Below are 461,373 nucleotides of genomic sequence, written 5' to 3' on the forward strand. Positions count from 1 at the left end.
CCAAATCATTCCTAAGGTACACTTAAAGCGTATTTCAAAAAGTGGCTTTGGTCCATTTGCTTTTGATGAATGGCGGTACTTACCTGATGGTTCAGATAATCCTGATTTCAATCCTAACAAACCACAATATAAAGGGGCTTCTATTTTAATTACTGGAGATAATTTTGGATGTGGTTCAAGTCGTGAACATGCTGCTTGGGCTCTTAAGGACTATGGTTTTCATATTATTATTGCAGGAAGTTTCAGTGACATATTTTATATGAATTGCACTAAAAATGCGATGTTGCCTATCGTTTTAGAAAAAAGTGCCCGTGAACATCTTGCACAATATGTTGAAATTGAGGTCGATTTACCAAATCAAACTGTGTCATCACCAGACAAGCGTTTCCATTTTGAAATTGATGAAACTTGGAAGAATAAACTTGTAAATGGCTTAGATGACATTGCAATCACCCTACAATATGAATCATTAATAGAAAAATATGAAAAATCACTTTAAGGGAGTTGAATATTATGACAGTCAAAACAACAGTTTCTACGAAAGATATCGATGAGGCATTTTTAAGACTTAAAGATATTGTCAAAGAAACACCTTTACAATTAGACCATTACTTATCTCAAAAGTATGATTGTAAAGTCTATTTAAAACGAGAAGATTTACAATGGGTACGTTCTTTTAAATTAAGAGGTGCTTACAACGCTATTTCTGTTTTATCAGATGAAGCTAAAAGTAAAGGTATTACATGTGCAAGTGCAGGTAATCATGCTCAAGGTGTTGCCTATACAGCTAAAAAACTTAATTTAAACGCTGTTATCTTTATGCCAGTCACTACACCTTTACAAAAGGTAAATCAAGTAAAGTTCTTTGGAAATAGTAACGTTGAAGTTGTACTCACTGGTGATACATTTGATCACTGTTTAGCTGAAGCTTTAACTTATACAAGTGAACATCAAATGAACTTTATAGATCCATTCAATAATGTTCATACAATTTCTGGACAAGGTACGCTTGCTAAAGAAATGCTAGAACAAGCAAAGTCTGACAATGTTAACTTTGATTATCTATTTGCCGCAATTGGTGGTGGCGGTTTAATTTCAGGTATTAGTACTTACTTTAAAACCTATTCACCTACCACGAAAATTATAGGTGTTGAACCTTCAGGTGCAAGTAGTATGTATGAATCTGTTGTGGTAAATAATCAGGTAGTCACATTGCCTAATATCGATAAATTTGTGGACGGTGCATCTGTAGCTAGAGTTGGCGATATTACATTTGAAATTGCAAAAGAAAATGTAGATGATTACGTTCAAGTAGATGAAGGTGCAGTTTGTTCTACGATTTTAGATATGTATTCAAAACAAGCAATTGTAGCAGAACCTGCTGGCGCATTAAGTGTAAGTGCGCTTGAAAACTATAAAGATCATATTAAAGGTAAAACAGTGGTTTGTGTCATTAGTGGTGGTAATAATGATATTAATCGAATGAAAGAAATTGAAGAACGTTCATTACTATACGAAGAAATGAAGCATTACTTTATCTTAAATTTCCCTCAACGTCCAGGTGCATTGAGAGAATTTGTAAATGACGTATTAGGACCTCAAGACGATATTACTAAATTTGAATACTTAAAAAAATCTTCTCAAAATACAGGTACTGTCATTATTGGTATTCAACTTAAAGATCATGATGATTTAATACAACTCAAACAACGTGTAAATCATTTCGATCCTTCCAATATTTATATTAATGAAAATAAGATGTTATATTCATTGTTAATTTAACACATAGTAAGAAAAACAGTCATAAATTGATTTCTAATTGAAATCATCTTATGACTGCTTTTTATTATACTTTACATTTCTCGTTTCGTCAGATTCAAACGTTTTCACTTCGCCAAGCCATCTTTCTTTGTGTTTGCTTTTATTTTGACGTTTTAGACATAAAAAAAGAGACCTTGCGGTCTCAATGCGGCTCATCGCATCCACTTTTTGCCTGGCAACGTTCTACTCTAGCGGAACGTAAGTTCGACTACCATCGACGCTAAGGAGCTTAACTTCTGTGTTCGGCATGGGAACAGGTGTGACCTCCTTGCTATAGTCACCAGACATATGAATGTAAATTATACATTCAAAACTAGATAGTAAGTAAAAGTGATTTTGCTTCGCAAAACATTTATTTTGATTAAGTCTTCGATCGATTAGTATTCGTCAGCTCCACATGTCACCATGCTTCCACCTCGAACCTATTAACCTCATCATCTTTGAGGGATCTTATAACCGAAGTTGGGAAATCTCATCTTGAGGGGGGCTTCATGCTTAGATGCTTTCAGCACTTATCCCGTCCACACATAGCTACCCAGCTATGCCGTTGGCACGACAACTGGTACACCAGAGGTATGTCCATCCCGGTCCTCTCGTACTAAGGACAGCTCCTCTCAAATTTCCTACGCCCACGACGGATAGGGACCGAACTGTCTCACGACGTTCTGAACCCAGCTCGCGTACCGCTTTAATGGGCGAACAGCCCAACCCTTGGGACCGACTACAGCCCCAGGATGCGATGAGCCGACATCGAGGTGCCAAACCTCCCCGTCGATGTGAACTCTTGGGGGAGATAAGCCTGTTATCCCCGGGGTAGCTTTTATCCGTTGAGCGATGGCCCTTCCATGCGGAACCACCGGATCACTAAGTCCGTCTTTCGACCCTGCTCGACTTGTAGGTCTCGCAGTCAAGCTCCCTTATGCCTTTACACTCTATGAATGATTTCCAACCATTCTGAGGGAACCTTTGAGCGCCTCCGTTACCTTTTAGGAGGCGACCGCCCCAGTCAAACTGCCCGCCTGACACTGTCTCCCACCACGATAAGTGGTGCGGGTTAGAAAGCCAACACAGCTAGGGTAGTATCCCACCAGCGCCTCCACGTAAGCTAGCGCTCACGTTTCAAAGGCTCCTACCTATCCTGTACAAGCTGTGCCGAATTTCAATATCAGGCTACAGTAAAGCTCCACGGGGTCTTTCCGTCCTGTCGCGGGTAACCTGCATCTTCACAGGTACTATGATTTCACCGAGTCTCTCGTTGAGACAGTGCCCAAATCGTTACGCCTTTCGTGCGGGTCGGAACTTACCCGACAAGGAATTTCGCTACCTTAGGACCGTTATAGTTACGGCCGCCGTTTACTGGGGCTTCGATTCGTAGCTTCGCAGAAGCTAACCACTCCTCTTAACCTTCCAGCACCGGGCAGGCGTCAGCCCCTATACATCACCTTACGGTTTAGCAGAGACCTGTGTTTTTTTGATAAACAGTCGCTTGGGCCTATTCACTGCGGCTCTTCTGGGCGTTAACCCTAAAGAGCACCCCTTCTCCCCGAAGTTACGGGGTCATTTTTGCCGAGTTCCTTAACGAGAGTTCGCTCGCTCACCTTAGAATTCTCATCTTGACTACCTGTGTCGGTTTGCGGTACGGGCACCTATTTTCTATCTAGAGGCTTTTCTCGGCAGTGTGAAATCAACGACTCGAAGACACAATGTCTTCTCCCCATCACAGCTCAGCCTTAACGAGTACCGGATTTGCCTAATACTCAGCCTTACTGCTTAGACGTGCAATCCAATCGCACGCTTCGCCTATCCTACTGCGTCCCCCCATCGATTAAAACGATTATAGGTGGTACAGGAATATCAACCTGTTATCCATCGCCTACGCCTGTCGGCCTCAGCTTAGGACCCGACTAACCCAGAGCGGACGAGCCTTCCTCTGGAAACCTTAGTCAATCGGTGGACGGGATTCTCACCCGTCTTTCGCTACTCACACCGGCATTCTCACTTCTAAGCGCTCCACATGTCCTTACGATCATGCTTCAACGCCCTTAGAACGCTCTCCTACCATTGTCCAAAGGACAATCCACAGCTTCGGTAATATGTTTAGCCCCGGTACATTTTCGGCGCAGTGTCACTCGACTAGTGAGCTATTACGCACTCTTTAAATGATGGCTGCTTCTAAGCCAACATCCTAGTTGTCTGGGCAACGCCACATCCTTTTTCCACTTAACATATATTTTTGGGACCTTAGCTGGTGGTCTGGGCTGTTTCCCTTTCGAACACGGACCTTATCACCCATGTTCTGACTCCCAAGTTAAATTAATTGGCATTCGGAGTTTGTCTGAATTCGGTAACCCGAGAGGGGCCCCTCGTCCAAACAGTGCTCTACCTCCAATAATCATCACTTGAGGCTAGCCCTAAAGCTATTTCGGAGAGAACCAGCTATCTCCAGGTTCGATTGGAATTTCTCCGCTACCCTCAGTTCATCCGCTCACTTTTTCAACGTAAGTCGGTTCGGTCCTCCATTCAGTGTTACCTGAACTTCAACCTGACCAAGGGTAGATCACCTGGTTTCGGGTCTACGACCAAATACTAAACGCCCTATTCAGACTCGCTTTCGCTACGGCTCCACATTTACTGCTTAACCTTGCATCAAATCGTAACTCGCCGGTTCATTCTACAAAAGGCACGCCATCACCCATTAACGGGCTCTGACTACTTGTAAGCACACGGTTTCAGGTTCTATTTCACTCCCCTTCCGGGGTGCTTTTTCACCTTTCCCTCACGGTACTGGTTCACTATCGGTCACTAGAGAGTATTTAGCCTTAGGAGATGGTCCTCCCAGATTCCGACGGAATTTCACGTGCTCCGTCGTACTCAGGATCCACTCAAGAGAGACAACATTTTTCGACTACAGGATTATTACCTTCTTTGATTCATCTTTCCAGATGATTCGTCTAATGTCGTCCTTTGTAACTCCGTATAGAGTGTCCTACAACCCCAACAAGCAAGCTTGTTGGTTTGGGCTCTTCCCGTTTCGCTCGCCGCTACTAAGGGAATCGAATTTTTCTTTCTCTTCCTCCGGGTACTAAGATGTTTCAGTTCTCCGGGTGTGCCTTCTGATATGCTATGTATTCACATATCGATAACATGACATAACTCATGCTGGGTTTCCCCATTCGGAAATCTCTGGATCAAAGCTTACTTACAGCTCCCCAAAGCATATCGTCGTTAGTAACGTCCTTCATCGGCTTCTAGTGCCAAGGCATCCACCGTGCGCCCTTAATAACTTAATCTATGTTTCCACCATTTTTATAAGTCAAACGCTCACATACGGCTTCGTTTTCATTATTTTAAATGCTCATTTACATAAGTAAACTCTGCTTTAAAATAATTTAACTCATTGTCTGCTAAACGTTTTCTTTTATAAAAAGATTTAAACGCGTTATTAATCTTGTGAGTGTTCTTTCGAACACTAGCGATTATTTCTTATGAATTCAAGCTTATTTAAAACTCTTTATTCACTCGGTTTTGCTTGGTAAAATCTATATTTTACTTACTTATCTAGTTTTCAATGTACAATTTCTTTTTAGTCAAGCGCTCGCATACTGCTTTATTTTCAAAAAATCAAATGCTCATTTACAAAAGTAAACTCCGCTTTAATTTTTCTTAATGCATTGTCTAACAACCGCTTTCTTTAAAAAGAATAGATTGTCAAGCGCTCGCATAAGCAATATCACTTTAACCAAAAAATATTTGAATGTTAAATAAACATTCAAAACTGAATACAATATGTCACGTTATTCCGCATCTTCTGAAGAAGATGTTCCGAATATATCCTTAGAAAGGAGGTGATCCAGCCGCACCTTCCGATACGGCTACCTTGTTACGACTTCACCCCAATCATTTGTCCCACCTTCGACGGCTAGCTCCTAAAAGGTTACTCCACCGGCTTCGGGTGTTACAAACTCTCGTGGTGTGACGGGCGGTGTGTACAAGACCCGGGAACGTATTCACCGTAGCATGCTGATCTACGATTACTAGCGATTCCAGCTTCATGTAGTCGAGTTGCAGACTACAATCCGAACTGAGAACAACTTTATGGGATTTGCTTGACCTCGCGGTTTCGCTGCCCTTTGTATTGTCCATTGTAGCACGTGTGTAGCCCAAATCATAAGGGGCATGATGATTTGACGTCATCCCCACCTTCCTCCGGTTTGTCACCGGCAGTCAACTTAGAGTGCCCAACTTAATGATGGCAACTAAGCTTAAGGGTTGCGCTCGTTGCGGGACTTAACCCAACATCTCACGACACGAGCTGACGACAACCATGCACCACCTGTCACTTTGTCCCCCGAAGGGGAAGGCTCTATCTCTAGAGTTGTCAAAGGATGTCAAGATTTGGTAAGGTTCTTCGCGTTGCTTCGAATTAAACCACATGCTCCACCGCTTGTGCGGGTCCCCGTCAATTCCTTTGAGTTTCAACCTTGCGGTCGTACTCCCCAGGCGGAGTGCTTAATGCGTTAGCTGCAGCACTAAGGGGCGGAAACCCCTAACACTTAGCACTCATCGTTTACGGCGTGGACTACCAGGGTATCTAATCCTGTTTGATCCCCACGCTTTCGCACATCAGCGTCAGTTACAGACCAGAAAGTCGCCTTCGCCACTGGTGTTCCTCCATATCTCTGCGCATTTCACCGCTACACATGGAATTCCACTTTCCTCTTCTGCACTCAAGTTTTCCAGTTTCCAATGACCCTCCACGGTTGAGCCGTGGGCTTTCACATCAGACTTAAAAACCGCCTACGCGCGCTTTACGCCCAATAATTCCGGATAACGCTTGCCACCTACGTATTACCGCGGCTGCTGGCACGTAGTTAGCCGTGGCTTTCTGATTAGGTACCGTCAAGATGTGCACAGTTACTTACACATATGTTCTTCCCTAATAACAGAGTTTTACGATCCGAAGACCTTCATCACTCACGCGGCGTTGCTCCGTCAGGCTTTCGCCCATTGCGGAAGATTCCCTACTGCTGCCTCCCGTAGGAGTCTGGACCGTGTCTCAGTTCCAGTGTGGCCGATCACCCTCTCAGGTCGGCTATGCATCGTTGCCTTGGTAAGCCGTTACCTTACCAACTAGCTAATGCAGCGCGGATCCATCTATAAGTGACAGCAAGACCGTCTTTCACTTTTGAACCATGCGGTTCAAAATATCATCCGGTATTAGCTCCGGTTTCCCGAAGTTATCCCAGTCTTATAGGTAGGTTATCCACGTGTTACTCACCCGTCCGCCGCTAACATCAGAGAAGCAAGCTTCTCGTCCGTTCGCTCGACTTGCATGTATTAGGCACGCCGCCAGCGTTCATCCTGAGCCAGGATCAAACTCTCCATAAAAATTATGATGTTTGATTAGCTCATAAATACTAAATAATGTTTGTAACTTATAGTTACGTTTTTGGAATTAACGTTGACATATTGTCATTCAGTTTTCAATGTTCATTAAAATTATCTATGGAGCGGGTGATGGGAATCGAACCCACAACATCAGCTTGGAAGGCTGAGGTTTTGCCATTAAACTACACCCGCTTATTTAAATTAAGAATTTTGATGCGGCCGAGAGGACTTGAACCTCCACGGGATTTCTCCCACTAGGCCCTCAACCTAGCGCGTCTGCCATTCCGCCACGACCGCGGATATAGGCATTTAAAACATCTTCGTTTTTCAGAACGTTATTTATTATATTATGTTTAAAAATATTTGTCAATAACTTTTAATCGTTTTTTTACATTAAATTAATTTGTGTTATCAGTTGTTAACACAACGCTATTTATAATAAAACATTTAGAACTTATTGTCAACATATTTTATAAATTAAATTTAGAATTGACTGTCTTTCAAATCAAAGTTTATTTAATTTGTTCTTTTTTAAGGAACGTGTTTAATCATACTAACTATAAGCTGTACAGTCAATAGAAAAGTTCAATCAAAATGTCATGAAAAATGTATAATTATCTTTTGTGCTACTTTAAAGCTTTAATTGGGTAAAGTTTATATATTAATTATTACTAAAATACGCCAAGATTTTTAATCTAATCATTTTAATTTCATCCTATCAAGCCACAATTTATGCCATTACCTATATCATAAGTAGAAAAGCCGAGATTGCGAAGTATTAAATTACGACAATCTCGGCTTTAAACATTTTATAAACACAATTTCTTCTTATTCAATTACTATGTTTACCAATCAAAATAACTCACTGATAAATTCTATATAAATTCCATACAACTCATAAATAATCTTACATATACACGAATTAGCTCTATTTGTATTGTACTTATTTCAATTGTCTTTTCATTCTTAATTTTCCATTGCAATGTCCGCAACGCATACGATTCGTATCAACTTTACGGATACGTATATATTTTGCATGACATTTAGTGCAATAATATTCATAATTTGCCCGTTGTTGATAGCTTTCAATGCTGTTACAAAATCTAGGCGCTCCAACCTGTTGGCTCAATCGTTTAAAATCTTGATCTTTATGTTGATAACCTTTACCAGCAATATGCAAGTGATAATGACACAATTCGTGCAGTATAATTTTTACAACAGCATCTTCTCCATAATGCTCATATTGTTTTGGATTAATTTCAATATCATGGGACTTTAAAAGATAACGTCCGCCTGTTGTACGTAACCTTTTATTAAAATATGCACAATGTCGAAACGTACGTCCAAATTTTTCTTCCGAAAGATTCTCAACCATTCGCTGAAGTTTGTCATTATTCATGTGGATCAATCATCGTTAATGATACTTTGTCTTTATTTTTGTCAATACTGTAAATCCAAACGTCAACGATATCACCAACACTGACAATATCCATTGGATTTTTTACGAACTTCTTAGAAAGTTTCGAAACATGGACAAGTCCATCTTGTTTAACACCTATATCTACAAATGCTCCAAAATCTACTACATTTCTAACTGTACCACTCAATTTCATTCCTTCTTGTAAATCTTCAATTGATAGCACATCGGATTTAAGGATTGGTGTTTCAAACTCGTTCCTTGGATCTCGATTAGGTGCTTTCAAGGATTTAATAATATCCTCTAATGTAGGTACACCGACTTGTAATTCAATCGCCAGTTCATCCATATCCAATGAATTTAATTTAGCTTTTAATGCATCACTACCTAAATCATTGCCACCAAATCCGAGTTTATCTAATAACTGATACGTTACTTTATAGCTTTCGGGATGAATCGATGTATTATCCAATGGCTCTGAACCGTCTACTATTCTTAAAAATCCTATACTCTGCTCAAAAGTTTTAGCACCCAAACGCTTAATCTTGCTTAACTCTTTATTATGCTTTATTGCGCCATTTTCTTCTCTATATGCAATTATATTTTTAGCAATTTGCGAACTTAGACCAGACACATATTGTAATAATGATGATGATGCTGTATTGACATCAACACCTACTTGGTTAACTGCTGTTTCAACAACGAAAGTTAATGCATTTTCTAGTGCTTTTTGATTAACATCATGCTGGTATTGTCCGACACCAATAGATTTAGGATCGATTTTAACTAATTCACTTAATGGATCTTGAACGCGTCGTCCAATTGATACGGCACTTCTTTCTTCCACTTGAAAATCAGGAAATTCATCTCTAGCAATTTCTGATGCTGAGTATACTGAAGCGCCCGCTTCATTGACAATGATGAATTGTACTGGCAACTGATGCTTTTTAATTAAATCTGCAACAAATTGTTCTGTTTCACGACTTGCAGTACCATTGCCAATTGCAATTAATTGCACATCATACGCTTTAACCATTTGTACAAAATCCTTCTCTGCTGCCTCTTTTTTAGAAACTGGTGGATGCGGATAAATCACACCTTTTGCTATAAAAGTACCGAATGGGTTAATGACTGCTAATTTACAACCTGTTCTAAATGCTGGATCTACGCCTAATATTTGTTTACCTTTCATTGGAGGTTGCAGTAATAGATTTCTTAAGTTTTCACTAAAAACATCTATTGCATGATTTTCAGCTTTTTCAGTTAAATCAGCATGGATTTCACGCTCTATCGAAGGGACAATTAAGCGTTTCAAGCTATCTTTAATCGCCTCTAAAATATAACTGCGATTTACATTATTATGATTGATTTCTTGACGTGCAATGAAATCCTCTACTGATGTCGTATCGAATTCAAACTTTACAGATAATACTTTCTCTTTTTCACCACGATTAACAGCTAAAACTCTATGATTAGCAATGCGTTTAATTGGCTCACTATATGCATAGTACATTTCAAAAATACCTTTTTCATCTTCAGCATTTTTCTTTTTAGATGTAGTTAACACACCTTGATGATACATATCTTTTAAAATTTTTGTTCTATATTTAGGATTATCTGAAATTTGTTCCGCAATAATATCTTGTGCACCTTTGATAGCATCTTCAACCGATTGCACTTCTTCATTTATAAATTGTTGTGCTTTTTCTTCAATTGAGACTTCATGTTTACGTGCCTTCATCCATATCGCTAATGGCTCTAACCCTTTACGTTTCGCCTCAGTTGCCCTTGTCTTTTTCTTTTGTTTAAAAGGCCTATATAGGTCTTCAACACGTTGTAATTTGTTCTGTTTTAAAATATCCTTCTTTAATTCCTCAGTAAGTAATCCTTGCTGTTCTATATTTTTGATAACTTCTTCTTTACGTTTTTGTAAATTGACCATATATTGGTATTCGTCATCAATTTGCTTTATTTGAACTTCATCTAGTCCACCAGTTTGCTCTTTTCGATACCTCGCAATAAATGGTACTGTATTTTTTTCTTCTAGCAGTGTTAATACTGCTTCAATTTGTTTTTTACTAAATTGATATTTCTCTATGATTGAATTAATCAATTGATTGTCCATTTACTTAACCCACACTTTTTCTTAAATTTACTCATTTATTTTAACATATTCTAAAATACTTCTATTAAGATATGATACTTAATGTAATTTTCACTTCCAAAACATTTAAAACGAATGATTAGGTCATACTATATTTTAAAACGCACTAAGATTATTGAAAATGACACACCATCATTTCTAAATTTCATAATCTAAGACTACTTTTTTTATTCTAATAGCAACCCACCTATTTAAAACGACAATTAGATATCTTCTTCACTTAAATTATTAATACTATATCGCGACATTTATGTGGATACACATTAAACTACACTAATAATGTATTAATTCGAAAATCTTAATTAAATTAAAAATACCCCTCGATTTCAATTTAATAATCAAGGGATAATTATATGGATTTTTCATTATAAAACGTATCATTAATAAACAAATTCTATTGATGTGCTGCTTCTTGTAATTTCTTAATTGCCGTTCTCTGAAGTCGTGATACATGCATTTGACTTAAACCGATACGCTCACCTGTCTCTTTTTGACTCAATCCTTCAATAAACGTACATTGTATGATTTCTCGTTCGCGATCAGATAATATAGGTAATATTTTTTCTAAAATCATACGTTTTTCAGTTAAGTCATAATGGTCATCTTGTTGCCCCATAATATCTAATAGCGTAACAGTTGAACCATCTTTATCAGCTTCAATGGAATGATCAACACTTAACGCATTATAACTTTGTCCCATTTCCATTGCTTCTAACACTTCTTCTTCTGAGACTTCTAATCGATCAGCTATTTCACTGATAGAAGGTGAACGCTCTAATTCAGCGGTTAGTTCATCGCTCACTTTTTTGATTCTTGGCCCAATTTCTTTAATACGTCTCGGAACATGTACACTCCAAGTTTTATCTCGTAGATATCTTTTGATTTCACCGATTACAGTAGGTACTAAAAAGGCTTCAAACTTCCGTTCAAAGGACATATCGAATCTATTTATGGCACCTATTAAACCAACCATACCAACTTGAACTAAATCTTCGTGATGTGATTGTCCTTTAGAATATTTATATGCCAATGACTCAATTAGTTTTTGGTAATGTTTAACTAACTTATCCTGTGCATCTGTATTCTTATTTTCTTGGTGTTCTTTAATCCATTGGTTAATTTGCTCAGGTGAAATTTCATTAGCTGATTTCGACTCTTTCGCCATTATTTCGCACCTGCTCTTTTTTTATATACTTAGTCATACTGATTGTCACACCAGATTCTTTATATACTGTGACTTCATCCATTAAAGATTCGATTAAAAATAAACCTAGGCCACCTTCGCGTAAAAAGTCTATATTTTCGTCTTTATCGTAAGGACCTATTTTTGATTTAGTTGTTTCATAATCAAAACTGTCACCTTTATCAGAAATAACAATTTTAATTTTATCTTCTAAAATTTCAAAATATATGTTAATAATGCCCACATTGTTATTTTCTTTGTATGCATGTTTAACTGCATTTGTCACAGCTTCACTAACTGCAATCTTGGCATCTTCAATATCATCATATGTAGCACCAGCTCTCGAAAAAACGCCAGAAAGTGTTAAACGAATTAAACTTACATACTCTGCCGATGCTGGCACGCGCATTTCGATAAAATCTTCTTTAGATTGCATGTTATTCGACCTCCGTTCCTTCATTAACATGCATTAAATCCTTAAGACCAGTAATTTCAAATAGTCTACCGATACGATCTGACACACCTAAAATGTATAGTTCTTTATCATTTTGGTTTAATGCTTTTAATGTACCTACGAATAAACCTAAACCTGTCGAATCCATATAACTCACATTTTCTAAATTAACATAAATATCACGAGTTCCATCTTGTCTCATAGGTGTTAAAACCTCTTCTAATTCAGGCACAGTATAAACATCTAATTCTCCACCGACTTTAACTTCGTAAAATTTATCTTGAGTGGTTGTTTCTATATTAAGATTCATTTCATTACACTCCTACTTATTAAAAATATTTATCTTCATTTTAAGCGCTGTATCCACCATATTTATATTTCAAATTATTATATACCCATCGAAATAATTTCTAATCTTCTTTTTTAAATTAATTTACTCTTTTTATAATCAAAATAGTCATATCATCTTTTTTATTTGGGTTTTGAAGCTTTAAAATTGCTTCATAGATAATTTGAACAATATCTTGTGGGTGCATATGTTTATGTTTTTTAATATATTCTAAAAGTTTTTGTTTATCTATAAAGGTACCTTCACTATTTCTAGCTTCAGTCACACCATCCGTTAAAATGATAATTAAATCATCAAGGTATATTGGAATTTCTTGTTGTTGATATCGTGTTTGTGAACTGATTCCTAACACTCTACCTCTAACTGAAATTTCTTCAAATTCTTCTTTTTCAGCGCGATAAATATATCCAGGCTCATGACCAGCTGAACTACAATACAATAAATGGTTCATTTCTTCATATAAACCATAAAACATTGTGACGAACATATTTTGATTAATATTCTTTTCAACAACACGATTTAAACGTTTTAAACCATCACTCGGTAATTGTGAGTGTCCATAAGAATCCATGCCAAACTTTATCATACTCATTGCTAAAGCAGCTGGTATACCTTTTCCAATGACATCTGCAACAGCAAAGCTCATTGTGCCATCGTTATGGTCAATTAAATTAAAATAATCTCCACTTACTTTTTGTGCCGCCACTGAAATAACGCCAATTTGAATACTATCAAATTGTGGAATATCTGTTTTAAGCATTGTTTGTTGTAAGCTAGAAGCTAAGTCTATCTCTTTATCGTGAACTTGAAGTTTATCTACCAATCTTTGATAATCTCGATAACTATAACCAAATTTCTTGTAAGACATCTAATGTCTTGAACACATCTTCACGCGTTAAGTTTAACGTCAATATATAGTTTTTGTGAATATCGACAATGTCTTCAGGCAAGACGTCCTTACGAATCACTTCGTCAGTGTATTTCTCACACTTTTTTATCAATTCTACTTTATCTTGGCACGTTAAACTTTCATCAATTAAACCCTTATAATGTTGCTTAAATTCTTCCACGATTAGTTGCCTCCTCACTTCCCTTACAAAGCAAATGCTTAAGCAAGGATAATTATGATTCACTTACTAACATTTATTTAATTGCACTTATCAATTTTGTCGTTTGCAATTTTGCTGTAGATGATACTTTTAAGCTAAAAAAACTTTAGGATGGAATACCTAAAGCCTAAAAAACTTAAGACATCCTTTTATAATAAAAAATATGAATATCATAACTGGTATTTGCTAAAATCTTTGTTTATAAGAAAATTCTTCGTACAGAATTTAGAAATAGTTATAATTATTATAAAGTTATTGTCTTTTATATCAATATTTTATTTATCTCTGAAAAATACATATAATAGACGCCTAATTTTTCTGGTGAGCTACTGCATTCAGCCCTAAACTAATCATTAGTGCATTATCTACTTCTTTCATTTTATCATCGGATAAGTACGTCAGTTTTTCTTTCAATCGTTTTTTATCAAGTGTACGAATTTGTTCTAATAATATAACTGAGTCTTTATCCAACTTATACTTTTTCTTTTCAATCTCTACATGTGTCGGTATTTTCGCTTTATTAATCCTACCAGTTATTGCCGCAACAATAACTGTAGGACTATATTTATTACCAGTATCATTTTGAATTATGACTACAGGTCTGACTCCCCCTTGTTCAGATCCCTGTACTGGTGATAAATCTGCTAAATAAACATCTCCTCGTCTAATCATTCATTCGTTGAATTAGAAGATAAATATGTTTCGTTGCAATCGCATGCTTCACACTCTATCGGAAAAGCTTCGTTCGCTAGGGAGAGATTTAAATCAGCCATTTGTGAATATCCTTCTTTTAAAGATTGTTCTAAGCTATGACTTCTATTTTGACTAAAAGATAACATATGAGAACCTCCAATTGATTCCAAAAGTTATTAAATGACCTTTAATTACTCTAATGATAACAAATTTTATATGCACTGACCATATTATTTTAACAATTCATTTGTTACAAAACGTTGATCACCATCATGATAGATTCGCGGCAAACGTCTCGACAAGTTACAAAGCACTTCATAATTAATAGTATGTTGCTTTTCAGCTACCACCTCTACCGACTGTGGACTTTCTCTATGATTATCTATTAAAATCACCGAATCTCCAGCTTTAACTTGATCTGGCACTTTAACAATTGTCTGATCCATACATACGCGACCAATAACTTCGCATTGATGACCATTTACATTTACAAAGCTACCTTGCATTATGCGTAAATAGCCATCTGCATATCCAATAGGTAACAATGCTATTGTAGTTGGGTCAGTAGCTGTATAAGTTGCACCATAACTTACAGACTCACCCGCTTGTAGCGTCTTTGTTTGAACTACATTAGCAATTAATTGCACACTTGGTTTAAGGTGTACTTTAACTTTTTGCTGTACATACTCTGATGGATAATATCCATAAAGGGAAATTCCTGGTCTTATTGCATTACAGAATTGGCAATCCATTAATAGAGAGCCTGCTGAGTTCTGACAATGTATATATTCAGGTTTAATTGCTTCATTGACCATATCTTTAAAACGTTGATATTGTTCAGTTGTCATATCTCCTGGTTCGTCAGCACAGGCAAAGTGTGTAAACACGCCTTCAAATACAAGTTGCTCATATTGTTGAATGATTTCAATCACTTCTTGATACGTTTTAGTATCTTTAATACCTAAACGTCCCATTCCTGTATCTAATTTAATGTGCAACCATAACTTTTTCTCTTGCTCACCAGAAATGTTTTTAATTGCTTCTTTCAACCACTGTTTAGACGGAACCGTTAAGGCAACTCGGTGTTGTATCGCTTTATCAATATCTTTAGCTGGTAACACACCTAAGACTAAAATTTTAGCAGTAATCCCATGCATTCTAAGTTCTATCGCTTCATCTAACGTTGCTACAGCAAAAAATGTGGCGCCATTTTCCATTAAATGACGTGCTACTTTAACACTACCTAGTCCATAGGCATTGGCTTTAACGACAGCCATCACTGTTTTATTTGGATGCAATGTACTGAATACTTTGAAATTTGATGCAACAGCGTTTAAATCTACATTCATATACGCAGATCTATAATATTTATCCGACATATTACTTCCTCCTGTAATTCCCACACGTTTTAAAACTAGATCTTAATTATCATTGTATAACAAATTTAAAATGCTGACTTTTCTAAAACAACTTGGCTCATCGCATAATGCTCAGTGTGTGAGATACTAACATGTACGATAAACCCTTCGTAATCAATCTTTGGTTTGCCAAGTTCGTCGTTGTAACAGTCTATATCGTTAAAAGCTACATGTTTTCCTAAGCCTGTGCCTAATGCTTTACTGAACGCTTCTTTTGTAGCAAACCTGCCAGCTAAAAATTCAATTTTACGTTGCTCATGTGTGAAATTGTTGAATTTGTGCTGTTCATTTTTAGTTAAAATCCGCTCAACCAATTTTGGTTGCTTACTATATAACGCTTGTATTCGATCGATTTCGATTAAATCTACACCAATTCCATGTATCATTGATTATTCCTCATTTTTATTGTTTTCTAAATGTCTCTCGTTATTTAACCATCGTTTCAATCTACGTGCTTCACTTCTATCTATTAATTCAATTTCAGCTTGACCACCCGCTGTATAAAGGGTCAAAGTTGCTAATCGATAGCGTCTCATTATAGGACCAACATCGATATCAATATTTTGAATACGAAAATATGGTATTACCTTTTCATCCAAAAATAAAATGCCGTTTCGTACACGCAAATGGTGTTTTTCAAATGCATATCTGCAGTGCTTATATCGATAGACTGGCGCTATAACAAGCGTGAAAACAGCAACAAGTAATATTATAATCACACTACTAACAATGGATAAATGGTTATCTAAAATCTCCCAAAATAGCCAGTTCAAAATATTAAATGCGATTAAAAGTACAAGCGCTATGGGTATCCAAAACAGCACAGCACTTAACCTCATCACTTTTTTAGCGTGTGGTGACATAAAATTATAATCCCTCATCATTTTCACCTCTTAAATACCATGATTTCAATTTATTTGCATCTTCACTTCTTGCGTATTTTAAGTTAATCGATTGGGCTCCCACACCTTTAGCAACAATAAAGCTAAAATTATTTAAATTGTTGCGTTTAAGTAATGTATGTTGCCAAGTGTCAAATCCTATAATGTGATGCGCTTTAAAATAATAAATATTTCGTTTCAATAGCTCGAAATTCTGGATAGTAATTTGTTCTTCTGTCATTTTAAAACCCGCATGTTTGACATAAAGATATCCTTTGATCACAAATAAACCAATAATGACTATTGTTATAATCGTAAATAACAATAATAATTGATTCCAAAAATAACAGCCTATACCTGCCATAGCTATGACAATAATACTAGGTATTAAAAAGTGTCTGTGGAAACCTGACAAAGGCATACCTTCATTAACTTGTTGATAAGATAAATCTGGTACTAAATTCTGGATAATTTGATATGCTTTGTCTCGTTTAATAAACGGCAATATCGGCACACTACCTGAATCATTGTCATCATCTTCGATTTTTTTATTTTCAAAATCACTTGTGATGATAAAATGTATTGCTGTGTAGCCAAATAATCTTCGTATATATGACTGACGTTCAACAACAGCTTGCAATCGTTTCGTTGGTACAGTTACTTTCTTCTTGTTAAAGAGACCATATTCAATTTTAAGTTGCTCATTTTCAAGCATCACCGAAAAGCCATAAAATCTTATCATTGTTATAATCGTTCCAATAATATATGCCACTATTAATACTAGTAAAATGATGATTAATACTGAAATACTTACAATTTGAACCCATTGACTAATTTCATGATTTAGCTTCGACCATGGGATCAACTCTCTTACAGCCCCGTAAATCGGTACTAAAGCTGCTAACGTTACACCAATGGCGCCACTGGTCATTGCCATAAATAGTGATTCTTTAAAATTCATCTGATATATAGGAATGCGTTTATTTTTCTGATTAAGCATACTATCAGTGTTCTGCACTTCATCTAAGCGACCTTCTGCGATGTCTTCCACATTACCTTCAATGTCATGATTACAGTTGTCATTCTTCTCAGCACTAGACTTTTGCGCCACTTCTGTCTTCAACTCTGTTTGCAATTGATCAATATATCGTTCAAGATATTCACCTTGTTTTTTCGAAATAACACTTAAGACAATACCATCACTTGGTGTTTTGATTTGTAAATCCACACCACCAATAATTTGATTGACGACCCCTTGTGTCATATCAACGGACTGAATACGTTTTATATTTAATTCTTTACGCTTTTTATTAAAAATACCTGTTGTTAAAATGAAATAATTATCCTCAATCCAATATCGCGTGTTCATAATTCCGACAATTTGAGAAATGTATGATATTAAAAAGAATACAAATACAATACCTATCCATAAATATGATTCGGGATTCGTATAATCAAAATCTTTCAATTGAAAGATAATGAAAATAAAAAAGACGACTATGTTTTGTTTGATAGCATTGATTATGCCATTAAAATATGAAATCGGATGTAATTTTTGAGGTTCAGACATCACTTTCAACCCCTCTCAAATTCGACATAGTTCTCTCTTCGATTATTTTAACATCGTCATGAGACATCATCGGTAAATAAATAGTATGACCTGCAGTCATAAATCCAACTTTATACAAATTAAGCACTTTACTAATTGGATTAGATTTAATCGACAAGTATTGTAAACGTTCAATTCGACTCGTTTCTTCTTTATATATAAAAAATGATGTACGATATTGTACACTTAGTTGATCAACTTTATAAAAGCGACAATGATATTGCCATAAAGGCTTAATAAATAATTTTAATGTACTCAGAGCACCTAAAACCAACAAAATATAAAGTAAGTAATGTGGCCATTCAAATCTTAACCATATAAAATAAAAAATGACATACACAGCTACACTCAATATAAATTCTAAGCCATTCGTAATGTAGTAATACAACAATGCTGACTTAGGACTCTTAGTCAACTTAGTATAATCTGACATATACCCCTCTCCCCAAATAAAAAATTATACGGATTTATAATCTATTTCATTTTATTTTTATATGATGATAATTATAGCATATGGAATATTTCATGCTAATTTATTCTTCCTAAAGGTACATCTAAAAATTTAATTAAGCAGAAAGTGCTTGAATTGCTAAAAAGACACCATGTTATAATTTTATCAACATGATGCCTTTCATCTATAATCAATCTTTCATCTTATCAAGAGCGATATTTAGTTCAAGCACATTCACATAATCATTTGTTAACACACCACGCTGCTTACGATGTTGAATCAAGTCGGCCACTCTTGAAGTAGATACATGACGAGCATCAGCAATACGAGGTGCTTGCTTCAATGCATTTTCGACCGTAATATGCGGATCTAAGCCCGACCCAGAACTTGTTGCAGCATCTATTGTTACATTTGAATTCCCAAATTTAACATGATGTTTCATGCGTGCTATTAATTCGGTGTTTCCATTCGATTCATTACTTCCACCTGAAGATACGCCGTTTTTATATAATTTTTCAGGATTCATATTATAATCAACTGCACTCGGTCTCCCGTGAAAATATCGTGTCTCTGTCCAGTGCTGTCCAATCAATTTTGATCCAACTATACGATTGTCATACGTAATTAAACTGCCATTTGCTTGTTGATAAAAAAATATTTGACCAATTAACGTGATAGCTAACGGGAATAAAAATCCACATAATACCATAGTTATTATCGTTAAACAAATACTATTTCTTATCGTATTCATGGTACAGGCTCCTTCCTCTTTACACAAAAAATTGTACAATCATATCTATTAATTTAATGCCTAAAAACGGGACGATTAATCCACCTAATCCATAAATCAACATATTATTTATAAAGATTCTATCAATGCTGTAACCCTTTACTTTTACACCTTTCATGGCAATTGGAATTAAGGCAACAATGATTAATGCATTGAATATCAAAGCTGATATAATTGCAGATTTAGGTGACGATAAATGCATAATATTTAGTGAAGTCATTTCTGGAATTGTTGACATCATTAGTGCAGGTAAAATTGCAAAGTATTTTGCTACGTCATTAGCCAAACTAAATGTCGTTAATGCACCTCTCGTCATTAATAATTGTTTGCCTATTTTTACAACCTCTATTAACTTTGTAGGATTCGAATCTAAATCAATTAGATTAGCTGCCTCTTTAGCACTAATTGTCCCTGAGTTCATAGCTAATCCTATATTCGCTTGTGCTAGCGCAGGTGCATCATTTGTACCATCTCCTGTCATCGCAACAATATGGCCTTTCGCTTGTTCATCTTTGATGACTTTAATTTTATCTTCGGGTTTACACTCTGCAACAAATCTATCAACCCCGGCTTCTTTTGCAATTGTAGCTGCTGTTAAAGCATTATCACCTGTACACATAACTGTTTCAATCCCCATTTTTCTCAATTCAGTAAATCGTTCTACAAGACCATCTTTAATCACATCTTTTAAATAAATCACGCCAAGCATGACATTGTTTTCAATGACTATTAATGGTGTGCCACCTTTACTCGATACATCCATACAGAGAGACTCAATATTAAGAGGAATATTGCCTTGTTGTTGTTTGACAAGATTTATCATACTATTAGGTGCACCTTTGAATACCGATATTTCATTTGTAATGATTCCGCTCATTCTAGTTTCAGCTGTAAAAGGCTTATATGTGCCATCAATGTCTTTAGGCAGCTCATTTATATACATCTGCTTCGCTAATCGTACAATACTTTTTCCTTCTGGCGTATCATCGTAGATTGATGACATATAAGCAGCGACTATCAATTTTTCAAGCATTTGTTGATTCACTGGTAAAAATTCACTAGCGATTCGATTGCCATAAGTGATTGTGCCTGTCTTGTCTAAAATCATTACATCGACATCTCCACATACTTCTACAGCACGCCCACTTTTCGCTAATACATTGAATTGAGTAACACGATCCATGCCTGCAATACCAATCGCCGATAACAAACCACCGATTGTCGTTGGTATTAAACATACTGTTAACGCAATGAGCATCGCAATAGGTAAAATTAAATGCAGGTAAGATGCTATTGGATATAACGTTACAATAACGACTAAAAATATAATTGTTAACGTTGTTAATAATGTAAAAAGTGCAATTTCATTTGGTGTTTTATTTCTTTCCGCCCCTTCAACTAAGGCAATCATTTTATCTAAAAAAGATGTACCCGCTTCACTCTCAACACGTATTTCTAACCAATCAGATGTTACAAGTGTACCGCCAATGACTCCATCAAAATCGCCACCTGATTCTTTTATCACAGGTGCAGACTCACCAGTAATTGCAGATTCATCAACGGTTGCTAATCCATTTATTACAACGCCATCAGCAGGGATTGTTTCTCCATTTTCTACCCGAATATTTTGTCCGGCTTTTAACTCTGTGGCGTTCACTATCCGATACGCACCATTTTCTTCTATCAATCGAGCAGTTAAATTTGATTGTGCTTGTCTTAAACTATCAGCTTGCGCTTTTCCACGACCTTCAGCAAAGGCTTCTGAAAAATTAGCAAACAATATAGTTATTAATAATATGATAAAAATTGTAATCAAATAACCTCGCGATAGATAGCTAGTTCCAAATATGTCAGGAAAACATATTAATATCAACGTTAAAATCATTCCAACCTCAACGACAAACATTATCGGATTTTTTATTAATTGTTTAAGATTCAGCTTATAAAAACTCATTTTCAAAGCTTCTATCACCATTGTTTGATTGAAATATTTATTTACATGATGCATTTTTTCCATCCCTTTACTTTATTTTAAAGTTAAAAATTCACCAATAGGACCAAGTAATAGTACTGGAATAAATGTCAAACCACTTAGTAAAACGATAAATACGATTAGTGATACGCCAAAATAAGGTTTATCAATCGCTATTGTATATTTATCTTGATGGTATGATTTTTTATTCACTAAACTTGATGCAATCATTAATTGCAAAATAATTGGTATATAACGAGAAAGCAACATAATGATTCCTGTAGAGATATTCCAGAATGTTGTATCATCTTTCAGTCCTTCAAACCCTGATCCATTGTTCGCAGCAGCTGATGTCATTTCATACATAACTTGTGAAATACCATGAAAAGACGGATTCGTTATACTTTCACTTGCTCCAGGAATCATAAAAGCAAGTGCTGAAAATACTAAAATTAAAATTGGGTGTATGAGAAAGACTAAGACAATACATTTCATTTCACGGGCGCCAATTGGCATATTTAAATATTCTGGTGTTTTACCAACCATCAAACTGCATATAAACACCGTCAGTAAGACAAATATCAATAAATTCATGAGTCCTACGCCTTCGCCACCAAATACAACATTTAGCATCATTAATACCATTGGTCCTAATCCACCTATAGGCGTTAAGCTATCATGCATGTTATTAACAGAACCCGTTGTAAATGCCGTCGTAATAACTGTAAATAGTGCTGACAAACCTGCTCCAAACCGTACCTCTTTACCTTCCATATTCGGTCCATAAATGCCTAAATTCGCTAGTATTGGATTACCACGATACTCACTCCACATAGTTAATGTAAGAATTGCTATAAAAATGAAAAACATTGCGACAAATAATATCAACGCATGACGATGTACTCGTTTACCATGTCTACTTAACATGCGACCAAATAAGAACAACATTGACATAGGAAGTAACATCATACTGCCCATTTCTATAAAATTGCTCCAAATATTTGGATTTTCAAAAGGTGTTGCAGAATTTCCTGCTAAAAATCCTCCACCATTCGTACCAAGATGTTTTATTGATTCAAGTGATGCAATAGGTCCAAATGCAATATGTTGAATATGTCCGCTTAAAGTCCGAATCATTAAATTAGCATGCAACGTTTGTGGTACACCTTGAGTCATCAATAAAATACTAATTAAACATGATAATGGTAAAAGTACTCGGACAATAAACCGAACAATATCTTGATAAAAATTACCAATGATATTAGTTAATCCAGTTAAACGTCTCAACATCGCTATACAAACGGCGTAACCTGATGCACTAGATGTAAACATTAAATATGTCATTACAATCATTTGCGTTAAATATGTCACATCTGATTCACCGTTATAGTGTTGTAAATTACTATTTGTTAAAAAAGATATTGCTGTATTAAACGCTAAATCTATCGATTGGTTTAAATTATGATTTGGATTTAAAAAAAGCCATTGCTGAACTATTAGCAATACAAATGTTATAAACCCCATAAATCCATTAAATGCCAGAAAATGTTTGACATATGTTTTAGCTGACATGTGTTCTAAATCTGTGCCGATAATTTTAAAACACATATTTTCAAATCTAGTAAATATTAAATCTACTCTTGACGATTGCACCAATGCTACGCGATATAGATATCCACTAAAAACATACGTAATCATAACCATCATTGTTAGAAACAAAATTATTTCCATGATAACCCTCACTTAATATATTTCTAAAATTTTTCACTACGAATTAAGGCATAAAATAAATACAAAACTAATGCAATAACTACCAGTAATAAAACGATGAGCATTGCCATAACCTCCTTACAACACAACAACATCGTAACAACTTGTTTATGAGAGAAATATTAATTTTCAAACTTAGTTATTAAGAAATCATTAAGATGTGTATGCAGAAATAAATTTTATAGCATTTAATTGTGAAGAATATTATGATATTGCTATCGAGGTGAAGGTTATGTCAAACACTGAATCGCTAAACATAGGAAAAAAGCGTGGATCTTTAACAATTTACATCGGTTACAGTCCAGGTGTTGGTAAAACATTTGAGATGCTTTCAAATGCCATTGAACTATTTCAAAGTAACGTTGATATTAAAATAGGATATATTGAACCGCATCAGCGTGATGAAACAAATGCATTAGCTGAACAATTACCTAAAATCACAACCAATTTTACTAAACATGGTAGTCATCATTTTCAATATTTAGATGTCGACCGCATAATCGAAGAATCGCCGACAATAGTACTTATCGATGAGTTAGCACATACGAATATTTCTAGAGATCGTCATGAGAAACGATATATGGATATTGAAGAAATTTTAAATCATGGTATCGATGTTCATACCACTTTGAACATTCAACATATTGAAAGTTTAAGTAGTCAAATTGAACTGATGACCGGTGTACATGTTAAAGAACGTGTACCCGACTATTTCATAATGAGCGCCGATGTATTAGAAGTCGTAGATATCTCACCTGAACAATTAATTAAACGCTTAAAAGCTGGCAAGGTATATAAAAAGGATAGGCTAGATGTAGCATTTAGTAATTTCTTTACGTATGCCCACCTAAGCGAACTGCGTACATTGACGTTAAGAACAGTTGCCGACTTGATGAGTGATAAAGAAAAAGTCCGACACAACCATAAAACGTCACTCAAACCTCATATTGCTGTGGCAATTAGTGGGAGCATTTATAATGAAGCAGTAATTAAAGAGGCATTCCATATTGCTCAAAAAGAACATGCGAAGTTCACTGCTATTTATATAGATGTATTCGAAAAAAACAGGCAATATAAAGATAGTCAAAAGCAAGTGCATCAACATCTCATGCTTGCAAAATCATTAGGAGCAAAAGTAAAAGTAGTTTATAGCCAAACCGTTGCATTAGGATTAGACGAATGGTGTAAAAATCAAGATGTAACCAAATTAATTATCGGACAACATATTAGAAATAAGTGGCGAGACTTTTTCAATACACCTTTAATTGACCATTTAATGTCCTTTGAACATAGCTATAAAATCGAAATCGTTCCAATCAAACAAATACCTGTTGAATTGAAAATGAACAAATCACCCTATCGTCCTAAAGGCAAACGTTTCGCCATAGATATGTTAAAAATGATTTTGATTCAAATAATTTGTGTAATGATGGGACTGTGGATTTATCAACTTGATAAGCATGAGTCTAGTACGATTATTTTAATGATTTTTCTCATCGGCATCATTTTATTATCCATTTGGACGCGGTCCTTCATCATTGGCTTTTTAGCAGCAATTATTAACGTATTTGTTTTTAATTATTTTTTTACGGAACCTAGATATACATTTGAAGTATATCGCTTTGACTATCCTATTACATTTATCGTTAGCATTTTAACAAGTATTTTAACGAGTGCTTTATTAAAACAAATTAAATTCCAATACTCCATTACTAAAAAGCAACTTTATCGTACAGATTTATTATTTCAATTTAATGATTCGATTAAACAAACTTATACAGTTGAAAACTTACTAATAAATGCTGGATACCAAATTAATCAATTATTGCAACAATCAATTACTATATACGTTATCAATCAATCGAAAGTAATTAAAACAATACCATTGCAAAACCATATCGATAATACGACTCAACAGCATGAACAAGCATTAAGCTGGGTAATTAAAAATGAAAGACAAGCTGGTGCAACAACAGATACATTTCCAGGCATTAATAAATGGTTGATACCAATTGGCACATCTCCGATTAAAGGCATTCTAGCCATTGATTACCAAAGTTCTCAAGTGATTAATCCATATGATGCATCAATATTAGAATCAATGTTAAATGAACTTTCTCTCGCCGTTGAAAATGTGACGTTACTTAAACAAACGAGAGAATCCATGTTACAGGCTGAACGTCAACTGACACATTCAAATTTTTTAAGATCAATTTCGCATGACATACGTACACCGTTAACAACAATTATGGGAAATTTAGATATTTTAGTATCACATAGTAAAGATATGTCTATCATAGAAAAGGAACAATTACTTGTACATAGTTTTCAAGAAAGTCAGTATTTATATCTATTAGTGACAAATATTTTATCATTAACAAAATTACAGTCATCAAATGTTCAGATAAAATTGCAACCTTATCTCGTTAGTGAATTAGTAGAAGAAATCGATATGATTTTAGAACGTCGCCATTTAAAAAAGCGTATAACTGTATCATCCTCAGTAAATTTACAGTTTATACACATTGACAGTAAGTTGATTTTACAAGCTTTATTCAATTTGATTGAAAATGCAGTTAAACACACTTCTACTGACACCAAAATCAATTTATCTATTCGTTATGCTAGCTATGAACAAATCGAATTTGCCGTTATAGACGAAGGACCTGGAATTAGTTTAGAAGAACAACAAAAGATATTCGAGCCTTTTTACACAGGATCAAATAAATATTTTAAAGATAACCAAAAAGAAAGCATGGGACTAGGCTTATATTTAGTACAGACTATCCTACACAAACATCAATCAAACTTACAATATAAACCGAACCAACCACACGGCAGTATATTCTATTTCAATATATATACAGACTTTAACGAAGGAGACGTATAATGCAATCTAAAATATTGATAATTGAAGATGATCACGCAATCACACATTTACTTGATGTTGCATTAACTTTAGATTATTACAATGTAACTACAGCCGACAATGCCACACAAGCACACTTTAAAATTCAAATTGATAAACCAGATGTCATTTTATTAGATTTAGGTTTACCAGATAAAGATGGATTATGTTTGATTTCAGAAATCAGGCAACATACTGACATTCCTATCATTGTAATAAGTGCAAGACAAGAAGAACAAACAATTATTCAAGCTTTAGATAACGGTGCGAATGACTATATGACTAAACCTTTTAATGTTGATGAGCTTCGGGCACGAATACGAGTCATCGAGAGAATCGCTAAGTCACATCAAGAAACTAACATTGTATTTACTAACGGTTTGCTAAGCATCGACTTTGGCTCCAAATCTGTTGTTATTAATAATCAGGAGGTACATTTGACGCCAAATGAATTTAGCTTGTTAGAACTATTGTCAAATCATAAAGGAAAAGTACTCACTTATGAGATGATATTAAAACGAATATATGGCTATGTTAATAAGACTGAAATGCCTAGTTTAAGAGTGCATATGACATCATTAAGACAAAAACTTTCACAATGTCATGAGGACGCAAAAGATATTATTAAAACACATCCACGCATTGGTTATCAAATGTTGCAGTGGAAAGAGAAATAATTAAATAAAAAAGATCGCTGCCATTAAACGAATGATTGGCAGTGATCTTTTTTATATTCAACTTATTATTTATCGCGCACTAGCGTCAGCAAAAAGCCCTATTGTTTTTTATAAGAACATGATACTGAAATTTCATAAAGTTTATTTATGTTCGATTATTCTTAATTTAAAAATAGTTCTTTAAATTATATACTCACCACATTTGGTGGAGAACCATATTTACACAGAATGATATAACCGCATACAGATCTCAATCCAATTAAATATTTAACCTTTAAAACGTTAGTACTTTGATATCTACAGAGAATCAATTATTGAAAACAAAAAAGAGCTCAAGACATTACATCTTTAAGCTCTTAATCTATAAATTATTTTTGATGGTCAGCAAATGTGCGACCTTTCATAGGTCTGCTTCCACCGCTGCTCTTCTCTTTACGGTCGAATTTTTTTGTACTTTTCTTCTTACTTGAGTATCCTTTTGAACGTTTACTCTTACTGTCAAATTTAGGATTACCACGCTTACTATTTCTGTTACGAGAACCACTTGGTTTACCGTTACGGCCTTTGCGAGATAATGGTTTTTCAAAAGTTAATTGAACTTCAACTTCATCGTTTGCTTCTACTAACTCTTGTAAAAGTGCAGCAACTAAATCAACATCGTTATATTCATTTAACAACTCTGTAGAAATGCGTTTCAAGCGTGATTCTGACTCTTTAGACATCCAGTTTTCAACTTTTTCTTTGATGTCATCTTCACGTGCTTGAAGTACTTCTTTACGATGTGGTGGACGAAGTGCACTCATTTTTCTACCGTTTGCATCTTCAATTTGTCTGATATAATCCATTTCGATTGGATTAACAAACGTTACAGCGATACCTTCTTTACCAGCACGACCCGTACGACCAATACGGTGTGTATAGCTTTCAGTATCTTGAGGTATATCAAAGTTATAAACATGACTCACACCAGAAATATCTAGTCCTCTTGCTGCTACATCAGTAGCGACTAAAATATTAATTTGGTCATTTTTAAATTTCTTTAATACTTCTAAACGTTTCGCTTGTGTAATATCACCATGTAAACCTTCAGCTTTATATCCTTTAGAAATCAAAGCACTTGTTAATTCATCAACACGACGTTTTGTACGTCCGAATACGATTGCTAATTCAGGTTGATGAACATCTAGGAAATTTGTAAATGTATCAAATTTCTCTAATTCTTTAACAATTGTATAGAATTCTTCGATTTGTGGATCAGACATTTCATTATTCATTGTCTTAATGATTTTTGGTGATTTCATAAATTGTTGTACTAAAGCTTGGATTGCTTTAGGCATTGTAGCTGAGAACAACATTGTTTGACGTTGTACTGCTGGAATTTTATCCATAATAAATCTCATATCATCGATGAATCCCATATTCATCATTTCATCAGCTTCATCTAAAATCAAAGTATGAATTCCGTCCGTTTTTAATGTGCGACGATTTAAATGGTCGATAACACGCCCAGGTGTTCCGACTACGATTTGTGGGCCTTTTTTCAAGGCTTTAATTTGGCGTTCGATAGGCATACCACCGAATACAGTAACAACTTGGACACCTTGTCCACGGCTAAATTCTCTTAATTGTTCAGCTACCTGCATTGCCAATTCTCTTGTAGGTGCTAAAATCAACGATTGAACCCCTTGTTTCCCTACTACTTTCTCAATTAAAGGAATACCGAATGCTCCTGTTTTACCTGTACCGGTTTGAGCTTGCCCAAGGATATCAATTCCTTGTAACGCATAAGGGATACTGTCTTTTTGGATAGGTGTCGGCTCTTTAAATCCCATTGATTCAAGTGACTGAACCGTATTATCCGAAATCCCTAGTTCTTTAAAATTTTGCAAAATAATTCTCCTTTTTACCTGTTTATTTCTCAATATACTTTTGCATATAAGTTCATTAATATTTCATCAACTTCTATATAGTACCACCAAAAAAATTTAATCGCAATAAAGCAATTTGCGAATATTTATTAGAATCACATTAATTGATTGTCATATTTTTGTCAAAAAGCTAGCATTAGATAAGATGTAAGCGTTACGCATCATTCGAATAATCATTATAAAAAATTTTTTATAAAATACGTATATCGTTAACATTCCACAACAAATTTTACTGAAACACATGTGAAATTAGACATTATAATACTACATCTTTTTGTAAAACATTATATAAACATTCAAACTACTTCCTATATAAAGTGTGTACATAGAATTAACCTTGATTTAGTTTCAAATTTATAGATTTAACATAAAAAGAAAAAGGCAATTTTGTATTTACACACAAAACCACCTCTTCTTTGTAATCTTTTAGTATTAATTCAAATCATTTTTATAAGTAAAAGGTCCCTCGACTAATCTCTATGAAATTAAAGCATTTACCACTTCTTCTAATTTCATACCACGTGATCCTTTAACTAATACACGGTCATGCGCTTTTAAATCGTTTATTAAAACTTCTATCATATCGTCTTTAGAATTGAAGTGTTGTGCTTTTTCGACATGTTGCTGGCCCGAATCATAAATATACTTCGCTTCATTACCAAACGTATACAACACATCTATATGCTTTTCTTCTAAATAATTACCTACACCGATATGCATTTCTTTGCTATTTTCACCTAATTCTAAAACATCTCCTAAAATTAGAATGCGACGCCCTGTCAAAGTACTCAGTGTATCAATAGCTGCTCTCATACTTGTAGGACTTGCATTATAGGCATCATTTATCACAGTAATATCATTTTCTAATGTATGTTGTTCCATACGCATACCAGTTAAGCTGACATTTTTTAAATTTTGATAGATTGTGTTATATGTCAAACCTAATTCATGACCAACCGCAATGGCAATCGTCGCATTTTTCATATTATGCTTTCCTAATATTGGCAGATCGTAATGTTCTTTATTATTAATCGTAAATGAAATACCTGTAGTATCTCTATCATCAACAGAACAAACTAATGCATTATCAGTAGCAACACCAATACTAATACATTTTGCATTTTCAACTTCTTTAACATGTGGTTTCAATAATGGTTCATCGCCATCATATATAAACGTACCATTATCTTTTAGACCTATTGTAATTTCAGATTTAGCTTTAGCAATCCCCTCGCGCGAACCTAAATCTTGCATATGTGACTCACCAATATTAGTTATAACTGCAATATCTGGTTGAGCGAGGTTTGACAGAAATTCAATTTCATGGAAACCTGACATCCCCATCTCCAATATTGATATTTCAGTATCATTATCTAATTCCAAAATAGTTAAAGGTAAACCAATTTCATTATTGTAATTACCTTGCGTTTTCTTAACTTTAAATTCGGTATGCAATACACTTTCAATCATATCTTTAGTCGTTGTTTTACCATTAGACCCTGTGACGGCAATTACTTTAGGGTTTACATGTCTCAAGTAAGCTTGTGCCAATTGTTGTAATGCCGTTAATGTGTCTTCAACCCATATAATAGGCCCGCTTACATTTTCATCTATAGGTGTCCCTCTTTGATAAAAAGCAGCCCCAGCACCATCTTGTAATGCTTTAGAGACAAAGCGATGACCGTCAACATTTTCACCTTTAAATGGTATAAATAACATATTTTTAGAAATTGCTCGTGAATCAATTGTGACTCCATTTATCTCTTGATTTAAAAATTGATCTTCAATTTCACAAGGAATCCATGATTGAATTTGCTTTAATGTAACATTAATCATAATAACAACCTCAGTTAGTCAATTTTGTATTTATTTTTCTGTTTATCCTGGTGACGTTCTTTAGCAAGCTCGATAAGTTTTGTAATCAATTCTGGATAAGATAAGCCCATATTTTCCCATAACTTTGGATACATACTGAAAGCCGTAAATCCAGGCATTGCATTTGTTTCATTAATATATATTTGGTTGTCTTCTGTTACAAAGAAATCAGCACGGACTAAACCAGAACAATCTGTCGCTTTGAATGCCTCTAATGCCATATTTCTAAGCGTTAATTGAACATCTTCGTCTAAGTCAGCTGGAATTTGTAATTGAACCTTACCATCTTTATATTTTGATTTGTAATCGTAAAACGCGACATCTTTTACGACTTCACCTGGCCATGTCGCTTCAGGATAGTCATTTCCTAAAACTGCTACTTCAATTTCACGTGCGTTAACGCCTTGTTCTATAACAAGCTTACGGTCAAATTGGAATGCTTCTTTAATACCTTCTTTAAGTTCCGCTTCATTATTACATTTACTGATACCTACACTTGACCCTAAGTTAGCAGGTTTAACAAAGACTGGGTAATTTAATTTATCATTTACTAATTTTAAAATGTTATGTTCATATTTTTCATATTCAGAACGTAAGAAACTAATATAAGGTAACTGTGGTAACCCTCGATGTTCAAATAATTGTTTCATTACAAGTTTGTCCATAGAACTTGCAGCTGACAATACACCATTTCCTACATATGGTACATCCAAAACTTCAAAAAGCCCTTGAATCGTGCCATCTTCACCATTAGGACCATGTAATAATGGGAATACTGCATCGTATGGTTGTCCTGAACTACTTTCTTTCAATAGCTGTGAAATCTCAAGCGCCTCTCCATTTTCTAAATGAAGCTCATCAGTAGATTTAATTTCAGCTGTAATATTATTTTGCTTTCTCCAATCACCATCATTGGTAATATAAATGATATCAACATGATATTTGTCTTTATCTATTGCATTTAATACATTTTGTGCTGTCAGAATCGATACTTCGTGTTCTGCACTTTTCCCTCCAAAAACGATACAAATATTTTCTTTTGTCATTTCGTTTTCCTCCAATGATATATCAGGGTTTGCTACCTTAATATAAATTAATATTGATTTAGTCCTATTGTTAATTGATTTATTCGCATCTTTGAATCTTAATAGTATCACATTTTAATGCTATTTTGCATTTTAAAAACGAGGACTTATGTGTCTGTATCTATGTTGATTCATTTATAATCAGAACAATATTCCCTTCTATTTTATTCCTAATTCAAATTGAAATCTATAGCTGATATCACTGTGATATTCTAGCTAATTTTTAAAAAGTCATGTAAAATTGATATAAACATTAGTGAGTATAAAAGGAGTTTGCAATGAATTATTCATCTCGTCAACAGCCGGATAAGCATTGGCTTCGCAAAGTAGACTGGGTATTAGTAGCCACTATAGCTGTTTTAGCAATTTTCAGTGTTCTGCTTATTAACTCGGCAATGGGCGGTGGTCAATACAGTGCTAATTTCGGTATCAGACAAATTTTTTATTACATTTTAGGTGCAATTTTTGCAGGTATCATCATGTTTATTTCACCTAAAAAGATTAAACATTATACATATTTATTGTATTTCTTAATCTGTCTATTATTAATAGGCTTGCTCGTTATTCCTGAGTCACCTATTACACCTATTATCAATGGTGCCAAAAGTTGGTACACGTTTGGCCCTATCAGTATTCAGCCATCTGAATTCATGAAAATTATTTTAATTTTAGCATTAGCGCGTGTCGTTTCTAGACATAATCAATTCACATTCAATAAATCATTCCAAAGTGATTTGTTATTATTTTTCAAAATTATTGGTGTCTCGTTAGTACCAAGTATTTTAATATTACTGCAAAATGACCTAGGAACTACATTAGTATTAGCTGCTATTATTGCAGGTGTGATGTTAGTAAGTGGTATAACATGGCGTATCTTAGCACCTATCTTTATTACAGGTATTGTTGGTGCAATGACAGTCATTTTAGGTATTCTATATGCACCCGCATTAATTGAAAATTTATTAGGTGTCCAACTGTATCAAATGGGACGAATCAATTCATGGCTTGACCCCTATACATATAGTAGTGGTGATGGCTATCATTTAACTGAATCACTTAAAGCTATCGGTTCTGGACAGTTACTAGGTAAAGGATACAATCACGGTGAAGTTTATATACCTGAAAATCATACTGACTTTATCTTTTCAGTGATTGGAGAGGAACTTGGCTTTATCGGTTCTGTCATATTGATCTTAATATTTTTATTTTTAATCTTCCATCTAATAAGATTAGCTGCGAAAATTGAAGATCAATTTAACAAAATCTTTATCGTTGGTTTCGTCACTTTACTTGTGTTCCATATTTTACAAAATATTGGTATGACAATTCAGTTGTTACCAATCACTGGTATTCCATTACCATTTATTAGTTATGGTGGTAGTGCGCTATGGAGTATGATGACTGGAATAGGTATAGTCTTATCAATTTATTATCATGAACCAAAACGATATGTCGATTTATACCATCCAAAAAGTAATTAATTTAAACTATTTTGAGTTTCAAATATCATAACTTTTCAAGATGACGTTATATAGTCTATTTACGTCGTCGATTTAAAATGTCATATATAGATATTACTCGATAATAACAATCCCTCTTTGAAGTACACATTGTAAAATGTACACTCTAAAGAGGGATTTTGTTATATAGTACTTGCTTTCATTTTAGTAAATCCAGTCAAAAAAGCTATCATCGAATAGTCCGACGATAGCTTTAACGGTGTGTGATTCACAATCACAGTCAATTATTTTAATTCGTGACTTACTTTATTAGATGCTGGCAAAGTATTAATAATGTCTAAACGAGATTTAGTTTTTTTAATATTCACACCTAATGATGACAATAGTTTGACTACATTTTGAATCTTTTCAGGACGTTTCATTATTATCACCTCGTTTGGATCGCTTTCAATATTATCTTACCCTATTCGACATACCTTTACTACATCATTTACAAAATTTTTAATTTATTTTCAAAATTAAAATCTATAGCGCACTCTACATTATACCCTAAAATACAATTTTGTATCCTTCATCATAGATTTCTTTTTCAATACTATTCAAATTTGCTGGTGTCTCATACGATACAGTTACTTGACCATCTATTATATTAATATTCACTTGATGAACACCTATCATATTTGAAATGCGTTCTGTCAATTGACTTACTTGTTCTTCTGTTTCAATTCCCGCTGTGTAAATCGTATTTTGATGTATCATCTTAAACTCCTTTAGTCTTTAATCAATTTTTGAAAAGTCACTAATAACTCTTCCATTGCCTCTTCCTGAGCACCTTGATTAACTTTATTCATAATACAACTTTTCATATGTTGTTCTAATAACTTTATCGCAACACTGTTTAACGCCGAACGTGTCGCTCTTATTTGCGTAAGGACATCATCACAATAGACATCTTCTTCAATCATGCGATTAATCGCTCTCACTTGTCCTTCAATTCGATTTAAACGTGATTTAAGATTCGTTTTTATTTGTTCAGAATGATGTGCATTATCTTGTTCAGTCATAGCATTCACTCCTTCATTTACATTCCTTACTATACTATATCCCATAAAACACAACGTCAACACAAAGTGTGTTTTTCAAACTAAATTGTCATGATATTTAAATTGCTTCATGATACAATTAATAAGATATACTACTCGTTTAAGATTTTCGATGGGAGGTTTCAAATGATAGAGTTATTATCCATTGCACTCAAGCATTCTAATATTATTTTAAATTCAATATTTATTGGTGCATTTATTTTAAACTTATTATTCGCCTTTACCATTATTTTCATGGAAAGACGTTCTGCCAATTCTATCTGGGCTTGGTTACTAGTCTTAGTTTTCTTGCCTTTATTCGGCTTCATTTTATACTTACTATTAGGACGACAAATTCAACGTGACCAAATTTTCAAAATTGATAAGGAAGATAAAAAAGGATTAGAGTTAATCGTTGATGAGCAATTAGCTGCTTTAAAAAATGAAAACTTTTCAAATTCCAATTATCAAATTGTAAAATTTAAAGAAATGATTCAAATGTTGTTATATAATAACGCAGCATTTTTAACAACAGACAACGATTTAAAAATATACACAGACGGCCAAGAAAAATTTGATGACCTAATACAAGACATCCGTAATGCTACTGATTATATTCATTTTCAGTACTATATTATTCAAAATGATGAATTAGGTCGTACCATTTTAAATGAACTTGGTAAAAAAGCGGAACAAGGTGTAGAAGTTAAAATTCTTTATGATGACATGGGTTCTCGTGGACTGCGTAAAAAAGGCTTACGCCCGTTTCGCAATAAAGGTGGACATGCTGAAGCATTTTTCCCATCAAAATTACCTTTAATTAACTTGCGTATGAACAATCGAAACCATCGAAAAATTGTTGTAATAGATGGGCAAATTGGATATGTTGGTGGTTTTAATGTTGGTGATGAGTACTTAGGTAAATCAAAAAAATTCGGCTATTGGCGAGATACGCATTTACGAATTGTCGGGGATGCAGTGAATGCATTGCAATTACGATTTATTCTAGATTGGAATTCACAAGCCACACGTGACCACATCTCCTATGATGATCGTTATTTCCCAGATGTAAATTCTGGTGGAACAATTGGCGTTCAAATAGCTTCTAGTGGTCCTGACGAAGAATGGGAACAGATTAAATACGGCTATTTGAAAATGATTTCATCTGCTAAAAAATCGATTTATATTCAATCTCCCTATTTCATACCTGATCAAGCCTTTTTAGATTCTATTAAAATTGCGGCATTAGGTGGTGTTGATGTCAATATCATGATTCCTAATAAACCTGACCATCCGTTTGTTTTTTGGGCTACTTTAAAAAATGCAGCATCCTTATTAGATGCCGGTGTTAAAGTATTTCACTACGACAATGGCTTTTTACACTCAAAAACACTTGTTATAGATGATGAAATTGCAAGTGTGGGAACAGCTAATATGGACCATCGCAGTTTCACATTGAATTTCGAAGTCAACGCTTTTATTTATGACCAACAAATTGCCAAAAAATTAAAACAAGCTTTTATAGATGATTTAGCAGTATCTTCTGAATTAACAAAAGCACGTTATGCTAAGCGAAGTCTTTGGATTAAATTTAAAGAAGGTATTTCACAATTATTGTCACCTATCTTATAAAATAGAAATATGAGGAGTGTAACTTTAATGCAACAATCAGACGTCATTAGTGCTGCCAAAAAATATATGGAATCTATTCATCAAAATGATTATACAGGCCATGATATTGCGCATGTATATCGTGTCACTGCTTTAGCTAAATCAATCGCTGAAAATGAAGGTGTTAATGATACTTTAGTCATTGAACTCGCATGTTTGCTTCATGATACCGTTGACGAAAAAGTTGTAGATGCTAACAAACAATATGTTGAATTGAAGTCATTTTTATCTTCTTTATCACTATCAACCGAAGATCAAGAGCACATTTTATTTATTATTAATAATATGAGCTATCGCAATGGCAAAAATGATCATGTCACTTTATCTTTAGAAGGTCAAATTGTCAGGGATGCAGATCGTCTTGATGCTATAGGCGCTATAGGTGTTGCACGAACATTTCAATTTGCAGGACACTTTGGTGAACCTATGTGGACAGAACATATGTCACTAGATAAGATTAATGATGATTTAGTTGAACAGTTGCCACCATCTGCAATTAAACATTTCTTTGAAAAATTACTTAAGTTAGAATCTTTAATGCATACAGATACGGCGAAGATGATTGCTAAAGAACGTCACGACTTTATGATGATGTACTTGAAACAGTTTTTTACGGAATGGAATTGTCACGACTAGACATTGAAGTTGTAGTATGATGATGCGATGTAATGGCGTGTTGTTGTGGAAGCTTGGTGTCATGCCATGTTACTTTGATGTGTTGTTGTGGGAGCTTGGTGACATGTCATGCTACTTTGATGTGCTGGTACCACGATGCGTCTTGATGTAGTGCTATGATGTGGCATTGCGGTGTTATGGTGTTATAGACAGGTTTGGCGTTGATGCCATGTTACTTTGATGTGCTGGTACCACGATGCGACTTGATGTAGTGCTATGATGTGGCATTGCGGTGTTATGGTGTTATAGACCGGTTTGATGTTGATGCCATGTTACTTTGATGTGCTGGTGCTACGATGCGACTTGATGTAGTGCTATGATGTGGCGTTGCGCTGTTATGGTGTTATAGCCAGGTTTGGTGTTGATGTCATGCCGTTACGATTCTATGATATGTTGTTGGGACGTTGCAATGTGTATTATGCCGTTGTGACGTTATTATTTCACACTGTTACATGTATAAGTGAATTGCTGTGGAAATTTGCGACATATACTGCTACACTGATGAATCATTGTGTCAAGATGACATTGCGATGAAGAATGACAACTCTGTTATTAACCACTTTTTACATACTGAAAACTCGTTAATATTATTTCAAATAAAAACAGCAGTAGGATGACTTTCACATTTGAAATCATCTTACTGCTGTTTCTATTTATCACATATTGTATAATGTGACACTAAGTTTCGCTATTGAAGCGAAAAATAATGTGCGCCCTATAAAGTTAAAATTATCTTCAACTTTTAGGGTGCACATTATTTGGACTTGCTAAGGTTATTTCTTTTTCTTTTTAGACACAACTTGTGTGTTTTTGCCTTTTTTATTGCTGCCGCCGTTGTGCTCTCTTTCATACGCTTCAATGAAAGGTTGTACTTCTTTTTTAGCGACTTTTTCATAATAAATGTTCGCAAAGTGTGTTTGAACTACAAGGAACGCCGCACTGACTGACCAGTACAAACCAAGTGCTGATGCTGAGCTTAATGAAATCCAGATAATCATAATTGGTGAAATGACCATCATCATGTAACCCATTTGACGTTGTTCGTCTGGCATCGTTTTACTTGATACATATGCTTGGATAAAGTATAAAACACCGGCAATAATTGTAATCCAAATATCAGGACGTCCTAAATCGAACCATAAGAAGTGTGGATATTTAAACAAACCATCTACAAGTTGGTCTTTAAGTACAAAGTATAATCCCATGATGATTGGTAATTGGATTAGCATTGGTAAACAACCCAACATACTCTTAATCGGGTTCATGTCATACTTTTTATATACTTGCATTAATTCTTGGTTTGCAGCCATTTTTTCTTCTTGTGTACGCGCACGTTTCACTTTTTCTTGAATTTTTTCAACTTCTGGCTTTGCAACTTTCATTTTTTGACGCATCATATGACTATTTTTATAGTTTGACAACATGAATGGTAATAAAATAATACGAATTACCAATACAAGGATAATAATAGCTAAACCATAATTGTCGTTTAATAAGTTATTTCCCAACCAATCCAATACATTTTTCATTGGATCTACGAATGTATTGTAGAAAAACCCACTACGTTTTTCAGGTTTAGAATAGTCACAACCAGCCAAAAAGACCATAATACCTAAAAATAATGGTAGTAACGCTTTTTTCTTCATTTTTCCACCTCTATCATTATATTCACATAGGATTTATTCTATCACATTAATGAGTACGTATGAAACAATAAGTGGAAAAATTTAACTAATTATTAAAAAAATCTTTGAATCGATTAACAGTCTTTTCAATATTTTCACTTTTAGAAATGGCTGAAATGACTGAAATTCCATTGGCACCTGCTTCTACAATCGGCGCCACATTATTAGTATTGATACCGCCAATAGCTACAATCGGTAGTTGCGGATTCATTTCTTTAAACGTTGCAATCATTTCTGGACCTACTGGTATATGCGCGTCATGCTTCGACGGCGTAGGATAGATTGGTCCAACACCTATATAATCAACATGAGTTAAATCAGATTTTGCATACTCATCTAAATCACTAATACTAAGTCCAATAATTTTATCAGTGAAATATTGTGCTATCTCTTTGACTTTCGCATCATCTTGACCGACATGTATACCATCCGCGTTAATTTCTTTTGCCAAGGATACATCATCATTAACGATAAAAGGCACATCATATTGATGACAGAGATGCTGTAATTCTTTAGCTAATACAAGTTTATCGTTTCCTTTTAAAGCTGATTCACCCTTTTCTCGAAATTGGAAAAGTGTAATCCCTGCCTTTAATGCTGCTTCTAATACTTCATGAATAGTTCGATGACTCGGAACATCGGAGGTCCCACAAATAAAATACACATTTAGATACGATTGGTTAAACATATTATTCCACCTCTTGAATACGAATCCGTTGTTGATAGGTTGTTTCATTTAAATGATATAACGTATCAAGCAACAATGGTGAAAACGTACCAGGACCACCACAATTTTCATTTTCAGCAGCTACCTCAGCAGCAATATTAAATACGCTTACCGCTTCAATTAACGCTTCTATGTCTGGTTCTGTTTCTCTAAATAAAAATCCAGCAATAACGCCTCCTAATAAACAACCAGCTCCAGTTACTCGTGCTAATAATGGAGATCCATTAGCTAATACGAAGGCTTTATTATCTTGAACAATAACGTCCTCTTTACCTGTGATTACTATTGCAGTTTTATATGTTGCGTAAGCCTTTTTCGCTATTGCAACCGCATCAAGATTAGCATCACTATCTGTACCTTTCATAGTTGCTGTATCATCAATCAACGCTAATATTTCAGATGCATTGCCTTTAATTACTGATACTTTCGCTGATTTCAATAATAATTTACAAAATTGCTTTCGATATGTAGAAGCACCAACAGCTACAGGGTCAAATACAATAGGTAAGCCTGCCTCATTTGCCGTTTGAGCAATCGCAATAATATCTTGTTCATTTTCTGCTGTTAAAGTACCGATATTGATTAATAGCGCTTGTGCAACTTTGTAAAATTCTTCAGCTTCTTCGGGAGCTTCACTCATTGCAGGGCTAGCACCAATACTTAATAAACCATTCGCTGTAAAATTTTTAACTACATCGTTTGTATAACAAATTGTTAATGGGTTTTCAATACGTATTTTATTTAGATAATTCATCGTCTAATCCCTCTTTCTTTAAATATGCAAAATGATTCACTGGACCTCTACCACGGCCGATTTCAGGCGTATATTGTATACTCATTGAAATAAACTTTTTAGCCTTGTGTACAGCCTCAAATAATGGTCTACCTTTTGCAAGTTCTGCCGTTATAACTGCTGAAAATGTACACCCTGTTCCATGCGTATGTTTTGTTTTAAATCGTTCATTTTCAAATGTTTGAACACCTTCGTTAGTAAATAAATAATCTTTTGCTATATCAGTATCATTTGAATGACCGCCTTTAATGATGACACCTTTACTACCAATCTCATTAATAAAGATGCGGCCAGCCTGCATAATTTTTTCTTCACTATCAATGGTTAGTCCCGTTATTTCTTCAGCTTCTGGTAAATTCGGTGTTACTACGTCAGCTAATGGCAATAACGTATGCTGCAAGTTTTGCTTTGTGTCATTATCCATTAATGAATCACCGCTTTTCGCCAACATAACAGGATCAATTACATATGGAATAGATTCATGTTGCATTAAATAATGACGAATCGTTTCCATAGTATCTGCTGTAGCAATCATCCCCGTTTTAATAGCATGAGGTAAGGTATCATTGAAGACACTATCAAGTTGTTCATCTACCCATTGATGATTTAAATTATGAATATGTTGTACGCCCAATGTATTTTGAGCAACAATACTTGTAACGACGCCCATACCATATACACCACATGAATGAAATGATTTTAAATCAGCCATTACGCCGGCACCACCTGTTGGATCAGTACCTGCAATGGTTAATGCTATTTTAGGTTTAATCATTTACTTTTCCTCCAAATTCCCATTGTTCTAGTGTCATAGCCATATTGAAAAATCGACGCTCATGTATGCAACTTTCTAAAAATACTTGCTTTACTTGTTCCAATTCCTTGTCAGACATTGATTCGGCTAATTTATTCATTATTGCCTCAAATACGTTAATTATGTCATCCATTTCAGTACTATAAAAATCAAACCATTTTGCCGTATCTTTTTCTCTATTAAGCTTATGATCACTTTGAGAGCGCTTAGCTAATTCTGCATAAATATATGGACAAGGTGCCATTGCAGCAATTGTATAAATAGCATTTTCACGACTATGCGCTTGGAAATACATATGTTTTATGTAATGGTCGCCACTTGGAGGCCAAACTTTTGTTTTAATGATTTCTTCGTATGATTCACCAACAATTTGCGCTAAAATATCATGCGCAAGTACTTCACCTTCAACCATAAATTCTATTTGCTCTACTAAAAATTTTACGTCATTCATGCTATTCATTTTTGGAATTAACAAAGCATATAAGTTTGTAAATTCTTTTAAATACGCAGCATCAGCTTTTAAGTAATGGCGTAATGCGTCAGCTCCTATATCTCCGGATAACATCTTCTGAATAAAGTCATCCTCATAAATATCATTAATGATTGGCTTTGCAGCTTGGTACAATTTTTGTGAAAATTCCATTGTAAAAAATCCTCCCTAAATAAAAAAACTACTTCCAACATGAAAGTAGTTTGATGGCAATGTTGCTATACTAGCCCCATCACTTCAATAACTACTTTCCTACGTTGGTACTAACCAAATCAGGTCATAAGGGTCTGAACAATTCATCTCAGCCATATCATTAGGCTCCCCTAGTAGTTCCTTAGTATTCAATTGCAAATTAATCTTAGCAAACGGTTTCAACATTTTCAATTATTGTTGCTCAGTTGTATTATTATCTTTAAATAATAATTCTATAATGACATATATTTGCGAAATAAAAAAACCGGAACATATCGAGAATTCCCCGATATATTCCAATCTAAAAGTTACTTATATAACTATTAATTAGCTATGCATAAATGGCTTATGCAGTAACCCAATGTCCAGCGCCACCAGTGTTATATAATTTTACTGCTGCGGCATCTTGAACACTTTCAGGAGCATTTGCTGGTGATACACCTTTATATTTAGCAGGTGCTACTGAATCCCAAGTTGATTGTAAGAATTGATACTTACCAGCTGCACCTGATGTTGGATTTACAGCATGAATATTGCCACCTGATTCACGTTGAGCAATTTGTTTTAGATGAGCATTCACATTTACTGATGAACCTTCTGATGATTTTGATTCAGTTGGTGTTGCAGTAACTTGTGAATTGTTTGATGTTGATGCTTGTGGTTGTTGAGTTTGAGCATTTTGTGGTGCTTCAACTTCTTGTGATTGTACTTGATTAGCTTGAACAGCTGATGGTGCAACATTATTAGTTGCAGGTGCTTGTGCACTCATGTCTGCTCCATTAGTACCTGTTGCATGGTAATTCCAAGCAAAGTGTGTACCATCTGATTCAAAGTGATAAGTAAACCCTTCATAGTCAAATGTATAATTATAAGCCCCAGCTTCAATTGGTTTTTGATTTAATGTTTGATCATTTGATTGCGCCATTTGCGCTAAAGATGCTTTATTTAAGTCCGCTTCACTTGCATGGGCTTCGTGACCTGCATTTCCTGCTACGATTCCTAAACCTACTGCTAATGATGATGCGAGTAATGTTTTCTTCATAATCTTAAAATCCTCCTACAAGTAATTTGTTTCTCTAAAAGTTTTACAGAGACTACTGTAACATCTATAAAATCCGTGCAGGTTACAACAAAATAAAAAAATAGCCTTGTTTTTTACACAGTGATTACAACGAAATCCCCCATAATTTCAGATATGATTCTATCGAGAATTGTCATGACAGTAAAAATGTTTTTTATTTGCAATTTTTTATGTAATCGTTTTGCAATCTATGTCTATTTTCTATTAGAAAAACTACACAAAAAGACGACCTACACAACAGTACTAGTCATGTAAGTCGTTTTTAAGTGAGTATATTTCAAGTTAATTAGATCTATAAAAAATTTAGGATGGATTAAATGTATATTAAGGATGTTTAGGATAATTGGATTTAAATTTCTAATAAGTCATGATTATCTATATTTTGAGAGTCAATATCTAAAATACTATCTGAGAGAATTTCATTATTTTGGGATTTAGGGGACATAAATTTTATTGTTTCAACATATAATTCAGTGACAAAGTGTGTTTGTCCGTCTTTATCATACTTTCTTGATCTCATTTGACCAGTTATACCAACCAATGTACCTTGATTAGTATATTTTTCTATATTAGAAGCTAACTTGCCAAATGCTTTACAGAATAAGTAATCACAGACGATTTCTCCATTTTCATCTTTATAATTTCGGTGCGTTGCAACACAAAACGTTGCAATTTTTCTATCCTCCTTTTCAAATATTTGTGCGTCTTTCGTCAGTCTCCCGACAATTACGATTTTATTTAGCATGTAGTGTGTGATTCACCTCCTATGCCTATATCTTAATTACTAGCTTAAAAATGGTCAAAATGGCAAATTTTATATAATTAATAGCTATAGCATCTCGTTATTTGTTATATTTAAAGAAATTAGTCATGAAATGACCTTAAATCTTCTAAATAATTCAAAAATCATAAATATTAAACTAATGGGATGTGGGAATATGAAAACTTTTAAAGCAGTAAGGTTTCAAATTGTGAATGAACACGGCAGAATTATAGAATATGAATTAGAAGATGGCGTAATAATTAATAAAGAGGAAAGTGGCACGGGTTGGTTGCTTGAAATTGTCATTTCTAATGAGCATTATGAAACATTTAAGGAATATCAAGACAATGAACAGTTATTGGATATTCGTGTCGTCATCACGCGTCCAGCCAATGATCCAGCTTTATTTGAATCTACTGTGAAAAGTATTAAAAATTTTAAAACAACAATGTCTATCGTATTTGAATGTCATATTTACACTTTACGTCAACAGTATGCTGAAAGTTTATTAGAACAACTTATTGATGATGGATTATCTGGTGAAGAATTAAAAAAATCATTTAATCGAATGATGCAGTCTAAACCAAAGTTAAAGGATGAAAAATTAGAAGAGTAAAATAAAAAACATTCAAAGATTATGCCAACACATTAAATCTTTGAATGTTTTTTTTGTTTTATTTTACATCTTGAATTGCAAATGTAAGTTCACAACTACAAGCAAGTTGACCATCGACAGTAGCTTTAGCATTACCTTTACCTATTGGTCCTTTAATTTTAGTGATTTCTACTTCCAACGTTAAAGTATCACCAGGTACTACTTGACGTTTAAAACGACATTTATCAATACCAGCAAATAAAGCGATTTTACCTTTATTTTCTTCACTATTTAAAATAGCTACCGCACCTGTTTGAGCTAACGCTTCAGTAATTAATACGCCTGGCATTACCGCATACTCAGGAAAATGCCCTTGAAAGAATGGTTCGTTTCCTGATACTTGTTTAATAGCCACACAACGTTGACCTTCTTCATATTCAACTACTTTATCAATTAATAAAAATGGCTGTCTGTGAGGTATAATTTGTTTAATTTGGTTATAATCAAAAATTGTTTCCATGGTTGAAATCCTCCATTATATTAATTTACTGAATTAATCGTTAATACGTTCAATGTCTGCACCTAATTGCTTCAATTTACCGTGTAAGTCAACATAGCCTCTATCTAGGTGCGTTAATTCAGTAACGCTTGTTTTACCATCAGCAACTAATCCAGCTAAAATTAAGGCGGCTGCTGCTCTTAAATCAGTCGCTTTAACTTGTGCACCTTGCAATTGACTTTTACCTTCAAGTTTAGCACTACGACCTTCTACATTGATATTAGCATTCATACGTTTGAACTCTGCAACATGCATAAAACGGTTTTCAAAAACAGTTTCGGTTACGACTTTATGACCATTTGCCGTTAATAACAATGCCATCATTTGTGATTGCATATCAGTCGGGAATCCAGGATGTGGTAGAGTTTTGATGTCTACAGGTTGTAATTCCCCTTCAGCACGTACACGAATACCATCTTCTTGATAGTCCAATTCAACGCCCATTTCTTCTAGTTTATAGACTAAACTCGCCATATGTTCTTTGATTGCACCACGTACAAAAATATCACCACGCGTTATAGCACCAGCGATTAGTAATGTGCCTGCTTCAATTCTATCTGGAATGATAGCATGTTCTACACCATGTAATGATTCTACACCATTGATTGTAATTGTGTCTGTACCAGCACCAGTAATTCTACCACCCATTTCATTAATGTAGTTTGCTAAATCGACAATTTCAGGTTCTTTAGCTGCATTTTCAATTAAAGTCTTACCCTTAGCTAATGATGCTGCCATAATAATATTTTGTGTTGCTCCTACACTTGGAAAATCTAAATGAATTGATGTACCTTTTAATCCATCTTTAGCATTAGCATAAATATTACCATTTTCAAGATGAATTTCTGCGCCTAAAGCTTCAAAACCTTTAATGTGTTGCTCAATCGGTCTACTTCCAATTGCACAACCACCAGGCAATGCAACAATAGCATGTCCTAGTCTTGCTAAAAGAGGTCCCATAACTAAAATACTTGCACGCATTTTACTAACATATTCATATGGTGCCTCTTCATTTAGAGTCTTTGTTGCATCAACGACAACAGCATTTTCGTCCTTTTTGTATGTAACGTCAGCATTTAAAGTTGTTAATACATTATTTATTGTTTCTACATCACTTAAAGCTGGAACATTAACTAATTTGCTCGGTTTATCAGAAGCTAATAAAGATGCTGTCAATATTGGTAATACTGCATTTTTAGCACCTTCTACTTTAACTTCACCCGTTAATTTATTTCCACCTTTGATTACTATTTTATCCATCGTAAATCCTCCACTTAGAACTCCTATTACTTTACATTTCCCTATTTTAAAATTATTTTAAGTCATTATTTAATTATATCTAGTTTTGATTACAAATCATAGAGTTAGACTTATTTTATTAAATATTTTACCTGCGTCGAGTATTGTAACAAATCTACAATAAAATTGCTTACTGCAGTGCCTAATAAAATAGCAACAAATATCATACACACTTGTAATTGAGTGGCGTATCCTTTTTTAAAAAATTGATCTAATCTAATTGATTGTAAAGCCCAATAGGCAATACAAATACATACAACATGTAACACTAAATGGATAACTGCATATTGTCCGATATAATCCATTTTATCACCTCATAAGATTACTGTATTACATTGTACATGAAAAATTTAAATAATGATACAAAGTTTAATACCCGTTTTTAGTAAAGTTTAAGCTAACTTACTATATAATTCTTTTTACATAAATATCATAACTATAAAATATCTTGGTATGAAAAAATGTAGATAATTTCAAAAAATGAAATGTCGACTGTAGATAGTGGTGAAGGAAATTTTGATTTTAGCAATCTATTAGTGATTGTAAAAAAGTAAAACTATTCTTGGGAGTCGGACATAAATCAATGTCTAGACTCTATAGTGTTGTATTTGGCAGTAGTTGACGGGGCCCCAACATAAAGAAATACTTTTTCTTTAGAAATTAGTATTTCTTATACATGAGTTTTACTCATGTATTCCTATTTTTAAATACACATTAGCTGTGTTTAATGATAAAGAACCACTACATCATAAATCTTTAATGGTTCTTTATCAATTCCTTCCCCCCTCTCATGTTTTGTATCTTTAAATCAATATAATTCAAAAAAGGGTCGAAGATATGAAATCACATCTTCGACCCTTTATTTACTATTTTAATTCAGCCACACGCAAACGGTTATTTGCTCTCTCTAAAGCTCTTTCGGCTCTATGAATATCAGTATTGTCGTCATCATTTTCCAAGTGAGACTCTGCTCTTGCTTTGGCTAATTTAGCTCTTTCAACATCAATTTCTCTTGCAGTTTCTGCAGTCTGAACAATGATTGAAACTTTATCTTTTCTAACTTCAACAAAGCCATCGCTTACAGCAATATATTCAGTTCCATCGTGAAATTTCACTTTTACAAAGCCTGTTTTTAAAGCAGCTACAGTTGGAATATGTCCACTCATGACACCTATCTCACCAGCTGTTGTTTGCATAACAACGAGTTCAACATTATCACGATTGTAAACAGAACCATTAGGAGTGACAATATCTAGGTTTAATGTATTCATTATCCATTCCTCCTAATTGTTATACTTCAACACCCATATCTTTAGCTTTTGCAATAACATCATCCATGCTACCAACTAAACGGAATGCATCTTCTGGAATATGGTCATATTTACCATCTAAGATATCTTTAAAGTTTGCAACTGTTGTCTTAACAGGTACATAAGAACCTTTTTGACCAGTAAATTGTTCCGCTACGTGGAAGTTTTGAGATAAGAAGAATTGAATTCTACGTGCGCGTTCAACTGTTTGTTTATCTTCATCAGATAATTCGTCCATACCTAAGATAGCAATGATATCTTGTAATTCACGGTATTTTTGAAGTGTTGATTGTACATCACGAGCTACTTCATAATGTTCTTGACCTACAATTGATGGTTCCAATGCTCTTGATGTAGACGCTAATGGATCCACGGCTGGATAAATACCCATTTCAGTTAATTTACGTTCTAAGTTTGTAGTTGCATCTAAATGGGCAAACGCTGTCGCAGGCGCTGGGTCAGTATAGTCATCGGCAGGTACGAATACCGCTTGAATAGAAGTAACTGATCCTTTTGTTGTAGACGTAATACGTTCTTGTAATTGTCCCATTTCAGTAGCAAGTGTTGGTTGGTAACCTACTGCAGAAGGCATACGACCTAATAATGCAGATACCTCAGAACCAGCTTGTGTAAATCTGAAAATGTTATCGATGAATAATAATACGTCTTGACCTTGTTCGTCACGGAAATATTCAGCCATTGTTAAACCAGATAATGCAACACGCATACGTGCACCAGGTGGCTCATTCATTTGCCCGAATACCATGGCTGTTTTCTTAATTACACCACTGTCACTCATTTCGAAGTATAAATCGTTACCTTCACGAGTACGTTCACCTACACCGGCGAATACAGAAATACCACCGTGCTCTTGAGCGATGTTGTTAATTAATTCTTGGATTAATACTGTTTTACCTACACCGGCACCACCGAACAATCCGATTTTACCACCTTTAATATAAGGTGCTAGTAAATCTACTACTTTAATACCTGTTTCTAAAATTTGAACTTCTGTTGAAAGTTCATCGAATGCTGGTGCTTGACGATGGATAGGATCGCGGCGAACAGAATCACTAATTTCTTCTTTAAGGTCAATTGTTTCACCTAGTACATTAAATACACGACCTAATGTTTCGTCACCAACAGGTACACTAATTTCTTTGCCTGTATCTTTTACATCCATGCCTCTTTGGACACCATCAGTTGAATCCATCGCAATTGTACGAACAACGTCGTCACCTAATTGCAGCGCAACTTCTAATGTTAGTTGTATTGTACCTTCTTCTTTAGGCACATCAATAACCAAGGCGTTATTAATTTTAGGAACTTCGTTATGTTCAAATCGAACATCAATTACAGGACCCATAACTTGAGTTACACGGCCAATTCCCATGCTATTTTCCTCCTTTAAATATTATTCAAGCGCTGCGGAACCACCAACAATTTCAGTAATTTGTTGCGTAATTTCTGCTTGTCTCGCTCTGTTATATTCTAATGATAAGTCATCAATAAGTTCAGTTGCATTATCAGTGGCATTTTTCATCGCAGTCATACGTGTTGCATGCTCACTTGCTTTTGCGTCTAATATTGTTCCGTAAATCAAACTCTCAACATATTGAGGCAAGATTACACTTAAGATAGATTCTTTATCTGGCTCAAATTCATAAGAAGACAAATGACCATGCCCCTTACTAGAATCCTCTTGAGATAATGGTAATACTTGTCTAGATGTAGGCTTGTTTTCAAGAACGCTGACATAATGACTATAGTATATATTTAATTCATCAATTTCTTCTTCACTGTATAAGTCTATAGCATGGTTAGCTAGTGCTTGAACAGATTTGAAAGAAGGTTGATCAGGTACGTCTACTTGAGAATACTCAATGTCATAACCTCTATTTTTTAGGAAATCAACACCTTGTTGCCCTAAAACTACAATACTGTATTCGCTACTATCTTGATGTTTCGCTTCAATATCAGTAATCAATTTTTTAAGCACGTTTGCACTATATGCACCTGCTAAACCTTTATCACTCGTGATAACTAAATATCCACTTCTAGTAATTTTACGAGGTCTTAGCATTGGATGGTTTGTATTGCTACTTGCCCCTGCAACTGCAGTAATTGCATCTTGCATTTTATCCATATATGGTGTGAATTGTTTTGTATTTTTTTCAGCTCTACGAAGTTTTGAACTTGATACCATGTTCATCGCTTTCGTAATCTGCTTCATTTTTTTGGTTGATTTTATTCGAGTATCTATTTCTTTAAGAGAAGCCACTATCTCACCACCTTATACTAAACTTGTTTATTATTCAGATTTGCTAAAGCTTTTTTTGAATTCGTTAATTGCTGTGTCAAACTTCTCAGCATCTGGTAAGCCACCAGTTTCTCTGATTTCATTTAACAGTTCAGTAGCATTTGATTCTGCCCAGTGGTTTAACTCGTCTTCAAAACGTGTGATATCTACAACTGGAATATCATCTAAATATCCTTTTGTTAATGCATAAATAATCAACACTTGGTGTTCGACTGGTAATGGTTTGTTTTGATCTTGTTTTAAGACTTCAACAGTACGTTTACCACGTTCTAATTTACTTGCAGTAAATTCATCAAGGTCTGAACCGAATTGTGCAAATGATTCAAGTTCTCTGTATGACGCTAAGTCAAGACGTAACGTACCAGCAACTTTCTTCATTGCTTTAATTTGTGCAGATCCACCAACACGAGATACAGATTGTCCGGCATTAATCGCTGGTCTTACACCTGAGAAGAATAAATCAGATTGTAAGAAGATTTGTCCATCTGTAATTGAAATAACGTTTGTTGGTACATAAGCTGAAATATCACCAGCTTGTGTTTCGATAATTGGTAATGCAGTAATTGAACCGCCACCTAAGTCATCGTTTAATTTTGCTGCTCTTTCTAATAATCTACTATGTAAGTAGAATACGTCACCTGGGTATGCTTCACGACCTGGAGGTCTACGTAATAATAATGATAACTCACGATAAGCTGCTGCTTGTTTAGTTAAATCATCATAAACGATTAAAACATGTTTACCGTTAAACATGAATTCTTCACCCATTGTTACACCTGAATATGGTGCAATATATAATAATGGAGAAGGTTCAGAAGCTGATGCTGCTACAACAATAGTGTAGTCTAAAGCGCCTGCTTGTCTTAACTTTTCAACATTTGCTCTTACTGTTGAATCTTTTTGACCAATAGCAACATAGATACAAATCGTACCTTGATCTTTTTGGTTCAAAATTGTGTCAATTGCAATTGTTGTTTTACCTGTTTGACGGTCACCGATGATTAACTCACGTTGACCTCTACCAATTGGTACTAAAGCATCAATTGCTTTGATACCTGTTTGTAATGGCTCATCTACTGATTTACGATCCATTACACCAGTAGCTTTTTTCTCTACTGGACGTGTTTTAGTTGTGTTAATCGGTCCTTGTCCATCAATAGGTTGTCCTAATGGATTAACAACTCTTCCGATTAGTTCTTCACCTACTGGTACTTCCATGATACGACCAGTACGTTTAACTTCGTCACCTTCAGTAATACCTGTGTATGGTCCTAAAATAACCACACCCACGTTTGACTCTTCAAGGTTTTGGGCTAAACCAAGTACGCCGTTATGGAATTCTACTAGCTCACCAGCCATAACGTCATTTAATCCGTGAATTAATGCAATACCATCACCAATTTGTAATACAGTACCTACATCAGTTACGGACATTTCTGACTCATAATTTTCAATTTGTGAGCGAAGTAATGCACTGATTTCTTCAGCTTTTATGGCCATCTATGTCACTCCTCTTTATAATTAATTAACTCTTCTAAATTTTCTTTGTAATTGGACAAGATCATTTCTAACACTACCATCTAATACAGTTGTGCCGACTTTAACTCTAAATCCACCAATTAAATCTGGATTAATTTTTGTATCTACAATAACTTTAGATAACTTCGTTTGTTGAGTTACTAGTTTGACAATCTTATCTAACTCTTCTTGACTCAATTCATATGTTGACTCAATTGTTGCAAAATCTTGATTGTAGTGTCCGTTATATAAGCTTTGGAACGCCTTGAATACGTCAGCTATTAATGAGATATGTCTATTATCTGCTAACACGTACATCATATTTTTAATGTATGGATTAATGTCAGTAAATACACCATTAATCAACTCACGACGTTGTTCTGCTGTTTGAGTTGGATTACTGTCAACCATTCTCAATTGCTCAATTTTATCTTTTACTGCTTCATTTATAACTGTTAATTCTTCATTAATAGTCTCTAAATTATTTGTATCTAATGACACGTCAAATAATGCTTTAGCATACTTGTTAGCTACTTTTACCATTATTTATCGCCTGCCTCTTTTAGATACTTGTCAACCAATGCTTTTTGGTCTTGTTCAGAAATTTCTTTTCTAAGAACTTTAGAAGCAATTAACACTGATAGTTCAGATACTTGATTATTAATATCTGCAATGGCACGTTCTTTTTGGCTATTGATTTCACTTTGTGCTGTTTCAATCATACCGTTTGCACGTACGTTTGCTTCATGAATAATTTGTTCTTGCTGTTGACGTGCTTGAACCTTAGCATCTTCTAAAATCTTTTGAACTTCTTCTTGTGTTTCTTTAAGTTTTTGTTTATTTTCTTCTTCAAGTTTCTGTGCATTTAACTTAGCTTGTTCTGCGTCATCGATATCTCTGTTAATATCTCTTTCACGTTTATCCATTACATCTTTCAATGGACCCCATGCGAACTTTTTAAGTAACGCAAGTAACACGATGAAAGTTAGGACCTGTACAATCACAGTACCCCACTCAACGCCTCCAGCTGCACCAAGAACGAATAAGTTAGCTGTTTCAGTCACGGGTTCATGACACTCCTTTCATTAAAATAATCGCTAGTGTTATATAGAAAAAAACGACGAGGTTAGGACCTACTGAATTTATGCGATAGGCATGGTGCGTTCATATCTCAACTATTTAATAAAGTTCAAAGATATTACTATATATGCATCATGAATTATGTCCTATGCGCTTTGTCCCGACCTCTTTTATCTGTTAATTATCCAGCAAATGTCATGAATGCAATTACTACACCGATGATAGGTAATGCCTCAACTAAACCTACACCAATGAACATGATACCCATTAATTGACCACGTGCTTCTGGTTGACGTGCTACACCTTCAACTGTTCTTGAAACGATTAAACCGTTACCGATACCTGCTCCTAATGCTGATAAACCAATTGCGATTGCTGCTGCGATTAAATTCATAATTTAATTTCCTCCTGTGATTGTATATAATTATTGAAATTTTTAGTGTTCATCTGCCACTTTATGTGACATATAAACCATCGAAAGCATAATAAAGATATATGCTTGGATTGTTCCTACAAATATTGAAAATGCTTGCCAAACAATTAATCCTGGGATACTAATAATCCAACCCCATGCTGGTTCGTTAAAGAATAAGCCAGCAAGTAATGTTAATAGTATCTCACCTGCAAATATGTTACCGTACAAACGCAGACCAAGCGTTAATGTTGAAGTGAACTCTTCAAAAACATTAATAATTGCCAATGGCCAAAACGGCTGTACATAACCTTTAAGATATTGTTTCGTACCACGCATTTTAATTCCATAAAAGTGAGTTAACAGTATTATCGTTGTAGACAACGTTAAAGTCACTGTTGCATCAGCTGTCGGTGATTTCCACCACAATGTGTGATCTTTCGTTACTATAGAAAACGGAAGACCTAACATATTAGCTATAAAAATGTACAGAATCAGCGTTACTGCTAAGAAGTGGAATTGACCACCTTTTTTCCAAGCCATGTTACCTTCAATGATTCCCCTCACGAAATCAAAAATCCATTCAACGAAATTTTGTTTGCCAGTTGGTCTTTTTTTCAAATTACGCGTACAAATGATAGCAAGTAGAAAAACAAGAAACGCCGTAACAAGTATCATCAATATACTTGATAAATTGAAAACGATATCAAAACCGAATAAATTCCAACTCACGAGCGGGGATTTGTGATCCATAATCTCACCTCTTTCTTAATTTATTTGCTCACCTTTAGTAAAGGACGTATGATAACTACAACATATGAAATCATTAAACCAATAATTATACCGATGATACTTACATGCGCTTTATTAAGGTACCAAATCATACAGGCAATAATTGCAACTAAGTATCGCCACATATTTCCAGTTGAAATATGCATAGTGTCTGGTCTTTTAGCTTTAGCTAAATAGCATTCAAAAATACATGTGTTGATTGCAGAACCAGTAACACCAATGATTAATCCTAAGATAAATGCATGGTGTGTATAAAGGTATAATCCTCCCAATATTATTATTAGATAAAAATAATATTGAATGAACTGTTTAAAAATGTTGTAGAAACGACTCATTTTATATGCCTCCGTGTGACTGATATCAATCATGAAAACCGTTCCACTCATACAAACTAAATGATAATATAGGCGATTTGTGGTGTCAATTCTATTCAAATTGTTGTAAAAAAATAAGCATAGTTAGACACAATTTAGACACAATTAGACAAAAAGTCTATTTTCCTCAGAAATCGCTTGGTTTTTCAGTGATTAAATTCAAATAATACTTAATATGATTAACTATTCTTTCTGAAGCAAATCCATCACCGTAAGGATTAGATGCTTCAGACATTTGATGATATAATCTCTCATCATCGATTAATTCTTTTGCAGCTTGATACACATTTTGCTTATTTGTTCCAATGACTTTTAATGTGCCAGCTTCAACACCTTCAGGACGTTCTGTAACACTTCGCAAAACTAAAACTGGCTTATTAAATGATGGCGCTTCTTCCTGAATTCCACCTGAATCTGTCAAAATAAAATAAGATTTTTTAGCAAAATTATGGAAATCTACTACGTCCAAAGGTTCAATCAATTCAATTCTGTCATGACTACCTAAAATCTTTTGAGCCACCTCTCGAACTTTCGGGTTTTTATGCATTGGATATACCAGTGCTAAATCAGTATACTCATCTATTAAGCGTCTAACCGCTTTAAATATATTTTCCATGGGTTTCCCGATATTTTCTCGTCGGTGTGCTGTCATAAGAATGAATTTTTTGTCATGGTATTTATCCATGATGTTAGATTTATAATTGTCATCAACTGTATATTTCATAGCATCAATCGCAGTATTACCAGTGACAACAACACTTTCTGAATATTTCCCTTCACTTAACAAATGCGATGCAGCATTTTTAGTAGGTGCAAAATGTAAGTCAGCTAATACACCAACTAATTGTCTATTCACCTCTTCTGGAAAAGGTGAATATTTATCATAACTTCTAAGCCCTGCTTCAACGTGTCCAATCGGCACTTGGTTATAAAATGCCGCTAAACCACCTGCAAATGTCGTCATCGTATCACCATGTACAAGTACCATGTCTGGTTTTTCTAATTGAATCACTTGTTCTAATTGAGTGATTGATTTAGAAGTTATCTCAGAAAGTGTCTGTCCTGATTTCATAATATTCAAATCGTATTTTGGTTTGATTTCAAAGGTACTTAATACTGAATCAAGCATTTCTCTATGCTGTGCTGTAACAACAACAATTGGCTCGAGCATTTTTTCTTGTTCCAAAGCTTTAACTAAAGGAGCCATCTTTATGGCTTCGGGTCTTGTTCCAAATATGGTCATAATCTTTTTCATCAAACTACTTATCTCCGATTCTTCTATTTAGTACCAAACAATCTATCTCCAGCGTCGCCTAACCCTGGTGTGATATATGCTTTGTCATTTAGCTTTTCATCAAGTGCAGCAATATAAATATCTACATCTGGATGTGCTTCATGCATCTTTTCTACGCCTTCTGGTGCTGCAATTAAACACATGAAGCGAATATTTTTAGCGCCACGTTTCTTCAATGAAGTAATAGCTTCAATTGCTGATGCGCCTGTTGCTAACATAGGATCAACAACAATGATTTGTCTTTCAGTAATATCTTGAGGTAACTTAGCAAAATACTCTACAGCCTTTAATGTTTCGGGATCTCGATATAAACCGATATGTCCAACTCTGGCTGCAGGTACTAAACTTAAAATACCATCAGTCATACCTAAACCAGCTCTTAAAATTGGAACGATAGCTAATTTTTTACCAGCTAATCGTTTAGCCGTCATTTTAGTTACAGGCGTTTCAATATCAACATCCTGAAGCTCTAAGTCTCTAGTTACTTCATATGCCATCAACATACCAACTTCGTCTACAAGTTCTCTAAATTCTTTAGTACCTGTATTTACATCTCTAATATAGCTTAGTTTGTGTTGAATTAATGGATGATCGAAAACGTGTACTTTACTCATAAAAATTACTCCTATCTTTGTGTATGTTTATTGATATAGAGGATATTCAGCTGTTAATTTCGCAACGCGTTCTTTAGCTTGTTGTAATTTTTCTTCATCTTTACTATTTTTCAATGCTAAACTGATGATTTTTGCAACTTCCTCAAAAGCTTTTTCATCAAATCCACGCGTTGTTGCAGCAGGTGTACCTAAACGTATACCACTCGTTACAAAAGGTTTTTCTTGATCGAACGGAATGGTATTTTTGTTACATGTGATACCAACTGAATCTAAAGTCTCTTCAGCTTCTTTACCAGTAAGTCCTATAGACCCTTTTACATCAACAGCTACTAAGTGATTATCTGTACCGCCAGAAACAATTCTAAATCCTTCATTAATTAATGCTTCTGCAAGAACTTTTGCGTTTTTAACCACTTGTTGTTGATACGTTTTGAAATTATTTTCTAACGCTTCTCCAAAAGCAACTGCTTTTGCTGCAATAACATGCTCAAGAGGTCCACCTTGAATACCAGGGAAAATTGTTTTATCTATGTCTTTTTTATATTCTTCCTTACATAAAATCATACCACCACGTGGTCCGCGTAATGTTTTGTGTGTTGTAGTTGTTACAAAATCAGCATATTCTACTGGATTTGGATGTAAACCTGCCGCTACTAATCCTGCAATATGTGCCATGTCTACCATTAACTTAGCGTTTACTTCATCTGCGATTTCTTTAAACTTTTTGAAGTCAATTGTTCTTGAATATGCTGATGCTCCTGCCACAATAAGCTTAGGCTTATGCTCTAACGCTAATTTACGAACTTCATCATAATTGATTCGTTCTGTGTCTTTATCTACTCCATATTCAACGAAATTGTAGAATTTACCACTAAAATTAACAGGCGCTCCATGTGTCAAGTGACCACCATGACTCAAATTCATACCTAAAACTGTGTCGCCCATTTCTAATGCAACTAAGTAAACAGCCATGTTCGCTTGTGAACCTGAATGTGGTTGAACATTGACATGTTCAGCTCCAAACAATGCTTTAGCACGATCAATTGCGATGCTTTCAGTAACATCTACAAACTCACAGCCACCATAATATCGGCGTCCTGGATAGCCTTCAGCATACTTATTAGTCAACACTGAACCTTGTGCTTCCATAACCGCTTCCGATACAAAATTTTCCGATGCGATTAACTCTATGTTGCTATTTTGTCTCTGAAATTCTCTCTCGATTGCTTCTGCGATAACTTTATCTTGCTTGGTGATATAAGACATAAAATCTCCCCTTCTTTCAAAAAAACTTATTGGTATTTAGCACGTTCGCCACCAATCTTTTTCGGCCTAGATGTGGCAATAGTTACAATTGCCTGTCCTACTTGCTTTACTGAGGTCCTTACAGGTACACATACATGTTTAATATGCATGCCTATTAACGTTTGACCAATATCAATTCCACAAGGAACAGTAATATGTTCGACCACGATCGGATCCTTCATATGCTGAAAAGCGTATGTTGCCAAACTCCCTCCAGCATGTACATCTGGAACGACGGAAACTTCTTCCATTGTTAATGGATTATACTGAGATTTTTCTATTGTTATCGCTCTGTTGATATGTTCACATCCTTGAAAAGCAAAAGTAACGCCTGTCTCTTTACTCACAACATCTAATGCATTAAAAATAGTTTCTGCAACTTCCATCGAACCGACAGTCCCTATTTTTTCGCCAATGACTTCCGATGTTGAACATCCAATTAAACATATATCTCCTTTATTAAAAAAGGACATATCTTTTAATTCGTCTAATAACATTGTCAAATCTTTCATAAAAGCCCACCCTTCCTAAAAATAAAAAAGGAATATAGCAAAGTGCTACACTCCTCTATTATAACTTATTTAACTGTTAACATATACTAATTATACAGAATTCCTACTAGCAAATAATATCTTTTAATTTTAAAATTAAACTTACAAGTTCTTCATAGGTATGTACATACATTTCTTTTGTTCCACCGTATGGATCTATAACTTCTCCTGCTTCTTTTACATATTCATGCAATGTGAAAACATGATTTTGCAAACCAAAGTGTGCCTCTATTAATTCTTTGTGCGAATACGACATCGTCAAAATAATATCTGCTTTCAAATCTGCTTCAGTAAATTGTTGCGATAAGGTCGTTTCAGCTAAATGATGTTCTTCAACTAAGTCTTCAACATAATTCGAAACACCTTGATTGTTCACAGCGAATATACCTCTTGATTCAAATTGATGATTTGGCATAACCTCTTTTGCAATACTTTCCGCTAATGGGCTACGACATGTGTTACCTGTACAAACGAATAAAATCTTCATAGTTCACATCCTTTAATAATGTGATTACCTGCAGCTTTTAACATGCGATTCATAATTGCTTCTGTATTATCATTCAGCTCAAAGCCGTATATATACGCCGCTGAAATATTTTCATTTTCATCAAGTGAATGTAACACATCATAAAGATTATGACTTGCTTGTTTAACATCATTGTCATCCTGACATAATTGAATGAATTGCGCTTCACTTGGTATAAACGCCACCTTATTACTCGGCACAATAAAAGCTATAGAAGACCAATCTTTACCGTCATTTCCAATTTTGCTCTCAATATCTGTAATAATTGTAAGTGGTGTATTGGGTGAGTAATGCTTATACTTCATACCTGGTGCAATTGGCTGTTCAGTATCATTATAATCAGCATGGGCGATACTATTCGGAAGTATTTCTGTAATCATTGCTGCTGTTATAGAACCAGGTCTTGCAATTTTATAAGGAAAAGATGTGCAATCTAAAACCGTACTTTCTAATCCTTCTTCACTTTGTTCAGCTTGAACAATACCATCGATACGGCCATTCAAATCTTGATATACATGATTGAAAGTTGTTGGTGAAGGTCTACCACTTAAATTAGCACTTGGAGCAGCTAGAGGTTCATTTATGATTTGTAATAATTGTCTACCTACAGAATGGCTTGGCATTCTAACAGCAACTGATGATAAACCTCCAGAAACTTTTCGACATAGATAGCCTAGCTTTAACGGCAATATAAACGAAATAGGGCCCGGCCAGAATGCCTGCATTAACTTTTCTACGCGTGGATCCAAAGTATATGTAAAATCTTTTAATTGACCTTTACTGTGTATATGAACAATAAGCGGATTGTCAGATGGACGGCCTTTAGCTTCATATATTTTAGCTACAGCTTCTTCATCTGTCGCATTTGCTGCAAGTCCATAAACTGTTTCAGTTGGTAAACCTATTAAACCACCGTTTAAAACAATGTCTTTTATTTCATTAATTTTAGGATATTGCTGTAAATCTTCATTATATTCTCTAACATCCCAAATTTTAGTATCCAACTTAATCACGCCTTTCTTATTTATCATAATATAAAGCAAAAAGCTATGCACTTAACTAATCATAGCAAAGGCATAACTTCTAATTACCATTTAAATGAGACGATTCGATCGTGGCCATTTATATCTTTAATAATGTCGATTTTTTTGTCAGGAAATTTATTTAAAATTATTGATTTAAGTGCCTCACCTTGATTGTAACCAATTTCAAAAACAACTGGGCTGCCTTTTTCCATAACGTGAGGTAAATCTTCAATGATTGATTCATAAATAGCATATCCATGGTTATCTGCAAACAATGCCTGATGTGGTTCGAATCTCGTAACCGTTGGAGACATCGTAACCATATCTTTTTCATCTATATATGGTGGATTAGATATCAAGCCGTTCAACTTGATACCTTCATTAATTAAGGGCTTTAATGCATCCCCTGTTAAAAATTGTATTTGTGATTGATGCTTCTCAGCATTATTACGAGCCATATTCATTGCTTCAAGTGAAATATCAGTAGCAATAACATTTAAATCCGGCTTTTCACATTTCAAAGTAATTGCAAGTACACCACTACCCGTTCCGATATCTACGATTGTTGCATCATCTTCTAACTGTTGTAAGAAATGCAACATTACTTCTTCAGTTTCAGGTCTTGGTATCAAACAATTTGAGTTTACATCAAACGTTCTACCATAAAATGAGGCAAAGCCAACTATATACTGTATAGGCTCTCCTAATAACATACGTTGTAATGCTAAGTCGAACTTCATAATCATCGCTTTCGGCATATCATCATGCATGTGGACTACAAAGTCCGTACGCGTCCATTGAAATACATCTAACATTAACCATTCAGCTCGTGTTTGTTCAAACCCTTTTTGTTGTGTTAAATGAATTGCTTCATCTAACTTTTCTTTATAATTCACCATTATTAAGTTCTTTCAATTTATCTGTCTGCTCTGATAAAGTCAGTGCATCTATAATTTCTTCTAAATGGCCTTCCATAATTTGCCCTAATTTTTGAAGCGTTAGACCTATACGATGGTCTGTTACACGGCTTTGTGGATAATTATAAGTTCGAATACGTTCTGAACGATCACCAGTACCGACTGCTGATTTACGTTGTGACGCATACTTTTGTTGTTCTTCTTGAACTTTCATATCGTATAAACGTGCTTTTAACACTTTCATTGCTTTTTCACGGTTTTGAATTTGAGACTTCTCAGAAGATGTTGCAATGACACCAGTTGGTAAATGGGTAATACGTACTGCAGAGTCAGTTGTGTTTACGTGCTGACCACCTGCACCACTTGAACGATACGTGTCGATTTTTAAATCTTCATTTCTAATTTCAATTTCTACATCTTCAACTTCTGGTAAAACTGCCACTGTAGCTGTTGAAGTATGAATACGTCCACCTGATTCTGTTTCAGGCACACGTTGAACGCGGTGCGCACCATTTTCAAATTTCAATTTACTATACGCGCCATTACCAGAAACTGAGAAACTAATTTCTTTGTAACCACCATGGTCACTTTCAGACGCTTCTACTATTTCAGTTTTGAATCCTTGTGATTCAGCATACTTTGAATACATACGCATTAAATCACCAGCAAAAATCGCAGCCTCATCACCACCTGCTGCTGCTCTTATTTCTACAATAACGTCTTTGTCATCATTAGGATCTTTAGGAATCAATAATATTTTAAGCTCTTCTTCAAGATTTGGAAGTTCAGCTTTAATACCATTACTCTCCTCTTTTAACATTTCTACTTCTTCTTTATCATCAGTCTCACTTAACATTTCTTCAATATCAGCTAATTCTTCTTTTTTAGCTTTATAGTTACGATAAACATCTACAGTTTTTTGTAAATCAGCTTGCTCTTTAGAATATTTACGTAATTTATCTGAATCATTTACAACATCTGGGTCACTTAACAGTTCATTTAACTGTTCGTATCTTTCTTCTACAATATCTAATTGATCAAACACTTATAATTCCTCCTTATTATTATCACTAGGTGCTACGATATGGTGCGCGCGACAACGTGGCTCATAACTTTCATTGGCACCTACTAAGATAATCGGATCATCGATTTTAGCTGGTTTACCATTTATTAATCGTTGCGTTCTACTAGATGAAGAACCACAAACAGCACAAACTGCTTGAAGTTTCGTTACTTGTTCACTGACAGCCATCAATTTAGGCATTGGTTCGAACGGTTCGCCCCTAAAATCCATATCTAATCCAGCAACAATAACACGGTGTCCATCTGCTGATAGTTTTTCTACTATACTTACAATTTCATCGTCAAAAAATTGCACTTCGTCTATTCCTATAACATCAACATTAGTTAAGTCGTGCGTCATAATTTCACTTGCTTTAGAAATATTAATCGCTTCAATGGCATTACCATTATGAGAGACCACTTTTTCTTTATGATATCGATCATCAATCGCCGGTTTAAATACAACGACTTTTTGTTTAGCGTATATACCCCTTCTTAGACGTCTTATTAGTTCTTCGGATTTACCGCTAAACATACTACCTGTAATACATTCTATCCAACCGGAATGGTAAGTTTCATACATTGAGAGTTCCACCTTTTTCAAAACATAATCGCTTTATTATATCATATTTCAAATATTCATAAATGTCTTTTTCATAATTATATCGATATTGTACATGAACAATTATTTTATAAATTTGTCTTGCATATTTATATACAGCTATTCTAATTTGTTGCTTCTTATTCGTGCGATGTTTCTACTCAATACAAACTTTAATAAAGGGGGAAATTTATCATTATGTATTAACAACATGGTATTGAGTCACTTCTTTGAACACAGTCGTAAGTATATACCCTTACTACGCTTATAAATAAAAAAGCTGTCTACAATTCCATTATAGGATGCAGACAGCTTAACGATTACTATATTAGTTGTTTGATTTAAGACCAAACTTTTTGTTGAAACGTTCCACACGTCCATCCGCAGCAGCGAATTTTTGACGTCCAGTGTAGAATGGATGTGAATCAGATGAAATATCTAAACGAATAACTGGGTATTCTTTTCCATCTTCCCACTCCATCATTTCTGAAGATGTTTTTGTAGAACCGCTTAAGAATTTGAAGTTTGTAGTAGTATCTAAAAAGATTACTTGGTGATACTCAGGATGAATTCCTTGTTTCATTATTTTCAGCTCCTTTGCCCTGAACCATCTGGAACAGAGTTATTTGTGAGTTTTTACCCAATACTGTGTAATTATAAAGGTAATTAATTCAAAACGCAAGCCCCTATATAATGTTTATTAAATTATAGGTCGACCCGTTTTAGTACTTTCTTCTGCAGACTTTTGTAGCTGCTTGAAGAAATCTTCATTATTCTTAGACCTTTTAAGTTTGCGAATAAATCTTTCAGTAAAGTCAGTTGAGTCAGTGAATAGATTTCTTAATTGCCATAATGTGTCTAATTCAGATTTACTTATCAACAATTCTTCTTTACGCGTTGAACTTCTGCCAATATCAATTGCAGGGAAGATACGACGTTCAGACAATTTACGATCTAAATGTAACTCCATGTTACCTGTTCCTTTAAATTCTTCGTAAATCATATCGTCCATACGTGAACCCGTATCAACTAATGCAGTTGCAAGTATTGTTAAACTTCCACCCGCTTCAATATTTCTCGCTGCACCGAAGAATGCTTTTGGTTTGTGTAAAGATGCAGGATCTAAACCACCTGATAATGTACGACCACTTGGTGGAATAACTAAGTTATAAGCGCGTGCTAATCTCGTTATAGAATCCATTAAAATAATGACATCTTCCCCAATTTCTACTAAACGCTTTGCACGTTCAAGTAATAATTCAGCTACTTTAACATGGTGTTCTGGTGGTTCGTCAAACGTTGAATGAACGACTTCAGCAGCTTCTACTGAGCGTTCTAAATCTGTTACCTCTTCAGGACGCTCGCCAACTAACAAAATAAATAGCTTTGCATCTGGTTTGTTCGTACTGATTGCATTCGCTATTTCTTTTAATAACGATGTTTTACCTGCTTTAGGTGGCGCCACTATTAAACCACGTTGACCTAAACCAATCGGTGTTACTAAATCCATGATGCGCGTTGAATAATTTTGTATTTCTGTCTCTAATTTAATACGCTCATCTGGATAAAGTGGTGTCAAAGCTTGGAAATGCGGACGTTTCTTCACTTCTTCTGCGTTATGGTCATTGACAAAGTCAACTTGTAATAAGCCATAATATTTTTCGTTATCTTTAGGTTTTCTAACTTTCCCAGTTACTTTATCCCCACGTTTAATTTCAAAACGACGAATTTGGCTAGCAGATATATAAATATCTTTTTCCCCTTTAGAATAGTTCACTGTTCTTAAAAAACCATAACCATCTGGTTGTATATCATCTAAGATACCTTCCATATAATAGTTACCATCTTTTTCCATTTGTGCTTCCATAATAGCTAGAACAAGTTCTTTTTTATTTAATTTACTATAGTTCGTCAACTTAAGAGTTTTAGCTTTTTGAGTGAGTTCCTTGGTAGTATAGTTCTTGTACAATTCGTGGAATGATTCATACTGAGGAGATGTACGTTCTCTTTCAGGCATATAGTTTACACCCATTTCATTATTTTTTAGTTAGTAAGTAATAGATAGGCATGACAATGCATAAATAACTGTGCTAGCACAATCCCATTATGCTAATCCCCAACCTTTTAAATACATGAATAACTATAGCAAATTTTTATTTTAATTACAAAATCTATTTATAAAAATTGCAAAATTAAAACAGTACACAAAACTTAATTAGTCATGTGCACTGTTTTATTGCGATTTTTAATTCAAAAATCAAATTTATTTAAAATATCCAGCTATAGATTTCACTTCTAAGAACTCTTCAATACCATAATCGCCCCATTCACGACCTAAACCAGATTGTTTATAGCCACCAAATGGTAAATCTGGCTTTCTACCTGCTTCGTTTATTTCTACTGTACCTGCTTCAATAGAACGAGCTACTTTATGCAATGTTTCTTTGTCCTTACCAATAACATATCCTGCCAAACCATATTTTGTATCATTTGCAATTTGAATCGCTTCATCTAAATCGTTATAAGTGATAACTGACATTACTGGCCCAAAAATTTCTTCTTGTGCTATCGTCATTTGATTATCTACATTAATAAAAATTGTCGGACGTGCAAAGTATCCTTTTTCAAGTCCTTCTGGTTTACCAGGACCACCATAAAATAATTCAGCACCTTCTTCAATACCTTTATTAATATAATTTTGTACTTGATCAAATTGTTTTTTACTAATGATAGGGCCTACTTGTGTACCATCTTCTCTTGGATTACCGACACGCACTTGGCTAAATTGTTCTTTTAATTCAGCTAAGAATGCATCTTTAATTTTGTTAGGCACTAAAACACGTGTACCAGCTGTACATACTTGACCAGTATTATTAACAACTTTGCCTGTTGTTGCTTTAGCCGCTTCTTTAATATCTACGTCATCTAGGACGATATATGGTGATTTGCCACCAAGCTCTAATGATACCTTTTTAAAATCTTTAGCGGCTTTTTCCATAATTTTAGAACCAGTAGGGCCTGATCCTGTAAATGACATCATGCGTACTTTAGGATGTTCAGATAAAGGATTCCCAACACCAGCACCATCACCATTAACAAGGTTAAATACACCTTTAGGAACACCGACTTTATCAAAAATCTCAGCTAAAATAACAGCTGCAAATGGTGTTTCTTCAGATGGTTTAAGTACAACTGGACTACCAGCCGCAAATGCTGCTGCTAATTTTAATGATGTTTGGTTTGTAGGGAAGTTCCACGGTGTAATTAATCCAGATACACCGATTGCTTCTTTAACAACTAAATCATCTCCGCGGCGTTCTTCAAATTCGTAGTTATCTAATGCGTCTCTCGCTGCAACAAAATGGTTTAGTCCCATTTGATAATGGACACGCTCAGATAATGATAAAGGAGCACCTAATTCATCCGTAATAGCTTGTACAATATCGTCTTTTCTGTTTTCATATTCTTTTACAATTTTATCTAATAACGCTTGTCTTTCTTTCACAGATGTATGACGGAACTCTAAATAAACATCGTCTGCCGCCTCGACGGCTTTATCAACATCAGCTTTATTACCTTTAGCAACTTTCCCGATTACTTCTTCGGTTGCTGGATTTATAACTTCTATCGTTTCATTACTATTACTTTCTACCCATTCGCCATTAATGTATTGCTTTGTGTAGTCTCTCATTATTCTTTCACTCCTCAAGAATGATTTATATATTATTTATCCGTAATGCATACGATATAAACATTACATTCCATTATGATACGCTCCCTTTTAATATGTTCAAAATAAAATGCTTTAAAATTTTGCTGCATCTATTTTTTTATATTTTTAAATAAAAATAACTATTCCCACATCATCGCAAATAATGCGAAGACTTAGAAATAGTTATAATCAATGCTATGTTTAAACGTCATGTAATTATTTAGCAGTACGTTGATCTGTTAAATCGACATATGATTGCGCCCATGCTTCAATTGGATGTAAAGCCTCTGCTAACGCTTTACCTTTTTCAGTTAGCACATAAATAATTTGTACTGGACTCGTAGAAATGATTTGCTTCTCAACTAACTCCCATTGTGCAAGCTCTGACAACTTAAGACTTAAAGCACGTGGTGTTATTGTTTTCAAATCTCTTTTCATATCGGAAAAGTGTGCTGAACAGTCATTACATCTTGAGAGATAATTAATGATTAATCCATTCCAACTTCTACCAAGTATTTTAAAAGTTTCTTCGAGATACGGACATACTTCCATCATCTTCACCTCTCATCAATAAATTTAGAATGTAAACGAACACCATTTTTTAATCAGTATAATTATTATACCACAAAACAAGATAAATCTATACAGTTTCCGTCCAAATATCTGCACCTAAAGCTTTTAAGTGTTCTACAATATCTGTATAACCTCTATAAATATGTTTAACATTGTAAATTGTAGTTACACCCTCAGCAATTAAACCAGCAATAATTAAACAAGCTCCTGCTCTTAAATCGCTAGCATAAACTTCAGCACCATGTAATGTTGATGGTTTTATCGTTGCTGTGCCTTCGTCAACTTCAATATTTGCACCCATGCGCTTTAATTCTTCAACATGTTTAAAACGCTCCGGATAAATCGTATCAGTTACAAATGAAGGACCATTTGCCATAAATAATAATGGTGTAATAGGCTGTTGCAAATCAGTAGCAAAACCTGGATATACTAGTGTTTTAATATCAACAAATTGATATGGCGCATTATTATTGATGCGAATTCTTTCGTCTCTTACATCAACATTCACACCTAATTCACTAAATTTAGCAGTTAATGTTTCTACATGTTTCGGAACAATATTATTTAATATAACATTTTCTCCACATGCTGCAGCGATACACATATATGTGCCTGCTTCAATTCTATCAGGTATAACTTGATACTCAGAACCATGTAATTCTTTGACGCCATTGATTTTAATTGTTGATGTACCCGCTCCCTTAATATTAGCTCCCATACTTGTTAAGAAGTTAGCAACATCAACTACTTCCGGTTCTTTAGCAGCATTTTCAATTACAGTTTGTCCTGTTGCATAAACTGCAGCTAGCATAATGTTAATTGTTGCACCTACGCTAACCATATCTAGAAAAATATGTGCACCTTTTAACTCTTTAGCTTCGATTTTCATTGATGTCGTACTTGATTCATCAATTTCAGCACCTAAAGCTTTAAATCCTTTAATATGTTGATCAATTGGACGTGGCCCAAGTGGACATCCTCCCGGTAAACCAATCACACATTTTTTAAATCTACCTAACATGGCACCCATCATATAGTATGAAGCACGTAATGATTCAACTTTATTATTTGGTAATGCAGCATTTTGTATTTCAGTTGTATCAACTTCTAATTCCGTACCATTTAGTGATGCCTTAATATTTAAATCTTCTAATAAACTCACTAAAGTTTTAACATCAGAGATTTGCGGTAACCCTTCTAATTTCACATGTCCTTGAGCTAATAATGTTGCAGGAATGATAGCTACAGCACTGTTTTTCGCGCCACTGATATTAACTTCCCCATTTAGTGTGCGTCCACCTCTTATTTTTATTACCTCTTGAGCCATATCATTTATCTCCTTTGTCCATTACTTTTTAATTTTTTGCATTATTAGCATTATAAATTAATTTTACTTTATTTGTAAAATAGTTTATTTTAATCGTTAAAATCTTGTCTTTCTATTTTCGATTGATTAATAACAAATCATTCACCTTTACTAATATATGCTGTTCTTCCCCACTTGACCATGGTCTAAAGTCTGATTATTCAACTAAATATTGACGTTGTTTTGACAATTATTTAGTTTTAATTCTACGGTTTTCACGTAAACTTTTTTCATAAATTGCTCATTTTCCTTATAATTATATCACAATCAATTTTGATATATTTTACCATTTTTACGCTTTCATTTTAAAATCAAACTGTTTTATTTATTACTTATACGACATAAAAAAGAAGCAAACACCATTTTGTCTGCTTCTTTTAAAATTAATATCCCTACGTTATTAATAACTTAAAGACTAAATATTAATTATTTAGCGCGGTTAGAAGTACCGAACTCTTTAATTTTACCTTTAACTGTTTCTTTGATGGCTTCACGTGCAGGTCCTAAGTATTTACGAGGATCGTAAACTTCTTTGTCGTTATTTAAAACGTCACGAACTGCTTTTGCTGAAGCGATTTGGTTTTCAGTGTTTACGTTAATTTTAGCTGTACCAAATGGAATTGCTTTTTGGATATCTTTAGTCGGGATACCAGTACCACCGTGTAATACTAATGGTAAACCTGTAGATAAACCGATTTCTTCCATTTCTTTAAATCCTAATTTTGGTTCACCTTTGTATGGACCATGAACTGAACCTAATGCTGGCGCTAATGCATCAATACCAGTTTTTTCAACTAGTTCTTGACATTCTTTAGGATCAGCATAAATGATGCCGTCTGCTACAACATCATCTTCTTGTCCACCAACAGTACCTAATTCAGCTTCTACAGAAACACCTTTTTCATGAGCGTATTCAACAACTTTTTTAGTTGTTGCTACGTTTTCTTCGAATGGGCTGTGTGAAGCATCGATCATTACTGATGTGAAACCAGCATCGATAGCTTCTTTACATTTTTCAAAGCTTGAACCATGGTCTAAATGGATTGCTACAGGAATAGTGATGTTTAAGTCATGCATTAACCCTTCAACCATTTTAACAATTGTGTAGAAACCGCTCATGTAACGAGCAGCACCTTCAGAAACACCTAAAATTACAGGTGCATTTTCTTCTTGTGACGCTTCTAAAATTGCTTGAGTGAATTCTAGGTTATTAATATTGTATTGACCTACCGCATAACCATTTTCTTTTGCATCAATTAACATTTCTTTCATTGAAACTAAAGGCATGAAAGTTCCTCCTTGAGTGCTTACGCACGTATTTTTCAAAGTAATTATATCAAAAAAATAGCGTCAATGCATTGAAATACTGCAGATTAAATGTGTATTTTTTGAAAAATGCGATAGTTATACTAAATGCAAACGTATACATTTTTATACAATTTAAGCCGTTGCATAATATGTAGTCATTAATTACAATATTTTATAAGTAGATTGGAGGATAAAGATGTCAAAAATCTTAAACACACAACTAATAGGTATCTTTAATAGGCTAGAAAAACAATCTTTAGAAATTCAAATGGCCGCCCAATGTTTAATTCAAGCAATTGGTGGCGAAGGTTATGTTTATGTAAAAGGTTATGATGATTTACAGTTTTTCGAAAGTTTCATTCTACATAGTGATGAGCGTTTAAAATCTAGCCGAAAACTTGACGCTATTAAAGACTTTAAAGAAATTGACTCAACTGATCGTGTATTATTATTCGCACCATTTTATAATGATCAAGTTGCATTAGATATTCAAAAACTTATCGACTTAGATATCGATGTGGTCTTAATAAGCAACAAACCTAAAACAGATGATTTCCCTGATCATCTCGTACATTTTATCGATTTATCTACACCAAGACCTATAGTCTACACTGAAGATTACGATAAGATTGTCCAACCACATGCGATGGCATTGAATTATGTATACTATGACATTTATACACAAATGATTGAAATGACAAGAGACTTAGAATTATAAAAGTCACTATTGTTATTTCATACCTTGTCACTAACATAATATTAAAATTATACGAAAAACCGGTACTTTCAATGTTTAACAATGAAAGTACCGGTTTTATTAGCAAATTTATTTATTTTGTTGATATTTTAATGAAGCTTCAATAAATGATTTAAAAATCGGGTGCGGACGATTTGGTCTAGATAAGAATTCTGGGTGGAATTGACAAGCAATAAAGAAATCATTTGTCGGAATCTCTACCATTTCTACTAAACGTCCATCTGGACTTGTACCAGAAATCACCATACCATTTGCTTCTAATTGTTCTCTATAGTCATTATTAAATTCATAACGATGACGATGTCTTTCTTCAATTTCCGCTTTACCATAAACATCTTGTGCCAATGTGCCTTCTTTAATTGAACATGAATATAAGCCTAAGCGTAATGTACCACCTAAATCTTCGATATCTTTTTGTTCTGGTAATAAATCTATAATTGGGTATGGTGTTGCTGGGTCTAATTCAGCTGAATGTGCGCCTTCAAGGCCTAATACGTTTCTTGAAAATTCAACTGTTGCAAGTTGCATTCCTAAACAAATACCAAAGAATGGTACATTGTTTTCTCTAGCATACTTAATTGCACTAATTTTACCTTCACTTGCACGGAAACCAAATCCACCTGGTACTAAAATACCGTCGACATCTGCAAGGTATTCGGCTGCATTTTCATCTGTTACTTCACTTGAATCAATCCATCTAATGTCAATATCTTTGGCAAAAGGATATCCAGCATGTTTCAATGATTCAACAACTGATAAATATGCATCTTGTAAGCTAACATATTTACCTACTAAACCAATTGTAATTTTACCATCTAAATTATTAACGATATCTAACAACTGTTTCCATTCATCAAGCTGTGTTTCATATTTCGCGTTTAATTGTAAACGTTTAATAACGATATCATCCATATTTTGTTGGCTTAATTGTAATGGAATTTCGTATAAAGAGTCTGCATCACGACATTCAATAACACTTTCTTTATTAATGTCACAGAATAATGCAATTTTATCTTTTAAATCTTGTGTCATTTCATATTCAGTTCTTACAACGATTAAGTCTGGTTGAATACCTAAGCCTCGTAATTCTTTAACACTATGTTGTGTTGGCTTCGTTTTCATTTCTCCAGCAGCTTTAATATAAGGCAGTAATGTACAGTGAACATACATAACATTTTCTCTACCTAAATCGCTACGAATTTGACGAATCGCTTCAATAAACGGTAATGACTCAATATCACCTGTTGTACCGCCAATTTCAGTGATAACAACGTCTGCATTCGTACTTTCCCCTGCAAGTAATAAACGTTCTTTAATTTCATTTGTAATATGCGGAATAACTTGAACTGTTCCGCCTAAGTAATCACCACGACGTTCTTTTTTCAATACGTGTGAATACACTTTACCGGCTGTCACATTTGAAAACTTGTTTAAATTAATATCAATAAATCTTTCGTAATGTCCTAAGTCTAGGTCAGTTTCTGCACCATCATCCGTTACGAATACTTCACCATGTTGATAAGGACTCATTGTACCTGGGTCAACATTTAAGTATGGATCGAATTTTTGAATTGTTACATTTAGACCTCTATCTTTTAATAATCTACCTAGAGAAGATGCTGTAATACCCTTCCCTAATGATGAAACTACGCCACCTGTTACAAAAATAAATTTTGTCATGTCTTGACCTCCTAATTATTAAAGGGAATGCTTCCTCATCAATTGTAAAAATTACGTAAAACATAACATTAAAGCAAGCTCATTCAAGTTGTTTATTTGTCGAATTCGACAAAATTAAATTCTGTTTACTTACCGTTTCCATACTGCTATGTCACTATGTATATCATTTACAACTTTGATTTTTGCGTTATCATTTCTTGATTTACTCAATTAAATAAAAAAACGCTCCCTCTCACAAATTCTGTAAGGGGAGCGTATAAATTTTATACACGTGTCCTATTTAAAGGAGCCCGAATAAAATTTTATCATCTTTCAACTAAAAGTCAAACAAAAAATTAATCGTTGAAGTCTTCTTCGTCTTCAAACACTTCTTCGTCTTCGTCTAGTTCATCTTCATCTTCTTCAATGACTATATCCGAATGATTGATTTCTTCTTCAACCTGCTCATCTTCTGGATCATTTAGTTCTTCTTGATCATCTGTTTGAGCTGGAATATCATCGTCGTCATCCATTTCATCTTCGCCCAATAATTTTAAGTTTTGATCTTCTTCATCATCTGCATCCAGAATATCGAATTTTTGAATAGTTGGTGCGATTTTCTCTTCAATATCATCTACCGAATACCAATCACGTAATCCCCATAAATTTTCTCCAACATTTAAAAAACGACCATCTGTGTTTAAATCCGTGTAAAATTGTACAACACGATTTTCAATTTCTTCGTACTCATAATCACCTAACGCTCTAAATTCATCGATGATATCATATAAGTTCATTGTTTCGCCTTTATCATTCAATAATGTATAAGCCATATCAATAAATGATTTTTCATCAACCATTTGTTTTGTATAATCTTGAATTTTCATTGCCCAATACTTCCTTTCGAAGGATATAATCTAAATTTATACGTCTGAATTCATTTATATATAGTAACAAAACTAAATTATAAATGACAATATCATATTTCGCAATCACTGTTAGTAATTTAAATATTTTTCGAAAACGACATAATCATCAGTTTGTTCGATTTCAACGAAATTACTATTTAAACATAATGGTTTAAAATCATTATTCTCTCCAAACAGAATCATCGTAATCACATTAAGGTTGTCATAGTTTTTTCTTAAGTAAGTTGGCAATTGTCGCAGAGCACTTGAACCAATACCATTAAAGCGATATGATTTATCCACTTCAATAGCAGCAATGTTCATGCGTTCACCAATCTGCTCCAATGCGATAAAGCCAACCTTTTGGCCATCAATCATTAAATTAATGATATGTACATTGGTCACTTCTGAACGACTTTCTTCTTCAAGCTTTAATGATGAAACATGTTTTGAATCTAAGTCCAAGTAATATAGTCGTTCTTTGCCAATTGGTCCTTCTTCTTTAGTCGCTGTATGCATGAATCCAGCACGTTCGTATAGGTTCCAAGCATTGTCATTTTCCGCATCTACTACTAGATATAGATGATTAAAATCAGGAAATACACCTTGAACATATTGCGGCAATGACATCATTATTTTCGTGCCATATCCAAAACCTTGATATTTTTCATTAATCGATAATGAACGAATATAAACGACATTTTCAGGTGTATCATAACCTTCATGCTGATAGTAACGATGTAATACAAAAAAGCCCACCACTTCATTTTTATCGTTTATTGCTACGTTAGCAATCCTATCAGCATCATTAATTGCATCATCAATAACTTCTTTAGGTAAAGATGAATATATTTGTTGTCTTTCATTCAAGTCAAAATCATTAATTGCTGAACGATATTGTTCATCAAATGCTTTTAAAGTGATACCTTCAAAACAAAGTTCTTTAGCCATATATTTAACCCCTATCTTTTTATATATGAAGCATGAATCCCCATATTATTTTACCTATTATTTCACTACGATACCATTATTTGCTCTAAGTTAAATAAATTACTTATTTATATTTTTTAAATTTCAAAATTAATGTACTATTCCTCATTACTTATCATTTTAATCAGAGACTTACAAATACACTGCGTACGAACTACTTTTAATATTGCGTCACTAACTAACAATCCTATACAACTTCAAAATTCCTAGAAAATAATATATATAACTTAACGTCCACGTTTGTAAAACATTAATTGCGATACGCTTACAATGTTGAAATGCAATGGCATCAAATTTGTTAATAATTACTATTATTACTTGTTTTTTAGTCATTTTACTATACTATTATTTAAGGATAGACATTAATAATGAGGTGGGAATCTTATGAAAGTTGGCATTGACGCTGGCGGTACACTAATTAAAATCGTTCAAGAGCAAGATAACCAACGTACTTTTAAAACTGAATTAACTAAAAATATTGATCAAGTTGTGGAATGGTTAAACCAACAGCAAATTGAAAAATTATGCTTAACTGGAGGTAATGCAGGTGTCATTGCTGAAAACATCAACATTCCTGCACAAATTTTTGTAGAGTTTGATGCTGCATCTCAAGGACTAGGTATTTTGTTAAAAGAGCAAGGCCATGACTTAGCAGATTATATTTTTGCAAATGTTGGTACCGGTACGTCACTACATTATTTCGACGGCCAATCACAACGTCGTGTAGGCGGTATCGGTACAGGTGGAGGCATGATTCAAGGACTCGGTTATTTACTAAGTCAAATCACTGATTATAAACAGTTAACTGACATGGCACAACACGGTGATCGTAACACTATCGATTTAAAGGTTAGACATATTTATAAAGATACCGAACCACCCATTCCCGGTGATTTAACAGCAGCTAATTTTGGTCATGTACTACATCATTTAGATGCTGATTTTACACCTAGCAATAAATTAGCAGCCGTTATTGGTGTCGTTGGCGAAGTTGTTACGACAATGGCCATTACTGTTGCACGTGAATTTAAAACTGAAAATATCGTTTATATCGGTTCTTCATTTCATAATAACGCTTTATTACGCAAAGTTGTGGAAGATTATACTGTGTTACGCGGTTGCAAACCGTACTATGTTGAAAACGGCGCATTTTCAGGTGCTATTGGTGCATTATATTTAGAAAAATAGAAAAAGACCATTTATATGCGCGTTGTTTTAAATAAACGCTATATAAATGGCCTTTTATTTTATGGTCTAAGTGTTTTGAATACGTATTGTTCCATTTATTATCACTTAATTACTTACAACTCAATTCAATTAAAATGTAAGTTCATTAGACAATTTTTGCGCTGAAACAATTGTACCAACCACGCCAGTTTTTAAATCTATCGCAACGGCTTTATGATCATCTCTAAGTTCATCTAGCCATTCTCCGAAAACAGAACCTTCAATCGTAATTAAATCACACTCTTCAAAATCTTCATCTCGAACTTTTAACGCTCTGTTTTTAATACTCCATACAGGCATAATATGCGGCTTTTTTTCGTCGCTATCATTTTCACTAATGAGAATAAACTGCTTACTACCTTTTTTAGTTAAGCCGTATACTTCATCATATTTCGCTACATCTTGGACAAATTCTTTGATTCTAATTTTATCTAATTCCGTCATCACTTCTTGTGTAACAGCTACAACGTTTAGTAGATGCCCTTCTTCTTCCATTGTTTGATTCATAATAATATGGTCTTGTTCATCAAACAATTCATCTAATTCATAAGTAGCAAAACGATCAACGTCCATTTTTACAACTTTATCAAATGGAATATCACGACTTGTTAAAAATGATACGGCCACACTTTCTTCTGTCCAAACGCCTACATACGCTTCACTTTTATAATTTAGGCGTACTAGTTTTTTATTTTTAGAGGCGAAATAAATACATTCATTTATTAATATATCTCTAAAGAATGGATATGCTTTATAAGACATGCTTGACCCTCACTTTTTAAAATATGTCATACATAAAATAGTAAATGACTCCAACAAGTTAGTCAATTAGACATATTATGAATTCAATTTAATGTCATGTTTTTCATTTTAAAAATTCAATAGCATTAAATTTTACGTATACACAAATTCGGTCTATAACACGAAACATATCTAGTTACTAAAAATTTCAAAACGATAACCTTTAGTATACCTTTATCAACAAAATGGCAACTCTTATAACATAGTGAAATAAAAGTCGCCATTTAATATTAGTATTACAAAGTATTGCCATATCATAAATTTAATTACTGTTGACTAGAATCGAAAAAAGCTTGTTACAAACGCATATTCAGTCAACTACTGGCAACACAACATTGTAGCGCCTTATGTTCCGAACTCTAATAGTGTTCAAGTTCAGCTAAAAATGCGCGTTCATTCTCCAGTACTGTTTCTTTTGAATCACCATGCCAAATACAGCCAAACCTTGATTTAACTTTATCTTCACCGTACCAATCACCATCATAATAAGATAACGGGTATAAACTACCTTCTTTGACATATTTCAAAATCGTATTGAAGAAATGTGTGTTATCACCTTTTGAATGATAACTATAAAACTTTTGATATCCTGAATTCAACTCGTTAGCAAGTAATAACATGCTCGTTGAACCATTTTGTCTAAAGTTTAAATCAATCGCATAAACGTTATCATCCTCATCGACGAGTAGGTCAAAACCAGCTACACCAAAGAATCCTTGATTCACACCGTTTTCCATAATTTGTCTACCTGCTTCTATAACGTGCTCTGGTACATTAGTAGTATTTTCATTTCCGTTATAAAATCCGTACTTATCCGTTAATTGCGTTGCCGCACCAAGATATTGAATGCCTAGCGATTCCGAGTATGCAAACTGAACGCAATAATTCGCTTTTTCTTCAATCTTCTGTTCGATAATAAGCGAATTCGTTTCAGCAGTTGCCTCTTTAATACGCGTTATCGCTTTTTGTAAATCTGCATCATGATAACAAATCATAACGCCATAGCCACCTGCTGTCGGAAGATCATCTCCCGGCTTAATTACTAACGGGAATTCCCAATTCTTAATCTCGTTTTCGAATTGCTCAATTTTTACAACTTTTCTTTTTGGTAAAAACTTCCCATTTGTCCATTCAGGTATTCTTGCTTTATTATTTAAAGCAACAAATAACGTTTTATCTAATGCATAATATTGCTGATTCAAGATTGTTTCATCATGAATATATTGAAAATAAATCTTTTTATTTTCCTTATGTGCCAATTGTTTGATCAAGTTTTCGTAAGATTGCTGATTGTTAAATGTATAAATTGAGTTCGGTACTTCCTTACCAATAACTTGAAATAGCTGATGCAATTTGTCTGTCGCACTAGCTTCGTGAACAATAACAGGTAATTGATTTGCTATTAATAACTCCCTACCAGTTAAAAAATTAGATTGATGTTCGTCCGGTTTCAACCATGGATTCGATATATACGAAGGTCTTGACGTATAGACAACATCTTTGTCATATAAATCACTTAACGTTAAGTTCGGCTCATTACCATTATTTGTCATTACTTCCCATTCCCTTTCAAATGCGCATGCTCTTCAATAATGTCTTGATAAACGTCTTGATTTGTAATTAACTCTAACCCCATCAACGCCATTATTTTAGCGCCTTTAATTAATGCTTCATCACCATGTACACTCGCAGCCGCTTCTCTAAATCTATGCGTATGTCCTACTAAATTACGTGATCCTATTTTAATATGAGGATGTATTGTTGGCACAACATGACTTACGTTCCCTGTATCCGTAGAGCCATAACCAAAATCATCATCAATAACTGCTTCACCAACTTCTTCAGCATATTTAGCAAATAAATCATCTAATTTCGGCGTTTTAATGAATTCATTCACACCGTTTTGAATTCGACCAAATTCATAATCACAACCAGTCTGTATCGCAGCTCCACGTGCGATTTGATTTACTTTTTCTGTTAATATATCCAATTCTTTACGCGTCATTGCTCTAGTATAAAAACGAGCATGTGTATAGTCTGGAATAATATTAGCTGCTTTCCCGCCATCTAAAATCACACCATGCACACGTTGATCTTTTTTAATATGTTGTCGTAGTTGTGCTACACCATTAAAATAACTAATCATAGCGTCTAATGCATTTAACGCTTCATCTGCATTTTCAGAGGCATGAGCACTTTTTCCGTAAAATTTAACATCTAAAACATCCACTGCCAAAGTATCAATCGTTTTATAAGTTTCATTTCCCGGATGAATCATTAAGGCAATGTCTATTTGATCAATCACACCAGCCTTGACATAAGAAGCTTTAGCGCTACCATTTTCCCCACCTTCTTCAGCTGGACATCCAAGAACGACTACTTTACCACCAATTTGGTCAATCACTTGCTTCAAACCAATTGCACCAAGAACACTTGCAGTTCCAATGATATTATGACCACAAGCATGACCCAATCCTGGCAAAGCATCGTATTCTGCTAAAAAACCTATAGCTGGCCCGTCAAGTCCTGAATCATATGTCGCTATAAACCCAGTTGCATGCCCAGCAATCTCGGTTTCAATTTCAAAATCATGCTCTTTCAAACGATCTATTAAAGTTCGAGACGCAAATATTTCTTCATTACCAAGTTCAGGACGTTCATGAATTCTATGACTGATTTCGATATAACTATATTTATTTGTTTCTATATAATCGAGAATTTGTTGTTTTTCACTCATTTTTTACTATCTCCCTTTTACCCTACACTCATTTTAATCATCCACAATATTTTGTTCTTTCAAAATGAATTATTACTTATTCTATCGGTTTTATCTCATGATGTCATCTAGTTTTTCTTTATTTACAAAATTTTCTAATAACTAAAAGCCTTTCATAAATTTATAAAACAGTTTCAAATTGTAAAACATAAGCCCTATTGTTACAATTTAAGTATTGTTAGAAACACAACTTACAACAAACTTAAGTTTTATAATGCAACAAATCATAAGCGTTTTATAGTTTTGAGTAGTTAATAGGAGGAAATTCAAAATGACAAAAATGAATGTTGAAAGTTTCAATTTAGATCATACTAAGGTGGTTGCCCCATTTATTAGATTAGCGGGAACGATGGAAGGATTAAACGGAGATGTCATTCACAAATACGACATTCGTTTCAAACAACCAAACAAAGAACATATGGATATGCCCGGACTACATTCATTAGAACATTTAATGGCTGAAAATATTAGAAATCATAGTGACAAAGTTGTTGATTTAAGTCCTATGGGTTGCCAAACTGGTTTCTATGTATCATTTATTAATCATGATAATTATGATGATGTATTAAATATTGTTGAAGCAACTTTAAATGATGTGCTAAATGCTACTGAAGTGCCTGCTTGTAATGAAGTACAATGTGGCTGGGCAGCAAGTCATTCATTAGAAGGTGCTAAAACTATCGCTCAAGCATTTCTAGACAAACGAAACGAATGGCATGATGTTTTCGGTACAGGAAAATAAATCTTAGTCAATCAAGTTAATCAGAAAAGCAGTCGAACAATGATTTTACAATCGCCATTGTCCAACTGCTTTTTATTATGCTTCAAAGTCAAAAAATCGAACAAATGAAAAAGTAAAATCTTTAACATTTGTCCGATTTATTTGAGAACCACTATAATTTCTTAATTAGTCCCATTAACACGAACTGCATAGGTAACCTTAAATATAGTTGCCATGTTGGCAATTGTTTATCTCCTAAAGGTAACTTTTTAACTGCCATATAGATATTAGCTGGGAATACAGCTAGCAAGAATAGATTGATTGTATTTTTCAAGCATTGAGATGGTCTTTTAATTAAAAGTGCAAGTCCAAATAATATCTCAAAGATTCCTGTAACAAGAACCGCTGTTTTTCGAAGTGGCAAACATTTCGGTATGATATTTCTAAATTGTCGTTCTCGTGTAAAATGCAATACACCTATTACACTAAAACCTATTCCTAATAAATATCTTAGTATGTTCAATCAGCTTCAACTCCTATTCTGTAATGATTTTATGAATTAATGTAGGCGATACAACATGATCAGCAATTGTTATGCTTGAATCTAATTTTTTAACAACATCGTCTACATCTTGGCGATTACTGTGAATCGTTAATAATGATTCTCCTTCTTCTACTTTATCACCAATTTTTTTATTTAAAACAATACCAACCGCTAAATCAATATCATCCTCTTTTGTTAAACGTCCCGCTCCTAACATCATCGAAGCGACACCTATATCGTTAGAGACTAATTCAGTCACATAACCTGATTTTTTAGCTTTATATTCAATTTGATATTGAGCTTGTGGCAAACGCTCTGGATGGTCAATAACAGTTTCGTCGCCACCTTGGTTTTTAATAAATGTTTTGAATTTTTCTAATGCTGCACCTGAATTAATTGCCTCAATTAGCAACGCTCTCGCTTCTTCAAGCGTTTCAGCTTTGTTTGCAAGTACAACCATTTGAGAACCTAATGTTAATACAAGTTCTGTTAAATCTTTCGGACCTTGTCCTTTCAACGTATCAATTGCTTCTTGTAACTCAAGCGCATTGCCAATCGCACGTCCAAGTGGCTGATTCATATCAGAAATAATCGCCATCGTATTACGTCCCACATTATTACCAATACGTACCATTGCGTGCGCTAATGCTTCAGCATCTTCTAATGTTTTCATAAATGCACCGCTACCAGTTTTTACATCTAATACAATTGCATCTGCACCAGCAGCAATCTTTTTACTCATAATTGAAGAGGCAATTAATGGTATTGAATTGACAGTACCAGTAACATCCCTTAAGGCATATAATTTTTTGTCTGCAGGAGTTAAATTTCCTGATTGTCCTACAACTGCCACTTTATTTTCATTAACCAATTTCACAAATGTTGCTTCATCTATTTCAACATGAAAACCATCAATTGCTTCTAATTTATCAATCGTACCACCTGTATGACCTAATCCACGCCCACTCATTTTTGCAACAGGAACATCTACAGCTGCTACTAATGGTGCTAAAACCAATGTAGTTGTATCTCCTACACCACCTGTTGAGTGCTTATCTACTTTGACACCTTTAATATCACTCAAATCTATCATATCACCAGAATTAACCATAGCCATCGTTAATGCTGCACGCTCATCATCATTCATATCTTGGAAATAAATCGCCATTGCTAAACTTGATGCTTGGTAATCAGGAATATCCCCTTTAACATAGCCGCCAATAAAGAAATTAATTTCTTCCGTTGTTAGTGTATGACCGTCACGCTTTTTCTCAATAATGTCTATCATTCTCATTTTTATCATCCTTTTCTTAAAAAGCTTAGGACAAAGCATCTGCGCTTTCTCTAGTCCATTTTTAAAAGCACAAGCGAAAATTATTATAGCAAGCTATCGATTTCATTTTTAATATCACAATTTCAATGCGATGTTATTATTCTTAAATAGATTGGTTATAACGTTAAAGTCCCTATTAAATTATCTTAGAATCATCATGGCATTTATGATGTCTTAAAGCTGATATCGACATACTTATATATGGTTACGATGTCCCATGCTTACATATTTTTATAAAATTAGTAATCTGAATCTGCTTCTAAACCTTGCATAATTTGAACGCCTGCGCTCGCACCAATACGTGTCGCACCTGCTTCAACCATTTTATTGAAATCTTCTAAATTACGTACGCCACCTGATGCTTTTACTTCTATATCAGCACCTACTGTATCTTTCATTAATTTAACGTCTTCTGCAGTCGCACCGCCACCTGCAAAACCTGTTGAAGTTTTAACGAAGTCCGCACCAGCCGCTTTTGTTAATTCACTCGCTTTTACAATTTCGTCATGGTCCAACAATACCGTCTCAATAATCACTTTTACTGTGTGACCTTTCGCAGCTTTCACCACTGCTTCAATGTCTTGTTGTACATCATCAAAACGTCCATCTTTTAATGCGCCGATGTTGATGACCATGTCAATTTCATCTGCACCATTTTGAATCGCATCTTCTGTTTCAAATGCTTTCGTCGCAGTTGTCGATGCACCTAATGGGAATCCTATTACCGTACAAACTAACACCTCTGAATCAGCTAGTCGCTCTGCTGCATATTTAACATGCGTTGGATTCACACATACAGATTTAAAATGGTATGCTTTCGCTTCATCGATGATTTGATCGATTTGCGTACGTGTTGACTCAGGCTTCAATAAAGTGTGATCAATCAATTTTGCACTATTCATTTTCTATCTCCTCCTTTATGGTTGATTATAAAAATACGGTTGTAAATTAGTTGATTGAGCGTCAGGTTCATTTAAATATCAGGTTAGATGTTCGCTTTTTATGTAACCGCATACATATACTATTACATTAATTCATTTCCCATAAACAAACAATACAATTGAACGTGATATCTTCATTATGAACGATGACTTGACAACAAGCTAATCAGGATTATATTTTTATAATTCTTTAATTCTATAGTACAAAAATTCGCAAAAAAGGGAAACAAATGTTATCTTAAAATTATTAATGAATATTAAGGAGAAGATAACAAATGACAAAAGGTACACCACATATTCAACCAAATGGAGTAAAAATTGCTAAAACAGTATTAATGCCTGGCGATCCGCTACGTGCAAAATATATTGCTGATAATTTTTTAGAAAATGTTGAACAATTTAACGATGTACGTAACATGTTTGGTTACACTGGTACATATAAAGGTAAAGAAGTTTCTGTAATGGGTTCTGGTATGGGTATTCCAAGTATTGGTATTTACTCATATGAGTTATACAACTTCTTTGATGTAGATACAATCATTCGTATCGGTTCTTGTGGCGCATTACAAGAAAATGTTAACTTATACGATGTTATTATTGCACAAGCTGCATCAACTAATTCAAATTATGTAGATCAATACAATATTCCAGGTCATTTCGCGCCTATCGCTGACTTCGAGTTAGTAACTAAAGCTAAAAATGTCGCTGACCAAATCGGTGCTACTACACACGTAGGTAACGTATTATCTTCTGATACATTTTACAATGCCGATCCAACATTCAATGATGCTTGGAAAAAAATGGGTATTTTAGGTATCGAAATGGAATCAGCTGGTTTATATTTAAATGCGATTCATGCTGGTAAAAAAGCACTTGGTATTTTCACAGTAAGTGATCATATTTTACGTGACGAAGCTACTACACCTGAAGAACGTCAAAATTCATTTACACAAATGATGGAAATCGCTTTAGAAATCGCAGAGTAACTTATTTAAATTGACTTTAATTGCTCTTTAACAATGCGATTAAACTCAAAAAGCCAACACATTCTGGGCGTATCCCCATTTATGTGTTGGCTTTTATTTATATTATTACTTATCTGTAGATTAGCTTAAGTAAGATTTAAACATCCAATTATGTTTATCTACTGATGTTTGCATACCTATAAACATATCTTCTGATACATCATCGCCAGCATTACCAGCAATTTCGATTGCGTTTTCTAATTGTTTTGAGATATTTGTGAAGTCTTGTGATAATTCTTCAACCATTTGTTCTGCAGAGTAACCTTTCGCAGCTTCTTTAACAATTGATTGCTCTAAGCATTCAGTTAATGTACCTACAGGGTTTCCTCCTACCGCTAAAATTCTTTCAGCTAATTCGTCTACATATTGGCTTGCTTCATTATATAATTCTTCAAATTTAACGTGTAATGAGAAGAAGTTAGGCCCTTTCACATACCAGTGGAAATTGTGTAGCTTTGTGTAAGCTACTGTCCAGTTTGCTACTTGTTGATTCAATTCTTTTACAACATCTTGTTGATTACTCATATTTAATACACTCCTTAAAATTGTCTACGTCTTGCTTGTTTATATTAATTATTATATTATAATAATTCTAATCTGTAAAGTGTTTTTACTCTCTTTTTTATAATTATTCTAATCTAATCGTAAAGTGTTCCGCTATTTAAATGCCTAAATTTTAATTCATCATCTAATATATCCATTATCAATTAGCAAGTATGTTTTATCAATCAGTAAGTTTTACTTTCGCATTATCATCTAAAAAGAACGATTTTTCATAATCATTTGGTTGGTGCCATGTTGTTTTCCACATTCTATTTCTATTATTAGCAAACATTCGATAACCGAAATTACGGACTGGTTTAGGTACAAGCCATAAACCTACGCCCAATAATTTAGTTCGATTAGGTAGTGCTGTGATTAGTTTAATAATCGCCTGCGATTCAAAATATATACGATCACCTTTCTGTAAAATCACACTATTTTTATTTGCCGCTTCTGGATGTTGTTTAAAAAATTGTTGGCCAACTTCACCTTTTAACGTGGCAAATTGATAATTTCTTGGTAGGTCATGTTGAATTAACCAAATGACATAGTTATAACAATATATACAGTTTCCATCATAATATACGATTGGCATAATTTATTCGCTCCTTTAATAGTACTTATAGTCATTTTTCCTAATTTAAAAACATTTAAACAAGGTTGTCACTTGATAAGTCCTCGCGACACGAAATTGCCATAAAATTTATTTTTCAGTTTTATATTTATTGTATAATGTATTTTTTATTTACTTTAAATTTCTCAATCTACAGTGTAATCTTATTTCTTATTATTAACTTAGCGTTTGGTCATTCGTCTTATTCAACATACCACTGGAAAACTCATATAAAGTTTTAATTCTGTAACATAAATTCTTTTATATTCATATACTGTCTTTATTATTTATTAAAATAAAAACGAGTAATCTATCATAAGCTCTTAATTAGCTCTTATGGTTGATTACCCGTCATTTTTTCTTTATGCGGTTATTCAAATATGCAATTATGCAATTTTTAATCCTATCCTTACTTCTTTTCAAAAACTACCATATATCATTAGTCATGTTTGACTTTGACTATACGTGTGTATTTTAAAAACTGCTCTGAATATTTCTCCTTAATTTCCTCTAAACTGTCATATGTAATACCTACAATATGCCAATTAGGATTGAAATAATAGAAAGAATCTTTTTGTCGTGACCATTTAATCATATTACCGTCTTTATTATAACGTGGTAATGTTACTTCATAGCCTTCTAACACATTAATATACGTTTGGAAAATGTCTGTATCTATACGATTAAAATTATCAATAACTAAATAACTTTTATCCTTTTTAGGCATTAATTGAGTAATAAACCCTTCACGATAGTATAATGCCCCTGTTTCATTTGGTAAATACTTGCCATAAAGCATATCTTCTGAAAAATCAGGATGACCTGTTGTTATAACAGGATTTGCATTCGCTTTTTGCAATAAGTCATTAGCCGCTTTTAAGCCTTCTTCTTTTCGATCTACAACAAGTAAAATAAATGGCTTTAACGCTTCTTCTTTTTCACTTTCAAGCATATCTGGTTTTTGAACCATTTCAAATGGAGATTTCAATCCATTATTATCGCTCATTTCAATAATTGCATCATACTGTGCTTGTGACATACTTGCAATAGCCTGTTTTGCATTTTCTTGAAGGAAATATAAGTTTTTCAATTTAGGATGCTTATTTAATGTACTTAATGTAATCGGTGTAATGTCTTTCTCATAAGACACTTCAATCACTGTACTATTTGTTCTACCAGGAATTGGTGGTTTTTCATGAATATGCTTTGATACTTCTCCAATTCCAACGACAGATTGATTTTTCGTTCGATTATAAAAAATAATATTGTCGCCTTCTTCTAACTGAGTATAAAAATGATAACCATTACGTTTAATACCGTTGTACGTGTGCGTATAAATCGTATATTGGTTTCCAGGTTCAAATTCTTCAGTTTCAGCTAAAAAGAAATAACGCGGTATCTTAATTTCGCCTTTACCAAGACCACTTATTAAATCAAACTCTTCTGCAGTGATTTGATTGAACAATGTCTCTTTCATATTACTTATACGAAATTCCAAAGCTTCACTACGCTTTAAATAATCTGCTGTTAATGGTTTCAATTGTTCATTAAAACGAAACTGTACACGTATTTTATTTTGTGCACCTGTTTCAACACTAATAATTTCACCACATCCAAGTAGTCCAGTATCCGTCTGAACTTGATAAAAGATGACTTGATCTCCTACTTTAGCCTTTTTAAACGCTCTAAATCCTTGAGATGGGTTAAAATGTGCGCCTGATTCAAATAAAGCTGTTTGTCCTACTAACGGTTCATTATGATTCCAACGGTTATATCCACAATTCAACCAAAAATAATTCGTTTCTGCTGTCATCTTAATACTCCTTAACCTGAATAAATTTTAGAAACACTATGAATTACATTCTTTTAGTGTTTCTTATGCAGTTGGACGCGTATGCGAACAACTGTATACCCTTTGTTCACTGCGATTTTAATCGCATTTCCTATAACATTGTAGCGCCCAGGACATTAATTTACGTCCCAGACCCTTATCGTTTTCACTTCTAAGTAAGTCGAACTATTTTGCTTTACAACAAGTGCGACTCTAAATACAGTTGGACACACATACGAGCAACTGTATACCTTTTAATCAGTTTTCTATATTTTATTTATTATATCTGTCTTAATGATAAAAATTGTTACAAACAGTTTAACATATTTAGCTACCTATTTTGCATATAAAAAACATGCTTGCATACACTATGCAATAAAAATTACAAATTTATATATGATACCACTATGCTTGCTTATCTCTATAGCGCCATTGATACACATTTTTAAATATCTATACTGCCGTTAGAATTTTATCATGTCTTAATTTTCATTAAATATTAATTACTTCATTTTATATAAACCAACAAAAACCCCCTCACTACTATGCAAGTGAGAGGTTATGTTGATGTGCTTTATTTTCATCAATGTCATTAACACAATCATATTTCTTCTGTTAATGCACTGTATTATATTCAAACGCGCTATCGACAATTAATTTGAAGCTACAAAGGTACCGCATAATGGCAGCACATTAATTAACAATGCGCTAAACTTTAATGAGGCGCTGATTTGCTTGTCTTTAAAAGTCAACATAGCACTGATAATTCCTAAAATAGCTACTATACGTGGAATTGTCATGCTCGGATACTGCGGTATATGTAAGAAAGCACCAAGACCTGCTATCACACCACATACTAACGCAATATATAGAAATTGCTTCAAATCATTCACTCCTAAATTGTTATTACACTATTACACATAGCTAATCATCAATGTGAAATCACCTTCAAAGACACTATCCAAATCTTCAGAAGTCAAAATAAAGTTTGTACCAGTAGTCAGTTTGAAAATTTCACCATCGACAATCATTTGCCCTTCGCCTTCCAACACTGTAACTAAACAGAACTCTCTAGGCTTCATATAATTTAACGTGCCAGAAATTTCCCATTTAACCAATGTAAAGAAATCATTCGATACAATGTGTGTACACTTATGGTTTTCAATAATTTCGCTTTCAGGCAAAATATTAGGTAATGGTGCATTGTACTGAATAACGTCTAAAGCTTTTTCAATATTTAACGGTCTATCATTATATTGATTATCTTGACGATTGAAATCATAAAGTCTATATGTAATGTCTGACGATTGCATCGTTTCGTATGCTAATATTCCTGAAGAAATAGTATGTACTGTTCCTGCTGGAATAAAATAGAATTCTCCAGGTTTTACTTTAATATATCTAAGTATCGACTCTATCGTTCCGTGTTGAACATGATTCGCAACTTCTTCTCTAGACTCTGCTAATGTCCCTATAACTATTTCTGCATCTTCTTCTGCATCTATAATATACCAACATTCAGATTTGCCATATTGCCCGTTTTCATGCTCATAAGCATAAGAATTATCAGGGTGCACATGAATAGAAAGTGATTCTCTTGCATCCACTATTTTAGTTAGAAGCGGAAAATCTTTGCTTGGGAAATCACCAAACAATTCACGATGTTCTGACCAAATACGGTCTAATGTTTGACCTTGATATGGTCCATTAATAATCTCGCTCGTACCATTTGGATGTGCTGACACACACCAACATTCCCCCAGTTGTATCATTGTCTAATTGATATCCAAACTCACTTAGACGTTGACCGCCCCATAATTTTGTTTTTAAAATTGGTTGTAAAAATAATGGCATTGTTGCACCTCCATTGTGATTAAGTAAGCAATAGAACTCTGATGTTGTTGTTCCATTATATTTTGATTTTGTTCTCATTTACATCGTATTATTAACTTCCACATTTCAAATTAACTATTAGTGATTGTACCATATTTACTAACATTGCAGTACTGCCAATTAAAGCGCTTCACTTAAATTTACAGTACTTTAACATTTTCAAAAATTTATAGCATAGAGATTATATCTCTCTTACATTTGTACATATTTCCCTTTAAATTTACTCGCCCATTATACCAATTAATAAACAACTTTAATAGTTGTGCCATACATTGTTCAAATTCTTTGTAAAACGCATAGACAATACGTACTTATTCATACTTATAATTCATCATTTTCAAAAAATAACGAGTTACGAAAAAGTAACCCGCTTCAAATCATATTTACTATCCTTATTAATCCGTTTCATTTTCAAATTGAGTTAAAGCATCTTTAATGTCCTGATCACCACTAATAATTTGAAACTCTTGGTGATTAAAATGATTGGATGTGACAATTTCTTTTAATACTGTCGCAACATCTTCTCTAGGAATTTCACCTTTACCATCAAAATATTGTGCAGCTTCTATCTTTCCAGATCCTGCTGCATTTGTAAGTGCCCCTGGATGTAAAATTGTATAATTCAAACCTGAACGTCTTAAATAGTCATCAGCGTAATGTTTAGCTATTGTATATGGCTTTAAATCACCGCTATCATCAAAAGCCTGACGTCTCGAATCATATGTTGAAACCATGACATAGTGTTTAATATTGGCCTCTTTACTCGCAATCATTGATTTAACAGCACCATCTAAATCGACAATAATTGTTTTATCTGCACCCGTGTTCCCTCCAGAACCTACTGAAAAGATAACTTTATCGAATGGTTTAAACGTCTCAGTTAAAGTCTCTATTGAATCATTTTCAACATCAACAAGAATTGCTTTCATACCTTGTGATTTTAACGCATTAAGTTGATCTGATTGCCTAACACCAGCAGTAAATGGTACATTTTCTTTTGCTAATTGTTGCACTAGTAACGAACCTACACCGCCATTAGCACCTATAACCAAAATATTCATTTACAACACTCTCCTATTTATTATTCTCTATGCCATACCACTTTATGAGATATGTAAAACTTGTTACAACTATAAAAATCAATTGACATACTACTGGGAACGTATTAAATTAATATATGAACAAATATTCATATGAAAGGATTGTCATATAATGTCAGAACAATATTCAGAAATAAATACAGATACATTAGAACGCGTAACTGAAATTTTCAAGGCATTAGGCGATTACAATCGAATACGTATCATGGAATTGTTATCAGTCAGCGAAGCAAGTGTTGGTCACATTTCACATCAATTGAATTTATCTCAATCAAATGTCTCGCACCAATTAAAATTACTTAAAAGTGTGCATCTTGTGAAAGCAAAACGACAAGGCCAATCAATGATTTATTCATTAGATGACATCCACGTAGCAACTATGTTAAAGCAAGCCATACATCACGCGAATCATCCTAAAGAAAGTGGGTTATAATATGTCTCATTCACATCATCATCATGACCATATGCATAGTCATGTAACTACAAATAATAAGAAAGTATTGTTTATATCGTTTTTAATAATCGGTCTATATATGTTTATCGAAATCATCGGCGGTCTCCTTGCTAACAGCTTGGCATTACTATCTGACGGTATCCATATGTTTAGCGACACATTCTCATTAGGTGTTGCACTTGTCGCATTTATTTATGCTGAAAAGAATGCCACAACTACAAAAACATTTGGTTATAAACGTTTCGAAGTACTCGCAGCGTTATTTAACGGTGTAACGCTTTTTGTAATAAGTATTTTGATTGTTTTTGAAGCGATTAAACGTTTCTTTGTTCCTTCTGAAGTTCAATCAAAAGAAATGTTAATCATTAGTATTATCGGTTTAATTGTCAATATCGTTGTTGCATTCTTTATGTTTAAAGGCGGCGACACTTCACACAATTTAAATATGCGTGGTGCTTTTCTACATGTTATCGGAGACTTATTAGGTTCAGTTGGCGCCATTACTGCAGCTATTTTAATTTGGGCATTTGGATGGACAATCGCCGATCCTATCGCAAGTATTTTAGTTTCCGTTATTATTTTAAAAAGTGCTTGGGGTATCACAAAATCTTCAATTAACATTTTAATGGAAGGCACACCAAGTGATGTTGATATAGATGAAGTTATAACTACTATTAAAAAGGATTCACGAATACAAAGTGTGCATGATTGCCATGTTTGGACAATTTCAAATGATATGAATGCATTGAGTTGTCATGTTGTTGTAGACCATACATTGACAATGAAAGAATGTGAATTATTATTAGAAAACATTGAGCATGATTTATTACATTTAAATATTCACCATATGACTATTCAATTAGAAACGCCTAATCACAAACATGATGAATCGATTATATGTTCAGGAACACATAGTCATTCACATAACCATCATGCTCATCATCACGCGCATGTACATTAATAATTTTAACCTACTGCCATTGCATCGATTAAACTTTTCAATGGCAGTAGGTTTTTTATGTCTTTATGGCGACTTGTTTGGTCTTTGATGATGCAATGTTTATTAACAAATTTTCAACTATTATTTCTTACATTAGTCATATTTTTGACAATTTACTATTATAATTCTCTAACTTTAGTCACTTTAATTAATTTTTATTAGATATTAATATGAAAATAACGTGTTTTTTGTTATTGTATTTATATGAAGAAAAGGAGGCACCACTTTGTTTACTTACTTTAAATCAGCATTTAAAAATGCTAAACCACAATTATTAATAACATTGATATATGCACTTATAGCATTTGCTGTAATTGCAGTTGTATATTTACTTGCTAATTTCCAGCTTGCTAAGTATGCACAAACTATTGCAATTTATTCACAATTTGGGCAAAAACCACCAGTAGATGCATATTTAAAAGTTATCGCTGTATTACTTATAGCAGCTGTAGTTTCACTGTTTGTTTTAGTTCAAATTTTTATCGGAATTACAAATGTTATGAAACGAGCAATGAGTCATGAAAAAGTAAAATTTACCGATTTATTTATTGCATTTAAAAAAGGTAATTATTTAAAGAGCGTTCTGATCGGTCTTGTATCTATAGCAATGATTATCGTTCTTTCACTTCTGACATCATTACTATACAAATTATTTTCTCCAGTATCAGAAATGATTATGAATTCAGTACAATCATCATATGCAGATAGTACACACCTGATTGGTATTGCTATTACAACTCAAAGCATCATAATCATTGTTGTTTTATTGATTAAAGCAATTATTACTTGGTTATTGTTAATACCTATTTTCAACTTTATGACTAGTTTCGTTGAATCAACTAACGATAAAGTAAAAACACACTTAGCTAATGGATTTAAAGCAATGAAAAATGGTCAAAAAACATTTTTCAAATTTTTCATTGGAATACTATTATTAAACTTAATTATTATTTTATTTAAAACACCTGTTGGTTACTTGATTTCATTTAATACGCAATCACTCTCTCAAAGTGTTGCAGAAAATATCATAAGAGTTTATACAGTAATGACAATTATTTTATTCGTTGTTATTCATGCAATCATTTTAATGGGTATCGTTCAATATTACTTAAAACGTGGTCAAAAAATTACTAAAGATAAAGTAAAAACAGCTGACAAGAATAAAAAAGTTGTCACTGAACCAAAAAATACAAAAGTAGAAAATGATAAAGTGACAACATCTGTTGAAACAAAAACAGAAAAAGCACAAGATTCATTAAATGATAATACAACAAAAACAATGACTTCAGATAAACCAGAAGACAATCAACCAAAATAAATTTTAGAGCCCCTTACAACTTTAGTTGTTAGGGGCTCTTATGCAGTTGATGCGTAGCATCCAACTGTGTTCCTCTATTTTTCAACTTTAGTTGTTAGGGGCTTCTTTCTAAAATAACTAAGTGAATTATCTATATATGAAGAGGTCTCCAATACTTTTTATATAATTCGTGATTACATTCTATACTTTTAATTGTATTTTCTGCTGTATGGAAAGTTGGTTTTATTAATTCTGATTATGTTCAGAACTACAATTCATAAGAAAAATGTGTTAAAATATATTTGTAGCAAGTAGAAGCAAAAGATGAAAATCATTAACTCTTGAAACACAAAAAGGGCAACACTCGGAAACATGTTACCCTAATGAGCCCGTTAAAAAGACGGTGACCTTATATTTTATTTAAAAATAGCCTTCAAAAATGCCGGTCAAAGCGAATAGAAGGTTATTTTTTATGGTCTTGAGTACTAATCAATACTAAACCAATGATTGTTAATACAACCATAAGCATTTCAAAATCAGACATGCTAGTCCTTTCTAGGAGTAACAACTATAACCATAGGCATCACCCCTTTATTAAGAGATTAGCCACCATCTATCCAACTTGCTCAATAAATATTATAACATGCACACTTTTAAACAGTAATTCATAGTATAAGTTTTTTCATTTCTTAATCAACTCGATAAACAGTTGAGTGACATACCCTTGTCTAACTAGCTATTTCTTCCCCTGTTATCGTTTGTTCATCATATAAAAATTTAATTTCTCATTTTTTATTCTCTGGTAAAGAGGGGCGCCCGCTTTTTCGGCCTCTCGCTCTTGTTGCTGCTAAGTCTATTTTATACACTCACATAGTAAATTAACTTCTAATCCTGAAAAATGCACTCATCATCGTAAAAAACATTTTGCCCATTGTGTCTTTCGTTGAAATGTTCATGTTACTAATTTGTAAGTCAATTCCGTTATCATCGAATCATTGTGATAATTCAATTAATAGTTTTGTCGTTCTACCTAACCGATCAAGTTGATAGACAACTAATGTGTCGCTCTCTCGTAAATAATTTAAACACTTAACAAGCTCTGTACGTTTGACACCACTTATTCTTTCACTATATACACACCCACACCCAAATTCTTTAAGTGTATCGATATTAATCTTTCGTTGATACACGATCATAACCAATTTTAGCCATTTAAATAAAACCTCTCTTCAACATATTATATTTAGTTATGACTCAAAACTCATTGCCGTATTTTTGATTTTGTATTAATATATCAAGGCTATCATCATCTAATACCAAATGAATTTCTCCACTTCGAATATCAATAGCAACGTTTATTTTTGATTCTAACTTTTTCAAATAATCTATGTCAGTAAATATGTACTTAGAAAGATAATCATCTTCTTTTTTAAATTCTTCTTTATCAATTGTATATCCGTTCTCTAAAATTTTTGATAACTCTATAAGAGTATTACTCCTACTTTCTTTTTTTACATTAGACACTACATAGTTTATGAACTTTTCAATCAATTGTTCTTCCAAATCACTATAATCTTGTGTGTCCTTTTTAAATAATTCAAACATAATATTATTGGATAAATTTTCATTATATATTAATCGCTCGTACATACCAGAAGCGCTAGAGTTGATAAATCTATTCAGATCGTTTTGTATTTCGTTCAAATCTATATTCCCTTTACTATCGTAATATGAATAATTACTCATTAATTTTTTTAAGAAATCTCTCAAACCAAAGTAAAGATAAATATTTGAATACTTTCTGGCATTATCGTAGTCTTTTACATCTCTTTTATAGTGATCTATCAACATATTCAATTCGAAATTATATCCATGATTAAAATCAAACTCGCCATTGTCATATTTTCTTTGAAATTCAAACTTGTATATTTCTGCAACTTTATCATCGCAATTTTCATCTATATAGTTTTCAACCAAATAATAAGCACGCTCAAGAGAAATTTCACCATAACTTTGTATAAAAGAGGTTAAGTACTCTGTTTTCTTTAAAATTTCTTCTCCTTTCTTAATTGGTATATATACATATGGTAAATCTAAGTTATTAATAATATGAAAATTGTCGTCAATACGTTTAATTAAGTCAGGTTTATTACCTGTTGTTTTTATACCAAAACTTTTTAAAATACTTTGTAATTCAGGTCTTGTCTTTTTATATATACTAACTTCAAAATCATTAGTCGTTGTTAATAACTCAGCTTCAATTAATTTTTTTATTGAATTCATAATTTGAACATCATTATTAGCAAGGCACTTATTAGCAAATATCTCTTCTCCAACCAATCTATTTACATTAGTGTGTAATACTAATAAATCACGTGCATTTACGCTCACTAGCTTTCATCTCCTCATTTTTGCTTTTCAAATTTATTAAGTATGAATAAAAAATACATCCGAACAAACAAAATCTCTATATTCTAATTCGATTTACATAGATTATACACTAAAAAAATGATTCTCAATGCAAATGAATGTGTCTCTCATAGTCTAAAAACTCGTATGTTTCGAATTTTATGATTCATTGATAATAGTACCAGTTAAAAGAACTAAGATTGTAATTATCCCCCCTTAAAATTCAAGAATATATTTTCTTAATCTATCAGCAAGAGGTTATATTTCAAAGTGTTTATTTTTAAAACAACATCTAAAAGCCATTTTCATAATAATGTTAAATCATTAGAATGTATAAAGATTCCAATTAATAAAAATAGATAAAATGCAATAAAGTTCCAAATACTTATTATTATTCATCACAAATTACGTGATGCCCTCTACAACACTAAATCAAGGATGATATTTATTTTATATACATTAGCATTCATTGTTTGCTTACCCACATTATCCTGTTTAGTCTTTTTTATAACTCTAGTCTTGAATGTCATATTTACAAAGAAAAAAACACTAAAATATTTAAAACTAACACTATTTATTCACTTTGTTCTTTTATAGCACCTTTTATGTTTATTTTCTTGTATTCAATAAATAGTATGGAGATGATAATTTAAAGTAGATATATTTGAAGTATACTATAGAGTAAATTATATTGGGGAAATATGTAAACGAACCGGTTGATTTTATAGTGGATTAACACTTCATAGAGAATATAATCAAGAACAAAAACAGTCAATAGGTGTGAATTTTTTTAAAGACGGATCTGTTGCTACTAAAAAAAGAAGTATACAATTCAATAGTTAAACCTTAAAACAAGAAATATTATTCAAAATCAATGAATTTCCTATCTTATTAGTTTTAACAATATTTATTCTCATAGAGTTTGTCCAATTAAATATAGATGATTCAAATATTTATAAGCATACAAAAGAGCAGTAAGACATTTTCTAATAGAAAATAACTTTACTGCTCTTTGTACATTACTCATCAACTATTGTAAATTAAATAATAAATAACTACCTATTTTATTATTCAGCTAAAAAATGCTCTGCTAAATATTTTGCTGCGCCATCCTCTTCATTCGTGTATGCCGTTACATCTGAAGTTAATGCTTGGATTTCAGGGCGTGCATTTTTCATAGCAACTGTATAATGACCAAATTCAAACATTGCTCTATCATTGTCGCTATCTCCAATAACTAACGTTTCTTCTTGATGAATACCAAAATGTGCAATCATTTCTTTAATGCCTGTACCTTTATCAGTTTGATAAGCCATTGTTTCCGCATTAAATCTTGATGAATTTGAAACACTAATCTGTAGTTGCACATGATTTTGCTTTAATTCATCTCTAAATGCTGTTATTTTTTCTAAATTAGAACTGAATAGATAAATTTTTGAATATTCACCTTCAGGAAACTTAGTTACCCAATCTATCTTACCAGCAAGCGCATCTTGTCTTGAAGACCATTCACTATGACTTACGCCATTAATAGGATCTTGACTACGAATCATATCTCGCATCCATGTTTCATCTTCTTTTAAAGAAACTCTATTACCTTCAAAAGGAAATACCTCATAATAAATTTGTTGGCGCTTAGCTAAATTAGTAATTTGTTGCACTTGAGCCAATGATAAACCATGCTTGAAGATAATTTCTCCATCTACTTCTCCAATTGTTCCATTTGAACTAATGATGCCATTAACCGCAAAATCTTGAGGTACAAGTTGATGTATTTCAGAATGCGAACGTCCTGTTGCCAAAAATACTTTATATCCTTTCTCTCTCAATTGATTAATGACATCTTTCGTATACGTTGATGCTTGATTATTTTCATGTAAAATTGTTCCATCCATGTCCAAAAATATTGCTTTTACGTTATCCATATTGCCCTCCACTGTCCATTTTATCTTAATTAAATTTTGTCATTATTACTTATTATTTGCAAAATATTTACTCTAACATTGCCATAGAAAATCGATTATTCCATCTTTGAACTGCTACATTTTTCTGGAAAAATCGTGACATGTTTTCAGAAGTTAATATGTCTTCTACAGCGCCTTGTTGAATACTTTGGCCATCTTTTAGCAGTAAAATTTTGGAAAAGTTAGCAGTTATTTCTTCAATAAAGTGCGTCACATAAATCATCGCAAGCGTTGGATATGAATCTGACAATGAGTCAAGTATACTTAACAACGATTCTCGTGCAATAAAGTCTAAACCAGCTGCTGGCTCATCTAAAATTAAAACCTGGGGTTGCCCCATTAAAGCTCGTGCAATCATCACTCGTTGTTTTTCACCGGTAGATAAATAACCAATATATTGTTGCGCTTTAGCAGACATTCCAACTAATTTAAGTAATTGATGTGCTTCATTACGTATCTCATCATCAATATCTTGATAAACACCAATTGATTTAAAGGCACCGCTTATCACCACATCGATTACTCTTTCACCCTCTTGAAACTTTTCCAGTAAACTATGAGATACAAAACCTATATGTTGTCGTACAGTCTCTGCAGAATACCCTACCTTGCCTGGCATTTTACCGAAAAGGTTAACAGTTCCAGATGTTGCAGGCTCATACGCATTTAAAATATTTAGAAGTGTTGTCTTGCCAGCACCATTCAACCCATATAATATCCATTTATCACCTTTAGCAATTTGCCAAGAAATCTTTTTTAAAATTGTTTTTCCTTGCTTCATTCGCCCAATTTGATCTAATTGAATTAACATGCGAGGTCACCCCTTTATTGCTACTCCATACTTCTCATAAAATCATATTAACATAACACCCTTAATTGTCAGACTATTTAAATAAATAAAACACTTCATTTTTACGCATTTCTGCCAAATTAAGATGAAGTAAAAGCTAAGTCGACCTAAAAAAGCACCCTTCTAGTCGATTAATCTAAAAGGGTGCCATATACTTTAATTTTAATACATGATTGATTCTAAAAAAGTGAATTATTCCACAGTAACTGATTTAGCAAGGTTACGTGGTTTATCAACATCTAAATCTCTGTGTAATGCTGCATAGTATGAAATTAATTGTAATGCAACCACTGATACTAATGGCGTTAACAATTCATGTACATGAGGAATGACATAAGTGTCGCCTTCTTTTTCAAGACCCTCCATAGAAATAATACATGGATGTGCACCACGTGCTACTACCTCTTTAACGTTACCACGAATTGATAAATTAACTTTCTCTTGTGTTGCTAAACCTACAACTGGTGTACCTTCTTCGATTAAGGCAATTGTACCATGTTTAAGTTCTCCACCAGCAAAACCTTCTGCTTGAATGTAAGAAATTTCTTTAAGTTTTAACGCACCTTCTAAACTTACGTTATAGTCAATAGTACGTCCGATAAAGAATGCATTGCGTGTTGTTTCTAAGAAATCTGTAGCAATTTGTTCCATAATTGGTGCATCGTCAACAATTGCTTCTATTGCTGTTGTTACTTTTGCTAATTCTCTCAATAAATCAATATCTGCTTCACGACCATGCTCTTTTGCAACGATTTGAGACAAGATTGATAATACTGCAATTTGTGCAGTATATGCTTTTGTAGATGCAACTGCGATTTCAGGACCCGCGTGTAATAACAATGTGTGGTCTGCTTCACGTGATAAAGTTGAACCTGCAACATTAGTGATTGTTAATGATTTATGACCTAATTTATTAGTTTCAACTAATACGGCGCGGCTATCTGCAGTTTCACCTGATTGAGAAATATAAACGAACAATGGTTTTTCAGATAATAATGGCATGTTGTAGACAAACTCTGATGCAACGTGTACTTCAGTTGGTACGCCAGCCCATTTTTCTAAAAATTCTTTACCTACTAAACCTGCATGGTAGCTTGTACCTGCTGCAATAACGTAAATGCGGTCTGCTTCTTTAACATCATTGATGATGTCTTGATCAATTTTCAAGTTACCTTCTGCATCTTGATATTCTTGAATAATACGACGCATTACTGCTGGTTGTTCATGAATTTCTTTTAACATGTAGTGTGCATAAACACCTTTTTCAGCATCTGATGCATCAATTTCAGCAATATATGAATCACGTTCTACAACGTTTCCATCTGCATCTTTAATAATAACTTCATCTTTTTTAACAATAACGATTTCATGGTCATGGATTTCTTTATATTCGCTTGTCACTTGTAACATTGCAAGTGCGTCTGATGCGATAACATTGAAACCTTCACCAACACCTAATAATAATGGTGATTTATTTTTAGCAACATAGATTGTGTCTTTGTCTTCAGCATCTAATAAACCTAATGCATATGAACCATGTAATAATGACACAACTTTTGTAAATGCTTCTTCAGTTGAAAGTCCTTGATTTGAAAAGTATTCAACTAATTGAACGATAACTTCTGTATCTGTTTCTGAAATGAATGATACACCTTGTAAGTATTCACCTTTTAACTCTTCATAGTTTTCAATAACACCGTTATGAACTAGAGTAAAACGGCCATTTGATGATTGATGTGGATGAGAGTTTTCATGATTCGGTACACCGTGTGTTGCCCAACGTGTGTGACCGATTCCAACAGGTCCATCAAAATCGCTACTATCAGCAACTTTACGTAATTCTGCAATACGACCTTTTTCTTTAAATACAGTTGTATTATCATCATTTACTACTGCGATACCTGCAGAGTCATAACCTCTGTATTCTAATTTTTCTAAACCTTTTAATAATAATTCTTTGGCATTATCATAGCCAATATAACCAACAATTCCACACATAACGACATTTTCCTCCATATTGGAATAGTACGCGTAAATTATGATTTATTGCCGATAATTTAGATTGACAATCTGCTTTCATAATATAAATAGGAACATGCTATCATCGCATTCATCCATAACAAATTAAGCATAGTTATTTTTACAACTATACAAATTGCTCACACTGTACTTTCCATATTAATATTTTTTATATTCAATTTCTGGCGATCTTATTAACTTTGTCCATTAAGTCACCCTAATGTTTTACTTAATAAGCTAACGAATGAGCCACATCCGGGATAGCATCCGCCGATCTATTCGATCACTATCCTCCTCGTCTACAAATACATATATTGCACTCTATAAAGGCCACTCATATATTAACCTTTAATCTTCAAATACAAATATTTATTTGCACAGGCGCTTTAACTGTACTGCCGAACTTTCCCCCTTTCCATTAATCATTATTGTACAACGGTGTTGTTTTGTTTTGCAAATATTTTCACAATAAAATTTTAAAAATCCTAAAACAATTTTTTTGTTTTACTTTTTCAAAATATCTATACTGTCACATTGATGACACTTTATTTAATTTTGTCACATTTATTTTGACAAAGTTGATTTTTGTTTATATTGAGTAACAAGTAACCTCTCTATACACTATATATAGTCACATATATTAAAAAAGAGGTGTAAACATGTCACAAACTGAAGAGAAAAAAGGAATTGGTCGTCGTGTTCAAGCATTTGGATCATTCTTAAGTAGTATGATCATGCCAAACATTGGCGCTTTCATCGCTTGGGGTTTTATCGCGGCCATTTTTATAGATAATGGATGGTTACCTAACAAAGATTTAGCTACTTTAGCAGGACCAATGATTACTTATTTAATCCCATTATTGATCGCATTTAGTGGTGGTCGTTTAATTTATGATTTACGTGGTGGTATCATCGCAGCAACAGCAACTATGGGGGTCATCGTTGCATTACCTGATACACCAATGTTACTTGGTGCAATGATTATGGGTCCACTTGTTGGTTGGTTAATGAAGAAGACCGACCAATTGATTCAACCTAGAACGCCGCAAGGTTTTGAAATGTTATTTAATAACTTTTCTGCTGGTATTTTAGGATTTATCATGACGATTGCAGGATTTAAAATTTTAGCACCACTTATGAAATTTATTATGCATATTTTATCAGTGGCAGTTGAAGCATTAGTACATGCACACCTACTTCCACTTGTAAGTATTTTAGTAGAGCCTGCAAAAATTGTATTTTTAAACAATGCGATTAACCATGGTGTATTCACACCGCTTGGTGCAGATCAAGCTGCAAAAGCTGGTCAATCAATTTTATACACAATTGAATCTAACCCTGGACCAGGTTTAGGTATCTTACTTGCTTATATGATTTTTGGAAAAGGCACTGCAAAAGCAACGTCATATGGTGCTGGAATTATCCACTTCTTAGGTGGTATTCATGAAATTTATTTCCCATATGTATTAATGCGTCCTTTATTATTTATCGCTGTTATTTTAGGTGGAATGACTGGTGTTGCAACTTATCAAGCAACAGGATTTGGATTTAAAAGTCCCGCGTCACCAGGTTCATTTATAGTTTACTGTTTAAATGCACCTAGAGGTGAATTCTTGCACATGTTACTCGGTGTCTTCCTTGCTGCACTTGTATCATTCGTTGTAGCTGCTTTAATTATGAAGTTCACTAGAGAACCAAAGCAGGATTTAGAAGCTGCGACAGCTCAAATGGAAAATACTAAAGGGAAAAAATCAAGCGTTGCTTCTAAGTTAGTATCTTCTGATAAAAATGTTAATACAGAAGAAAATGCTAGTGGTAATGTTAGTGAAACATCTTCATCAGATGATGATCCTGAAGCGCTATTGGATAATTACAACACTGAAGATGTTGATGCACACAATTACAATAATATAAATCATGTTATTTTTGCCTGCGATGCGGGTATGGGTTCTAGTGCAATGGGTGCAAGCATGTTACGTAATAAATTTAAAAAGGCGGGCATTAATGATATTACAGTTACAAATACTGCGATTAATCAATTGCCAAAAGATGCTCAATTAGTTATCACTCAGAAAAAACTAACTGATCGTGCTATTAAACAAACACCAAATGCCATCCATATTTCAGTGGATAATTTCCTTAATTCACCAAGATATGAAGAACTTTTAAATAATCTAAAAAAAGATGATCAAGCATAATAATTAAATAAATTAAAAAATGGAGGATACCGCCATGTTATTGAGTACACGTGAAAAAGAAATGATAGCCCTATTGATTAAGTACCACGGTCAATATATCACTATACACGACATTGCTCAGCAACTTGCGGTGTCCTCTCGTACTATTCACCGTGAATTAAAAGGTGTTGAAGCATATTTAACTTCATTTTCATTAACTTTAGAACGCGCAAACAAAAAAGGGCTACGCATTGCTGGCACAGATTCTGATTTAAACGATTTGAAGCAATCGATTGCACAACATCAAACCATTGACTTATCTGTTGAAGAGCAGAAAGTAATTATTATATACGCTTTGATACAAGCCAAGGAGCCAGTTAAACAATATAGTTTAGCGCAAGAAATTGGCGTTTCTGTCCAGACTTTAGCAAAGATGTTAGATGATTTAGAGCTTGATTTAAATAAGTACCAACTATCTTTATCTCGAAAGCGTGGCGAAGGCATTTACTTGGTAGGTACTGAATCAAAGAAACGTGAATTTTTAAGTCAATTAATGGTGAATAACTTAAATAGTACTAGCGTTTATTCAGTAATTGAAAATCATTTTGTCTTTCATTCATTAAATCAAATCCACAAAGACTTTGTTGACTTAGAGCGCATTTTTAATGTTGAAAGACTATTAATGGACTACCTAAGTGCCTTACCCTACCAACTTACCGAATCAAGTTATTTAACTTTAACTGTCCATATCGTGCTCTCCATTTCACGTATAAAAAATGGAGAGTATGTCGCATTAAACGATGATATTTATGATTCTGTACAAAACACATTTGAACACAAAGTAGCAAGCGAACTTGCTGATAAACTTGGTCAAATATATGACGTCACGTTTAATCAGGCAGAAATTGCTTTCATTACTATCCATTTACGTGGAGCTAAACGAAAAAATCTTAATGATACATCATTAAATAATCGTTGTGAAGAAAACAAAATTAAAGCGTTTGTTAACAAAGTAGAAATGATTTCCGGTATGACATTTGCAGATTTGGATACTTTAGTAGATGGACTGACGCTACACCTTAATCCTGCAATCAATCGTTTGCAAGCTAATATCGAGACCTATAATCCGTTAACAGACATGATTAAGTTCAAATATCCAAGACTATTTGAAAATGTAAGATTAGCTTTAAATGATTGTTGGCCTGATTTGATTTTTCCAGAGAGTGAAATTGCTTTTATAGTTTTACACTTTGGTGGCTCGATTAAAAACCAAGGTAATCGATTTTTAAACATATTAGTCGTTTGCAGCAGTGGTATGGGAACTAGTCGTCTATTATCAACTCGTCTAGAGCAAGTTTTTAGTGAGATTGAGCGTATTACACAAGCATCAGTCAGCGATTTGAAGTCACTAGATTTAAGTCAATATGATGGCATTATTTCTACTGTGAATTTAGACATCGACTCCCCCTATTTAACGGTAAACCCATTATTACCAGATAGTGATATCAGTTATGTCGCACAGTTTTTAAATACAAAGTCTACGTTCCAAGAGACGCATGATAAATCATCAAACATGATTGATAAGGATGATGTTCATGTTGAAACGAAAGATGTTGATGGCAACACATCTTTTGAAAATGAACAAACTTCATACTTAACTTCAGTTTTCGAAAAACATTTAAGTGACGAAAAATCAGAACAATTATTGCATCATATGCGTTCGGGTTTAACTTTGCTTGATTCAGTGAAAATAGTTAGTACCGAAGTTAAACAGTGGCAAACATATATCGCAGATTATCTATATCAATGCGATGTAATAAACGATCCAACGTCATTCGCTGAACTACTAGAGCAACGATTGATTGACAATCCAGGATGGATATTAAGTCCATATCCTGTTGCAATACCACACCTAAGAGACAATATGATTAAACACCCTATGATTCTAATCACAGTTTTAGAAGAACCGTTAACATTGCCTAGTATTCAAAATGACAATCAAACAATTAAATATATGATTTCCATGTTTATTTCTGACAATGATTTTATGGCATCACTGGTAAGTGACTTGTCCGAATTTTTAAGTTTGAAATTAGAATCTATTGATACTTTTATGGAAAATCCACAGGAACTTGAAACATTATTAAGAAACAAATTTTTAGAACGAATTAAAAAACAATTTATTTAGGAGTGTACAAAATGAGCGAATTATTTAGTAATGACAATATCTTTTTAAATGTAAATGTTAACAGCCAAAATGAAGCAATTGAAAAAGCAGGTAAAGCCTTAGTTGATAGTGGTGCTGTAACAGATGCTTATATTCAAGCAATGAAAGATCGTGAGCAAGTCGTATCAACATTTATGGGAAATGGCTTAGCAATTCCTCATGGCACAGATGAAGCTAAAACAAATGTGATTCACTCAGGTTTAACATTATTACAAATCCCTGAAGGCGTTGACTGGGATGGCGAAGTAGTTAAAGTTGTCGTGGGAATTGCTGGTAAAGATGGCGAACATTTAGACTTGTTATCTAAAATTGCAATTACATTTAGCGAAGAAGAAAATGTGGATCGTATCGTTCAAGCAAAATCTGCAGAAGAAATTAAACAAGTATTCGAGGAGGCAGATGCATAATGAAAGCAGTTCACTTTGGTGCTGGTAACATAGGTCGTGGTTTCATTGGTTATATTCTTGCAGACAACAATGTTAAAGTAACATTTGCAGACGTCAATGAAGAAATCATTAATGCTTTAGCTCATGATCATCAATACGATGTTATTTTAGCTGATGAGTCTAAAACAACGACGCGCGTGAATAATGTTGATGCAATTAATTCAATGCAACCTTCTGAAGCGTTGAAACAAGCAATTCTAGAAGCTGATATTATTACAACAGCTGTTGGTGTTAACATACTACCTATTATTGCTAAATCTTTTGCGCCTTTCTTAAAAGAAAAAACAAACCATGTTAATATTGTTGCTTGTGAGAATGCTATTATGGCAACTGATACATTGAAAAAAGCAGTACTTGATATTACTGGCCCTCTTGGTAACAATATTCATTTTGCTAACTCAGCAGTTGATAGAATTGTACCATTACAAAAGAATGAAAATATATTAGACGTTATGGTTGAGCCATTTTACGAATGGGTTGTTGAAAAAGATGCATGGTATGGTCCAGAACTAAACCATATTAAATATGTTGATGATTTAACACCATATATTGAGCGTAAATTATTAACTGTGAATACAGGACATGCATATTTAGCGTATGCTGGTAAATTTGCAGGTAAAGCTACAGTTTTAGATGCAGTTGAAGATAGTTCAATTGAAGCTGGCTTACGCCGTGTTTTAGCTGAAACTAGTCAATATATTACTAATGAATTTGATTTTACTGAAGCGGAACAAGCTGGTTATGTTGAAAAAATAATAGATCGTTTCAACAATTCTTATTTATCTGATGAAGTAACACGTGTCGGACGAGGTACATTACGTAAAATTGGCCCTAAAGATAGAATTATAAAACCATTAACATATCTTTATAATAAAGATTTAGAACGCACTGGTTTATTAAATACAGCTGCATTGTTATTGAAGTATGATGATACAGCAGACCAAGAAACTGTTGAGAAAAATAATTACATTAAAGAACACGGTTTAAAAGCGTTTTTAAGTGAATATGCTAAAGTTGACGATGGCTTAGCCGATGAAATAATTGAAGCGTACAATTCACTTTCATAATTTATTGAGCTTTGTTTGAAACAAGAAGTTTCCAACGTTATTCGTTAACAATCAGTAATAATGTAGTAGTTCCCTTGAATTAACAATATTAAATTTCTGAACATAAAAAATACTCCCTTCAACATAGACACTTAACTTGTGTTATGTATGAAAGGAGTATTTTTGCGTTAATAATTTGTTTTATTTTCGAGCCACAGCCACCTATTCAATGGCTATTGGTCATTACTAAAACAAATTCATATTAACTGTTAGACTTGGTTACTTAGTAAGGAATATTTCCCTATGAAATAACTAGATGTTCACATTCTTGAATAAATTTTATTCTTCAGTTTGTTGGTCTTTCTTAGTGAATCTTCTAATTAAGAATGCCATACCTGCACCTAGAGCTAATTCAGCATATGGTAAATCGTCATTATGTGACATACCAGTATCTGGTAAAGTTTTAGCTTGTTGTTTAGCTTTATTAACTTTTCCTTGTTGAGCTGATTTTGTCTTAGCTTGGTGGTCGTCAGTGTTAGTTACATTAAGCATATCTTGATTAGCACTATTGCTTCCATTTGAAACTGTAGCTGGAGATGCATTGGCACCGTCGTTTTGCGTAGCTTTATTGTTTGCAGCTGAACCAACTGATTTTTGCGTATCATTAGTATCTGCTGTTGCCGTATCATCTTTTTGGCTAACATTAGTTGAAGTCATTTTTTCTTTTGCTTCAGAAGATGCAGATGTTGATGGTTTATTCGAAACTTCAGTATCAGCTTTGCTTGGCGATTTATCTGCTTCGTTAGATGCAACGTTAGTTTCAGACTTAAGTTGTCCTGCATCAGTTTGATTTGTCGTACTTTCTTCTTTATCTTTTGATGTATTAGAAGGTACATTTGGTTCTGTTATGTCTGCTGAAGGCAATGTTTCAGTTGTTGATTCAACCATACTTTGATTTGTTGAATCACTACCATCTTTTTCTGCCTTAGCTTTATTTTCAGATTTTGGTTGTGCAACCTTGTCATTAGTTGATTGAGATTCAGCACTATTATTTACTTCAGCATTTTGTTTTGAATCATTTACAGATGCATTATCTTTGCTATCAGCAGATGATGCTGCTTCTGTGCTCGCAGTTGTTGGAGCCGTTGCTGTTGATCCTGTTGGTGCATTCTCGTTTGTTGCTGTAGTTGTACTATTGTTATTTGTTGTGCTTTCTGCTGGCGTTGCATTATCAGTTTCTGTTACAGGTTTATCAGTTGTGCCGTTATTAGTTGATTCTACTTCTGGTTTACTAGTTACATCGTTATCCATTGTCGGACTGTTTGTTGATGCATCTACACTAGAATTGTTATTAGCTTGCGGTTTATCATTTGCATCATCAGTTGCTGATGTTGCTGTTGTTTCACCTGTTGCCGCATCACTATTATTTGGTGTTGTCGGAGAAGCGTCTGCTTTGCCATTAGCTGTCGTCTCAGATACGTTAGGTTGTCCAGTATTTTCTGGTGTTGCATTAGCATTTGAATTTGCTGTTGCATCATTATTATCTATACCATTATTAGTATCATTAGCATCTGGATCATTCTGAGGCACAATCGCTTCAATTGCAGGTATCGTTACATTTTGTAATTCAGCAACTTCTGCATTTGTTTGTGTTTTATCTAATTTATCAGCAAATCTGTCAAAATATCTACCTAAATCCGTACGTGCAATTTCTTTCGCCGATGCATCTGCATCTGCATTTTTAATTATTTCTATTTGCTTGTTAACCACTTCTCTGATTGCTTCCAAAGCATTTTTCTTAACTTCAGGATTAATACGTTGTGCTTTAAGTTGTTCAAGCGCACTATTTTTGACAGTAGCGATTTCTGCATTTGTAGTTTGATCAGAAATATCTTCAGTTGCTTTTGATAAAATGTCTTCTAAAGCATTCGTAAACGCTTCTTTTTCTTCAGTTGTAGCATCAGCGTTGACATTTACACCTGCTTCAATCTGGTCTAGTGCAGTTTCTAATTCTTCGATAGCTTTTTGTTTTTCTGTTGAGTCGATTTGAATGTTATCAAATGCTTCAAGTCCTTGAGCTTTCGCTTTTTCAACTTCAGCAGTTGTTGTTGCATCAGTAATACCTTGTTTAGCTTGATCTGTAATTTGTTTAATCATTGCTAATGCTTCAGTTTTTTCTTCAGCAGTTAACTGGTCACTTTGATCAATAGATTCTTTCGTATCTTCTGCTTTAACTTCAATAGCTTGGTTCGCTTTAGGTTTAACAGTAGCATCTACTTGAATAGCATCAATTGCTGCTTTACCTTGTGTTAATGCATCATCAACGTCACCATTATCCACACCATTATTAATGCTTTCTAATGCAGTTTGAACATTTTGGTCAACTTGCTTAATTGCTTGTTGCTTTTCATCTTGTGTTGCATTAGTGTCAGCTGAAATATTATTTTTCTTCTGATCTGCATAAGCATATAAATCTGTTGTAGCTGATTCTTTTTTACCTGTTGGAATTGTGTAATCGTTAATATTATCTAAGTCATTATGAATTTGAACTTCAATGTCATCTTTAGAAGTAGCTTGATTAACATTTTGATCCGCAGTTTGTTTTAATTCAGCAAGTTTTTGTTTCGCTTCAGCAATTTCACTTGAAGTCGATGCGTTAGAGTTATCCGCTTCGTTTACTTTAGCATTATATGCATCTTCAATTTTAGCTAAAGCATCTTTTTTGTACTCACTAAATGTTTTAACTGCATTAATTTTAGCTTTTCCTTCTTTAACTGCATTATCAACATATTCATTTGTTGATGATTGATCGACATTTGTTTTCGCTTGATTTAATTCAGTATCAACTTCTTGTTTTGCATCATTAATTTCTTGTTGTGATGCATTTGGTGTTTGTTCTATTTGTGTTTTCTTATCAGCTGCAGCTTGATCTAATTCTTTTTTACCTGCTGGTTTCTTAACAGGATTTGCATGAAGTTGTTGAACTTTTTGTACTGCTGTATCTTTAGCAGTAGTTACATCACCTGTAGTAGTTGCTGCATTAATATTATTTAAACCTTCTTCATATGCTGCTCTAACTGGTCCAATATCGTTACCTTTTTCTTCATTAGTAGTCTCATTATTATTAAGTATTTCAGTTATTTTATTTTGCATTTCAGTTAGCAATTCCGCTCTTGCATTCGTTTTAACATCTGTTGATGCTTGAATTGGGTCAATTGCTTGAATTGCATTATCTTTTGCAGTGTTTACATCATCGATTGACTGTGCATTTTCAATATTTTGATTACCTTGTGTTAATTGTGCGTCTACTTGTTGATTTGCTTGTTCTTTTTCTTCAGTAGTCGCATCTGCAGTTTGTGCAATAAGCGCTTTTTGTTCGTTTGCTTTTGTTGCTAATTCATCTTTCGCAACATCTTTAATTGTTGTATCTGCAGTAATACCTTGAATATCAGCAACTGCTTGATCTTTAATTTGCGTAACATCATTAGTTGTTTGTGCATTTAAGATATCTTGATACGCTTTTTCTTTAGCTTTTAAAACTAAATCTTTTGCTGCATTTTTCTCTTCAGTTGTAGCACCAGTTGTATTATCAATTGCTTGATTTTGAGTTGTCACAGCTTGATCAACATCATTTTTAGCATTTGATTTAACCGCTGTTGCTGGTTGCGTGCTTTGAATTGAATTCTTTCCAGCGTCTTTCGCCTGATCTACACCATTATCATCAGTTGCAGCTGTAATATTATTTTTCGCGTCTGTAACTGCTGTTGCTAATTGTTGAATAGCTGCTTCTTTTTCTTCTGTTGTAGCGTTCTGATCATTATTGATAACATTTGTTTGCGTTGCTTGTAATTGATCAATTTCATCTTTAGCCGCTTGTTTCTTCACAACTTTTGGTGTTACCGCATTAATCGCTGCTTCTGCATTTGCTTTAGCTTCATCAACTTGTGCGTTAGTAGTTGCTGCTGAAATGGCTTGATTTGCTTTACCATTTTCAGTATTTGCTTCAGCATCAGCTGCTTGTTTTTCTTCATCTGTTGCATCTGGCGTAGCTTGAATCTCTTGCAATTTGTTATTTAAAATTGCTGTGATTTCATTACGTGCAGTTGCTTTTTTATTAACTGTTGGTGTTACTTGATCAATAATATTTTCACCTGTCGTTTTCGCTTGGTCTACATCATTTTGACTATTAGCAGCTTCAATGTTGCTATTTGCTTGTGTCACAGCATTATCTACGTCCGCATTAGCCGCTGCAATTTCTTCAGCAGTAATGTCTTGCGTTTGAGCGATTGCTGTTTTACGTTCATTCGCTTTCGTAGCAATTGCTTCTTTCGCATTATCTTTAGTTGTTGTTGCTGGCTGAATCGCTTCAATTTTAGCAATTGCTGCTTTTTTAGCCGCTTCAACTTCCGCATTTGTATGTGCTGCATCTATTGCGGCATCAGCTGTTGTTTTTTCAGTTTGAACTTGTTGTTTAGCAGCTGCTTTTTCTTCAGTTGTTGAGCCGTTATTTCCATCAATTGCTGTTTCTTGAGCTTGTACTTTATCTGCAATTGCTTGTTTTGCTGCTGGTTTAACATTTGCATCAGGTGTAATGGCTGCGATTGTAGCTTCATTTGTAGTTTTTGCATTATCCACATCATTGTTTGCTGCAGCATTATCTATATCAGCGTTTGCAGTAACTACTGCTTGATCCACTTTGTCTTTCGCTGCTTGTTGTTCTTCAGTAGTCGAATCATTCATTGCTTCAATTGCTGTTTTACGTTCACTTGCTTTTTGAGCGATTTCCGCTTTTGCATCCGATTTCTTAGTTGTGGCAGCTTGAACTTGATTAATTGCAGCAATACTATTGTCTTTAGCTGTTGTTACATCACTGTTTGTATTTGCAGCATCAAGATTTGTTCTTGCTTCTTGCTTTTTAGTATCTAATTCTGTATATGCAGCTTGTTTTTCTTCTGTAGTTGAAGCATTGCTATTTTGAATTTCTTGTTTACGTGTATTATATGCGTTTTCTACTTCCGTATCAGCTGCAGGTTTAACTTTTGCTTGTGTTTGAATTGCATTGATTTTATCTAATACTTTTGATTTTGTATCAGCAACTTCCTGTTTTGATTTAACAACTTGGATGTCATGTAAACCTTGCTTTTGAGCTGCATCTACTGCTGCATCAGCTTCTGCTACTTCTTCATTTGTTGCATTTGAAACTGTAGCATTTTGAGCTTTTCTAGCTGTTGCAGCTTGTTTAACTTCATTATAGGCATCCATTTTTGTTTGCGTAGAGTCAGTAATATTTTCAATTTTTGAGATTTCTTCGTTTTTAACTCTTTCTAAATCTTGTGCAGTCGTTGTCGCTTCAATTGCTTTAACACCAGAAACTTTAGCTGCATTAATACGTTCAATAGCTTCCGCTACTTCTTCATTTGTTGTATCAGGATTTAAAGGTGCTTGATCAATTTGTGCTTGAACAACTTCGTCAAATTCTTCAAGAGCTGCTGCTTTAGCTGTTGTAGCAGGTGTAGTTTGATTAATATCATTGATTGCTTTTGTTTTAATGGCTTCTACTTGTGCATTTGTTGTTGCTGCATCAATATCTTTAATTGCCTTTGTTTCAATTTTACCAATTTTATCATTTGCTACATCTTTTTCATCTTGTAATGATGCATTTGACTTTTTAATTTGTTGTTTACGAGTTGTAACTGCTTGGATAATATCTTGTTTCGCTTGAGGTTTAACTGTTGGTGTAATCACATCTTGTTCTAACACTGCGATACCATTATCTTTTTCAGTTGTGACACCTTGTGCTGTAGTTTGTTTATTAATTTCTGCGATTGCATTATTTTTATCATTGTTAATTTTAGTTACAAGTGCTGCAACTTCATCTTGCGTAACTTTTTTACTTTGTTGTGCTGCTGTAACCTTTTCTTGAGCTTTAGTATCTAATTCAGCAATTGCTGCTTGATTATCAATTAATGCAGCTTGTAATTTAGTTACTAAACCATCAATATCCGCTTGAGATGCACGATTTGCAGTTTTAACATGATTCGCATCTTCATTTAAAATAGTATCTGCTTGTTGTTTAAGTTTATTGTATTCTGCAATTGATGCTGTTGTGTAATGACTATTATCAACTTGTGAGTTTACTTGTTGTTGCAACGCATCTTTGTTCATTTCAACCGCTACTGAAAATGGATCTGCAGTTAGTGTAACTTCTGGTTGCGCATTATTAATTACAACATCTGAAGCAGTACGATATGTTAATTTTTCATTAAAATCAATATTTTTAGGTGTATCGATATTCGCAACATTAACTTTATATGATAATTTTAAAGATTTATCTGGGAATAAAACTTCTTTAGTGTGTGTACCACGTGCCGTTGTCACACCTTGGCTTGTAAATGTAACTTTATTTGCATTTTGATCATAATTAACAGTCATATTTTTCAATACTGTACTGTCTTCATTACCATTAGGGAATGTTGTAGTTAATGAATTATTAACGTAAGTTACACCTTGTGGTAATGTTACTTCATATTTAAATTGATCTGCTTTTAATGAAGCACCAAAATTACCATTGTTACCGATTTCAGTATTAATAGTATATTCTTTATTGTTAGTTGCTTTCGGTGCTAAATCTCTATTTTTGACATATAAATGTGATCCTGAGAATAGACCTACATTATCAATGAATGAATAGTATTTATAACCATCTTTATTTGTTGTAATTCTTGAAGCATCAGCAACTGCTGTATTGTCAGGAATAAATTGTAAATCTAAACGATCAGCATCAGTTGGTACTTTAAATAAATGTGCAGTACCAGTCTTAGCAACATTTACAGTTGCTAATTCAGTATTTTTCTTAGCATCTTTAATAACTAAATTTGTTGCACCTTGCTTACTATTCGTTTGCATAGTAGTAAAGTTAATAATTAATTCTGAATCTGGTTTTACATTTACAGTTTTTGAAATACCGTTAAAGTTACCATGATCTGTAGAATCATTTGCATTCACACGACCTAATGCAGCCACGTTTCCTTTAGCTTGATAGTTTTGAGGGTTATTCTTATCAAACATATCGCTTCGTCTTAATTCTGAGTTAACGAAACCAATCTTACCGTTGTTAATTAATGAATAACCATTTACTTTATCTGTAACAGTTACAGTTGGATCCTGTCTATTCTCATCTGTTGATATGGCAGGATCATCAAATGTTAATGTCGTATTAATACTGCCTTCACCAGTATTGCTAGCATTTGGATCTTGAGTTTGTGCGTTTGCTGCTACAGGTGCTGCTGGTTGCGCTGCTGCTGGAGCATTCGCTGGCTGTGTTTGATTTGCCGGTGTTGCATTATTATTAGGTGTTGCTTGGTTATTTCCTTGACCTGCTTGGTTTGCCGGTGTTGCTTGATTTCCAGGTTGTGCTTGTGCAGCGTTATTCGGATCAGCTTGATCACCTTGTCCAGCTGGTTGTGTATTTGGTTGTGCTGCTCCTCCTGCTGGATTAGCCTGTCCACCTTGGTTTGCTGGTTGTACTGCTGGTTGTCCTTGGTTGGCAGGTGCAGCTGGCTGTGCTGTAGGATTAGCTTGAGCACCAGCATTTGCGTTAGGCTGTGTATTGGCATCAGCTGGTTGTGCTGGTTGATTTTGTGCAGGCTGATTTTGCTCTGCTGCAGACGCTGTTGTCGGGTTAGTAGATATAAAAGTAACAGTGGCAATTAAAGCTGAAAAAATACCGACATTAAATTTTCTGATACTAAATTTTTGTTGTCTGAATAAATTCATTAAGTCATCCTCCTGGTTGATTATTCTCGCTGTTAAATGATTTCACTTAATCAACTGTTAAGATAAGTAGTAGCATCTGCGTTAAAAACACAAAGCAACTCTATCTAATTAAAATTAATTTTATCATCATTATATATTGAGTACCAGTGTATTTTATATTACATATTGATTACTTTGTTTTTATTTTGTTTATATCATTTTACGTTTGTACTATAAATTATTTCTACAAACACAAAAAACCGATGCATACGCATCGGCTCATTTGTAATACAGTATTTATTTATCTAATCCCATTTTATCTTGAACCACATCAGCTATTTGTTGTGCAAATCTTTCAGCATCTTCATCAGTTGCTGCTTCAACCATGACACGAACTAATGGTTCTGTTCCAGAAGGTCTTACTAAAATTCGACCTTCTCCATTCATTTCTACTTCTACTTTAGTCATAACTTCTTTAACGTCAACATTTTCTTCAACACGATATTTATCTGTTACGCGTACGTTAATTAATGATTGTGGATATTTTTTCATTTGTCCAGCTAATTCACTTAGTGATTTACCAGTCATTTTTATTACAGAAGCTAATTGAATACCAGTTAATAAACCATCACCAGTTGTATTGTAATCCATCATAACGATATGTCCAGATTGTTCTCCACCTAAGTTATAATTACCGCGACGCATTTCTTCTACTACATATCTGTCGCCAACTTTAGTTTTATTAGATTTAATTCCTTCTTGTTCAAGCGCTTTGTAAAAACCTAAATTACTCATAACAGTAGAAACAATCATGTCATTATTCAATTCTTGATTTTTATGCATTTCTTGACCAATAATAAACATAATTTGGTCACCGTCAACGATTTGACCATTCTCATCTACTGCTATGATTCTGTCTCCATCGCCGTCAAATGCTAACCCAAAATCACTTTCAGTTTCAACTACTTTTTCAGCTAATTTTTCAGGATGTGTAGAGCCACATTTCTCATTGATATTATATCCATCAGGACTACATCCAATTGTTTCAGTATCTGCTTCTAAGTCACCAAATAAGAATGGCGCTAGTGATGATGTTGAACCATTTGCACCATCTAAAGCAATTTTCAAACCTTCAAAGTTAACATCTACTGTTGATTTTAAATAGCTCAAATATTTTTGTGCCCCTTCAAAGTAATCTGAATAATGTACAATATCATTGCCAACTGGTCTTGGTAATTCTGGGTTTTCTTGATCCAATAATGCTTCAATTTCATTTTCTTGTTCATCTGATAGTTTAAAACCATCTGATCCAAAGAATTTAATACCATTATCTGCAACTGGATTATGAGAGGCTGAAATCATTACACCTAACTCTGCACCCATATCGCGTGTTAAATATGCAACACCTGGTGTTGAAATAATACCTAATCGCATCACTTCTGCACCAATTGAAATCAAACCAGCTATTAATGCTGATTCTAACATTTCACCTGAAACTCTAGTATCGCGACCTACAAGTACACGTGGGTGTTTTTCACCTTTATTATGTGCTAGAACATAGCCACCGTATCTTCCTAATTTAAATGCCAATTCAGGTGTTAGTTCTTGGTTTGCGACACCTCTTACTCCGTCTGTACCAAAATATTTTCCCATTGTTTACTCTCCTTTAATTTAGCTATTTATTTTACATTTATATAAGCCTTCGTTTCACTTGGTTGTGCTTTAGTGACATGTTCTGGTAAATTGATTTTTACAGTCTTTTCAGTTGATTCTGAAATACCATCTAAATCTACTTCTGCATCAACTTCGCTTATATTTTGTAAGTCATCTCGACTACCGAAGATTTCAATTTCTTTATCTTCTAAATCAATCGAACTTAACTCTTTATCATCTGCTAAACTACCTTTCTGTTTAACATTTACTTTAACCTTTTTGCTAAAAGGCTCTACTTTAACTTGTAAATTCACTTCATTAGGTTGAATCGATACATTTAATTTATTCAGTTTTTTATCAAAAGCCGTTACTTCTGCGACATCTTTTGTGTCACCATTAATCTTTTTATTAGTTTTAAAAGTGGCTTTTAAATAAGCGATATCATTCAATTGTTCTTCTCCACCTGTTACTTTAACTGTTTGTGGTGAAACTTCTTGCTTTGTAATTTTATAAAGTGGATCAATATCACTCTGACTTACATCAGGTTGAACTGTCATCTTTTTAGTTACTTTGTTTTCAAGCGTAATATTTGCTAATTTAGGTTTTACAGAATAATGAATGTCATCAGCTAACCCTTTAACTTGATACTTCTCTTGATATTTTCCAGCTTTAGCATTTGATAAATCAATCACTACTCTTAAATCTTCTGGATTTTCAATTTTTATTATCTTTGATTGTGGTCCTGAAATAGTCACATTAACTGTTTCAGGCGCTTTTGTTAAATGCAAATCTTTAGTGTTATAAAGAATTTCAACGGGTACATCTTGAATCGTTTTACTAGACTTTTGACCAAGATTACCAGTGTTAAAGATATTTCCAAAAACATTGTTAACAGATAAAAAGAAAAACAATGCCAAAAGAAAGGCAATAAATCTCAAGCCCCATTTACTTTCTAGCATATTATTTCACACCTTTCTTTTGAAAGCGTGTGCCAAACCAATGTTCAGCAAGCAACTCTTCAAAAATTTCGTTTGAAATGTCTCGTCGTAATTTTCCATCAAATGTTACCGAAATATCACCAGTTTCTTCAGATACAATAACGGTAAATGCATCAGATACTTCTGAAATACCAACCGCAGCTCTATGTCTTGTACCCAAACTTTTAGATATCTTAGGACTATCAGACAATGGCAAATAACTTGCTGCTGCTGCAATCTTCGTGCCTTGAATAATCATTGCACCATCATGTAAAGGTGTGTTAGGTATAAAGACATTAATTAAAAGTTCTTGCGAAATATTTGAATCCATTGCAATACCTGTTTCAATATAATCTTGAAGACCTGTTTCTTTTTCAAAGACAATTAATGCACCTATACGTCTTTTAGCCATATATTGCACAGCCTTTGAAACCGATTGAATCAATTTCTCTTCATCTTTACTATACGTATTAGAAGTATAGCGTTTTAAAAAGCTACCTCTACCAAGTTGTTCTAACGCACGTCTAATTTCTGGTTGGAATATTACTATTAAAGCTAATACCCCCCATTGAATAACGATATCGAATAATTTAGATGTTGCAGTCAAGTTCAATATCATACTTATCTGCTGACCAATAACAATTACTAATATCCCTTTAAGTAATTGTATCGCTTTAGTTCCCTTAAAGACCGTGATGAGAAGATAAAGTACATACCAAACTATCAGTAAATCAAGGATACTCGTTACAATTTTTAACGTACTGAGGTTTTGAAAAAAGTTGGAAAAATCCATAACATCTCCTCCGGGTAATATTTTTCCATAATACCCATTATACCAATCATTTACATCACTGTCATACGAACATATATTTAAATAGAAAAAAATTATTTTAAAGATTATAACTACTCTTAATCATTTTAGTGAATTAAAAAAAGTAGTGCAAAAAGCAAAATATACTTTATACACTACAAATCATTTATTTATAATAAAGTTTCACCAAAAAATGTTCCAACTAATGAAACCGCTTGTTCAGCAGTATGATTATTACTGTCAATCAATGGATTTACTTCAACTAAATCCATTGAGGAAATTAAATGTGATTGATGCAGTAATTCCAATGCAAAATGGCTTTCTCTATAACTAAGACCACCCAAAACTCTAGTACCAGTGCCTGGCGTTTCAAGCGGATCTAAAGCATCAACATCTAAAGATAAATGAACGCCATCAACATTGCGTGACTTCAAATATTCTATTGTATTTTCAATTACTTCCTTTATCCCCAATTTATCAATATCTGACATAGTAAATGTTTTAATATTATGATCTTTGATAAATTGTCTTTCACCTTTATCTAAATCTCTCATACCAATTAGTACGATGTTTTCTGGCTTGATTACATTACTATTTAATTCTAAAAGTTCTTTGGGACCTTCGCCTGTCAAAATCCTTAGAGGCATACCATGAATATTTCCACTTGGTGACTCTTCAGGTATATTTAAATCACCATGTGCATCATACCAAATAACACCTAAATTATTATAATGTTTACTTATTGCTGATACTGAACCTACCGCAATAGAATGATCTCCACCAAGAACTAGAGGAAATCTGTTATTTTCAATTGATGCTGAAACCTCTTTATTTAATTTTTGATTAACATCTATAATTTCATCATAATTTCTTAATCCTTTTTGTTCACTATGAAATTTTTCAATGTTCACAGCAGGTACCTTAATATCCCCCTTGTCATATACATCAAGGTCTAATTGCTTTAATCTTGAAATTAATCCAGCATATCTAATTGCTGTTGGTCCTAAATCAACACCTAATTTTCTTTGTCCAAATGTTGATGGTGCACCTATAATATCAATTGCTTTTGTCTTTGTCATAAGCGTCCCCCTTTGCTCTATGTAATTAAAGAATAATGTATGCGCTTACCATTATCAAGCAATAGCTACACATATAATCTGTTTATCTTATTACTTCATAAAAAAAGGTTCTTCATCTTTTATGGTGGGAAGGTAAAACTTCCTGCTTTTTTTAATACACAAAAAGCGCAATTGCCTCTATAATTTAAAGTGACCAAACCCAAACTAAAGGAGACAAGTGCGCCTATGTGTAATGATACCTTAGAATTACTAAGAATAAAAGATGAAAATATAAAATATATAAACCAAGAAATTGACGTCATTATCAAAGGAAAAAAAGCAACAGTGGTTAATGCTGTACTAACGTATAAGCCTTCGGCCTGTTATTGTTGTGGAGTTAAAAATGAAGGACAAATTCATAAACATGGTAAGCGTGTTTCTCGTATTACTTTACTTAAAACTCAAGGGTATAACACATACCTCAACTTAGCTAAACAACGTTTTAAATGCTTAGAATGCAATGGCACTTTTACTGCTAAAACGTCAATTGTTGATGAGTCGTGTTTTATCTCAAGATGTGTTACTCAAAAAGTTATAGAAGAAGCTACTAAAGTTAAAACAGAGATTGATACTGCAGAAGATAACTGTATCTCTCCATCTACTGTAAGTCGTATTAGAACTAAAGCGGCTAATTCATTACGAATTAAACCCTTTAATTGTTTGCCAGAACACATCGCTATGGATGAATTTAAAAGCGTTAAAAATGTAACTGGATCAATGAGTTTCATTTTTATAGATAATGATACTCATGATGTTATAGATATTTTAGAAAATAGAACTACAAGATTCTTGCGTGCCTATTTTCGAGCGATTCGATTTAAAAAAATCGACAACAAGTTAAGACGGTTACTATTGACATGTATGAACCCTATGTCCGATTATTTCGCGACCTATTTCCTAATGCAGCTATTATTTTTGACAGATTCCATATCGTTCAACATTTAAATAGAGAACTTAATAAGTATCGTGTACAAGTTATGAATGAATACCGTAATAAAAAAGGACCTGATTATACAATTTTTAAGAATAACTGGAAAGTCCTATTGATGGATACTAGTAAAACCATATTTAGTAAATACAGATGGAATAAATCTTTTAAGGCTTATAAACGCTCATCTGACATTGTAGAATTCATGCTTTCAAAAGACGATATACTACGACACTCCTACGAACTTGTCCAAGGATTACGAAAAGACCTAAGGTTATGTAATTGGCCTAAATTTATTAATCGTTTAAATTCAGTTAGTAAAAAGTCTGTGAGTAAGGGTGTATGGAAAGTGGTTAAATATTATAGAAAACATCAAAGGATGTTAAGAAATACAATTTATTACCCAGCATTTAATAATGGTGCTATAGAAGGAATTAATAATAAGATAAAATTAATCAAGTGAATTTCTTTTGGTTACAGAAATTTCAACAACTTTAAAGCACGTATAATGATGATTTTCAGCTTGTACAAAGGAGAAAAAAAGAAGACAACCAAGCCCAATAATGGACTGGCCGCCTAATAATAAAAGCTCTAAAAGTTGTATTTTAAAAATAGTTCTTTAAATTATATACCCACCACATTTGGTGGAGAACCTAAAAAAAAGCACTTCCCAAAAATGGAAAGTGCAAGTAGTGAGCCATAGAGGATTCGAACCTCTGACCCTCTGATTAAAAGTCAGATGCTCTACCAACTGAGCTAATGGCTCTAATGGCTGGGCTAGCTGGATTCGAACCAACGAGTGACGGAGTCAAAGTCCGTTGCCTTACCGCTTGGCTATAGCCCAATATATAGATGGTGGAGGGGGGCAGATTCGAACTGCCGAACCCGAAGGAGCGGATTTACAGTCCGCCGCGTTTAGCCACTTCGCTACCCCTCCAGCTTATTCATATAATTTAATAATCAAAATGGTGGAGAATGACGGGTTCGAACCGCCGACCCTCTGCTTGTAAGGCAGATGCTCTCCCAGCTGAGCTAATTCTCCAAAATAATGACTCCTACGGGACTCGAACCCGTGTTACCGCCGTGAAAGGGCGGTGTCTTAACCGCTTGACCAAGGAGCCATGGCTCCACAGGTAGGACTCGAACCTACGACCGATCGGTTAACAGCCGATAGCTCTACCACTGAGCTACTGTGGATTAATATTATGCCTGGCAACGTTCTACTCTAGCGGAACGTAAGTTCGACTACCATCGACGCTAAGGAGCTTAACTTCTGTGTTCGGCATGGGAACAGGTGTGACCTCCTTGCTATAGTCACCAGACATATGAATGTAATTTATACATTCAAAACTAGATAGTAAGTAAAAGTGATTTTGCTTCGCAAAACATTTATTTTGATTAAGTCTTCGATCGATTAGTATTCGTCAGCTCCACATGTCACCATGCTTCCACCTCGAACCTATTAACCTCATCATCTTTGAGGGATCTTATAACCGAAGTTGGGAAATCTCATCTTGAGGGGGCTTCATGCTTAGATGCTTTCAGCACTTATCCCGTCCACACATAGCTACCCAGCTATGCCGTTGGCACGACAACTGGTACACCAGAGGTATGTCCATCCCGGTCCTCTCGTACTAAGGACAGCTCCTCTCAAATTTCCTACGCCCACGACGGATAGGGACCGAACTGTCTCACGACGTTCTGAACCCAGCTCGCGTACCGCTTTAATGGGCGAACAGCCCAACCCTTGGGACCGACTACAGCCCCAGGATGCGATGAGCCGACATCGAGGTGCCAAACCTCCCCGTCGATGTGAACTCTTGGGGAGATAAGCCTGTTATCCCCGGGGTAGCTTTTATCCGTTGAGCGATGGCCCTTCCATGCGGAACCACCGGATCACTAAGTCCGTCTTTCGACCCTGCTCGACTTGTAGGTCTCGCAGTCAAGCTCCCTTATGCCTTTACACTCTATGAATGATTTCCAACCATTCTGAGGGAACCTTTGAGCGCCTCCGTTACCTTTTAGGAGGCGACCGCCCCAGTCAAACTGCCCGCCTGACACTGTCTCCCACCACGATAAGTGGTGCGGGTTAGAAAGCCAACACAGCTAGGGTAGTATCCCACCAGCGCCTCCACGTAAGCTAGCGCTCACGTTTCAAAGGCTCCTACCTATCCTGTACAAGCTGTGCCGAATTTCAATATCAGGCTACAGTAAAGCTCCACGGGGTCTTTCCGTCCTGTCGCGGGTAACCTGCATCTTCACAGGTACTATGATTTCACCGAGTCTCTCGTTGAGACAGTGCCCAAATCGTTACGCCTTTCGTGCGGGTCGGAACTTACCCGACAAGGAATTTCGCTACCTTAGGACCGTTATAGTTACGGCCGCCGTTTACTGGGGCTTTCGATTCGTAGCTTCGCAGAAGCTAACCACTCCTCTTAACCTTCCAGCACCGGGCAGGCGTCAGCCCCTATACATCACCTTACGGTTTAGCAGAGACCTGTGTTTTTTTGATAAACAGTCGCTTGGGCCTATTCACTGCGGCTCTTCTGGGCGTTAACCCTAAAGAGCACCCCTTCTCCCGAAGTTACGGGGTCATTTTTGCCGAGTTCCTTAACGAGAGTTCGCTCGCTCACCTTAGAATTCTCATCTTGACTACCTGTGTCGGTTTGCGGTACGGGCACCTATTTTTCTATCTAGAGGCTTTTTCTCGGCAGTGTGAAATCAACGACTCGAAGACACAATGTCTTCTCCCCATCACAGCTCAGCCTTAACGAGTACCGGATTTGCCTAATACTCAGCCTTACTGCTTAGACGTGCAATCCAATCGCACGCTTCGCCTATCCTACTGCGTCCCCCCATCGATTAAAACGATTATAGGTGGTACAGGAATATCAACCTGTTATCCATCGCCTACGCCTGTCGGCCTCAGCTTAGGACCCGACTAACCCAGAGCGGACGAGCCTTCCTCTGGAAACCTTAGTCAATCGGTGGACGGGATTCTCACCCGTCTTTCGCTACTCACACCGGCATTCTCACTTCTAAGCGCTCCACATGTCCTTACGATCATGCTTCAACGCCCTTAGAACGCTCTCCTACCATTGTCCAAAGGACAATCCACAGCTTCGGTAATATGTTTAGCCCCGGTACATTTTCGGCGCAGTGTCACTCGACTAGTGAGCTATTACGCACTCTTTAAATGATGGCTGCTTCTAAGCCAACATCCTAGTTGTCTGGGCAACGCCACATCCTTTTCCACTTAACATATATTTTGGGACCTTAGCTGGTGGTCTGGGCTGTTTCCCTTTCGAACACGGACCTTATCACCCATGTTCTGACTCCCAAGTTAAATTAATTGGCATTCGGAGTTTGTCTGAATTCGGTAACCCGAGAGGGGCCCCTCGTCCAAACAGTGCTCTACCTCCAATAATCATCACTTGAGGCTAGCCCTAAAGCTATTTCGGAGAGAACCAGCTATCTCCAGGTTCGATTGGAATTTCTCCGCTACCCTCAGTTCATCCGCTCACTTTTTCAACGTAAGTCGGTTCGGTCCTCCATTCAGTGTTACCTGAACTTCAACCTGACCAAGGGTAGATCACCTGGTTTCGGGTCTACGACCAAATACTAAACGCCCTATTCAGACTCGCTTTCGCTACGGCTCCACATTTACTGCTTAACCTTGCATCAAATCGTAACTCGCCGGTTCATTCTACAAAAGGCACGCCATCACCCATTAACGGGCTCTGACTACTTGTAAGCACACGGTTTCAGGTTCTATTTCACTCCCCTTCCGGGGTGCTTTTTCACCTTTCCCTCACGGTACTGGTTCACTATCGGTCACTAGAGAGTATTTAGCCTTAGGAGATGGTCCTCCCAGATTCCGACGGAATTTCACGTGCTCCGTCGTACTCAGGATCCACTCAAGAGAGACAACATTTTTCGACTACAGGATTATTACCTTCTTTGATTCATCTTTCCAGATGATTCGTCTAATGTCGTCCTTTGTAACTCCGTATAGAGTGTCCTACAACCCCAACAAGCAAGCTTGTTGGTTTGGGCTCTTCCCGTTTCGCTCGCCGCTACTAAGGGAATCGAATTTTCTTTCTCTTCCTCCGGGTACTAAGATGTTTCAGTTCTCCGGGTGTGCCTTCTGATATGCTATGTATTCACATATCGATAACATGACATAACTCATGCTGGGTTTCCCCATTCGGAAATCTCTGGATCAAAGCTTACTTACAGCTCCCCAAAGCATATCGTCGTTAGTAACGTCCTTCATTGGCTTCTAGTGCCAAGGCATCCACCGTGCGCCCTTAATAACTTAATCTATGTTTCCACCATTTTTATAAGTCAAACGTTAACATGAAGTTACGTTCTTTTATAAAAAGATTTAAACGCGTTATTAATCTTGTGAGTGTTCTTTCGAACACTAGCGATTATTTCTTATGAATTCAAGCTTATTTAAAACTCTTTATTCACTCGGTTTTGCTTGGTAAAATCTATATTTTACTTACTTATCTAGTTTTCAATGTACAATTTCTTTTTAGTCAAGCGCTCGCATACTGCTTTATTTTCATAAGCAATATCACTTTAACCAAAAAATATTTGAATGTTAAATAAACATTCAAAACTGAATACAATATGTCACGTTATTCCGCATCTTCTGAAGAAGATGTTCCGAATATATCCTTAGAAAGGAGGTGATCCAGCCGCACCTTCCGATACGGCTACCTTGTTACGACTTCACCCCAATCATTTGTCCCACCTTCGACGGCTAGCTCCTAAAAGGTTACTCCACCGGCTTCGGGTGTTACAAACTCTCGTGGTGTGACGGGCGGTGTGTACAAGACCCGGGAACGTATTCACCGTAGCATGCTGATCTACGATTACTAGCGATTCCAGCTTCATGTAGTCGAGTTGCAGACTACAATCCGAACTGAGAACAACTTTATGGGATTTGCTTGACCTCGCGGTTTCGCTGCCCTTTGTATTGTCCATTGTAGCACGTGTAGCCCAAATCATAAGGGGCATGATGATTTGACGTCATCCCCACCTTCCTCCGGTTTGTCACCGGCAGTCAACTTAGAGTGCCCAACTTAATGATGGCAACTAAGCTTAAGGGTTGCGCTCGTTGCGGGACTTAACCCAACATCTCACGACACGAGCTGACGACAACCATGCACCACCTGTCACTTTGTCCCCCGAAGGGGAAGGCTCTATCTCTAGAGTTGTCAAAGGATGTCAAGATTTGGTAAGGTTCTTCGCGTTGCTTCGAATTAAACCACATGCTCCACCGCTTGTGCGGGTCCCCGTCAATTCCTTTGAGTTTCAACCTTGCGGTCGTACTCCCCAGGCGGAGTGCTTAATGCGTTAGCTGCAGCACTAAGGGGCGGAAACCCCCTAACACTTAGCACTCATCGTTTACGGCGTGGACTACCAGGGTATCTAATCCTGTTTGATCCCCACGCTTTCGCACATCAGCGTCAGTTACAGACCAGAAAGTCGCCTTCGCCACTGGTGTTCCTCCATATCTCTGCGCATTTCACCGCTACACATGGAATTCCACTTTCCTCTTCTGCACTCAAGTTTTCCAGTTTCCAATGACCCTCCACGGTTGAGCCGTGGGCTTTCACATCAGACTTAAAAACCGCCTACGCGCGCTTTACGCCCAATAATTCCGGATAACGCTTGCCACCTACGTATTACCGCGGCTGCTGGCACGTAGTTAGCCGTGGCTTTCTGATTAGGTACCGTCAAGATGTGCACAGTTACTTACACATATGTTCTTCCCTAATAACAGAGTTTTACGATCCGAAGACCTTCATCACTCACGCGGCGTTGCTCCGTCAGGCTTTCGCCCATTGCGGAAGATTCCCTACTGCTGCCTCCCGTAGGAGTCTGGACCGTGTCTCAGTTCCAGTGTGGCCGATCACCCTCTCAGGTCGGCTATGCATCGTTGCCTTGGTAAGCCGTTACCTTACCAACTAGCTAATGCAGCGCGGATCCATCTATAAGTGACAGCAAGACCGTCTTTTCACTTTTTGAACCATGCGGTTCAAAATATTATCCGGTATTAGCTACGGTTTCCCGAAGTTATCCCAGTCTTATAGGTAGGTTATCCACGTGTTACTCACCCGTCCGCCGCTAACATCAGAGAAGCAAGCTTCTCGTCCGTTCGCTCGACTTGCATGTATTAGGCACGCCGCCAGCGTTCATCCTGAGCCAGGATCAAACTCTCCATAAAAATTATGATGTTTGATTAGCTCATAAATACTAAATAATGTTTGTAACTAATAGTTACGTTTTTGGAATTAACGTTGACATATTGTCATTCAGTTTTCAATGTTCATTAATGTTCAATCTCTTTTATTCTACTTCATTTATTTCTTGAAGTCAATAACTTTTTGAACGATTACTTTATTTATTCTATATTGTTTTTATAGTTATTTCAATGGTAAGTTTTACACTTTTGAAATTCTTCTTTAAAAACAACTGCGTCGTTTTTGACGACTTTATCATATTATCAACTTTGGAATTTAAAGTCAATAACTTTTTTAAAAACTTTTTGTGTTCACAACCCGCTTCTTTTTCAACGCGTTTATTGCTTAACACAAGAACTTATTTTACCAGCATTCCAAAACAAATCAACATAAAAACGTACAAAATAAAAGTAATTTTGTACGTTTAGCATATATTATACCTATTTATTTGTAGCAGCTATAACTTTTTGTGCAATCGAGCTATAAATTTTACCTAGACGATCATCTGATTGATATATTGACGGTGCAAAATCTTTTGGATTCCAAGATGGTTGCTCTAAAGGTAATTCCCCAAGTAATTGAGTATTAAGTTCATCAGCTAACTTAGTACCGCCACCTTTGCCAAAGACATATTCTTTATTACCCGTCTCTTTACTTTCAAAATAACTCATGTTTTCAATTACGCCAAGAATAGAATGATCCGTATGTTTTGCCATCGCACCTGCGCGAGCTGCAACAAATGCTGCTGTAGGATGAGGTGTCGTTACAATAATTTCCTTACTTGAAGGTAACATCGTATGAACATCTAAAGCTACATCTCCTGTTCCAGGTGGAAGATCGAGTATTAAATATTCAATGTCTCCCCATTTAACTTCTGTAAAGAAATTCGTCAACATTTTACCTAACATTGGCCCTCTCCATATAACTGGCGCATTTTCTTCCACAAAAAAGGCCATTGATATAACTTTAACGCCATGACGTTCAACTGGAATTACTTCCTTCCCTTTAATTCCAGGCTTTTCATCAATACCCATCATATCTGGTACACTAAATCCATATATATCGGCATCTACTAATCCGACTTTTTTCCCTTCACGAGCTAAGGCAACGGCTAAATTTACTGCAACAGTAGATTTACCGACACCACCTTTACCGGAGGCTATTGCAATAAATTCGACTGGATTATTTTGAGATAATAGGCCTTCTATCGTTTTAGGTTTATTTTCTTCTTTTGGTTTAAATTGATTTACTTTTTCTTCCGGCAATGTTTCAAATCGTATACCGACCGTTTTCGCACCGTTTTCTTTTAATGCATTAACAACAGCCATCTGTAAATCTAATTGCGGTGCACCACCTAATTGTGCCATTGCTAATTTAACACTCACATGTTCTTTTTCTTCCTTAATAGAAACTTCAACAATACCTTCTGTTTCTTTTAAAGGCACATCTATAATAGGATCTTTAATTTCTCCTACCAATTCTTTCACTTGATCTACCGTTAACAAAGCAAATCCCCCTTAATCATTTTAAGACATCTACATCATAGCAAATAACAATTTTTGCTTAGTCTATCACTAAAAGTATAAAACTTTTTATTAAATAAAAAAAGCAGTTAGCCTATTATTTTAAATAGACCAACTACTATAATTATTTTAAAATTTCCTTCTATTACTTTCTATTTCTTTAGGTTCTCTTATAAAAAGTGCTATCACATAAGCTGCCATAACAAGCACAGCTACAAAAGCAAATGAGATATCCACCCCTATAGCAATGGATTGCTGTTTAATTTCAGTTGCAGTTAAATGCGATGGCGATGTAGATAAAAATATTTTTGCACCAAAACTCATTAATGTAACCATTAAAGCTGTGCCTAGTGAACCAGCCATTACACGACCAAAGTTCATAATAGCCGTGCCATGTGAGATTTCTTCATTTCTCAAAGAATTAATTCCTGTAGTATTTATCGGCATCATGAGTAAAGAAACTGAAAACATTCTAATTGCATATACGACTATTAAATACGTATAAGATGTGTCTGTATGCAAGAAACACAACATAATTGTAGTAATTGTTAAAATTGTAAAACCAGTATAAATCAATGGTCTAGGACCATACTTATCATAAAATTTACCTGTAAAAACTGACATAATACCATTTATTATTGCACCAGGCATGATAACAAGTCCTGATAACAAGGCAGATAAAGATAAACTGTTTTGAACATATAGCGGTATAAGCAGCGCAGGTCCAACCATTGACATCATTATAATCATTGAACTAATCGTACATAATGCAAATGTTCTATTTTTAAAAACCCTTAAATTTAAAAGTGCATTAGTAATATTAAATTGTCTACGTATAAATAAATAGATAATAACCATACTTAATATCAACGCACCTATTACTATTGGACTTGTAAATCCTAAATCTCCTGCACTACTAAATGCGTATAGCATTAACCCGAACCCAATAGTTGAATACATTACTGAACGCTTATCTAATTTCGTATATTTCACTTCATTGTAACTCGAGATTGAAACCAAACCGAAAACAAAGGCAAGTATAGCAATTCCTACAATTATAATAAATGGAACTCGCCAACTCGCTTGATCAATAATTAATCCTGTAACTGTAGGTCCTATTGCTGGTGCAAATTGAATTACTAAACCTGCTAGTCCCATTGCAAAACCTCGATGTTCTTTACTGAACAATGTAAATAACGTAAATTGCATTAAGGGCATAAGTACGCCTGCACCCATCGCTTGAATTACACGAGCTAACATTAAAACTCCAAAATTCGGAGCTAAGGCTGCAACAATAGAACCTAATAAAAATGTCCCCATCGCCGCTAAGTATAAAGGTCTAGTTTTAATTCTATCCATTAGATATGCCGTCAGAGGTATCATGACGCCATTAACAAGCATAAACCCAGTAACTAGCCATTGCGATGTACTTTCATTGATATTTAATTCTCTCATTATACTAGGTAACGCTGTATTTAATAATGTTTGATTTAAAATAGCTACAAACGCACTAATCAACATAACAGCAACTATGAAGTTTCGTCTCCGGGTTGTTAATTCAACTTTAGCCATCATAATTCCTCCTTTTTAAAACAGATATACACTTGTCCCTTTAATACGTATAGCCATGAACATAATGGGAGTAGTACTCAAATAATAAAGAAGCACTACATAATAAATCATTATTGGTTCTTACACATTAGGCACAGCTAATGTGTACTTAAAAACTAACAATATAACATTGTAGGGCCTAATAATTTATTTTATGTCTCAGACTCATACAATGGTTATTTAACTTATTTACCACAAATTGAGCACTAAGACTCACTATTATCGATTCTTCTATTGAACAAAAAGAAGTTGGAACACATATGTGCCCTCAACTTCAGATATCTATTTTCTATTATTTAAATTTTTACTTTCAGGGTAAAATTGAAGCTTACAAACATATAAGAACCCTATAATAACCATGATGACCCAAAAATCGATATTGATATACACATAGTTCAGATGAATAATAAAATAAAATAACGTTGTTGCAACTGTGTAAGAAATCAAATGAAAAGTCGCGCCTCTAAAATATGCATTTTCAGGCAACATTTTTCTAAAATAATCCATTAAATGCTCGACTGCAAATATGATGAAGTACCCAAAGATTATATAACTGCCATAATATAATAGGTTATCGTACATACTTCTATTATATGTAAAGTCACCCAACCTAAAATAAATAAGTATTCTACTTAATCCATATAAACCAAACCCTAGAAATGTTAAAAAAATCGCACCAGAAAGTACAAAAATAAAGAGAACAATCATTGTAGTTAACAAGTTATAAAACTTATGTTTAAGATAATTCACAATCATTGGCCTCCTTATTAATAAAATATTGAACGATTTATCTAGTATCTAGGAAATTTATTATTTCTTACTTTAATTACACTACATCAATTTTAATCATAATTCTATTCTTTTGATTGAGATGACTGTTCTTTAAAAAATACGACCCATAAAACAATAAGCCCAATGCTAATTACAGCAACAGCACTTAACACATTGTGTAAGTTTGGACCAAAGATTCCTGATTGTATCGCATAAAGATATCCCATTATTGTTGAACCTATTGATGCCCCAAGATTTTTAGTTAATCCATAAAATGACATCATTTTCTTCATTTGTAATGGGCTAGTTTCCTCTTGGACAATCACACTATCTTTCGTATAAATATATCCAAAACTTAATCCTGCCAAAATTAACACAAATGCTATAAGTACCGGCAATTTAATACCAAATGAAATGATAATACTACTTACTAGTAGCAATGTAAATGATAGTAAGTAAATAACTTTCCTTGATAGTTTTGCTTCAATTCGATGTAAATTAAAATTCAATGTAATCCAAGCTACAGATAAAGGAAAAATAACCAATCCACTTTGCAATGGAGATAATCCTAGTTGTTCTTGAAGGTAGACTGGAATATATAAATTGAATCCCATTAAACAAATAGCTGTTAGAAGGTCAGTTATAAAAACTAAAGTAATCGAACGATTAAATTCAACCACAGGTAAAAATGGTGAAGAAACATGTTTTTCTACTTTAAATAAACACATTGCCACAACGATAGCTAAGATAAAACTCAAGAAATTTAAAAGTAACAGCTGTTGGTTTAATAAAGCAAACATAATCAATCCAATAAATACATAAAATAGCGTGAGCCCTTTAGTATCAAATTTTGATTTAGCAACTGTTTCTTCCTCTGGAAAATGAAATGTCCATATAACTAATATAATGGCAATGATCGCAATCGGTATATTTATGTAGAATAACCAATGCCATGTTGCAAATTCTAATATACCACCACCTAGAAGTGGCCCAATGATACTCGAAATACCCCAAACACTGCCAACTATGCCCATAATTTTATATCGTAACGGAATTTCAAATGCTAACTTTGGAACAATTTGCGATAATGACATCAATACACCTGATCCAAAACCTTGTATCACGCGTGATATAATTAGCATAGTAAAATTAGTACTTAAACCACACATAAAACTACCTATACTAAATAAAAGTAATCCTGCAATTGCCACATAAATAATTTTAAATCTCGAAAGTAATTCGCCCACTATAGGATTGGCAATTACTAATGCGATAAAATACGCTGTGAAAATTAATGAAATTAAATTTCCTGCATTTAAATCTTGTTTAATTGTAGGTAATGCAAGCGAAATAATAGATGATTCAATCGCTGACATAAACATAATTAATATTAAAGCTATAACAGTTATGATTGACTTTAATCGCATGAAATACCTCCTTCTATATATTTATTTATAAGATTTTATTTACAAATAATTGGTTTTCATATGTATAAACACTTTTGACTTTCAAATCTTAACGATAATTCTATTACAATACAATCCCCTATTAGAATGATTTATGTAATAAAAAAAGCGGAGTTTCCCCCAGCTTTTCTAAACGACTACATAAAATATAAGATTGCAATTAAATGCAATAGTGATGCTATTACAATAAAAATATGCCAAATCATATGAAAATATGGTCTATTCTTTTGTGCATAAAACCATGCACCAATTGTATAAGACACACCACCTAAGAAAATGAATAATATGAATATCCATGATGTGCGAATAAAAATAATTGGTAACAAGATAATACCTACCCAGCCCATCACTAAATAGACAATTAAGCTTAACTTTTGGTTAACTTTGACAGCTATGGATTTATATAAAATCCCCCAAAGTGTCGTTCCCCATAATAAAATAAATACTGTCCAACCTATCCAACCACCTACAACTGTTAACAAAATAGGCGTATATGTACCAGAAATTGCTACGTAAATCATACTGTGATCGATAATCCTTAAAATATATTTATGAGGTGTTTCATTTTGCATAGAATGATAAATAGTAGATGAAATAAACATCATAAAGATAGAAATAACATAAATAGACATACTCACAGACGCAAGCGTACCATGTGCAATATAACTGTGCACAGCCGCATAGGGTAACACTAATAATGTTAACAAAGCTGCAACACCATGAGATGCCGCATTACCAATTTCTTCTCCAAATGATAAAGGGATGATATCCTTAAATGTTTCTACGATTGTGTCATTACTTTTTTTAGTTGATTTGGACATCATAGTCACCGCCTATCATTAAATTAAACCCATTCTACGTAAATCTTCTGTTGCAGTTGCAACACTATCTTTACCTTCTTTATTTTTAAGAGGTGAAAATTCTTCTTCTCTAGGAACTTGTAACGTGACAAAACTAGTTCCATAAGTAAATATGTCAAAATAGAACAATTCGAATTTTAAAGTTGGTTGTTCAATAACACCAAAGTTCTCATCTAATTGCTTCAAATTCTTAATAGCTAAATGATAAGGTAACTCACGATTTACAGCGTTTAAAATAAAACCAAGTTTAAATGCATGAATACCGATATTAGCATTGTTAAATTGATTTGCAACTTCTGGATCTAATTCTGAATACTCCAGTACTGTATCTTTACAATCGACATTAACTAAACGTCCAACACTTTCTCCTGGTTTTGGTTGAATCGTTTTAGAAGTAATATCGTAATCATGTTCTACCGTAAATCCTGCAAATAGTGGATCCAACACTCTTACTAAAACATTGTCGATATTATTCAAGAAAATATACTTAACGCCATTATTAGACATTTCTTCTAAGTATCCTGCCTTGTCTAAAGATTTAAACACGCCACCATTACCATTCGGCGTTTCCATAATACGACCCTGTTGATTTAAAATTAACTTCCCTTCTTCACTAAGCGCCACAATATTATCTTGTTTAAAGAAATGGATTGCTTCTTGATCATATCCAAAATAACTATGTGCTTCGAAATAAGCTAAAGTTTCTTCATGATTGATATCACTTGTCATAATATACCATTGAATCGTATGTCCAGATTGATGATTCAATGTTTTTAATTGGTTAGCTTGAAGTTCAAATAAACTTACACCTTCAATTTCAAACGAACCTTTAGGGCCCTTGTAACCAAGTCTTGTTCCTTGACCACCTGCCATCAAAAGTACTGCAAATTGTCCTTCTTTAATAGCTTGAAGTCCTTGTTCCTCTAAACGCTTAATCTCATCATCACTCATTTGTGATTTAATATCATATTTCACTTCAGAAACTGCAGATACATCATCTATTGTTTTCTTATTGATGTATAAATCGTTATATAATTTGGCAATAAAATCTAAATCTAATGACGCTACCTTCTCTTCAAGTGCTTCTTTTTCATTGTTACTCATTATTTTTTCATATTCACACAAATGATCTTGTTTATATTTAGCTAATTGATTTTTATCTAGCATTTTATGCCTCCTGCTGAGTTTGTAACCTTTAATAATTTATTTTCTATAAAAACTTAGTATTCCAGTTGCTTATTATATCATTGATGAAAGGCTGAAATAAAACATAAACTGTTCCGACCATTAACGCTGTAGCTAAAGATAAGTCTACAAGTCCACCTGTTTTAAATTGAATCGGTGTCTTCACATTAAACGGTAACGGATAAAATAATTTCACGCCTTTTGGTGTTATCATATCTAGTATAACATGTGACACTAATCCAATTATAATTGCTGCCATATAATAATTAGGCGTCTGAATAATTTGCAATAAAAATGCTATGATTGCGATAAATAATATTGAATGCGTAAAGGTTCGATGTCCAAAGATCAATCTCACAAAAAAACTAATTACCTTAAACCTTCTGCCAATCTTACTTTGAGTGTGACATATATCGGGTAATAAGCTAGCTAGAGTTGCTAGAATGATAACCGTAACCGACGAAAAAATATCCGTTTGAAAATATTGTGTTGTTAGCGCTCCAACGAGCATGCCGCATGAAGCATGTGTTTTACCTGTCATATTTGTTCTCCTTTAATACTCACATTTTACCACATCCCTAACAAAAACACGAACATATTTTCGGGTTAAAATTCATTAGTATGACACAATTTAAAAAAGTATCACATAACTCTTGAAAACGATTACAAAATCGTTTATGATGTATTTACAAAATATTTAAAGGATGTGTTTGAATAATGGCAATGACAGTAAAAAAGGATAATAATGAAGTGCGTATTCAATGGAGAGTTGCTGATATCAAAATTCCTACAAGTGAAATTAAAAATATTACACAAGACCAAGATATTCATGCAGTTCCTAAATTAGACAGCAAAGATGTATCTAGAATCGGCTCAACGTTTGGTAAAACGAATCGCGTTATTATCGATACTGAAGACCACGAATACATTATTTATACTCAAAATGATCAAAAGGTTTACAATGAATTAACTAAATAAATTGTATAAAAAAATCATTCATGGTGAGGGCTTCATGAATGATTTTTTTAATTGATTCAACACCCAGCATAAACAAATACAAAAGGACAACTGTTCCCATAATTTTAACAGTTGTCCTTTTTCACATATATTTATAACAAAAGATGTGCCATCAAAGAAATAATTGGTAGTGTAATGATTGTTCTAATCAAGAAAATCATAAACAATTTGCCGATGCTTACAGGAATCTTCGAACCAAGTATGACGCCACCTACTTCAGACAAGTATATTAACTGCGATATACTAAGTGCCCCAATAACAAAACGAGTTATATCATTTTGTACACCTTCAATTAATATAGAAGGTAAAAACATATCGGCAAAACCGATAATAATCGTTTGAGAAGCCTGTGCCGCTTCAGGTATTTGCATTAACTCTAAAAATGGAACAAAAGGTTTACCCAATATGACAAAAAAGGGCGTGTAGTTCGCAATAATGGTAGCAATAGTACCAATACTCATTACTACAGGCAAAATAACAAACCACATATCAATGACTGTTTTTAATCCTGACTTAAAAAAGTCAATAACGCCCGGTGCTTTAATACCTACTTCTGTTGCAGTATCAAAGCCATGTCTCAATGCCGTCTTTCCTTCTGGCAATGCCTCAGTACGCGCACTTTCAGGTACCTCCTTAGCATACTCATCAGGAATTTTATTTAAAGGCCAAATTCTTGGCATAATGACTGCTGCAACGAGGCAGGATACTATCACTGATAAATAGAAAGCAAAAAATTGATTTTGCATGTGCACTGTTTCAGCAACTACAATTGCAAAGGTGATAGAAACTACACTAAATGTCGTTGAAATAACTGTTGCCTCACGACGAGAATAATATCCTTCACCATATTGTCTACTTGTAATTAAGACACCAACAGTTCCGTCTCCAATAAATGATGCTAAATTATCTACCGTCGAACGTCCTGGCAATGTAAATAAAGGTCTCATAACCGGTCTAAAAATAGGACCCAACATCTCTAACAAACCGTATTCCATTAATAGCGGTAAAAATAGAGCTGCAAATAAGAATACTGCCACTAATGTTGGCAATAAACTTGAGAACAATAATCCACCCGTTTCATCTGAGTAAATAACCTTTGAACCAATTCGTAAAAATGTCATCCATGCAAAAACAACTGCTAATATTCGTAAAATTAACCAACCAATTCTAACGTTAAAAGCATTGTTCATTAGCCCGTCAGGTTTCAATTTATCTTTTAAAATAGTTGAACAAATCAGAGTTATGATACCCGATAAAGTAATTATCGTCACAATTAAAAATGGCATTACGCCACCTAATACATCTTTAAGCACGCCTGCTAAAAATGCCACGGGCAACGTTGTTTGCTTCTGTCCATCTTGTTCGACTGGAATTGGTACTAAAAATAATAAGATACCAATTAAAGACATCGTAATAAACTTAAGTCTCCCAATAACTATCTCTTTCCTTGAAAAGCTATCCATAAAATCAATCCATTTCTCTATGTATTCGTTTTAAGTATATACAGAATTCTATTCAGTTAACAAACATATTCCTTATCATTCTATCTTTCAAAATGTTTATGTATGCAAAATAATGAATAATTACAGTTATTAAATATACGCTATTTCTTGTAATTTTTCAAGATGAATTCAAAAAAGGTTAAGTACAATTACTGATTTCGTACTTAACCTTTTTTAAACTCTAATCATATGTTAGTTATTTCATTCTTCGTAATAATATTAAGAAGTATGGTGCACCGATAATTGCAATGATAACCCCAACAGGAATATCCAGTGGCGGATGAATGCCACGGGCTAAACCATCTCCAAATGTTAACAATATAGCACCAATTAACCCCGACATGATAATAACGTGTAATGTTTTATTTCCTATTAATTGTCTCGCAATATGAGGTGCAATTAATCCTAAAAAGCTAATACCACCGACAACTGAAATTGCGGATCCTGCTAATATTACTGCTAAAATTAACAATAGCATTTTAATAGTTTTAACTTTTAAACCGAGTGCGGTTGCAACAGCATCACCTAGATTCAATACATCTAATTGATAACTCAATAAAATGATGATTGGTATCGTTATTAAAAACCAAGGTAATATAGTATAAATATTCGACATATCATGTCCATATAGACTACCTGTCAACCAAACAAGCGCTTTGTTTGCTTCCAGTGGATTTCTGATTAATAAGAACTGCACAATCGCCGTACATATTGCGCCTATTGCTAAACCAATTAAGGCAAGCTTTGAACCTTTAACATCATATTTTGAAATTAAAAATGATAAAAATAAACTTACTGCAAAGGCACCTAAGAATGAACCTATAGGTAATACAAACAATGGTGCTGTTGGAAAGGTCATAATAATAATCACAGCAGCTAAACTGGCACCTTTAGAAATACCTATAACATCAGGTGAGGCTAACGGGTTTCTTATTACAGCTTGTATAATTGCACCTGAAATAGCCAAGCTACTACCGATAATAATACCAAGTAATGTTCTAGGTATACGATACTCATTTAAAATAAAATCATCTTGTGTAAAGATTCCCTTAATAGCATCAATCGGATGAATCATGACAGACCCTACACATAAACTTATGAATATACTCACAATTAAAAGGATTGTGATTAAACTATAACGACGTATAATTTTCGTTGTCATCATATTCTTTTCACCCCTTTAATCGTTATAAATAAGAAGTAAAGTGCACCTACGAATGATGTAACAATCCCTACTGGTGATTCATAAGGATATGTAATTAAACGACTTAATACATCTGATAGTAGTAACAAATCTGCACCTATAATAAATGTTAATGGAATCATGACTAAATAATTCTTACTCACATAGCGTTTGACTATATGCGGTACGATTAAGCCAACAAATCCAATTGGTCCTGCCACTGACACCGACATACCTGTAAGAATAATGACTAATAGTCCAATGATAATTCTAACTTTATTTATATTTTGACCCAATCCCTTAGCAATGTCATCGCCTAGTTCCATTATCGTTAGTTGACGTCCAATAAAAATCGTTACAATTAAAGCACCAATAATCCATGGTAGAATGGTTAAAATTTCATCCCACTTCATACTGGATAATGAACCGACAAGCCAAAACATCACTTGTTCGTTTGAATTCTCATTCAAAATAATAATACCTTCGGTCATACTACTAAAAAACAAATGGATGGCCATACCAGCCAATGCTAATTTAATGGGTGTCATACCTTTCGTAGCACCTGAAAGTGTATAAACAGTTAAACCACCTATAAATGCACCTATCACACCTAAATATAATGCATAATATTCTAATGCTGGAATGATAATCGTCACAAATACAATGAAAAACGATGCACCAGAACTGACACCAAAAATTTTAGGTGATGCTAGCGGATTGCGTGTCATTGCTTGCATTAACAAACCAGATACCGCTAATGCACCGCCAATAAATAACCCTGCAATCATCCTTGGCATACGTACATTATGCAATAAAAACGTTGCTTTCGTATCTGTATGACCAGTAACATAGTGAATGATATCGCTAAAATTAATTTTCGAAGAACCAATCGCCATATTTAAATATATACAAATAAAAAGAAAGCACAAACTCACTATATACGTGAGTGTTGTGCGTCTTTTTCTTTTATGATCTATGGCAGATTGGCTACTTATTTCTTTTATAGCCATTTACTTCCACCTTACTTTTGTTCTTTTTTTGATAATTCAACAAGTTCTTTAGCCATTTCTTCAGAAGAAATTAAGCCACGAGATCTTGCCCAAACATCACGGTCAACAATATCCACGCGATTATTTTTAACTGCATTCAACTTTTTCCATGTTGCATCTTCTTGTAACTTCTTGAATTCAGCAGAATCTTTTTTAGCATGATCTGTCATAATGATCATACGCTCTGGATTTAAATCAGCTAAATGTTCAGTGTCTAATTGTAAGTAAGGTCCTTTCAAATATTTACTTAAACCTTTTGTTACATCGTCACTTAATGCATTTTTAAATCCTAGTTCGTTTAAAAATTGTCCAACATATGAATAGTTTGGATGTGCTAATAAACCAGCTTTAGCAACTACTGCTGGAAGCACTTTTTGATTTCTATCAAATTTAATTTCATCTTTATACTTATTGATTAATTTATCATGCTCAGCAAGACGTTTTTCGCCTTCTTTTTCTTTATTTAAAGCTTTAGCAATTGTTTTGAACGAATTAATATTTTGTTTGTAGTCTCCATCAAAACTCTTTAATGATAATGTTGGTGCAATTTTGTTTAATTCTTTATTAATACCTTTATGTCTACTGCTATCAGCGATAATTAAATCCGGTTTTAATTTACTAATTTCTTCTAAGTTTGGCTGTTTACGTGTACCTACAGAAGTATAATCCCCAATTTTTTCTCTAACTGGTTTAATGATACGTTTTTTCTTACCATCATCAGCAATACCAACTGGTTTAACGTCTAATGCTGCTAATGCATCTGCAAATGAGTACTCTAATACAACGATACGTTTTGCATCTTTAGGTACTTTTACTGTACCATTTTCATCTTTTACCGAAATAGTATCTTTAGTTGATGATTCTTTTTTACTTGAATTATCCGTATTACCACAAGCTGCAACTAAAAGTAAGGCAACTATTAATCCCAATATACTAAAAGTTTTTAGACCTCTCATCGTTCCACTCCTTAATATGTATAACTTCATTTATTATTTTATTGATAACAATTATCATTGTCAAGTAGCGTTCAATCTTTTTTATATTTCTAAAATGTATGACTATATATTTCCTCTAATAATTATGACTACAATTAGCACATTTCCTTAGACAAAATACTGATAATGTATCATTGCTATATCATCTTTGCATTAATACAATTGACACCATTTAGCATGACCGTTATCCCTGTAATTCAGCTGATATTATCTGTTGCAATTTTATGTGACGAACTGTTGCACTTAATTTGATAAATCAACAAATACAAAAAATCTAAGTTGAACAATTATGATACAACCGTGCAAACGATATGTAGTATAACTTGTCAACTTAGACTTATTGATAAATATATTAATAGTGGTTTACCATAGCAGGAGATTTCACATCAAAATTTTGAAGTAGCGTATCAATCTTTGAATCATCAATATATACCTTATGTAAATTTTTCATATACATCGAATGAGAAAGTGCTTCATAATTTAATGAAAAAGATATATGATCTCCAACTTGATAGTGTCCTTGACCATTTAAATCAAGCATTAAATGATCACTCGAAGCGCCTAAAATATTGATATGCTGATCCATAGGTGAAATATTATCGACTTTTGTATCTAAATAACCAATATCTACAATAGCTTGTAAGAATGATTCATGCGTTTGTGTATTAACTCGAGGTTTAATTTCTAAAATCTCAGCCTCCAATGTAATCGCATCTTGATATAACATAGCGATCGCTTGATTTGTCGTTGTATCAACACCTCTAAACAACGTTTCACCTATTCGCAATTCATTTATTTTACCCAAATCATTATATAAAAGTTGTGGTAACATGCTCGAATTACCACCTGAAATAATTTTCAATCGATATCCTATTTCTCTTTCAACAGCTGAGACGAATCGATTAATCATAAAGATATCATCATCACTTGGCGCATCAGATTTAAAACACATAAAATTGAATGCTAAACCTACAAAATGGATATTTTTCAAGTGAATAATCTCTTTAATATAATCTAAAACATCATAAGTCAGAACACCTTCACGGCCATCTTTCCAATCTACCATTAATAAAATCTTATGTTTTTTTCCTAAAACTTCTGCTACTTCATTTATTTGATGTATGGTAGATAATTCTGTTTGGATACTCATATCAACTTTTTCTATCATATCTGAAATCTCTTTTTTGGCAGGCGTACGCAATAACGTATATGTTAAATCCTGATCTGCAATACTAATTATGTTATCCAATCTGGATTCTGCAACATGATTGATACCTAACGCTTTTAAGCTTTCTACAATTGTACGGTCACCAGCTATGCACTTAATTACTGGTGTGAATTGCATATTTTTACTTTGAAAAACTGTTTGAAGTACTTTGGCGTTATATTTAATCTTCGATATATTTATGTTAACGTGTGCCATGTAGTACTACACCTCTTTTTTTATCGGATTATCTAACTCAATATTTAAATATTGCTTTACTTTATTTTCCATTCTCATATTTAACAACGCTTTGACAGTAATTGTTGGTCCAAACAAAATATCTTTTAACTCATTTGCATGTGGTAGTGTTGGGTTAATGGCATGCGCTACTACTTGCTGTACTATGTTAAATAATTCGGTTTCTTCAACACAATCATACTGATTAAAATGATGGATTAATTCTGCCATTTGATTTTGAATAACAGCATGTTGGAATTTTGCAATCACTGCATCTATAGAATCAGCTATTAAACTATCATTTGTAATTTTAATATCTGATACACGATGTTGTAATGTTTCTAAATCAATTCTAGAACCACCTAAATCTCTCACTAAAAATTGAATGTCAAAATGTGGCCCCAAGTTCACTACTGTATTTTGCATGTGTGCTTCTAAAGCAATTCCATAATTTTGAATAAAAGCAATTAAAGGCGGGATTAATGCTTGAGCGTATCGTTCAATAAATGTCGTAATACTTTCTTTAGTAATTCCTTGATTTAACCACTCTAAGTAACTATCCACGATAACTTTTTGATCTATTGGATTTTTATTAACTAGACTTGCACTAACTACTGTTGCACCTTTTCCATCAATTTCAGGCTTTTGTCTTATAATACAAGCAAGCTGACGTGCCCTATCTTTATCAACATTTGCATATTCACCGAACGGTTCCATAGCAACTTTAAATCCTGGATATTGATTCAACATGTTTTGTAAAGCATAACTTAACTTTGGTCCATCTACAGTAGTCACAGTTGAGACTGTTCTAACGGCACTTGTTGCTTGTGCATCGACGGGCAACTTAACATGGTATGGTTTATCAATTAAAGACATCGTCCTAAATGATAAAGTTGCTTTTGAAAGTATTGTAAACGGCGTTGGAATTAATATTTTTTTAGCAATCCATGCTTCAAAATATTTCCCTATCGTATGATCATATTGCCAAGGATGTACTAAAATCGCTCTATAGTCTTCACTTTTCAAACCTAAACTCTTTAAAAACACACGAATCTGATTGTAGTATTCGGGAATTATTTCATCAATAATAAATTGATCATTACCATCCATAGCTGTGCACACAACATGGTCTTTTTCAATCATCATAATTTGCAAAGGGATTTCTTTTTCAAACTCAGGTGCATATGCTCGTACTTCTTCCATAGTTAAGGGCAATTTCGTTTTGGTTAAAGGGTGTGTTGGATGCCCCTCTGGTACCAAACTCTCAGAATAAGTTAAATCATCTGTCTTATCACTATCTTTTACATGTTGTAACCATGAAAAAAAGTTAATATCTTGTGGTAACCTTGAAAATTTAAAACTTTGACTTATTAACGTTTGTCTGTGAGACATTTGCTTATATGTTTCAACTAAACTATCTCGACTGTGTATTAACTCTTCGCGTAGTCGCTCTGAAATAGGGATATCAAAGTCATGATTCAACACATCTAATAAACCTTCTAAAGTTATAATTAATGACGTTTCACCTTTATTTAAATAAGTAATATCACCTGTAAACTCATAGCGTTCTAATGCACTTTTTCTAACAACTTCAATAGTCAACACATGCATATGATACTGAATTTCAATTAAAGATCCTTTTTGCGAAATAAATGTTTGCTCGGGGTAAATACGTTCTTTAATAATGGCGTTAATTACACGATATTGAATATTTCTATCTGCCTTTGCCCATTCAAGATATACCATGATTACTTTCCTCCAACTTTAACTTCAACTTTCTATTTATAAAATAGAATACCATTGTAATGCATATAGTACTTATTCCCATTATTGAAAAAGTTCTAACAATGCCAAACACATCTGCACATATACTCATTAATAGACTTCCCAATGGAATCATACCTCTATCCATCATAATAATACTCAGTACTTTACCACGTTCATAATCTTTAACATTATTTTGAAAATAAACGCGATTTGTCGTACGTGCCCATTGACTAAATAACCCAATCAATGTAATACAAATGAACATGATGACAATATTGTGAAATACCACACCTAACAAAGCAATGCCAAATAAAAATGAACTTAAATAATACATATTTACCATACCAATATATTTAAGTACTTTAGGTAAAACTAGCGTTGCAATAATACCACCAATGGCACACATCGTCATAGCGATACCAAATATTTCAGATTTCCCCGGAAATACTTTGTTTGTCAAAACTGGTAAAAGTGTCGTATATGAAAAACCTGTCGCCATAATCAATAATGATGTTATAAATATTTGTCGACCTTCCATATGTAATTTGAAGTAATCTATAATAACTTTTAACGGCATGTATCTTGATGCATCTTCAGGTATTTTAGTTACTTTAAAATGTAATGGTAAGCATAATAAAACTGCGATAAAATAACAAATTGCCTGTGCAAGAAATGTTGTTGGCGCATGATAGACTGCTAATATGACACCAGCAATGGCAGGCCCTATTGAACGACAAATATTAATGATGAATGAATGAAATGATACAGCTTGTGTAGTAGATATTTTATCTGATAAATCTGGTAAGATTGCTTGTCTTAAAGGTGTTTCAACCGCACTTAAAATCCCTCTTAATGTCGCATATATAATAATGACGCTAATTGGAATTGCAGTGAAACTATACGTGAGCACACATAAAATTGCAGTTACTAAAAATGATGATGAAATTGTAATTCTCAGCAATCGCCCTTTATCATATTTATCGGCAATTGCCCCTGCCCACACACTTAGTAATAATATTGGTACAAGTCTGCAAAAATTGACAATCCCCAGATAAACTGCGTTATGATAAGTGGTAAGTACAAACCAATTTAGCCCTATTTGTCCAATCCAATTACCTAGAAATAGTAGAAAAGAACTGCTAAAAAAATATTTTGTCATAAAACTTACACCCGCATTCTGTTGATAATAAGAATCATTATCATTAATATGGATTATACAAATCTATCTTGCTTTTGTAAAATATTTCATAGAGGTGAATTATGAACTTGAACTTAATTTTTAAAGAACAGACATTAAAATTTAACAAAGAAGAACAAGAAACATATTTATTTTTACAACAACATAATAGCGATTGGGCTAATATTTTTAAAGAGATGATTTTACAAGGAAGAGATAAAGTCACTCAGAGATTGGTCACATCAATGCATCGCGAAAACTTAGTTAAAGCGCGCACTCAAAGTAAGAAAATATTGAGTCGTGATTTGATTATGTTAGATATCTCAACGACTCATATACTAGAAATCCAGTTCCCACAAGCTAAGCAAACATTATATGCTCCTATCACTGGAGAACACGCCTTTGATCGAATTGATGTTGAAGGCCCTTTCTACATTAAAGATGACATTACAAATACGATTACACGAGTACACCATCCAAATGAAATTCTTGAGTGTATTTTAATTGAAGCACCAGATTTAAAAAATGCTGCTAGTGATCAATTTCAGCAAGATTTAATAAACAGTGCAACTAATATGACATTTGCAATTAGCTATCAAGCACTGTCAATGCAACATGATTCTGCACCTTTATTTAATATTATCGAAAATAGCGAAGATAGTTACTTGCGTTCAGAGCAAGCCGTTATTGAAGGTCATCCGCTACATCCTGGGGCTAAATTACGTAAAGGTTTAAATGCATTACAAACATTCCTATATTCTTCAGAATTCAATCAACCTATTAAGTTGAAAATAGTACTGATTCACAGTAAATTAAGCCGTACTATGTCACTGTCTAAAGATTATGATACAACTGTTCATCAACTATTTCCGGACTTAATTAAACAATTAGAAAATGAATTTACGCCAAAGTTTAACTTTAATGATTATCACATTATGATTGTTCATCCATGGCAATTAGATGACGTATTACATTCTGATTATCAAGCAGAAGTAGATAAAGAATTAATCATTGAAGCAAAACATACGTTGGATTATTATGCTGGTTTATCTTTCAGAACATTAGTTCCTAAATACCCAGCTATGTCGCCACACATCAAATTGTCGACAAACGTTCATATTACAGGTGAGATTCGTACATTATCAGAACAAACGACGCACAATGGTCCACTAATGACACGTATTTTAAATGATATTTTGGAGAAAGATGTCATATTTAAGTCCTATGCATCAACAATTATTGATGAAGTTGCTGGTATTCATTTTTATAATGAGCAAGACGAAGCAGACTATCAAACTGAACGAAGTGAACAATTAGGTACATTATTTAGAAAAAATATATACCAAATGATTCCACAAGAAGTCACACCATTGATTCCTTCAAGCTTAGTTGCAACCTACCCATTTAACAATGAATCACCTATCGTGACATTGATTAAACGTTATCAATCAGCTGCATCATTGTCTGATTTTGAATCATCGGCGAAATCGTGGGTTGAAACTTATAGTAAAGCATTGCTTGGTCTCGTAATCCCACTAGTTACTAAATATGGCATTGCATTAGAGGCTCACTTGCAAAATGCTATTGCAACATTTCGGAAAGATGGTCTATTGGACACGATGTATATTAGAGACTTTGAAGGTTTAAGAATTGATAAAGCACAACTAAATGAAATGGTATACAGTACATCTCATTTCCATGAAAAATCAAGAATTCTTACTGATTCAAAAACGTCTGTGTTTAACAAAGCCTTTTATTCTACCGTTCAAAACCATTTAGGCGAATTAATTCTTACAATCTCTAAAGCATCAAATGATTCAAACTTAGAAAGACATATGTGGTATATCGTTCGTGATGTACTAGATAACATTTTTGATCAACTTGTACTTTCGACACACAAATCTAATCAAGTAAATGAGAATCGCATAAATGAAATTAAAGATACCATGTTCGCGCCATTTATAGATTATAAGTGTGTTACAACAATGCGTCTTGAAGATGAGGCACATCATTATACTTATATTAAAGTTAATAACCCTTTGTATCGAGAAAATAATTAAGGTTATAGAATTTTATTAATCGTGAGCTCAAGGATTACATTAACTTATTAAATACAATCTATACAAATGAGAGAATAATACATTTTCCATATTCAAATTATTAAAAATCACAAAAAACAGGCTGGGACATAAATCCCTAAAAAAACAGCAGTAAGATAATTTTCAATTAGAAAATATCTTACTGCTGTTCTCTATTTATACAATACTTCGTATTGAATGGCTTCGCTTTCCTAGGGTGCCGTCTCAGCCTCGGTCTTCGACTGGCACTGCTCCCTCAGGAGTCTCGCCATTAATACTACGTATTAACATGTAATTTTACTTTTACATACTTTTAAAAAATAAGACACTTTGCCAAACTTGCACATAAATGTTTAATTCAATAATTTGAATTTTCTGTGTTGGGTCCCTTCGTATAATTTAATAAATACCACTAAACTAAATTAATGAAGTGCCTTATGTATAAAAATTATAACTTGATCCAACTTACACTACCAATAGAAACTTCTGTTAGAATTCCTCAAATTGATATTTCGCGATATGTTAATGAAATTGTTGAAACGATACCTGATAGCGAATTCGATAAATTCAGACATCATCGTGGCGCAACATCCTATCATCCAAAAATGATGTTAAAAATCACCTTATATGCATATACTCAATCTGTATTTTCTGGTCGTAGAATAGAGAAATTACTTCATGACAGTATTCGAATGATGTGGTTAGCTCAAAATCAAACACCTTCTTATAAAACTATTAATCGTATTAGAGTGAATCCTAATACTGATGCGTTAATTGAATCTTTATTTATCCAGTTTCATAGTCAATGTTTAAAGCAAAATCTTATTGATGGTACAAAAGTAGAAGCTAATGCCAATAGGTATACATTTGTGTGGAAGAAAAGTATTCAAAATCACGAATCGAAATTGAACGAAAATTCAAAAACATTATATCGTGACTTAGTTGAAGAAAAAATAATACCAGAGATAAAAGAAGATGGAGATAGCGATTTAACAATAGAAGAAATAGATTTAATTGGTAGTCATTTAGATAAAGAAATCGAAGGTTTAAATCATTCTATTGAGAACGAAGATAGTACTCAAATTAGAAAACAGACCCGTAAAAAAGAACTAAGATTAAGAAGTTCAAAAATAAATTTGATGATTATTCCGAAAGAAAAAATAAATATGAAGAACAAAAATCGATTCTTAAAGATAGAAATAGCTTTTCTAAAACTGATCATGATGCAACTTTTATGAGAATGAAGGAAGACCATATGAAAAATGGCCAACTTAAGCCAGGATACAATTTACAAATAGCGACAAATTCTCAATTTGTTTTATCCTATGACCTATTTCAAAACCCAACAGATACTAGAACTTTAATTCCATTTTTAACAATGATTCAAAATACCTTCGGTTATTTACCGGAGTATATTGTAGCTGATGCAGGTTATGGTAGTGAGCAAAACTATATGGCTATTATAGATGATTTTAATAAAACGCCACTTATTACGTATGGCATGTTTATTAAAGATAAAACTAGAAAGTTTAAAAGTGACATTTTCAACACTTAAAATTGGAAATATGACGAACTTAATGATGAATTTATATGTCCTAATAACAAAAGAATAGGTTTTAAAAGATATGCATACCGTAATGATAGATATGGTTTTAAACGAGACTTCAAACTATATGAATGTGATGACTGTTCATCATGTTCTTTGAGACATCAATGCATGAAACCAAATTCGAAATCCAATAAGAAAATCATGAAGAATTATAATTGGGAATACTTTAAAGTCCAAATTAATCAAAAGCTTTCTGAACCAGAAACGAAAAAAATCTATAGTCAAAGAAAAATTGATGTAGAGCCTGTTTTTGGATTTATGAAGGCTATTTTGGGTTTCACTCGAATGTCAGTTCGAGGAATAAATAAAGTTAAACGAGAGCTAGGTTTTGTATTAATGGCACTTAATATAAGGAAAATAGCAGCTCAACGAGCTGTACATTATAAAATACATATCAAAAAAGCTGATTTCTATCAAATAATTAATAGAAATCAGCTTTTTTACATTGCCTAAGAATTTAATGTCCCAAGCCCTTTTTATCGAATAACTTATTGTAAACCTTGTCTTTCTTGGTTATTGTTTTCGTTATTTTTTTCGTGTTTTTGTTTCCACTCTTTTTGAGTCATTACATCGTCAACTTGCATGTTAACTTCAACTACATCTAAACCAGTAATATATTTAACTTGTTCTTTAACTAATTCAGTTACTTTACGGAAGATTTTTGGTGCTGATTCACCATATTCTAAGATTACTTTTAAGTCTACAGCAGCTTGTTTTTCACCAACTTCAACAGATACACCTTGAGTAACATTGTTGCCACTTGAGAATGCATTAGTGAATGTATCAGTTAAGCCACCTTTCATATCTAAGATACCTTTAACTTCACGTGCAGCGATACCAGCAATTTTTTCAACAACTTCATCAGAGAATGTTAATTTGTTTTTGAATTGAGGCTCCTGATTTTGTTCTTGTTGTTTTTGACGCTCTTCTCTTTCTTTTTCGTTAACACCAGTTTGATTGTCGTATGCTTGTTTTGCTTTATTGTTATCTACAGTCATAATAGATTCTCCTTTTACTTGTTAATTTTTATATTTTTTTAATTAAATTCTAAATTGATGAATTAACTCCATCGATTTAAAAAATTCATAAAATCTTGCTTACGGTCTTTCATATACCCAATACCTACACCAATTAAACATAAAACGATGATAAGTACTGTTTTCCAAAAACCTAACGTTAAGAATAATATCGCGATTAATAGAAACGCTAGGAAACCAACGATTCTCCATTTAAATACTTTTAAAAAATTAATCACTTGTTGTGTAGAGTCTTGTCCGTTTTGGTTATGATTGTTAGCCATGATATACCTCCCTTACAACACTCGTGGACCAGAAGTTTTCTGATCTCTCACATTAACTTCTAACTTACGTACTGGCATTTCTGTGAAATATTCTACATTCTTTTTAATATCCGAACGAATTGCTTCAGTTAAAGATTGAACTTGAACATTATTTGGTACGAAAAAGTCAGTTTTAATGTCGATATAAGATTTATTTTTTTTGTTATATAGTTTCGCAACTACATTTGGTTGTCTTACTTGATCATATTTTGCAACCGTATCGAATGCCGTCTTTTCAACAGCTTTACGAGATACGTAAACATGACCATCATCGAAGTCTTTGTATAATCCAGGTTTTCGATGCGTAGGTTTGAAGATACTAAATACTAATATAAGACCTATTAATATCAATAGTGCAGCAAGTGAAATAAGTAATGGTTGGAACCATTCAAATTGAAGGAAGTAGTCTTGATATTCAGTTATACGTCCATCTTGGATATACATGAATAACAGGAACCCCACGATTACTACTATTAATAAGCCAAGGATAAAGTTTTTAAGTCGTTTCACCCCTAACGACACCTCCTTAGTTAAAGTTAATTTAAAAACATATTAAATATGTACCCATCAGTTTTTTTCTTAAACATAATAAATTAATAACTTTAAATTTATTTTTAATATATAAGATGAAGTACCATTTAGTAATATATTCCCTAGTTTTTGTAAATAAAACCTCATTATTAATTAATTTTCGTCAATATGTTTTGAAGAACGATATTCTAAAATATCTGGGTCACGATGTTTAATTAAAACCTTATTACTATTTCTCGGTTTCTCCTCACTCAAAGATTTTATAAGCGACCATATCATCGCTATAATGACCACGGAAAATGGTAACGCAGCAATGATTAATAAATTTTGAATTGCTTGAGTACCACCTGTGTAAATCATGATGATTGCAAATAATGCCATAATGATACCCCAACTCACTTTGACAAATGACTTCGGATTAATATCACCACTTGAACTCAACATACCTAAAACATAAGTTGCCGAATCCGCTGATGTAACAAAGAAAATCATAATAACAAGTAAAGTAATTAAGCTTAATACAAAACCTAGCGGATAATGTTGTAGCGTCGCAAAAGTTGCTGTTTCTGTCGCAGCTTTAGCAATATCGGCAATATGATTATCTTGTAAGTAAATTGCTGACGCGCCGAATACCGCAAAGAATATAAAGCAAACTAACGCCGGGACAAAAAGTACACCTAGAATAAATTCTTTAATCGTACGTCCTTTTGACACACGTGCAATAAATATACCTACAAATGGTGCCCAAGATATCCACCATGCCCAGTAAAAGATTGTCCAATTTTGTAACCATTGGAATTTTTGACCACCTGTCGGAATGCGTAAACTCATACTAAAGAAATTTGCAATATAATTACCTAGACCATTCGTAAATGTATTTAAAATGTATAGCGTTGGCCCAACAATAAAAAGACCAATAAGTACTACAAAAGCAAGTAACATGTTGATATTACTCAACGTTTTGATACCTTTATCGATACCTGACCATGCTGACCAAGTAAATAATATGGTTGCAATGACAATCAAGATTACTTGCATCGTGAAGTTACTCGGTACATTAAATAAAAAATGTAAACCTTCGTTTATTTGCAATGCACCGAAACCTAATGTTGCAGCAACGCCTGTTACTGTAGCTATGACTGCCAATACATCAATGGCACCACCTAAAGGTCCACGCATTGCCTTTTCACCTAATAAAGGCGTCAATGTAGCGCTGACTAAGCCAGGATATCCTTTATGAAAGCTAAAATATGCAAACACTAGCGCGACAATACCATAGACTGCCCATGCATGAATCCCCCAATGGAAAAATGAAAACTGCATTGCATCATTAATTGCAGATTGCGTGCCAGCTTTATGAATAGGCGTTAATTTGAAGGCATGACTGATTGGTTCTGCCGTTGTCCAGAACACAAGTCCTATTCCCATACCAGCACTAAATAACATAGCAAACCAAGACGGCAATGAGAATTCAGGATCTTCGCCTTCTTCACCTAATGTAATGTTTGCGTATCTCGAAAATAAAATATACACACAGACAAATAAAATAACTAAAACGAGCAATAAATAATACCAAGAAAAATGTAGCGCAATAAATGTAGTAATGTTTTGCGTGAGTTTTTCTAACTGTTTCGGAAATATTGCTCCAAAAGCAACAAATATCGTACATATCACTAAAGATACCCAAAACACTAGACTTACTGATTTATTTTTCATAAATACAAACCCTTTCTGTGTAATGGTAAGTTCATACCCATAACTGCAACATTTTAATCATTTGTAATTTTATATAGACACAATTAATAATGCCTCATCTTTTAAAAATGATATATAAAACACACTCAAATTATTTATCATTGAGCAACAAAGTATTTTATTGTATTTAAGTAATGCCTTTCTAGTGCATTATTGATTTGATACCTGCAAAGTTGCCATATTTCCGTTTAGAATCAATAGTCGCTAGACACAAAAAATAAGTCGCCTATACAGTATTTTCTGCATAAGGCGACTTTACTTACTAATCTATATATTAATTACTAATTTTCCAATCATTGATTGTTTTTCCAACAATTGATGTGCTTGATATAAGTTTTCAGGTGATAAACCTTCAAAAACTTGTGTCGTTGTTGGTTGGTAATGCCCTGATTCTATATTTTTCGTAATATCTTCTAAATACTCATGTTGTTTAATCATATCAGGCGTTCGATGAATTGGACGCGCAAACATAAATTCATGTGTAAATGTTATACTTTTTAATTTTAATGCATTTAAATCTTGATCTTCATTAAAAGCTACGATAGTCGTAATATGCCCTAATGGTTTTATCAGTTCAATCATAGTATTGTAATACAAGTCTGTATTATAGGTGCAAAATATATAATCTACTAATGGAATTTCTTTAAATTGACGCACTAAATCCTCTTTATGATTCAATACGATATCTGCGCCCATCTTTTCACACCACTCTGTTGTTTCTTGTCGTGATGCTGTTGTAATGACAGTTAAACCATACCGTTTAGCAATTTGAGTGGCTATACTGCCTACACCACCGGCACCATTAATGATTAAGACAGACTTCCCTTCGTTTTCAGCAGGATTCGTAGAAATTTTAAATGTATCAAAAAACGTTTCATATGCCGTAATACCAGTTAGCGGTAGACTAACCGCTTCATTAGCACTTATGTTGTGTGGTGCTTTTGCAACTATAGCTTCTGACACCAATTGATATGTCGCATTTGATCCTTGTCTATTTGGCGATCCAGCATAAAATACAACGTCACCCGGACTAAATAATGTAACGTCTGGTCCGATAGCTTCAACAGTACCAATAGCATCAAACCCAAGTACACGAGGTGCTTGAGTGACTTCCATTTGTCGTTGCTTTGTATCTACAGGATTTACACTAATGCTATTTACTTTGACTAAGATATCATCGTTTTCTGGCGTTGGCTTTCTTTGTTCGTATACTTTAAATAAATTTCCTTCTTCCAATTTAAAGGGCTTCTCAAATCCTATCATTTTCATATCGTTTCACCTCATTTATGAACTTATTTCTTATTATACAAAATAGAAGCCATGTGTGCTTATATCGCAGCATCATGACTCCTTTTTCATTTGAATATATAAATAATTACAGACGACTTTCGTATTAAATTTTAGACTTATTTCTACCATGTTGCTGAACAAATTTACTTTAGATAAAAAATTATTAAATTTTGGTCAATTAACAAAGTTAGTTTGTTAAAACGTATACTTTATTATTCCGTTACTTTAATAACTTGTTTACCAAAGTTATCGCCAGTAAATAAATTTTTAAATGCATGTGGCGCATTTTCAAAACCATCTTCAATGGTTACTTGTGACTGAATTTTACCTTCTTGAACCCATGTTGCAAGCTGTTCACTAGCTTCTTTAAAAGCATTAGCGAATTCACTTACCAAGAAGCCTCTCATCATTACTTGCTTCTTAATAAGCGTACCTTGAATACGTGGTCCGATATCGGCTTCAGGATGATTATATGACGAAATTGCGCCACATACTGGTACACGTGCAAAACGATTTAAATGCTTAAATACTTCATCGCCAACTGTTCCACCAACATTTTCAAAATAAACATCAATACCATCTGGTACTGCTTGTGCTAACGCTTCTGCAAAATCCTCTTTCTTATAATCAATACCAGCGTCAAAGTCCAGTGTCTCTGTTAAATAATTTACTTTTTTGTCGCCACCCGCAATACCTACTACACGGCAACCTTTAATCTTAGCAATTTGACCTACAACTGAACCTACAGCACCAGATGCAGCTGAAACCACAACAGTATCACCGGCTTTAGGTTGTCCAATATCAAGCAGACCATGATATGCTGTTTGTCCTGGCATTCCTAAAACACTTAAATATAAATCAAGTGGTACATCTGTCGTTGGAACTTTAGTAATTTGATCCGCTTGGACATGATTAATGATTCGCCAAGGCAACATACCTACAACGACATCTCCTTTTTTATAATCTGCGAGTGTCGAATCAATTACTTTTGCAACGACATGGCTAACAATCGGTTTACCAATTTCAAAAGGCTGTACATACGAATCTGCCTTAGTCATACGTCCTCTCATATATGGATCCACTGAAATATACAGCGTTTGTACAAGTACACCATCGCTCTCAAGTTTAGGCGTGTCAATCTCTTCAATTTTGAATGTATCCTCTTGAGGCATGCCTTCTGGTATTTTGTTAAAAAGAATTTGTTTATTTTGCATCATTAATCACCTTTCTTTATTTGAAACTTTTACTTATTTGTTACTTAAGCGTTAAGTTTGAATTGTGTCTTCGTGATGTCTGTATGCAAATACATTCTTAGTTGTTATATTTTGACTTAAGCACTGATTCATTCATGTAACTTCAACCACATTATATTTGCTATAATCATAAATTTAAAATGTTACGACTTAGACATTTTATGGAAACTCTCAAACAATAGATAATTTTTGAAAAGCTCTAATATTACAAGCTTTTTTGCCCCAGAAAAACTAGCAGTTGCTTTATTTTTTCCATAAGAAGTCGATTAACTCATTAGCAACATTTTCATTCTCATGAAGCTGACTATGTTGTGCAGGCTCACCTTCATATTTAGATTCTCGATAACTTTTCGGACTATTTCCCAGTAAATATTTTAATGATTTCGAAGAACTATTAGACACTCTGCCGTCTGAATGTGTACCATCTTTCAAATCCCCATAAATATTTAGCACTTCGATACCTTTACCTTTATAAATATCTTTTAGCACGCGTAATTGCTGATAAGGTTGATTCATTCGACTTGGTTTACCATCTTTATCAACTGTAATTTCATTGACATCTTCATTCATATTTAAAACACCATTAAATGTCCCTGCAATATTCACTTGTTTGTTTAACTGTGGCAGTGACTTGTCGTTACCATATGTCATCATATATTGTGCAAATGTTAAGTTCCCCATTGAGTGACCGACAAAGTTGAATTTATCGAAATTGTATTCAGATTGTAACTTAGTCAGTACATTTTTAAACCACGCAGCATTCTTATCCAAATAGCCTTGTCTGTTATTTTCAAGTTCAATTTTCACAATAGGATTCACTGCATCTTTTCTTAGTTTCCCTTTAAATGTCACTGCACCATCCTTTGAAACGTAAGCAGTGATGATATCTTTAGTTACCCCTCTTTTTTCTGCTTGCTTCACCATAAACTTTTCAGAATTGGCACTACCACCAAATCCATGTAAGAACAATGTTGGAATTGGCTTTTTAACAAATTGCTGTTGTTGTATTTTAAATGTTTGTGCCTGTCGTTGACTAAACACCACCATAATAATAGAGCCTATAATAATAGCGACCGCTAACAATGTCGTAATAATTACAAAAATTTTCTTCACACTTTTAACTCCCATTCATGTCTTTTATATAAGTATAAAGGATGTGATTAAAAATGTCCTTTAGTTGATTTTGAATACATCATTAACTTTTAAGATGACTTTGGAAAGTTGTCCGTTAACGTTTGTTAATTGATTGCTTCTTTAGCTTTCAATGGTGTGTCACCCATTGATTAATATATAAATATGTATATGCATGTTTAATTTATCTCTTTCTATAAATAAAGACCTACCAGCACTCGACTGATAGGCCTTTTAATATCTATAATTATTTAATTTCTTTTGTTTCGGCTAACTCTTTGTACCAATAAGCACTTTTCTTAGGATAACGTTCTTGAGTCTCAAAATCGACATAGAATAAACCATATCGTTTTTCATAACCATTTGACCAAGAGAACACATCCATTAATGACCAAATAAAGTAACCTTTAACATTTGCACCATCTATAATAGCATCTGCAATAACGTTCAAATGTTGTCTTACATAATCAATACGTGCATCATCATGAACTGTTTTTTCAGATTCAATAAATTCATCTTTATATCCTAAACCATTTTCAGTGATATAAATCTTATGATAGTTAGGATAATCTTTAACAACACGCATGATTTGATCATATAAACCTTGAGGATAGATCATCCAGTCCCAGTCTGTGCGAGGTACGTCGACATCAAATTCACGTTGTCCGACACCTTTAAGTTGGTATTTAGAACCGCCTTTATCACCTGTCGCATTATGCGTGATTTCAGATTCTCCATCGTAACCTCTCATCCAATCACTCATGTAGTAATTGATACCTAAGAAGTCGTTTAAATCTTTGGCTGCATCTAAAATGGCATAATCTTCATCTGTAATGTTTAATTTACCGCCATTAACAGATAAGATATGTTGCACACCTTCCATCGTTTCACGAGAATACTTACCTAAATATGTTGCATCTAAGATGAATTTATTATGGATGATATCTTCTAATTCTGCTGCACGAACATCTTCAGGATTTGATGGATCGAACGGATATTTTGTTGGCAATGCGTGTACAACACCAATTTCTCCTTTGTATCCGCCATCTTTAAATAATTTTACTGCTCTAGCATGAGCCACCATCATGTTATGATGTGATTGGAATACTTTTTCAAAATCATATTTAATACCTGGAGGGAATTTACCTACTAAATATTGACCATCACCAATAGGTCCAATTTCATTGAATGTAGTCCAATATTTTACTTCTGGGAATTCTTTAAAACAATATTCAGCATAATCTACAAAGTAGTCAATCGTTTTACGATTTAGAAAATCGCCATCTTTGTGTAACACTTCTGGTGTATCAAAATGATGCAATGTTACAAATGGTTCAACATGACGTTTATGACACTCTGCAAATAACTTATGGTAATACTCAACACCTTTAGGGTTAACTTCGCCATATCCATTTGGGAAGATACGAGACCATGCAATTGAAATTCGGATACCATTAACACCGAATTTTTCACTTAATTCTAAATCCACTGGATATCTGTTATAAAAATCACTCGCTGGTTCTGCAGTGTACCAATAGTTTTCTTCTAAATACGTATCCCATGCTACGCGACCTTTACCATCCGTATTTGTCGCACCTTCTGCTTGATATGCTGCTGTTGCTCCACCAAAAATAAAATCTTCAGGTAATGTTTTAGTCATATGAAAAACTCCTATTCTTAATTTTCAAATTGTTGTTGAACGAAATCAAGGGCTGCTTGGCCATCTCGTGTCAATTTGATATATTCAGCACCTTGAGTCTTCGCTAATTTAATACCTAATCTATCTGTATCTTGCTTAATATCTTCATAGTTAGACGCAACTTGTGGCGCTAAAATGATTAATTGGTACTCTTTCATAATGTCCATATGTGCGCCATATCCGCCAGCTGCCGCTTTCACTGGCACATGATATTCTTCAGCTGCTTTATTAAGTGCATTGGCTAATAATCCACTTGTACCACCACCGGCACAAAGTACTAAGACATTTGTTTGTTCTGTGATATTTGAAGCTTTAGCTGCATCGTCTGATACACCACTTGCCGCTAAAATTGAATCAGCTTTTTTCGTATCAAAGTTTGCTGCAACTTTTTCTTTTAAATCTGAATTACTTTCTTTACGTCCTTCTTCTTCATCAAGAATTTCACTATCATAAACTTTTAGGAATGGGTAGTAAATAATAATATCTACAACAATCAAAGTAATAGCTAGTACGAATGACCATAAACCAAAACCTGTACCCATGATAATGCCCAATGGACCTGGTGTTGTCCAAGGTAAATTCACACTAAAACTATTCATTCCTAACACTTCAACGAAAAGTTTGAAAATCCATACGTTAACAATTGGTGCTAATACAAATGGAATAAAGAACACAGGATTCAATACTAGTGGTGCACCAAATAAAATTGGTTCGTTTACACCAAAGAATGTTGGTACAACTGATGCACGTCCAATCGCTTTGTTTCGTTTAGATTTCGTCATCCACATAAACATGAACGGGACGACCAATGTTGCACCCGTACCTCCAAATGTAACGATAAACATTTGTGTACCTGATGTAATAATTTTATCTGCGTGTTCTCCAGCTTGAAGCAACTTGAAGTTCGCTTCGATATTCGCATATGTAATGGCTGCAATTGCTGGCTCTACAATTGACGGACCATGAATACCTACAAACCAGAATAATGCAAAGGCACCAAAGATAATTGTGACACCAATCCATCCATCTGCTGCTGTAAATAATGGTTCGAATAATTTTAAAATACCTTCCGCTACATTTGATTTAAAGCTGTTGCGAATGACTAAATCTAATGCATAAAGAATGATGATTACCGCTGAAAATGGAATTAAGTCCTTAAATACTTGTGAAATATTCGGCGGTACTTCTTTCGGCATTTTAATTGTAATATTGCGCTTCACACAGAAGTTATAAACAATAACAGTTACAAATGCTGATAAGAATGCTGTTAATAAACCTTTAGTTCCCATAAATGCACTTAAGAATCCACCATCTTTGGCTGGATCAGAAGCTAAGAACAAGAATCCACACATCGCTGCTAGCATTGTAGAAATAAAGTTAATTTGATTTGTACTTTCTAGCTTACGGTTAAATGAATCTGTTAAAGATTTCGCTGTCGTTCCTGCTACTAAAAATGCTACAAGCCCCATCGTATAGTTATATGGTTTCATTAAAATGGCTTCCATGCCTTTATCCCATTTAAAACCAAATATATTTGGCACATATGCAATTAATAGAAAGATACTTGAGAATAAGATGACAGGCATTGCAGAAATAAATCCATCACGGATGGCTCTTAAATATATGTTACGTGATAATTTCTCGAAAAATGGCTTCCCTTTTTCAATTTGTGCGATCAATTTTTGCATCATTGTCATCACCCTCTTTTATAAAATTCTAATAAATGCTTCATTAAATCTTTCAGTAAAATTGTTGTCATTAAATGATCTTGACCATGCATCATCGTTACACTGTATGCAATATCATCACCTTGCGCTTCTTTAGCCAACAGGCTTGTTTGTGCTCTATGCGCTTCCGCAATGCAATTGTTTCCTTCTTCAATCAGTGCATCTGCTTTTGCAAAATCTCCAGCTTGAGCTGCTGTTAATGCTTCTAAAAACTTAGAACGTGCATCCCCTGCAAATGCAACAATTTCAAAACCTAATAATTGGACTTCTTCTCTATTCATAGCATTAATCCCCTTTTAAACTTATTTTCTTTGTTTCCAAGATGTCGCAGTATCTTTTAATACTTTATTTAAGTCATCAATATTTTTGAAACCAGTTGTACGTAACCATTCACGAGCAGCATCTTCACCTTGTTCAATGTATACTTGAACAGCACCAGACCATGTAGCACGGCCACAAAGTACCCCGTTGAATTTAGCACCAGCTTCGTGAGCAAATTTTAAAGTTTCTTGGAATAATTCCGCAGAAACACCAGCACTTAAGTAAATGTATGGTAAATGAGTTGCTGCATCTTGATCTTTAAAGTGTTGTGCCGCTTCCTCTTTTGTATAAACCACTTCACCTTCAGCAAAGCCTTCTACATATTTCATGTTTACTGGTACTTCAACTTTCAATACATCAACGTTAAAGCGTGGTTCTGAGAATAATTTCATTGCTTCGTTAACCTTTCTAGGCTTAACTTTTGCGAATTCAACACTACCGTTATCAGGAATGTTGTCATCGTATGTTAATACTTCTAAAAAGAATGGAATATCTTCTGCAACACATTCTGAACCGATTCTTTCAATGTATGCTTTCTTTTGAATGTTAATTTCTTCAGCATCATCAACATCATAGTAAAGTAAGAATTTAACAGCATTTGCGCCTTGTTCTTTTAAACGTTTTGCAGACCACTCTACTAAACAGTCAGGTAAACGACCTTTAGCGTTTACGTCATATCCAGTTTTTTCATAAGCAAGTAATAATCCACAATCTTTGTTACGTGCATCTGAAGCTGGTAAACCATATTCAGGATCTAATAAAATTGAAGATGCATATTGTGTTAATTCTTCCGCAACTAATACTTTTAATTGTTCAATTTGAGCTACAGTTGGTTCTTCAGTTTGATGTTTTGCCATCATGCGTTTTAAAGCACCACGTTGGTCAAATGCTAATGCAGAAATGATACCTTCGTTGTTACTTAATTGTTCAATTGATGCGATTTTTTGATTCGATTTTGACATTTTTTACACCTCTAAAACTTCAATTTGATTGAATAAATCATCATAATTATTTAAATTGACATAACCTGTTTGTGCTTCTTGTGCATTCAGCATGCCTAAAGTATTGGCTTTTTTTAGTAAATCGTGGTCGTTTTCATGATTAAGAATTGCTGAAGTAATTCCAGCAACTGTAGAATCACCTGAACCAACCGGATTTAATACACTTATTGTCGGAATATTCACTCTATAGAATGTATGATTGTGCTTAGCGAATGCACCTTGTGCACCTAAAGACACAATAATCCACTCAATCCCTTCGAATAAGGGTTGTGACACTGCCTGTTTCAAACTTTCTAAACTTTCATCAAGTGGCTGGTTAAGCAATTGATATAGTTCAGAAATGTTTGGTTTAATGACTGTAGGTTTGTATGGATTTTCCAAAACTGTTTGCAAAGTTGCACCCGAGCAATCTAATATCACAGGCACACCTTTGTTTTGGCATCGTTCAATGATTTGTGCATAATAATCTTGATTTAATCCTTTAGGTAAGCTACCTGAAATAGCAACTGCTTCAACTTTTTCTAATAATTGTTCAAAATGTTTAATAAATCCTGCAGCCTCTTGATTATCAATCTCCGGTCCCTGCTCTAAAATTTCTGTTTGTTGCCCTTCATGTAAAATTGCAATGCAGTTTCGTGTTTCACCCTTAATGTTATAAAATGCATGCTTGATGTCGGCATGATCTAATTTTTTAGCAATAAATTGACCTAATTCACCGCCAATAAAACCACTCGCAAGGACTGGCTCACCTACTTGCGCAAGTACTCTTGTTACATTTAAACCTTTACCACCAGCTGTTTTACTTACTTCTTGAACACGATTAACATCATCTAATTTCAATGCTGTTAATGGGTATGAAATATCAACGGATGGATTTAATGTTAAAGTTAAAATCATATGTGTCGTCCCTTAATCGTGGTATTCGCCTCTGTCCCATTTTTCTAAGAATTCATCAAAGAAATGTGGATCAGCTTGATCTGCATTGCTTGTTTCTAAATGTTTAATTTTAGCGATTAATTTTTTGTTCTCTTCAGTTGGTTTATATTCAGCATTAATAAATGCATCGATAATATCGCACATTAATAACTCACCTATAATACGTCCACCGAAGCCAATAACGTTCGCATTTAATTCTTCTTTAGCGTATAACGCTGATGTCATATCACGTACTAGTGCTGAACGAACGCCAGGTACTTTATTTACAGCATTGTTAATACCAACACCTGTTCCACAAATACAAACACCTAAGTCTGCATTACCGCTAACAACTTGTTCGCCAACTTTTTTACCAAAAATTGGATAATGTGTTCTTGTGAAATCGTATGTTCCTACGTCAATGACTTCATGTCCTTTTGATTTTAAAAATTCAGATACACGCATTTTTGTATCTGTAACAATATGGTCGCATCCTAATGCAATCTTCATAGTAATTTTTCCTCCTTAGCACATTTTATTAAGCATATCTACGCGGATTTGGTGTCTACCACCATCGTATTTACCTTCAACAAAACCTTTAACGACATTTTTCGCTAATGTGTCTCCAACAATTTCAGATCCCATAGTGATCATTCTTGAATTGTTATGGCCTCTAGTCATATATCCAGAGCGTTCATCTGATACTTCAGCAGCAATCATGCCTTTGATTTTTGTAGCAACCATAAAGCTACCTGCACCAAATGCATCGATAACAATACCTAAGTTACCTTCTTGACTTTGAACATCTTTTGCTACAGCCAAAGTTGCATCAACAAAGTCAACTTCCTGTCCTTCTGTTACGTCAACAACATCATATTTATTGTCTAATAAGTATGATTTGATGACTTCTTTTAATCGTTTGCCAGCTTCATCTGAACCAATAATAATCGCCATAATAAGACTCCTTTTTACTTTAATTTTGAAATACCTTTCTTAAAATGTGACATATTTATTTGTAGGTTATGAAAATCTTGAGAAAAGGCTTTCAATTTGATTACGTTTAAATTATAAACATAAACAAACAATAAATCAACATAATATGTTTATAATATGTTTGTTTATGACGTATTTTCAAACAATAAGTGAACATTCATATTGTGGTGTTGTTTTAATTAGGTATTCGTCTGAAATTGTAGTAAAACTTTGTCGAGGTTCCCGTTGACATAAATTTGCATAAAAAATAGCCCATAAATGAATGCAAATTCACATTCACTTATGAGCATATAGATACATATTTTAACAATGCAGTTATACTTTTAATTTAGTCGACTACTTCAATATATGTTTTAATCGTTTCTACTTTTTCTTCATCTTCATAGTCCATGACCACTGCAGTCAATTCGTTTAACTGACAAAATGATGTAAAATCTTCTTTGCCAACTTTCGTATGATCGATTAACAAGTATTTTTCAATTGAATTACTTAGTGCCAGTTGTTGCGTATAGGCTTCATCTAATGTAGATGTCATCACAGCACCTTTATTTACTGCGTTACTACTAAAGAACATCTTGCTAAATCTTAGTTTTTCCAACATGGCGTTCGCCATTTCACCTACAAATGCTTCTGTAATATGGCGCATTTCACCACCAATTAAATAGACACGAAAATGTGCTGTTTGTTTTTCTAACAAAATTTTATACACCGGCAAACAATTCGTAATAATTGTGAGCGTATGATGATTGACTTCTTCTGCTAATAGTTCCACTGTTGTTCCTGGTCCGAAAAACAAAGTATCCCCATCTTCAATTAATGATGCAGCTTTTTTAGCTATAAATCGTTTTTCTGCAATTTGACGGGTATGTTTTTCTTTATGCGATATTTCTTTATACTGAAATGTTGAATTACTGCGTGCACCACCATGAATCTTCGTTAAAATCCCTTTATTTTCCAATTCAATTAAATCTCTTCGAACTGTCATATCAGACACATTTAAACCTTCGACGATTTCATTCGTTCTTATCGTGCCCTTTTTATTCACTAGTTTAGCAATTTCGTCCAAACGTTCATGTTTATTCAATGTAAAATTGCCTCCTTTATTTAGGCGATGGGTCATTATCCTTTATGTTTAGACATCAATTTTAATATACATGCTTATTCTATAATAAAAATTGCGTAAAAACTAATATAATTTAACTGTTCGATTATATGTATAATTCATTTTTAAAAAGAACTGTTTAAACTGCGCTTTTGATAATCGTAAAATGAATATACTATAATAAAAGTAAAAGACGTTATAAATCATTCATTATTTTGATGGGGTGTTTAACTTGAAACATGATTTAGAGACACTAAAACATATTATAGATAGTTCGAATCGTATTACATTTTTTACAGGTGCTGGTGTATCTGTCGCAAGTGGCGTTCCAGATTTCCGTTCAATGGGTGGCTTATTTGATGAAATTTCAAAAGATGGGCTTTCGCCAGAATACTTGTTAAGCCGTGATTATTTAGAAGATGATCCTGAAGGTTTTATCAATTTCTGCCATAAGCGCTTACTATTTGTCGATACGATGCCCAATATCGTTCATGATTGGATTGCAAAATTAGAACGTAATCAACAATCTTTAGGTGTCATCACGCAAAATATCGATGGTTTGCACTCAGACGCTGGAAGTCAACATGTTGATGAATTACATGGCACGTTAAATCGTTTTTATTGTAATGTATGTCATAAATCTTATACGAAGTCAGATGTTATTGATAGAACTTTGAAACATTGTGATAATTGTGGTGGTGCCATTCGACCGGACATCGTATTATACGGTGAAATGTTAGATCAACCTACCATCATAAGGGCATTAAATAAAATTGAACATGCTGACACCCTTGTTGTACTAGGTTCATCACTCGTTGTACAACCTGCCGCAGGATTAATATCACATTTTAAAGGCGACAATTTAATTATTATCAATAAAGATCGAACACCTTATGATAGCGACGCTACTTTGGTCATACATGACGACATGGTTTCCGTTGTAAAATCATTAATGACAGAGTAATCAGTATGTAAAAAGCATTTCCCGAATGGTAGGGAAATGCTTTTAATTTTGGAGTTGCGTTTTTGGAATTTGGAGTTTGGTTTTCGGAATTCGACATTTGGAATTCAGAATTATAATGAGTGGAAAATTTTAATTATTGCGTGTTTAATGACTTGGTTTTGTAGCGATTTTTATTTGATGAATTGTTTTTTTGTTTGATGTTGGGATGCTACTTTTAATGGTTTGTCATTTGTAAGATTAAAAATAAACATAAAATAAGTAGAAAAATAAAAGCTACGAATATTAAAAAATTAGATATCTTCATTATCAAATTCCGATATTAAATCATTATATTTTTCAGAATATCTTGCATAATCTTCATTATTATTAAAAGCTAGCCATAGACCTCTATCATCATATAAATGATATATTAAGTTTTTAGTATTGTTAATTATATATATTTCAGAATAATTATCATTCTGATTGATATTTGGAACTAACCCTTTAAAGTCTTGATTGGATATAGCTTTTAATAATTTTTTATATTTTATATCTTTTATGGAACACTTATATGAAAACTCCTCGCACAAAATATTATCATCCTTCTCCTTTTTATATTCTTTAAAGTAATACAATTCATCTATTGTTAACGATGTAAATTTTTTTATAACATTTGTTTTCTTATAAGGTTCACTATAAACATATACTACATGAACCAAATTTATAGAATCAGAAGGCGAAAACAAATCTTCAAAAATGTTTATTGCATTATCATATACAGCTAAAAAATAAGTATTATTGATAGTTTTACCGTCCTCCAAAAACTGGTATTTATCGCCACTTAAACTTAAATGAATTGCGTTTTTTACCTTTCTAAAATTCAACTTTTTTATATCCAAATTATTTATATCAAAGCACATAATTTACAACACCTTATTCCCTTAAGATTTTTCCTTCTTTAGTTAAAGAAGCTATTCTTTTTCCTTTGTTATTTATTAACTTCCAATAAGAACCACCATGTGATTGCCCTTTATTTTTGGAAATAGTCCATTTAGTTTTTGAATCTCTCCAGGTAGGATTTTTCCCTTAAACCTTTTGAGTAAATTCACCAATACTCATCCCCTTATCATTTAACAAACTTTTATTAATGTTTTTGGTTATATTATGAGTCTTTACTGCTTTTAGATTGTAAAAATTATCGTCATAAATAGTGGCATTTTCCGAGATTCAAATGGTACAAAGTACATTGTAATATGCATAATGATACCTGTAATTAATGTAATAATAGAAAAGTGTATATATCTCATATCGCCACCTGCTATACAACTTATTAAATAATTAATTCCAAGACATATTAATTATCTAATTATAACCTTAGTTACGTTATTACATAATATAAAAATATATAATAACTTATTTGCTTGCTCCTTTCACTTTTTAAGAGTAAAAAATAACCTGAAACATAGACTTTAACATCCAAGTTTCAGGTTAGTGTAATGTAAATGATTTACTTTGTTATATTATGATTAAACATCTAATTCTCTGCTTGTAAGTGCTTTAATCATCTCTGGATCAGCATGTGAGAAAAATTGGCTATTACTTTCTTCTAATGTCGCAATTTGTTGTTTATCTTCTTCTGTAAGTTCAAAATCAAATATATCTAAGTTTTGAGCCATACGTTCTGGATTTACTGATTTTGCGAGTACAACAATGTCACGTTCTACTAACCAGCGTAAAATAACTTGTGCAATTGATTTGTTGTATTTATCTGCAATGGCCTGCAACAATTGATTTTGGAATAATTGATTTTTACCTTCTGCAAATGGTGCCCAAGCTTCTACCACAACATTTTCTTGTTGAAGTGCTGCAACTTGTTCTTCTTGTTGATGGAATGGATTAATTTCTATTTGGTTCACTTGTGGTTGAATTTGATTGTGAATACCTAAATCTACAATTCGATCAACGCCGAAGTTAGATACACCGATTGCTTTAATTTTACCATTTTCTTTTAACTCTTCTAATGCACGCCATGAGCCATATACGTCATTGTAAGGTTGGTGAATAAGCACTAGATCAAGATAGTCCAAATTTAATCGTTGTAATGATCGTTCGATTGATTTGATAGTATCTTCATAGTTAACATTTTCAATCCATACTTTAGTCGTAATGAATAGTTCACTTCTATCAATACCTGAAGCTTCAATACCTTGACCTACTTCAGTTTCATTTAAATAACTTTGTGCTGTATCAATATGTCTATAACCCGCTTTAATTGCTTCTTTAACCGCTTCTGCTGTTTGTTCTTGAGGAATTTGAAATACTCCGAAACCTAATACTGGTATCTTTACATCTTTACTTATTTCAATATGATTCATAAAATGAACCTCCTTTATCTTGTATGTCCACTATAAACCATGGAGCGAACTCTATAGCAAGCCATAGGTTTACTTTCTCTCCCAAAGACGTTCAACATTGTCATCATAATTATCACTAGCATTGATTTTAGCAATATGATTATCATAATTATCAATTTTATATTGTAGTAAATCTCTCGCATCATGAATTGTCTTTAAGTTTTCATTTAATTCTTCGAGTTGCTTATTTAAAATTTGCTTTTGCTGTGCTTGAATATTTTCATTTTTAGGAAGCTGCGCTAACCTGCAAAATTCGATAAGCGATTCAATACTGACGCCTGCATTTCGCAAATTTTTCACTAAATAAATCCAATTTAAATCACTATCATTATATATTCTATATCCATTTTCATCTCGATTAACTGGTGGAATCACACCAACCTTTTCATAATATCTTAAAGTGTCTTGAGATATATTCATGAGCGCTACGACTTCTTTAGTTTTCATTGCGACTATCCTTTCAGTTATGTTTGGTCGTCTAAAGTAATGTTGCTTTATATATTGTCATCTTCGTTTGAATACTTCTTATTTTATTACTCAAATTTAAATTTGTCTCTTTTTTAACATTTTACATTTCATCGTTTTTAATTACTTTAAAAATTGTATAACTTAAATATTTAAAATGATATAATCACTAAGATTGATAATATTTAATTTTTTGAAAATTATTTTAGTTGCAATTTTTGGGTGATGCGGAAAATTTGGGTGATCGATTGTTTATATGCATCAACATTCTTTGTGGATTGTTTGACAGTAGACAGTCATTTGTATACGTTAACGAATTTTGAAAAATTGAATCATTATTTAATCATAATATTCATTGCGCACGCGCAACACAAAAAGGAGACATGTCAATGACATATAGAATAAAGAAATGGCAAAAATTATCCACCATTACGTTATTAATGGCTGGTGTGATTACTTTGAATGGTGGTGAATTCAGAAGTGTTGATAAACATCAAATCGCTGTGGCTGATACGAATGTTCAAACGCCAGATTATGAAAAATTGAGGAACACATGGCTGGACGTTAACTATGGTTATGATAAGTATGATGAGAATAATCCAGATATGAAGAAGAAGTTTGATGCTACAGAGAAAGAGGCGACGAATTTACTCAAGGAAATGAAAACTGAAAGTGGTAGGAAATACTTGTGGTCAGGAGCGGAAACCCTTGAAACTAATTCTTCTCATATGACTCGTACCTATCGTAATATTGAGAAAATCGCAGAAGCGATGAGGAATCCTAAAACCACTTTAAATACTGACGAAAATAAGAAGAAAGTGAAAGATGCCCTTGAGTGGCTGCATAAAAATGCATATGGAAAAGAACCAGATAAAAAAGTAAAAGAATTAAGTGAGAATTTTACTAAAACAACTGGCAAGAATACCAACTTAAATTGGTGGGATTATGAAATTGGAACACCTAAATCATTAACAAATACGCTTATATTGCTGAATGATCAATTTTCAAATGAAGAAAAGAAAAAATTCACTGCCCCTATTAAAACTTTCGCCCCAGATAGTGACAAAATATTATCTTCTGTAGGAAAAGCTGAACTTGCTAAAGGCGGAAATCTAGTAGACATTTCTAAGGTGAAACTTTTAGAATGTATTATCGAAGAAGATAAAGATATGATGAAAAAGTCTATAGATTCATTTAATAAAGTCTTCACTTACGTTCAAGATTCTGCCACTGGTAAAGAACGTAATGGATTTTATAAAGATGGCTCTTACATTGATCATCAAGACGTTCCATACACTGGTGCTTATGGCGTTGTACTCTTAGAGGGGATTTCTCAAATGATGCCGATGATAAAAGAAACACCTTTTAATGATAAAACCCAAAATGATACAACCTTAAAGTCATGGATTGACGACGGATTTATGCCACTCATTTATAAAGGTGAAATGATGGATTTATCACGAGGTAGAGCTATCAGTCGTGAAAATGAAACCAGTCACTCAGCATCTGCAACAGTAATGAAATCATTGTTGAGATTAAGTGATGCCATGGATGATTCAACAAAAGCTAAGTATAAAAAGATTGTCAAATCTTCAGTAGAGTCAGATTCAAGTTATAAACAAAATGATTATTTAAATTCATATTCGGACATAGATAAAATGAAGTCTTTAATGACAGATAACAGTATTTCTAAAAACGGATTAACACAACAACTTAAAATATATAATGACATGGATCGTGTCACCTATCATAACAAAGACTTAGACTTTGCATTTGGTTTAAGTATGACGTCGAAAAACGTAGCACGCTATGAAAGTATCAACGGAGAGAATTTAAAAGGTTGGCACACTGGTGCTGGAATGTCTTATTTATATAACAGCGATGTCAAACACTATCATGATAACTTCTGGGTGACAGCCGATATGAAACGTTTATCAGGTACAACAACTTTAGACAATGAAATATTAAAAGATACGGATGATAAAAAGTCGAGTAAAACTTTTGTTGGCGGAACAAAAGTTGATGACCAACATGCTAGTATCGGAATGGATTTTGAAAATCAGGACAAAACTTTAACTGCCAAAAAATCATATTTCATATTAAACGATAAAATTGTCTTCTTAGGAACTGGCATTAAAAGTACTGATTCATCAAAGAATCCAGTTACAACGATTGAAAATCGCAAAGCGAATGGGTATACGTTATATACAGACGATAAACAAACAACCAATTCTGATAATCAGGAAAACAATTCAGTCTTTTTAGAGTCCACAGATACCAAAAAGAACATCGGTTATCATTTTTTAAACAAACCGAAAATAACTGTAAAAAAAGAAAGTCATACTGGTAAGTGGAAAGAAATAAATAAAAGTCAAAAGGATACACAAAAAACTGATGAGTATTATGAAGTAACTCAAAAGCATTCTAATTCTGACAATAAATATGGATATGTGTTGTATCCAGGCTTATCTAAAGATGTCTTTAAGACAAAAAAAGATGAAGTAACTGTCGTTAAGCAAGAAGATGACTTCCACGTTGTGAAAGATAATGAATCGGTTTGGGCTGGTGTTAATTATAGTAATAGCACTCAAACTTTTGACATTAACAACACTAAAGTCGAAGTTAAAGCCAAAGGTATGTTTATACTTAAAAAGAAAGATGATAACACTTATGAATGTAGCTTCTATAATCCTGAATCTACAAATTCCGCTTCAGATATTGAATCTAAAATTTCAATGACCGGTTACTCTATTACAAACAAAAATACGTCGACTTCTAATGAATCCGGCGTGCACTTTGAATTAACTAAATAAGCAAGAAAATCTCGACACTATACCATTTTTATAGTGTCGAGATTTTATAAGTATCGCCATCATTCAGCTTGTAATCCGCAGACCACATCCCCTTTGATAAGTTCTCGATTATTTATAAATCGAATTTTTAAAGATGTACATGCTTCAATATTCTTATCATTCATTACTTGAAAATGTATATGAGGTTCAGTAGAATTGCCAGAATTCCCAACCTTCCCAATGATATCACCATATTTAACATTTTGCCCCTCATTCACAATGATTGAATATTGGTGTAAATGAGCTATTAAGCTATACTCATTTTCTGCGTGCTTAATTACAATATAATTTCCTAAAAACTGTGATTCATTCGTACTTCCAATACTGTTGTCTTGAACCCCATTCACTACTTTTTCAACTGTACCATTTGCTGGCGCAATGATATCTTTTCCAAAACAAAAATAATCAGTATTTACTTTTCCTTGATTCTTATATGTTTTATGATTTTCTTTAATAACTAAATCAATAGCATACCTTTGATGTGGGTATAAATAGTGATAATTATATAATTCATTATCTCCACCCCAAAAAATCTCATAGCAATCTGTTGTCGGCACTGCGTATTTTAAAGTCGTTTCATTCTTAATCGCATCATAATTAATTAACGGACGCATAACAAATCCGATAATACTATTATCTTTCCAAGTCACTGACACTCCAAATTGATTTGCTTCATCTATCCATATTTGCTCAATAGTACCATCATTTTGAGTACACACTTTTAATTCATGTACATCAGACTGCCTTGTATAAGATTTGAAAAGTTTCCTAAACTGCCAATAACTAAACTCTCGCTTCAAATTTTGATCAAAAATCTTATATATTTTCCTGCTCTTACTTTTATTTAAATAAGCCCCAAAGTTTGTTTTATTCATATATACTTAACCTATTATATTAATTTTGGTATCAATTCTTTCTCCAGTTCCTGCGTCATTTTTGCGCTACCTGAATCGTCTACACTTAATTGGATAAATCAACATATAAATAATTTTTTAAAGCTAAAGTGTAGTCGATTCACCATATTTTCTAATCATCCCTTAAATATTAATATTTGCACTTAAAAAGTATACATATCACTCAACTAATCAATAATCATACTTACCTTCAACAAATTCTTTAACATGCAGTGTTATCCCTTGATAATATGGATATTTTGTTAATCTAAATTTCTGCTTTAATGCTTCATCTCTACTATTCGACATCAAATATGCATGTTCAAGATAGCTTAAATATGCTTCGTCATTGCCGCTATCTCCAAAACCTAATATTGATTTTACTGGTATATTATATTTCCTCATCAGAAATTGAGTAGCATATAATTTTCCAGCATTTGACGGTGTGAAGTCAATATCATACGCATTTTCAGGATCACCAGCTAATGGATTGCTTCGACTAAATCTCGCTGTATAGTTTTGGTCATTTGCGTATCTGACAAGTGCTTCTAGGATACGACTATCATTGTTGTGATTACCTGTTGAATGAAAATAAAAATTATAATGTGTTTCATTACCTTCAAATGCTCTTTGTGGAATAAATTCGACATTATATTGCGCAGAAATATGACGTAATATATCTTCAATATCTTCAAATAAAAATGGTTCGCTCAAGACTTTCTTTTTATATGTTTCTGATTCAACATATTCGCCATTATTCCAAGTGAACATTTTAGAACTCAAATCAGAAAAGATATGTAATGGTTTAAACGTCATATTAACTTGATCCATTTTATCCATGACACTTTGAAATGTACTTCCTGTCAATACAGCAGTGATCACTTCATTATTATTAGTTAGTTTTTCCAACAATTTTTCCATTTCTCTTAAATGACTTAAATCTTCTTCATTTGTATTATGTTTAAAATATGTTTCATCAAAATCAAACAATAATAGACGCTTTGACATACTCATTCCCCCATAATATTTTAATGAATTTATCTATAACTTAAATACACTATAAGTCTCAATTAAAAGTATAAGATCGACTATATGCTTTTCATGATTATTATATACAACTAATCAATCCCTATAAACTAAAAACATTGCTTACCACTTTTCAAAATGCACGAGTCATATCCCTCGTTAAAAACTATTACTAAAAATTAAAATATAAAAAATGCAAAAAGTATGTTTTAAACTTTATGAAACGTGTTATACAAATAGTGTAATATCATACAACCCGAAAAGGAGATTGAGATATGAAACTAAAATCATTTGTTACTGCCACTTTAGCATTGGGATTATTATCAACGGTCGGAGCTGCATTACCGAGTCACGAAGCATCTGCAGATAGTAATAACGGCTATAAAGAAATGACTGTGGATGGTTATCACACTGTTCCTTACACAATTTCAGTAGATGGTATTACTGCATTACATCGAACTTACTTTATCTTCCCAGAAAATAAAAATGTTCTTTATCAAGAAATTGACAGTAAAGTAAAAAATGAATTAGCTTCTCAACGTGGTGTTACAACAGAAAAAATTAATAATGCCCAAACAGCAACTTATACGCTTACTTTGAATGATGGTAATAAAAAAGTAGTGAATCTAAAGAAAAATGACGACGCTAAAAATTCAATTGATCCAAGTACAATCAAACAGATACAAATTGTAGTTAAATAATAATTTGAAAATAGTTTTATAGGGCAAGCGCTGAAAAATTGGCGTTTGTCTTTTTAGTTATTGAACTTGTAAATTATTGTTGTTTGCTTCTCGTAGTAACAGATTGGCCTATACAATAGTAAATTTTATATGAGTGTGTACCACAATTTATAATCTAAACATAACAGCAAATCTCAAATATCTGGAACCTAATAAATCCCCTCACTACTGCTAATAGTGAAGGGATTTATTTTATTACTTAGACGTAATTATAAATATATTTGTTCTATTGTAGTCATGGTTAATCATATTTACAAACTATCATTTCTAAATCGCGCATTATGAAGTCAATTTTCATAAACCGTCATTATATTTCTGGATTCATTATTCAGCTTCTCTAATTTCGTCTGCAATATCTTTATAGTCAATATTTGCTTTAGTGAAATCTTTATCTTGAATTGGAAAATGCTGTTCAAATGTTTCTATATTTTGGATTTCTACTTTAACATCTTCTACTTCAAAATCTAAGACATGTCCACCAAAGTTACGATCATCATTCGCAAAGTGTACATGAAATCCTGCTGATCCGATACCATGGAATAATTCTGGTGTAAAGAAACCAACGACTGAACCTTTGACATACGTTTCAGTTTGTTCAGGTTGTCTTCTAGCTGAATCGATTAAACGTGTATAAGGTGGTTCTTGAGCCGGCATCATACGTACATGCATTTTTTTAAATAAGCCTGAAATTTTTACTGCTGAAAATAAATTTTCACTCAACATCTTTTCCTTAATTTCTGCAAAAACTGCTTCTGAAGATTTATCTTTCGTTTCATAGCTTGTATCTGCTACAAATTTAGTTACAGTTGCATATGGTGTTAACTCGTCACCTTTTAATTCTACAAATTCTTTATGTTCATTTGCATGGTAAGCTTTTCCATCTAAAAAGATTACCTCACCGTTTGAACCTGTTAGTGTAGCGATACCTAAGTCACCATGTTGCAATAATTCATTTATTGATGCAGTTCCTTTTAATAATCCTGCCATTAATGTGCCTAATGTACCATGTTGGTATAAAACATTAGTCATAAAATCTCCCACTCCTCTTTAACATTTATCTTTATTTTAGTTAAATACGTCAGGTAACATATTTGTTGAAAGTTTGATATTATCTTTGTAATTTACAGGTATATCAATTAATACTGGACCATCTGTTTCATAGCCCTCTTTAATTGCCGCTTCTAATTCTTCTTGATTAGTAACTCGTAAACCTTTCGCGCCAAATGATTCTGCATATTTTACAAAATCTACAGGACCGAAGTCTACACCTGACGAACGTTTATATTTCATTTCTTCTTGGAATTCAACCATGTTATATTTTCCATCATTCCAAATAAGCTGGATGATATTTAAATTTTTACGTACGGCCGTTTCTAAATCTTGTGATGAAAATAAAAAGCCACCATCGCCAGCAACGGACACAACTTGCGTATTAGGGCGCACAAGTGCAGCTGAAATTGCCCACGGTAATGCTACACCAAGCGTTTGCATACCATTGCTAAATAATAAATGTCTTGGATTGTAACTTCTGAAATTACGTGCCATCCAAATATAGTGACTTCCAACATCAACTGTTACAGTAGTATCATCAGTTAATACCTTTTGCATAGATTCAATAATTTCCACTGGATGTAGAATTCCTTCTTCATGCGTCGCTTTAATACCAGTTTCTTCATCAATATGTGTTCTTAATTGTTCTAATTCGTCTAAATGTTGTTGATTTATAAATGGCTCATCCACTTTTTCAGAAATCATTTCAATCGTTTTAGCAATATTACCAATCAACTCTTTTTTCGGTTGCATATAATTAGTAATTTCAGCTTGAACTTCGTCAATATTGATAATTTGTGTTTCTAATTCTTTATTCCAGTTACTAGCTTCGTATTCAATTGGATCATAACCGATTGTAACAACTAAATCACTTTTACGTAATAATTCATCACCAACTTGATTGCGGAATAAGCCCACACGACCGAAGAAATGATTTTCTAATTCACGACTAATTACACCTGCACCTTGGAATGTTTCTACAACTGGTAAATTCGTGCGCTCAACTAATTTGCGAATGGCATTTGTTTCTTCTGCACTTGAACTTCTCATACCAGCTAATAAAACAGGAAATGATGCATTTTTAATCGCTTCAATGACATCATTAATATCTTGTTCACTCGGTACTCCTAAATTTGTTTTTTGGCAAAGTGATATAGCTTTAGATTCAACTGGTGAAGAAATAACGTCTTGCGGAATACTAATAAAACTTGCGCCATTTTTTCCTGAAGTAGCAATTCGAATTGCATTTGTCATAACTTCTGATAATGATTCAGGATCTTGTACTTCTTCACTATATTTTGATGAATATTTTAATAGCGCAGCATTATCAATACTTTGATGCGTTAATCGTAATAAATCATTACGTTTCACTTGGCCACCTAACGCTAATACAGGATCCCCTTCAGATGTTGCGGTTAATAATCCAGTAGTTAAATTACTTACACCAGGACCACTTGTAACAAGTACTACACCCGGTTTGCCTGTTAATCTTCCAATACCTTGCGCCATCATTGCGGCGTTTTGTTCATGACGAGTGACAATAAGTTCAGGACCATCATCAATTAAAGCATTAAATAGATAGTCAATCTTTGCACCCGGAATACCAAAAACATATTCTACCCCATTATTTTTCAAAGTATCAATAACCATATCGGCTGCAGTGTACTTTTTATCAGTCATTTATATTCATTTCCCTTCAAATGTGATGTATAGATGTGTATTACATGTAATTACTTTGTGATTTGTAATCTAATGATAGTTACGCAAAATTAATGATGTTTATCAAAATTTTACATGTACGATTAGATTTGTAATACATAAAAATTGCCTTCAGTACATTATATAACCTTTGTTAGATGAATAAAAATCGTTATTTGTAATACTAAGTATTCCAAAAATGCATGAATAGATTTTGTGCGTTGTGATTATGAGGGATGTTGGATTGATTGATGTAGAGGATTGTTACGATATTTTTGGGATGTGGTGTTTAGTCAATGGCGGGCTGAAATTGTCGTTTTATGGTGGGCTGAAAATGCTGTTTTATGTCGGGCTTGAATTTGTCGTTTTATGGAGATATAAAAAGCCACAGCAAGACTTAGATCTAACTGTGACTTATACATTTCATACTTATATTTATCGATTGGTTTTATAGTTATAAATGATAGAAGCAGTTCCTAAACAAATTAAGAAGATACTCATTAAATATATAGAAAAGTTATCTGTTTTAATATAAAACCTAAAAAGTAGAAACACCAGCATCGCAACAATAAAATAAACAGGAATAAAAGCTTTCTTCCAAAATATAGAATCTTTCAATTAAGTCACTCCTTATTTTGATAACACTCTTAAATCATGGTTCTTGAGTTATCATCTGGTTATCATCCGATAGCTCTTTCCCTTGAATATCTATTATTAGAACACTATCGTACGGTCTCCGCAAGCTAAATGACAATTTAATAATGTACACTTTTGATTGTGTAAGCATGTACAAATTATACGTGTAAATCAATAATTCATAGTTGAATTAATTCTATACCTGAGACATTAATTCATTTATACTCTATTCCATATTCCCCACACAAACGCAAAAAAACACCTCGACATAACATCGAGGTGTTTTGTATATATATCGTCCGACAATTAACGTTTTGAGAATTGAGGTGAACGACGAGCTGCTTTAAGAATTTGTTTTTTTACGTTCAGAAAATTTTAGAATTTCGCATGATTATATAGACTGTCGTACACCTTGATATTAAAGGATTTCTTCAATTTTGAATTTCATTGATTTTCATCAAATTGAAGCAAAGGGTATTAACGGGGTATTAATTTTTTAAAAAAATCTGCTGGTCGGTGGATTCAATAATTGATCTTATTTACTGTATTTGACTTCTATACTTTTGAAAAAATTTTCTATATCAACTTTATCCATATTTAAAATATCTTTATTGAACACACAATGCAAATATGGTTTTGCAGAAAAAAAAGTATTGCCTTCACTTATCAGTTGATAATTAACATCCTTAAAATTTAAATAAATAATAATACCATCATTTTCTTTGGCTAAATTCTTTATTTTCGAAGAAGATAAAGAATTAAACTCCTCATTCACATGTTGTTTATTATATTCTGGTTTAAAAAATGTAATTAATGATATCTCTGATAAATCAATATATTCTTTATTAGGTATACTTTGCTCTAAAATTCTTTTTAATCGAGACACAGCCTCTTTACCATATTGGTTTGTAATATAAATATTGTCAGGCTGTATCTTGTAAAATATTAAGACAGTCTTTCTATTTTCTGGCTGATAAGTCATAATTTCTTGTAATTTTTCATGACCTTTCCCTATTCTATCAATGACATTTCTATTACCCTCTGTACCAAAAGATTGCCCAATATATAAATTAGTAATTTTTAATGTAGTATCATCTCTGTTTGTAAAATATTCATTATATTTTTTATACCCCATTATGTTCCAAACGTCTTCAGAGAATACTTTTATCAAATTATCACTATATTTATAAACTTCAGAGTAATATACTTTATCCAATACAACGTTTTTTTTATATTGTTCAAATACTTTTGAGTACATACTACAATCATCAGATATTTTTTTATCATACGAGGATATTAAACTTTCTATTTTTTTATGAATTAACAATTTTTGAACATTTAATTTTTTAAATAATTCATCAATATATTTTTTCCATACTTCTTTGAAATTTATTTCATTTTCTAGATATTTCATTAAAATTTCATTAAAACTATCTAAGCTCTCTCTATATTCTGATGATTCGATTTTTGTATTGAATTCTTCTTTAACATAGTTAGAAGAAAAAACAATTTCAAATATTGGTTTAATAAATAAAATATAAAAACCATACTCTACATCAAACTTGTTTTCGAATAAATGTTTTACAATTTTCTCCAATTCACCACTTAAGTATACCTCAATATTGTAACCATTAATTTTATACTTCAAATCATCATCTCTTATATCATTTAATTCAAATATATCTCTTCTGAATATAATATTCTCATGTATATACTTTGAAATGTCAAATATACAATCTTTATTTGTTTTCGTATTTAATATAGATATTCTTCCTCTATCAAGTAATTTCATTGTATATTCATCTACATAGTTGAAGGAATATAAATATAAAGGTAGCTTAGATTTTAAGAAAAATTCTTCTTCCTTCATTTTATAAAAGTCTTCCATTGTTATTATTTTAGTACCTATTAACTCTACATTTAAAAAATTACTATTATTCATTTAATTTACCTTTATATATTAATTAAATTTTAAAATTATTAAACTCTTAACTTATACTACTTACAACCTTACATAGATAGTACTTTATTAATAGATAACTTATACTAAAAAAATATAAAGCATATAAATTAATCTATAATATCCGTATTAAATAATTCATCTTCAAAAATTATTGTATAAATATCATTTGTTATTATTTTCTTTAAATACCTAATGTTATCGATATCTATTTCTGTCTCTTTATATTTCTCTAACAAGTTATATGCGGTAACTATTCTTTTTTCTTTTTCATTTAGAGATGATAGTATTTCATTTAATTTATTTTCTATTACTTTCTGCTTTTCTTCCTGTGTTAAATATAAAAATTTAATACAGGAATCTATTCTAGAAAATACCGGTTCTCCAATATTAACTATTGCTTCTTCAATACTATTAAAATTAGATGTTAGAATGAAAATACAATTTGAAACGTCTACTTTATAATTGGCATCTTCAATAATACCTTCATCAAACATTTGATAGAAAACATTGTAATAGATTGGTAATACCTTATCAAATTCATCAATTAAAACAACATTAGTTTCACGATCTACTAAATCTTTTGACAATGATACTTTGGCATGTTCATCTCCAAAGATATAATTAAAAGATTCATCATTCTGCATCATAGAAAATTGTATTCTAGTGATATTACCTTTATATTTTTTTGCTATTTCTTTGGCTAATTCTGTTTTTCCAACACCTGATGGACCATAGTAAAGCATTACGGTCGGTTTATTATTTTCTAAGGAAGTATGTTTATATAAATCTATGCTCATTTGTTTTTTAGCGTCTGTTTGACCTATTATTTTAGAACCAGCCATCTGCTCTTTATAAAAATTTATTACATCATCTTTTTTTAATGTTGTATATTCATAGTTTATTTCTATTATTTCAGAATCGTGAAAACTATTTAGTGATTGAAATACTCTTTTTGGAGGATTCTGAATATAGATTTTCTTAATATTTCTACCTAAAGTAACGATATTTATAAAATTAGTAATAACATGAGTTGTTACAGAAGCAAAGTCGTTTGAAAATATCACAAGATTTTCTATCTCAGTATCAAAAATACCGTCAACATCATGAGTTCCAAATGTATCACTTGCTCGCACTATGATATTGTATTCTCTGATTAATTCCATGAAGCGGTGATATTCTTTAACTTCAGAATTAATATATTCATTAAATCCACAAAGCGGTCCCGTATAAACATGAATTTCCATTTATTTCACTCCTGCAAGAATAACATCATACACTTGATATTTATCTTCTTTAGTTGCTTCTGATCTAATTCCCTTAAACTTTCCAATTCCACTAGGTTTGGCACCTTGATTTAGATCAAACTCTTTATCGTAATTTAGATTTTCTTTGCTTATTTCACCAACAAGTACTGAGTAGAGTGTTAAATTCATAAATTTTAAATCTTGTATTCTATAGTTATTTTTAAAAGATTCTATATTAAATCTAAAAACTCTGTTTTCATTCCCTCTTGTTCCTATTAATTCAAAATAGCCTTTAATACTTCTAATCGCTTCATTCATTTTTGAAACATCAAATGATAGCTCCTCCTCGTCTAGATGTTTAGATCCTTCAAACATACTTGCTATGGGGGTAATAGTCGCGAAATATGTCATCGTATCTTGTTGAATATTTAGTTTAAACCCCTCTGAAATATCAATAATAGTTTTTTTCTTTCTAAACTCTACTGTATCCAAAAAATCATATATTAATGTATTCTCTAAAATTGTTTTGGCTACTCGCTCTCCAGTTATATTTCCATTTATACCTGCACTAGCCGAAGCACTCGCTGACATCCCAAGTAAAGAATCAAAAATTTGTTTTACAGCGCTTTGCTTACCAAATTCCATGTTCACTTTAGATTCACCACTTGCACTACCTTTTTCATCATGCATCAACTGAACTGTTTTAGTAAGGTTACCTTTCTTCTCTATCTGTAATAAATCCATTGCTGATAGTTCATCAAAATAAATTATTTTTTTGATAGTATTTGTCAATATATCCTCTCCTTAATCTAATACTTCAAAATCTGGTAATTTATCTATTAATCCAAGAGTTTTCATACTTACAGTAATAACTGATAAAAGCAGATTTAAAATGTAATTCGGATCTTCACTAAATTCATTAGGATCATCTAATATTCCAGATTTCTTGTCGATGCTTACGTTGTACTGATCTATAATCCATTCAATAGCAGGCTTGCCATTCACAATATAATTATATACTTTATTTGGAATGTTAGTAACTGTAATATCGGTATTGTATATTACTGTATCCAACACGCCCTTTTTAGGGTGCTTCATTTTTCAACTTTATAATTCGGATTCATATTATTATAAATTATTTCTACACCATCCCAATTGAGTTGTTTTTCATAATTTAAATGTAATTCCACTAACTCCCTACCAATTTCAACAAATCCATATACATCCTTTAATATCGGTATTCGCGGAAAACCTTTACTCAAATCACTTGAATATTTGTTCACATAATATTTATGATGCAAAATTGCATATATATAATATACTATCTCTTCTGAATTAAGATTTATTTTCTTTTTAAAAGAATTAGAAATATTATCTACAAGCCTCAAACTATCTTTACCTTTGTATGTAGCAAAGCCTTTGCCATTACCAATAAATTGGAAATTAGGTAATATGTCCGTGATCATAGCCGAGAATTCTTTATTCATTCCCTGTCCTTGTATATAAATCACCTGTCCAGTATTCTCCATTATATTATAATATCTACTTGGCATTTCCATAATATTTTTGTCGTACACTATCCATTTTTTTGTAAATGGTCTATGCATAAATTTAACAATTCTCTCTGGATTAATTGAAATATTTTTTCCTTTAGAAAATTTTTGGGTAAGTCCTCGTGTCCAACTAATAAATGTTTCATCTTTGTTCACTAAATTTATACGTTCTCTTGAATCTAAGATATCAATTAATCTATCTATTTCAGAATTATAGTTATCTACAAGTAATTTTGCATTTACTAATGCTTTTTCATTCGAAAAATTTGTTACCCAATTATCTCTTGCTGAATTTACTCCATTAAATTGATCTAAATATATAGAATTTTCAATATCCTTGGAATCATACATTGGTAAATAATTCTCATAGTTTATGTCTCGTTGATTAATCCAATCATTGTTTTTATCGGGTAAAACATTCAAACTTTTCAAATTCACAATTGATTGATGTTTCATTAAAGTATCTAATTTTTGCTCTCTAGTTAAATATTCACCAATGTCATTATAATAGATATCGTGATTGTAACTTCCATCTTTAACTAAAATAGATATAGCTATCGGTGCTCTACTTCCTGATCCAAATATTTTTCCACCTTCTTTTCTTGATTTTTCACCCTGTGTTCGTTGGTCGCCTCTCAAATTAATTATGTACAGATAGTTAAATTCATCGTATAAAACTTTTCTAAATCCATCAGTGCTTTGACTATCAATAAATGATCCATTTGTTACAAATCCTATAATACCTTTTTTCCAACTCTATCAGTTGCCCATCGAAAAGCCTGTATATACGAATCATATAATGATTTTTTTAAATTTGCTGTTGAAAAATTTGCATAGGTATTTGCTATTTTTGCATTTAATTTTTCATATTCATTTTTTTATTATCATTATTTACACTAGATTGACCAGCAGAATACGGTGTATTTCCAATTATGACAGTAATATTTTCTTTTTGTTGTTTTTTTAACCTTTTATCGTTTAGAGTAAAGTATTCAAATCACTTCACTTCCAAAAAAATAACAGAATATCAACTATTTATTGTTCTCCACATTTCATGGTTCTTCATCTTTTATGGTGGGAAGGTAAAAATTCATTTATATTCTACACATTCCATATTCGCCGCAAAAACGCAAAAAAACACCTCGACATAATATCGAGGTGTTTTGTATATATCGTCCGACAATTAACGTTTTGAGAATTGAGGTGAACGACGAGCTGCTTTAAGACCTGGTTTTTTACGTTCTTTCATACGTGGGTCACGAGTAAGTAATCCAGCGCGTTTTAAAGAACCTCTGTATTCAGGATCTGCTTCTAATAATGCACGAGCGATTCCGTGACGGATAGCTTGAGCTTGTCCAGTGAAACCACCACCATGAACGTTAACTAAAACATCATAGTTACCTTTAGTTTCAGTTACATCAAATGGTTGGTTTAAGTCTAAAATTAATGATTCGAATGGTAAGTATTCGCGTACGTCACGGTTATTAACTGTGATGTTACCTTCACCTGGTACTAAACGTACACGTGCTACTGAGTTTTTACGACGGCCTGTGCCTCTATATTCAACTTGTGCCAAAGTCATTTCCTCCTTCTAATTAACCACGTAATTCGTAGTTTTCTGGTTGTTGTGCAGCGTGTGGATGTTCAGCGCCACCATATACAAATAATTTTTTACCTTGTTTTTCGCCTAAACGAGTGCTTGGTAACATACCTTTAATTGAGTTTTCAATTAAACGTTCTGGGTTAGTTCTTCTTAATTCACCAGCAGTGATTGATTTGATACCACCTGGGTGATTTGAGTGACGGTAGTAAACTTTGTCAGTTTCTTTGTTACCAGTAAATTCGATTTTTGATGCATTAATAACGATTACATAATCACCAGTATCAACGTGTGGTGTGTAAGTTACTTTATTTTTACCGCGTAAGATAGATGCTACTTCTGATGATAAACGACCTAATGTTTGGCCTTCAGCATCGATAACATACCATTTGCGCTCAATGTTTGATTCATTTGCCATAAATGTTTGACGCATAATAATTGTCCTCCTAAAAAATAAATGCTTCTATTCAAGCTATAAACAGTTTCATAACCTAATAGATGATTTCATTTGTTTCATTTTTAAAACGTTTAATTTCATTTATTTTGTTAACTGTTGTTCGTTTCTGCTTATATATCTTGTAACACAATAAGTTTCCGGGGCTTATCGTGGGGTGGATATAAAACAATACCGTTAATAATCTTATAATTTCACAAGCTTTTTGTCAATGGCAATCAGTCATTTTGTAATGATTTTTTACGATGTATTTTGATATCGTTACCAAAGTCTTTTAATAACTCATTTTCATCTAAATAAATTTTCTCTAAATATAATCCTTCAGCCGGTGCAGTGAAAGGTACATTCTTACGATTCTTTGATTCAAGAAGTTTTGGTACATCAGATACTTCATGTCGCCCTTTTCCAACTTCTATTAAAAATGCAACTAAGACACGCACCATGTTATATAAAAATCCAGATCCAGTGACAATATAATCAAAGCCATCATCTGTCTTTACGATTTCACTTTGGTATAATGTTCTAACTTTGCTTTCTACTTCAGTTTTTTGCGAACAAAATCCCGTAAAATCATGTGTACCTATGAATTGTTGCGCCGCTCTGTTCATTTTACCTAAATCCAACGTTTCAGGAATAAATGTTTTCAAACCACTTTGAAATGGATCGCGGTGTTGTGCTTGATATACTTTGTAGCGATAACGTTTACCTACACAATCATAACGACAATGAAAATCGTCATCGACTGTAACTACATTGTTGACATAAATATCATCAGGTAACGTTCGGTTCATTGCATATTGCCATTGTGACATAGGTATATTCAGCTCTGTGTCGAAATGAAAGTATTGCTGTATCGCATGTACACCTCTATCAGTCCTACTTGAAGGATGGATTCTCACATGTCTTTTATGCATGCGTTGTAATAGCTTTTCAAATTGTTGCTGTACCGTTCGACCATTTTGTTGAATTTGAAAACCTAGAAAATTATTTCCTTGATACGCAATTTCTACTAATATACGCATGAATTTACACTCCTGAATATTTTAATACGAATAAAATAATTGCAATTGGGATAATCATGGTTAAAGATATCGTATCTCTCAATTGCCATTTAAGCTGTCTGTAGCTCGTTCTCTTAACATTGGCATCATAACCCCTAACTTCCATTGCGACCGCTAATTCTTCGGCGCGTTGGAAAGCTGAGATGAATAGTGGCACTAGTAATGGAATAAATGATTTAATACGTGTTGCAATGTTCCCTGAACTTATTTCAGAACCACGCGACTTTTGCGCCAAAATGATTTTATCTAACTCATCCATTAACGTCGGGATGAATCGTAACGCAATGGACATTATCATACTTAATTGATGAACTGGTAATTTAAACATCTTTAGTGGTGCAAGTAATCTTTCAAACGCATCTGTTAAATCAATTGGACTTGTAGATAGTGTCATAATTGTTGCAATCATTACAATCCCAATTAAACGCAGTGATATATATAGCCCTTCTAAAATACCATTAGTTTCAATCGTGATGCCATGCCATTCAACTAATACATATCCACCTTTAGTTAAAAATATATGCATCATTAATGTGAAGATTAAAAAGAAAAATATTGGTGTTAAACCTTTGATTAGGAACCATAATTGAATTTTTGCTAATCTCATAATGAATAAGATAAGTGCAAACACCCAAAGATATGTTAATGGTGAATGACAGAAAAATATTAATATAATAAAAAGAAAAACAAACATTAACTTTGCTCTTGGATCAAGATGATGAACAAAAGAATTAATTGGTAAATATCGCCCTATAATCAATTTATTTTTCATGTTGCCACTCCTTATACAAGCTTACAAATGCTTCTTCAGTTAAGGCAATATCTTTTAATTTTGTTTGATATTTTTGTTCAAAGTCATATTGTAACTGAACAATTTCTGGCAAACCAATATGCCAATCCGCCAATTTTTTTTTATCTTTGAAGAGCTCTTTTGGTGATGTTTGCGACACTATACTACCTTCTTTCATAACGATGACTTCATCTGCATAACGCGCGACTTCATTCATATCATGTGAAATTAGGATAATTGCCTTATTTTCATCTGTTTGTAGTGACTTTAGTAATCTCATTACTTGTCGTTTACTTTGTGGATCAAGTCCTGCTGTAGGTTCATCAACCACGATAATATCAGGATTCATTGCCAATATCGATACAATCGCTATTTTACGCATTTGTCCACCTGACATTTGAAATGGTGATTGTGACATTACATCTCTTGAAAAGCCTAAATCCATCAACAGACGATGGGCATAGTTTTTGGCTTCATCTAAATTCATTTTAAAGTTTTTAGGTCCAAATATCATTTCACGCTCTACTGTGTCCTCAAATAATTGAGATTCGGGAAATTGAAATACCATTCCAATTCTTTTTCTTACAGGTCTAATATATTTATCTTTGGTCTTATGTGTAATAGTAATGTCATCAACTGTAACTGTCCCAGTAGTCGGCTTTAACAGCGCATTAATATTTTGTATCAACGTTGATTTACCACTACCCGTTTGTCCAACGATGGCGTAATATTTACCTTGTTCAAATTCTGTATTAACATCATGAATAGCTTGATGCTGATATGGTGTCCCTTTTTGATAGGTATAACTTACATTGTCAAACCGTATAGTCATAGTTGATCCACCAGCCCTTCATAAGTTAAGAATGATGTTTGGTGTCCCAGCATTTGATTTATTTTGATTGGGAATGGCAAATCTAGACCTATTCTTGTTAACTCTTCTGCATTGTCGAAAATTTCAGTCGCTGTGCCTTCTTTATAGACAGTCCCTTTATTCATAACGATAACATGATCTGCTTCCATCGCCTCAGATAAATCATGCGTAATAGAAATGATTGTAATATTATGTTCTGATTTAACTTTTCTCACTAAATCCAATAAATTTTGACGTGCATCAGGATCTAACATAGAAGTCGCCTCATCTAATATAATGACAGAGGGGTTAAGTGCTAATACACTTGCTATAGCCACACGCTGCTTCTGTCCCCCCGATAATGCATTAGGTTCATAATCTGCACGTTCTAACATATCAACTTGTTTAAGTGCTTCGCTGACTCTTCTATGCATTTCGTCATATGGAACCGCATGATTTTCGAGTCCAAATGCCACATCGTATTTTACAATTGAACCAACAAATTGATTATCCGGATTCTGAAATACAATTCCTATGTCTTTTCTTAACTTTTCAAAATTATCATCAGTTATAGCTTGATTATTATAAAAAATTTCTCCAGATTTAACTTTCTCTATGCCAATCATTAACTTGGCAATTGTAGATTTTCCAGAACCGTTATGACCAACAATAGATGTCCACTGACCTTTAGGTATATTAAAAGAAACATCTTTCAATGTGAAGGATGCATCACTTTGATATTGAAATGAAACATTTTTAAATACAATAACTGAATTCTTATCCTCCACTTGTCTCTCTCCTTTACGATTCGTGTATCTATCATATTTTACAATATTTATAAATCGCTGTATATGACATTGACTGGGTTCTCTATATATTACTAGTATTTTCTGACTCATTTCTAGTCTTTAAAGTGTTGTTTAACAACTAATGATAAGGACTTTTATTCCTCTCTAACAATTATGTATAAACGTTAATAAAATAAATGATTTACTAATATAGGGGTGGTCGCGTTTGATTCAACGATAATACTTTCACTTCATTCAGTTCTAGTGAAATTGATCAAACTAGCTTCATCATATTTTTAGATTCGCACTCAAAAAAGTAAATATAAAGAAATCGGACTTAAAAACATTTCTGTTCATAAGTCCGATATTTTATTCAATAAAAAAGCGCGCACCCCATCATAAGTTTGTTGAGTTCACGCTTTAAATCTTTATTTAGTTGATGGGGTACTCTGAGCTAGACAATATTTGTATGTGGCAAACATTATCGTTGCACTCATTTGCTTTATATAAAAGTAGTTAGTGTATTTATATAAATTCTTATACTAATTCGATAATTACTGATTCAGCACCGTCACCGCGACGAGGGCCTTGTTTAAGGATACGAGTGTAACCACCTTGACGTTCTGTGTAACGCTCTGCGATTTCACCAAATAATTTTTGAAGTGCAGTTTGTGTAGTTTCATCTTCGTTTAAGATTTCAACATTACGTAAAGTTTTAGCTGCATTACGACGAGAAGCTAAATCTCCTTTTTTACCTAAAGTGATTAATTTCTCAACAACACTGCGAACTTCTTTTGCACGAGCTTCTGTAGTTTCAATACGTTCACTAATAATAAGTGATGTAGCTAAGTCACGTAACATAGCTTTACGTTGATCAGAAGTACGACCTAATTTTCTGTAACCCATGAGTTAACCTCCTTTATCAATCTTCTTTTCTTAATCCTAATCCTAAATCTTCTAATTTGTATTTAACTTCTTCTAAAGATTTACGACCTAAATTACGCACTTTCATCATGTCAGCTTCAGATTTGTCAGCTAACTCTTGAACAGAATTGATTCCTGCGCGTTTTAAGCAGTTATATGAACGTACAGATAAGTCTAATTCTTCAATAGACATTTCTAATACTTTTTCTTTTTGATCTTCTTCTTTTTCAATCATGATTTCAGCGTTTTGCGCTTCATCAGTAAGACCAACGAAGATATTCAAGTGTTCAGTCATTATTTTTGCTGCTAATGAAACTGATTCTTGTGGTGTGATTGAACCATTAGTCCAAACATCCAATGTTAATTTATCAAAATCACTGCTTTGACCTACACGTGTATTTTCAACAGTATAGTTCACACGTTCAACAGGTGAATACAATGAATCAACAGGGATTACACCAATTGGTAAATCACTAGTATTATTTTGTTCTGCTAATGCGTAACCTCTACCCTTGTTAGCAACTAGACGAATTTTTAAGTGACCACCTTTAGATACTGTTGCAATTTTAAGCTCTGGGTTTAAAATTTCAACATCACTATCATGTGTAATGTCGCTTGCTGTTACTTCGCCTTCATCACGTACATCAATTTCTAAAGTTTTATCTTCTTCAGAGTAAATTTTCAATGCTAATTGTTTAATGTTCATAATAATTGTAGAAACATCTTCAACTACATTGTCTACTGCTGAGAATTCATGTAAAACTCCCTCAATTTCAATATACTTAACGGCTGCACCTGGTAATGAAGATAGTAGGATACGACGTAAGGAGTTTCCTAGTGTAGTACCGTAGCCACGTTCTAGTGGTTCAACAACGAACTTACCGAATTTAGCATCTTCACTAATTTCAATTGTCTCAATTCTAGGTTTTTCGATTTCTATCATTTAAATATCCTCCTTATATACGTCGACTTAATTTAAAATGTTTGCTCAGTGACCTGTAACAATACCATCATAAATTATACACGACGACGTTTTGGTGGACGACAACCGTTATGAGGTACTGGAGTAACGTCTCTGATCGCAGTTACTTCTAAACCTGCAGATTGTAATGCACGAATAGCTGATTCACGACCTGGACCAGGTCCTTTAACTGTTACTTCAACTGTTTTTAAACCATGCTCCATAGCTGATTTAGATGCAGTTTCAGAAGCCATTTGTGCTGCAAATGGTGTTGATTTTTTAGATCCTTTGAATCCTAATGCACCAGCTGATGACCATGATAAAGCATTACCGAACTCATCAGTGATAGTTACAATAGTGTTGTTGAATGTTGAACGGATGTGTGCTACACCATTTTCAATATTCTTTTTCACTCTACGTTTACGAGATACTTGTTTACGTGCCATTTAAAATTTGCCTCCTTTACCTATTATTTTTTCTTGTTAGCTACCGTTTTAACTGGTCCTTTACGAGTACGCGCGTTGTTTTTCGTTTTTTGACCACGAACTGGTAAACCACGACGGTGACGGATACCACGGTATGATGAAATTTCCATTAAACGTTTGATATTTAAGTTAGTTTCACGACGTAAGTCACCTTCGACTTTATAACCGTCTACAACTTCACGGATGCGACCTAATTCGTCATCAGTTAAATCTTTCACACGAGTATCAGCTGATACGTTAGCTTCTTCAAGAATTTTTTGAGCAGTTGACGTACCGATACCGTATATATAAGTTAATGAGATAACTACGCGTTTTTCACGTGGAATATCTACTCCTGCAATACGTGCCATATTAATTTACACCTCTCTTTTATTAACCTTGTCTTTGTTTGTGTTTTGGATTTTCACAAATTACCATTACTTTACCTTTACGTTTAATGACTTTACATTTTTCGCAAATAGGTTTTACTGATGGTCTTACTTTCATTTTTATACCTCCCTATATTATGGAGTGACGATTATTTATAACGATAAGTAATTCTTCCGCGTGTTAAATCGTACGGAGACATCTCAACAGTTACTTTGTCGCCAGGTAGAATACGAATGTAATTCATTCTGATTTTACCACTTACGTGAGCTAAAATCTCATGACCATTTTCTAATTCTACTTTAAACATTGCGTTCGGTAAAGTATCTAATACAGTACCTTCTAATTCAATTACATCTTGTTTAGCCATTGATTAACTTCCCCCTTTTTGCAATAGTAAGGTAATCGTCAATAGACAACTTTATTGTTACGAATCTATCAGTGATTAATTTTATAAGTTAAACAAAAATTACGGGAATTAATTATCGTTAATTGCCACTCTCATCTATCTAATATGATTAAATCATGCCTCACTTAAAATAGACCGCTAAAAGTTGATCTATTACAAATGATCTAAAATATCAATGACATCTTTGGTAACGTCGCTAATATCTTTTGAACCATCAATATTTTTCAATACACCTTTTTGATCATAGAAATCTAAAATAGGCTTAGATTGTTTAATATTAACACTCAAACGATTAGCTACCGTTTCAGGATTATCATCTTCTCGTTGATACAATTTACCACCATCGATATCACAAATACCTTCGACCTTCGGAGGATTAAATACAAGATGATACGTTGTACCACATGACTCACAGATTCGACGACCTGTAAGACGGTTCATTAATTCTTCTTCCGGAACTTCGATATTGATGACAGCATCAATGTTTCTGTCAAGCTCAGACATAATATTATTTAATGCCTCAGCTTGCTCGATTGTTCTTGGGAAGCCATCTAATAAAAAGCCTTTTTTTGCATCGTCTTCAGAAATTCTTTCCTTAACGATACCTACAGTCACTTCATCAGGAACTAATTCGCCACGGTCCATATAAGACTTAGCTTCTTTACCTAATTCAGTTTCTTCTTTTATAGCTTTTCTGAACATGTCACCAGTTGAAATGTGGGGTATTGGGAATTTCTTGACAATTTCACTTGCTTGAGTTCCTTTACCTGCGCCAGGTAAACCCATCAAAATGATATTCATAAGTGCCCTCCTAAAATTATCTACCACCAAAGCCTTTATATTCTTTTTGAGATACTTGAGCTTCTAAAGATTTCATTGTTTCAATCGCTACACCAATAACGATAAGTAAACTTGTACCACCAATCTGAATTGATTGTGGTAATCCCATAAACTTAGTTGCTAATATCGGTAGAATTGAAATAACGGCTAAGAAGATAGAACCTACAAAAGTTAAACGATATAAAACTTTAGTAATATATTTTTTGGTTTGTTCACCAGGTCTAATACCTGGAACATAGCTACCTTGTTTCTTAAGGTTATCAGCCATTTTTTCCGGATTAACTTGTACAAATGCATAGAAGTATGTGAATAGTATAATTAGTACAATATATACAACCATACCAACATTACTTGAAGGATTTGCAGCATTCGCAATGTTTTGTGCCCATTCTTTATCTGGATAGAACAACGTTAATGTTCTAGGCAGTAAGAAGAACGCCATTGCAAAGATTACAGGAATAACACCGGCTGAGTTCACTTTTAAAGGTAGATAAGTTGCCTGTGAACCTAATCTTTGAGCAGTTTGTTTCTTAGCATATTGAATCGGAATTTTACGAACGGCTTCAAGTACATAAATAGCACCTACAGTTAATAGTATCAGTGACACTAAAAGTCCTAATACTTTCAACCATGCTAATGATGTATCTTCTTGCCCAACGAACGCAGTTTGTCCAAATTGAATTAGACTGGCTGGCAACGTTGATAAAATACCCGCAAATATGATAATAGAAATACCATTACCAACACCGAACTGAGTGATTTGATCACCAAGCCATATTAAGAAAGCAGTTCCTGCTGTCAAAACTAGTGCTATTAATAAATAACTCATAATTGACTGATTGATAATCAGCGCACCTTTGAGATAATTATTAAATTGGAATGCCATACCTATAGATTGGATAAATGCTAAAGAAATTGCTAAATAACGAGTAACGTTATTTAACTTTCTTCTACCTACTTCACCTTGTTTTGCCCATTCTGAGAATTTAGGGACAATATCCATTTGTAATAATTGCATTACGATTGATGCAGTGATGTAGGGTACAATACCCATTGCAAAAATAGAAAATCGTTTCAAGGCTCCGCCACCAAAAGTATTTAATAACTCAGTGGCACCTTGAGAACCTTGGGGATTATCAAAAGCTGCAGGATTTACTCCTGGAGCTGGTATATAAGTCCCTATTTTAAAAATTACTAACATTGCTAGTGTGAAGAAAATCTTGTTACGAACCTCTTTTGTTCTAAAGAAGTTCACAAGGGTTTGAATCATTAGATCACCTCGTGTGCTCCACCTTTAGCATCAATAGCTTCTGCTGCTGAAGCTGAGAATTTATGAGCTTTCACTGTCAATTTCTTATCAAGTGAACCATTACCTAGTATTTTGATACCAGATTTTTCATTCTTAACAACACCAGATTCTACTAATAAAGCTGGAGTTACTTCAGTACCATCTTCAAATTTATTAAGTTGGTCTAAGTTAACAATAGCATATTCTTTACGATTTATGTTAGTAAAACCACGTTTTGGTAAACGACGGAATAATGGTAATTGACCACCTTCAAATCCTGGTCTTACACCACCGCCTGAACGAGCTTTTTGACCTTTGTGTCCGCGACCACTTGTTTTACCGTTACCTGTCGCAACACCACGTCCAACACGATTGCGTTCTTTACGTGAACCTTCTGCCGGTTTTAACTCATGTAATTTCATTTCGGCACCTCCTTGATTATTTTTCTTCTACTGTTACTAAGTGCTTAACTTTGTTGATTTGCCCACGAATAGCAGGGTTATCTTCAACAACTACTGAACTGTTAGTCTTTTTAAGACCTAAAGCTTCAACAGTTTTACGTTGTGTTTCAGGACGACCAATAACACTACGAGTGAGGGTAATTTGTAATTTAGCCATAACTAGTTTTCCCTCCTTAATTGTATAATTCTTCTACTGTTTTGCCACGTAATTTCGCAACATCTTCAGCATTTTTAAGGTTTTGTAAACCATCGATTGTAGCACGAACCATGTTGATTGGTGTGTTTGATCCTAATGATTTACTTAAGATATCAGTGATACCTGCTAATTCAAGTACGGCACGAACAGGACCACCAGCGATAACTCCTGTACCAGGTGCAGCCGGTTTCATAAATACGCTTCCTGAACCGTAACGGCCAGTAATTGTGTGTGGAGTTGTACCTTCAACACGTGGAACAACTACTAAATCTTTTTTAGCTGCTTCAACAGCTTTTTTGATTGCTTCTGGTACCTCTTGAGCTTTACCAGTACCGAAACCTACACGACCATTTTTGTCTCCAACTACAACTAATGCAGTGAAACGGAAACGACGACCACCTTTTACAACTTTTGCTACACGGTTGATTGTAACAACGCGTTCTTCAAATTCTTTCGTCTCTTCTTCTCTACGAGCCATGTATTTGTCCCTCCTTTAAATTAAAATTCTAATCCGCTTTCTCTTGCTGCTTCAGCTAATGCTTTAACACGTCCGTGATATAAATATCCTCCACGGTCAAATACGATTTCTTTAATGCCTTTGTCAGCAGCTTTTTTAGCAATTGCTTCACCGACTTTAGTTGCTAATTCAACTTTAGTTGCTGTAGTAGCAATGTCGCTGTCTTTTGAAGAAGCTTGAGCTAATGTTACGCCTTTATTATCATCAATAATTTGAGCGTAGATATGCTTGTTTGAACGATATACGTTTAAACGTGGCTTTTCAGCTGTACCTGATAAGTTAGTACGAACACGAGCATGTCTTTTTAAACGCACTTTATTTTTATCAATTTTACTGATCATTTCAATACTCCTTTCTTTAGAGTTTATCTATTATTTACCAGTTTTACCTTCTTTACGGCGAACGTATTCACCTTGGTAACGAATACCTTTACCTTTGTAAGGCTCTGGAGGTCTTACTGAACGGATGTTAGATGCTAATGCTCCAACTTGTTCTTTTGAAATACCTTCAACTTTAACGACTGTGTTTTTCTCAACTGAGAAAGTAATGTTTTCTTCAGCTTTAATTTCTACTGGGTGAGAATAACCAACGTTAAGGATTAAGTCTTTACCTTGCATTTGAGCACGGTAACCTACACCAACAAGTTCAAGTACTTTTACGTATCCTTGAGAAACACCTTGTACCATATTGTTTAATAAAGCACGAGTTGTACCATGGTTTGTTCTATCTTCTTTAGAATCAGATGGTCTTACAACTTCAATTGTGTTTTCTTCTTGTTTGAATGTCATTCTTTCATTTAAAGTTCTTGATAATTCACCTTTAGGACCTTTAACAGTTACATGATTTCCATCAAAAGTTACTGTTACGTCACTAGGGATGTCAATAATTTTCTTACCAACACGACTCATGTTATGGCACCTCCTTATTTTTTATTACCAAACGTATGCGATAATTTCTCCACCAACATTACGTTTTCTTGCTTCTTTGTCAGTGATTACACCTTCAGAAGTTGATACTAATGCAATACCTAAACCATTTAATACTTTAGGCATTTCGCTAGCTTTTGCATAAACACGTAAACCTGGTTTTGAAATACGTTTTAATCCTGTGATAACACGCTCATCGTTTTGACCATATTTTAAGAATAAACGAAGTACACCTTGTTTATCATCTTCTACGTATTCAACATTTTTAATGAAACCTTCACTCTTTAAGATTTCAGCAATTTCTTTTTTAATATTTGATGCAGGTAATTCTAACTTCTCGTGACGCACCATGTTTGCGTTTCTTACACGAGTAAGCATATCTGCGATTGGATCTGTCATTGTCATTGATTGTTGCCTCCTTTCAGACTCTTTTTTATTACCAGCTAGCTTTACGAACGCCAGGGATTTGGCCTTTGTAAGCTAATTCACGGAAACAAATACGGCATAATTTAAATTTACGATATACAGAATGTGGACGGCCACAACGTTCACAACGAGTGTATTCACGAACTGCATATTTTTGTTTTTTTTGTTGCTTAGCAACCATTGAAGTTTTAGCCACTTAATTAGCCTCCTTTAAATAATTATTTACGGAATGGCATACCGAAGTTAGCTAACAATTCACGAGCTTCTTCATCAGTGTTAGCAGTCGTTACGATAACAATATCCATTCCTCTAACTTTACTTACTTTATCATAGTCGATTTCTGGGAAAATTAATTGTTCTTTAACACCTAAAGTGTAGTTACCGCGTCCGTCAAATGCTTTTTTAGAAACACCTTGGAAGTCACGTACACGTGGTAATGATACTGAAATTAATTTGTCTAAGAATTCATACATTCTTTCACCGCGAAGTGTTACTTTCGCACCGATTGGCATACCTTCACGTAAACGGAAAGTCGCGATTGATTTTTTAGCTTTAGTTACTAATGGTTTTTGACCAGTGATCAATTCTAATTCTTCAACAGCATTGTCTAATACTTTAGAATTTTGTACTGCGTCACCTACACCCATGTTCACAACGATTTTATCTATTTTTGGTACTTCCATTACTGAACTATAATTGAATTTTTTCATTAAGTTTTCAGTAACTTCAGTGTTAAACTTTTCTTTTAAACGGTTCAAAGTGGGATCCTCCTTTCAACTTGTTATTAATTATTAGATTTAATTTCTTCGCCAGATTTTTTAGCGATACGAACTTTTTTACCATCAACAAATTTGTAACCTACACGAGTTGGTTCGTTTGTTTTAGGGTCCAATAATTGTACATTAGAAACATGGATTGCTGCCTCTGTTTCTAAGATTCCACCTTCAGGATTTAATTGAGTTGGTTTTTGGTGTTTTTTCATAATGTTAACACCTTCCACAACGACACGGTCTTTTTTAGGTAGAGTAGCAATTACTTTACCTTCTTTACCTTTGTCTTTACCTGCGATAACTTTAACGTTGTCACCTTTTTTGATATGCATGTGGGCACCTCCTTATTTGTATTGGTTGTTATTAATTAAAGTACTTCTGGTGCTAATGATACGATTTTCATGAAGTTACCTTCACGTAATTCACGAGCAACAGGTCCGAAGATACGAGTACCACGTGGGCCTTTGTCATCACGGATGATAACACATGCATTTTCATCAAATTTGATGTATGAACCGTCATTACGACGAACACCTGACTTAGTACGTACGATTACAGCTTTGACAACGTCACCTTTTTTAACAACGCCACCTGGTGTTGCATTTTTAACAGTACATACGATAACATCGCCGATGTTTGCTGTTTTACGACCAGATCCACCTAATACTTTGATTGTAAGAACTTCACGAGCACCAGAGTTGTCTGCTACTTTCAAGCGTGTTTCTTGTTGGATCATTAGTTAAACCTCCCTTATCTCTAAACTTGTATTAAATAATTACTGACTCTTCAACAATCTCTACTAAACGAAAACGTTTTGTTGCTGATAAAGGACGAGTTTCTTGAATTTTAACAATGTCTCCTAATTTAGCTGAATTGTTTTCATCATGAGTTTTGTATTTTTTAGAGTATTTTACTCGTTTACCGTATAATTTGTGTGTTTTGTAAGTTTCAACAAGTACTGTAATAGTCTTGTCCATTTTGTCTGAAACAACTTTACCTACATAAACTTTACGATCGTTTCTTTCGCTCACTTTTGTAACCTCCTCTTACTTAATTATTGATTAGCCTTACTTTGTTCAATTTCTCTTTCACGAGCAACAGTTTTTAGACGTGCAATCGTTTTTCTTACTGTACGAATACGTGCAGTTTCTTCTAATTGACCTGTAGCTAACTGAAAGCGTAGGTTAAAAAGCTCTTCTTTTGAAGATTTGATTTGTTCTTCGATTTCTGAAGTGGTTAAGTCTCTAATTTCCTTAGCTTTCATTTGTTTCACCACCCAATTCCTCACGTTTTACAAACTTAGTTTTTACTGGAAGTTTGTGACTTGCTAAACGTAGTGCTTCACGCGCAACTTCTTCAGAAACGCCAGCAACTTCGAATAAAATTCTACCTGGTTTAACAACTGCGATCCAGCCTTCAACCGCACCTTTACCAGCACCCATACGTACTTCTAAAGGTTTTTTAGTATATGGTGTATGTGGGAAGATTTTAATCCAAACTTTCCCGCCACGTTTCATGTAACGTGTCATTGCTATACGAGCAGATTCGATTTGACGAGATGTGATCCAAGACGTTGTTGTAGCTTGTAAACCAAACTCACCAAATGTTACGTAGTTACCGCCTTTAGAACGACCAGTTGTTTTAGGACGATGTTGACGACGATATTTTACACGTTTTGGTAGTAACATTATTATTTTCCTCCTCCACTAGTGTTCTTAGTAGGAAGAACTTCTCCACGATAAATCCATACTTTAACGCCTAATTTACCGTAAGTAGTGTCAGCTTCAGCGTGTGCATAATCGATGTCAGCACGTAACGTATGAAGTGGAACAGTTCCTTCTGAATATTGTTCAGCACGAGCGATGTCAGCTCCGCCTAAACGACCAGATACTTGAGTTTTGATACCTTTAGCACCAAGTTTCATAGCTCTAGTGATTGCTTGTTTTTGTACACGACGGAATGAAGCACGGTTTTCTAATTGACGTGCGATGTTTTCAGCTACTAAACGAGCGTCAAGATCAACTTTTTTGATTTCAATTACGTTGATGTGTACTTTTTTATCAGTTAACGCATTTAATTTGTTGCGTAATTTTTCGATTTCTGAACCGCCTTTACCAATTACCATACCAGGTTTACCAGTATGAATTGCAATGTTGATACGGTTTGCAGCACGTTCAATCTCTACGTGAGAAACTGATGCTTCTTTTAATTCATTATCAATAAATTTACGGATTTTTAAATCTTCGTGTAAAAGTGAAGCGAAGTCTTTTTCAGCATACCATTTAGCTTCCCAATCACGGATAATACCAACACGAAGTCCGATTGGATTAATTTTTTGACCCACAGTATTCCCTCCTTAAAAGTTAATTAAGCTTCTTTAGCTTCTTCTTTACCGTCACTTACGACGATTGTAATGTGGCTTGTACGTTTGTTAATCGCACTTGCACGACCTTGCGCACGTGGACGGAAACGTTTTAATGTTGGTCCTTCGTTAGCATATGCTTCTTTAACTACTAATTCATCTGTGTTCATGTCATAGTTATGTTCAGCATTAGCTAAAGCGGACATTAATACTTTTTCAATTACTGGTGATGAAGCTTTGTTTGTTAATTTTAAAATTGCAATAGCTTCAGCAGCATTTTTACCTCTGATTAAGTCAAGAACTAGTCTTACTTTACGAGGTGCGATTCTTATTGTTCTAGCAACCGCTTTTGCTTCCATTAGGATGTCCTCCTCTACTTAATAGATATTATCTTCTTGTTTTCTTGTCGTCTGCAACGTGTCCTTTGAATGTACGAGTAGGAGCAAACTCACCTAATTTATGACCTACCATATCTTCAGTTACATATACAGGTACGTGTTTACGTCCGTCGTATACTGCAAAAGTATGTCCGATGAAATTAGGGAAAATTGTAGAACGACGTGACCATGTTTTGATTACTTGTTTCTTTTCGCTTCCTTCTTGAGCTTCAACTTTTTTCATTAAATGCTCATCGACGAAAGGTCCTTTTTTAATACTACGAGCCATTTGGGCGCCTCCCTTCTTATTATGTGCGTGCAGCTTTAAGCCGCACACCCAAATAAGTTGATTATATTATTTTTTCTTACGTCCACGAACGATAAGTTTGTCTGATGATTTTTTACCACGACGAGTTTTCTTACCAAGCGTAGGTTTACCCCATGGTGACATTGGAGATGGTCTACCGATAGGAGCACGACCTTCACCACCACCGTGTGGGTGATCGTTAGGGTTCATTACAGAACCACGAACTGTTGGACGGATACCTTTCCATCTTGAACGTCCGGCTTTACCAACGTTAACTAATTCGTGTTGTAGGTTACCAACTTGACCGATTGTAGCACGGCAAGTAGATAAGATCATACGAACTTCACCAGATCTTAATCTGATTAATACGTATTTACCTTCTTTACCAAGTACTTGAGCACTTGCACCAGCTGAACGAGCGATTTGTCCACCTTTACCAGGTTTAAGCTCGATGTTGTGTACTACTGTACCAACTGGAATGTTTTGTAATGGTAATGCGTTACCAACTTTGATGTCAGCTTCAGCACCACTTTCAACGATTTGACCTACTTCTAATCCTTTAGGAGCAATGATATATCGTTTTTCACCGTCTGCATATACAACTAAAGCGATGTTTGCTGAGCGGTTTGGATCATATTGAATAGAATCAACTTTTGCATTGATACCATCTTTGTTACGTTTGAAATCGATAACACGGTATTGACGTTTGTGTCCACCACCATGGTGTCTTACAGTCAATTTACCTTGGTTGTTACGTCCCGCTTTTTTCGGTAGCGGTTTTAATAATGACTTTTCAGGTGTAGTTTTCGTGATTTCTGCGAAATCTAACGAAGTCATATTACGACGACCATTTGTTATTGGCTTATACTTTTTAATAGCCATTGTCGCTTACCTCCTTAATGGTAATTGTTTTATTAGTTAAATAAGTCGATTGATCCTTCTTTAAGAGTTACAATCGCTTTTCTTCTTTTGTTTGTATAGCCTTGGTAACGGCCCATACGTTTTTTCTTAGGTTTGTAATTCATGATATTAACACTTGCAACTTTTACGTTGAAGATTTCTTCAACTGCCATTTTTACTTGTGTTTTGTTAACACGAGTATCAACGTCGAAAGTGTATTTGTCTTCAGCCATTGCTTCAGAAGATTTCTCAGTGATTACGGGGCGCTTAAGAATATCTCTTGCTTCCATTATCCGAGCACCTCCTCAACTTTTTTAGCAGCAGCTTCAGTAATTACTAAGCTGTCAGCATTAGTGATATCTAAAACATTTAAACCTTGAGCAGTTGTCACTTGAACGCCAGGGATGTTGCGTGCTGATAATTCAACATTTACATCTTCGTTTTCAGTAACTACTAATACTTTTTTAGGTTGTTCTAATGTAGATAATACATTTTTGAATTCTTTAGTTTTTGGAGCTTCGAAGTTGAATGCGTCAACTACAGTTAAGCCATTCTCTTGAGCTTTGAAAGATAATGCTGAGCGTAAAGCTAAACGACGCATTTTCTTAGGCATTTTGTATGCATAACTTCTTGGAGTTGGTCCGAATACGATACCACCGCCACGCCATTGTGGAGCACGGATTGTACCTTGACGAGCACGACCTGTTCCTTTTTGCTTCCATGGTTTACGTCCGCCACCGCTTACTGCTGAACGATTCTTAACAGCATGCGTACCTTGACGTAATGAAGCACGTTGTAAATTAATAGCTTCGAATAAAACGCTATTATTTGGCTCAATACCGAATACTGCATCGCTTAATTCGATTGAACCTGATTTAGTTCCGTCTAATTTTAAAACATCATAATTAGCCATTATGCATTTCCTCCTTTCACTTCTTATTATTTATTACCTTTTTTAATTGAAGTTCTGATTTCTACTAAACCTTTTTTAGGTCCAGGTACGTTACCTTTTACTAAGATAACTTTGTTTTCTGTGTCAACTTGAACTACTTCTAAGTTTTGAACAGTTACAGTGTTTCCACCCATACGTCCTGGCATTTTTTGGCCTTTAAATACTCTAGAAGCATCTGAAGCCATACCTACAGAACCTGGTGCTCTGTGGAAATGAGAACCGTGTGACATAGGTCCACGAGATTGTCCGTGGCGTTTAATTGCACCTTGGAAACCTTTACCTTTTGATACGCCTGTTACGTCAATAACGTCGCCAGCTACAAAAGTATCTACTGAGACTTCTTGACCTACTTCGTAAGCATCCACGTCTACATTGCGGAATTCACGAATGAAGCGCTTAGGTGCTGCGTCAGCTTTTTTAGCGTGACCTTCAGCTGGTTTATTAGCATATTTATTAGATTTTGCATCTTTTTTGTATGCTTTTTTGTCTTCAAATCCAACTTGGATTGCGTTGTATCCATCAACTTCTACAGTTTTCTTTTGTAATACAACATTTTCTTTAGCTTCTACTACTGTTACAGGGATTAATTCACCGTTTTCTCCGAATACTTGTGTCATCCCAATTTTTCTTCCTAAGATTCCTTTGGTCATCGAAAGTCCACCTCCTAAAATTGTCTATTATAATTTGATTTCGATGTCTACACCAGATGGTAAGTTTAAGCCCATTAAAGCGTCAACTGTTTTTGGTGTTGGGTTTACAATATCGATTAAACGTTTGTGTGTACGTTGTTCGAATTGTTCACGTGAATCTTTATACTTATGCACGGCACGGATGATTGTGTAAACTGATTTCTCAGTTGGTAACGGAATTGGTCCAGAAACATCTGCACCAGAACGTTTCGCTGTTTCTACAATCTTCTCTGCTGATTGATCAATTACGCGGTGATCATAAGCTTTTAATCTGATTCTGATTTTTTGTTTTGCCATAATTTTCCCTCCTTATTCGTCTACATTTAGTGATAGACTTCTCCACGAAAACTATCTTACACAGCGCCATGGCAAAGCGGCCGGGTGTGTCAGTAACCTTTCGCTTCATCGCTTTTCTTAAAGTCCAACGTTAGTTATATTACACGAAAAACATCGATAAATCAAGGCTTTTCACATAATTTTTCTATCTGTCTAACACATACTTTTATATTTTACTTTATATACTTAGTCAGTTCAACTATTTTCGAGATATTTTTTATTTCCTTCTTTATTGTAAATTCGTACCTTGAATCATTTTATTATTATCATTAAAAATTATTCTATATAATTAGTCATAAGAACGGTGGTGAATGAATATGAAAAATGGACCAAAATTATCTTTAGCACTTATAGGTATCTTTTTAATACTTTGTGAGTTTTTCTATGGCATTCCTTTTTTAGGTGCAACGTTTATTTTAAGTTTTGGATGGCAGCCTTTACTCTTTAATGCATTACTTTATCTAATTTTTACTATTATATTATTAGTGAATAGACAAAATGCGATTAGACCTATAGCGATTATTCCAATATTTGGTATAGTAGGTAGTTTTTTAGCTATTATCCCCTTCTTAGGAATTTTGATTCATTGGATTTTATTTTTCCTAATGATTCTATTTGTCCTAGTTGTATTATCAGCGCCAACCTATATACCTAATAAAAATGCTCGTGTCATTTACACACAATACAAAGATGGACATAGAGAATAATTCTTAAAACCTTTTTAATTAGGTATATAATATAGAAGAAACACGTCCAACAATTTTAAAAGAAGTATATTTATATCGGATATTTAAAGACATTCATAATATCGCTTTATGTTATTTCGCTTCTTATTTTATCCTTACTTCAAAGAAAAAAACGACTACCAATCATTGGCAGTCGTTTTTTGTGTCTGGATTTAACCATGAACAAATATGAAGTACAGAATGAATAGTACCATTAATACATACATTATCGGATGTACTTCTTTATGTTTTTTAGAGATAAGCATTGTAATTGGATAGAAAATAAATCCACACGCAATACCAGTTGCAATTGAATATGATAAAGGCATCATAATGATTGTAATGAAGGCTGGCACTGCAACTTCAAAACTTTTCCAGTTTATCTCAGCAAAGTTTGCAGCCATTAATACACCTACCACCACTAAGGCTGGTGTCGTAACTGCACTTGTTACAACAGCGATTAACGGACTAAAGAACAGCGCTAATAGGAAACAACAACCTGTTACGATACTAGCAAATCCTGTTCTAGCACCTACAGCAACACCTGAAGTTGATTCGATATAAGAAGTTGTTGTAGTTGTTCCAAAAACTGATCCTACAATCGTAGCTAAAGAATCTGAGAACAATGCTCTACCAGCTCTTGGTAATTTATTATCTTTCATAATACCTGCTTGAGTAGCAACAGCTACTAATGTACCAGCTGTATCAAAGAAATCAATAAATAAGAACGTTAAAATAACAATTAAGAACTGTATCGTTAATAATTGACTTGGGTCTTTAAACGCTTCAAATGCAGCACCGAACGTTGGTTCAATACTTGGAATCTTACCCACAATACCAGATGGCATTTGAATCAATCCAGTGAACATACCAACGATTGCTGTGATGATCATACCGATAAAGATAGAACCCGGCAATTTAATTGCATATAAAATAACTGTAATAACGATACCGAATATCGCCAAAAGTACTGGTGGATCAGTTAAATGTCCCAATGTTACTAATGTAGATTCATTTTTAACTATAATACCCGAACTTTGTAAACCTACAAATGTAATGAATAATCCTATACCTGCTGAAACAGCCATCTTCATTTGATAAGGAATTGCATTAATAATAACTTCCCTAAACCCTGTGACGGTTAATATCGCAAAGAATATACCTGAGAATAAAACGCCTGTTAAACCAACTTGCCAAGGAATACCCATGGTTAACACAACAGTAAATGCAAAGAATGCATTTAATCCCATACCTGGTGCTAACGCAATTGGATATTTAGCTATTAGCCCCATGAATAGCGAGCCTACAAATGCTGCTAATGCAGTCGCTACAAAAATGGCACCTTGGTCCATTTTCATATCTTCTGATACGCCTTTAACACCTGCTAAACTTAAAACTTGCGGGTTAACTGCTAAAATATAGGCCATAGATAAGAAAGTTGTGATACCGCCTAAGATTTCTCTTTTAAAGTTTGTTCCATATTTATCGAACTGGAAATAGTTTTTCACGAATGGATGCTCCTTTTTTTAAAATACCTTAATAGTTTAATATCATTCTTAATAAAAAACAATACCAAAAGCGAACTTTTCGTTTTTCTGATTCAACTTTGTTCGATTTTATCTATAAATTCAAGTTCTTTAATGCATCTTTAAACGGATTATTGTCTAAACCTTCATTTTTATTCATATACTTTTTCATTTCTTTACGAGATACTTTACCAGAGGATTTAGACTTCATACGCTGATCCATATGTGCTTGCGTTTCAGAATGTCCACAAACACAACGATATACCGCTTCTTTCCCTTTACCAAACAACGTTAATTTCTTTTTACAGTTTGGACATCTTGCATTTGTTTTGCGCTGTACATTCTTTTTCGTCTTACAAGATGGATCTTGGCACACAAGCATCTGACCATTTTTAGTTTTAACTTTAATCATGAATTTACCACACGTTGGGCATTCTGTGGTTGTTAAATTATCGTGTTTATATTTACGATCACTATTTTTAATCCCATTTACAACATCTTTCGTAAAATCTTTCATTTCATTAATAAATGTTTTCGCCTGATATTTACCACGTTCAATTAAAAGTAATTTTTCTTCCCATTGTGCAGTTAAAAGTGGCGACGTTAATTCTTCTGGTGCTAATTCTAATATTTGTTTACCTTTTGACGTTACTTTAATTTTACCGTCTCTTGATTCAATGGCATTCATATTAAATAATTTATCGATAATGTCGGCCCTTGTTGCAACTGTGCCGATACCACCTGTTTGTTTTAAAGTTTGCGCATATTTTTTATCCTTCAATTGAATAAAGTTCTGAGGGTTCTCCATCGCTTTTAATAACGAACCTTCATTAAAATATTCTGGAGGTGTTGTTTCATGTTCTCTAATATTTGTTTTTGAAATCTTCACTTCATCGCCTTCTGAAAAAGGCTGTTGCATCTCTGTAATAGATTCACCTTGTCTAATAGATTTAAAACCTAAAACAGTTGTTACATTCTCTTTCAAAACAAATGTGTGCCCTGCAACCTCTAAAGTTACAGTTATCGCGTCATACTCGTGCGGAGGCATTAAAGCTTCTAAAAAACGCTCGACAATCATATCGTATAACTTTAATTCTCTATTACTTAAGTCTGACATGACAGGTCTCACTTCTGTAGGAATAATTGCATGGTGATCAGATACTTTTTGATTATTAAATATCGACATTTTTGATGAAAATGTTTTAGACATTAATGGGCGTGCTTGGTCTTTATATGTTGTTGCCATCGTCACCTGAATACGTTCTTTCATAGTATCTACCATATCAGTTGTTAAATAGTTTGAATCTGTTCTTGGATAGGTTACGACTTTATGTCTCTCATATAAGCTTTGAAGTGTATTCAATGTTTCTTTAGGTCCAATTTTATAACGTCTATACATATCTTGTTGTAAATCTGTTAAATTGTACAGTGATTGCGGATACGACTTCTTATGTTTAGTAGCAACAGATTTAATCTTACCATCGACATTTTTCAAATTATTAACCATCTGTTCTAAAGTTTCTTTATTGGTATATCGCTGATTTGATTCTAGCTGAAAATCAAACCCTTTTACCGTTAATGATAATGTAAAGTATTGTTGTGGTTTGAACTGATTAATCTCTTGTTGTCGTGTATTTACTAATTGAATCGTTGGTGTCTGAACACGTCCCAGGGATAGCTGTGCATCATACTTTGTTGTTAGTGCACGCGTTGCATTAATCCCAACAATCCAATCTGCCTCACTTCTCGCTAACGCTGCATAATACAAATCGTTATATTGACGACCGTCTTTTAAATTTTTAAAACCTTGTTGAATAGCTTTTTTAGTAACTGAGCTAATCCATAATCGACGGATTGGCTTTTTGTTACCAACTTTATCCAAAATCAATCTTGCAACTAGTTCACCTTCTCGTCCAGCATCTGTTGCAATAATAATATCTTTCACTTTATTATCTAAAATTAACGCTTTTACTGTTTTAAATTGTTTGCTTGTTTTACCAATAACAACAGTTTTCATATATTTAGGTATAATTGGAAGGTCTTCTAATCGCCATTCCTTTAAATTTTTATCGTATTGTTCAGGTGTCGCATTTGTCACTAGATGACCTAACGCCCACGTGACAATATATTGGTTATTTTCAAAGTAACCATTACGCTTCTGATTTATTTGTAAAGCATCAGCAATATCTCTTGCGACTGATGGTTTTTCAGCTAATATTAAAGATTTCATAAATTATCCTTTCTCATACGTTCTTTTATTTCGAACGTGCTTCATCTATTCCACTAATCTTTGATTTAAATTCAATGATTGCAAATGATGTGTTAAATGTATTGTAACATGTTAATATCACTATTAACTTTCATTTCAGTTGAAATACTATATAATAAAAGTAACAAAAAGTACGGAGGTAATGACATGAGCATAGTTCAGTTATATGATATTACACAAATAAAATCGTTCATTGAACATTCGAATTATGAATCAGCATCATACTTATATAAACTTCCTCAACAGTACAATGAAATAGATGTATTAATAACCGATGCGATTGAATCACCTGGTGTATTTTCGATTAAAGAAAACGATTCAATCAAAGCAATCATATTGTCTTTTGCATACGATAAAAATAAATTCAAAGTCATAGGCCCTTTCGTGGCTGACAATTATGTATTATCTGTCGATACGTTTGAAACGCTATTTAAAGCAATGACTTCGAACCAACCTGACGATGCCGTCTTTAACTTTTCTTTTGAAGAAGGCATTCAACAATACAAACCATTAATGAAAGTTATTCAAGCAAGTTATAACTTCACTGACTATTACATAGAAGCCCGTACAAGATTAGAAGAAGATATGCACCAACCAAATATCATTCCTTATCACAAAGGGTTTTATCGTGCTTTCAGCAAATTACACACAACTACATTTAAATATCAGGCACAGTCACCACAAGATATCATTGATAGTTTAGACGACCATCATCATTTGTTTTTATTTGTTAGCGAAGGTTTACTTAAAGGTTATTTATACCTTGAAATTGATTCACAACAGTCAATCGCCGAGATTAAATACTTCAGTTCTCATGTAGATTACCGTTTGAAAGGTATCGCTTTCGAGTTGCTTGCGTATGCATTGCAATATGCTTTTGATAATTTTGATATTAGAAAAGTTTATTTTAAAATTCGTAATAAAAATAATAAACTCATCGAACGATTTAATGGTCTAGGTTTCCATATCAACTATGAGTACATTAAATTCAAATTCGAATCACGTAACGTAAAAGATCAAACAATCCCTGAATAAAACACCAAGCAAATACCCTACAGTACATCATTAGCATGTATTGTGGGTTTTTCTACTTTTTGTAAATATTGAAAATTATAAGTAGTTGTTTTTTACTATTAGGGCAGAATGCTTTACAATAACATGCAAGTGTCAATTAAGGGGAGCACTTGCATAAATAGTATAGGAGAGTGAGTAGTCTTGCAATTTCTTGATTTCTTAATCGCACTTTTACCTGCTTTATTCTGGGGAAGTGTCGTTCTTATTAATGTGTTCGTCGGCGGTGGACCTTACAACCAAATTCGTGGTACGACGCTAGGCGCACTCATTGTTGGATTAGGTTTACTTATTACTGGTTTCGCAAAATTCAATAATCCTACTGTAATTATTGTCGGTCTTATTTCTGGTGCATTATGGGCGTTTGGACAAGCGAATCAGCTTAAATCTATTAGTTTAATCGGTGTATCAAATACTATGCCAGTTTCTACAGGTATGCAATTAGTTGGTACAACATTATTCAGCGTTATCTTTTTAGGTGAATGGTCTTCAATGACTCAAATTATCTTTGGTTTAATCGCCATGATATTATTAGTTACTGGTGTAGCACTTACTTCACTTAAAGCTAAAAATGAACGTCAATCAGATAATCCTGAATTTAAAAAAGCAATGGGTATTTTAATTGTATCTACAGTTGGATATGTAGGTTTCGTTGTACTTGGTGACATCTTTGGTGTTGGTGGAACTGATGCATTGTTCTTCCAATCTGTCGGTATGGCAATTGGTGGCTTTATCCTATCCATGAATCATAAAACATCACTTAAATCAACAGCACTTAATCTATTGCCAGGTGTGATTTGGGGAATTGGTAACTTGTTCATGTTCTATTCTCAACCAAAAGTTGGTGTAGCTACAAGTTTCTCATTATCACAGTTACTTGTTATCGTTTCAACCTTAGGCGGTATTTTCATTTTAGGAGAAAGAAAAGATCGTCGTCAGATGACGGGTATTTGGGCAGGTATTATTATTATCGTGATAGCTGCTATAATTCTAGGTAATTTGAAATAGAAAGTTAAATACTCATGTAACGTAAAAATGTAATCACTTCTGAAAATAACCATTCACTTATAGAATGATTAAAATTAATTTTCGGGAATTTTACGTTGAATGTTCCTCTATATGTCCTAGGAAATACGTGGCTCTAAAAACAAAACGCAATAACACATCATGACATTAATCATGCGTTTTAAGACTTTAAAATTAGCGATACTTTTAAAATCTTGATGATATTCATATATCAAGTATGCGCCATACATATGAAGTGGATAGCTGCATAACGCACTGCATTATCAACTTGAATGTATGAGTTGAACAACTATGTCATAAATAAAAGCCCCCTTTTCACAATATACATTTACATATTGTGGTAAAGGGGGCTCTCATTTTCTACGAATACTAAAATGGATTTTATTTTCAAATGTGTAAACTAGACAAACACTGCCTGATACACGTACAAAATAATGATACTAATAATGATTGTCAAATTGGTCGTCATACCTATAAATGGCAGTGTTCGATATTTAAACTGAATACCATAAGAAATAATTGCAACACCTACCGGGAACATCCAAGTGACCAACAATGTCGTCTTAATCATATCATCTGATACTGGTAACAACACATATACTAACAATCCCGCAACTAATGCTAATCCATAATGCAAACATAAATATTTAATAGTAGCAGGTATATACTTTCTTTCCAGAGTAAAATTCAACATGACACCTAGCAAAATCATTGATAACGGCATATTTGCATGGGAAAGTATGCTAAAGAAATCGATTGCCACATGTGGTAAATGGATGTGACTTATATTCAATATAAACATTACAATGTATGTAACGAGTGGCACTGATTGTAATAATTTCTTACCTAAATATTTAAAATCGAATTGATCACTACCTTCACTAAAGTAGCTACCTACAAAGTAAGTAATTCCAAACATCACAAAGGCACCACCTATATCAGCCATAACAAAATAAATAAGTCCCGTTTTAGGCCATATCACTTCAATTAGTGGATATGCAAACAATCCAATATTCATAGCACCAGTCATCATACCTACTGATCCACGCATGTGATTATCATATTTTCTAAAAAACCAGACAGCAATCATTTTCGCCACAATACCATATATAATCATTAAAATTGGTAAAATGGAGAATGACAATTTTAATTCTGCACTGTTTAAATTCACAATAACTAAAGATGGGAGTGTGACATTAAGAACTAATGTAGCAATGACTTGACTATCTGTTGCTTTTATAAAATTAATGCGCTTCAAAAAGTAACCAAGCGCAATTAATAAAATAATCATAGTAAATTGTTCTGTCACTGTTATCCCTTCTTTCAATAATCTTCATAATTTATAACTTTAACATACTCCACAGATATTTTAGAAGTCTACTGTTTCATGCTATAATCTACATTAAATGCACTTAATTATATTTCAAAGGAGTGTTATAGTATGTCTTTAGAAAACCAACTAGCCGAACTTAAATATGATTATGTTCGTCTTCAAGGTGACATAGAAAAACGGGAATCTTTGAATTTAGATACTTCCGCACTTGTTCGTCAACTTAAAGATATTGAAAATGAAATTAGAAACGTTCGTGCTCAAATGCAAGATTAATAATCTATCATTCAAGCAATAAATGCTTTTTGTTACATAAATTTGACTAGCATTGCTCTGAATACGTTATATTGATGAATTGCTTCATTTTTCGCTCAATTACATCTAGAATCACAAGATGTTGTCGTGTTATGATTTAGTGTTTCATTAACAACATACACGCATATCTATCCCAACACTGCTATTTATGTTTTCTACGCTGCTGTACTACATGAACCCTTTGAAACGGAGAGGAAGTTATCATATGCAATTTTATCTGATTTTACTAGCAATACTTTATCTAATTGTTAGTTTTATTAGTATTTTTAAAATGGAAGTTGTATTTACTCGCATTTTGAGAATTATTATGGGTGTGTTGTTATTATTCGTCTTAGCATTAACGACGATGAGTTTTCCAAAAGAGAATTGGTGGGTATTTATCGTCTTATTACTCTTAGTCGGTAATGTCGAAGTGACAGGATTTAAAATGCTTAAAAAAGATCTAAAAGGCGTAAACATCTTGAATTTAATGTCATTATTTATCTTTGTCATATATTTCATCTTAACCATCGTATTATTCTAAGTAATAAACAAAATATGCAATAACATAATTGCAACCTTATTTTATTATCGGATTACATGTTGAATGCCAGTATTGTTTTATTAACACATCGATTAAATCGCACGTGAAATAAGGTCTAAAATTTCAAATTTTAAAAAGCCATAAAAGTAGTCAATATCATGACCGCTTTTATGGCTTTTATATTATCTATCGTTTAGTGAATCGTTTTTTTAAAGTAAAGAGAATTTCATATATTACTGGTACAACTACAAGTGTTAATAAAGTTGATGAAATTAAACCACCAATAACTGTAGCAGCTAATCCTTTCGAAATAAGAATCGAGCTATCTTGACCAAATAACAAAGGAACTAATGCACCAATTGTTGCAATCGCCGTCATTAATATCGGTCTAATTCTAGTACCGCCTGCTTCGATTAATGCTTCTTTCATCTCCATGCCCTGTTGCTCATTATTAATAACACGGTCTATTAACACAATGGCATTTGTTACTACGATTCCAATTAACATTAGCATACCAATTAAACTTGGTACTGATATTGTTTCTCCTGTGATTAATAGTGCAATAATTACACCGATAACTGTAAATGGTAAAGAGAATAAAATTGTAAATGGTGCTAGGCCACCTTTAAATGTAATAACTAGGATTAAATATACGATAATGATTGCAGCTAACATTGCAAAGGCTAATTGTGTCATTGCATTGTTAATATCATCTGATGCACCACCGATATTAACCTTTACATTATTCGGTTTATCCAAATTATTTATTTTAGACATCACTTGTCGTGTTGTGCCACCCACATCTTTATTTGTTACTTTAGCAGATACCGTCGTTGCATAATCTCCTTGTTCTTGCGTCAATTTACTTGGTGTCGTTGTTTTAACTAACGTAGCGATATCTCCCAATTTAATCGTACCACCAGTCGGCTTTTTCAAAGTTATATTATTCAACTTATCTTCTGACCAGTCTGTTTGCTTATTTTGTTTGACTTTAACATCAACAGTTTTACCATTTTCTTTAACAGTCGTAACTGTTTTTTCTGGTAAGTTTTCATTCAAGTGCATTGCAAGTTGACTTGCAGAAATACCATTTTCTGCCGCTTTATTTTGATCGACTTTAATTTCATACTGATCATATGTTTGCGATAAATCAGATTTGACATTGGCTAGTCCTTTAACCTGTTTCATTTTCTGTTCAATATCTTTTACAGTTGATTTTATGGCATCCATTGATGGACCTTTTACAGTAACCTCTACAGATTTATTACCTGCACCTGTTCCTAAATCTTGATTTTTCCACTCTCCAGGATGTTTAAAGCCATCTGCATGTTTAATAACCTTATCCGCTTCTACATCAAAATTAGGCGTGTCATTATCATATTCAACCATGATTGCCATACTATTTGTACTACCCGTTGGATCTACTGGACTACTACCGCCAACTGAGTATTGAATTGTTTTTACATGCTTTTTCTGTTTTAAATATTTTTCAACATCTTTCGCATGATTCAACACTGCTTGCTCCGTTTCACCAGGCTTCGGTGTATAAGTAATAGCTAAAAATTTATCGTCACCTGCTGAAATAAAGCTAGTGCCTAGTCTCGGTCCTCCAAATACAATAGTTGCAACCAAAATTAATGTACTTAATATAATTACAATCCACTTATGATTTAATGACCAATGTAATACTTTTTTATAAGTTGTACTAACAACACCTAATCCTTCTTGATGTTGTTTATTACGACGTTTAACGCCTTTTTTAAATAGTGTAGCTGCCAACGCTGGAACGAGTGTAATTGACACTAATAACGATGCTAATAAACTAAATGCAATAGCCAATGCAAAAGGTCTAAACATTTCGCCTACTGAACCTGATACAAACACAAGTGGTAAGAAGACGATAATAGTAACTAGTGTCGATGACATTATTGGTTTAAATACTTCAGTTGTCGCACTGATAATTAAATTTTCACCTTTTAGTTGTTCTTCTGAATCTGTTAAGCGTCGATAAATATTTTCAACAACTACAATCGAATCGTCTATCACACGTCCAATCGCTACTGTTAATGCACCTAACGTTAGTATATTCAATGAAACATCACTCAATTTCAGAGCAATAAGCGCCATAAGAAGTGATAACGGAATCGATATAATAGAAATTGCCGTCGTACGAATGTTTCTTAAAAACAGCAAAATAACTATAATTGCCACGATTGTACCTAATGATGCTTTTTCAACCATCGTATAAAGTGATTTCTCAACAGGCTTTGCAGTATCCATTGTTTTTGTGACATTAAAATCTTTATTTTCATCAACGAATGTATCAATTTTACGTTGTACATCTTTGGCTACTTGAACTGTATTGGCATCTTGAGCTTTAGTTATTTGTAGATTAACCGCATCCTTTCCATTCGTTTTAGAAATAGAAGTACGCACATCACCAACTGTAATATCAGCTAAATCTCCTAGTTTCGCTGTCGGCATACCACTTATATTATTTGGTGCTGACGCTTTTGAATTTTGCTGTGGTGATGCCTGATTAACGTCTGACATGGCTGAATTTTGTTTATTGTCACTTTGGGATTGAGATTGCCCTTGTCCTCCTGCCAACGTTAATGGAATATTTATGTTTTTAAAAGCATCAACAGATTGATATTGACCATCAACAACAATTGATTTATCTTTATCACCAAATTGGAACAATCCAAGTGGCGTTGTTCTTGTTGCCGTTTTTAGATAGTTTTCTACATCATCAGCAGTCAACCCATATTTTTCAAGTTCATTTTGCTTAAATTTAAGGGTGATTTCACGGTTCGTCTGCCCATTTAATTGCGCATTTTGCACACCATCTACCGTTTGCAATTTTGGTATTAATTGTTCATTCAGTACTTTCGTTACTTTTTTCAAGTCATTCTCTTTATTTGAAAATGAATATGCTAAAACCGGAAAAGCATCCATCGAATTACGTCTTAATTCTGGTTGACCAACTTCATCTTTAAATTTAATTTTATCGATTTCTTTTTTAAGCTGTTCTTCTGCTTTATCCATATCTGTATTATTTTCATATTCAACTGTTACAATTGAAGCATTTTGTATGGATTGCGTTTTAACATTTTTCACATATGCCAATGATCTTACTTGATTGTCAATTTTACTACTTATTTCATCTTGGGTACTTTGTGGCGTTGCACCCGGCATTGTTGTTGTAACTGAAATAACTGGATTTTGTACATTTGGTAGTAATTCTAATTTCAATTTAGCACTCGCATATACACCGCCCAAGACAACTAAAACAACCATTAAAAAGATAGCAAACTTATTCCCTAAAGAAAATTGTAATAGCTTTTTTATCACAGTACTTCCCCCTCTTTCACTATATTCAAAAATATTTTACTCAACCATTCTATATTGTGTAAAAAAATCTGAACGCAAATGACAGTCTTATGAGCGTTCAGATTTCAGTCGTTAATCTATTTTCGTTTTAATTTACGAGATATTTTAATTTTAGCTTTTGTTAAACGCGGTTTAACTTGCTCAATTAATTGGTACAATGGCTGATTCAATACATAATCAAATTCACCAATCTTTTCACTTAAGTATGTTCCCCACACTTTTTTAAATGCCCATAATCCATAATGTTCTGAGTCTTTATCTGGATCATTATCTGTACCACCGAAATCGTAAGTTGTTGCACCATGTTCACGTGCATACTTCATCATCGTATACTGCATATGATGATTTGGTAAAAAATCTCTAAATTCATTAGAAGACGCACCATATAAGTAATATGATTTTGAGCCAGCAAACATTAATAGTGCACCAGAAAGATAAATACCTTCAGGATGTTCCTTTTCTAAAGCTTCTAGGTCTCGTTTTAAATCTTCATTTTTAGCAATTTTATTTTGCGCATCATTAATCATATTTTGCGCTTTTTTAGCTTGCTTTTCAGATGTTTTCATCTTCTGCTGCCATTTAGCAATTTCGGCATGAAGTTCATTCAATTCTTGATTTACTTTCGCTATATTTTCTTTTGGATCCAACTTTACTAAAAATAGTTCAGCATCTCCATCTTCATGCAACGCATCATAAATATTTTCAAAGTAACTAATATCACGCGTTAAGAAGCCATCGCGTTCCCCAGTGATTTTCATTAACTCAGCAAATGTTTTTAAACCTTCTCTATCAGATCGTTCTACTGTCGTACCTCGCTTTAAAGCCAAGCGCACTTTTGAACGATTTCGGCGTTCAAAACTATTTAATAACTCATCATCATTTTTATCAATTGGTGTAATCATAGTCATACGTGGTTGGATGTAGTCTTTTGATAAACCTTCTTTAAATCCTTTATGTTTAAAACCAAGCGCTTTCAAATTTTGCAAAGCATCTGTACCTTTATCAACTTCAACATCAGGATCGATTTTAATTGCATACGCTTTCTCAGCTTTAGCAATTTCTTTTGCACTGTCTAACAATGCATTTAACGCTTCTTTATTACTATAATCAACAACAAAACCACGCGAAATATAACATAGCGTATAAGGTAATTTAGGTACTTTTTTAAAAAGTAACTGCGCAACACCCTGAACTTCACCGTCACGACCTACAGCGATTCTTCGCGCGTACCATCCAGTTAATTTCTTTGTTTCTGCCCATTTCGTTAATTGTAATAAATCTCCATTTGGGTGGGATTTAACAAATGCGTCATGTTCCTGATTAGTGATATGCATCTTTTCCATGATTTATGATATCTCCTTCTATTTAACAATACCTTTAATTATACAGTTTGTATCTTATAGTGTCGATTCAGAGCTTGTGTAAGATTTGAACTCTTATTTTTGAAATGTCCATGCTCCAATTAATAGTTTAGCAAGTTCAAATTTACCCATTTTAATTGTGAATCATTTTATATCTATGTTTCGTGTTAAATTTAATGTTATCGTACAATTAATACTTTTCAACTAGTTACCTATACTTCAATATACTTTCATCATCTAACACGATATTCATTTCTAAAATGAACCAACTTGACTTCAATGAATAAATTTTTCCTCAAGCAACCACATTAATGTTCATATACAATTACCCCTGTTATAATGTCAATAATCTAACAATGAGGTGTTTGATATGAGAACAATTATTTTAAGTCTATTTATAATTATGAACATCGTTGCAATCATTATGACATTGAGTCAACCTCTCACCGTGAATTACTTTAGTTTACGGGTTATACTTATCTTTTTCACATTTATATTATCAATCTTTTTCATTTTAATTAAGTCATCACGATTAAATAATATATTAACGATTCTTTCCATTGTGCTTGTCATTATTCATATGGGCATTCTCGCTCATAGCACTTACGTATATTTATACTAATGGTTCAAAGCGATAAATAGCACCTCTGATAAAAATTGAATATGGTGAAGTTGCTTGTGCGTCTTTTATGATAACCGAATGATATTTTGAAACTTTACCATCTTCAATTCTAAAATAAATATCATCATTTTTTAAAATCAAATCTGTGTAATGGTCATTCTCTTCTACAATGTCCATATCAAACCATTTCAACCAATTCGATACTGTTTGTGATCGGTTTTTACTTTTCACAATAACAGTTTCAATTGAAAATTGTTTTTGAAAATATTTTTGCAATTTTTTAGTACGCATGGAATCACTTTCTTCCCATTGAATAAAAAATGGTGGCTTAATTTCATCATCATCCTGATTCATTATATAAAGCAATTGCCACTTTACCTTACCATCTTTATGTGTATCTCTTTCCATTTGAATCGGCCCTACTACTTCAACCTGCTCACTTTGTAGTTTATTTTTAACTGCCTCTATATCATTTGTACGCAAACAAATATTTTTAAAGCCTTGCTCATACTTCTCTTGAACAATTTGAGTAGCAAAAGCGACTCCGCCTTCTATCGTTTTTGCCATCTTTTTCAACTTTTCATTATTTTCTACATCTAGTAGCTCAATATAATTTTCATTGATATAACCTAATTTATTGAATGTTCCATATTTATGATGATACCCACCTGAATGTAATTTTATAACATCTCCTGGAAAACTAAACCGATCTAACTGATCTATATAATGAATGATGTGATCAAATTTCAATATCATTAGTATCCCCCTATTTACATGTAATTACGCTTATTTTAACAAAGTATAATTATTTTTGCTCTTAATAATTATATATTGATTTCTAATTGCTCCCGTTTTATAATTACTATTGTTGTAAAAAGGTTAGCTAAGCTAACTATTTTGTCTTAGGAGATGTCACTATGCTATCACAAGAATTTTTCAATAGTTTTATAACAATATATCGCCCCTATTTAAAATTAGCCGAGCCGATTTTAGAAAAACACAATATATATTATGGCCAATGGTTAATCTTACGCGATATCGCTAAACATCAGCCCACTACTCTCATTGAAATTTCACATAGACGTGCAATTGAAAAGCCTACTGCAAGAAAAACTTTAAAAGCTCTAATAGAAAATGACCTTATAACAGTAGAAAACAGTTTAGAGGATAAACGACAAAAGTTTTTAACTTTAACACCTAAAGGGCATGAATTATATGAGATTGTTTGTCTTGATGTACAAAAGCTCCAACAAGCAGTAGTTGCCAAAACAAACATTTCGCAAGATCAAATGCAAGAAACCATAAATGTGATGAATCAAATTCATGAAATATTATTAAAGGAGGCACACAATGACTAATCAAGGCTCATTAAATAAATCACCTATTTTCACCAAAAGTTTTACAATTAACTTTTTAGTCAACTTTATCGTATACCTATGCATGTATTTGTTACTTGTAGTTATTGCTGGCTATAGTAAGCAAGCTTTCGACGCTTCCGATTCATTAGCCGGATTAGTTGTAGGACTATTTATTGTCGGGTCTTTAATTGGTCGATTTGCTACAGGTAAATTTGTAAATCAAATCGGACCTAAACGATTATTATTTATTGGTTTAATTGCTTTAATTATCACGCAATTACTTTATTTTATTGATGGATCTTTAGCTTTTTTAATCTTTGTACGTCTCATAAACGGTATCGCAACTGCAGTTGTGACAACTGCAACAGGTACTATTGCGGCATACGTTACCCCTGTTAATAGAAAAAGTGAAGGCATCAGTTTATTTTCCTTAAGTTTAGTATTAGGTACAGCGATTGGCCCATTTCTAGGCATGTTACTTATTACAAAATACGCAATTGACTTACTGTTTATTATTTGTGTCATATTAGGCATACTCGGACTCATTATCTCATTATTTATAAAAGTTGATTTCGAAGTAACAAATAACAAAACTGAAACTAATGTCATTGATAAACCAAGATTTAGTATTCATCAATTTATTGCAAAAGAGGCCATTCCTGTTGCTGTAATTATGCTTTTAATTGGCGTTACCTATGCGTCCATCCTAACTTATTTACAAGCATTTGCTTTAGAGCGACACCTAGTCACTGCAGCAAGCTATTTCTTTATTTGCTATGCTATAGCATCGTTAATTACTAGACCTATTGCTGGTAGATTGATGGATGATAAAAATGAAAATATTATTGTCTACCCAGCATTTATCATGCTTTTCCTTTCATTTGTATGCTTAATTTCAAGCTATCAAAGCTGGTTAATATTACTTGCTGGTGCTTGCCTAGGTTTAGGGTATGGAAATTTATCATCTGCAATGCAATCTATTGCGATAAAAGTCTCACCCCCGATTAAATATGGTATCGCGACATCTACTTTTTACGTTGGTCTAGATGCAGGTGTCGGCTTCGGTCCATCATTCCTTGGGTTATTTACTCATATGTTTTCATATAGTGAAATCTTCGGCTTTATGGCCGCTTTAGCAATCATTACTATGCTTGTTTACTTCTTAATTCATGGACGTCATGTAACTAGAAATGCCATGAACTAAATATTTATATTCAAAAATAAAAAGCATGCCAATCTCTATTCATCATTTGTCTGTCCCCAAGACGCAATTATGATGAATAGAGATTGGCATGCTTTTTAAGTTTTTAGTTTGTAACGCTTAACACTTCTATTTCTTTAGTAATTTTATCTAACAATTTCTTTTGAGAAGTACTATAGAAATAGAATACTTGTCTTTCATCCGTTTCAGAACGCAATTTAGAAATAAGCTCTTTTTTATAGATTTTACGGATAATCACATCGATTTTACTTGTATCCCATAGCATTTCAAAATGTAATGTATCCCTCAATTCTTTACCGCTAATCTTTTCAGCTTCATACACTTTAAAAAGGACTACAAATTCTTCAATTGAAATCTTATGTGTTGTTTTTAACCAGTGCTTTAACTGACTTAACTCCCTTTCTGCTTCTATAAAACGTTGAACTTTATTACTCATAATATGATGCCTCCTATGTTTCTTCTTAGATGTTTGTAATTCATATTATTATACAATTACTTAAATTTATTATATATCAAACTTAGCATTTTATCTATTACAAATATTAAATTGCTGGCTATATCTTGTTTAGATTTATATCTTTTGGACAACTTGTTGTTTATTCGACAACATTTATACCTAAAAAAGATATATTACAACTCAATGGCATGGAGTGTGACATCAATGTTAAAGAACCACTAAAGATTTATTATGTAGTGATTCTTAAGAGTGGGATAGAAATGATATTCTCATAAAATTTATTTCGTTGATCCCCAACTTGCATTGTCTGTAGAATTTCTTTTGAAATTCTCTATGTTGGGGCCCCGCCAACTTGCACATTATTGTATGCTGACTTTTCGTCACCTTCTGTGTTGGGGCCCCGTTCCCCAACTTGCATTGTCTGTAGAATTTCTTTTTGAAATTCTCTATGTTGGGGCCCCGCCAACTTGCACATTATTGTAAGCTGACTTTCTGTCAGCTTCTGTGTTGGGGCCCCGCCAACTTGTAAAAACTTTAAAAACGATCATTTCTATTAAATCTGGCATAGATATGACCGTTTTTACTTTAATAAATAATATTGTATTTTAGGGAGTAAGACAGAAATATTAAAACATCTCTAATGATTTAATATGTAGTGGTCCCTACACATTAACCACCAATATAATTCATGTTTATCTTTTTACGTTGACGATTGGCAACTGTTTGAGCAGTTCTCTCATCTGAATATCGATCATCTCTTATTTGCCATAAAGCTTTAAATTGTTCTTTTAATTCTTCGTCGGTCACGCCAGAACGAATAAACGCTTTAACGTTAAATCCATCGACAGTTGCAAATAAACATCCGTAAAACTTCCCATCTGATGACAGCCTTGCGCGTGTACATGTAGAACAAAATGATTGTGAAACACTTGTAATCAAACCAAATTGAACACCATTATCCTTATGGCGATAATATTTTGCTACTTCCCCAAAATATTTTGGTTCTACAGGATCGATTTCAAAGTGCTGCTCTATCATTGTAAGCATTTCATCTTTAGTTACAACTTTACTGAAATCCCATCCATTATCATTACCAACATCCATAAATTCTATAAATCGAATCTCTATATGTTTATCTTTAAAATATTCAAGCATTGGTATGATTTGATCATCGTTAATACCTTTTTGTATAACAACATTTACTTTTACATTCAAACCAATAGACGTCGCGTAATCAATTTGTTCTAAAATCGTAGTCGCTTTAATATTACGATTATTGATTGATTGAAATAGCGTATCATCAATAGCATCCAAACTGACATTAATTCTGCGCAGCCCAGCATCATATAACTTTTGTCCATGCTTTTTTAATAACAAACCATTTGTAGTCAAACCAATATCTTCAATACCATCGATTTGATTTAATTTAGCTATAAGTACATCTAAATCCCGTCGCATCAATGGTTCTCCACCTGTAATGCGTATTTTTTTTACACCTAATTCTGCATATACCTTAGCGATTCTAGCCATTTCATCAAACGTTAAAAGTTCATTTTTAGGTAAAAATACGAAATCATCTCCAAATACCTCTTTAGGCATGCAATAATCACACCTAAAGTTACACCGATCTGTCACAGATAACCGTAAGTCACGGATGGGACGTCCTAGTTTATCTTTTATTTGTTCTACCATTTGTGGACCTCCTAACAGCTTACAATTTTTGAATTAAAGCGTCCAAATCATGCTGATAATTTATATTTTTGTACCAATATGAGGGCGCATCTACATCCCTTACATCCAAATAATCCGTTGATAATTCATGATATACATTTTTAAAACTGTAATTATCAGAATGTAGTGCTTTAGTTATAGCGCCTAATGCATTCGGACTATAAAATGCAATTGTTGGAATAAAACGTCCATCTTCTTTAAAAGCTGCGACATCTAAATGATTTTCAATAAGATGAGAAACTAAAAACTGATACAACGTGCTTACAGCTTTACCAGTAATCATTGGTGTATCAACAGAAACGACAAAAAACAATTCTTCTTCAGGATGTTGCTTCATGATTGTATAAATTCCTGCTAATGGACCTTTATCATTATGATTCTCATCATCTATAACAACATTTGGATATTTAAATTGCGTTGCCAATTGCGCATTTGTACTAATAATAATTTCATTGAACATATTTGTTGATTCTAATGTCTTAATTACTCTACTATAAAAGGTCTCACCGTTCACTTCCGCAAAAGCTTTGGGCTTACCAAATCGCACTGAATGACCACCTGCAAGAATTATTGCTTTCATGCTCCCTTAACCTCCACTAACCGGTGGAATTAATGCAACAGTATCATTAGGTTGAATGAAATCCGATTTTTGTACAAATTCCTCATTTACAGCAACTTGAAACTTTTTATTATTGATTTGCGGATAACGTTCAAACAATAAATCTTCAAATTGTTGTACAGTCAATGCTTGTTCAAGCACAATATCTTCCTGTGCTTTTTGTAATATATCTTTAATTTCTGCGAAGTAAAGTACCTTCATCTCTCTTATTCCTCCCTCTTTGCTTCTTCATAATTCCCTTTTTGATGCCCTTGCCATTTTGAACCATCTTCCCAAATTTCTTTTTTCCAAATCGGAACAATTTCTTTTATACGCTCAATTGCATATTCATTTGCTCGATAGGCATCTTTACGATGCGGTGAAGAAACCGCAATTAATACAGCGATATCTGAAATTTGTAATGGCCCTATTCTATGAACAATACTCGTTATCGTTCCAGGCCATTTTTCATTTATTTCATCTCCAATTTGTGCCAATTTCTTTTCAGCCATTGGAATATACGCTTCATATTCTAAATATTCCGTTTTGACGCCTTTAGTCCATTCGCGAACATGACCGGTAAAAACAACTACTGCACCTTGATATTCATTTATAGTGAATTCACGATATTGTTCTGTTTGTATCGGTTCTGTCACGATTTCAAATTGTTTCATTCATTTCAATCCTCTATGTTAATTGTGTATCACAATCATTTTTAATTTTATTTAATAACCATTGCTCAAATGCTGTAAAATCTTCATGCTCCCTTACATTAATGCTATAACAAACATTCGACAATTGTTGTAATACTTGCAACTCTTCTTCATTTCGATAGACTACGACTTTTTCAAAATCAGCATTTTTAAAGCCTTCAACTAATACGATATTGGTGTCAATTGTAACAGATTTTTCAATAATTTGAGTAAGATTTTGATTATCTACACGTGTTACAGTTTGCTGATATTGAAAACCTTGTACAATACTTTGATCTGCCCCCGCTTCAAAATGCTTCATGTGATCGACGTCTGAATCCTGTAATTGAATATCTTCCTTACCATGCCCATGATGTTTAATAGTAGCAACTGTATAACCATGTGACTTTAAGAAAGAGACAATATGCCTCATCAATGTTGTCTTACCAGACTTTTTGTAACCTACAATTTGTAAAATCATAAAAGAAGTTCCTCTTCAGCAGCGTCAGATTCAGTCAATATAATATCTACTGTATGCCCCGCTTTAAAACCACGTGACCCTCCTGGTAACATGACCATACAGTTAGCATGTGCAATCGCTACAACCGCACCTGATTTATTGAATCCTGAAGGTACTACAGTAGCTCCAGCACTTGTTAACGTTGCTTTAGCACGTATAAATCGTGTGAATGGGTTTGCCTTGGTAAAATCTTCCATTAATGTTGCTTTAATTATTTGCGGGAAGACTTCTAGTGCGCCACACATATGTTTAACAGCTGGTTTCACAAATAGTTCAAATCCTGTAAAACAAGCTGATGGATTTCCAGATAATCCAAACAAATACTTTCCATCTACAAATGCAACCGTTGTTACGCTACCAGGACGCATTGCTACTTTATTAAATAACACTTCCGCCTTTACAGCCTTATAAATCTCAGGTAAATAGTCAAAATCTCCAACAGAAACTCCGCCCGTTGTAATAACGATATCATGTTTTTCCATAGCTTCTTTAACGACTTGGATGCCACTATCTAAATCATCTTTTTGTGTTTTGTAAATACCAACTTCAAGACCTAATTTTTCTGCTAAGGCACGAATCATTGGGCCATTAGAGTTACGAATTTTCCCATCTTCTAATACATCATTAACATCTAATAATTCGCTTCCTGTTGCAATAACAGCGACACTCGGTTGCTTAATAACTTTAACCTCTGCATAGCCATATGTTGCAAGGACCGCGATAGCCCCTGGATTAATTACTTGTCCTTTTTTTAGAACAACATCGCCTGTCTTTGTTTCTTCACCTTTTAAAGATATATTTTCATTTTTTGAAAATGGTTTACGAATTGTAAATGTATCTTCTAGTTCAATCGTTTGTTCAAACATAACAACAGCATCTGCGCCATTAGGTATTTGTGCTCCAGTCATAATACGCACCGCTTCGTGATCCCCAACTAATTTATCAGAAACTGAACCTGCACCAATATGATCAATCACTTTAAACTCAATGCGATTCTGACCACTTGCCCCTTGTGAATCAACACTGCGAATTGCAAAACCATCATAAGGTGATTTATCAAACCTTGGTATATCATAAGTAGCTACAATATCTTCTGCTAAGATATGATTTAGACTTTTTTCAAGTGCTACCGTAATTGCCGGCATTGAACTCTGCTGATTAACGATACGTTGAATTGCTTCTTTAACTGGGATTGGGTTTCTTTTTTCTACTACCATTAAAAATCATCTCCAAAACTTTTATTTTTTCATGATATACTAGATGCACTAGGAGGGGTAAAATGACTGAGTTTACTCATATTAATCAACAAGGCCACGCCAAAATGGTCGATGTATCAGACAAACAAATTACAAAAAGAACTGCTGTCGCTCATTCAAGCATTACTGTAAATGAAACTATTTTTAAGCAGATTTCTAATAACACCAATACCAAAGGCAATGTATTGAACACTGCTCAAATCGCTGGTATTATGGCTGCCAAAAATACATCAACACTTATTCCGATGTGCCATCCATTACCATTGACTGGCATAGATGTTCACTTCAGCTGGGATGAAACAAATGCACCCCTTTATACTTTAAACATTCAAACAACTGTCTCTACAACTGGCAAAACCGGTGTTGAAATGGAAGCTTTAACCGCTGCATCAGCAACGGCTTTAACCATTTACGACATGACGAAAGCAGTTGATAAAGGTATGATTATTGGCGAAACCTACCTTGAAAGCAAGTCTGGCGGTAAATCTGGAGATTTTCAACGCCAATCAAATCAATAAATTATTTTGTAAGCTCATGAATCAGATGATTTAATTCTGGTTTAATGAGCTTTTCTAATGCTAATTTAACTGCGCCTGTTGATCCTGGAATCGAAAATATCAATTTATTATTAACTGTACCTGCTACAGCACGAGACAATAATGCACGCGTGCCAACATCTTCAACATAACTCAAATATCTAAACAATTCCCCAAAGCCTTCTATCTCTTTAGTTAAAAGTGGTTTTACTGCTTCAATCGTCACATCACGTTGTGCAATACCTGTTCCACCAGTCGTAATGATGACATCAATATCTTCTTCTAACCACTTCTTCACCTGCGTCGTGATGGCTACTTTTTCATCTTTCACAATTGTATAATGTGCGTCACTCACTTCAACGTCATCTGCTTGTAATAGTTGGCGCACGCATTGACCACCTTTATCTGTATCAAAGTCTCTAGTATCTGATACCGTTAGTACGGCTGCTTTAACTGTACGATTCAATTTAACGTTTTGATGTTCGCCCATAATATTACACTCCTTTTGTCTTATCTTTTTTTATCCAAACAATAAATTCATTAGATGTGTGGCATCTGATGTGCGTGTCATGCCATGTATTAAAAACCTTCCACCTTTAAAAGCAACAATGCGGTGTCCTTTAAATTCAAACATAACCATATACGAATTACTGCGATAATTTAACTGATGTTGTTTTAAAAATTGAACAAGAATGTCGTGTGTAATTGATGCATTTTCATACTGTACAGTGTCTCTACCACACAATGTTGCATAACGTTGTTCATTCTTGTTTAAATACGGATAACTTGGTACATCTCCACAAGTTGTACAGTCTGAACGTTGCATTTTACTGAAACCAAATGAATAATGACTACCTTCCCAAATATCGCCATAAGTTATTTTTGTGTCAATTGGTTGTTCCGTTAATACTTTCATCGCATCTCTTAATTGTAAACTTGTTGCCATCGTCACGGCAGGTTGAATGACCCCTACTGTATCACATGTTAAATTTAATGCTGGCAATTGTGGTACCAAACAGTTAAAGCAAGGTGTTTTACCAGGTATAAATGCAGCTTCTGTATATGTACTCTGTACAACACCACCATAAATCCAAGGTATACGATATTTATATGCAAAATCATTAATCAGTTGTCGTGTTTCAAAGTTATCGGTTGCATCAATAATAACGTCAACGTCCTGTCCATGTGTTTCCAAAAAATAATAATCCACATGGGCAATATAATCATCAATATCAACATCACTACGTAACGCTAGCAAATGCTTTTTAGCTGCAACCACCTTAGGCATCATTTTCAAAGCATCTTCTTCAGTAAACAATGTTTGTCTTTGTAAATTACTAAATTCAATATAATCTCTATCAACAATGATTAGTTTGGCAATGCCTGCTCTAACAAGTCCTTCGGCCACATGTGTACCTAATGCGCCCATACCAATAATCAACGCACATTTTTGATTTATTTTGCTTTGACCTATTTCACCTATTTGTTTAAATAAAATTTGCCTTGAATAACGTTCTTGACTCACATTAAGTTATCCTTTCTTTTTATCATTACTTTCATTATATGACGCGCGTCAATGTCTCTCAAAAAAACTGCCCCTAAAAAAGAGTTTAAAACATCATTAAAATGCTGATAGAAGCATTCACTTCTACAATTTTAAATACGTTCTAAACTCTTTAATGGCAAATAAATGATTACCCAATTGTAATAATTTCATGAGCCATTTGTTCTGCTTCATAGTTTGAATGTGTCACAAATATGATTGGTATTTGCCATTCGTTGAAAATACGTTTAACTAATGTAATACTCTCATCTTTTGTAGTATCATCCAAACTAGAAAAAGGTTCATCTAATAAAATTAAATCTGGTTTCGTGCTAAGTGCACGTGCAAGTGCTACACGTTGTGCCTCTCCACCTGACAATGTCATAGGATATTGTTTCATCAAATGATCAATGTTTAAAGTTTGAATTAATTGATCGATGTGTTCAGATGGTTCAGCCATAAAAGTAATATTTTTATAGACCGTCATATTAGGAAACAATTGGTAGTCTTGAAACAGATATCCAATACGTCGTTGTTGAATTTTAACATTCACGTTTTTTGCCGTATCAGTAAGTAATTGCCCATTCACTTCGATAATAGCTTCATCTGCTTTACGTAATCCGGCAATCATATTTAAAACAGTAGTTTTACCAATGCCAGATGGACCACGAACTGCATAAATTTTTGGTTCAGTATCATCTATATTGATGCGAATTAAAGTGTTCTTTAATTGATATTTCACATTGATTTTAAGCATCTAGTCGACCTCCTTATATTTATCTTTATTCAATAAATTAATTGTAGATATAACCACAATAGAGAATGCGACTAGCACTAATACCCATAACCACGCTTCATTTTCTCTACCTTGTTCCACTAAGAAGTATATTTCTAAAGGTAGTGTATTCGTTTTATTTGGAATATATCCTGCAACCATTAATGTAGCACCAAACTCACCTAATGCACGAGCAAAACTCATCATTATACCTGCTAAAATAGAGCGTTTAGCTAATGGTAAAATTAATTTGAGGAAAATTTTCGTTTCACTTGCTCCCATCGTTCTAGCTGTATTAATCATTTTCGTGTCTATACCTCTGAAGCCTTGCACAGTATGTTGATACATTAGTGGAAAACTAACAATGACAGATGCTATCACAGCACCTGTCAAAGTGAACACTACAGGTAAATGTAGTACATTCGCAAAGAATTGACCGATTGGTCCTCTTGGCGAGAAGATGATTAATAGAATAAAACCTAATACCGTTGGCGGCAAAACAATAGGTAATATCAATAAACTTTCCAATACTTTAACCCACGAACCCTTACGACGATACAACCATTTAGATATAAAAATACCTAAAACCGTTACAATAATCGTACTGATTACAGCAACTCGTATTGATATCCAAAAAGGTGTTAAGTCAGGCATGGATTACAACTCCTTATGCTGCAAAGTGGTATTCTTTTAGTATTTCTTTAGCTTTATCTGATTTTAAGAATTCCATCCACTCTTTTGCTAATTTACTATCTGATGTAGCACCAGCTTCGTATGTGATTGGCTTCTTAAGTTCTACTTCTTTAATTACTTTTACAGTATCAATTTTTTTATTTTGTTTATATAAGTCAGTTTTATACACAAAACCTTGTTTCGCATTACCCTTTTCAACATAATTTAATACTTGTTTTACATCTTTAGCATAAACGATTTTACTTTCGACTTCTTTAAATAAGTTATTGTTATCTAAATACTGTTTCGCATATTTTCCTGCTGGTACAGTTTTCACTTCACCTAATGCTAATTTATCATTGTCTTTTAAGTCTTTTACTGAAGTGTAATTTGAATCTTTATCACCAATTAATACTAGACTATTTTTCGCATATTTATATGTATCATGCGCTTTATTCTTGTCTTTTAATGCATCTACATCTTTAGTATTTGCAGACATAAATACGTCAACAGGTGCGCCTGATTCAATTTGTTTTCTTAATGCCCCTGATCCACCATAGTTAAATTTAATATCAGCATTTTTATGCTCTTTTTTAAATTCTGAAGCTAATTTCTTGGTTACATCTGTTAAACTTGCTGCCGCTGCAACTTGAATCTCTTGTTTCTTACCATTGTCTGCGTCATCTTTTTTACTTTCATTATTATCGTTAGAATTAGAGCAACCAGCTAATACTAAAAGCATTGCAATCACAACAGCAAATAAACGTTTCAATTTCATTGAGTGAACCCCCATTTTTAATAATATTTACATTTTCATTATACACTTACTATTATATTTGAAAAGAACCGTTGCCTGTTTATATATTGATTCAAACAATTGTCAAATTTGCATAAGATTGATATTTATTAATTGATGCCCTAGTATGTATATTCTCGAATTCAATTTAAATCAAACAGATTGCTCGCTATTAATTTTTATCAATCAAATTTCAAACTTAAGCAAATATGTTAAAATTTTAAGCAAATTGCTTTAAAATAAAGTTTAAGCTAATTAAAGGGGTTAGATAATGAACAAAGATGTATCTTTAGGTCAACCAATTGTTAGATATGAAGATGGAAAATTATTCAATACAACAGATCAATATGTGACAGAATTTCCACTTACAATTATGGTGAATGGTGAAGAATTTGCGACTGTTATATGCAGTCCAACAAACCTTGAGGAGTTAGTCATTGGATTTCTGGCTTCGGAAGGTGCCATTTTAAAGCGAGATGAATTAAAATCTGTACTGATTGATGATAGTAAAGGTTTTGCCCATGTTGAACTTAATAAAGATTTAGGCGATCGCTTTCAATATTCCACAAAACGAATGATTGCATCTTGTTGCGGAAAGAGTCGTGAGTTTTATTTTCAAAATGATGCTGCTATCGCTAAAACATCTATGTCTAAAATCACTTTAACTCCAATGCAAATTATTAACATGATGACTCGATTACAAAGTGCAAGTCATATTTACCAAGAAACAGGTGGCTTACATAATGCTGCTATAAGCGATGGTTTGACATTTTTTGTACATCGACAAGACATTGGTAGACATAACGCTCTAGATAAATTATATGGATTTTGTATTCAGCGACATATTACTGTCCGAGATAAAGTATTAATTTTTAGTGGACGTATTTCATCAGAAATTTTAATTAAAGCCGCAAAAATTGGTGTTGGCGTCATTTTATCTAAATCAGCTCCGACAACGCTTGCTGTAACCTTAGCTAATGACCTAAATATTACGGCAGTTGGATTTATTCGAAATGGTGGCTTTAATATATACAGTCATCCAGAACGTATCATTGATTCTGAACAATAACATATTCATTATAGTGTGTCATAATGAACGATATTCTACATGAATCAACAATTTAAACGCACTATTTTTATAAGTATAAGTAGCTCAAAACAATTTAAAAAGCAGTAAGTTGATTTCTACTCGAAACCAGCTTACTGCTTTTTTATTCTAATACAAACCTATCATCAATCGTTAATTTCCAATATCTTCTTTTAATATTTGATAACAAAACGATTGATAGACATAACCTTGCTTTGCATACATATCTTTTGCTGTATCTTCACCATCTGCAACTAATATGATTGGTTTGTGATTTTTTGATATGGCGTATTCACCTATCAACGATTGAATTGTAGATCCAATTCCTTGGTGCCGAAATTGTTCTAATACACCAAATCCATCTAATTCAATGTAATTTTCACTTTCAATGACATCTACAACGCCAATAGGTTCATTATTTAAATAAGCTACTAAGCGTTTAATCACATCTTTTTGATAATGTTCCCTTACCATTTCTTCATGTGCATCTGCATAGTCTTTTCCAAATGGCAAACTAAACTGATATGCAACTTTTAAATAGGCATCTATATGCGACTCGTCAACGATGGCAATTTCAACGTCAGAGTTACGCGGCAAATTGGCAAGCGCATCACTTTCTATGGCATACAATTCCATAATACCTAGTTCAAAATTCATATCTTTAAACATAGCCATCCAATGATTATCAAGTTGTTCATTTTCCGGGAAACTAAACGCATAATGATTTGAACCTTGATTTGTATGTAATTGATGTTGACGTTCTAAGTCTTTCAGCCATCGCTCTTGGGTAGGCGTCTTTTTATATATCCATGTGTTACTTGTGTATCGTTGTGGAAAAGAAGGCGTTAAATAAATCAACTGCTCGTCGTCATTTTCAAATATAGTGCCGTTACAATATATATCTGACATACTTATACTAGCCATTGACACCTACTCCTTTCACTTTTATAAATTTCAAAGCAACTTATTCAATTACTTTACTATCTTAAATATGATTATTTTATTCCCATAATTTGACGAAACTGCGAGTGATTAAGTAAAGCTGTACCAATCAAACTTGCTACAATTGCTTTTAATATATCACCAGGCAAATAAGCTAATGAAATTGAAATAGCTTTCGTAAATGGTATGTTAATAATCATGCCCATAATCAATGTACCAATAACATCTAATGCTATAACACCAAAAACTAAAATACCAACGAATAAAATCCAGAAATTAATTTCATTGATGAATCTATCTCGAATCGCCCCAATCATGAATGCTACAACTGGATATAATAGTAAAAACCCTGCTGAAGGACCTGCGAATACACCGATGCCACCGCGACCACCTGATAACAATGGCAAGCCAGCAACTACTAATAATAAAAAGACGATAACACTTAATGTGCCATATTTACGTCCTAAAATCGCACCTGCTAAGAAAATACCAATGTTTTGAAGTACAATTGGTACTGAAGAAAATGGTAGTGGAATTACCGGTACCAATCCTAAAATAGCGATAATCGCTGTCATTAAAGCTGTATATACTAACTGTTTTGTTGTCATTTTTTACTTCCTTTCGTATTTCATGACCATTATTATAGCACCATTGTAAACTTTAAGAAATGAAAAGTTTACAATAAGTTGTTCTATATAAATTAAAACCTTAATTATTCTACACAGCTGTTAATTTACTTTTTTAGCAAGTGCAGTTATATAATCAAAAAATGCGTTGTTATCTACATGATTTATGACATTAATTTTGCGCCCATCTTTACACTCAAATGTCTTACCTTGACTTGGTCCATAACTTATTACATCGACTTTTTTCTCAATTGAATGAACCAAGTCCTTGTTACCAATATAAGCAGTCGTTAAAACATCCCATAAAAAGTAAGTAGAATTTGTTATAAAGTGTGTTAATGGTGGTACCGCTGCATAACTTACTCCTAAAAAATCAATGCCCGTATATTGGCGTTCATTCGCCCATCTTTGTCTAACATCTAACGTTAGCGGTACTTGATTCGTACTTTCTAAAGCAACCATATCAATCTCTATATCGCTATCAAAAACAATTTTAACCGCTTCTGGATCCCAATATGCATTCCATTCTGCAGAACCATCATGCTCAGGTTCTTCAACATTTCCTTTTGGTAAAAAGGTGCCACCCATCCAAACTAATTTTTCTATATACTGAACGATAGATGAATCTTTTTGTAGTGCTTTTGCTAAATCTGTAAGCGGGCCTGTAAATAATAATGTTACTTTTTCTGATTGTCTCTTTAAAGTTTGAATAATGTCTTCAAAGGCTTCTTTGTCGCTCACATTTGAAGCAACATGTTTGACTGGCTCATTTAAAATTGGCAATGCGTCCATAAAAAAGGCATGCATACGCCATTCTTTAGGAAATGGATTTTTTCCTCGTTCATATGATGGCGCAACTTGAATATCTTCATTTGAAAAACGATTAATAATTTTTACTGATGCGCTCAAAGATGGCTCTAAATAACAATCAGCACCAATTGTACTGACCCCTATCAATTGAACGTTTTCCATTTGTAATAATAAAAATAGAGATACTAAATCATCTACACCACCATCGTGGTTAAAATAAACTTTCTTAGTCACTCGAAATCCCCCTTACATTTCATTTTCCATTAACAATATTATGTTTTTATAAAACGTTGTTATATATCTTTCTACAAAATCATAACATTCTGTTGTAATCCTTTTAAACCTCTTCTTTAATTGAAAGCCATTCCCTGATATCCCTTCCATAAAGTATGCACTAAAATAATTATGATATAACTTATTAATAAAGAGATACATTGAGCTATTTTCTCAGGTATACTACTTTAGCTATAATAATACTAATCTATCATTAATTAAATTGAACGATAACAACGGCACTTATTATTTAAAAAAATACAAATATCTAACTTTCTAGCTATAAAAATAAGAGCCTAATACAATATCAAAAGATTGATATGTTTCAGACTCTCATTTCACTAACTTATATAGCTGAATTATTTTGCAGCTTTAATTAATTTTTCTTTTAAATCTTTACGCATGAAATCTAATGTATAAGGATCGTTGTACCAGTATGTACCAGCATCAACTTTAACAATATGTCCTTCTTTAGTAGCTTTCAAATTCTTCCACATGTTTGTTGATTCGTATCCTGGTGTAGGTTTACCTTCACTTGTACTCACAATGTAATCACCAGCATATTTTTCAATTTCTTCTTGTTTCACTTCAGCCCAACCTGCTTTTGCAGTTAACTTTTGTTGTTCTGGTTGCATTTTCAAACCAAATGCTTGATATAATACTTCTCCACCACGACCCCAGTTATCGCCGTAAGTGTATAATTTTTTATCAAATTCATCAAACAATGACACTGTTGCATCTTGTCCAATTGCTTTTTTAATTTCTTTACCGTCTTTAGCAGTTGTTTCTTCCCAATCTTTCTTCCAAGCTTTTACTTTATCTTCTTTACCAACAATTTTCCCTAACATTTCTTGTTGTTCTAAATATTTATGCTTATTATAGTCAACAACTACTGTTGGTGCTACTTTTTGATATTTTTTAATATCTTTGTCAGTAGAGTATACAATAATTAAATCTGGCTTTTCTTTAGCAACTTTTTCTACATCGCCATCACCAATTTTTGTAACACCTTTAAATTTATCTTTTAATACTTTGCTTTGATCGACTTGTTGATTTACAGCTACAATGTTTGCACCTAATTTTTTAAGTCCACCAGCATATGTTGGCGCAACTACTGCAATGCGTTTAGGGTCTTTCGGAATATCTACCGTTTTGCCATCGTCCATTTTATAAGATTTAGTTTCAGCTTTGTTATTTTTTTCACCTTGGTTCCCACACGCAGCTAACACTAATAACATAATTATTAATGGTAATAATAGTTTTTTCATAATTTCCTCCTATTGAAAATGATTATCAATCATTCAAAAATTATACAAGATTGCATATACATTTACAATAGCTAGTGTTATTTATTTTTTATTTTCGCAAAAAATTTAACAAAATATCTTAACATCCCTATAAATCCCCACAAAAAAAGGGTAAATCCGAACGTCAAATTTCATCTCTTTATGCCAATCAACGATCGATTTACCTTTTAAAATTTAAAATGTATCTGTAATACTCTTAGCAATATTTGTATATGCTGCATCTTCCATAGGTGGATTGTGTAATCCTGCACGCATGTCACGATAGTAACGTTGTAATGGTCGATTCATTTCTAAGCTTTTAGCACCAACTATTCTCATCGCTAAATCAATCACTTCAAGCCCTTGATTCATTACCATCACTTTACTCGCACTTGTTGGATTTCTTATCTGACTGTCATCTTTATATTGTTGATACCCTTTTGCTGTACTCCATAAAAATTGTCTCGCACATAACAATAGCGTTTCCATTTTCCCTAAATTTTGTTGCACAGTTGGCAATGTTGCAATCGTTCCTTCAATACTATTAGGGCTATGTTGGATTGCAAAGTCTACAGCATAATTTCTAGCAGCTTGTGCTATACCTAAATAACAGCTTGGTATATGCAATATCCAACCATTTGGCGCTTTACTTTTCTCTGTTTCCACTAAATGTTTTAATGGTACTTTTACATCATTTAATATTAAATCATGACTTTCTGTCGCTCGCATACCTAATACGTCCCAATTATCGGCAATTTCAACACCAGGCAAATTCCTGTCTACTAAGAAAAAACCAACACTTTCTAATTCTTCTATATAAGCAGCAACAATAATATGTGTTAGTGCTTTACTCATTGATGTATATGTCTTCACACCATTTAAAATATACCCATCATCAGCTTTAACAGCATGTGTACTTGGTCTTCCCCCTCTTGTTGGACTACCCATTTCAGCTTCACTAACTGCTCTATTAACTAATGCACCATTATTAATTTCAACAGCAAATTGCTCCAACATATCTTGAGACCATAATTTCTGTTCATAAATTTGTCCTACGACACTCACATGCCAACCAATAGATAATGCTGTGGCACCATCAAGTTCGCCTAAAAATGATTGCAAAATAACCATGTCTTCTATGGTCGCACCTTCACCACCATATGCTTTTGGTAACGTTAATTTTCCATAACCTTCTTTAATTAACCATTCAATATTTTTATATGGAAATTGGCTATGTTGATCATTATATTCAGCTTTAGCCTTAAATGTATCTCTAATTACTTTGAATTTTTCAATCCATTTTCTTTGAATTTCCGTTGTTATTAAAAAGGAATTATCCATATCATTCATATTAGTCACCCCACACAACACACAATATAAATTATTTATTCCTAGTTTAACACTCGACTTTAAAAATAAAAAGGAACGTGCTGTGAACAATTAAAAGAAAACTGATAATTCGATTAAGTATGCACTTAATTTTATCCATAAAAATACACCTTAAACTATACAATTCGCTGTATAGTTTAAGGTGATATTCAAACAATATTAGGTTTGATTTAACTATCAAGCATCTACTTTGTCATGTTTAATACCAGCAAATAATAAAATCCATGTCACGATAATAAATGGCAATGTTAATGCAGGTAAGCCAAACGGTTCAAGCAATGTTGTTGTACCTAGTTGCACCACTACTGTTAATAACACACCTAAAAAAGTCGAAATATAAGGGTTAATCGCTGTTTTAAATGTATATCCTAGTGCGATTGCCATTAATACAAAGTTATAACCGAATAATCCCTGATTAATATCATCATAATTACCACCTAATAGAGCTACAATGATAAAGCTTAACAAACTAGCTATAACAGCTAAGAGTGTTGCTTTTCTTGATGCTATCAATATGCCGATTAAAATACATACGCCACCAATTACACTCGCTTCGATAAATACTTGACTGAATCCTTCAAATAATGACTGAATGAAATGTATTCTATCATTGTTGCTAAAATTAACCGTTTCAATGTTTTGAGGCATTAACTTTAACGATGTATCTACAAATTTAACCTGTCCTGAAAGTAAAATTGTAAACCAAGTCACAATGACAAAAGGCATCGTCAGCATCGGAACTTTATATGGTCTTAAAACTTCTCTCACTGCAGCAGCAACTGGTAACGTTAATAAAGTTGCTATCATTGTTATAACAATATCTAATCCTGACTTATCTAAAAAGATTGTTAACGCAATGGCAGTTAGCACTGGATTAAATCCAGCTAACCCATCATTAATCTCTGCCTCACTATAATTTATAAAACGCGCAAAAGTATAGGCGATGATGCTACCTACAATAGCCGCTAATCCAATTGTCCAATCGGCTACAAATAATCCTATTAAGATAAATAATCCTGTCCATTTATTACTAATTAACACAACCTGAGATATATTTTTCAAAAGCACATCTATTATCTTCAAATCTTTCACCTTTCCTTTGAATCATTACTCATTAATATACTACTATTCTATGAAAAGTTATATTAAAAACTATTTTGGTTTTTACATAAATATATTCCACTATTTGTTTTCGATTAGATTGTTTGCTTCAATATCGGATATGCTAAAAATATAATTTTCTAATTACACATTGAACTTTGTATATTACTTGTTTATCACAACAATTAGGATTAATATAAATTTTGTAAATTGTATCTAATATGAAATTGGGGGTTTTAATTTGCATTTTACACAACGAGAGCAAGACAAATTAATGATTGTAGTGGCGGCGGAAGTTGCACGTCGTCGTAAAGCACGTGGTTTGAAACTAAATCATCCTGAGGCATTAGCTTTAATCAGCGATGAATTATTAGAAGGTGCACGCGATGGTAAGACCGTTGCAGAGTTAATGAGTTATGGTAGACAAATTCTAAACAAAGAAGATGTCATGGATGGTGTCGAACACATGATTACAGATATCGAAATCGAGGCTACGTTCCCCGATGGTACTAAGTTAATCACAGTACATCACCCTATTGTTTAAAGGAGGCAGTCAAATGATACCAGGAGAAATTATTACAAAAAGTACAGAGGTTGAAATTAATAACCATCATCCTGAAACAGTTATCGAAGTTGAAAATACAGGAGATCGACCAATTCAAGTGGGCTCACATTTTCATTTTTATGAAGCAAATGCAGCATTAGATTTCGAACGTGAAATGGCATATGGAAAACATTTAGATATTCCAGCTGGAGCAGCTGTTCGATTTGAACCTGGGGATAAAAAAGAAGTTCAATTAGTTGAATATGCTGGCAAACGTAAAATTTTTGGTTTTCGTGGTATGGTCAATGGTCCTATCGATGAGTCACGTGTCTATCGCCCAACTGATGAAAATGATGAATATGCAGGTGTATTCGGAGATAACGGTGCTGAAAACGTGAATAAAAAAGGAGGAAAAAGATCATGAGCTTTAAAATGACGCAAAATCAATATACGAGCTTATACGGTCCAACTGTTGGAGATTCCATTCGTTTAGGTGATACGAATCTATTTGCTCAAATAGAAAAAGACTATGCGGTTTATGGTGAAGAAGCTACTTTTGGTGGTGGTAAATCTATTAGAGACGGTATGGCGCAAAATCCTCGTGTAACACGTGATGACGTGAACGTTGCAGACCTTGTCATTTCTAATGCCGTTATTATCGATTACGATAAAGTGGTTAAAGCTGATATAGGCATTAAAAATGGTTATATTTTCGCCATAGGTAATGCCGGCAACCCAGATATAATGGATAATGTCGACATTATTATAGGTTCAACAACAGATATCATTGCCGCTGAAGGTAAAATCGTCACTGCTGGTGGTATTGATACTCATGTTCATTTTATTAATCCTGAACAAGCAGAGGTCGCATTAGAAAGTGGTATTACGACTCATATTGGTGGTGGTACTGGTGCTTCAGAAGGTTCTAAAGCAACAACTGTAACTCCAGGTCCATGGCATATTCATAGAATGTTAGAAGCTGCCGAAGGTTTACCGATTAATGTCGGTTTTACAGGTAAAGGACAAGCAACAAATCCAACTGCACTCATTGAACAAATCAATGCCGGAGCAATTGGATTAAAAGTACATGAAGACTGGGGTGCAACACCATCTGCTTTGAGTCATGCATTAGATGTTGCTGATGAATTTGATGTTCAAATTGCATTACATGCAGATACTTTAAATGAAGCAGGATTTATGGAAGACACAATGGCTGCTGTTAAAGACCGTGTACTTCATATGTACCATACTGAAGGTGCTGGTGGCGGTCATGCGCCTGATTTAATTAAATCCGCTGCATTTTCAAATATTTTACCTTCATCTACAAATCCAACTTTGCCTTATACACATAATACTGTAGATGAACATTTAGATATGGTAATGATTACTCACCATTTAAATGCGGCTATTCCTGAAGATATCGCATTCGCAGATTCACGTATTCGTAAAGAAACGATTGCAGCAGAAGATGTTCTGCAAGATATGGGTGTATTCAGTATGATTAGTTCCGATTCACAAGCAATGGGCCGTGTAGGTGAAGTAATTACACGAACATGGCAAGTAGCACATCGCATGAAAGAACAACGTGGTCCTTTAGATGGTGATTTTGAACATAATGATAATAATCGCATCAAACGTTATATCGCTAAATATACAATTAACCCAGCAATTACACATGGTATTTCTGAATATGTAGGATCTATCGAGCCGGGCAAACTAGCTGACATTGTCTTATGGGACCCAATTTTCTTTGGGGTTAAACCTGAATTAGTTGTAAAGGGCGGATTAATTAACTCTGCCGTAAATGGCGATGCAAATGGTTCTATACCTACATCTGAACCGATGAAGTACCGTAAAATGTATGGTCAATACGGCGGAAACCTTACAAGTACGTCAATGACATTCGTGTCTAAAACTGCTTATGAAAATGGTATCAATCGTGCATTAAATTTAAAACGCATGGTGCGTCCAGTTAAAAATATTAGACAATTATCTAAAGCAGATATGAAAAATAACAGTGCAACACCTAAATTAGACGTTGATCCACAAACATATGAAGTATATGTAGATGGAGAAAAAATTACAAGTAATGCAGCAACTGAGTTACCATTAACTCAAAGATACTTCTTATTCTAGGAGGAACATAGAATGATTGTTGAAGAAATCCAAGGCAATATTGCCAATTTGTCAAATTCAGAAAAACAAAAGCACGTCGAAAAAGTATACCTTGAAAATTCAGATCTTGTTAAACGTATTCAAAGAGTCGTTACAGACCATGGCACTGAAATAGGCATTCGTTTAAAACAACCTATTGACTTACAATATGGAGATATTTTATACGCAGATGACCATAATATGATTATTGTGGATGTTAATTCAGAAGATCTTTTAGTGATTCAACCAAGAACATTGCAAGAAATGGGAGATATAGCCCATCAATTAGGAAATCGTCATTTGCCAGCACAATTTACAGAGACTGAAATGCTAGTACAATATGATTATTTAGTTGAAGATTTATTAAAAAGTTTAGGCATCCCATATGTTCGAGAAGACCGTAAAGTTAATAAGGCTTTCAGACATATAGGGCATTCTCATGATTGATCATACACACTTAAGATTATTTCAGTTCTGTGATTCACAGTTTCCAACAGGTGCTTTCAGTCATTCATTTGGTCTTGAAACATATATTCAACGAAATATAATTCATGACGATCATACTTTTATTGCTTGGTTAAAAATGTTTTTACAAGAGCAACTTACCTATTCTGATGGTTTAGCCATGCGTTTAGTTTATGATGCATTGGAAAATGATGATACACAAAAAGTATTACACATAGATAAACTGATGTTTGTTCAAAACTTACCTAAAGAAACACGTGTTGGTGCAAAACAAATGGGGACTCGCATGGTTAAATTGGCTTTAGAACTTTATAATAGCCCATGGATTGCTTGGTATCATCAACAAATGCAAGATAAGAAAGCAAAGTTAAATCCAGCTATTTGTTTTACTATGCTAGGCCATCATTTAGGTGTAGATATTGAAACGATTATTGATTACTATTTATATCAAAATGTTTCAAGTTTAACTCAAAATGCTGTTCGTGCTATTCCACTTGGACAAACTGCTGGTCAAAAGATAGTTACTCACATGATTCCTTATATAGAAGGAACAAGAAAGCAGATTTTCGAATTAAAAGAAGCAGATTTTGGCATGACAGCGCCTGGTTTAGAACTAAATCAAATGGCGCATGAGAACGTCAATGTTAGAATTTTCATATCATAGGAGGTTATAATTGTGGCAAATCCGATTAAAATTGGTATTGGTGGTCCTGTAGGTGCAGGTAAAACACAATTAATTGAAAAAGTTGTAAAACGTCTTTCAAAAGAAATGAGTATCGGCGTTATTACAAATGATATATATACAAAAGAAGACGAAAAGATATTAGTAAATTCAGGAGTTCTACCTGAAAGTCGTATCATTGGTGTTGAAACTGGTGGATGTCCTCATACTGCGATTCGTGAAGATGCATCTATGAACTTTGCAGCAATAGACGAATTATTAGAACGTCATGACGATATAGAACTAATTTTCATAGAATCTGGTGGCGATAACTTAGCAGCAACATTTAGTCCAGAACTTGTTGACTTTTCAATATATATTATCGATGTTGCTCAAGGTGAAAAGATTCCACGTAAAGGTGGTCAAGGTATGATTAAGTCAGATTTCTTTGTAATTAACAAAACTGATTTAGCTCCCTATGTAGGTGCATCATTAGAACAAATGGCTGAAGATACTAAAGTATTTCGTGGTAAACGTCCATTTACTTTTACTAACTTAAAAACCGACGAAGGTTTGGATGAAGTTATCGATTGGATTGAACGCGACACTTTACTCAAAGGATTATCATAATGGATGAACAACAATGGACTGGGCAACTTGATTTAACAGTGTTTTTCGATGGCAATCGATCAGTATCAAGAGATATTTTCTTTGAAAAAGCACTTAAAGTGATACGTCCAGTTTATCTAAATCAATCTACCATTCCTACATTTTATATAGTAAATGTAGGTGGTGGCTATTTAGATGGAGATCGTTACCGTATGAATGTGAATGTCGAAGATAACGCTAAAGTGACATTGACATCTCAAGGTGCAACAAAAATATACAAGACACCTTCCAATCATGTTGAGCAGTATCAAACTTTTAATTTGAAAGATAACGCATATTTAGAATATGTCGCTGATCCAATCATCGCATATGAAAATGCTAAATTTTATCAACACAATACGTTCAATCTCAATAATTCTAGTTCATTATTTTATACTGATATTTTAACTCCTGGTTATTCAAAAACTGGCGAAGCCTTCAAGTATCAATATATGCATTTAATAAATGAAATTTATATTGAAGATGAGTTAGTCACATATGATAATTTATTATTGAATCCTAATAAACAATCGATCAATGAAATAGGTTATATGGAACATTACTCTCATTATGGCTCTGCTTACTTCATACACGAAGATGTTAACCAAAAACTAATCGATTCAGTTTATGAAACCATTAGTTCTTATAGCAATACATTCGATTGTCGTGTTGCTATTTCTCAATTGCCTACACATGGTTTTGCAGTTAGAATTTTTGCTTATCGCACACAAATTATAGAGAAAATACTTGGAACCATCCAAAGCTATATCGCAGAAAATATTTATGATCGTAAACTTGATTTTCTAAGAAAATATTAAAATAAAAAGACTAGTGTACCTTGTTTCAAGCTTAATAAGCTGAAATAAGGTATGGCTAGTCTTTAACTTTAATTAAAGCATCTTCAATATTTAAATTTTAAGTTAATTTTATGTCCCAATGCTGAATAAATAACTTCGTTTTAATAAATTGTTATCGTTCAATGTTATTAAACGCAATTAACCTTGATTTAATTTTTAATGTATTCTTCTAATTCTGAAATCAGTTTTTGAATATTTGCTTTTTGTGTATCTGTAACATAAACAATAACTGTTCTTTCGTCTTGTAAACTTCTTTTCTTTGATAACAATTTTAAATCTTTTAGCTTTTGTAAAGCTTTAGTTAAATAGTAAGGTTTGAACTCTGAGCACTTAGCAATCTCTTTAGATGAGATTTCGTTAGACTCACTTCTTAAAATATGATTTAAAATATAAATTTCTTCATAGTTCAAATTGAACTTCTTTTTTGTATCTCTGAAAAACTTCTTAACTTGAAATGTTGCGTTGACTAAATCATTAATGTCATTAATTTTACTCATTATTAAACCACTCCTCTGATGCACATCTTGTTGTAGCAAGGTTCACATGTAATTTATTAAATCGAAACTCTATCCAACTATGTTATAAAGTTCATTCTAAACAAATAAGTATAAAAATTCAATATTTTTATTACTAGAATATGGTTAAATACATTTATTTCTTATAATAATTTGATGTTTAAGATATTTTGCCAAATTGAAAATTATTAGTCTGAATATTTTGTATCTTAACTGATATGTAAACTTTTAAAATTTTAATCTATATCAACGTGTTTGATTTGATATTTTTTATATTAATTGGATGGCTTGCTCACAAAATTTATAAAATATAAAAAAAGAAGAGCTTTAAATCATAACGCATGCCATTTATCTTTAAATGCAATGAGTTATCATTCAAACTCTTCTTATCAACCTACATACATTGACATTATACTATCATATGTTGTTTTACATATTCAACAAACATTTCAACGTTAGCACTTTTAATATCATGCATTGGGACATTACCAATATTAAATTTGAACATTATAGTTTGACCATCATAATCTATCTTCTCTATTTCATTATAACTAATACTTCTATAATAAAATTGGCCATTCATATCTACATTCATAATTAATCTTTCATTTGTTGCTATAAATGCCCCTTCAAATTCATTCTCACCTTGAACTTGATACTCAATTATTCCTAGCACTGACGGACCCTTTTTTTCAGTTGGAAATAAATCATTTGGATTCACATTATCTAAAATCATAATATCCCTCCCACTTAAAACTATAAACTATTCTTCATAGGTATATGAAATACAAGTGATTAACTATTTATTATTAAGCTTAACTTGTATTCCCTTTTCAAGATAATTATAACATGCTTGAATAAGCATAGTGACTTTAGAAAACTTTTCTCGCTTGATTGTTACAATAACACGCCTTTCATCTAATTCACATCTCTCTTTTTTAACTAATCCCTTCAAAATTAAACACTTTAAAATCGGGCTAACCGCAAATATCGGGTGATGGAATTCACCCTGTAATTCTTTAACCGTCAATTGACCTTTATGCAGATTTAATATTCCTAAAACGTATAACTCTTCTAATGATAATTGACACATATTTAAATAACACTTTAGATTCCGCAATAATTCTTGTGACGACAATAAATACGATACATAGTCACAACTAAAATCAAATGTATATTGACCAAAATAACGTTCAATATAGTCACTAAGCTCATTATTCATATATTCTATTTTATCTATATGCATTTTATTAATCGAAATAGTCAATTTACGTTGATCCCTTTGATCTCTTCCTTTCAATAGCCATTGATGATTGTTTAAATAACTTAACATTTGAAGAAGGGCCATCTTAGATTGGATTTCTTTCATTTTTAATAAACTATCTATTGAAGCGCTATTGGAATCAGAATTATCATATTTAACTAATAGATTTAATAGTTTCACTTGAGTCAAAGTGAGATGAAATGAATATTTCAACATATCATTAATGACTTTCAACATTAGTATGTGTGCAGTTAAACGCTTAACTTTAAATTTAGACATCTTTAAAACCTCTCTTAAACCATGCCTATATCTCAAGATGATATTTCAAATGAACAATACTATTGCTTGAGACCATTAATGAATGATCATAAATATTTCTTTCTATAAAATTAGCTTTCCAATAACTGTGTTGTTGCATAATATCATTCACAAGTACACCATTTTCGGAAGTATGATTATCTTTATCTATACTTAAAACAATTTGTTTAGTTTTAGCATGGCTAAATTGTTGAAGACCCTTACACGATAAACGTATAGCGTCTGAATTCTCATTTAACAATGCGGCTGGCAAACAAATGACACATTGTACTTCATGTTTGAACTTCGTTACAATCATCGTGTCATTTTGATAAATAACAATCCCTCGTAATTGATTAAGTATATTTATGATAAAAATGAATATTGATAATCTAGTTAAATTTATTTCTTTGCTCGATTCACTTATAATTGACATGTGCATAATAAGTCCTCGAAATTTTGTATAATTTGTCAAAAGTTCAGAAACCTTATTAATATCAGACATTGTGATTTTTTCTTTTAAGTCATTATTCTCATTAATCAAATCTACATCACATATAATTTTAGAACGTGCAATAGACACCTGTTCTATTTGTCTTAGCGGTAAGATAAAATAGTCTATTAGATGATCAATTTCTTTATCATAGCGCGTATTCAACTCTTTTGGTTCCAGATGATATATTAATTCAAATACTCCTATATAATTATCTATTAAACGTTTCAGTTTTTGAATTGCAGTAGTATTTAAGTCGTTAATTAAAAATGCAATCTTACATCTATTACTCTCAAAAGTCATATTAAAAATTGTAGCTACTAGCTTTTCTATCTTGCCTCTTTCAGCACTCGTTAACAATTCCTTATATTCATGTTTAATACGAAACACTACATTTACATTGTAATTCACTATCTTTTGAAGTAATAAAGTGATTTGTTCAATCGATAGCTCATTGCTTGTGTCGATTGTAACAATTATATGCAAGTTTTCAGGATTAACACCTAATCTTTGAATGATTTGTTTAATAGTATAATAATCCATCCAATAAAAATTACTTCCTTTAATATAAATGTTTTTAGGTTGATACATTTGACTCCTTTTTGTAGGCTCAAAAGGTATATCAATCTCGCGCATACTTGAAGAACTTTGATTAGTATCATCAAATAATTCAATTATATTTTTATCAATTTCAACTAATTGGGAATGGTTAATTGAATGAGATGTTGGACTATATCTTTTTCTAATTAATTTAGGAGTGTTACCATACGTTTCTTTAAAGAGGTGTATAAAACGAGAATAATGATTAAAACCATGACTACTTGCGATTTCTTCAATAGGCTTCTTAGAAGTTAAAATATCAATTAAGCAATGCTCCAGTCTAATATGATTTAAATATTGAATAAAATTACTATAAGGTGTCGCTTTAAACATGTCACTTAAAGCTTTGTTTGTAATACTAACTTGATTAATGACATCTTTCCTATTTATCTTTTTATGGTGGTTGTTTGTTAAATAATCGTGCACTTCTTCGGCTACTAAATGACGACTACCATCGTATGTATTTAATGACATTAATTCAACACACATGTAATTAATAATCTTATCATTAGCATTATAAGACTGTTGTTTAATTTTGCTGTAGATTAAATACTTAATCAAGATTCTAAAAGTGCTAGCAACCTCATTTGTTAATATCTTGCCACGCATCATATAGTTTGCATTCATAAACTTCAAAAATGTCTTTGCACTTACTTCAACAACACAACATACACTATCATCATTACCATCAATTTGATACAAATCATTCAACATAATAATGGTGACATCATTTCTTTTTACATCATATTGTTGTAGATTGATTGAAACTACACCTGTACCTTGTAGCCAATATATAATTTTTAAGTTCGCTTCCTTCACACTACTCATTTTCATACTTTTATAAATATGTAGTGAATAATTATCTGTCATCTTACATCCTCACATATACAAATATATTGATTTACTCCTGTTTGTCTTTCTCAAATCAATTGTCAACATCTAATATTCACTACCAATTATATCGCCACATGTTTTTTAGCAGTAACAAAACATAAATCGATTATATCAAATAATACTTTTATTAAAACATTTTTTTATGCTAAATTAGGATATTTTATCCATTAAATATACATTTTCATCCAAATACCAAAGCTTTCATAATCATAGAAACTTGATCGTTCGTGTCGAATTTTTATGCATTTTCTGATTAAAAGTCCTATATTATGCACAAAATATACATTTAGAATTTTCAGTAATATTACAAATTTGTAACAGACTTATTTTCGAAACATTCAGTTTTCACAAAGAATGCCGTAGTTATAAGTTTTGCAAAATGCAAATTTCTATACTTTTAAAATTCTATTGTGTCAAGATATTAGCAAAAAATTACAAAACGTTAACAAAGCACACAAGGACGCTAATTTCTGTTATAGTCTTTCTTGTCGTTTAATTACGAGAGATAACTTATAACATTAATTTTGTCACACGGACATTACGAAAATATTTTAGATTTAAAATTTTTAGGAGGATATTTTTAAAATGAAGAAAATCGCTACAGCTACTATCGCAACTGCAGGATTCGCTACAATCGCAATTGCATCAGGAAATCAAGCTCATGCTTCTGAGCAAGATAACTACGGTTATAATCCAAACGACCCAACATCATATAGCTATACTTACACTATTGATGCACAAGGTAACTACCATTACACATGGAAAGGTAACTGGCATCCAAGTCAATTAAACCAAGATAATGGCTACTACAGCTATTACTACTACAATGGTTACAATAACTATAACAATTACAACAACGGTTATAGCTACAATAACTACAGCCGTTACAACAACTACTCAAATAATAATCAATCATATAACTACAATAACTATAATAGTTACAACACAAACAGCTACCGTACTGGTGGTTTAGGTGCAAGCTACAGCACTTCAAGCAACAATGTTCAAGTAACTACAACTATGGCTCCATCATCAAATGGCCGTTCAATCTCAAGTGGTTATACTTCAGGACGTAACTTATACACTTCTGGTCAATGTACATACTACGTATTTGATCGTGTAGGTGGTAAAATCGGTTCAACTTGGGGCAATGCAAGTAACTGGGCTAACGCAGCTGCAAGAGCTGGTTACACAGTGAACAATACACCAAAAGCTGGTGCAATTATGCAAACAACTCAAGGTGCATACGGTCACGTTGCATACGTTGAAAGTGTTAACAGCAATGGTTCAGTAAGAGTTTCAGAAATGAACTATGGTTATGGCCCAGGTGTTGTAACTTCACGTACAATCTCAGCTAGCCAAGCTGCTGGTTATAACTTCATTCACTAATTAGTGATGGCTATGTTTACGCCAACAAGGTTTCAAGAGCCTTGTTGGCTTTTTTAATTTCTATGAAAAAAATCGAATTGGTAAAAATCTCAAAATTTCGATTTTCACCAATCCGATTCACTCTGTAATAAAGAATAAACAACATACAGCCATTGACACACCCAAATTTAGGCATGTCAAATCGGCTATACATTGATAAATTTTTAGTTAAAGTACTTACAAATATACTTGCCTTCAAATTCTCAATTAATTTAGTCATTACAAATCATGACATAAAACTTACATTACATATATCAACATGTTCCGCTACAAAACATATTCAGTATATGCATAGAGGATATTTATTCTAAGTTAAAACCTTTTCAAATTATAACCGCTACAATTATAAATGATTAAAGTGTTTCAACATATTATATATATTCCACGCTCACATTAAGTTAAACGTGAATTCGATGACTTTTTAATACCTATCCCTGTAAAACCATAGATAATTGCTATAATTGCGCATAAATAACATGGTACTGTCCATATGAAAAATTCTTCAACAGAGACATGAAGTTGATTCGTATAGTAAATACCTGATGTTCCCCATGGTATTAAAGGTAAGACCATCGTACTTGAGTCTTCAAGTGTTCTTGATAAAACGGAACGAGAGACTTGGTATTTTTCGAACAAATCTTTCATTAACACACCGACCATAATAATTACAATCGAAGCAACACCTGCAGCGAATACAAGCGCAATACAACAAATAACAGTAATACATATTAAACTTCCTACAGAATGGATGCCTTTAGAAATAGTAGTTAATAAGACTTCTAAACATCCTGCTTTTTCTACAATACCTGCAAATGCATATCCGCAAAATATCGTTACTAATATTTGGGTCATACTCATCATACCACCCTGTTCTAACAAGCTTTTCACACTGGATGAAATATGAGACTGATGTATCATTGATTCGTTAAAACCACTAAATGTTGCTTTGAAACCATCTGTCATTTTGAAATGATGATTAAAAGTCCCCACTATAATGGCAGAAAAGCTTGATATTAGCATAGCTGGCACTGTAGCCATTTTAAATAGCAAACAAACAATGATCACAATTAAGGGAACCCAGACCCATATGTTAATTTGATAAATCTGTGCAAGCTCTGATAACAAAGTTTGAATCTGTTTATCATTTGAATGCCCTTTAAATTGAAATCCAGCAATAAACCATACTAATAAACCTATGATTGATGCAGGTATCGTCGTCCACATCATCGAATGTATATGTTTAAATATATTAACTTTAGTAACAAGCGCCGCTAAATTAGTTGTATCTGATAATGGTGACATTTTATCGCCAAACACAGCCCCTGCTATAATAGCACCCGCTGCCATCCCTGGAGGAATCCCCAATTGATTACCAATAGAAATAAGTGCAATCCCTGCAGTTGATGCAGAGCCCCATGCTGTACCAGTTGCTACAGATGTAACAGCACTTATAAAAAAGGCTGATATTAAAAAATAGCTTGGATTCAATAAATCTAAGCCATAATAAATCAAGGCTGGCACTGTGCCAGAAAACATCCAACTGCCTACTATAATTCCTACCGCTAGTATAATTAAAATTGCAGGCATTGCAGTATTTAAACGTTCTGCAATGCCTTTTTCTAAATCTTGCCATGTTAAGCCTACACGTTTTGCAATCCATGTGGCATATGCTGAGGCAATAATTAATAATACTTGAATTGGAATATCAAAAAACACAAAGCCTGTTACAACAACAATAACCATTACAATCATTGTCGAAATTGATTCTAAAAAGGTGGGTTTTCTTTTCATCATCTATCGTCCCCTTCGCTTATTGATGAGAAACCTCTTTTCTTCAATTTATTGCTTTTGCATAATGCTATATCCTTTTCTATCTTCAAGCCATCATTTATTTTAAATATTTTTCTAAATCAAGCTTATCTAAACCAATTTCTTCAACTGTTAAGCCTTCCTCAAAGAAGTCTCTCTCTAAAATGGTTGATGCAATTACAATTACTGCATCTATATTTGGTGTCGGTACATCAATAACACGACCTAAGCTTGACCATAGTACTAAACCATATGCAATATCTTCAGTTAAATATCTGCTTTCTACATGATTTGGTCCTGGAATTTGTGAAAATACTGGGCTTGTATTAAACAAACGATTTAATGGTTCATCTTCTTTATCACGTTCTAAATAACCACGTTCAATACGTGATTCTTTAGCTGTTGATAATTCAAAACCTAATCTACGGCCTAAATTCAAACGTTCTAATTCGATTGCATGAAGTAATCTAACTGTATGTTTAGTAATTCCTTCTTTATATAAAGCGAACTCGCCAGCATAATCAATGCGACCGACATTCAATAATGTTGGTCCTGGATGCACTTCAGGATTACCATTTTCAAGATTTGTTTTAATTAAGCTTTCCTCTTTTACTAAATGATCATAAATACTTGAAACTTTGTCATAACAATCATTTAGACAGCTTCTATCATATGTTGAAAAGAAGATACGACGTACATTTAGAGATAAATCAACTGCTGCATTTTCAAAATCGACACGCGTACCATACGTCAACGTATTAGCTTCCGCTAGTTGTGGTTTTGTTTCAATATGTCTATCTTCTAAAACATTCATAAAACGAATTGACCCCATTGCTGCAGCCATGTTGAAGAATATCAACTGATTATCAGTTACATGCTCTGCCATTACATCAGCATAATACTCTATGTATGAAGATGGAATAATCACTTGAACAATTTCAGCATCTTTTAAAACATATTCCATATCATCACTAATATCAGTGAATTTTACGAAACGTTCATCACCTTCATTATTAAAATCAAATCCGCCCTTTTCGATTGCGTTTTGAAACTTACTTATAGATTGATTACGACAATATAATTTAACATCGTGGCCTTTGCTCACCATATCTACTGCTGCCGTAACTGCGCCATTTCCTGATCCTACAATTGCTATTTTCATAAACAACCCTCTTTCTATCTTTGGTTAAAATTAAAAACAAATTATACGTAAGACAATATAAAAATGATGCGAATTCATTACGCATCATTATAAATGTTAAGTATATATAACCTTAAATTAACCTATTTAAACGCCGACGTCCACCAATTATTTTTATTTTTAATAATTGTTTAATAAACATGTTTATTTTTGATTATATTTTGTTATAGTTAAAGATAATATTACAATTTTCAAAGGAGTGTCTAATATGACAACTGAAATGAACGACGTAACAAATCATCAACCGAATCGCAAATCCAATGATGAGAACATTATGGCGATGCTTATCTATTTATTAAGTTTATTCACATCTATTATTGGTCCACTGATAATATGGTTATTGAAAAAAGATGAATCGAAACTAGTTGATCGTGCTGGAAAAAATTATCTTAACTATACGATTTCTTATATTATTTGGTCTATCGTTTTAGTCGTTATCACTTTAATAGGCGTTTTCCTAATTGCTACAGATATTGATTTCATTATTATTATAGGTTTCATCATTACGTTTATCGGTATTTTATCCATATTCGCTTTCTCAATATTATCTTTTGTATTCACAATTATTGCGTGTGTCAAATATTATAATGGCCAAGAATATATAATACCTTTAACAATTCGATTTATTTAAACATATTACAAATAAATATTTCCTATTAATTATCTGTTAATCTCATTGTAACTTTGACTAATTTTTATTACAAAATTAGTCAAAGTTTTTTTATTCTTTTACAAATCAATAACATTCCCCACAAGAAGCATTAATTTTGTTAAAGTAACTATTGTCATCAATTCGAGATGTGAGAATAAAACAGTCGCTACGTTTTATTTATAAAAAAAGATATAGAACTTTGGAGGACTTTATTCATGAAAAAATTAGTAACAGCAACTACGTTAACAGCAGGAATCGGCACAGCATTAGTAGGTCAAGCACATCATGCAGATGCTGCTGAAAATTATACAAATTACAACAACTATAACTACAACACGACTCAAACTACAACGACTACGACAACTACGACAACTACATCATCAATTTCACATTCTGGTAACTTATACACTGCAGGACAATGTACTTGGTATGTATATGATAAAGTTGGCGGAGAAATCGGTTCTACTTGGGGAAATGCTAATAATTGGGCTGCTGCTGCACAAGGTGCTGGATTCACAGTAAATCATACACCTTCTAAAGGCGCTATCCTACAATCTTCTGAAGGACCATTTGGTCACGTTGCATATGTAGAAAGTGTAAACAGTGATGGTTCAGTTACAATTTCAGAAATGAATTATAGTGGCGGACCTTTCTCAGTAAGTTCTAGAACTATTTCTGCAAGTGAAGCAGGTAACTACAACTACATCCATATTTAATATAAACACGATGATACATATTGTCTTGAAACTTAATTCTAGTACATATGTCATCAAAAAACTTTGAGCTTTCCTTTATAGGAGAAGCTCTTTTTTTGCTATTTTTCGTTGCCACCTACTTATTTATATTTCCTCCCATATTCAAAATATTAATTTTTTCTAATACTATTAACTTTAAAACTACGTTATCTAATTTAATTGATCCAGTTTTTCCACATTACAATATTCATAGTTCTACAGTGCCTAAGTTATATCGCCTCCATCAAAAGTACGCGCTTACATCATTGATACACAAGACATCATGACATAGTTGTATACTGTCTAATCTTCTACTATACTAAGATAAAAGGAGTGATCTTTTATGGAAAAAGTTTATGTTGCTGGTGCAATACCAGAAGTAGGTTTAAAACTTTTACAAGAACATTTTGAAGTTGAAATGTATGAAGGTAAAGGATTAGTCGATAAAGACACTTTAATTAAAGGTGTTAAAAACGCGACTGCCTTAATTAGTTTATTATCTACAAACGTTGATAAAGATGTTATCGATGCTGGTAAAGACTTAAAAATCATTGCCAACTATGGCGCTGGTTTTAATAATATTGATATCGAGTATGCCCGAGAAAAAAGTATAGATGTTACAAACACACCTAAAGCATCAACAAACGCGACTGCTGATTTAACAATTGGATTAGTACTTGCAGTAGCGCGTCGTATTGTTGAAGGGGACCAATTATCACGTACAACTGGATTTGATGGATGGGCACCTTTATTTTTCAGAGGTAGAGAAGTATCTGGGAAAACAATCGGCATTATCGGTTTAGGTGAAATTGGTAGTGCAGTAGCTCGTCGTGCAAGAGCATTTGACATGGATGTGCTATACACTGGACCTAATCGCAAAGAAGAAAAAGAACGAGAAATCGGTGCAAAATATGTAGATTTAGATACACTATTAAAGAATGCAGATTTTATCACTATCAACGCTGCTTATAATCCTAAAATGCATCATTTAATTGATACAGAACAATTTAAAATGATGAAATCTACGGCGTATTTAATCAATGCCTCTCGTGGTCCAATCGTGCACGAACAAGCACTAGTGCAAGCATTGAAAGATAATGAAATTGAAGGTGCTGCACTTGATGTATATGAATTTGAACCAGATATTACCGATGACTTAAAATCACTTAATAATGTAGTATTAACACCGCATATTGGTAATGCTACATTTGAAGCACGTGACATGATGTCTAAAATTGTTGCTAATGCTGCAATTAGTGCCGTTCAAGGTGAGAAACCACAATTTGTCGTTAACTAATAATTGAATTTATTATAATAACATTATAAAAACAAGAACCCCCATATGTTGAGCTCTCGTTTCAACATACGGGGGTTTTCATATTGTTGTATTATTTTTCTTTCGATTTATATAAGAATTTAGTTTGTCCAGCTGCTAATGCATTTGGCATCATTTTCATAATACGATTTCTAACTGCAACAAATAAACGACTACGATATTGGGCAATTTTACCGATTTTTCTAGAACGCTTAATTACTTTTGCAGTATGTTTGACACGTATTTTATCATAACGCTGTAATGCTTTTTCAAAGTCGTATGCGTTAAAACAATTTACTAATACGATAGCATCTTCCATTGCTTGTCCAGCACCTTGCCCCATATTAGGCGTTGTCGCATGTGCTGCATCTCCTAGTAAAATAGTACGACCATAAACAAAAGATTTGAGTGGTTTCAAATCATAAATATTATGCAATAAGATACCTGTTTCACTTTGTTTGTCTAAGATCTCTCTAACTTCATTTGGATAGTGATTAAAGTATGCTTGCAAATGAGGTTTACCAAACGAACTATATTTATGATTGTTTTCCTTCGAGTTAATTGTAATGAACCAATATGCTTGATTATTTAATAACGGAACAATACCTACTCTTCCTTTTCTTCCCCAGTATTCTTTTGCACAATCCGGATGCTTTAAATCAATATCATCAATTAAACCTCTAAAGCATGTATACCCTTGATATAATACTTTACTGTCAGCATTTACAGATTGTCTCACTTTAGAATGAATTCCATCAGCACCAATACATAAATCAAATGCTTCACTTTCTTGTTCCGCGAAATGTATGGTAACTTTATCTGTCTCATTATCTATATGCGTGACTTCATGATTTGTAAATATTGCGTCATCTTTTACATAAGATTTAATAATGTCAATTAATGTTTGGCGTGGTAACGTCACATTCAATGTATTACTTTTTAATTTAACAGTAGTTAACAGGCGATCTTTGTCATCTAACACTGTCATTGTAGATAAGATTTGCCCAGCATTTTTAATACCTTTAGCTAAGTCATGATTACCTAGTTTTTTAAGCACATTATCTCCGATACCAATCCCAGCGCCAATTTCTTTAACTGACTCATTTTTTTCAAAGACTTTAATAGTATGACCTTGTTCTTGTAATAATGCAGCAGCTGTTAATCCACCGATGCCTGCACCTATAATTGCTATCTTCATATTGTCACCTCTATATTTTTCATTCTTTTCTATTTTATCACATGCACTATTGTTTAAAAATGACTCTTGGAACTAACGTTTCATTTTTAAGGACTTAAGTGTATTATCTGCACCATTGTATATTACATGCACATTTAGACAGCAATATTCATTTACATCATGTACATTTGTAACAATGATGTGGGATATAGCATATTTGATGCTATATAGCGTTTTTTGTTAGGTTAAAATCCATTTAACTAACACACTCAGAATGCGCTAAAGGAGCTCGAAACAATAAATTGTTCCAGCTCCTTTAAGCACCGATGTCTTATTTATAATATGTTTGTCTAATATCATCTTTCTTTATACCAAACTGCTTATAGGATTTATCCATTAATTTGGCAATTTTATCTGCCCAGCGAATGTCACTCGCATATTGATGTTGCGCAGGATTTTCTGGATTCCATCGCATTTGATATAAATTCAGTTGATTGTTTTCAAAATATTCATTACGAATGAACTTTGCACCACCAATAATCGCCTTATCTGGTGATGTCCATTGTTCCTTTTCAGCATAACTTTTCCCACTACGAACAGCACTACTATCGAATGCTCCTATACCAAAAAAGTTGTAATAGCGTTTTTTCCCATCTTTAATGCCTTTTGCTAATTCTGATTTGCCGTTACCTGTTTCTACTAATGCATGGCTAACAAGATAAATGACATTAACCTCATATTTTTCTTGAGCTTCTAGAAAAACTTTCCCTCGATTTTCTAAAATCCCCTTACCTTTTAGCAATTGGTTAACTTCAGATTCCGACATTGGCACTTTTTCTGTGATATCCATATACTTCATATCATTGTCTTTATGTGAAATAGTCATTGCTTTAGCAATTTCATTATTATTTGCTTCAACAAATTTACCATCCTCTTCTTTTGTCTGTACAATACCTTTCCCTTGTTGCATTGAAACAGCCTCATCAAAAGAGTAATTCACATCATTTTTAAACAATTTAGTTTCATTCACGATGAGTAATACAGCAAAAACAACTAAAATAACTATCAATAGTAGCGTTGAAATGCGTAACTTGAAATTCTTCTTCATATAGACAAAACCTCATTTTTCTTACTTAGACAATAAAAAATATGCCACTACAATCGCTAATATTACGATTAAAAAAGAAGCGTTAACGATTACTTTCATCGTTGTTCTATCTCTGAACATCATATTAAAGACAACTAGACTAATTGATAATGAAACAGCAAAAAAAGTAATAGCTAACACTAATTTCATCATAAATAGACAGACTAAACCTATGACTAATAATGTATTAGAAATTACAGCTGACGTTTTTAACATTCTCGAATTAATATGCACTCACCCTTTTTATTTAAATAACTTACATAATCATAATAATACATGATGTTTCATAGGCCTGTCGATGATTGATTCACAATAGCACGTGATTTTTTTGTTTTTCAATATTATTCATTTATTCCATCAAAAACACCCTTTTTAATTTTTACAAAAATTAAAAAAAGTGCTCCTACACTGCTTGCATGTAGAAACACTTTTTCATTGTAATGTTATTCTTCTCGAGACATACCTTTTAGCATATTAAGCATGTATGTTAAACTACGGTTCATGTCGTCATCTTTCAATACGCCCAATAGACTTCTTATAGTTGTCTTAGCATTTGGACTCGCTTGATTGGCAACGTGTAATCCTTTATTAACTTTATTTAGGAAGTCGCTTAAATCTGATACATTGAGTTCACCTAATAAAAATACCATTGAAGCCATATTAGATAATAGCCCTGTATAAATATCTTTATTAAGTTCAACTGCAAATTTATTTATGATGACTTGACGTCCTCGAATTGCACCATTTAAAGCATCTAATAGTTTTGCATCATCTAATGTTTTAATAAGCTTGATTGCTTTTAATATACTATCTTTATTCGCTGCAATTGCCTCTGTAACTTCATTTAAACTTTCTAACTTAATTTGTTCTTCTGATTTTTCTAAGCGTCTAATTTTAGAAGATATTCTCTCAGCCATTATTTATCCACCTGATTTCCCGGGAAAACATAATCTGAACGTTCCCATTTTTTCTGTACTTGAACACTGTACTGCGGTTGACGTTTTTTATTGACACGGAAATTATTAGGGTTCAACGGTGACTTACCACGTTTCGTAATTACCTCCAAACGACAGCTAGTACGTTTATAAGATGGTGTATCCGTGTATTGATCAACATCACTATTAGTTAATAAGTTAATTGCACCTAGATCTCCATTTTCCATCGCATCATTATTTAATGGAATATAGATTTCTTTACCTTTAACACGATCTGTCACGTGAACTTGTAATACCGCTTCTCCTGTTTCAGAAATCAGCTTAACTTCTGCACCTTCATGAATGCCTCTATCTTCAGCAAGCTCTGGAGAAATTTCAACAAATGCACGTGGCACTTTGTATTTAATCATTGGTGTTTGATAAGTCATATTACCTTCATGGAAGTGCTCTAACAATCGACCATTGTTTACATGAATATCATAAATTTCATCTTGCTTAAAGTAATTATCAAATGATAATGGGAATAATTTTGCTTTACCATTATCAAAATTGAATCCTTCTAAGTATAGAATAGGCTCATCAGTACCATCAGGTTGTACTGGCCATTGTAAACTATTGAATCCTTCTAAACGATCATAACTTACCCCAGCATATAGAGGTGTTAAGCGTGCTACTTCATCCATAATTTCACTAGGATGCTTGTAATTCCAATCAAATCCTAATCTATTAGCAATTGCTTGGAAAATTTTCCAGTCAGGTTTTGAATCACCAAGAGGTTCTAATGCTTGGTATAAACGTTGAATACGACGTTCGGTATTTGTAAAAGTACCGTCTTTTTCAAGTGAAGGACTTGCTGGCAATACAACATCTGCGTATGTTGCTGTGAATGTTAAAAATTCATCTTGGACTACCATGAAATCTAATTTTTCAAACGCAGCTTGTACAAAATTAATATTTGAATCCACAATACCCGTATCTTCACCATATAAGTACAATGAGTGTACTTCTCCGTCATGTATACCTTCTACCATTTCATGATTATCTTTACCAGCTTTTGGATTCAATTTAACGCCATATTCTTTTTCAAATTTAGCGCGAATATCATCCGCTTCAATACTTTGATAACCAGTAATCTTATCAGGCATACTTCCCATATCACTACATCCTTGAACATTATTATGTCCACGTAATGGATACGCACCAGTACCAGGACGACGATAATTACCTGTTACTAATAATAAGTTTGAAATCGCTGTACTTGAGTCACTACCAATGTCTTGTTGTGTAATACCCATTGCCCAACAAATTACAACAGATTCAGCTTTAGCACATTCTTCAGCAAATTTAATCAATTCTGATTCAGGAATACCTGTTGCTTCTTCAGCAAAAGCCATTGTAAATGTTTCTAATGATTTGTAATATTCATCAAAATCATCTACCCACTCATCAATAAATGCTTTATCGTGTAAATCATGATCAATAATATACTTAGTCACTGCACTTAACCACGCTAAATCCGTACCTGGTTTAGGTTGATAAAAACGATCCGCACGTTCTGCCATTTCATGTTTTCTAATATCAAATACATGTATTTTTTGACCAAATAATTTTTGTGCACGTTTCATGCGTGATGCGATAACTGGATGAGCTTCGGCTGTATTAGTACCTATCAATACAGACATTGCCGCTTTTTCTAAATCTTCAATACTACCTGAGTCACCGCCGTGTCCAACCGTTCTAAATAAGCCTTTTGTTGCAGGTGCTTGGCAATATCTTGAACAGTTATCAACGTTATTTGTGCCAATAACTTGTCTTGCTAATTTTTGCATTAAATACGATTCTTCATTCGTCGCTTTAGAAGAAGAAATGAATGATAGTGCATCTGGGCCATGCTTTTCTTTAATAGCTGTAAAATTATCTGCAATGACGTTTAAAGCTTCATCCCATTCTACTTCATGGAACTCACCATTTTTCCTTACTAGTGGTTTAGTTAATCGTTGATCTGAATTAATATGTCCCCATGAAAACTTACCTTTAACACAAGTCGCAATTTTATTTGCTGGAGAATCATGTGATGGTTGTACTTTTAAAATTTCTCTATCTTTAGTCCAAACTTCAAATGAACAACCCACACCACAATAAGTACACACTGTTTTAGTTTTCTTAATACGCTCTTTACGCATTTCTGCTTCTGAATCTGAGATTGCAAATAGTGGACCATAACCAGGTTCTGCTTTTTTAGTTAAATCAATCATTGCTGCTAATGAACCAGGTTCCGTATCAGTCATATAACCCGCATTACCTTCCATATTCACTTCCATCATGGCATTACATGGACATACCGTCGCACATTGACCACAAGATACACATGAAGACTCATTAATCGGTACATCATTATCCCAAATAACACGTGGATGTTCACGATCCCAATCAATTCTAATAGTTTCATTCACTTCGATATCTTGACATGCTTCTACACAACGCCCACATAAGATACATTGATTTGGATCATAACGATAAAATGGGCCGTAATCTTTTTCGTATGGCTTCTCTTTATATTCATACGTTTGATGCTGAAGCCCCCATGCATCCATCGTATTATGAATTTCACAATCACCATTATTATAATCACATACTGTACAATACAGCATATGCTTTTCTAAAATTCGATCAAGCGCTTCTTTTTGAGCATCTTTCACATCATTGTTCACAGTATTTACAGTCATTGGACGATCAATCACCGTACTACATGAACGTTCAATTTTACCGTCAATCTCAACAGTACATGTATCACATGTTTGAATTGGTCCCATCGACTCGTTATAACAAATTGAAGGTACAAAAGTATCTTGTGATTTAATAAATTCAAGTAAATTCGTACCTGGTTCTACAAGATAATCTTTTCCATCAAGTGTAACCACCAAATGTTCTTGCATATTACTCACCCCGTCTATATATATTTTCCGTAAATGACTTTTAATAAATTGCTCATATCCACCTAAAATAACGATGCCCCACACATCTTTCAGATAGAATTAATTTAATTGTATTACTTTATGTACTAGTTGTTAAGTAAAATTTTGTATTTTGCCTTTTTACAATCATTTTTATTTGAAATATTTTGCGCGAAATTAAATCATCTTTTTGTTTAATTGAAAATAATTATCATTATTAGTTTTCCAATTATCTGTTTCACGCTTTTTGCCATATCTTTCACAACCTTATTAATGACAATATTTAATAATCACCTCACCTAAAAATCGTTATACTATTTATAAATACCCTTTTTCTGAAAATTAATAACCCAAGTTTGATAAATATCTACTATCATTTAGAAGGTAATATTTATCTTTAAATTAAATTTGTAATGGATTAATTTATAAAAATCAAATCAGGCATTAAATAAAATAGCCCATAAATACAAAGTGTTATCACCTTCTATTTACGGGCTATTAGTTCTATTCGTTATTCTATTTACAGATCATTCTATCTAATTAATTTGTGTACAATTTTGATAACTTATTTTCCCTTAGTTTACTACTCTAGATTATCTTTTAATAACTTAGTACTTTCAGCTTTTGACTGCTCACTAGGAATGAAGTAGTACAATCCGTCACTTTGAATGCCGCCTTGACCACTCAATTGATGTTTATTAATCGTGTCATTAGCATCTTTATAATTGCTTCTAATCGTATTCAAATCACCTAATGTTAAATCTGTTTTAACATTATTTTGAATTTCATTCATTAGACTATTAAAATGTGTAATCGATGATGGGCTTGCAATCTTATTGGCCATCGCTTCAAGCACAATTTGCTGACGTTGTTGTCGACCAAAGTCACCACCAGCACCTTCTTCTTTACGACTTCTAATAAACTTCAATGCTTGATCACCATTTACATGTGTCTGCTGTCCTTTTGTAAAACGAACACCATCAACAGTGAATGTATCATTACTTACTACATCAACACCGCCGATGCTATCTATCATATTATGCAAACCATCCATATCGATTGTCGCATAATGATCAATTGGCACATTCATTAATTTTTCAAGTGATTTAACAGCCATATTTGGTCCACCATATGCATAGGCATGTGCAATTTTTTCAGTAGTACCACGGCCAACAATTTCCGCTCTTGTATCACGCGGTATACTTACTATTTCAGTTTTCTTCGTTTTAGGGTTGATAGATAAAATCATAATACTATCACTACGCTCTCCGCCACCCTTTTTCTTACGATCAGCATCTGAATCGACACCAAATAAAGCGATTGTGAATGGATCACCATCGTTTAAACTCACTTTTTTATCTCTTAATTCTGAATGATTGCGATCTAACGGATTGTGTATCTTATTACCAGTAATAAAAATTTTAGCAGCTACATACACAACAGCTACAATCGCTAAGATTACTAAAATACCGAATACCCATAAAAATATTTTTTTCGGTAGGCTCATTTTACTTTTAGACGAACGTTTCAATCCCACCACTCCTTTACTATTCCTTACATACTTTGTCTGTTTTCTCTATTTATTATATAGTAAAATAATTTTTTTACTATACTTCTGTAGACGTATAACTATTTTTTATCATTTTTTATCTCTAGAGAATATCTATCTGTATTTTTGATAACCACCATTTGCATTTAAAATTTTAAGTACCGTTTCATGACATGCTTTATTACTTATAATAAAAGGTGCACCCTTTAAATGATCAATTGCCTTACCATCTAAAGTCGTCATTTTTAGATTCAATAGTTCTGCAAATAAAAACTGTGCAGCAATGTCCCAAGGTTTAGGATTTGTATTAATATGTGCCCCAAATTGACCTTTTGCCACTCGCATAGAATCTAATCCGCAAGCACCAACTAAACGATAACTAAATGAGGCGTCAAATAAATCTTGCACCGTATCTAGATTCATCACTTGTGCATTAAACGATATAATAGCGTCTTCCAATTTTAACGATGGTGGTTCTTCCATCTTAATTCCATTACAAAAAGCACCTTCTCCTCGTATTGCTTTATAAAGCTTTTTATGCGGATAATCATATACGTACGATAACATTGGTTTACCTTCATAAAAATACGCCAATATAATACAATAATCTTCTTGCTGTTTTACTAAATTGGCAGTTCCATCAATGGGATCCATAATCCATAAATGATTAATTTCATTCGTAATCATTTCATTACTTTTTTCTTCCGCTAATAGTTGGTGTTCCGGAAAATGTGTTGCTAAAAATTGTTGGAATTGTTGTTGAATCTGTTTATCTACATTTGTAACTAAATCAAATCGATGACGCTTAGTTTCTGTAGTCATTTCCATAATTAATTGCGGAATAACATTGTCTATTTGTTTCAACCACGAACATATTAACTTATCTATTTGCTGTAATGTTTTATCTGTCATTTCGTCCACCACTTCTCATATCATTATCATTTTATTATTACCCTATATTAAAAGAATCAACAATACAACTGAAGACTTCTTCATTTTATGCATAAAAAAATCGGCTAGTCACGTGCTAGCCGACAAATAGAAAGGAAAGTAAGTAATAAATATTGAAGATGTTGTGATGTAACTTGAACGATTAAAAGCTATCTGTTATATAGCTCTACCCCTTTGTTTAATCGCTCCCCCTGTTACAAGTAATATCATAGCACAATCTTTTTTAAAATGTAAGCGTTTTCCACAAAATTTTTACGATTTTTTTAAAAAGATATTGAAAATGTCCTCATTGTCACTCTTATGTTATACTTTGTGTAATATATCATCTTTTAGGAGGTGGCTGTCATGAATAAAGCTGAAAGGCAAAATTTAATAATTACTGCAATTCAACAAAATAAAAAAATGACCGCTTTAGAATTAGCTAAATATTGCAACGTATCCAAACGCACAATTTTAAGAGATATTGATGATTTAGAAAATCAAGGTGTTAAAATTTATGCGCATTATGGGAAAAATGGTGGTTACCAAATACAACAAGCACAATCTAAAATTGCATTAAACTTATCTGAAACACAATTATCAGCCTTATTTTTAGTGCTTAATGAAAGTCAGTCGTACTCGACATTACCATATAAAAGCGAAATCAACGCAATTATAAAACAATGTTTAAGTCTTCCACAAACACGCTTAAGAAAATTGCTTAAACGCATGGACTTTTATATTAAATTTGATGACACACAACATATGACACTCCCAATGCTGTTTTCCGACATTTTAATTTATTGTACAGAACGAAATGTGATGTTAGTAGATCATAGGGTTGATGATAATATTAAAGCTGAAAACGTTATATTTATTGGCCTTTTGTGTAAACATGGACATTGGCATGCAGTCATTTATGACATTGCTCAAGACAAAACTGCCGAACTCGAAATTGAAAATATTATAGATATTTCGTATTCATTCGGTAAGACGATTCAAACCAGAGACATATCCATTGATAACTATCATCAATTTTTAAACCCCATCGATTCCTAAAAAACAGCAGTAAGATGATTTTCAATTAGAAAATATCTTGCTGCTGTTCTCTATTTATACAATACTTCGTATTGAATGGCTTCGCTTTCCTAGGGTGCCGTCTCAGCCTTGGTCTTCGACTGGCACTGCTCCCTCAGGAGTCTCGCCATTAATACTACGTATTAACATGTAATTTTACTTTGAAATACTTAAAAAAATAAAACACTTTGCCCAACTTACACTACCAATAGAAACTGCTGTTAGAATTCCTCAAAATGATATTTCGCGATATGTTAATGAAATTGTTAAAAAGATAGCTGATAGCGAATTCGATGAATTCAGACATCATCGTGGCGCAACATCCTATCATCTAAAAATGATGTTAAAAATCACCTCATATTCATATACTCAATCTGAATTTTCTGGCCGTAGAATAGAAAAATTACTTCATAACAGTATTCGAATGATGTGGTTAGCTCAAGATCAAACACCTTCTTATAAAACTATTAATCTTTTTAGAGTGAATCCTAATACTGATGCGCTAATTGAATCTTTATTTATTCAGTTTCATAATAAAATGCATATCAAAAAAGCTGATTTCTATCAAATAATTAATAGAAATCAGCTTTTTTCATTGCCTAAAAACTTAATGTCCCGACCTCTTTATCTACGCATAAATACTTATTACTGATATAACGAAAGAAACAAAATTATTTGCTATATGTAATGCAATTGTTGAACCTAGGTTTCTTCCAGATTTTAAATAAGTGAAAACTAATATGATGGATAGTATGAGATATGGACCAAACTCAAACGGCGACTTTGCATCAGTCACATGAATAAATGCAAATAAGAACACCGAAACAATACTCATAGCTATAAAATTAAACTTCTTACCTAATTCTCCAATTAAAATATGTCTAAATACGATTTCTTCAACTATTGGACCTACAATCACAATTAATAAGAATGCTACAGGTAAAAATGCAGGCACTTCAAACATTTTATTTAGCTCAAGTTCATTGGCTGTTTCACTATATTGCAAATGTTTAGGTAGAAACTGTGTCATATATTCATATGTATAAATTAAGATGAGAGCAATAATATACGTTATTGACAATCTAAGCCAATATTTTTTGATATACGCAAAACCAGCTCGAAGCCTTGATGGCATCACTTTTAAATGAAATAAATAAAATGCGCCAATCCCAATCGTATATGCTAAAGCTTGTGTGATAGTCGCTACAAATATCAGATTACTATCGATTTCATAATAACCAAACAAAATTGGTCCTATGTAAGCTGCAATTGTGAGTGCATAAAATATAACACCTATAATTGGAATTATAAGCAAATCTCTCCATGCTATATCTTTAAACGTGTATTTCTTTTTTTCATTTTCCACTGTTATATCCTTTCCTGTTTAATAATTGATTTTTGGAGGTACTTCTACATGATAAACGAAACTAAGTATATGAGACAACAAATTACTAATTTGATTCAAATCATTGATACGATTAAATATAATACTTTAATGACAGATTGGAACATTCAAACGCATATTTATAAATTTAACCAAATAGTTACTAATGAATTGAATAAGTTCAAAGGCTTTGAAACATCATATATAATAAACGAAAATCAAGTTTCCTATTATGAAATTATAACACTACTTAATAAACGTCCCCTCCGACAAGTCGACTATGGTAACAAAATTCAATATCTTAATTTTTATCATACAGAACTATCTAACGCATTATTTGCAATTAAATTTGCCCATTAACCTATTTTTCATAAAATGTCATTTAAACAAGTTATTTATTAAAATTCACTTTATTACATAAATTATACAATTAAAAAGTTTCTTCAAATTGTAAAGATGCATTAATCGAGTTATAATCATAATGATTAAGATGGTAGATTTAGTCTTATATAACTACATTTACTAAGATTTAAATAGATGAGTACATAATGTATAAATTGGGAATATACAGTATGACTTACGGTAATATATCAATATATTGATATATTATTTGCACATGGGAGTATGCTATTTTTTATCTATACATCTTAAAAAAATTTACAGTTTTACAATTCAATATCATTAAACAAACAACATATTCAGCTTATTTTTCATTCTCTTACGTTACAAGTTGTAAATACCATCGCGTTAAACAACAATAGCCAACGCTAATAAAATATATTGCGTTAAAGTGGAGTGATTAATATGTCAAACGTACTAACAGAAATAGATAGTCAATATCCATATATGACTAAAAATGAAAAAAAGATAGCTAAATTTATACTAAATTCACCTCAAAAGGTGATTAAAATGAGGTCTCAAGACTTAGCAAGCTTATTAGATATTAGTACATCATCAGTCATTCGATTCAGCAAGAAAATTACTGATGGCGGTTTTCACGACTTGAAAATAAATATATCTAAATATGTTCCTAAAGCATCATCAATTTACAATGTTGAATTAATGAATAACGAAAGCACAGAATCTTTAAGAACTAAACTCCATACACGTACTACACGCGCACTTAATCATGCAAATAACGAATTAAATGATAAAACTATTGATCAAATATGTCATTGTTTAAAACGTTCTGAGACGATTTTTATATATGGTTTTGGCGCATCTTTTGTAGTTGCTACCGACTTATACCAAAAGTTATCAAGAATAGGTCTTAATATTCAACTTGTTCAAGAAACACATATTTTTGCTACATTATTAGCAACTCACAATTCGAACGACAGTGTTATTCTTATTACTAACAATGGTACGCAAAGTGAAATGCAATCAATGGTTAAAGTTATTGATGACTACCATATACCTATAATTACAATTACTAGTACAAGGGATAATCCCGTAGCACAGGCATCAAATATTGTTTTAACTTATGGGAAAACTGATGAAAATGAGATGCATATGGGAGCAACAACTTCATTATTTGCTCAAATGTTCACTATTGATATTTTATATTATCGTTATGTTGCATTAAATTATCACGCATCATTAGATTTCATAACACAATCTAAAATGGCTTTAGATAACTATCGTAAACATTTATCAAATATTAACTTTAAACATTAACAGTCTTATATAAATTCTTTAATCATGTCATATAATAATTTATGCATCATTTTCAAAGCTTACATGTCTTTTATCTTGTATAACATACGCATATGACCAATGATTTGATAAGGCCATTCAATTTCTTATATTAAAAACAAACGCAGTTGATTAACGGATTCATTCCATATATCAATTGCGTTTGTTATTTTAATAATGCTATTTTTTATTTTAAAGCCCACAGTAAAAACTAACGATAATATTGCCACTTATAAGTTTTTCACACTACAACTTCGATTTAAGCTATATTTATAAAAAAATGCGCCTACTCATAACATTCTTTGGCTATTTAACTTTAATAAGCTAGGGCCAAGTTTGTCATAAGATAAGCGCACATTATAATCATACTATTTTGCTTTTACATTATTTTTATTATATCTAATAAAATAATAAATCGTTACAATCGTTAAGAAGATGACACCAATAAGCACTGATATTCTAGTTTCAACATTAAATACCATACCAACCAATACTAATATTAAGAATAAGATTGTTAAATAGTTAGTTACTGCGCCACCAGGCATTTTGAATGGGTGACCTTCCAATTCTTCAGGGTGTAATTTTCTAAAACGTAAATGACTGAATAAAATCATAAACCAAGGAATCATACCTGGTAAAATAGACGCACTATAAACGTATACGAAAATACTCTTCGCTCCATCGATATATAAAGGTAAAATTACGTTTAATAAAGCACCAATTAAAATACCAAGAGATACTGCTACAACAGTGTACAATGGTACACCATTTCTCATGATTTTAGTAAATATTTTCGGCATTTCACCTTTATGAGCAAGTGTATAAATCATACGACTCGCACTGAAAATACCTGAGTTACATCCTGACATTGCTGCAGTTAATACAACAAAGTTAATTAATCCAGCTGCAAATGTAATACCGATTTTAGCAAATGTTGCAACAAACGGACTTCCAATGTCTCCTAATTGATTCCAAGGATACACTGAAACAATAACAAAAATAGCGCCTAAATAGAAAATTAAAATTCTCCAGATAACACCATTCACTGCTTTAACGATATTTTTCTGAGGATCTTTAGTTTCACCTGCCGTAATACCTATCAGTTCCACACCTTGGTATGAACCAATTACAATTGATAATGCAAAGAAGAAACCAACAATACCATTTGGCATAAATCCGCCATTTGTCCATAGATTAGAAATACCTACCGCATGGCCACCATTTCCAAAACCAAAGAAAATAAGACCAAAACCAGCAATAATCATTAAAATAATTGTTACAACTTTAATTAAAGCAAACCAAAATTCAAATTCTCCAAACGCTTTTACCGAGAATAAATTCGCTGCCATTAATAATAAAATAGCAATAACACCAGGAATCCAAGTTGGCAATTCCGGGAACCAAAACTTCATATATTCTCCTACTGCGATGACCTCACTCATACCAACTACAATCCATTGGAATATATTACTCCATGCTGTCATATAACCTGCTGCAGGATGTATATAATCACTTGCAAATGTTGCAAATGATCCTGTTGTAGGGTTTAAATAAATCATTTCCCCCATTGCTCTCATGATTAAAAATAAAAAGATACCCGCAATTAAATATGCAAGGATAACTGATGGGCCTGTCCATTTAATTGTACTTGTCGCACCCATGAAAAGCCCCACGCCAATCGTACCACCAAGTGCAATCATTTGAATTTGACGGGCACTCAATCCCCTTTGTAGTTCATTGTTCTCCATAACTTCTTACCCCATCTCTGATTGATACTAAATAAATCCATAAAAAAACTTATTGCCGTAATTATACTATAAATTATCGATTTTGGTACATTAATATTTGCATACCATGCAATCGTTTACAGAACTACTATAGCAGGCTTTTGCAACTTTGCAAACAATTATTTTGTGATTTTTCTAAAAAATTAAAAAAGTTGCTCAAGTACCGTTGAGTCACATACAACTTCAGCTATTCTTGGTAATTATGATATAATTTTAATAATATTAAAAAGGAGTATATCAATGTTAAAACAAATACTGCTACGTGCTACAAAAATATCGGTACTCTTTGCTGTAGCATTTTTCATCATAAATTATATCGGTATGGAAAAACCTGACATCCTATATTTAGTTGGAAGAACTATTATTGCAACACTTGCTTTCATACTCATTTGTCTTACAGTATTTACTATTATTAATTCTCCAGAGCGCAAGATTAAACTCGGTACGACTTTACCGATTGCATTAATTATTGGTATCATTTTCGGCGCCATATTTTTAACGGTACAAATCGGTGTCATCACTGGGTTAATCATCGGTGTGATTGCTACGTTTATTTGGGAATTGATTGAAAAAAATAAAGGAGGTCGTTCATCATGACAACAGCATTAATTGGTGTAATTGTATTAATCTTACTAATTATTAGCTTTGTGCCAAACTACCGTGCTATGAAATCAGCAAAAGAACAAGGAAGTAATGCAACAAGAGCTACAATTATGGTAGGCATAGATATTATCTTAATTGTACTTATCATCGTGACGTTATTATTAAAATATATGTAACTATTTAAACCACCCTATCTCATACATAAACATGAACGTTCTACCATTTCACATACATATGGTCGTCCATTTAATGAGGTAAGGTGGTTTTCTCGTTAAAGTTTACCTTGTAATAGTAAAAAATAGCCAATTGTTGCGAGTATTAAGTAAATCATTGAACCAACAACAAAAGATCTTACTTGCACGCGAAATGGTGTCTGTTTGTTAAATATAGGACCAATCACCAAATTTCCAACGCCTAAAATTACTGGACCAGCTAGAAAAAACAATATAATGTAACCCATCATGATACGCCTCCTATTTCGTAAAGAAACGCGCTACAATTTGATCGTAATCAATATCTTTTGCTACATAATCTACATTAGAAAAGTCCTGTGCGCTTGTCATTTTATTCGTATTAACAATAACATCTAATCCAGCTGCAATCGCGGCTGTTGCACCATTTACAGAATCTTCAATAGCCAAACATTGTGTCGGCATATAATTTAATTGTTGTACTGCAGATAAATATAATTCAGGGTCAGGTTTAACTTGTTCAACATCTTCTCTACCAACAACTACCTCTATATAATCGTCTAGACCTAATGCTTTAAAGGTGGGCATTATTTCCGCTTTCACACTACTTGTGGCAATTGCCATAGGAATGTGACGTTGCTTTAAAAATGCCATCAATGATTTAATCGTATCAATCATCGGTAATGTTGTACTAGTAAGATGATGTTCTTCATAAAGTTTATCTTTATTTTCCGAACCAATCGCTTTAATTAAATGGTCATGCAAATCTGTAGCTGCTCCTCCAATAGAAGAACGATAAAAATCAATGCTTATAGGATCGGCATTATGCATCTCTAAATGTTTATTAATAACATTAAATAAATGTTGTTCCGTATCTATTATTGTTCCATCGAAATCAAATATAACTGCTCTATACATATATTTACTCCTCTATTTTTTCTCTTTATCAAAGCTTAACATAGTCCGATGACCACTTCATTCTATTAGTGCAATTATAACTTTTTTGACCAATACTTTGCTAAAATAGGCCCTGTTATATTATGAATGAAACTAAACACTGCGCCTGGTACTGCTGCAATTGGATTAAAATGCAATGCTGCTAATGACACAGCTAAACCAGAGTTCTGCATTCCAACTTCAATACTGACTGCTTTTTGATCTTGTCGATCTAATTTTAAAAGACGAGCTAACCAATATCCAATCGTATACCCTAATACGTTATGTAAAATAACTACTAAAAATATTAATAATCCTGTAGTTAAGATTTGGTGCTTACTGCCACCTACAACTATTGCTAAAATTAATGAAATAGCAACAACTGATATAATTGGCAAAGCTGTAGAAGCTTTTTCAGCAATTTTACGATTAATAATTTGCAAAACAATACCTAAAGCAATTGGAATTAATACAACTTGAACAACTGACCACAACATACTCACGAAAGATACTTCCAACCATTCATTTGCAAATAGATATATTAACGCAGGTGTAACGAATGGCGCTAGCAACGTAGAGACCGTCGTAATAGAAACAGAAAGTGCTACGTTAGCTTTGGCTAAATAACTCATTACATTACTTGATGTCCCACCCGGACAACATCCAACTAATATTACGCCAACAGCAATATCAGGTGGTAAATGAAAAGACTTTGCAATTATAAATGCTAATGTGGGCATAATACTGAATTGTAGACAGACACCAATAATTACTGCTCTAGGTGCTTTAAAGACCATTTTGAAATCATTAGGTGTAATTGTTAATCCCATACCTAACATAACAATACCAAGTAAATAAGGTACCCATTTACCTAATGTCGCAACATGTTGTGGGAAAATAAATCCAATAACAGCTGCTACTAACATCCATACCAAAAAACTCTTCGTGGCAAATATACTCAATTTTTGAAACATTGTTAACACATCCTCGTCGATAATATTGAAAAATATTACCATAAGACCAGTAAGGTTACAATTACTTTTCTGAAAATTAAGATTATTTAGTCATTCTCTTCTTATTGCAAATATTTTATCACTGATAAACAATTATTTTAAACTTCATTCAAAAGTCTTAGTGAATAAAGAAAAAAGCGTGGTAAAATCAACTTGAACAAAATTAAGTCACCTTTATAAATATTAAACGTGTATTTAATGCCATGTATTCCTCGGGAGGTCCTCACATGTTAATTGATAAATTCGAAACATACATCATCAACATCGCCGGTTTAAATGACCGTACTACTAGAAAAAAATTAAGTAAGTTATGCAAAAGTGTACAATTTTGTGATGCGTTGCAATTCTCAATAAACAAACAGTTTAATCAGTATGTATTAGAAATTAGCTTACCAAAGCAACAACTTCCATACTTCATTTCATTTTTAAGTTTTCATCAGTATAGTATTTTCCAAGTACTTTCACCAAAGAAAATAAATGAATTACTTGATTCTGATAATTTATATCAATCTGCAAAGCGTTTCGATATCAATATTGATGGCTTGCAAGATGCTTTCATTAAAGACAAAGTCATCGATATTATGAATATGTTCCAAAATCACACTGATATCACTTATACGTTGAATAAGTCTCATGCACATATTATATGTACGCCAGAAATATTTGCTAAATTGTTACATACGATTGCAACTAGAAATATCGACATTCTATCTGCCAATTATAGATCGTCATCTATGAGCAAAGCTCGTATATCATAATAAAAGACACATCTATACGATGATCATTTACAATGATTGCGTATAGTGATGTGTCTTTTTTTGTATTATTTATCTTCGGACGATTGATCCTCAACCATTTGTTCAAATGCTTCACGAACTTGTGGTACTGTCATACCTACTACAACTTGGATACTCTTACCACTCTTTACTAATCCGTGTGCCATTTGTTGATGCGTGAAATATTCCGTATCTGCAACTTTACTTTCATCATAAACAGTTAAGCGTAATCTTGTTGTACAGTTAGTAACATCTTTGATATTTTCTTTGCCGCCTAAACCGTCGAGGTAATATGCAGCTTTGTCTTCGTATTCATTACCAGATGAAGCACGTTTAGAATCTACGCTATCACCTTTTTTATTTTTGTAATCTTGCTTAGAAAATAATTTAACTTCCTCTTCTGTTTTCTTACGTCCAGGTAATGGAATATCAAATTTCAAAATTAAGAATCTGAATAAGAAGAAGTAAATCGCTACAAATATCAGACCGATAATAACTTGTGCAACATAAGTACCCCAATGTTCTTTACCTAATGGCAACCAGTTTGTTGAAATAAAGTCTAACAAGCCACCACCCATGTTACCTACAACACCAAATGCGTACATTAAAGTATCCATTGATGCTGCTAAAACTGCGTGTAAAACAAATAAGTATGGTGCGATGAATAAGAATGTAAACTCTAATGGCTCAGTAATACCTACAACGACTGCTGTTAATGTGGCAGGAATAAGTAGTGCCGCCACCTTTTTACGATTTTCTTTAGGTGTCGTAGCATACATTGCTAAAGCAATACCTAAACATCCAAATACTTTCCCATTTCCTTGAAGCATAAAGCCATAAGGGAATTGCTCTTTTAATGGCTTAGTACTCTTAGCAAACTCATTTAAATGTTGTAACCATTCAGCTTTCAAGCCGTGATTGACTACTACTGGTCCAACTTCAATTGGTGCATAAATAAAGTGATGTAATCCTGTTGGTATTAATACACGTTCTAAGAAGTGATACAACCATACACCGATATAGCCTGAAGCAATGATAAAGTGTTGCATTGAACCAATACCGTGCTGAACAGTTGGCCAAATAACACAAGTAATTGCTGCTAATGGTAACATCACAAAAAATGAAATCGTAACTACAAATGTTAAACCTTGGAATACACCAACCATTTCTGGTAATCGTTTACTATAGTATCTATTGTGAATCCAAGTAATAATAGCTGAAATAATAATACCACCTAGAATATTCGTATCCAATGTGGCAATACCTGCAATTGATTTTAAACCAGGTACATTTTCAACGCCTTTTTCTAAATTAGCGCCAAACGTATGTGGCCATTGTGTTAAAATGGCATTTATAAATGTATTAAACATTAAGTAACCCATCAATGCTGCAAGTGCTGCATGACCTGGTGCTTTTTTAGCTAAAGAAAGTGGTAGACCTACAACAAATACAACTTCCATATGCGTAAAAATAACCCAGCCACCAGATTCTATTACTGACCAAAATTTAAACCAAAACGTATGTTGATCTGCTAAACTCCCCATGATTGTAGGATTTTTAAATAATGTCGCAAAGCCAAGCACTATCCCAAAGAAAGCGAACATTAATACCGGTACAATCATTGCACTACCGAAACGCTTTATCGCATTCATCTTCTATTCCCTCCATATCATCTTTCCTAACAATACATCTAATTAGATTCATTTATAAATAGATGTCTTACTATTTAAATATAATATATAGTAAACGCTTACACACCTACAACGACATTGACGTATTTTGAAAGTATTTTGTATAATCAGATTATCTTTTCATATAGTGAAAATTTTTTCACGACCTTATATATGACATCGTTGTATTTGTAATACATTCGTTTTAAACGCATAATCAAACCTATATCAATACACAAATATATATAATGACATACAAGATTTTAATGTAATAACGATCTATTACACATTTATTTTCAAGGAGGTTGAATATGTTTTTAGATGAACACATTAATCGAAACTTTGATAAACTTAATGATAATGATTTACATATCGCTCACTTTATCAATACACATATAGATGAATGTAAAAATATGAAAATACAAGATTTAGCGCAATTCACACATGCCTCGAATGCAACCATTCACAGATTTACACGCAAATTAGGTTTTGACGGTTATAGTGATTTTAAATCGTACCTTAAATTTGAAAGTAATAAGACACACCAATTACCTTCTAACTCTATCGATAGTTTCAAACAAGAAATCGATAGTACATTCAGTTATTTAGAACGCGTTGATTACCAGCTTCTTACTAAAAAAATGCATACAGCTTCAACAATATATTTGTATGGTACAGGGCGTGCACAGTTAAACGTTGCTTCAGAGGCACAGCGTATATTGTTAACGTTACATAATCATGTCATTGTACTTCATGATGAACATGAACTTAAAATGATTTTGAACAAGAGTGAACCTAATGATTTATTCTTTATTATTTCATTATCAGGTGAAACACATGAATTATTAGAAGTAACAAACTTGCTTCAACTTAGACAAAAATACTTTATTTCTGTTACTACAATGAAAGATAATACCCTTGCTCAAAAAGCAAATTACAACGTCTATGTATCCAGTAACACATTCTACTTAACTGATGGTACAGACTATTCTAGCTTCATCAGTTATCATATATTCTTTGAAACACTTGTAAGAAAATATAATGAGTATTTACTACATAATGATATTTCAAATTAGAAAAAAGGAAGTTATGATTTAATGGCCTTGAGCCTATCATAACTTCCTTTTATCATTTTATTGTTGTGTTGATGTTTCGATAACGTGGTACATCTTATCAAACATCAATTCGAAACCATGCACCATGGCATCATGATATTCTTTTTTCTTTTGCTTGTATTCTAAATTAGTAAATCGTCTTTCTTTTTCAACTAATGAACGATAATAAAATAGCATTTGGGTGCCACCTGTTTCACGTTCAAAAAATTCTACCTCAATGACATCTTGCGTTTCACTTAGTCCAGGCATACCGATAGTCATCTTAACGTATTCATCCATAACTAAAGATTCATAAATGCCTTCAATCACATTTACTTTGCCATTACGTTGTTGATCTACAATACGATATTTACCGCCTTCTTTAACGTCCGCTTCAATCTCTTTATTCGTTCTGGCTGATGTCATAAACCATTGTTTCAACAAATCTTTCTTTGTCCAAGCTTCGTATACTAACTCTGGAGAAAATTTATAAAGCTTTTCAATTTCAACTTCGACATGTTCATTCTCTACATTAAATTTTGCCACTGTTGTCCACCCACTTTCGCTCTTACTTTTATTTTAACGTATTTTTGCTCAGTTCCAAACATAGATGATCATCATTTTTAAAAGATTAGCGTTATACGGTGAGTACAACATGATCTGTTAATATAACAAGCCACCTTACTTGGCTACATCGATATATTGTTAAGCATTAATGTTTCATTTCTTGACTAGTGTTCTTTTTTAGCTTTGGAAAATTAAATAAAATCGCAATAAGTCCGCATACACCTAATAATATAGGATAAATGCTGTATGGGAATAACATTAACGGTGAAATACCAGCTACACCAGCCGCTGAAATGACTTGCGGGCTATATGGTAATAAACCTTGGAAGCAGCCTCCAAATATATCAAGAATACTTGCTGATTTCCTTGAATCTACATCATATTCATCTGCAATATTTTTAGCTAAAGGACCTGACATAATAATAGAGATGGTGTTGTTTGCCGTGGCAATATCTGCGACACTTACCAAACTAGCAATTCCTAATTCTGCGCCACGCTTTGATTTCACTTTAGAGCGAACAAATTGCAACAACCATTCAATACCACCATTGTGTTGAATAATACCGACTAAACCACCAATTAGCAACGCAATCATAGCAATATCTTCCATGCTTATAATACCTTTGGACACTGCATCTAGTAGCCCCATCCAACCGAATGAACCATCTATGAGACCAATGATTCCGGCTAATAATGTTCCGCCAATCAATACGATAATGACATTTACACCTAATAATGCTAATACCAATACTAAGATATACGGTACAACTTTAATTAGATTATAATCATAGTTTTTAGCATGATTTAAAGAAATGCCATTCGTTAAGAAATACAGAATAATAATCGTTAAAATAGCACCTGGCAATACAATTTTAAAGTTTACTCTGAATTTATCTTTCATTTTCGTATGTTGTGTTCTAACCGCAGCAATTGTTGTATCTGAAATCATTGATAGATTATCGCCGAACATTGCACCTCCAACAACTGTAGCCATTGCTAGCGCAGTTGGTACATCTGTCGCTTGTGCAAATCCGTAACCAACAGGTGCTATTGCAGCAACAGTTCCTACAGACGTCCCCATAGATATAGAAACAAACATACAAATCACAAACAATCCTACAATAATTAAATTTTCTGGGATTAATGATAGTCCTAAATTAACTGTCGACTTTACGCCACCCATTTTTTCAGCTGTATTTGAAAATGCACCTGCTAAAATAAAAATCAACATCATTAAAACAATGTTTGAATGGCCTGCACCTTTCGTGAAGACCTCAACTTTTTTAGCAAATGATTCTTTTCGATTCATTAATAACGCCACAATTACCGTTATCGTAATTGCAACATTTAATGGCATTGAAGTAAAATCACCTGTGATAATACCTACGCCTAAAAACAACGCCACAAATAATAACAAGGGGAATAATGCCCAAGCATTGCTCTTTTTATGTACTTCCATCCTTTTTACCTGCTTTCCAATTAAAAATACCTCTTTCTCACAAACGATGAAGAAAGAGGTTTTCATGTGCTTTACCTGCTTATCTTCAAACCATTACGGTTACTGGAATTGGCACATTCGAGATGTTGCCGAGGCTTCATAGGGCCAGTCCCTCCACCTCTCTAGATAAGTGATGCTTATTTACGTTTACGTTACAAGATAATCCTTAGTACGTCAATCATAAATTAATCAGGAGTCGTATAATATTTTTCATAAACAATCATTGCTACTGTAATAATAATCAAAACAATAATGCTAATAACAAGTAAAAGCCACCATTTAAGCATTAATGCAATAAAAATGAACACGATAGACACACTTACTAATATTAATGATATGACTTTAAATTGCTGAACACGTTGCTTGGAGATGACTTTCAACTGTTTGTTTGATAGACGCGTATTTTTTATACTGATTCCCAGTATATTTTCTAATATTTGAACCAATACGATACTTATTGCAAATATAATAATTGGTAAAACATCATAGCTCCCTATAGTTAATGTATAAATTACAAATCCAATGTAAAGTAACCCTGAGACAAAGGATAAAAAGTATGCGACGTATTTGTTAAACTTAATGATATGCTTTTTAACGTTTTGATGTGTAAACCATACATTCGAAACGATCGCAACTGCTACAAATAATGTGAATACTATATATAATGGTAATTTTTGTTCAGGAAAAACAGTCGCTATTCCAAAAGCTAATGCTAAAATCAAAAATAATATAGCTCTAGATACTATTAATGCCATAATAACAACCCCTTTGTTTAATATCGAGTTTGCAAATTTACGTTTATCAGCGTTTCTATGATCAGTACTTCTACGGGTAGCGTTTCTATGTAATTTACATCATCTTAACATATAAATACTTCGCTATTTAATTGAAAACATATCCTATTATTCTTTGTCCGTTCTGACGTTTAATATCTAGCCTTAGGCATTTCACTTGTTAATGAATTTAACTTTCTTCCACTAACCGTCCCTAAACCCAATCCCGCAACAGTTTTTAACTTTTTCGTTGTTGTCCTGACATCCTCATTAAGAAAGTTTATTCTGCTTAAAACTTATAATCCACACCCTGAGCAAACGCTCCTTATGACAGAGTATTAAAATAAGCCGATAAAGATACACACCTTTACCGACTATTTAAAATACACTTCACCAATTCATTTTAATTTAATGGATTGAAGTAACTAAATTAATATTATGTTGTTCAATTAAAAGCTTCATACAAACCTAATCTATTTGCACTCCACCGCTAACACCGAACACTTGTCCGGTTGTATAACTTGATTCTTCTGACGCTAATAGCACATAAGTTCCACATAACTCAACAGGTTGACCTGCACGACCTAAAGGTGTTTTTTGACCAAATGTTGGGATTTTACTTTGAGGTTGTCCACCAGAAATTTGTAATGGTGACCAGAATGGACCAGGCGCTACACAGTTCACTCTAATTCCTTTTGGTCCTAATTCTTCTGAAAAACTTTTAGTTAATGAAATAATTGCTGCTTTTGAAGCGGCATAATCATGAAGAATAGGACTAGGATTATAACCTTGTACAGATGATGTCGTTGTAATTGACGCACCCGGTTTTAAATATTCCAATGCTTTTTGAACTGTCCAAAATAGCGGATAGACATTCGTTTCAAATGTTTCTGTAAATGCCTCAGTTGTAAATCCATGAATATCATCATGATACTGTTGATGTCCAGCAACTAAAGTAACATTATCTAAGCCACCTAATTGTTGATATGCTTGTTCAACAAGGTCATAGTTGAACTGTTCATCTCTTATATCACCAGGAATTAACACTGCCTTTTGACCACTTTCTTCAATCACTTGGCGTACTTCTTGTGCATCTTGTTCTTCACTCGGAAGATAGTTAATCGCTACATCTGCACCTTCTTTAGCATACGCAATTGCTGCTGCACGCCCTATTGCTGAGTCACCACCTGTGACTAATATTTTATAGCCTTGTAAGCGTTGATGACCTTGGTAAGACGTTTCGCCACAATCGGGTGCTGGCGTCATTTCAGATTGTAAACCCGGTACCTCTTGTTCTTGTTTTTCATAATCCGTTGTTTTAAATTTTGTTCTAGGATCTTGAGCTGCCATTTTTTTACATCTCCTTATTCGCTTAATGGTTATTATTTACCCAATCTTCCTAGGAACTTAATCATGATTACACTAAAAATTACTTTCTTCTTTATAAAAACAAGCTCGAATTATTCATGCAATAGTCTCTTTACAAATTCAACAAAATACTCAGGTACTTTTTCCAGAATCCTTTCATCCGGTTTATATTGAGGATGATGTAAATCATATTCACTATGAGAACCAATTAACGCAAATACACTTGGAAAATGTTGACTATAACCTGAAAAATCTTCTCCAATCGTAAGCGGCTGTTCCATCATTCCCACCTTATATCCAACATGTTGGGCTACTGCAATTGCTTTATGCGTCAATGCCTCATCATTCATCACAGCGCCAGGTAAATGCGTATAATTTAAATTAATTTTCATATTATATGCTTGAGCCAATCCGTCCGCAATATCTTGTAATCGTGTTTCTACAAGCTTTCGTACCACAGGATCAAAACTACGCACTGTGCCTTGTACATACGCATGATCAGCAATGACATTCCAAGTATTACCACATGATATTTGTCCAATTGTTACTACCGCTTCATCAAACGCAGATAGATTTCTACTAACTATGGATTGAATACTATTAATCAATTGCGCCAACACAATAACTGGATCGTTGCATTGTTCTGGCTTTGCAGCATGACCACCCACGCCTTTAATATGAAACTCAAAACGATCTACTGCTGATGTAATTGCCCCTGTTTTGATTGCAAATGTACCTACCGAACGCGATGGGTCATTATGAAAACCCAATACTGCTTGTACATCTTTTAATGCATGTGTTTCAATAATTTTAAAAGCGCCATGTCCTAGTTCTTCTGCTGATTGAAAAATGAATTTAACACGCCCAGTAAGAGTGCCCTCAATTTCTTTTAATTTTACAGCTGTAGCCAAAATACTAGCCATGTGAATATCATGACCACACGCATGCATAACACCTTCATTTTCAGATTTAAAATCCTGTTCAACAAGCTCTTGAATCGGTAAAGCATCAATGTCAGCCCGAACAGCTATACAACTCAGACCTTGTCCCACTTCAGCAACAAGCCCAGTCGCAAGTGGTAAGTCTAATATTCTAATATGATGTTCTGTTAAAATATCTTTAATTTTTTGTGTAGTCTTAAATTCTTTATCGGATAGTTCTGGAAATTGATGAAAATACCTTCTCCAGGTAACAGCTTGATCTTTTAATCCCATCGGTCATTCCCCTTCCTTAAGTCAATGATATGTTGTCTACCCTACGATGATCATCTTTGACTATTAAACGATGATTTCACAACAATGTACTCTTGTTAATTGCTTTCGTTAATGATAGACAGTTGTTTAATAATATCGTAACACTGTTGTCAAACTATTCTAACTTTTATAATTGAGACTCTATACAAAAACGTGTTCTCGAATATACTTGTTTTTACAAACCACAAAAAGCTCTAAACATTAGTTTAAACCAATGCTTAGAGCTTTCTAATTATTTTATGCTTTAAAAGATACTGTGTTATCTACGATGACCTTACCGTCTTTAATAACTTTTTCTGCGTGATTGATACCAAAATGATATGGAATATATTCATGATTTGGTGCATCCCAAATTACTAAATTAGCCTTATCACCTGTGTTAATTGTACCCGCGTTAATGTCTATTGCTTTAGCAGCATTGACCGTAACAGCATTCCAAACTTCATTAGGTGATAGCTTTAATTTCAAGGCTGCAATCGCCATAACAAGTTGTAAGTTGTTTGTGACACTACTACCAGGGTTATAATCAGTTGCTAATGCAATCGCACCGTTATTGTCAAGCATGCCTCTTGCATCTGCATAATCTTCTTTACCTAAATAGAACGTCGTTGCAGGTAAGAGGACAGCTACAGTATCACTATTTCGCAACTTTTCTTTTCCTTTATCACTAGAAGCTACTAAGTGGTCTGCTGATATTGCTTGTTCATCAATTGCTAATTCCAGTCCGCCTAACGGATCAATTTCATCCGCATGTATTTTCACTTTAAAACCTGCTTCTTTGGCTTTTTGCATATAATGTTGCGATTGTTCTATTGTAAATACACCTGTTTCACAGAAAATATCCGCAAAGTCTGCATATTGTTTTACTTCCGGAAGTAACGCAATCATTTCTTCTAAAAATGCCTCATTTGAACTTGCCTCTTTAGGTACAGCATGAGGCCCTAGGAAAGTATGTTTCATGTCTAAATCATATTTCTCAGCTAAACGATTAGACACTTTCAATTGCTTCAGTTCATTTTCTCTATCTAATCCATAACCACTCTTACTTTCAACTGCAAGCACGCCGTGTTTAATCATAGTAAGCAAATCATGCTCTGCTTTTTTAAACAAGTCATCTTCGGATGTTTCTCTAGTAGCATTAACGGTAGATAATATGCCACCACCCATTTCTAATATTTCAAGGTAAGACTTACCTTGACGTTTTAATGACATCTCATGTTCTCGAGATCCACCAAATGTTAAATGGGTATGTGCATCTACTAATGCTGGGGACACTACCTTCCCACTAGCATCAATCGTCTCAATCGCATCGTAGTCATCTGTATGTGTTCCAGCATATACAATTTTGCCATCTTTAATGACAACTGTACCATTTTTCACAACATTTAATTCATCTAATTCCTTACCCTTCAAAGGTTTATCTGTTGATCTCGGTAAAATTAATTCTGCTATATGATTAATTATTAAATCATTCATTACTTATCACCTGCTTTATCAATCATTGGAATATGAATACCTTTTTCTTTAGCTGTTTGAATAGCGATGTCATAGCCAGCATCAACATGTCGGGCAACACCCATACCTGGGTCAGTCGTCAATACACGTTCCAATCTTCTTTCAGCACGCTCTGATCCATCTGCTACAACAACCATACCCGCATGAAGTGAATATCCCATGCCAACACCGCCACCGTGATGGAATGAAATCCATGAACCACCTGCAGCTGTGTTAATGAGTGCATTCAATACAGCCCAATCACCAACCGCGTCACTACCATCTTTCATACTTTCTGTTTCACGGTTAGGACTAGCAACTGAACCAGCATCTAAATGGTCTCGTCCAATAACAATTGGTGCTGAAATTTCACCGTCACGTACAAGACGATTTAAAGCTAAGCCCATTTTCGCTCTTTCTCCATAGCCTAACCAAGCAATACGTGATGGTAGTCCTTGATATGAAATTTTTTCTTCAGCTAAATCAAGCCATCTTAATAACTTTTCATTTTCTGGGAAAAGTTTGCGCATTTCTTCATCCGCACGCTCGATATCTTTTGGATCACCACTCAACGCAGCAAAGCGGAATGGCCCTTTACCTTCACAGAATAATGGTCTAATGTAAGCTGGTACAAAGCCTGGGAAGTCAAAAGCATTTTTCACTCCGTTATTGAAGGCTACTTGACGAATATTGTTACCATAATCAAATGCTACAGCGCCACGTTTTTGGAATTCAAGCATTAATTCAACATGCTTTGCCATTGAAGCTTGTGACAGTTCAACATATTTTTTCGGATCTTTTTCACGCAATACTTTCGCTTCTTCTACAGAGTATCCTTGTGGCACATATCCATTTAGCGGATCATGTGCACTTGTTTGGTCAGTAATAATGTCAATTTTAAATCCTTTTTCTAGAATCGCTTGATGGATGTCTACAGCATTTCCAACTAACCCGATTGATAATCCTTCTCCACGTTCTTTCGCCTCTTCTGCTAATTTTAATGCTTCATCTAAATCAGCTGTTTTAACATCACAGTATTTCGTATCAATTCGCTTATCAACACGTGTTTCATCAACATCCACGCAAATTGCTACCCCATGATTCATAGTAATTGCTAACGGTTGCGCACCACCCATACCACCTAAACCTGCTGTCAGTGTAACAGTGCCTGCTAAATCTCCATTAAAGTGTTGATTACCTAGCTCGGCAAATGTCTCATAAGTACCTTGCACAATACCTTGAGAACCAATATATATCCAACTACCGGCTGTCATCTGTCCATACATGATTAAACCTTTTTTATCTAATTCATTAAAATGATCCCAGTTTGCCCATTCAGGCACTAATACTGAATTTGAAATTAATACACGTGGCGCTTCTTCATGTGTTTTAAATACAGCAACTGGCTTTCCTGATTGTACTAACATTGTCTCATCTGATTCTAATTCTCGTAACGTTTTCTCTATTGCTTCAAAAGCTTCCCAATTACGTGCTGCTTTTCCAATACCACCATAAACAACTAAATCTTCTGGTCTTTCAGCAACTTCTGGGTCTAAATTGTTGTATAACATTCTAAGTACTGCTTCTTGTTCCCAACCTTTACACTCAATACTCAAACCTTTTTTTGCTTGAATTTTTCTCATAAAATTCGCTCCTGTTCTTTTAAGAAGTTAATTCCACTAAATTTAAAACGCTTACATTATTATCTTCAATATTCATTATAGTATGTTAAAATATAGCCAACAAATATAAATAAACTAATTATCCATAGCTTGAATCTATAAATAAAAGGAGCAAAACACATGAAAATTATTCAGTTAGAATACTTCTTGGCTATCGTGAAATATAATAGTTTTACTAAAGCTGCACAATTTTTACATATTAGCCAGCCATCTTTAACTGCTACGATTAAAAAAATGGAAGCAGATTTAGGTTATGACTTATTTACACGTTCAACAAAAGACATCAAGATTACCGAAAAAGGAATACAGTTTTATCGTTATGCGAGCGAATTAGTTCAACAATATCGATCCACGATGGAAAAAATGTATGATTTAAGCGTTACATCAGAACCAAGGATAAAAATTGGGACTCTTGAATCTACGAATCAATGGATTGCGAATTTAATTCGAAAGCACCATTCCGACTACCCTGAACAGCAATATCGTTTATATGAAATACATGATAAACATCAATCTATAGAGCAATTACTGAATTTTAATATTCATTTAGCTATAACAAATGAAAAAATAACCCACGAAGATATAAGATCCATTCCTTTATATGAGGAATCTTACATTTTATTAGCACCCAAGGAAACATTTAAAAATCAAAATTGGGTAGATGTTGAAAATTTGCCACTCATATTACCAAACAAAAATTCTCAAGTGCGCAAACACTTAGATGACTATTTTAATAGAAGAAATATTCGTCCAAATGTCGTTGTAGAAACAGATCGATTCGAATCAGCAGTTGGATTTGTTCATCTCGGCTTAGGTTACGCTATCATTCCGAGATTTTATTACCAATCATTTCACACGTCTAATTTAGAATATAAAAAAATTCGTCCAAACTTAGGCCGAAAAATTTATATCAATTACCATAAAAAACGCAAACACTCCGAACAAGTACATACATTCGTACAACAATGCCAAGATTATTTATATGGACTTTTAGAGGCTCTTTAACTTAAGTTATTAGAGCCTCTTATGCAGTTGCTCAGTCAACTGTATACCTTTTGCCTTTAACTTAAGTTATTAGAGCCTCTTATGCAGTTGCTCAGTCAACTGTATACCTTTTGCCTTTAACTTAAGTTATTAGAGCCTCTTATGCAGTTGCTCAGTCAACTGTATACCTTTTTCCTTTAACTTAAGTTATTAGAGCCTCTTATGCAGTTGCTCAGTCAACTGTATACCTTTTGCCTTTAACTTAAGTTATTAGTGCCTCTTATGTAGTTGCGTAGTCAACTGTATACCTTTTGCCTTTAACTTAAGTTATTAGAGCCTCTTATGCAGTTGCGCAGATCATCGTATAAAAATTAATGACGTCATTTCAAAAATCGATACAAAAATAATTTATTATAAAAATTCTAAGAAAGAAGTGAAGCAGATGTTAAAATCTATTAATCATATATGCTTTTCAGTCAGAAATTTAAACGATTCAATACATTTTTATAGAGATATTTTACTTGGGAAATTGCTATTGACTGGTAAAAAAACTGCTTATTTTGAGCTTGCAGGCCTATGGATTGCTTTAAATGAAGAAAAAGATATACCACGTAATGAAATTCACTTTTCATATACACATATAGCTTTCACTATAGATGACAGCGAATTTAAATATTGGCATCAGAGGTTAAAAGATAATAACGTGAATATTTTAGAAGGAAGAGTTAGAGATATTAGAGATAGACAATCAATTTACTTTACCGACCCTGATGGTCATAAGCTAGAATTACATACTGGCACACTTGAGAACAGATTAAATTATTATAAAGAGGCTAAACCACATATGACATTTTACAAATAAGGTGTCATTATAAAAAGGCCTCTTGAACTCCGTTAAAATTTTAATTAATTATTATATAATAAGAGAACTTTTCAAACAATACAGTTGTTATTTTTGCTATTTCAACAAACATAAATAAGCAGTAAGATGACTACAACTTAAGAGTCTTCTTACTGCAATTATTTTTCAAATATATCAACGTTAATATAACTTCTATTAAGAAATACTCACATTCTGCCCTGCAATGCAAATCTCGTCACATATAAATATTTTTAATTATTTTAAAAAATGATGCACTAAATTAGCAACGAGCTTAGCAGTTCTATTGTCAGCGTCATATGTTGGATTCATCTCAGCAATACTAACTGAAGACACCTTATCACTTGGAATAATACGTTTTGCTAATTCAAGAACAGTATGTGGATACAAACCTAACACTGCCGGCGCACTTACCCCAGGCGCAAACGCACTATCAATGACATCCATACAAATCGTAAACATAATGACATCATGTTCATGTACAAAACGTTCAATCATATCTTTAATTGTTGGTGATACGTGACTCAATAATTCATCTGCAAAGACATAATCAATCTTTTTCTCTTTAGCATAATCAAATAAACTTTGCGTATTACCACCTTGAGCAATACCAAGCACTAAATAATCTGTGTTTTCATCTTCTTCTAAAATTTGTCTAAAGCTCGTTCCAGATGTAGATTGTTGTTCAGCACGTGTATCAAAATGCGCATCAATATTTATCACACCAATAGATTGTGTTGGATAGACTTTACGTGTTGCTAAATATTGAGCATACGCAATATCATGTCCACCACCTAATAAAAATGTTTGTCTATGATTAGCAATTGACTTCGCTGCAAGCATAGCAAATTCTTTTTGAGTATCAATTAATTCCTCATGATCATGATAAACATTTCCGTAATCGACTAAAGTTTCACATTGATTCAAATCCGGCAAACCTGCAAATGCTTGTTTAATCGCATCTGGTCCTTCTTTTGCACCAATGCGCCCCTTGTTTAAAGCAACACCTTTGTCAACAGCATAGCCTAATATACCGACCCCTGATGGCATACTACTCTTTTCCAGCTTAGACAAATCTTCAAATGTTACTGTTTGAAAATGTCTAAATTTTTTCGGGTCTGTTTCACTATCTAACCTTCCAGTCCATAAATTTGGTTCACCTTGCTTGTACACAGCATTTCCCCCTCTTATTTATGTGGCTTATTAACAATTAAAGTATAACGTATAGGAAATTTTGAATTCAATTCATAGTTAAATCCGTATCTTAAAAATACTTATCTACATTACTTTTACCCCTATTTTCTATGTAATAACGAATACTTAGCTGATTTATGTTAATAAAATACGTCAAGACTATTACATTTTCATTAATATTGACATAGACAATTTATCTCTCGGCTTGTAATATGTATAATTGTTACTAAAAGATATTTTGCTTGTTACCTAATGGAGGTTACATATAATGAAGAACAATAAAATTTCTGGTTTTCAATGGGCAATGACGATTTTCGTCTTCTTTGTCATTACAATGGCGTTATCCATTATGCTCAGAGATTTCCAGTCTATAATTGGTGTCAAACACTTTATATTTGAAGTTACAGATCTAGCACCATTAATTGCTGCAATCATTTGTATACTCGTTTTCAAATATAAAAAGGTCCAACTTGCAGGTTTAAAATTCTCAATCAGCCTGAAAGTAATTGAACGTCTATTGCTAGCTTTAATTTTACCTTTAATTATTCTAATTATTGGTATGTACAGCTTTAATACATTTGCAGATAGCTTTATTTTATTACAATCAACAGGCTTATCAGTACCTATTACACACATTCTGATTGGACATATTCTGATGGCGTTCGTAGTAGAATTCGGATTCCGTTCATACTTACAAAATATTGTTGAAACGAAAATGAACACGTTCTTTGCAAGTATTGTTGTTGGTTTGATGTATTCAGTTTTCTCAGAAAATACAACTTATGGTACAGAATTTGCTGCTTATAACTTCCTTTATACATTCTCATTCTCTATGATTCTTGGTGAATTAATTAGAGCGACTAAAGGACGTACAATTTATATTGCAACGACATTCCATGCTTCAATGACATTCGGACTTATTTTCTTGTTTAGCGAAGAAATCGGCGATCTATTTTCAATCAAAGTCATCGCCATTTCAACAGCAATCGTTGCAGTAGGATACATTGGTTTAAGCTTAATTATCCGAGGTATTGCATATTTAACAACAAGACGAAACCTTGAAGAACTTGAGCCTAATAATTATTTAGACCATGTCAATGACGATGAAGAAACTAATCATACTGAGGCTGAAAAATCTTCTTCAAATATTAAAGATGCTGAAAAAACAGGTGTAGCTACTGCATCAACGGTTGGTGTTGCTAAAAATGATACTGAAAATACAGTGGCTGACGAACCAAGCATTCATGAAGGTACTGAAAAAACAGAACCTCAACATCACATAGGTAATCAAACTGAATCTAATCATGATGAAGATCATGACATCACTTCGGAGTCAGTAGAATCAGCAGAATCAGTTAAACAAGCACCACAAAGTGACGATTTAACAAACGATTCAAATGAAGATGAAATAGAGCAATCATTAAAAGAACCTGCGACTTATAAAGAAGACAGACGTTCATCAGTTGTAATTGATGCAGAAAAACATATCGAAAAAACTGAAGAACAATCTTCAGATAAAAACAAATAATAACAAAGCGCTTGCTAGTACCTCTTAAAAAGATGATGCTAGCAAGCGCTTTTCTATACTATATATTATTTTTCTAAAATTTTAACACCCTCTTGAGTGCCTACAATAACTTGATCTGCCATATCTAAGAAGTATCCTGTCTCAAACACACCTGTCAGATGAATTAAATACTCATGGAACTTATATGGGTCAATTCCTTTTGGTAACTTACAATCTAAAATATAATTGCCATTATCAGTTATAAATGCGACATCTTCGTTTACACGACGTTCTACTTTTATATCAGCGTATGATTCAATTTTACGTAATATGTGATACCAGTTAAATTTATCCACCTCTACTGGTAACTTAAACGTCTCACCTAAGTATTGAACTATTTTCGTTTCATCGACAACCACAACAAAACGCGATGCCATTTCATCTATAACTTTCTCTCTGAACAGCGCACCACCGCCACCTTTAATTATATTTAAAGATGGATCTACTTCATCAGCACCATCAATTGCTAAGTCGATATGATCAACATCATTGATTTCACATATTTTAATACCTAATTCTTTTGCTAAAAATGCAATTTTATTAGAAGTGCATACACCTGTAATATTGTAACCACGTTCTTTAATTAGTTGCGCCATTTGAGGTAAGAGTAATTCCATTGTACTTCCTGTACCAATTCCCAGCGTCATGTCACCATTGATTTGACTTAAAACATCATTTAATGTCATTAACTTGAGTGCTTTGACATCTTTCATGAAGGTAGCCTCCCATATTTATGTAATCTATTCAATTCATATTTTACATGACTCGTATAAATTAACATACCCTTATTTCTAACATTTTTTTAAACATATCAATCAGAATTTACAATTCTAAAAATGTTTTATAGTACAATATATTTTAAATAATACTCGTTAAGGAGAATGATATGATATCAATTCACGCAATTTCGACAGGAAAAATCCAAGATTTGCCTTATAGCTCGAAAAGACCGATGCGCTCTGCTTTAGATAAAACTAAGATTTCACAAACAACATGGTTATCTTCAACTGGTTTCACTGGTGATGAACAGGCTTATAAAGATCATGGTGGACCACATAAAGCAGTTTGTGGGTTTAGTAAGCATAATTATGCACTGTATCAAGATGATTTACCTACACTACCTACTCATGCGATGTTTGGAGAGAATTTAACATTTGATTATTTAGACGAATCTGATGTTTACTTTGGTAATCAATATCGTTTAGGTGAAGCGTTAATTGAGGTTTCTGAAATTAGAGAACCATACTGGAAAATTCAAGCAAAATATAATATTCCTGATTTAGTGAAGCGCATGTCTACATCTGGTAAAACAGGTTTCTATTTCCGGGTATTAAAACAAGGCTATGTATCTCCAAATGATCAGCTTTACTTAATACAAGAAGCACCAATCGAACATCGTTTATCTGTACAACAGCTTAATGACCTTTATTATAATGATAGACAAAATCAAGATATGTTACGATATGCACTAAACAATCCATTTCTGTCACCAACAAGACGCGATAAACTTCAAAAAATGTATAACAGAACATTGAAATAATTACCTTTCATTATAAGTGTTAAATGAACTTTTCAAAACAAAAAGGAATCAACTTACACATCGTTTGTATAATAGTCTTATCTATAACCACTGATGCTATTGATTCCTTTTTTATGTTATATATTTTCTTTATTTCAAACTGTATATTAATGATGTCACTTCATTTGATACGATTCTTGATAACCTATTCAAAATTCCGCCAAATAACATAAATATTATATAAATGCCGATACTTTTAATCATTTTCTACTTTTTCTTCGATACGGAAACTTGTTTTCGAATTGAACACTTCACCAGCTTTTAAAATTGACGGTGCTTTTTCACCATATAAATTAATATCATTTGGTAAAAATTGTGTTTCTAATGTAAAGCCAGAATGTGGTTTATAAATATTAAATGGACTATCCCACTCATCAGGCTGGTTAAAAGTAAAGAACACAACATGAGGCATATCTGTATCGACCTCTAACATAAATTCATGATTTTCAACATACATTTTATGTTCACCAACTGTAAATGGGTGATCGAGACCACCAAAACGTGTCATTTGTTGGCTTAATTGCGCATGTTGTGATGTAAAAATATCACTCAATTTTATCTTGTTATCTTCAAACACTTCATGTAAATCTAGAATATCACCTGTAACAATATTTCGCTCATCTAATACATACATATCTAATTGATTACTTGAAATGCGATGATTATCAACGACATTATTATCTCGATTCAAATTGAAGTACACATGATTCGTAGGACTAAACAATGTGTCTTCTGATGCAACTGCTTCGTATTCAATCGACCATTGGTGATCCGCATCATAAATATGTGTAATCGTCACATCGATATCACCCGGGAAATGATCATCAGCTGATTTCAACACCGTCTTAAATATAACTTTAATTTGAGCAATTTCATTTCTAATTTCATAATCAAATAACTTATTGTCCAAACCATGACATCCACCATGTAAATGATGTTCACCGTTGTTTTTTTCTAACTGATATTCTTTACCTTTCAACTTAAATTTAGCATTATCAATTCTACCGCTATATCTTCCTATAGAAGCACCAAATTTAAAAGGATTACTATGATAAAATTCATCCGCTTCAACAACATTTCCAAGAACAATATTATTATCATGATATTTCCAAGACACTACTCTTGCTCCATAATTCGTAAAAATAATTTTAGTTTCATCATTATCAATTTTGATTAAATCTACACCTTGTCTTTGGTGCTCAACTTCAACTATCATTTTTACTTCTCCCTTCTAACCACAAGTGTTCAAGCTCTGCTGGGTAGCAACATTACTAAAACACCTACAATACAAATGATTGCACCGATAACATCATATTTATCTGGCATTTGTTTATCTACGACCATCGCAAAAATCAAACTCATGATGATAAATACGCCACCATATGCTGCATATACTCTTCCGAATGATGGAAATGATTGAAATGTCGCAATGACACCATATAACATGAGTATCGCACCGCCTATTAGCCCAACAAGTGAAGACTGTCCTTCCCTAAGCCACAGCCAAATCAGGTATCCCCCACCTATTTCACATAAGCCAGCTAATATAAATATAAAAATCGGATATAACATGAAATCACTCCATCACACATTTGCTATCAATAATCTATCGGCTACATATCATTTGTTTACATTTCTTCTTACTTCACATTCCCATTTTAAAAAGTTCGTTTTCACATTCATATTGTACACTTTTTTAGACATTATTCTATAGCTAAATATAAAAAAATAAGAGTAACACGCTTTCATCATCATTTTATATGATAAATGTGTGTCACTCTCATCAATTTTATTTTTTAAATACACGTTTCATTGAATTAAATAAGCCACGTTCAAATGTAAGTACTGAATCTTTATATGTTTTAATTGCAATCCATATCAAGACAGCTACCATTACAATTGAGATTAAAGAACTTAAGATGACCTCATATATTTGAAGCCCTGAAGTTTGAGCGCGTACAACTAATTGAAATGGCGCTAAAAACGGAATATAACTTGTGATTAAAGCAAGTTGTCCATCAGGATTATTTATCGTGAATATCGCGATATAAAATGCAATCATACCAAGTAATGTCAGTGGCATCAAAGATTGATTTAAATCTTCTATTCTAGATGTTAATGATCCGAGGATGGCTGCAAGTAATACATACGCCGTAATTCCAACAATACTACTTATAATTCCGACAATAATAATTTGCCAAGACAATTGATTCATTTCCACGTTAAAACCTTGTAGCAAGTCTTTTAAGTCAAAGGCAAAAATGCATATAACTGCCATCAATACAATTAAAATAATCTGAGTCACGGCAACTGCTATAACGCCTAAAATTTTAGCAAAAATATGTTGGATTGGTGAAATACTTGTAATAATCATTTCAATGACACGCGATGTTTTCTCACTAGCAATTTCCATAGCTATTTGAGATGCATAATTTAAAACAATGAAGAACATTAGAAAGATAATGCCATAAGCTAAAGCATAGTTGAAAATCTTTTGTCCTTCTGATACTTTATCGACTTCATCATTAGAAATCACCTTATTATCAACTTTACTTTGTGCTTGTAATTTTTGTAAGTCTTCTTTGTTGATATTTAATTCCCCGGCTACCATATTTGTTTGAATAGCTGTAAGCAGTGCTTGTACTTTTTGTGAATCTTCATGACTTACTCGCTTCTCACTAATGATTGTCCCTTGTAACGTGCGATTTTGATTCACCTTGATAATATAAGCTTTATCAAGTTTATGTTTTTTTACTTCTTTTTCAGCATCTTCTATAGAAACTTTAGTAAACTTAGCATCACTATGAAATGTATTCGCCTGTTGCTTGAAAACCTTATAGATTTGTTCATTCGGTGCTGCTACACCAATTTTATCTGGACCATCATCAAACATGTTAATAATCTTATCAATGTTAGATAGGCCAATCATTAAGGCAGCAATAATAATCATAAAAATTACAAATGATTTAGCTTTAATTTTTTTGATATATGTCAAAGTAAATGTCGCCCAAAACTTATGCATCCTTGCCACCAACCTTCTCAATGAATATATCTTGTAATGATGGTTCTACAACTTGGAATCGTTTAACATAACCTTGATGTGCCACAACTTGATAAATATCTTTGGCTACGTCTTCATTCTCAATCGTCAACTGAAGACCTTGCTTCATGTTTTCACTATGAATGATGCCTCTAATGTTTGTTAAATCTGGTAGTGTTGTTTCTGATTCAATGACAACTTTCTTGTTACCATTAGATGCACGTACATGATTGATATCACCAGAAACAACAAGTTGACCTTTATCTAAAATACAAACATCATCACATAATTCTTCAACATGCTCCATACGGTGAGAACTATAAACGATTGTACTGCCCCAATCATTTAAGTCTTTAACTGCTTCTTTTAATAACTCAACATTAACTGGGTCTAGACCACTGAAAGGCTCATCTAATATTAGTAATTCTGGTTTATGTAACATACTTGCTAACAGCTGAATTTTTTGTTGATTCCCTTTTGATAGACTATCAATTCGTTTTTTGCGGTTTTCAGTAATATCAAAACGCTCAAGCCAATACGATATTTGCTGTTGTATTTCTGTTTTTGACATTCCCTTTAAAGTTGCCAAATATTTCAATTCTTCTTCAACTGTCAATTTCCCATGTAAACCGCGTTCTTCCGGTAAATAACCAATACGATTGTACATTGTTTTATCTAGTTTTTTACCGTTATACGTAATGTGTCCTTCAGTTAGTTCACTTAAGCCTAAAATCATACGAAATGTCGTTGTTTTACCTGCACCATTTCTTCCTAGAAAACCTAACATTTTACCTGATTCTAACTTTAATGAAATATCATTTACTGCCGTCATCTTGCCAAAACGTTTCGTAACATGTTCAATTACAAGTCCCATACTTTGCCTCCTAAAAAAATATGTATTTATCTTAATATAACATTTCCATTCTCTATAAATGCAATATTTTTAAAATGAATTTATTTTTAAAATTTCTGAAATTGAAAAATTTAAATAGTGCCATTTTTGCATGTTAAGTATCATTAGCACTAGATATGTTTTTTCCATGCCTTTATTGCCTTATTTGTAAAAAAATATCCCAGCATCATTGTGCCGAGATATTTATATCATTACAATTGATTATCTGTTTCTTCCGGTGTTTTCGGTGTTTCAGATGTACACGCTTTTTCCGGTGTTTCAGATGTCACTGGTTGATTTTTAATTGTAGACGGGTATTTTGGGCTTTCGCCATATTTATTTGCCGGCTTACTGTCAAAGCATAGGAATACTATCATAACAATTGTTAGGCCTAAATAAACAAAATAAAGAAGTACTAACAAAATATTAAGACCCATCGGCATTAATGTAAAATCACTGTCATAATAACTATCGATAATCTGTAATACTATATAAAATATAATACTGAATACTGTCATAATCATTGGAAATAACATTGTTCTTGATATATCGTGAAATCTTCGAACGCACAACGCTAAATTTGGAATAAACGTTGCCAAACTATAGACAAAAGTATACACAGATGTAAGGATAATCATCAATATACTCATAACTATTAATGTTTCGTTATCCGCCGCTATAGAAATAAAGAATAGAAATAGGTTTATTATTAGCACACACACAGCTGGAACCATAAGTATCAAATGCCATAGTGCCATATACCAATATTCACTACGTCTTGATCTCCCCTTAAAATTTACATAATTTTTCCAAAATAAAACGAATGATTTCATAAAACCTACTTGAGGTAATTGTTCCATTGTAATCTCCCTTTCGTTAATCATATTTATATTTTTAATTATTGTTACCGTTATAATTTACAAGATTCATTATCAAGCCACTTCATTTCAATCGTCAATCACTTTGGAAAATGAACTTTATATTTCATCACTAGTAAAATGAAAACCCGCTACAAGTACACATCTATATGGAGACTCATTTGAAAGTCAACGCTTCGTTAACTATACTAAAAATATGTCATACTGCAATGTTCACGTTTAAAAGAGTCTCAATCTATGCAAATAAAATATTCCATAACAAAGTATATACTTTACATTTTTATAATTCTTAACAATACTATTTTATCAAACATTTACCACAATAAAAATATCTTTTTCATTTTTATTTAAATTAATCATATAATTGCGAGGAGAATATTATGGATTTCGTTAATAATGATACAAGACAAATTGCTAAAAACTTATTAGGTGTCAAAGTGATTTATCAGGATACCACTCAAACGTATACAGGCTACATCGTGGAAACGGAAGCTTACTTAGGTTTGAATGATCGTGCGGCTCATGGCTATGGCGGTAAAATAACACCTAAAGTCACGTCATTATATAAACGTGGTGGTACAATTTATGCACATGTCATGCATACGCATTTACTCATTAATTTTGTAACAAAATCTGAAGGTATACCTGAAGGCGTACTTATCCGCGCAATTGAACCAGAAGAAGGTTTATCCGCTATGTTCCGTAACAGAGGTAAGAAAGGCTACGAGGTAACGAATGGCCCAGGAAAATGGACTAAGGCATTTAACATTCCACGGGCTATCGATGGCGCTACGTTAAATGACTGTAGATTGTCTATTGATACTAAGAATCGTAAATATCCTAAAGATATTATTGCTAGTCCACGAATCGGTATTCCAAATAAAGGTGATTGGACACATAAATCTTTACGTTACACAGTGAAAGGTAATCCATTTGTGTCTCGCATGCGTAAATCAGATTGTATGTTTCCCGAAGATACTTGGAAATAAATGCCATCTTTCATTGATTACTATCATGAAAATGAAATCTATCTCCTTATAAGTCAATCAATCGTGCCGTCAACATGCGGATGGGTTGATTGTTTTTCTTTGTATCCATCATATTTTTTGATTCATCTCCTCTTATTGAACTTGTTCTTAATTATAAAATATAACAATAGAATTATTTATAATTATTAAATTTAGATGCATTAATATTATTGATATTATTTTCAAAAACTAGAAATATTGATTTGTTGCATGTATAATGTTAAAAGCGCCCTTTTATAACGCTTACATATAAAAGCTTATTTAGGGAGAGGGATATTCAACAAGGGGGATTTGAAAATGATAGAACTTAATGCAATTACAACATTATGTTTAGCTTGTATCCTTTATTTACTTGGTAAGGCTATCGTTAATCACGTTAATTTTTTAAAACGTATTTGTATACCAGCACCAGTGATTGGCGGCTTAATCTTTGCTATTTTAGTTGCGGCTTTGGATTCATTTGGCATGGTTAAGATTAAATTAGATGCTTCATTCATTCAAGATTTCTTCATGTTAGCATTCTTTACGACAATCGGTCTTGGTGCATCATTGAAATTATTTAAATTAGGTGGCAAAGTCTTGCTATTATACTTTATGTTTTGTGCTATCATTTCAGTCATTCAAAACATAGTTGGTGTATCACTAGCAAAAGTATTAAATATTAAACCTTTGTTAGGATTAACAGCAGGTTCCATGTCTATGGAAGGCGGTCATGGTAATGCTGCTGCTTATGGTAAGACAATTCAAGATTTAGGTATTGATTCGGCACTGACAGCGGCTCTTGCAGCTGCAACTTTAGGTCTTGTATTTGGAGGGCTTATCGGTGGTCCAGTTGTAAAATTTTTAATCAAACGTTATAACTTAAAGCCTCAACATAGTGACGATACATTTAAAGATTATAGCCAAGTAGCATATAACGAACATTTACATAGTAAATTTAATGCCACTGAAGTATTCTTCATTCAATTTACAATCGTTGTATTCTGTATGGCAGTTGGAAGTTATTTCAGTCATTTGTTTACAGCTCAAACAGGGATTAATGTTCCAATTTACGTTGGCTCATTATTTGTAGCTGTTATTGTCCGAAATATCTCTGAAAGTTTTAATTTTAATATTGTAGATTTAAAAATTACTAATCAAATTGGCGATGTCGCATTAGGTATTTTCTTATCTCTTGCGCTAATGAGCATTCAATTAATCGAAATTTATAAACTTGCTATACCTCTTATTATTATCGTTTTAGTTCAAGTTGTCGTTATGATTTTATTTGCTGTTTTAATTTTATTTAGAGGTTTAGGAAAAGATTATGATGCTGCAGTAATGGTAGGTGGTTTTATCGGTCATGGGCTTGGTGCAACGCCAAATGCCATGGCAAATTTAGATGTTATTACTAAAAAATATGGAAACTCACCTAAAGCATATTTAGTTGTACCTATTGTTGGTGCATTCTTAATCGATTTAATTGGTGTTATAGTCATTATGGGATTCATACAATGGTTTAGTTAAACACCAAACTCATAAATAAAAGAGGAGGCCTTCGCCTCCTCTTTTATTTATCCTCGATGTATATTCAAGTTACGTTGTTCTATCCATGACAATATTTCCGGACTAAATACGATTTGTTTTTGTGTTAAGTCGTCAATATTTTTAGCATCTAACATCGTCATTATTGATTTCATGTGTTCAATAAATGATTCTACATAAGCTACTGTATGTGCAATGCCATTATTTTCAACTTGATTTAAAAACGGACGTGACATACCAGTTGCCTTTGCACCAAGTGCTAAACTTTTAATTGCATCGAGTGGTGTACGTAAACCACCACTCGCGAAAACTGAAATTTCGCTTTGATAAGCCGTTGTTTCAAGTAATGACTCAACTGTAGACTGTCCCCATGATGATAAGTAATCCATATCTTTATTTGCACGACGTTCATTTTCAATATCTACAAAGTTAGTACCACCTTTGCCACTAACATCGACATACTTGACGCCTATTTGTTGTAAGTCATGCATTAATTCTTTGCTCATACCAAATCCAACTTCTTTTATAATGACTGGAACAGACACTCGTGATACAATCGACGCTATATTATCTAACCAAGTCACAAATTCACGATTCCCTTCAGGCATAACTAATTCTTGAGGAGAATTAACATGGATTTGTAACGCTTGTGCCTCAAGTAATTCAACTGCTTCCAAAGCCTTTTCTACTGGTACGTCCGCACCAACATTGCTAAAAATCATGCCTTCAGGATTCATTTTTCGCGCAATCGTAAACGTCTCAGCCATGCGTGGATTTCTCAATGCCGCATGTGTTGATCCAACTGCCATCGCTAAGCCAGTTTCTCTTGCAACTACAGCTAGCTTTTCATTGATGTTTTTCGTCCACTCGCTACCACCCGTCATTGCATTAATATAAACCGGATATGCCATCGTTAAGTCAGGCGTCTGTGATGTCAAATCGATATCATTTACATTAATTGATGGGATAGAATGATGCACAAAACGCATCTTATCAAAATCTGAATGCATTGCGTCAGATTGGGCCATTGCTATTTCAACATGTTCATTTTTTCTCTGTTCTCTTTGAAAATCACTCATGATTAAACCTACCTTTTCGTCATTTCTAATTTAAAACCATTTTTTACGTCTGAAAAAGATGATTAATACGACAGCTATAACAAACATTACAGCTAAGCAAATATAATATCCATAATGTAAATGTAATGCCGGCATATTTACAAAGTTCATACCATAAATCCCAGCTATGAATGTTAACGGTGAAAATATAACTGATACTAATGTCAGTACTTGCATAATACTATTCATTCTAAATGACGTGTATGACTCAAAATTTTCTCGTATTTCGTTTGTCATTTCTTGAGCAGTACGAATGATATTACGTTGCTTAATCAAGTGGTCATCGATATGTTGAATGTATAGCGAATGTTTATTATCTATAATCAAATCACCATTTTGTTTCATTGTATCAATTAGCTCTTGCATAGGAAACAGTACACGTTTTACTTTAATCAAATCCGAACGTAACTTAAAGACACTATCCATGACCATTTTATTAAAGCGATCATCTACATGGCGGTCTTCAAAATGATAAACACTATCTTCAAGTGCATATACAAAGTTGAAATATTTATCAACCATCATATCTAAAATTAATATGACGACATCTGCACAATCTAATTCTGCATCTAATGTATTCATATACTTATAGACTACTTTATTTAATGATTCCAACGTTTGATGATGATATGTTACTAATACATTGTCTTGTATAAAAATATTTAGTGCTATTGGTGAATAGTTTGACCCCATAATACTATGGAATACTAAGTATTGATAATCTTTATAAGATTTATATTTAGCTCGTGGCATACCGTTAATTGCATCATCCACTTCTAAATCATTAAAATTAAAATGTGCTTTAAACCATTCATTTTCTTGTTCATTCGGTTCATCAAAATCATACCAAACAATAGTCGCATCTTTTGGTATCTCTTTGATATCATCAACTACTTTAAACGGTTCATATGTAGTTTGATACCGTATCTTTAAAGCCATCGATACTCCCCCTAAATAACGAATTCTCTATTATTTTATCATGAATTAAATAACGTGTATGTCTTAATTTATTTTAGTATGATAGTCACTAAGGAGATGGTTATTATCAAACAACTTTTTACACATACTCAAACCGTAACATCTGAATTCATTGACCATAACAATCATATGCATGATGCAAATTATAATATCATTTTTAGTGACGTCGTGAATCGTTTTAATTACAGCCACGGTCTTTCTTTAAAAGAACGCGAAAATTTAGCATATACGCTATTTACACTAGAAGAACATACGACATACCTCTCAGAATTGTCTCTTGGCGATGTATTTACTGTTACTTTATATATTTATGATTACGATTATAAGCGGTTGCATTTATTTTTAACATTAACTAAAGAAGATGGTACACTAGCATCAACAAATGAAGTAATGATGATGGGAATTAATCAGCACACACGTCGTTCTGATGCTTTTCCTGAATCATTTTCAACACAAATAGCACACTATTATAAAAATCAATCAACTATCACTTGGCCTGAACAATTAGGACATAAAATAGCAATTCCACACAAAGGAGCATTAAAATGACAGATGCATTACAACAAAAGATTCATATCGAATTACTAGATTTATTAGATGATGTTAAGTTTGAATTAACAGAATTAAATGCACAAAAAGGGTTATACATTAACGGACCAGCAAATCAGCTACTTAAGCGTGGCGTGCATATGGCTTATGTTCAAGGACAAAAGCAAGCCATCGATAATATTATGACTATTGTGGAACAACAGCTTGAAGATCAACATTTCCTAGAACATTATGATAAATTTCAAAATGAGGTTGCTCATCGCAATTATGATAAAACAGCTAACTTTGCAGAACTTAGTGATATTCCACGTCAATTCGATAATTTTTTAGATCAATTTTATCAAATTAAAGGGCAATACTTTATCATCACACATATCAATACACTTATTGGTGATTTTCACTCAGAAGCTCATTAACAATTAGTCTATATAACCCTTGCTATATTTTCAAAAACAAAACCCAATTACGTTTTCATGTCAAATATCATCTTGCATGAAATCGTAACTGGGTCATTTATATGTTATTAGTTATTTTGTGTTACATCCTCATCTATCGATTTGGCAATTTGTTTAATAGCTTTATGTGATTGTCTAATTGGATAAATTGGAAAATCATGTACCATCTTAGGATAATCATAAAACTCAATGTATTGATGATGTTGCAACATCATTTGTTCAAATAGCTTCATATCAGGATGTGTCATTTCACGTCCACCACCAAACATATAAACTGGTGGCAATCCTTCTATTGTGCCATTAATTGGCGATATGCGCTTATCTGTTAATGGTAGGCCATTCGCCCATTTTTTCATAATCTCATTGACACCAAACTGACTTAGAACCGCATCTTGTTCGATTAAGGCGTCCGAAATATCTTTATTAGATAGTGTTGCATCTAAAATTGGTGAGATTAAATACAATTTATTCGGTAATGGCTGTTGATTATCTAAAAGAGATTGTACAAAGGATAATGCCAGTGCACCACCTGAACCATCACCCATGACTACGACATTTTGATGTCCTACTTCAGATACTAATTGATCATAAACACGTTGTATCGCTTGGAAAGTATCGTCAATATGAAACTCTGGTGTCTTTGGATAGATAGGCAGTACAACCTCATATAATGTACTTAAAGTGATTTTATCCAACAATCTCCAATGGAACGGTGATGGTTGTAGTGCATTGAATCCACCGTGAATATATAAAATTTTCTTATCAATTTGATGTCTGAAATTAAAGCGAAAGACTTGCATATCATCTAATGACAATTTTTCTAAATTTGCTTTAACATTTAATGTTGAAGGCTGCTTATGTTTTTTTCTATTTTCAATTTCTCTTTTATAAAAAAATCTTTCAACATCTTGATCATTTTTAAACATAATCGAGCGATTGTGAAGCAAATATTTATTGACAACGCTATTCATAACACGGTTTCTAATCAATGTCTTAACCTACCTTTATATATTTTATGTATCCAATGATTGTCTATCCCCTACATTCTTTGCCAAAAAAAGTATATAATGTAGAAGATATTTTCTTTTTCACTTTCAAATTTAAGACTACAATTGAACAGTGATTTTTCATCATTATAACAGACAACTAGACATATTGATAAGTAAAGAAAAGAACTTTATACGGAGGTACCTTGCATGACAAATCCAAATCAACGATTAGAACCATTTGATGAGACATTTCAACAACCGAATATTCATCGTGGTAAGCGATATGGTAAGAAAAAACGTTCATTGGTAAGCATGATTATTCAAATCATTGTTGTTATATTAACCACAATCGCTGGATACAGCATGTGGAAACAACCCATTTTTAATATTGTCTTCACCAAAGAATCTGTAGATTTTGATGGCATTAAAAATTTTAACGAGACAATTGGAAAAATGCATCAATTAAATATTAATTTGGGTAATATCAATGATTTACAACAAGGAATCGATCGCTTAATTTTAGTCTTTAACGGTTTCTTTATTTTATGTATCGTTAGCCTAGTCATAACAATACTGACAATTGTATTTAATCGCACAGTTCTAAAAGTAGTAAATATTTTAGTGTTAACAATTATGTTAGTCATTACATTGTATTTCAGTTATATTATTAAAGCACTCGCACAAGAAATTGCAGATGTTTTCAAAAAATATTATTTAAATGTACCACCAGATCAAGTGATTACAGAAGCTGACGCTATTCATAACGGCATCATTTTACTTGGCTGTAGCATCGGTTTACTTGTTATAAGCTTATTCTTCCGTAATCGCATGCCTCGTTTAAAATAATGTTATATAGTAGGGATTGGGACAGAAATGTTATTTTCACAAAATTCATTTCGTTGACCCACTTCCTGCTTTTTCTTTATTAATGACCTACTACGTCAATGCCAAATTTTAATATAATTCCTCTAACATTCTATAAATCAACAAATAAAAAAAGTATCGATAACCATATTTGGCACCGATACTTTAAAAATCATGTCCCCACAACATAATTTTTGATTAGTCACACTTCAATTAATTTATTTTATTTATTCATGATTGATACTATTATCTGCATCTAACTTTTGAGCTGTAGCTTTTGCTTTTTTATTACTTTGTAAAAATAAACATAAAATTAAGGCGATGATGCTAAATATCGTTGCAACTATAAATGCATCATTAATACCTTCAACCGTTGCTAGTTTATTTACAAATTGTAGTAACACTTTCATTGCGCCTTCTTGTCCGCCATATTGTGATGCTAATTCACGCATATGATCTTGTACAACAGGATTCGTTTTATCTAACTCTTCCCCAAAAGCTGATAAGTGTTGTGTAGTTTGTGTTGTCATTACAGTAACTAAGATTGCTGTACCTATAGAGCCTGCTAATTGACGCATCGTATTTAAGAAAGCATTACCATGAGAGGCAAGTCGTCCCGGTAACGCATTAATAGCTGCAGTTACCATTGGCATCATTATAAATGCCATACCAAATGAACGAAGTACATAGATACCCATGATTGTCATATATGGTGTATCCATATTTAATTTAGTTAATTCCCATGTTGCATAAGTCATTACAGCAATACCAAAGATAGCTAATGGTTTTAAACCAATAGTATCTAACAATTTACCTGCAAATGGTCCTAGTAGACCCATAATTAGAGAACCAGGTAATAATAACAATCCGGAATCTAATGCTGAGAATCCGCGTAAATTTTGTAAATAAATCGGTAATAAAATCATACCACCATATAAACTTAACATTACAACCATATTAATAATTGTTGTTAATGTAAATGTTGGGAATTTCAATACTTCTAAATTCAACATTGGTGATTTCATTCTTAATTCTCTAATAACGAATAGAATAATAAAGATAATACCAATCGCAAACATTGTTTCTATCTCTACTGAACCCCAACCTTTGTTGCCAGCTTCTGAGAAACCATATAACAAAGCACCAAAACCAATCGTACTAAAAATGATACCTGGGATATCAGCTTTAGGGTTTGTTGTATATTGATATAACTTAAACCATACAAAACCAATTAAAATAGCGATAATCCCGATAATGAACATACCGTAAAACATCACATTCCAATGGTAATTTTGTACAATATAACCTGATAATGTTGGACCAATTGCAGGTGCTAAAATCATTGCGATACCCATTGTACCCATGGCAGCACCACGTTTTTCAGGTGGATAAATTGTAATAATAACAATTGAACCTAATGGCATTAGTACACCTGCACCAATGGCTTGTAATACACGTCCAACCATCATGATTGGGAAATTCATTGAAATCGCACAGATTAATGAACCAATTGTAAAGAGTACTAACGCAACTAAAAATAATTTTCGATATGAATATTTATTAAATAGATACGCCGTAATTGGTATTAAAATACCGTTTACTAACATGAATCCCGTCATCAACCATTGCCCTGTTGACGCAGAAATATTAAATTCCGTATTAATTTTTGGTAAAGCAACATTTAATAATGTTTGGTTTAAAATCGCAATAAACATACCGAATAATAATGCCGCTAATATTTTACCGCGTGAAACACCTTCACCAAAAATAAAGTTTTTATGTTCTTTTTTTATTTTTTCATTCACTTTATATTCTTCTGATTCAGGATTTTTAGCAGCAACTGCTTCCTCATCCTTATTATTAGTGAATGCTTCTTGATCTTTCTCAGACCCCTTTGTGTAACCATTTAGACTAACTTGGCTATGATCATCTTGATTGTCAACACGCAACTCTTCATGCGTCATACGTTGTGTCGATTGATCAGTTGTTTTGTCTAAATCACTAGCTTTAAATTTAGATTGATTTGATTGACGTGTCGTAAATTGTTGTTCCTTTTGTTGGCGTTTGCCTTTTTTTCTTGATCTTATTAAAAATAAATTGATAACCCCAACAATAATGAGCGCTAAAATAATGTAGCTAATAATGAAGGTCGTAGTCATTTAATGACCCCCTTAATTTTTATGGATTTTTACTTCAGCGTTCATTCCAGGAACAACTTGTTTAGACGGTTCTGATTCTAGAGTGATTTTAACAGGTATTACTTGAGAAACTTTAGTGTAGTTACCATCACTATTTGATGATGGCATTAATGAAAAGCTTGCAGCAGTTGCTTTTCCAATACTATCAACTTTACCTTTAATAGAAGCTTTTTGACCGTCAATAGTCACATCAACATCTTTACCTACTTCAACATCTTTAATATCTTTTTCGTCAATATTTGCTGTTACATATAAATCATCTAAATTGTATGCATAAGCGATTGGGTTACCAGCTTGCACCATTGAACCTTCCATACCATCTAATTTGGCAATTGTACCTTTTTGAGGCATTTTAAGATCCATATCTTTCGTTTCGCCATCTTGACCTTGTACAGTAACAATTGCTACTTTGTCACCTTTATCGAGTTTGTCACCTTGTTTAACATTAAGTGATTTAATTTGTCCAGATGCAGGACTTGCTATTTTAATTTGATCGCCATTTACTTTTGCATTATCAGTTGTTACATAGCTTGTTGTTTTATTCCAAAAATAAAAGCCAGCAATCCCAATTGCTAACAGTACAACAACCGTAATGACATTAATTAATATCATCTTTTTCATGAAACATTTCCTCCTATTTGCTTTTAAAATTCACTTTATTTATTATAGAGACATGATAACTAAAAAAACACCAACAATTTTTATAAGAGTGTTGGTTAAAATTCACAAAGGTGTAACAATATGAAACGACAAGCCAAAATAGAAATTCAAAACGCACTTGTTGATTTGATGGCTGAATATCCTTTTCAAGAAATATCCACTAAAATGATTTGCGCGTATTGTAATATTAATCGTTCTACTTTTTATGATTATTACAAAGATAAATTTGATTTATTGGATACCATCAACTCAAAGCATAAGGAAAAATTCCAATTTCTTCTAAGCGCGCTACATCATAATTTCGAAAATATTAAACAGGATAAGCTTAAACTTTATAAATTCTTCATTATTATTGCTAAGTATATCAAGCACAATGAGCAGTTTTTCAAAGACATTTTAGTTACCTATCCAATGAAAACATTATTCATAGACTATATAAATTTAGCGAGAGATTACTATCAACAAATTATGAATGACTATAGTACTACAGTAACCAATAAACAGCTTTATGTTACATATATCATAGGCGGTCAAGCTGGGGTGTTTATTAATTGGCTTTCGAATGGTTGTAATGAATCACCTGAAGAAGTTGCTGACATTTTATTGGCTAATACGATTAAACTTCAAAACTAATAATACGGTTTCATTCTAATAAAGAAATGCTATAAAACAACTAGATAAAGTTAAACCAAATGGATAGATAATAGTACATATGTAACGGTGCTATCAATATAAAAATGCCGAGATTTCCACATAATAATCTCGGCATTTTTATTTTTGATGCTAAATTCATAGGTCTATGAATAGCTCAAGTTTTGTTTTTTAATTTTTCAATTCAATATAATAGAAGAAACTATGTTTATCATCGATTTGTTTTAAATACCTTCATATTATAAATCTGTAAAATAATTAATATAACTGCTGTAGCTATAATAATAATTATGTAAGGTATAGGATTATCTTCACCTTTTACCCCCACTAATGGCGATGCAACACCACCAAATAAAAACTGTACTAAACCTAATAAACTTGATGAACTCCCTCTACCACTACTACTTTCATCCATAGCTATTGTAAAACCAAGTGTCGCAACACCTGTCACTGGTGCTATTAAAATGATAAATCCTATCGCTAAAATCCAAAAGTTCCAATGATTAAGCAATACAATCGTCACTAAAATTACACCGATAATCTGAATCATCGTCATGCCTCTCATCAATTTTTGTGAGTCTATAAAATCAACAAGGTACCCAGTAAGTTGACTTGATATAATGAGCGTAATACCAATTCCTGCAAACATCCAACTAAATTGTATTGCAGTCATGCCATAAATTTTTTGAATAATAAACGGAGACGCAGAAATATAAGTAAATAATATTACAAATGTCATACCTTGAATGAGCATTGGTAATACAAAACGTGGCGTCTTCAATAATATTTTGAAGTTTTTAAACATTGTCTTTAATCCACTACTTGACTCACGATTTGTCACTGTTAATGATTCAGGTACTTTTAATAAAGAACCTATGACCATGACGAAGCCAAAGATAGTCAGAATGACAAAGACCATACGCCAGACAGAATAATTTAAAATTATGCCCCCTATTGTTGGCGCAACAACTGGTGCAATACCATTAACAAGCATCAATAATGCCATAAACTTAGTTAGTTCATTACCACTATACATATCACTTGCTATAGCTCTTGAAATAACTGCTGCTGCGCCACCTGTCACTCCTTGAAGAAATCTTAATGCAACCATCAGCCAAATATTATGTACAAAAACAATACCTAAACTTGCTAATGTAAAAATAATCATAGCTATAATAAGCGGCTTTCTGCGCCCAGTTGAATCTGAAATTGGACCAGCAAACAAATTACCAAACGCTAAACCAATCATAAACATCGATAATGTTAATTGTGCGTTAGACGTCGTTGTTTGAAAATCATGTCTAATATCTGGTAATCCAGGCAAAAACATATCTATCGATAATGCTCCAATGGCCGTCAAAGATCCTAAAATAATAATAAATATCGGTGAACGCTTGTTAAAATGCGTTAAATCATTCATATGACTATCTCCTTTATATAATGATTAGTTTATAACTATCACGAACAGAAACTAAATTTAAATATGCTCTTTTATATATTAGCATTAGTCACAAGTTTCATGAACATCATTACAACTTATAAAAGGTATAAAATGATATAAACCTCAGCACTTCATAAATTTTTCCACAAAAAACAATCCCTTCAAAGTAATTCACACTAATTGTAAATACTTTGAAAGGATGTTGTTTGTATTCCATGACACATGCATCTTATTTAAGTTTTATACTCTATTTTTCTGATGTCTTGATTAATTGCAAGCGGTCTTGCGAGCCTTGTTCAAGCTCATATTCTTTATCTACTTGCTTACCGTTTTCATTTATTAATCTTACGGTTGCGGTAATCTTATCACCATGTTTTTCAGCATCTATAATTTGTGGTGAACTAATCATCATTAAACTTCCTTTAGATACACGCTTCTTTACATCATCATAAAAAGATGATCCTTTTTTTATATATGATGATACAAAATCAAAATCCGACTGATTAAACGCAGCATTATTCGCTAAAGAATATCCAGCAAAGAATTCTATCAATTTGTTCTTCAAGCTGTTTTCTTCTTTTTCTTTCTTTTCAACATAGTCTTCGATATCTTCACTGTCAAAATTCAAAGTTATCTCTGTATTGTATTTTAAATCGCTAGCTTTAATCGTCTTCGTCTGTGTTGTAAATGTTTTATCTTTCGCTTTACCTGAAGCTGAAATGGTAATATCTTTATTTTGTGGATATGGACCATACGTTTTGGAACTTGAAAATGCCATTTCATGGTCATTTATAGTTACTTTTTTAGAACTATCATTTAATTTTGTATCGCCTTTTAAAGTTACAGATATATTTGCTTCTTCAAAATCTTCAGTAACATCTACCGTTTCAGAATTACTTTGTCTAAAATCAAATTTTAAATGGCCTGCAAAATCACCGTTCTCAGTTGATTTCATAGCTGGAATTCTATATGTCCCCGGTATAAAATTACCTATTGGCGTCACTTTATTTGCTTCAGCTATAACCATCTTTTTCTTACCACCAGATTTAAACTCATATTTTGTTTTTTCTTTCGGTTTAACAATTGGTTGCTTGGTAGGTGCAGTAAAGCTCATATTATCGAAAAAGATATAACGTGTGCCATTTTTACTTACACGTAATATATTTTGACCAGATCTGGTTTGAATATAAGAAGCTACGCTGGTCTTACTCTTATTCAATTTATGTACCGTATTTTTAAGGTCGCTGACAAATTGCTTAAGCCCAACTTCATCTTTGATATAGTTAATGTATACTTTTGCTTCTTCAGAATCTACTTTATTATCTTTAGTACTTAATAATGTTGCTACTTTTTGTTTATCATTATTCTCAATCGCATTCACTAATATTTTAGTTTGCGCTTCAGGTGAATTGAAGTTTCTTAGTAAAAAGAACAATATAATAATTAAGATTAAAATGAAAAAACCAATTGCCCAAGGCACCATTTTTCTCATCTTGATGTTATTAGTTTGTATATCTTCATCGGTTGACTTTCTATATAATGCTTGACGACTATCAAATTTATGTCCACATTGTGTACATATCTGTACATCATCTTGTGCTTGTTGTCCGCACTTCGGGCAAGATTTCATACTTTCACCTCAATTCTGTTCCTCTTCAATTGTTATATGTATATCACAAAAATTATTTCATTATTTTACCATTATTATTTTACAAATATTATCCCAAGAATACAATTCAAGAAATGATTAACTTTACTTTAGAATTGTACCTTATTACATTATTTATGAAAGTACTCTCTCAATTATAACTAAAAAGAAGGTGTTCAATACATACATATTTAGTCTTATATTTGAACACCTTCAAAAACCTATTTATGATTGCTATATGTTTTAATGCGATGATTGATGACTTCTAATACTTGCCTTACATTTTCAATATCTTCAGAATTTAAATCATTAGTAATATCTTGCGCAATATCTGTCATAATCGCATTACGTTCTTTCAAATATGCTCTACCTTTGTCAGTTAAGGTTATGAATTTCAAACGTTGATCAATATTTAAATTTGGTTTATCTAACTTAACTAATTAAGCATCGATTAACTTTTTAATTCGTCGGCTTACTGCGGCCTTATTTACACCTTGTCTTTGCGTGATTTCACTAATTGTCAAAGGTTCTTTATTTAACATACCTAATACGTTAGACTGCTCTAATGAAATTTCATATTCATTTTGTAAATCTTTCAACATTTTTGCAGTTAATGCGTTAACGTTATTTATAAACTGCTCTAAAAATTGAATATGGTCTTGTAAATGTTTTACCATAATTATTTCTCCCTAATTACTATTTTTATAAAGTATCCTCAGCAATCATTGTATCGCACATCTAAAAAACACAAAAATATTGACCCATATATAATATAACAAATTAAGATTTACATGTTGCTGCTTTCTCCTTGCTTTAATAAATTAAATCATCTACATTTATATTTAATATTTATTATAAGCGAGGTGTCAGTATGTTATTGAATTTATTATTAATATTTATACTTATCGTTATTTGTCCGTTAATTTTCAACTATACTCTGACGTTAAATTTAACATGCTACATCTTAGTTGTCATATCGATATTTTTGTCACTCATCTATAGCATCATGACCTATACTTTCCCTTGGTCTATGTTTGTAACATTTATAATAATCAGTATTATCATGCTATTCAAACATAGATATTTATTTTCTCATACTTCTAGTCGCTTATTTATTAAAAAATTATTATCTTTTTCATATAAATTTGTACTCTACACATCAGCACTTCTATTTATAAGTACGATTCAGTCACCTATTGTGAAAGGTTTGTCTATGTGGTTAGCTATATTATGTCTTTCCCTGTTACTAACCTTTATTTGTTATCTCGTTTGGACAGTATCATATAGACATAGATCATACAACAAAGAAGTTGATATCATAATTGTGTTAGGTGCTGGTATTTTTACCGAATTTGTCACACCAATGCTTGCAGCGCGTTTAGATCGTGCACTTGATATCTATCAACAACAAGCATCAGCAACAAAGATCATTGTATCTGGCGGACAAGGACCAGACGAACCAATTTCTGAAGCTTTAGCTATGCAACGTTATTTGATTGCACATGGTGTTGATAAAACAGATATACTAATGGAATCTCACTCTATAAATACATACACAAACTTTTTATATTCTAAACAAATCATCAACAATTTGTATCATGAAGCAGTTAAAATTGTTTGTGTAACAAGTCAGTTTCATGTATTGCGCGCCTTACGACTAGCCCAAAAATTAGGTTTATCTATCGATGGTGTCGGAAGTCATACACCATATCACTTTTTCTTACATGTGCTCATCAAAGATTATCTAGGCGTAATGTATCAGTATAGATTGTTATTAACGTTATATTGTTCAAGTAGTTGGTTTATATGTCTTTACGCCGCTTTTATTTATAATAGTTAATCCACAAACAAACTATTATTATAGGTTGTTTCTAATATTGCGTCAAACTATCTTTAAATATTCGTTAATCCTTGATTAGACAATTGTTATATTGAAAATAAATAAACTAAAGAGTCTGGGACATTAATCCCTAAAAAAAACAGCAGTAAAATAATTTTCAATTAGAAAATATCTTACTGCTGTTCTCTATTTATACAATACTTCGTATTGAATGGCTTCGCTATGCCCATCTGGCACATTACTGTAAAATTCTATAAATAGAATTTTTGATGACGGGTCCCTTCCTAGGGTGCCGTCTCAGCCACCCCAACCGGCACATTGTTGTAAGCTGACTATATGTCAGCTTCTGTGTTGGGGCCCCTGTCTTCGACTGGCACTGCTCCCTCAGGAGTCTCGCCATTAATACTACGTATTAACATGTAATTTTACTTTTAAATACTTTAAAAAAATAAGACACTTTGGCCAACTTAAGCCAGGATACAATTTACAAATAGCGACAAATTCTCAATTTGTTTTATCCTATGACCTATTTCAAAACCCAACAGATACTAGAACTTTAATTCCATTTTTAACAATGATTCAAAATACCTTCGGTTATTTACCGGAGTATATTGTAGCTGATGCATGTTATGATAGTGAGCAAAACTATATGGCTATTATAGATGATTTTAATAAAACGCCACTTATTACGTATGTCATGTTTATTAAAGATAAAACTAGAAAGTTTAAAAGTGACATTTTTAACACTCAAAATTGGAAATATGACGAACTTAATGATGAATTTATATGTCCTAATAACAAAAGAATAGGTTTTAAAAGATATGCATACCATAATGATAGATATGGTTTTAAACGTGACTTCAAGCTATATGAATGCAACGAGCTGTACATTATAAAATACATATCAAAAAAGCTGATTTCTATCAAATAATTAATAGAAATCAGCTTTTTTACATTGCCTAAGAACTTAATGTCCCAGCCTGTTTTTTGTAAACCCAAATCGTATTCTGTTATCTAACTTTTATACTACTATGTCTTAAATCATTAACATTTAGCGTCTTTACAAGCCACTAATCAGTTATTTTGCCATCTTCTAATTCAATCACTCGATCTGCATATTCAAATAATCTTCGATCGTGTGTAATCATAATACCAATCATTTGTTGTTCTTTAATTTGTTGACGTATCATCTCAACAACTTTTGTTGCTCTATCGGCATCTAAACTTGCTGTGGGCTCATCTGCTAAAATGATTTTCGGATTATTCATAAATGCTCTCATAATCGCAACACGTTGCTTTTCACCGCCAGATAACTGATGCGGATATACATTCAAGCGATCTTCTAAACCAATATTTTTCAAAAGTTGTATTGCTCTTGTTGAACTTTGTTGTTTGGTCATTCCCGCTTCTTGACCTACGAGTGTCAATTGCTCTATCACTTTTAAATAAGGAACTAAATGTGAAGATTGAAAAATAAAACCAATATCTTCCAATCGTAAATCACTAGGACGATGCTGTTTATCAAACAATGGCGCATCATTGTAAAGCACTGTACCACTCGTTTGACTTAACAATCCGCCTAATATCGTTAGCAATGTTGTTTTCCCAGAACCAGAGGCACCATTTAAAATGACAAATTCCCCTTGTTCCACTTCAAAATTAATACCTTTTAAAACTTTTGTTTCAGACAAACCTTCTCCGAAATTTTTGACGATATCTTCAACGACTAATGCCATTATTCTGCACCTCCAATTGCTTCGATAGGATCCACTTTAAATAATTTGATAAATGATAGTGAGGCACCTAAAATCGCTACTAATATAAATATCCCCACCATTAATAAAATATTTTGCGTTGTTAAGTAAAAAGGCATCGTTACCGGCATCATAAATGATAGTCCTACTATGATGATCACAGCAATACCTACCCCAATTATTGTTAGTGTTAAAATTTGTAAAACTAACGCACTCAATAAATGTCTTGTCTTAATACCAATTGCTTTCAAAATGCCAATTTGTGATATTTTTTGAATCGTCATAACATAGAAAAATGCACTTAGAACGATTGCTGTAATAGCAAACAAACTAACAATCATCATATTTAACGGTGCTTGCTCTGCTTGATAACTCGCAATATTACCTGTTAAATCTTTTTCACTCACAACTTGAACGTCATTTATTTTATTAAGCTCATCACGTTGTTGTTGTGTTAAATTTTTCACTGGATAAAATGCCGTATTAACCTTATTCAATGCATTAAATCCGTTATCGTTCAATAGCACAATGGAACTATGCGCATACATTGTGTCGTTTAAAATACCAGAAACTCTATAACTAGTTGAATTATTTTTAAAATGTAATCTATCCCCGACTCTAATGTTGTCTGCAGCTAACTTATCATTAATAGCGACCTCATGAGCATTTTTAGGATAATCACCTTTTTTAAGTTGTATGCGTTGTTGTTTAACGTCATTCATTGTAATCACATCTTGTTCTTTATTAGATAATTTCAATGTTTGAATATTCATTTTATATGGTTCTTGATGAATTACCTTTTTAATTTGATTCTGTTGCGTATCACTAAGTTGCGATTTCTCAATTTGCGGCTCTTTCATTTTTTGAACAACATATTCATCATTATCAAAGTGTTCAAATAACGAAATATTCTCCCTACCAAGCCCTTGAGCTAAACCACTAATAAATAACACCATAATACTTAATAAAAGAATGATTAATGTGATTAAAATATAACGAAATTTGTAAAACATAATCTCTTTTATCGCTAATTTCATATCGATTCACTTCTCCCTATTTCTTCTTTAGCGTCAGTATAAGGTTGAAATATGAACTCAATATGAACAATTGTTTTTTTACGCAAAAATATTTTACATGTATAATAAATGAAAAAGATAAGGGAGTTTATAGCTATGGTGCAATGTCTTGTTGTCGATGACGATCCTCGAATCCTAAATTATATAGCTAGCCATTTACAAACAGAGCACATTGATGCATACACACAACCAAGTGGTGAAGCTGCATTAAAACTTTTAGAAAAACAGCGTGTCGATATTGCAGTGGTAGATATTATGATGGATGGTATGGACGGCTTTCAATTATGTAATACATTAAAAAATGATTATGATATACCAGTTATTATGTTAACAGCGCGGGATGCACTTAGTGACAAAGAGCGTGCGTTTATAAGCGGTACTGACGATTATGTAACCAAACCCTTTGAGGTTAAGGAACTTATTTTTAGAATTCGTGCTGTATTACGTCGATATAATATCAATTCAAATTCAGAAATGACTATTGGCAACTTAACGCTAAACCAATCCTATTTGGAACTCCAAGTATCTAATAAAACGATGACGTTACCGAACAAGGAATTTCAATTATTATTTATGCTTGCAGCACGTCCTAAGCAAATCTTTACTCGTGAACAAATAATAGAAAAAATTTGGGGCTATGATTATGAAGGAGATGAGCGAACAGTTGACGTTCATATTAAGCGACTACGCCAAAGATTAAAAAAATTAAATGCCACACTTACAATTGAAACAGTAAGAGGACAAGGCTATAAGGTGGAGAATCATGTTTAAAACACTCTATGCTAGAATTGCGATTTATTCCATTACGGTTATTTTATTTAGTGCATTAATAAGTTTTGTATTAACAAATGTTTACTATCATTATAATTTAAAAGCATCTAATGACGCGAAAATCATGAAGACGCTTAAAGAAGCAAGACAATATGAACAATCAGCTAAACCAACGCACATTCAACAATATTTCAAACATTTAGGGCAAATGAATTACCAAATAATGACCATTGATCAAAAAGGTCATAAGACATTTTATGGGGAGCCATTTAGAGAAGATACTTTATCACAAAATGCTATTAACAACGTATTAAATAATCAAGATTACCATGGTATTAAAGATAAACCATTCGCATTATTCGTAACTGGATTTTTCGACAATGTAACAGATAATACTGTTGGTATTAACTTTAAGACAAAAGACGGTTCAATAGCAGTATTTATGCGTCCAGATATTGGAGAAACATTTAGCGAGTTTAGAACATTCTTAGCCGTCTTGTTAATGTTGTTATTATTTATCTCGATTTCATTAGTTATCGCATCAACCTATTCAATCATTCGTCCAGTAAAAAAGTTAAAGCTAGCGACCGAACGCTTAATTGATGGTGATTTTGAAACACCTATCAAACAAACACGCAAAGATGAAATTGGAACATTACAGTATCACTTTAATAAGATGAGAGAGTCATTGGGACAAGTTGATCAAATGAGGCAGCATTTTGTACAAAATGTATCTCATGAAATCAAAACACCATTAACACATATTCATCATTTATTAAGCGAGTTACAACAAACTTCTGATAAAACATTAAGACAACAATATATAAATGATATCTATACCATTACAACGCAGCTGAGCGGATTAACAACTGAATTGTTGCTCTTATCCGAATTAGATAATCACCAACATTTATTATTCGATGATAAGATTCAAGTCAATCAACTCATTAAAGATATCATTCGACATGAACAATTTGCTGCTGATGAAAAGTCGTTAATCATTTTAGCTGACCTAGAATCAATCAATTTCCTAGGAAATCAACGTTTGTTACATCAAGCATTGAGTAATTTATTAATAAATGCTATTAAGTATACAGATGTTGGTGGTGCCATTGACATCGCTTTGCAACATAGTCACAACAATATCATTTTCACAATAAGTAATGATGGTTCACCAATTAGTCCACAAGCTGAAGCACGTTTATTTGAACGTTTTTATAAAGTGAGCAAACATGATAATAGCAATGGTTTAGGTCTTGCAATTACAAAATCCATCATTGAATTGCATCATGGTACAATCCAATTCACACAAAGTAACGAGTATGTAACCACCTTTACTATTACACTGCCAAATAATTCACTTTAATCTCTACCTCCTGAAAAAACATTTCTGTTTTTATTTCAGGAGGTATCTTTTATATTGATTAGCGCTTTCTAGCCACTTAACATTTAATTTCTACCATTCAACAAAATTTAAATATATCGATGGTCATTTATGGTTTAATAATTTTGAAGGAGGCATTAACCTATGATGAAACTCAATTTATTTATCAATGCAAATGAGACGGAATCTTATATTGATATACATGCACCTAAAATGAATGATAACGTTCAAAGTATTATTAATGCAGTCAATGATTTAGACAAATCACATACATTAGTCGGATACATAGACAAAGAAATCCATATCATTAATGTATCAGATGTTATAACATTCCAAGTTATTAATAAAAATGTAACAGCCATTACAAGCAATCAAAAATTCAAACTAAAATTACGACTTTATGAACTAGAAAAACAGTTACCACAACATTTCATTCGCATTTCCAAATCAGAAATCGTCAACAAGTATTACATTGAAAAATTATTATTAGAGCCAAATGGACTTATACGTATGTATCTTAAAGATGCACACTACACCTATTCTTCTAGACGTTATTTAAAATCTATAAAGGAGCGCTTATCAATATGAAAAATTTGAAAAACTCATTATTTATTAGCTTAATCATTGGTTTGTCCCTTTCACTGTTCTTTAGTATGTTATTTGCAGACGGCAAATATTATCCACTGAACCCACAATCAACTATTGGCATATTGTATTATACGCATTTCACAGAAACTACCGTAATGTTGATTTCTATCATTTTATGGTTACTCATAGGCGTCGTCTTTTTCCTTGGAGATTTTATCTTTAAATACACAGATTGGAGCATTACTAAAGCAACTATAATGCATTTCATAACAACGTATGTCGGATTCTTGCCTTTAGCAATGCTTGCCGGTTGGTTTCCACTAACAGTGCATTATCTAATCATATTCACAATTATCTTCATTGTGGTTTATGTATTAATTTGGATAATTCAATTCTTTAAAAACAAGAACTACGTAGACACTATTAACAAGCAACTGAAACAATTAAAATGATTTTTATTAACCACTAAAAAACGGTAATGTCTATCACATTAAAAAAGACATTACCGTTTCGTTTATTATTTAACTTGTAAATACTTAGTTACTTCTTCATTAATTTTATGATATAAATCCTCATGATCTGTTAAGCGATAACCAAATGACGGCACCATTTCTTTAATCTTTGGTTCCCATCCTTTGAATTCATCACGATAGCATCTCTGTAAAACATCAAACATAATATCTACAGCTGTTGACGCACCAGGTGATGCACCAAGTAATGCAGCTAATGTGCCATCATCTGACGTAATAACTTCAGTACCAAATTGTAAGTTACCTTTAGAATCCTCAGTATCCTTGATTACTTGGACACGTTGCCCTGCTGTAATCACTTCCCAATCTTCATTTTTAGCATTTGGGAAAAAGACTCTTAAATCATCCATACGCTCATCATTAGATAACATCAATTGTGACACTAAATACTTCGTAAGACTCATTTCTTTGATACCTGCAGATAACATCGTCACGATATTATTTGGTTTAACCGATTTAATTAAATCCATATGTGAACCTGTTTTTAAAAATTTAGGTGAGAAACCTGCAAATGGACCAAATAACAATGAACGCTTGCCGTCTACAAAACGTGTATCTAAGTGCGGCACTGACATTGGTGGCGCACCCACTGCTGCTTTTCCGTACACTTTAGCATGATGACGATCAATCACTTCTTGATTTGTACAGCGCAGGAATAATCCACTTACCGGGAAACCACCAATATGTTTTGATTGTTTAATCCCAGTCTTTTGGAGTAATGGTAAACTCGCACCGCCAGCACCAATAAATACAAAATCAGATTCATATGTTGTCGTTTCATTAGTTTCTAAATCTTTAACTTTAACTAGCCATACCCCAGATTTCTGTTTCTTGATGTCTAATACATTCTGCTTATATTGAATTCCCACACCACGTTGCTCTAAATTATCAAATAACTTTGCAGTTAACGCACCAAAGTTAACATCTGTACCAGTTTCATCATAAGTTAAAGCAATTGGTTCATCAGACTTACGACCTTCAATCATTAACGGTACCCAAGATTTCATTTCTTCTTCATCTTGCGATAATTTCATTTTTTCGAATAAAATACTTTTCTTTAACGTTGCAACACGACTTTTTATAAAAGCTACATTATCTTCGCCAATGACAAAACTCATGTGTGGCACCGCTTGAATAAAGCGATCTGGGTTATCTAATTGTCCTGTTTTAACTAAATATGCCCAAAACTGTTTTGAAATTTGGTACTGCTCATTTATCTTAATTGCTTTACTACAATCAACTGTGCCATCCTTACCTTCTTTTGTATAGTTCAACTCGCAAAGTGCTGAATGCCCTGTACCGGCATTATTCCATACATTTGAACTCTCTTCGCCAGGTTGTGCTAATTTTTCAAACACTTTAATATTTTTCTCAGGTGATAATTCTTTAAGTAATGTTCCTAATGTTGCACTCATAATACCGCCACCAATTAAGATGACATCTGTTTTGCTATGTTGTGTTGTCATAACAAATACAGTCCCCCTTTTTAAAATGAATAATGGAACGTTCGAGAAATACGACATATTAATACCACTTTAAATCAATAAGTGTCTCAATAGGTTCCCATGGTGATGCTCTATTACTATCTACTATGTATATTAATATTTTATAATAACGAAACTACTTTAATTATATACTTTATGTGCGATAGCACAAAGACAAAACCACAAACCTTAACAGCTATCAACCAATTTAATTTGATTGCTGATTACTCACTATTCATTTTAACATAAAGCGCTACCATTATTATAATGTCAAACTTCTTTCATTAATGATCCATAAAAAAAAGATGAGATGTTAGAAAACATCTCACCTTCTGTATATTTATATTTTGAAATACGTTTTTTTATAATAATGACAAGATGAAAGTCCAAATACAGATGAATATTAGTAAACATACACTGTATTTCAATGTCATTTTTAATAATTCTGATTCCTTACCAACTTGTTTTACTGCTGCAGTTGCAATTGCAATTGATTGTGGTGAAATCAATTTTGCCGCTACACCACCAACTGTATTAGCAGATACAAGAAGTGAACCACTTGTTCCAATTTGTTGTGCAACAGAAGCTTGAATTGGTGCAAATAATGAGTTGTTATTTACAACTGATCCTGTCATAAACACACCTATCCAACCTAAAATTGGTGATAGAACTGGGAAGACATTACCTGCTTTAGCAATACCTTGACCCATTGCTGCACTTAAACCACCATAAGTTGTGATTTTAGAAATTGCTAAGATGAAACAAATTGTAAGAACTGGTAACCACAACTCTTTAAATGTAACGCCGAATAATCTACCTGCATCTTTAAAGTTAACCTTTTTAGACATTAAAATTGTAATAATAATAGTTAATAAAATAGCTGTACCTGTTTGTCCAATAATATTTAAAGTCAATACTAATGGTTTATGCGTAACTTCGCTGATTGTTCCAGGTAAGTTGAATTTAAATACTAATGATGATAAAGCACCATTTGGTAAGAATAAGTTTTTAAAGAATGGCGCACTCCAAATCATTACAATGACTGTTAATACAATGAATGGGCTCCATGCATGTAATACTGCTTTTGCAGAATGTGCTTTTGCAGGTTCAATTTCTTCATCTTTATTAACACGATAAATGTGTTTTGGTTGGAATTTTTTAGAAAATACTGCTAATGCTAACATTGTTAATAACGGTGGAATAATATCTGCTAATTCAGGTCCACTGAATACAGTTAATAATCCTTGAGTAAGTGTATAAGTGATTGAAACTACTAAAATTGCTGGTAATGTTTCTTTAACACCTCTAAAACCATCAATAATAAAGATAAGTAAGAATGGAATAATGAAATTTATGATTGCCAATGTTAAAGTTGCTGATTGAGAAACACCTAATACTGAAACATCTCCAGGTAATTTCAACGTTTCTACAACACCTACAGGGATACCAATCGCACCAAAAGCACCAGACGCTGCATTTGCGACTAAACATAACATCGCAGCTTTTAATGGATTAAATCCTAATTGTGTTAATAAAAGTGCACAAATTGCAATTGGTACACCAAATCCTGCTGCACCTTCTAAAAATGCGTTGAATGCAAATCCAATAAGTAAAACTTGAATACGTTGGTCTTGTGAAATATTTGTAATACTATCTTGAATTGTTAAAAATTGTCCAGATTCAACAGTAATTTTGTATAACAATACTGCCATCATAACGATATAGCCAATCGGAATGATACCTTGGAAGAAACCTTCGACTACTGCACCAGAAGCGATACCAACTGGCAATTTGAAAAATGGTATTGCAATTAGTAATGTTACAACAAGTGTTGTAATAGCTGCATAAATACCTTTCATTTTAAAAACAGTTAAACATAGTAAAAACAGTACAATCGGTATTGCTGCAATTAAAGACGATAATAATAAATTATCAAATGGGTTAAACGTATTTACTAACATAGGCTGACTCTTCTTTCCATAAAGTAGTAGTGTAATTGCTTCATTAAAATCATGCTCTGGCTATAGCATTTTGTTATCGATAACATTTTACAGAACAGTGAGATTAATGTGATTTTTTTCACAATTAAAATATACCATTTTTTCAGACTATTAACAATATCACTTTCCTATTTAATTGTTTTATTTTTCATTTTAAATCTGTTCATCAAAATGAATTGTACTTAATGTAATGAAGTAACTTATACTATTCATGAATTTTACATAAGACCGTGCTAAAATAAGGAAGATACTACGATGAGGAATGGAAGTTATAGCAATGATTAAACAGATAAATGTTTCTAATATGCAAAAGTTTGAATCTCAATTAATGAAAGCTCAGTCTGAAGGTTATACACATGTCGTTCCATATGCCAATGAGATAATGATTTATCAATCGATGTTAGATGCGGTTCAATTATATCCTAAGTCTATCGTGGTTGATTATACTGTGGATGGACAATACAAAAATGATTGTCACTATTTCGGTCAATCATCGATCAACATTGCCGATTGGGCTCAAAACAATAATTATTATCCTAACCTGATATATGCGATTCAACAGACTCTTGATTTAATACATTATTACTCTGTAGAAACGATTTTCGATTTAGCTTTATTGACACTTCTGAAAGGTGATTTATCAATCGATGGTCATGTCGTTTTTGATTTTAAAGCCCCTATAGCAACAAGTGCTTCAATATGGGAAACTATTAAAACTATTGAAGATTTTGATATGATGTCTCAGTTTTATTTGAATAAAATGGCTTATATTGATCATCATCCTATACCTTTTCGCAACCTTTTTATCGAGGATTCAGAACAACTTAATTCGCCAGATAATTGGTTGTATTCTACCAAGTTTATGCTACCTAAATGGTTATATAAAATAGCAAAGCAACGTGCTGATAACAAACAATTACAAAACTTCGGCCTGTATACGAAGCAACCAAACGTTTTAAAAGATCACATCGTTTTTATCGGTGATCATCATCAATATATAGGTAATTCAAAATATTTATTTACTTACTTCGTTAAACATAATCCAATGACTGCCTGTTATTTTGTTACTGACGATCGTCGCGGACCACATTTCATATCACCTAAGTCTGAAAAAGCTGACGAATTGATTAACAGCGCACGCGTAGTTATAGTTGAAAATGATATACCTGAAACGTTACAACCAAACGGTACTTTAATTCAATTACATCAAGGCACACCAATAATGCAATTATTTTTAGATAGTAAAGAGCCTATTAAAAATATAGAAACACCTTTTTATCGTGCTAAAAGGTATAATCGCTGGTTGCAATTCGATTATGTTATACATTCTGCTGATGATATTAGCCACTTTTATCAAACGGCTTTTCCTAGTCACCAAGCAAATGTATTGGCTTATGGTAATCCTAAACACCAATATTTACTACAAAAGAGTAACGAAAGTACTACTCAACAACAGTATAAGAAATCGTTTAAAATAAATGATCAAAAACCAGTTTTATTATACGCACCTATTGGATTAGTGAGTGCGCAACAATTACCACTATCAGATGCTTTATTCAAAGCCTATCATGTTGTGGTTCAGGGTGTTGATGAAGCGATCTTACCAGAAGAGGCGCTTGTTGCACCAAAGTATCTTAGTGCTCAAGACTTAATTCTAATGTCTGATGTCGTTATCACTGATTACTCAAATATAATATTTGATGCGATGGCTATAGACAAAACAGTAGCATTATACACTCCAAATCACAGTCAATACATTGAGTCTCAAGGTGTTAACGAAGATATTTGGCGTCATCTATCAAAAATTTGGTATACAGACCGACAATTATTAATTAATAATTTAATTTCCCAGGCAATACCAGTGATTAAATATCCACAAATACAACATAAAGAACAACCATTAGAATCTATTTCACAACTTATATTGTCTAAGATGACATCTAATCAATAGTGTTTAAATTTCTCAGTGGCTGTGAATGAGGTTTAAAAGTACTATAAAACGTAAACTTTGATACTTTAAAATACGCAAAAAACGGTAAACCCTAATTCATATTATAGAGTTTACCGTTTTATTTTTTAACTTGCATCATAGTTATATTAACATTATTGTTGGTAGTTTGGATCAGTAACCATTGCTTGTCCAGTATAATCAACCGTTACAATTGAATATTTTCCATTTGCATTTGGGTCTTTAAAACTAAACACATACTTATAGTTGCCATTATGTTCTTCAATAGAATAATCATTATACACTTTATTATTACTACCAAATTTATTTGCTTCATTATTAGCCGCATTTAAAGCTGTTTGGAAATTTGGCAATTGCTGTAAAGCTTGATTTTTATTTCCATTAAACGGATAAATTTGACGTGCAACCGGCGCGGCATTTTGTCCATAATATGGTGCAACGTAACTTGATTTTTGATTATTATTCGCTTGGTTATTACTTGATTGGTTATTATTTGTTTGGTTTTGGTCATTGTTTGTTGCATTTGAATTAGATTGTTGCTGGTTATCGTTTGCACTATTATCTTTATTATCTTTGTTTACGTCTTTACTATCATCTTTATTATCTTTCTTATCTTTAGATGAATCATTTGTTTTTTTATCTTGTTGTTCAGTTTTCGCTTTATCATCTTTTTCTTTATTACCGTCTTTTTGTTGGTCACTATCTTGACCACATGCAGCTAAAAATAATGATAATGCTAGTAACCCTGTAACTAATCTTTTCATACATATCTCCTCCTATAATTCGATATTCATTGAATAATCTTGAAATACATATCTACCATGTGTATCTTTTCATGGCTTGTTACCAAAGACGTCAACATTAATATGATCTGAATTATCACAATATCCATAACTACAATCTAAGGTTCTTTTTATTATACCCTAATTTTTGTTCATTATTATTTAATTTTTGTGAATTTTATGTTTTCTATAAATTTAATTATTTTACTTTAACAATTCATTACGCATTTAGCATTTCAAGGTATACACAATATTTATTACTATGATTTCATTTTATCTGCTGCAAAAACAATCATTATAACTCTTTTTCCATAATTAAATCTGTATCCGTTACATCACCTGTTTGAAAATGATGTTCACCAACCACTTTAAATCCATGACGTTTATAAAATGCTTGAGCACGAGGATTATGCTCCCAAACTCCTAGCCAAATTTTATGTTTATTATGTTCTTGAGCAATTTTTTCGGCCAATTCTATCAATTGTGAACCTCTTCCGCCACCTTGAAAGTCTTTCAAAAAATATATGCGCTGCACTTCTAAATAGGTCTCCCCCATTTCTTCAGTTTGAGCACTATTAATATTCATCTTTATATAACCAACATTCGCACCATCTTCTTGATAAAAATAATGAAATGAATCTACATGGTTAATCTCTTGTGTAAATTTCTCTACAGTATAATTGTCTTTAAAAAATTGATCAAAATCTTTGTCATCATAGTAAGAACCAAACGTGTCATAAAATGTTCTAGTTGCTAATTCAACTAATTCACTAGCATTTTGTTCTGAAATTTCTTTGATTATCCCAGCCATATAAATCCTCCAATAAACAGTGATCGAATCAAAATATTACTTATGTTATTTTTCAGCCAAAACTATTTAAAAATACATTAACACAAATCAATTACAAATTGTATTGATTGTGTGTAACATCAATAAATGATACATTTATTCCAGTAAAATGGCCGTATTTTCAAAAGAGAAAAAGAGAGGATGTATCGTTGTGATAGAAACATTTAAAGCGTTTGTAATTGATAAAGATGAGAGTGGTAAAGTGACACCAACTTTCAAACAATTATCGCCTACTGATTTACCTAAAGGAGATGTGCTGATTAAAGTACATTACTCTGGTATAAATTATAAAGATGCTTTAGCGACTCAAGATCATAATGCAGTCGTAAAATCGTATCCTATGATTCCAGGAATAGATTTAGCTGGAACAATTGTTGAATCCGAAGCACCAGGCTTTGAAAAAGGAGAACAAGTAATTGTAACGAGTTATGACCTAGGTGTCAGCCATTATGGCGGTTTTAGTGAATATGCGCGTGTAAAATCAGAATGGATTATCAAGCTTCCTGATACTTTAACATTAGAAGAATCAATGATATATGGCACAGCTGGTTATACTGCCGGTTTAGCAATTGAAAGACTTGAAAAAGTTGGAATGAATATTGAAGATGGTCCTGTACTCGTTCGCGGTGCTTCAGGTGGTGTCGGTACTTTAGCAGTACTCATGCTTAATGAACTTGGTTATAAAGTTATCGCAAGTACAGGTAAACAAGATGTTAGCGATCAATTACTTGAACTTGGTGCCAAAGAAGTTATCGATCGACTTCCTGTTGAAGATGATCATAAAAAGCCACTCGCATCATCAACTTGGCAAGCTTGTGTAGACCCTGTTGGTGGCGAAGGTATTAATTATGTTACAAAGCGTTTAAATCATAGTGGGTCAATTACAGTTATTGGTATGACTGCCGGTAATACTTATACTAATTCTGTATTCCCTCACATTTTAAGAGGTGTAAACATTTTAGGAATTGACTCGGTATTTACTGCTATGAAATTAAGACAGCGCGTTTGGCGTCGTCTCGCAAAAGATTTAATGCCTGAAAATTTACATGAGATCAAGCAAGTTATTACATTTGATGAACTTCCAGAACAACTTAACAAAGTAATTAAACATGAAAATAAAGGGCGCATTGTTATCGATTTCGGTGTAGATAAATAGTATTCATGAAAAAGACATCCCGTTATGCGAGATGTCTTTTTTAATTTAGTATTTGATATACATACCGCCTGAATCTGGTTCGGTAGGTATAAATCCAAATTTTGTATATAATTTATCCGCTGGGTAGTCTGCAATCAGACTAACGTATGTACTCTCAACAGCCACACCTTTAATATATTGCATAATATGCTCCATAATTAGACTGCCGTAACCTTGACCTTGGTAACTTTTCAAAACTGCAATATCAACAATTTGAAAAACAGTTCCGCCATCGCCAATCACTCTACCCATACCAATTAACCGATCTTTATCATACAAGGTTACTGTAAATAAGGCATTAGGTAATCCTTTTTCAGCTGCTTCGCGCGTCTTTGGACTCATACCTGCGTTAATCCTTAATGCGCAATAATCCTCGCAAGTCGGAATATCATATGTCACTTTAACCATTATTTACCCCACTTTTCATCACACAATATATCAACCTAGTATAAATGTTTATTTACAATAGTCTTATTCGCTTCTTTAAACACTTCATGATGACTTGAAACATAACCCTCTGCATTCGCATCTGGTTGGATATATGTTTTAGCAAGGTTCGCTGCATTTGCACCATCACTAAATGCACTTGCAATTAGATGTGATTTTGCATCATGATAAACAATATCTCCACACGCATAGATACCAGGTATACTAGTTGTCGTATTACCAAATCCTTTAACACGACAATCATCATGCATATCTAGCTTTGAAGATGTTTCACTCAATAATGTATTACAACGATCAAACCCATGACTAATAATGACATCGTCAAATTTAACTGTATGCCTATCGCCACTTTCAACATGTTCCAAAACAACTTCACTTATATGCGTTTCATCATCATTGCCGACCAAGTATTTAATACGTGTTTTTGGGCATAGTTTCACATTTAAATCTGTCACCAACGTTTTCATCGCTTCATGACCACTTACATCTTCTTTTCGATAAACAACTGTCACGCTTTTAGCAATCTTGGCAATATCATGCGCCCAATCTAATGCTGTATTTCCTCCACCTGATATTAATACATCTTTATCTTTGAAACGTCTGTAACTTTGTACAACATAATGTAAATTAGTTAATTGATATCTCTCTACACCTTTAACATCTAATTGTTTTGGATTAATAATACCCGCACCAATTGCAATGATAACTGCTTTCGATGTATATATTTCTCCCGCTTCTGTTTCAACTTCGAAATGACGTTCTGCCTTTTTCCTAATATCTACCACACGTTCATTCAAATGAACTTCCGGTTTAAAATATAATCCTTGCTTAATTGTATCTTTTAAAATTTCATGACAAGGTTTTGGCGCAATGCCGCCAATATCCCAAATAATTTTTTCAGGGTAAATTCTCATCTTACCCCCTAATTCAGATTGAACATCTATCAATCTTACAGACATATCTCGCAATCCAGCATAAAAGCTTGCATACAAACCAGACGGACCGCCACCAATGATTGTAACATCTTTCATTATGTGCCTCCTATGACTCTCTATATTCATTTCTTTCATTAACGTGCTCAAATTGATAATTATTATCATTTAAAGCCATTATACTATTAATATTTATATTGTTAAAATAAATCGCATAGTTAGCCATGAATTATCAATAACTATCCCATCACAATATAAAAACACACCTTTCAAAGTAAGAAACAACAATGTTCCTTTGAAAGATGTGTATATTTTTTAGTTCTAGTTATATTATTTTTTAAAAGACTCATCACGTGGTTCTTTAAGAATTGCTTGTCTTAAAAGGAAAAATAGCAACAATAAACCTGCAAGCATACCTGTGTGCCCAATACCTGCAAAGCCTGCAAATGCTTCTGGAGAGTATGATTTACCAGTGACTTGGAAGAATCCTTTTGTCACCATCATACCTATAGTAACGATAACACCTATGTTATATACATAGAAGAACCAGTTAAATAAGTAGTAACTTGATAATTTAAATAACTTCTCCAATGGTAATAATATTAAAAACATAAACATACCTAAAATAAGTGTATGTGTGTGTACAAGTGATAATTGTGTTGTACCAGTAAAATCATATGCTTTTGTTAGCTCTCTATAGAAAAAGCCACTAAATAAACCTATGATCATATAAAAAAGAAATGAATATAATAACCTACGCATTTTGAATCCTCCCTCACCTTTTCATTATATCCGATTATACCTATTATAACAGTGACAAAAAAGCGAAGATATGACACAACTGAATTTGGTTTAGCACATAGTATGACAGCTAAAATAACTTTACATCAAGCGCTATACAAATAAAATAGCTATACCATGACGCTCGCTACAAACGTCTTGTATAGCTATTATTTCTATTTATTAAATTATGACGGCACTTCAGTACGTTTTGTGCTATGTTTTCTAACAATAGCTGAAACTAAACTTGATACAGCGCCAAAAATCATAAACCCTATAAACATCCACATTGTACTATTTAATTCAATATGATGATTCAAGTATAATAGTTCTCTTACACTTGTTGCATAGTGTGTGAATGGATTCCAATCATATACATATTTTTGATAACTTTCAGGCAACATTTGTTTAGGTAACGTTACAAGTTGCATACTAAAGAACATTAAAATGAAGAAAATTGGAACTGACTTCATACCTAGCCATACCATAACACCTAAAATAAGGCCCACGAAACCAAGAATCGCAAATGCTACAAAAATTGCGATACGATTTGGATGGTCAAAATCAAATCTTTGAACGCCTTGCATGAAATAAATATAAACAAAGCTACCTGCAAATGCTGCAACAACTGCAAATATCATCTGTCCAATTGAAGCAATGATACGATGTTGCACGACGATATTGTTACTAGTTCTAAATGCAAAGAACAATAAGATAGACGTTACGATTGAACCTATCCAAATTGGCATAAACATTAGGAATGGTGCATTACCACCTGCTTGGTGATCTTTAACTTTATTAAGTTTTTCATTATCCACTTTTACTGGATTCGTCAAACCATTGATGTCCGCGGCATTGACTTTAACATTTTGACTCGTTAATGTTTCCAAACTTTGCTTCGTAATTTGAGCATTAATATTATCACCCATACCAGTTAACACAGCTGATGCAATTTGTGAACCTTGTAAGCTTGATCCTTCACTTACAATCGTTTTAAATTTAGCCTGCTTAACCTCTACTTGTTGATTCCCCATTTTTTGTTTCATTTGTTGAACCACTTGTGGCGGAATTTCACCTGAAGCAACTTTTTGTTGCATTTCTTCTTTTTTACTATCCATAACTACTTTTTGTGTTTTACTCATAGCATCTTTTGAAAAGTCTTTATCAATAATAGCTACTCCAAAGATTTTTTGATCTTTCAAATCTTTTTCAAGGTCTTTTTCACTATCAACCTTAACCCATTTAATTTTATTAGAATCACTATCTAATAATTTATCCTCTAATTTTTTACCAATGTTAACATTTTTATCTTGAATCGTTGTACCTTTATCTTCGTTTAATATACCAATTGGTAAATCTTTTGGTTTAGGATTATATGCAGGATAAAAAGCTAAAGAAAAGATTACCAAGATAATCATAGTTGCTATTGGTGCAATCCATAATAATTTATTTTTAAATATATTCATTTTATTAATTACCTCCTTATTAGACAATGTGTTGAATATTTCGCATGTTGTCTATTATAATATGTAAGTGGGAATAAACAATACACAATGTTCATCAATACGTTCATTAATAGACAAATACACCCACATTGTTCAATAACACAAGGAGGTTGATTTATTTTTGAAAGAAGATAGGCGAATTAGAAAGACAAAGTCCTCCATTAAACAAGCGTTCACTAAATTACTACAAGAAAAAGATTTAGAAAAGATTACCATTCGCGACATAACAACACGCGCTGATATCAATAGAGGGACATTTTACTTACATTACGAGGATAAATATATGTTACTCGCAGATATGGAAGATGAGTATATTTCAGAACTAACGACATATACTCAATTTGATTTGTTACGCGGTTCTTCAATTGAAGACATTGCGAATACTTTTGTAAATAATATACTCAAAAATATTTTCCAACATATTCATGATAATTTAGAGTTTTATCATACTATTTTACAATTGGAACGCACGAGTCAATTAGAATTGAAAATCAACGAACATATTAAAAATAATATGCAACGTTACATTAGTATCAATCATTCTATCGGAGGCGTTCCAGAGATGTATTTTTACAGTTACGTTTCCGGAGCAACAATTTCAATTATTAAATACTGGGTAATGGACAAACAGCCCATTTCAGTTGATGAATTAGCTAAACATGTGCATAATATTATTTTTAATGGTCCATTAAGAATAATGGCAGAAAACCGTTTGCATAAATCAAACCTTGATTCACTAACTTAAGTAATACTCGCTTTTCCTAAATCCTTTAGAAAGGAACTATATATCATGATTACTTCATTCAGACATTCTGAAGATATAGATAAACATATTATAAAAACACCATTAGATCATACAGCGTCATGGATTAATGTAGTAGAACCAGACCGAGAAGAAATTGAAAATCTTATGGAACAATATAATATACCTGAAGACTTTATACGTGACCCTTTGGACTCAGAAGAAAGTTCCCGTATTGAATATGACGAAGATACTGGTTACTCATTAATCATTATTGATTTACCTATCGTCAATTCAACTAATCGTAGCGTTCTATCTTTTGTAACGATTCCATTAGGCATTATTATTGGCAACGGTATTATCGTAACAGTTTGTGACGCTGAAAATGAATTTTTAGAAAATTTACCTAAGCGTGATATTAATTTAAAATTTCACAGCAGATTTGCATTAGAAATTTTAACTACTATTGCCGACCATTATAATCGTAACTTACGATTACTTAATAAAAGTAGAATTCGTATTGAGAAAGAACTAAAAAATAACATTACTAACAAACAACTTTTCAAATTAATGGAAGTTGAAAAAAGTTTAGTATACTTTTTAGCTGCCTTAAAAGGTAACGATACAATTATTAAAAAGTTATTCCGTTTACCTGCAATTAAACGTTTTGAAGAAGATGAAGAATTACTAGAAGATTTAATCATTGAAAATAACCAAGCCATCGAAACAACAGAATTACATCAACGTATCTTAGAAAGTATCACAACATCATACGCTTCCTTATTATCTAATGATATGAATACGATTATGAAGACATTAACACTTTTCACGGTACTATTAACGTTACCAACACTCGTATTTAGTTTCTTCGGTATGAATGTGCCGTTGCCAATTGATGACCATAGTTATATATCTTGGATTATTGTGGTAGGTATTTCATTAATTCTTGTCGTAATTGTTAGTATTTTCTTATGGCGTAAACAGAAATTATAACTAAATTAAAAGGTATGACAGCTTAAAGTTTCATCCTATTGCATTTGCAATGACTGATACTTTGATTACTGTCATACCTCTTTTTTTATTCTACAACTTCTTTATTTGCTTTTCTTTTAGATAAAATTAAAGTAACTGTTATAGCAATGATGAATGATATTGTCATACCAACAAAGTAGTGTAACCATCCTGCATGTACTGGATTGATTGAAATAAATCCTGGCAATCCAGCAGTTCCTAATGCGATTGCTTTAACCTTGAAGAAAGCAATATATGCTGAACCAATACCTGATCCAACGATAGCGCCAATAAATGGATATCTTAGTTTTAAGTTAACACCAAACATAGCCGGTTCTGTAATACCAAGTAATGCTGAAATACCTGCGGCAGATGCCACACCTTTTAACTTCTTATTTTGTTTAATAATAAAGAACGCTGCAATTGCTGCACCACCTTGTGCAACATTAGACATTGTCGCAATCGGGAATATAAATGATCCACCCGTTTTAGTGGCATCTGCAATTAATGTCGTTTCTACAGCTATAAAGCTATGATGCATACCTGTAATAACAATCGGAGCATACAATAATCCGAATATTAATCCACCAATTGCACCACCAAATTCATAAAGCCATGTTAAACCATCTGATAACCAGTAACCTAATTGTCGAGTGATTGGACCTACAAATGAAAATGTTAGAAATGTTGTTATAAAAATAGATAACAATGGTGTTAACAAATTATCTAACACCGTTGGAATAACTTTGCGTAACCCTTTTTCAATTGAGGCTAAGATATAAGCTGCTACAAGCATAGGTAACACTTGTCCTTGATAACCTACTTGATTAATATGCAAACCAAAAACATCCCAATATGGAATAGCCTTACCTGCTTCAACTGCTTTTGGGAAATCGTATGCGCTCATTAGCGATGGATGAACTAGTATCATACCTAATGCAGCACCTAAAAATGGATTGCCACCAAAGCGTTTTGCTGCACTAAATCCAATTAAAATTGGTAATAATGTAAATGGTGCATTCGCAAAAACATTTATCATTTCAGCTAATCCAGCAAATTGACTATATACATCTATCAATGATTTACCTGAAAAGAATAAATCTTTCGCAGTCAAAATGTTATTTAACCCCATTAATAAACCACCAGCAACGATGGCTGGTATAATCGGAACAAAGATATCTGAAAGCATTTTTACAAATCGCTGTAACGGATTCATATTTTTAGCAGATTGTGCTTTGACTTCCGAAGTGGTTGATGCTTCTTTTCCAGTTAATTTTTCCAGTTCACTAAATACTTTATTGACTGTACCAGACCCAATAATAATTTGGTATTGTCCCCCAGTAGAAAACGTCCCTTTAACTACATCCATATTGTTTAGCGCCTCTTCATTTACTAAACTTTCATCATTTAAAACTAATCGTAGTCTCGTTGCACAATGCGCCATTGCATCTAAATTCTCTTCTCCGCCTATCGCGTTCAAAATTTCTTCTGCGGATTGCTTATAATTCATATATTTAGCCTCCTAATTAGAACCGGTTCCATTTATTCCACTTTATTGTAACCGGTTCCAAAAATATTTGCAACACTCTATTATCATTTTATATAAACACCTACACCATTTTTGATAGCGCATTCATTTTTATTGCTATACTACATGCATGTATATTAACATTAATTATCGGAGGTAATTTTATGAAAGAACGTGGCTATATCGAACAGCTTTGGCGTGAGGAAAAATATCATGTATTGTTACACAGTCAACAGTCTTACCAAATGATAAGGAATGCTTTAAAAACGGATTTATCACTTCATCAAGTTCAACAAATGATTGATGTTGCTTTGTTAATTGAACCGAGTATAGGAAGTGTATGTAATGCTTTTGATCATATGTGGGGATATTTAAAAAAATGTGCGAATGAAGAAGAAAGACAACAATCAAAACTACTTAAAGCTGATTTTATTAATGGTAAAATCGACACCCAAACTTTATTAGATTTTTTAGCAGAACTTGCTAATAAATATGATGTTCAATATTTACTACAAAGTCGTGTTTTAAACACAAAAAGAAAGAGATAGATTGAAACTTTAGTTGTAACGGACAAATAGTAGTCATTGGAGTTCAGCAATTCATACTTTGTACTAAAGTTTACTATAATCTATCTCTCAAGGTTTAAATGTACATATCTATATTAAAATGCGTTTCATGATGTTAGAAGATACCATACACATTTAATTAGTTACAGCATAAATCAATTTATACCCTTAATTATTACATTGTTTATATTTTAAATTCGGGGGAGTAATTTTAAGTAATATCTTGTTGCTGCTAATTCTATTGTTAATAAATTGATATTAGATGTAGAAATTGAGTGTGAAAGTTAATAATAGATGATTTAGCTAGTAACATAATTAATTCATATATAGTCAAAAAGTTCTGTTAGATACTGTTCTTGATGAATATTCTTTGATGTTAGGTGTTAGCTATTCTAGATGAGTTTCTTAGATGTGGATGCCTGTCTTGATGAAGTTATCTATGATGTTAATATAATACTTGATGTTGATTCTTAGATGTTAGTGCGATTTCAAGATGCTGATTCTTTGTTGTTGCACTATCTTGGTGACGTTTCTAGTTGTTTATAGTTATCGCATCTCTTGATGTAAAATCTAAGATGTTTATGCATTTCTAGATGTTAATTCTTCGCTGCTTAAGAATTATCTTGATGGTAAATCTAGTTGTGCCATGCATTTTCTCATGATAAATCTAAGGTGTTAATTCATTGATGTGTGCTGTTTCTTGTTGCTTCATTATCTTGATGGTGAATTTCGTTGTCTAATGCACTTTTTCAAATGATTATTCTAATTGTTACGGCAATAACTAGATGGATTTTCTTAGATGTTCACTTTTCTAGATGTTTATACTTATCTTGATGTTTTCTAAACAGAACTTTTAAACGCTTTATTTTTTAGTAGATTGTTTAAAATTTCTTAGTTGATGGTTATTGTTGTTGATTTGAATAATTTGTAGCGAATATTTTGTAACAGGGCTACTAAGAATTTTTATAACAAGAAGTGATTTCAATCGTACTAATTTTCAGCGTTTGATGACAAAAGTGTATGTCCAAACTTAAATAATGGCGATAAAATTTAAGTCATGGGTACATTTAATGTTTTTTGATTCAAACTTCCATTTTGGTCAATTTGCTTTTTTTATAACATAGTTGAATATCAATAAAAGATTAGCAAGTTAGTTCAAAATGGCTATGTATTGTTTTTTGAAATACATAGGTTTGAAATCTATATTAATTATGCACCAAATAATTTAATTAGACTCTATCGAAAATTTCCAAATTTTGCTTACTATCTTTCTAATTTTACTTTTATATTGTGCGCAATGCATAAAAACAAGCGTTTTCCTAGGAGTTTTCATTAATTTCTTTTATTTTTCACTATTACCTTTTCAAAAATATTCAACTATAATAGGTATACTATCCATGATTTTAAAAATTTCCATGTTTTACATTTAAATGATAGATTTCAATATATATTAGGCAGGAGAGAGAAATATGACATGCCAACTTAAAATACATCATACATTATCGACAATACCAAGTCGTAATATTAATAATATTATGGTGCTATTTTCACTTACAAGTAAACTCAATATTACGATTAATGGTGAAACCAAAGACGTAAGTAATTATATTATCTTAATTAACCATGGTGATATTTATAATATTAACCACGGCGAAAATATAATCGAATTAATGATACCCGTTTTTTATTTTTATCAACAAGATGATGATTTCTTTAATGGTTATTTAGATCGTCATTTATTACAATCAAGTAATTATATTAAGTCATTAATTGCCGATTTAATCAGTACACCAACAAGTTCTTCTTTAATGGGGAAAAATATAGGTCAAAGTATTATAGACACTTTACTTAAAGAAGCTTTTATAAGAATAGATCATGAATATTTACCAAATATTGCTTTAAGCAATCCGGTGTTCATAGACTGTGTAAACTATATTCATGACAATATTGATGCGCACTTGTCTTTAAAAGATATAGCGATGCATTGCAACATCTCTGAATCATATTGTTCTAATCTTTTTGTTCGATATTTGAGTATGAATTTTAAAGATTATTTTACAAGTATTAAACTTGTTAACGCCATCAATTTATTACTTTCTACAAAACATTCTATTACAACTGTTTCTGAATTGGCCGGTTTTAACAGTCATACAAATTTTGCAAATCAATTTAAGAATTACTTGCATTTTAGTCCTAAACAGTTCCGTTCACTCGTTTCCAAGATTACTGAACCACCACAAATACACTTCCAACAAGATAACGTATCACAATTCACTGAGTTAATTTCAACAATTGATTTAACAGCTCAACTGGCTACAAATACAACAGATATTCATATAGATGATTTTAATCCGAAAGATCGAAGTCAGCGTGCCAAAGTATTTGTTCGATTTAGTAATTTCAATGAACTATTTCAATTTATTTTCAATGAATATTACGATATTAACTTTGAGCACTTACCAAAACCTGTCGTTTTCATTGACGATATTCACGATATTGAGATTAGCCAAACGAATTACAACCTGTTAAATAGATGTTTTGAAAAGCTTTTCGAAAAAAATATAGGTTTAGCAATCGCTATTAAATCAACACAACAATTCGAAACGATGAAGCAATTAATACTAACATTTTTACAAGGCAATCAAGACTATAAGACAAGCAAGAAATTAGTTAAATTTATGCTCGTATTTTGCTCTAATTCTATGACAGCAGAAGAAATTCATTTATGTCATCTTAAAATTAAAAACAAAAATAAAGAAATTAAATATAGTGTGACAGTCGATGGCTTTTTAGAAACTTATTCAACCGTGGAACAAGTTTATGATGTCATGCAGCGTCTTAAATTCCATTATTACTTTATTGATATTGAAAATTCAAAAACTGCAACACATCTTATCACTAAAAACCAACACTATCATCAAACTGACACTCATTTTGAACAGTATAAGAAATTTATTTTAGATTCAGGTATATCATCAACACAATTTGTATATAATAACCTGTCTGTAAGCGGATTTAAATATACTAATGATGGTAAGAATCCAATTCAATTATCTGACATAGTGTATCACTTAATCGCATTATTACGATATGGCGGTGGCATTAGCTATCAATTATTAGATGACCATTCAAATTATATTTCCTTGTACAACAAATATGGTAGCCCCCTACCATTAATGCATTTATATAAAATGTTTAGACCTTTTGTTAATGAAGATATTGAAATTACAAATAATTATGTATTGAGTCGTAAAGATAATAACTACCATTTCTTATTATTCAATAAAATTAATGATCGATATATGTCAGACGTAAAACAAGATTTCATTTTCCATAATGAATTACCTCAAGACTCTTTGATGATTATTAAAACATTGAATCATGAACATGGTTCAATTCAACATTTGCTTCCAATAAGCGATCAACTTGTTTATATAGAAAAAGAAATTTTAGATGAATTAGACAAAACGAATTACCCTAAAACGGAGCTTGCAGTTCAAGAAGAAACTGGTCGTACATTTGAACTCAAGTTAAATCACGACGAGGTTAAATATATTTGCTTTAAACCAAGCTAAATACTAACAGTCCTCTTGTGTTTAGTTTCTTACGTTAAAGGCTATTTATATCATAAGGAGATGATTTGTAATGAGTAACTCACAAGCAATTCAAGCAATTGAAAACGTGTTAGTAACGTCAAAAGTTGGTGTATTATCAACTGCATATAATAATAAACCTAATAGTAGATATATGGTCTTTTATAATGATGGTCTTACTTTATATACTAAAACGAATATCCATTCTGCTAAGGTCAAAGAAATTAAAGATAATCCAGCAGCATATGTTTTGTTAGGCTATAACGACACAACTAATCGTAGTTTCGTTGAGATGGAAGCGACAATCGAAATCGTTACAGAACAAGAAGTGATTGATTGGCTATGGGAAACACAAGACAAAAGCTTTTTCAGTTCAAAAGAAGACCCAGAGTTATGTGTTTTAAGAGTAGTTCCGCAATCCATTAAGCTAATGAATGATAAATCATTAGATACACCTATCAAAATCGATTTATAACACAAAGTGTATATAGGAAATAACTTTTATGAATTCTAGATATAACAATGTTAAATACTTAAAATAACTCGCTATAATTAAAGTGTTTAATATGTTTACAATTCAATTTGCAATGTATTGTTTTTTAGACACACTTTATTCACATTTAACGTGATTAGGGTGTGTCTTTTTAAATTAATTTTATGTAATATAAATACTGCATTTGCAAACTGTTGCACTTTTAGGTATAACAGAATTAACTACATTTAAGGAGATTGATGAACCATGAAAAAGAAAAAAGGTTTTGGTCTTGGTATTAGTTTAATCGCCATCATGTTAATTGTATGTATTGTATTAGTAATCATGATGATGACTGGCGGAAAGAAAGATACATACTATGGAATTATGAAAGATAATACTACTATTGAAAAAATGATTAGTGAAAAAGATGAAAGTATTGAAAAAAATGTTAAATTACCTTCAGATTCAGATGTTAAAGTTAAAAAAGGTGATTTTGTAATTGTTTATAAATTAGCAGATTCAGATAAAATTGTTAAAGTTAAAAAAGTTGACCATGACGATGTACCACATGGTTTAATGATGAAAATTCATGACATGGGCAAAATGCACATGAAACACTAATTGTAATTTAAATTACAAATTTTAGTTGCCATCAAGGTATATACGAGTAAAAGCAGCGGTAAGTTGATTTCCAATTTGGAATCATTTTACTGCTGCTTTTTATATTTGAAATACTTTCATATTGAATAGCTCCACTTGCCGTTCGCCTGCGCTTTGCGCATGCATAAAAGCCCCTAACAACCTGAGGTCACTGCGCTCCGGTTCGCCTGCGCTTTAGCGCATGCATAAAAGCCCCTAACAACCTGAGGTCACTACGCTTCGGTTCGCCTGCGCTTTAGCGCATGCATAAAAGTCCCTAACAACCTGAGGTCACTACGCTTCCGTTCGCCTGCGCTTTAGCGCATGCATAAAAGCCCCTAACAACCAAAGGTTGTAAGGGGCTTTAAATGTCAGATAGTATTTTTTAAATTGATTTTAAATATTCTTGACCTTTTGCTTTGTCATATACGTTTTCCCATTTAGCTATAACGATTGTTGATAATGCATTACCAATAACGTTTACACATGTACGTACCATATCTAAGATACGGTCAACACCAATAATTAATGCTAAACCTTGTGCCGGTAAGCCCATGGCACCTAATGTTGTTAATAAAACAACGATTGAAGTTCCTGGTACTGCCGCCATACCTTTAGACGTAATCATTAATGTTAACATCAACACAATTTGCTCTGATAATGTTAAGTGCATTCCATACATCTGTGCAACGAATAATGCTGCAATAGATTGATAAAGTGCTGATCCATCTAAGTTAAACGTATAACCAATTGGTATAACAAAAGAAGTAATTTCTTTTGGAGAACCGAAGTTTTCCATTTTCTTCATCATTACAGGAAGTACAGCTTCCGAACTTGATGTAGAAAATGCTAAAAGCAATTCACTTTTCAAGATTCTAATAATATTCATGATATTAATACCACACATCCATGCAACTAGTCCTAGTATAGCGAATACAAAGAACACCATTGCAAAGACAACAACTAATACTAATTTTAATAGTGGTAATAATGCGGATGCACCAAATGTAATAATTGTAGTACAAATGAATGCAAACACTCCAAGTGGTGCTAATTTTAAAATTTTATTAATCATCCAGAACACAGCTTCAAGCGATCCGCTTAAAAATTCTTTAACTGGTTCTGCTTTTTTACCTACAGCAGCTAATCCTAATCCAAAGAATACTGCGAAGAAGATAATAGGTAATAATTCACCCTTATTTAAAGCTTCAAAAAAGTTTGTCGGAATAATATGTACAATGGTATCAATAAAATGATTTCCATATGTAGATTGTTCTGCTGCATGTGCAGTTGATTGATATTTAGAAATATCACCTTTAGGTAATTTTGTTGGGTCTAATCCAGCACCTGGTTTAAATAGGTTACCGAAGATAATCCCTAAACCTATTGCGATTGTTGTAATAATTTCAAAGTATAAAATTGTTTTCCAGCCATAACGCCCTACAGTTTTCGATTCCCCAACGTTCGAAATAGAAAGCGCTAGTGAGCAAAATACAACTGGTATAACGATCATTTTAATTAAATTTAAAAATACGTCACCAAATGGTTTAATGTAATTTGCTACGTTTTCTTGTCCATATAATAAAAGTCCTACGACAACACCTAACACTAATGCAATAACAACTTGCATAGGTAGGCTAATTTTTCTCTTGAATAGAGCCATAGTACAAACTCCCCTTCATCTGACATCACTCAATTATATCAGAAAATTGATAATTATCTATAAAAAATTAAAATATTTATCTTTTATAGATGTCAAAAATCACTAATTTCCATACAAAAACTGTTTACCTCAAATAATTAAAATTGAAGGCACTAAACTGCTTCACCAGTTTAACGTTTCACTATTTTGATGGTTTATAATTTTGATTGAAATATTTATGCTTTGCAGTTTTCAAACTTTTCTTAGTCTCTGTATCAAAGCCTTCAACAAATAATCCTTTATTAGTACTGATTGGTTGCACAACATAAGTTACACCAGGTTCATCTTTAAATGTAACTTCCTTATAGAAGAGACCTTTTTTAGCACTATACTCTGTTTTTTCTGATTTAATTTTATCTTTTAGATTTTTCTCTTCCAAGTAACTGTCAATTAGTTGAATATTCTTATGGCCTTGATATGTTTTCAGACCAAAGAAAAATGCTACTGCAACAATTAATGAAATAAATAATATAATGATAACTTTAATCGCGTTTTTTTTCTTCTTCATTATGTAACTCCTTTTTGCTTATCTATTCAGTATGAACGAATCAATTTATTTAATAAAGAGTTTTTACCAGATTGTAACAAATTTTTTTATTCTCAATATTATTATAGAAATCGAATTACATACACGATGCTTTTAAAAAATTTAATAACAAATTTTATTTTACTATCTATCAAAATAATTGACTACTTTTAACAATTAAGGATGATACAATTACATTTTTTTCAATTTAAAAAATCAGTCATATCAGTAATTACCGATGAAAATACTAAGATATCGATATATTTTGCATTATTTAACATTTAAATTCAATTATAGACAATTCAATAATTGCGATGAAATCAGTACTTGACAACTATTACACTTCATAATATTGTTTATTTTAACAAGGAGTGATTGGATGTATGTAGAAAACAGCTATCTTAGCAAACAGTTGTGTTTTTTATTTTATGTTTCTTCAAAAGAAATAATTAAAAAATACACAAACTATCTTAAGGAATATGATTTAACCTATACTGGTTACATTGTTTTAATGGCGATTGAAAATGATGAAAAACTTAACATCAAAAAATTAGGTGAACGTGTGTTCTTAGATTCTGGAACACTGACACCATTACTAAAGAAATTAGAAAAGAAAGATTACGTTGTTCGAACACGTGAAGAGAAAGATGAAAGAAACCTACAAATTTCTCTAACAGAACAAGGTAAAGCAATAAAAAGCCCTCTTGCTGAAATTTCTGTTAAGGTCTTTAATGAATTCAACATTTCAGAACGAGAAGCATCAGATATAATTAATAATTTGCGGAATTTTGTTTCTAAAAATTTTGACTATTCCGACAAAAAATAACTCCCTATCATAAGGTGATGGGCAGAAGTATGCATCGATATGTTTATTCATTATCTTTATTGCTTGTATAAATCTCGATGCTCAGTTCTTTTGCCCTGATTCCTTATCAGGCACAAATCTACCCATTTATTACTTTTTTATCTCCCCTTTTACTTTAACTTTTTTAATACTACTCATATAATGGCTTTGTAATACAAATTTCTATAATGGAAGTGATGATATTGAACTTCAATCAATTCGAGAATCAAAACTTTTTTAACGGTAATCCAAGTGATACATTTAAAGATTTAGGTAAACAAGTATTTAATTACTTTTCAACACCTTCATTTGTAACGAATATATATGAAACAGACGAATTATATTACTTAGAAGCTGAACTAGCAGGTGTAAATAAAGAAGATATTAGTATCGATTTCAATAATAATACGCTCACTATTCAAGCTACTAGAAGCGCAAAATACAAATCTGAACAACTCATTTTAGATGAGCGTAACTTCGAATCATTAATGCGTCAATTTGATTTTGAAGCTGTTGATAAGCAACATATTACTGCTAGTTTTGAAAATGGGTTATTAACCATTACCTTGCCTAAAATCAAACCAAGCAATGAAACTACTTCATCAACATCTATTCCAATTTCATAGTTAAATTTAAAATGAATACACTACTAAAGCCTTAATGTCATGCTACGAATATTGCGCATGATATTAAGGCTTTGTATTTAACTAAATGAATGGCATGTATTACATATCAACCGTTTTTCAATGAGCCATATTCTTTTTGGTATAAATGACGCATGGTAAATAATGCAATACATCCAAATACCGCTAAGAAAATAAATGCTAAATGACTTGATCCTGTTAAATTAGCTACGTACGTGATTACTAGTGGTGGGAAGAATCCTCCTAAACCACCCATCATTGATACGATACCATTTGCGGATCCCGCTTCATTTAAGAAGTATGATGGTACTAATTTGAAGATTAAGCCGTTACCAATACCTGCACAAATACTTATTGTTAAACAGCCTACAGTGAATAATGCGATATGGTCTGAAATACCTAAAATAATGGCACCGATAATCATAACAACAAAATCAATCATCAATACTTTAACTGCATTAAATTTATCACCTAAAATGCCACCTATTGGTCTTAAGAATGTTGCCAGCGCAATGAATACACCTGATCGAATACCAGCATCTACTTTGTCAATTCCAAAATGATTTACTAAGTAGTTAGGTAAGAAAATACCAAATGCTACAAAAGCACCAAAAGTAATAAAATACCAATAACTTAAGTAATATAATTTGTAGTTTTTAGATAATGTTTTCATTTGAGCCATTAATGGTACTTTAATTTTACGTTCTTGTGTGTCACCAAAAATGAACATAATTAATGCAAATAAAGCGATAATAATTAAGTAACTTCTAACTGTTGTTTGCCAACCAATAATACCCGCTATCGGTGGTGCTAAAAATGAAGAAACTGCTGTACCGATATTTCCCATACCATAAATACCATTTGCTAGACCTACTTTTTCTTTAGGGAAATATTTAGGAACTGATGTAACACCAACTGAGAAAATTGCACCACCTACACCAAGGAAAAATCCTGAAGCCATTAACATACCCGGTGTTTGTGCTTGGCTTAAGAAAAATATCGGGAATAACAATACGATAAAACTAGTAAAGAATACCCATTTAGCGCCAACAATGTTTGTTAAATAACCAAATGGCACACGGAGCACCGATCCCAAAATAACTGGTATCGCTAAAATGATTGATATTTGACCTTCAGTAACATTGACATCTTGTTTAATAAAGGGCATTAATGGCGCAATTATACTCCAAGCCATAAACCCAACCACTAAACTTAATGTTTGTAATGTAAGTTGAAAGCCACCTTTTGTTTTGTACATACGTTTCACCTTCATCAAAATCATTTATTTTTTAATAGATATCAATACTCTGCCTATATATTAGAGGTCAATGTTATTTAAAAATGCTTTCATTTATATGAAAACATTCAATATAGACAAAGTATTGACTACATATATATTTTATTATGATTGTGAAAAAGTGAACATAAGGATTTTCCCTTATTTATGAAGTGATTTACCCTATACAATGTCCCTTTAAGATGCTTTTAGACACTTATTCGCCATCATTTTAATCATATTATTTAGGAACACTCACATACTTTTCTTAATTTTTTTCAATTAGTTACAATTACTGCTTGAAAATCACGTTACGTTATCCTTTATGCTGACAACATAAGGAGGTTTATCATGTATAAAATCAATATTATTAGATCAGATTCCGTCTATAATAATATACTCAAGGCACCAATAAACGACCGTGATTCAATTTTCACTAAAGAAATATTAGTACCTTTTAAAAAGAAATTTGAGGTACAACATATGCCTATTTATAATGATGACAAACAGACAATGAGTGCGATTCAATTTTTAGATGCCTTTCAAATTTCTCCCAAAGATTTACGCATGTCTGACCAAATGTCAATACAATACCTGAATAATAATTTCTGGAGTAATTGCGAAAAATATTTAAAAGTTGCTATAGATCAATTTTCAAATTATAGTATCTCATCTCAAGTTTCTAACTATCATTTCACAGTATTACTTGGAGATCGCCAAAAACCACTTATGTATCTAAATAAAAATCGCGGTGGTGATGGTGGCATACCAGGTTATATTATGATTTATTTAGTGCCGAGTACAAGTACAATTAATTCTATGAAAAGCTTAATTGCACATGAAGTAAATCATAATATGCGCTATCAATATATTGATTGGGATGGCGGAAGTTTGATTGAATTGATTATTGCAGAAGGATTAGCTGAAAACTATGTAGAATCATTGTATGGTAAAGCGCATATTGGACCGTGGGTAACAAATACTAATTGAAGTCGTGATAACGTAAAAATTAAAAATACTATTTATAATCATTTACATTTAAAGCATATATTTGAATCGATGCCTTATCTCTATGGTGATGATATTAATAAACTTCAAGGTAGGCCTATCGTTGGCTTATCTCATGCTGCCGGGTATGCATGTGGCTATCACTTGGTAAAATACTTTTTACAAAAAACAAACATACCTATTGAAGTTGCTACAACACTTCCAGCACAAAAAATAATAAATGAGGTGACTGAATTTTGGCATACACATACACTTTAAAAGATATTATTGAAATTACAGGTGTAACTAAAAGAACTTTACATTATTACGATGAAATAGGATTATTAGTTCCAGATAAAAATGATAAAAATTATCGCGTTTATAAACAGCAAGACTTAGAAAAATTACAAAAGATTTTAATACTCAAGTCTTTTGATTTTGATATCGCTAAAATAAAACAATACATTTCGTATGATAATGAACAATTGCGAAAGTTATTATCAGAGCAAATAAGCAAGTTAGATAAAAAGATTTCTGACTTACAATTAATTAGACGCTCTGTATGTGAATTTATTAAAGGACTCTCTCTAATAGATACCAGCATTTTAAACAAGACACTACAGTCACAATATGATAAAGAAGCATCTATAAAATATGGTCATACGAAAGCATATCAATCATTTATTAGACGTAAAGACAGCTTACAATCGCAGGATATCAGACATAAATTGACAACTATCTTCAATAAATTTAATCATATGTCTTTGAGTCATTATCCAATCCAAGATTGTAGTGATCTCGTATTTGAGTGGAAGGCATTTATGAACACTATCGCTGATTTTGATGATGAAACATTATGCTGTATTGCTAAAACATATGAAGATGATACGCGTTTCAAAGATTACTTTAATTCATATGATAATCAAAATTTAGCATCATACATTTCAGAAGCTGTTAATTATTTTTTGAGCAATGTGAATAAGAGCGACAATTTTTAATCCTCATACAGATGCTACAACACTGAATACACCAACTAAAATAATTGTTCAAAGTAGAAAACTAATCATTTATTCTCTAAATCAATAACTATATTAAAAGTTATACCTTTGCAAAGCGAATTAGTATAGGTTACCGAAAGGAGAAAGGATTAGGTTCCATTCGATTTATAAAAAAATATATTTCGAAACATACAAAAGCGCCAGAAGATAATCATTTCCTCTCGCGCTTTTATACTGAATTATATTAATTTCAAACTCTAAAACTCTAATAATTTCTTTTTCAATGCATATTCAACTAGCTCAGGTTTACTCTTTAAGCCAAGCTTTGTCATAATATGCGTCTTATGTGCTTCTACTGTTTTCACAGATACAAATAATTTCTCTGCAATTTCTTTATTCCCGTAACCTTTGGCAATAAGTGGCAATATTTCTAGTTCTCGTTTTGATAAGATTTTAAAAGGATCTGTTGTGTTTGCAGTGTCCTGATTTGAATTAGATACAAATTCATTCACTAAAGATGTTGTAAGTTTCATATCTACATATGTTTCACCTTTATATACAGTTCGAATAGCTAACAATAATTGTTCATCAGGTGCATTTTTCAATATGTAACCTTTCGCACCATTACGCAACACATGGAACAAATACTCCTCATCATCAAACATTGTTAATATTAGTATTTTAGTTTCAGGAAAACTGTCAGCAATTTTACTCGTAGCGATAAGACCTGACTCACCTGGTGGCATACTTAAATCCATTAGTAACACATCAGGTTTATATTCCATTACTTTTTGGTAAGCTTCGACGCCATCTGCAGCCGTTGCAACAACTTCCATATCATTTTGATAATTTAAAATCATAGAGAACCCCGTACGGACAACAGCGTGATCATCGGCAATGACTATTTTCAATTTTATTCCCCCAATGTATGTTTCAAATTGGAATGTTCAATGTAACATTGGTACCCTCACCAATTTTCGTTTCAATATTGACGCTACCGCTGACTAACTCAGCTCGCTCATTCATTCCATATAAACCGAGTCCAGAACCTTTAGGCTTAGAACTTGGATCAAAACCATTTCCCGCATCTATCACTTCTGCTACCAAATGGCGCCCAGTTTGACGGATACCTACATTTATTTCATTTACATCAGCGTATTTCAACGCATTTAAAATAGCTTCTTGCACTACTCGATAAACAACCGTTTCAATATCACTATCAAAGCGAGTATTTTTAATATTTGATGTATATATGATTTTTATTCCATAATTTTCTTCAAACTGTTTAAAATATGATTTAAAAGCTGCTTCAAGGCCTAGATCATCCAAAGAAGCGGGTCTTAATTCAACCGACATATTACGTATATCATCAATTAATTTAGCGACAATATATTCAATATTTTCTGCGTCTTCCAAAAGCTTAGTTGTATCTTCTTGATATTTTAATAATCTCAATTGAACATCTACATTGAGCATTTCTTGAATCACACTATCATGTAACTCTCTAGAAATTCGCTTTCTTTCATTTTCTTGGGCTGAGATTGTTTTACGCATCATACGTTGTTGATGCAATTTCTCTTGCTGTTCAATTTGTGATGAAACATTTTGAAGCGTAAATGCATGAATTCCCCTGTCTTGATCAATCAACTGATATGTTGCTGTAAATGGCATCACTTTTTGATCTTTCGTCTTCATAAATACTTGGAAATTCGTAGCTTGTACTTGCATCGATTCTAAGAAACAGTCTTTACATGATTGTACATCATAGGCATTTGTATACCCTTCACATCTGTGACAAATCGCATTCGCCACAGCACTGTAATTATCTTCTTCAGATAATATATCTTTAGCAGCATCATTCATTGCAATAATTTTACCGTTATCATCAGCAAAAACTATCTTTTCGATTGAATGCTCATAATATTTTTTCAATAAAGTATCTAACTGTATACTGTCCTCATTAATCATGACTTACACCCTAATTCATCTCATTATTTATCATCATTGAAAATACCAAACTTACGTTGAATATCATCATTATCAAATATTTTTGGTAAAGGACGACCATCTCTTTGACCAAATAATAGTACGCCATACACTTGATTCTTATACCAAAGCGGCACTGCTAAAACTGCTGTTAATGATTCGCTCAATAAAATTGGATAGTCAATCTTTTCTTCAGGCCCTAAAGCTAAACCAACATTGGCTATTACCATACGCTTTCCTGTTTTCATAACAGTTCCAGCTAATCCACGACCTTTTCTTAAAATAATCAATTTAAATCGATTATTTTTATTACCTGAAACATAGTGCCATTTTATTGGAGATGATGGTTTGTTAGATTCATAGAAAGCGATTGCCGCAAAATCATAACCCTCTTCTTTGCGTATTTTATCTAATGTCTCTTGAAATCTACGATCTTCAATTATTGCTTCTGGTGTCAAATCCTTTCACCTCTTATGCTTACACTTTATTCTTACGGTAAATAATATATCTGCGATTTATATATGTCAAAGGTACACTCCAAACATGCACCAAACGTGTAAATGGCCAACAAGCCATAATAGTGAAACCTAACAATATATGCATTTTAAATGCAATCGGCACACCACTCATCAATGACGCATCTGGTTTTAACATAAATAATTGTCTAAACCAAATTGATAATGAAGTTCTGTAGTTAAAGTCTGGATGTTGTATATTTGTTACTAATGTTGCGTAACATCCCATAAATACGATAAGTAATAATAAGAAATTTACAAATATATCCGACGCTGAACTTAATCTTCGAATACTTTTCGTAGTAACACGTCTCGCTGTTAATAAAAACATCCCTATCAAAGTTATTATACCAAAGATGCTACCAATATAAACAGCGCCTATATGATATAAATGCTCAGACACACCCACTGCATCCATCCATGGTTTCGGTATTAACAATCCAACTACGTGTCCAAAAAACACTGGAATAATACCTAAGTGAAATAATAAACTTCCCCACATCAACCTTTTTCTTTCTATTAATTCACTAGATTTAGCTGTCCAAGAAAATTTATCATAACGATAACGTGCAATATGACCTGCGACAAAGACAACTAAACATAAATACGGAAATATAACCCATAAAAACTGATTAAGCATGATGTTTCACTCCTTTTGGTGATGTCAAACATAATTTCAATGTTTTTCTAAGTGCTTGAATCACATAGGCATATGGATTGTTATCTTCACCAAGTGCATTCGCCATCACATATGTTCCATCCTCAATAATCATAATGATTAATTGAATATTCTCTTCAGCTCTTGGATCATTTCGCCATTCTGCCACTTGCAAAAATTGAAGCATCAACGGTAGATAATCAGAAAGTTCATTATCTACCATTTCTAGTCCAAACATTTCATATAATACCTTTAATTTAGCTAACATTTGCCCACGTTCTTTTTGCGTATCAAATTTGTTATACGTCATATATAATGGTGCTTTTTTCGTAAAATCAAATGTATCTGTATAAATCGCTTTGATTTCTGATAATGAAAATGTCATCATTACATTTCTAAATGCTACTAAATCTTCATATGCTGGATGATCTTTCGAAATTGTTTCTTCAAAAGTTTTTGGATGAAAAGTTAATTTTTCTGGAAAACATAACTGTTGTGCCATATATCCAAAACTTTCTTGATATTTTTTAAAATTATCGAAATTAATCACGGAAAATCCCTCCATAGAAATTCTCATTATAAATTTCTTGACCAGTTTTCCCTGAACCTACTGCAACGCCACAGCCTTCACAGTTATCTCCAAAATGCTCGCCGCCGTAATTGTATCCTGTACTACCTTGTGCGTGATACGTATCTAAATAGGTTTCTTTGTGTGATGTTGGAATAACAAATCGATCTTCATATTTGGCTAGTCCTAATAAACGATACATGTCTTTAGTTTGGCGCTCGGTTATACCTAATCGCTCTAATCGAGACGTGTCAAATGGCTGTTGAGTAACTTGAGATCTCATATAACTTCTCATCATTGCCATACGTTGTAGGGCTCCTTTTACTGGCTCTGTATCTCCTGCAGTGAAAATATTAGCTAAGTATTCAATAGGTAAACGCATTTCTTCAATGGCTGGGAAAATCGCATCTGGATTTTGAGTTGTATTTTTACCTTCAAAATAGCTCATAATTGGGCTAAGTGGTGGGCAATACCAAACCATCGGCATCGTTCTAAATTCAGGATGTAACGGAAATGCAAGTTTATATTCAATTGCTAACTTATAAATTGGAGAGTTTTGTGCAGCTTCAATCCAATCGTAACCAATACCATCTTTTTCAGCTTGAGCAATGACTTCTTCGTCAAATGGGTTTAAGAATATATCTAATTGTTTTTCATATAAATCTTTCTCGTCTACTGCTGAAGCTGCTTCATGAACTCGATCTGCATCATATAATAAAACACCTAAGTAACGCATACGTCCTGTACAAGTTTCAGAGCATACCGTAGGCATACCCGCCTCGATTCTCGGGAAACAGAAAGTACACTTTTCAGCTTTGTTCGTTTTCCAATTGAAGTAAACTTTCTTATATGGACAACCTGTCATACAGTAACGCCATCCACGACATGCGTCTTGGTCAACTAATACAATGCCATCTTCATCACGTTTATACATAGCACCTGAAGGACACGATGCAACGCAACTTGGATTCAAGCAATGTTCACATAAACGTGGTAAATACATCATAAAAGTTTCGTCAAATTGGAATTTAATATCTTCTTCTATTTTTTGGATGTTAGGATCTTTTGGACCTGTAACATGACCACCTGCTAAGTCATCTTCCCAGTTAGGTCCCCATTCAATTTCAATGTTATCCCCCGTAATTTCTGAATACGCTCTAGCAACTGGCGAATGCTTCCCTGATTTCGCAGTTGTTAAATGTTCATAATTATAGTTCCATGGCTCATAATAATCTTTAATTAATGGCATATCTGGGTTATAAAAAATTTTACCTAAAGCAATTTTTGAAATTCTACTTCCAGATTTTAATTCAAGTTTCCCTTTACGATTTAGTACCCAACCACCTTTGTAGTGTTCTTGGTCTTCCCAACGTTTCGGATACCCTACACCTGGCTTCGTTTCTACGTTGTTGAACCACATGTACTCAGCACCTGGACGATTTGTCCAAGTGTTTTTACATGTCACACTACACGTATGGCATCCTATGCATTTATCTAAATTTAATACCATCGCAACTTGCGCTTTAATCTTCAAGCCAATTAACCTCCTTCATCTTTCTAACTGCTACATATAAATCCCTTTGGTTCCCAATTGGTCCATAATAATTAAAGTGATAACTAATTTGTGCGTATCCTCCGACTAGTTGTGTTGGTTTCAAATGGATTCTAGTCGGCGCGTTGTGTGAACCACCACGTGTATCTGTAATTTCTGACCCAGGCGTTTGAATATGTTTATCTTGTGCATGATACATAAACATTGTACCTTTAGGCATACGATGCGAAATAACTGCTCTTGCCGTTACAACACCATTACGGTTATACACTTCTAGCCAATCATTATCTTGGATATCGTGTTTTTCAGCATCTTCATTTGATATCCAAACCGTTGGACCACCTCTAAATAGTGTCAACATATGCTTATTATCTTGATACATTGAGTGTATATTCCATTTTCCATGAGGCGTTAAATAACGCAGTACCAAAGCATCTGTACCACCTTTAATTTTCTTATCTCTATTCCCAAATACCATTGGCGGCAATGTCGGTTTATATACTGGTAAGCTCTCCCCAAATTGTTGGAAAACTTCGTGATCCACATAATAACTTTGACGTCCTGTTAATGTTCTAAAAGGTACTAGACGTTCTATATTCGTTGTAAATGGTGAATATCGTCGACCTTGTTTATTTGAACCTGGGAATACTGCTGTCGGTATTACTTCTCGTGGTTGTGAAGTTATATTTAAAAACGAAATTTTCTCAGCAGCGCGTTCGCTAGAAATATCTTTTAACGGCATTCCAGTTTGTTCTTCGAGATCTTCATATGATTTTTGTGATAATTTACCATTCGTAGCAGATGAAATACTTAGTATTGCATCAGCTACATTACGTGCTGTATCAATACGTGGACGATTCGCTCTCACAGAATCATCATTTGTATCACTCCACGTACCTAACATACTTTTTAATTCTTCATATTGTTCACTGACACCGAAACTTACACCATGTGCTCCAACTTTCCCTTTTTCAAGTACAGGACCAAGCGTGACATATTTGTCGTAAATTTTAGTGTAGTCGCGTTCTACAATTGCAAAGTTAGGCATTGTACGTCCAGGTACCGCTTCAATTTCACCCTTCGACCAATCTTTCACTACGCCGTATGGTGTTGAAATTTCTTGCTTTGTATCATGACTAAGTGGAGTTGTCACAACATCTTTAAACGTTCCAGGTAAATAGTCTTTTGCCATTTCTGAAAATGCTTTTGCCAACGTTTTATAAATATCCCAGTCTGAACGCGATTCCCATAACGGATCAATGGCAGGATTGAAAGGATGTACATATGGATGCATATCCGTTGATGATAAATCATGTTTTTCATACCAAGTCGCTGCCGGCAAAACAATGTCAGAATATAACGGTGTTGCCGTCATTCTGAAGTCTAAAGAGACCACTAAATCTAACTTACCTGTTGTTTCTTCACGCCACGTAATTTCTTCTGGCTTTTCATCTTCATTTGGTGTAGCTAATAACCCTGATTTTGTGCCAAGTAAATGCTTCATAAAGTATTCTTGACCTTTTGCAGAACTTGAAATTAAGTTTGAACGCCATATAAATAATGATTTTGGATGATTCTTTTTCAAATCAGGATCTTCTATTGCAAATTGTGTTTGTTTTGATTTCACTTCATCAATTGCACGTTGCAAAATCGCTTCATTTGAATCTATACCTTCATCTTTAGCTTCTTCTGCAAACAACAAACTATTTTTATTAAATTGTGGATATGATGGTAACCAACCAAGTCTAGCTGCTAAAACATTATAATCAGCTGGATGTTGATGCTTTAACTCCTCTGTTTTAGCTAATGGAGATTTTAAACGATCTACATTTGACTCTTCATATTTCCATTGGTCTGTTGCAAAATAGAACCAACTTGTTCCGTTTTGCAAACGTGGTGGTCCTTGCCAGTCTTTCGCAAATGCGACAGTACTCCATCCTTCAATCGGACGACATTTTTCTTGTCCCACATAGTGAGCCCAACCGCCACCATTCACACCTTGACAGCCACATAACATAACTAAGTTTAAGATTGAACGATAAATCGTATCTGAGTTAAACCAATGGTTAATACCCGCACCCATGATAATCATTGAACGCCCTTCAGTATCGATAGCGTTTTGCGCAAATTCTTTCGCTACTTGAATGACAACACTTTGTTTTACGCCTGAAATGGCTTCTTGCCAAGCAGGTGTATATTTTGATTCTGCATCGTCGTATCCTTTTGATTCTAATTTATGATCAAAACGACGCACGCCATATTGACTTGCCATTAAGTCAAAAATTGTAGCAATACGGACTTTGTCACCATTTGCTAAAGTGACTTGTCGAGTTGGAATTGGACGATTGAATATCCCATCTCCATCACTATCAAAGTATGGGAATTGAATTGTTTCTAATTCGTATCCACCTTCTGTCATTGATAATGTAGGGTTAATTTTAGAACCATCTTCTGTTTCTAGTTTTAAGTTCCACTTCTTACCTTCTTCCCAACGTTGACCCATTGTGCCATTAGGTACTACTAAACTATCGCTGATTGCATCATGAATAACTGGCTTCCATTCGCCTTGCTCTGTTGTTTGACCTAAGTCACTCGCTCTTAAAAATCGACCCGCTTTATATCCATTTTCATCTTCATCCAGCATGATAAGAAACGGCATATCTGTATATTGTTTAGCGTAATTTATAAAGCGTTCATTAGGTTGATTAACATAATGTTCTTGTAAAATAACATGCGTCATTGCTTGTGCAATTGCAGCATCTGAACCAGGATTCGGTGCTAGCCAGTTATCTGCAAATTTCACATTTTCTGCGTAATCTGGTGCTACTGAAATGACTTTTGTACCTTTATAGCGGACTTCAGTCATAAAATGTGCATCCGGAGTACGTGTTAAAGGTACATTAGAGCCCCACATAATAATGTATGATGCGTTATACCAGTCACTTGATTCAGGCACATCTGTTTGCTCTCCCCAAATTTGTGGAGAGGCAGGTGGTAAATCTGCATACCAGTCATAAAAACTAAGCATTTCACCACCAAGCAAATTGATGAATCGAGCACCTGCTGCATAACTAATCATTGACATCGCTGGAATAGGTGTAAATCCTGCGATTCGATCTGGACCATATTTTTTTATTGTATACAGTAATTGTGCTGCGATTATCTCTGTAACGTCTTTCCAATTTGAACGCACGTGCCCTCCCATACCTCGGGCTTGCTTATATTGTTTGGCTTTGTCTTCATTTTCAACAATAGACGCCCATGCAGCAACGCGATTACCATTGTTTTCTTCTAATGCTTCAGTCCATAAATCCCAGAGTTTTCCACGAATATATGGATATTTGATTCGAAGCGGACTGTATTCATACCAAGAGAATGACGCACCTCGTGGACATCCTCTCGGTTCATATTCAGGCATATCCGGACCACAACTTGGATAGTCAGTTTGTTGATTTTCCCAGGTAATCACACCATTTTTCACAAATACTTTCCAAGAACATGAGCCTGTACAGTTAACACCATGTGTTGTTCTTACTTCTTTATCGTGGCTCCAACGTTCTCTGTACATTTTTTCCCATTCTCTACTTTTACTTTCTAGGATCGACCAATTCCCATTAAATTTTTCTGTTGGCTTAAAGAAATTCAATCCAAATTTTCCCATATTTATATCCTCCTACGTATAAAAATACGATGTGTAGATGTCGTGTTTTTAAATACTTTAAAATGCCCAAGACTATTGCTTTAATTAGATTGTACATTTTTTCACAAACATAAAATATTAGGGAATCACCTAATTACTTAAGGAATTTCCCTATCAATAACGGGATTTCATTGAAATAATACACAATCATGTATGGTCATGCTTATTGCCAATCTAAATCGTTCAAATTTGGCACAACGACAAATAAGGCTTCAACACGAATATATTCTCTCGGTTGAAACCTTACTTATTCATTTATTTTTTATAAATTAGTGACATAACACTGTATTAGCATCTGCACGATCGGTTGAAATATATGTTACATTTTCTTGCTGCTTAATAAATGCATCATAGTAATCATATTGCGACGAATGATATGTGCCATTCGATGTATCATTTGGGTTTAGCAAACAGCCATAACCTTCGTCATATAAATGTTCACAGAGCATAAGGGCGTCATGTTTAGAACCACTTACTACATAAAATTGCTTCATAGGATCATATGATTTAGGAGTGTTTTCAGTATAATCAACAACTTCCCCTATAATACATATACCTGGTTTCGCCTCAATTGAATAGTGTTGCAATTTTGAAATAATATTACTTAAACGCCCCTTAACAACAAACTCGTTAAAACACGATGCTTGAAAGACAATCGCTATCGGGTAATCAATATCTGTGTATTGTTGTATCTGTGTGATAATTTTCCCTAAACGTTTTACCCCCATATAAATTGCTAACGTGCCACCATTCACTAAGGAATTGACATCCACTTCATTTTCTTCTGAATCTTTAAAGTGACCTGTAGAAAATGTCACACTTTTAGCAACTGTACGCATTGTCAAACCTGTCTGCATAGTAGCAACTGCTGCGCTCGCTGATGTCACCCCTGGTACAATTTCAAACGCAATATGATGTTCATTTAGTATGTCGACTTCTTCTTGCACACGACCAAATATCGCTGGATCGCCACCTTTAAGTCTAACAACCTTGTTATATCGACGCGCTGCTTCCACGATACAGTCATTTATTTTTTCTTGCTGAATATGTTTTGCATACGGCTTTTTACCAACATCGATAATTTCAGTAGTCAAATTCGCATATTGTAAAATTAACGGATTCACTAATCGATCATATAGAATGACATCCGCTTCACGTATTAAACGCTCAGCCTTTTTCGTCAAATAATTCGGATTACCTGGACCCGCACCTATCAAGTAAACCTTGCCATATTCCTCTACAGACATATATATACGTTCCCGTCTGTAACTTCTACCTCATAAACATCTACACAACCTTCATCAGGTTCTTGAACAATACCTGTATTTAAATCAATTTTTTGATCGTGGAGCGGGCAAAATACATATTCCCCACTCACTGTCCCTTCAGACAATGGTCCTTGTTTGTGTGGACAGATATTGTGAATCGCATGAATTTTGCCACTTTCTGTTAAAAACAACCCTACCTCTTTGCCTTTGACAATAACCTTTTTTCCAATTAGGGGTGTTAATTCATCTATAGTTGTCACTTTAATTTTTTCTTTTGTTTCCATGTATTACACCTTCTCCACTTCAAAAATTCTACGTGCTTGAGCATTGCTAGTTATTGCTTCCCAAGGTTCAGCTTCGACTGCTTTTTTAGCATCCATAATGCGTTCAAATAGTTCATTTTGTCTTTCTGGGTCAAGTAAGACTTCTTTTACATTTTCAAATCCAAGTCTTCTTAACCATGGCGCTGTTCTTTCAGCATATATACCTGTTTCGCGATAATATTGCATCAAAGCACCACATAATTTGATTACTTCATCTTCTGTTTCTACAGTTGTTAAAAATTCAGCTTTTTCAACTTCTGTACCACCATTACCACCGATATAGATTTGGAATCCATTTTCAACTGAGATAATACCAAAATCTTTAACACCTGATTCAACACAACTTCTTGGGCAGCCTGATACACCCATTTTGAATTTATGAGGTGTATCGATGTATTCAAATGTTTTTTCTAAACGAATGCCAAGTCGTGTCGTGTATTGCGTACCAAATCGACAAAACTCTTTACCAACACAGCTTTTAACTGAGCGTGTTTTCTTACCATAAGCTGATGCTGAACGCATACCTAGGTCTTCCCATATATTTGGTAATTCTTCTTTTTTAACTCCATACAAACCAACACGTTGTGAACCTGTCACTTTAACTAGTGGCACATGATATTTCTTAGCCACTTCTCCTAGACGAATCAGTTGGTCTGCATCTGTAACACCCCCACGCATTTGAGGTATAACAGAAAATGTACCATCATTTTGAATATTCGCATGGTAACGTTCGTTAGCAAATCTTGATTCTCTTTCATCTTCATGATCATGTGGATAAACCATGTTTAAATAATAGTTGATTGCTGGTCGACATTTTGGACATCCACCTTTATTTTTAAAGTTTAAAACATGTCGAACTTCTTTAGATGTTTTTAAACCTTTCGCTCTTATTTGCGTTACTATTTGATCGCGTGTCAAATCAGTACAACCACATATACCAGCAGGTTTTGCGGCAACAAAGTCATCTCCTAAGGTGTGCTGCAATATTTGAGCAATTTGCGGTTTACATTTACCACATGAATTCCCCGCTTTTGTTTTAGCCGTTACTTCTTCAACTGTTGTAAAGCCATTTTCCGTAATCGCATTTACTATAGTACCTTTATCAACACCATTACAACCACAAATTGTTTCATCATCAGCCATATCAGCAATTGATAGCGATGCCTCTTCTCCACCTTTAGTAAGCAATGATACAAGTGTGTAATCTTCAGTGGATTCACCTTTTTTCATCATGTTATAAAAGCGTGAACCATCATCGATATCACCATATAGTACTGCACCAACTACATTACCGTCTTTTAAAAAGATTTTTTTATAGTTATTATCAACACTATTAAATATTTCAATACCTTTAATTTCTGCATTTTCTACAATTTGACCAGCACTATACAAGTCACACCCAGAAACTTTTAATGACGTAAATGTTGTTGATCCCTTGTATCCGTTCGTTTCTTTATTTGTTAAATGATCAGCTAATACTTTACCTTGTTCATATAGTGGTGCAACGAGTCCATAAACTTTGCCGTTATGTTCTGCACATTCACCAACTGCATATACATTGCTATCACTTGTTTGCATCACATCATTGACAACAATACCACGATTAACATCTAGACCTGATTCTTTGGCTACTTCTGTGTATGGTCGTATACCTACTGCCATAACAACTAAGTCTGCCGGAATCTCGCGTCCATCAGCCAATTTAACACCCTCAACATCATCTTCTCCTAAGATTTCAGTTGTGTTGGCTTGCATTTCAAACTTCATACCTTGCTTTTCTAGATCTGCTTTAAGCATATTTCCAGCTTTACGGTCTAGTTGCATTTCCATCAACCATTCAGCTAAATGTAACACCGTTACTTCCATACCTTGATCTAATAAACCACGTGCACACTCTAAACCTAGTAATCCTCCACCAATTACAATTGCTTTCTTTTTAGTCTTAGCAATGTTCATCATTTGTTCAGTATCATCAATCGTTCTCCAACCAATTACACTCGGTAATGTCGAACCTGGAACTGGAATGACGAATGCTTTAGAACCTGTCGCAAAAATCAATTTATCGTATGATACTTCAATACCATTTGCAGTAGTAACTGATTGATTTGCTCTATCTACTTCAATTACAGGATCATTTGTAATTAACTCGATACCATGTTCCTCATACCACTCATATGGATTCATAATTGTTTCTTCAACTGTCATTTTATTTTGTAAAATATTTGAAAGCATGATGCGGTTATAGTTTGGATAAGGTTCTTTACCTATTACCGTAATATCATATAAATCGTTGGCGCGCTCTAATATTTCTTCGATTGTTCGAATGCCCGCCATACCGTTACCAATCATTACTAGTTTTTGCTTTGCCATAAAATATGCCCCTTTACTCCATAATATTTATTTCAAAAAAAGGTATTAATTTTTCGTTAGTGCTTTTATATTTTCATTGGAATCATTAAGCTTTCTAATCTATCGTTAATGATTTGCTTTAAAATTGGGTCGAAGTTAATTGAAGGTGTGAAGTGTATATCTGTATTAATAACCATGTCATTCATTTGCTGCTTCACTTTGTTAACAAGTCTTCCGTCATATAAAAATAATGGTACGACAATCAATTTTTGATACCGTTTCGAGATGCTTTCTAAATCATGTGTAAAACTAATCTCTCCATATAGCGTTCTCGCATATGTCGGCTTGCTAATTTGCAAATTTTGAGCGCATATTTGTAACTCTTCGTGTGCCTTAGTAAACTTTCCATTAATATTGCCGTGTGCAACAACCATAACTCCAACTTGTTGTTCGTCACCTGCTAATGCGTCACAAATACGTTGTTCAATTAATCGTCTCATTAAAGGATGTGTGCCAAGTGGCTCGCTTACTTCTACCTTTATGTCTGGATACCGTCGTTTCATTTCATGAACGATATTCGGTATATCCTTGAGATAATGCATTGCACTAAAGATTAGCAATGGTACAATTTTAAAATGGTCAACCCCACTTTGAATCAACGTCGTCATTACCGTCTCTAAATCCTGATGCTCACTTTCTAAAAACGCAATATCATAGTGATGTATATCATCTTTTACTAATTCAGAAATAAATGCTTCTAACGCTTGATTCTGTCGTCCGTGCCTCATGCCATGTGCAACAATGATATTCCCATTCACATTTACCAACCCTTTCACACGTATTGTATACCAAATCATTTTGTTTTTGTGAAAAGAATCACATTATAATGTAAAATCAGGGAATTCCCTGATGCCTGTAGTCATGCATATTCCTTATACATTTTCCCTTTTTGTTAAATCAAAAAAAGCGACCGATATATGAATCCCTACTCAACATTTATTTGAGCAAGCATTAATATATCGGTCGCTTGTAGTGTATATTATTATCTTAAAATGGTGGTTGGCCTAATATTGTTTCGTCAAAGCGCTCGGGTATCAATACTTTGCGCATGATCACACCTAAATCGCCATCATCATTTTCATGTTCGCTGTATATTTCATAACCTCTTTTTTCATAAATTTTAAGTAACCACGGATGCAATCTTGCAGATGTACCTAAAGTAACTGCCGCTGACTTTAACGTATCTCGCAAAAATGCTTCTTCAACATAAGTAAGTAATTGGCTACCATAGCCTTTCCCTTCATACTCAGGATTTGTCGCAAACCACCAGACAAAAGGATAACCCGAAATACTTTTCACACTTCCCCAAGGATATCTAACCGTAATCGTAGATATAATTTCATCATCAATTGTCATGACAAATGTAGTATTTTTATCTATATTTTCTTTAACAGCATCTAAATTAGCATTAATCGAAGGCCAATCAATACCTAGTTCTCTTAGAGGCGTAAATGCTTCATGCATGAGTTGTTGCAATTTTTCTGCATCTTGTTCACTTGCGAGTCGAATCATCGTTTTTGTCATATTAATCCCCACTCTTTTTTAAATGATTTAACCATATTTTATTTTTAAAATAAATATCCATCAAAGTGTATCAATAAATTTATCACATGTCAGAAAGTATGCTTCATCTGAATACACCAATACTCTCATGAAACTTATTAAAAATTACTCTCTCAACGTAAAAAACCATTCAAATTCATGAATGGTTTGGAAGAATGATTCATTGTTACGCTATTTAATCACTACATCTTAATTATTGTTGCTCTAAACGATTACGCTTACCATTTAAGAAAGCATAAACGAGACCTACAAAAATACCGCCACCGACAAAGTTACCTAAGAAAGCAAAAACGATATTTTTTAAAACGTGTAACCATGAAACTGCATCAAGGTTAAAGAATACCATACCTGCATATAGACCTGCATTGAACACAACGTGCTCATATCCCATGTATACAAAGACCACGACACCACAAGCTATGAAGAATGCCTTTGTTAAGCCGCCTTTGAATTGCATAGAGATGAAAATACCAATATTAATAAAGAAGTTACAGAAAATACCTTTTGTAAAAATATTCAACCATGTTGAATCAACAGTCTTTTTCTGAACTAAAGCTGTTAAAGCTTGTGTCATTTCAGGTGTCATGACATGCGCAAATTTCATTAAGAAAAATAACACAAACCCACCTAAAATATTTCCTAAGAAACAATATAATAAAATCCAAGTCATCTTCTTAACAGAAACGACTTTATAATACCAGCCTACTGTAAAGTACATGAAGTTACTTGTTAATAATTCAGAGTTAGTTAATACAACTAAAATCAAACCTAAACTAAACGCAATGGCTCCCATTAAATTGATAAGTCCATCTACGTGAGTACTCGCAAACTGCGTCTTTATTCCGAACATAAATACAGTAACGATTGAGAGTAAAAATCCGGCCATCATTGCTTTAAGCATATATCGGCCAGGTGTTTGCTGTACCATTACTTGCTTCATTTGTACTGAAGATGATATTGAATCAACAATTGCGCCTGTTGAATATGTATCTTCAACTGTTTTCTTATTTTCTATCACAGTACTTCCCCCATTTACTTTGATCAAATAAAATTTACTTTCTAATTATATTAGTAAATCAATGTAATTGATAGATTAAATTTCAGAAAAATCTTTTTATTCTCTCGAAAATGTAGTTTTCTTTCATAAAAACAGCGAGATAAATCGCGTGATTGGCTAATATCTTTATGATTTAAGATATTACGACGCTCATTTTATCTCGCTTTATGTAAAGTATTACTTATTCTTTTTTAAATTTGAAAAGTAATGTAAACCATATGCAAATACACTGTAACCAATTGCAGTACGTAAAATAAACCTTATAACTTTATTAGGTACACATTTTGACGTTACTGAAATAGAAGATAGTAGTGTTGTGAAAATATATAATATTAAAACTTTGATATAACGTTCTACCATCGAATCATCCCTCATTTTTATAATATTACAAGATTATTATAAACCGAATGAAACAAAAAAGTTTTTACATATTTTCAACAACTTTATTTCAATAAAGCATCAAGTTGATCTAAAGTTTGATTCATACCTTGTTCAACACCCATGTTTATGACTTGTTGAGCGGCTTCTTTTGTTGGAAATACCGATGTTGATGTCACTGTCGTTTTCGTTGTATTGCTCTTGGAAAATGACAAAGTAATTTTCATGCTTGGCATTTTTGTATCTTTTGCACCTTGAGGTGTCGCAAATGAGTCAATATATTCAATTAAATATGGACGCTTAACCGTTTTATATTCTGCTAATGTATAGCTGGTCATTGTAGGTGTTTTAATCGCATAAAATGCATCACCGCCTGAAACAGCATTAAAGCGAAACACTTTGGTACTAGCGTCTTTTGGATGAAACCATTTTTCAAATAATGCTTTTGTCGTATAGGCATCAAACACCTTTTCAATCGGTGCTTCTATCGTTCTTGAAAAAATAATTTTATTATCTTCAACTTTAATCGTCATCTTCCCACTCCCTATCTTTTATATTTACTCATCTTAACATGCATTGAGTAACATATGTTACCAAATCATTTGTTATAAACTATAGTAATATTAATCATTCCCTCTGTTGAAATTGATAACTACGAAATAAAAAACACACTCTATTCAGCTATTAACAGTTGAGTAGAGTGTGCAAACCTGTTGAATTAATGCGCTAACATTTCTTCTTTGATTTGGTCTTTATTTAATTTTGAAGGATAATATGTTGGCCAGTTATCCATTTCTTTTAATAACGCGTCATTATCATTACCCATAAAGATATGGAAGTGTTCTGCCTTTTTAGGTGCAATGTTGTGATCGCTAAATTGGATGAATTTCGGTAAGTCTTTATCATTACCATCGACCAATTTAAACATAAATCTCACGCCACGGTTACCTTTAGGATATTTCAATGTTTTCTTACCATTGTATTCATATTTACCAGTGTGTTTCTTACCATCTTTAGTAAATGTAATTTCATTTCCTTTTATATCAATGTTAGTAATATCAGTTTTATATCCTTTGTCATAATAAGCTTTTAAATCTTTAGCAGATTTCTTCGGATCATTTTCAGCTTTATGTTCCATCACTTCATCAAGCGTACCGTCTTTTAAGTAAGGGTAAACAGATTGCCATTCACCAGCATAATCGCTTAATTCACGGTCTTTAACTTGCTCATCTTTAAAATACCCATCAGAAATTGCTTTGTCATGTTTACTTTCAGCTTTGTCGTCTTTCACTTTAACACCACTGTCTAAAGCTTTACCGATATTTTCAATATTAGATTTCATTAATGATTGATACGTAATATTATCTTTTTTCTGTTGTTCTTTATTTAAAGACTCCATGTTGTAGAATTTTAAAGGCTTCGCATCTGTTTCTTTACGAATTGTTTCAGTCACTTTATTCGCAACATTATCTTCGTAAAGAATATATTTAGCATTGCTATCTCTAATTTCTTTAACAATTTTAGTTAATTCTTTTTGTGATGGATCTTCAGCATTCATGTTTTGAATACCTTTTTGAACAAAACCATAACAATCAGCTAAGTATCCAATTGATTCATGTGAAATGAATACTGCATTACCTTGCTTATCTTTTGTAACTTGCTTCATATCGTTATCAATTTTCTTAAGATCGTCGTTTAATTTTTTGTAGTTTTTCTCATAGTCATCTTTATGTTTTGGATCTTTTTTCACTAATTCATCTTTAATTTCTTTAGCGAAAGTTTGGTTAATTTTAGGATCTAACCATACGTGTGGATCATATCCACCATGATGATGATGATGTTCTTCTTTCTCATGATCATGTCCCTCATGTTCATGCTCTTCACCATGCTCGTGTTGATCAGTTAAAAGCTTTGCTTTATCTAATTTATCCTCTAAAGACAGTTTTTTATCTTTATCTTTGATAGTAGATGCAACTTTCTTAGCAACCGGATCTAAATTATCCCCTGTATACATAAACAAGTCTGACTTGCTTGCACTTAATATATCTTTTTGTGTTGGTTCATAGCTATGTAAATCTGTCCCTGCTGGATAGATTGATGATACCTTCACGTGTTTTCCACCAATTTGCTCTGCAAATGATTGCAATGGATAAACTGTCGTTTTAATTGTTACCTTGCCATCTTTATCTTTTCCATCATCATTCCCACATGCGGCTAATGATAAAGTTACGGCTGGTACAAGAAGTAACATACCTAATTTCTTTTTCATAGTCACCCTCCTAAATAGTAATCTTTACGTTTTAAAATTATATACTCATGCTACTTAAAATACAAGCACTGTTTTTATAAATAATATAAAGTCGAATCATACTTTAGGTATTTACCACTTTTCGTTTTATCTAATACATGACTATTGTACAAATATGATACAGAAAACTTTATAGTATTTACGAACGTCATAATATAAGAAAAAAAGACAATCTCTATCATATTGCTAATAGAAATTGCCTTTTCATATTGTCCTAAAATAACTTACCCTATTTTTATAGTGTGACTTTTAGATTTAATAATGGTATTTACATGATGCTATTTTTATATGATTGTCATCTACTGTATAAACCAATCTATGTTCGTGATTGATACGTCTACTATAATACCCAGTCAGATTCGATTTTAACTTTTCAGGCTTACCTATACCTTCCAATGCACCATTTCTGTCAATACTTTTAAGTAACTCATTAATCTTCTTCACCATTTTTTTATCGTTCTGCTGAAAATACTTATAATCTTCAAAGGCTTGAGGCGAAAACGTAATATTTAACCTAGCCATTATACATCTATATCTTTCGTTATAGTTTTCCCACGTTCTAGATCTGCAATTGATTGAGCTAAGTGTTCAGCATTATTTGGGTTCTGTTGGAGGTAAAGTGTTTCCATCATGGAGTTATAATCTGATTCTGACATGATTACTACGTTTTTATCATCAGTAGATGTTACAGTTACCATATCACTATCATCATTTACTTTTGTCATAAGTGCCTTTAAATTCTGTCGAGCGTATGAATAATTTTTAATAATCATATTTATCGCCTCCTTTTAACACACCTCAATTGTACAAATATCTGTACAATAAAACAAGCGACACAGAAAAAAACTACTAATCAAGATTTCGCACGGGGAAGAATCAATACCTATCCTGTACTGATTCCCTACTAAACAATGTTTACATGATAATTTCCACCTATTTAGACTTCATACATTAAAAAGACAATCTCTATCATATCGCTAATAGAAATTGCCTTTTCGTATTGTCCTAATAAATTGGTATCACTTACTGATCTCAACAATTAAGACTATTTGATTTTATCTTTTAATAACTTCTCATAACTTTCATAATCATATGGATCTTCAACTTTCTCGCCATTAATAAATGCAGTTGGTGTCGTTTTTATATGATTATCTTTCGCTATTTTTTTATCTTTCTCTGCAGCTTTCCAAGACTTGCTATCTTTTGTCTTGTAATCTTTTATAATTTTATTTTCCGTCTCTTTATCTAAATGCAGTTGTTTAATATGTTTATCTAATAGTTCTTTTGTTAACCATTCTTTATTTTCATCTTGCTGGGCAGCAAATAATTGCTTTTGAAAATCTAAAAATGATTTAGGTGCATACATCAATACTGCATGACTCGCACGCGAACCAACAATTGAGTCTTTACCTAAGAAAGCTAAATTGACAAATTGGTATTCCACTTTGTGATTATCTATATAATTTTTACGCAACTTTGGCATGACTTTTTCATCTAATTCTTTACAATAAGGACATTTATAGTCGCCATATACGACAACTAATGGTTTGCCGTTTTTCGAAGATGTCGTTGCTGATTCTTTTTTACCGCAAGCTGTTAAAATTAACATGCTCACTATAAATAATGTTAGTAATTTTTTAGTCATAATAACTCCTATTCATATCTAGTTCGTCATATTTTCTTCATGATAATCCGCATCATGTTGTTGATAATATCGTCTCGAATCAAAATCTTGCTTATATGATACACGTTTATCACTAAAATCATATGCATAATAATGCACTTCATCATCATTACTCAAAGGTTTATAAGCTAAAATGATAATTTTATCCTTATCATAGACATAAATATTAGCATCTTTGCGTTCAAAATGATCAACACGATCACCGTTGCCTTTTTTGGCAAGTTGTTCTTGTTTTTGATTTTGAATTTTAACTGCTTCATCTATTTCTTTCACATATTTATCATTACCACATCCTGATATAAAGACTAGTAATAATAATACCGTCGCCACAAATCGCTTCAATGCTCCCACTCCTACTATCAACTTCCAACTAACTTTCAATATAATTAATACTATACACCGTCAAACATTAATGCGCTACAACTACTACCAATGCATTTAATATAAATATCCAAAGAAATAACAGTTATGTATAGTCAAAGAAAAATATATTTCATTTTCTATGTGTATTTGTAATCAGTTTTTGATAAAATAAAAAAATAGCATTATTAATAAATTCAAAAATTATAGTTCAATTCAGAGAGGGATGGGATAAAATGAACTTTGTAACGTTGACTTCGGATGAGTTCAATGCGTTTACAACAAAGCATTTTTCACATTACACACAATCAGCTATTCATTACAATCATAGAGTTGATTTAAAAGGCGATGTGCATCTTGTAGGGGTTAAAGATGACAATGGTCAAGTGATTGCAGGATGCTTATTGACAGAAGCACGCACACTTAAATTTTTCAAATATTTTTATACACATCGCGGGCCAGTGATGGATTATACAAATCAATCATTAGTAGCATTTTTCTTTAAAGCATTAACGTCATATTTAAAGAAACACAATTGTTTATATGTCCTTGTAGATCCATATTTAATTGAAAATTTACGCAATGCAGACGGTGAAATTGTTAAATCTTATGATAACCGAGCATTTGTTAGAACAATGGATAAATTAGGTTATAAACACCAAGGTTTCCCTGTAGGTTATGATTCAATGAGCCAAATCCGTTGGCTGTCAGTGTTAGATTTAAAAGATAAGACTGAAGACCAACTTTTAAAAGAAATGGATTATCAAACGAGACGTAATATTAAAAAAACATATGATATTGGTGTCAAAACTAAAACGTTAACGATTGATGAAACGCAAACTTTTTTCGACTTATTCCATATGGCTGAGGAAAAGCACGGTTTCAAATTCCGTGAGTTACCATACTTTGAAGAAATGCAAAAGTTATACGATGACCACGCCATGTTAAAGTTGGCGTATATTGATTTAAACGAGTATTTAAAAACGTTACAATTAAAGCAACAACAATTAACAGCTGAACTCTCAGGTGTTGAAGAAGCATTGGAAGAAAGTCCTAATTCAAAGAAAAATAAAACGAAACGCACACAGCTAGAACAACAGCTAAATAGCAATAAGCGTAAAATCGACAATACAATAGAACAAATTGAACAAGATGGTGCAGTCTTAAACTTAGCTTCTGCTTTATTTATCTACAATGAGCATGAAGTTTATTACTTATCTAGTGGTTCAAACCCTAAATATAATGCTTATATGGGTGCCTACCATTTGCAGTGGGAAATGATTAAGTTTGCTAAAGCGCATCATATTGATCGCTATAATTTTTATGGTATTACCGGTGACTTTTCAGAGTCATCAGAAGACTATGGCGTCCAACAATTCAAAAAAGGTTTTAACGCACATGTAGAAGAGTATATCGGTGACTTTATTAAGCCTATCAAACCATTACTATATAAGGTACAAACGTACTTAAATCATAAACGTCGTTAAAATATCGCTCCAAGATTATGACAACATAACAAAGAACCACGCATCATGTATATGGCTTCATCGCCATACTAAAACATGATACGTGGTTCTATTTGATTATTCTTCATTTATAACATTTAAGAAACGTCTTAATTCTTCTGTTTTCGGACGATTGAACATCTCTTCTGGAGCCCCTTGTTCTCCGATCATGCCTTCATGAATAAATACAATGTTATTAGATACTTCTTTAGCAAAACGCATTTCATGTGTCACAATGACCATTGTCATGCCTTCATTAGCCAAATCTTTAATAACCTTTAAAACATCATTCACAAGTTCAGGATCAAGTGCAGATGTTGGTTCATCAAACAACATCACTTTAGGGTTCATTGCTAGTGCTCTTGCAATAGCAACACGTTGTTGTTGACCACCTGATAATGCATGTGGACGTTGATCTTTGACATGTGTTAAACCAACTTTCTCAAGTAACTCAAGTGATTTCCCACGTGCCTCATCCTTTTTCAACTTTTTAACTGTGATAAGACCTTCCATTACATTTTCTAATGCCGTCTTATGCGGAAAAAGGTTATAACTTTGAAATACCATACCAGACTGTTTACGAACTTCTATTTGTGATTTTTTATCTTTAGATGTATATGTTTTGCCGTTAACATAAACTGTACCTTCAGTTGGAATTTCTAATGCATTAATCATACGTAACAATGTTGTTTTACCTGAACCAGATCGACCGATTAAGGTTACAACCTCACCTTGTTCAACAGATAAATCAATACCTTTGATGACTTCAACATCATTAAATGATTTATGGATATTGTTCAATTGAATCATGAGCGATACCCTCTTTCAATATAAGATTCATAGATACCTTGGATAATTGAAATAATAAAGCATACCACCCAGTACATTAGCGCAACTAACACATAAATTGTTAAATATTCATATGTTGTAGACGCAACTTCTTGAGCTTTTCTAAACATTTCAGCCACTAAAATAAATCCTAATAATGATGTATCTTTGATTAAACTTAAAAATGTATTACCTAGTGCAGGAATCGACACTCGAATTGCCTGCGGTAAAATGATACGTTGTATCGTTTGACCATACGTCATACCGATGGAATATGCAGCTTCTGTTTGTCCTTTCGGTATAGAAATAATACCGCCACGAATAATTTCCGAAGCATACGCACCTACATTTAATGATAAACCAATAATAGCAGCCACTACAGGTGCCAATGTCCATTGGTTGTCAGCGTCATTTGTTAATAATCTACCTAATTCTGGAATACCATAAAATATGATAAATAGTTGTACTATCATTGGTGTTCCTCGAATAATAGATACATAGACACGTGAAATACTTCTTAAAATTTTACTCGTTGAAATTCGCATTAATGCTGTAAATAATGCAATAATCAATCCTAAAACAAATGTAACTAATGTAATAGGAATTGAATATTTGACCAAACCTTCTAGCATAGGTCCGAAAGCTTGTTTTGCAGCATCTAGCGCATGTTGTTGTTCGCTATTTAGATTTAGAAACATCTTGACCAAACCATTTCTTACCTATTTTAGCTAATTCACCGTTTTCCTCGATTTTTTTCAAGCCATCATTGAATTTTTGAACTGTTTCATCATCTGCTTTTTTAGAAAATGCAAATGCAGATCTACTTTGTTCAGCATTACCTTTGATTGCTTTGATCTTAGCATTAGGTTTTTGTTTTTTATAATCCAAGTATGACAGACTATCATTAAATGTACCATCAACACGCTTAGACAATAATAAATCCATTGATTGGTTAAAGCCATCAACTTTTGTAATATCAGCACCTTTATCCTTAGCTAATTTACCATAATTAGATGTGAATGTTTGTGCTAACTTCTTACCTTTAACATCATCAAAATCTTTAATATCTTTTTCATTTTCACGAATAACTAAAACAGCACTTGAGAATGTGTAAGGCTTAGAAAATTTATATTTCTTTTCTCTATCAGGATTAATACCTACTTGGTTCGCGATTACATCAAAACGCCCTGCGTCTAAACCTGCAAACATAGAATCCCAAGAAGTTTCATTAAATTTAAGTTTTAAACCTTCTTCTTTAGCCACTGCTTTAATAACATCAATATCGTAACCAGTTAATTTACCATCTTTATCGTGGAAACTAAATGGTGCATAAGTCCCCTCAGTCCCAACATTAATTGTCTTGCTATCTTTACTAGCTTCCTTGTCTTTCGACGAATTGTTTCCGCATGCAGCCAATATGAAAACGAAAGCTATCATCACAAATAAAAGTCTTTTCATAGAATATATCTCCTTATTCTTATTATTCTAATCGGAATAAAAATATTTTAATCTGAAATGCCGGATAAGTCAATATGTTGAACTTTTGCTAAAAAGCTTTATATAGCTAGCAACTTATATTTATTGACGAGAATCAACTTCTTTTTTCTTACCTTGTAACATAAATGAACAAAAGAAACTAACAACTGTAATCAATAATGCAAATAAAAATCCAGCGTGATAACCATGCAACATCGTATCAACTTTAATTTGATTCATCATATCAATTTTGTTCATGCCATTATAGTCTGACATAGTTGGAGAAAAGTTTTTGCTTGCATGGGATAAAATAGTAATTAATGCAGCTGTTCCGATAGAACCAGCAATTTGTTGTACTGTGTTTGTCATAGATGAACCATGTGCATTCATTTCTGGCTTTAATTGATTCATCGTATGGGTCATTACTGGAATTAATCCTAACGCGATACCAACCATTCGAATCGCATAAACTGTTGCCAACATGATTGTTGATGTTTGTTCATCCATTACAACAAAATAAGCCGTAGTAATAACAACAATCGCCATACCTACTAAAGCAAGATTTCTAGGACCAAACTTTTCATATAAAGCACCCGAAGTCATCGACATAAATGCCATAACAATTGCTCCTGGTAATAAAGTTAATCCAGAATCTAAAGCTGAACGATGCAATAAATTTTGCACAAAGATAGGTAAAATCGTTTCCGAACCAATCATCGATACCATTGTGACACCCATAATAATGATACCAACTGTAAATTGTTTATTTTTAAATACAGCAAAATTTAATAATGGTGTTGATAGCCGATATTGACGTAATACAAATAATGCGACTAAAACAACGCCTCCAATCATAGATACTAATACGATAGGATTATCAAAACCTTTTTCTGAAATTGAACTCGTTCCATACAATAACCCGCCGAAACCTAGTACAGAAAAAATGACAGAAATAAAATCAATAGGTACTTTAATTGTAGTTCCAACATTTTTTATCGTTTTAAATCCAATTAAAAATGTCACAGCTGCAATTGGAGCGACAACATGGAAAAGCGATCTCCAGTTAAAATATTCAACAAGGTAACCTGAAAGAGTAGGTCCAATAGCTGGTGCTAAACCAATTACCAAACCAAATATCCCCATATATTTACCGCGTTCATGTGGTTGGAAAACATCCAAAATCGTTGTCATCATCAATGGCATCATAATACCTGCGCCTAACGCCTGAATAATTCTAGCAACTAATAATGTTGCAAAGTGCGGACTCAAGCCGCCGAGTAATGTACCTAAGAAAAAGATAGAAATACCCACTAAAAACACTTGTCTTGTTGTATAACGTTGTATAACAAGCGCGGACAAAGGAATAACAATCCCATTAGTCAATAAAAAAGCTGTTGTCAGCCATTGAACTTGTGTATATGAAATTTCAAAATCTTTCATAATACTTGGTAAAGCCGTCACTAATAGTGTTTCATTTAATAATCCAAAAAATCCACCCATCAGCATAGTAATAATCATCGTTAATTTTTGTTTCTTCGACATTTAAAGCTTCCCCCTCACCATCTAAAAAACGACACACATTTTTAGATATCCGGTAATTATACCCATTTTCCAAAAAATTAGCACGACTTTATTACAATTTCTTTAAAACGTAATCATTACTATTTACATATGAGTAGTTATCGGTCATAATATATTTACAAGGAGGGATAGAGATGAAATTAGATTTACAGACTGCTCGTCGTAATTTAAATAGCCCTAACATTAAAACAAGAAAGCGTGCTTTAAAGATTATTAAGCAACATAAAAGAGCGAAATAATTGTTTTAATTTGACTATATTGTATGTCTAACTATATTTTCGAGTATCCCTAGCTCGTTAATATAAACTCTATACTTAACTATTTCCTTACATTACTTCACATATTTAAGAGCTGCATATACACTCACTCCTTGTGTACATGCAGCTCTTTTTTTATAAGTAGTATTTATCTATAACTTCTAAATCATCCGTTAATTCATAAACAAGCGGTGCACCTGTTTTAATTTCATAATTAATGATATCTTCATCTGACACATCTTCAAGATATTTAATCAATGCGCGAATTGAATTTCCGTGTGCAGAAACTAATACCGTTTGACCATCTAGCAAATATTGTGAAATATGATCTGTCCAAAATGGTATCACTCGAACTAAAGTATCTTTCAGACTTTCAGAATAAGGCATCATACGTTTATCTAAATGATTATATCGACGATCAGCTAAGTAAGCTTCACGTTGTTCTTCGGTTTCAGCAGGTGGTTTCACATCATAAGAACGACGCCAAATATGTACTTGTTCTTCTCCAAATTCTTTTCTAGCATCATCTTTATTTAAGCCTTGCAATCCACCATAGTGGCGTTCATTTAAACGCCAGCTTTTATATACAGGAATCCATTGTTGTTTAGATTCAGTTAAAATATAATGCGTTGTATCTAAAGCACGTGTTAATAACGATGTAAAAGCTACATCGATGGCAATGTTATTTTCTCTTACTTTTTCACCTGCTCTAGTCGCTTCATTAATACCTTGTTCAGATAAATTAACATCTTCCCATCCAGTAAATAAGTTTTTAGCATTCCACTCGCTTTGTCCATGACGACATAAAATTAATTTTGGCATAACTTATAACCTCTTTCCTTTAATCTTTAGGACGTTATTTCAGGGATATTTTAAGATGATTTAATCTTAGTAATTTTCTTTTCAATATATTTTAAAATTCAATGATTAAATCAATTATCACTAGACATTAAATACATAAATCCTATTCCCCATTTTCATTTTTTAATTCATAAATGAATCAATAACCACCTAATAACAAATCATATTATACACCTTTGTTCTCTATTTTTCTAAGGTTTAAAAAATATTTTTAGGTAAACCTAAAAATAGATGTAATAAAAACGCCTCCTCAGATATTTATATATCTATGAAGACGTTTAAATACATTATAGATGGTCTGGTTCTGGGTGAACGTATACTGAGGAAATACCTTTTTTGTGCAAATGATGTTCGACATTGTCACAAATTTGATGCGCTTCTACTAAGGAAAGGTTAGCATCTACAACAATTGTGACATCAATAAACACACTACTTCCATGGTAACGCCCTTTAATACTTTTAACTTCTTGTACTTCATCAACTTCTAAAATATCATTGCGATACGCTTCTAATTCAGTTTCATTGAAACCATCACTCAACATAAAAATTGCTTCTTTAAAAATACCAAAACCAGTATAAACGATTAGTAAGCCTAGTAATGTTGCTAAAATAATATCGACAATTGGGAAACCGATTTGCGTAAAAATTAATCCTATCGCTGTTCCAATGCTGACTAAACTATCCGATAAATTATCTTTGGCAGCCGAATTTAAAGAACTACTTTTCGTTCTTTTCGCTAGTCTTTGATTGACTGCAAATACAATCAACATTACAAGACCACTGATTAAGCTGACGATAATTGTTATTGCGTTAGGTACAACGTCATCTTCTTTGAACAAACGAGGTGCATTTTGAATAACTACTTGGATACCTACAAACATAATGACAAATGACACCAATAATGAAGAAATATTTTCAGACTTCAAATGGCCATAAGGATGATTTCGATCGGCAGGTTTAATTGAAATTTTCAATCCAATAATAACAGCTAAAGAAACGATAATATCTGTCATATTGTTTAATGCATCGGCTCTTACAGCTGCAGAGTTAAAGACAAAACCCGTGACATACTTAACAATAGATAAGATTATATATACAATTAAACTCAAATAAGCACCGCGTTGCGCCAATTTAAGATTTTCATTATGAGACATGCGTTGAACCACCTTGAATTAGTATAGTAACAATATTATGAATGATTCATTTTAATTTTACAACGTTTTTAATTTTTATAAATTTTTATAAAATTAAACTAATTTATTCATTCGCAACCCCTAAAAATAATTTTTAGCCTTTCTGCGAATTTTATGAGCTAGAAAGGCGCCCAACTCTCCCTGTTTGTTAACTTTCGCCTCGAAAGTTTCTATGTTGGGACCCTATGCATTAGTAGCGAAGCTATCTAATGTGTTCCTTTATTTTCTGCGAATTTTATGAGCTAGAAAGGCTTATGCAGTTGACGTTTTACGTCCAACTGCGTTCCTCCGTCTTCTTCAAATTTATTTGTTAGAAAGGCACCCAACTCTCCCTGTTTGTTAACTTTCGCCTCGAAAGTTTCTATGTTAGAACCCTATGCATGAGTTGCGAAGCTATCTAATGTCGTGAACTAATTATATAGAAGAAAAAGTGCATCAATGACAAATTAAATGAGATTTCTACTCTACCAAACTCTCTTCGAAAGACAATTTTCTCCTCTATTTATTAGCAAACTATTGCATTTCTCCATATAGTACTTCCTTACTTAAAATACGCTGAATGTTCTGAATTAAACGCTTTTTTACATAGTTAACACTAGTTAATCTATTAGTTAACATTAGTTAATAATTAGTTAATTTCCATTTGTATTCTCATGTGATAAATTCTAAAAGCATACAATAAATTTAATATGTAAAAAGAAAGGGAATACACATGAAAAATAAATATATCTCGAAGTTGCTAGTTGGGGCAGCAACAATTACGTTAGCTACAATGATTTCAAATGGGGAAGCAAAAGCGAGTGAAAACACGCAACAAACTTCAACTAAGCACCAAACAACTCAAAACAACTACGTAACAGATCAACAAAAAGCTTTTTATCAAGTATTACATCTAAAAGGTATCACAGAAGAACAACGTAACCAATACATCAAAACATTACGCGAACACCCAGAACGTGCACAAGAAGTATTCTCTGAATCACTTAAAGACAGCAAGAACCCAGACCGACGTGTTGCACAACAAAACGCTTTTTACAATGTTCTTAAAAATGATAACTTAACTGAACAAGAAAAAAATAATTACATTGCACAAATTAAAGAAAACCCTGATAGAAGCCAACAAGTTTGGGTAGAATCAGTACAATCTTCTAAAGCTAAAGAACGTCAAAATATTGAAAATGCGGATAAAGCAATTAAAGATTTCCAAGATAACAAAGCACCACACGATAAATCAGCAGCATATGAAGCTAACTCAAAATTACCTAAAGATTTACGTGATAAAAACAACCGCTTTGTAGAAAAAGTTTCAATTGAAAAAGCAATCGTTCGTCATGATGAGCGTGTGAAATCAGCAAATGATGCAATCTCAAAATTAAATGAAAAAGATTCAATTGAAAACAGACGTTTAGCACAACGTGAAGTTAACAAAGCACCTATGGATGTAAAAGAGCATTTACAGAAACAATTAGACGCATTAGTTGCTCAAAAAGATGCTGAAAAGAAAGTGGCGCCAAAAGTTGAGGCTCCTCAAATTCAATCACCACAAATTGAAAAACCTAAAGTAGAATCACCAAAAGTTGAAGTCCCTCAAATTCAATCACCAAAAGTTGAGGTTCCTCAATCTAAATTATTAGGTTACTACCAATCATTAAAAGATTCATTTAACTATGGTTACAAGTATTTAACAGATACTTATAAAAGCTATAAAGAAAAATATGATACAGCAAAGTACTACTATAATACGTACTATAAATACAAAGGTGCGATTGATCAAACAGTATTAACAGTACTAGGTAGTGGTTCTAAATCTTACATCCAACCATTGAAAGTTGATGATAAAAACGGCTACTTAGCTAAATCATATGCACAAGTAAGAAACTATGTAACTGAGTCAATCAATACTGGTAAAGTATTATATACTTTCTACCAAAACCCAACATTAGTAAAAACAGCTATTAAAGCTCAAGAAACTGCATCATCAATCAAAAATACATTAAGTAATTTATTATCATTCTGGAAATAATCAATCAAAAATATCTTCTCTAGTTTTACATCATTTTTTAAATAATTTTCGTAACAAACCGTGATTAAAAAGAACCGTTGATTCTCAATCGAATCTACGGTTCTTTTTTCATTTTCCATCAATTAAATGCTTCTTCGCTATTTGTCAGCCCACTTTTTTACCTGCAACTTGTTAAATAATCCTTACATCGTTAACGAATAGTTCATCATTTAGTTGAATCAGCTCAACTTTATTAACTTCATATTTTCACAAACTATTGCGCAATCCATTCCTTTTCCACTACAAGCACCATAATTAAACAACAATTCAATAAAATAAGACTTGCAAAGCATAGTTATGTAGCTATATAAACGCCTGCGACCAATAAATCTTTTAAACATAACATAATGCAAAAACATCATTTAACAATGCTAAAAATGTCTCTTCAATACATGTTGATAGTAATTAACTTTTAACGAACAGTTAATTCGAAAACGCTTACAAATGGATTATTATATATATGAACTTAAAATTAAATAGAAAGAAAGTGATTTCTATGATTAAAAATAAAATATTAACAGCAACTTTAGCAGTTGGTTTAATAGCCCCTTTAGCCAATCCATTTATAGAAATTTCTAAAGCAGAAAATAAGATAGAAGATATCGGCCAAGGTGCAGAAATCATCAAAAGAACACAAGACATTACTAGCAAACGATTAGCTATAACTCAAAACATTCAATTTGATTTTGTAAAAGATAAAAAATATAACAAAGATGCCCTAGTTGTTAAGATGCAAGGCTTCATTAGCTCTAGAACAACATATTCAGACTTAAAAAAATATCCATATATTAAAAGAATGATATGGCCATTTCAATATAATATCAGTTTGAAAACGAAAGACTCTAATGTTGATTTAATTAATTATCTTCCTAAAAATAAAATTGATTCAGCAGATGTTAGTCAGAAATTAGGCTATAATATCGGCGGAAACTTCCAATCAGCGCCATCAATCGGAGGCAGTGGCTCATTCAACTACTCTAAAACAATTAGTTATAATCAAAAAAACTATGTTACTGAAGTAGAAAGTCAGAACTCTAAAGGTGTTAAATGGGGAGTGAAAGCAAATTCATTCGTTACACCGAATGGTCAAGTATCTGCATATGATCAATACTTATTTGCACAAGACCCAACTGGTCCAGCAGCACGAGACTATTTCGTCCCAGATAATCAACTACCTCCTTTAATTCAAAGTGGCTTTAATCCATCATTTATTACAACATTGTCACACGAAAGAGGTAAAGGTGATAAAAGCGAGTTTGAAATCACTTACGGCAGAAACATGGATGCTACATATGCTTACGTGACAAGACATCGTTTAGCCGTTGATAGAAAACATGATGCTTTTAAAAACCGAAACGTTACAGTTAAATATGAAGTGAACTGGAAAACACATGAAGTAAAAATTAAAAGCATCACACCTAAGTAAACAGTTCAATCATCTTAAAAAATCCTGGGACACTTCATACTTGTCTCAGGATTTTTTAACAAATTGAATCAGCCTCATAACATTAAATTATTTTATCGTACATTAAATTTAATAATAACAACTGATTTTTATAAGAATAAAGTATCGAACCATAGTAGATACACAAATAATACAAATGAAACAATTTAACTTGAAAGCTTAAATAAATATTATCAAGTTAATAAACAATTAATTTTTAGATGGATTCATCAAAAATCGTAAAAAAGCACAATTTGTATTTTACAAACATTAATTAAAAAAGAAAGCAAGACATTCGTGCAATCGGTTACCTTAAATTGTTTACAACTGTCAACAATACCAAGGTTTTATTAACTATATTTCTCACAAAATTAGCTTTTAGCATTCCAAACAAAAAAGGTTAAATCGAACGGAATTATGGCATTTTTAACTTAATTGTAAAAAAAGTTGATAATGGTCAATTGTTAATGAACAGTTAATTATAATAACGCCCAAAATATATTATTATTTAATTAAGTTAAATAAAATTATAGAAAGAAAGTGAAACTTATGCTTAAAAATAAAATATTAACTACAACTTTATCTGTGAGCTTACTTGCCCCTCTTGCCAATCCGTTATTAGAAAATGCTAAAGCTGCTAACGATACTGAAGACATCGGTAAAGGAAGCGATATAGAAATTATCAAAAGGACAGAAGATAAAACAAGTAATAAATGGGGCGTGACTCAAAATATTCAATTTGATTTTGTAAAGGATAAAAAATATAACAAAGATGCTTTGATATTAAAGATGCAAGGATTCATTAGCTCTAGAACAACATATTACAACTATAAAAAAACTAATCATGTTAAAGCTATGCGATGGCCATTCCAATATAATATTGGTTTAAAAACAAATGATAAATATGTTTCTTTAATTAATTATTTACCTAAAAATAAAATTGAATCTACAAACGTGAGTCAGACATTAGGATACAATATCGGTGGTAATTTCCAATCAGCCCCATCACTCGGTGGTAATGGATCATTTAACTATTCTAAATCGATTAGCTATACACAACAAAATTATGTAAGTGAAGTAGAACAACAAAACTCAAAAAGTGTTTTATGGGGCGTCAAAGCGAATTCATTCGCCACTGAATCAGGTCAAAAATCAGCCTTTGATAGCGATTTATTTGTAGGCTACAAACCTCATAGTAAAGATCCTAGAGATTATTTCGTTCCAGACAGTGAGTTACCACCTCTTGTACAAAGTGGATTTAACCCTTCATTTATCGCCACAGTATCTCATGAAAAAGGTTCAAGCGATACAAGCGAATTTGAAATTACTTACGGAAGAAACATGGATGTCACTCATGCCATTAAAAGATCAACGCATTATGGCAACAGTTATTTAGACGGACATAGAGTCCATAATGCATTTGTAAATAGAAACTATACTGTGAAATACGAGGTCAATTGGAAGACTCATGAAATCAAGGTGAAAGGACAGAATTGATATGAAAATGAATAAATTAGTCAAATCATCCGTTGCTACATCTATGGCATTATTATTACTTTCTGGTACTGCTAATGCTGAAGGTAAAATAACACCAGTCAGCGTAAAAAAAGTCGATGACAAAGTTACTTTATACAAAACAACAGCCACAGCAGATTCTGATAAATTTAAAATTTCACAGATTTTAACATTTAATTTCATCAAAGATAAAAGTTATGATAAAGATACTTTAGTACTTAAAGCTACTGGGAATATTAACTCAGGCTTTGTGAAACCTAATCCTAATGACTATGACTTTTCAAAATTATATTGGGGAGCTAAATACAATGTATCTATAAGCTCACAATCTAATGATTCAGTAAACGTCGTTGATTATGCACCAAAAAATCAAAATGAAGAGTTTCAAGTTCAAAATACTTTAGGCTATACATTTGGTGGTGACATTAGTATCTCTAATGGTTTATCTGGTGGACTTAATGGAAATACAGCTTTTTCTGAAACAATTAATTATAAACAAGAAAGTTACAGAACAACATTAAGTCGCAACACAAATTATAAAAATGTTGGCTGGGGAGTTGAAGCACATAAAATTATGAATAATGGTTGGGGACCTTATGGAAGAGATAGCTTCCACCCAACATATGGTAATGAACTCTTCTTAGCTGGCAGACAAAGCAGTGCATACGCTGGCCAAAACTTCATAGCGCAACACCAAATGCCATTATTATCTAGAAGTAACTTCAATCCAGAATTTTTAAGCGTACTATCACACAGACAAGATGGCGCTAAAAAATCTAAAATTACAGTAACTTATCAACGTGAAATGGATTTATACCAAATTCGTTGGAATGGCTTCTACTGGGCAGGCGCAAATTATAAAAACTTTAAAACTAGAACATTTAAATCAACATATGAAATTGATTGGGAAAATCACAAAGTGAAATTGTTAGATACAAAAGAAACTGAAAACAATAAATAGCTAGTAAAACACGGTCGCCAACAGTAATTGTGACGACCGTGTTTTGATTTATTATCTTAGTAATACTGCCATTCTTTTTCTCAATGTGAGATATAAAGGAATAGCTACAATTAAAGTGAATATTACGCCTGGAATCGCGTTTAACAACACTACCCACACAGGTAAATTTAAAATAATAGATAATAGTAGCCTAGATACCAAACTGCCTAATACACTTGCTAAAACTAATGATAGTACATTTATTTTCAATAAATAAACAACTGCAATAGCTATAACTCTAAATATAATAGAGATAATCACATTAATTGGATTAAATACGCCAAATACTAGTAATAATAGGCTAGATAATAATCCACCTAAAAAGTACTTTTTAATTCCAAAGAAAGCTAATATCAATAATGCTGCCGGTGCAGATAATTGAAAATCTAATCCTGGTATAATGGACGGTATTTTCAAAACTGCCAAAATGGTTAAAATCGCAGCAATGACACTAATTTGAGTAATATCTTTTGATGTCATACTAAAACCCCTATACCGTTTCATAAACAACTTGCTTCGGTGTGCTTTCTAAAAATGATATGTAATGATTTAAATCAATACAATCGTCCACAAATATTATTCTGCCTCCATATCTCGTATTAACTGGTTTAATATCAAATAATCGATGGTAACCAATTTTAGCAGCGGCAAAATAACCTGTCGTATACGTTAAGTCATCGGACACGCAAAGTTCTCCTTTGACATACGGATGCGCATTGATACAACTAGCAATTGCTAAGGCATCAGTCACTCTTTCATTAAGATCACCTTTATTATTTATATCTTCAAACGAAAAATGTGTTGCCCTAATCCCCCTTTGTCCAAATGAATCTAAACGTTTACCAGATATAGCAGATAGAATAATAGCTCCTGTATAAACCGTTTCATTTTTAATATATGTCATCCCTTGATTTAGCGCTTGTTCAGTGACACCACATTCTTGTGTTAAATGTTGGAGATTTGCTTTATCATCCTCAATAATTTGTAATGCTTTTATTTGTTGAATCGGTTCCATGATTTTTTGTATTTTTATATTGAGAAAATCCGGTTGCCCATTTTCATGAAAAAAACCTTTATTATAAAACCTTTGTACCGTCTGTTCTATTTTGTCAAACTCACAAATCGTTTCAGCACCACTAATATGAACATCTTGATTGCTAGAACGCATTTTTATACTATACATGACGATCACCTCAATCTTCTTGATGCAAAATTTCAAACAACCTATCTATATCTTGTTCAGTATGAAAATACGACAATGATATTCTTAACATTGGCTTAGTCACAGTTGGATACCTTAAATAACTTGTAAACACATGATGCTTTAATAATGTTTGATGAATGTTCTCAGCCGCTTCTATGTCATCAAACTCAATAAACTTAATCGGCGAGTTTGAACTATTATAATTAACATTGAGTGCTTTTAACTTTTGGTTAAAATATTTACTCAAACTATTTAATTTAGTGCGTCTATCATCAGCATTTATTAACTTTTCAATGTTTCTTTTTATAAAATACAAATTATAAATTGGCAAACTACTTGAGTAGATGAGTGGTCTACCGTGATTAATTAACATATCCTTCACATCATTTGAACTTAAAATCACACCCCCGTATGCACCACATGCTTTAGATAAACTAGAAGTGAGTATATCTACACCTTGATAATTCGAGTAATTCTCTATTCCAAAACTATGTGAAACATCGAGTATCAGTGTTGCGTTATATTTATGCTTTAATGAGACTAATTGACCAATATCCACAACGTCGCCATTCGTTGAAAATACACTATCAGATATGATTATTTTTGGTATATTTTGATTAGGGTATTTCTCTAACCTTTTTTCTAAATCAGCAATATCTAAATGCTTATATATCACTTTTTCTAAACCACTTAACTTAATACCGTCAATAATACTCGCATGATTTTCTTGATCTGAAAACACGACACAATTTGTATTTTTGAAAATATTAAATAACGCCAAATTAGCATCATAACCACTATTTAAGATAGTACATGCACTATATCCGAGCCAACCTGCTAACATTGTTTCAATTTCTTCATAAGCTGTCGAACTTCCACTAATTAATCTTGAACTTGATAAGTGATAACTATACTTCCGCATAAATCTTTCGAAATCATCCTTATCAAACGCTATTTGACCTAATCCTAAATAATCATTAGATGTATAGTTCGTACATCTCTTATTTTCTACTTCAATATACTGTCTATCTATATACCCTACCGATTTAAGCGACCGATATAACCCTTTCTGTTGTAATAAATCAATTTGCTCTTGAAACTTCATTCTTGTTTTCCTTATTTTCACAAGTGTCATAATCAATTTCAAAGCCTAAATCATTAATCATATCGTAGTCTAATTGGTTCGGTTGCCCACCAGTAATTAGATAATCACCGACAAATATTGAATTCGCCGCTTTTAATGCTAATGGCTGTAACGAACGTAAGTTGACCTCTCTTCCTCCAGCAATACGAATTTCTTTCGTAGGATTGATTAATCGGAATAATGCTACGATTCTTAAACATTTCATTGGTGTTAAATCATCCATGCTTCCAAACTTTGTGCCTTTGATTGGATGCAAAAAATTAATCGGAATACTGTCGGCATCCATTTCTTTTAAAGCAAATGCCATATCAACAATATCTTGATTAGATTCTCCCATACCACAAATCACGCCAGAACATGGTGATATATTATTCGCTTTCATTAGTTCTATCGTATCTGTTCTATCTTTATAACTATGCGTTGTCACGACGTTATCATGGTAATTTTCACTTGTATTAATATTGTGGTTATATCTGTCTACACCAGCTGACTTAAGTTTCTTAGCTTGTTCGTCATTCGTTAATCCTAAACATGCACAGATTTTTAGTTGCGGGTGTTGAGATTTAATCGTTCTTACAGTATTACTAATATGATCAACTTCTTTATCGCTCGGTCCTCTACCACTCATAACAATACAATATGTTCCAATATGATTATCATGTGCCACCTTTGCTCCATCGATAATTTGTTCCTCTGGAATTAAAGCATATCGCTGTTTTTGTTTAATATCTCGTGATTGTCCACAGTACCCACAATTTTCAGGACATATACCACTTTTAGCATTTAAAATCATGTTTAATTTTACTTTTTTACCAAAATAATGTTTTCTTAAAATGTACGCCTCATTTAATAAATCTAAGGTATCAATATTAGTATCCTCATAAATTTTCAATACAGTCTCTTTTGTTAATTGTTCCCCTTGTAATATGCGTTTAGCCAAATTCATATTAACACTTCCTATCTAAAATGTTATGTACTGCCTTTTTAAAAATACGTACCATCGTTTTCACTTCTTTATTTGACATACTTAACACTGGCACAAACGTAATGACATTTTCTAAATTTCTAATCATTAGCCCGTTTTCTTTACAATTACGTACAATACGTTCAACTTTTTCAATTTCTAACGGCGTTTTACTATCTTTATCTGTAACTAATTCAACTCCAAACATTAAGCCTCGTCCTCTTACATCACCAACATTTCGATGACGCTTCAGCGCATGTAACTGTTTCTCAAGTGTTGATGATGTCGTTTCAATATGTGACAATAACTTACGTTTTTCATAAAGTCTTATATTTTCTAATGCAACCGTACAAACGATTTGATTTCCGGTGTATGTATGACCATGGAAAAAGGTATTCACACCATGCGAATCACTTAAAAATGCATTGTATATTTTTTTAGATGTCAATGTAGCTGCAAGTGGTAAGTAGCCACCAGTAATCGCCTTACCTAAACACATAATATCCGGTTGAACATCTTCATGATTGCATGCAAACATCTTTCCAGTTCTCCCAAAACCAACTGCTACCTCATCACAAATTAATAAGACATCGTATTTTTTGCACAATTTCTCGACTTCTTTCAAAAAGCCTTTAGGATGAACAAACAAGCCTGTCGCACCTTGAATCAACGGTTCCAATATAAACCCTGCGATTTCATCATTTCTTTCAATTAGAATTTGCTCTATATTCGTTAAAATAGCTGTCATCATTTCATTTTCAGTATCGTAATTACTGCGATAGAAAGATGGGCTTTCTACTTGAATATTCTCAAATATTAAGTCTTTAAATATTTTATGAAAGGTCTTGATACCACCAACACTTACCGCACCAATCGTATCCCCATGATAACCGTGATTTAGCGTTATAAACTTGTTTTTCTTGGCATATTTTTCTCTATCAATATTTTTCCAATACTGATATGCCATCTTTATTGCGATTTCAACAGACGCACTGCCTGTATCAGAATAAAATACTTTTCTTAGATTACTTGGCGTGATTTCGATTAATTTTTCCGCAAGTTCTATTGACGGAATATTTGATGATCCTAGCAGCGTAGAATGGGCAATTTTATTGAGTTGCTTTTTAATTACCTTATTTAAGTATTTGTTATTATGACCATGCACATTGACCCACAACGATGCATAACCATCTAAATATTTATTGCCATTCGTATCGTAAAGGTAACTACCCTTTCCTTTTTCAATGATGATTGCTTCTTCTTTGCTATATACACCCATTTGTGTAAATGGATGCCAAACATATTCTGAGTCTTTTTGTTTAAGTTGTTGTGTGTAATTCATTTTTAACTCCTATTAATTGTTTTAAAAATGCTTCTGAGAAATTTTCATACGTGGCATGTTCTTCAAATGTATAGACTGTTTTATTTGTTAATTTTCCAATCGTCATTTGATTGTCTTTTTCAATATAGCTGTCTGTATAGCGATTCATTATTAAAAAATTACTCGCCGATACATTCTGATTAACATAATCTTGGTGAACAATGGCATCGCTAATAGCACCTAATTTTGATGGCAACACACTGATGACACAATCTGCACAATCATTGATTAGATCTTTAGTCATGTAGAAATCATCTGTACCTTCATATATTGGTACGGCAATTCCCCCAGCACCCTCAATTAAGATAAAATCAAATTCCTTATCTAAAACTTTTACCTTATCTAATACACGCTGCTTATTTAGAAAAATTTGATCTGTCATTTTAAATGCAAGGTGTGGTGATACAGGTTGCTTAAAAGTATAAAGTGACGTTATGTCATAGCTTAAATCACATTCATTTTTAAATACTTCTAAATCTGGAAACGTCCCGTCTTGGCGTTCCTCAGTTTGAAATGGTTTAAAAATACAAACTCGATGACCACGTGTTTTCAAAGCATGGTATAAATGCTTTGTAACATAGGTTTTGCCTACATCAGTATTCGTACTTGTAATAAAAATCCTCATAAAAATAACCACCTCAATCCAAATGTAAACTTTTATAATTAATAAGTTTACATTTAAGGCGCATGTTTTTCAAGAAAACATGAATTTAAACTTCTCAGTATAACTATAAATTTTGGCAAAATTTTGACCTTGCTATTGAAATGACTAAGACTTCTTAAGGAATTCGGGCAGATATAAACAGCGATTCGATAAAATATGTCAGTTAAAATTAATAATTGCATTATTTCTTAATAAAAAGACATCCTAGCTTTACCATCTTGTGAAACAATCCATTAATTGTAATATTACGTTGAGCGCCTTGTTCATCAATGCTATAATTAGTTACATAATAAATTGAACATCTAAATACACCAAATCCCCTCACTATTGCCCTAGTGAGGGGATTTATTTTGCTGTTGATTATCTATCACCCTTTTTATTTCCAAATTCTGATTCCATATTAAACTATTATTTATAATTTCCAGCCTGCTGATTTACTTTTTATTCTTATAAAGTCTTGATACATTCCTGGTTTTCGAATTAATTCATCATGACTACCTTTTTGAATTATTTCACCTTCATTGAGCACTATAATCTGATCTGCATTTTTAATAGTTTCAAGTTTATGTGCAATTGTAATTACTGTTTTGCCTTTACTTAATTCATTAATTGCCGTTTGAATCAGCTGTTCATTTTCAGGGTCAATACTTGCAGTTGCTTCATCTAAAATAATTATTGGTGCATCTTTTAATATCGCCCTAGCAATAGAAATCCTTTGCTTTTCTCCGCCAGATAAATTACTACCTTTTTCATTTAGCATTGTTTGATATCCCTCAGGTAATGACATGATGAAGTCGTGGCAACATGCTTGCTTCGCTGCACGAATAATTTCTTCTTTCGTTGCACCTGGATTGCCAAACAATATGTTATTTTCAATCGTATCATTAAATAAATACACCTTTTGAAATACTGCACTAATTTTCGACATTAACGTACTTAATGTCATATCTTTAATATCAACACCATCGATGCGAATATTTCCATCATCGATATCATAAAAGCGCAAGAGTAAGTGACATAATGTAGATTTCCCACTTCCTGAAGGTCCAATTATTGCTGTTGATGTTTGTGTAGGTATCTCAAAATTCACATTCTTTATCACTTGTTTATCATCATATGAAAAGTTCACGTTTTGAAAAGCGATATTTTCATTTTTAATCGTCAAATTTTTTCCATTCTCATCCAGTTCTGGAGCATTTTTTATCTTTTCAATATCATCTATCGTCATATCTATCATTTCAAGTACGTGTGCAGCACTATTAATATTTTCAACACTATCAAATATCACAAATGAAAAAATTGAAATCATAATAAGGGTAGGTAAATCAATACTATGATTCATATATAATAAGCATGCAACTAATACAATCATTATTGAAACAACTTTTAAACTAAGTAAATGCAATAAATTGAATGGGATATATTGCATTTCTATTTTTGTATTTATACGTTTACTTTCATTGACTGCTTGGTTAAAACTTTTAAGACTCGTATTTTCTTTCGCGAATGATTTTATTACTTGAATACCACGAATAACCTCCAATACCTTTTCCACTAATTGGTTTTGTACATTATGATACGCTGGCGCATTTTGTCGACTCTTTCTTTCTAATAATTGAATCGCAAAAAATGATAGTAATACGCCAATGCATGCTAATAATGATACTTGCCACGAAACTACAAGTAGAGACAATATGAGTACTGTAATTAATATGTATCCATTAACAACAACGTCCACCATTTTCATAGCAAAGTTTTCTAAAAAGGTTAAATCTGTTGTTACTATTGTTGTTAACTCATTTGAATGATGCGAATTAAAATAACCTAACCTTACATTTTTCAATTTATCCCCTATATCTAAACGTTCTTTCGCACTCATTTCATAAGCGATGCTCTCATGGCTTTTGCTTTTGAAATATGCTGTAATAAATCGTCCAATCACTAATAAAACCATGATAATTACAACATTCAATATATCTTTCATATAAATAGGTTTATGAGATAGCACATTATTAAATATTTTTGCAGCTAAAAAGATAGGTAACGCAATAAAAATAGCATTTAAAAATGACATGCTAAATCCTAAAATCATTCTTGCTTTATATGGTCTTATCCAGTTTAAAATTTTAAATGTAATTTGAAACATATTTGACCTCCTTTTCTCATTAGTTTAATTATGTCCAGTATTGATTCCCCAATCTTTTGTATGCATGTGCGTATCCCACATTTTCTTATAATTACCGTTTAATTTTAGCAATAAGTGATGTGACCCTTTTTCTAAAATTTGTTGTTTACCTAAAACAATAATTTGATCTGCATGTTGAATCGTAGATAACCGATGTGCAATAACAATCAATGTTTTATCCTGCGTCAACACATTTAATGCTTCTTGAATTTTTTGTTCGTTGTCTGGATCAACGTAAACAGTCGCTTCATCTAATACAATGATAGGCGCATCTTTTAATATCATTCTTGCAATAGTGACTCGTTGTTTTTCACCACCAGACAATTTATCTCCCACTGTACCAACATTCGTATCATATCCATCTGGCAACTTTTCAATAAATTCATGACATTGTGCTAACTTGGCAGCTTTTTCAACTGCCTCATCCGTAGCTTCTGGATTGCCAAGTTTAATATTTTCTTTAAAAGTAAGATTTAATAAAAAGTTATCTTGTCCAACAAAACCAACTAAATCGTTAAGTTGTTTCGATTCAATATCTTTTATATTTATACCGCCAATCGTAATTTCACCTGAAGTCACATCCCAGTATCGTGATATAAGCTTGGCAATGGTTGACTTACCGCTACCAGATGCCCCGACGATAGCTGTGAAATTATTTTCTGGTACTGTAAATGATAAATGCTTAAAGACCAGATCGTCCTTATCTTTGTTATATGAAAATCCAACATTATTAAAAGCAATTTCATAATGTTGAGGCTTCTTAAATTTTGTTGACAATACTAACTCTTCTAGACTTAATATTTGATTCACTTCAGTTAATGCGTATTGTATAGACTTTAAATGATTTACATAATTAGTAAAATTCTTAATCGGTGCTACTACACCTAAAGATAATACGATGCATAGGAAAAATTCCGCATAGTTTAATTGGTTGATAGATATCAAATACATGCCGACCGGTAAAATCCCTAAAAATGTTGAAGGTAATACACTAGCTCCTAAATTCATATACCCCCATGTATTTTTAAACCAATTCAAAGTGTGAATCTTATAATTATCTACTGCATCTTTATATTTTTTATATGAACTTTGAGATTGATTAAATGTTTTAATCACTTCAATGCCTTCGATAAACTCTACAATCGCGCTATTCATATAATTATTCGATTTCATTTGTTCAGCATATGTCTCATTAAATCCAGACATAACTTTTTTAAAAGCGAAAATTGAAATTGGTATCGTTACTAATAAGGCACTAGCCATACGCCAATCAATGAGCATTATGTATAAAAAGATAGCAGCTGACAAAAGTAAGTTTCCTATAACTTCAGGAATCATATGTGCTAAAGGTAATTCTATTGTTTCAACCTTATCGACAAATATATTTTTTAATTCACCTATTTTCTTAGATTCCACTACGCCTAAAGGGAGACGCATTAATTTTTGAGCTAATTTTTTACGAATTTCAGATAAAATTTCATATGCCGTAATATGTGATAGCATCGTTGACGCTCCAAAACAACACACTTGTGAAATATAAGCGATTAAAGCAATAAAGATATAAACCATAATCGAATTAATCGTATATGTATTGTTAATCATCATTAAAATAATTTTAAATACTGCCCAATAAGGAACTAATCCAGAAAAGACACTGATGATAGACAACAAAATTGATAACATAATTTTCCATTTACTATCAGAAGCAAATCCGCTGAGTATCTTTATCCAATTTGTCTGATTGTTCATCGTATATGTAACTCCTTTCAATTAATAATCTAAATTAAGCCGCTTATATTATTTATTTCACTGGATGATATACATAATATAAATTTGTTATTTGTTAAAAATTAATACTTATTACAAGTACATCATATATTAGTTGATAACGATTATCAATGTCGCGTGGATTTGTGACACATTTCTTTTAAAAATTCACAAGGTTATGGGGCAGAAATGATAAAGAGCCACTAATGATTTATTATGTAGTGGTTCTGGGAGTGGGACAGAAATGATATTTTCACAAAATTTATTTCGTCGTCCCACCCCAACTTGCATTGTCTCTAGAAATTGGGAATCCAATTTCTCTTTGTTGGGTCCCTGAATATAGCCTTGTAGAGTCTAGTACATTGATTTGTATCCCAATGTCCCTATAATTGATTATTCGCTTTATCTAATGATCCTATGACTCAACTATTAAATCATTTTTCGAAATACTTAATTCTAATATAATTAAATTCATTTATTGTAATATTGCAAAAATACATTGCACACCTTGTTCATCAATGCTATAATTAATTACATAATAAATTGAACATCTAAATACACCAAATCCCCTCACTACTGCCATAGTGAGGGGATTTATTTAGGTGTTGGTTATTTGTCACCTTTTTTATTGTTGCGCGTTCGTAACCAATGTGCAAAAAACGCAACAAGACAGCCGCTTATAGCTGAAGTCATGATGTTAATTAATAAATTGAACATCCGTCATACACCTCCTCTCTGCGTTAAAGTAACGCCCGAGATGTTAGGCGACCATCATATTATATCATTTATTTATTATATTTCACGCAATATTAAGGCTTAAGTAAAGTTTTTTTTAGTGGTTTACGCTACTTTAATTGCTATCTTTTAAAATCCATTTAGATAATATAAATGTGATGGGTATCGTAATAATTAAACCAGCAAATGGTGCAATTTCTGCTGGCAAATTTAGCCAGGATACAAATACATATAATAAAACTGTTTGTAAGCTTACGTTGACAATCTGCGTAATTGGAAAACTAATGAATTTTCTCCAAGTAGGTTTTACCCTGTAAACAAAATAACAATTCAAATAATATGAAATCACAAAAGCGACTAGAAATCCGGTAATATGACTAATCATATATTCAATGTGTAATAATTTTAACAGCAATAAATAGACAACATAATAATTTAACGTATTAATGCCGCCAACAATGATAAATTTTAAAATTTCAGCATGCGTTTGTGTTAGTTTCATATGTGTAACTCCTCAACATCAAAATATATGCATAACTACGTTCTCGAACATACTCGAATATGCGAGCCAATCCGCTTCACTTCAAATATGCTTATTTCAATCTTTATACCCTTTCACAGCAAATTTAGTCTCTTTCCCCTCATCCTTATACGCCATTATAATGTAACTGATTTATCGCGTGACTCATTAGCACTATAGAGATTACTTTAGTTCACTAGTAATTTTATATACAATAAGAGCGACAACAGTAATGAGAGGATGTCTACTATGCAATTACAAAAAATTGTCATCGCTCCTGACTCATTTAAGGAAAGTATGACCGCACAGCAAGTTGGCAATATTATAAAACAGGCTTTTACTAATGTTTATGGGAATACCCTTCATTATGATATCATTCCGATGGCTGATGGTGGTGAAGGTACCACAGATGCTTTAATGCATGCAACAGGTGCCACTAAGTATACAGTCATCGTTAATGACCCTTTAATGCGACCTATTGAAGCATGTTATGCACGCGCAGACGAACAACAAATTGCAATTATTGAAATGGCGGCAGCGTCAGGTTTGGATTTATTAGAAAAAGAGGAACGTAATCCTTTATACACATCATCATATGGTACCGGTGAACTAATTAAAGATGCATTAAATCATGGTGCTAAGACCATTATTTTAGGGATTGGTGGCAGTGCAACAAATGATGGTGGTACAGGTATGCTAAGTGCACTAGGCGTAAAGTTTACTGATGTAAACGGGGACTTATTACAAATGAATGGTGCTAATCTTGCTCACATTGCACAAATCGATATAACCAATCTAGATTCGCGATTAAAAGAGGTGACCTTTAAAGTGGCCTGTGATGTTTCAAATCCTTTATTGGGTGAAAATGGTGCTACCTATATTTATGGTCCTCAAAAAGGCGCTGATGCAAAGATGATACCAAAGTTGGATTTCGCAATGTCGCATTATCATGATAAGATAAAAATGTGCACAGGAAAGTCCGTTAATCAAATACCAGGTTCTGGTGCAGCTGGCGGTATGGGCGCAGCATTATTAGCGTTTTGTGAGACAACTTTAACAAAAGGTATTGATGTCGTCTTTGACATTACAGATTTTCATCAAAGAATTAAAGATGCAGACCTCGTTATTACTGGAGAAGGACGCATGGATTATCAGACCATCTTTGGTAAAACACCCGTAGGCGTTGCGTTAGCTGCAAAACAATATCATATTCCTGTCATCGCGATTTGTGGCAGTCTAGGCGAAAATTATCAACATGTTTACGATTTCGGTATTGATAGTGCCTATTCTATAATCTCTTCACCTAGCACTTTAGAAGATGTCCTACAAAATAGCGAACAAAATTTATTAAACACTGCAACTGACATTGCTCGTATTCTGAAATTACAATAATGTCAAAGTAAATCATCAGCTTTATTATTTGCAGTTAAAACTTGAATGAGGTGAAACCCATGAAAAGAACTGATAAATACCGTGATTCATATCAATACGACAATCAAAACCAAAATCATCGTCGTCAATCTGAAGACGCATCGTATAGACAACAATATGCTAAAGGCGATCCTGAAGAACACCCGGAACGATACTATAATGGTAGAGATTATCGAAGAGAACAAATTCTTGAAGAAGAAAACGAGAAATCCCGCCGTTCAAAAAAATGGTTATATATCATTATTGCCATTCTCTTAATTATTGTCGCTATTTTTGTCACACGCGCCTTACTTAACAATGATAGCGATAAAGTTAGTAATGACCCTAAAGTCTCTCAAAATTATAAAAAACAAGTTGAAAATCAAGACGGCCAAATTAACCAGCAAGTAGATAATGCTAAAGAAAATATTAAAAACAACCAAAAAACTGATGACATTATTAAAAATTTACAAAATCAAATCGACAACTTGAAGCAGCAAGAACAAAACAAAGCTGATTCTAAGCTAACTCAATTTTATCAAGACCAAATCAACAAATTGACAGAGGCAAATAATGCACTTAAAAACAATGCAAGCCAAGGTAAAATTGAAAGCATGTTAAATGATATTAATACAAAATTCGACAGTATTAAATCTAAATTAGAAAGCTTATTTAAAGATGACAATGGTGGCGCTAATTAATTATTACACCTGCTTTGATGATAAACATTAATTCCCTATACTTTATCTGTATCACTACGTTATTCGTGATGATGCATTAAGAGTATAGGGATTTTTTATATAAACTTGTATTCTAACTACATACAAATACACACAAAACGTATATAATTTATATAATTATATCATTTAAAGGAGTCTGATCATGCAATCAACGAAAACCAAAACGAAGCATTTTTCATTTTTATTGCTAATTACGTTAGGCGTCATGACCGCTTTTGGCCCACTAACTATAGATATGTACGTACCATCATTACCTAAAGTGCAAGGTGATTTTGGTTCTACTACATCAGAAATTCAATTAACATTATCATTCACAATGATTGGTCTTGCACTAGGCCAATTTATCTTTGGACCTTTATCCGATGCTTTTGGTCGCAAACGGATTGCTGTATCCATTTTGATCATTTTCATTTTGGTATCAGGTTTGTCTATGTTTGTTGATCAATTGCCATTATTCTTAACTTTACGATTTATTCAAGGTTTAACTGGTGGTGGCGTCATCGTGATTGCAAAAGCCTCTGCTGGTGATAAATTTAGTGGCAACGCACTCGCTAAATTTTTAGCATCTTTAATGGTAGTTAATGGCATCATCACTATTCTTGCACCATTAGCCGGTGGATTAGCTTTATCCGTAGCAACATGGCGTTCTATTTTCACAATTTTAACTATTGTGGCACTCATCATTTTAATTGGCGTCGCTTCTCAATTACCTAAAACATCTAAAGATGAATTAAAGCAGGTGAATTTTAGTAGCGTCATTAAAGATTTTGGAAGTCTTTTGAAAAAACCAGCATTTATTATTCCAATGCTATTACAAGGTTTAACTTATGTAATGCTATTTAGTTATTCATCTGCATCGCCATTTATTACTCAAAAATTGTATAATATGACACCCCAACAATTTAGTATCATGTTTGCTGTTAACGGTGTAGGTTTAATCATTGTCAGTCAAGTCGTTGCTTTATTAGTAGAAAAATTACATCGCCACATATTATTAATCATTTTAACTATTATACAAGTGGTAGGTGTTGCTTTAATTATCCTGACACTTACATTCCATTTACCACTTTGGGTCTTACTCATCGCATTCTTCTTAAATGTGTGTCCTGTGACGTCAATTGGACCGCTTGGTTTCACAATGGCTATGGAAGAACGAACAGGTGGCAGTGGTAACGCATCAAGTTTACTTGGCTTATTCCAATTTATCTTAGGTGGCGCTGTTGCACCATTAGTTGGCTTAAAAGGCGAATTTAATACATCACCATATATGATTATTATCTTCATTACAGCCATTCTATTAGTCAGTCTACAAATCATTTACTTTAAAATGATTAAAAAGCAACATGTCGCATAACACTTCAACATAATTAGAACCCTAGCAAAGATATCTATCTTTGTCAGGGTTCTTCTTTATGAATTATGAGATCGAATCTTCAACTAAAATTACGCCTTCATAGCAAGGACATTTCTATTCAATCACCCTTTAACAGGCATCCAAATTTCTGTAATATATTTTTCACTTGTAGTATCACCATCCTGATACAACTCAAAAAATGGTGCTGATTTTACCGTATCTGCTTGATATTGATGTATGTAGTGATGAACCTCTTCCATTTTTTGTTGAACTGCTTTAGGTACTGCGCCCTGTGCTTCAAATACCATATACTTTGAACTTGCTAATGTTATGACATCATATTTTTCAATATCAGCACTATTATCTCCGGTAACTGCAATCATATATGACATCTTACCGTCTAATTCAGGTATACATAAGCCAAGTATCCCGGCTAAATCACCATTATTTTTTAACTGTAAATCCGCAATTACTCCCTCTTGATAACATCTTTGCCAAAACCCTGCTATATGTTGCTGAGCCTGTCGTCCATTTTCATACGTTTCTTTAATACCTACTAACGTTAACGACGCAAGTTGTTGTAATTGATATTCCATTTTATCACTCCATTAATTTTATTCACTCATGTAAAACATATGTTTAGGACATTTTGCATTGACGCTATATAATTATATTAAATATTTATTGAATCAATGCGAGGACTATATTATGAACCGAAAAATATTACCAGTTAAACCTATCAGTCAGCTATTTCCTATCCCTATGGTCATGGGGTGTGAAGGTGTTTCCGCAGCCATGATGTTGCAATACAACAACCAACATATCCCTGCTACAGAAATTATGAGACATTGGCCGACACATCCGAACAATCCACATAAAGGTTATGTTGGACATCACTTATTCATTAAGCTTGGCAATTATCATCAAACGATATTTCCAGAAGCATATGTACCATTTTTACAAAAATACAATCCTAATATCGTAGACGGCACTGGTAAATCGTTAGAAGATCTTAAAGGTATTATCGATCAAGGTCAACCTGTGTTAATATACCATACTAATCTTGGTTCTAAACCATTACTACGTGTTTTCCGCTTTGATAACAAGCCAGCGAAACAAGTTTCAAATATTCACGTAACGTTACTCATTGGGTACGATGATTACTATTACTATTATATCGATCCACTTTGGAGTCATATTCGTCGTGGCCTAGTTTTACCTGCCATCATTCCAAATCGCAAACAAATTATTAAAATTCGTAAAGAGAAAATGGAATACAGCTTTAATTCACCAGGAAGAAAGTGCATTTATGTGCAACCACATTCATATACAATTGAAAATCAGCAACAAAATAAACACACGTAAGTAAACACATTACTCGCGTGTGTAAAACATAAAATGCGCAAACTGGGTCAGGTTTGCGCATTTTAAATTTCTATTATTTGTATCGTCTCATTTATTTCCTGGTAAATATCTTCTGAACGCCATTGTCTTGGATAGCCTAGACACGGACAGAGATAACATCTGCCATCATCTATCACACTTTTACGAAAATGAACATGGCCCATAATACTATATGGTATATCGAACATCGCATACAAAGGATTGAAATCACTTGTCCCAATAAATGCATTATAAAAATCGAATATACGATGCGGCATAGGAACAATGAAATCAGGGTGCGTCACAACATGTGTGACTAAAATCACTCGTCTATTTCCTACTTCTAATATATCTTTCTTCACTTGTTCAGCCGCTATTTTAGATAAATTTTGATCTGATATGCCCCAAGATATTCGTTCTTTATCTTGCCAAGTCGCACCATAATGTTTTCCTTTTTGTAACTCATCTAATGAAAATCGTTGTGCTGCAAAGCTATAATCATACCAGCCAGTATGTCCTATGATTGCCCATTCTTCATTTACTATAAATGGTTTTCCTACCAAGCACTGTGACATACTCTTATAATTATTCCAAATGTCTTGCGTAGTCATACTTTCAACTTCCCATAAATCATGGTTTCCAGGTACAAATTTCACAGGTATATCTAATTGTTTTGTCAATTGCGTTATAAATTGGTGCGTCAATTGATAATGATTTGAGATATCCCCCGCAATCAACAATATATCCAATTTCTTATACTTAACTATTTCAACCAATGCCTCTAAGTAATCTTCGGATGTTTTTTTATTATGACGATCAATATGTAAATCGGCGATTGTCCCTATCTTCATACCCTTACCTTCTTTACTCAAATTAAAATGTTATTTATTATGCCATAGCTTATCTAATATATATAGTTAACTGCTTCATTTAGATGATTATTTTATATTTTTGCATAAAAACTTATATCTTTTCAAAAAAATCGATAAGTTTTAGTTATCATACCCTTACCTATCAAATGTTTTTTCTTATATTTAAAAAAATAATTGCTTTATTAAATGGATTTCTTTAGTATTTATAATTAAGAAAACGCTTACACACAACTTTTTTATTTGCTTTATCCTGAGGAGGAAAATTATGGCAAGAAAATTGCATAGAGAGTTGAATAACAGACACATCCAATTAATAGCAATTGGGGGCGCAATTGGAACTGGGTTATTCCTAGGATCAGGTCAAACAATATCTTTAACTGGTCCATCACTGTTATTCACATACATGATTATTGGGGTTGTACTATTCGCTTTTATGCGCGCATTAGGCGAATTGTTGTTGAGCAATACAAGATTTAATTCATTTGTTGATATTGCAAATGAATATTTAGGCCCTTTTGGTGGCTTTGTCATTGGCTGGACTTACTGGTTATGTTGGATTGTATCAAGTATGTCAGACCTAACTGCGATGGGACAATACTTTGCATTTTGGTATCCACAAGTCCCAAATTGGATTACCGTGCTATTTATTGTTTTAATCTTGATTAGCTTCAACTTATTAGGTGCCAGATTATTTGGTGAACTGGAGTTTTGGTTCTCGATTATTAAAGTTGTCACAATTATTGCGATGGTTATCGTTGGTCTTGTATTAATCTTTTTCTCATTTAAAACACATTATGGACATGCATCATTCACAAACTTAATCAGTCACGGTGGCATGTTCCCTGGTGGAACATTTGGTTTCTTAATGTCATTCCAAATTGCTGTATATTCATTCATTGGTATTGAACTTATAGGTGTAACTGCTGGTGAAACGAAAGATCCTGAAAAAACCTTACCGAAAGCAATTAATAATGTACCTATCCGTATTTTATTATTCTATATCGGTGGTCTATTAGTAATTATGTCAGTCATACCTTGGAATGATATCGATCCAAATAGTAGCCCTTTCGTTAAACTCTTTACATTAATCGGCGTACCATTTGCAGCAGGTGTCGTTAACTTTGTCGTGCTAACTGCCGCGGCCTCTGCTACAAATAGTGGTATCTATTCGAATAGTCGTATCTTATTCGGACTGTCACAACAAGGGTTAGGTCCTAAAGTTTTAAATAAAACGAATAGTCATGGCGTGCCTTATTTATCAATGTTAGTTTCATCAATTGCATTACTTATAGCAGCCTTGTTAAACTACATTTTCCCTAATGCAATTCAACTATTCATATACGTTACAACGTTATCAACTGTGTTGTTTTTAGTTGTTTGGGCAATGATTATTGTCGCTTATCTAATGTATTTGAAAAAGCATCCTGAGGCACATAAAAACAGTAAATTTAAGTTGATTGGTGGTAAGCCTATTGCTTACATTATTCTAGCGTTCTTCTTCTTTGTATTCATTTTATTATTCTTTAGTGACGAAACAAGAGCAGCTATTTATATTTCGCCATTCTGGTTTATATTTTTATTTTTCTTTTATAAAAAATACAAAACGAATGCTGAAAAGCTCGCGTATGAACAACGACAAAATGACAGCGGTCATTTCAGATATGACAATCAATAATTTAAACATCTCGCTCTAGTATCAGTTCAACCGATACTAGAGTTTTTTTGAAAATAACTTCATTTTATCAATATATCTATGTCATTATGCCTTAAAAGTGATAAAATATTAACTATTAAAATTTTGAGGAGTATTGTATGGCACTATTAGAAGCATTTTTAATTTTTATTTTTGCTGTGATTATTAGTTCGGTTATCAATAATCGATTCCCACAAATTCCTACTGCCTTTATTCAAATTGCATTAGGTGTCGTTATTTTCATTATTCCAATACAAGTTGATTTCCAATTCAATTCTGAAGTATTTATGTTTGCCGTTATCGCGCCACTACTTTTTGTGGAAGGTACCCACGTCTCTCGAACAAAATTATTAGAATATCGTAAACCTATACTATTAATGTCAATGGCACTAGTGTTTGCAACTGTAGTCGGTGTTGGCTATTTTATACATTGGATTTGGCCTGCCTTACCAATGCCAGCCGCTTTTGCAATAGCAGCAATTTTATGTCCTACTGATGCAGTAGCAGTATCTGCTATTACACGCGGAAAATTATTACCTAAAGGTTCTATGACGATTTTAGAAGGTGAATCTTTACTCAATGATGCAGCAGGTATCATTTCATTTAAAATTGCTGTTACTGCATTAGTAACTGGTACCTTTTCATTATTCCAAGCTGTTGAACAATTTATCATTTCAACAATACTAGGTGTACTTATTGGTGCAATTATTGGATTCGTTGTCGTTAGAATACGTATAGACTTAACCGCTAATAAAGGTTTAAAAGATAACAATACCTTAACTTTTATTCAATTATTAACTCCTTTTGTCGTATACTTTTTAGCAGAAGAAGTTCATGCTTCAGGTATCATTGCAGTTGTAATCGCAGGTCTAATCCATGGTTTAGAACGCGACCGTTTAATTAGAGCACAAACGGAACTACAAATGAATTACCATCAAATTTGGAACACATTTAGTTATGCCTTAAATGGTTTTGTATTTGTTGTATTAGGTTTTATGATTCCTACTGTAGTCATAGATATTTTCCAAACAGAGCCTGACAACTTTTCATTTTTAATAGTGATCACTATATTAATCGCTATTGCAATTTATGCATGTCGATTTGTTTGGGTTTATTTCTGGTACAAAGATTTTTATTTCCCGAAAAATATACAATCTTATCTAGACGAGGAACATGATTCACATGAAACACCACCTTCTCGAGTGCGTTACGCATTTATTATGACCATGTGTGGTATTCACGGTACAATTTCACTTTCAATGGCACTTACATTACCATTTATCATTACAAAAGGACAAGCATTCGAATACCGTAATGATTTATTGTTTATTGCATCTTTCATGGTATTAATTAGTTTAATCTTAGCGCAAATTGTTTTACCTTTAATTACACCATCTGCCGAAGATACTACTTTTAAAGGTATGACTTATCAATCTGCCAAAATTTTCATTGTTCAAAAAGTGATCCAGCATTTTAAAAACGAAAGTAAAAAAGACAAAAACGATACAAATTATCGCCCAGTATTAAACCAATACTATGGAGAATTGTTATTTTTATTAAATTCAGAACCTGATAATCAAAATACAAAAGAACTCAAACGTTTAGAAGATATTGCAAAAGTAATCGAAACATCTACACTTGAGCGTTTAATTGATAAAGGTAAGGCAACATATCAGGATATTAATAATTACCGCAATATTGTCGAATTAACAGAGACACACCGTACTGCATCATTTGTTGAAAAATTTGCAAACTTCTTCAAGATGTTATGGCTTAGACTTAAAGCGATGAAGCACTACAAAGCCTTAAATAAAGAATCTAAGAAGCAAGAATTTGAAAATTCATTCAAAGATGTTCAAAAAATTATGCGTATTGTGAATCACAATATTATTTTACGCTTAAAAGAAGAACAAAATAGTACAAATGTACTTGAGGTTAGCTTAGTCATTAATCATTACTATGATATGAGTCGCTCATTAAAGTGGCGTGCACAACGTCGAAAAGAACGTCAAGAAAACAGCAATCAAATCATACCGCAAGCTATGTTCCATAACCACAAATTGGAAGCATTGTACTTACAACGTCATCTTTTAGATGAATTAATTCGCAAAAATAAAATCAACAATATCGTTGCAGCTCAAATTCGAGAAAATATCAATTACAACGAAATTGTCTTGTCTTTACAGTCCAAACATTAAGCAAGACATAACAATACCCCCGTACATATGAGACAAAGTCATTATCATCTCATATGTACGGGGTTTTTATATTCAACATCAAAAAATCAGATTGATGAAAAGTAAATAACCTTTCATCAATCCGATTTGATTATAGAATCTATTTTTTAAGTTTAAATGGAATTGTACATACGTTAACATTCTTTTGATAAATTAAATACAATTTCATACGCAAACTAGTTTGATTGTGTAATAAATTATGCCAACGTTTCTTAGTAATAAATTCTGGTATCACTACTGTAATCATATAGTTTTGATCGTTGGCTTTACGATTAATCTTATCGATAAAACGTGAAATTGGTCGTATAATACTGCGATATTCCGAATGTAAAATAACTAATCTTACATCTGGGAAATGACGTTTCCATTTCTCTTGGAATGCTTTTTCATCTTCATCTCCAAATGATACATGTACTGCTATGACATCATTATTCGCAAGCATTTGTGCGTAATAAATAGACTTATCAACTGCTGTTGTAATACTTGTTATCGGCACAATTGCTAAATTACGATCTACCACGTCCACATTAAGAACATCAATGTCAGAACGTAATTGTTCTGCGATATCTCGATAATGTTTGTTAATTTTCAAGAAGAAAATCACCACGAACGGCAAGAAAATAAGTATCGGCCATACTTGGCTAAATTTAGTTATGAGTAAAATCATAAAAACAATAAATGTCACGATACCACCAAGTAAGTTCACAGACAACTTACTTAACCAATTCTTAGGACGTTCATGAATCCATTTAATAACCATACCGAATTGTGCTAGTGTAAATGGAATAAATACACCAACCGCATACAATGGAATTAAATCTTCAGTCATACCATCAAATACAATAATTAAAATAATGGCTAATACACCTAAAATAATAATCGAGTTAGAGTAGCCTAAGCGATCACCTCTAACAGTAAACATTCTAGGCATATATTTATCTTTAGACATTGAAGCCGCTAACATCGGAAAAGCTGTAAATCCAGTGTTGGCTGCTAATACCAAAATCATCACGGTCGTTGCCTGTACAAAATAGAAGGCAGCATTATCACCAAATATTTGCATAGCTAATTGTGATAAAACTGTCGTTTCCGTTTGTGGCAAAATTCCATAAACATATGCTAAACCAACGATACCAACTAATAAAAACGCTAAAATTGAACCCATAGCAATTAACGTTTTCACAGCATTTTTAGCACTTGGCTCTCTAAAATTGGTTACCGCATTTGAAATAGCTTCAACACCCGTTAACGATGAAGCCCCTGATGAAAATGCTTTTAATAGCAAGAATAATGTTACTCCAGGAACCGCAGTTCCTACTGATGCATGCATATGTGGTTGAATATCTCCTGTCGCCACACGGAAAGTACCTATAAATATTAATATCACTAACCCTATAATGAAAAGATATACTGGATAGGATAATACGGTGGCAGATTCAGTTAAACCACGTAAATTTAATATTAAAATAAAAAGTACAAGTAAACATGCAATCAGTACTTTATGCCCATATAAACTTGGGAATGCAGCAACAAATGCATCAGCACCAGATGATATACTAACAGCGACAGTCAGTATGTAATCGACTAATAATGAGCCTCCTGCAAGCAATCCCCATTTTTCTCCTAAATTGGTCTTGGACACCATATACGCGCCGCCACCTTTAGGATATGCATAAATAATTTGCCTATAAGACATAATTAAAGCAGCTAATAAGATCAGAACAGCACCTGCAATCGGTAAAGTATACCAAGTTGCAACTGCACCCACTACTGATAGTGTAATCAGTATTTGTTCGGGACCGTAAGCCACTGAAGATAATGCATCCGACGAAAGAATCGCTAACCCTTTAAACTTCGATATCTTTTCGTCTTTTAGTTCTCTGTTTTTTTTAGGTTGCCCTATAATAAGTCTTTTAAATTGATTGAACATAATCTCCTATTCCTTTTTATAGTTTTTGATGGATATCACTATACGCCTATCTTTCCAAAAAGTATAGAGAGTTAATTAATATTTTTTATGTAATTATACACCTATTAACATATAAGGTGTCAAAAATAATGGTAAATATACCTCTTTAATTAATTTATTCAATAGAACTGGTATAATAAAATAAATCTCATTAGGCACTTAAGTAAATTTAACATATAAAAAGGAACGTTTATGACTACTAAAAAACTGTATTTTCTATCCATTTCTATTATCATTTTAGTCGCCATTTCAATTGCTATATATATAACATTAAATAGCAATACGAAGACACGGTTAACCAATGATTCGCAACAACAAATAGATACAATTATCGAGCATGATTTACAAAAGGGACACATTCCTGGAGCATCAATTTTAATAGTAAAAAATGGCAAAGTTTTTTTAAATAAAGGTTATGGTTATCAAGATGTTGATAAAAAAGTCAAAGCTTCTCCCACAACAAAGTATGAAATTGCTTCTAATACGAAAGCTTTCACAGGTCTTGCAATTTTAAAATTAGCTCAAGAAGGTCGATTAAACTTAAATGATGCCGTATCCAAACATGTGCCTCATTTTAAAATGAACTATAATGGTCAAAATGAAACTATTACGATTAAGCAACTTTTGGCTCAAACAAGTGGTATACCTAGTGATATTACAAGCGAAGATTCTGTGACAAGCAAAAATAATCGTTTAAATGATGTAACCCATGCAATTATGGGTGATGAATTACATCATAAGCCCGGAGAAGAATTTGAATACTCAAATATGAACTATGATTTATTAGGTTTAATTATCCAAAACGTTACGAAGCAATCCTATACAAAATATATTACAAATTCATGGCTCAAGCCTTTGCATATGACACATACATCATTCAAACAAACCAATTACAAATCAAAACATGATGCTATTGGCTATGAATTACAAGGTTCGACACCTGTCGTCTCTAAACCTGAATTTAACCTTTGGGATACACCATCAGCATATATGATGACATCAACTGAAGATTTGGAACATTGGATAAAATTCCAACTTAATCCACCTGATAAATACAAATCATTAGTTCAACAATCACATAAAAATTTATCTTCAACAATTGGTGAACCTAATGCCAATGCATATGCTTCCGGCTGGTTTACCAATAATGATGAACATTTAGTGTTTCATTCAGGAACGCTAGATAACTTTTCATCATTTATTTTACTAAATCCAAAACAAAATTATGGAATTGTTGTACTTGCAAATCTAAATTCGGAATATGTACCCAAATTAGTTGAGCATCTTAATACACAAATTGTAAATCACAAGCGATATTCGACGGTTGCGTCTATGCTCAATCAATATAAAGATCAATTTAATATTGTTACCGTTTTGATGACAACACTTATTTTATTAGCATTTATATTCTCAGCTTATCGTGCTTGGCAAATGCGCCATGGTCAAATTCTTTTGCGTAGATCAAAACGGATTGCTGTATTGAGTTGGTTATCATTATGTATATGTATCGCTTTAGCGCTCATATTATATGCATTACCATATCTCATTCTCGGTAGCAATAATTGGTCTTTTGTACTGACTTGGCTACCAATAGAAATTAAATTAGCACTAATCACAACATTAATTGCATTATTCAGTACATTAATTGTAATTCTGTTATTCCTTCATACAAAGATAACGAAGACATAATAAAAAAGACTTGTTCGAGCCGTGCGTTTGATAATATATCATCCACGATTCGACCAAGTCTTTATTCTTTGTATATTAAACGGATAAATTATTATTTAATTGGATTCATGCCATCTTTCCAAGTTTGATAAATCAGAGTACCACCTTGCGCTTTAAACTTCTCATTGCTTACGCCACGTTCAAATGGTTGCGCAGGTTGAATATCAATATTTGGTTCAACACCAAGTTGTTCTTTATACCATTCTGCAAATTCAGAACCTTTAACAGGTGCATCATCTGCTACATTATAGATACCATTTTCAAAATGAATAGCTTGAATAGATGTTTCAACTGCATCATCAAGATGCACAAATGATGTTACGCCATCTGAAAGTGTCACTTGACCATCCATAAATTGATTATAAATCATGCCATCTTTTCCGTACCAAGTACCTGGGCCATATAACCAGCCAAAACGTAAAACAACGTATTCATCCATACGAGCCGTTTCTTCTTCTAAACCAACCACACCATCAACCGTTACTTTTCTATCGCCAGTTGAGTTAAAATCAAGTGAAGTTTCCTCATTTGCTAATCCTTCGCCAGGTTCATACATAAAGGCAATACTTTGGGCAATTACTTTCTTAACGTCATGCTTTTTCGCCGCATCAATTAGGTTTTTAGAACCTTCAATACGTACTTTCGTATTTGCTGCCATATCAACATTTTTTAAATCCGTAATTTGATTGATAATGATTTCTGGTTTAAAATCTGCTAACGCTTGATCAATAGTATCAGCTTTTAATATATCACCAATATATGCTTTTACATTAACAGCAGCTAGCTTTTGTTGACCATTCTCAGATGTAGTAAAACCAGCAACCTCATGCCCCTCTTCTTTTAGTCTTTGAACTAATTTAATGCCAATAAGGCCCGTTGCACCAGTTACAAAAATTTTACTCATTATAAACACCTTTTCTCTATTTGTCTTTTTAATATAATTACTTGCTTGATGAGTTTACAAAATTCACGTGAGACTTCCAAATGATTTGCCTCAAAATTTTTCAAAGTGTCGTCGTAAAAACTGTCTAGTAAATACTAATAGTATGTCGTAGACCTATGACAAATCTGAATTATGACGAAGATCAATCAAGAAAAACAGCACCAAGATCATTTCAATTTGAAAGTACCTTACTGCTGTTCTTTATTTATTACATTTCAATCTTAATAATGACCGTAATATCACGTGATTGTCATTTCCTTGTAATCATACCTAAAACACCAATTAATCCTGTGCGTGTCGCTGACTTTCTTTAGTATGAATTAAATCAGTAATAAAGCGATTGACTGGCGCTTCAATATGACGTTGTTTACCTAATGTTGCAACTGCGCCATTAATATAATCAATTTCAGTTTTTCTATTATTAACAATTAAATCTTGATACATGGATGGATAATGCGCACCAACTTTTTCATTTAAATCAACTAAATATTCAAATACTTCATCAACATTTAAATGAACATTATCAATCGTCGCTACATGCACTATTTCTTGCGTTAATTTATAAATCAAACACTTCGCATAACTACTTTCATTCAGCGATGCCATATTACACTCCAACACTGTGCTTAATGCATTTGCCGTACCATTAACACAAATCTTTTTCCAAATCGATTGGTATAAATCTTTACTAATGACACCATTCAATTCCGCTTCGTTAAGTAAATCAGCAACTTTTATAACATTTTCTTTACCTTCATCCACTAGTTCACCTATTTCAACTGGTCCACTACCAAGTAAATGACTGTGTCCAGGGCTTTCAAGACCTGCCGTCCAAGTCGTAACACCTCTGACAATTTGTGATTGAGCAACATACTGCGCAATGACTTCTTCATGCTTCAGACCATTCATCGTACATACGACGATCGTTTCATTATCAATATGTGGCTTCATATCTTCCATCACTTCTTTTAATTGCATAGACTTTGGAAATAGAAAGACAACATCGTAAATGCTTTCGTCCGGTTGATCATTAAAATGATACATCGGAATGTTTAACTCGAATGCCTCTCCATTAATCGTTATATTTAATCCATGTTGCTTAACCGCTTCAACATGAGATGTATATCCGTCAATAAGTGTGACATCATATCCTGCTTGAAATAGTTTGGCACCAAAGCCACTACCTAATGCACCCGATCCAGCAATTGCAATTTTCATCCTATAAACCCCTCTTCATCGTTGTTGTTCATTTTAAAAATACTACTTTCGCATATTAGCGTCAATTTGAAAATCATTCGCTTAATATGCACACAGCTTTTATCGTCTATAAAAGAACACACCTAACATTAAACGTCAATACGCAACATTAAGTGTGTATGATAAACTTACTTTCACAAAATTTCCTTTAAAATCCCTACATAATAACTTGCTTTCATTTCAGTTTTACAAATTCGTTTGATTTTTAGGAACTAATAGTAAAATGACTAAAAATGCAACAATTGCTAGCAAGGCATTAAACATCATACCTGTGAAACCACCTAAGTTCAAATTTAAATTAGCTGCTAACACAGTATAAACCGTACCAGATACTGCTACTCCAAATGCATTTCCTAATGATGACGCCATTTTATACACACCTGAAGCAACACCCGACTTATCATCTGGCGCACTAGCAACTGCTGTATCAGTTGATGGTGTAGCATATAATCCTAAACCAGTACCAAACAATAAATATCCAACTATACTAGATATGATATACCACACTTCTGGTAAAAATGTTAACGACAATAAGATTAACCCAATCACTGTAAAGCCACTTCCTAGTAATAGTGGGCGCTTCGGACCATGTTGAGATAAAATCTTTTCACCTACACGAATCATTGACAACACTGTTATTAAATACGTTAATGAAATATAACCCGTTTGCGAAGAATTAAATCCTAATTGTTGTTGATAATACGTGTTAATAACGATAAGTGCACCACCTGCTACACCATTTAATAAGAAGTTTGAAATAGTTGCACCACTGTATCCTCTATTTTTAAAAATTGAAAAATCAACAAGTGGATGCTTTATTTTATTTTCGTAATATACAAAACCAACTAATGAACAGATAAACACAACAATTAAACCTAGAATTAACGGTGAAACTAAACCAAAATGAGACGTCTGTGTGATGATTACATTTAAACTTAACATCGTCACTACTAAAATGACTAAACCAATAACGTCAAACTTTTTAGCTTCTGCTTTCATACCTTTGATTGGTTCTGCTTTAGTCTCAGGTGCATGTTTGATTAAGTACATTGCTAATAATGTTAATAGAATTGAAACAACAAATATTGAACGCCAACCTATATATGTAGCCATTAAGCCACCAAACAACGTACAAATACCACTACCACCCCAAGAACCAATAGACCAATAGCTTAAGGCACGTTGTCTTCTTGTACCAATATAATATTCGTTAATAATAGCAAGTGTTGATGGCATAATACATGCTGCAGACAAACCTTGAATTATTCTACCTATAATTAAAAATGCTGGCAAAGGTGTAATGATGATGAGTAATGAACCTACAACATTTAATATCAATCCTACATAAGTAATTTTGACGCGACCAAATTTATCAGCAACATCACCAGCACCTACGATAAACAAACCAGCAAATAAGGCAGATAAGCTAACAGCGATATTTATCGTTCCAACGTCACTACTATATGTTGATTGTAATGGGACAACAAGATTAACAAGTGACTGCGCGAATAGCCAAAAGGTAATAACCCCTAAAACGATACCCAAAAGCAATCGGTTGTCACCTCTAAATTGTTTTGATGTGTCCATGAATTAGATAAGCCTCCTATGTTTAAGAAAAACAAATTTTTAATATGATATATTAAGAAACAATATCATAAATTTGCAGAAAATTATAAATAAAACATCTCATTTTTTAGTATTTTTACAATAATTAACGCTTTTTATCCAAAAACTTTCATGATAATAATTGCTATTTTAGTGTAAACGCATACAAACACAACCTATAAAAAGGCTACTCAAAGATTATTTGAGCTCCTTGAGTAGCCTCATTTTTTATAAATCATGAAACGAAATCGCTAAATTATAAACATCTTCTACTATTACATATTAATACTTTGCGGCCGATGATTAGATTGATTTTTACGATGTCGTGTTGTTGGGTCTAATCGTTTTTCTAAAAATCTTAATAGTACATCAATGACGATTGCAATGATAGCAATCGGAATCGCACCTGCTAAAATAAACGTTGTGCCATCCGTCGCATTTGTACCACGAATCACAATGTCACCAAGCGTAGGTGCTCCTATAAATGATCCAACGGCAACAACACCTATCGCAACAACCAAGGCAATACGAATGCCACCGATAATAACCGAAACAGATAACGGTAATTCAATCATTCGTAGCACTTGATTGCGTGTCATTCCCATACCTTTGCCAGCATCCTTAATATTCGCATCAACACTAGCTATACCAGTATAAGTGTTTTTTATAATTGGAAGTAACGCATATAAAAACACTGTTAAAACTACTGTTTCTGAACCTAAGCCCATGACTAACATTAAAATAGCTAACATTGCAATGACTGGAACTGTTTGAATTATATTTGCAATTGTAATTACAAATCCAGAAAGTTTTGTGTATCTTGCAAGCAAGATTCCCAATGGAATACCAATTAAAGCTGCAAACAGCACACCATAGACAGACATTAATAAGTGTTTGAAAAATAAATCCCATAGATAACCAAAGTTCGTAACATAATAATTGAATAATTGCTGTAATAAATTACCTTCCATTACTTATGACCACCTTTCTGTTTATCAAAATAGTGGTGTTTTTTCAAAAATTCTTCTGCGACGACAGCAGGTTCTTTACCTTTACCATCCGCTTCATAATTCAAGCGTTGCATCTCTGAAGTCGAAATCTTTCCTGTCAACTTATTAATCGTCGTTTTAAGTTCTGGGTGTTGCCGTAATAATTCATTTGTTGCAACAGCACTCGCAGCATAAGGTGGGAAAAATTGTTTATCATCTTTAAGTACTTTCAAATCATACGCCGCAATTCGACCATCTGTAGAATAACCTAATGCAACGTCTAACTTCTCTGAGTTTAATGCGTCGTAGACTAGACCTATTTGCATTGGTCTCACTGTACCAAAGTCAAAACCATACTCTTTTTTAAATCCTTCATAGCCATCGCCTTTACGATTCATCCATGAACTATCCATACCTAAACGTAAATCTTTACTATGCTTTGCTAAATCTGAAACTGTCTCTAAATGATATTTTTTAGCGGTTTCCTTCGTTACCATGAATGCATACGTATTCGCAAAACCATACGAATCAAAAAACGTTTGATCAAATTTCTTTTTAAATCCTTGTTGTGTTGCTATCATTGCTTTCTTAGGATTTTTAATTGGTGCTTCCTTCAAAGCTCCCGTTAAATCTGTGCCATTATATCTAACACCTGATATATTAGCATCCCCATTAATTAAGGCATTATGTTGAATCGTACTTGACCCTAAATTATTTACTAATGTTGGCTTTATCTTACCGTGTGTATCATGCTCTATTAACAACCGTAACATATGTGAAATAATTTGCGATTCGCTTGTTGATAATGCTGTAATTTTGACATCATTTTTCGTGCTCTTACTACCTAGTCCGGGCAAACTACATCCAGATAATACGGTAAGCGATAAGACAAACACGACAAGTATATATTTAATTTTCTTCATTATCTTAGCCTCCTAATTATCCAGATACTTTTAAGCCTTTGGGAACTACCCATTTTTCAACTAAAGCTAATAAGGCATCAACACCTAATGCTAGTGCAGTAACGAGTACCGTTGCAGTTACAATCATCAGTGGATCATATAAATTTAAACCATTGAAAATGAAATCACCTAATCCACCCGCACCTACATAACTTGCAAGTGTAGCCCAACTAATTACATACACAGATGACAAACGAATGCCACCAATGATAAGCGGCAATGCTAACGGCAATTCAACATCCTTCATCAATTGAAATTGTGTCATTCCCATACTTTTTCCAGCTTCTTTAATGTTGCTATCAATATTTTGAACACCGAGTACCGTGTTATTTAAAATAGGTAATAATACATAAATAAATAGCGCTACAATTGCAGGCGTTTTACCAACACCAAAAATCGGTATCATAATAGCAAGTACAGCTAGTGTTGGAATAGTTTGTAAGACACCTGCCACAGTTAATACAATATTGGCAGTTCGCTTTGTTTTTGATAATAAAATGCCTATAGGTACTGCAACAATGATGGCAAGTAATAATGCCACTATAGAAATATAGAAATGTTCCAGTGTTTTCGACATCAACTGTCCACCATGTTCATGTAGGAACTCAATCATGATTTATCATCTCCTATGTCACGTACTTTGACATTAGTAGTGTGTTGCTCATGCACTTTTGAGGACGCAGTGTCTTCCCCCACATGTTCTGTTTGCACTGTATCCTCACTATCGCCCCAAATCGTGTCATATACAATATCAACAACATTGGCACGCGTAATCAGTCCTACTAAACGCTGTTGATCATCTACGACAGGTACATTCCTAACGTTTCTTTTTAAAATCGTACGTACAGAATCTTGTAATTTAGAATCAATTTGAACGGTATAAATATGTTGTTGCATGGTGTCTCGTAAACTTTTGTGTCCACGTATACCCTGATTTATATCTTCAATGTCTAAGAAACCTAGTAAATGGTTATTACTATCTACTACAAAAATAGTATCAACACGTTTTTGTCTCATAATATGAACGGCGTCATTCAGTGTTGCTTCTGCTTGTATCGTGATTGGTTTAATCATTACACCTTCTACAGTCTTGTCATTGGGACGGTCTTGAATCAGTCTATTTTGTCCTATAAAATCACGTACAAAATCATTTGCGGGATGTCTTAAAATATTGTCTGGCGTATCAAATTGCACCACCTTACCTTCTGACATAATACAAATTTTGTCTGCTAATTTAATCGCTTCATCCATATCATGTGTTACAAAGATAAACGTCTTGCCTAATTTTCGTTGTAACGTTTTAACTAAATCTTGTAACGTATCTCTCGTAATAGGATCCAATGCACCAAAAGGTTCATCCATTAAAATAATATCTTGTTCGGCCGCAAGTGCTCTTACAACACCGATACGTTGTTGTTGCCCACCTGATAGTTCTGCTGGATAACGCTCTAAAAATGACTCCGGTAAATCCACAAGTTTAATTAATTCCTTTGCACGTTTATCCTTTTCCTCTTTAGTCCATTTCAACAATTTGGGTACCAACACAATATTCTCTTTAATCGTCATATGAGGCATTAAGCCAATTTGTTGAATAACATAGCCAATATTTCTACGCAATTCGACAGGATTCATACTCCGAACATCTTTACCATCAATTTCAATTTGTCCTTCTGTCGCTTCAATCATACGGTTTATCATTCTTAAAGCAGTCGTTTTGCCACTTCCACTGGTTCCAATAAATGCGATAAATTCCCCAGATTGAATATCTAAAGAGATGTCATCTACTGCCTTTTTATTACCAGAATAAATTTTCGTTAAATGCTTAATACTTAACATAATCATTTCTCCTTCCTCATAAAAAATATGACGAATGATACGCATAAAATAAAAAGACCATTATCGCAATTGTTAAACAAATAGAGTCATAAGTTAAACAAGTACACATCATGGTCTTGATTATGTAGAATTTTATATTTTTCATCTGTAATGTGAATACTTAACAGTAAACGGCGCTATGTATGTTGAATTTCTACCGATTACTTTGTTTGCACATTCGTATATTCGACATTTAAAACTAACATACTCTATATGATGTTATTAAACATTATTATTTTATCTTTGGCAACTAAATAGATAACTCATATTTTTTAAAAGCGAATTTATTATCGCTCAATTGGTTGTTTTATAGCAAAAAAGTGTCGAAAATGTGAAATATTATTACAAAAGTCGAATTTTTGTAATAATGCACACGCATCCATTGTTACAGACGGACAACCGCCCATCCGCCACTCACAAAGTCATCCTTATATTTTAATATCTTCATCATTCATTGTAGACACCCTTGCCTTTTGCTAACATTTTCTACTCCCAAGCCTGTAACGGAATTCCAACGTCAAAGTGTTGCCCATGACAGACACACCTAAAAAAACAACCAACAGCATGAGCCATTGGTTGTTTCGTGTCATCTTGTATGTTGTTGTATAACCGGTATGCTTTACTCATTAATTACTTATCATGCATCCCTTTACCTTCTAGTATTTGGTTAATATACTTTTCAACACGCTTTTGTCTTGTTTCACTGCGTTTAGCTTGTCCAATATGATATATATATTGATGTTGTCTGCCTGGCGTTAATTTATAAAATGAAGACTCTAACTGTGGCATTTCTTCGAACTTAGCTTCTAACTCTTTAGGAATAACATATTCCTCTGTTTTCTTCATTTCAACTTTTTTACCAGCTTTTTCAGCTTTAATTGCTTCGGCTAGATAATATTTAATTTCTTCGGTACGTGCTTGAATCTCTGTTAAATTTTCAAATCGTAACTGACGAGCTGCTTGCACCTTTTCAGTCTGTTGAATGAGTGTATGATATTTATCCTCCAAAATGGCACCTTTATGAAATAATAGTGCAACATAATTTTTGAAGCCATGGATAAGTACTACATTTTTATTATTCAACGTGTAACAAGGATGCATCCATTTATACGCTTCCTCTAATTCTGTTTCATTAAAGATTAACGCTCTCAAATATTTATATTCTTCTTGCCATTGACTCTCTTTATTTAAAAATGCTTCAACTTGTTCATTTGATTGTTTCTCACTCATAGTCATCACTTCCATTTTGTTTTTCAATACACATTGTATTATATATCCTAATTTTATAAAAAACTAATTTTACAAATGCTTTTGCGTTCTTACAAAAAATGCATTTGACTATTATTATAATAAGCGTATAATTGTCGCATATTATTTTTTGTATTTTTGGCAATAACGAAGGAGTATTTATGAATAAAGACAAGCAATTGCACAACGACAAAATCAATCTATCCCAATTAGTCTTATTAGGGTTAGGCTCTTTAATAGGATCTGGTTGGCTATTTGGTGCGTGGGAAGCATCATCAATAGCTGGACCAGCAGCAATCATATCATGGGTTCTTGGATTCCTAGTCATTGGAACCATTGCCTATAACTACATTGAAATCGGCACAATGTTTCCTCAATCAGGTGGCATGAGTAACTATGCCCAGTATACACATGGCTCATTATTAGGCTTTATTGCTGCTTGGGCGAATTGGGTGTCTTTGGTGACAATAATACCTATCGAAGCTGTGTCAGCTGTTCAATATATGAGTTCTTGGCCGTGGCATTGGGCGAAACCAATGAGATATTTAATGGAAAATGGCTCTATTAGCACATACGGATTGCTAGCTGTATATCTCATCATTGTTATTTTTTCATTATTAAACTATTGGTCCGTAAAACTTTTAACATCATTTACGAGTTTAATTTCTGTATTTAAATTAGGCGTACCCATGTTAACCATCATCATGTTGATGCTATCAGGATTCGACACTTCAAATTACGGCCATTCGGCAAGCACATTTATGCCTTACGGAAGTGCACCGATTTTTGCTGCAACAACAGCATCAGGGATTATTTTTTCATTCAATTCATTCCAGACAATTATTAATATGGGTTCAGAAATTAAAAATCCTGAAAAAAATATCGCAAGAGGCATCGCTATCTCACTGTCAATCAGTGCAGTGTTGTACATCATTTTACAAAGTACGTTTATCACTTCTATGCCTCAATCAATGTTACAACATAGTGGATGGAATGGCATCAACTTCAATTCACCATTTGCTGATTTAGCTATCTTATTAGGAATTAATTGGCTCGCAATTTTACTATACATTGAAGCTTTTGTATCACCATTCGGTACTGGCGTGTCATTTGTCGCCGTTACAGGTCGAGTTTTACGAGCAATGGAGAAAAATGGACATATCCCTAAATTTCTTGGGAAGATGAATGAAAAATATCATATCCCACGTGTAGCAATCATCTTTAATGCCATCATTAGTATGATTATGGTTACATTATTTAGAGATTGGGGTACGCTAGCAGCAGTTATTTCTACTGCAACTTTAGTAGCCTATTTAACTGGCCCAACGACAGTGATTGCATTAAGAAAAATGGGACCAACAATGACTCGTCCATTTAGAGCAAAAATTTTAAAAGTAATGGCACCATTATCATTTGTATTAGCTTCATTAGCTATATATTGGGCAATGTGGCCAACAACGGCTGAAGTTATTTTAATCATTATACTTGGATTACCAATCTACTTCTTCTATGAATATCGTATGAATTGGCGTAATACAAAGAAACAAATTGGTGGTAGCTTATGGATTATTGTATATTTAATCGTGCTATCAATACTGTCATTTATAGGAAGCAAAGAATTTAAAGGCTTAAATATGATTCACTATCCATTTGACTTTATCGTTATTATTATTGTGGCACTTATCTTCTATTACATCGGTACAACGAGTTCATTTGAAAGCGTCTATTTCCGTCGCGCAACACGAATCAATACGAAGATGCGTGAGTCACTAAATAATGAATCAAAGTCATCTCATTAAATATTTTAAAATACAGTGCCATATATGATTTCAACACACACACATTAACCAACCATTGATTTCAACATCTTGGTTGGTTTTTTATTTTGAAAATCGGTTATAAATAACTAACATAACAAGATGATGATCAGGCTGGGACATAAATCAATGTTCTATGCTCTACGAAGTTATATTGGCAGTAGTTGACTGAACGAAAATGCGCTTGTAACAAGCTTTTTTCGATTCTAGTCAGGGGCCCCAACACAGAGAATTTCGAAAAGAAATTCTACAGGCAATGCAAGTTGGGGTGGGACGACGATAAAGAAATACTTTTTCTATAGAAATTAGTATTTCTTATGCATGAGTTTTACTCATGTATTCATATTTTTAAGTACACATTAGCTGTGGCTAATGTATAAGAACCACTACATAATAAATCATTTGTGGCTCTTTATCATTTCTGTCCCACTCCCGTAGAAGTACATCATATAATGCTGAAAATGGTTTGAGTTAAAACAGATATCAAGCTCGTCTGATTCAGTCACAAAATTGTCTTGTTATACTTGTCACCTATCATCTATAGACCGTGGTATGATTAAATTGGGGATGATAAAGGAGGTTAATAAATATGAAGATTAATACTACAGGTGGTCAAATTCATGGTATTACACAAGATGGTTTAGATATCTTCTTAGGCATTCCTTATGCAGAACCACCAGTTCATGACAATCGCTTTAAACATTCTACGTTAAAAACACAATGGTCAGAGCCAATTGATGCAACTGAAATACAACCCATCCCACCGCAACCAGACAACAAATTAGAAGATTTTTTCTCCTCACAATCTACAACTTTTACTGAACATGAAGACTGTTTATATCTAAATATTTGGAAACAACATAATGATCAGACGAAGAAACCTGTCATCATTTATTTTTATGGTGGTAGTTTTGAAAATGGTCATGGTACAGCCGAACTCTATCAACCGGCACATTTAGTACAAAATAACGACATTATCGTTATTACATGCAATTATCGTTTAGGCGCATTAGGATATTTAGACTGGTCATATTTTAATAAAGATTTTCATTCCAATAATGGCCTTTCAGATCAAATCAATGTCATAAAATGGGTGCATCAATTTATTGAATCCTTCGGTGGCGACGCTAATAACATTACTTTAATGGGTCAGTCTGCAGGCAGTATGAGCATTTTGACTTTACTTAAAATACCTGACATTGAGCCATACTTCCATAAAGTCGTTCTACTAAGTGGCGCACTACGATTAGACACCCTTGAGAGTGCACGCAATAAAGCACAACATTTCCAAAAAATGATGCTCGATTATTTAGATACAGATGATGTTACATCATTATCGACAAATGATATTCTTATGCTGATGGCGAAGCTAAAACAATCTCGAGGACCTTCTAAAGGGCTTGATTTAATATATGCGCCTATTAAAACAGATTATATACAAAATAATTATCCAACAACGAAACCAATTTTTGCATGTTATACAAAAGATGAAGGCGATATTTATATTACTAGTGAACAGAAAAAATTATCGCCGCAACGCTTTATCGACATTATGGAATTAAATGATATTCCTTTAAAATACGAAGATGTTCAGACGGCGAAGCAACAATCTTTAGCGATTACACATTGTTATTTCAAACAGCCGATGAAGCAATTTTTACAACAACTCAATATACAAGATTCAAACGCACAACTATGGCTTGCTGAATTTGCATGGCATGATACTTCTAGCGCACACTATCGCAGTGCTTACCATATTCTAGATATGGTATTTTGGTTCGGAAACTTACAAATATTAGCAGCACATCAATATCCAACAACTGCTCACCTTAAATTTTTAAGTCGACAAATGCAAAATGATTTAGCTAATTTTGCTAAAAGCGGTAAAATGCCTTGGCCGATGTATCATAATGAACGTCGCTATTATCGCACATATCAATAACGTTATCGCATCTAAAAAAGCACACCTGAATTTGATAGCAGGCGTGCTTTTCATATGAGAATTATGATGATTTAAATGTTTTAGCATAATGATTATTTTTCAATGTGAAAACAACGATTAATCCTAATGCGCCAATGATGGCACTCGTATATGTGATAGCTTGAACAGAAACATGTGTCATGACCAAGCCTCCAATAATGCCTCCAACACCAATACCAGCGTTTAAACTAGACATGTTCCAACTCATTACTTGGCTTGTGTCGCCTTCAACATGTTGAATCACACCGCTTTGCACTGCTGGATTAGTACTCCATTGCATGATATTCCAAATAAATAGTCCTGCTAACAATAGACCTGAACCAGGTAAGATTAAATTCATAAGTAACATCATGACGATAAAAATAGAAACAGAAATCATTAACCAACGCTTACTTGTAATTTTATCGGAGAATATACCACCTAATGATGTTCCAATAACGCCAGCGATTCCATTTACTAGAAGTGCTAATGAAACGAATGACATATCATGACCATTAGATAAAATAAGTGGATTTATAAAGACGAATGTCACTGAGTTTGCAATCAATACTAAAAACGTAATAATTAAATATTTTGCTACTTCAGCAGGTCTTAATATTTTCGAAGTAACATGATTTTCATGAGATGGTGTCTCATGATTCACAGGGCCTCGTTGTATTTCCTGATCCTTCGGTAAATAGATCATCATCAAGAAGCCAACAATAATACTCACAATAATTAAGAATAGAAATGTATAGCGCCAACCTACTAAATCGCCGATAACCGTTCCAATTGGTACACCAAAAACATTAGCACCACTAAACCCTGTATAGACAAGTCCAATCATTTTACCACGATTTTTAGGTGCTGATAACATCGCTGTAATAGCTAATACTTTTACGATAATTAGTGCTGCTGCTGCAGATGAGATAATTCTACCAACTACTAATATTGAAAAATTTGGCGCTACAGCAATAATGCCATTACCAATGATAAATATAAGTAATGTCCATAATAATACAGGCCTTGATGAAAAACGGTTCGTTAATTTAACCAGAATAGGTCCACATATCGCAAATGTTAAAGCGTACATTGTCACTAATTGACCAACGACAGCTTCTGATACATGTAAGTCCTGACTCATCAAGTTCATAATTCCTGCAACCATCATTTCAACCATTCCTACGATAAAAATACTTAAAATGAATGTAAATAGTCGCATGATTGACAATTTAAAACTCCTTTCAAACAAAATTTCCGATATTCATTTCCCTTAGAATAACGATTTATTAAAAAATGTGTGCAACACAATTTTATATATAACCGTTCTATTATATAATATTTTGCTTTAATTTTCTGTGCTTAATTGGAAAATTATTGAAATTGTTTTTCAGTATTTGAAAAATTAACACAAGTATGTCATTTAATAATTATGTATAATTACTTCAGTTTCAACAATAACTCCAAAAAAGCACGCACGCTTTATATGTCAGAACAGATAACTGACTACAAAGTATGCGTGCCTTTATGAATATTTTCGCTGCGCTAATGAATAGCGATACTATATGTGCGCGTCACTTCATTTCCAATTAAAACTAATGCCTAAATCTGATGCAGTAAAATCTATCATGATTCACTCTTAACATCAGTATTTCGTGCTACTAATTGATGTCTTGCATTGAAAAATTGACCATAGCTTAAATATGTCGCAATCAAAGCAGACATAATGGTCGCAGTTGTATGAATAAACACGACTAACAATTGAAATTTAATCGCTTGTAAAGGTGGTACGCCACCAATAATTAAGCCTGTCATCATACCAGGAATCGACACAAGCCCATATGTTTTAACCGAATCAATAGTTGGCACTATAGCTAAACGAATACTTTCACGTATTGCACCTTTAGAAGCCAATTTAGGTGTAGCTGCAAGTGATAATTTAGATTCAATATTAGTACCATCTTGTACGAATGCACGATCTAAATTCTGGTAAGCTAAATTAATTGCAATCAAGCCATTATTTGCAAGCATGCCGCCGATAGGTATAACTTCATTTGCGGTAAATTGAATGGCCCCTGTCGCAATAGTACCTGCAAGCGGTAATGCCGTTCCAATGAAGATAGCTAGAAATGATATCCAAAACACATGATGCATCACTGGTGATGCTCGACTAATTGTATTCCATGATGCATTAATAATAATGACCAATACACATAAAATAAGCAGCCATTTATCGTTTATTTTAAAAATATAATGCAGCAAAAATCCCAAAATGATTAATTGCACAACTGCTCGTAATGTCGCAACAATTAAATCTTTAATAATATGTAAACCTTCTTTATATGAAATGATAATCGGAATGACTAAAAGCAATGCCGTCAATCCAAGTGCCGTATTACTCATGTTGATTCAACTCCTCTGTATTAGAAATTTGACCATCAACAATTGTTATACGCTTTTGAAAGTGTCGCATACTTTGGTCATCGCTGTGGGTAATCCACATAATTGCCACGCCTTGATCTGCTAATTTAAAAATGATATTTTCTATCTTTTCTTTATTATTAACGTCTAATGCACTGGTCGATTCATCTAATAAAAGAATATCCGGTGTATACATCAGTTGGCGCGCTATAGCAATTCTTTGCCGCTCACCACCCGACATATTTTCCACTTCCGAACTTAATTGATAATGTCCCAAACCGACATCTTTAATTAATTGCTTTGCACGTTTTCTATCAAATTTATCATTACGTGCAAGTGATGGGAATATCATGTTATCTTCAATCGTTTCACCAAACAAGTCACTTTGCTGCATCAAATAACTGATTCGTTGACGCAATTCTTCCGGGTCATAATCATTATAGGGTTTACCTTTAAAATAAAGTTCTCCACTAGTTGGACTAAACAAATTACATATTTGCTTTTGAAATGTACTTTTACCACTACCTGATGGACCTATAATGGCAATACTCTCGCCTTTATCTACTTTTAGACTGATATGATCTAGTATGATTCTATCGCTCGCTTTATACACTAAATCTTTAATTTCTAACAACATTTGCACCGCTCCTCATGTAATATATCAGGTATATTATTCCCGTTTTTTTGGTTTTTAGTGCAATTACATTTAAGAAAAAATCATTTTCTTGTAATATCAAAATTTAGGCATAATTGATTTTCAGCATTTAAATTAAAAACAAAAAATCCTATTAACATGGATACTGTCTAATGACTAAGAATTAAAATTAGACAATTGTTTAACAACCTACCATATTAAAAGGATTCTTTATTATTTATGGATTTGATTACCACATGATATTTTTATAACTTTCATCATTCAATGAACGGACAATTTCAGTAACAAGACGGATAGAATTTTCATAATCATCTACATTGAGCACTGAAACATTAGAATGCATGTATCGCAGCGTAACACCGATTGTCATCGTTGGAATACCTTCATTTGCGACATGAATACTTCCCGCATCTGTACCTCCACCTGGTGTCGTATCCCATTGTACTTCGATGTTATGTTCCTTAGCTACATCTTTAATATGCTTTCGCAAACCTTGGTGAGCAATACTTGTAGCATCCATCATAATGACAACTGGACCACCGCCTAGTTTACTATCGCTCGTTTGACCTGACATACCTGGGGTATCATAAGCAATACCTACATCGACAGCTATCGCCAAGTCTGGTTTAATCGTATTCGCTGCCACTTTCGCACCACGCAAACCAACTTCTTCTTGCACTGTGGCACCACTGTATAAGTTAATGCCAATATTTTCATCTTTTAAACGTTTTAATACCTCAATAGCTAATGCACAGCCATAGCGATTATCAAATGCTTTCGCAGTTAAATATTTATCATTTGCAAGCACTTCAAATTCACTATATGGCGTAACCATATTGCCTACTTCAACGCCAGCTTCTTCAGCTTCTTCCTTGCTACTAACACCAATATCTATAAACATATTTTTGATTTCCATTGGCTTTTTACGTTCTTCAGGCGTTAAGACATGTGGCGGTTTAGAACCGATGATACCTCTAATTTCTTTGCCCGAATCTGTTGTAATCGTTACTTTTTGAGATAGCATGACTTGATTCCACCATCCACCAACTGGCGTAAATGAAATAAAACCATGTTTATCAATCTTTGTTACCATAAAACCAACTTCATCCATATGACCAGAAATCATAATTGAGTATTGACCATTCTCAGCATTTTTCTTTCCAAAAATGCCACCCAAGTTATCTTCAATAATTTGATCACTGACAGGCTCTATATAGTTACGCATTGCTTCTTTAACTTGCATTTCATAACCAGCAATGCCGTTTACATCTGTTAAATGTTTAAGTAATTTGACTGACTGATTCATGTTATTCATCCTCCTGTATTTCAACTTAAAACTATTGTATCACTAACTTTCAGAAAAACGTTCCCTACCGCTTTATCATTTTCAGGCTTAAATATTTTTAAAATTTTGTGAGGAATCCGCTTAAAAACCTCATATTTCTAAAATTTAATATTCCGAAAAAGTCACAATTTAAAATTCCTTATTATAATACGTTATTCTTTTATTGTTACTAATTTCAATCTGTTTAGTCTTGCGCTATTATAAAATTAAAAAGTGTAGAGATAACAACGCATTAACGTCGCTATTTTCCCTACACTTAAATACTAGTTTCTTTAATTAACTTATCATTAAAGTTATTCAGATATTGAATATTCATTAATCATAATGTGACCATGCCGATAGTATTAATACTTCTTTATTTCGATCATCTACGGTATAGACGACCCTGTGCTGATGGTTAATTCTTCTTGAATATCGCTCTAAATATTTAGGCTCTAATTTTTCAAAAGATTGTGTTATTTTATACGGATCATTTTTTAAAGTCTCAACAATTTCTAAAAATGACTTCTTTAAATAAGAATGTTTTATTTTCTTTAAATCTGATTTCGCTGAATTTTTAATCTTAACCGTGTAATTGCTCATTAAAGATTATCCCAATCAATATCATCTATATTTGTTGTACCACTATTATCTTTTTCTCTTTCTCTTACTTTGTCCATTGTACCAGTAGATTCAAGATATATTGTCTCTTGTATACTTTTCCAATCTTCTAAACCTATAATCACAGCATTATTTTCGGCATTATTGCCACTAATATAAATTGGTTCGTGATTATTATTAACATTTTTTAGTAATTGATAAAAATCTTTTCTCGCTTCTGTAGGGCTAGTGATAATCATATAAACCCTCCTTTGTTTTCTGTTACGCTAATTATAGCGTACGCACTTGAGTACGTCAATATTACCAACGAGTTCATCGTATTCTTAATACCTATATGCTATCGTTCACAAACTTTTGTTCTTTTCTTCCAACATACCGCCTATAATGCTCAAAAAGAAATCAGCAGTGGAACACACTACGTTCCCTACCGCTTTATCATTTTCAGGCTTAAATATTTTTAAAATTTTGTGAGGAATCCGCTTAAAAAAACTCATATCTTCAAAAAAAATGACAAAATTTAAATTTTTGAATAACATCATTTTTTAGTAAATGTTATAATTTCTTTATAATACAAATATCGAAAGAAGGCGACTGACTTTGAAAAAATTATGTTCATTAATTGTAGTAGCATTAGTTTGTATCATTGCATTATCAGCTTGTGGTAAAGAACAAACCAAAACATATGAAGGTGATGTTAGTGGTAAACATGTACTAACTTCTATCACATATAAAGATGATAAAGTTTTAAAACAGTCTACAATCAACACAATTAAATATGACGATCTAGGTATGGATAAAGACGAAGCCAAAAAGTTATTCGCCAAATCTGAAAGTATTTTCAAAGACCTTAAAGGCGTAAAATACAAAGTAGACTATAAAGATAAAAAAGCAATTGAACACTTAGACATAGATTACACAGAAGTTGACATGAAAAAATTAAATAAACGTCTTGGTGTTTCGACTAAAGAAAATAAAGATATTAGTTTTGAAAAACTTGAAAAGCAATTAAAGCACAGAGGTTTAAAAGAAAAAGATAAAATGGACGACAAATAGTTTATAACTTAAAAATGCCCTCAGATAAGACTAAGGTTACAAACCTTAATTCATATTCTGAGGGCTTTAATATTTGAAGTTCTTGTGTGACCAGCATCCACTACTAATATAAAATTATTTGCAGTAACGCTAAAATCCGCTGCTTTCAATTTCCCGAAATAATTAAGTTAACTAATGAGTTTTAATTTATAATCATGTATCGTTTGTAACTCACCATCGACTTTTCGATATACAATATGATCAGCAGTAATTTCTGTAGGACTGGATACGCCAACAGCTGCTGCAATATTGAATAAGCCTTCATGCAAACTTGTTACATAGTTTGTGACACGATATTGCTTTTCTCCAACAATCAATGCTTTTTCTTTCTTCGCATCTGTCGTTGCAACACCTACAGGACACGTATTCATGTGACATTGTTGACTCATTATACAACCGACACTAATCATCATCCCACGTGCGATATTTACAAAATCTGCACCTAAACCTAGTGCAATCGCAATTTTATCTGGTGTCACTAACTTACCAGATGCCGCCAATTTCACTTTATCTCGAATACCATATTTTTCTAACATGCCAGACACAATAGGTAGAGCTGTAAATAGCGGTAAGCCAACACCATCTTGTAATTCTTGGAATGTTGCACCAGTACCACCTTCACCACCATCAATCGTAATAAAGCTTGGATACTTATCTAGTTCCACCATCGTACGTACAAGTGTTTCAATTTCTGAAACTTTGCTTACTACAATTTTGAATCCTACTGGTTTTTGACCTAATTGCTGCAACTGATCGACGAAACGAATCAAATCTTCAGCATTATGAATAAATTCGTAACGGTTAGGTGAATTGATTGTTTTATAAGGTTCAACATTTCGGATTTTAGCAATTTCTTCGTTTACCTTTTCAGCTTCCATATGACCACCACGAGTCTTAGCACCTTGTGCCAACTTCAGCTCAAATGCGCGTACGTTAGATAACTGTGCAACCTCTTTAAATAAACCTTCACTAAAATTACCTTCTTTATCACGAACACCAAATAAACCGGGACCAATTTGGAAAATGATATCCCCATTACCTTTTAAATGATATTCTGATAAGCCACCTTCACCTGTATTCATCCAAGTGCCCGCTTTAGCTAGACCTTTAGATAAAGCTGTAATGGCATTTTTTCCTAAAGCGCCATAACTCATACCAGATTGTCCTACGATACGTTTTAAAATAAATGGATGTTTTAAATGTTCACCTAATTTTATTGCATGGTCATCACTTAAGTAATACGGATCAATCTTTGTCGGCACACGATATTCTTCACGACTAAATAAACGCTCATTCGCGATTTTATAAATGAATGTTGATAACAATGTTGTATTATCTACTGAAATCTCATTACGTTGCATCGGAAACATTGTGTTCTGTATGTAAAAGCCGTCTTGATAATCTTTAGTAGTACCGAAGCTGGTCATACGAGAGTTATATTTTCCAGCCAAAACGATATTTTTATAATCATTACGTGAAAAAGGTTTCCCTTCATTATCCCCAGAAAATAAATACTGACGTAATTCCGGTCCCATTTTTTCTGAAATATATCTAATACGTGCTAGTAAAGGATAATTCCTTAATACACTATGTTGTGATTGTCTTTTATCTTTAATTAACCAAATAAGCCCGATAACAATAACCGTAAGCATGAATCCTACAACGATAATGTTAACTATAAATTGCATGACTGTAAGAAACGTCATTACAATACCTCCCCCCAAAATTTCAATTCAATATTTATGATACACCTTACAAAACAAAACACAATGGAAGCGCTTCATTTTATAAAACAATTTTATGATATGTTTTTCATTTTAAATTTTAATGTATAAAACATACAATACAAAGTAATATGTGCTAAAGTATCTATATAATACAACTATTTAAGAGGTATACTATGTCAAATACAAATAAACATTACATAGAAGAAGAATACGCTACCGAACAATCGCGTTTTTTCAAACGTGATATTGGATTTATTTTCCTTTACATATTTTTGGTTAACATCTTGCCGATCATTATCGTCTTTTTAACTTTTGGGTTAGTAGCTGTATTCACTCAACAAGCTCCGTGGGGTTTCTCTTTTCCTATTTCAATGAACATTAGCTATTTACTCGCAGTTATTATTTCACTAGCTATTTTTCGTCTGATGCATGAAGATGCGTTTATTCCAATGATACGTTCGCAAATCGTTGCTAGTGCTAAATATAAATGGCATATTCTTATATCATTTACACTAAGTGTCGTACTCTTTTTACTTTTAAATCATTTCAATATTTTCGCACTAAATGTAGATTCCTTTACTGTCTTTGACATTTACCCGCTCATTAAAGGGTATGGTTCCATCAGTTTAATAGCTATATTTTCGTTAACCATTATATTAAATACTTTGATTTGTCAACTTATTTTCCGTCATATTTTAATTCAAGAATTAAGCAGATTAATACCTTTAAAGATTACAATAGTATTGTCCATTATCCTTGAAACTCTGTTCTACTATCCATACATTAATACATGGTGGGAATTCATTCCAGCATTGATACTAGCAGGTAGTGCGACTTACTTATATTTAAAATCATACCGTAATTTTATGGTGAGCTATTTCTATCAATTAGCAGTTATACTCGTTTTGCATATTTTCATGTAAAATTTTTCAGAGTATTATCCATTATCCATACACATCAAAAAGCACACTTAAAAGTCAGTATCAAAACTCACTTTTAAGCGTGCTTTATTTAGATATACTGTCGTTCTAAAAACGAGCCATATAGAATGTTTCATGTCCTAGCATGAAACACATGAATCGCCATGCTCAATATACCTTTTAAAATTTAAATATTCATTAACTTAATATGCTTTAATTCACTTCATTAAAGACTACTCGCTGGACGTGGTGTTGGCTTTTTCAAGAAACTCATAATCATTATTACAATGACTAACATACCACAAATTAGATACATCCATTTAAATCCTACTAAATCGGAAATAGGTCCCATCAATGCGCCACCTAACGATATACCTAAGTCTGCACAGGCAATAAATAAACCTAACAACATATTACGACCTACTTTTGGTAAGACGAAGCTTAAGTATGATGTTAATGTTGGGTACACCATTGCTTGCGTCATTCCTATTAATATCGCACTACCATAGAAAATAATTGCACCTACTTGCGGACCAAATGCCACTACAAATGACGCGATTACTAATAATGATAGTACAGATACCATATATTTAGGATGCCACATACCATCTGACGGAATGTATTTCCTTAAGTAAAATCTTGCCGCAACAACTGCGATGGCCTGTATTGTCAAAAAGATTCCCGCATTCGCGAATCCTAAACTCACTGTGTATAACGGTACAAATGTACTAACTGCACCAAATACAATCGATGCAACAATCATGATAATACCACTGTTCAACAACTCTTTATTTTTGAAAAATTGCGCAAAAACAGTTACAGCGTTAAACGGCATTTTTTCAATCTTATCTGACGTATCGGGTTCCTGTTCAGCAAAGGTCACGCGATAGCCAAAGAATGTTGTTGTTAATGCGATAAAGATAATGACAATTGCAAATAGTGAAATATTATTTGCATTCCAAATACCTACGGCAACTAATGGTCCGATTAAGTTTGGAATCGTTGAAAATAGCGAGTACAATGATACACCTTCAGAACGATGTTCCTCTGGTAATGCATCAATAATACCTAGCTGTAAAGACATAGAAAAGAATGCCGTACACACACCTTGCATAACACGTGCTACGAAATAACCTTCTAAGCCAGTAAAACCATAAATAATTAAAGCTATGGCATTGATAATCAAAATAATTCTTAATACTTTAATGGGACCGACACGAGCAATAATTTGTCCTGCCCATGGTCGAAATACCATTGCTGTTAACATGTATGCCCCCATAACGATACCGATAACCGTATTCGTTGCGCCTAAATCATGCCCTCGTAAAGGTATAAACACGTTTAAGATTGCATTGGCACTAAAGAACATCAATGTTAATATATATAATCTCAAAAAGGGCCAAGCCATTGCACCTTTCATTATCTCACTCCTTAGAATGATAGTTGTTTTTCTATTAATTCTCTTGTATAAGCATTGTCACTTTTATGCAATGCGCTTGTCGGAATTTGTTCTTCTATTTTTCCGTTTTTAAAAATAATTAATTGATCACATAAATACGTGGCAGCTTGAATATCATGTGTGATAAAAATATAACTCAACTGACGCGTTTCACGTAAATGAATCAATAAATCTAATATTTGTGTTTGAATTGACATGTCGAGTGAACTAATGGCTTCATCAAACAAAATATATTTAGGGTTAATACATATTGCACGCGCAATCGCAACACGTTGCGCCTCTCCACCTGATAACATATTAGGATATTTATCCATGTATGCCTTAGATAGACCGACTTCTTCCAACAATGTAATTGCTTGGACTTCCATAACTTCTTTAGGTTGTCCATCACATTGACACATCACTTCAAATAAGATTTCTCTAACAGTCTGAAATGGATGTAATGATGACGTATAATCTTGAAATACAGCACCAATTTGATGACGTCTCACTTTCTTCTTATGCATCGGTTGATCATTTAAGGTTACACAACCTTTATCCGGTTTCTCAATACCTAATATCATACGACTCAACGTCGATTTACCGCTACCACTTTCTCCGATAATCGCAATCGTCGCACCGATTGGACACTCAAATGACACACCTTTCACGATAGGTGTTCGACGACGCTTAAAAACATGTGCGCTTTGATATGACTTTTCAACATCTTTAATTTTAATCATGTACATCACCCCTCATCACATGTTTAAAATGATCATTAATCTTCTTCTTCGTTGATAATAAATACTTCGTATAAACATGTTCTGGATGATGCAAGACTGATTCACGTGTCCCTTGTTCAATAAGCTGACCATTTTTCATCACAACAACACGGTCTGCAATCTTGTTAATAACCGTTAAATCATGTGAAATGAAAATCATCGCACAGTCAAAGTGTTTTTTAATATCTATAAATGCTTCCAGTACATCATATTGTGTAATTGTATCTAAAGCCGTTGTCGGCTCATCAGCAATGATTAACTTTGGTTTCAAAGCTAACGCTAAAGCAATCATCAATCGCTGTAACATTCCTCCTGATAACATGTAAGGGTATGATTTTAATATACGTTTAGGATCTTTCAAACTTAAATAATCCATATATTCAATCAATGTCTTTTCAATTTCTTGTGTAGACATTGACGTATGTACTTTCATAGTCTCAAACATTTGTTTACCGACAGTAGTTGATGGGTCAAAGGCACGACTACCTTGTTGCATGACCATCGCAATGTCTTTACCACGGTACTTTTTCAATTGCGATTCAGATAATGACAACATTGATGTACCATCAAAGATAATTTCACCTGTCACCCCGAGTCGTTCGGGATTCAAACCAATAATCGATTTACAAGTGATTGATTTACCACTACCACTTTCTCCAATAACGCCTAAAGTTTCACCCTTAGTTAATGTAAAATTCACATCACTCACGAGTGGTTGATCTGTCCAGGTATCTGTAATCGTCAAATGTTTAACTGTTAACAATGTCATGATTGCACCACTCCTTTTTTCACAGAACGAAGTTTATCTTTAGAAGAGATGCGGGGATCAATAGCAATTTGTAAAGCATCGGATAAGAAGTTAAATGCCATCACTATAATCACTATGGCAATACCTGGCGCAAACATCATTTCAGGATGTGTAAACATCACTTTTCTAGCTTCGTTAAGCATCATGCCCCACTCTGCAGTAGGCGCTTTGACACCTAATCCTAAAAATGAAAAGCCAGATATTTGCAAGATCATTGAACACATCGAGCTACTAGAGATGATAGCAATATCTGCTAATGTTAATGGCATAATATGTTTGTGAATAATTTTCATATCATTCATACCGATTGTTTTAGCAAATCTTACATGGTCAGAAGCAGTGTACTGCATAACACTTGTACGTATAACACGACAGAACCATGCCCAACGCGTCAAAATAAATGCCATGATAATATTTTCGGCACCCATTCCAAACAATGCAATTAATGCTAACGTTACAACATAACTTGGGAATGCCAACATAACATCACACGCACGCATGATTAAGGCGTCAACAAACCCTTGGAAATATCCTGATAAGAATCCTAAAATAGATCCAATAAGTACAGAAACAAATAGCGCAACAAAGACATATAACAAACTTGGTCTAATCGCATAAATTAACCTAGTTAAAATATCTCTACCTAAATGGTCAGTACCTAGTAGATGTTGAAAACTCATGCCAGCAAATTTGTTTGCTGTATCGATATGGTTAGGATCATAAAATGTCACAAGTGGTGCTGCTAATCCTAAAAAGACATATAATACAATAATGCCTAAAGCAATTACTGCACCTTTATCTTGTAATAATCGTTTTAAAATTATCATCGTGCGCCCTCCCTTAATCTTGGATTTAATAGCGCATTAATGATATCTGCTAATGTATTAAATACAATAAATAATACCGCTACAATTAATACATATGCTTGAATGACTGGAAAATCGTGTTCAAGTATTGCTTTTAAACTTAATTGACCTAGTCCAGGCCATGCAAAGATATACTCGATAACAACTAGTCCACCCATTATCATTGGTATAGACATACAAAAGATTGATACCGCAACTTGTAAAGCATTACGCAACACATGCAACATTAATGTGATAGATTTCACACCGCTTGCTCTTAAATAAAGTACATAATCTTCATTTAATTGTTCCACCATCGAGCGTCTAACATTTCTAAAGTAAATACCAGCATAGGCAATCGTAATAACGATCACTGGCAATATGTAACTTTCTGGACCTGTTAATCCAGAAGTCGGCAATATGTTTAACTTCACTGAAACGTAAATAATAAGTATTGAAGCTATCCAATATGATGGTAATGCAGTTAGAAAGAAAGCCACTGAACGTATCGCACGATCAGTGAACTTTCCTCTTTTTAATGCACTAACTACACCTAAAATAATTGATGTAATCATCACCATAACACTTGAAATTATTGTTAATTTCAATGTATTCATAAATGCTGGACCAATACGTTCAGCAACTGGGTCACCTGTAATGTAGCTTGTACCAAAATTAAATTGCATCGCTTCAAGTAACCAATTTTTATATTGAATTAATAATGGATCATTGAAACCGTACTTCTCATTCGTTTCTGCAATCAACTCTGGTGTTACATTTGGCGTCCCTTGTGCATGTAAAATTGTCACAGCTGGATTTTCATTTGTAATATACGTCAATAGAAATGTCATAAAACTTACTACAATCATCAATGGAAACATGAGCGCAATACGTTTTAAGATAAATTTGAACATCTAATTGCTCCTTTATTTATACTGCATTTCATTGAATGGTAATTCATACTGTGATTGTGTGAATGATACTTTTTCTAAATCTTTTGGTGCAACAACTGTCATACTACCGTGTGAAATAGGGATAAAGATACCTTCATCATCAATTTGTTTCAAAATGTTTTTATAAGCGTCTGAACGCTCTTTACCGTTTTGGATTTTAAATGCGTCATCAATGCTGTTGTATATTTTATCTTTGTTCTCAATGCCTGATGTTGCACTTTCATAACCATTTTTCTCTTTAAATGCTGCAATAGTACTTTGTGGATCGTACAATAATCCCCAAGTTTGGTTGAACATTAAGTCATAATCACCAGAAGTACGACGTTCAGCAATTTTATCTGATGTTTCGCCATTGATGTTTAACTTAATACCCATTTTCTTAAATTCTGCTTGTAAGTATTCTGCTTGTTCTTTTTGACTTGAAGAACCTTTGTCATAGTACATTGCCATTTCAAGGTTTTTACCATCTTTTTGACGAACATCGCTGTCTTTACCTTTCTTCCAACCAGCTTCATCTAATAATGATTCTGCTTTTTTAAGGTCATACTTACGTGTTGGCATATCGAAATTAATGTCTGTTACATTTTTCGCAAATAATTGAGTTGCTGGTTTTTCTTGACCATCTAAAATTTCTTTGGCAATTTTATCTCTGTTTACCATATGACCAATCGCTTGTCTGACTGTTTTGTCACTCACAGCGTTATCTTTTTTACCAGAATTGACAACTAACATTTTCGTATTCATAGGTTGACTACGCTTAACTTGATAGTCACCTGTATCTTTCAATTGTTTTAAAGAGTCTTTGTCTAAGCTATCTGTACCTCTATCATCTGTGAAGGCAAAGTTCGTTTCACCTTTTTTCATTGATAGGAATGCTGTTTCACCAGCAGGCATTACTTTTGCTTGTACTTTGTTAAGTTTAGACTTTTCGCCCCAGTATTGATCATTTTTGTTAAAGTCTGCAGACTCATCTTTTTTGTGTTCACCTAATTTAAATGGACCAGTACCATCGAACTTTTTAACGCCATCTTTTGTTGTACCGTTTTTAAAGTCTTTTGGAGACACAAATACATATGGACGAGGCATCGCTAATTCAGCCAATGCAGGTTGATATGCTTCTTTCAAATTCAATTCAACCGTGTACTTATCTTTAACTTTAACATTGTCAATTAATGTCGAAATCTTTAACCAAGAATGCAATTTTTTGTTTTCTTGAACTGCGTCAATATTTTTCTTAACTGCGTCAGCATCAAATGGCGTACCATCATGGAATTTAACGTCATCTCTCAAATGGAACGTGTATGTCTTCCCATCTTCAGACACATCCCACTTTTTAGCTAGTAAAGGCTTAATACCATCTTTCGTGTTACGTACAAGCGGCTCGTATATCATACTTTCAGCAGACATTGATCCACCGTAAACATGCGGATTCATATCACCGATATCTTTAACCGTCGTATACGTTAATTGCTTGTTTTCTTTTTTCTCCTCTAAACCTTTATTACCGCCACAACCAGTTAAAATTAGCCCTGATGCAAGTAACATTGCACTCATTTTAGTTAGTTTTCTCATTTGCTTTTCCTCTTTCTAAATTGATAAGTTGCATTACTTAATCAAATCGTAATGATTATTTTTCTCAATTATTTGCTTATTTTTATGTAAATGTCAAACATAATTCAATAATTTTTTTCTATTATAAAACTTCAAACCCTTATTATGAAAGCGTTCTATTGATTTCCAAAAATTTTGTGACGAGTGCTTTATCTCCTTCAAATAGATTTGTATTAAATTGAGAAGATAAGTGTTGATCTTGATGCATATCCTTGTACGCCTGGCAACTTGCTTCATAGCGAGTTAGGAACTGATCAATCATTGGCGTTTTGATACCTAGCATTTTCCCAATATGCTGAATCATCGCCGTTCTGTAATAATCTTCACTTGGCATTCTTGGAATTTGAACAACATCCTGTTCATTTTTATAGACTTGCTTAAATGGTACAGCTGAAAAATCAAAGTAATGTCCGTTTTCGTCTGGCTGTGAAAATGGATCAATGAGGATTGCGGTATATCTTACATAAAGCAGATATTCTTGTAAGATATCTGGCAAGATTTCGAAATGCTCAATATCACCTTCATCCAAAGTTTCAGGACGTACTGGATAATTTTCCTTCACCATAAATTGAAGCAGGTTGACTGACGGCACTCTAAATGCTTGTAAAATAACCATCATTTCCTTCCACATTAAACGCATTTCACGGATTAGTGTCATCGTTATCGGTCCTTCAGGAAATAACTTATACACATAAACCGGTACATCTGTTCCTTCGAAAATGGCTTTCAATGAAAAGTCATTCATAAATAGTGGTGGGTGCACATAAAGCGAACTGTTTCGCGTTTCAGCATGCAGTGGCGATTCAACGACTTCTAATTGAATCTTCAATTGCTCAGCTAAAGCAGAGATTCGTTGACACATTGTTGAGTTTGAATGTGTCGATCCCATGTACAATTTCTTTTTTACACCTGTTGTCAACACATGATTAGGCGCTTCTTTATCAACAATACGTGTATCGCCAAGATAAGTTGAGAATGAAATCACTTCGATATCTTTATTAAATTTAGACATAAATTGTTCGACAATCATTTGCGAACCAAATGTCGGTGATATTAAAATGACATGTTTGACACTTTGCAAAGTTTCTAACGACAATTGCTGTAGTGTGTCATAATAAGCATCTGCTGTGCATGCCATGACAACCGTTTCGTATTCACCCTTAACGTTTTTAACATCTTTATACAAACGATTAATTTCAAACTTACCTTCCAGATGTTGATGCGCCTCGTTTTGTATTTTGACTTCAAATTGTTTCTCTTTTTTATACGCTTGATATAAGCGTTTTGATTTTTCTGATGTTGAGGCACGTCCAACCATATCAATCTCATAATCTGATTTTAAATAGCAAATATTCGCTAATTGGATTGCGACCGGACCAGTGCCTATCATTAATAATTTAGACATCCGTAATACCTACCTTTATAGCTGCTTTTTTATAAAGTGCTATATCAAAAATTTGCTGTGGTCTCATATGTTTATTCACACATTGCCACTTATCTTCCGCTGTTTCTTGTGACGGATAATTAAATATTGCTTTGATGCCATCACCAAAGCGCATTGCAACTACGACATTTTCATTTGTTAAATCATATAATTCTTCTAAAATGCTGTACTTTAAAGGAATTGTCGAGCTGAATATGATATGCGTCACATCTTTGATATCTTTAAGTTCAGATACCTTTTGATCCGTAATTGTTATATCTTCATTTGGTGCTAAGACGTTAACGATTCTGCGCCCTAGGTCAACGGCTTGTGGATCAATATCAATACCGATAACTGAAGCACCTGTTTCTTTTGCTACTTGAATTAACGTCATTGGATATGCACCTGAACCAACTAACAATAATTTGTCATTGCTAGCTATACTACATTGTCCAAACTCTTCATCAATACAATGTTCTATATTGTCAAAGTAACCTGTGGTAGACGCCTGTCCGTCTAATAGACGTCTCGCTCTAATGACTTCCACTTGTTTAACACACTGCGCTGTAATATATTGCAGTGATTTTATTAATTGTGCTTTTTCTTCAACGTCACGCCAAGCATTAAATTGTTGTTCATAAATAGGATTTAAAATAAATTCACTATAGTCATCCATCAATGTTTCTAATGCTTCGATATATTGATCGTCTTGTAATACACGCTCGTAATGCGCTTCAAACTTTTCTAAATATTGTTGTAATATCAATTTGATTTCATTATTAAAGTTATTCATTGTAGGCTCCTTATTCTATATATGCTTTTCCTGTAGCTACAGTTGTAACCTGTCCTTTAATTGAAGTTTGATATCCCAATTGATGACATCGCTTTGATGTCACTAAAATACTGCCCCCTGGCTGATGTACTGTAAAATCTTTGCATGCGTCATTACGTTGATAATTATTAAAAACCCCAATTGATGCTGTACCAGAACCACAGCTATTTTCCCAAATTAAACTTTGAATTTCTGGTATATAGATTAATGGCTGTAAAAATTGACGTTGTTCATCAAAAAGCATCATACCTACTGTTTTATATTTGTGACTCCATTGTTGCTCACGCACAAACGCTTCAACCAAATGTTGAATTTCTGTTGTTACTTGTTTAACTGGAATCACATAATGTACATATGTTTCATAAATAATTTCTATTGCTTTCCATGAATGATTACCCATATTAATTGTTGTTGGCACAACACGATGGGCTTGTGGCATTTGAACTTCATAGTATTGGCAATCATGAATTGCGCATTGCACTAAATCCGAACAGCCAGACACCTTCACCTTAAACTGTTGGTCTTTAAGCAAATGACTTTCCTGCAAATGATGTATATATGACATCGTCGCATTACCGCAAAATTCATTACCGCTCATAACTAAGTGAAAATCATTACCATCATCATTTTGTGTTGATTCTATAAAGCCTACCTGTTCACAGCATACATGTGTTGCGGCCATCAACTGATTGGCGATAGATGCATATTCACTAGCATCATGTTTTGAATGAACAAGTATCGTCATATTCCCCGAAGGATTATACTTAGAAAATTCTATAACCTGCCGATTCATACGACACTCCTTTAGATGTATTTTTAGAGCCTCTGTAATTTTAATTACTAGAGGCTCTTATGCAGTTGTTGCGAAGCAAACAACTGTATTCCTCTAAACCTGTAATTTTTTAGAAGATGAACCTAATAGCTCTATCTAGTAGGTAAGTCATGCTAATTCGCAAAAGCGAAAACCATGGCTCTTATGCAGTTGTTGCGAAGCAAGCAACTGTATTCCTCTAAAACTGTAATTTTTTAGAAGCTGAACCTAATAGCTCTATCTATTAGGTAAGTCATGCTAACCCGCAAAGTGGAAAGCATGACTTAGTAATCGGTTGTTGTATCAAAATGCAACCGTAAACCTTATTTAAAGTTGCTTCTTGTGGCTCTACAAGCGAATGCAGTTGTCCGTTAACTACATTCACTTAGATGCTTTTATTGTTTTCACCTCAACTAAAACTTCAAAAAAGTTGCAGAAAACAAATCGTAACTATTACGATTTGATTATATACTATATTAGTTGAGAATCATTGTCAATAAAGGTTGTAAATGAATGCACATTTATATTTTGATAATCCTTCCATAAACTTCGTATTCTCAGCACATTCAAGTCTTTTTGAAAATTTTTATCAATAATTGAGTAGAAGTTCCGTTCTAGTCAGTTCAAAATTTTACGTAAGTTGTCTCTGCGTATTGCTTTAGTGAGAATAACCCACACTTGTGGAAACGTCCTTTTGTTAATCTACAATGGATACCCTTGTCTTTCGCTAACATTTCCTATTACCAATCCTGTAACGGATTTTCATCGTCAAGTTGTTGCCCATACAATACGCACCAAAAAAGCTTTGTACAATTTCGTACAAAGCTTTAAAAATTTAAATAAAAATATCATTGTTTTAATGAACTAGCCATATCAGATTTTATTTCGTTTGCTAATACTTGTAATTCAGGGAAGTAATTATTAGCAAAGCCAATTATTATTTTATTTTTTACAAACGTGTTAATCTCTCGATCTTCTGGAATCGTATTTTCTATTAAATTCAAAAGCTCACTATGACTTATGTTCTCTATACTTACTGTATTTAAATATTTTAAAATCACAAGATACAATTCATCAAATACTTCATGTTCAAAATCAAAGTCCAATAATAATAAACTAACGGAATTAGTTTCTAACTGATTATCTCCAATTTTATCTGCAATCTCTCTTATAGCTTGATATAGCAATCTAAAACTTTCTTTTTCTTTTAACATAAAATTCTCCTTAATTTATTAGAATAGACAAAATACAGCTTATTTTAAAGATACTCCAAAAGTTTGAACTCGAGATTCTGATAAATTAGATGCACGACCTACAATACGTTAAAACAAGCTTTAAGCAATACACTTCAAATGAACAATATGTGATTTTCAAAGATTAATTAATCTCCGCTTTAAATGTCTTTCATTGCGACAATATGCATACATTGCCTACTTCATGCCAAATTCTTTTCCACTGGATATCGATTTTAAATAATTATTCCAATGTCCGCTTCCACGAATCATCACTTAACATCTCGCCAGGCCATGTGTAAGCCATCACACCACCATCAATTCGAATCGTCTCTCCAGTTATGAATGAACTGTCGTCAGATGCTAAGAAGACTACTAATTTAGCAACTTCTTCTGGTTTACCTAAACGTCCCAGCGGAGTCATCCATTTTTGATTTTCTCTAAATGTTTTACCTGCATCATCCTCACTCGTACCTGTCAGTTTATCTACTAACGGGGTTTCAATTGTACCTGGTGCAATCGCATTGGCTCGAATGCTATCACGGCCATACTCAATTGCGATTGATTTTGTAAAATTAATCACTGCACCTTTCGCAGCATTATATCCAGAGCGATACAAGTCTGCTGCTTGTCCGGAAAATGAAGACGTATTAACAATAGAGCCACCTTGATTCATCATTAAAGGTAACATCATTTTCGTCATTAAAAATGTCCCACGCATATCTACATTCATAATCTTGTCATACACATCTATTGGATACTCATGAATTCTATCAGCCGCATTATCCACACCGGCATTATTAAACAACACATCGATTCTTCCAAACTGTTCCTTTATGTCAGACACAAAGTCTACCACTTGTTGTTCGCTTGCATTATCCACATTATACGCCTTCGCATTGTCACCATTACTTTTAATTTTATCGACAGTCTCCGATACCGCTTCAGCTATGTCTACCGCCAATACATACGCACCTTATTGAGCTAAAGCGATTGCAGAAGCTTGACCGATACCTGTACTTGCTCCTGTTACGACTGCTACTTTATTTTCCAAACGTTTCATTCAGTCACTCCTATACAACATATCTTAAACTTACAGTCCTTATTTTCCACTGTTCGATGCTTCATAAACCTAATAGATAAGTCTTCAGGCAGTCTTAACTACTCTGCTATACACTTTCTATTGAATAACTCAAAATATTTAACAATATTAGTTTTTTTATTTCCTGAAAATTGTTACTTTTGAGAGTATTTTTTGTTACACTTTAAATATTTAACAAAGGGGGGAATAATTGATGACATCAAAACATCAACAAAAGGGGTCTATCGTCAATCGTTTCTTGAATAGTGTTGAAAAAATCGGAAATAAATTGCCAGATCCTAGCGTCTTATTCTTTTTAATGTGTGTGGGCTTAGCCATTATGACATGGGTTATCTCATTATTTAATGTATCTGTTAAGCATCCAGGTACGCATCAAACCATTTATATTAAAAATATAATTAGCCATGATGGATTTACGATGATAATGAATGATACGATTAAAAATTTCTCAGAGTTCCCAGCATTAGGCTTAGTACTAGCAGTGATGATTGGTATTGGTGTTGCAGAGAAAACAGGATACTTCGATAAGTTAATGATTTCTGTTGTGAATCGCGCACCACGTTTCTTAATTTTACCGACTATTATATTAATTGGTATTTTAGGTAGTACAGCCGGCGATGCTGCGACAATTATCTTGCCGCCGCTTGCAGCAATGCTTTTTATTAAAATTGGCTATCACCCTATCGCTGGACTAACGATGGCATATGCTTCCGCTGTTGGAGGATTTGCAGCAAATATAGTTGTTGGTATGCAAGATGCTTTGGTCTATTCATTTACAGAACCGGCAACACGTATCGTTTCAGATTCTATTAAAACAAACGTTGCTATGAACTGGTACTTTATCGCAGCGAGTGTCGTTGTATTACTTCCTACGATATTGCTAGTTACAACTAAGCTCATTATTCCTAGATTAGGAAAATATGATGACAGTTTAATGCATGATGACCATGAAGAAACATCTTCACATATTACTGACAAAGAAGCACATGCTTTAAAATGGGCAAATATCAGTTTCATAGTCACAATTATTTTATTAATTATTACAGCCATTCCTGAACATAGCTTTTTAAGAAATGCTAAAACAGGCAGCTTACTAGACGATGCGCCATTAATTAACGGTGTCGGATTAATTATTCTTGTCGTATTTTTAGTACCTGGATTAGTTTATGGGATTTTAAGCAAAGAAATTAAAAATACAAAAGACTTAGGTAAAATGTTCGGCGATGCTGTAGGATCAATGGGAACATTTATCGTTATTGTGTTTTTTGCAGCACAGCTACTTGCGTATTTAAAGTGGAGTAATTTAGGAATTATCGCTGCTGTTAAAGGTGCCAAATTATTAGAACATCAAAACGGTATTGTATTGATACTAGGTATTATTGTACTGAGTGCAATGGTCAACATGTTAATCGGAAGCGCATCGGCTAAATGGGGTATTTTAGGACCGATATTCGTACCAATGTTAATCCTTATCGGCTTTCATCCCGCATTCACACAAGTCATTTACCGTGTAGGCGATTCAATTACCAATCCAATTACACCGATGATGCCGTACTTACCTTTATTATTAACTTATGCACAAAAATACGATAAACGCATGAAACTCGGAGCCTTACTTTCTAGTTTAATGCCGTATTCAATCGCGCTAAGTATTGTATGGACAGTATTTGTCATCATTTGGTTCCTATTAGGTATCCCTGTTGGACCAGGTGGACCGATATTCGTTAAATAACAGTATTCAAAGGGATAAATTAAAATGCCACTATACAAGATTTGACCTGTATAGTGGCATGATTTGTTATGATATAGCGTTCGAGATGAAACTCTGCATTTATATGAACAATTATAGTCTATCACTAATAATATTTAATCTGTTCCAACCGTTAATTTGGTTTACAACAAAGACAAGATCAATAATTTGTTCTTCATCATAAAATGATTTTAGCCGGTCAATAATTTCAAACTTCTTAAAGTCTTTGATTGAATTTAACATTTCTGCAAATTCAAGCGTCACTTTTTCTTGATCAGTAAATAAATCTAAATGTCTAAAACTCAAGACTTCATCAATTTTCATTTGTGTTACACCCAATTCCTTTAATTCTTTTTTATGGATATCAACACAATAATGACAACCGTTAATTTTAGAAATTAATAACTTAATCAATGCACTAAGTTCATCATTAACGGGTGATTGATGAATAAACTTTTCACCTTGGCTCATTACAGACATTAACTCTCCATTTTGTTTCTTGTAATTATACGGCATTTGCAATCTCTCCTTTACATTGTTTAATACCAATCCAGTGATACTACACTTCGAACAATATTGGATAGAATTTGAAATTCTGTATAACATCTTGTCAATCTATGCTTTAGTTAAAACATTTAGCACTTATATTTAAAAAATATATAAAATATGAAAACAGATTGAAAGGATATTATACCTTGCTCTACCCTTTTTTATAAAAAATCACACACATTTGAGAAAATTTGATAATGTCAATAAATCACGTCATCGACATTGTTATTCGATATATATTGTTCTTATAATGGCCAAACTATTATTCCATTTAAATTAACGTGGTTCGTTTGTGTTAATGTACTGTACAAAACTGGGGAAGTATTGGTGATGATGAAGTGATTTATATTAATTGCGAAACACCTTCGATAGCAATGACATAGATTATTGGAAGATTAAATCAAAAATAAAGAAGACCCTAGTGGCCTTCTTTTTTATCTAATTCTTCTTTGATTTTTTCTGGTGATTTTCTTTCATGTGCTGGTTTTAATAATTTATCTACTCCTTCACTTTTTATCATAGCGCCACCAAATTGATAATTATGTTCAGGCGATGCATAAGCAGTAAAATCATCTTCTTTATTTTCATTGATGTATCCTTCAATCACAGCACTTCCCATAGGACTTGTTTCCAAGTTTGTGAAATGTACAGATTTAATCGTGTTCGTTTCTTTAGTATTATGCTTAAGATAGAGTGTAATACGTTCTTGTTGTTCTTTGTAGTAAATCGCTTTTTGTTTTTCTTTTTCATCATATTTCATTTTAAAATGCATGACCGTAGAAACTGTACATATACACAATATGACACCAATAATTATAAAAACATGTTTTTTGGACATTAAAGTAACTCCTAACTTTAGTGACTCTTCTTTTTATTTAGTTCTTTTTTTATATCATCTGGTGATTTTAACTGATTGGCTGGCTTTAGTAACTCGCTTAATTTTTCACTTTCTATCATAGCACCACCAAATTGATAATTATGTTCTGGTGTAGCATAAGCAGTAAAATTATCTTTTTTGTTTTCATTTATGTAACCTTCAATCACAGCACTTCCCATAGGACTTGTTTCCGAGTTTGTGAAATGTACAGATTTGATTGTATTCGGTTCTTTAGTGTTATGCTTGAGATAAAGTGTAATGCGCGCTTGTTGTTCTTTATAGTATATTGCTTTTTGTTTTTCTTTTTCGTCATATTTCACTTTTAAATAGATACCTGCAACACTAATTAATATGATTAACATAATACTAGTTAATATTAAAATTTTCTTTTTCGACATCTATCACCAGCTCCTAAAATGTGGTGGAATTTTATACAGTTTACATATTTATGATACTACAAAACACACTCTTACAAAGAAAATCTATAATTTTAATCTAGGTCAAGGAAAAGCAGCCAAAAGTGTTTATATAAGATCAACGAAATATTGCGGGTATAAAGTGGTTAACAGATAAATACAGTGGAAATTGTACTAAAAATTCAACTTTTCATTTTTATATGTAAGTATGATTAACTTGAAAACAAAATTAAAACGGCCGCATAGTTTTAGCGGTCGTTCTTTTTAGACTCTAATTCCTTTTTTATCTCATCAGGTGATTTGGTTTGATGTACTGGTTTTAATAACGTGCTTAAATTTTTACTTTTGATTAAACTTCCACCAAATTGATAATTATGTTCTGGAGACCCATATGCAACAAAATCATCTTCTTTATTTTCATTTATGTAACCTTCAATTACTGCATCGCCCATAGGTCCTCTTTTTAAACTTGTGAAATGTACAGTTTTGATGGTATTGGGTTCTTTAGTATTATGCTTAAGATAGAGTGTAATACGCTCCTGTTGTTCTTTATAGTATATTGCTTTTTGTTTTTCTTTTTCGTCATATTTCACTTTTAAATAAATGACTGATGCAACTATACATATACATAAAATGACACCAATAATTATAAAAACATGTTTTTTGTTCATTAAAGTAACTCCTAAAATGTGGTGGAAAATGAAAAAATTTTTATAATCTATAATTATGAACATTACAGATTATAAACCATAACACTAACATCGTCGCCTTCATTAACTTGATTGTTAAAATCAGCAATTACTGAGAATTGTACAAGGAATAATTGCCTATTATGCCCTCATGTAATTATTGCCTTACTAACATTAACAAAATCGATAGCTATTACATTAAATGCCTATACCCCAGACCTCAAACACCTTTTTATACAGGACGCACTGTAATTTCATTCACGTTAACGTGCTTTGGTTGTGTTAATGCATATAATACTGCTTCTGCAATATCTTGTGGTTCAAGTTTTTTACGATCTGTTGGATTGTATGCGGCAGTTATGGCTGTATCTACCATTCCTGGAGAAATGCTTGTTACTTTAACGCCTGTCTTTGCCAACTCTTTTTCTAATCCTTGAGTAATAGTGTGAACTGCTGCTTTCGTCGCACTATAAATCGTACTACTTTTCGTTACTTCAAAGCCAGAAATAGATGCAATGTTAATAAGATGGCCACTTGATTGTTCTAACATAGTTGGTAATGCAGCCTGTGCCGTATATAAAGTGCCTTTGATATTCACATCAATCATACTATCCCACTCATCTACTTGATAATCAGTAATCTTAGACGACAACATTTGCCCCGCACTATTGATAACAATATCCAAACCACCGAATGTTTGTTGTGCAATTTTTATCAATTCATCGACTTCTTCTTTATTCGTTACATCTGTTGGCACTACCTTCACACTATCTTGTGACAATTGATTCGCTACGTTTTGTAATTTTTCTTTATTTCTACCTGCTAAGACAACTTTTGCCCCTTCTTCATGTAGTAATGTTGCAATTGCTTCTCCAATACCACTACCTGCACCTGTAACTACTGCTACTTTATCTGTTAATACTGTCATAATGATCGACTCCTTTGATTCTTTTTATTTTTTCAGGGTAAATCATAAATACATATTACTTTTAAAAAGCGTATCACAATTCATATAACGGTCATAATAACTCGCTTCATTTTCATAGATAAATTACATTACAAGCCATTCGAAACATACAATTAATCGTTGCTTATATTTTTTATTTTTAAAAATGTTGAAAAATCGTCACTTCTTTATTGTAAAAACATTATATTAGTAATAAAGTTAATACTGTGATTTATCATTCGATTGAATGATTAGAGGGAGGAATAAAACGTGACATATCATGAGCGTGTTTTAGCATTAAGAGCAGAAAGTAAAAGAACCGCATTTGATTTTCGATTCGAAGATTTATTTAGCAAAGAAGAATGGCTAAGTATGTCTCTTGCAGAAAGACAAAAAGCTGAAAAAGCATTTCGACACGAAGTTAAAAATATGGACGATGTAAGAATGCCCTTCTCAAGTGTCCATGACGCCCAAGTAAAATTATATAATGTTGTATATTCTTATAACGGCATTAAACGTAATTTTAAACAAGTTGAAAATGAAGGATTCTAATATCATTTCGTTTATATATAGCAGACATGATAGAATTTTATATGTAAATCTTGTAGGTAATCGTTTTAAAAATAATATAAGTATGACTAAAGCCACATCCAATATAGGACGTGGCTTTTAGTATCGTTCCAGATTTGTGGGGAGTTAGGGTTTACTTAATTAAAGGGGTCTGCCCTCAATTGCTCACCAACGAGGGCAAGTTACATCAATCACACTTCAATTGCCGCCGACTAGGGGTAGTAATCATTGGCAATAAGAACTAGTTAGTGACTAACGATTTACGTTCCATAGCAAAGTGATACAAACGCTCAGCATCAATGTAAGGCATAGAATCAATAGTTAGGTAACCATCTTTGATGTCACCAATTAATCCTTGATTTACACCAGTGTTCACGTAAATATCATAGCTACTTACGTCTGAGAAAATAAGCGCTTCAATCTCTTTTCTCATAATCATCACTCCAATGTTTATATAGTATTTATATAAACTCTCTCGTCTCTCTCTATTTATTAACTTCTTACAAGTCTAATATTACATGAATTTCCAAATAAATAAAGGGATTTGTGATGTATTTCACAAATTTATCACTATTTTGGAAAATTAAGAAATATTTAATTATATAAAAGTTTAATAAGTCAGAAAATATGATAAAATGTAGATGTTCTTTAGACATTAAAAGCTTCTAACATGATACGGAATATGAGGTTCCTGTATCACATTAGAAGCTTTTTTGTTGCGGTGCTTATATTAATAATGGCATGAATGAACGCATGCTGTCTTAGCTCCAAGAATCATATAAGCTATTAAACTTCCGTTCTTTGAATATTTTTTAATTTCTTACTAATATCATCCAGTTCATTCTTCGCCTTTTTAACCCAATCTCCTTGAGCTACATTATCAAATTCACCTTTAAATTTTTTGAAATGGCTACCTATATTTCACAGCTCACTTTAGATATCGAACTTGTTTCTTCAGAGTTACTTGTTATATTACCAGGTTTTATTTGATATTCAGTTTGACTCATACCTTGTATCCTCACTTGGAGTATATTGTACAGAATCTGTAAAATAAATGTTTTCTTCTTTATTTTCGACAAAGGTAAATTCAAGACTTCTAGAACCTACGGATGAACCTTTTAAATCTCCATCGCCTTTCAATAATAGTTTCGGCGCTTGTTTGGTTGGAATATCATATCTTTTTCTTAACTGTTGGACATTATAATCATCATTATTCAATTGATATTTTGCCGAATAACTTGGTACATTAGGATTATATGAAATATCACCATCTTTATAATCATTAATATCTTTAAAGTTGCCATATTGTACAAAGAACTTAAAGTTTTCAATCTCTTTTTTTAACTTGTCATTCGGTAGTGGCTTCGTTGGTATGATTTTATTATGTTCCATTTTTACCGGATACCTTTTTTCATCATCCTTTGGTCTGCCGTTACTGTCATCTGTCATTTCACTTATAAAATAATACCCTTTTGTGGTTCTAGTATTGCGATTGATATAGAGCACCATTCCTCTCGTTTCCATATCCTTACCTTTTGGCTCGATTACCATTTCAGAATTAACTATCCAAGTACCTTTATCACCCTTTTTAAATTCTTGATCTCGAAAGCCTTCTTTATCGTAAAAATCATCGAGATTTTTGGTTGGATATAATTTTAATGTTTGATTAAATGTGTCTTTAATTTGGGCGTTTCGACCATTTGTTTTTGTCATAATGACATAACCTACAATCAATATAATGAGTAATACCAAGCATATACCGAGCGTTAATTTCTTTGAATGAATCATCATTTCTCCACCTTATATTTTTAATATTGACTCAGTTTTTAATATTTACAACTAAAGCGAAAAATTATTTTGAACACTTTATGAAATTTTTATTTCAAACTTCTATTAACCCTATTCAGTAGGTTTGAAATTAATACTATCAGAAAAATACACATTTTCTTCTTTATTTCTTATAAAGTTAAATTCTAGTTCTTTAGAACCTACGGATGAGCCTTTTAATCGCCATCACCTTCATACAGTTTGAAGTCATATTTACCAATTGTAAATGACGACTAGATGATATATAGTTCAAGAAACATCAAAATTCGTTAAAACATAATCAAATTTTATTATGTTCAAAACTTTATTTTCCAAAAAATAAAAAAAAAGTTAAACAAAGATTGGTTGCTTAACTTCCATTATTGAATTCATTAGTCCGATTTGACATAGATCCCGAAAAATAATGGCTAATAGCCACTTATAGTCGAAATTATGAACTATATAATTCATTTATTATTAAATGGATTATATACTTATTGTGTTTCTTAATACCTTTTTATACTTTAATATCTTGAATTTTTTCTAAATCATTACTAATATCTTTTAATTCGTCTGTGGCATTTTTCACCCAAGCCCCTTGTGCCGCATTTTTAAAATCATCTTCAAATTTTTTGAAATGACTTACCATTTGGTCAAGTAATATTTTCTCATCACTTTTCAGCTTATTTTGATGATCATGATGCATACGAACATGTTCAGGCGCAATAACCTCACTAATCTGTTCTTTTTCCTTCATTTGTTCCAATACTGCTAAATCTGGTAAACCACTAAAATCAAGTCCCACGCTTATTCATCTCCTTCAATTCTGTCAGATTGTTTTAGATATTCTCTTCTTAACTCATCTTTATAATCTTCTAATTTCATTTCGTGATGTCGGATACGTTGATTCGTTTCTCTATCGAAAGATTCTATAATACGTGTCATCCTGATCATAGCGTCTTCACTATAATTCATTTTATGTTTGAGATATAAGAAATGATCATACATTTGTTCACATTTCTTGCGTGTTTGATGTCTTAATTCATCAATTTGATTGAATGCATCATTCAATTGTTTTCTTTCTTCATCATAGGCATTTTCAAGTTCATTAATATTTTTATACGTAGTAAACATTACATCATCCCATCAATCTGGCTCGCTAACATTTGGTCATTAGAAACAATTGCTTCGATACTCTGTTTAATTTTTGCGATATAGCCATTACAATTTTTATAAACATCATTTAATTTCTTTATCTTATCATCAATTTTTCTTTTGGGATCTGTTTCAAGTTTACTTTCATACGCGCCACCTTTTCTTAATTCATCTATAACCTCTTCAGAGGTTAATTTTTCACCAATTTCATTTCCAACTTCTTGCGCTTTTTTCCAGTTGTCTCCAAATTTATGTGCCATCGCGTGATACATTTTTTCAAATGTTGGCTTTCTTCATTCACTAATTGATTTAAGCCTTCGGCAATGGTTAGTGCTGTTAAAGCTTCTAATAATTGTTGTTGGGAGGAAGAGAGTGATCCACCCGTTGTTTGAATCCAATTCGCTCTTAACGTCTCTACTTTATGTAATCTATGCCTCGTTTGTTTACGAACGGATTTTAATGCTTTATTATTTTCGTCTTGGTAGCCTTTAACTTTGTTTAATTCAGCTAAGATTATAGCCTGTGTTCTGCTCATTAAAATACCACTCATTGCATGGCCTTCTCCATTTTTAAGTACTATTTTTTCTCCAGCAGTTTCATATAAATGATTGCGGACACCTGCATCTAATTCGTCTTCATCAGACACAAATCTTACAATGTGACCATCGTACTTTTCAATCAATTTTTTAAGTTCTTCTTGATCGGCATAAAGGCCGCTCACATCTTTGATCGCTAATGGAGCTGGATTATACACAACGATATGTTTAATATCATTACTCATACCTAAAATCATCGCATCTCTACCGCCCAGCGAATGTCCGGTAATAATATCAATATCATAGTCTTTTTTGATATTTTTGATAAAGTCTTGGGTATTTTTATAATGTGGATCTTTATCTGTGACGGAATGAAGGCCAATATTGACATCGGCCCCAATATCTTTTAGCGTTTCACTCACGTCTATATATCCTTGATAAGAAGGAACACCAAATGTTTGTTTTAATATTGCGTCTTTGTGTACATTAGTACCTGTCATACCTAAAGTAACTTTGCCAGTGTCTTTATTTAAAAAGGCGCTTGTAGTCGTGCCTGTTTTGGGGTCCGTATAACTTTTAAGATATGAAAGATTTTTAGGGAATTTATTTTTTTCTTGTAACTTTTTAATTTGTTTATCAATTTTATTTTGTTTTAAACCACTGTTATTTGCGTTTTCTATTTCATAACTTATATTAGATACTGTACTTGTTTCTTCAGAGTTACCTTTTATATTGCCAGATTTTATTTGATATTCCGTTTGACTCATGATTTATCATCCTCGCTAGGTGTAAATTCGACCGAATCTGAAAAATAGATATTCTCTTCTTGATTTTCTACAAACGTAAATTCTAGATCCTTAGATCCTACGGATGAGCCTTTTAAATTGCCGGATCCTTTCAATTTTAATTCGGGCGCTTGTTTGGTTGGAATATGATATCGTTTTCTTAACTGTTGAACATTATAGTCATCATTATTCAATTGATACTTTGCAGAATAACTTGGCACATTAGGATTATATGAAATATCACCATTTTTATAATCTTTAAAATCTTTAAAATTTCCATATTGTACAAAGAACTTAAAGTTTTCAATCTCTTTTTTTAACTTGTCATCCGGTATAGGCTTTGTTGGAATAATTCGATTATTTTCCATCTTGACAGGATATTTTTTTTCTTTACTACGTGAATATCCTTTACTATCTTCAGTTATTTCGGTGACAATAAAATTACCCTTCGTTGTTCTAGTATTGCGATTGATATAGAGCACCATTCCTCTCGATTCCATATTTTTCCCTTTTGGTTCGATAACCATTTCAGAATAAATAATCCAAGTCCCTTTATCTCTTTTATCAAATTCTTGATCTCGAAAACCTTCCTTATCGTAAAAATCATCGAGATTCTTGGTTAGATATACACTTAATGTTTTGTTGAAATTTTCTTTAATTTGAGCGTTTCGACCATTTGTTTTTGTCATAATGACACAACCTCCAATCAATATAATGAGTAATACCAAACATATACCGAGCGTTAATTTCTTTGAATGAATCATCATTTCTCCACCTTATATTTTTAATACTGACTCAATCTTTAATTTACACAACTAAAGCGAAAAATTATTTTGAACACTTTATGAAATTTTCATTTCAAACTTCTATTAACCCTATTCAGTAGGTTTGAAATTAATACTATCCGTAAAATAGATGTTTTCTTCTTTATTTTCTATAAATGTAAACTCTAAATTTTTGTGTCCTATAGATGATCCTTTTAAATCACCATCGCCTTTTATTAATAATTTAGGTGCTTTCTTAGTTGGTATATCATACCTCTTTCTAAGTTGCTTCACATTGTAGTCATCATTACTTAATTGATACTTTGCTGAATAACTTGGCACATTCGGATTATATGAAATGTCACCATCTTTATAATCATTAATATCTTTAAAGTCACCGTATTGTACAAAGAATTTAAAGTTTTCGATTTCTTTTCTTAATTTATCATCAGCTATCGGTTTGGTTGGGATAATTTTATTATGTTCCATTTTTACTGGATATTCTTTTTCTTTACTACGTGAGTATCCTTTTTTATCTTCCCATAATTCCCTCACAATAAATTCACCTTTTGTCGTTCTGGTATTGCGGTCTACATACAGGACCAATCCTCTGGATTCCATATTCTTTCCATTTGTTTCTATTGTCATTTTAGAGTGAATTATCCAAGTGCCTTTGTCGCCCTTTTCAAACTCTTGATCTCGAAAGCCTTCCTTATCATAAAAGTCTTCAAGATTTTTAGTTGGATACAGGCTCAACGTTTTGTTGAAGTTTTCTTTAATTTGTTTATCTTTACTGCTTTCTTCCTTTTTCATTCCGCAAGCCCCTATAAAAACAGCTAATAATACTAAATACAGCCAGAGCCTCAACCTTTTTGAGTGAATCATCATTTCACATCCCCATTTTTATTTTTGATGCAAAGTTAAGTTCAAATTCCAATATTAATAATATTAGAGGAAATTTTATGATTAAATCCTCGTGGATTTTAATTGTTAGTTGTATTTTTCACATATCAACATCACAAATTATTTAAAAAGCGCAAATATCTTTATAATTTTTATTGGCCTAACCAACTAATTAATTAAGATAAATTGCGCTTATATTTAAAATAATAACACTGAAACTCAATGTATTTACTTATTAAAATTGATGTTTAAATACAACTTTACTAACATTCATTTTTCGGTTTACATTAATTTGTTAGATAACGATATATATCATCTCTTACAGCTTTATCCAGTGCTAAATCCATCGTTACTACGTTTGAACCATTCGGCATTTTATCTTGCTTTTCTGAACCTTCTATATATCCAGCAGTTCCTAAATAATAAAAATATATACCATCATCATCTTTTTTCTGTACAAAAATATACATTTTAATTCCTTTTGCTCTATGGGACAAAATTTTCTGAACTTCTTTTGATTCTAGCGTTCTATTAGATTTAGTAAACCATTTTAATTCATCTTGACTTAAAAATTCATCTTCATATTTTGTGCTATCACTTATATCCTCATGCTTATCATAAGTGATAAATATTGGCATTTCTTGGCTTTTTATCATGTATCCCATGATTACAGACGAACCATTTTTATTCCAATTAAATATTTTACTAAAATCTTCTCTTGAATATTTATTATATAAAATCAGTCCATTTTTACCTTTTTGGTATTTTTCATTGTTATACTTTGATAATTCAATAAGATCTTCTAAAAACATATTAAATGTTTGATTACTTAGAGCATTAGTAAATGCATCGCTTAGTCTTATCATTCTTTCATTACGTTCTATAATGGGACTTCCATAGATTTTTTCAATTCCTGCGTTGTAAAATGAAAAATCTAAAATTCTTAATGAAGTATCTATATCATCTTCTGTTATATCCTTAACTTCGTTCAACATTTTATTTTTTAATTCATCATATGTTAATTCATTTTTTAAAAGTTCTTCTAAAACTAAACTATCGATTCTTTTCAATCCAGGTGCTATTTGCCTTGAAAAGAAAACCAGATTTTTAGATTCATTTTCCGTCAATAATGTATCTATTTTTTTATATCTCACTAAGAACTCGTAATAATTACTAAATTTAGAAAATATAACGCTTGGATCTATAGAATGTTGTTGTATGAAATCCATTAGTAACGGCATGTGTCCCAATCTATTTTCAACTTCTTCATAAGCTTTTAATATTAATTTATTTTGATTTAATGATACTGCATCCAATGAATTGTAAATCTGTTTTTTAGCAACTTCTTCAAAATTAATTGTAGATACTCCATTAATCGAATCGTTATTCGTTAAAAACTTCTTATAATTATCTTTATTTTGCGATTGATCCCCAGAAAGCGCAATCGGAATTAAATAATTTGTCTTATAATTACCAATAAAATCAATTACTGTAACATACTCTTTATTTGAACTTTTTCTTAATCCTCTACCAAGTTGCTGAATGAATATAATACTAGACTCTGTTGGTCTCAACATTACAACTTGATTGACTTCTGGAATATCAATACCTTCGTTAAAAAGATCTACAGTTATAATATAGTTAATCTTACCTTCTTTTAATTTTTCTATTACAATTTGGCGATAATTAACACTATCATCTCCTGTTAAAGCAACACTTTTAATCCCTTTTGAACTTAGTTTATCCGCTAAATCATAAGCTTCTTTTTTGCTACTTACAAAAATCAATCCTTGTAAAATTTCACCTGAATATCCATAGTAATCTGTCTTTTAAATAATATAATTAACTCTTTCATCAGAAGTTAAATATCTCAGTTTAGTTACATCATCTTCTTTAATACCTTGATGTACATAATCAGTCACACCAAAATAATGAAATGGACATAAAATATCACTTTCTAATGCTGCTTGTAACCTTATTTCATATGCAATATTATAATCAAACAGTTCAAATATACTTAATTCATCTGATCTTTCTGGTGTAGCAGTCATTCCCAGCATGAACTTAGGTTTGAAGTAGTTAAATACTCGTTGATAAGTAGATGCAGCAGAACGATGTGCTTCATCAAAAACAATATAATCAAATTCATTTTCATCAAATTGCTTAAAATTATCATCTCTAGATAATGTTTGAATGGTTGCAAATAAATATTTGGCATCGACATCTCTATGTTTTCCTGTCAACAATCCAAAATCACTATCATTTTTTATAGGTAATACTTTTTTAAATTCTTCCTTAGCTCTATTTAAAATCCCCTCATTATGAACAATAAATAAAAATTTATTAGGGTTTACTTCTCTAACATCTAATGCACATAAAATCGTTTTACCTGTACCAGTTGCAGATATTATTAACGCCTTATCTTTGGCTTTATCCCTAATAGCTTTTAATGACCTTAATGCTTCTGCTTGCATTAAATTGGGTACAATTTCCACTGATTTTTTCACCTTATCAGCTAGCAGCATTTGAGTTTGTTCAACCTCCGCTAATTTTTCTAAGGAACGGTACTCAAATGATTCTTTATATGAATTAATCCATTGCTCAGTCAGTGGGGTACTCTTTTGCCATAACAAGTCAAATTCACTTTTTACACTATCAACTAAATCGCCATTTTTCATAGTAGACAGTAAAACATTATGCTCATAATTAACCTTTAACGCATTAGATGTTAAATTAGAGCTTCCTATTACCATAGAACTATAATCCTTATGCTCAAAAATATATCCTTTGGCATGGAATCCAGCAATATCAGTTAATCTTACCTCTACATTTTTTAATTTAAGTAATTCTCCATACATTTTAGGACTATTAAACCCTAAGTAATTAGATGTTAATATTTTCCCTTTAACACCCTTATTGCTTAAATCTAATAGTTGAGCCTTTAAGCTGGCTAAACCGCTTTCTGTTATAAAAGCCACAGAAAAATAAAACGTTTCACATTTTTGAAGTTCATCTATAATTGTTGAAAGAACTTTTTCATTTTTATTATTTACTAAAAGCTTCGGTGTATAATTCCCTTTATGAGAAATATGTTTGTCTATAAACCCTTTATGTAAAGATTGATTGAAATCATTTAGTAATCTACTCATATTATCCCTCAGTCATAATTTTATTAACGGCTGGTATATCCGCTGGGGCCCAATTTAATTTATCAAGTTCGTTTATTGACAACCATTCAATACTCTTATGTTCAGTTAGAGTTGGTAACTCTTTGTTTAAAGTACATTTGTATGTTGTTAACCTAACAATTCCAAAATCATATTCATGTTCTGTAGTTATAACTTTGTCTCCAACAATTAAATCACATTTCATTTCTTCTCTAATTTCTCTAATCAAAGCGTCTTTTTCAGTTTCATTCTTTTCAACCTTACCGCCAGGAAATTCCCACATTAAAGGCAGACTCATTTTTTCACTTCTCTGTGCACAAAGAATTTTGTTATCAGAAAAAATAATAGCTCCTACTACATTGATTACTTTTTTCATAAGACTCACCCTTCAATTTAAAATCATCTTAATTGTTATTCTATCAAAAATTACAAAACTATATATAAATCAATATTAAAAATTAATATTTTACATTCACATGAACGCTCTACTCCATGCATTTTCATACACATCTATTATATAATACTTGTGAAAAGTATTGTCTTGGGGCTGTGTTTTTTTACTTTTGGGGCGTATTTCTTTATAATTCATTACATAAATGTAAGGGCTTTAGTTTTCATGTTTTATTAAGTCTAACTGAGATTTTGAAAGGATGTTTAGCAACAATGGATAAAGAATTATGGATAGAACGAGCTAATGATAGTTTAGTTAAACATTTTTATGAGCAGCAATCTGACATTGAACAGCGAGAAGGTTTTGAAAGTAAATTAACATTTGGTACTGCGGGTATACGCGGAAAATTCGGTCTTGGTGAAGGTCGACTTAATAAGTTTACTATTGAAAAATTGGCATTAGGTTTAGCGCGTTATTTAAATGCCCAAACAAACAGTCCAACAATAGTCATTCATTATGATATTAGACATCTTTCAACTGAATTCGCCCAAATAATTGCTAATGTATTAGCAAACCATCAAATAACAGTTTATTTACCTGATACATATAAAACGACACCGGAATTATCGTTCGCGGTGCGCAATCTTAATACTACTGCTGGCATTATGATTACAGCAAGTCATAATCCGAAAGACTATAACGGCATCAAAGTATATGGTTCTGATGGTGCGCAATTATCGACTGATGCATCTGAGCTTGCAAGTCGTTATATCGAAGAAGTTGGCGATCCATTACAGATTGATATACCTATTTCTAAACAAAATACATCTTATATCAAGCCTTTTCCGAAATCTGTAACTGATGACTATATGAAACACATTCAAAATATGATTGGCTATATTCCTAAATCTGATTTACAAGTTGTGTTCACTAGTTTGCATGGTACAAGTGTTCCGATTGTACCTGAGTTATTACAATCTTTGAATTTCAATCAATTTAATCTTGTAGAAGCACAATGTAAACCTGATCCGAATTTCAGCTCAGTTCAAAGTGCTAATCCTGAAGATCATCGCGCTTTTGATCAAGCAGTCGAACTTGCAAATAAAAGTCATGCAGACTTATTAATATCAACTGACCCTGATGCAGATCGACTTGGTATTGCTGAACGTGATGCACACGGTCATATCACATATTTTAATGGCAACCAAATTGGTGCGCTGTTACTTAATTATCGTATTCAACAAACGTCTCAATTACGTCACCGCTTAATGATTCAATCTATTGTAAGTAGTGAGTTAACAAAGTCATTAGCACGCTATAATAATGTTGAATACAAAGAGGTGCTGACGGGCTTTAAATTTATTGCTCAGGAAATAAGACAACTGGATGATCATCAAAATATGATTTTCGCATTTGAAGAGAGTTACGGTTTTCTATCAGAGCCTTTTGTACGTGATAAAGATGCCGTACAAATTGTGCCACTCATTATAAAATACGCTTCTGAGTTAAAATTATATGGCAAAACATTGAAAGATGAATTAGAACAGATTTATCAAACTGTTGGTAGACATGAGGATACATTATTCTCGCATACGCTAGAAGGATTTGAAGGGAAAAAGAAAATTAATGCAATAATGACCAAATTCCGTTCAAATCCACCGCAAGAGATTCAAGGACTCAAAGTGAAAGCAATTGAAGATTATTTAACTAGCGAGGTTTATCATTTGGATAAAGATACAACGTCGCAGATTAATTCTCCTAAATCAAATGTTATTCGTGTCTTATTTGACGAAGGATTTATCGCTTTACGTCCTTCTGGTACTGAACCTAAAATTAAATTATATGTGTCGTTAAAATGTCCGAATTTTGATGATGTAGCTCAAAAAATTAATGCGATGATTTTTAGCTAATTAAAAATTTTATACATCGAAATATTACATTTCATTTTATGCTTATCAGCCCTTTTGAAACTAGAATCCTTATGTTTTCGCGTTTTGAAGGGGCTAATTTGTAATAATTTTTCAAAAGTATATTAGAAAATTAATTTTCATGTATTTTTCATATTAAGCGGTAATAATATAATAATTAATACCGCGACCTATTTAATTGTTTTCGCGATGAAAAAGGTTTAGAATTACAAAAATAACTATTTTAAATTTAGTTACAAATATATTTTAGAAAGGATGTGAAATAATGAAAGGCTCTAAACAAATACTTTTGATTATGGGCATTATATCTCTTATTGTTTTATTTATTTTTACACTATTCATCATGGCGCAATATGCAAAACATTATGAACAAAAATCCGACAGTTCCAACGCACATACTTTAAATTCATCATCAGCCATAATTGAGCAACATACTATGTCGAATTTAGCGTCTCTAGATTTATACGCTCCTGTTCGTAACATTACTTCTAGTCGTGATATTCATCCCATTTATTTCATGACAAAAGATTAAAACTTCCTTTTTCATAACCCCATTCATTCAACTAATAAATTAAAAAATGATAAAAACGTACTGTTTTTTAGAAACATACATATATAAGAAACGCATCCATTACTAAAAGACAGTACATTATATTCTATCAGGAAGGTGCAACAATGACCGTCAACATCGTATTTAGTATCGTATTCTGCATAAGTATGGTTATATTAGGCATTTATGTCGCAATAACTAAAGATTTCACACTAATCTCTTTTATAAATCAAACGGCCATTGCAGATAAACACAAGAACCAAATTGCATATATATTTACGCTATGTATAAGTTTGAGTGCAGTATTTTTAATGTCTTCAATTCTAAGCTTTGAATATGATTTTATTGCATTAGCATTCTTATTTTTAACGATAGCATTATTACTTATCGCATTATTCTACGTTTGCTTTTATAAAATTACAAAATACCCATAAATGTTTGTGATAGTGTGTTGGTTAGATTTATTGATGCGCTGTCAGTAAGTAATTGTTTGCGAAAAAAATACAACCTTGTACGAATACAAAGTTGCATTAATATAGAATCATTTATGCTTTTTAATATCACAAAACAAATTGATTAAACTAGCTAAAATAGTCAAAATTGGAATCAAGATTACATAAATATCATAACCTCTAGATATTAGTATACATAATATAATTAGCGACCCTATTATAATTGCTAAATTATAAGCCAAACTAATTTTATATTTCATTTCAATTCCCACCTTAATAGCATTTATTAAAATTCTATAATGTTTACATAGACTTCTTAACAAACTTTAACCCAGCTAAGCTAAGTATTGAAATAATTACACCTCCTAATATAAATATATTACTTAAGCTTAGTAAAGGTATAATTATACTTATCAGTCCTAAAGACAATGTATCCGCTGCATAATTCGATGTAGATGAGATACTAAATACTTTCCCCATCAAATGATTTGGCGTTTTTATTTGAATGGCAACTGATCTTGTTAGTCCCTCTATAGATTGTCCAAGTCCCAATAATGTTGCACCTATATATAATATCGCCACACTTGGAAACACATTAATAATCGATAAGCCAATTCCCCAAACTAAAACACCAATACTAAATTTAAAGATTAATCGCTTTTCTGACAGCAAACCCATAATCAATGACATTAATAAAGATGCTATACCTAAACATGATGTAGCTAGTCCATATACACCAACGCCCTCTTTTAATATATTGGAAATAAACAATGGTAATACAACACGCCAAAGGCCAGTATTAATCAATATGCAGGCAAATTGGATGATTATAATAAATGGAATTTCTTTAGATTGTTTCAAGAATTCCCAAGTTTCAGAAAAATCTTCTTTTGAGTGTCTATCAATCATGTTGTTATTTGTATATTTTAAAAGTGCATTAAAAATAAATCCTAAAAATAGCAATATACTACAAATAAAAAAGACGCCAACATTACCAACTAGTATTACAATGACACCAATTAAAGCAGGTAAAATAATATTTGAGCCTCTTTGCAAACTATCGATTAACGCATTACTTGTTGCTAAATGCTCCTCATCAATAATTTCAGGAAGAATTGCCCTAAACGCAGGATCCGTATAGCAGTTAATAATGGTGATAGCTGTAGATATGGTTAGAAGCGTCAGATAATTTAAATTTGATGTTATTGCAAGTAAAGGAATAATTATTATAATCAAACTTAGTATAAGATCAGATAGATAAAGTATTTTCTTTTTATTATGTTTATCAGAATATGCGCCACCGAAAATACCAAATATAATAAATGGAAGTGTTTGACTCATAACCATCATTGATAATTTTAAAGATGATTGGTTTGTCAATTCAACAGTAAACCAAATTATTTGTAACGAAAACAGCACAAAACAACTCCGACGTAAGAAATTACCAATCAATAAATATGTAAAGTTTCTATTTTTCAAAACTTCTAAATACAACATATTTATCACCTCTCATAAAAATAATTGAATGCATCCACCAGCTTTTTTAGACCTTCTTCTAAACTCTCTTTATCCAAAGCGCAATTAATTCTAATATAATTTAGTCAGTTAAATATCAATTATTTCGAAATATACATACTACTTGAAACACCATACATAACCCCCAAAATGACTACTCAGAGGTTATATTCTACTAATTATGATTATATTAAATATGAAAATATTATCAAAAAAATCAAATTTATAACAAAAATACACCCCTTAAAGTTAGGTCTTTCAATCCAACTTTTGGGGTGTATATCATTCTCATCATATTCTAGGTTGTTTTTAACAAACTAAATATAGTGAATGCAAATCAACTATTATTTAAATTATGAATTATTTTAATTCTTTCTTCTACGAGCCAATAACATTAATCCAGCAATTCCAATTATACTACTAAAGATCAAACCTTTTTGCGTGCTTTCTAAACCTGTTTTTGGTAATTCTGCTCGTTTTTTCTCTTGATTAGCTACTGATTCTTTAGCAATTTTAGATTTTTTAACTTTATCATTTTTATCCATTGAATGAACTGGGCCATTTGGTTTTGCTCTGTCTTTCGATAATCCTGGATTGTTAGGATTTACTGGGCCACTTGGATGAGTTGGTCTGCTCGGCTTCTCTGGGTTTTCAGGTCCTTTTGGATCTTTTGGTTTCTCTCCACCGAACTCTACAATCTTATCTACTGATTGTTTTGTGATCTCTTCTGTTGGTTGACCCTCGCCAACTTTTTCACCTGTTAATGGGTTCACTGTGATTGGTGTTGTGATTGTCTTACTTCCTGGTTGTCCTTCTTGTTTCACTCGCTCTTCACCAGGTTGTAATTTTGGATTAAACTCACGTTTTGTTTCAAACGGTATCTCTACTGTTTTTGTTTCTGGTGTACCCGTTTTTGGTCCGTGTTTAATCACATCATCCACTGGCTCTTCGATCACTTTTCCTGTGTCTGGATTCTTGATTCCTGGTTTACCTGGTACTTTTTCCGTTTGATCTGTTGGTAAGTTTGGATCAAAGATATCTTTATGACCTTGCGGTATTTTCTCGCCACCGAATTCTGTTAATTCATTAACTGGATCTTTTGTGATTTCTTCTTTCGATTCACCTTTACTAATAATTTCTCCAGTTAATGGATTTTTTAGTGTTGGCGTCGTTATTGTCTTCTCACCTTTTTGTCCTTCTCTTGTTACTTTTTCTGTCCCTGGTGCTAAATCAGGATTAAATTTACGTTCTTTCTCGAATGGAATTTCTTCTTTTTCTACAATCGAGTCTCCTTTTACAGGTCCATATTTTGTTACGCTATCGACCGGTGGTCTAACTACATCTCCTGTTTCTGGATTCTTAATTCCTGGTTTACCTGGAACTTCCTCTTTCTCTCCTGTTGGTAACTTCGGATCAAATTCGTCTCGATGACCTGGTGTTATCGTTTCTGGTCCGTATTCTGTTAATTCATTAATCGGATCTTTTGTGATTTCTTCTTTCGATTCACCTTTACTAATAATTTCTCCAGTTAATGGATTTTTTAGTGTTGGCGTCGTTATTGTCTTCTCACCTTTTTGTCCTTCTCTTGTTACTTTTTCTGTCCCTGGTGCTAAATCAGGATTAAATTTACGTTCTTTCTCGAATGGAATTTCTTCTTTTTCTACAATCGAGTCTCCTTTTACAGGTCCATATTTTGTTACGCTATCGACCGGTGGTCTAACTACATCTCCTGTTTCTGGATTCTTAATTCCTGGTTTACCTGGAACTTCCTCTTTCTCTCCTGTTGGTAACTTCGGATCAAATTCGTCTCGATGACCTGGTGTTATCGTTTCTGGTCCGTATTCTGTTAATTCATTAATCGGATCTTTTGTGATTTCTTCTTTCGATTCACCTTTACTAATAATTTCTCCAGTTAATGGATTTTTTAGTGTTGGCGTCGTTATTGTCTTCTCACCTTTTTGTCCTTCTCTTGTTACTTTTTCTGTCCCTGGTGCTAAATCAGGATTAAATTTACGTTCTTTCTTGAATGGAATTTCTTCTTTTTCTACAATCGAGTCTCCTTTTACAGGTCCATATTTTGTTACGCTATCGACCGGTGGTCTAACTACGTCTCCTGTTTCTGGATTCTTAATTCCTGGTTTACCTGGAACTTCCTCTTTCTCTCCTGTTGGTAACTTCGGATCAAATTCGTCTCGATGACCTGGTGTTATCGTTTCTGGTCCGTATTCTGTTAATTCATTAATCGGATCTTTTGTGATTTCTTCTTTCGATTCACCTTTACTAATAATTTCTCCAGTTAATGGATTTTTTAGTGTTGGCGTCGTTATTGTCTTCTCACCTTTTTGTCCTTCTCTTGTTACTTTTTCTGTCCCTGGTGCTAAATCCGGATTAAATTTACGTTCTTTCTTGAATGGAATCTCTTCTTTTTCTACAATCGAGTCTCCTTTTACAGGTCCATATTTTGTTACGCTATCGACCGGTGGTCTAACTACGTCTCCTGTTTCTGGATTCTTAATTCCTGGTTTACCTGGAACTTCTTCTTTCTCTCCTGTTGGTAACTTCGGATCAAATTCGTCTCGATGACCTGGTGTTATCGTTTCTGGTCCGTATTCTGTTAATTCATTAATCGGATCTTTTGTGATTTCTTCTTTTGGTTCACCTTTACTAATAATTACTCCAGTTAATGGATTTTTTAGTGTTGGTGTCGTTATTGTCTTCTCACCTTTTTGTCCTTCTCTTGTTACTTTTTCTGTCCCTGGTGCTAAATCAGGATTAAATTTACGTTCTTTCTCGAATGGAATCTCTTCTTTTTCTACAATCGAGTCTCCTTTTACAGGTCCATATTTTGTTACGCTATCGACCGGTGGTCTAACTACATCTCCTGTTTCTGGATTCTTAATTCCTGGTTTACCTGGAACTTCCTCTTTCTCTCCTGTTGGTAACTTCGGATCAAATTCGTCTCGATGACCTGGTGTTATCGTTTCTGGTCCGTATTCTGTTAATTCATTAATCGGATCTTTTGTGATTTCTTCTTTCGATTCACCTTTACTAATAATTTCTCCAGTTAATGGATTTTTTAGTGTTGGCGTCGTTATTGTCTTCTCACCTTTTTGTCCTTCTCTTGTTACTTTTTCTGTCCCTGGTGCTAAATCAGGATTAAATTTACGTTCTTTCTCGAATGGAATCTCTTCTTTTTCTACAATCGAGTCTCCTTTTACAGGTCCATATTTTGTTACGCTATCGACCGGCGGTCTAACTACGTCTCCTGTTTCTGGATTCTTAATTCCTGGTTTACCTGGAACTTCCTCTTTCTCTCCTGTTGGTAACTTCGGATCAAATTCGTCTCGATGACCTGGCGCTATTGTTTCAGGTCCGTATTCTGTTAATTCATTAATCGGATCTTTTGTAATCTCTTCTTTTGGTTCACCTTTACTAATAATTACTCCAGTTAATGGATTTTTTAGTGTTGGTGTCGTTATTGTCTTCTCACCTTTTTGTCCTTCTCTTGTTACTTTTTCTGTCCCTGGTGCTAAATCCGGATTAAATTTACGTTCTTTCTTGAATGGAATCTCTTCAACTTTTTTTTCTAATTCTGTTATTGTTTTTGGCGCTTCTGGTGTAAAAGTAAACTCTGAACCTTTCAAGTCAGTTCTCATCCAGCCATTTGCATTTATCCCTTGATTAAGGCCCCATCTTTGACTAGATGTAATTAAGAAATTATATGCCTGATTTTTAGATAAACCTAAATCTGTTATTGAAGTCTCCCAAGTTTTACCAGCATATTCTGCTCTCATTTTACCAGTTGAAGCAACATAAGTTAAGATGACATCATTTAAACGTTGCCCATGAAACTTTCCATCTGATGTATTAGTTGAATTGTCCGCATAGTTTAAAAAATTAGTTTTTGATTTATCAATATTTTCTCCAACCATTTGTGAATTACCAGAACTGTCATTTTTCACAAAAGCTCCGTATCCTCTATAACCTTGTCCAGCTTGCTTTTCAGTTTTGTCCATGGAACTTGTATAAATGTATCCAGTATCAATTTTAAATCCGCCTGAATTTACCAGACCTTTATCCCCAAGGATTCCACCATTAGTTAAATATTCTTCTGCATTTCCTTTACTAAATAAGAACCCCCAACCATCAGCACCTGTGGTATTTGATTGATGGTTATTTGCCACTCTAACTTTAAAATTGAAATCCTTACTAAAATCTATTTTATTTTTTAATTGTAAAGCTCCTATCAAACCATTACTTTCATTACCAACATTAAACCTGGTTACCTCTGATACCCCTAAATCTGTTGGTTTTTTTTGTATATCAACACTTCCGTAACCTTCAAAATGTTCTTTACCTTGAATTGTAATTGGGGTAGATTCAACTACATTTTTAGAATCTCTTGTAATATCAAAAGAGCCTTCATCAACAGAACGAGCTTTTCTAACCTTAGGTGTCTCTGCGTTATGAGTGACTGACGATTTCGGCTGAACTTCAGCAACATCAGCTACTTCTTTTGGTGTATCCTCCTTTTTTGATATATCTTCAGCTTTTACTGATGGTTCATGTTCGATTGTGTCTTTGTTTGAAGTTACTTCAGATTTAGCTTCTACACCCTGTGGTGCAGTGTCTTTGTTTGTTACTTCTTCAATCTTCACTTCTTTTGATTGGACATTATCTTTTAATGTAGTTGGATTCTCAATATTGTTTTCAGCTGCTTCTGCCTCTTGTTGAGTTCCCAAATACATTAGTGAGCCAATTAAAATAGATGCTGTTCCAACTGTAAATTTTCTTATTGAATATTTATTCAATTTATTTGATAGAAAATCTACTCTTTTATTTACCGGTCCTTTCTTATCTCTCATTTGCATACTCCTTTTTCCATATTTTCCACTTTACTTACAGTGAATTTACATGTAATTTTACAAATACAATAGGAGTTGCACAATGGAATATAACACTTATCTTTATAAAATTATTTTATATATTGACGCACTTAAAACAATCTACAAATAAAATTATTATTTTTAGTTTTCAATGAATAATTCATTCTTATCTGTTGGAAAAACCCATCAACTCAATAGCATTGAATTTCTAAAATAAAAAATACCTTAACGCATTTAAAAATACATTTAACTGCACCAAGATATTAAAATCTCGAAACATACTTTATGTTTCATTAATATTTATTTCACTCAAAAGATTTTTAATATAATTGTGTTGTTTTACAGAAACAACAATGATTACATTTCTACTATCATGTGGGTCTCTACATTTATTCAAGTAACCCTTTTTTGATAAATCTTTTACGCTTTTAACAATTCTAGATTGGTCTATACCGATATAACTTATAATGTCTCTCATAAAATATTTACCTTCATCATTTTTAAATACATCTAAATATGCTAATACTAAATAATTATCTAATGTAAGACAAAAATATTTTTTTAAATATTTACGCAGCTCATATGTAGTTAATACTCTTTTCATTAATTTAATATTGCTCTTGCTTTTCAAATCATTCATCAAGTCTTCATCCCTTACTTTTAATTGTCACGTCAAATAATATTTGTCTTTAACTAGTAATAACTCCAAATATATTTAGTTTGTGGTGCTAGCTATAAACACAAATGAATCATAACACTATATTTTGATTTTGTTCAATTGTTTTTATTTTTGGATAATAAATGAATTTGTCATTTGTTATTCTGTGATTTTTAATTATTTATATTTTATATATATATTATATATAAAAATATTTAGGTTAACATGTCTTCAAAAGAGATTGCTTTTATATTACTTTAAATAATATAAAGTATTGGGACATCAGAAAATAGTAGGAGAATGTAAGGTGGACTATCAAACTTTCGAAAAGGTCAATAAATTCATAAATGTAGAAGCGTACATATTTTTTCTCACTCAAGAGTTAAAGCAACAATATAAATTATCATTAAAAGAATTGTTGATATTAGCATATTTTTATTACAAAAATGAACACAGTATTTCACTAAAAGAAATCATTGGTGACATACTTTACAAACAATCTGATGTTGTAAAGAACATTAAGTCACTATCTAAAAAAGGATTTATAAATAAGTCTAGAAACGAAGCAGATGAACGCCGTATTTTTGTTTCAGTTACTCCAATACAACGTAAAAAGATTGCTTGTGTTATTAATGAGTTAGATAAAATAATTAAAGGATTTAATAAGGAAAGAGACTACATAAAATATCAATGGGCTCCAAAATATAGCAAAGAATTTTTTATACTTTTTATGAACATTATGTACTCAAAAGATTTTTTAAAATATCGATTTAATTTAACATTTCTTGATTTATCTATCTTATATGTAATATCATCTCGAAAAAATGAGATACTAAATTTAAAAGATTTGTTTGAAAGTATTAGATTTATGTATCCTCAAATTGTTAGGTCAGTTAATAGATTAAATAATAAAGGTATGCTAATCAAAGAACGATCCCTTGCAGATGAAAGGATTGTGTTAATCAAAATAAATAAAATACAATATAACACTATTAAAAGCATATTCACAGATACTTCCAAGATTCTCAAACCAAGAAAATTTTTCTTTTAAATTTAAACAGATTTACCTCTTGATAAAATAAATAAGCAATCATACTACTTCTCAATTTAGTATAAATAAAAATACATAATTAACTTTCTTTTGTTTTTATATTATTTCAATACCCTACTATATATCACAACACATAAATTAAGCATGACACTCATTCAATTTAGTTCACCATTTCGTGTTCCAATTTTACTGAGTATCATGCTTTTAATGTTATAAACCTAATGCTTTAATAAATCGTGTTAATTCTTCTCGCATACTGTCATCTTTCAATGCATATTCTATGGTAGTTTTAACGAAGCCTAATTTTTCTCCAACGTCATAACGTTCGCCTTCGAAGTCATATGCATACACTTGGTTATCATTATTCATACGTTCAATCGCATCTGTTAACTGAATTTCGTTACCTGCGCCTTCTTTTTGCGTTTTTAAATAATCGAAAATTTCAGGCGTTAATACATAACGTCCCATAATAGCTAGGTTTGATGGTGCCGTACCTTGTGCTGGCTTTTCAACAAACTTTTTCACTTCATACTGACGTCCGTTTTTAGTTAATGGGTCAATAATTCCATAACGATGAGTATCTGCTTCCGGAACTTCTTGGACACCTATAACTGAGTGCCCTGTTTCTTCATAAACGTCAATCAACTGTTTCACTGCTGGCACTTCAGATTCAACAATATCGTCACCTAATAATACCGCAAATGGTTCATTGCCGATAAATTGACGCGCAGAACTAATCGCATGCCCTAAACCTTTTTGTTCTTTCTGCCTTACATAAAAAATATTCGCAAGTTCCGTTGAATACTGAACTTTCTCTAGTAATTCAGATTTACCTTTTTCTTTTAACACCATTTCTAATTCTTTTTGACTATCAAAATGATCTTCAATCGCGCGTTTGTGGCGACCTGTCACTATAATAATATCTTCAATTCCAGCTCTTGCAGCTTCTTCAACGATATATTGTATTGTGGGTTTATCTAAGATAGGAAGCATTTCCTTTGGCATCGCTTTAGTTGCTGGTAAAAATCTAGTCCCTAAACCAGCAGCGGGAATGATTGCCTTTTTTATTTTTTTCAAAGTTAATGTGCTCCTTTTCCTAAGTATTAAATCTATGTATCAACGTCATTTTAACACTAATTAGAACGCCTTCATAGTGTCATTGAGTATGTAATTATTTCTTGGGAAATTTGTTTTAATTTTAAAAAACAGGCTTACTTCATATAATTTATGAAATAAACCTGTCAATTTTGGATTGATTATGCTTTGTGATTCTTTTTATTTCTGCGTAATAACGCTAAACCTAAAATGCTAAATAATCCGCCGAACAACATGCCGTTGTTTGTTGATTCTTCTCCACCTGTTTCAGGTAGTTCAGATTTCTTAGATTGTGCTTTTTTAGTTGGTACCACTGCTTTAACCTTTTCATTGATTTCAATAACAGGTGTTACTACTTTACCTTGTTCCACTGGTTTAGAAGGTTTTTTAGGTTCTTCTTTAGCAGGTGGTATTGGTTTACCAGGTTCAGTTGGTACCTCTGGCGTTGGCGGTGTTGGTGTTTCCGGCTCGCTTGGTACTTCTGGTGTCGGTGGTGTTGGTGTTTCCGGCTCGCTTGGTACTTCTGGTGTCGGTGGCGTTGGTGGCACGATTGGAGGTGTTGTATCTTCTTCAATCGTTTGTTGACCTTCATTATGACCACTTACTTGTGGAAGTGTATCTTCTTCAAAGTCAACACTATTGTGTCCACCGAATTGATAATTTGGTTTATCTTTATTTGTATCTTCTTCAATAATTTCAGTGTGCTTATTGAATCCGTGAATATGTGGCACACTGTCGAAGTCGATATCAATGATATTACCACCTTGTTCATACTTAGGTTTGTCTTTCTCTGTATCTTCTTCGAATGATTGGTTACCATTATTTTGACCATGAATTTGAGGTACACTATCGAAATCGATATCTACGATATTGCCACCTTGTTCATATTTCGGTTTATCTTCTTCTGTGTCTTCCTCAAATGACTGATTACCGCTATTTTGGCCACCTTCGTAACCTAATTCACTCTTAATATCCACGTGGCTATTTTCTTCGATTTCTTCAATCACGCCATAATTACCGTGACCATTTTCAGTTCCTAAACCAGAATGAGAAATATGATGATTGTTTTCAGTAATTTCCTCGATTGGTCCTTGCGCTTGACCATGTTCTTCAGGTAGTTCATCTACTAGTTCAATCAGATTACTTTCAGTCGTATATTCTTTCGTATCTTCAATTGTTGTATGATCGCTAACAGCACCAGTTACAATACCTTTTGTAGAATCTTCGTCAAATTCAACTAGGTTAGACTCAGTAGTAACCTGACCACCACCTGGGTTTGTATCTTCTTCATATTCAACAACATCAGCATGATGTTTTGAATTTTCATGTGTCGATTCTTCAAAGTCTACATGAATAGAATCTTCTTCAGTTTCAATGGTACCTTCTGCATGACCTTCTGCACCTTCAACAGCTGTATGATATTCAAAATCAATTGGCTTAGAATCATTACTTTCTTCGATTGTACCAGTCAATTCATGCTTCTCCACTGGCGGCTCTGATTTAAATTCAAGTTCGATAGGAGTACTATGTTCTATAATAGGTTCCTTTAGTTTATCTTTGCCGTCGCCTTGAGCGTTATTAGAGTAAAATGCAACGCCATTTTTCCAAGTTAAATTACTTGTATAATAATAGTTATAATATCCAAAAAGGTGTGTTTGAAATTCTAAGTTGCTAGCATTTGAATCATAATACCCTTCATATTTTATTACATAATTTTTACTTTGGTCTAAATTATTAAAGTTTAAAGAATAACCACCATTAGTATCAAAATCTAAACTCATATTATCAGTCACATCTTCAAATTTGCTGACATCATCAAGCTTTGCATATACGCTTTCAGCTAAATCGTCTGAACCAATGTGTTTATATACCTTAACTGTTGGATTATTAACCCCTGGTTTATTTCCTTTAGTTACTTGACCAGTTACTGTCACAGAGCTTAACGACTGGTTGTTAGGTTTCATGTACGCAAAATGACTAAATTTCCCATCTACTTTATTTAAAGTATCAATTCGACCATTAGCTGTTACTCCCCAATTATCTCTAACTCCACCTAAATATTGAATATTAAATATTTTGCTAACCGTAGTCTCACCCAATTTAACTTCAACATTTTGGTTACCTTTTTGCGTCACTGTTGTAGGATCAATAAATAGATTTAAAGATAATTCAGCAGTTAAATCTTTCTTTTCTTGTACATATTCTTTAAACGTATATCTAACTTTTCTTTCTCCAATTATTTCTCCTGTCGCCATAACTTGACCATCTGTACTTTTTATCTCCGGAACTTTACGCAGTGTTGAGATACCATGAGTTTCAACATTATCGCTTAATGTGAAATCAAAATAATCTCCCGCCTTAATTCCTTCTCCAAATTTCCATTTATATTTCAAGGTTACTCTTTCTGCGTTATGAGGATTTACAACATTCGTATCTTGTTTATGTCCTACAATTTCACTACCTTCTTCTACTTCCACTTTATTTGTTACATCTGTACCTGTCGCTTTAGTTTCTTCCACTACTTCTTTCTCTGCAACTGCTGTAACGTCAGTTGATCTTTTCATTCTTGGTTTAATTTCTGAGACGTTACTTGGTTGAGCTATGTCAACTTGAGTTCCTGTAGTTTCCTTATCAGCAACTTTTTCCGATGGCAAATCAACTCGCGAAGTTTCTACTTTTGGTGCTTGCACAGTTTTCGGTGCTTCTTCTGTTGTTACTTGTGTTGATTGTGATGGTTGCTCAGTTGATGTCGCGCTGTATGATTGTGTTTCATCTATTGTATTAACGTTATTTGTAGTTGTTTGTGTTTCGCTTGCTTTACTTTCAGTAGCTGAACTCCCACTTTCCTCTACTGTAGTATTGTTTTGTTCCGATGCTGCAGCTTCTTTTTCTTGTCCCATTCCAACAACGATCATTGTTCCTAAGAATACTGAGGCCGCTCCCAATTTGTGTTTTCTTATGCCGTATCTAAGATTGCTTTTCACTATAATATTCTCCCTTAAATGCAAAATTCATTTATTTTTAAAACTCAATAAATGCAATTCTATATTGTTCGGTTTTTAAAAGCAATGAAAAAAAGCGAGTTAATAAAAAGTTAAGATTGTTGTTAACTTTATGTATAATGAGTTTTTTATTATTTGAAACTCACATATATATTGCATACAAAGCTCTTGAACACCTTGATATAACAGGCTTGTATTTTTTATACTTACTTTTTAAATTAAATTCAAATTCATCTAATTTAAAACAATATACTAAACCATACATAATAATCGCCTGTACAATGCATCATTAACAAGTCACTGAAACGCCTTTCATTGTATTAATAACGTCACTATAATTTTTATATCGTTCGGTTTTTGTTTGATTTTAATGATTATTTATACAAAAACAGCCGTATTTCAAGCCGACATTTTAAATTTAACTAAATTTGCATCTAGTTAATAATTGCATTTATCAAATTTGTCTTATTGATCCAATCTAATTTGTACTCACAAACTAGTTTAAAATTCTAACTTTATCTCTCAGTTCGTTATCAATCATCAGACATAAACCAATGAAGCAATCAGAAAACACTCTAATTTTCTATTAGAAATTTGATTTAATATAAAAAAACAGGCTTACTTCATATAATTTATGAAATAAACCCGTCAATTTTTGTTTAATTATGCTTTGTGATTCTTTTTATTTCTGCGTAATAATGCTAAACCTAGAATGCTGAATAATCCGCCGAACAACATACCTTTGTTTGTTGATTCTTCTCCACCTGTTTCAGGTAGTTCAGATTTCTTAGATTGTGGTTTTTTAGTTGGTGCCACTGCTTTAACCTTTTCATTGATTTCAATAACAGGTGTTACTACTTTACCTTGTTCCACTGGTTTAGAAGGCTTTTTAGGTTCTTCTTTGGCAGGTGGTACTGGTTTACCAGGTTCAGCTGGTACCTCTGGTGTTGGCGGTGTTGGAGTTTCTGGCTCACTCGGCACTTCTGGTGTCGGTGGTGTTGGTGTTTCCGGCTCACTTGGTACTTCTGGTGTTGGTGGCGTTGGTGTTTCCGGCTCACTTGGTACTTCTGGTGTCGGTGGCGTTGGTGGCACGATTGGAGGTGTTGTATCTTCTTCAATCGTTTGTTGACCTTCATTTTGGCCGCTTACTTTTGGAAGTGTATCTTCTTCAAAGTCAACACTATTGTGTCCACCGAATTGATAACTTGGTTTATCTTTATTTGTATCTTCTTCAATAATTTCAGTGTGCTTATTGAATCCGTGAATATGTGGCACACTGTCGAAGTCGATATCAATGATGTTACCGCCATGTTCATACTTAGGTTTGTCTTTTTCTGTATCTTCCTCGAATGACTGATTACCTTTATTTTGACCATGAATTTGAGGTACACTATCAAAATCGATATCTACGATATTGCCACCTTGTTCATATTTAGGTTTGTCTTCTTCTGTGTCTTCCTCGAATGACTGGTTACCGCTATTTTGGCCACCTTCATAACCTAATTCACTCTTAATATCAACGTGGCTATTTTCTTCGATTTCTTCAATCACGTCATAATTCCCGTGACCATTTTCAGTTCCTAAACCAGAATGAGAAATATGATGATTGTTTTTAGTAATTTCCTCGACTGGTCCTTGTGCTTGACCATGCTCTTCAGGTAATTCATCCACTAATTCAATCAGATTACTTTCAGTTGTATATTCTTTCGTATCTTCAACTGTTGTATGATCGCTCACTGCGCCAGTTACAATACCTTTTGTAGACTCTTCGTCAAATTCAACTAAGTTAGACTCAGTAGTAACCTGACCACCACCTGGGTTTGTATCTTCTTCATATTCAACAACATCAGCGTGATGTTTTGAATTTTCATGTGTAGATTCTTCAAA

439 protein-coding genes, 8 tRNA genes, 6 rRNA genes, 17 pseudogenes and 2 riboswitches (2 of these 472 running past the window's edge) are annotated in these 461,373 nt (G+C 33.1%); of the genes and pseudogenes, 114 read left to right on the top strand and 356 right to left on the bottom strand.

Going from position 1 to position 461,373, the window contains the following annotated elements:
- Together leuD and ilvA are read left to right on the top strand one after the other, a co-directional pair.
- Positions 1-499, top strand: the 3' portion of a protein-coding gene (leuD, locus tag JG553_RS07390) for a 3-isopropylmalate dehydratase small subunit (protein ID WP_000718955.1). Its footprint begins 74 nt before the window's first position; the window shows 499 of its 573 coding nt (coding positions 75-573); its start codon lies beyond the left edge, outside the window; the stop codon is at positions 497-499.
- A gap of 14 nt (positions 500-513) precedes the next feature.
- Positions 514-1,782 (top strand): threonine ammonia-lyase IlvA, encoded by a 1,269-nt coding sequence (gene ilvA / locus JG553_RS07395; RefSeq protein WP_000216853.1) that lies wholly within the window; start codon positions 514-516, stop codon positions 1,780-1,782.
- A gap of 209 nt (positions 1,783-1,991) precedes the next feature.
- Here the strand turns inward: ilvA and rrf (JG553_RS07400) are convergent.
- From rrf (JG553_RS07400) to kdpF, 22 genes and pseudogenes are all read right to left on the bottom strand, one after another.
- A 5S ribosomal RNA gene (gene rrf, locus JG553_RS07400) occupies positions 1,992-2,106 on the bottom strand.
- Positions 2,107-2,178: 72 nt separating this feature from the next.
- A 23S ribosomal RNA gene (locus JG553_RS07405) occupies positions 2,179-5,111 on the bottom strand.
- A gap of 548 nt (positions 5,112-5,659) precedes the next feature.
- Positions 5,660-7,209: ribosomal RNA gene (locus tag JG553_RS07410) — 16S ribosomal RNA — on the bottom strand.
- The 16S, 23S and 5S rRNA genes sit together here with 2 tRNA genes alongside, the layout of an rRNA operon.
- Before the next feature lie 118 nt (positions 7,210-7,327).
- Positions 7,328-7,401 (bottom strand) — tRNA-Gly (locus JG553_RS07415).
- Positions 7,402-7,423: 22 nt separating this feature from the next.
- A tRNA-Leu gene (locus JG553_RS07420) sits at positions 7,424-7,506 on the bottom strand.
- Between the two features lie 646 nt (positions 7,507-8,152).
- Entirely contained in the window at positions 8,153-8,608 is a 456-nt protein-coding gene (locus JG553_RS07425) for a SprT family protein (protein WP_001058111.1), read from the bottom strand.
- Positions 8,601-10,751, bottom strand: coding sequence for a Tex family protein (locus JG553_RS07430; RefSeq protein WP_000370125.1), 2,151 nt, complete (start codon positions 10,749-10,751; stop codon positions 8,601-8,603). Before JG553_RS07430 ends, JG553_RS07425 begins: the two co-directional genes overlap by 8 nt.
- A 433-nt stretch (positions 10,752-11,184) precedes the next feature.
- Positions 11,185-11,955, bottom strand: coding sequence for an RNA polymerase sigma factor SigB (gene sigB / locus JG553_RS07435; protein WP_001041103.1), 771 nt, complete (start codon positions 11,953-11,955; stop codon positions 11,185-11,187).
- Positions 11,930-12,409: an anti-sigma B factor RsbW gene (rsbW, locus tag JG553_RS07440; protein ID WP_001190829.1), complete on the bottom strand. Its 480-nt coding sequence runs from the start codon at positions 12,407-12,409 to the stop codon at positions 11,930-11,932. Before rsbW ends, sigB begins: the two co-directional genes overlap by 26 nt.
- A 1-nt stretch (position 12,410) precedes the next feature.
- The gene (locus tag JG553_RS07445; RefSeq protein WP_001052491.1) at positions 12,411-12,737 is read right to left on the bottom strand and encodes an anti-sigma factor antagonist; all 327 of its coding nucleotides are present in this window, start codon (positions 12,735-12,737) and stop codon (positions 12,411-12,413) included.
- Positions 12,738-12,855: 118 nt separating this feature from the next.
- Positions 12,856-13,846 (bottom strand): annotated as a pseudogene (locus JG553_RS07450) (SpoIIE family protein phosphatase).
- 348 nt (positions 13,847-14,194) lie between these two features.
- Positions 14,195-14,557, bottom strand: a complete 363-nt coding sequence (locus JG553_RS07455; RefSeq protein WP_000621175.1) for a type II toxin-antitoxin system PemK/MazF family toxin — start codon at positions 14,555-14,557, stop codon at positions 14,195-14,197.
- Entirely contained in the window at positions 14,554-14,724 is a 171-nt protein-coding gene (mazE, locus tag JG553_RS07460) for a type II toxin-antitoxin system antitoxin MazE (RefSeq protein WP_000948331.1), read from the bottom strand. Before mazE ends, JG553_RS07455 begins: the two co-directional genes overlap by 4 nt.
- Before the next feature lie 84 nt (positions 14,725-14,808).
- The gene (alr, locus tag JG553_RS07465) at positions 14,809-15,957 is read right to left on the bottom strand and encodes an alanine racemase (RefSeq protein ID WP_001281145.1); all 1,149 of its coding nucleotides are present in this window, start codon (positions 15,955-15,957) and stop codon (positions 14,809-14,811) included.
- 65 nt (positions 15,958-16,022) lie between these two features.
- Entirely contained in the window at positions 16,023-16,382 is a 360-nt protein-coding gene (gene acpS, locus JG553_RS07470) for a holo-ACP synthase (RefSeq protein ID WP_000581200.1), read from the bottom strand.
- A 3-nt stretch (positions 16,383-16,385) separates the two neighbouring features.
- On the bottom strand, positions 16,386-16,877 hold the full coding sequence (locus tag JG553_RS07475) for a PH domain-containing protein (protein WP_001205910.1): 492 nt from the start codon (positions 16,875-16,877) through the stop codon (positions 16,386-16,388).
- Complete coding sequence (locus tag JG553_RS07480) at positions 16,864-18,447, bottom strand: PH domain-containing protein (protein WP_001294626.1); 1,584 nt, start codon at positions 18,445-18,447, stop codon at positions 16,864-16,866. Before JG553_RS07480 ends, JG553_RS07475 begins: the two co-directional genes overlap by 14 nt.
- On the bottom strand, positions 18,440-18,919 hold the full coding sequence (locus JG553_RS07485; RefSeq protein ID WP_001287088.1) for a PH domain-containing protein: 480 nt from the start codon (positions 18,917-18,919) through the stop codon (positions 18,440-18,442). The genes JG553_RS07480 and JG553_RS07485 overlap by 8 nt, the downstream gene beginning before the upstream one ends.
- Positions 18,920-19,127: 208 nt before the next feature.
- Positions 19,128-19,688: a K(+)-transporting ATPase subunit C gene (locus JG553_RS07490; protein ID WP_001092411.1), complete on the bottom strand. Its 561-nt coding sequence runs from the start codon at positions 19,686-19,688 to the stop codon at positions 19,128-19,130.
- 19 nt (positions 19,689-19,707) lie between these two features.
- The gene (gene kdpB, locus JG553_RS07495; protein WP_000546584.1) at positions 19,708-21,735 is read right to left on the bottom strand and encodes a potassium-transporting ATPase subunit KdpB; all 2,028 of its coding nucleotides are present in this window, start codon (positions 21,733-21,735) and stop codon (positions 19,708-19,710) included.
- A gap of 18 nt (positions 21,736-21,753) precedes the next feature.
- The gene (gene kdpA, locus JG553_RS07500) at positions 21,754-23,430 is read right to left on the bottom strand and encodes a potassium-transporting ATPase subunit KdpA (protein WP_000402656.1); all 1,677 of its coding nucleotides are present in this window, start codon (positions 23,428-23,430) and stop codon (positions 21,754-21,756) included.
- Between the two features lie 23 nt (positions 23,431-23,453).
- Positions 23,454-23,564, bottom strand: a complete 111-nt coding sequence (gene kdpF, locus JG553_RS07505) for a K(+)-transporting ATPase subunit F (RefSeq protein ID WP_001789641.1) — start codon at positions 23,562-23,564, stop codon at positions 23,454-23,456.
- Positions 23,565-23,701: 137 nt separating this feature from the next.
- On the opposite strand from kdpF, the gene JG553_RS07510 reads away from it, so the two are divergent.
- Entirely contained in the window at positions 23,702-26,359 is a 2,658-nt protein-coding gene (locus JG553_RS07510; RefSeq protein WP_000072278.1) for a sensor histidine kinase, read from the top strand.
- Positions 26,359-27,054 carry a response regulator transcription factor gene (locus tag JG553_RS07515; RefSeq protein ID WP_001190841.1) on the top strand — a complete coding sequence of 232 codons (696 nt, stop codon included), beginning with the start codon at positions 26,359-26,361 and terminating at the stop codon, positions 27,052-27,054. Before JG553_RS07510 ends, JG553_RS07515 begins: the two co-directional genes overlap by 1 nt.
- A 368-nt stretch (positions 27,055-27,422) precedes the next feature.
- On the opposite strand, the gene cshA is transcribed toward JG553_RS07515, so the two are convergent.
- The 3 genes from cshA to JG553_RS07530 all read right to left on the bottom strand — a co-directional run bounded on the left by cshA (position 27,423) and on the right by JG553_RS07530 (position 31,903).
- A complete protein-coding gene (cshA, locus tag JG553_RS07520) occupies positions 27,423-28,943 on the bottom strand; it encodes a degradosome RNA helicase CshA (RefSeq protein ID WP_001178942.1) in 1,521 nt (506 codons plus the stop codon).
- Positions 28,944-29,459: 516 nt separating this feature from the next.
- Positions 29,460-30,818 carry a UDP-N-acetylmuramoyl-tripeptide--D-alanyl-D-alanine ligase gene (locus JG553_RS07525; RefSeq protein ID WP_000611465.1) on the bottom strand — a complete coding sequence of 453 codons (1,359 nt, stop codon included), beginning with the start codon at positions 30,816-30,818 and terminating at the stop codon, positions 29,460-29,462.
- A gap of 14 nt (positions 30,819-30,832) precedes the next feature.
- Positions 30,833-31,903 carry a D-alanine--D-alanine ligase gene (locus JG553_RS07530; protein ID WP_000159631.1) on the bottom strand — a complete coding sequence of 357 codons (1,071 nt, stop codon included), beginning with the start codon at positions 31,901-31,903 and terminating at the stop codon, positions 30,833-30,835.
- Between the two features lie 317 nt (positions 31,904-32,220).
- Between JG553_RS07530 and JG553_RS07535 the strand changes: the two genes are divergently transcribed.
- Positions 32,221-33,423 (top strand): FtsW/RodA/SpoVE family cell cycle protein, encoded by a 1,203-nt coding sequence (locus JG553_RS07535; protein ID WP_001109939.1) that lies wholly within the window; start codon positions 32,221-32,223, stop codon positions 33,421-33,423.
- 263 nt (positions 33,424-33,686) lie between these two features.
- Here JG553_RS07535 and JG553_RS07540 read toward each other — a convergent pair whose 3' ends face one another.
- From JG553_RS07540 to csoR, 3 genes are all read right to left on the bottom strand, one after another.
- Entirely contained in the window at positions 33,687-33,824 is a 138-nt protein-coding gene (locus tag JG553_RS07540) for an Lmo0850 family protein (protein ID WP_000828354.1), read from the bottom strand.
- Positions 33,825-33,951: 127 nt separating this feature from the next.
- Positions 33,952-34,161, bottom strand: coding sequence for a putative copper chaperone CsoZ (gene csoZ / locus JG553_RS07545; protein WP_000581792.1), 210 nt, complete (start codon positions 34,159-34,161; stop codon positions 33,952-33,954).
- Between the two features lie 11 nt (positions 34,162-34,172).
- Complete coding sequence (gene csoR, locus JG553_RS07550) at positions 34,173-34,466, bottom strand: copper-sensing transcriptional repressor CsoR (RefSeq protein ID WP_000138932.1); 294 nt, start codon at positions 34,464-34,466, stop codon at positions 34,173-34,175.
- A 165-nt stretch (positions 34,467-34,631) separates the two neighbouring features.
- Here csoR and cls point away from each other — a divergent pair, with 165 nt between their 5' ends.
- Together cls and JG553_RS07560 are read left to right on the top strand one after the other, a co-directional pair.
- The gene (cls, locus tag JG553_RS07555) at positions 34,632-36,116 is read left to right on the top strand and encodes a cardiolipin synthase (RefSeq protein ID WP_000571549.1); all 1,485 of its coding nucleotides are present in this window, start codon (positions 34,632-34,634) and stop codon (positions 36,114-36,116) included.
- A 27-nt stretch (positions 36,117-36,143) separates the two neighbouring features.
- Positions 36,144-36,791 carry an HD domain-containing protein gene (locus tag JG553_RS07560; RefSeq protein WP_001187629.1) on the top strand — a complete coding sequence of 216 codons (648 nt, stop codon included), beginning with the start codon at positions 36,144-36,146 and terminating at the stop codon, positions 36,789-36,791.
- Between the two features lie 812 nt (positions 36,792-37,603).
- On the opposite strand, the gene yidC is transcribed toward JG553_RS07560, so the two are convergent.
- The 7 genes from yidC to JG553_RS07595 form a co-directional block, all read right to left on the bottom strand.
- A complete protein-coding gene (yidC, locus tag JG553_RS07565) occupies positions 37,604-38,476 on the bottom strand; it encodes a membrane protein insertase YidC (protein WP_000725802.1) in 873 nt (290 codons plus the stop codon).
- A gap of 85 nt (positions 38,477-38,561) precedes the next feature.
- Positions 38,562-39,203: a thiamine phosphate synthase gene (thiE, locus tag JG553_RS07570; protein ID WP_000483153.1), complete on the bottom strand. Its 642-nt coding sequence runs from the start codon at positions 39,201-39,203 to the stop codon at positions 38,562-38,564.
- 1 nt (position 39,204) lies between these two features.
- Positions 39,205-39,996, bottom strand: coding sequence for a hydroxyethylthiazole kinase (gene thiM, locus JG553_RS07575; RefSeq protein WP_001108479.1), 792 nt, complete (start codon positions 39,994-39,996; stop codon positions 39,205-39,207).
- Positions 39,980-40,810 carry a bifunctional hydroxymethylpyrimidine kinase/phosphomethylpyrimidine kinase gene (gene thiD / locus JG553_RS07580; protein WP_000594959.1) on the bottom strand — a complete coding sequence of 277 codons (831 nt, stop codon included), beginning with the start codon at positions 40,808-40,810 and terminating at the stop codon, positions 39,980-39,982. Before thiD ends, thiM begins: the two co-directional genes overlap by 17 nt.
- On the bottom strand, positions 40,803-41,492 hold the full coding sequence (gene tenA, locus JG553_RS07585; protein ID WP_000396076.1) for a thiaminase II: 690 nt from the start codon (positions 41,490-41,492) through the stop codon (positions 40,803-40,805). Before tenA ends, thiD begins: the two co-directional genes overlap by 8 nt.
- A gap of 79 nt (positions 41,493-41,571) precedes the next feature.
- Positions 41,572-41,674: riboswitch (TPP riboswitch) on the bottom strand.
- 203 nt (positions 41,675-41,877) lie between these two features.
- Positions 41,878-42,573 carry a lytic transglycosylase SceD gene (gene sceD, locus JG553_RS07590; RefSeq protein ID WP_000752008.1) on the bottom strand — a complete coding sequence of 232 codons (696 nt, stop codon included), beginning with the start codon at positions 42,571-42,573 and terminating at the stop codon, positions 41,878-41,880.
- 388 nt (positions 42,574-42,961) lie between these two features.
- Positions 42,962-43,357 carry a single-stranded DNA-binding protein gene (locus tag JG553_RS07595; protein WP_000932694.1) on the bottom strand — a complete coding sequence of 132 codons (396 nt, stop codon included), beginning with the start codon at positions 43,355-43,357 and terminating at the stop codon, positions 42,962-42,964.
- Between the two features lie 193 nt (positions 43,358-43,550).
- Here JG553_RS07595 and JG553_RS07600 point away from each other — a divergent pair, with 193 nt between their 5' ends.
- Complete coding sequence (locus JG553_RS07600; RefSeq protein ID WP_000846746.1) at positions 43,551-43,991, top strand: YwpF-like family protein; 441 nt, start codon at positions 43,551-43,553, stop codon at positions 43,989-43,991.
- A 58-nt stretch (positions 43,992-44,049) separates the two neighbouring features.
- On the opposite strand, the gene fabZ is transcribed toward JG553_RS07600, so the two are convergent.
- The 28 genes from fabZ to fdaB form a co-directional block, all read right to left on the bottom strand.
- The gene (gene fabZ, locus JG553_RS07605) at positions 44,050-44,490 is read right to left on the bottom strand and encodes a 3-hydroxyacyl-ACP dehydratase FabZ (RefSeq protein WP_000447678.1); all 441 of its coding nucleotides are present in this window, start codon (positions 44,488-44,490) and stop codon (positions 44,050-44,052) included.
- 33 nt (positions 44,491-44,523) lie between these two features.
- Complete coding sequence (gene murA / locus JG553_RS07610) at positions 44,524-45,789, bottom strand: UDP-N-acetylglucosamine 1-carboxyvinyltransferase (RefSeq protein WP_000358006.1); 1,266 nt, start codon at positions 45,787-45,789, stop codon at positions 44,524-44,526.
- Positions 45,790-45,899: 110 nt separating this feature from the next.
- The gene (locus JG553_RS07615; RefSeq protein ID WP_000384523.1) at positions 45,900-46,133 is read right to left on the bottom strand and encodes a DUF1146 family protein; all 234 of its coding nucleotides are present in this window, start codon (positions 46,131-46,133) and stop codon (positions 45,900-45,902) included.
- Between the two features lie 131 nt (positions 46,134-46,264).
- Positions 46,265-46,357 (bottom strand): hypothetical protein, encoded by a 93-nt coding sequence (locus JG553_RS07620; RefSeq protein ID WP_001790611.1) that lies wholly within the window; start codon positions 46,355-46,357, stop codon positions 46,265-46,267.
- A 337-nt stretch (positions 46,358-46,694) separates the two neighbouring features.
- Entirely contained in the window at positions 46,695-47,099 is a 405-nt protein-coding gene (locus JG553_RS07625) for a F0F1 ATP synthase subunit epsilon (RefSeq protein ID WP_001094394.1), read from the bottom strand.
- 19 nt (positions 47,100-47,118) lie between these two features.
- Positions 47,119-48,531: a F0F1 ATP synthase subunit beta gene (gene atpD / locus JG553_RS07630; RefSeq protein ID WP_000511135.1), complete on the bottom strand. Its 1,413-nt coding sequence runs from the start codon at positions 48,529-48,531 to the stop codon at positions 47,119-47,121.
- Between the two features lie 21 nt (positions 48,532-48,552).
- On the bottom strand, positions 48,553-49,419 hold the full coding sequence (gene atpG, locus JG553_RS07635; protein ID WP_000157603.1) for an ATP synthase F1 subunit gamma: 867 nt from the start codon (positions 49,417-49,419) through the stop codon (positions 48,553-48,555).
- Positions 49,420-49,449: 30 nt separating this feature from the next.
- Positions 49,450-50,958, bottom strand: a complete 1,509-nt coding sequence (atpA, locus tag JG553_RS07640; protein ID WP_000974881.1) for a F0F1 ATP synthase subunit alpha — start codon at positions 50,956-50,958, stop codon at positions 49,450-49,452.
- A gap of 21 nt (positions 50,959-50,979) precedes the next feature.
- A complete protein-coding gene (locus JG553_RS07645) occupies positions 50,980-51,519 on the bottom strand; it encodes a F0F1 ATP synthase subunit delta (RefSeq protein WP_000241351.1) in 540 nt (179 codons plus the stop codon).
- The gene (locus tag JG553_RS07650; RefSeq protein WP_000140679.1) at positions 51,519-52,040 is read right to left on the bottom strand and encodes a F0F1 ATP synthase subunit B; all 522 of its coding nucleotides are present in this window, start codon (positions 52,038-52,040) and stop codon (positions 51,519-51,521) included. Before JG553_RS07650 ends, JG553_RS07645 begins: the two co-directional genes overlap by 1 nt.
- A gap of 197 nt (positions 52,041-52,237) precedes the next feature.
- Entirely contained in the window at positions 52,238-52,450 is a 213-nt protein-coding gene (gene atpE, locus JG553_RS07655; RefSeq protein WP_001048816.1) for a F0F1 ATP synthase subunit C, read from the bottom strand.
- A gap of 42 nt (positions 52,451-52,492) precedes the next feature.
- Positions 52,493-53,221, bottom strand: coding sequence for a F0F1 ATP synthase subunit A (atpB, locus tag JG553_RS07660; RefSeq protein ID WP_000349655.1), 729 nt, complete (start codon positions 53,219-53,221; stop codon positions 52,493-52,495).
- Between the two features lie 20 nt (positions 53,222-53,241).
- On the bottom strand, positions 53,242-53,694 hold the full coding sequence (locus JG553_RS07665) for an ATP synthase subunit I (RefSeq protein WP_001801792.1): 453 nt from the start codon (positions 53,692-53,694) through the stop codon (positions 53,242-53,244).
- Between the two features lie 67 nt (positions 53,695-53,761).
- The gene (gene wecB / locus JG553_RS07670) at positions 53,762-54,889 is read right to left on the bottom strand and encodes a non-hydrolyzing UDP-N-acetylglucosamine 2-epimerase (protein WP_000723418.1); all 1,128 of its coding nucleotides are present in this window, start codon (positions 54,887-54,889) and stop codon (positions 53,762-53,764) included.
- 23 nt (positions 54,890-54,912) lie between these two features.
- The gene (gene upp, locus JG553_RS07675) at positions 54,913-55,542 is read right to left on the bottom strand and encodes a uracil phosphoribosyltransferase (RefSeq protein WP_000048712.1); all 630 of its coding nucleotides are present in this window, start codon (positions 55,540-55,542) and stop codon (positions 54,913-54,915) included.
- 27 nt (positions 55,543-55,569) lie between these two features.
- Positions 55,570-56,808 carry a serine hydroxymethyltransferase gene (gene glyA, locus JG553_RS07680; protein WP_000120494.1) on the bottom strand — a complete coding sequence of 413 codons (1,239 nt, stop codon included), beginning with the start codon at positions 56,806-56,808 and terminating at the stop codon, positions 55,570-55,572.
- Between the two features lie 26 nt (positions 56,809-56,834).
- On the bottom strand, positions 56,835-57,359 hold the full coding sequence (locus JG553_RS07685; protein WP_000654185.1) for a TIGR01440 family protein: 525 nt from the start codon (positions 57,357-57,359) through the stop codon (positions 56,835-56,837).
- Between the two features lie 106 nt (positions 57,360-57,465).
- Entirely contained in the window at positions 57,466-57,885 is a 420-nt protein-coding gene (locus JG553_RS07690; protein WP_000697334.1) for a low molecular weight protein arginine phosphatase, read from the bottom strand.
- The gene (locus JG553_RS07695; protein ID WP_000379888.1) at positions 57,882-58,928 is read right to left on the bottom strand and encodes an L-threonylcarbamoyladenylate synthase; all 1,047 of its coding nucleotides are present in this window, start codon (positions 58,926-58,928) and stop codon (positions 57,882-57,884) included. The genes JG553_RS07690 and JG553_RS07695 overlap by 4 nt, the downstream gene beginning before the upstream one ends.
- Before the next feature lie 83 nt (positions 58,929-59,011).
- Positions 59,012-59,848, bottom strand: a complete 837-nt coding sequence (prmC, locus tag JG553_RS07700; RefSeq protein ID WP_000248735.1) for a peptide chain release factor N(5)-glutamine methyltransferase — start codon at positions 59,846-59,848, stop codon at positions 59,012-59,014.
- A complete protein-coding gene (gene prfA / locus JG553_RS07705; protein ID WP_000460242.1) occupies positions 59,835-60,911 on the bottom strand; it encodes a peptide chain release factor 1 in 1,077 nt (358 codons plus the stop codon). The genes prmC and prfA overlap by 14 nt, the downstream gene beginning before the upstream one ends.
- Positions 60,912-61,511 carry a thymidine kinase gene (locus tag JG553_RS07710; RefSeq protein ID WP_000273356.1) on the bottom strand — a complete coding sequence of 200 codons (600 nt, stop codon included), beginning with the start codon at positions 61,509-61,511 and terminating at the stop codon, positions 60,912-60,914.
- Positions 61,512-61,857: 346 nt separating this feature from the next.
- Positions 61,858-62,112, bottom strand: a complete 255-nt coding sequence (locus tag JG553_RS07715) for a type B 50S ribosomal protein L31 (protein ID WP_000808968.1) — start codon at positions 62,110-62,112, stop codon at positions 61,858-61,860.
- A 117-nt stretch (positions 62,113-62,229) separates the two neighbouring features.
- Positions 62,230-63,546 carry a transcription termination factor Rho gene (rho, locus tag JG553_RS07720; protein ID WP_001115098.1) on the bottom strand — a complete coding sequence of 439 codons (1,317 nt, stop codon included), beginning with the start codon at positions 63,544-63,546 and terminating at the stop codon, positions 62,230-62,232.
- Positions 63,547-63,792: 246 nt separating this feature from the next.
- The gene (locus JG553_RS07725) at positions 63,793-65,220 is read right to left on the bottom strand and encodes an aldehyde dehydrogenase family protein (RefSeq protein ID WP_001206093.1); all 1,428 of its coding nucleotides are present in this window, start codon (positions 65,218-65,220) and stop codon (positions 63,793-63,795) included.
- Positions 65,221-65,457: 237 nt separating this feature from the next.
- The gene (locus JG553_RS07730; protein WP_000451438.1) at positions 65,458-65,793 is read right to left on the bottom strand and encodes a winged helix-turn-helix transcriptional regulator; all 336 of its coding nucleotides are present in this window, start codon (positions 65,791-65,793) and stop codon (positions 65,458-65,460) included.
- Positions 65,794-65,881: 88 nt separating this feature from the next.
- Positions 65,882-67,141, bottom strand: a complete 1,260-nt coding sequence (locus JG553_RS07735) for a UDP-N-acetylglucosamine 1-carboxyvinyltransferase (protein ID WP_000046602.1) — start codon at positions 67,139-67,141, stop codon at positions 65,882-65,884.
- 465 nt (positions 67,142-67,606) lie between these two features.
- A complete protein-coding gene (fdaB, locus tag JG553_RS07740; protein ID WP_001131841.1) occupies positions 67,607-68,467 on the bottom strand; it encodes a class IIb fructose-bisphosphate aldolase FdaB in 861 nt (286 codons plus the stop codon).
- A gap of 217 nt (positions 68,468-68,684) precedes the next feature.
- On the opposite strand from fdaB, the gene JG553_RS07745 reads away from it, so the two are divergent.
- A complete protein-coding gene (locus tag JG553_RS07745; protein ID WP_000036005.1) occupies positions 68,685-69,206 on the top strand; it encodes a DUF2529 domain-containing protein in 522 nt (173 codons plus the stop codon).
- Positions 69,207-69,314: 108 nt separating this feature from the next.
- Here JG553_RS07745 and JG553_RS07750 read toward each other — a convergent pair whose 3' ends face one another.
- The 3 genes from JG553_RS07750 to JG553_RS07760 form a co-directional block, all read right to left on the bottom strand.
- Positions 69,315-70,925, bottom strand: coding sequence for a CTP synthase (locus JG553_RS07750; protein WP_000159963.1), 1,611 nt, complete (start codon positions 70,923-70,925; stop codon positions 69,315-69,317).
- Positions 70,926-71,260: 335 nt separating this feature from the next.
- Positions 71,261-71,791, bottom strand: a complete 531-nt coding sequence (gene rpoE / locus JG553_RS07755; protein WP_000701483.1) for a DNA-directed RNA polymerase subunit delta — start codon at positions 71,789-71,791, stop codon at positions 71,261-71,263.
- A gap of 111 nt (positions 71,792-71,902) precedes the next feature.
- Positions 71,903-72,763: a GNAT family N-acetyltransferase gene (locus JG553_RS07760; protein ID WP_001040736.1), complete on the bottom strand. Its 861-nt coding sequence runs from the start codon at positions 72,761-72,763 to the stop codon at positions 71,903-71,905.
- 423 nt (positions 72,764-73,186) lie between these two features.
- On the opposite strand from JG553_RS07760, the gene coaW reads away from it, so the two are divergent.
- Complete coding sequence (coaW, locus tag JG553_RS07765; RefSeq protein ID WP_000862727.1) at positions 73,187-73,990, top strand: type II pantothenate kinase; 804 nt, start codon at positions 73,187-73,189, stop codon at positions 73,988-73,990.
- Positions 73,991-74,119: 129 nt separating this feature from the next.
- Here the strand turns inward: coaW and JG553_RS07770 are convergent, their stop codons facing one another.
- The 3 genes from JG553_RS07770 to JG553_RS07780 form a co-directional block, all read right to left on the bottom strand.
- Entirely contained in the window at positions 74,120-74,791 is a 672-nt protein-coding gene (locus JG553_RS07770; protein WP_000120549.1) for a DUF2750 domain-containing protein, read from the bottom strand.
- 398 nt (positions 74,792-75,189) lie between these two features.
- The gene (gene ldmS, locus JG553_RS07775) at positions 75,190-76,383 is read right to left on the bottom strand and encodes an L-aspartate--L-methionine ligase LdmS (RefSeq protein ID WP_000183726.1); all 1,194 of its coding nucleotides are present in this window, start codon (positions 76,381-76,383) and stop codon (positions 75,190-75,192) included.
- Positions 76,383-77,567, bottom strand: coding sequence for a M20 family metallopeptidase (locus tag JG553_RS07780; protein WP_001291500.1), 1,185 nt, complete (start codon positions 77,565-77,567; stop codon positions 76,383-76,385). The genes ldmS and JG553_RS07780 overlap by 1 nt, the downstream gene beginning before the upstream one ends.
- A 310-nt stretch (positions 77,568-77,877) precedes the next feature.
- Between JG553_RS07780 and JG553_RS07785 the strand changes: the two genes are divergently transcribed.
- The gene (locus JG553_RS07785; RefSeq protein ID WP_000164421.1) at positions 77,878-78,348 is read left to right on the top strand and encodes an S-ribosylhomocysteine lyase; all 471 of its coding nucleotides are present in this window, start codon (positions 77,878-77,880) and stop codon (positions 78,346-78,348) included.
- Between the two features lie 151 nt (positions 78,349-78,499).
- On the opposite strand, the gene JG553_RS07790 is transcribed toward JG553_RS07785, so the two are convergent.
- The 3 genes from JG553_RS07790 to deoC form a co-directional block, all read right to left on the bottom strand.
- The gene (locus JG553_RS07790; RefSeq protein ID WP_001024035.1) at positions 78,500-78,850 is read right to left on the bottom strand and encodes a DoxX family protein; all 351 of its coding nucleotides are present in this window, start codon (positions 78,848-78,850) and stop codon (positions 78,500-78,502) included.
- Positions 78,851-78,863: 13 nt separating this feature from the next.
- On the bottom strand, positions 78,864-80,165 hold the full coding sequence (locus JG553_RS07795) for a pyrimidine-nucleoside phosphorylase (protein ID WP_001242318.1): 1,302 nt from the start codon (positions 80,163-80,165) through the stop codon (positions 78,864-78,866).
- Positions 80,166-80,443: 278 nt separating this feature from the next.
- Positions 80,444-81,106, bottom strand: a complete 663-nt coding sequence (deoC, locus tag JG553_RS07800) for a deoxyribose-phosphate aldolase (RefSeq protein ID WP_001083311.1) — start codon at positions 81,104-81,106, stop codon at positions 80,444-80,446.
- A 314-nt stretch (positions 81,107-81,420) separates the two neighbouring features.
- Here deoC and deoD point away from each other — a divergent pair, with 314 nt between their 5' ends.
- A complete protein-coding gene (gene deoD / locus JG553_RS07805) occupies positions 81,421-82,131 on the top strand; it encodes a purine-nucleoside phosphorylase (RefSeq protein WP_000160304.1) in 711 nt (236 codons plus the stop codon).
- A 120-nt stretch (positions 82,132-82,251) separates the two neighbouring features.
- Here the strand turns inward: deoD and JG553_RS07810 are convergent, their stop codons facing one another.
- The 6 genes and pseudogenes from JG553_RS07810 to JG553_RS07835 form a co-directional block, all read right to left on the bottom strand.
- Positions 82,252-82,695, bottom strand: a complete 444-nt coding sequence (locus tag JG553_RS07810; RefSeq protein ID WP_000070866.1) for a Dps family protein — start codon at positions 82,693-82,695, stop codon at positions 82,252-82,254.
- A gap of 199 nt (positions 82,696-82,894) precedes the next feature.
- Positions 82,895-83,308, bottom strand: coding sequence for a thiol-disulfide oxidoreductase DCC family protein (locus tag JG553_RS07815; RefSeq protein WP_001123303.1), 414 nt, complete (start codon positions 83,306-83,308; stop codon positions 82,895-82,897).
- A 457-nt stretch (positions 83,309-83,765) separates the two neighbouring features.
- Positions 83,766-85,139 (bottom strand): EVE domain-containing protein, encoded by a 1,374-nt coding sequence (locus JG553_RS07820; RefSeq protein WP_000123393.1) that lies wholly within the window; start codon positions 85,137-85,139, stop codon positions 83,766-83,768.
- A gap of 671 nt (positions 85,140-85,810) precedes the next feature.
- Positions 85,811-86,041 carry a hypothetical protein gene (locus JG553_RS07825; RefSeq protein WP_000808817.1) on the bottom strand — a complete coding sequence of 77 codons (231 nt, stop codon included), beginning with the start codon at positions 86,039-86,041 and terminating at the stop codon, positions 85,811-85,813.
- Positions 86,042-86,071: 30 nt separating this feature from the next.
- A pseudogene (locus JG553_RS07830) lies at positions 86,072-87,011 on the bottom strand (type I phosphomannose isomerase catalytic subunit).
- A gap of 434 nt (positions 87,012-87,445) precedes the next feature.
- Positions 87,446-88,111: an SDR family oxidoreductase gene (locus JG553_RS07835; protein ID WP_001024094.1), complete on the bottom strand. Its 666-nt coding sequence runs from the start codon at positions 88,109-88,111 to the stop codon at positions 87,446-87,448.
- 151 nt (positions 88,112-88,262) lie between these two features.
- On the opposite strand from JG553_RS07835, the gene czrA reads away from it, so the two are divergent.
- From czrA to JG553_RS07850, 3 genes are all read left to right on the top strand, one after another.
- On the top strand, positions 88,263-88,583 hold the full coding sequence (gene czrA, locus JG553_RS07840) for a Zn(II)-responsive metalloregulatory transcriptional repressor CzrA (protein WP_000003759.1): 321 nt from the start codon (positions 88,263-88,265) through the stop codon (positions 88,581-88,583).
- A gap of 1 nt (position 88,584) precedes the next feature.
- Positions 88,585-89,565: a CDF family zinc efflux transporter CzrB gene (czrB, locus tag JG553_RS07845; protein ID WP_000019744.1), complete on the top strand. Its 981-nt coding sequence runs from the start codon at positions 88,585-88,587 to the stop codon at positions 89,563-89,565.
- A gap of 265 nt (positions 89,566-89,830) precedes the next feature.
- Positions 89,831-90,922, top strand: a complete 1,092-nt coding sequence (locus tag JG553_RS07850; RefSeq protein ID WP_000495671.1) for a lytic regulatory protein — start codon at positions 89,831-89,833, stop codon at positions 90,920-90,922.
- A gap of 442 nt (positions 90,923-91,364) precedes the next feature.
- Here JG553_RS07850 and JG553_RS07855 read toward each other — a convergent pair whose 3' ends face one another.
- The 3 genes and pseudogenes from JG553_RS07855 to JG553_RS07865 form a co-directional block, all read right to left on the bottom strand.
- Complete coding sequence (locus tag JG553_RS07855; RefSeq protein ID WP_001802298.1) at positions 91,365-91,469, bottom strand: hypothetical protein; 105 nt, start codon at positions 91,467-91,469, stop codon at positions 91,365-91,367.
- Between the two features lie 160 nt (positions 91,470-91,629).
- Positions 91,630-92,113, bottom strand: a pseudogene (locus JG553_RS07860) (recombinase family protein).
- 42 nt (positions 92,114-92,155) lie between these two features.
- Entirely contained in the window at positions 92,156-93,292 is a 1,137-nt protein-coding gene (locus JG553_RS07865; protein ID WP_000115562.1) for an SAP domain-containing protein, read from the bottom strand.
- A 288-nt stretch (positions 93,293-93,580) separates the two neighbouring features.
- Between JG553_RS07865 and JG553_RS07870 the strand changes: the two genes are divergently transcribed.
- Positions 93,581-93,673: a hypothetical protein gene (locus tag JG553_RS07870; RefSeq protein ID WP_001790138.1), complete on the top strand. Its 93-nt coding sequence runs from the start codon at positions 93,581-93,583 to the stop codon at positions 93,671-93,673.
- 704 nt (positions 93,674-94,377) lie between these two features.
- Here the strand turns inward: JG553_RS07870 and JG553_RS07875 are convergent.
- The 3 genes from JG553_RS07875 to glmS form a co-directional block, all read right to left on the bottom strand.
- Entirely contained in the window at positions 94,378-95,235 is an 858-nt protein-coding gene (locus JG553_RS07875) for an HAD family hydrolase (RefSeq protein ID WP_000370924.1), read from the bottom strand.
- Between the two features lie 67 nt (positions 95,236-95,302).
- Entirely contained in the window at positions 95,303-96,085 is a 783-nt protein-coding gene (locus JG553_RS07880) for an ABC transporter ATP-binding protein (RefSeq protein WP_000908177.1), read from the bottom strand.
- Between the two features lie 231 nt (positions 96,086-96,316).
- The gene (gene glmS / locus JG553_RS07885; protein ID WP_000334465.1) at positions 96,317-98,122 is read right to left on the bottom strand and encodes a glutamine--fructose-6-phosphate transaminase (isomerizing); all 1,806 of its coding nucleotides are present in this window, start codon (positions 98,120-98,122) and stop codon (positions 96,317-96,319) included.
- Positions 98,123-98,802: 680 nt separating this feature from the next.
- On the opposite strand from glmS, the gene JG553_RS07890 reads away from it, so the two are divergent.
- From JG553_RS07890 to JG553_RS07905, 4 genes are read left to right on the top strand one after another with little or no spacing between them, the layout of a single operon-like run.
- Positions 98,803-100,341, top strand: coding sequence for a PTS mannitol transporter subunit IIBC (locus JG553_RS07890; RefSeq protein ID WP_000083807.1), 1,539 nt, complete (start codon positions 98,803-98,805; stop codon positions 100,339-100,341).
- Positions 100,342-100,375: 34 nt separating this feature from the next.
- The gene (locus JG553_RS07895; RefSeq protein WP_000927363.1) at positions 100,376-102,508 is read left to right on the top strand and encodes a BglG family transcription antiterminator; all 2,133 of its coding nucleotides are present in this window, start codon (positions 100,376-100,378) and stop codon (positions 102,506-102,508) included.
- Between the two features lie 11 nt (positions 102,509-102,519).
- Positions 102,520-102,954, top strand: a complete 435-nt coding sequence (locus tag JG553_RS07900; RefSeq protein ID WP_001292149.1) for a PTS mannitol transporter subunit IIA — start codon at positions 102,520-102,522, stop codon at positions 102,952-102,954.
- Positions 102,954-104,060: a mannitol-1-phosphate 5-dehydrogenase gene (locus tag JG553_RS07905; protein WP_000648719.1), complete on the top strand. Its 1,107-nt coding sequence runs from the start codon at positions 102,954-102,956 to the stop codon at positions 104,058-104,060. Before JG553_RS07900 ends, JG553_RS07905 begins: the two co-directional genes overlap by 1 nt.
- Positions 104,061-104,378: 318 nt before the next feature.
- Here the strand turns inward: JG553_RS07905 and fmtB are convergent, their stop codons facing one another.
- The 5 genes from fmtB to rocF all read right to left on the bottom strand — a co-directional run bounded on the left by fmtB (position 104,379) and on the right by rocF (position 116,314).
- Entirely contained in the window at positions 104,379-111,815 is a 7,437-nt protein-coding gene (fmtB, locus tag JG553_RS07910; RefSeq protein WP_202106760.1) for an LPXTG-anchored DUF1542 repeat protein FmtB, read from the bottom strand.
- Positions 111,816-112,091: 276 nt separating this feature from the next.
- Positions 112,092-113,447: a phosphoglucosamine mutase gene (gene glmM, locus JG553_RS07915; RefSeq protein ID WP_000521491.1), complete on the bottom strand. Its 1,356-nt coding sequence runs from the start codon at positions 113,445-113,447 to the stop codon at positions 112,092-112,094.
- Between the two features lie 26 nt (positions 113,448-113,473).
- Complete coding sequence (locus JG553_RS07920; RefSeq protein WP_000894032.1) at positions 113,474-114,406, bottom strand: CdaR family protein; 933 nt, start codon at positions 114,404-114,406, stop codon at positions 113,474-113,476.
- Position 114,407: 1 nt separating this feature from the next.
- Positions 114,408-115,217: a diadenylate cyclase CdaA gene (gene cdaA, locus JG553_RS07925; protein ID WP_000347896.1), complete on the bottom strand. Its 810-nt coding sequence runs from the start codon at positions 115,215-115,217 to the stop codon at positions 114,408-114,410.
- A 188-nt stretch (positions 115,218-115,405) separates the two neighbouring features.
- Positions 115,406-116,314 (bottom strand): arginase, encoded by a 909-nt coding sequence (rocF, locus tag JG553_RS07930; RefSeq protein ID WP_000167867.1) that lies wholly within the window; start codon positions 116,312-116,314, stop codon positions 115,406-115,408.
- A 225-nt stretch (positions 116,315-116,539) separates the two neighbouring features.
- On the opposite strand from rocF, the pseudogene JG553_RS07935 reads away from it, so the two are divergent.
- Both JG553_RS07935 and JG553_RS07940 read left to right on the top strand, forming a co-directional pair.
- Positions 116,540-117,861: pseudogene (locus tag JG553_RS07935) on the top strand (ISL3-like element IS1181 family transposase).
- Between the two features lie 18 nt (positions 117,862-117,879).
- Positions 117,880-117,984, top strand: a complete 105-nt coding sequence (locus JG553_RS07940) for a hypothetical protein (RefSeq protein WP_001790739.1) — start codon at positions 117,880-117,882, stop codon at positions 117,982-117,984.
- Here the strand turns inward: JG553_RS07940 and JG553_RS07945 are convergent.
- The 17 genes from JG553_RS07945 to JG553_RS08025 all read right to left on the bottom strand — a co-directional run bounded on the left by JG553_RS07945 (position 117,975) and on the right by JG553_RS08025 (position 131,495).
- Positions 117,975-118,047 (bottom strand) — tRNA-Lys (locus tag JG553_RS07945). The two genes, JG553_RS07940 and JG553_RS07945, sit on opposite strands and share 10 nt — an antisense overlap.
- Positions 118,048-118,050: 3 nt before the next feature.
- Positions 118,051-118,125 (bottom strand) — tRNA-Gln (locus JG553_RS07950).
- Positions 118,126-118,134: 9 nt separating this feature from the next.
- Positions 118,135-118,218, bottom strand: a tRNA-Tyr gene (locus JG553_RS07955).
- 29 nt (positions 118,219-118,247) lie between these two features.
- Positions 118,248-118,323, bottom strand: a tRNA-Val gene (locus JG553_RS07960).
- 7 nt (positions 118,324-118,330) lie between these two features.
- Positions 118,331-118,402 (bottom strand) — tRNA-Glu (locus JG553_RS07965).
- A gap of 1 nt (position 118,403) precedes the next feature.
- Positions 118,404-118,478, bottom strand: a tRNA-Asn gene (locus JG553_RS07970).
- A gap of 10 nt (positions 118,479-118,488) precedes the next feature.
- Positions 118,489-118,603, bottom strand: a 5S ribosomal RNA gene (rrf, locus tag JG553_RS07975).
- Positions 118,604-118,675: 72 nt separating this feature from the next.
- Positions 118,676-121,605: ribosomal RNA gene (locus JG553_RS07980) — 23S ribosomal RNA — on the bottom strand.
- A gap of 366 nt (positions 121,606-121,971) precedes the next feature.
- Positions 121,972-123,522 (bottom strand): 16S ribosomal RNA (locus JG553_RS07985).
- A 182-nt stretch (positions 123,523-123,704) separates the two neighbouring features.
- A complete protein-coding gene (locus JG553_RS07990; protein ID WP_001790708.1) occupies positions 123,705-123,890 on the bottom strand; it encodes a hypothetical protein in 186 nt (61 codons plus the stop codon).
- 88 nt (positions 123,891-123,978) lie between these two features.
- Positions 123,979-125,043 (bottom strand): Mrp/NBP35 family ATP-binding protein, encoded by a 1,065-nt coding sequence (locus tag JG553_RS07995; protein ID WP_000958531.1) that lies wholly within the window; start codon positions 125,041-125,043, stop codon positions 123,979-123,981.
- Positions 125,044-125,190: 147 nt separating this feature from the next.
- On the bottom strand, positions 125,191-126,633 hold the full coding sequence (gene lmrS / locus JG553_RS08000) for a multidrug efflux MFS transporter LmrS (protein WP_001140999.1): 1,443 nt from the start codon (positions 126,631-126,633) through the stop codon (positions 125,191-125,193).
- A gap of 321 nt (positions 126,634-126,954) precedes the next feature.
- On the bottom strand, positions 126,955-127,428 hold the full coding sequence (gene sepA, locus JG553_RS08005; protein WP_000636857.1) for a multidrug efflux transporter SepA: 474 nt from the start codon (positions 127,426-127,428) through the stop codon (positions 126,955-126,957).
- Positions 127,429-127,526: 98 nt separating this feature from the next.
- Complete coding sequence (gene sdrM, locus JG553_RS08010; RefSeq protein ID WP_001237506.1) at positions 127,527-128,870, bottom strand: multidrug efflux MFS transporter SdrM; 1,344 nt, start codon at positions 128,868-128,870, stop codon at positions 127,527-127,529.
- Between the two features lie 176 nt (positions 128,871-129,046).
- Entirely contained in the window at positions 129,047-129,730 is a 684-nt protein-coding gene (gene trhA, locus JG553_RS08015; RefSeq protein ID WP_000047255.1) for a PAQR family membrane homeostasis protein TrhA, read from the bottom strand.
- Between the two features lie 18 nt (positions 129,731-129,748).
- The gene (locus tag JG553_RS08020) at positions 129,749-130,936 is read right to left on the bottom strand and encodes a UTP--glucose-1-phosphate uridylyltransferase (RefSeq protein WP_000884739.1); all 1,188 of its coding nucleotides are present in this window, start codon (positions 130,934-130,936) and stop codon (positions 129,749-129,751) included.
- 43 nt (positions 130,937-130,979) lie between these two features.
- A complete protein-coding gene (locus JG553_RS08025; protein WP_000147094.1) occupies positions 130,980-131,495 on the bottom strand; it encodes a metal-dependent hydrolase in 516 nt (171 codons plus the stop codon).
- Between the two features lie 176 nt (positions 131,496-131,671).
- On the opposite strand from JG553_RS08025, the gene JG553_RS08030 reads away from it, so the two are divergent.
- Positions 131,672-131,932, top strand: a complete 261-nt coding sequence (locus tag JG553_RS08030; RefSeq protein ID WP_001251935.1) for a SunI/YnzG family protein — start codon at positions 131,672-131,674, stop codon at positions 131,930-131,932.
- A gap of 131 nt (positions 131,933-132,063) precedes the next feature.
- Here the strand turns inward: JG553_RS08030 and JG553_RS08035 are convergent, their stop codons facing one another.
- From JG553_RS08035 to JG553_RS08050, 4 genes are all read right to left on the bottom strand, one after another.
- Complete coding sequence (locus tag JG553_RS08035) at positions 132,064-133,434, bottom strand: YjiH family protein (protein ID WP_001549577.1); 1,371 nt, start codon at positions 133,432-133,434, stop codon at positions 132,064-132,066.
- Between the two features lie 235 nt (positions 133,435-133,669).
- Positions 133,670-134,638, bottom strand: a complete 969-nt coding sequence (locus JG553_RS08040) for a FecCD family ABC transporter permease (protein WP_000989091.1) — start codon at positions 134,636-134,638, stop codon at positions 133,670-133,672.
- Entirely contained in the window at positions 134,635-135,666 is a 1,032-nt protein-coding gene (locus JG553_RS08045; protein ID WP_000974906.1) for a FecCD family ABC transporter permease, read from the bottom strand. Before JG553_RS08045 ends, JG553_RS08040 begins: the two co-directional genes overlap by 4 nt.
- 11 nt (positions 135,667-135,677) lie before the next feature.
- Positions 135,678-136,661, bottom strand: a complete 984-nt coding sequence (locus JG553_RS08050) for an ABC transporter substrate-binding protein (protein WP_001214661.1) — start codon at positions 136,659-136,661, stop codon at positions 135,678-135,680.
- Between the two features lie 165 nt (positions 136,662-136,826).
- Between JG553_RS08050 and JG553_RS08055 the strand changes: the two genes are divergently transcribed.
- On the top strand, positions 136,827-136,952 hold the full coding sequence (locus tag JG553_RS08055) for a hypothetical protein (protein ID WP_001789076.1): 126 nt from the start codon (positions 136,827-136,829) through the stop codon (positions 136,950-136,952).
- A 100-nt stretch (positions 136,953-137,052) separates the two neighbouring features.
- Here JG553_RS08055 and sfaC read toward each other — a convergent pair whose 3' ends face one another.
- Genes sfaC through sfaA form a run of 3 tightly spaced genes read right to left on the bottom strand, consistent with a single transcriptional unit; the run spans position 137,053 to position 141,067 of the window.
- The gene (sfaC, locus tag JG553_RS08060) at positions 137,053-138,123 is read right to left on the bottom strand and encodes a staphyloferrin A biosynthesis protein SfaC (protein WP_000951636.1); all 1,071 of its coding nucleotides are present in this window, start codon (positions 138,121-138,123) and stop codon (positions 137,053-137,055) included.
- Positions 138,124-138,129: 6 nt separating this feature from the next.
- Positions 138,130-139,887, bottom strand: a complete 1,758-nt coding sequence (gene sfaB, locus JG553_RS08065) for a staphyloferrin A synthetase SfaB (protein ID WP_000262640.1) — start codon at positions 139,885-139,887, stop codon at positions 138,130-138,132.
- Entirely contained in the window at positions 139,874-141,067 is a 1,194-nt protein-coding gene (gene sfaA / locus JG553_RS08070; RefSeq protein ID WP_000170403.1) for a staphyloferrin A export MFS transporter, read from the bottom strand. Before sfaA ends, sfaB begins: the two co-directional genes overlap by 14 nt.
- A 101-nt stretch (positions 141,068-141,168) precedes the next feature.
- On the opposite strand from sfaA, the gene sfaD reads away from it, so the two are divergent.
- Together sfaD and JG553_RS08080 are read left to right on the top strand one after the other, a co-directional pair.
- A complete protein-coding gene (gene sfaD, locus JG553_RS08075) occupies positions 141,169-143,145 on the top strand; it encodes a D-ornithine--citrate ligase SfaD (protein WP_001052567.1) in 1,977 nt (658 codons plus the stop codon).
- A gap of 455 nt (positions 143,146-143,600) precedes the next feature.
- Positions 143,601-145,259: pseudogene (locus JG553_RS08080) on the top strand (IS1182 family transposase).
- 1 nt (position 145,260) lies between these two features.
- On the opposite strand, the gene JG553_RS08085 reads toward JG553_RS08080, so the two are convergent.
- The 15 genes from JG553_RS08085 to JG553_RS08155 form a co-directional block, all read right to left on the bottom strand.
- The gene (locus JG553_RS08085) at positions 145,261-145,770 is read right to left on the bottom strand and encodes an Asp23/Gls24 family envelope stress response protein (protein ID WP_000215236.1); all 510 of its coding nucleotides are present in this window, start codon (positions 145,768-145,770) and stop codon (positions 145,261-145,263) included.
- Between the two features lie 62 nt (positions 145,771-145,832).
- Positions 145,833-146,072, bottom strand: a complete 240-nt coding sequence (locus JG553_RS08090) for a DUF2273 domain-containing protein (protein ID WP_000002683.1) — start codon at positions 146,070-146,072, stop codon at positions 145,833-145,835.
- 12 nt (positions 146,073-146,084) lie between these two features.
- Positions 146,085-146,621, bottom strand: coding sequence for an alkaline shock response membrane anchor protein AmaP (gene amaP / locus JG553_RS08095; RefSeq protein WP_000825819.1), 537 nt, complete (start codon positions 146,619-146,621; stop codon positions 146,085-146,087).
- A 174-nt stretch (positions 146,622-146,795) separates the two neighbouring features.
- Positions 146,796-148,358 (bottom strand): BCCT family transporter, encoded by a 1,563-nt coding sequence (locus JG553_RS08100; RefSeq protein WP_000792345.1) that lies wholly within the window; start codon positions 148,356-148,358, stop codon positions 146,796-146,798.
- A gap of 306 nt (positions 148,359-148,664) precedes the next feature.
- Complete coding sequence (locus JG553_RS08105) at positions 148,665-149,666, bottom strand: zinc-binding alcohol dehydrogenase family protein (RefSeq protein WP_000781945.1); 1,002 nt, start codon at positions 149,664-149,666, stop codon at positions 148,665-148,667.
- Between the two features lie 233 nt (positions 149,667-149,899).
- Positions 149,900-150,901 (bottom strand): NADP-dependent oxidoreductase, encoded by a 1,002-nt coding sequence (locus JG553_RS08110; protein WP_001180220.1) that lies wholly within the window; start codon positions 150,899-150,901, stop codon positions 149,900-149,902.
- Positions 150,902-151,183: 282 nt separating this feature from the next.
- Complete coding sequence (locus JG553_RS08115; RefSeq protein WP_000719324.1) at positions 151,184-152,053, bottom strand: alpha/beta hydrolase; 870 nt, start codon at positions 152,051-152,053, stop codon at positions 151,184-151,186.
- 265 nt (positions 152,054-152,318) lie between these two features.
- Entirely contained in the window at positions 152,319-153,731 is a 1,413-nt protein-coding gene (gene lacG / locus JG553_RS08120) for a 6-phospho-beta-galactosidase (RefSeq protein ID WP_000169220.1), read from the bottom strand.
- 17 nt (positions 153,732-153,748) lie between these two features.
- Positions 153,749-155,461, bottom strand: a complete 1,713-nt coding sequence (locus JG553_RS08125) for a lactose-specific PTS transporter subunit EIIC (RefSeq protein WP_000983330.1) — start codon at positions 155,459-155,461, stop codon at positions 153,749-153,751.
- Between the two features lie 5 nt (positions 155,462-155,466).
- A complete protein-coding gene (locus tag JG553_RS08130; protein WP_001078309.1) occupies positions 155,467-155,778 on the bottom strand; it encodes a PTS lactose/cellobiose transporter subunit IIA in 312 nt (103 codons plus the stop codon).
- A 21-nt stretch (positions 155,779-155,799) separates the two neighbouring features.
- Entirely contained in the window at positions 155,800-156,780 is a 981-nt protein-coding gene (lacD, locus tag JG553_RS08135; protein ID WP_000047009.1) for a tagatose-bisphosphate aldolase, read from the bottom strand.
- A 3-nt stretch (positions 156,781-156,783) separates the two neighbouring features.
- A complete protein-coding gene (gene lacC, locus JG553_RS08140; protein WP_000604135.1) occupies positions 156,784-157,716 on the bottom strand; it encodes a tagatose-6-phosphate kinase in 933 nt (310 codons plus the stop codon).
- A 12-nt stretch (positions 157,717-157,728) separates the two neighbouring features.
- The gene (lacB, locus tag JG553_RS08145) at positions 157,729-158,244 is read right to left on the bottom strand and encodes a galactose-6-phosphate isomerase subunit LacB (protein ID WP_000684746.1); all 516 of its coding nucleotides are present in this window, start codon (positions 158,242-158,244) and stop codon (positions 157,729-157,731) included.
- A gap of 15 nt (positions 158,245-158,259) precedes the next feature.
- Complete coding sequence (lacA, locus tag JG553_RS08150) at positions 158,260-158,688, bottom strand: galactose-6-phosphate isomerase subunit LacA (RefSeq protein ID WP_000974608.1); 429 nt, start codon at positions 158,686-158,688, stop codon at positions 158,260-158,262.
- A 367-nt stretch (positions 158,689-159,055) separates the two neighbouring features.
- A complete protein-coding gene (locus JG553_RS08155; protein WP_001032739.1) occupies positions 159,056-159,811 on the bottom strand; it encodes a DeoR/GlpR family DNA-binding transcription regulator in 756 nt (251 codons plus the stop codon).
- Between the two features lie 241 nt (positions 159,812-160,052).
- Here JG553_RS08155 and JG553_RS08160 point away from each other — a divergent pair, with 241 nt between their 5' ends.
- Together JG553_RS08160 and JG553_RS08165 are read left to right on the top strand one after the other, a co-directional pair.
- The gene (locus JG553_RS08160; protein WP_001549592.1) at positions 160,053-160,793 is read left to right on the top strand and encodes an NAD-dependent protein deacylase; all 741 of its coding nucleotides are present in this window, start codon (positions 160,053-160,055) and stop codon (positions 160,791-160,793) included.
- A 36-nt stretch (positions 160,794-160,829) separates the two neighbouring features.
- Complete coding sequence (locus JG553_RS08165) at positions 160,830-160,991, top strand: hypothetical protein (protein WP_001791678.1); 162 nt, start codon at positions 160,830-160,832, stop codon at positions 160,989-160,991.
- Between the two features lie 92 nt (positions 160,992-161,083).
- On the opposite strand, the gene JG553_RS08170 is transcribed toward JG553_RS08165, so the two are convergent.
- From JG553_RS08170 to JG553_RS08185, 5 genes and pseudogenes are all read right to left on the bottom strand, one after another.
- A complete protein-coding gene (locus JG553_RS08170) occupies positions 161,084-161,692 on the bottom strand; it encodes a DUF3885 domain-containing protein (RefSeq protein WP_000333465.1) in 609 nt (202 codons plus the stop codon).
- Positions 161,693-161,705: 13 nt separating this feature from the next.
- Positions 161,706-161,942: pseudogene (locus JG553_RS13290) on the bottom strand (SAR2788 family putative toxin); the annotation flags it as partial.
- Positions 161,943-161,953: 11 nt separating this feature from the next.
- A complete protein-coding gene (locus JG553_RS08175) occupies positions 161,954-162,079 on the bottom strand; it encodes a hypothetical protein (RefSeq protein WP_001549596.1) in 126 nt (41 codons plus the stop codon).
- A gap of 219 nt (positions 162,080-162,298) precedes the next feature.
- Positions 162,299-163,147: an aldo/keto reductase gene (locus JG553_RS08180; RefSeq protein WP_001015500.1), complete on the bottom strand. Its 849-nt coding sequence runs from the start codon at positions 163,145-163,147 to the stop codon at positions 162,299-162,301.
- A gap of 69 nt (positions 163,148-163,216) precedes the next feature.
- Entirely contained in the window at positions 163,217-163,633 is a 417-nt protein-coding gene (locus tag JG553_RS08185) for a MerR family transcriptional regulator (RefSeq protein WP_000850011.1), read from the bottom strand.
- A gap of 243 nt (positions 163,634-163,876) precedes the next feature.
- Between JG553_RS08185 and JG553_RS08190 the strand changes: the two genes are divergently transcribed.
- The gene (locus JG553_RS08190) at positions 163,877-164,044 is read left to right on the top strand and encodes a hypothetical protein (RefSeq protein ID WP_001790107.1); all 168 of its coding nucleotides are present in this window, start codon (positions 163,877-163,879) and stop codon (positions 164,042-164,044) included.
- Positions 164,041-166,464, top strand: coding sequence for a hyaluronate lyase HysA (gene hysA, locus JG553_RS08195; RefSeq protein ID WP_000222239.1), 2,424 nt, complete (start codon positions 164,041-164,043; stop codon positions 166,462-166,464). The genes JG553_RS08190 and hysA overlap by 4 nt, the downstream gene beginning before the upstream one ends.
- Positions 166,465-166,523: 59 nt before the next feature.
- Here hysA and JG553_RS08200 read toward each other — a convergent pair whose 3' ends face one another.
- Positions 166,524-167,378, bottom strand: coding sequence for a M23 family metallopeptidase (locus JG553_RS08200; RefSeq protein WP_001044432.1), 855 nt, complete (start codon positions 167,376-167,378; stop codon positions 166,524-166,526).
- A 210-nt stretch (positions 167,379-167,588) separates the two neighbouring features.
- Complete coding sequence (locus JG553_RS08205; RefSeq protein ID WP_000044363.1) at positions 167,589-168,404, bottom strand: HAD-IIB family hydrolase; 816 nt, start codon at positions 168,402-168,404, stop codon at positions 167,589-167,591.
- Between the two features lie 293 nt (positions 168,405-168,697).
- Between JG553_RS08205 and JG553_RS08210 the strand changes: the two genes are divergently transcribed.
- On the top strand, positions 168,698-169,123 hold the full coding sequence (locus JG553_RS08210; protein ID WP_001549607.1) for an MAP domain-containing protein: 426 nt from the start codon (positions 168,698-168,700) through the stop codon (positions 169,121-169,123).
- 363 nt (positions 169,124-169,486) lie between these two features.
- On the opposite strand, the gene budA is transcribed toward JG553_RS08210, so the two are convergent.
- Entirely contained in the window at positions 169,487-170,191 is a 705-nt protein-coding gene (gene budA, locus JG553_RS08215) for an acetolactate decarboxylase (protein ID WP_000186134.1), read from the bottom strand.
- Positions 170,192-170,227: 36 nt separating this feature from the next.
- Complete coding sequence (gene alsS, locus JG553_RS08220) at positions 170,228-171,892, bottom strand: acetolactate synthase AlsS (RefSeq protein WP_000130156.1); 1,665 nt, start codon at positions 171,890-171,892, stop codon at positions 170,228-170,230.
- A gap of 232 nt (positions 171,893-172,124) precedes the next feature.
- On the opposite strand from alsS, the gene JG553_RS08225 reads away from it, so the two are divergent.
- Positions 172,125-172,364: a hypothetical protein gene (locus tag JG553_RS08225; protein ID WP_001797632.1), complete on the top strand. Its 240-nt coding sequence runs from the start codon at positions 172,125-172,127 to the stop codon at positions 172,362-172,364.
- On the opposite strand, the gene JG553_RS08230 is transcribed toward JG553_RS08225, so the two are convergent.
- The 40 genes and pseudogenes from JG553_RS08230 to rpsJ form a co-directional block, all read right to left on the bottom strand.
- Positions 172,346-172,528 carry a hypothetical protein gene (locus tag JG553_RS08230; RefSeq protein ID WP_000655244.1) on the bottom strand — a complete coding sequence of 61 codons (183 nt, stop codon included), beginning with the start codon at positions 172,526-172,528 and terminating at the stop codon, positions 172,346-172,348. The two genes, JG553_RS08225 and JG553_RS08230, sit on opposite strands and share 19 nt — an antisense overlap.
- Before the next feature lie 553 nt (positions 172,529-173,081).
- On the bottom strand, positions 173,082-174,488 hold the full coding sequence (locus JG553_RS08235) for a hypothetical protein (RefSeq protein WP_001549616.1): 1,407 nt from the start codon (positions 174,486-174,488) through the stop codon (positions 173,082-173,084).
- Between the two features lie 128 nt (positions 174,489-174,616).
- Positions 174,617-175,753 (bottom strand): AAA family ATPase, encoded by a 1,137-nt coding sequence (locus tag JG553_RS08240; protein ID WP_000402465.1) that lies wholly within the window; start codon positions 175,751-175,753, stop codon positions 174,617-174,619.
- A complete protein-coding gene (locus JG553_RS08245) occupies positions 175,754-176,521 on the bottom strand; it encodes a DUF6414 family protein (RefSeq protein WP_418356866.1) in 768 nt (255 codons plus the stop codon). It lies immediately after the preceding gene.
- A 36-nt stretch (positions 176,522-176,557) separates the two neighbouring features.
- Positions 176,558-177,762, bottom strand: a pseudogene (locus JG553_RS13395) (type ISP restriction/modification enzyme).
- Positions 177,763-178,489: 727 nt separating this feature from the next.
- Positions 178,490-178,882 carry a 30S ribosomal protein S9 gene (gene rpsI / locus JG553_RS08260; protein WP_001790547.1) on the bottom strand — a complete coding sequence of 131 codons (393 nt, stop codon included), beginning with the start codon at positions 178,880-178,882 and terminating at the stop codon, positions 178,490-178,492.
- Between the two features lie 19 nt (positions 178,883-178,901).
- Positions 178,902-179,339 (bottom strand): 50S ribosomal protein L13, encoded by a 438-nt coding sequence (gene rplM / locus JG553_RS08265; RefSeq protein ID WP_001250038.1) that lies wholly within the window; start codon positions 179,337-179,339, stop codon positions 178,902-178,904.
- Positions 179,340-179,578: 239 nt separating this feature from the next.
- Complete coding sequence (truA, locus tag JG553_RS08270) at positions 179,579-180,382, bottom strand: tRNA pseudouridine(38-40) synthase TruA (RefSeq protein ID WP_001221860.1); 804 nt, start codon at positions 180,380-180,382, stop codon at positions 179,579-179,581.
- A 4-nt stretch (positions 180,383-180,386) separates the two neighbouring features.
- Positions 180,387-181,193: an energy-coupling factor transporter transmembrane component T family protein gene (locus tag JG553_RS08275; RefSeq protein WP_000791620.1), complete on the bottom strand. Its 807-nt coding sequence runs from the start codon at positions 181,191-181,193 to the stop codon at positions 180,387-180,389.
- Positions 181,183-182,043 (bottom strand): energy-coupling factor transporter ATPase, encoded by an 861-nt coding sequence (locus tag JG553_RS08280; protein ID WP_000155386.1) that lies wholly within the window; start codon positions 182,041-182,043, stop codon positions 181,183-181,185. The genes JG553_RS08275 and JG553_RS08280 overlap by 11 nt, the downstream gene beginning before the upstream one ends.
- Positions 182,040-182,849, bottom strand: a complete 810-nt coding sequence (locus JG553_RS08285; RefSeq protein WP_000389662.1) for an energy-coupling factor transporter ATPase — start codon at positions 182,847-182,849, stop codon at positions 182,040-182,042. Before JG553_RS08285 ends, JG553_RS08280 begins: the two co-directional genes overlap by 4 nt.
- A 537-nt stretch (positions 182,850-183,386) precedes the next feature.
- Positions 183,387-183,755: a 50S ribosomal protein L17 gene (gene rplQ / locus JG553_RS08290; protein WP_000542274.1), complete on the bottom strand. Its 369-nt coding sequence runs from the start codon at positions 183,753-183,755 to the stop codon at positions 183,387-183,389.
- Between the two features lie 16 nt (positions 183,756-183,771).
- Positions 183,772-184,716 carry a DNA-directed RNA polymerase subunit alpha gene (locus JG553_RS08295; protein ID WP_000569649.1) on the bottom strand — a complete coding sequence of 315 codons (945 nt, stop codon included), beginning with the start codon at positions 184,714-184,716 and terminating at the stop codon, positions 183,772-183,774.
- Between the two features lie 74 nt (positions 184,717-184,790).
- A complete protein-coding gene (rpsK, locus tag JG553_RS08300; RefSeq protein WP_000101625.1) occupies positions 184,791-185,180 on the bottom strand; it encodes a 30S ribosomal protein S11 in 390 nt (129 codons plus the stop codon).
- Positions 185,181-185,203: 23 nt separating this feature from the next.
- Positions 185,204-185,569 carry a 30S ribosomal protein S13 gene (gene rpsM / locus JG553_RS08305; protein WP_000090796.1) on the bottom strand — a complete coding sequence of 122 codons (366 nt, stop codon included), beginning with the start codon at positions 185,567-185,569 and terminating at the stop codon, positions 185,204-185,206.
- Between the two features lie 22 nt (positions 185,570-185,591).
- On the bottom strand, positions 185,592-185,705 hold the full coding sequence (gene rpmJ, locus JG553_RS08310; RefSeq protein WP_000868342.1) for a 50S ribosomal protein L36: 114 nt from the start codon (positions 185,703-185,705) through the stop codon (positions 185,592-185,594).
- A 31-nt stretch (positions 185,706-185,736) separates the two neighbouring features.
- Positions 185,737-185,955, bottom strand: coding sequence for a translation initiation factor IF-1 (gene infA / locus JG553_RS08315; RefSeq protein WP_001118443.1), 219 nt, complete (start codon positions 185,953-185,955; stop codon positions 185,737-185,739).
- A 192-nt stretch (positions 185,956-186,147) separates the two neighbouring features.
- Positions 186,148-186,795, bottom strand: coding sequence for an adenylate kinase (locus JG553_RS08320; RefSeq protein ID WP_001021468.1), 648 nt, complete (start codon positions 186,793-186,795; stop codon positions 186,148-186,150).
- A gap of 16 nt (positions 186,796-186,811) precedes the next feature.
- Positions 186,812-188,104: a preprotein translocase subunit SecY gene (secY, locus tag JG553_RS08325; RefSeq protein WP_000616784.1), complete on the bottom strand. Its 1,293-nt coding sequence runs from the start codon at positions 188,102-188,104 to the stop codon at positions 186,812-186,814.
- Entirely contained in the window at positions 188,104-188,544 is a 441-nt protein-coding gene (gene rplO, locus JG553_RS08330; protein WP_000766074.1) for a 50S ribosomal protein L15, read from the bottom strand. The genes secY and rplO overlap by 1 nt, the downstream gene beginning before the upstream one ends.
- Positions 188,545-188,560: 16 nt before the next feature.
- The gene (rpmD, locus tag JG553_RS08335; RefSeq protein WP_001096577.1) at positions 188,561-188,740 is read right to left on the bottom strand and encodes a 50S ribosomal protein L30; all 180 of its coding nucleotides are present in this window, start codon (positions 188,738-188,740) and stop codon (positions 188,561-188,563) included.
- A 16-nt stretch (positions 188,741-188,756) separates the two neighbouring features.
- Positions 188,757-189,257, bottom strand: a complete 501-nt coding sequence (gene rpsE / locus JG553_RS08340; RefSeq protein ID WP_000113851.1) for a 30S ribosomal protein S5 — start codon at positions 189,255-189,257, stop codon at positions 188,757-188,759.
- Between the two features lie 20 nt (positions 189,258-189,277).
- Entirely contained in the window at positions 189,278-189,637 is a 360-nt protein-coding gene (gene rplR / locus JG553_RS08345) for a 50S ribosomal protein L18 (RefSeq protein ID WP_000623881.1), read from the bottom strand.
- Between the two features lie 30 nt (positions 189,638-189,667).
- A complete protein-coding gene (gene rplF, locus JG553_RS08350; protein WP_000091975.1) occupies positions 189,668-190,204 on the bottom strand; it encodes a 50S ribosomal protein L6 in 537 nt (178 codons plus the stop codon).
- Between the two features lie 24 nt (positions 190,205-190,228).
- The gene (gene rpsH / locus JG553_RS08355) at positions 190,229-190,627 is read right to left on the bottom strand and encodes a 30S ribosomal protein S8 (protein ID WP_000178881.1); all 399 of its coding nucleotides are present in this window, start codon (positions 190,625-190,627) and stop codon (positions 190,229-190,231) included.
- A 31-nt stretch (positions 190,628-190,658) separates the two neighbouring features.
- The gene (locus tag JG553_RS08360; RefSeq protein ID WP_001140799.1) at positions 190,659-190,844 is read right to left on the bottom strand and encodes a type Z 30S ribosomal protein S14; all 186 of its coding nucleotides are present in this window, start codon (positions 190,842-190,844) and stop codon (positions 190,659-190,661) included.
- Positions 190,845-190,866: 22 nt separating this feature from the next.
- On the bottom strand, positions 190,867-191,406 hold the full coding sequence (gene rplE, locus JG553_RS08365) for a 50S ribosomal protein L5 (RefSeq protein ID WP_001080824.1): 540 nt from the start codon (positions 191,404-191,406) through the stop codon (positions 190,867-190,869).
- A 26-nt stretch (positions 191,407-191,432) separates the two neighbouring features.
- Positions 191,433-191,750 carry a 50S ribosomal protein L24 gene (gene rplX / locus JG553_RS08370; protein WP_000547687.1) on the bottom strand — a complete coding sequence of 106 codons (318 nt, stop codon included), beginning with the start codon at positions 191,748-191,750 and terminating at the stop codon, positions 191,433-191,435.
- A 35-nt stretch (positions 191,751-191,785) separates the two neighbouring features.
- On the bottom strand, positions 191,786-192,154 hold the full coding sequence (gene rplN, locus JG553_RS08375; RefSeq protein WP_000615921.1) for a 50S ribosomal protein L14: 369 nt from the start codon (positions 192,152-192,154) through the stop codon (positions 191,786-191,788).
- 31 nt (positions 192,155-192,185) lie between these two features.
- Entirely contained in the window at positions 192,186-192,449 is a 264-nt protein-coding gene (rpsQ, locus tag JG553_RS08380) for a 30S ribosomal protein S17 (RefSeq protein ID WP_000004086.1), read from the bottom strand.
- 23 nt (positions 192,450-192,472) lie between these two features.
- A complete protein-coding gene (rpmC, locus tag JG553_RS08385) occupies positions 192,473-192,682 on the bottom strand; it encodes a 50S ribosomal protein L29 (protein WP_000644737.1) in 210 nt (69 codons plus the stop codon).
- Positions 192,672-193,106, bottom strand: a complete 435-nt coding sequence (gene rplP, locus JG553_RS08390; protein ID WP_000926310.1) for a 50S ribosomal protein L16 — start codon at positions 193,104-193,106, stop codon at positions 192,672-192,674. The genes rpmC and rplP overlap by 11 nt, the downstream gene beginning before the upstream one ends.
- A gap of 2 nt (positions 193,107-193,108) precedes the next feature.
- Positions 193,109-193,762, bottom strand: coding sequence for a 30S ribosomal protein S3 (rpsC, locus tag JG553_RS08395; protein WP_000529877.1), 654 nt, complete (start codon positions 193,760-193,762; stop codon positions 193,109-193,111).
- Positions 193,763-193,785: 23 nt separating this feature from the next.
- Positions 193,786-194,139 carry a 50S ribosomal protein L22 gene (gene rplV / locus JG553_RS08400; protein WP_000387527.1) on the bottom strand — a complete coding sequence of 118 codons (354 nt, stop codon included), beginning with the start codon at positions 194,137-194,139 and terminating at the stop codon, positions 193,786-193,788.
- A 28-nt stretch (positions 194,140-194,167) separates the two neighbouring features.
- Positions 194,168-194,446, bottom strand: a complete 279-nt coding sequence (gene rpsS / locus JG553_RS08405; RefSeq protein ID WP_000124353.1) for a 30S ribosomal protein S19 — start codon at positions 194,444-194,446, stop codon at positions 194,168-194,170.
- Positions 194,447-194,512: 66 nt separating this feature from the next.
- Positions 194,513-195,346 (bottom strand): 50S ribosomal protein L2, encoded by an 834-nt coding sequence (gene rplB, locus JG553_RS08410; protein WP_000985472.1) that lies wholly within the window; start codon positions 195,344-195,346, stop codon positions 194,513-194,515.
- A 32-nt stretch (positions 195,347-195,378) separates the two neighbouring features.
- On the bottom strand, positions 195,379-195,654 hold the full coding sequence (gene rplW / locus JG553_RS08415) for a 50S ribosomal protein L23 (protein ID WP_000388082.1): 276 nt from the start codon (positions 195,652-195,654) through the stop codon (positions 195,379-195,381).
- Positions 195,654-196,277 (bottom strand): 50S ribosomal protein L4, encoded by a 624-nt coding sequence (gene rplD / locus JG553_RS08420; protein WP_000024827.1) that lies wholly within the window; start codon positions 196,275-196,277, stop codon positions 195,654-195,656. The genes rplW and rplD overlap by 1 nt, the downstream gene beginning before the upstream one ends.
- Positions 196,278-196,303: 26 nt before the next feature.
- The gene (gene rplC / locus JG553_RS08425) at positions 196,304-196,966 is read right to left on the bottom strand and encodes a 50S ribosomal protein L3 (RefSeq protein ID WP_000160212.1); all 663 of its coding nucleotides are present in this window, start codon (positions 196,964-196,966) and stop codon (positions 196,304-196,306) included.
- Positions 196,967-196,993: 27 nt separating this feature from the next.
- Positions 196,994-197,302 (bottom strand): 30S ribosomal protein S10, encoded by a 309-nt coding sequence (gene rpsJ, locus JG553_RS08430; RefSeq protein WP_001118667.1) that lies wholly within the window; start codon positions 197,300-197,302, stop codon positions 196,994-196,996.
- A 356-nt stretch (positions 197,303-197,658) separates the two neighbouring features.
- Between rpsJ and JG553_RS08435 the strand changes: the two genes are divergently transcribed.
- A complete protein-coding gene (locus JG553_RS08435; RefSeq protein WP_000788442.1) occupies positions 197,659-198,048 on the top strand; it encodes a hypothetical protein in 390 nt (129 codons plus the stop codon).
- Positions 198,049-198,239: 191 nt separating this feature from the next.
- Here the strand turns inward: JG553_RS08435 and stgP are convergent, their stop codons facing one another.
- The 3 genes from stgP to JG553_RS08450 all read right to left on the bottom strand — a co-directional run bounded on the left by stgP (position 198,240) and on the right by JG553_RS08450 (position 201,943).
- Positions 198,240-199,574: a 6-thioguanine permease StgP gene (stgP, locus tag JG553_RS08440; RefSeq protein WP_000800700.1), complete on the bottom strand. Its 1,335-nt coding sequence runs from the start codon at positions 199,572-199,574 to the stop codon at positions 198,240-198,242.
- A 112-nt stretch (positions 199,575-199,686) separates the two neighbouring features.
- Positions 199,687-201,822, bottom strand: a complete 2,136-nt coding sequence (locus tag JG553_RS08445; RefSeq protein ID WP_000838485.1) for a DNA topoisomerase III — start codon at positions 201,820-201,822, stop codon at positions 199,687-199,689.
- 25 nt (positions 201,823-201,847) lie between these two features.
- Positions 201,848-201,943, bottom strand: coding sequence for a hypothetical protein (locus JG553_RS08450; protein ID WP_001790553.1), 96 nt, complete (start codon positions 201,941-201,943; stop codon positions 201,848-201,850).
- Positions 201,944-202,008: 65 nt separating this feature from the next.
- Here JG553_RS08450 and JG553_RS08455 point away from each other — a divergent pair, with 65 nt between their 5' ends.
- Complete coding sequence (locus JG553_RS08455) at positions 202,009-202,896, top strand: GNAT family N-acetyltransferase (protein WP_000029536.1); 888 nt, start codon at positions 202,009-202,011, stop codon at positions 202,894-202,896.
- Positions 202,897-203,076: 180 nt separating this feature from the next.
- On the top strand, positions 203,077-203,940 hold the full coding sequence (locus tag JG553_RS08460) for a GRP family sugar transporter (RefSeq protein WP_001159898.1): 864 nt from the start codon (positions 203,077-203,079) through the stop codon (positions 203,938-203,940).
- 116 nt (positions 203,941-204,056) lie between these two features.
- Here JG553_RS08460 and JG553_RS08465 read toward each other — a convergent pair whose 3' ends face one another.
- On the bottom strand, positions 204,057-204,188 hold the full coding sequence (locus tag JG553_RS08465; RefSeq protein WP_001789121.1) for a hypothetical protein: 132 nt from the start codon (positions 204,186-204,188) through the stop codon (positions 204,057-204,059).
- Positions 204,189-204,358: 170 nt separating this feature from the next.
- On the bottom strand, positions 204,359-205,267 hold the full coding sequence (locus JG553_RS08470; protein WP_000139188.1) for an AEC family transporter: 909 nt from the start codon (positions 205,265-205,267) through the stop codon (positions 204,359-204,361).
- A gap of 132 nt (positions 205,268-205,399) precedes the next feature.
- Here JG553_RS08470 and JG553_RS08475 point away from each other — a divergent pair, with 132 nt between their 5' ends.
- Together JG553_RS08475 and mspA are read left to right on the top strand one after the other, a co-directional pair.
- A complete protein-coding gene (locus tag JG553_RS08475; RefSeq protein ID WP_000051206.1) occupies positions 205,400-205,564 on the top strand; it encodes an SE1832 family protein in 165 nt (54 codons plus the stop codon).
- 244 nt (positions 205,565-205,808) lie between these two features.
- A complete protein-coding gene (gene mspA / locus JG553_RS08480) occupies positions 205,809-206,126 on the top strand; it encodes a membrane stabilizing protein MspA (protein WP_001161085.1) in 318 nt (105 codons plus the stop codon).
- A gap of 186 nt (positions 206,127-206,312) precedes the next feature.
- Here mspA and JG553_RS08485 read toward each other — a convergent pair whose 3' ends face one another.
- Complete coding sequence (locus JG553_RS08485; protein WP_000592303.1) at positions 206,313-209,480, bottom strand: efflux RND transporter permease subunit; 3,168 nt, start codon at positions 209,478-209,480, stop codon at positions 206,313-206,315.
- A 116-nt stretch (positions 209,481-209,596) separates the two neighbouring features.
- Complete coding sequence (gene femX, locus JG553_RS08490) at positions 209,597-210,862, bottom strand: lipid II:glycine glycyltransferase (protein WP_000413865.1); 1,266 nt, start codon at positions 210,860-210,862, stop codon at positions 209,597-209,599.
- A 388-nt stretch (positions 210,863-211,250) separates the two neighbouring features.
- Between femX and JG553_RS08495 the strand changes: the two genes are divergently transcribed.
- Positions 211,251-211,502: a hypothetical protein gene (locus JG553_RS08495; RefSeq protein WP_001549681.1), complete on the top strand. Its 252-nt coding sequence runs from the start codon at positions 211,251-211,253 to the stop codon at positions 211,500-211,502.
- On the opposite strand, the gene JG553_RS08500 is transcribed toward JG553_RS08495, so the two are convergent.
- Positions 211,494-212,258, bottom strand: coding sequence for a VOC family protein (locus JG553_RS08500; protein ID WP_000600967.1), 765 nt, complete (start codon positions 212,256-212,258; stop codon positions 211,494-211,496). The two genes, JG553_RS08495 and JG553_RS08500, sit on opposite strands and share 9 nt — an antisense overlap.
- A 161-nt stretch (positions 212,259-212,419) precedes the next feature.
- Between JG553_RS08500 and JG553_RS08505 the strand changes: the two genes are divergently transcribed.
- Together JG553_RS08505 and JG553_RS08510 are read left to right on the top strand one after the other, a co-directional pair.
- The gene (locus JG553_RS08505; RefSeq protein WP_000951058.1) at positions 212,420-212,860 is read left to right on the top strand and encodes a MarR family winged helix-turn-helix transcriptional regulator; all 441 of its coding nucleotides are present in this window, start codon (positions 212,420-212,422) and stop codon (positions 212,858-212,860) included.
- Positions 212,853-214,064: an MFS transporter gene (locus JG553_RS08510; protein WP_000184419.1), complete on the top strand. Its 1,212-nt coding sequence runs from the start codon at positions 212,853-212,855 to the stop codon at positions 214,062-214,064. Before JG553_RS08505 ends, JG553_RS08510 begins: the two co-directional genes overlap by 8 nt.
- Before the next feature lie 103 nt (positions 214,065-214,167).
- On the opposite strand, the gene sarV is transcribed toward JG553_RS08510, so the two are convergent.
- Positions 214,168-214,518, bottom strand: a complete 351-nt coding sequence (gene sarV, locus JG553_RS08515; protein WP_000066900.1) for an HTH-type transcriptional regulator SarV — start codon at positions 214,516-214,518, stop codon at positions 214,168-214,170.
- A gap of 125 nt (positions 214,519-214,643) precedes the next feature.
- On the opposite strand from sarV, the gene JG553_RS08520 reads away from it, so the two are divergent.
- Complete coding sequence (locus JG553_RS08520; protein ID WP_001790034.1) at positions 214,644-214,814, top strand: hypothetical protein; 171 nt, start codon at positions 214,644-214,646, stop codon at positions 214,812-214,814.
- Positions 214,815-215,208: 394 nt separating this feature from the next.
- Here the strand turns inward: JG553_RS08520 and moaA are convergent, their stop codons facing one another.
- From moaA to JG553_RS08550, 6 genes are read right to left on the bottom strand one after another with little or no spacing between them, the layout of a single operon-like run.
- Entirely contained in the window at positions 215,209-216,231 is a 1,023-nt protein-coding gene (gene moaA, locus JG553_RS08525) for a GTP 3',8-cyclase MoaA (protein ID WP_000230173.1), read from the bottom strand.
- 19 nt (positions 216,232-216,250) lie between these two features.
- Complete coding sequence (gene mobA / locus JG553_RS08530; RefSeq protein WP_000643988.1) at positions 216,251-216,850, bottom strand: molybdenum cofactor guanylyltransferase MobA; 600 nt, start codon at positions 216,848-216,850, stop codon at positions 216,251-216,253.
- A gap of 6 nt (positions 216,851-216,856) precedes the next feature.
- Positions 216,857-217,090, bottom strand: coding sequence for a molybdopterin converting factor subunit 1 (gene moaD / locus JG553_RS08535; protein ID WP_000866971.1), 234 nt, complete (start codon positions 217,088-217,090; stop codon positions 216,857-216,859).
- A 5-nt stretch (positions 217,091-217,095) separates the two neighbouring features.
- Positions 217,096-217,542 carry a molybdenum cofactor biosynthesis protein MoaE gene (locus tag JG553_RS08540; RefSeq protein WP_000808500.1) on the bottom strand — a complete coding sequence of 149 codons (447 nt, stop codon included), beginning with the start codon at positions 217,540-217,542 and terminating at the stop codon, positions 217,096-217,098.
- Between the two features lie 13 nt (positions 217,543-217,555).
- Positions 217,556-218,041: a molybdopterin-guanine dinucleotide biosynthesis protein B gene (gene mobB, locus JG553_RS08545; RefSeq protein WP_000602937.1), complete on the bottom strand. Its 486-nt coding sequence runs from the start codon at positions 218,039-218,041 to the stop codon at positions 217,556-217,558.
- Complete coding sequence (locus JG553_RS08550; protein WP_000259718.1) at positions 218,038-219,297, bottom strand: molybdopterin molybdotransferase MoeA; 1,260 nt, start codon at positions 219,295-219,297, stop codon at positions 218,038-218,040. The genes mobB and JG553_RS08550 overlap by 4 nt, the downstream gene beginning before the upstream one ends.
- 62 nt (positions 219,298-219,359) lie before the next feature.
- On the opposite strand from JG553_RS08550, the gene moaC reads away from it, so the two are divergent.
- Positions 219,360-219,854, top strand: coding sequence for a cyclic pyranopterin monophosphate synthase MoaC (gene moaC, locus JG553_RS08555; RefSeq protein WP_000134528.1), 495 nt, complete (start codon positions 219,360-219,362; stop codon positions 219,852-219,854).
- A 1-nt stretch (position 219,855) separates the two neighbouring features.
- On the opposite strand, the gene JG553_RS08560 is transcribed toward moaC, so the two are convergent.
- From JG553_RS08560 to modA, 5 genes are all read right to left on the bottom strand, one after another.
- Positions 219,856-220,362 (bottom strand): MogA/MoaB family molybdenum cofactor biosynthesis protein, encoded by a 507-nt coding sequence (locus JG553_RS08560; RefSeq protein ID WP_000503820.1) that lies wholly within the window; start codon positions 220,360-220,362, stop codon positions 219,856-219,858.
- A gap of 30 nt (positions 220,363-220,392) precedes the next feature.
- Positions 220,393-221,397 (bottom strand): ThiF family adenylyltransferase, encoded by a 1,005-nt coding sequence (locus JG553_RS08565; RefSeq protein ID WP_000076929.1) that lies wholly within the window; start codon positions 221,395-221,397, stop codon positions 220,393-220,395.
- A gap of 169 nt (positions 221,398-221,566) precedes the next feature.
- Positions 221,567-222,172 carry an ATP-binding cassette domain-containing protein gene (locus tag JG553_RS08570; protein ID WP_000913019.1) on the bottom strand — a complete coding sequence of 202 codons (606 nt, stop codon included), beginning with the start codon at positions 222,170-222,172 and terminating at the stop codon, positions 221,567-221,569.
- Complete coding sequence (gene modB / locus JG553_RS08575; RefSeq protein WP_001113093.1) at positions 222,173-222,844, bottom strand: molybdate ABC transporter permease subunit; 672 nt, start codon at positions 222,842-222,844, stop codon at positions 222,173-222,175.
- Between the two features lie 13 nt (positions 222,845-222,857).
- Entirely contained in the window at positions 222,858-223,640 is a 783-nt protein-coding gene (gene modA, locus JG553_RS08580) for a molybdate ABC transporter substrate-binding protein (RefSeq protein WP_000769517.1), read from the bottom strand.
- A 289-nt stretch (positions 223,641-223,929) separates the two neighbouring features.
- Between modA and fdhD the strand changes: the two genes are divergently transcribed.
- Positions 223,930-224,727, top strand: coding sequence for a formate dehydrogenase accessory sulfurtransferase FdhD (fdhD, locus tag JG553_RS08585; protein WP_001030825.1), 798 nt, complete (start codon positions 223,930-223,932; stop codon positions 224,725-224,727).
- A gap of 171 nt (positions 224,728-224,898) precedes the next feature.
- Here the strand turns inward: fdhD and JG553_RS08590 are convergent, their stop codons facing one another.
- From JG553_RS08590 to yut, 6 genes are all read right to left on the bottom strand, one after another.
- The gene (locus JG553_RS08590; RefSeq protein WP_000146745.1) at positions 224,899-225,669 is read right to left on the bottom strand and encodes a GNAT family N-acetyltransferase; all 771 of its coding nucleotides are present in this window, start codon (positions 225,667-225,669) and stop codon (positions 224,899-224,901) included.
- A gap of 71 nt (positions 225,670-225,740) precedes the next feature.
- Entirely contained in the window at positions 225,741-226,295 is a 555-nt protein-coding gene (locus JG553_RS08595; protein WP_000208733.1) for a biotin transporter BioY, read from the bottom strand.
- Between the two features lie 120 nt (positions 226,296-226,415).
- Positions 226,416-227,357: a nucleoside hydrolase gene (locus tag JG553_RS08600; protein WP_000163416.1), complete on the bottom strand. Its 942-nt coding sequence runs from the start codon at positions 227,355-227,357 to the stop codon at positions 226,416-226,418.
- A 398-nt stretch (positions 227,358-227,755) separates the two neighbouring features.
- Positions 227,756-228,664, bottom strand: a complete 909-nt coding sequence (locus JG553_RS08605; RefSeq protein WP_000735038.1) for an ABC transporter substrate-binding protein — start codon at positions 228,662-228,664, stop codon at positions 227,756-227,758.
- Positions 228,665-228,877: 213 nt separating this feature from the next.
- Complete coding sequence (locus tag JG553_RS08610; RefSeq protein ID WP_000999205.1) at positions 228,878-230,032, bottom strand: acyl-CoA dehydrogenase family protein; 1,155 nt, start codon at positions 230,030-230,032, stop codon at positions 228,878-228,880.
- 216 nt (positions 230,033-230,248) lie between these two features.
- Complete coding sequence (gene yut, locus JG553_RS08615; protein WP_000691095.1) at positions 230,249-231,154, bottom strand: urea transporter; 906 nt, start codon at positions 231,152-231,154, stop codon at positions 230,249-230,251.
- A 259-nt stretch (positions 231,155-231,413) separates the two neighbouring features.
- Here yut and JG553_RS08620 point away from each other — a divergent pair, with 259 nt between their 5' ends.
- From JG553_RS08620 to JG553_RS08650, 7 genes are read left to right on the top strand one after another with little or no spacing between them, the layout of a single operon-like run.
- Entirely contained in the window at positions 231,414-231,716 is a 303-nt protein-coding gene (locus tag JG553_RS08620; protein WP_000545928.1) for an urease subunit gamma, read from the top strand.
- A gap of 13 nt (positions 231,717-231,729) precedes the next feature.
- Positions 231,730-232,140: an urease subunit beta gene (locus JG553_RS08625; RefSeq protein ID WP_000612128.1), complete on the top strand. Its 411-nt coding sequence runs from the start codon at positions 231,730-231,732 to the stop codon at positions 232,138-232,140.
- Positions 232,137-233,852: an urease subunit alpha gene (gene ureC, locus JG553_RS08630; RefSeq protein ID WP_000008673.1), complete on the top strand. Its 1,716-nt coding sequence runs from the start codon at positions 232,137-232,139 to the stop codon at positions 233,850-233,852. Before JG553_RS08625 ends, ureC begins: the two co-directional genes overlap by 4 nt.
- A 12-nt stretch (positions 233,853-233,864) precedes the next feature.
- Positions 233,865-234,317, top strand: a complete 453-nt coding sequence (ureE, locus tag JG553_RS08635) for an urease accessory protein UreE (RefSeq protein ID WP_000634589.1) — start codon at positions 233,865-233,867, stop codon at positions 234,315-234,317.
- Positions 234,310-234,999: an urease accessory protein UreF gene (locus JG553_RS08640; protein ID WP_000565255.1), complete on the top strand. Its 690-nt coding sequence runs from the start codon at positions 234,310-234,312 to the stop codon at positions 234,997-234,999. Before ureE ends, JG553_RS08640 begins: the two co-directional genes overlap by 8 nt.
- Before the next feature lie 12 nt (positions 235,000-235,011).
- Positions 235,012-235,626 carry an urease accessory protein UreG gene (gene ureG, locus JG553_RS08645; protein WP_000002973.1) on the top strand — a complete coding sequence of 205 codons (615 nt, stop codon included), beginning with the start codon at positions 235,012-235,014 and terminating at the stop codon, positions 235,624-235,626.
- Positions 235,626-236,462 (top strand): urease accessory protein UreD, encoded by an 837-nt coding sequence (locus tag JG553_RS08650; protein WP_000344352.1) that lies wholly within the window; start codon positions 235,626-235,628, stop codon positions 236,460-236,462. The genes ureG and JG553_RS08650 overlap by 1 nt, the downstream gene beginning before the upstream one ends.
- 188 nt (positions 236,463-236,650) lie before the next feature.
- Here JG553_RS08650 and sarR read toward each other — a convergent pair whose 3' ends face one another.
- The 4 genes from sarR to JG553_RS08670 all read right to left on the bottom strand — a co-directional run bounded on the left by sarR (position 236,651) and on the right by JG553_RS08670 (position 240,540).
- Positions 236,651-236,998: an HTH-type transcriptional regulator SarR gene (sarR, locus tag JG553_RS08655; RefSeq protein ID WP_000036076.1), complete on the bottom strand. Its 348-nt coding sequence runs from the start codon at positions 236,996-236,998 to the stop codon at positions 236,651-236,653.
- Positions 236,999-237,425: 427 nt separating this feature from the next.
- Positions 237,426-237,752: a PH domain-containing protein gene (locus tag JG553_RS08660; protein ID WP_000599587.1), complete on the bottom strand. Its 327-nt coding sequence runs from the start codon at positions 237,750-237,752 to the stop codon at positions 237,426-237,428.
- Positions 237,753-237,815: 63 nt separating this feature from the next.
- Positions 237,816-238,559, bottom strand: a complete 744-nt coding sequence (locus JG553_RS08665) for a SarA family transcriptional regulator (protein WP_000032854.1) — start codon at positions 238,557-238,559, stop codon at positions 237,816-237,818.
- Between the two features lie 25 nt (positions 238,560-238,584).
- The gene (locus JG553_RS08670) at positions 238,585-240,540 is read right to left on the bottom strand and encodes a helix-turn-helix transcriptional regulator (protein ID WP_000131832.1); all 1,956 of its coding nucleotides are present in this window, start codon (positions 240,538-240,540) and stop codon (positions 238,585-238,587) included.
- Between the two features lie 609 nt (positions 240,541-241,149).
- On the opposite strand from JG553_RS08670, the gene JG553_RS08675 reads away from it, so the two are divergent.
- On the top strand, positions 241,150-241,953 hold the full coding sequence (locus JG553_RS08675) for a CHAP domain-containing protein (protein WP_000717381.1): 804 nt from the start codon (positions 241,150-241,152) through the stop codon (positions 241,951-241,953).
- A gap of 16 nt (positions 241,954-241,969) precedes the next feature.
- Here the strand turns inward: JG553_RS08675 and JG553_RS08680 are convergent, their stop codons facing one another.
- The 3 genes from JG553_RS08680 to JG553_RS08690 all read right to left on the bottom strand — a co-directional run bounded on the left by JG553_RS08680 (position 241,970) and on the right by JG553_RS08690 (position 244,963).
- Complete coding sequence (locus JG553_RS08680; RefSeq protein ID WP_001789136.1) at positions 241,970-242,212, bottom strand: hypothetical protein; 243 nt, start codon at positions 242,210-242,212, stop codon at positions 241,970-241,972.
- Positions 242,213-242,385: 173 nt separating this feature from the next.
- A complete protein-coding gene (gene nhaC / locus JG553_RS08685) occupies positions 242,386-243,786 on the bottom strand; it encodes a Na+/H+ antiporter NhaC (RefSeq protein WP_000977737.1) in 1,401 nt (466 codons plus the stop codon).
- A 94-nt stretch (positions 243,787-243,880) separates the two neighbouring features.
- Positions 243,881-244,963, bottom strand: a complete 1,083-nt coding sequence (locus tag JG553_RS08690; RefSeq protein ID WP_000684567.1) for an NAD/NADP-dependent octopine/nopaline dehydrogenase family protein — start codon at positions 244,961-244,963, stop codon at positions 243,881-243,883.
- 247 nt (positions 244,964-245,210) lie between these two features.
- Between JG553_RS08690 and JG553_RS08695 the strand changes: the two genes are divergently transcribed.
- The 3 genes from JG553_RS08695 to JG553_RS08705 all read left to right on the top strand — a co-directional run bounded on the left by JG553_RS08695 (position 245,211) and on the right by JG553_RS08705 (position 247,685).
- Positions 245,211-245,633, top strand: a complete 423-nt coding sequence (locus tag JG553_RS08695; RefSeq protein WP_000206108.1) for a DUF4870 domain-containing protein — start codon at positions 245,211-245,213, stop codon at positions 245,631-245,633.
- A gap of 236 nt (positions 245,634-245,869) precedes the next feature.
- Entirely contained in the window at positions 245,870-246,370 is a 501-nt protein-coding gene (locus tag JG553_RS08700) for a CHAP domain-containing protein (RefSeq protein ID WP_000737705.1), read from the top strand.
- A gap of 361 nt (positions 246,371-246,731) precedes the next feature.
- Positions 246,732-247,685 (top strand): 2-hydroxyacid dehydrogenase family protein, encoded by a 954-nt coding sequence (locus JG553_RS08705; protein ID WP_000417016.1) that lies wholly within the window; start codon positions 246,732-246,734, stop codon positions 247,683-247,685.
- Positions 247,686-247,776: 91 nt separating this feature from the next.
- Here JG553_RS08705 and JG553_RS08710 read toward each other — a convergent pair whose 3' ends face one another.
- The 7 genes from JG553_RS08710 to JG553_RS08740 form a co-directional block, all read right to left on the bottom strand.
- Positions 247,777-248,901: an FAD-dependent monooxygenase gene (locus JG553_RS08710; RefSeq protein WP_000684141.1), complete on the bottom strand. Its 1,125-nt coding sequence runs from the start codon at positions 248,899-248,901 to the stop codon at positions 247,777-247,779.
- Between the two features lie 310 nt (positions 248,902-249,211).
- Positions 249,212-249,988, bottom strand: coding sequence for an N-acetylglucosaminidase (locus JG553_RS08715; RefSeq protein WP_000739224.1), 777 nt, complete (start codon positions 249,986-249,988; stop codon positions 249,212-249,214).
- A 21-nt stretch (positions 249,989-250,009) separates the two neighbouring features.
- Entirely contained in the window at positions 250,010-250,243 is a 234-nt protein-coding gene (locus JG553_RS08720) for a hypothetical protein (RefSeq protein WP_000921246.1), read from the bottom strand.
- 227 nt (positions 250,244-250,470) lie between these two features.
- Positions 250,471-250,944 carry a helical membrane plugin domain-containing protein gene (locus JG553_RS08725; protein WP_000840811.1) on the bottom strand — a complete coding sequence of 158 codons (474 nt, stop codon included), beginning with the start codon at positions 250,942-250,944 and terminating at the stop codon, positions 250,471-250,473.
- On the bottom strand, positions 250,944-253,898 hold the full coding sequence (gene fdhF, locus JG553_RS08730) for a formate dehydrogenase subunit alpha (protein WP_001155264.1): 2,955 nt from the start codon (positions 253,896-253,898) through the stop codon (positions 250,944-250,946). Before fdhF ends, JG553_RS08725 begins: the two co-directional genes overlap by 1 nt.
- Before the next feature lie 601 nt (positions 253,899-254,499).
- A complete protein-coding gene (locus JG553_RS08735; protein WP_000831055.1) occupies positions 254,500-255,447 on the bottom strand; it encodes an LCP family glycopolymer transferase in 948 nt (315 codons plus the stop codon).
- Positions 255,448-255,579: 132 nt separating this feature from the next.
- Entirely contained in the window at positions 255,580-256,377 is a 798-nt protein-coding gene (locus JG553_RS08740) for an inositol monophosphatase family protein (protein ID WP_000130454.1), read from the bottom strand.
- Between the two features lie 384 nt (positions 256,378-256,761).
- Here JG553_RS08740 and JG553_RS08745 point away from each other — a divergent pair, with 384 nt between their 5' ends.
- The gene (locus JG553_RS08745; protein WP_001030125.1) at positions 256,762-257,454 is read left to right on the top strand and encodes a helix-turn-helix transcriptional regulator; all 693 of its coding nucleotides are present in this window, start codon (positions 256,762-256,764) and stop codon (positions 257,452-257,454) included.
- Positions 257,455-257,650: 196 nt separating this feature from the next.
- A pseudogene (locus JG553_RS08750) lies at positions 257,651-258,010 on the top strand (transposase); the annotation flags it as partial.
- 90 nt (positions 258,011-258,100) lie between these two features.
- On the opposite strand, the gene sdpB reads toward JG553_RS08750, so the two are convergent.
- A complete protein-coding gene (gene sdpB / locus JG553_RS08755) occupies positions 258,101-258,838 on the bottom strand; it encodes a CPBP family intramembrane glutamic endopeptidase SdpB (RefSeq protein WP_000426696.1) in 738 nt (245 codons plus the stop codon).
- Between the two features lie 48 nt (positions 258,839-258,886).
- Between sdpB and JG553_RS08760 the strand changes: the two genes are divergently transcribed.
- Positions 258,887-259,216 carry a hypothetical protein gene (locus tag JG553_RS08760; protein ID WP_000606726.1) on the top strand — a complete coding sequence of 110 codons (330 nt, stop codon included), beginning with the start codon at positions 258,887-258,889 and terminating at the stop codon, positions 259,214-259,216.
- 444 nt (positions 259,217-259,660) lie between these two features.
- Positions 259,661-260,533: a pentose phosphate pathway transcriptional regulator RpiRC gene (rpiRc, locus tag JG553_RS08765; protein WP_000073195.1), complete on the top strand. Its 873-nt coding sequence runs from the start codon at positions 259,661-259,663 to the stop codon at positions 260,531-260,533.
- Positions 260,534-260,919: 386 nt separating this feature from the next.
- On the opposite strand, the gene JG553_RS08770 is transcribed toward rpiRc, so the two are convergent.
- Positions 260,920-262,299, bottom strand: coding sequence for an amino acid permease (locus JG553_RS08770; protein ID WP_000429674.1), 1,380 nt, complete (start codon positions 262,297-262,299; stop codon positions 260,920-260,922).
- A gap of 279 nt (positions 262,300-262,578) precedes the next feature.
- Between JG553_RS08770 and JG553_RS08775 the strand changes: the two genes are divergently transcribed.
- Together JG553_RS08775 and JG553_RS08780 are read left to right on the top strand one after the other, a co-directional pair.
- Positions 262,579-262,935 carry a hypothetical protein gene (locus tag JG553_RS08775; protein ID WP_000917664.1) on the top strand — a complete coding sequence of 119 codons (357 nt, stop codon included), beginning with the start codon at positions 262,579-262,581 and terminating at the stop codon, positions 262,933-262,935.
- Positions 262,932-263,117 carry a hypothetical protein gene (locus JG553_RS08780; protein ID WP_000205307.1) on the top strand — a complete coding sequence of 62 codons (186 nt, stop codon included), beginning with the start codon at positions 262,932-262,934 and terminating at the stop codon, positions 263,115-263,117. Before JG553_RS08775 ends, JG553_RS08780 begins: the two co-directional genes overlap by 4 nt.
- Positions 263,118-263,212: 95 nt before the next feature.
- Here the strand turns inward: JG553_RS08780 and JG553_RS08785 are convergent, their stop codons facing one another.
- The 3 genes from JG553_RS08785 to JG553_RS08795 form a co-directional block, all read right to left on the bottom strand.
- Entirely contained in the window at positions 263,213-263,404 is a 192-nt protein-coding gene (locus JG553_RS08785) for a hypothetical protein (RefSeq protein ID WP_000971980.1), read from the bottom strand.
- 10 nt (positions 263,405-263,414) lie between these two features.
- Positions 263,415-264,050 (bottom strand): HAD family hydrolase, encoded by a 636-nt coding sequence (locus JG553_RS08790; protein WP_000285450.1) that lies wholly within the window; start codon positions 264,048-264,050, stop codon positions 263,415-263,417.
- A 74-nt stretch (positions 264,051-264,124) separates the two neighbouring features.
- Entirely contained in the window at positions 264,125-265,042 is a 918-nt protein-coding gene (locus tag JG553_RS08795; RefSeq protein ID WP_000486816.1) for a bile acid:sodium symporter family protein, read from the bottom strand.
- A 266-nt stretch (positions 265,043-265,308) separates the two neighbouring features.
- On the opposite strand from JG553_RS08795, the gene JG553_RS08800 reads away from it, so the two are divergent.
- Entirely contained in the window at positions 265,309-265,839 is a 531-nt protein-coding gene (locus tag JG553_RS08800; RefSeq protein ID WP_000904065.1) for a hypothetical protein, read from the top strand.
- A gap of 65 nt (positions 265,840-265,904) precedes the next feature.
- Here JG553_RS08800 and JG553_RS08805 read toward each other — a convergent pair whose 3' ends face one another.
- On the bottom strand, positions 265,905-267,509 hold the full coding sequence (locus JG553_RS08805) for an alpha-glucoside-specific PTS transporter subunit IIBC (RefSeq protein ID WP_000991502.1): 1,605 nt from the start codon (positions 267,507-267,509) through the stop codon (positions 265,905-265,907).
- A gap of 329 nt (positions 267,510-267,838) precedes the next feature.
- Here JG553_RS08805 and JG553_RS08810 point away from each other — a divergent pair, with 329 nt between their 5' ends.
- Positions 267,839-268,603 (top strand): MurR/RpiR family transcriptional regulator, encoded by a 765-nt coding sequence (locus tag JG553_RS08810; protein ID WP_000477992.1) that lies wholly within the window; start codon positions 267,839-267,841, stop codon positions 268,601-268,603.
- Positions 268,604-268,660: 57 nt separating this feature from the next.
- Here the strand turns inward: JG553_RS08810 and JG553_RS08815 are convergent, their stop codons facing one another.
- The 7 genes from JG553_RS08815 to hutU form a co-directional block, all read right to left on the bottom strand.
- Positions 268,661-269,167 (bottom strand): SRPBCC family protein, encoded by a 507-nt coding sequence (locus JG553_RS08815; RefSeq protein WP_001051556.1) that lies wholly within the window; start codon positions 269,165-269,167, stop codon positions 268,661-268,663.
- Positions 269,168-269,333: 166 nt separating this feature from the next.
- Positions 269,334-270,647, bottom strand: a complete 1,314-nt coding sequence (locus tag JG553_RS08820) for a Na+/H+ antiporter NhaC family protein (protein WP_000451837.1) — start codon at positions 270,645-270,647, stop codon at positions 269,334-269,336.
- 76 nt (positions 270,648-270,723) lie between these two features.
- A riboswitch (SAM riboswitch) is annotated at positions 270,724-270,819 on the bottom strand.
- A 52-nt stretch (positions 270,820-270,871) separates the two neighbouring features.
- Positions 270,872-271,441: a hypothetical protein gene (locus tag JG553_RS08825; RefSeq protein WP_001185193.1), complete on the bottom strand. Its 570-nt coding sequence runs from the start codon at positions 271,439-271,441 to the stop codon at positions 270,872-270,874.
- A gap of 486 nt (positions 271,442-271,927) precedes the next feature.
- Entirely contained in the window at positions 271,928-272,809 is an 882-nt protein-coding gene (locus JG553_RS08830) for an SDR family oxidoreductase (RefSeq protein WP_000730043.1), read from the bottom strand.
- Positions 272,810-272,919: 110 nt separating this feature from the next.
- The gene (locus tag JG553_RS08835) at positions 272,920-274,041 is read right to left on the bottom strand and encodes a M20 peptidase aminoacylase family protein (protein ID WP_000523153.1); all 1,122 of its coding nucleotides are present in this window, start codon (positions 274,039-274,041) and stop codon (positions 272,920-272,922) included.
- A gap of 276 nt (positions 274,042-274,317) precedes the next feature.
- Complete coding sequence (hutI, locus tag JG553_RS08840; protein ID WP_000998763.1) at positions 274,318-275,556, bottom strand: imidazolonepropionase; 1,239 nt, start codon at positions 275,554-275,556, stop codon at positions 274,318-274,320.
- Positions 275,556-277,217, bottom strand: coding sequence for a urocanate hydratase (gene hutU / locus JG553_RS08845; RefSeq protein WP_001226823.1), 1,662 nt, complete (start codon positions 277,215-277,217; stop codon positions 275,556-275,558). The genes hutI and hutU overlap by 1 nt, the downstream gene beginning before the upstream one ends.
- Before the next feature lie 159 nt (positions 277,218-277,376).
- Between hutU and JG553_RS08850 the strand changes: the two genes are divergently transcribed.
- Positions 277,377-278,261: a LysR family transcriptional regulator gene (locus tag JG553_RS08850; RefSeq protein WP_000691839.1), complete on the top strand. Its 885-nt coding sequence runs from the start codon at positions 277,377-277,379 to the stop codon at positions 278,259-278,261.
- 421 nt (positions 278,262-278,682) lie between these two features.
- The gene (gene fosB / locus JG553_RS08855) at positions 278,683-279,102 is read left to right on the top strand and encodes a FosB/FosD family fosfomycin resistance bacillithiol transferase (RefSeq protein WP_000920239.1); all 420 of its coding nucleotides are present in this window, start codon (positions 278,683-278,685) and stop codon (positions 279,100-279,102) included.
- Between the two features lie 255 nt (positions 279,103-279,357).
- Here fosB and hutG read toward each other — a convergent pair whose 3' ends face one another.
- Positions 279,358-280,293: a formimidoylglutamase gene (hutG, locus tag JG553_RS08860; RefSeq protein WP_000277968.1), complete on the bottom strand. Its 936-nt coding sequence runs from the start codon at positions 280,291-280,293 to the stop codon at positions 279,358-279,360.
- Positions 280,294-280,582: 289 nt separating this feature from the next.
- Here hutG and lyrA point away from each other — a divergent pair, with 289 nt between their 5' ends.
- Entirely contained in the window at positions 280,583-281,842 is a 1,260-nt protein-coding gene (gene lyrA / locus JG553_RS08865; protein WP_202106761.1) for a lysostaphin resistance protein LyrA, read from the top strand.
- A gap of 65 nt (positions 281,843-281,907) precedes the next feature.
- Here lyrA and JG553_RS08870 read toward each other — a convergent pair whose 3' ends face one another.
- A complete protein-coding gene (locus tag JG553_RS08870; RefSeq protein ID WP_000655864.1) occupies positions 281,908-282,594 on the bottom strand; it encodes a ribose 5-phosphate isomerase A in 687 nt (228 codons plus the stop codon).
- Between the two features lie 173 nt (positions 282,595-282,767).
- On the opposite strand from JG553_RS08870, the gene JG553_RS08875 reads away from it, so the two are divergent.
- Positions 282,768-283,421 (top strand): MOSC domain-containing protein, encoded by a 654-nt coding sequence (locus JG553_RS08875; RefSeq protein WP_000623454.1) that lies wholly within the window; start codon positions 282,768-282,770, stop codon positions 283,419-283,421.
- A 235-nt stretch (positions 283,422-283,656) separates the two neighbouring features.
- On the opposite strand, the gene JG553_RS08880 is transcribed toward JG553_RS08875, so the two are convergent.
- The 6 genes from JG553_RS08880 to JG553_RS08905 form a co-directional block, all read right to left on the bottom strand.
- A complete protein-coding gene (locus tag JG553_RS08880; protein ID WP_000634685.1) occupies positions 283,657-284,676 on the bottom strand; it encodes an aldose epimerase family protein in 1,020 nt (339 codons plus the stop codon).
- Positions 284,677-284,705: 29 nt separating this feature from the next.
- Entirely contained in the window at positions 284,706-285,032 is a 327-nt protein-coding gene (locus tag JG553_RS08885; RefSeq protein WP_000966695.1) for a YnfA family protein, read from the bottom strand.
- 48 nt (positions 285,033-285,080) lie between these two features.
- Positions 285,081-285,266, bottom strand: coding sequence for a hypothetical protein (locus JG553_RS08890; protein ID WP_001789152.1), 186 nt, complete (start codon positions 285,264-285,266; stop codon positions 285,081-285,083).
- Positions 285,250-286,482, bottom strand: a complete 1,233-nt coding sequence (locus JG553_RS08895) for an ABC transporter permease (RefSeq protein ID WP_000548707.1) — start codon at positions 286,480-286,482, stop codon at positions 285,250-285,252. The genes JG553_RS08890 and JG553_RS08895 overlap by 17 nt, the downstream gene beginning before the upstream one ends.
- Positions 286,475-287,374, bottom strand: a complete 900-nt coding sequence (locus JG553_RS08900; protein ID WP_000524835.1) for an ABC transporter ATP-binding protein — start codon at positions 287,372-287,374, stop codon at positions 286,475-286,477. The genes JG553_RS08895 and JG553_RS08900 overlap by 8 nt, the downstream gene beginning before the upstream one ends.
- A gap of 230 nt (positions 287,375-287,604) precedes the next feature.
- Positions 287,605-288,252, bottom strand: coding sequence for a DUF805 domain-containing protein (locus JG553_RS08905; RefSeq protein ID WP_000436818.1), 648 nt, complete (start codon positions 288,250-288,252; stop codon positions 287,605-287,607).
- A gap of 398 nt (positions 288,253-288,650) precedes the next feature.
- On the opposite strand from JG553_RS08905, the gene JG553_RS08910 reads away from it, so the two are divergent.
- Both JG553_RS08910 and gltS read left to right on the top strand, forming a co-directional pair.
- Entirely contained in the window at positions 288,651-289,259 is a 609-nt protein-coding gene (locus JG553_RS08910) for a DNA-3-methyladenine glycosylase (protein ID WP_000348300.1), read from the top strand.
- Positions 289,260-289,595: 336 nt separating this feature from the next.
- A complete protein-coding gene (gene gltS / locus JG553_RS08915) occupies positions 289,596-290,804 on the top strand; it encodes a sodium/glutamate symporter (protein ID WP_000571584.1) in 1,209 nt (402 codons plus the stop codon).
- Between the two features lie 47 nt (positions 290,805-290,851).
- Here gltS and fni read toward each other — a convergent pair whose 3' ends face one another.
- Both fni and corA read right to left on the bottom strand, forming a co-directional pair.
- A complete protein-coding gene (fni, locus tag JG553_RS08920) occupies positions 290,852-291,901 on the bottom strand; it encodes a type 2 isopentenyl-diphosphate Delta-isomerase (protein WP_001279381.1) in 1,050 nt (349 codons plus the stop codon).
- Positions 291,902-291,931: 30 nt separating this feature from the next.
- Entirely contained in the window at positions 291,932-292,879 is a 948-nt protein-coding gene (corA, locus tag JG553_RS08925) for a magnesium/cobalt transporter CorA (protein ID WP_001185431.1), read from the bottom strand.
- A 96-nt stretch (positions 292,880-292,975) separates the two neighbouring features.
- On the opposite strand from corA, the gene JG553_RS08930 reads away from it, so the two are divergent.
- Positions 292,976-293,467 carry a thioesterase family protein gene (locus tag JG553_RS08930; RefSeq protein WP_000234728.1) on the top strand — a complete coding sequence of 164 codons (492 nt, stop codon included), beginning with the start codon at positions 292,976-292,978 and terminating at the stop codon, positions 293,465-293,467.
- Positions 293,464-293,883 carry a hypothetical protein gene (locus JG553_RS08935; protein ID WP_000128656.1) on the top strand — a complete coding sequence of 140 codons (420 nt, stop codon included), beginning with the start codon at positions 293,464-293,466 and terminating at the stop codon, positions 293,881-293,883. Before JG553_RS08930 ends, JG553_RS08935 begins: the two co-directional genes overlap by 4 nt.
- Positions 293,884-293,990: 107 nt before the next feature.
- Here the strand turns inward: JG553_RS08935 and JG553_RS08940 are convergent, their stop codons facing one another.
- Complete coding sequence (locus tag JG553_RS08940) at positions 293,991-294,911, bottom strand: alpha/beta hydrolase fold domain-containing protein (RefSeq protein WP_000620864.1); 921 nt, start codon at positions 294,909-294,911, stop codon at positions 293,991-293,993.
- A 207-nt stretch (positions 294,912-295,118) separates the two neighbouring features.
- Here JG553_RS08940 and JG553_RS08945 point away from each other — a divergent pair, with 207 nt between their 5' ends.
- Entirely contained in the window at positions 295,119-295,757 is a 639-nt protein-coding gene (locus JG553_RS08945) for a hypothetical protein (RefSeq protein ID WP_000184233.1), read from the top strand.
- Between the two features lie 245 nt (positions 295,758-296,002).
- Here the strand turns inward: JG553_RS08945 and JG553_RS08950 are convergent, their stop codons facing one another.
- Positions 296,003-297,934 carry a DHA2 family efflux MFS transporter permease subunit gene (locus JG553_RS08950; protein ID WP_000213874.1) on the bottom strand — a complete coding sequence of 644 codons (1,932 nt, stop codon included), beginning with the start codon at positions 297,932-297,934 and terminating at the stop codon, positions 296,003-296,005.
- A 12-nt stretch (positions 297,935-297,946) separates the two neighbouring features.
- The gene (locus JG553_RS08955) at positions 297,947-298,594 is read right to left on the bottom strand and encodes an HlyD family secretion protein (RefSeq protein ID WP_000738247.1); all 648 of its coding nucleotides are present in this window, start codon (positions 298,592-298,594) and stop codon (positions 297,947-297,949) included.
- Between the two features lie 120 nt (positions 298,595-298,714).
- Here JG553_RS08955 and JG553_RS08960 point away from each other — a divergent pair, with 120 nt between their 5' ends.
- On the top strand, positions 298,715-299,266 hold the full coding sequence (locus tag JG553_RS08960) for a TetR/AcrR family transcriptional regulator (RefSeq protein WP_000828570.1): 552 nt from the start codon (positions 298,715-298,717) through the stop codon (positions 299,264-299,266).
- A 229-nt stretch (positions 299,267-299,495) separates the two neighbouring features.
- Here JG553_RS08960 and JG553_RS08965 read toward each other — a convergent pair whose 3' ends face one another.
- From JG553_RS08965 to JG553_RS08980, 4 genes and pseudogenes are all read right to left on the bottom strand, one after another.
- Entirely contained in the window at positions 299,496-300,704 is a 1,209-nt protein-coding gene (locus JG553_RS08965) for a putative multidrug effflux MFS transporter TcaB (protein WP_000999131.1), read from the bottom strand.
- Positions 300,705-300,813: 109 nt separating this feature from the next.
- Entirely contained in the window at positions 300,814-300,942 is a 129-nt protein-coding gene (locus JG553_RS08970) for a hypothetical protein (RefSeq protein ID WP_001790052.1), read from the bottom strand.
- A 30-nt stretch (positions 300,943-300,972) separates the two neighbouring features.
- On the bottom strand, positions 300,973-302,355 hold the full coding sequence (gene tcaA / locus JG553_RS08975) for a glycopeptide resistance protein TcaA (protein ID WP_000833797.1): 1,383 nt from the start codon (positions 302,353-302,355) through the stop codon (positions 300,973-300,975).
- A gap of 239 nt (positions 302,356-302,594) precedes the next feature.
- Positions 302,595-303,050: pseudogene (locus JG553_RS08980) on the bottom strand (MarR family winged helix-turn-helix transcriptional regulator).
- A gap of 194 nt (positions 303,051-303,244) precedes the next feature.
- Here JG553_RS08980 and JG553_RS08985 point away from each other — a divergent pair.
- On the top strand, positions 303,245-304,213 hold the full coding sequence (locus JG553_RS08985) for a YdcF family protein (RefSeq protein WP_001549718.1): 969 nt from the start codon (positions 303,245-303,247) through the stop codon (positions 304,211-304,213).
- 460 nt (positions 304,214-304,673) lie between these two features.
- Positions 304,674-305,096 (top strand): annotated as a pseudogene (locus JG553_RS08990) (transposase); the annotation flags it as partial.
- 187 nt (positions 305,097-305,283) lie between these two features.
- On the opposite strand, the gene JG553_RS08995 reads toward JG553_RS08990, so the two are convergent.
- Complete coding sequence (locus tag JG553_RS08995) at positions 305,284-305,949, bottom strand: ABC transporter ATP-binding protein (protein ID WP_001229911.1); 666 nt, start codon at positions 305,947-305,949, stop codon at positions 305,284-305,286.
- Positions 305,949-307,004 carry an ABC transporter permease gene (locus tag JG553_RS09000; protein ID WP_000761395.1) on the bottom strand — a complete coding sequence of 352 codons (1,056 nt, stop codon included), beginning with the start codon at positions 307,002-307,004 and terminating at the stop codon, positions 305,949-305,951. The genes JG553_RS08995 and JG553_RS09000 overlap by 1 nt, the downstream gene beginning before the upstream one ends.
- A gap of 135 nt (positions 307,005-307,139) precedes the next feature.
- Here JG553_RS09000 and hssR point away from each other — a divergent pair, with 135 nt between their 5' ends.
- The 4 genes from hssR to JG553_RS09020 all read left to right on the top strand — a co-directional run bounded on the left by hssR (position 307,140) and on the right by JG553_RS09020 (position 310,238).
- Positions 307,140-307,814, top strand: a complete 675-nt coding sequence (gene hssR / locus JG553_RS09005) for a DNA-binding heme response regulator HssR (protein ID WP_000249497.1) — start codon at positions 307,140-307,142, stop codon at positions 307,812-307,814.
- The gene (gene hssS / locus JG553_RS09010; protein WP_000477329.1) at positions 307,807-309,180 is read left to right on the top strand and encodes a heme sensor histidine kinase HssS; all 1,374 of its coding nucleotides are present in this window, start codon (positions 307,807-307,809) and stop codon (positions 309,178-309,180) included. The genes hssR and hssS overlap by 8 nt, the downstream gene beginning before the upstream one ends.
- 162 nt (positions 309,181-309,342) lie before the next feature.
- Positions 309,343-309,786 carry a LytTR family DNA-binding domain-containing protein gene (locus tag JG553_RS09015; protein ID WP_000977037.1) on the top strand — a complete coding sequence of 148 codons (444 nt, stop codon included), beginning with the start codon at positions 309,343-309,345 and terminating at the stop codon, positions 309,784-309,786.
- Positions 309,783-310,238: a DUF3021 domain-containing protein gene (locus JG553_RS09020; RefSeq protein WP_000793169.1), complete on the top strand. Its 456-nt coding sequence runs from the start codon at positions 309,783-309,785 to the stop codon at positions 310,236-310,238. The genes JG553_RS09015 and JG553_RS09020 overlap by 4 nt, the downstream gene beginning before the upstream one ends.
- A 65-nt stretch (positions 310,239-310,303) precedes the next feature.
- On the opposite strand, the gene mqo is transcribed toward JG553_RS09020, so the two are convergent.
- On the bottom strand, positions 310,304-311,782 hold the full coding sequence (mqo, locus tag JG553_RS09025) for a malate dehydrogenase (quinone) (protein WP_000211359.1): 1,479 nt from the start codon (positions 311,780-311,782) through the stop codon (positions 310,304-310,306).
- A 380-nt stretch (positions 311,783-312,162) separates the two neighbouring features.
- Complete coding sequence (locus JG553_RS09030) at positions 312,163-313,761, bottom strand: L-lactate permease (protein WP_000960854.1); 1,599 nt, start codon at positions 313,759-313,761, stop codon at positions 312,163-312,165.
- A 316-nt stretch (positions 313,762-314,077) separates the two neighbouring features.
- Here JG553_RS09030 and JG553_RS09035 point away from each other — a divergent pair, with 316 nt between their 5' ends.
- The gene (locus JG553_RS09035; RefSeq protein ID WP_000595298.1) at positions 314,078-315,751 is read left to right on the top strand and encodes a CDP-glycerol glycerophosphotransferase family protein; all 1,674 of its coding nucleotides are present in this window, start codon (positions 314,078-314,080) and stop codon (positions 315,749-315,751) included.
- A 152-nt stretch (positions 315,752-315,903) separates the two neighbouring features.
- On the opposite strand, the gene JG553_RS09040 is transcribed toward JG553_RS09035, so the two are convergent.
- Together JG553_RS09040 and JG553_RS09045 are read right to left on the bottom strand one after the other, a co-directional pair.
- Complete coding sequence (locus tag JG553_RS09040) at positions 315,904-316,533, bottom strand: hypothetical protein (RefSeq protein WP_000827000.1); 630 nt, start codon at positions 316,531-316,533, stop codon at positions 315,904-315,906.
- A gap of 313 nt (positions 316,534-316,846) precedes the next feature.
- Complete coding sequence (locus JG553_RS09045; RefSeq protein WP_000907311.1) at positions 316,847-317,362, bottom strand: GNAT family N-acetyltransferase; 516 nt, start codon at positions 317,360-317,362, stop codon at positions 316,847-316,849.
- A 190-nt stretch (positions 317,363-317,552) separates the two neighbouring features.
- On the opposite strand from JG553_RS09045, the gene JG553_RS09050 reads away from it, so the two are divergent.
- A complete protein-coding gene (locus tag JG553_RS09050; RefSeq protein ID WP_000573244.1) occupies positions 317,553-318,557 on the top strand; it encodes an oxidoreductase in 1,005 nt (334 codons plus the stop codon).
- A 45-nt stretch (positions 318,558-318,602) separates the two neighbouring features.
- On the opposite strand, the gene JG553_RS09055 is transcribed toward JG553_RS09050, so the two are convergent.
- From JG553_RS09055 to JG553_RS09075, 5 genes are all read right to left on the bottom strand, one after another.
- A complete protein-coding gene (locus JG553_RS09055; RefSeq protein ID WP_000241602.1) occupies positions 318,603-319,004 on the bottom strand; it encodes a GNAT family N-acetyltransferase in 402 nt (133 codons plus the stop codon).
- 35 nt (positions 319,005-319,039) lie between these two features.
- The gene (locus JG553_RS09060) at positions 319,040-320,074 is read right to left on the bottom strand and encodes an NAD(P)/FAD-dependent oxidoreductase (RefSeq protein WP_000655971.1); all 1,035 of its coding nucleotides are present in this window, start codon (positions 320,072-320,074) and stop codon (positions 319,040-319,042) included.
- Positions 320,075-320,084: 10 nt separating this feature from the next.
- Positions 320,085-320,201 carry a hypothetical protein gene (locus tag JG553_RS09065; RefSeq protein ID WP_001789934.1) on the bottom strand — a complete coding sequence of 39 codons (117 nt, stop codon included), beginning with the start codon at positions 320,199-320,201 and terminating at the stop codon, positions 320,085-320,087.
- Positions 320,202-320,305: 104 nt separating this feature from the next.
- A complete protein-coding gene (locus JG553_RS09070) occupies positions 320,306-320,737 on the bottom strand; it encodes a DUF2871 domain-containing protein (RefSeq protein WP_001253464.1) in 432 nt (143 codons plus the stop codon).
- A gap of 206 nt (positions 320,738-320,943) precedes the next feature.
- Positions 320,944-322,221 carry a YhgE/Pip domain-containing protein gene (locus tag JG553_RS09075; protein ID WP_001020023.1) on the bottom strand — a complete coding sequence of 426 codons (1,278 nt, stop codon included), beginning with the start codon at positions 322,219-322,221 and terminating at the stop codon, positions 320,944-320,946.
- A 160-nt stretch (positions 322,222-322,381) separates the two neighbouring features.
- Between JG553_RS09075 and JG553_RS09080 the strand changes: the two genes are divergently transcribed.
- Together JG553_RS09080 and JG553_RS09085 are read left to right on the top strand one after the other, a co-directional pair.
- Complete coding sequence (locus tag JG553_RS09080) at positions 322,382-323,005, top strand: TetR/AcrR family transcriptional regulator (protein ID WP_000656771.1); 624 nt, start codon at positions 322,382-322,384, stop codon at positions 323,003-323,005.
- A 45-nt stretch (positions 323,006-323,050) separates the two neighbouring features.
- Positions 323,051-323,995: a magnesium transporter CorA family protein gene (locus tag JG553_RS09085; RefSeq protein ID WP_000633068.1), complete on the top strand. Its 945-nt coding sequence runs from the start codon at positions 323,051-323,053 to the stop codon at positions 323,993-323,995.
- A gap of 85 nt (positions 323,996-324,080) precedes the next feature.
- Here JG553_RS09085 and JG553_RS09090 read toward each other — a convergent pair whose 3' ends face one another.
- Positions 324,081-325,523, bottom strand: coding sequence for a sucrose-specific PTS transporter subunit IIBC (locus tag JG553_RS09090; RefSeq protein ID WP_001108128.1), 1,443 nt, complete (start codon positions 325,521-325,523; stop codon positions 324,081-324,083).
- A 182-nt stretch (positions 325,524-325,705) separates the two neighbouring features.
- Between JG553_RS09090 and JG553_RS09095 the strand changes: the two genes are divergently transcribed.
- From JG553_RS09095 to JG553_RS09110, 4 genes are all read left to right on the top strand, one after another.
- A complete protein-coding gene (locus JG553_RS09095; RefSeq protein ID WP_000664394.1) occupies positions 325,706-326,089 on the top strand; it encodes a YbgA family protein in 384 nt (127 codons plus the stop codon).
- A gap of 1,487 nt (positions 326,090-327,576) precedes the next feature.
- Complete coding sequence (gene rsp, locus JG553_RS09100; protein WP_000128366.1) at positions 327,577-329,682, top strand: AraC family transcriptional regulator Rsp; 2,106 nt, start codon at positions 327,577-327,579, stop codon at positions 329,680-329,682.
- A gap of 70 nt (positions 329,683-329,752) precedes the next feature.
- Positions 329,753-330,175 (top strand): pyridoxamine 5'-phosphate oxidase family protein, encoded by a 423-nt coding sequence (locus JG553_RS09105; protein ID WP_000071911.1) that lies wholly within the window; start codon positions 329,753-329,755, stop codon positions 330,173-330,175.
- Between the two features lie 264 nt (positions 330,176-330,439).
- Complete coding sequence (locus tag JG553_RS09110) at positions 330,440-330,796, top strand: DUF4889 domain-containing protein (protein ID WP_000727328.1); 357 nt, start codon at positions 330,440-330,442, stop codon at positions 330,794-330,796.
- A gap of 403 nt (positions 330,797-331,199) precedes the next feature.
- On the opposite strand, the gene JG553_RS09115 is transcribed toward JG553_RS09110, so the two are convergent.
- Both JG553_RS09115 and JG553_RS09120 read right to left on the bottom strand, forming a co-directional pair.
- Complete coding sequence (locus JG553_RS09115; protein WP_001173165.1) at positions 331,200-332,477, bottom strand: cation:dicarboxylate symporter family transporter; 1,278 nt, start codon at positions 332,475-332,477, stop codon at positions 331,200-331,202.
- A 181-nt stretch (positions 332,478-332,658) separates the two neighbouring features.
- Entirely contained in the window at positions 332,659-333,024 is a 366-nt protein-coding gene (locus tag JG553_RS09120; protein ID WP_000727537.1) for a DUF3139 domain-containing protein, read from the bottom strand.
- A gap of 397 nt (positions 333,025-333,421) precedes the next feature.
- Here JG553_RS09120 and JG553_RS09125 point away from each other — a divergent pair, with 397 nt between their 5' ends.
- A complete protein-coding gene (locus JG553_RS09125; protein ID WP_000289213.1) occupies positions 333,422-333,868 on the top strand; it encodes a MarR family winged helix-turn-helix transcriptional regulator in 447 nt (148 codons plus the stop codon).
- A 215-nt stretch (positions 333,869-334,083) separates the two neighbouring features.
- A complete protein-coding gene (locus tag JG553_RS09130; protein WP_001797427.1) occupies positions 334,084-334,512 on the top strand; it encodes an Hsp20/alpha crystallin family protein in 429 nt (142 codons plus the stop codon).
- Positions 334,513-334,618: 106 nt separating this feature from the next.
- Here JG553_RS09130 and JG553_RS09135 read toward each other — a convergent pair whose 3' ends face one another.
- Entirely contained in the window at positions 334,619-335,788 is a 1,170-nt protein-coding gene (locus JG553_RS09135; RefSeq protein WP_000278558.1) for a nitrate/nitrite transporter, read from the bottom strand.
- Between the two features lie 369 nt (positions 335,789-336,157).
- On the opposite strand from JG553_RS09135, the pseudogene JG553_RS09140 reads away from it, so the two are divergent.
- Together JG553_RS09140 and JG553_RS09150 are read left to right on the top strand one after the other, a co-directional pair.
- Positions 336,158-337,072, top strand: a pseudogene (locus JG553_RS09140) (DUF2268 domain-containing putative Zn-dependent protease).
- Positions 337,051-337,791: a MerR family transcriptional regulator gene (locus JG553_RS09150; RefSeq protein ID WP_000332063.1), complete on the top strand. Its 741-nt coding sequence runs from the start codon at positions 337,051-337,053 to the stop codon at positions 337,789-337,791. Before JG553_RS09140 ends, JG553_RS09150 begins: the two are co-directional and overlap by 22 nt.
- Before the next feature lie 257 nt (positions 337,792-338,048).
- Here JG553_RS09150 and nreC read toward each other — a convergent pair whose 3' ends face one another.
- From nreC to JG553_RS09260, 22 genes and pseudogenes are all read right to left on the bottom strand, one after another.
- Positions 338,049-338,702 carry a nitrate respiration regulation response regulator NreC gene (nreC, locus tag JG553_RS09155; protein WP_000706315.1) on the bottom strand — a complete coding sequence of 218 codons (654 nt, stop codon included), beginning with the start codon at positions 338,700-338,702 and terminating at the stop codon, positions 338,049-338,051.
- A 22-nt stretch (positions 338,703-338,724) separates the two neighbouring features.
- On the bottom strand, positions 338,725-339,759 hold the full coding sequence (gene nreB / locus JG553_RS09160) for a nitrate respiration regulation sensor histidine kinase NreB (protein ID WP_000606546.1): 1,035 nt from the start codon (positions 339,757-339,759) through the stop codon (positions 338,725-338,727).
- Positions 339,760-339,782: 23 nt separating this feature from the next.
- On the bottom strand, positions 339,783-340,235 hold the full coding sequence (gene nreA, locus JG553_RS09165; RefSeq protein ID WP_000186933.1) for a nitrate respiration regulation accessory nitrate sensor NreA: 453 nt from the start codon (positions 340,233-340,235) through the stop codon (positions 339,783-339,785).
- A 19-nt stretch (positions 340,236-340,254) separates the two neighbouring features.
- A complete protein-coding gene (narI, locus tag JG553_RS09170) occupies positions 340,255-340,932 on the bottom strand; it encodes a respiratory nitrate reductase subunit gamma (protein WP_000934151.1) in 678 nt (225 codons plus the stop codon).
- Positions 340,925-341,500, bottom strand: coding sequence for a nitrate reductase molybdenum cofactor assembly chaperone (gene narJ / locus JG553_RS09175; RefSeq protein WP_000606768.1), 576 nt, complete (start codon positions 341,498-341,500; stop codon positions 340,925-340,927). Before narJ ends, narI begins: the two co-directional genes overlap by 8 nt.
- Entirely contained in the window at positions 341,493-343,052 is a 1,560-nt protein-coding gene (gene narH / locus JG553_RS09180) for a nitrate reductase subunit beta (protein WP_000692645.1), read from the bottom strand. The genes narJ and narH overlap by 8 nt, the downstream gene beginning before the upstream one ends.
- Positions 343,042-346,731 carry a nitrate reductase subunit alpha gene (locus tag JG553_RS09185; RefSeq protein ID WP_000514391.1) on the bottom strand — a complete coding sequence of 1,230 codons (3,690 nt, stop codon included), beginning with the start codon at positions 346,729-346,731 and terminating at the stop codon, positions 343,042-343,044. Before JG553_RS09185 ends, narH begins: the two co-directional genes overlap by 11 nt.
- A gap of 308 nt (positions 346,732-347,039) precedes the next feature.
- Complete coding sequence (gene cobA, locus JG553_RS09190) at positions 347,040-348,017, bottom strand: uroporphyrinogen-III C-methyltransferase (RefSeq protein WP_000109965.1); 978 nt, start codon at positions 348,015-348,017, stop codon at positions 347,040-347,042.
- Positions 348,008-348,322, bottom strand: coding sequence for a nitrite reductase small subunit NirD (nirD, locus tag JG553_RS09195; protein WP_000448222.1), 315 nt, complete (start codon positions 348,320-348,322; stop codon positions 348,008-348,010). The genes cobA and nirD overlap by 10 nt, the downstream gene beginning before the upstream one ends.
- Positions 348,323-348,325: 3 nt before the next feature.
- A complete protein-coding gene (nirB, locus tag JG553_RS09200; protein ID WP_001118726.1) occupies positions 348,326-350,731 on the bottom strand; it encodes a nitrite reductase large subunit NirB in 2,406 nt (801 codons plus the stop codon).
- A 65-nt stretch (positions 350,732-350,796) separates the two neighbouring features.
- Positions 350,797-351,528 (bottom strand): sirohydrochlorin chelatase, encoded by a 732-nt coding sequence (locus JG553_RS09205; RefSeq protein ID WP_001014062.1) that lies wholly within the window; start codon positions 351,526-351,528, stop codon positions 350,797-350,799.
- Between the two features lie 229 nt (positions 351,529-351,757).
- Positions 351,758-352,294: a GNAT family N-acetyltransferase gene (locus JG553_RS09210; protein WP_000169315.1), complete on the bottom strand. Its 537-nt coding sequence runs from the start codon at positions 352,292-352,294 to the stop codon at positions 351,758-351,760.
- A gap of 232 nt (positions 352,295-352,526) precedes the next feature.
- Entirely contained in the window at positions 352,527-353,351 is an 825-nt protein-coding gene (locus tag JG553_RS09215; RefSeq protein ID WP_000572040.1) for a formate/nitrite transporter family protein, read from the bottom strand.
- Between the two features lie 216 nt (positions 353,352-353,567).
- The gene (locus JG553_RS09220; protein WP_000230294.1) at positions 353,568-353,750 is read right to left on the bottom strand and encodes a hypothetical protein; all 183 of its coding nucleotides are present in this window, start codon (positions 353,748-353,750) and stop codon (positions 353,568-353,570) included.
- Positions 353,751-353,833: 83 nt separating this feature from the next.
- Complete coding sequence (locus JG553_RS09225; RefSeq protein ID WP_000153344.1) at positions 353,834-354,301, bottom strand: SRPBCC family protein; 468 nt, start codon at positions 354,299-354,301, stop codon at positions 353,834-353,836.
- 185 nt (positions 354,302-354,486) lie between these two features.
- The gene (adcA, locus tag JG553_RS09230; protein WP_000727762.1) at positions 354,487-356,037 is read right to left on the bottom strand and encodes a zinc ABC transporter substrate-binding lipoprotein AdcA; all 1,551 of its coding nucleotides are present in this window, start codon (positions 356,035-356,037) and stop codon (positions 354,487-354,489) included.
- A 194-nt stretch (positions 356,038-356,231) separates the two neighbouring features.
- A pseudogene (locus tag JG553_RS09235) lies at positions 356,232-356,297 on the bottom strand (hypothetical protein); the annotation flags it as partial.
- 34 nt (positions 356,298-356,331) lie between these two features.
- A complete protein-coding gene (locus tag JG553_RS09240; RefSeq protein WP_000113262.1) occupies positions 356,332-356,598 on the bottom strand; it encodes a Txe/YoeB family addiction module toxin in 267 nt (88 codons plus the stop codon).
- Entirely contained in the window at positions 356,598-356,849 is a 252-nt protein-coding gene (locus JG553_RS09245; RefSeq protein WP_000584499.1) for a type II toxin-antitoxin system Phd/YefM family antitoxin, read from the bottom strand. Before JG553_RS09245 ends, JG553_RS09240 begins: the two co-directional genes overlap by 1 nt.
- 164 nt (positions 356,850-357,013) lie before the next feature.
- A complete protein-coding gene (locus JG553_RS09250) occupies positions 357,014-357,115 on the bottom strand; it encodes a hypothetical protein (RefSeq protein ID WP_001791744.1) in 102 nt (33 codons plus the stop codon).
- Positions 357,116-357,121: 6 nt separating this feature from the next.
- On the bottom strand, positions 357,122-357,721 hold the full coding sequence (locus JG553_RS09255) for a DsbA family protein (protein ID WP_000162813.1): 600 nt from the start codon (positions 357,719-357,721) through the stop codon (positions 357,122-357,124).
- A gap of 18 nt (positions 357,722-357,739) precedes the next feature.
- The gene (locus JG553_RS09260) at positions 357,740-358,102 is read right to left on the bottom strand and encodes a DUF4467 domain-containing protein (protein ID WP_000819843.1); all 363 of its coding nucleotides are present in this window, start codon (positions 358,100-358,102) and stop codon (positions 357,740-357,742) included.
- Positions 358,103-358,356: 254 nt separating this feature from the next.
- Here JG553_RS09260 and fmhA point away from each other — a divergent pair, with 254 nt between their 5' ends.
- Entirely contained in the window at positions 358,357-359,607 is a 1,251-nt protein-coding gene (fmhA, locus tag JG553_RS09265; protein WP_001012222.1) for a FemA/FemB family glycyltransferase FmhA, read from the top strand.
- Positions 359,608-359,703: 96 nt separating this feature from the next.
- Here fmhA and JG553_RS09270 read toward each other — a convergent pair whose 3' ends face one another.
- From JG553_RS09270 to mdeA, 4 genes are all read right to left on the bottom strand, one after another.
- Positions 359,704-360,435: an amino acid ABC transporter ATP-binding protein gene (locus JG553_RS09270; protein ID WP_000615461.1), complete on the bottom strand. Its 732-nt coding sequence runs from the start codon at positions 360,433-360,435 to the stop codon at positions 359,704-359,706.
- Complete coding sequence (locus JG553_RS09275) at positions 360,432-361,151, bottom strand: amino acid ABC transporter permease (RefSeq protein WP_000479576.1); 720 nt, start codon at positions 361,149-361,151, stop codon at positions 360,432-360,434. The genes JG553_RS09270 and JG553_RS09275 overlap by 4 nt, the downstream gene beginning before the upstream one ends.
- Positions 361,132-361,911 carry a transporter substrate-binding domain-containing protein gene (locus JG553_RS09280; protein WP_000825929.1) on the bottom strand — a complete coding sequence of 260 codons (780 nt, stop codon included), beginning with the start codon at positions 361,909-361,911 and terminating at the stop codon, positions 361,132-361,134. Before JG553_RS09280 ends, JG553_RS09275 begins: the two co-directional genes overlap by 20 nt.
- Positions 361,912-362,031: 120 nt before the next feature.
- Positions 362,032-363,471, bottom strand: a complete 1,440-nt coding sequence (gene mdeA / locus JG553_RS09285; protein WP_000038961.1) for a multidrug efflux MFS transporter MdeA — start codon at positions 363,469-363,471, stop codon at positions 362,032-362,034.
- A gap of 173 nt (positions 363,472-363,644) precedes the next feature.
- Between mdeA and JG553_RS09290 the strand changes: the two genes are divergently transcribed.
- Positions 363,645-363,749, top strand: coding sequence for a putative metal homeostasis protein (locus JG553_RS09290; protein ID WP_000762708.1), 105 nt, complete (start codon positions 363,645-363,647; stop codon positions 363,747-363,749).
- A gap of 153 nt (positions 363,750-363,902) precedes the next feature.
- Here the strand turns inward: JG553_RS09290 and JG553_RS09295 are convergent, their stop codons facing one another.
- The 3 genes from JG553_RS09295 to JG553_RS09305 form a co-directional block, all read right to left on the bottom strand.
- The gene (locus JG553_RS09295) at positions 363,903-364,589 is read right to left on the bottom strand and encodes a 2,3-diphosphoglycerate-dependent phosphoglycerate mutase (protein ID WP_001125208.1); all 687 of its coding nucleotides are present in this window, start codon (positions 364,587-364,589) and stop codon (positions 363,903-363,905) included.
- A gap of 326 nt (positions 364,590-364,915) precedes the next feature.
- The gene (locus JG553_RS09300) at positions 364,916-365,782 is read right to left on the bottom strand and encodes a cation diffusion facilitator family transporter (RefSeq protein WP_000019127.1); all 867 of its coding nucleotides are present in this window, start codon (positions 365,780-365,782) and stop codon (positions 364,916-364,918) included.
- A 552-nt stretch (positions 365,783-366,334) separates the two neighbouring features.
- Positions 366,335-366,439 carry a hypothetical protein gene (locus JG553_RS09305; protein ID WP_001789935.1) on the bottom strand — a complete coding sequence of 35 codons (105 nt, stop codon included), beginning with the start codon at positions 366,437-366,439 and terminating at the stop codon, positions 366,335-366,337.
- A gap of 94 nt (positions 366,440-366,533) precedes the next feature.
- Between JG553_RS09305 and sbi the strand changes: the two genes are divergently transcribed.
- From sbi to hlgB, 4 genes are all read left to right on the top strand, one after another.
- On the top strand, positions 366,534-367,844 hold the full coding sequence (gene sbi, locus JG553_RS09310) for an immunoglobulin-binding protein Sbi (protein ID WP_000792564.1): 1,311 nt from the start codon (positions 366,534-366,536) through the stop codon (positions 367,842-367,844).
- Between the two features lie 535 nt (positions 367,845-368,379).
- The gene (gene hlgA / locus JG553_RS09315; RefSeq protein ID WP_000594519.1) at positions 368,380-369,309 is read left to right on the top strand and encodes a bi-component gamma-hemolysin HlgAB subunit A; all 930 of its coding nucleotides are present in this window, start codon (positions 368,380-368,382) and stop codon (positions 369,307-369,309) included.
- Between the two features lie 567 nt (positions 369,310-369,876).
- Entirely contained in the window at positions 369,877-370,824 is a 948-nt protein-coding gene (hlgC, locus tag JG553_RS09320) for a bi-component gamma-hemolysin HlgCB subunit C (RefSeq protein WP_000916713.1), read from the top strand.
- A gap of 1 nt (position 370,825) precedes the next feature.
- Positions 370,826-371,803, top strand: coding sequence for a bi-component gamma-hemolysin HlgAB/HlgCB subunit B (gene hlgB / locus JG553_RS09325; RefSeq protein ID WP_000783428.1), 978 nt, complete (start codon positions 370,826-370,828; stop codon positions 371,801-371,803).
- Positions 371,804-371,854: 51 nt separating this feature from the next.
- Here the strand turns inward: hlgB and JG553_RS09330 are convergent, their stop codons facing one another.
- From JG553_RS09330 to gtxA, 11 genes are all read right to left on the bottom strand, one after another.
- Positions 371,855-372,322 (bottom strand): QueT transporter family protein, encoded by a 468-nt coding sequence (locus tag JG553_RS09330; RefSeq protein WP_000200948.1) that lies wholly within the window; start codon positions 372,320-372,322, stop codon positions 371,855-371,857.
- A gap of 10 nt (positions 372,323-372,332) precedes the next feature.
- The gene (locus JG553_RS09335; protein WP_000286875.1) at positions 372,333-373,025 is read right to left on the bottom strand and encodes a 6-carboxyhexanoate--CoA ligase; all 693 of its coding nucleotides are present in this window, start codon (positions 373,023-373,025) and stop codon (positions 372,333-372,335) included.
- Positions 373,026-373,035: 10 nt separating this feature from the next.
- Entirely contained in the window at positions 373,036-374,151 is a 1,116-nt protein-coding gene (locus JG553_RS09340; protein WP_000671751.1) for an aminotransferase class I/II-fold pyridoxal phosphate-dependent enzyme, read from the bottom strand.
- The gene (bioB, locus tag JG553_RS09345) at positions 374,129-375,136 is read right to left on the bottom strand and encodes a biotin synthase BioB (protein WP_001046646.1); all 1,008 of its coding nucleotides are present in this window, start codon (positions 375,134-375,136) and stop codon (positions 374,129-374,131) included. Before bioB ends, JG553_RS09340 begins: the two co-directional genes overlap by 23 nt.
- A gap of 1 nt (position 375,137) precedes the next feature.
- Positions 375,138-376,496: an adenosylmethionine--8-amino-7-oxononanoate transaminase gene (bioA, locus tag JG553_RS09350; protein ID WP_001110064.1), complete on the bottom strand. Its 1,359-nt coding sequence runs from the start codon at positions 376,494-376,496 to the stop codon at positions 375,138-375,140.
- Positions 376,474-377,160, bottom strand: a complete 687-nt coding sequence (gene bioD / locus JG553_RS09355) for a dethiobiotin synthase (RefSeq protein WP_001217917.1) — start codon at positions 377,158-377,160, stop codon at positions 376,474-376,476. Before bioD ends, bioA begins: the two co-directional genes overlap by 23 nt.
- 53 nt (positions 377,161-377,213) lie before the next feature.
- On the bottom strand, positions 377,214-377,381 hold the full coding sequence (locus JG553_RS09360; protein WP_001790576.1) for a hypothetical protein: 168 nt from the start codon (positions 377,379-377,381) through the stop codon (positions 377,214-377,216).
- A gap of 230 nt (positions 377,382-377,611) precedes the next feature.
- The gene (locus tag JG553_RS09365; RefSeq protein ID WP_000486494.1) at positions 377,612-379,345 is read right to left on the bottom strand and encodes an ABC transporter ATP-binding protein; all 1,734 of its coding nucleotides are present in this window, start codon (positions 379,343-379,345) and stop codon (positions 377,612-377,614) included.
- Positions 379,346-379,369: 24 nt separating this feature from the next.
- Positions 379,370-381,133: an ABC transporter ATP-binding protein gene (locus JG553_RS09370; protein ID WP_001064838.1), complete on the bottom strand. Its 1,764-nt coding sequence runs from the start codon at positions 381,131-381,133 to the stop codon at positions 379,370-379,372.
- A 627-nt stretch (positions 381,134-381,760) separates the two neighbouring features.
- Positions 381,761-381,868 (bottom strand): type I toxin-antitoxin system Fst family toxin, encoded by a 108-nt coding sequence (locus JG553_RS09375; protein WP_000482650.1) that lies wholly within the window; start codon positions 381,866-381,868, stop codon positions 381,761-381,763.
- Between the two features lie 133 nt (positions 381,869-382,001).
- A complete protein-coding gene (gene gtxA, locus JG553_RS09380; RefSeq protein ID WP_000779358.1) occupies positions 382,002-382,388 on the bottom strand; it encodes a flippase GtxA in 387 nt (128 codons plus the stop codon).
- A gap of 267 nt (positions 382,389-382,655) precedes the next feature.
- Here gtxA and JG553_RS09385 point away from each other — a divergent pair, with 267 nt between their 5' ends.
- The 3 genes from JG553_RS09385 to JG553_RS09395 all read left to right on the top strand — a co-directional run bounded on the left by JG553_RS09385 (position 382,656) and on the right by JG553_RS09395 (position 385,910).
- A complete protein-coding gene (locus JG553_RS09385; protein WP_001176863.1) occupies positions 382,656-383,798 on the top strand; it encodes a glycerate kinase in 1,143 nt (380 codons plus the stop codon).
- 59 nt (positions 383,799-383,857) lie between these two features.
- The gene (locus tag JG553_RS09390; RefSeq protein ID WP_000831298.1) at positions 383,858-384,517 is read left to right on the top strand and encodes a membrane protein; all 660 of its coding nucleotides are present in this window, start codon (positions 383,858-383,860) and stop codon (positions 384,515-384,517) included.
- 181 nt (positions 384,518-384,698) lie between these two features.
- Positions 384,699-385,910, top strand: coding sequence for a putative multidrug effflux MFS transporter TcaB (locus tag JG553_RS09395; RefSeq protein ID WP_001192075.1), 1,212 nt, complete (start codon positions 384,699-384,701; stop codon positions 385,908-385,910).
- Positions 385,911-386,032: 122 nt separating this feature from the next.
- Here the strand turns inward: JG553_RS09395 and JG553_RS09400 are convergent, their stop codons facing one another.
- Positions 386,033-386,506: a GyrI-like domain-containing protein gene (locus JG553_RS09400; RefSeq protein WP_000456489.1), complete on the bottom strand. Its 474-nt coding sequence runs from the start codon at positions 386,504-386,506 to the stop codon at positions 386,033-386,035.
- Positions 386,507-386,618: 112 nt separating this feature from the next.
- Between JG553_RS09400 and JG553_RS09405 the strand changes: the two genes are divergently transcribed.
- On the top strand, positions 386,619-387,275 hold the full coding sequence (locus JG553_RS09405; protein WP_001080281.1) for a C39 family peptidase: 657 nt from the start codon (positions 386,619-386,621) through the stop codon (positions 387,273-387,275).
- A 62-nt stretch (positions 387,276-387,337) separates the two neighbouring features.
- On the opposite strand, the gene JG553_RS09410 is transcribed toward JG553_RS09405, so the two are convergent.
- A complete protein-coding gene (locus JG553_RS09410; RefSeq protein WP_000690197.1) occupies positions 387,338-388,144 on the bottom strand; it encodes a metallophosphoesterase in 807 nt (268 codons plus the stop codon).
- A 286-nt stretch (positions 388,145-388,430) separates the two neighbouring features.
- Here JG553_RS09410 and JG553_RS09415 point away from each other — a divergent pair, with 286 nt between their 5' ends.
- A complete protein-coding gene (locus JG553_RS09415; protein ID WP_000101538.1) occupies positions 388,431-389,840 on the top strand; it encodes an amino acid permease in 1,410 nt (469 codons plus the stop codon).
- A gap of 137 nt (positions 389,841-389,977) precedes the next feature.
- A complete protein-coding gene (locus tag JG553_RS09420; RefSeq protein WP_001185692.1) occupies positions 389,978-392,056 on the top strand; it encodes a cation:proton antiporter in 2,079 nt (692 codons plus the stop codon).
- Between the two features lie 139 nt (positions 392,057-392,195).
- Here JG553_RS09420 and JG553_RS09425 read toward each other — a convergent pair whose 3' ends face one another.
- Positions 392,196-394,025 carry an APC family permease gene (locus JG553_RS09425; RefSeq protein ID WP_000483049.1) on the bottom strand — a complete coding sequence of 610 codons (1,830 nt, stop codon included), beginning with the start codon at positions 394,023-394,025 and terminating at the stop codon, positions 392,196-392,198.
- Between the two features lie 231 nt (positions 394,026-394,256).
- Here JG553_RS09425 and JG553_RS09430 point away from each other — a divergent pair, with 231 nt between their 5' ends.
- Positions 394,257-395,753, top strand: a complete 1,497-nt coding sequence (locus JG553_RS09430) for a serine hydrolase domain-containing protein (RefSeq protein ID WP_000208575.1) — start codon at positions 394,257-394,259, stop codon at positions 395,751-395,753.
- 91 nt (positions 395,754-395,844) lie between these two features.
- Here the strand turns inward: JG553_RS09430 and JG553_RS09435 are convergent, their stop codons facing one another.
- The 10 genes from JG553_RS09435 to JG553_RS09480 form a co-directional block, all read right to left on the bottom strand.
- Entirely contained in the window at positions 395,845-396,696 is an 852-nt protein-coding gene (locus JG553_RS09435; RefSeq protein ID WP_000034507.1) for an NAD-dependent epimerase/dehydratase family protein, read from the bottom strand.
- Positions 396,697-397,017: 321 nt separating this feature from the next.
- A complete protein-coding gene (locus JG553_RS09440; RefSeq protein WP_000684056.1) occupies positions 397,018-397,953 on the bottom strand; it encodes a 2-dehydropantoate 2-reductase in 936 nt (311 codons plus the stop codon).
- A 225-nt stretch (positions 397,954-398,178) separates the two neighbouring features.
- Positions 398,179-399,579 (bottom strand): MFS transporter, encoded by a 1,401-nt coding sequence (locus JG553_RS09445; protein ID WP_000381270.1) that lies wholly within the window; start codon positions 399,577-399,579, stop codon positions 398,179-398,181.
- Between the two features lie 293 nt (positions 399,580-399,872).
- Positions 399,873-400,568 carry an ABC transporter permease gene (locus tag JG553_RS09450; RefSeq protein WP_000398941.1) on the bottom strand — a complete coding sequence of 232 codons (696 nt, stop codon included), beginning with the start codon at positions 400,566-400,568 and terminating at the stop codon, positions 399,873-399,875.
- Positions 400,568-401,509 carry an osmoprotectant ABC transporter substrate-binding protein gene (locus tag JG553_RS09455; protein WP_000721553.1) on the bottom strand — a complete coding sequence of 314 codons (942 nt, stop codon included), beginning with the start codon at positions 401,507-401,509 and terminating at the stop codon, positions 400,568-400,570. The genes JG553_RS09450 and JG553_RS09455 overlap by 1 nt, the downstream gene beginning before the upstream one ends.
- Before the next feature lie 16 nt (positions 401,510-401,525).
- Positions 401,526-402,161, bottom strand: a complete 636-nt coding sequence (locus JG553_RS09460) for an ABC transporter permease (protein WP_000569120.1) — start codon at positions 402,159-402,161, stop codon at positions 401,526-401,528.
- The gene (locus JG553_RS09465) at positions 402,158-403,384 is read right to left on the bottom strand and encodes a betaine/proline/choline family ABC transporter ATP-binding protein (protein WP_000948981.1); all 1,227 of its coding nucleotides are present in this window, start codon (positions 403,382-403,384) and stop codon (positions 402,158-402,160) included. The genes JG553_RS09460 and JG553_RS09465 overlap by 4 nt, the downstream gene beginning before the upstream one ends.
- A gap of 326 nt (positions 403,385-403,710) precedes the next feature.
- On the bottom strand, positions 403,711-403,830 hold the full coding sequence (locus JG553_RS09470; RefSeq protein ID WP_001789925.1) for a hypothetical protein: 120 nt from the start codon (positions 403,828-403,830) through the stop codon (positions 403,711-403,713).
- Between the two features lie 79 nt (positions 403,831-403,909).
- The gene (locus JG553_RS09475) at positions 403,910-404,050 is read right to left on the bottom strand and encodes a hypothetical protein (RefSeq protein ID WP_001791736.1); all 141 of its coding nucleotides are present in this window, start codon (positions 404,048-404,050) and stop codon (positions 403,910-403,912) included.
- 3 nt (positions 404,051-404,053) lie between these two features.
- Positions 404,054-404,653 (bottom strand): YdeI/OmpD-associated family protein, encoded by a 600-nt coding sequence (locus tag JG553_RS09480; RefSeq protein WP_001291519.1) that lies wholly within the window; start codon positions 404,651-404,653, stop codon positions 404,054-404,056.
- 179 nt (positions 404,654-404,832) lie between these two features.
- Between JG553_RS09480 and JG553_RS09485 the strand changes: the two genes are divergently transcribed.
- Positions 404,833-406,470: an APC family permease gene (locus JG553_RS09485; protein WP_001030711.1), complete on the top strand. Its 1,638-nt coding sequence runs from the start codon at positions 404,833-404,835 to the stop codon at positions 406,468-406,470.
- 607 nt (positions 406,471-407,077) lie between these two features.
- Positions 407,078-408,430 carry a carboxylesterase family protein gene (locus tag JG553_RS09490; protein WP_000700921.1) on the top strand — a complete coding sequence of 451 codons (1,353 nt, stop codon included), beginning with the start codon at positions 407,078-407,080 and terminating at the stop codon, positions 408,428-408,430.
- Positions 408,431-408,491: 61 nt separating this feature from the next.
- On the opposite strand, the gene JG553_RS09495 is transcribed toward JG553_RS09490, so the two are convergent.
- The 6 genes from JG553_RS09495 to JG553_RS09520 form a co-directional block, all read right to left on the bottom strand.
- A complete protein-coding gene (locus tag JG553_RS09495; RefSeq protein WP_000026194.1) occupies positions 408,492-409,679 on the bottom strand; it encodes an MFS transporter in 1,188 nt (395 codons plus the stop codon).
- A 395-nt stretch (positions 409,680-410,074) separates the two neighbouring features.
- A complete protein-coding gene (locus tag JG553_RS09500; protein WP_000072147.1) occupies positions 410,075-410,851 on the bottom strand; it encodes an ABC transporter permease in 777 nt (258 codons plus the stop codon).
- On the bottom strand, positions 410,844-411,506 hold the full coding sequence (locus JG553_RS09505; RefSeq protein WP_000923520.1) for an ABC transporter ATP-binding protein: 663 nt from the start codon (positions 411,504-411,506) through the stop codon (positions 410,844-410,846). The genes JG553_RS09500 and JG553_RS09505 overlap by 8 nt, the downstream gene beginning before the upstream one ends.
- A 247-nt stretch (positions 411,507-411,753) precedes the next feature.
- Positions 411,754-412,830: a M42 family metallopeptidase gene (locus JG553_RS09510; protein ID WP_001076671.1), complete on the bottom strand. Its 1,077-nt coding sequence runs from the start codon at positions 412,828-412,830 to the stop codon at positions 411,754-411,756.
- Between the two features lie 354 nt (positions 412,831-413,184).
- A complete protein-coding gene (locus JG553_RS09515) occupies positions 413,185-413,451 on the bottom strand; it encodes a Txe/YoeB family addiction module toxin (protein WP_000074048.1) in 267 nt (88 codons plus the stop codon).
- On the bottom strand, positions 413,451-413,708 hold the full coding sequence (locus tag JG553_RS09520; RefSeq protein WP_000587616.1) for a type II toxin-antitoxin system Phd/YefM family antitoxin: 258 nt from the start codon (positions 413,706-413,708) through the stop codon (positions 413,451-413,453). The genes JG553_RS09515 and JG553_RS09520 overlap by 1 nt, the downstream gene beginning before the upstream one ends.
- A 358-nt stretch (positions 413,709-414,066) precedes the next feature.
- Between JG553_RS09520 and JG553_RS09525 the strand changes: the two genes are divergently transcribed.
- Positions 414,067-414,522: a YehR family lipoprotein gene (locus JG553_RS09525; RefSeq protein ID WP_000732082.1), complete on the top strand. Its 456-nt coding sequence runs from the start codon at positions 414,067-414,069 to the stop codon at positions 414,520-414,522.
- 167 nt (positions 414,523-414,689) lie between these two features.
- Here the strand turns inward: JG553_RS09525 and JG553_RS09530 are convergent, their stop codons facing one another.
- On the bottom strand, positions 414,690-416,267 hold the full coding sequence (locus JG553_RS09530; protein ID WP_000143503.1) for an FMN-binding glutamate synthase family protein: 1,578 nt from the start codon (positions 416,265-416,267) through the stop codon (positions 414,690-414,692).
- A 194-nt stretch (positions 416,268-416,461) separates the two neighbouring features.
- Between JG553_RS09530 and lnsB the strand changes: the two genes are divergently transcribed.
- A complete protein-coding gene (gene lnsB, locus JG553_RS09535) occupies positions 416,462-417,211 on the top strand; it encodes a CPBP family lipoprotein N-acylation protein LnsB (protein WP_000072443.1) in 750 nt (249 codons plus the stop codon).
- A gap of 223 nt (positions 417,212-417,434) precedes the next feature.
- Here the strand turns inward: lnsB and cntE are convergent, their stop codons facing one another.
- From cntE to JG553_RS09590, 11 genes and pseudogenes are all read right to left on the bottom strand, one after another.
- Complete coding sequence (gene cntE / locus JG553_RS09540) at positions 417,435-418,628, bottom strand: staphylopine family metallophore export MFS transporter CntE (protein ID WP_000675401.1); 1,194 nt, start codon at positions 418,626-418,628, stop codon at positions 417,435-417,437.
- An 11-nt stretch (positions 418,629-418,639) separates the two neighbouring features.
- Positions 418,640-419,389: an ABC transporter ATP-binding protein gene (locus JG553_RS09545; RefSeq protein WP_000590517.1), complete on the bottom strand. Its 750-nt coding sequence runs from the start codon at positions 419,387-419,389 to the stop codon at positions 418,640-418,642.
- Positions 419,382-420,197: a staphylopine uptake ABC transporter ATP-binding protein CntD gene (gene cntD / locus JG553_RS09550; RefSeq protein WP_000173869.1), complete on the bottom strand. Its 816-nt coding sequence runs from the start codon at positions 420,195-420,197 to the stop codon at positions 419,382-419,384. Before cntD ends, JG553_RS09545 begins: the two co-directional genes overlap by 8 nt.
- Positions 420,194-421,063, bottom strand: a complete 870-nt coding sequence (gene cntC / locus JG553_RS09555) for a staphylopine uptake ABC transporter permease subunit CntC (RefSeq protein WP_000584765.1) — start codon at positions 421,061-421,063, stop codon at positions 420,194-420,196. The genes cntD and cntC overlap by 4 nt, the downstream gene beginning before the upstream one ends.
- Positions 421,060-421,995 (bottom strand): nickel/cobalt ABC transporter permease, encoded by a 936-nt coding sequence (gene opp1B, locus JG553_RS09560; RefSeq protein WP_000472235.1) that lies wholly within the window; start codon positions 421,993-421,995, stop codon positions 421,060-421,062. Before opp1B ends, cntC begins: the two co-directional genes overlap by 4 nt.
- Before the next feature lie 12 nt (positions 421,996-422,007).
- A complete protein-coding gene (gene cntA / locus JG553_RS09565) occupies positions 422,008-423,606 on the bottom strand; it encodes a staphylopine-dependent metal ABC transporter substrate-binding lipoprotein CntA (protein WP_001229079.1) in 1,599 nt (532 codons plus the stop codon).
- 142 nt (positions 423,607-423,748) lie between these two features.
- Positions 423,749-425,050: a staphylopine dehydrogenase CntM gene (gene cntM / locus JG553_RS09570; RefSeq protein ID WP_000040580.1), complete on the bottom strand. Its 1,302-nt coding sequence runs from the start codon at positions 425,048-425,050 to the stop codon at positions 423,749-423,751.
- Entirely contained in the window at positions 425,043-425,861 is an 819-nt protein-coding gene (cntL, locus tag JG553_RS09575) for a D-histidine (S)-2-aminobutanoyltransferase CntL (RefSeq protein ID WP_001058843.1), read from the bottom strand. The genes cntM and cntL overlap by 8 nt, the downstream gene beginning before the upstream one ends.
- Positions 425,862-425,871: 10 nt before the next feature.
- The gene (gene cntK, locus JG553_RS09580) at positions 425,872-426,693 is read right to left on the bottom strand and encodes a histidine racemase CntK (RefSeq protein WP_001081682.1); all 822 of its coding nucleotides are present in this window, start codon (positions 426,691-426,693) and stop codon (positions 425,872-425,874) included.
- Positions 426,694-427,559: 866 nt separating this feature from the next.
- A complete protein-coding gene (locus JG553_RS09585) occupies positions 427,560-427,925 on the bottom strand; it encodes a hypothetical protein (RefSeq protein WP_000910581.1) in 366 nt (121 codons plus the stop codon).
- Between the two features lie 262 nt (positions 427,926-428,187).
- Positions 428,188-429,006: pseudogene (locus JG553_RS09590) on the bottom strand (SDR family oxidoreductase).
- A 232-nt stretch (positions 429,007-429,238) separates the two neighbouring features.
- On the opposite strand from JG553_RS09590, the gene JG553_RS09595 reads away from it, so the two are divergent.
- The gene (locus JG553_RS09595) at positions 429,239-430,777 is read left to right on the top strand and encodes an AbgT family transporter (RefSeq protein ID WP_000202037.1); all 1,539 of its coding nucleotides are present in this window, start codon (positions 429,239-429,241) and stop codon (positions 430,775-430,777) included.
- 111 nt (positions 430,778-430,888) lie between these two features.
- Here JG553_RS09595 and JG553_RS09600 read toward each other — a convergent pair whose 3' ends face one another.
- The 5 genes from JG553_RS09600 to JG553_RS09620 all read right to left on the bottom strand — a co-directional run bounded on the left by JG553_RS09600 (position 430,889) and on the right by JG553_RS09620 (position 434,254).
- Positions 430,889-431,311: a carboxymuconolactone decarboxylase family protein gene (locus JG553_RS09600; RefSeq protein WP_001146763.1), complete on the bottom strand. Its 423-nt coding sequence runs from the start codon at positions 431,309-431,311 to the stop codon at positions 430,889-430,891.
- Positions 431,312-431,762: 451 nt separating this feature from the next.
- Positions 431,763-432,182: a DUF1433 domain-containing protein gene (locus tag JG553_RS09605; protein WP_000037508.1), complete on the bottom strand. Its 420-nt coding sequence runs from the start codon at positions 432,180-432,182 to the stop codon at positions 431,763-431,765.
- A gap of 17 nt (positions 432,183-432,199) precedes the next feature.
- Positions 432,200-432,619 (bottom strand): DUF1433 domain-containing protein, encoded by a 420-nt coding sequence (locus tag JG553_RS09610; RefSeq protein WP_000038231.1) that lies wholly within the window; start codon positions 432,617-432,619, stop codon positions 432,200-432,202.
- A 266-nt stretch (positions 432,620-432,885) separates the two neighbouring features.
- A complete protein-coding gene (locus JG553_RS09615) occupies positions 432,886-433,308 on the bottom strand; it encodes a DUF1433 domain-containing protein (protein ID WP_001034756.1) in 423 nt (140 codons plus the stop codon).
- Positions 433,309-433,558: 250 nt separating this feature from the next.
- A complete protein-coding gene (locus JG553_RS09620) occupies positions 433,559-434,254 on the bottom strand; it encodes an SDR family oxidoreductase (protein ID WP_000217466.1) in 696 nt (231 codons plus the stop codon).
- A gap of 288 nt (positions 434,255-434,542) precedes the next feature.
- Between JG553_RS09620 and JG553_RS09625 the strand changes: the two genes are divergently transcribed.
- On the top strand, positions 434,543-434,824 hold the full coding sequence (locus JG553_RS09625; RefSeq protein WP_000220938.1) for a single-stranded DNA-binding protein: 282 nt from the start codon (positions 434,543-434,545) through the stop codon (positions 434,822-434,824).
- On the top strand, positions 434,760-434,945 hold the full coding sequence (locus tag JG553_RS09630; RefSeq protein ID WP_001791851.1) for a hypothetical protein: 186 nt from the start codon (positions 434,760-434,762) through the stop codon (positions 434,943-434,945). The genes JG553_RS09625 and JG553_RS09630 overlap by 65 nt, the downstream gene beginning before the upstream one ends.
- 138 nt (positions 434,946-435,083) lie before the next feature.
- On the opposite strand, the gene JG553_RS09635 is transcribed toward JG553_RS09630, so the two are convergent.
- From JG553_RS09635 to JG553_RS09685, 10 genes and pseudogenes are all read right to left on the bottom strand, one after another.
- Positions 435,084-435,275: a hypothetical protein gene (locus tag JG553_RS09635; RefSeq protein ID WP_001224379.1), complete on the bottom strand. Its 192-nt coding sequence runs from the start codon at positions 435,273-435,275 to the stop codon at positions 435,084-435,086.
- A gap of 560 nt (positions 435,276-435,835) precedes the next feature.
- On the bottom strand, positions 435,836-436,630 hold the full coding sequence (locus JG553_RS09645; RefSeq protein WP_000581889.1) for a tandem-type lipoprotein: 795 nt from the start codon (positions 436,628-436,630) through the stop codon (positions 435,836-435,838).
- Positions 436,631-436,741: 111 nt separating this feature from the next.
- Positions 436,742-436,849: pseudogene (locus tag JG553_RS09650) on the bottom strand (Csa1 family protein); the annotation flags it as partial.
- Positions 436,850-437,165: 316 nt separating this feature from the next.
- Positions 437,166-437,453, bottom strand: a complete 288-nt coding sequence (locus JG553_RS09655) for a hypothetical protein (RefSeq protein WP_000521958.1) — start codon at positions 437,451-437,453, stop codon at positions 437,166-437,168.
- A 2-nt stretch (positions 437,454-437,455) separates the two neighbouring features.
- Positions 437,456-437,782: a hypothetical protein gene (locus tag JG553_RS09660; RefSeq protein WP_000495498.1), complete on the bottom strand. Its 327-nt coding sequence runs from the start codon at positions 437,780-437,782 to the stop codon at positions 437,456-437,458.
- A pseudogene (locus JG553_RS09665) lies at positions 437,782-439,106 on the bottom strand (hypothetical protein). The gene JG553_RS09660 and the pseudogene JG553_RS09665 overlap by 1 nt, the downstream one beginning before the upstream one ends.
- On the bottom strand, positions 439,103-439,888 hold the full coding sequence (locus tag JG553_RS09670) for a tandem-type lipoprotein (RefSeq protein WP_000581873.1): 786 nt from the start codon (positions 439,886-439,888) through the stop codon (positions 439,103-439,105). The pseudogene JG553_RS09665 and the gene JG553_RS09670 overlap by 4 nt, the downstream one beginning before the upstream one ends.
- A 111-nt stretch (positions 439,889-439,999) precedes the next feature.
- On the bottom strand, positions 440,000-440,776 hold the full coding sequence (locus JG553_RS09675) for a tandem-type lipoprotein (protein WP_001549768.1): 777 nt from the start codon (positions 440,774-440,776) through the stop codon (positions 440,000-440,002).
- Between the two features lie 302 nt (positions 440,777-441,078).
- A pseudogene (locus JG553_RS09680) lies at positions 441,079-443,940 on the bottom strand (DEAD/DEAH box helicase).
- 1 nt (position 443,941) lies between these two features.
- On the bottom strand, positions 443,942-444,334 hold the full coding sequence (locus tag JG553_RS09685) for a (deoxy)nucleoside triphosphate pyrophosphohydrolase (RefSeq protein ID WP_000755954.1): 393 nt from the start codon (positions 444,332-444,334) through the stop codon (positions 443,942-443,944).
- A 116-nt stretch (positions 444,335-444,450) separates the two neighbouring features.
- Here JG553_RS09685 and JG553_RS09690 point away from each other — a divergent pair, with 116 nt between their 5' ends.
- The 3 genes from JG553_RS09690 (at position 444,451) to JG553_RS09700 (ending at position 447,261) form a co-directional block, all read left to right on the top strand.
- A complete protein-coding gene (locus JG553_RS09690; protein ID WP_001795457.1) occupies positions 444,451-446,259 on the top strand; it encodes a phospho-sugar mutase in 1,809 nt (602 codons plus the stop codon).
- Between the two features lie 283 nt (positions 446,260-446,542).
- Entirely contained in the window at positions 446,543-446,809 is a 267-nt protein-coding gene (gene scrA / locus JG553_RS09695) for a SaeRS system activator ScrA (RefSeq protein ID WP_000678764.1), read from the top strand.
- 143 nt (positions 446,810-446,952) lie between these two features.
- Complete coding sequence (locus JG553_RS09700; protein WP_000217710.1) at positions 446,953-447,261, top strand: hypothetical protein; 309 nt, start codon at positions 446,953-446,955, stop codon at positions 447,259-447,261.
- Between the two features lie 107 nt (positions 447,262-447,368).
- Here the strand turns inward: JG553_RS09700 and JG553_RS09705 are convergent, their stop codons facing one another.
- The 4 genes from JG553_RS09705 to sarT all read right to left on the bottom strand — a co-directional run bounded on the left by JG553_RS09705 (position 447,369) and on the right by sarT (position 454,320).
- The gene (locus tag JG553_RS09705) at positions 447,369-447,602 is read right to left on the bottom strand and encodes a hypothetical protein (protein ID WP_001790675.1); all 234 of its coding nucleotides are present in this window, start codon (positions 447,600-447,602) and stop codon (positions 447,369-447,371) included.
- On the bottom strand, positions 447,583-448,776 hold the full coding sequence (locus JG553_RS09710) for an MFS transporter (protein ID WP_000966099.1): 1,194 nt from the start codon (positions 448,774-448,776) through the stop codon (positions 447,583-447,585). The genes JG553_RS09705 and JG553_RS09710 overlap by 20 nt, the downstream gene beginning before the upstream one ends.
- 383 nt (positions 448,777-449,159) lie before the next feature.
- On the bottom strand, positions 449,160-453,659 hold the full coding sequence (locus JG553_RS09715; RefSeq protein WP_047230602.1) for an E domain-containing protein: 4,500 nt from the start codon (positions 453,657-453,659) through the stop codon (positions 449,160-449,162).
- A gap of 304 nt (positions 453,660-453,963) precedes the next feature.
- Complete coding sequence (gene sarT / locus JG553_RS09720; RefSeq protein WP_000998869.1) at positions 453,964-454,320, bottom strand: HTH-type transcriptional regulator SarT; 357 nt, start codon at positions 454,318-454,320, stop codon at positions 453,964-453,966.
- Between the two features lie 325 nt (positions 454,321-454,645).
- Here sarT and sarU point away from each other — a divergent pair, with 325 nt between their 5' ends.
- The gene (gene sarU, locus JG553_RS09725; RefSeq protein WP_000386367.1) at positions 454,646-455,389 is read left to right on the top strand and encodes an HTH-type transcriptional regulator SarU; all 744 of its coding nucleotides are present in this window, start codon (positions 454,646-454,648) and stop codon (positions 455,387-455,389) included.
- Positions 455,390-455,599: 210 nt separating this feature from the next.
- On the opposite strand, the gene galU is transcribed toward sarU, so the two are convergent.
- The 4 genes and pseudogenes from galU to fnbA all read right to left on the bottom strand — a co-directional run.
- Positions 455,600-456,466: a UTP--glucose-1-phosphate uridylyltransferase GalU gene (galU, locus tag JG553_RS09730; RefSeq protein WP_000721336.1), complete on the bottom strand. Its 867-nt coding sequence runs from the start codon at positions 456,464-456,466 to the stop codon at positions 455,600-455,602.
- A gap of 179 nt (positions 456,467-456,645) precedes the next feature.
- Complete coding sequence (fnbB, locus tag JG553_RS09735) at positions 456,646-459,468, bottom strand: fibronectin-binding protein FnbB (RefSeq protein ID WP_000841422.1); 2,823 nt, start codon at positions 459,466-459,468, stop codon at positions 456,646-456,648.
- Positions 459,452-459,553: pseudogene (locus JG553_RS13430) on the bottom strand (hypothetical protein). The gene fnbB and the pseudogene JG553_RS13430 overlap by 17 nt, the downstream one beginning before the upstream one ends.
- A 596-nt stretch (positions 459,554-460,149) precedes the next feature.
- Positions 460,150-461,373, bottom strand: partial view of a fibronectin-binding protein FnbA gene (gene fnbA, locus JG553_RS09740; RefSeq protein ID WP_000794582.1) — the 3' portion only. 1,833 nt of this gene lie beyond the right edge of the window; 1,224 of the gene's 3,057 nt are visible here — the last part of the coding sequence; the start codon falls outside the window, past its right edge; its stop codon occupies positions 460,150-460,152.

Source organism: Staphylococcus sp. T93 (assembly GCF_016743875.1).
GTDB classification, from domain to species: Bacteria; Bacillota; Bacilli; order Staphylococcales; family Staphylococcaceae; genus Staphylococcus; species Staphylococcus aureus.

Coding starts and splice junctions, on each gene's coding strand:
- ilvA (WP_000216853.1), top strand. CDS start 514: ATGACAGTCAAAACAACAGTTTCTACGAAAGATATCGATGAGGCATTT.
- JG553_RS07425 (WP_001058111.1), bottom strand. CDS start 8,608: ATGAATAATGACAAACTTCAGCGAATGGTTGAGAATCTTTCGGAAGAA.
- JG553_RS07430 (WP_000370125.1), bottom strand. CDS start 10,751: ATGGACAATCAATTGATTAATTCAATCATAGAGAAATATCAATTTAGT.
- sigB (WP_001041103.1), bottom strand. CDS start 11,955: ATGGCGAAAGAGTCGAAATCAGCTAATGAAATTTCACCTGAGCAAATT.
- rsbW (WP_001190829.1), bottom strand. CDS start 12,409: ATGCAATCTAAAGAAGATTTTATCGAAATGCGCGTGCCAGCATCGGCA.
- JG553_RS07445 (WP_001052491.1), bottom strand. CDS start 12,737: ATGAATCTTAATATAGAAACAACCACTCAAGATAAATTTTACGAAGTT.
- JG553_RS07455 (WP_000621175.1), bottom strand. CDS start 14,557: ATGATTAGACGAGGAGATGTTTATTTAGCAGATTTATCACCAGTACAG.
- mazE (WP_000948331.1), bottom strand. CDS start 14,724: ATGTTATCTTTTAGTCAAAATAGAAGTCATAGCTTAGAACAATCTTTA.
- alr (WP_001281145.1), bottom strand. CDS start 15,957: ATGTCGGATAAATATTATAGATCTGCGTATATGAATGTAGATTTAAAC.
- acpS (WP_000581200.1), bottom strand. CDS start 16,382: ATGATACATGGAATTGGTGTAGATTTAATCGAAATCGATCGAATACAA.
- JG553_RS07475 (WP_001205910.1), bottom strand. CDS start 16,877: ATGAGGGATTATAATTTTATGTCACCACACGCTAAAAAAGTGATGAGG.
- JG553_RS07480 (WP_001294626.1), bottom strand. CDS start 18,447: ATGTCTGAACCTCAAAAATTACATCCGATTTCATATTTTAATGGCATA.
- JG553_RS07485 (WP_001287088.1), bottom strand. CDS start 18,919: ATGTCAGATTATACTAAGTTGACTAAGAGTCCTAAGTCAGCATTGTTG.
- JG553_RS07490 (WP_001092411.1), bottom strand. CDS start 19,688: ATGAATACGATAAGAAATAGTATTTGTTTAACGATAATAACTATGGTA.
- kdpB (WP_000546584.1), bottom strand. CDS start 21,735: ATGCATCATGTAAATAAATATTTCAATCAAACAATGGTGATAGAAGCT.
- kdpA (WP_000402656.1), bottom strand. CDS start 23,430: ATGGAAATAATTTTGTTTCTAACAATGATGGTTATGATTACGTATGTT.
- kdpF (WP_001789641.1), bottom strand. CDS start 23,564: ATGTTGTTGTGTTGTAAGGAGGTTATGGCAATGCTCATCGTTTTATTA.
- JG553_RS07510 (WP_000072278.1), top strand. CDS start 23,702: ATGTCAAACACTGAATCGCTAAACATAGGAAAAAAGCGTGGATCTTTA.
- JG553_RS07515 (WP_001190841.1), top strand. CDS start 26,359: ATGCAATCTAAAATATTGATAATTGAAGATGATCACGCAATCACACAT.
- JG553_RS07525 (WP_000611465.1), bottom strand. CDS start 30,818: ATGATTAATGTTACATTAAAGCAAATTCAATCATGGATTCCTTGTGAA.
- JG553_RS07530 (WP_000159631.1), bottom strand. CDS start 31,903: ATGACAAAAGAAAATATTTGTATCGTTTTTGGAGGGAAAAGTGCAGAA.
- JG553_RS07535 (WP_001109939.1), top strand. CDS start 32,221: ATGAATTATTCATCTCGTCAACAGCCGGATAAGCATTGGCTTCGCAAA.
- JG553_RS07540 (WP_000828354.1), bottom strand. CDS start 33,824: ATGAAACGTCCTGAAAAGATTCAAAATGTAGTCAAACTATTGTCATCA.
- csoZ (WP_000581792.1), bottom strand. CDS start 34,161: ATGATACATCAAAATACGATTTACACAGCGGGAATTGAAACAGAAGAA.
- csoR (WP_000138932.1), bottom strand. CDS start 34,466: ATGACTGAACAAGATAATGCACATCATTCTGAACAAATAAAAACGAAT.
- cls (WP_000571549.1), top strand. CDS start 34,632: ATGATAGAGTTATTATCCATTGCACTCAAGCATTCTAATATTATTTTA.
- JG553_RS07560 (WP_001187629.1), top strand. CDS start 36,144: ATGCAACAATCAGACGTCATTAGTGCTGCCAAAAAATATATGGAATCT.
- yidC (WP_000725802.1), bottom strand. CDS start 38,476: ATGAAGAAAAAAGCGTTACTACCATTATTTTTAGGTATTATGGTCTTT.
- thiE (WP_000483153.1), bottom strand. CDS start 39,203: ATGTTTAACCAATCGTATCTAAATGTGTATTTTATTTGTGGGACCTCC.
- thiM (WP_001108479.1), bottom strand. CDS start 39,996: ATGAATTATCTAAATAAAATACGTATTGAAAACCCATTAACAATTTGT.
- thiD (WP_000594959.1), bottom strand. CDS start 40,810: ATGATTAAACCTAAAATAGCATTAACCATTGCAGGTACTGATCCAACA.
- tenA (WP_000396076.1), bottom strand. CDS start 41,492: ATGGAATTTTCACAAAAATTGTACCAAGCTGCAAAGCCAATCATTAAT.
- sceD (WP_000752008.1), bottom strand. CDS start 42,573: ATGAAGAAAACATTACTCGCATCATCATTAGCAGTAGGTTTAGGAATC.
- JG553_RS07595 (WP_000932694.1), bottom strand. CDS start 43,357: ATGCTAAATAAAATCGTAATTGTCGGGAGACTGACGAAAGACGCACAA.
- JG553_RS07600 (WP_000846746.1), top strand. CDS start 43,551: ATGAAAACTTTTAAAGCAGTAAGGTTTCAAATTGTGAATGAACACGGC.
- fabZ (WP_000447678.1), bottom strand. CDS start 44,490: ATGGAAACAATTTTTGATTATAACCAAATTAAACAAATTATACCTCAC.
- murA (WP_000358006.1), bottom strand. CDS start 45,789: ATGGATAAAATAGTAATCAAAGGTGGAAATAAATTAACGGGTGAAGTT.
- JG553_RS07615 (WP_000384523.1), bottom strand. CDS start 46,133: ATGGATTATATCGGACAATATGCAGTTATCCATTTAGTGTTACATGTT.
- JG553_RS07625 (WP_001094394.1), bottom strand. CDS start 47,099: ATGAATACATTAAACCTAGATATTGTCACTCCTAATGGTTCTGTTTAC.
- atpD (WP_000511135.1), bottom strand. CDS start 48,531: ATGGGAATTGGCCGTGTAACTCAAGTTATGGGTCCTGTAATTGATGTT.
- atpA (WP_000974881.1), bottom strand. CDS start 50,958: ATGGCCATAAAAGCTGAAGAAATCAGTGCATTACTTCGCTCACAAATT.
- JG553_RS07645 (WP_000241351.1), bottom strand. CDS start 51,519: ATGGTAAAAGTAGCTAACAAGTATGCTAAAGCATTATTTGACGTGTCA.
- atpE (WP_001048816.1), bottom strand. CDS start 52,450: ATGAATTTAATCGCAGCAGCAATCGCAATTGGTTTATCAGCATTAGGA.
- atpB (WP_000349655.1), bottom strand. CDS start 53,221: ATGGATCACAAATCCCCGCTCGTGAGTTGGAATTTATTCGGTTTTGAT.
- wecB (WP_000723418.1), bottom strand. CDS start 54,889: ATGAAAAAGATTATGACCATATTTGGAACAAGACCCGAAGCCATAAAG.
- upp (WP_000048712.1), bottom strand. CDS start 55,542: ATGAGTAAAGTACACGTTTTCGATCATCCATTAATTCAACACAAACTA.
- glyA (WP_000120494.1), bottom strand. CDS start 56,808: ATGTCTTATATCACCAAGCAAGATAAAGTTATCGCAGAAGCAATCGAG.
- JG553_RS07685 (WP_000654185.1), bottom strand. CDS start 57,359: ATGAAAGATTTGACAATGTTATTAGACGAATTAAAAGATATGTCCTTT.
- JG553_RS07690 (WP_000697334.1), bottom strand. CDS start 57,885: ATGAAGATTTTATTCGTTTGTACAGGTAACACATGTCGTAGCCCATTA.
- prmC (WP_000248735.1), bottom strand. CDS start 59,848: ATGGTGAATTATAAAGAAAAGTTAGATGAAGCAATTCATTTAACACAA.
- JG553_RS07710 (WP_000273356.1), bottom strand. CDS start 61,511: ATGTATGAAACTTACCATTCCGGTTGGATAGAATGTATTACAGGTAGT.
- JG553_RS07715 (WP_000808968.1), bottom strand. CDS start 62,112: ATGAAACAAGGAATTCATCCTGAGTATCACCAAGTAATCTTTTTAGAT.
- rho (WP_001115098.1), bottom strand. CDS start 63,546: ATGCCTGAAAGAGAACGTACATCTCCTCAGTATGAATCATTCCACGAA.
- JG553_RS07725 (WP_001206093.1), bottom strand. CDS start 65,220: ATGAGAGACTACACAAAGCAATACATTAATGGCGAATGGGTAGAAAGT.
- JG553_RS07730 (WP_000451438.1), bottom strand. CDS start 65,793: ATGGAAGTATGTCCGTATCTCGAAGAAACTTTTAAAATACTTGGTAGA.
- JG553_RS07735 (WP_000046602.1), bottom strand. CDS start 67,141: ATGGCTCAAGAGGTAATAAAAATAAGAGGTGGACGCACACTAAATGGG.
- fdaB (WP_001131841.1), bottom strand. CDS start 68,467: ATGCCTTTAGTTTCAATGAAAGAAATGTTAATTGATGCAAAAGAAAAT.
- JG553_RS07745 (WP_000036005.1), top strand. CDS start 68,685: ATGTCAAAAATCTTAAACACACAACTAATAGGTATCTTTAATAGGCTA.
- JG553_RS07750 (WP_000159963.1), bottom strand. CDS start 70,925: ATGACAAAATTTATTTTTGTAACAGGTGGCGTAGTTTCATCATTAGGG.
- rpoE (WP_000701483.1), bottom strand. CDS start 71,791: ATGAAAATTCAAGATTATACAAAACAAATGGTTGATGAAAAATCATTT.
- JG553_RS07760 (WP_001040736.1), bottom strand. CDS start 72,763: ATGGCTAAAGAACTTTGTTTTGAAGGTATCACTTTAAAAGCATTTGAT.
- coaW (WP_000862727.1), top strand. CDS start 73,187: ATGAAAGTTGGCATTGACGCTGGCGGTACACTAATTAAAATCGTTCAA.
- JG553_RS07770 (WP_000120549.1), bottom strand. CDS start 74,791: ATGTCTTATAAAGCATATCCATTCTTTAGAGATATATTAATAAATGAA.
- ldmS (WP_000183726.1), bottom strand. CDS start 76,383: ATGACAAATAATGGTAATGAGCCGAACTTAACGTTAAGTGATTTATAT.
- JG553_RS07780 (WP_001291500.1), bottom strand. CDS start 77,567: ATGAGTGAAAAACAACAAATTCTCGATTATATAGAAACAAATAAATAT.
- JG553_RS07785 (WP_000164421.1), top strand. CDS start 77,878: ATGACAAAAATGAATGTTGAAAGTTTCAATTTAGATCATACTAAGGTG.
- JG553_RS07795 (WP_001242318.1), bottom strand. CDS start 80,165: ATGAGAATGATAGACATTATTGAGAAAAAGCGTGACGGTCATACACTA.
- deoC (WP_001083311.1), bottom strand. CDS start 81,106: ATGAATAGTGCAAAATTGATTGATCACACTTTATTGAAGCCTGAGTCA.
- deoD (WP_000160304.1), top strand. CDS start 81,421: ATGACAAAAGGTACACCACATATTCAACCAAATGGAGTAAAAATTGCT.
- JG553_RS07810 (WP_000070866.1), bottom strand. CDS start 82,695: ATGAGTAATCAACAAGATGTTGTAAAAGAATTGAATCAACAAGTAGCA.
- JG553_RS07815 (WP_001123303.1), bottom strand. CDS start 83,308: ATGCCAATCGTATATTATGATGGAAACTGTATATATTGTTATAACTAT.
- JG553_RS07820 (WP_000123393.1), bottom strand. CDS start 85,139: ATGACAGCAGAAACGAATTATTTTTGGTTGAATTGTGGATATAACCGT.
- JG553_RS07835 (WP_001024094.1), bottom strand. CDS start 88,111: ATGAATATTTTGGTTATAGGTGCTAATGGCGGTGTAGGTTCGTTACTA.
- czrA (WP_000003759.1), top strand. CDS start 88,263: ATGTCAGAACAATATTCAGAAATAAATACAGATACATTAGAACGCGTA.
- czrB (WP_000019744.1), top strand. CDS start 88,585: ATGTCTCATTCACATCATCATCATGACCATATGCATAGTCATGTAACT.
- JG553_RS07875 (WP_000370924.1), bottom strand. CDS start 95,235: ATGGATAACGTAAAAGCAATATTTTTGGACATGGATGGAACAATTTTA.
- JG553_RS07880 (WP_000908177.1), bottom strand. CDS start 96,085: ATGTTAATTCAATTAGATCAAATTGGGCGAATGAAGCAAGGAAAAACA.
- glmS (WP_000334465.1), bottom strand. CDS start 98,122: ATGTGTGGAATTGTTGGTTATATTGGCTATGATAATGCCAAAGAATTA.
- JG553_RS07890 (WP_000083807.1), top strand. CDS start 98,803: ATGTCACAAACTGAAGAGAAAAAAGGAATTGGTCGTCGTGTTCAAGCA.
- JG553_RS07895 (WP_000927363.1), top strand. CDS start 100,376: ATGTTATTGAGTACACGTGAAAAAGAAATGATAGCCCTATTGATTAAG.
- JG553_RS07900 (WP_001292149.1), top strand. CDS start 102,520: ATGAGCGAATTATTTAGTAATGACAATATCTTTTTAAATGTAAATGTT.
- JG553_RS07905 (WP_000648719.1), top strand. CDS start 102,954: ATGAAAGCAGTTCACTTTGGTGCTGGTAACATAGGTCGTGGTTTCATT.
- fmtB (WP_202106760.1), bottom strand. CDS start 111,815: ATGAATTTATTCAGACAACAAAAATTTAGTATCAGAAAATTTAATGTC.
- glmM (WP_000521491.1), bottom strand. CDS start 113,447: ATGGGAAAATATTTTGGTACAGACGGAGTAAGAGGTGTCGCAAACCAA.
- JG553_RS07920 (WP_000894032.1), bottom strand. CDS start 114,406: ATGCTAGAAAGTAAATGGGGCTTGAGATTTATTGCCTTTCTTTTGGCA.
- cdaA (WP_000347896.1), bottom strand. CDS start 115,217: ATGGATTTTTCCAACTTTTTTCAAAACCTCAGTACGTTAAAAATTGTA.
- rocF (WP_000167867.1), bottom strand. CDS start 116,314: ATGACAAAGACAAAAGCAATTGATATTATAGGTGCACCATCAACATTT.
- lmrS (WP_001140999.1), bottom strand. CDS start 126,633: ATGGCTAAAGTTGAATTAACAACCCGGAGACGAAACTTCATAGTTGCT.
- sepA (WP_000636857.1), bottom strand. CDS start 127,428: ATGATTGTGAATTATCTTAAACATAAGTTTTATAACTTGTTAACTACA.
- sdrM (WP_001237506.1), bottom strand. CDS start 128,870: ATGCGATTAAAGTCAATCATAACTGTTATAGCTTTAATATTAATTATG.
- trhA (WP_000047255.1), bottom strand. CDS start 129,730: ATGTCCAAATCAACTAAAAAAAGTAATGACACAATCGTAGAAACATTT.
- JG553_RS08020 (WP_000884739.1), bottom strand. CDS start 130,936: ATGCTAGATAAAAATCAATTAGCTAAATATAAACAAGATCATTTGTGT.
- JG553_RS08025 (WP_000147094.1), bottom strand. CDS start 131,495: ATGACAGGTAAAACACATGCTTCATGCGGCATGCTCGTTGGAGCGCTA.
- JG553_RS08030 (WP_001251935.1), top strand. CDS start 131,672: ATGGCAATGACAGTAAAAAAGGATAATAATGAAGTGCGTATTCAATGG.
- JG553_RS08035 (WP_001549577.1), bottom strand. CDS start 133,434: ATGGATAGCTTTTCAAGGAAAGAGATAGTTATTGGGAGACTTAAGTTT.
- JG553_RS08040 (WP_000989091.1), bottom strand. CDS start 134,638: ATGATGACAACGAAAATTATACGTCGTTATAGTTTAATCACAATCCTT.
- JG553_RS08045 (WP_000974906.1), bottom strand. CDS start 135,666: ATGGCTATAAAAGAAATAAGTAGCCAATCTGCCATAGATCATAAAAGA.
- JG553_RS08050 (WP_001214661.1), bottom strand. CDS start 136,661: ATGAGAGGTCTAAAAACTTTTAGTATATTGGGATTAATAGTTGCCTTA.
- JG553_RS08055 (WP_001789076.1), top strand. CDS start 136,827: ATGTATCATTGCTATATCATCTTTGCATTAATACAATTGACACCATTT.
- sfaC (WP_000951636.1), bottom strand. CDS start 138,123: ATGGCACACGTTAACATAAATATATCGAAGATTAAATATAACGCCAAA.
- sfaB (WP_000262640.1), bottom strand. CDS start 139,887: ATGGTATATCTTGAATGGGCAAAGGCAGATAGAAATATTCAATATCGT.
- sfaA (WP_000170403.1), bottom strand. CDS start 141,067: ATGACAAAATATTTTTTTAGCAGTTCTTTTCTACTATTTCTAGGTAAT.
- sfaD (WP_001052567.1), top strand. CDS start 141,169: ATGAACTTGAACTTAATTTTTAAAGAACAGACATTAAAATTTAACAAA.
- JG553_RS08085 (WP_000215236.1), bottom strand. CDS start 145,770: ATGACTGTAGATAACAATAAAGCAAAACAAGCATACGACAATCAAACT.
- JG553_RS08090 (WP_000002683.1), bottom strand. CDS start 146,072: ATGGCTAACAATCATAACCAAAACGGACAAGACTCTACACAACAAGTG.
- JG553_RS08100 (WP_000792345.1), bottom strand. CDS start 148,358: ATGAAAAATAAATCAGTAAGTCTAGTGTTTTGGGTATCTTTAGTGATA.
- JG553_RS08105 (WP_000781945.1), bottom strand. CDS start 149,666: ATGAAAATGATAGGATTTGAGAAGCCCTTTAAATTGGAAGAAGGAAAT.
- JG553_RS08110 (WP_001180220.1), bottom strand. CDS start 150,901: ATGCAAAATAAACAAATTCTTTTTAACAAAATACCAGAAGGCATGCCT.
- lacG (WP_000169220.1), bottom strand. CDS start 153,731: ATGACTAAAACATTACCTGAAGATTTTATTTTTGGTGGAGCAACAGCA.
- JG553_RS08125 (WP_000983330.1), bottom strand. CDS start 155,461: ATGATGCAAAAATTGATCGCACAAATTGAAAAAGGGAAGCCATTTTTC.
- JG553_RS08130 (WP_001078309.1), bottom strand. CDS start 155,778: ATGAATAGAGAAGAAGTCCAATTATTAGGTTTTGAAATTGTTGCATTT.
- lacD (WP_000047009.1), bottom strand. CDS start 156,780: ATGTCAAAATCGAATCAAAAAATCGCATCAATTGAACAATTAAGTAAC.
- lacC (WP_000604135.1), bottom strand. CDS start 157,716: ATGATTTTAACTTTAACATTAAATCCATCCGTTGATATTTCATACCCA.
- lacB (WP_000684746.1), bottom strand. CDS start 158,244: ATGAAGATTGCATTAGGATGCGACCATATTGTTACAGATACAAAAATG.
- lacA (WP_000974608.1), bottom strand. CDS start 158,688: ATGGCGATTATTATTGGTTCAGATGAAGCTGGCAAACGATTAAAAGAA.
- JG553_RS08165 (WP_001791678.1), top strand. CDS start 160,830: ATGCTTTTAATTTTGGAGTTGCGTTTTTGGAATTTGGAGTTTGGTTTT.
- JG553_RS08170 (WP_000333465.1), bottom strand. CDS start 161,692: ATGTGCTTTGATATAAATAATTTGGATATAAAAAAGTTGAATTTTAGA.
- JG553_RS08175 (WP_001549596.1), bottom strand. CDS start 162,079: ATGAGATATATACACTTTTCTATTATTACATTAATTACAGGTATCATT.
- JG553_RS08180 (WP_001015500.1), bottom strand. CDS start 163,147: ATGAATCATATTGAAATAAGTAAAGATGTAAAGATACCAGTATTAGGT.
- JG553_RS08185 (WP_000850011.1), bottom strand. CDS start 163,633: ATGAAAACTAAAGAAGTCGTAGCGCTCATGAATATATCTCAAGACACT.
- JG553_RS08190 (WP_001790107.1), top strand. CDS start 163,877: ATGCGGAAAATTTGGGTGATCGATTGTTTATATGCATCAACATTCTTT.
- hysA (WP_000222239.1), top strand. CDS start 164,041: ATGACATATAGAATAAAGAAATGGCAAAAATTATCCACCATTACGTTA.
- JG553_RS08200 (WP_001044432.1), bottom strand. CDS start 167,378: ATGAATAAAACAAACTTTGGGGCTTATTTAAATAAAAGTAAGAGCAGG.
- JG553_RS08205 (WP_000044363.1), bottom strand. CDS start 168,404: ATGTCAAAGCGTCTATTATTGTTTGATTTTGATGAAACATATTTTAAA.
- JG553_RS08210 (WP_001549607.1), top strand. CDS start 168,698: ATGAAACTAAAATCATTTGTTACTGCCACTTTAGCATTGGGATTATTA.
- budA (WP_000186134.1), bottom strand. CDS start 170,191: ATGACTAATGTTTTATACCAACATGGTACATTAGGCACATTAATGGCA.
- alsS (WP_000130156.1), bottom strand. CDS start 171,892: ATGACTGATAAAAAGTACACTGCAGCCGATATGGTTATTGATACTTTG.
- JG553_RS08235 (WP_001549616.1), bottom strand. CDS start 174,488: ATGAATAATAGTAATTTTTTAAATGTAGAGTTAATAGGTACTAAAATA.
- JG553_RS08240 (WP_000402465.1), bottom strand. CDS start 175,753: ATGGAAATTCATGTTTATACGGGACCGCTTTGTGGATTTAATGAATAT.
- rplM (WP_001250038.1), bottom strand. CDS start 179,339: ATGCGTCAAACATTTATGGCAAATGAATCAAACATTGAGCGCAAATGG.
- truA (WP_001221860.1), bottom strand. CDS start 180,382: ATGCGTATATTAGTAGAAATTGCGTATCAAGGAAATAATTTTCTAGGT.
- JG553_RS08275 (WP_000791620.1), bottom strand. CDS start 181,193: ATGAAAAATAAATTGATTATAGGGCGATATTTACCAATTAATTCTTTT.
- JG553_RS08280 (WP_000155386.1), bottom strand. CDS start 182,043: ATGACTATACGGTTTGACAATGTAAGTTATACCTATCAAAAAGGGACA.
- rplQ (WP_000542274.1), bottom strand. CDS start 183,755: ATGGGTTACAGAAAATTAGGTCGTACTTCTGATCAACGTAAAGCTATG.
- JG553_RS08295 (WP_000569649.1), bottom strand. CDS start 184,716: ATGATAGAAATCGAAAAACCTAGAATTGAGACAATTGAAATTAGTGAA.
- rpsK (WP_000101625.1), bottom strand. CDS start 185,180: ATGGCACGTAAACAAGTATCTCGTAAACGTAGAGTGAAAAAGAATATT.
- rpsM (WP_000090796.1), bottom strand. CDS start 185,569: ATGGCACGTATTGCAGGAGTAGATATTCCACGTGAAAAACGCGTAGTT.
- rpmJ (WP_000868342.1), bottom strand. CDS start 185,705: ATGAAAGTAAGACCATCAGTAAAACCTATTTGCGAAAAATGTAAAGTC.
- infA (WP_001118443.1), bottom strand. CDS start 185,955: ATGGCTAAACAAGATGTAATTGAATTAGAAGGTACTGTATTAGATACT.
- JG553_RS08320 (WP_001021468.1), bottom strand. CDS start 186,795: ATGAATATCATTTTGATGGGTTTACCTGGCGCAGGTAAAGGAACTCAA.
- secY (WP_000616784.1), bottom strand. CDS start 188,104: ATGATTCAAACCCTTGTGAACTTCTTTAGAACAAAAGAGGTTCGTAAC.
- rplO (WP_000766074.1), bottom strand. CDS start 188,544: ATGAAATTACATGAGTTAAAACCGGCAGAAGGTTCACGTAAAGAACGC.
- rpmD (WP_001096577.1), bottom strand. CDS start 188,740: ATGGCTAAATTACAAATTACCCTCACTCGTAGTGTTATTGGTCGTCCT.
- rpsE (WP_000113851.1), bottom strand. CDS start 189,257: ATGGCTCGTAGAGAAGAAGAGACGAAAGAATTTGAAGAACGCGTTGTT.
- rplR (WP_000623881.1), bottom strand. CDS start 189,637: ATGATCAGTAAAATTGATAAAAATAAAGTGCGTTTAAAAAGACATGCT.
- rplF (WP_000091975.1), bottom strand. CDS start 190,204: ATGAGTCGTGTTGGTAAGAAAATTATTGACATCCCTAGTGACGTAACA.
- rpsH (WP_000178881.1), bottom strand. CDS start 190,627: ATGACAATGACAGATCCAATCGCAGATATGCTTACTCGTGTAAGAAAC.
- rplX (WP_000547687.1), bottom strand. CDS start 191,750: ATGCATATCAAAAAAGGTGACAACGTTAAAGTTATCGCAGGTAAAGAC.
- rplN (WP_000615921.1), bottom strand. CDS start 192,154: ATGATCCAACAAGAAACACGCTTGAAAGTAGCAGACAACTCTGGTGCT.
- rpmC (WP_000644737.1), bottom strand. CDS start 192,682: ATGAAAGCTAAGGAAATTAGAGACTTAACCACTTCAGAAATCGAAGAA.
- rplP (WP_000926310.1), bottom strand. CDS start 193,106: ATGTTACTACCAAAACGTGTAAAATATCGTCGTCAACATCGTCCTAAA.
- rplV (WP_000387527.1), bottom strand. CDS start 194,139: ATGGAAGCAAAAGCGGTTGCTAGAACAATAAGAATCGCACCTCGTAAA.
- rpsS (WP_000124353.1), bottom strand. CDS start 194,446: ATGGCTCGTAGTATTAAAAAAGGACCTTTCGTCGATGAGCATTTAATG.
- rplB (WP_000985472.1), bottom strand. CDS start 195,346: ATGGCTATTAAAAAGTATAAGCCAATAACAAATGGTCGTCGTAATATG.
- rplW (WP_000388082.1), bottom strand. CDS start 195,654: ATGGAAGCAAGAGATATTCTTAAGCGCCCCGTAATCACTGAGAAATCT.
- rplD (WP_000024827.1), bottom strand. CDS start 196,277: ATGGCTAATTATGATGTTTTAAAATTAGACGGAACTAAATCAGGTTCA.
- rplC (WP_000160212.1), bottom strand. CDS start 196,966: ATGACCAAAGGAATCTTAGGAAGAAAAATTGGGATGACACAAGTATTC.
- rpsJ (WP_001118667.1), bottom strand. CDS start 197,302: ATGGCAAAACAAAAAATCAGAATCAGATTAAAAGCTTATGATCACCGC.
- JG553_RS08435 (WP_000788442.1), top strand. CDS start 197,659: ATGAAAAATGGACCAAAATTATCTTTAGCACTTATAGGTATCTTTTTA.
- JG553_RS08445 (WP_000838485.1), bottom strand. CDS start 201,822: ATGAAATCTTTAATATTAGCTGAAAAACCATCAGTCGCAAGAGATATT.
- JG553_RS08455 (WP_000029536.1), top strand. CDS start 202,009: ATGAGCATAGTTCAGTTATATGATATTACACAAATAAAATCGTTCATT.
- JG553_RS08465 (WP_001789121.1), bottom strand. CDS start 204,188: ATGTATGGCGCATACTTGATATATGAATATCATCAAGATTTTAAAAGT.
- JG553_RS08475 (WP_000051206.1), top strand. CDS start 205,400: ATGTCTTTAGAAAACCAACTAGCCGAACTTAAATATGATTATGTTCGT.
- mspA (WP_001161085.1), top strand. CDS start 205,809: ATGCAATTTTATCTGATTTTACTAGCAATACTTTATCTAATTGTTAGT.
- femX (WP_000413865.1), bottom strand. CDS start 210,862: ATGGAAAAGATGCATATCACTAATCAGGAACATGACGCATTTGTTAAA.
- JG553_RS08495 (WP_001549681.1), top strand. CDS start 211,251: ATGAGAACAATTATTTTAAGTCTATTTATAATTATGAACATCGTTGCA.
- JG553_RS08500 (WP_000600967.1), bottom strand. CDS start 212,258: ATGATATTGAAATTTGATCACATCATTCATTATATAGATCAGTTAGAT.
- JG553_RS08505 (WP_000951058.1), top strand. CDS start 212,420: ATGCTATCACAAGAATTTTTCAATAGTTTTATAACAATATATCGCCCC.
- JG553_RS08510 (WP_000184419.1), top strand. CDS start 212,853: ATGACTAATCAAGGCTCATTAAATAAATCACCTATTTTCACCAAAAGT.
- sarV (WP_000066900.1), bottom strand. CDS start 214,518: ATGAGTAATAAAGTTCAACGTTTTATAGAAGCAGAAAGGGAGTTAAGT.
- moaA (WP_000230173.1), bottom strand. CDS start 216,231: ATGGTAGAACAAATAAAAGATAAACTAGGACGTCCCATCCGTGACTTA.
- mobA (WP_000643988.1), bottom strand. CDS start 216,850: ATGAAAGCAATAATTCTTGCAGGTGGTCATTCAGTGCGATTTGGTAAG.
- moaD (WP_000866971.1), bottom strand. CDS start 217,090: ATGAAGGTACTTTACTTCGCAGAAATTAAAGATATATTACAAAAAGCA.
- JG553_RS08540 (WP_000808500.1), bottom strand. CDS start 217,542: ATGAAACAATTTGAAATCGTGACAGAACCGATACAAACAGAACAATAT.
- mobB (WP_000602937.1), bottom strand. CDS start 218,041: ATGATTTTACAAATTGTAGGTTACAAAAAGTCTGGTAAGACAACATTG.
- JG553_RS08550 (WP_000259718.1), bottom strand. CDS start 219,297: ATGGTAGTAGAAAAAAGAAACCCAATCCCAGTTAAAGAAGCAATTCAA.
- moaC (WP_000134528.1), top strand. CDS start 219,360: ATGACTGAGTTTACTCATATTAATCAACAAGGCCACGCCAAAATGGTC.
- JG553_RS08560 (WP_000503820.1), bottom strand. CDS start 220,362: ATGGGCGAACATCAAAACGTTAAATTGAATCGTACAGTTAAAGCAGCC.
- JG553_RS08570 (WP_000913019.1), bottom strand. CDS start 222,172: ATGCTTAAAATCAATGTGAAATATCAATTAAAGAACACTTTAATTCGC.
- modB (WP_001113093.1), bottom strand. CDS start 222,844: ATGCCTGACTTAACACCTTTTTGGATATCAATACGAGTTGCTGTAATC.
- modA (WP_000769517.1), bottom strand. CDS start 223,640: ATGAAATTGAAACGTTTATTTGCTGTTGTGATTGCAATGCTTTTAGTA.
- fdhD (WP_001030825.1), top strand. CDS start 223,930: ATGAACAAAGATGTATCTTTAGGTCAACCAATTGTTAGATATGAAGAT.
- JG553_RS08590 (WP_000146745.1), bottom strand. CDS start 225,669: ATGGCTAGTATAAGTATGTCAGATATATATTGTAACGGCACTATATTT.
- JG553_RS08595 (WP_000208733.1), bottom strand. CDS start 226,295: ATGACAACAAAACAGTTAGTATATACAGCTTTAATGACAGCGATTATC.
- JG553_RS08605 (WP_000735038.1), bottom strand. CDS start 228,664: ATGAAAAAACTATTATTACCATTAATAATTATGTTATTAGTGTTAGCT.
- JG553_RS08610 (WP_000999205.1), bottom strand. CDS start 230,032: ATGAATGATATGGATAATTCCTTTTTAATAACAACGGAAATTCAAAGA.
- JG553_RS08625 (WP_000612128.1), top strand. CDS start 231,730: ATGATACCAGGAGAAATTATTACAAAAAGTACAGAGGTTGAAATTAAT.
- ureC (WP_000008673.1), top strand. CDS start 232,137: ATGAGCTTTAAAATGACGCAAAATCAATATACGAGCTTATACGGTCCA.
- ureE (WP_000634589.1), top strand. CDS start 233,865: ATGATTGTTGAAGAAATCCAAGGCAATATTGCCAATTTGTCAAATTCA.
- JG553_RS08640 (WP_000565255.1), top strand. CDS start 234,310: ATGATTGATCATACACACTTAAGATTATTTCAGTTCTGTGATTCACAG.
- JG553_RS08650 (WP_000344352.1), top strand. CDS start 235,626: ATGGATGAACAACAATGGACTGGGCAACTTGATTTAACAGTGTTTTTC.
- sarR (WP_000036076.1), bottom strand. CDS start 236,998: ATGAGTAAAATTAATGACATTAATGATTTAGTCAACGCAACATTTCAA.
- JG553_RS08660 (WP_000599587.1), bottom strand. CDS start 237,752: ATGATTTTAGATAATGTGAATCCAAATGATTTATTTCCAACTGAAAAA.
- JG553_RS08665 (WP_000032854.1), bottom strand. CDS start 238,559: ATGTCTAAATTTAAAGTTAAGCGTTTAACTGCACACATACTAATGTTG.
- JG553_RS08670 (WP_000131832.1), bottom strand. CDS start 240,540: ATGACAGATAATTATTCACTACATATTTATAAAAGTATGAAAATGAGT.
- JG553_RS08675 (WP_000717381.1), top strand. CDS start 241,150: ATGAAGAAAATCGCTACAGCTACTATCGCAACTGCAGGATTCGCTACA.
- JG553_RS08680 (WP_001789136.1), bottom strand. CDS start 242,212: ATGACTAAATTAATTGAGAATTTGAAGGCAAGTATATTTGTAAGTACT.
- nhaC (WP_000977737.1), bottom strand. CDS start 243,786: ATGATGAAAAGAAAACCCACCTTTTTAGAATCAATTTCGACAATGATT.
- JG553_RS08690 (WP_000684567.1), bottom strand. CDS start 244,963: ATGAAAATAGCAATTGTAGGATCAGGAAATGGCGCAGTTACGGCAGCA.
- JG553_RS08695 (WP_000206108.1), top strand. CDS start 245,211: ATGACAACTGAAATGAACGACGTAACAAATCATCAACCGAATCGCAAA.
- JG553_RS08700 (WP_000737705.1), top strand. CDS start 245,870: ATGAAAAAATTAGTAACAGCAACTACGTTAACAGCAGGAATCGGCACA.
- JG553_RS08705 (WP_000417016.1), top strand. CDS start 246,732: ATGGAAAAAGTTTATGTTGCTGGTGCAATACCAGAAGTAGGTTTAAAA.
- JG553_RS08710 (WP_000684141.1), bottom strand. CDS start 248,901: ATGAAGATAGCAATTATAGGTGCAGGCATCGGTGGATTAACAGCTGCT.
- JG553_RS08715 (WP_000739224.1), bottom strand. CDS start 249,988: ATGAAGAAGAATTTCAAGTTACGCATTTCAACGCTACTATTGATAGTT.
- JG553_RS08720 (WP_000921246.1), bottom strand. CDS start 250,243: ATGTTAAAAACGTCAGCTGTAATTTCTAATACATTATTAGTCATAGGT.
- JG553_RS08725 (WP_000840811.1), bottom strand. CDS start 250,944: ATGGCTGAGAGAATATCTTCTAAAATTAGACGCTTAGAAAAATCAGAA.
- fdhF (WP_001155264.1), bottom strand. CDS start 253,898: ATGCAAGAACATTTGGTGGTTACACTTGATGGAAAAGATTATCTTGTA.
- JG553_RS08740 (WP_000130454.1), bottom strand. CDS start 256,377: ATGACAGATAAAACATTACAGCAAATAGATAAGTTAATATGTTCGTGG.
- JG553_RS08745 (WP_001030125.1), top strand. CDS start 256,762: ATGAATAAAGCTGAAAGGCAAAATTTAATAATTACTGCAATTCAACAA.
- JG553_RS08760 (WP_000606726.1), top strand. CDS start 258,887: ATGATAAACGAAACTAAGTATATGAGACAACAAATTACTAATTTGATT.
- rpiRc (WP_000073195.1), top strand. CDS start 259,661: ATGTCAAACGTACTAACAGAAATAGATAGTCAATATCCATATATGACT.
- JG553_RS08770 (WP_000429674.1), bottom strand. CDS start 262,299: ATGGAGAACAATGAACTACAAAGGGGATTGAGTGCCCGTCAAATTCAA.
- JG553_RS08775 (WP_000917664.1), top strand. CDS start 262,579: ATGTTAAAACAAATACTGCTACGTGCTACAAAAATATCGGTACTCTTT.
- JG553_RS08780 (WP_000205307.1), top strand. CDS start 262,932: ATGACAACAGCATTAATTGGTGTAATTGTATTAATCTTACTAATTATT.
- JG553_RS08785 (WP_000971980.1), bottom strand. CDS start 263,404: ATGATGGGTTACATTATATTGTTTTTTCTAGCTGGTCCAGTAATTTTA.
- JG553_RS08790 (WP_000285450.1), bottom strand. CDS start 264,050: ATGTATAGAGCAGTTATATTTGATTTCGATGGAACAATAATAGATACG.
- JG553_RS08795 (WP_000486816.1), bottom strand. CDS start 265,042: ATGTTTCAAAAATTGAGTATATTTGCCACGAAGAGTTTTTTGGTATGG.
- JG553_RS08800 (WP_000904065.1), top strand. CDS start 265,309: ATGTTAATTGATAAATTCGAAACATACATCATCAACATCGCCGGTTTA.
- JG553_RS08805 (WP_000991502.1), bottom strand. CDS start 267,509: ATGAATGCGATAAAGCGTTTCGGTAGTGCAATGATTGTACCGGTATTA.
- JG553_RS08810 (WP_000477992.1), top strand. CDS start 267,839: ATGTTTTTAGATGAACACATTAATCGAAACTTTGATAAACTTAATGAT.
- JG553_RS08820 (WP_000451837.1), bottom strand. CDS start 270,647: ATGGAAGTACATAAAAAGAGCAATGCTTGGGCATTATTCCCCTTGTTA.
- JG553_RS08825 (WP_001185193.1), bottom strand. CDS start 271,441: ATGGCATTAATAGTATCTAGAGCTATATTATTTTTGATTTTAGCATTA.
- JG553_RS08830 (WP_000730043.1), bottom strand. CDS start 272,809: ATGGCAGCTCAAGATCCTAGAACAAAATTTAAAACAACGGATTATGAA.
- JG553_RS08835 (WP_000523153.1), bottom strand. CDS start 274,041: ATGGGATTAAAAGATCAAGCTGTTACCTGGAGAAGGTATTTTCATCAA.
- hutI (WP_000998763.1), bottom strand. CDS start 275,556: ATGAATGATTTAATAATTAATCATATAGCAGAATTAATTTTACCGAGA.
- hutU (WP_001226823.1), bottom strand. CDS start 277,217: ATGAGAAAAATTCAAGCAAAAAAAGGTTTGAGTATTGAGTGTAAAGGT.
- JG553_RS08850 (WP_000691839.1), top strand. CDS start 277,377: ATGAAAATTATTCAGTTAGAATACTTCTTGGCTATCGTGAAATATAAT.
- fosB (WP_000920239.1), top strand. CDS start 278,683: ATGTTAAAATCTATTAATCATATATGCTTTTCAGTCAGAAATTTAAAC.
- lyrA (WP_202106761.1), top strand. CDS start 280,583: ATGAAGAACAATAAAATTTCTGGTTTTCAATGGGCAATGACGATTTTC.
- JG553_RS08870 (WP_000655864.1), bottom strand. CDS start 282,594: ATGAAAGATGTCAAAGCACTCAAGTTAATGACATTAAATGATGTTTTA.
- JG553_RS08875 (WP_000623454.1), top strand. CDS start 282,768: ATGATATCAATTCACGCAATTTCGACAGGAAAAATCCAAGATTTGCCT.
- JG553_RS08880 (WP_000634685.1), bottom strand. CDS start 284,676: ATGATAGTTGAAGTTGAGCACCAAAGACAAGGTGTAGATTTAATCAAA.
- JG553_RS08885 (WP_000966695.1), bottom strand. CDS start 285,032: ATGTTATATCCGATTTTTATATTTATATTAGCTGGCTTATGTGAAATA.
- JG553_RS08895 (WP_000548707.1), bottom strand. CDS start 286,482: ATGCATAAGTTTTGGGCGACATTTACTTTGACATATATCAAAAAAATT.
- JG553_RS08900 (WP_000524835.1), bottom strand. CDS start 287,374: ATGGGACTTGTAATTGAACATGTTACGAAACGTTTTGGCAAGATGACG.
- JG553_RS08905 (WP_000436818.1), bottom strand. CDS start 288,252: ATGGAACAATTACCTCAAGTAGGTTTTATGAAATCATTCGTTTTATTT.
- JG553_RS08910 (WP_000348300.1), top strand. CDS start 288,651: ATGGATTTCGTTAATAATGATACAAGACAAATTGCTAAAAACTTATTA.
- gltS (WP_000571584.1), top strand. CDS start 289,596: ATGATAGAACTTAATGCAATTACAACATTATGTTTAGCTTGTATCCTT.
- fni (WP_001279381.1), bottom strand. CDS start 291,901: ATGAGTGATTTTCAAAGAGAACAGAGAAAAAATGAACATGTTGAAATA.
- corA (WP_001185431.1), bottom strand. CDS start 292,879: ATGGCTTTAAAGATACGGTATCAAACTACATATGAACCGTTTAAAGTA.
- JG553_RS08930 (WP_000234728.1), top strand. CDS start 292,976: ATGGTTATTATCAAACAACTTTTTACACATACTCAAACCGTAACATCT.
- JG553_RS08935 (WP_000128656.1), top strand. CDS start 293,464: ATGACAGATGCATTACAACAAAAGATTCATATCGAATTACTAGATTTA.
- JG553_RS08945 (WP_000184233.1), top strand. CDS start 295,119: ATGACAAATCCAAATCAACGATTAGAACCATTTGATGAGACATTTCAA.
- JG553_RS08950 (WP_000213874.1), bottom strand. CDS start 297,934: ATGACTACGACCTTCATTATTAGCTACATTATTTTAGCGCTCATTATT.
- JG553_RS08955 (WP_000738247.1), bottom strand. CDS start 298,594: ATGAAAAAGATGATATTAATTAATGTCATTACGGTTGTTGTACTGTTA.
- JG553_RS08960 (WP_000828570.1), top strand. CDS start 298,715: ATGAAACGACAAGCCAAAATAGAAATTCAAAACGCACTTGTTGATTTG.
- JG553_RS08965 (WP_000999131.1), bottom strand. CDS start 300,704: ATGAATGATTTAACGCATTTTAACAAGCGTTCACCGATATTTATTATT.
- JG553_RS08970 (WP_001790052.1), bottom strand. CDS start 300,942: ATGGAATACAAACAACATCCTTTCAAAGTATTTACAATTAGTGTGAAT.
- tcaA (WP_000833797.1), bottom strand. CDS start 302,355: ATGAAATCTTGCCCGAAGTGCGGACAACAAGCACAAGATGATGTACAG.
- JG553_RS08985 (WP_001549718.1), top strand. CDS start 303,245: ATGTTATTGAATTTATTATTAATATTTATACTTATCGTTATTTGTCCG.
- JG553_RS08995 (WP_001229911.1), bottom strand. CDS start 305,949: ATGGCATTAGTCGTTGAAGATATCGTCAAAAATTTCGGAGAAGGTTTG.
- JG553_RS09000 (WP_000761395.1), bottom strand. CDS start 307,004: ATGAAATTAGCGATAAAAGAGATTATGTTTTACAAATTTCGTTATATT.
- hssR (WP_000249497.1), top strand. CDS start 307,140: ATGGTGCAATGTCTTGTTGTCGATGACGATCCTCGAATCCTAAATTAT.
- hssS (WP_000477329.1), top strand. CDS start 307,807: ATGTTTAAAACACTCTATGCTAGAATTGCGATTTATTCCATTACGGTT.
- JG553_RS09015 (WP_000977037.1), top strand. CDS start 309,343: ATGATGAAACTCAATTTATTTATCAATGCAAATGAGACGGAATCTTAT.
- JG553_RS09020 (WP_000793169.1), top strand. CDS start 309,783: ATGAAAAATTTGAAAAACTCATTATTTATTAGCTTAATCATTGGTTTG.
- mqo (WP_000211359.1), bottom strand. CDS start 311,782: ATGACAACACAACATAGCAAAACAGATGTCATCTTAATTGGTGGCGGT.
- JG553_RS09030 (WP_000960854.1), bottom strand. CDS start 313,761: ATGTTAGTAAATACGTTTAACCCATTTGATAATTTATTATTATCGTCT.
- JG553_RS09035 (WP_000595298.1), top strand. CDS start 314,078: ATGATTAAACAGATAAATGTTTCTAATATGCAAAAGTTTGAATCTCAA.
- JG553_RS09040 (WP_000827000.1), bottom strand. CDS start 316,533: ATGAAAAGATTAGTTACAGGGTTACTAGCATTATCATTATTTTTAGCT.
- JG553_RS09045 (WP_000907311.1), bottom strand. CDS start 317,362: ATGGCTGGGATAATCAAAGAAATTTCAGAACAAAATGCTAGTGAATTA.
- JG553_RS09055 (WP_000241602.1), bottom strand. CDS start 319,004: ATGGTTAAAGTGACATATGATATTCCGACTTGCGAGGATTATTGCGCA.
- JG553_RS09060 (WP_000655971.1), bottom strand. CDS start 320,074: ATGAAAGATGTTACAATCATTGGTGGCGGTCCGTCTGGTTTGTATGCA.
- JG553_RS09065 (WP_001789934.1), bottom strand. CDS start 320,201: ATGGCTAACTATGCGATTTATTTTAACAATATAAATATTAATAGTATA.
- JG553_RS09070 (WP_001253464.1), bottom strand. CDS start 320,737: ATGCGTAGGTTATTATATTCATTTCTTTTTTATATGATCATAGGTTTA.
- JG553_RS09075 (WP_001020023.1), bottom strand. CDS start 322,221: ATGAATATATTTAAAAATAAATTATTATGGATTGCACCAATAGCAACT.
- JG553_RS09085 (WP_000633068.1), top strand. CDS start 323,051: ATGATTACTTCATTCAGACATTCTGAAGATATAGATAAACATATTATA.
- JG553_RS09090 (WP_001108128.1), bottom strand. CDS start 325,523: ATGAATTATAAGCAATCCGCAGAAGAAATTTTGAACGCGATAGGCGGA.
- JG553_RS09095 (WP_000664394.1), top strand. CDS start 325,706: ATGAAAGAACGTGGCTATATCGAACAGCTTTGGCGTGAGGAAAAATAT.
- rsp (WP_000128366.1), top strand. CDS start 327,577: ATGACATGCCAACTTAAAATACATCATACATTATCGACAATACCAAGT.
- JG553_RS09105 (WP_000071911.1), top strand. CDS start 329,753: ATGAGTAACTCACAAGCAATTCAAGCAATTGAAAACGTGTTAGTAACG.
- JG553_RS09110 (WP_000727328.1), top strand. CDS start 330,440: ATGAAAAAGAAAAAAGGTTTTGGTCTTGGTATTAGTTTAATCGCCATC.
- JG553_RS09115 (WP_001173165.1), bottom strand. CDS start 332,477: ATGGCTCTATTCAAGAGAAAAATTAGCCTACCTATGCAAGTTGTTATT.
- JG553_RS09120 (WP_000727537.1), bottom strand. CDS start 333,024: ATGAAGAAGAAAAAAAACGCGATTAAAGTTATCATTATATTATTTATT.
- JG553_RS09125 (WP_000289213.1), top strand. CDS start 333,422: ATGTATGTAGAAAACAGCTATCTTAGCAAACAGTTGTGTTTTTTATTT.
- JG553_RS09130 (WP_001797427.1), top strand. CDS start 334,084: ATGATATTGAACTTCAATCAATTCGAGAATCAAAACTTTTTTAACGGT.
- JG553_RS09135 (WP_000278558.1), bottom strand. CDS start 335,788: ATGTACAAAACAAAAGGTGGCTTTCAACTTACATTACAAACATTAAGT.
- nreB (WP_000606546.1), bottom strand. CDS start 339,759: ATGATTAATGAGGACAGTATACAGTTAGATACTTTATTGAAAAAATAT.
- narI (WP_000934151.1), bottom strand. CDS start 340,932: ATGCTTAATCAGTTTTTATGGGTTATATTTCCGTATTTATGTTTAGTT.
- JG553_RS09185 (WP_000514391.1), bottom strand. CDS start 346,731: ATGGGAAAATTTGGATTGAATTTCTTTAAGCCAACAGAAAAATTTAAT.
- cobA (WP_000109965.1), bottom strand. CDS start 348,017: ATGTCTGTAGAGGAATATGGCAAGGTTTACTTGATAGGTGCGGGTCCA.
- nirD (WP_000448222.1), bottom strand. CDS start 348,322: ATGGAAACAAAAGAAAAAATTAAAGTGACAACTATAGATGAATTAACA.
- nirB (WP_001118726.1), bottom strand. CDS start 350,731: ATGGCAAAGCAAAAACTAGTAATGATTGGTAACGGTATGGCGGGCATT.
- JG553_RS09210 (WP_000169315.1), bottom strand. CDS start 352,294: ATGACAAAAACGATGATTCGACTCGCAAGTGAACAAGATGCAGAAAAA.
- JG553_RS09220 (WP_000230294.1), bottom strand. CDS start 353,750: ATGGTAGAACGTTATATCAAAGTTTTAATATTATATATTTTCACAACA.
- JG553_RS09225 (WP_000153344.1), bottom strand. CDS start 354,301: ATGACGATTAAAGTTGAAGATAATAAAATTATTTTTTCAAGAACGATA.
- adcA (WP_000727762.1), bottom strand. CDS start 356,037: ATGAAAAAGAAATTAGGTATGTTACTTCTTGTACCAGCCGTAACTTTA.
- JG553_RS09240 (WP_000113262.1), bottom strand. CDS start 356,598: ATGGCTAGGTTAAATATTACGTTTTCGCCTCAAGCCTTTGAAGATTAT.
- JG553_RS09245 (WP_000584499.1), bottom strand. CDS start 356,849: ATGATTATTAAAAATTATTCATACGCTCGACAGAATTTAAAGGCACTT.
- JG553_RS09255 (WP_000162813.1), bottom strand. CDS start 357,721: ATGACTAAAAAATTACTAACATTATTTATAGTGAGCATGTTAATTTTA.
- fmhA (WP_001012222.1), top strand. CDS start 358,357: ATGAACTTTGTAACGTTGACTTCGGATGAGTTCAATGCGTTTACAACA.
- JG553_RS09270 (WP_000615461.1), bottom strand. CDS start 360,435: ATGATTCAATTGAACAATATCCATAAATCATTTAATGATGTTGAAGTC.
- JG553_RS09275 (WP_000479576.1), bottom strand. CDS start 361,151: ATGTTTCTAAATCTAAATAGCGAACAACAACATGCGCTAGATGCTGCA.
- JG553_RS09280 (WP_000825929.1), bottom strand. CDS start 361,911: ATGAAAAGACTTTTATTTGTGATGATAGCTTTCGTTTTCATATTGGCT.
- mdeA (WP_000038961.1), bottom strand. CDS start 363,471: ATGTCGAAGAAACAAAAATTAACGATGATTATTACTATGCTGATGGGT.
- JG553_RS09290 (WP_000762708.1), top strand. CDS start 363,645: ATGAAATTAGATTTACAGACTGCTCGTCGTAATTTAAATAGCCCTAAC.
- JG553_RS09295 (WP_001125208.1), bottom strand. CDS start 364,589: ATGCCAAAATTAATTTTATGTCGTCATGGACAAAGCGAGTGGAATGCT.
- JG553_RS09300 (WP_000019127.1), bottom strand. CDS start 365,782: ATGTCTCATAATGAAAATCTTAAATTGGCGCAACGCGGTGCTTATTTG.
- JG553_RS09305 (WP_001789935.1), bottom strand. CDS start 366,439: ATGTTAACTAATAGATTAACTAGTGTTAACTATGTAAAAAAGCGTTTA.
- sbi (WP_000792564.1), top strand. CDS start 366,534: ATGAAAAATAAATATATCTCGAAGTTGCTAGTTGGGGCAGCAACAATT.
- hlgA (WP_000594519.1), top strand. CDS start 368,380: ATGATTAAAAATAAAATATTAACAGCAACTTTAGCAGTTGGTTTAATA.
- hlgC (WP_000916713.1), top strand. CDS start 369,877: ATGCTTAAAAATAAAATATTAACTACAACTTTATCTGTGAGCTTACTT.
- hlgB (WP_000783428.1), top strand. CDS start 370,826: ATGAAAATGAATAAATTAGTCAAATCATCCGTTGCTACATCTATGGCA.
- JG553_RS09330 (WP_000200948.1), bottom strand. CDS start 372,322: ATGACATCAAAAGATATTACTCAAATTAGTGTCATTGCTGCGATTTTA.
- JG553_RS09335 (WP_000286875.1), bottom strand. CDS start 373,025: ATGTATAGTATAAAAATGCGTTCTAGCAATCAAGATGTTCATATTAGT.
- JG553_RS09340 (WP_000671751.1), bottom strand. CDS start 374,151: ATGAAGTTTCAAGAGCAAATTGATTTATTACAACAGAAAGGGTTATAT.
- bioB (WP_001046646.1), bottom strand. CDS start 375,136: ATGAATTTGGCTAAACGCATATTACAAGGGGAACAATTAACAAAAGAG.
- bioA (WP_001110064.1), bottom strand. CDS start 376,496: ATGAATTACACACAACAACTTAAACAAAAAGACTCAGAATATGTTTGG.
- bioD (WP_001217917.1), bottom strand. CDS start 377,160: ATGAGGATTTTTATTACAAGTACGAATACTGATGTAGGCAAAACCTAT.
- JG553_RS09360 (WP_001790576.1), bottom strand. CDS start 377,381: ATGCAATTATTAATTTTAACTGACATATTTTATCGAATCGCTGTTTAT.
- JG553_RS09365 (WP_000486494.1), bottom strand. CDS start 379,345: ATGTTTCAAATTACATTTAAAATTTTAAACTGGATAAGACCATATAAA.
- JG553_RS09370 (WP_001064838.1), bottom strand. CDS start 381,133: ATGAACAATCAGACAAATTGGATAAAGATACTCAGCGGATTTGCTTCT.
- JG553_RS09375 (WP_000482650.1), bottom strand. CDS start 381,868: ATGTTCAATTTATTAATTAACATCATGACTTCAGCTATAAGCGGCTGT.
- gtxA (WP_000779358.1), bottom strand. CDS start 382,388: ATGAAACTAACACAAACGCATGCTGAAATTTTAAAATTTATCATTGTT.
- JG553_RS09385 (WP_001176863.1), top strand. CDS start 382,656: ATGCAATTACAAAAAATTGTCATCGCTCCTGACTCATTTAAGGAAAGT.
- JG553_RS09390 (WP_000831298.1), top strand. CDS start 383,858: ATGAAAAGAACTGATAAATACCGTGATTCATATCAATACGACAATCAA.
- JG553_RS09395 (WP_001192075.1), top strand. CDS start 384,699: ATGCAATCAACGAAAACCAAAACGAAGCATTTTTCATTTTTATTGCTA.
- JG553_RS09400 (WP_000456489.1), bottom strand. CDS start 386,506: ATGGAATATCAATTACAACAACTTGCGTCGTTAACGTTAGTAGGTATT.
- JG553_RS09405 (WP_001080281.1), top strand. CDS start 386,619: ATGAACCGAAAAATATTACCAGTTAAACCTATCAGTCAGCTATTTCCT.
- JG553_RS09410 (WP_000690197.1), bottom strand. CDS start 388,144: ATGAAGATAGGGACAATCGCCGATTTACATATTGATCGTCATAATAAA.
- JG553_RS09415 (WP_000101538.1), top strand. CDS start 388,431: ATGGCAAGAAAATTGCATAGAGAGTTGAATAACAGACACATCCAATTA.
- JG553_RS09420 (WP_001185692.1), top strand. CDS start 389,978: ATGGCACTATTAGAAGCATTTTTAATTTTTATTTTTGCTGTGATTATT.
- JG553_RS09425 (WP_000483049.1), bottom strand. CDS start 394,025: ATGTTCAATCAATTTAAAAGACTTATTATAGGGCAACCTAAAAAAAAC.
- JG553_RS09430 (WP_000208575.1), top strand. CDS start 394,257: ATGACTACTAAAAAACTGTATTTTCTATCCATTTCTATTATCATTTTA.
- JG553_RS09435 (WP_000034507.1), bottom strand. CDS start 396,696: ATGAGTAAAATTTTTGTAACTGGTGCAACGGGCCTTATTGGCATTAAA.
- JG553_RS09440 (WP_000684056.1), bottom strand. CDS start 397,953: ATGAAAATTGCAATTGCTGGATCGGGTGCATTAGGTAGTGGCTTTGGT.
- JG553_RS09445 (WP_000381270.1), bottom strand. CDS start 399,579: ATGGACACATCAAAACAATTTAGAGGTGACAACCGATTGCTTTTGGGT.
- JG553_RS09450 (WP_000398941.1), bottom strand. CDS start 400,568: ATGGAAGGTAATTTATTACAGCAATTATTCAATTATTATGTTACGAAC.
- JG553_RS09455 (WP_000721553.1), bottom strand. CDS start 401,509: ATGAAGAAAATTAAATATATACTTGTCGTGTTTGTCTTATCGCTTACC.
- JG553_RS09460 (WP_000569120.1), bottom strand. CDS start 402,161: ATGATTGAGTTCCTACATGAACATGGTGGACAGTTGATGTCGAAAACA.
- JG553_RS09465 (WP_000948981.1), bottom strand. CDS start 403,384: ATGTTAAGTATTAAGCATTTAACGAAAATTTATTCTGGTAATAAAAAG.
- JG553_RS09470 (WP_001789925.1), bottom strand. CDS start 403,830: ATGGGCGGTTGTCCGTCTGTAACAATGGATGCGTGTGCATTATTACAA.
- JG553_RS09475 (WP_001791736.1), bottom strand. CDS start 404,050: ATGAGTAAAGCATACCGGTTATACAACAACATACAAGATGACACGAAA.
- JG553_RS09480 (WP_001291519.1), bottom strand. CDS start 404,653: ATGAGTGAGAAACAATCAAATGAACAAGTTGAAGCATTTTTAAATAAA.
- JG553_RS09485 (WP_001030711.1), top strand. CDS start 404,833: ATGAATAAAGACAAGCAATTGCACAACGACAAAATCAATCTATCCCAA.
- JG553_RS09490 (WP_000700921.1), top strand. CDS start 407,078: ATGAAGATTAATACTACAGGTGGTCAAATTCATGGTATTACACAAGAT.
- JG553_RS09500 (WP_000072147.1), bottom strand. CDS start 410,851: ATGAGTAATACGGCACTTGGATTGACGGCATTGCTTTTAGTCATTCCG.
- JG553_RS09505 (WP_000923520.1), bottom strand. CDS start 411,506: ATGTTGTTAGAAATTAAAGATTTAGTGTATAAAGCGAGCGATAGAATC.
- JG553_RS09510 (WP_001076671.1), bottom strand. CDS start 412,830: ATGAATCAGTCAGTCAAATTACTTAAACATTTAACAGATGTAAACGGC.
- JG553_RS09515 (WP_000074048.1), bottom strand. CDS start 413,451: ATGAGCAATTACACGGTTAAGATTAAAAATTCAGCGAAATCAGATTTA.
- JG553_RS09520 (WP_000587616.1), bottom strand. CDS start 413,708: ATGATTATCACTAGCCCTACAGAAGCGAGAAAAGATTTTTATCAATTA.
- JG553_RS09530 (WP_000143503.1), bottom strand. CDS start 416,267: ATGACGTTTCTTACAGTCATGCAATTTATAGTTAACATTATCGTTGTA.
- lnsB (WP_000072443.1), top strand. CDS start 416,462: ATGTCAAATACAAATAAACATTACATAGAAGAAGAATACGCTACCGAA.
- cntE (WP_000675401.1), bottom strand. CDS start 418,628: ATGAAAGGTGCAATGGCTTGGCCCTTTTTGAGATTATATATATTAACA.
- JG553_RS09545 (WP_000590517.1), bottom strand. CDS start 419,389: ATGATTAAAATTAAAGATGTTGAAAAGTCATATCAAAGCGCACATGTT.
- cntD (WP_000173869.1), bottom strand. CDS start 420,197: ATGACATTGTTAACAGTTAAACATTTGACGATTACAGATACCTGGACA.
- cntC (WP_000584765.1), bottom strand. CDS start 421,063: ATGATAATTTTAAAACGATTATTACAAGATAAAGGTGCAGTAATTGCT.
- opp1B (WP_000472235.1), bottom strand. CDS start 421,995: ATGTTCAAATTTATCTTAAAACGTATTGCGCTCATGTTTCCATTGATG.
- cntA (WP_001229079.1), bottom strand. CDS start 423,606: ATGAGAAAACTAACTAAAATGAGTGCAATGTTACTTGCATCAGGGCTA.
- cntM (WP_000040580.1), bottom strand. CDS start 425,050: ATGTCTAAATTATTAATGATAGGCACTGGTCCGGTCGCAATCCAATTA.
- cntL (WP_001058843.1), bottom strand. CDS start 425,861: ATGAATAACTTTAATAATGAAATCAAATTGATATTACAACAATATTTA.
- cntK (WP_001081682.1), bottom strand. CDS start 426,693: ATGAATCGGCAGGTTATAGAATTTTCTAAGTATAATCCTTCGGGGAAT.
- JG553_RS09585 (WP_000910581.1), bottom strand. CDS start 427,925: ATGTTAAAAGAAAAAGAAAGTTTTAGATTGCTATATCAAGCTATAAGA.
- JG553_RS09595 (WP_000202037.1), top strand. CDS start 429,239: ATGACATCAAAACATCAACAAAAGGGGTCTATCGTCAATCGTTTCTTG.
- JG553_RS09600 (WP_001146763.1), bottom strand. CDS start 431,311: ATGCCGTATAATTACAAGAAACAAAATGGAGAGTTAATGTCTGTAATG.
- JG553_RS09605 (WP_000037508.1), bottom strand. CDS start 432,182: ATGTCCAAAAAACATGTTTTTATAATTATTGGTGTCATATTGTGTATA.
- JG553_RS09610 (WP_000038231.1), bottom strand. CDS start 432,619: ATGTCGAAAAAGAAAATTTTAATATTAACTAGTATTATGTTAATCATA.
- JG553_RS09615 (WP_001034756.1), bottom strand. CDS start 433,308: ATGAACAAAAAACATGTTTTTATAATTATTGGTGTCATTTTATGTATA.
- JG553_RS09620 (WP_000217466.1), bottom strand. CDS start 434,254: ATGACAGTATTAACAGATAAAGTAGCAGTAGTTACAGGTGCAGGTAGT.
- JG553_RS09630 (WP_001791851.1), top strand. CDS start 434,760: ATGTTGTATATTCTTATAACGGCATTAAACGTAATTTTAAACAAGTTG.
- JG553_RS09635 (WP_001224379.1), bottom strand. CDS start 435,275: ATGAGAAAAGAGATTGAAGCGCTTATTTTCTCAGACGTAAGTAGCTAT.
- JG553_RS09645 (WP_000581889.1), bottom strand. CDS start 436,630: ATGATTCATTCAAAGAAATTAACGCTCGGTATATGCTTGGTATTACTC.
- JG553_RS09660 (WP_000495498.1), bottom strand. CDS start 437,782: ATGTTTACTACGTATAAAAATATTAATGAACTTGAAAATGCCTATGAT.
- JG553_RS09670 (WP_000581873.1), bottom strand. CDS start 439,888: ATGATTCATTCAAAGAAATTAACGCTCGGTATATGTTTGGTATTACTC.
- JG553_RS09675 (WP_001549768.1), bottom strand. CDS start 440,776: ATGATGATTCACTCAAAAAGGTTGAGGCTCTGGCTGTATTTAGTATTA.
- JG553_RS09685 (WP_000755954.1), bottom strand. CDS start 444,334: ATGAAAAAAGTAATCAATGTAGTAGGAGCTATTATTTTTTCTGATAAC.
- JG553_RS09690 (WP_001795457.1), top strand. CDS start 444,451: ATGCATTTTCATACACATCTATTATATAATACTTGTGAAAAGTATTGT.
- scrA (WP_000678764.1), top strand. CDS start 446,543: ATGAAAGGCTCTAAACAAATACTTTTGATTATGGGCATTATATCTCTT.
- JG553_RS09700 (WP_000217710.1), top strand. CDS start 446,953: ATGACCGTCAACATCGTATTTAGTATCGTATTCTGCATAAGTATGGTT.
- JG553_RS09710 (WP_000966099.1), bottom strand. CDS start 448,776: ATGTTGTATTTAGAAGTTTTGAAAAATAGAAACTTTACATATTTATTG.
- JG553_RS09715 (WP_047230602.1), bottom strand. CDS start 453,659: ATGAGAGATAAGAAAGGACCGGTAAATAAAAGAGTAGATTTTCTATCA.
- sarT (WP_000998869.1), bottom strand. CDS start 454,320: ATGAATGATTTGAAAAGCAAGAGCAATATTAAATTAATGAAAAGAGTA.